This is a genomic window from Roseisalinus antarcticus (genome assembly GCF_900172355.1).
Classification (GTDB): Bacteria; Pseudomonadota; Alphaproteobacteria; order Rhodobacterales; family Rhodobacteraceae; genus Oceanicola; species Oceanicola antarcticus_A.
In genome coordinates this window covers 56,378-503,255 of record NZ_FWFZ01000001.1, presented here as the reverse complement: position 1 = coordinate 503,255, position 446,878 = coordinate 56,378, and the positions used below count along the sequence as shown (strand labels likewise).

Sequence of the window (446,878 nt, the reverse complement as noted above, 5' to 3'; positions counted from 1 at the left end):
CCGGGGGCGGGGCGCTGGCGGCGATCGGGCTGATCTCCTTCGCGGGGGTGGCGCAGATCCTGCCGGCGATGATCGGCGGCATCTATTGGCGCGGCGCCAATCGCTGGGGGGCGGCGGCGGGGCTGATCACCGGCTTCGTGGTCTGGGGCTGGACCCTGTTCCTGCCGTCCTTCGGCGAGGGCGGCGTGCTGTCGGCGCGATTGCTGGCCGAGGGGCCCTTCGGCATCGGCTGGCTGCGGCCCTATGCGCTGTTCGGGATCGAAGGGCTGGACCCGGTCGTGCACTCGGTCATGTGGTCGATCCTGCTGAACACCTGCGCTTTCTTCACCGGCTCCGTCGTCGGGTTTCCGACCCCGCTGGAGCGGCTGCAAGGCGCCCAGATCGTCAACGTGTTCGAGCATTCAGACGGCCCGCGCACCTGGTCTCGCCAGGCCGCCGGGGCCGAGGACCTGCTGATCATGGCGCAGCGCATCATCGGCCCGATCGAGGCGCAGGCGATCTTTCAGACCGAGGCGCGGCGGCAGGGCAAACAGGGGTTTCTGCCCGATGTCTCGCCCGAATTCGTCGATTTCCTCGAACGCGAGCTGGCAGGCTCGGTCGGGGCGGCCACGGCCCATGCGATGATCGGACAGATGATCGAGGGCGCGACGGTCTCGGTCGAGGATCTGATCGCGGTCGCCGACGAGGCGGCTCAGATCATGGAATATTCCAACCGGCTGGAGGCCAAGAGCCGCGAGCAGGAGCGGACCGCCCGGGCCCTGCGGGATGCCAACGACAAGCTGACCCAGCTTTCGATCCAGAAGGACGCGTTCCTCAGCCAGATCAGTCACGAGCTGCGCACGCCGATGACCTCGATCCGGGCGTTCTCCGAGATCCTGCGCGATGGCGGCGACCTGAAGGGCGAAGAGCTGACCCGCTATGCCGGGATCATCCATGCCGAGGCCGTGCGCCTGACCCGGTTGCTCGACGACCTGCTGGACCTCAGCGTGCTCGAGAACGGGAACGTCACACTGAACCGCCAGCAGGGCAGCCTGGAGGAGCTGCTCGATCGCTCGGTCGCGGCGGCGGGGGCGGCCGGGGCGTTGACCGTGCGGCGGAACCGCGGGCGCGAGCAGGCGATCCTGGACACCGACCTCGACCGGCTGGCGCAGGTCTTCATCAACCTGATCGCGAATGCCCGGAAATACTGCACCGCGCCCAATCCCGAGCTGCGGATCGAGGTGCGCCGCATCGGCGACCGCGACGTGGTGGATTTCATCGACAACGGCGACGGGATCGCGGCCGAAAGCCGCGATGTCATCTTCGAGAAATTCTCCCGGCTGGCCGATCACGGCACCGCGGGCGGCGCGGGCCTGGGCCTTGCGATCTGCCGCGAGATCATGGGGCGCCTGGGCGGGGCGATCGCCTATCAGCCCGGCCAGGGCGGCGCGGCCTTCCGTGTGACCCTGCCGGGACGGGCTGCGCTGGCGGCCCAGTGAACCGGTTTTTGGCGGTTTGGCTAACCTCCTGTTAAAAGGGCCGTTCTAGGGTATGGCATCGCGACGGTTTGGAACGCTCATCTCGTATGGCCGATCAAGACATCAGTAAGGTGCTCGCCCGGATGGCGCGGGCGGGGGACGTCCCGTCCGAAAGCGGGGTGGTCACGCCCGTGCGGGCGCTGCGCCTGTCGCTTGCCCGTGCGGTCGAGGGGGCGGCGGGGTTGAAGGTCTCGGTCCTGTCGATCAGCGAAGAGGCGGGCGTGCTCGACGACCTGGTGTCGATGGTCAGCAACGACGACCTGATTCTCGGCCTGCATGGCGCCAAGGGGCTGGAAGGGCTGGCGGCGCTCGACCGCGAGCTGCGGAGCGCCCTGGTCGAGGCACAGACCATGGGGCAGCTCTCGGCGATGCCCGCGCCCGATCGCCCGGTCTCGGTCGCCGATGTGGCATTGGCCACCCCGGTGATCGACGCCTTCATGATCGAGCTGGTGATCGCCGCGGCGCCGACCGCGCTGGCCGGATGGACCGCCAGCATCAAGACCGGTGCCCGGATCGACGGCAAACGGGGCACCAGCCTCAAGCTGCCCGAGGCAGGGTACCGGATGTTCCGGCTGAGCGTCGATCTCGGCGTGGCCGACCGCGAGGGAACGCTGATCATCGCCCTGCCTCCCGACCGGTCCACGGCCGCGGTGCCGGCAGAGGAGAAGGACTGGAGCGGGCAATTGCACAAGGTGGTCAACGCGGCGCCGACGAAACTTACCGCGGTGCTCCACCGGCTCAAGGTGCCGTTGGCCTATGCCGAGGGGCTACGAGCCGGCGACATCGTCCCGCTTGCCGGCGTCACCGTGTCCTCGGTTCGGCTGGAGGGGCCGGACGGCAGCTTTGCCGGCACCGCGCGTCTGGGGCAGCTGGGCGGCATGAGGGCGGTCCGGATCGAGCCTCCGCCACCGAAGGAAATGCGGGACCACGCCAGCACGCCGATGCTGCCTGGCGACGTCGCGGGCTGGGGCGGCGCGGATGAGGAGGATCCGAACTGCGGCATCGACGACCAGGGGTTGGCCGGATACGGGATCGGCGATGACATGGACACCTATGACGGGGCCGCGGTGGAGGATGACGGGGGGGCGCAATACGGCGATCAGGCGTCGCAGGACGGGCAGGATTCATACGAGCCCGGGTATCCGGCGGAGGACCAAGGGTATGATGGCCATGCGATGACGGGGGAGGAGGGCTACGATCCGCAGGGGGCGGGGGGTGACGGGGCCTACGATCCTGATGCCTACGATCCCGACACGATCGATTTCGCCGCGGCGCCGATGTCCTTCGACGAGGAGCCGCAATAGGGCACCGGCGGCCCGGGTCGGTCCGCCGGTCGTGCTGTCAGCCCGGCGCCAGGGCGGAAAGCTGCATCTTCAGCCCGCTCAGATCGTAGCCGGCCTCCGCGGCGCTGTTGATCGCGGCCTCCGGCGTCATTTCGCCGGATTTGACCCGGCCCATGGCCCAGAGCACACTGCAGCGGTTGCCGCTGGCGCAATAGGCAAAGACAGGACCATCGGCGGCGGCCAGCGCCTCGGTCTGGCGGTCGACCAGATCCAGGCTGAAGCTCTGGTGCGAAAAGGGATTGTCCACGAAGGCAAGCCCCTCGGCCTCGGCCTCCGCCCGCATGGCCTCCGCCTGCAGCGCCGGAGGGTTTTCCGCATCGGGCCGGTTGCAGATCACGGTGCCGAAACCGGCGGCCTTGATCCCGGCCAGGTCAGCGGGCGTGATCTGCCCGCTGACGGCGTAGGTGTCGGTGATGTTTGAATAAGTCATCTTGCCTCCATTTCGCCCATGGTTAGGCCGCTGCGGGCAGCGCGTCCAGTCGCGCCTTCGCCATCGGCGCAAGGATCATGCCCGTGCCCATCGCCAGCAGGAACACCAACCCCGAAATCCCGCCAAAGCTGGCCGAGGCGATCGACGGGCCGGGGCAGAGACCGGTCAGGCCCCAGCCCATGCCGAACATGACCGATCCGGTGACCAGCGACCGGCCCAGGCGCGGCTCCGGCGCGGGCGGAAACTGGCCGCCCAGCACCGGCCTGCGGCGGCGCGTGAATTGCCAGGCCACGGCCATGGGCAGGATCGCGCCTCCCATGACGAAAGCCAGGGTCGGGTCCCAATCCCCGAAGATGTCGAGCCAGCCCTGCACCTTGCGGGTGTCGGTCATGCCCGACAACAGCAGCCCGGCCCCGAAGGTGCCGCCGGCGAGAAAAGCGAAGAGTCCGCGCATCAGATCACTCCCAGAAGGTGGCGGAACAGCACGACCGTGATGCCCCCCGCGCCGATGTAGAAAACCGTGGCCACGATGCCGCGCAGCGACAGGCGCGAGATGCCGCAGACCCCGTGGCCGCTGGTGCAGCCGTTGGCGATTCGCGTGCCGACACCGACTAGAAGCCCGCCCGCCGCCATCACCATGAGGTTGGCGGAGGCATGGGTCTCGCCGTTGCCAAAGAGCAGCGCCAGCACCGCGGGCACAAGGAAAAGCCCGGCGGCGAAGGCCAGCCGTTCACGGCGCTGAACGCCCGTCGCAGAGCCGTCGACCAGCCCCCCCACGATGCCGGAGGCGCCCATGACGCGCCCGTTGATCAGCAGGTAAAGCGCACCGGCGCTCCCGATGAGGCCCCCGCCGAGGAGGCCCCAGATCCATTCCATCTGCATTTCTTGTTATCCTGTTGTCCGTGTCCGAACCGTCAAAGCTTGTTGACCGGCACCTTGAGGAAGACGTCGCCATTGTCGTCGGGCTGCGGCATCTGGCCGGCGCGCATGTTGACCTGCAGCGAGGGCAGGATCAGCTTGGGCATCGCCAGTTTCGCATCCCGCGCGTCGCGCATGGAGACGAAGTCATCCTTGGACGCGCCCGCGCCCACGTGGATGTTGGATGCCTTCTGCTCGGCGACCGTCGTCTCCCATTTGTATTCGTCGCGGCCCGTGGGGAGGTAGTCGTGTCCCACGAAGATCCGCGTCTCCTCGGGCAGGGCCAGGATGCGCTGCACCGAATTGTAGAGGTTCTCGGACGAGCCTCCGGGGAAGTCGCAGCGCGCGGTGCCGAAATCGGGCATGAACAGCGTATCGCCCACGAAGGCCGCGTCGCCGATCACGTAGGTCAGGCAGGCGGGCGTGTGGCCGGGCGTGTGCATGACCTCGCCGCGCATCTGGCCGACCATGAAGGTGTCGCCCTCGGTGAACAGGGCATCGAACTGCGAGCCATCGCGCTGGAACTCGGTGCCCTCGTTGAAGACCTTGCCGAAGGTGTCCTGGACGATGGTGATGTTCTCGCCGATGCCGATCTTGCCGCCGAGCCGTTCCTGCAGGTAGGGCGCGGCCGAGAGGTGGTCGGCGTGGACATGCGTCTCGAGGATCCACTCGACCTTGAGGCCCTCGGCCTCGACATAGGCGATGACCTCGTCGGCCGAGCGCGTGTCCGTCCGGCCGGAGGCGTAGTCGAAGTCGAGGACCGAATCGACAATGGCGCAGGATGACCCCTGCGGGTCTCGCACGACGTAGGAAATCGTGTTGGTCGCGTCGTCGAAGAAGGCTTTGACTGCGGGCTGCATCGTTTATCTCCAGATTTTCTGTTAGCACCCATGTAGACGGGACTGGCAAACATTTCAATAGTGAGATATATGTTTGCGACAGGATGACATGAAAGGGCACTTCGTTGGCAGAAACCCTGGTGATTTCGAACGATGCAATGGCCGCGGCATCGGAACAGGCGGCGGGACTGCTCAAGGCGTTGTCGAACCCGGCGCGTCTGCGTTTGCTGTGCGCACTTGTCCCCGGCGAACGGAGCGTCGGCGAGCTGGAGGAGATCCTCGGTGCCAGCCAATCCTATGTCTCGGGCCAACTCGCGCGGCTGCGGGGCGAAGGTCTGGTGAGTGCCAGCCGCCATGGGCGGGTCATCCGGTATCAGCTGGCAGATCCACGCGTGACGCCGGTGCTGGAGCGCCTCTATGAGGTGTTCTGCGAAGCGCCCCCAAACACCTGAGACCTGTGGCACTGCCGCGCCCCCGGACCAATTCCGAGCGCAGAGGCTTGTCTTCGTCCGGTATGCGGGCAGTATGTGGATAAGTCGATCCAGTCCGGGACGACGCTATGCCGGGGGCGACCGACGGGGCAGTGATGAGTAAACCGGTCAAATATCGGATACGCGAGGGGGTCGCGATCGTGACGCTCGCCAAGCCGCCGAACAATGCCCTGACCCCCGAGGTCCGGTCCGAACTGTGGGACATCTTCGGACGCTTGGTGACGGACACGCGGGTGACATCCGTGATGCTCAGCGCCGAGGGCGACTACTTTTCCGTCGGTCCCGACGTGCGCGAAGCGGGGGAGGGCGAAGGTGCGCCGACATTGGCCGAGGTCTGCGAGCGGATCGAATCCTGTCCCCGTCCTGTCGTCGCGGCGCTGCATGGCCTGACCCTCGGCGGCGGAGCGGAGCTGGCGCTCGCGGCCCATTGGCGGCTTGCGGATCCGGATAGCCGGCTGGGCTTTCCGGAGGTCGCGCTGGGGCTGGTCTGCGGCGCCGGGGGAAGCCAGCGCCTGCCGCGGATCGTGGGGGCGGATGCGGCGCTGAGGCTGCTGTTGTCAGGGCGGCCGATCGCGGCGGATGCGGCCCGCAAGCTCGGTCTGGTGGACGGAATCGTGGTCGGACACCTGCCGACCGGCACCCATACCTATGCCAAGTCCATCGCCGCGCGGGGCACCGCGCCGCGTCCCACCCGGGCGCGACGGTCGGGGCTGTCCGACGGTGTGGCCTTCACCGAGGCGGTCGCACATCATCGCGCGGCGCAGGCGGCCTCGGCTCTGATCGCGCCGGCGCGGATGATCGATTGCGTGGAGGCGGCCTTGCTGCTGCCGTTCCCGAGCGGCCTGATGTTCGAGGCCGCGGCGCGTGCGGATTGCCGAGCCGATCCGCAATCGGTGGCGCTGACCCATGTCTTCCTGTCCGAACGCCGCATCTCGACCCGCCTGCTGAGCAGCACGGAGGGGCGACGGACCGTCGCCGAACCGGAGGGCGCACAGATCGTCGGACGACTTCAGCACGTCCTGGGCCAGACGGTGACCGCGCTGTCGGGGCAGGGGGTTTCTGCCGCGACGATCGACGCGGCGATGGTCGATTACGGGTTTGCCAAAGGCGCGTTCGGCGGCACCGAGCCTGGCGCGGGCCGTGAGGGAGCGGAGGTCGTGCCGCGAATCGTGGCCGCCCTGATGGCCGCCGGGGCGCGGCTTGTCGAGACGGGCGCCGTGTCGCGCCCGGGCGATGTCGATGTGCTTGCCGTTTATGGGCTGGGTTTTCCCCGCCACCGGGGCGGGCCGCTGAGGGCGGCGCAGAGCCTCGGCCTGTTGCGGATGAAACGGCTGATGGAGGGCTGGGCCGAGGAAAGTGCGCTGTGGTCTCCGCCCAGACTGCTCACGGAGGCGATCAAGTTTTCGGCAGGGTTCGATCAGCTGTCCGAGGGCCAGCCTGCCGCGTGATGCCGGGTGCCGTGCGCCTGCGGCGACACCCCACCCGCCATCCCCGGGCCTGTGTCGATCAGGGCAGGCGGGCCGTGACCTCGATCTCGATTTTCATTTCAGGCTCTTGCAGATCCGCGACGAACATTGTCGCTGCCGGTCTGATCTTGCCGAAGATCTCTGACGTTACCGGCCAGCAGGCCGGCCAGTCGGCCCGGTTGGGGAGGATGTAGCGGACGCGAACCACCTCATCGAGCGATGATCCCGCGTCCCGGAGGGCGCGGGAGATCGTGCTCAGCGCGTTTCGGCATTGATCTGCGACGTCCCGAGGCATGGTCATCGACGCGTAATCGTAGCCCGTGGTGCCCGCGACGAAGACCCATCCGTCCGCCACGACTGCACGGGAATAGCCGATCGTCTCTTCGAACGGAGAGCCGGTGGAAATGCGGCGTCGGCCGGAATTATCCGGCAGAGGCCGCATCCTTCTTCTCGTCCGCATAGATCATCAGAGGCGTGGCCTCGGGACCGACAGCCTCTTCGTTGACGACCACCTCGGTGACGCTGTCCATGCCGGGCAGGTCGAACATCGTGTCGAGCAGGATGTCCTCCATGATCGACCGCAGGCCGCGGGCACCGGTCTTGCGTTCGATCGCCCGCTTGGCGATCGCCGTAAGCGCATCCTCCGTGAAGGTCAGCTTGGTGTCCTCGAGTTCAAACAGACGCTGGTATTGCTTGACCAGCGCGTTCTTGGGCGCCGTGAGGATGGTGACCAGGGCGTCCTCGTCGAGATCCTCGAGCGTGGCGATCACCGGAAGACGGCCGACAAACTCGGGGATGAGGCCGAATTTGAGCAGATCCTCGGGTTCGAGGTCGCCGAACACCTCGCCGACACCGCGTTCGTCCACCTCGCGCACGTCGGCGCCGAAGCCCATGGCGGAGCCCTTGCCGCGCTGCGAGATGATCTTGTCGAGACCCGCGAAGGCGCCGCCGCAGACGAACAGGATGTTGGTCGTGTCGACCTGCAGGAATTCCTGCTGCGGATGCTTGCGCCCGCCTTGCGGCGGCACGGAGGCGACGGTGCCCTCCATGATCTTCAGCAGGGCCTGCTGCACGCCTTCGCCCGACACGTCGCGGGTGATCGACGGGTTGTCGGACTTGCGGGTGATCTTGTCGACCTCGTCGATGTAGACGATGCCGCGCTGGGCCCGCTCGACGTTGTATTCCGACGACTGGAGCAGCTTGAGGATGATGTTCTCGACATCCTCGCCGACATAGCCGGCCTCTGTCAGGGTCGTCGCATCGGCCATGGTGAAAGGCACATCGAGAATGCGCGCCAGCGTCTGGGCCAGGAGTGTCTTGCCGCAGCCGGTCGGGCCGATCAGCAGGATGTTGGATTTCGCCAGCTCGATGTCGGTCTTGCCGGCGTGGTTCAAACGTTTGTAATGGTTGTGCACGGCGACGGCGAGCACGCGCTTGGCATGCATCTGGCCGATCACGTAATCATCCAGAACCTGGCAGATTTCGCGCGGGGTCGGCACCCCGTCGGAGTACTTCAGCCCGGAGGATTTCGTCTCCTCCCGGATGATGTCCATGCAAAGTTCCACACATTCATCACAGATAAAGACGGTCGGTCCCGCAATCAGCTTGCGGACCTCGTGCTGGCTCTTGCCGCAGAAGCTGCAGTAGAGCGTGTTCTTGCCGTCGCTGCCTGACGCGTTCGCCATGTCGTTAATCCCTTGGCGGTTTGTCGGTCGTTTGCCCCGTCCCTGTCACCCTAGGACAGCGGGACAGGGCCTACAACGCGAAATTCGGTGCGACGTCTTCTGCGCCGGTTCTTAGGCTTCGGTGTCGCCAGGTTTGACCCGGTTTTCAACGATCTCGTCGATCAGGCCCCACTCCTTGGCCTCTTCCGGGGACATGAAGTTGTCCCGCTCGAGCGCGGCCTCGACCTTCTTCAGGGTCTGTCCGGTGTGCTTGACGTAGATCTCGTTCAGGCGCCGCTTGAGTTTCAGCGTCTCCTCGGCGTGGATCATGATGTCTGTCGCCTGGCCCTGGTAGCCGCCGGAGGGCTGGTGGACCATGATCCGGCTGTTGGGCAGAGACATGCGCATGCCCGCGGTCCCTGCCGTCAGCAGCAACGACCCCATGGAGGCCGCCTGTCCGATCACCAGCGTCGAGACGGCCGGTTTGATGTACTGCATCGTGTCGTAGATCGACAGGCCCGATGTCACCACGCCGCCGGGCGAGTTGATGTACATCGAGATCTCTTTCTTCGGGTTCTCGGATTCGAGGTGCAGCAGCTGCGCCACCACGAGCGTCGACATCCCGTCGTGAACGGGCCCGTTCAGAAAGATGATCCGCTCCTTCAGAAGGCGCGAGAATATGTCATACGCCCTCTCCCCCCGGCTGGTCTGTTCGACGACCATGGGGACAAGGTTCATGTAGGTTTCAACGGGGTCTCTCATCTGGCCTGCCTTCTCGGGTGGACACGTTCTACGGCGGAAATCCTTGACGGAGTCTTAGTGACGCCGCGCGGAGGCTTCAAGGTCGGCTGGTTCGGGACAGGCGCCGCGGCGGGCGGGATTTCCTTGACTCGAATCGTAAGCCTTGGCTTACCGTAAGTAGCGACTGACATATCTTCAACCCCTCCGATGCCCGGTGTGACCGCCGCGGCGCACAAAGGCCAGAGCAGATGCCCCCCGAGACACCGCCTGCCAGACATGTGATCGAAGCGCTCGCCGATCCGACCCGGCGGGCGATCGTCGAGGCGCTTCGCGCGGGGCCGAAACCCGTCGGCGTGATCGCGGGCGGGCTGCCCGTCTCGCGCCCGGCGGTGTCGCAGCACCTGCGGGTGCTGACCGATGCCGGCCTTGCCCGGGTGACCCCGAAGGGCAATCGCCGGTACTATGAACTTGCGCCGGAGGGGGTCGAGAGCCTGCGGCGCTACCTCGACACCTTATGGGACGACGCGTTGGCCGCCTTTGCCGACGCGGCCCGCAAGTCGGCAAGGGAGTAGCCCATGGAGCATATCACCAAAACCGTTGACGTTCCGTTGACGCCCGCGGCGGCGTTTCGGATTTTCACCCGCGACATCGCCGCCTGGTGGCCGGTCGATACCCATTCCATCGCGGCCGGGCGGGGAGGGCTGCCCTCGGACCTGACAGTCGAGCCCCATGTCGGCGGCCAGATCTACGAAACCGGGGAGAACGGCACCCGGGCGACATGGGCGCGAATCACGCGTTGGGAGGATGGCCGGGCGCTGGGCCTCGACTGGCACGTGGGCCGCGACGAGGCCGAGGCGACCCGGGTCCTGGTCCTCTTCACGCCGGTGGAGACGGGCACCCGCGTCGATCTGACCCATGCCGGGTTCGGCGCCATGGCCGAGAGGGCCGCGGCCATGCGGGACAATTACGACACGGGCTGGGACCATGTCCTGGGCCGGTGCTATGCCGGCCGCTGCGGCGTTGTCGCGACGGCGTGACGGGGGGGGTCTGGCCGGGGGCAGGGCGGCGCCTAAATCCCCGGGATGCACTTTGATCCGTCCCGCTCCGCCGGGCTGAAACGGTTGTCTGATTTCCTGCCCAAGGCCGGCGGCGCCTATGCCGCTCGGCGCAATCACGACCTGCCCGGGCATCCCCATGTCTCGGGCCTTTCGCCCTATGTCCGTCACCGGTTGGTGTCCGAGGACGAGGTCGTTCGCGCTGTCCTGGGTCGGTTTGCCCGGTCCACCGCCGAGAAGTTCCTGCAGGAAGTCTATTGGCGAACCTATTGGAAAGGCTGGATGGAACGCCGGCCCGAGACATGGGTCCAATACCGTGCGGATGTCCGGCACGGGCTGAACCGGGTGCAGACCGAAAGCGGCCTGCGCCGGGAGTGGGAGGCCGCCTGTCGGGGCGAGACCGGGATCGACGCCTTCGATCACTGGGCCCGCCAATTGGTCGAGACCGGCTATCTGCACAATCACGCGCGGATGTGGTTCGCCTCGATCTGGGTGTTCACCCTGCGCCTGCCCTGGGCGCTGGGAGCGGATTTCTTCCTGCGCCATCTGCTGGACGGCGATCCGGCGTCCAACACCCTCGGCTGGCGCTGGGTGGCCGGGCTGCAGACCATCGGCAAGACCTACCTGGCCCGCCCGGACAACATTGCCCGCTACACTGACGGGCGGTTCCGGCCGGCAGGGCTGGCGACCGAGGCCATACCGCCGGGCGGGCCTCCGCATCCGCCGCCCGGGCCCGTTCCGGTGGCCGACCAGATTGCGCCGGACCTGCGCACCGGGCTGCTGCTGCACGAGGAAGACCTCTCTGTCGGCTGGCTGCTGGACATCTGTCCGGCGCCGGTCGCGACCGCCGTGCTCGATGCGTCCGCCGATCGCAGCCCGCTGTCCGTTTCCGGACAGGTGACCGATTTCACCGAAGGCGCAATTGCCGACAGCCTCTTGCGCCACGCGCCGCGCCTGGGAGAGGTCGGCCGACCGGAGGATCTTGGCGCTTGGGCAAGGGCCCACAGGCTGGAGCAGATCGTGACCGCCCACGCGCCACAGGGCCCCGCGCGAGAGCGGATCGAGGCTTGGCGACGCGCCGGTGTGCCGATCCGCATGGGATTGCGCCCCTCGGATGCCGCCGCCTGGCCCCACGCGGCCAAGGGGTTCTTCGCGTTCAAACAGGAGATCTCCGGGCTGCTGGATCGTCTTCGGGTGACCTAGGCTCGCAGGATCGGCCAGAGCGTGCCCAGCAACAGCGCCGCCATGGTCCAGTTGAACACCCGGAACCGGACCGGGTTCGACAGCAGGCGGCGCAATTGTCGGCCCGCAACCGTCCAGAGGCTGGTCGACGGGACCGCCACCATGCCGAAGGCGAGCGTGGCCAGCGCCAGGCTGCCGACGGCCCGGTCGGGCAGGTAGACCGTGACGGCGGTCAGGGCCATGGCCCATGCCTTGGGGTTGATCCATTGAAACGCTGCCGATTGCCAAAAGGTCAGCGGTCGGGCGTCGGGGGCCGGGGTGTCTGCAATGGCATGCGCGCTCGCGATCTTCCAGGCGAGCCAAAGCAGGAACCCCATGGCCAGGATTTTCAGCGCGGAGTGCACGAAAGGCGCCAGCTCGAAAATCCGCGCCAGTCCGAGGCCCGATACGAAGATCAGCGTCATCACACCCACGCCGATTCCCGCCATGTGAGGCAGGGTGCGACGCACGCCGAACTGCGCCCCGGAGGCCATCAGCATGATGTTGTTCGGCCCCGGCGAGGCCGTCGAGACAATGGCAAACGCCAGCAGGGGCAGGAAAAAATCGGGTGTCATCAGCGGGCTCCGCAAACCTGTCGACAACCTTTCAGCTTTCGGCGGCAATGACCTTGCAGACTCGCCCCGTTTCGCGGATCTTTTGCAATATATGACCGGTATTGATGAAATAGGCGAAAAGATATTGCAGGTGCTGTCCCATGACGGGCGCATCAGCAACCTCGATCTGGCGGAGCGAGTCGGGCTCTCGCCCTCCGCCTGCCTGCGCCGGGTGCAGGAGCTGGAGCGGCGCGGGGTGATCCGCGGCTACCGCGCCCGGCTGGACACGGCGCAGGTCGGCCGCGGCTTCCTGGCCTACGTGACCGTCGGGCTGGCCGAGCATACGAAGGCCGCGCAGCACGCCTTCGAGAGCGCGGTCAGGACCGCGCCCGAGGTGGTGGAATGCCATAACGTGGCCGGAGCCTTCGAATACCTGCTGCGGGTCGAGGCACGGGATCTGGCCGCCTACAAGGCATTCCACACCGACAGGCTGGGCACGGTGCCCCATGTCCGCTCGATCACCAGCTATATCGTCATGGGCTCGCCCAAGGACGACCGGGCCTAGGAGGGCAGGGCGGCGAGTTCGGCCTCGGTCAGCCGTTCCGGCACGGCGACGGGTTGCCCCTTGGCGTCGAACAGCGGGGTCTGGCGCCAACGTCCGCTGATCCGGGCCGCCGCGATGCGCATCATCGCGGCCGCGATGAACTTGAGCAGACCCTTGTGGCTGGTTTTTCCGCCCGCGCCCGGCACGAAGGCCTCGGCCGTGACAGGGCCCAGCGGGGCGGCGTCGGCCAGGCGCGAGACCTGCATCGAGAGCGACGAAATTGTCGGACGTGCCGGGCTGTTGAACAGCGTCGCGCCGCAGCAGTTGGCATACCAGCGCAGGAACGACGGCTTGCGCAGGAAGAAGGCCGCCAGATGCTCGGCGCCCGCGTCGATCTTCAGGCGATCGGGTGTCGTCTGGAACAGCTCCACGGGGTCGGGCGCAGGGTCGTGGCCCGAGGCATGGATCTCGGCCGCGCGGCAATCTGCGCAATGGCACAGCGCACGGGTGCCCGCGGCGGGAGAGATGTCGACAAGATGGCCGCGCAGCGCCCCGCAGGTGCAGGCAAACGCTATGGTCTTGCCCATGTTACTCGGCCGCGACCGGCTGCGAGGCCCGCGGCGCGCCGGAATTCGCGTCGATGAAGCCGAGCACAAGCGGACGGATGTTGGTCCGCCAGGAGCGGCCCGCGAAGATCCCGTAGTGGCCCGCGCCCGGTTCCACGTGCCAGGCCTTCTTTTCGTCGGGCAGCCCCGACAGCAGGTCGAGCGCCGCGCGGCACTGGCCGGGGGCCGAAATGTCGTCCTCCTCGCCCTCGACGGTCTTGACCGCGACGGTCGTCACCTTGTCGAAGTCGACGTGCTGGCCCTTGACGTAGAACTCGTTGCGGGCGACCTCGCGGCCCTTGAAGATCCGCTCGACCGTCGAGAGGTAGAATTCCGCCGGCATGTCCATGACCGCGAGATATTCGTCGTAGAACACGTTGTGCTTGTCGAACTCCGACGCCTCGCCCCGCGCGGCGGCGAAGACCTGGTTGATGAAGGCCGAGCTGTGGGTGGACGCGTTCATCGACATGAACGAGGCCAGCTGCAGCAGGCCCGGGTAGACCATGCGCCCTACGCCGGCGTGGTTGAAGCCCACGCGCTGGATCATCGTTTCTTCAAGCTGGCCCATGGTGACCGAGCGGCCGAAATCGGTGACTTCGGTATGGTTCGCCTCGGGGTCGATCGGTCCGCCGATCAGGGTCAGCGAGCGCGGCTGGGCCTTGGGCTGCTCGCCCGCGAGATAGGCGGTGGCGGCCAGCACGAGCGGCGCGGGCTGACAGACCGCGATGACATGCAGATCCGCGCCGAGCGCCTTCATGAACTCGACCACATAGAGTGTGTAGTCCTCGACGTCGAACTTGCCGGCCGAAACGGGTATGTCACGGGCGTTGTGCCAGTCGGTGATGAACACTTCGCAATCGGGCAGCAGGCTCAGCACGGTCTTGCGCAGCAGCGTCGCGTAGTGGCCGGACATCGGCGCGACCAGCAGCACCCGGCGGCTGCGCGGCTTGCGGCCCGCGACCTTGAAGTGAATGAGGTTGCCGAAGGGCCTGGTCACGATCCTTTCGATCGCGACCACGTGATCCTTGCCGTCCTCGCCGGTGATCGAGGGGATGCCCCAGTCGGGCTTGGCGACCATTCTCGCGAAGGTCCGCTCGGTCACCTCGCCCCAGGCCTTGACGAGGGCCATGGCGGGGTTCATCGCCAACCCGGGGTAGGATCCGAACGCACGCATGGTCGAGCCGAGCCACTGGTTGGTGTTCCGTGCCGTCTCCATCAGATCGTAGGTCAACATGTATTTCATCGGCGGATCACCTCTTGCCGGGGTTGGCGCATACCCATCCTCACCACTATGGTCACGGTGACCTTGCCAAAGGGTCACTGTGGATGCTGCACGTGCAAAGTAAGGGGGGAGAGATGCGATGACAACTGAAACTTCCGAAGAAGGGACCGCGCTTGCGACCCTGGAGGCGAACATCACCAAGATCGAGGACCTCAGCCAGCGGCTGATCACGGCCTTTTCCTCCAAGCGCAGCGTCCCGCCGGCGCTGCAGGGCCCCAGCCAGGAACTCTACATGAAGGCGGCGAGCGCCTACATGGTTGAAATGATGCAGAATCCCGCCAAGCTCCTGGAGCATCAGGTGGGCTATTGGGGCAAGACGCTGAAGCATTACGTCGAGGCGCAACAGGTGCTTGCCTCGGGCAAGTTGGCCGCGCCGGAGGATCCGACGCCGACGGACCGCCGATTCAACTCACCACTCTGGGAGCAGCATCCCTACTTCAATTTCATCAAGCAGCAATACATGCTGAACGTCGAGGCGATCGAGCAGGCGATCGAGGGAATCGAGGGGCTCGACCCGAAGGAAAAGCGGCGGCTGGACTATTTCTCGCGCCAGATCGTGGACATGTTCAGCCCGGCGAATTTCCTCGGCACCAACCCCGAGGCGCTGGCCCGCGCGGTCGAAACCGATGGCGAGAGCCTGGTGCGGGGCCTCGAGAACCTGGTCGCCGACCTGGAGCGCAACGACGGCGAGTTGATCGTGACGCTGGCCGATCGCGAGGCCTTCAAGGTGGGCGAGAACCTCGCCACGACCCCGGGCGAGGTGGTCTATCGCAACCACCTGTTCGAGTTGATCCAGTACGCGCCGACGACCGAGAAGGTCCACCAGACGCCGCTGATGATCTTTCCGCCCTGGATCAACAAGTTCTACATCCTCGATCTGAAGGAGAAGAATTCGCTGATCAAGTGGATCCTCGACCAGGGCCACACGCTGTTCGTGGTCAGCTGGGTCAACCCGGACGCGACCTACCGCGACGTGGGCCTCGGCGATTACATCGAAGAGGGGTATCTGGCCGCGATCCGCGAGGTCAAGGCGATCTGCGGCACCAAGAAGGTCAACGCGGTGGGCTACTGCATCGCCGGCACGACCCTGTCGATGGCGCTGGGCGTGATGAAGCGGCGCAAGGACACCAGCGTCAATTCCGCGACCTTCTTCACCACGCTCACGGATTTCTCGGACCAGGGCGAGGTCGGCGTCTTTCTCGACGACGATTTCGTCGACGGGATCGAGGCCGAGGTGACCCGCGAGGGCATCCTCGACAGTTTCTACATGAGCCGGACCTTCAGCTTCCTGCGGTCCAACGACCTGATCTATGGCCCCGCGATCAAGAGCTACATGATGGGCGAGGCGCCGCCGGCCTTCGACCTGCTCTACTGGAACGGCGACGGCACCAACCTGCCCGCGAAGATGGCCGTCGAATACCTGCGCGGCCTGTGTCAGAACGACCGGCTTGCCACCACCGGGTTCGAGGTCGCGGGCGAGACCGTGCAGCTGTCCGACGTCACCGTCCCGGTCTGCGCGGTGGCCTGCGAGACCGATCACATCGCGGCCTGGAAAAGCTCCTATCGTGGGGTGCAGAAGATGGGTGCGCGCGACAAGACCTTCATCCTGTCCGAAAGTGGCCATATCGCCGGCATCGTGAACCCGCCATCGAAGATGAAATACGGCCATTACACCAATCCCGACCTGTCCCTTTCGCCCGAGGATTGGCAGGCAGGGGCCGAAAAACACGCAGGGTCCTGGTGGCAGCGCTGGAACGACTGGCTGGCGCCGATGTCGGGCAAGATGATTCCCGCCCGCACACCGGGAGACGCCGATCATCCGCCCATCGCGCCCGCGCCGGGGACCTATGTGGTGGCCAGTCCGGCCGCCTGACGCGGGGGGCGCGGACAGCAAGCATCTGATCGCGTCGACCACACGGAAATTTCATGCTGCAGCGCAGAAAATACTTGAAATGCTGCGCTGCAGCATGCATATTCCGGTCAGACACAGCAACAAGCCAAGTTTGAAGGGAATTCTCCAATGGCCACCGCAAAGACCCAAGATCTCTCCGCCATGATGAAAGACATGATGGGCGCGTTCCCCGTGGACACCAAGTCCATGGAAGAAGCGTTCAAGACCCAGACCACCCTGGCCGAGAAGCTGAGCGCCGTCTCGATCGACGCCGCCCAGAAATCCACCGACCTCTCCGCCAAGTGGATGCAGGACACGCTGACCAAGTTCTCCGCGATGAGCAAGGCGAAGTCCGAGCCCGCCGATTACGCCAAGGCGATGACGGATTTCGCGTCGACGACCGCCGAAGCCGCCGCCGAGCACATGGCTGCCTACGCCGAGATCGCCAAGAAGGTTCAGACCGAGACGATGGAACTCGTCCTGGCCGCCGGCAAGGACATGACCGAGGACATGACCTCGGCCGCCAAGAAGGCCACCGAGGACATGACCTCGGCCGCCAAGAAGGCGACTGCCGCGAAGTAAGACGTCGCACGGAACGGCGCGGCTCCTCCCTGCCGCCGACCGGTCCCGCAGACCTGGGGGCAAGCCATCGGCTTGCCCCTTTTGCGTTTGTGCCGCTGCGGCATAACGCTTGTGGAAACGACATGTGACGCGTAGGCTCCTCTGCACCGCAGCAGTGACCGTGGGAGGGACACGCTTGGCCGCCGAAAGCACCGACAAGCCACTTCTGATCAAACGATATGCCAGCCGCAGGCTGTATAACACCGAAACGTCCGATTACGTGACGCTGGAGGATATCGCATCCTTCATCCGCGAGGGCCGCGACGTCCAGATCGTCGACCTCAAATCCGGCGACGACCTGACCCGGCAATACCTGCTTCAGATCATCGCGGAACACGAAAGCCGGGGCGAGAACATGCTGCCGGTCGGCGTTCTGAACGATCTGGTCCGCAGCTACACCACCCAGTCCATGTCCGTCATGCCGCAATTCCTCGCCATGAGCTTCGAGATGTTCCGCGAGGGGCAGACCAAGATGATGGAGAACATGGGCACGATCAACCCGATGGCAAAGGTCCCCGGGTTCGATGCGTTGCGCACCCAACAAGAGGCGTTCCTCAAGGCGATGACCGGCGGCGTCGTGGGCGCAACCGGCCCGGCCGGGGAGGGCGAGGCGCCTTCGGGCAAGGCATCTGCCGGCGGCAAGGGCGATGACCTCGATGAGATCAAGAAAGAGCTCGCCGCGCTGCAGATGAAGCTGGCACGGATGGGCAAGTAGCGCTCCGTGCGCCAAGGGCTGGTGACGTCCCGGCGCCGGATGGCACAGAGCGGGCCCCGCCGCGCGGGCCGTGATCCGGACGGCTTCCGTCTTCGGTCAGAATTCTGCTTGGGATCGGCGGACTATCTCTTGCACCCATCGGCCGTCCTGGACCTGTCAGGCCACGGAACAGACCAAATTGGCGGGCCTTCTTGCCACCGGATGCCGAGACGACCTTGGGCGGCAGGTCTATGACGGTTGCCCAAATCCCCCGGCGTTTTCGAGAGCGGTCGGCAAGACAACCCTGCGGCGCTGCGCCAGAACGACAAGACCACCGAGTGCGGCCATAAGGAACCAGAACCCGGCGGGCAGAGGCACCGGAGCGATCGCCCAGGATCCAGCGGTATAGTTGTAGGCATCGCCCCCGCCGGGCCCCATGTTCCTTGTTCGGTCCTTGGGCGAGCTGCTGCTGCTCATGGAGACATACCAGGCATTGTCGTCAATGTTGATTTCCCAGCCGACGATAGCGCCGGTGACGTCTGTTGCCAGACTGAAGTTGTTTACATCATCGCCGGTCTCGAATGTCCGAACGCCAGTAAAGAAGGAAAAACTCGTCAACGATCCGGAGATATCCGTCAACGACATCGACGACGACAAGGGGCTGGCAACGTCGAACGCCCCTGAAATATTCATTGAGGTGTCATACGGCGCAAAATTGCTCGAGAAGGTCGCGCCCGTGTACTCGTACGTCGCAGCCTGAACAGATTGCGCGGTGAACGCGCCAATGGCCAGTGCCGAGACAATCGCACAGGCTCTGACATGCCGGGCAACGGCTTTCTGTCTTTTCATCACTCGTCCCCAAGTTTGGTGACATTCCTCCATGAAATGTCATTTTAACATCATGAAGCTTTTTTTTGATTTAATTGATAGTCCTTTTTCTTGATCTGAGCATTTGTCTGCAAGTATCGGTCACGGACGCGCTGTGCCTGCGCCTGCCGCCAGCAAAGGCCATGATGCCCCCGGTGAATTTCCAACTCCGCCCCGCTCTCCCGCTCGATTCTTGCCGATTTTCCGCAAAGTTCGGGAGCGCGAAGGTTTCCCTTGATCGGGGACCGATGGCGTCAGGGGCACGAGCGGCCCCGCAAGCGAGGGGCGGGCACCCTTTGCCAAGGGCCCCTACAGCAAGAGCGAACAGGACCCGGACATTTAGCCCAGGACCGAAACTTGAAGGTTGGGCGCCAGGCGGTCTTGATGGGCTGCGTTCGAAGCTGTTGAAAACGCTCCGGATCTCGCGGCCCGGAGCGCAGGGGACAGGTTGTCCGGAGGACCTCAGGCCACCTCGTCGAACACCTTCGTCAGCGCGGCGCCCAGCTTCTCGAACATCTCCGCCATCTGCGCGTCGGTCATGATGAACGGCGGGCAAAGTACGACCGATTGCCCCAGCGGGCGGCAGATCAGCCCGTGATCGGTGCAGGTGTTGGCGATCCGCTCCGAGACCGAGAGCGTGCCGGGGAAGGGGGTCTTGCTCGCCTTGTCGGCCACCGCCTCCAACGCGCCCATCAGCCCCTTGCCACGCCATTCGCCGATGTTGGGATGTTCGGCCAGCTTCGCCATCCCCGCCTCGAACCCGGGTGTCAGCCGGCGCACGTTTTCGATCAGCGGCGCCTCTCCGTCGGCCCCGTCGAGGATGACCTCGATCGCCTTCAGCGCAATCGCGCAGCCCACCGGGTGGCCCGAGGCGGTGAACCCGTGCGGAAACTCCTCGATCGCCTCCGAGGCGCGCTGCAAGCGGTCCGCCAGCTCCGGGCCGAGGATCACCGCGCCCATGGGGAAAAAGCCGGCGGTGAGGTTCTTCGACGAGATGATCGCGTCGGGCATGAACCCGTATTGCTCGCAGCCCCAGCGCGCCCCCGTCCGGCCGAAACCGCAGATCACCTCGTCCGAGACCAGCGGGATGCCGTGCTTTTTCAGGATCGGCGCGACCGCCTGGAAATAGCCCTCGGACGGGACGATGACCCCGCCTGCGCCCATCACCGGCTCGGCGACGAAGGCGGCGATGGTCTCGGCCCCTTCGCGGGCGATGACAGCCTCCAGCTCTGCCGCCATCCGGGCAGTGAACGCGGCCTCGGTCTCGCCCTCGGCGCCGTTGCGCCAGTAATGCGGACAGGAAAGATGCAGAAACCCGGGCAAGGGCAGGCCGAAGACCGAATTGTAGGGCTTGCCCGTCATCGAGGCCGACACGACTGTCACCCCGTGATAGCCGTTGACCCGTGTCAGGATCTTGCGCCGCTCGGGTTGACCCTCTGCCGCGTTGAGGAACCACAGCATCTTGACCAGCGTGTCGTTCGCCTCGGATCCGGAATTGGTATAGAAGACGCGGCCCTGCTCGAAAGGCGAGACCTCGACGAGCTTCTCCGACAGCTCGACCGTGCGGTCTGACATCCGGCCGAAAAAGGCGTGATAGCCCGGGAAACGGGCGTATTGTTCTTGGGCGCAGGCGGTCAGGCCGGGGTGGTCGAACCCCGCGACCATGTTCCACAGGCCCGAATTGGCGTCGAGATATTCGCGCCCGTGCACGTCTCGCACGTAAGGTCCATGGCCGCCGGTCAGCACCACCGTGCCGCGCTCGGCGATGGTGGGCAGATCGGTGAATCCATAGAGCGTGTGGGCGGCGGCGCGCACCTCCCAGGAGTTCGTCTTGTCATCGGGCATGGGGCACCTCTCCGGTTCGCGCCGACACTATGCCCGGCGCCTGTCCGCCGCAATCCATCAAGGGCATGCGCGACGTTGCGGGCGGGCGCCGCAGCCCCTAACGTCGCGTCCATGGCGCAGCGTCCTGGAAAGATCACTCTGTGGGAAATCGAGGTCTTCGTGGCGACCGCGGAAGAGGCGTCGCTCTCCGCCGCCGCCCGCCGTCTGGACACTTCGGCGGCGACCGTCTCGCAGCAGCTGACCAACCTCGAGCGCGACATCGGCGCGACCCTGCTCAACCGCTCCGAACGGCCGGTGACCCTGACGCCCGCGGGCGAGACCTTCCTGCGGCGCGCCAACGCGATCCTCAACGAGGCGGACCAGGCCCGCGCCGAGCTGGGTCTCTCGGGTCAAGGCGCCCTGACCCGGTTCCGCCTCGGGATGATCGAGGATTTCGACGCCGACGTGACCCCTAGCCTGCTGTCCGCCATGGCCGAAGAGCTGAGATCCTGCCAGTTCCTGCTCGAGACCGGGCCATCCCACCGGCTGTTCGATCAGCTCGACGCCCGGGCGCTCGATGTGGTCGTCGCCGCCGACATGGAGACGGGCGCGGAGGGGCACGAGGTTCAGCCGCTCCTGCAGGAGCCGTTCGTGATCGCGGCCCCGCGAAGCCTCGCGGCCGCAAGGCCCAGCCTCGCCGACCTGCGCACCCTGCCGCATATCCGCTACACCACGCGCCACTTGATGGGCCGCACGATCGCGGCGCATCTGGCCCGGCAGAACCTCAGTTTCCAGCAGCGGTTCGAACTCGACAGCTATCACGCGATCCTGGCCATGGTGGCCGAGGGCGCCGGCTGGACGATTCTGACGCCGCTCGGCTGGAAACATGCCGACCGGTTCCACGACCGGGTGCGGATCCTGCCGCTGCCGGGCCGCCCGCTCACGCGGACGATCTCGCTGACGTCCCGCCGCGACATCCTGGGCACCATGCCCGCGCAAATCGCCGAGCGTCTGCGCGGTCTGATCTCTGCCCAGATCGTCGCGCCGATGATCGCAGACGCGCCCTGGCTGGAAAAGACGCTCAAGCGGCTCTGACCTTCTTCTGGTCCCAAATATCCCGGGAGGGTGAATTGGCGTGAGCCAAGAGGGAGGGCAGCGCCCTCCCCGCGCCGGGGACCGCCGGGCCCGGCGTCGCTCAGGTCTTCCGGCGGGACGCAGCCATGGACAGGCCGAGCGAGACCAGGATGCAGCCGGAGAACAGGTAGAGGCCCCAGGCAACCTCGACCCGCCCCACGCCCACCCCCTCGGCGACGACGATATAGAGCGCGACAAGGAAGATGTCGGCCATGGCGAGCTTGCCGAGCCAACCCAGAACTGGCAGCGCCCGGTCGTCCAGAAGGCCGAATTGCACCAGCGCCAGGCCGATGGTCTTGAGATAAGGCGCGAACAGGGCGAAGACCGTCACCATCAGGGCCAGGAACACGTCCGAACGCCAGAGCGATTGCAAGCCCGAGATCACGCTGATCTCGGACAGACCGAAGAGCGGCAGCAAGCCCGCCCGCAAGAGCGGCGCGAACCAGGCCACCGGAAAAAGAACGATCAACGAAAGATTGGCGATCTTCAACGCATTGGCCACGGCGCTATCCCCAAATGCTGTAGCCCCAAAGGCCCAGAAGTCCGGCCAGCAGAACCACATGCGCAAGATCCAGCCCCCACCACCGCCGCCCGGGCAGCAGGGCAGAGGCGAGGAGCGCGGCCGAGGCGGCGAAATTCATCGCCAACCCGCCCCAAAGCCCGCGCCAGATGCCGGATATCCGGACAAAGAGGCCCTCGTAGATCCCCAGGACCTCGGGAAGGTATCGCGCGGCCAGGCCGAAGGCACAGAGTGCCAGCGCCGCCAGCGCGGCCCACCGGGCCGAGCGCCGCGCCGCCAGGGCCCGGACTAGGGCCAGCGGCAGCAGGGCCAGCAGAAATATCCCCTGCTTTACCGCGATGAAGGCAAGGATATAGGGATCAGGTTCAAGAAAACTCATGTCAGGTTGGACCTTTTGAACTGTCGCAACGTCATACTCCAATCCGGCGGGCCATGGCAGGCCGGGGATGCAAGGCCCGCGATGGGACGGCGCCGACCCCTCGCCGTGCGCCGGACCAATACGAAACGGTGCGCTTGGTGACCGGGCCGGGGCCTCCGGCGGGGATATTGCAAGGCAATGAAGACCGGTCCCCAGTTTCTTCTGGTTCGAAATATCCCGGGGGTGAACCGGCCCGCCGGGCCGGGAGGGGGCAGCGCCCCCTTTCGCCCCGTCACCGAAGCGTCTCGATCGGACCCTCGGCGCGGCCGTTGATGAACTGGTCGAGGTAGGGGTCGCCGGCCTGGTCGATCTCGGACACCGGGCCCGCCCATCGGATTTTTCCGTGGTGCAGCATCGCCACCCTGTCGGCAATCGCCCGGACCGAGGACATGTCGTGGGTGATCGTGACCGCGGTGGCCCCCATCTCGGTCACGATCTCGCGGATCAGGTCGTTGATGACCCCGGCCATGATCGGGTCGAGACCCGTGGTCGGTTCGTCGAAGAAGATGATCTCGGGGTCCGCCGCGATGGCGCGGGCCAGGCCCACCCGCTTCTGCATGCCGCCGGAGAGCTCGGCGGGCAGCCGTTCGGCCACCTCTGGTCCGAGCCCCACGCGGCGGAGTTTCGTCAGCGCGATCGCGCGGGCCTCAGCCTTGGGGCGCTTCTGCGCCCCGCGCAGCAGGCGAAAGGCCACGTTCTGCCAGACCGGGAGGCTGTCGAAGAGGGCCGACGCCTGGAACAGCATGCCGAACCTCGCGAGGAAGGCGTCGCGCGACACCCGGCTCACGTCCTGGCCGCCCACCTCGATCATGCCGGCTTCGGGCGTCATCAGGCCGAGGATGCATTTCAGCACGACCGATTTGCCCGTCCCCGAGCCGCCGATCACCACCATGCTTTCGCCCCGCGCGATCTCGAGGTCGATGCCCCGCAGCACGTGGTTGTCTCCGAACGACTTCTTGACCTGGGACAGGCGGATCATGCCGAGAAAAACACCTCTGTCAGGACGAAGTTCGCGGCCAGGATCAGCACTGCCGCCGCGACCACGCCGCTCTTTGTGGCGCGGCCCACGCCCATGGCGCCCCGAGCCGAGTTCAGCCCGTAGTAGCACCCGGCCAGCCCCGCCAGCGCCCCGAAGACCGCGCCCTTGGCCAGCGACGACAGGATGTCGAGCGCCTCGAGGAAATCGACGGTGTTCTGCAGGTAGCCCGCGGCGTTGAACCCCAGACGGTAGACTCCCACCACGTAGCCGCCGAAGATCCCGATCACGTCACCGATTCCGACGAGGACCGGTACGGTCAGGGTCGCGGCCAGGACCCGGGGCAGGGTCAGGTATTTCATCGGGTGGGTGGACAGGGTCACCAGCGCGTCGATCTGCTCGGTCACCTTCATCGTCGCGATTTCCGCCGCGATGGACGAGGTCACCCGCGCCGCGATCATCAGCCCGACCAGCACCGGCCCCAGTTCGCGCACCATGCCGATCGCCACGATCTGGGGCACCACCGCCTCGGCCGAGAACCGCGCCCCGCCGGAATAGATCTGGAGCGCCAGCGCCCCGCCGGTGAACAGCGCGGTCAGCCCCACGACCGGCAGCGATTGCCAGCCCACCGACATCACCGCATTGCCGAATTCGCGCGGATACCAGGGGGGCCGGAAAAGGTGGCTGAAGACTTCGAGCACGAACAGCGTCATCCGCCCGAGCGCGGCGATCAGCCCAAGCGTCAGCCGTCCGAGCCATGCCAGAGCGCGGATCATGGCCCGGTCGTCCGCCGGGCATAGCGGTGCCCGAGCTGGGTCAGAAGCTCGTACCCGATGGTGCCCGCGATATCGGCCAGGTCGTCGACGCCCTGGCGATGGTTGAGCAGCGACAGCGCCGTGGGCTCCTCCTCGCAGGCGGTCACGTCCACGGTCAGCAGATCCATCGAGACCCGGCCCCGCAGCGGGCAGGGCGTGTCGCCGTGCCACATGGTCACGCTGTCGGACAGGTGCCGCGTGATCCCGTCGGCATAGCCCGCAGCCACGGTGGCGATCCGGCAAGGCGCGGGCGCGGTCCAGGTGTTGCCATAGCCCACGGTCTCGCCGGCCTCGACATCGCGCACCTGGATCACCGGCAGGTCGAGATGCACCACCGGCCGGGCATCGGCGAAGGGTAGCCCGCCGTAAAGACCGATTCCCGGGCGGGTCATCTCGAAATGGAACTCCGGGCCCATCAGGATCCCGCCGGTGGCGGCCAGCGACCGGGGCACGCCGGTGCCATCGGTCATCCGGCGAAATTCGGCCAATTGCCGCGCATTCATCGGGTGGTCCGGGTCGTCGGCGCAGGCGAGGTGACTCATCAGCAGCACCGGGCGCTGCTCGATCGCGATTTCCGCGACGGCCGCCCATTCCGACATCTCCATGCCCAGCCGGTTCATCCCGCTGTCCAGCTGGATCCCGAAGGGATGGCCGGGCAGGGCCTCGAAATGGCGCAGCACCTGATCGAGGGAGTTCAGCATCGGCACCAGCCCGAGATCCGAGATCATCTCGGTATCGCCGGGCATGTGCCCTGAAAACACGCAGATATCCACGTTCGGCCCGGCCCCGTCGCGCACCGCCGAGCCCTCTTCCGCGACCGCCACGAAGAAGCGCCGGGCCCCCGCCCGCGCCAGCGTACGGGCCACGCGGTCCGCGCCCAGGCCATAGCCGTTCGCCTTGACCACGGCCGCCGTCTCGCAGGCGGTCTTGGCATCCAGCGCGGTCCAGTTCGCCGCAAGCGCACCAAGGTCGATCGTGAGGTGTCCACTGCCCATGAAAAGCCTTTTGACAGGGTGCGCGGCAGGGTCAAGGGACCTCGGCCCATCAGCAATTTGTTACCGACTTCGAAATTTTTCGCTCCGCGCGTGGGGGGAATCGGATATATTGAGGTCGCGGTCAGGGGTCACATCGTGCGAACGGTTGGCTCACAGGCCGCGCACCATCACACTCTGCTGGGGAGGAGAGATTGTGATTGACCGACAGAAAGCCCGTGGGCTTGCGGTGATGCTGTTCGACGAACAGACGGTTGCCTCCATCGATCTGGAAACCAAGCTCGAGGATCAGGGCCACAGGGTCCTGGCCATAGCAAGCCATGTGCCGCAGGCGATGGCGCGGCTGGACCATGCGTCCGACCGGATCGACGGCGTTTTCGTGGCGCCGGAACTGGTGGGGGAAAGCGTGCGCCCGGTGATCGGACGGCTGATGCGCATGGGTGTGCCCTATGTCCTGCTGTCCGACATGGACGAGCCGGAGGCCCGGCGCCTGGGGTTTCGGGGGCCGCGGCTGCCACGCCTCGCGCCGCCCTCGGCACTGGCCTCGGCCCTGCGAGAGTTGGGGCGCGTGGCGCCGGGCACCGCACGGCGCCTGTCGTCGGGCCCTGTCGGGCGCGACGGGGCCCGCCCGGATCGCGCCTGGGATGCGCTGGCGGAATTCTCCTGACCTCGCCCGCGGATCGCTGCCGTCAGGTGTCCGGCTCGGCGCCGTCGGCCGGGGTGACCAGCCCATAGCGCGACAGCTCTTCGGCCGTCAGCAGGTAGATCTCGTCCGGCGGGGTCACCAGCGCGGGCTGCATCAGCAACGGGTCTATCCCCATTTCCGCGAGATAGGCCATCACCTCGCCCTGGCCACGCTGGATGTCCTCCACCGCAAGAAAGGCCGGCAAGGCAATGTTCTCGCCGAAGAAATGCTGATGGACCCCGACCATGGCCCCCTCGGCGACCTGGCGCCGGACACCGGCGGCGAGCATGTAGGGGCAGGCCGAGAGGCAGATATCGGCCTGCGACATGCGCGTTTCTGCCTCCATCTCCCGCAAGCTCCGGCCGATGCTCAGCGCATCTCCGACAGACCCGCCGGGCGAGTTGAGAAAGACCAGCTCCGGCGCCGTGCGCCCGTCAAGATAGTCCGACAGACGCTCCGCATCCCCCGGCGCGATGGTCCCGGTGAGGGTCAGCGTCTCGCGCCCCTCCCAGGTCGCGGGCTCGAACAGCAGGCGCGAGGGCATGTCGGTCGTCACCGGCACGGGCCGCGATCCGGGCGGCGCATCCCGCGCGGGAAGCTCGGCGGGACGATAGCGCCGGGTCTGGTCGCCCGGGGCGAGCGGCGCCGTCAGCTCCGGCGCGGCCGAGGGCCAGACGATCTGCGGCAGCACCCGGATCAGTTCGGACCCGAGCAGCACCACCGCCAGCCCCACCTGCAGCCACAGGATCGCGCGAATCGCCCCGCGCGTCCCGGGGTGTGGGCGCAGGACGCTCATTCCGCGGGGCGGCCCGTGTCGACCGCGGCAATGGTCCGGCGCGGCGGCTCGTGGTCCTGCTCCATCGAGCGTTCCACGTCGCGCAGGGCCCGGACCGCCGAGCGGAGCTCTGCCAGTGTCATCAGATCTTCGGTCGCCGCGCCCTCGCGCCCGGACCGGATGGCCGATTGTGTTATCGCGACGATCAGCACCAGCACCGCCGGAAGCAGGTCGATGGCGATCGCCCCGGCCCAGGACGGCACGAAGTTCCCCGCATAGAGGATCACCGCGTCGGCGGTGGAGATCGGCGTATAGGTCGTGTCGGCGGGCGGGGGCAGGGCGGTCACCGCCTCGGCCGCCTGGCGCAGGGTGTCGGCGCGCTGGCCCAGCACGGTCAGCACCGAATTCATGGTGGCCGACTGGCCCTGCCGCGTCTCGGCGGTGGACCCGTCGAGTTCCGGCAGCACGACCGAGCGTTGCAGGTCGTTGGCCGCCCGGACCACCAGCGGCGCCACGGAAAGCTGCCGCAGGCGGGTGATGATGTTTGCCAGCCGCACCGCCTCCTCGGAAAACAGGACAGAGCGCGGATCGACCGCCCCCCGCTCGACCGTGAGCGCCCGCATCCGCGACAGGATCGCGTTGCCCTCCTCGAAGGCCTGGTCGACTAGGGGCTGCTGTCCGGCGATCTGCTCTTCCAGGGCGCGCAACTCGTCGGATTTCTGCCGCAGCAGCCGGAAGACGGCGCCTTCCCCGGCAAAGCCCGAAAGCTGCCCGGTGGCCTCCTGCTCGGACAGGTCCTCGAAGGATTGCCGGACGCGGGCGACATCCCGCTCCAGCCCCTGGGCCGACACGGCGATCGCATTGGCCTGCTCCAGGGCCGATTGGTACTCCTGCACGGTGGTGGCCATGTGCTGCTCGACCGCGGCCGCACCCGCGAGGGCCGCGGCGTTCAGCCAGGACGACATGGCGATGATCGCGCAACTGCCGAGGATCATGGACAGGAACAGCCCCATCCGCGCGGCGGCGGTCCGCACCGCGGGCAACAAGCGCATCAGATAGGACCAGAACACGAAGATCCCGACCGACACGGCCACCGAATAGGCCATGGCCGCGAAAAAGCTCAGCGCTCCGGTGTCGTCGAGCAGCGATGAGACCCCGAGGAAGGTGTAGATCCCTGACGCGACTGCCAGCACACCCAGCGCCGCGCCGGTAAAACTGTCGAGCCAGGTCAGATGCCCCTCGAGTTCGCGGGCATAGCGGACGCCGCGCGCCTCGCTGCGGCTCAGGTGTCCGTCGTCGTCCATTGTGGCCCGTCTCCCGATCAGATCGGCGGAAAGGATACGCGCAAGCGGCGCCCCAAGGCCAGTCACATTGGGGTTGGCTCCGCCGACCCGGCGCCGGAGCACCTAGATATCGACAGTGCCGGCGATCACCACATGGCTCCGTCCGCCAACCAGGACCCGCCCGGCGGGGTCTCGGCGCAGGTGGATGCGCCCGTCCCGGCCGATCCGGCCACCCTGTGCGACCACCGCCTCCGGGCCAAGCCGCCCCTGGTCGTCGAGCCACCGCGCGACCGCTGCGGCCAGAGAGCCGGTTACCGGGTCTTCCGACATGCCGGAGGAGGGCGAGAGCAACCGCTGCTCCCACGCCGCGCCGGCGCACGCGGCATGGGGCCCGACGACGGCAAGCGCCGGTACCTGCGCCCACGTGACCGCCCCCGCATCCAGCGCCAGCACGGCCCCGGCCGAGCGCAGTTCGAACAGTTGCCAGACCGGACCGTTCTCCAGCTCCACAGCGGCCAGGATATCCCCGGGCGCCAGGCCCAGAAGCTCCAGCGCGTGGTCCCGCAGAGCCGGCGCCATCGGCCGGATCGCCGTGGGCGGCGCGACGAAGGCGGGCAGGGCGCCGGTCTGGTCGATCTCAACCAGCCCGATCGCGCATTCCTGCACCACCCGGTCGTCGAGTTTCGGCCGCCCGCCCAGATGCTGCCAGGCCGCGCAGGAGCCAAGGGTCGGATGCCCGGCGAAGGGCATCTCGCGCTGCGGCGTGAAGATCCGCACGCGGTAATCGGCGGCCGGATCGTCGGGCGGCAGCAGGAAAGTTGTCTCCGCCAGGTTGGTCCAGGCCGCGAACGCCTGCATGTCCGCGTCGCTCAGCCCGGCGGCCTCCGCCACGACGGCCAGCCCGTTGCCCCGGCCCGCGCGCTCGGCAAAAACATCCATCTGCACGAAAGGACGTATCCCCATCTTCTCGCACTCCCCCGGTCTGTTGCCGGCGCCCCGGCTCCGGCTTCTTCTGGTTCCAAATATCCCGGGGGGAGTCTGCCCCGGCAGACGGGGGGCAGCGCCCCCCTTCCACGCCCGCCCGCAAACACCACGGCCGGCCCCGACGCGGGGGCCCGCCCTGCTCCGGTCGGCGCTCGGGTCCTAGAACGTGTCACCGCCCACAGTCTGCTGCCATGGCTTGACCAGGTTGCCGAACCGGGTGAATCGTCCCTCGAAGGACAGGTCCACCGACCCGATCGGCCCGTGACGCTGCTTGCCGATGATGACCTCGGCCTTGCCGTGCAGCCGCTCCATCTCGTCCTGCCAGCTGGCCATCTTCTCCATCTCGTGGTCGCCGGGCTTCTCGCGCTCCTTGTAGTATTCCTCGCGGAACACGAACATCACCACGTCCGCGTCCTGCTCGATCGAGCCCGATTCCCGCAGGTCACTCAACTGAGGCCGCTTGTCCTCGCGGCTTTCCACCTGGCGCGACAGCTGCGAGAGTGCGACGACCGGAATGTCCAGCTCCTTGGCGATGGCCTTCAGACCCTGGGTGATCTCCGAGACCTCGTTGACCCGGCTGTCCTTGGCGCTCGCCGGCCGCACCAGCTGCAGATAGTCCACGAACAGCGCATCCAGCCCGTAGGTCCGCTTCAGCCGCCGCGCCCGCGCGGCCAGCTGGCTGATCGGCAGGGCCGGCGTGTCGTCGATATAAAGCGGGCAGGCCTCCAGCGACTTCGCCGCGTCCACGAAACGTCGGAACTCGCCCTCGGTCATGTCCCCGCGCCGGATCTGCTCCGAGGGCACCTCCGAGGCCTCGCTCAGGATCCGCGCGGCAAGCTGCTCGGCTGACATCTCCAGCGAATAGAACCCCACCACCCCGCCATCGACCGCCCCCTCGCTGCCGTCGGTCAGGGTGCCTTTGCGATAGGCCTTGGCGATGTTGAACGCGATATTGGTCGCCAGCGAGGTCTTGCCCATCGAGGGTCGCCCGGCGAGGATCAGAAGGTCCGACTTGTGCAGCCCGCCCAGCTTGCGGTCCAGGTCCGTCAACCCGGTTGAGATCCCGGCAAGCCCGCCCTCGCGCTGATAGGCCGCGTTGGCCACGTTCACCGCGTCCGTCACCGCCCGCAGGAACGACTGGAACCCGCGCTCCGTCTGGCCCTGCTCGGCGAGCTTGTAGAGCTTCTGCTCGGCGTCCACGATCTGCTCGCGCGGCTCCGAATGCACCTCGACCCGGCCCGCCCTGTCGGCGATGTCCTGGCCCAGAGAGATCAGCTCCCGCCGAATCGCCAGGTCATAGATCATCTGGGCGTAGTCGCGCACCGCATAGGACGACACCGCGTAGCCGGCGAGCCGCACCAGGTAGGCCGGTCCGCCCAGCTCCTTGAGGCCCTCGTGCTCTTCCAGGAAGGCCTTCAGCGTGATCGGCGAGGCGAGCGCGTTCTTGGTGATCCGTGCCGCCGCGGTCTCATAGATCGCCCGGTGTACGGGGTCATAGAAATGCTCCGGCCCGATGATCGAGGCCACCCGGTCGAAAATGTCGTTGTTGGTCAGGATCGCGCCCAGAAGCTGCTGCTCGGCTTCCGTCGAATGCGGCAGATCTCCGGTCCCCGCCTCGGACGGCGCAGGTGCGCCGACCCTGAATGCCGTGATATCGTTCATCCCGAACCCCACTCGATTTCCTCGTGCCGGTCGTCATAGGCCGAACCCCGGACGCTGCGCAAATTGTATATCTCTGTGGATCGTCTGTGAAAGCTGTGTCCGGCCACAACAGCATGGGGCGCCATGCCGGCACAGGTCAACATCTTGACGGCAAATCGGCCGCGCAAGGCGCGGATCAGCCGGCCGGTGTCCACTCGCGCGGCGCCCGGAGGTATTCCTCCACCGTATCGAGCGTTTCGGCATCGAAACTGCCGCGGCTGCGGGCTTCGGCCAGCACGTCCCACCAGGTGCACAGGTGAATCAGCTGGACCCCGTGCTCGGCAAGCCGTGGCACGGTCTCGGGGAAGATATCGTAGTAGAAGATCACGGCCGTCGCCGCACAGCTCGCGCCGGTCTCGCGGATCGCTTCCACAAAGGACAGCTTGGAGCCGCCGTCGGTGGTCAGATCCTCCACCAGCAGCACCCGCTGCCCTTCGGACATCGCGCCTTCGATGCGCGCGTTGCGCCCGTATCCCTTCGGCTTCTTGCGCACATAGGTCATCGGCAGCGCCAGCCGCTCCGCCATCAGCGCGGCAAAGGGGATGCCCGCCGTCTCGCCGCCCGCGATATTGTCGAACGCCTCGAAGCCCGCCTCGCGCATCACCGTGACGGCCAGGAAATCCATCAGCGTCGCCCGGATCCGCGGAAACGAGATCAGCTTGCGGCAATCGATATAGGTCGGCGCCCGGTTGCCGCTGGCATGGGTGAACGGCTCCCGCGCATTGAAATGCACCGCACCGATCTCCAGCAGCATTCTGGCGCTCAGCCGCGCGATCTCCTGTTTGTCCAGAAATCCAGTGGGGATCATGTCAGACGCGCTCCATTCATCTTGGCAAGAAAACTCATGTCGGCCCCTCAGTCCCGGACGCGCCAGTGCAGCGGAAAGCCGGGGTCGAACACCGTGACCGGCCCCGCGCCGGTCTCGCGCACTCGGGTCCGGTCCAGCGGCGGCCCCTTGACCAGCGTGACCGTCTCGTCATTGGGCGGCAGCCGGTAGAAGCGCGGGCCGTTGAGCGAGACGAAATCCTCGAGCTTCTTCAGCGCACCGGCCACGTCAAAGACCTCGGCCAGGCAGCTCAGTGTCACCGGTGCGGAATAGACGCCGGCACAGCCGCAGGGCTGCAGCTTGGCCGAGTCCAGGTGGGGCGCGGAATCGGTCCCGAGGAAAAAGCGCCGGTCCCCCGAGACCGCCGCCTCGACCAGGGCGACCCGGTGCTTTTCGCGCTTGGCCACCGGCAGGCAGTAGTAATGCGGCCGGATTCCGCCCGCGAGCATCGCGTTGCGGTTGATGATCAGGTGGTGGGTGGTGATCGTCGCCGCCAGCCGCTTGGGCTGGTCGCGGACGTAATCGACCGCGTTCTGGGTCGTCACATGCTCCATCACGATGCGCAGGTCGGCCACCTGGCGCCGCAGCGGCTTGAGCACCTTGTCGATGAACACCGCCTCGCGGTCGAAGATGTCGACATCCGGATCCGTCACCTCGCCGTGGACACACAGCGGCATGCCGATCTCGGCCATCCGCTCCAGCACCGGGCGGACCTTGTCCATGTCGCGCACCCCCGAGGCGGAGTTCGTCGTCGCCCCCGCCGGGTAGAGCTTGACCGCCGTGGCGATGCCGTCCGCATGGGCGCGGGCCACGTCCTCGGGGTCGGTCTCCTCGGTCAGGTACAGCGTCATCAGCGGCGTGAACGCGGACCCCTCGGGGCGCGCGGCCAGGATCCGCTCGCGATAGGCCATGGCCTGCGCTCCCGTGACCACCGGCGGGACGAGGTTCGGCATGATGATCGCCCGGGCGAAATGCGCCGCGCTGTCGGACAGGACCCCGTGCAGCAGCGGGCCATCGCGCAGGTGCAGGTGCCAGTCGTCGGGACGGCGCAGGGTCAGGGTCTGGGTCATGCCCTTGGCTTACATCGCCGCGCGTCCATGCACCAGAGCCACGCCCCTTGCGCCGCGCCACGGACCGGACGATATTGATGGCACGCGTTTTTCTGGATCGGAGACACCCCATGCTCGGCTTCTTGATCGCCATTGTCGCCGGCTACCTGACACCGGCCGCCGAAGAGACCGCCGCGCGGCCGCTCGCGCGGTCCATGGCGGCGCATGTCAAGGTCGAGCCGGCCGAGATCAAGGCGCTGGCCTTCATGATAGTGATGCTGGCCGCCGCCCTGCTCAACGCGGCCTTCGACAGCGGAACACCCTTCGGGCTGATACTCGGCGGGGCGCTGGGCTATTTCGCGACCCGGATCATCGCGGCGATCCGCAAGGTGGTCGAAGGCCCCAAGACCTAGTGCCGACCCGGGGCCGCGCCCCGGACTGCGCCGGCCGTCACAAGGCTGCCTGCGAACATGGTGACCGTCGGCGTGCCTCCGGCGATGGGCCACCCGTCACTGGGCTGTCCGCCACCGGCCAATCGTCACTGGCCAATCGTCACTGGGCGGCGGTCCAGGCGGCTTCGCGGTCTTCCAGCGCGGCCAGGCGCTTGCGGAAATGCGGCCGGGGCGTCTTGGTGATCGCATGGCGGCAGACGCGCTTGGCCAGCTCCAGCCGCCCGGAATCCTCCAGCCGCGTCAGCAGGCTGCGCAGGTAGGGCGCGTGGGTCCGGCGGGCCCGCATCAGCGCCCAGAAACGCGCCTCGGTCAGGTCGCCGGCCATGGCGTGCCGCATCATCGGTGCCAGGATATCCATGCCGTGCAGGTTTCGGTCGAGGTTCCAGCCCAGCTGCGGGCAGGGCAGGCGGGTCACGTTGGGCTTGCGGAACAGGGCCGCATGCATCGCGTCCTCGTCCTCGGCCGGATCATAGAGCACATAGCCCGCGTCGGCGGCCTCCAGCATGTCCGGCGCATAGCCATAGCGATCCTCGAAGGACACGCGCCGATGCGCCCGGTAGCGCGGATCCCAGCCCGCCGTCCGCGCATCCAGCGTGGCCTGCGGCCGCAGCGCCACCACCCGCGACCCCGGCGCCGCCACGGAAAAGGCCGCGGCGGCATAGCCCGCCGAGCCCGCGCCATAGAACAGAACCCGTTCGAACTCTTCGAAGAACCCGCCATCGGTCATCCGGTCGAAGAAATCGTATACCGCGCTGTCGCGGTACCAGGTCTCGCCACGGCTGAGCAGCGTCAGCGTGGACCAGCCCTCGTCGCGGGCCATGATCCAGCCGCGCGGCGCATTGTCGGTGGCGACATCCTCGATCCGGCTGTCGACCTCGAAGGTCACCACCAGGCTGTCGCCGCCGACCACGCAGACCGCGTCGTGATATGGGCCCAGAGGCTCGTGAAAACCGCCATCGCGCCCGGCCGCGAAAAAAGCGTGGCGCCACGCGTCGCCCCCGAGGTCGCTGAGGTCGGTGTGAACACCGCTGCCCGGTTCAGCCATGGTCGGTACTCCCGTGTCGTGCCCTGCCGTCCGGCGCGGCCCCCTTTTTTGTGACCTTTCAGAAGAACGCTTGCAAGCCGGTCTGTGCACGGCCGAGGATCAGCGCGTGCACGTCGTGGGTGCCCTCGTAGGTGTTCACCGTCTCGAGGTTCAGCATGTGGCGCATCACCTGATATTCCTCGCTTATTCCGTTGCCGCCGTGCATGTCGCGGGCGGCGCGGGCCGCGTCCAGCGCCTTGCCGCAATTGTTCCGCTTCATGAGAGAGATTGTTTCCGGACTCGCCGTTCCCGCCTCCATCATCCGCCCCAGCGTCAGCGCCCCGCCGAGGCCGAGCGCGATCTCGGTCTGCATGTCGGCCAGTTTCTTCTGGAACAGCTGGGTCTGCGCCAGCGGCCGGCCGAATTGGTGCCGGTCGAGCCCGTATTGCCGGGCCGCGTGCCAGCAGAATTCCGCCGCGCCCATGACGCCCCAGGCAATCCCGTAGCGCGCCCGGTTCAGGCAGCCGAACGGCCCCTTGAGCCCCTCGACCCCGGGCAACAGCGCCTCTTCGCCGACCTCGACGCTGTCCATCACGATCTCGCCGGTGACCGAGGCCCGCAGCGACAGCTTGCCGTCGATCTTGGGTGCCGAGAGGCCGGTCATCCCCTTTTCGAGGATGAAGCCCCGGATCTTGCCGCCGTGGGCCTCGGACTTGGCCCAGACCACGAAGACATCCGCGATCGGCGCGTTCGAAATCCAGGTCTTGGACCCGGTCAGCCGGTAGCCATTGGCGGTCTTGACGGCGCGGGTCTTCATCCCCCCGGGATCAGAGCCGGCATCGGGCTCGGTCAGGCCGAAACAGCCGATCAGCTCGCCTGCGGCCAGCTTCGGCAGGTATCTCTGGCGCTGCTCCTCCGAGCCGTAGGCGTGGATCGGATACATCACCAGGCTCGACTGCACCGACATCATCGACCGATAGCCCGAATCGACCCGCTCGATCTCGCGCGCGACGAGGCCGTAGGTGACATAGCCCGCGCCAAGCCCGCCGTATTCCTCGGGGATCGTCAGGCCCAGAAGGCCCTCGGCCCCCATCTCGGCAAAGACCTCCGCAGCGACGGTCGCGTCCCGGTGGGCGGCGATGATGCGCGGTTGCAGTACCCGCTGGGCGAAGCCATGGGCCGCGTCGCGCAGCATCCGTTCTTCCTCGGTCAGCTGCGCCTCCAGCCCGAGCGGATCGGTCCAGTCGAAGGCGGACAGGCCGGGCCCGTGGCCGGCGGCGGAGGTCTGGGCGGGGGCGGTGTGATCGAGGGTCATGGCGCAAGCTCCTTTGGCACGATCCTACCGTGCGTCCGGACGTTTCGAAAGGCCGCGCGGCGGGCCCGATGTCACGTGCCGCAGAAGGTCCGAGGCACGCGTTCGGCCGCGCTGGGCGGCCGGGTGAAGCCCTCGGCGTCGGGCGGGGCCTTGAACGGGCGGGTCATGACCGCCAGCAGCCGCTCGAACGGGGCGAAATCGCCCGCGACCCCGGCCTGGATCGCGGCCTCGATCAGGTGCAGCCGAGGGATGACCTGCGGATTGTGCCGGGCCGCCAGCGCCGTGTCGGGGCCAAGCGCCTGCCAGCGGCGGGCCCAGGCATCGAAGCCTTCGCGATTGACGAACTCGTCCCGCGCCTCGGGCAGATTCCGGAAGACATTGGTGAAATCCGCGCCATCTTCGGCCATCAGGGCCAGCAGATCCTCGACGATCGCTGGATCCTCCAGCCCGGGCAGCCCGAGCTTGGCGGCGAACCGCGCTGTGCGGGCCGCCTCGAAGAGCGCCGGGAACCGGTTCACGATCTCGGTGAAGTCCTCGATGGCACGGTCGCGGTCCGCCATCAGCGGAATGAGCGCGGTCGCGAATTGCGCGATGTTCCAGACGCCGACGTGGGGCTGGTTGGAATAGGCATAGCGCCCGTATTGGTCGATCGAGGAGAACACCGTGTCGGGGTGATAGGCATCCATGAAGGCGCAGGGGCCATAGTCGATGGTCTCGCCCGAGACGGTCATGTTGTCGGTGTTCATCACCCCGTGGATGAAGCCGAAGGACATCCATTGCGCGATCAGCCGCGCCTGCCGCTCCATCACGGTTTCCAGCAGCTGCGGGATGCTCTCGATTTCAGGATAGTGCCGCGCGATCACGTGATCCACGAGGGCCTGCAGCGCGTCGGTGTCTCCGTGGGCGGCGAAGAACTGGAAGGTGCCCACGCGGATATGGCTCTGCGCCACGCGGGTCAGGATCGCGCCGGGCAGGGGCGCCTCGCGCAGGACCGTCTCTCCGGTGCTGACCGCGGCCAGCGCACGGGTCGTGGGCACGCCGAGCGCATGCATGGCCTCGCTCATGACGTATTCGCGCAGCACCGGGCCGAGCCAGGCGCGGCCGTCGCCCATCCGCGAATAGGGCGTGGGGCCGGAGCCCTTGAGCTGGATGTCGAACCGGCCGCATGTGCCCGCGACCTCGCCCAGCAGGATCGCGCGGCCGTCGCCAAGCTGCGGGTTCCAGTTGCCGAACTGGTGCCCGGCATAGACCTGGGCGAGGGGCGCCGCGCCTTGCGGGATCCGGTTGCCGGAAAAGAGCCCGGCCAGATCCTCGGCGTCGAGGCTGCCGGTCTCGATGCCCAGATCGGTGGCGAGCGTCTCGTTGAAGGCGATCAACTTGGGGCGCGGGACCGGCGTCGGGTCGATTGCGGTGAACAGACGCGCCGGCATCCGGGCGTAGCTGTTGTCGAAGGGGATTGCGATGCTCATGCCTCGAACTTAGGGCGTCCTGGCCCGCAACCCAAGGGTTCCGGCTGCCCGCGGGGCCGCGAAAGCCGCCTGTCCCCGAAATCCGGGGATCAGAGCGTCATGCCCATGAGGCCAAAGCGGTCGCGCAGGCGGAACCCGGCCTTCTCGAACAGGCGCTGGGTGGCGGGAGCGGAGCGGTCGACCTCCAGGTGCAGGGCGCGGACGTTGCCCTCGCGCAGCGCCTTGCCGACCGCGTGCAGCGCCTCGGACGCGATGCCCCGGCCGCGCACGGAGGGTCGGATGTAGATCTCGTCGAGGTAGGCATCCATGCCGCCCATCGCCAGCGACCACGAAAACGTCACCACCATGTAGCCCACCGGCGCCCGGGCGGGGCCGAAGATCCAGACCGCCCCCAGCGGTGAGCCTTCGAGCAACGGGGTCAGCGCCATCTCGCGATGCTCTTCGGTGGTGTCGAGGCCGTATTCCTCGTGGAACCGGGCCACGAGGGGCAGCACGCTGCCGGCATCTTCGGGAGAGCAGAGCCTGATCGCTGTCATGGGCCTCCGTGGGGGTCGCCGCGCCGCGCGGGACCGATCCGGTGTCAGAGCCGCGAAATGCGGTCGATGAGAAGGGAATAGAAGCGGTCCGCGTCGAGGTCGCCGAAGAACATGGCATTGGGCGCATGGTCGGTGACGCGCCACCAATCGGCGACGGTCATCCCAAGGGTCAGCTCCGACAGGGTCTCGATCTGGACGTTGATGTGCCGGCCCTCGAAAATGCCCGGCTCGATCAGGTAGGCGATGACGCAGGGGTCGTGCAGCGGCGCCCCGTTGGAGCCGTATTTCTCGACGTCGAAACGCTCGAAGAAATCGGCCCATGCGGCCACGTTGTTGCCCACCTTCGTGCCCATCGCGCGAAAGGCGTCGATGCGCGGCGCGGTGGTCAGCGCCTTGTGCGTGACGTCCAGCGGCATGACGGCCAGCGGTATTCCGGATCTGAAAACGATATCAGCGGCTTCGGGGTCGACGTAGATGTTGAACTCGGCTGCGGGGGTGATGTTGCCCACTTCGAAATAGGCCCCGCCCATGAGCACGATCTCCTGCACGCGCTCCACGATCTCGGGGGCCCGGGTGAAGGCGGTGGCAATATTCGTCAGCGGCCCGAGCGCACAGAGCGTCACCGTGCCGGAGGGGGCCTCGCGCAGGGTCTCGATGAGGAAATCGACCGCGTGGGCCTGTTGCAGCGGCATCGTCGGCACTGGCAGATCGGGGCCGTCGAGGCCGGTCTTGCCGTGGACATGCTCCGCCGTGACCAGCTTGCGCTTCATCGGCCGGTCGCAGCCGGCATAGACGGGCGTCCCGGGCTTGCCCGCCAGCTCGCAGACGATCCGCGCGTTGCGCTCGGTCAGCTCCAGGGGCACGTTGCCGGCCACCGCCGTAATACCCAGCACCTCCAGATCCTCGGGCGAGGCCAGCGCCATAAGGATGGCGACCGCGTCGTCCTGTCCGGGGTCGGTGTCGATGATGATCTTTCTTGGCATTCCGCGGCCTTCCTGACTCTTGGGCTCAACAAATCAGCTTGGGCCGACAGGGTCCAGATCACATCCGACTTGCCGCCACGACAGTTTTCCAGTCCGCGCCGCGTCCCAGCGCGGCGGCTTCCTATTCCGCGCCGCGTCCCAGCGCGGCGGCTTCCTATTCCGCGCCGCGTCCCAGCGCGGCAGCTTCCTATTCCGCGCCGCGTCCCAGCGCGGCGACGCCGGTCCGCGCGACCTCGACCAGGCCGAGCGGCTGCATCAACTCGGCGAAGGCGTCGATCTTCTCCGGCGTGCCGGTGATCTCGAAAACGAAGCTGCCGAGTGTCGAATCGACCACGTTGGCGCGAAAGATCTCGGCCAGGCGCAGGGCCTCGATACGGGCGTCACCCTTGCCCGCGACCTTGAACAGCGCCAGCTCGCGCTCGACCGCGCGGCCCTCGGCCGTCAGGTCGTGCACCTTGTGCACCGGCACGATCCGGCCAAGCTGCGCCTTGATCTGCTCGATCACCTGCGGCGTGCCGACTGTCACGATCGTGATGCGGCTGAGGTGGCCCAGGTGGTCAACCTCGGCCACGGTCAGGCTTTCGATATTGTAGCCCCGGCCCGAAAACAGGCCGATCACCCGGGCGAGGACGCCGGGCTCGTTCTCGACCAGGACGGCCAGCGTATGCCACTCCTCGACGTCGGAATAATTGGCGCGGAGGTTGTAGGCGGAATGGCTCGTGGAGCCTTTCTTGATCTTCAGCGGAGACATGGAGTCGACTTCTTCCTAACAGGGGAAAGGGGCGGCCGGGCCGGTGTCCGGCCGCCTTTTCATTGTATCGCGGCCGGTCAGACGAGCACGGAGCCCTTCTGGTCGATCGCGCCCTGGGTTTCGGACCCGCCCAGCAGCATCTCGTTATGCGCCTTGCCCGAGGGGATCATCGGGAAGCAGTTCTCGTGCTTCTCGACCAGGCAGTCGAAGATCACCGGCCCGTCATGGTTGATCATCTCCATGATCGCGTCGTCCAGGTCGTCGGCATCCGAACACAGGATGCCCTTGGCCCCGAAGGCTTCGGCGAGCTTGACGAAATCGGGCAGGGCCTCGGACCAGCTCTGGGAATAGCGTTCGCCGTGCAGCAGTTCCTGCCACTGGCGCACCATGCCGAGCCGCTCGTTGTTGAGGATGAACTGCTTGACCGGCAGGCGGTATTGCACGGCCGTGCCCATCTCCTGCATGTTCATCAGCCACGACGCCTCGCCCGCCACGTTGATGACCAGCGCGTCGGGATGGGCCATCTGCACGCCGATCGACGCGGGGTGGCCATAGCCCATTGTCCCCAGCCCGCCGGAGGTCATCCAGCGGTTGGGCGATTCGAAGCCGATGTACTGGGCCGCCCACATCTGATGCTGCCCGACCTCGGTGCAGATGTAGCGGTCGCGGTCCTTGGTCAGCGCCTCGAGCCGCTCGACCGCGTACTGCGGTTTGATGACCTTGCCTTCCTGCTTGTAGGACAGGCAATTGATCGCCCGCCAGCCGTCGATCTTCTGCCACCAGGACGCGAGGCCCTCGCGGTGGGTCTTGCGGCCCCGCGATTTCCAGACGTTCAGCATGTCCTCGAGCACATGGGCCACGTCGCCGACGATCGGCATGTCCACGCGGATGACCTTGTTGATCGAGGACGGGTCGATGTCGATATGGGCCTTGCGCGAGTCGGGCGAGAAGGCGTCGATGCGGCCGGTGATCCGGTCGTCGAACCGCGCCCCGATGTTGATCATCAGGTCGCAGTCATGCATCGCCATGTTGGCCTGGTAGAGGCCGTGCATCCCCAGCATCCCAAGCCACTTTTCGCCCGACGCGGGGTAGGCGCCCAGACCCATCAGGGTCGAGGTGATCGGAAAGCCCGTGGCCTCCACCAGTTCGCGCAGCAGCTGGCTTGCCGCCGGGCCGGAGTTGATGACCCCGCCGCCGGTGTAGAACACCGGGCGTTTGGCGGTCTCCATCGCGGCGACCAGTTCGGTAATCGTGTCGATATTGCCCTTGAGCTGCGGCGCGTAATGGCTGCGCGGGCCCTTGAGCGGGCCGGTATAGGCACCGGTGGCGAATTGCACGTCCTTGGGAATGTCGACCAGGACCGGGCCGGGACGGCCGGACTTGGCGACGTGGAACGCCTCGTGGATCGTGCCGGACAGCCGGTCGGTGTCTTTCACCAGCCAGTTGTGCTTGGTGCAGGCCCGGGTGATGCCGACGGTGTCGGCCTCCTGGAAGGCGTCCGAGCCGATCATGAAGGTCGGCACCTGGCCGGTCAGAACGATGATCGGGATCGAATCGAGCAGCGCGTCCGTCAGCCCCGTGACCGCGTTGGTCGCCCCCGGTCCGGAGGTCACCAGCGCGACCCCCGGTTTGCCGGTCGAGCGGGCATAGCCCTCGGCCGCGTGGACGGCGCCCTGTTCGTGCCGAACAAGGATGTGGCGGATGTCGTTCTGCTGAAAGATCTCGTCATAGATCGGTAGCACGGCGCCGCCGGGATAGCCGAATACAACGTCCACGCCCTGATCCCTCAGGGCCTGAACCACCATCTTCGCTCCGGTCATCTGACGCGTCATCTTTGTCTCCGTTGTCTCACGTATCTTACGTGTTTCACGCCGTCTTGTTGTCCGCGCCTGTCGCGCGGTCCTGCTGTTGCGCACAAAAAAGCCCCCGAGGGTGTCGGGGGCGCATGGGGACCGTTCAGGGTGTCCGGCTTACCGGCCCATGCGCTTCGATCCTACGAGTACCAGAATACGGGACATGCCTTGGCTCCTTCGTGCAGATCGGCTTATGCAACCTCGCCCCGGCAAGGTCAACCAGCCTTGCGGAGAAAATGTCGCCGGGCCGTCCTTTTTCGTAACTATCTTTCACGATCCAACTCTCAGGGCGGCTCGCACGGCCGAGTCGGCGCCCTCCGCCCGACGGTGCGCAGGCGGCGGGTTCGCCCTGCGCGTGTGCCCGGCTGCGGATTTCGGAAACAATCCATGGGCTTCCCCCGGGAATGTCACCGGCATCAGGGCGATTGCGAAGATTTGTTCGGCTCTTGCCACAAATTCGACAATAACTGTCCGGGTGAGGGCGCTCCTGTGGAGGGCGGCGCCGTGGTATTTCCAAATGGGGGAAGAACATGCTGCCTGCTGCTATCCAGGCCATCCTGGACGATCTACTCGAGGCATTCGCCGGCGCCGCGCCGGTCACCGCTCAGATGAACAACGGAACATGGCTCGTGGCCTCGTTCGGCGAGAACGACGGCATCGCCGGCCCGGTGAACGTCGGATTCTTCGGCGACGACGGGACCGAGTACGAGCCGCAGGCCGAACTGGCCGCCACGGCGCTCGTCTCGGGCGGGCTCGACGCCGCCGCCACGTCGAACGGCGGCGTGGTCTTCTACGAGACGGAGGACGGCGAGATGGCCGCGACCTTCGGCTCTGCCCAGAAGGACGACATCGCCACCGGCGAAGAGGCCGATTACATCGAGGCCTTCGACGGGTTCGACACGATTTCCACCGGCGACGGGGACGACCGGATCCTGGCCGGCGCGGGCGATGACGAGATCTATGGCGGCGATGGCGACGACGAGATCGACGCGGGGCGCGGCAGCGACAAGGTCGATGCGGGGGCGGGCAACGACGAGGTGCACGGCGGTTTCGGCCATGACAGCATCTTCGCCGGCGAGGGCGACGACACCGTCTATGGCGGCGAGAACGACGACGAGATCCGGGGCGCCGGCGGCGATGACTTCCTGGACGGGGGCGCGCGCAAGGACGTGATCTCGGGTGGCGACGGCAACGACGTCATCCTGGGCGGTCAGGGACGCGACGATCTGTCGGGCAACGCGGGCGAAGACGAGATCTATGGCGGCGGGTTCAGCGACGTGATCAAGGGCGGGGCCGGCAACGATTATGTCTTCGGCGGCGAACGCGGCGACGAGCTTTTCGGCCAGGACGGGGACGACATCGTCTATGGCGGCGCGGGGGCCGACATGCTGACCGGCGGCGAGGGCAACGACCTGCTCGACGGCGGCAGCGGCGATGACGAGATCGGCGCGGGCGACGGCGACGACACCGTCTATGGCGGCGACGGCAGCGATTTCGTGCGGGGCGACACCGGGAACGACTACATCGACACCTCCGGCAACGTGCAGTCCGGCTTCGGGGTGGTGCCAGATATCTCGGGCACCCCGAACCTGCCCTATGAGGGGCTGTTCGAGGGCGATGACGACCGCCGGGACGACGAGGACGAGGTCGCGGCCGGCGCGGGCAACGACACGGTCTTTACCGGCGACGACAACGACAGCGTCGCGGGCGGAACCGGCGACGATTACATCGACGGCGGCTTCGACGACGACGTGATCAGCGGCAACGCGGGCAATGACACGATCATCGGCGGCGAGGGGTCGGACGATCTCAAGGGGGGATCGGGTGACGACATCATGTACGGCGGCCTCTCGCCGGATCTGCCCGACGCGCTGAACGTGCCCGACGACGCGGGCGACAAGCAGCTGTCCAACGGCGATGACGTGATGCGCGGCAATGCGGGCAACGACATCATCTACGGCGAGGATGACAATGACGAGATCTACGGCGGCTCGGGCGACGATTTCATCGACGGCGGGATTGACGACGACCAGCTCGAAGGGGATGGGGGCAATGACGTGTTCGCTTTCGGCGCCGACGGCGGGACGGATACCGTGACCGATTTCGGCAACGGTGAAGACAGCATCCAGATCGAGGGGATCGACGGGGTCGACAGCTTCGACGACCTCTTCCTGAGCCAGGAGGACAGCGTCGCTGTGATCCAGGCGGGCGAAGTCACGATCCGGCTGGAAAACACTGATATCGAGGATCTCGAGGACGCGGATTTCTCGATCTTCTAGGATCCATTGCCGAGACCTTGGAAAGGGGTCCGGGCGATGTCCGGGCCCCTTTTCGCATCTGACGACCGGCCGCGCGGCGCGGAGTCGGCATGATGATGGCTCCAAGTCCGGCATCTTTGCCGCTTATGCTGCGGTCGAAGGCGGCCGCGTCGGCATCCTTCGGCGGACCCCGCCCGCGGAGCTTGATCGCCCGAGCCCTGCGCTGTTGCCCCTTTCGGCCCGCAACGGGTGAGAGGAGGCCGGCAGGATCGCTGATGATATGTGCGACATTCATCAAGTGGGAGAGGGACGTCATGGCAAGGCGCACCGCTGTTTGTCCCTTGTCGAGGGGGTGCGCGTCGGGCTGACTGCGCCCGATCCGGGGGTGTGCCGTCGGCCTGGCGCGGCACCGGCCCAAGCGGCTCTCGGGCCATGAGGCGAGAGCTTTCGATCCAGCCTGTGTCGGGGCGGTTCGGGATGCGAGGAGGCCAGAACTGACGGACGTCGGTCGCACCGTCGTTTTCTGCATGCTGGATCGGGGCGCTGAGGTCGGCCCTAGCAAGAGGCGCGGGTGGCGTTGTCGGGCAAGCCGGTAAGGCGCCGGGAGCGGTGGACGACGCTGTTTGCCCCTCCCCTGCGGGACGGGCAAAGGCGCCCCGCCCACCGTCCCATGGTTGGGGGCGCAATCTCAGGCGGCAGATTGCGCCACGGCCGTCCCGAGCCGGGACAGGCCGGTCTTCAGCGCTTCGAGACAGAGCGGGTCGAAGGCGCTGCGGGCGTTCCGGCCCATGATCTCGTGCACGGTGTCGAGGGGCAGGGCGGCGCGGTAGGGACGTGCGGCCGAGAGCGCGTCGAACACGTCCGCCACGGTGAGGATGCGCACCTCCAGGCACAGCGACGCGGCGTCCAGCCCCAGCGGATACCCCGCGCCATCAAGCCGTTCGTGGTGGGCGCCGGCAACGGGGGCGATGTCACGGAAGGCCGCAATGCGCTCGAGGATGGCGCGGCTGTGGGTCGGGTGGCTGCGGATGACTTGCCATTCCTCGGCATCGGGTTTGTCGGACTTGTCGAGGATCTGGTTGCTGACCGCCAGCTTGCCCACATCGTGCAGCAGGGCCGCCCGGCGCAGCCATCGCCTGTGATCCGACTCCAGGCCAAGCTCTTCGGCGATCATGTCGGCATAGAACATCACGCGCTTGGAATGGTCGGCGGTGAAGGGAGACTTTGCATCGACCACATCGGCGAAGGCCTCGGCGATGTCGTCGAGATAATCCTCGTCCACCGGGGTGCCGTCCCGGCGGGGGTCGAGCGCGAAGACCCTTGTTTCAAGCTCGGGATCGCGCAGTGCCTGCCAGAACCCGGGATTGCGGGAGACCTTCCACAGGGTCGCCACCAGCTGCGGGTCGAACCAGCTGCCCGCCCGGCGCGTGGCCTCGGCCATGGCCGCGTCGGGACCACCTTCGGTGTGGAAGACATCCACGACCTGCGCAAGCAGGGCGATGTTGGCGATGCGCGGAATCTCGTTGCCCGAAATCCTGCACGGCTGACCGCGCCCGTTCCAGTGCTCGTCAAGGTTGCGGATCGCGTCCTGCACGCCGGCCGGAAACCGCATCCGGGCGGCGATGTCGGCGCCGCGGTGGCACCGGGTCTCGAACAACTCGCGGCTTATCTTGCTGCCCTGGCGCAGGGCGTTGACGGTGGCGCGCAGACGCTCCGACAGGCCCGCGCCGGCCCCTGTGCGGGTGATCACGAAGCGCAGCACGGACATGAGGCTGTCGTCGAGCACCTTGAAGTCGTGTTTGAACCGGAGGTCGTCGGTCAGGTAGAGCGCACAGATCCGGGCGGCATTGCTGCTGCACCCCAGATCCTTGAGCAGGAGCGCATAGTAGAGATCGTCATAGGCCTGCGACGACATCCCCAATGCGCGGCCGATCCGGGTGCCGATCCAGCAGCAGCGCACGGAATGCCCCGGTGGCTGGCCCTCGGTCATGTCGAGTGCGAAACTCAGCGAGCCGATCAGTTCGCCAAGGGCAAGGCGCGGCGGATCACTGACGCGCCGGACGTCAAAAAGGCTCCGTCGGTCGTGCAGGGCTGAAGTGGGCTCACATGTCATGGCCCAGTCCTAGCGCAGAAAACTTACCGGAGTATTGAGCGCAGCCTAGCGTCCGGTGCCCTGCAGCACGCCATGTTCCAGGGCATAGCGGGTGAGGCCGGCCGTCGAGGAAATCCCCAGCTTGCGGCGGATATTCTTGCGATGGGTCTCGACCGTGCGCACCGAGATGTCGAGAGCCAGCGCCACCTCCTTGTTCGACTTGCCCTGCGCCAGCTGCAAAAGGATCGTCTGTTCGCGGCCCGTCAGCGGCTCGCGTCCGTCCGCCGTCATCGGCCGGAGCGATGTGCGCGCCCCGGTGCAGAGGTATTGCTCGCCCGCCATCACCGCGTCGATCGCGGTCCGGATCTCCTCCACGGGCACGTCCTTGAGGACGTAGCCCCGCGCCCCGTGCCGCAACGCCGTCGAGATGTATTCCGGGCTGTCGTGCATCGACAGGATCAGGATGCGGGTGCCCGGGCGCCGCTCGAGGATGATCTCGGTGGCCGAAAGCCCGCCCAGCCCGGGCATGTTGAGGTCGAGCAGCATGACATCGGGGGCCAGCGCCTCCACCTGGTCGACCGCTTCCTGGCCGCCGCGCAGGGAGGCGACGATCTCTATGTCGTCATAGGTCTCCAGGATGGACTGGATGCCTTCGGCGACCATCGGATGGTCGTCCACGATCGCGACCCGGATCATCATGCAGTCTCCTTCTTGCCGGTGTCTTCGGGGGTGAGCAGGTGCGACAGCGGCACCTGCGCCTCGATCAGGGTGCCCGGATGGGCGGCGGACAGGCGAAAGGTTCCGCCCAGATGCTCGACCCGCTCGGCCATGTTGCGCAGGCCGAGGCCGCGGGCGGTCTCCACGTCCTTGGGCAGGCCGCGGCCGTTGTCTGCGATCCGCAGCAGGCCGCCCATGCGGTTGCCCTTGAGGCTCATGGTGGCGTGGGTGGCGCCGGAATGGCGCTCGATGTTGGTCAACGCCTCTTGGGCGATCCGGTAAAGCGCGATCCGCGCATCCTCGTCCAGGCGGTTGCGGAACACCACGGTCTCGAAATCGACGGTGATCCCCGTGCGGGCGGTGAATTCCTCTGTCAGCGTCTGCAGCGCAGGGCCCAGGCCGAGGTCGTCGAGCACGCCGGGGCGCAGGTCGCGGCTGATGCGGCGGACCTCCTGGATCGCGCCGCCCAGGGCGTCGATGCCCTTGTCGAGGCTGTCGCTCGCGCGGGCATCGCCGAGGGACAGGCGTCGGCGCGCGAGTTCGAGCGCATAGCGCACCGACACGAGGATCTGGCTGATCGAATCGTGCAGCTCGCGGGCGACGCGGCCGCGTTCCTCCTCCTGGGTGTCGATGATCCGCTGGGTCAGCTCCTTCAGCTTGGCGTCGGCCAGCCAGCGCTCGCGGATGTTGAGGACCAGCCCGGTGCCGAATACGACCAGCAAGGCGCCGATCGCGATGGCCAGGATATAGAGCGTGGTGCGCTGGATGCGGGCCTCGACCTCGGCGCGGGCGGCGGCGATCGTGTCCTGTACCTCGTCCAGGAAGATGCCGGTGCCGATCGCCCATTTCCAGTCCTGCAACCCGTTGACGTAGACCAGCATCGGCGCGGTCTCTCCGGTCGAGGGCTTGGGCCATTGAAACTCGTGAAAGCCGCCGCCCGACCGGGCCAGGCGGATCAGCTCGTCGGTGATCGGCACCCCGTCGATATCGCGCAGCCCGGTCCAGTTGCGCCCGATCAGCGTGGTCTGGCGCGGGGCGACGAGGTTGGTGCCGCCGTAGTCGAAGACGAAGAAATACCCGTCCTGCCCATAGATCATCGCGGCGAGGATCCGGGTGACCTCCAGCTTGGCCAGGTCGTCCTCGGGCCCGGCGCGGCCGTAGTCATTGACGAAGGCCGTGCGCGCCAGCGACATGTAATTGGTCAGCTCCTGGCGCTTGGCCTGCATGATCTGCGCCTCCAGCGCCGCGATCTCGCGCTGGGCGAGCGCACGGCTCTGACGCTCCACCAGCACGCTGATCAGCGCCACCGACAGCAGCAACGGGACCGTCGCCAGGATGAAGAGCTTCTGCCCGTAGGAGAGACGCTTGAAGGCCATTGAGAATCGATAGGGCGAATCACCGGTGAATCAAAGATCCAGTAGCCGCGCCGGCCCCTCAGTCACCTTGCCGGCGCAATGCCGGCCCGCACCGGATGCGCCTGTTTTTCGGGCGCACCGGCCCCCGGGCGCCGCGGCTCTACGCAGTGATGGGTATGGCGTGGGTGTGCGGGCGGCGCTAACGTGCCGCCACTTCAAACGATCCGCCTGCGCCACGGGAGAGGTCAGGCACGTCAACAAAAAACGGGAGGACAACCATGGATCGTCGCTCATTCCTGACCAAAGGTGCCATCGGCGGCACCGCAGCGGCCGCCTCGACGCTGGCCGCGCCGGCCTATGCCCAGGGCAACCGGACGCTCACGCTCGTGACCACCTGGGGCCGTGGCCTTGCCGGTGTGCATGACGCGGCCCAGCGCTGCGCCGACACCATCACCGCGATGACCGACGGCCAGCTGACCGTCGACCTCAAGGCCGCGGGCGAGCTTGTCGGCGCTTTCGAGGTGTTCGACGCCGTGACCTCGGGCCAGGCCGACATGTACCACGGGGCCGATTATTATTTCGTGGGTCAGCATCCGGGCTACGCGTTCTTCACCGCCGTGCCCTTCGGCATGACCGCGCAGGAACTGGCCAACTGGTACTACCAGGACGGCGGCCACGAGCTGCATGACGAGCTGGGCGAGATCTTCGGCCTCAAGTCGTTCCTGGGCGGCAACACCGGTGCGCAGTCCGGCGGCTGGTTCGCCAAGGAGATCACCGGTCCCGAGGACTTCCAGGGCCTTCGGTTCCGGATGCCGGGCCTTGGCGGCGAGGCCCTCGGCCGCATGGGCGCATCGGTCCAGAACCTGCCCGGCGCCGAAGTCTACCAGGCGCTTGCCTCCGGAGCGATCGACGGGACCGAGTGGATCGGCCCCTGGGCGGACGAGAAGGCCGGCTTCCAGGAGATCACCAAGTTCTACTACACCGCCGGCATGCACGAGCCGGGCGCGGGCCTGTCGCTCGCCTTCAACCGCGATGTGTTCGACAGCTTCACCCCCGCACAGCAGCGGATCTGTGAAATCGCCGCAGGCGAGGCGCACCAGTACAATCTCAGCCAGTTCCTGGCCGAGAACGGTGCCGCGCTGGCCCGTCTTCAGTCCGGTGGCGTGCAGGTCCTGACCTTCCCCGACAGCGTCTGGGATGCGATGGGCGTGGCCGCGCAGGAAACGATGGACAGCTATGCCGGGGACGATCTCTATGACCGCATCCGCGAAAGCGCGATGACCTCCATGCGTTCCTCGTCCAACTGGATCACCGAATCCGAGGGCACCTATCGCGCCCAGCGTGACCGCATCATGGGCTGAGGCCCGACCGATGCGATAAGATTGCCGGGGCCTCCTTCGCGGGGCCCCGTGCGCACTTGCCGATCGGGTCCGGGCGGCCGGACATGGGCGGCGACGTCACGCAATGACGGGGGGAGACCATGGGACTGGTCGACGCATGGGGCGGCAACGCCTTGGGCTGGTTTTTCGCGCATCTGATCGAGGCGCCCTACAACATCGTCCGCGCCTTGCTGAACATGGGCCAATGGCTTGATTGGCTCAGCTGGGCGAACACCACCGAGGACAAGGAAGCGCTGATGCGCTTCGTCTATTACGGCGGCTCGACCGAGCTCGCCTTCGCGGTCCTCTTCCTGTTCCTGGCCGTCACCGTGGCGGGGGTCCTGCGGCCCCCGTTCATGTGGGGCGTGACCCGGGTGCTAGAGGGCTTCGCCAACGGCGTCGGGCGCTTCTTCGCCTGGGCCGGCCTGTTGCTGGTGCTGCAACAGATCCTGATCATCTTCATGCAGCGCGTCTTCGCTGTGTCCGAGATCAGCCTCGGGCTGGGGGCCGCGTTCTCCAAGGACGTCTCGTGGTGGTCCGAAGAGCTGAAGCTCTACAACGCGATGATCGTCTGCCTCTGCGCCACCTATACCTTCGTTCAGGGCGGCCACGTGCGGGTGGACCTGATCTATTCGGCGGTGTCGGAGCGCACCAAGCGGGTGATCGACATGTTCGGCAGCCTGTTCTTCATGCTGCCCGCCGCCATCATCACCTGGCTCTACGGCTGGTATTTTCTCTGGCGGCACCTGATCACGCCGAACCCGTCGGCCTCGGACACGCTGGACCGGCTGCTGACCAAGGCCCGCGCCGTGCGCTGGAACGTCGAAACCATCGGCTTCAGCCCGAACGGATTCAACGCCTACTTCCTCTTCAAGGTCCTGCTTTGCGCCTTCACGCTGATGGTGATGCTGCAGGCGGTCGCCTTCTTCTACCGCTCGTTCCTCGAGTGGCGAGAAGGACCGGAGAGCTATGGCAAATACCTCGACCGCGACTCGCTCGGCGAGGGTGAAGAAGCCTACGAAGGCACCCATTAAAGACCCCGGGGACAGGACACATGCTTTTCGGATTGGACGGGGTCGAAGTCGGCCTGATCATCGTCTTCCTCTCGCTCTTCGCAGGAATTCTCTCGGGCTTTCCGGTGGCCTTCGCCATCGGCGGCTCGGCGGTCATCTCGTTCGCGATCATCGCGATGCTGGACGCCAACGGCCTGCTGATCCACCAGGCGCTGGACACCAGCTCCGAGGCGTTCCATGCGCTGACCGCGCAGGGGATCAGGCCGGGCGACATCTCGATCTTCCGATACCCCGAGCTGCCGCGGATCTCCGAGCCGGTCTTCCCCCAGGGCTGGGAAGTCGCGCTGGACCGCAACGTGTCGTTCATCGTCAACCGCATGAACGAGCGTGTGCTCGCCGGCCAGTCGATCGAGACGCTGCTGGCGGTGGCGATGTTCGTGCTGATGGGCATCACGCTGGAACGCTCCAAGATCGCCGATGACCTGCTGACCACAATGTCGCGGGTCTTCGGCCCGCTGCCGGGCGGTCTGGCCGTGTCGGTCGTGCTGGTCGGCGCCTTCCTTGCTGCCTCCACCGGCATCGTCGGCGCCACGGTCGTGACCATGGGCCTGCTGTCGCTGCCGACGATGCTGCGGGCGGGCTATTCGCCGGAGCTTGCGACTGGCGTGATCGCGGCCTCGGGGACGCTGGGCCAGATCATCCCGCCCTCCATCGTGATCGTGCTGCTGGGCACACTGGCGGGCGACCTCTATGCGACCGCGCAGGAAACCCGCGCGGCCTCGGTCGGCTGTTCCGACGCGCTGACCTACCTGGGCGAGCCCGCGGTCGTGTCCGTGGGAACGCTGTTCCAGGCGGCGCTGTTGCCGGGGATTCTGCTGGCGGTGCTCTATGCGAGCTATGCCTTCGGCTATGCGCTTTTGAACCCCGCCAAGGCCCCCGCGGTCGACGTGGGCGCGGCGAACGGCGAGCCGATCACCCGCAACGAGGGGTTGACCTGGTTCCTGGGCGTGCCGGTGCTGCTTGTCGCGCTGGTCATCGGCGCGGGGCAGGTGGGGCTGGTGGGATCGCAGAACGTCACCGTCGGCTCGTTTTCCGACGCTGGGCAGAACGCCACGCTGCGGACGAACGTCTCGCCCGATTGCGCTGCGGCGATGATCGAGCTTCACGGGCAGGACGCCTGGGATGACGCTGTGGCGCAACAGACGGCCATCGACGCCTCGGGCGGCGTGACCGAATCCCGCGCCCTCTCGGACGAGGAGCGCGCCGAGATCCAGGTGCAGCGGATCGCCGATGCGGCCCCGATCGGCCCGGGCGTGGCCATCGCGGTGCTGATCCTGGCGCTGATGCTGGTGCTGGCGCGCGGCGTGCTGCCCTCGGCCAGCCCTGTGCCGCTGCTGATCGGTGGCGGCGGGTTGGGTCTGGCCCTGTTGCTGGATGCGGCCTTCATCTCTCCGGTGACGACGCCGGGCGCGACCACCTTGATCCTCGCTGTTCCGTTCCTGATCGCGCTCTGGGGGTGCCGGCACGCGGCCGCGCGGCTTGGGCAGAACGACCTGATCCGCGTGGTGTTCCCGCCGTTGGTCCTGATCGTCGCGGTCCTCGGCTCGATCCTGGGCGGGATTACCAACCCGACGCCCGCCGCCGCGCTGGGCGCGGGCGGTGCGATCATGCTGGCCGCCTATCGCAAGCTCTCCGAAGAGGGGCGCTCTCCCCGGATCGTGTTGTGGGGCACCTTCGCGGTGGCGATCATGTTGCTGGTCGGAACCAATTTCGACATGCGGATCGGACAGGAGGATGCGCGCGCCGAGGACGTCATCGCCTATCTCGTGGCCTTCGCAGCGTTCCTCTTCGCGATGTTCTCGATTCTCTACGCTTGCTGGGTGCTGCTGGCCGGAAAGGTCCTGACACCGGTGGTGCGCGAGACGGCCAAGGTCACCTCGATGGTGTTCACCATCCTGATCGGTTCGCAATTGCTGAACCTGGTGGTGATCTCCTTCGGGGGCGAGCACTACATCCAGCAGTTCCTCAAGAGCTTCGACAGCGAATTCACCGTGTTCCTCATCGTGATGCTGGTGCTGTTCATCCTGGGCTTCGTGCTCGATTTCCTGGAGATCATCTACATCGTGATCCCGATTGTGGGGCCGGTGATCTACGGCGGCACGTTCGATCCGAAATGGGTGACGATCATGATCGCGGTGAACCTGCAGACGTCGTTCCTGACGCCGCCCTTCGGGTTCGCGCTGTTCTACCTGCGTGGCGTCGCGCCGCCGCAGGTGACCACCGGGCATATCTATCGGGGCATCGTTCCCTTCGTGGGAATCCAGGTGGTGGGGCTTGCATTGCTGTGGTTCTTCCCCGGCGTGGTGACCATCGTCCCGAACCTTCTTGGCAACTGACCGGCCGGCTCCCGGATATTCGCGAATATCCGGACCGATTATTCGCGAATAATCGGGCTCGCGCCGGGGCGGGCGGTGTCCGTCGGGATCAGAGCGCCTTGCCGGACGCGATCAGCGATCGTCGCGTCCGGTTGGCCGGCTGTCGGGAAGGTTGATCCGGGCCACCTGCTCGGCGATTGGGGCGACCGAGAGCGGATGGGTGTCGGCAGAGAACCCGTCCGGGTCGTCCAGCCGCTGCCACTGGCCCTGATGATAGATCTCGAGGCCCGAGTACCGCGCCTTGTAGCCCATCTTCGGGCTGCCCGGCACCCAGTAGCCCAAGTAGACATACGGCAGCCCCATACCGCGGGCGAGCGCGATGTGGTCGAGGATCACGTAGGTCCCCAGGGAATTGCGCATGAGGTCGGGGTCGAAGAAGGAATAGACCATCGACAGCCCGTCATCGAGGACGTCCGTCAGGCAGACCGCTTCGAGCCCGCCGTGGGCATCGTCCCGCGGCGCCGCCGGGTCGGAATACTCGATCAGGCGCGAACGGATCGGCGTCTCTTCGATCATCGCCGCGAATTCGAACAGGTCCATGTCGGCCATCCCGCCTGTCGCGTGGCGGCTGTCGAGATAGTCGCGGAACAGTGCAAACTGCTCTTCGGTCGCCCAGGGCGCACTCGCGCGGCGCTCCAGAAAGCTGTTGCGGCGGGTCACCCGGCGCTGGCTCTTGGTCGGGGTGAACCGATCGACCGCGATTCGGGCGGAGAGACACGCCGAACAATCCGCGCAGGATGGCCGGTAGAGGACATTCTGCGAGCGGCGAAACCCCTGTTTCGACAAGGCATCGTTGAGCTTTTCCGCGCTGTCGCCCTGCAGCGCGGTGAACAGCTTCCGCTCCATCCGGCCCTCAAGATAAGGGCAGGGTTGCGGCGCCGTGACGTAGAATTGCGGGGCGAGCGGCAGGGTGTGACGCATGGGTGGCAGTGCTCCTCGGCTTAGAGGTTAGCAATGCGTTACCGGCCCGCCAAGCCCCCCTATTCAAGGGGGCGCCGGTTTGCCGGTGCCGCGGCCGCCTCAGACCGGTTTGTTCAGAGCCGCCGTGCCAATGATATGGTCCGTGAGACCTTGCTTGCGGTCCGTGATCAACATCAAAACAATTGAGATTACCTGAAGGACCGGCACCGCGATCGAGACGCTGTAGCCCAGGGTATGGGCCAGGGCGGTCCCGTTCGAAAACCTGTGCCCGTCGGCCTCGCGCAGCTCGATCCCCATCAAGCGCATGCCCCAGGTCGCAGAGCCGCCGGCCAGCGTGGACCAACGATAGAAGAAGCCCACGATCAGCATCATCACCGGAAAGAAGAAGAGGCCCAAGAAGGCGGTGAAGGGTAGCAGCAGGACGCAGACCAGCACGACAAGCACCGTGTCGGCGATCCACGCTCCGAACCGCTTGCCCGGCACGCCCTCGTAGAAGTCGGGGCGGCTGCGGGGATCGGGAAGGCGCCCGGCGGTGCGGGGCGCGGAGTGTCCGTCGGCATACATCTTGTCTGCTCCTGGCTGGAATCACGAATGGCCGGGCCGCCCCCTTTCTAGAAGGGGCCGCCCGGCAGGGTCATCATGCGGCGGCTTCGTCGCCGTCGTCACCGGCCTTGTGGGCGCGGTCGTTCATGAACTGGTCGAACTCGGCTTTGTCCTTGGCCTCGCGCAGGCGCTCCAGGAAGGCCTCGAAGCTGGCCTGTTCTTCTTCCAGGCGGCGCAGGGTCTCGGTCTTGTAGGAGTCGAAGGCCGAATTGCCCGAGGATTTCATCGCCGAATGGTAGGTGTGGCGGGATTGCGAGCGCCGCGAGGCGCAGGAACGGCTGAACATGCGTTTGCTCCAGATCATGTAGGCGAGAAGGGCGAGGCCGATGGGCCACGCGAGGATGAAGCCCAGAACCATGGCGGCGATCCACGCGCCTTTGCCACGGTCATCGAGCCAGGCTTCGACACGAGAGAACCAGCCCATGAGGCCGGAGCCCTCTTGCGGTCTGGCTGTTTGCAGGGAAGCGTCGGTCATCAGGGTCTCCTTGAGCGGTGCGGGTTAATGTGAATGCCTTTCACATCACCCCATATGCGTGGCCCGGGGCCCCCGTTCAAGGGTCTATGTTAAAAGAATTCACATCATTCCGGCAACCACCTGATCAGCTTGCGATTTTCACCGCTTCTTCCCGTGGAGGACGGCGCCGGAAGGATCGGCGCGGGGGGGAGGGGGCGGATCAGGCCTGTTCTTCCAGCTCGCGTTCGGCCTCGGCGTTCTCGACGGCCCATTCCGCCGCCGCCTCGACGGCGATGGGCGATGCGGTCGGGAGCACGTTCAGGTAGCTTTCCGTATCGGCGACCGGTGAGGTCGCGAGTTGGGTCATGCGATAGAGCGCATAGAGCGAGATGACGGCGAAGGTAATGCCGAGCACCAGCCAGAACGCATAGGGGTCCATCCGCTGCATCGCCCAGCCTGTCACCAGCGGGCCGGCGATGGCGCCCAGGCCAAAGGTGAAGACCAGCCCGCCGGACGCGGCGGGCATGTCGTCCGAGGACAGGCTATCGTTCGTATAGGCCAGAAAGAGCGCATAGAGCGGCGTGGTGACCCCGCCCGCAAAGAACGCCGCGGCCATCAGGGCCCACAATCCGCCGCCGGTCAGCCAGCCCAGCCCGCAGGACGCCGCGCCAAGGGTCGCCGCGCCGAAGATCAGCCTGCGCCGGTCGACCCGGTCGGACAGCCAGCCGATCGGGTATTGCAACACCAGGGCCCCCGCGAACAGCATCGCCACGAACAGCGAGATCTGCGCCGCCGACATCCCGATCTGGGATCCGAACACGGCCCCCATGCCCGATTGCGTGGCATAGACCGCACCAAGCAGGAAGATCCCCACCATGCCCAACGGCGAGCCGGCAAAAAGGGCCCGCAGCGACATTGGCCGGGCGACCTGCACCGCGGGCACGGGGGTCGCCGACAGCAGGATCGGCGCGAAGGAGATCGAGACCAGGATCGACGCGCAGATGAACAGGACGGAGGTGCCCGCGTCGCCCAGGGTCAACAGCCCCTGCGCCCCGATGATCCCCAGCGTCTGCGCCATCATGTAGGCCGACAGGACCTTGCCGCGGGTGTCGTTGCTGGCGGCGGCGTTCAGCCAGCTTTCGGCCGCCACATAGATGCCGGACATGCAGAAGCCCACGAGGATCCGCAGCAACGTCCAGGCCCAGGGCTCGGTCAGCAGCGGCAGCGCGATCAGCCCTGCCGACATGAAGCTGCCGAGGGCGGCGAAGACCCGGACATGGCCGACGCGCTGGATCATCAGCGGGGTCAGGCGCGCACCCGACAAGAAGCCCAGGAAATAGCCCGAGGTGATGACGGCCAGTTCCGCGGAGGAAAAGCCCTCGATCCCGCCGCGCAGACCGATCAGGGTGAAATGCATGCCGTTGCCCAGCATGATCAGAACGATGCCGAGCAAAAGGGCCCAGACCCCGGCCAAGACGTTGATCATGGATCGCCCTTTCGTGCCACAGGCCGCCGCGCTTGCATCCTTCGCTGTCCCATATCCCGCTCTCCGACAGTGTCGCTGCAACGCCGCATGCTTGGTCAATTGCGACGGATCCGACCCTTTCGGGCAGTTTGTCGCCGCGTCGGGCCGATGCAATCGCTTGTCCTGGCGGATCGAGCGCCGCGCACGGCCGCATTGGCGCACAACATGACGACTGCCCGGGAATCACCCGGCTCCGCCCATCCTGGCGGCGCTCCGAAGGTGCGGCGCGCCGGGGCGTCAGGCGGTGAACGGCCCCTCCCTGGCATCGGTCAGGCGCATCAGGTCCGCGGGGGTGATCGGAAAGACATGTCGCGGTGTTCCGGCGGCGGCATAGATGACGCTGAACTCCGACAGGCGCGGGTCCCAGTAGGCGCGGACCGGGGACAGGTGCCCGATCGGGGCGACGCCGCCGATGGCAAAGCCTGTCCGCTCGCGCACCACTTTCGGGTCGGCGCGGGTCAGCGGCTCGCCGGCCAGGCTGGCCGCGCGATCGGCGTCGACCCGGTTGCCGCCCGCGGTCAGGAACAGGACGATTTCGCCGGACAAGGCCCCCTGAAATACGATGGACTTGGCGATCTGGTCCAGCGCGCAGCCGGCCGCATCGGCCGCCTGCTGCGCGGTCCGGCTCTCTGTTCCCATTTCCAGGATGTAGGGCTTGAGGCCGCTGTCGCGCAGCGCCTCGCTCACCCGCTGCAGGCTCTTGCTCATGTCTGCTCCCCCTTCTAGCGTTCGGCGCGAAAGTCATACAACAGGCGCGGGGAGACAACAGTTTGGCCGATCTTCGTGAAAAAGCCCTGAAAGCCGCGCGTTGCGCCTGTCCGGACGTCCGGGCATGAGCCTCGCCGCCCGCCTGACACGGTCGCCCGATGCTTTCGACGCCGACCGGGGCCGGGAGGCGGCCGCGCTTTACCCTGACCTGCCGGCGGAGCTGCGCGGGCTGGTGGCGGGGGCGGCCGGGTCCAGCCCCTACCTCTGCGGGCTGCTGCACCGCGAGCGGGACTGGTTCGCGGCCGCCTGCGACGCGCCTGAGGCGGCGTTCGAGGCAGAGCTCGCCCGGCTGGAGGATTTCGAGCTGGCCGACCTGGGCACCGAGCTGCGCCGGGCCAAACGCCGGGTGGCGCTTCTGACCGGGATGGCCGACCTCGGCGGGGCCTGGTCCCTGGAGGAGGTGACGCTTGTCCTGTCGCGGCTCGCGGACAGCGCGGTGGACCTGGCGCTGCGGCGGCTCGTGGCGGTCCAGCTGGGGCGTGGCAAGCTGCCGGGCAAGGGGCCAGACGATGCCGACACCGCGGCGGGCATGGTTGCGCTCTCGATGGGCAAGGGCGGCGCCTATGAGCTCAATTATTCCAGCGACATCGACCTGATCTGCCTGTTCGACGACACCGCCTACGATCCCGGGGACCTCGCCGAGGTCCGCAGCGTCTTCGTCAAGGTCACCCGGGCGCTGCGGGCGCTGCTGTCGGACGCGACCGCCGAGGGCTATGTTTTTCGCACCGACCTGCGGTTGCGGCCCGATGCGGCGGTCACCCCGGCCTGCGTCGCGATGACCATGGCCGAAAGCTACTACGAGAGCGTGGGCCGCACATGGGAACGCGCGGCCTATATCAAGGCGCGCGCGGCCGCGGGCGACATCGCCGCGGGCGAGCGGTTCCTGGCGGCGCTCACGCCCTTCGTCTGGCGCAAGCACCTGGATTTCGCCGCGATCCAGGACGCCCACGACATGCGCCTGCGGATCCGCGATCACAAGAACCTCGGCGGGCCCTTCGCGCTCGAGGGGCACAACGTCAAGCTCGGGCGGGGCGGCATTCGCGAGATCGAGTTCTTCACCCAGACCCGCCAGCTGATCGCGGGCGGGCGGGATAAGTCGCTGCGGGTGCGGCGCACGGATGAAGGCCTGGCGCGCCTCGCTGAGGCCGGTTGGCTGCCGCAGGAGACCGCCCGGTCCCTGACCGAGCACTACCGGGCGCACCGGGAACTGGAACACCGGCTGCAGATGATTGCCGACACCCAGACCCATGATCTGCCCGGGGACGCAGAGGGATTCGCCCGGCTTGCCGCCCTCATGGGGCGCGACGTCGCCGGTCTGCGGACCGAGCTGACCGAGCGGTTCGACGCGGTCGACGCGCTGACAGAGGATTTCTTCGCGCCGGAGCCCGCCGAGGCGCAGCCCGACGATTTCGGCGCCGACATGGTGGCCCGCTGGATGCGTTACCCGGCGCTGCGTTCCAGTCGCGCGGTGGAGATCTTCGACCGGCTCAAACCGTCGATCCTGGCGCGGCTCAAGGAAGCCGCCCGGCCCGAGGAGGCACTGTCGCAATTCGACGGGTTCCTGCGGGGGCTTCCGGCGGGGGTCCAGCTTTTTTCGCTCTTCGAGGCGAACCCGCCGCTGCAACAGCTGATCGTCGACATCTGCGCCACGGCGCCCGCGCTTGCGCAATACCTGTCGCGCAACGCCGGGGTGCTGGATGCGGTGATCGTGGGGGATTTCTTCGCGGCCTGGTCCGGGGTCGCGCATCTGCGCGACATGCTGACCGAGGTATTGTCGGCCGCCCCCGACTACGAGGCGCAGCTGGACGCCGCGCGCCGCTGGGCGAAGGACTGGCATTTCCGCATCGGTGTGCACCATCTGCGCGGCCTGATCTCGGCCGAAGAAGCGGGCCGGCAATATGCCGACCTGGCCGAGGCCGTGGTCTCAGGCCTCTGGCCCGCGGTGCTGTCGGCGTTTGCCGCCAAGCACGGCCCGGCCCCCGGACGCGGCGCGGTGGTGGTCGGCATGGGGTCGCTGGGGGCGGCGCGGCTCAATGCGACCTCCGACCTGGACCTGATCGTGATCTACGACCCGGCGGGGGTCGAGGCGTCGGAGGGGCGGCGCCCCCTGTCTTCGCGGGCCTATTACGCGCGTCTCACCCAGTCGCTGGTCACGGCGCTGTCGGCGCAGATGGCAGAGGGTCGGCTCTACGAGGTGGACATGCGGCTGCGTCCCTCGGGCCGGCAGGGGCCGGTCGCCACGGCGCTGACCTCCTTCGAGATCTATCAGCGCGAAGAGGCCTGGACCTGGGAACAGCTCGCGCTGACCCGTGCCCGGCCCATCGCCGGCGCCGAGGAACTCGCCGGTGAGGTGGAGCGCGTGCGCCGGGCGGTGATCGACGCCCGCGGCGCCGCGCGACAGGTCCGCCGGGACGTGGCCGACATGCGTGCGCGGCTGGCGGCGGCCAAGGCGCCGCAGGGGGCGTTCGACGCGAAGGCCGGGCCGGGGCGGCTGCAGGATATCGAATTGTCCGCGCAAACCGCCGCCCTGCTGGCGGGCTCGCCGCTGCGCGATACCGAAGGACAGCTTGACGCCGGGGTCGCGGCGTGGATCCTGACGCAGGCGGACGCCGAGGTGCTGAAACGCGCGGCACGGCTCTTCTGGTCGCTGCAAGCGTCGGCAAGACTGCTCACGGGTGCGCCGCTCGATCTTTCGGCGGTGGGCGAGGGCGGCCTGCGCCTTATATTGCGCGAGACTGGAATGGCGGACGAGGCCGCGCTGAAGTCGGCGATGGAAGAGACCGGAGAAGCCGCGGCCGCATGTGTCGGTCGCATTGTGAGCGAGGCCGACGATGACCGATGAGACGGATCCCAAGGGGCTGATCCGCGAGGCCTACAGGATCGACGGGATCAGCCAGCCCGAGTGCCGGTCGATCTTTCTCGACTGGGCGCTGTCGCTGCCGTCCGGGGCCGATACCGCCGGCGCGATCCGGCAGCTTCTGACCACCTACGGTGTCGAGGCGCATCCGATGACGATCGTCCTGCAGGAGGGGCTGGCCGCGCCGGCCTCGCCGCGCCGGCGCGGGGGCCGGGCCGGCCGCCTGGGCTGAGATCGCGGCAGGGGGATCGGGACGGTGCAACCCGGCCAGTGCGCCGCGGCGCACAGGTTATCGTGCGAGGGCCGCAGCTTCGGCGGCGAGCGCCGTGATCGCGGCCCAGTCGGACGCCAGGACCCGATCCTTCGGGGCAACCCAGCTGCCGCCGACACAGAACGTGTTCGACAGTTTGAGGTATTCGGGCGCATTGGCGAGGCTGACACCGCCGGTCGGACAGAACCGGACCTGCGGGATCGGCGCACCGATCGCCTTCAATGCAGAGACCCCGCCGTTGGCCTCGGCGGGAAAGAACTTCTGCACCGTGTAGCCGCGCTCATAGAGCGCCATGACCTCGGACGCGGTCGCGGCCCCGGGCAGGAGCGGCAGATCGTTCGCCTCGCAAGCGTCGAGTATGCGGTCGGTGGCGCCCGGCGAGACACCGAAGGTGGCCCCGGCCTCCTTTGCCCGCTCCACGTCTTCCGGAGTAAGAAGAGTGCCGGCGCCGACCACGCCGCCCTCCACCTTGGCCATCTCGCGGATCGCGTCGAGGGCGGCGGGGGTGCGCAGGGTCACTTCGAGTGCGGGCAGCCCTCCGGCCACAAGGGCTTCGGCGAGCCCCTGCGCGAGGCTCGCGTCTTCGAGCACCAGAACCGGGATGACCGGGGCGAGGGCACAGACCTTGGCATTGAGCTGGGAGGCGTGTTCGGGGGTCATCTTCGTTCCTTTCCGCATCGCGGGTTGCCAGTGTGGGAGCCTCCGGCGGGAGTTTATTGGCCAAGATGAAATCTGGAAGGCACAAGCTTCATCTTGGCAGGAAAACTCCCGCCGGAGGCGGAATGAGCTGTCCGTCAGACCACGACGCTGGCCCCTTCCGCGGACAGGCCGACGTTCTTTCGGAAGGCCGCGAACAATTCACGTCCGACGCCGGTGCCGTTGCCTGCCAGGTCCGCGGGCGCCGGGCTGCGGCCGTCCAGCGGGGTCAGGCTTTCGAGTGTCCCGGTATCCGCATCGAGCCGGACGACATCTCCGTCCCGCAGCAGGGAAATCGGGCCGCCATCGGCCGCCTCGGGGCAGACGTGGATGGCCGCGGGGACCTTGCCCGACGCGCCGGACATCCGGCCATCGGTGACCAGTGCCACCCGCAAGCCGCGGTCCTGCAACACCGCCAGCGTGGGGGTCAGGCCATGAAGCTCGGGCATGCCGTTGGATTTCGGACCCTGAAAGCGCACGACGACGATGGTGTCCTCGGTGAACGCGCCGGCCTTGAACGCCGCCTTCACGCTCTCCTGGTCGTGAAAGACGCGCACCTTGGCCTCGATCACATGCCGATCCGCCGCGACCGCCGACACCTTGACCACCCCGCGCCCCAGGTTGCCTGTCAGCTGCACCAGCCCTCCGGTCGGCTGGAACGGATCCGAGGCCGGGCGCAGAATCTTGTCGTTCAGGCTTTCGGTCGGGCCGGGGGCGTAGGTGATGCCGGAGGCCGAGAGCTTCGGCTCTTGCGTGTAGAGCTCCATCCCGTCCCCGGCGACGGTCTTCGTGTCCTCATGGAGCAGGCCTGCGTCGAGCAGCCGGCCGATCATGTAGCCCAGCCCGCCGGCCGCGTGGAAGTGGTTCACATCCGCAAGCCCGTTAGGATAGACCTTGGCCATCAGCGGTGTCACCGCAGAGATGTCGGCGAAGTCCTGCAGGTCGAGGATGACGCCGGCCGCCCGCGCCATGGCCGGCAGGTGCAGCACCAGGTTCGTCGAGCCGCCCGTCGCCATCAGGCCGACCAGTCCGTTCACGAAGGCCTTCTCGTCCAGGATGTCGGAGACGGGCCGATAATCGTTGCCCAGCGCCGTGATCTCGAGCGCACGCTCGGTGCCCGCGACGGTCAGCGCCTCGCGCAGTTCGGTGCCGGGGTTGACGAAGGATGCGCCGGGCAGGTGCAGCCCCATGAACTCCATCAGCATCTGGTTGGTATTGGCCGTGCCGTAGAAAGTGCAGGTGCCCGGCCCATGGTAGCTGGCCATCTCGGAGGCCATCAGCGCGTCGCGGCCGACCTCGCCGGTGGCGAACTTCTGCCGCACCTTGGCCTTTTCGTCATTCGGAATGCCCGAGGTCATCGGGCCCGCGGGCAGGAACACCGACGGGATATAGCCGAAGGTCGCCGCCGCGATCACCAGTCCCGGCACGATCTTGTCGCAGACGCCGAGGTAGAGGGCCGCATCGAAGACGTTGTGCGACAGGCCCACCCCTGCCGCGAGCGCGATCACGTCCCGCGAAAAGAGCGACAGCTCCATCCCGGTCTGGCCCTGGGTGACACCGTCGCACATCGCCGGCACGCCGCCGGCGACCTGGGCGGTCGCACCGGCCGCGCGGGCGGCCTGCTTGATCAGCGCGGGGAAGGTCTCGAACGGCTGATGCGCCGAGAGCATGTCGTTATAGGCAGTGATGATCCCGATGTTGGGCGTCTTTTCCGCCACCAGACTGTCCTTGTCGCCGCCCATGGCCGCATAGGCATGGGCCTGGTTCGAACAGGACATATGGGCCCGGCGCGGTCCTTCCGCAGCCGCCGCGGCCATGCGCTCCAGGTACTCGCCCCGCGGTTTTTCCGAGCGGGCGATGATGCGGTCGGTTACGGCGGCGATGGTCGGGTGAAGGGCCATGGGGCGTTCCTTTCCTCGCGTTTTACAGGGCCTTTTAGCAGGATCCGTTACCGCTAACAACTCCAGTATCGACCGCAGCAGGCGGCATCCTCCGACCATGGTCCGGCCCGGCCCGTATCTGCAAGGCATGATGCACGGGTTTGTTTCGAAGACCACCGAATTTCCTGCGATCCAGGAGAGATCGCGGACCGGCGCGGTCGGGTTGGTGAGGGTTTCATCGGCCCCGCCGAAAAGGGGGCGCGGCCCGGGGGGCGGGCGGAAACATGGTCGACGACCGGCGCCTCCGGCTGCCCGGCCCCGCGCGGCAGGCGTCGGGGGCGAGCGGTCGCTCTTTCGCCCGCAGGACGGATAGACTAGGAGAGCCGTCATGGAGCCGCCCTTTTCGTCGTCAGACCTGCCCGTCGTCCGCCTGATGCCCAAGGCGGAGGCCCGTGCCGTCCGTCACGGGTTTCCGTGGGTTTATGCCAATGAGCTGGTCCAGGATCGGCGCACGAAGGCGATCGAGCCGGGGGCGCTGGCGATCCTGGAGGACGCCAACCGCGTCGCCATGGGCGTCGTCGCGGTCAATCCGAAATCGAAGATCGTCGCACGGATGCTGGACCAGTCGCCGGACGCCGTGATCGACCAGGCTTGGTTCGAGGGCCGGCTCGCCCGGGCGCTGGCCCACCGCGAGCGGTTGTATGATGCGCCCTACTACCGGCTCGTCCACGCCGAGGCCGATGGCCTGCCCGGTGTGGTGATCGACCGGTTCGGCGACATTGCCGTGGTCCAGCCGAACGCGGCCTGGGCCGAGCGTCTGCTGGCGCCCCTGGTCGCGGCGCTGGTGGCGGTCACGGGGGTCGGCTGCGTGCTCAAGAACGCCTCCGGCAGGTCGCGGACGCTCGAAGGGCTCGACGCCGGGTTCGAGGTCCTGGTGGGCGCGGCGCCCGAGACGGCCGTCGAGGTGCCGATGAACGGCGCGACCTACATGGCCGACCTGACCGGCGGGCAGAAGACCGGCCTCTTCTACGATCAGCGCCCCAACCATGCCTTCGCTGCGGGGCTCGCCCGGGGCGCCCGCGTGCTGGACGTCTTTTCCCATGTCGGGGGCTTCTCGCTGGCCGCGCTCGCGGCGGGCGCTACCTCGGCCTTGGCCGTGGACGGGTCGGAGCCCGCGCTGACGCTGGCCCGGCAAGGGGCCGCGGCCTCGGGGCTGGCCGAGCGTTTCGACACCCGCGGCGGCGATGCCTTCGCGGTGCTCGCAGCACTTGGAGCAGAGGGCGCATCGTTCGATCTGGTGGTCTGCGACCCACCGGCCTTCGCCCCGTCCAGGTCGGCGCTGGAGGCCGGCCTTCGCGCCTATGAACGGGTCGCGCGGCTGGCGGCGCCGCTGGTCGAGGAGGGGGGCTATCTCGTGCTGTGCTCCTGTTCCCACGCGGCCGATCTGGCGAAGTTCCGCGCGGCCTCGGCCCGGGGCATCGGCAAGGCCGGACGGCGCGGCGTGCTTGTGCACGAAGGCCGCGCGGGCCCCGATCACCCGGTGCTGCCGCAACTGGCGGAAACCGGCTACCTCAAGGCGCTGGTCTTTCGCCTGTGAGCTTGCCGCTGGTCCGCGCGGGCAGGCGGCCCCGCCTGCTGCTGGATGCCTGCGTCCTCTATCCGACCGTGATGCGCGAAGTGTTGCTGGGCCTCGCGCAGGAGGGGTTCTACGCCCCGCGTTGGTCCGCGCGAATCCTCGAGGAATGGGCGCGGGCGGCGGCCAAGCTGGGCCCGGCCGGCGAGGACCAGGCCCGGGGCGAGGTGGCGCTGCTGCGCGCGGCGTTTCCGGGTGCGGAGGTCCCCGCGGGCGAGCCTCGGCGATTCTGGCTGCCGGACCCGGACGACATCCATGTCCTGGCGGCCGCGGTGGCGGGGTCCTGCGATGGCATCGTCACGCAGAACGCCAAGGACTTTCCGCGCAACATCCTGGCCGAGGAGGGGCTCGCACGGATCGACGCGGACGCGCTCGCGATGGACTGCCTCGCGGTTGATGCAGGGGCCGTGGCCCGGGTCGCGGGCCGGGTGCTGGACGAGGCGCGGCGCCTGTCGGGCGACCCCTGGGAAATGCGCAAGCTGATGCGCAAGGCGCGGCTGCCGAGGCTGGGAAAGGCGCTCGGCTAGGGCTTCGGTGCGCGGAAGTGCTTGGAGAGCTTGAGCCCCTGGCCCTGGTAATTCGAGGCGATCTCGCGGCCATAAAGCTGATCGGGCACGGCCTCCATCCTCTCATAGACGAGCCGCCCGACGATCTGGCCGTGCTCGAGGACGAACGGTGCCTCGTGACAACGCACCTCGAGCACGCCGCGCGCACCCTGGCCCCCCGCTGACGCATGGCCGAAGCCGGGATCGAAGAAGCCCGCGTAATGCACCCGGAACTCGCCCACCAGCGCCAGGTACGGGGCCATCTCGGCGGCATAGCCCGGCGGGATCGTGACCGACTCAAGGCTGACCAGGATGTAGAAAGCGCCGGGATCGAGGATGATCTGCCCGTTCCCGGTGTGGATCTCCTCCCAGAACTCCGCCGGGTCGTATTGCCCGATCCGGTCCAGGTCGATGACCCCGGTATGGGGCTTGGCCCGGTAACCCACGAGAGAGCCCGAGGCCGGGGCCAGATCGACCGAGAATCCCAGCCCGCCGTCGATCCGGGCGGCGCGATCCACCAGCGGTTCGGCTTCGTGCAGGGCGGCAAGCGCGGCATCGTCGAGAACGGCTTGTCCCGCCCGCAGGCGCAGCTGGTTCAGCCGCATCCCCGGCCGGACGAGGACGGAAAAGGAGCGCGGACAGATCTCGGCATAGAGCGGCCCGGTGTAGCCCGCCCCGATCCGGTCGAATTCGACGCCGCCATCGGTGATCGTGCGGGTCAGCAGATCCAGTCGCCCGGTGGAGCTCTTGGCATTGGCCACCGCGTGCAGGTCGTCCGGAAGGGCGAGGCGCTCCATCAGCGGGACGACATAGACACAACCCTTCTCAAGCACCGCGCCGGGTCCGAGCTCGATCCGGTGCATCTCGAATTCCGTCAGCCGCTCCGCCACCGTCCGGCCCGAGCCGGCGAGGAACGAGGCCCGCACCCGGTAGGCCTTGGCGCCCAGGCGCAGGTCGAGGCTCGCAGGCTGGACCTGGCCCTCGACGAAGGGCGTATCGGCCGTGATCGCGCCGCTGGCGATCAGCGCCGCGATGCGCTGGCTGGGCAAGACGCCTGTCATGCTCTTCCCCTCCGGTGAGAGCGGTCCGTCCCAGGCCCGGGCCGGACAGCAAAACGCCCGCCCGGTAGCGGGGCGGGCGGATTGATTTGGTCGGGCTAGCAGGACTCGAACCTGCGACCTTCCGTCCCCCAGACGGACGCGCTACCAGGCTGCGCCATAGCCCGACGTGAGGGGTCTTCTACCGGTTTTGCCGTGACGCGCAACCCCGCAAATCAGGGCTCGCGACTGTCGGGGTCCCTGGCCAGCCCGGCATGCAGCGCAGAGAGCCGGCGGAGGGCCTGCTGCAGGCGCTTCGGCCGGGCCGAGAGGCGCTCGGGATTGTTGAGAACCGACAGCAACCCCGGCGTGACCTCGCGCGGGCGGCGGCCGGGCTTGGCGGACGGCGCGGTGTCCTGTCCGGTGTCCTGTTCCGTGGCCGGGGGGGCGGGTTTCCCGGGCTCGGCCGTCTCCTGTGGGGCAGGGGCGTCCTGCGCGGCGGGCCCATCCTCGGCCGCAGACGTGTGCTGCGTGGCGGGCGTGTCCTGCGATGCCGGGGTATCCTGCGACGTCGTGGTGTCCGAGGCGTCGGCACGGGCATGGGCCGCGTCCTGCTCGGCAGGGTCACCGTGCGGGTCGCCTTCGACCGGGGCATTCTCCGCTTCGGGCAACCGTGTGCCGAAGGGCAGGAAGGGTTGCGCGTGGGTGACACCGGGCGGGGTCTCATGGATGACCGTGGGCCCGTCCGGCGGCCGCTCCGTCAGCGGGTCTTCCGCTGGCTTGTCCTCGACCTCCGCGCCGCGCGTCTCGGTCGGCGGTGCTTCAGCGCTATCGGGCGCCGGGTCGGCGGGCTGTCGGGCGGCCAGATCGGCCGCTTCGGGAGGGGCCGGAACCGGAGGGGCGGACGGGCTCGGCTTGGGCGGGGGCGCCTTCTGCGCGGCCTCTTCGGACGGCGGCGCCTTGGTGTCGGGCGTCTTGGTCGAGGCTTCCGGCGCCTTGCGCTGAAGGAAGGCCGGCAGGTCGGCGCGGGGCAGGGGCACCACGTTGTCGGCCATGGGCGGCGCGGATGCAGGTTCGGGCTCGGCCGGCTGTTCGGGTTTTGCCCCGGCCGCCTGTTCCGTCACCGGCTCCGGCGGGGACTCGGCCCCGGGCTCAAGCGGGGCAGCGGCGCGGTCGGCTGTCTCGGCGAGCACCGCGCCGGCCATGGGCGCATTCTCGCCGTAGGGTTCGGGCCCGAGGCTCGAGACATGGCGCACGCCGCGTTCACGCAGCAGCTTCTGCGCCCCCTTGATGGTCATGCCCTCTTCGTGCAGCAGCCGCTTGATACCGCCCAGCAGCGCCATGTCGACGGGGCGGTAATACCGCCGCCCGCCCGCGCGCTTGACGGGCTTGATCTGTGGAAACTTGCTCTCCCAGAAGCGCAGCACATGGGCCGGGGTGTCGAGATACTCGGCCACCTCGGAAATGGTGCGGAACGCGTCCGGGGATTTGCTCATGGAGTCAGGAGCCCCGGTTGCCGTCGGCGACCCTGTCCTTCATCAGATGGGACGGTCTGAAGGTCAGCACGCGGCGGGGAAGAATCGGCACTTCCTCACCGGTTTTCGGGTTGCGGCCGATGCGGGCCGTCTTGTCTCTGACGGAAAACGTTCCGAAGGAACTGATCTTCACCGTCTCGCTGCGCACAAGCGCATCGGACACGTGACTGATCACCGATTCCACAAGATCCGCGGATTCGTTTCGGCTGAGCCCGACCTCTGCGTGCACCGCTTCGGCAAGGTCCATGCGCGTTAGCGTCTTCTCTGACATCTCCATCCCCTTGTTTTTCTAGGACCTTAAGGACCACAAAGGAACGGAGTCAACTGCATGTGGGCGGGGGCGCGGACCGGGGATTGCCAATGGGCGTCATCGCGCTGCCGCAACGCGACCGCGTCGGCCTGGGCTGCGCCCCTGCCGGGCGGGTCGGCCACCTTGAGGTCGCCGTGCGGGATGCGGGTGCGGTTGTGCCGCGGCAGGGGGCAGCGGAGGATGGCTTTCAGGGGGCCGGGGTCGGCCTGCTTTCTATCGACAGGGGGGGCCTCGGCCGGCTTCTTGAGACAGCCGGGCCAACGGGCAATTCGACAGATGGCGAGATGACTTGCATCGCGGTGCGGCCCAATCGTGGCGTCGGACATGTCGCCTTTCGGGTCCGGGCCGGTACGATCCAGGCCGGCGGGGCAAGGCTCACCGGCCGCGCGGTTCAGCCCTTCTTGTCGTCGACCTCTGGTGCGTCGGTCGTCCCGGGCTCGGGGGTGAACGCACTGAAAGCAGCGACCCGGGCGGCGAGCTTGTCCGAGAAGCCCGATTTCGCCAGCCGATGCGCCAGCTTGAGCGCGGCGGCCACGCCGAGGGCATCCGCCGATCCGTGGCTTTTGACGACCGTGCCGTTGAGCCCCAGAAACACCCCGCCGTTCACGCGGCGCGGATCGATGCGCTTGCTCAGCCGCCGCAGCGAGGTCATCGCCAGAAGCGCCGCAACGCGGCTGAGCGGGGTCTTGCGGAACGCCTCGCGCAACAGCTCGGAGATCAGTGAGGCGGTGCCCTCGCCGGTCTTCAGCGCCACGTTGCCGGTAAATCCGTCGGTCACGATCACGTCGATCCGCGACGAGGGCAGGTCGCCGCCCTCGACGAAGCCCACGTATTCGAAATCGGCGCCGGGCGCGGCGCGGGCGATGAGCTCATGGGCAACCTTCAGCTCGGCCCGGCCCTTGTGCTCTTCGACGCCGACGTTGAGCAGGCCGATCCGAGGTCGGGTGATCCCCATCCCGTTGCGGGCATAGGAGGCGCCCATCAGCGCATAGGTCAGCAGATCGTCCTGGTCGGCGCGGATGTCGGCGCCCGCGTCGAGCATCACGTTGAAGCCGGAGGCGTTGCGCGACGGCCAGAGGCAGGCGATGGCGGGGCGGTTCACCCCCTCGATCTTGCGCAGGCGCATCATCGACACCGCCATCAGCGCCCCGGTGTTGCCGCAGCTGACGCAGACCTGCGCCTCTCTCTCGCGCACCGATTCGATGGCCGACCACATGGAGGTGCCCTTGCCATTGCGCATGACATGGCTGGGCTTGTCCGACATGGCGACCACGTCGGGCGCGTCGCACAGGGTCACCTGGCTTGAGATCCGGCGCTTGTCGACCAGCGGGCGCAGCACATCCTGGCGCCCGTGCAGCAGGATCCGCGCATCCGGCGCCTTGGCCAGGAATTGCGCGATGCCGGCCACCACGGTCGCAGGTCCGCTATCGCCACCCATGGCGTCGACGGAAATAACAACGCCACCCGCCTTTGGCAGGGGGGTGGTCGTTGCCGTGCCGTTCTGTGTCATATCCCCGAGCGGCCTTACGCCGCGTCGTCGTCCAGCTCGATCTCGTCGACCATGGCGACCACTTCACGCTCGGCGTAGTGACCGCAGGACGGGCAGACATGATGCGGGCGCTTCAGCTCGCCGCAATTGTCGCATTCGTTTGGGTTCGCGCCCGACAGCGCGTGGTGCGAGCGGCGGTTGTTGCGCCGCGACTTGGAAATCTTGTTCTGTGGGACAGCCATGTCTCAACCCCGTGGTTCGGGCACATTGGGCCCATATTTCAAGCAGCTCTCAAAGCGATACCGGCGGGCCTTAGCCCTGTTCGGCGGCTCTGTCGAGCGATGTTTCGCTGGAGCGCGGAAAATACTGCGATTCCCTCAGTGCGCAAGGGGGCCCCGCGCTTATTTTTCCGGGACTTCGTCCGTGCCCGAGTCGTCGTCGTCGTCCACCGGTTCCTGGCCGCTGGACAGCTGGTCGCGCAGGGCGGCAAGCCCGGCGAAGGGCTTGACCGCGTCGTCGGTCAGCGGATCAACCCCGGGCTCGGCAAAGAGCGCATCGCCCGGCCCCGCACCCTCGGCACGGGGATAGGGCGGCAGGGCCAGGGACAGCGCCTCGACCCCGACGGCATAGAGGTCGAGCGTGGCGGGCAGGGGATCGGCCTGGTCGTCCTCGGGCATCTCGGTTTCGGACCCGTCCTCGGGCAATTCGAAATCGGCGAGGTATCGCCGTGCAAGCGTTTCGTCGATCCGCGTGGTCACGGGCTCCAGCGTGACCACGCAGTCCTGCACGACCGTGGCGCCCAGCGTGCCGGTCAATTGCCAGTCGGTGCGGCCCAGCGGCTCCAGCCGGGCGTCGAAGCGGAACTTGCGCACCGCGGGGATGCCGAGGGCCTCGGCGATGGCCTTGCGTGCGGGGCCGTCGGGCTCCAGCACCACGTGGGTCACCTTCCGGGTCGGGAGATCCGCGAGGCGCAGGACCTCGCTTGGCAGGGGGGACGTCACGGATCGATCCTTGTCATTTTTCCGCTTTCTGATGTAATCCGCCTAGAGGGCGCACAGCGTCGGCACAAGGGGGCACCATGAGCAACGGACCGGACTTGACGAGTCGGCGTGTGCGCGGCGCGGTCGTGGCCGTTGCCCTTGCGCTGGTCGTGGGCTGCACCCCGATCTATCGCAACCACGGATTCGTGCCGTCCGAGACCGAGCTTGTAGAGGTCCAGCCCGGCGTGGACACCCGCGACAGCGTGGTCGAGATCATCGGCCAGCCCACCGCGGGCGGTGTGCTGAACGACGGCGGTTTTTACTATGTTCAAAGCCGTTTTCGCCATTTCGGGCCGCTGGAGCCGACAGAGGTGGACCGGGTCGTCCTGGCGATCACCTTCGACGACGGGGGCGTCGTGCGCAACATCGAGCGATTCGGGCTCGAGCAGGGCCGGGTGGTGGAGCTGTCCCGCCGGGTGACCGACGACAACATCCGCGACACCACCTTCATCCGCCAGCTGATCGGCAACCTGGGCAATTTCGACCCCGCCCAGATCCTGGGCGGCGACCGCTAGCCGCCGCCCTCCGGGCGAGTCGCAGGACCCTTCGGGCGCGGGAATCGGGGCTCAGTCCTCGGGCACGAAGTCCAGCGCCACACCGTTTATGCAATAGCGCAGGCCGGTCGGCTGCGGCCCGTCGGGAAAGACGTGGCCCAGGTGCGCGTCGCAGCGATTGCAATGCACCTCGGTGCGCCGCATGAACAGCGATCTGTCCTCCTTCTCGCCGACCAGCTCCGAATCCAGCGGCTGGTAGAAGCTCGGCCAGCCGGTGCCGCTCTCGAATTTGTGTGCCTGGTCAAACAGGGGGGCGCCGCAGCAGGTGCAGACAAAGGTGCCGTCTTCCTTGGGAAAGTCGTCATGGGTGCCGGCCCGCTCGGTCCCGTGCTTGCGGGTCACCTTGTAGGCCTGCGGGGAAAGTTGGTCGCGCCATTCGGCGTCGGATTTGATGACCTTGTCCATCTGGTACTTCTATCCTTCTGTCACGTTCCCGTCTTATCTAGTGTTCAAACCGCGCGATCACAGGAGGGGACATGCGGCAGATCCTCGCCAGAGGACCCTACAGGGCGCGAATTGCAGAAAGCGCCGCCGATGTCCGGCGGGCGCAGGGCCTGCGTCACCTGTGTTTCCGCAGGGGGCCCGGGATGGATGCCGACGGGTTCGACGCGGCCTGCGATCATGTGCTGGTCGAGGATGTGTCCTCGGGGCAGCTTGTCTGCTGCTTCCGCCTGCTGGCGCTGGCGGACGGGGCCGAGATCGGGCGCAGCTATTCGGCGCAGTTCTACGGGCTTGGCGGACTGCGGCGGTTCGATGGCAGGATGCTCGAGATGGGCCGTTTCTGCATCGCGCCCGGCTGCCGGGACGGCGATGTCCTGCGGCTGGCCTGGGCCGCGATGACCCGGGTCGTGGACGATCGGGGCGTCGAGATGCTGTTCGGCTGTACTTCCTTTCCTGGCACCGAAGCGCAGGCCTACAACGACACGTTCGATCTGCTGGCGGCCGAGCACCTCGCGCCGGGACGCTGGCGGCCGCAGGTCAAGGGCGCAGATGTGGTCCGCTTCAGGGCGTGCGCCCGCCGGGGCGCGGCACCCGATCGCCGGGGGGCGCTGCGACGGATGCCGCCGCTTTTGCGGACCTACCTGGTGATGGGGGGCTGGGTGTCCGATCACGCCGTCGTCGACCGCGAGTTGAACACCCTGCATGTCTTCACCGGCCTCGAGATCCGCGCCGTCCCTGCCGCGCGGGCCCGCGCGTTGCGCATGATCGCGGGCTAGGCGCGGGCGCCGGGCGAGGGCCTGCGCGATATCCTGTGCGGGGTATCGCTCCGCCCGCAGGCGCGGTAACGGTGCGCCGGACAAAGACGGCAAGGAGCGAGGCAGGGGCCATGCATATCGACGCGATACAGACACCGGCAGTGCTGATCGACATGGACAGGGCCGAGGCGAATCTGGCGATGGCGCAGGATCTGGCCAACGACCTCGGCCTGGGTCTGCGGCCGCACGTGAAGACCCACAAGTTGCCCGGGTTGGCCCGGCGCCAGGTCGCCCTGGGCGCGGTCGGCGTCACCTGCCAGAAGCTGGGCGAGGCCGAGGCGATGGCCGATGGCGGCCTTGCTGACATTTTCCTGCCCTACAACATCCTCGGGGCCGCCAAGCTCGACCGTCTCGCGGCGCTGCACGGGCGCGTGCGCCTGAGCGTGACCGCCGACAGCGCCGAGACCGTCGCCGGCTACGCCGCGCGATTCGGGCCCGAGGCCCCGCTGACGGTGCTGGTGGAATGCGACACCGGCATGGGGCGCTGCGGCGTGCAATCGCCCGAGGCGGCCCTGTCCCTCGCCCGACAGATCGACGCGGCCGAGGGGCTGCATTTCGGCGGGCTGATGACCTATCCGCCGCTGGGCCACGGGCCGGAGACGAACGACTGGCTGACCCGGGCAAAGGCGCTGCTGGAGGATGCGGGGCTCGCGTCAGAGGTGATCTCCACCGGAGGCACGCCGGATCTGTTGCGGGCCGGGCAGATCCCGGTGGCGACCGAGTATCGGCCCGGGACATATGTGTATTCCGACCGGATGCAGGTCGCCTGGGGCCACGGCACGTTGCAGGATTGCGCGATGACGGTGCTGGCCACGGTGGTCAGCCGGCCGACGCCGGATCGCGCGGTGCTCGACGCCGGGTCCAAGGCGCTCGCGGCCGATACCTGCGGCGCGCCCGGCTTCGGGCATCTGCCGGCCTATCCCGACGCGGTGGTCACCGGGCTGTCCGAAGAGCACGGCGTCGTGGATCTGTCGGCCTGCACGCGCAAGCCCGAGATCGGCGAGCGGCTGCGGATCGTCCCGAACCACGCCTGCGTGGTCAGCAACCTCTTCGACCGGGTCCACCTGATGCGCGGCGACGAGGTCGAGGAGATCGCGCAAGTCACCTCGCGCGGGGCTCTGACCTGACCGGACTGTCACCCGGCGGAGCGTTGACGGAACGCGCCCGGTCCGGTACCGACGATCCCACCTTCAGGGAGTGACGACGATGGACACGCGCAACCGGTAATCCGGACAGACCGCCCCGACCGGGCGGTACGCATCGGGCGGCGACGCCCGCATTCCATCGCACATACCCCAGGATACCCCATGACCAGATTGACTGGAAAGACCGCCCTTGTGACCGGGGCTGCCCGCGGCATCGGCGCCGCCATCGCCATCGCCACCGCCTTTGCCGAGGAGGGCGCCCGAGTCATCGTCACCGATATCGACACCGCCGCCGGCGCGGCGACGGCCCGGGCCATCGGCGCGGAGTTCCTGCCGCTCGACGTCGCGTCTGAGGCGGACTGGAGCCGGATCGCCGCAAGGGTCCCGACGCTGGATGTGCTGGTGAACAACGCCGGCGTGACCGGCTTCGAGGGGCCGTTCGACGGGCCGCCCCCCGCCCACGATCCCGAGCATGCGCAGCTCGCCGATTGGCGGGCGGTCCATGCGGTCAACCTCGACGGCACGTTCCTCGGGTGCCGCTATGCCATCGGCGCGATGCGGGCGGCGGGCGCGGGGGCGATCATCAACATCTCCTCGCGGTCCGGGCTTGTGGGCATACCGGCGGCGGCGGCCTATGCCGCCTCCAAGGCCGCGGTCCGCAACCATACCAAGACTGTCGCGCTCTATTGTGCGGGGCAGGGGCTGAACATCCGCTGCAACTCGATCCACCCGGCCGCGGTGATGACCCCGATGTGGGAGCCGATGCTGGGCGATGGCCCCGACCGTGCCGCCCGCGCCGCCGCGCTGGTGGCCGACACGCCGCTGCGGCGCTTCGGCGAACCGCGCGAGGTCGCGGCGATCGCGGTGCTGCTGGCCTCGGACGAGGCCGCCTACATGACCGGCGCGGAGCTGACCATCGACGGCGGTCTGCTGGCCGGATCGGCCGCGACCCCCGGCGGCTGAGGGCGCGCCGCGGCCGGGGGGGGGTATTCCGCCCCGGCCCGGCCTGCGGTATCTGCACCCAAGGTGCCGCGGGCCGGGCGGTGCCGGCCCGATCCATTCCCGGCCGGGAGATGCCAGATGAGCCTTGAGCTGTTCGACCTCGCGGGCAAGACCGCGCTGATCACCGGGTCCTCCCAGGGTATCGGGCTGGCCCTGGCCCGGGGGCTCTGCGGGGCGGGGGCGGCGGTCGTGCTGAACGGGCGCGACGCGGACAAGCTGTCGGACGCTGCGGCGAGCCTGCGGGCGGACGGGGCCAAAGTGGACATATTGGCCTTCGACGTGACGGACCATGCCGCCGTGCGGGCGGCCATCGACGGCTTCGAGGCCGGCACCGGGCCGATCGACATCTTGGTGAACAACGCCGGCATGCAGCACCGCGCCCCGTTGGAGGATTTTCCGCCCGACGCTTTCGAGGACCTGCTGCAGACCAACATCGCCAGCGTCTTTCACGTGGGCCAGGCGGTCGCCCGGCACATGATCGCGCGGGGCGCGGGCAAGATCGTCAACATCGCCTCGGTCCAGACCCTGCTGACGCGTCCCGGCATCGGGCCCTATGCCGCCACCAAGGGCGCGGTGGCGAATTTGACCAAGGGGATGGCGACCGACTGGGCCCGCCACGGTCTGCAATGCAACGCGCTTGCGCCGGGCTATTTCGAGACTCCTCTCAACCGGGCCCTGGTCGAGGACGCGGCGTTCTCGGACTGGCTGGCCAAGCGCACGCCGGCCGGCCGCTGGGGCCGGGTCGAAGAGTTGGTGGGCGCCTGCATCTTCCTGTCCTCGGCCGCGTCGTCCTTCGTCAACGGCACCACCGTCTATGTGGACGGCGGCATCACGGCCGCGCTATGAGCGACGGCCGCTACGTGGTCATGGGCGTCTCGGGCTGCGGCAAGAGCCTGATCGGCGCGATGCTGGCCGCGCGGCTGGGCGCCATCTTCCATGACGGCGACGATCTGCACCCGCCCGCCAACGTGGCCAAGATGGCGCGGGGCACGCCGCTGACCGATGCCGACCGGGCCCCCTGGCTCGACGAGGTCGGCCGGGTCCTGCGCGTGCCGAACATCGTCGTGGCCTGTTCCGCGCTCAGGCGCATCTACCGCGCCCGGATCACCGAAGCCGCCGGAGCGCCGGTGACGTTCCTCTATCTGCGCGGGACGCGGGCCACCCTGCAGGCGCGGGTTTCGAACCGGCCCGGCCATTTCATGCCCGCCGCGCTGCTCGACAGCCAGCTTGCGACCCTGGAAGAGCCCGGCCCCGAGGAGCGGGCGGTCACCGCCGATATCGAACAGCCGCCCGACGCGGTGGTCGCGGCGCTGATCGCCGGGCTGCAGGCCGAGGGTGCGCCGAGCTGACCGGCCAGCACGCCCGCCTGCGCGACCAGTGCGCCCGCGTGCGCGACCAGTGCGCCCGCGTGCACGGCGGTCGGCCACGGAAAACCTCTGGCACGTCGGGCGGGGCCGCTTTAGCATTCCCGCCCAGAGGCCGATCGGACCGCCGGGCCGGGCCGGGCCGACACCTGAGTGAGAGGACGCCGCGCGGCATGGCCAGGAACATCCTTTTCATCATGTGCGACCAGCTGCGGTTCGACTACCTGGGATGCGCGGGCCACCCGCATCTGAAAACCCCACATATCGACGCGCTCGCCGCCCGCGGTGCGCGGTTCGACCGGGCCTATGTCCAGTCGCCGATCTGCGGGCCAAGCCGGATGTCGTTCTACACCGGGCGCTATACCCGCAGCCACGGCTCCACCTGGAACGGCATCCCGCTGCGGGTGGGCGAGATGACCATGGGCGACCACCTGGGCCCCCTGGGCCTTCGGACCGCGCTCTGCGGCAAGACCCACATGGTGCCCGATATCGCGGGCATGTCCCGCCTTGGCATCGACCCCGGCTCGGGGATCGGCAACCGGCTGGCGGAATGCGGGTTCGAGGTCTGGGACAGGCTCGATGGTCTGCACCCCGCCCCCCTGCCGCGCCCCTCGCACTACGAGGACCACCTGCGCGGCCTCGGCTTCGGCGGCCCCAACCCGTGGGAGCAATGGGCCAATTCCGCCGAGGGCGACGACGGAGAGATCCTCTCGGGCTGGCTGATGGAGAACGCCGACAAGCCCGCCCGCGTGGACGAGGCCGAGAGCGAGACGCCCTATACCACCACCCGTGCCATCGAATTCATCGAGGATGCGGGCGACGCGCCCTGGTGCCTGCACCTCAGCTACATCAAGCCGCACTGGCCCTATATCGTGCCCGCGCCCTACCACGACATGTATGGCCCCGAGCATATCCAGCCGCTGGTGCGCAGCGAGGCCGAACGCGCCGACCCGCATCCGCTCCATGCCGCCTACATGGGGCATCGGTTCTCGCAGGTGTTCGCCCGCGAAGAGGTCCGCGAACGGGTGATCCCGGCCTACATGGGGCTGATCGCGCAGATCGACGACCAGATCGGGCGGCTGATGGCGTATCTTGACGAGACGGGCCTCAGCAAGGAGACGCTGATCGTCTTCACCTCGGACCACGGCGACTACCTCGGTGACCACTGGCTGGGCGAGAAAGAGCTGTTCCACGATCCCTCGGCCCGGATCCCGCTGATCGTCGTGGACCCGTCGCCCGAGGCCGACGCGACGCGCGGGCAGGTGCTGACACCGCTGGCGGAGGCGATCGACCTGCTGCCGACCTTCGTCGACTGGGCCGGGGGCGAGGCGCGGCCGCATATCCTCGAAGGCCGCTCGCTGCTGCCGCTGCTGCGCGGGCAGGATGTGCCCTGGCGCAATGTCGCGATCAGCGAATACGATTATTCCCTGCGCGGGGCGCGGCGCAGCCTGAACCAGCCGGTCGCCGATTGCCGGCTTGTCATGGTCTTCGACGGCCGCTGGAAATTCATCCATGCGGAGGGCTTCCGGCCCATGCTCTACGACCTCGAAGCCGACCCACAGGAGCTTTGCGATCTTGGCGCCGATCCGGCCCATGCCGGGGAATGCGCCCGGCTGGAGGCGATCATGAACCGCTGGGCGCGCGGCCACCATTCCCGCGTCACCGTCTCGGATGCCGAGATCGAGGCTGTGGGCGACGGCGACCTGCGGGCGGGCATCGCCATCGGCTTCTGGGACCAGGCAGAGATCGACGCGGCCATGGACGCCGGCGGCGACAGCGGAAACTGACAGCGGGGCCCGGGATGAAAAGTGCGCTGAAGACAGAGGCCGCGGCGGCGATGATCCCGGACGGGGCGACGCTGATGATCGGCGGTTTCATGGCGGTGGGCACGCCGCACCGGCTGATCGACGCCATCGTGGCGGCCGGCCCAAGGGACCTTACGATCATCGCCAATGACAGCGCGATGCCCGGCAAGGGGATCGGCAAGCTGGTCTCGGCCGGGCTCGTGGCGCGGATGGTGGTTTCGCATATCGGGCTCAACCCCGAGACCCAGGCCGAGATGAACACGGGCCGCATCGCGGTCGATCTCGTGCCCCAGGGCACGCTGGTCGAGCGCATCCGCGCGGGCGGCGTCGGGCTGGGCGGCATCCTCACGCCGACCGGGCTCGGCACCCTCGTGGCAGAGGGCAAGCGGATCATCGAGGTCGCCGGCAAGCCATATCTGCTGGAGGAGCCCCTGCGGGCGGATTTCGCCCTGATCGCCGCGCGTCGCTCGGACTACGTGGGCAATCTGGAATATTTCCTGACCGCGCAGAACTTCAACCCGCTGATGGCGATGGCCGCCGACACCGTCATCGCTGAGCCCGAAGCAATCGTGCCCGTGGGGGTGATCCCGCCCGATGCCGTGCGCACCCCCGGCGCGATCGTGACCCATATCCTCGAAAGGCCCGCCTGATGGAGCCCAAGGACTACATCGCCGCCCGCGTCGCGCAAGAGATCCTGCCCGGCACGCTGGTCAACCTCGGGATCGGGCTGCCGAGCCTCGTGGCGGGCTACATTCCGGCCGATGCCGGGGTGTTCTTCCAGGCCGAGAACGGCGTGATCGGCATGGGGGCCCGCCCGCCCGAGGGGATGGAGGACCCGGACCTGACCGATGCGGGCGGCGGCTTCATCACCGCGGTGCCGGGGGCCGCGGCTATGGACAGCGCCATGAGCTTCGGCCTGATCCGCGGCGGGCACGTGGATGTCACCGTGCTGGGCGGCCTGCAGGTGGACGGCCAGGGCCGGCTCGCCAACTGGATGGTGCCGGGCAAGATGGTGCCGGGCATGGGCGGGGCAATGGACCTTGTGGGCGGCGCGAAACGGGTCATCGTCGCCATGACACACACCGCCCGGGGGGCGCCCAAGATCGTCGGGACCTGCACCCTGCCGCTGACATCGGAGCGCCCGGTGGACCTCATCGTGACCGAGATGGGGGTCTTCGCGCCGGGGCCCGGCGGGCTGGGCATCGTCGAGCTCGCGCCGGGCATAACGCTGGAGGCCCTCCGCGCGGTGACCGGCGCCCCGCTTGCCGCCTGAGCACGCCCGGATCGGGACCGGGGACCGCCGGGGGCAGGGCCTCGGCCGGCTGTCCTGACCCGCGACCGGGTCCGCCGCGCGGGCGCGACGAAAGCCCGGGGCGTGGTCGTGGATATGCCTCATGGATATATTGCCACCTTTTGCCGAAACATTGGGGACTTTTTTGATTTTCCTCGTCGGCAAGGTCCCGGGTGAGACTGAGGTCTGGCGCCGGCGGGGCGCTTGCGCAGCATGAAACTCCTGCGTCGATCCGGCCGTGCACCGCGGGTGGTCTTGTCGCCGAGACGGCGGCGCAGGCAGGGCCCTGCTGTAATCCGTCATGCAATTCCGTCATTCCAATGATGTGAATGATATGAAACGCGCATGGGGCTCTTGGCCGCGGTATCCCACTTCTGGCACATGACTTGCGAACCCGAGGGGCAGCGGGCCCTCGGGACGTGCCGCATCTTTCGCGGTCCCAAGTGTCGGAACCTTGTCGGAGGGATATTCATGCTGACCATCGGTCTTCTCGGCGCCGGACGCATCGGCCAGGTTCATGCCAGGGCCATCGCCTCGAACGCGAACAGCCGGCTGGCCGCGATCTCGGACGTGCACGCGCCCGCGGCCGAAGCGCTTGCGGCGACCTGTGGCGCCGAGGTCCGCAGTTCCGAGCAGATCATCGCCGATCCGGCCATCGACGCGGTGCTGATCGCGACCCCGACCGACACCCATTCGCCCCTGATCGAAGCGGCGACGGCGGCCGGCAAGGCGGTGCTTTGCGAAAAGCCGGTGGATCTGTCGCTCGACCGGGCGCTGGCTTGCAAGGCGGCCGCCGACAGCACCGGCCGGCCCGTCATGGTCGGCTTCAACCGCCGCTTCGATCCCAGCTTCGCTGCGGCCAAGGCCGCCTTCGATGCCGGAGAGATTGGCAAGGGCGAGCTGCTGTCCATCACCTCATTCGATCCCGCGCCGCCGCCCCTGGCCTATATCGGCGTCTCCGGCGGGCTGTTCCGGGACATGGCGATCCACGATTTCGACATGGCGAGCTGGATTATGGGCGGCGTGCCCGAGACGGTGACCGCCACGGCGAGTTCACTCGTCGACCCGGCGATCGGCGAGGCCGGGGACGTGGACACGGCGGTGATCGTGCTGCGCTATGCGGACGGGCGCATCTGCGTCATCCGGAACTCGCGCCGCGCGGCCTATGGCTATGACCAGCGGCTGGAATACCTCGGCTCCGAGGGGATGCTTTCGGTGGAGAACGTGCTGGAGAACACGGTGCGCAAATCCACCGGGACCGGCGTCGAGAGCGCGAAGCCCGAGTTCTTCTTTCTTCAGCGCTACATGCGCGCCTACGAGATCGAATGGGCGGCGTTCGTGGCGGCGGTCGAGGGCGGCACGCCCATGCCGGCGACCTTGCAGGACGGCATCAATGCCCTGGCGATCGCCGAGGCGGCGACACTGTCGGCAAAGACCGGCACGCCGGTCGCCGTGACGCCGGAAATGCTGGGCCAGGGCTGAGCGAGGCGCATGGCGGCGCCGCCCGCTCAGGCTCCGGGAAAGAAACAGGCCGCGGCATGGGCGTCGTCCGACAGCGCGGGGCGTTCCCTGCGGCATTTGTCGGCCACTTTCCAGCACCGCGGCGCGAAGGGGCAGCCGTCCGATACGTCGAAGGGCGACGGCAATTCCCCCGCCAGCTTGATGCGCTCGTGCGCCGCGGTCGGATCGGCCTTGGGCGTGGCCGAGAGCAACGCCTGCGTATAGGGATGCTGGGGGGCGCCGAAGATCGCCTCCTTGGCGCCACGTTCGACCACGCGGCCCAGATACATGACCATCACGTCGTCGGCGAGGTGCCGCACCACGCTCAGATCGTGGCTGATGAAGAGATAGGCGAGGTCGAGCCGATCCTGCAGGTCCACCAGCAGGTTGATGATCGCGCTCTGGATCGAGAGGTCGAGTGCAGAGACGGGCTCGTCCAGCACCAGCACCTTGGGGTCGAGCATCAGCGCCCGCGCGATGGCGATCCGCTGGCGCTGACCGCCCGAGAACATGTGCGGATAGCGGTCGTAATGCTCGGGCCGCAGGCCGACGAGGCCCAGCATCTCGCGGGCCTTGGCCTCGCGCTCGGCGGATGACATCCGGGGGCGGTTGATGACCAGCGGTTCCTCGAGGATCGTACCCACCCGCTGGCGCGGGTTGAGCGATCCGTAGGGATCCTGGAACACTATCTGCACGTGCTGGCGCAGTTGGGGCCAGGTCTCGGGCACCATGTCGGTGCTGTCGAGGGTCAGCGTGCCGGCCGTCGGCGCCTCGATCATCGTGACCATTCGCGCGAGGGTGGATTTCCCGCAGCCGCTTTCGCCCACCACGGCCAGTGTCTTGCGCGGGCTGAGCCGGAAATCGACGCCCGCGACGGCGTGCAGGACACGCGGCTTGCTGAACAGGCCGCCGCCCACGTCGTAATCACGCTTGAGCCCGGTGGCGGACATGACCGTCTCGGCTGTCATGACAGGACCCTTTCGTCTTCGCCCAGGGGATAGAAACAGCGGGCAAAGCCCCATTCGGGGCCCTGAACCGTCGGCGCCTGCGCCTTGCACCTGGCATCGGCGAACTTGCAGCGCGGCGAGAAGAGACAGCCGGCGGGCCGGTCGAATTGTCCCGGCACGACGCCCGGGATCGTCGGCAGGCGCTTTTCGGTGGCGCGCTCGGGCAGGGCGTCGAGCAGGGCCTTGGTATAGGGGTGATGCGGGTCGCGGAACAGCGGCACGACGGGCTGCTCTTCGATCTTCTGGCCGGCGTATTGCACGCTGACACGCTCGGCGGTCTCGGCCACCACGCCCATGTCATGGGTGATGAGCACAAGGCCCATGCCGCTGTCGTCGCGCAGGGATTTCAGAAGGTCGAGGATCTGCGCCTGGATGGTGACGTCGAGCGCGGTGGTCGGCTCGTCCGCGATCAGCAGCTTGGGCTTGCAGGCGATGGCCATGGCGATCATCACCCGCTGGTTCATGCCGCCCGACATCTGGTGCGGGAAGGCGGCCAGCCGCCGCTCGGGGTCTGGGATGCCGACCTGCTGGAACAGCTCGATCGCGCGGGCGTGCCGCGCCCTGCGCCCGAGGCCGAGGTGATAGCGCAGCACTTCCTTGATCTGCCAGCCCACCGGGAAGCAGGGATTGAGCGAGGACATCGGCTCCTGGAAGATCATCGCCATCTCGTTGCCGACGATCCGGCGGCGGGCGCGGGGCTCGATCCGCAGCAGGTCCTGGCCGTTGAAGCTGACCTCGTCGGCGGTGACCGTCGCGGTCCAGGGCAGAAGCCCCATGACCGCCAGCATCGAGACCGACTTGCCAGAGCCGCTTTCGCCCACGATGGCGAGGATCTCGCCGGTGTTCACATCCTGGTCGACCGCGTCGACGGCGCGGAACTGCCCGCCCGACGTCGCGAAATCGACGCTGAGGTTTCTGATGCGCAGGAGAGAGATGGCGCTAGCTCCTCTTCATCTTGGGATCGAGGGCGTCGCGCAGCCCGTCGCCCATCAGGTTGATCGCAAGGACGGTGACGAGTATGGCGAGGCCGGGGAAGGTCACGACCCACCAGGCGCGCAGGATGAATTCGCGCGCCTCGGCCAGCATGGTGCCCCATTCCGGTGTCGGCGGCTGCGCCCCCATCCCAAGAAAGCCGAGCGCCGCGGCGTCGAGGATCGCGGTCGAGAACGACAGCGCCGCCTGCACGATGATCGGAGCGAGGCAATTGGGCAGTACGGTGATGAACATCAGCCGAAGTCGGCCCGCGCCCACGACCCGGGCCGAGGTGACATAGTCCTTCTGCCGCTCTGACAGCACGCTGGCGCGGGTCAGGCGGACGTAATGCGGTTGCAGCACGATGGCGATGGCGATCATCGCATTGGTCAGCGAGGGCCCGAGGATCGCCACCAGCACCAGCGCCAGCAGCAGGGAGGGGAAGGCGAGGATGATGTCCATCACCCGCATGATGATCGTGTCGACCCATTTGGGCGCGAACCCCGACAGCACGCCGATGAAGATCCCGCCCGAGGCGGCGACACTGACGACCACGATGCCCACGAAGAACGAATAGCGCGCCCCCTCGATCAGCCGCGAGAGCATGTCGCGGCCCAGCGGGTCGGTGCCCAGGACATAGGTCCAGCTTCCGCCCTCTTGCCAGACCGGCGGTTGCAGGGCGAAGTCGCGGAATTGCTCGGTCGCGTCATGGGGCGCGATCCAGGGCCCGAACAGCGCGAGGAACGCGAACCCGGCAAAGACCCAGAGCCCGGCGACCGCGCCCCGGTTCTCGCGGAAATAGAACCAGAACTCGCGCAGGCGGCCGGGACGTTCTGGCGCCTCGGCGGGCGGGGCGGGAGAGGCCGCGGTCTCGGTCATCAGCGCTTCCTGATCTTGGGGTTGATGACGCCGTAGAGCATGTCGACGATGAGGTTCACGATCATCACCATGACCGCGATCAGCAACAGCCCGCCCTGCACCACCGGGTAGTCACGGCGGAAGATGCTGTCGACCATCCACTTGCCGATGCCGGGCCAGCTGAAGATCGTCTCGGTCAGGATCGCCCCGGCCAGCAGCGTGCCGACCGACAGGCCGATCACCGTGATGACCGGGATCAGCGCGTTGCGCAGGGCGTGGATGCCGTTGATGCGCGACGGGTTCAGGCCCTTGGCGCGGGCGGTGCGGATGTAATCCTCGCTCAGGACTTCCAGCATGGCCGACCGGGTCTGGCGGGCGATCACGGCCAGCGGGATCGTGCCCAGCACGATCGTGGGCAGGACCAGGTGCCGCACGGCCGAGCCGAACGCGCCACTCTGGCCCGACACGAGGCTGTCGTAGAGCATGAAGCCCGTGGGATTCGGGAAGTAGTAAAGCAGGTCGATCCGGCCCGAGACGGGCGTCCATTGCAGGGTGCCGGAAACGACGATGATCAGCAGCAGCGCCCACCAGAAGATCGGCATCGAATAGCCCACCAGCGCCGTGGACATCAGCGCCCGGTCGAAGAACTTGCCGCGGTTCACGGCGGCGATCACGCCCGCGGGCAGCCCCAGCGCCACGGCGAAGATCATCGCGCAGACCGACAGCTCCAGCGTGGCGGGGAACAGTGAAAAGAACTCGTCCCAGACCGGGCGCTTGGTGACGAACGAGGTGCCGAGGTCGCCTTGCAGGACGCCGGTCAGGTATTCCCAGAACTGCACCGGCAGCGGCCGGTCGAAGCCGAATTGTGCCGACAGCTCGGCATAGCGTTCCTCGGTCAGGCCGCGTTCGCCCGCCATCACGATGATCGGGTCCCCCGGCAGCATCCGGATGAAGCCGAATGAAATCAGCGTGACCCCGATGAAGGTCGGCACGAAGGTCAGCAGGCGGCCCAGGATATAATTCAGCATCTGAGCACCGTCATCTCTTTGGGAAAGCTGGTCAAGGAGGTGCAGCCGCCTTCGGTGATCAGCACGTCGTCCTCGATCCGAACGCCGAAATTGTCGATCTCGTAGAGTCCGGGCTCGTTGGTATAGACCGTGCCCGCGGGCAGGACCATGTGGTTGCCGCGCATGATGTAGGGCGCCTCGTGGACGTCCCGACCCAGGCCATGGCCGGTCTTGGTGCGGATACGGTCGGCATAGGGCGAGGCCTCGAGCACGCCGATCACGTGGTCGTCGATCTGGTGGGCGGTCACGCCGGCGCGGGTGATGTCGAACCCGGCCAGGTTGGCGCGCAGCACGGTGTCATAGACCGCGGCCCCTTCGTCGCTGACATGGTCGAGGAACACGGTGCGGGTGATGTCGGCGGCGAAGCCATGCTTGCGGGCGCCGAAATCCAGCAGCAGCGCGTCGCCGGCCTTGACCGCGTAATCGGCGCGGGCCTTCGCATGGGGCCGGGCAGAGCCGTCGCCGGCGGCCACGATGGGCGGAAAGGACTGATCCTCGGCCCCTTCGGCGAAGAGCGCCTGGATCAGCACCTGCTCGATCTCTTTCTCGGTCTGGCCCAGGCGGACGCTGTCCAGCGTTCGGGCCAGTGCGCGTTCGGAAATGTCGATGGCGGCTTGCAGGGCGGCGATGTCGTCCGGCGTCTTGATCATCCGCAGGGCCGAGATCTCGCGTTCGGCATCGACGATCCGCAGGTCGGGCCGAGCCTTGAGGAAAGCGTGGTGGATGAAGACCCGCATGACCTGGCCCTCGACCCCGAGGGAGGCGATGCCCAGATGGTCCATCAGCCCCGCGAAGGCGGCGTCGTATCCGTCCTGGTCGCGCCAGTCGAAGACGGCGCCGTCGAAGCCCACAAGCTCCCAGCTGCGCAGTTCGAGGTTGGGGACGAGCGCGGCGGCCGGGCCGTCGGCAGGGATCACCAGCAGAAAGGGGCGCTCGTTGCTCATGAAGAGGTGCTGCACGGCGCGGGTGAAATTCGGGCCCGGAACAAGGGCGACGGCGTCGACGCCCATGCGGGCGGCCACGGCGGAATAGTCCGACAGGCGGGTCTTGAGGGATGCGCTCACGGCGGACAGCCTTTTTCGCAGTGTGGGAATGTCGCGGAACGGGCGACCGGGGTGTCCGGGGCGACGCGCATGGCGCCGCCCCGATACCTGGTCCGTCGATTACATGGTCCGTCGATTATTCCGACAGGCCGACCTGGTTGAAGATATGCCCACCCAGCGGGTGCACGACATAGCCTTCGACCTCGGGGCGCATGGTCATGTAGACGACCGAATGGGCGATGGTGGCCCAGGGTGCCTGCTCCTTGAAGATGACCTGAGCCTCTTCATAGAGGGCGGCCCGCTCGGACTGGTCGGACAGGACTTTCGCCTGCTGGATCACGTCCTCGAACGGCTGGTAGCACCAGTTCGCGCGGTTGGAGTTTTCCACGCCGTCGCAGCCCAGCAGCACGGCCAGGAAGTTGTCCGGGTCGCCGTTGTCGCCGGTCCAGCCCAGCAGGACCGCACCGTCACGGTCGAGCTCGCGCGAGCGGGCCAGGTATTCGCCCCACTCGTAGGACACGATCTCAACCTCGACGCCGATCTGGGCAAAGTCTTCCTGCATCAGCTCGGCCATGCGGCGGGCGTTGGGGTTGTAGGGACGCTGCACCGGCATCGCCCAGATCTTCATCGACAGGTCGGTGACACCCTCGGCCTCGAGCATCTCGCGGGCGGCTTCGGGGTCATAGGGGTCGTCGACGACGGCCTCGTTATAGGACCACATGGTCGGCGGGATCGGGTTCTTGGCGATCTGGCCGGAGCCCTGGAAGACCACGTCGATGATCGCCTGCTTGTCGATCGCCATGTTCAGGGCGCGACGCACGTTGGCGTTGTCGAAGGGCGGCACCAGCGTGTTGTAGGCCAGGTAGCCGACGTTCAGGCCTTCCTGCTCCATCACCACGATGTCTTCGGCCTCTTGCATGGCGCTGATGTCGGCGGGGTTGGGGTAGGCCATGATATGGCACTCGCCGGCCTGCACCTTCTGGTAGCGCACGGACGCGTCGGGCGTGATCGCGAAGATCAGCGATTCGACCTGTGCGGGTTCGCCCCAGTAGTCGTCGTTGCGCAGGTAGCGGATGACCGCGTCCTTCTGGTAGGCCTGCAGCGTGAACGGGCCGGTGCCGATGGGCGCCTGGTTCACCATCTCGGGGGTGCCGGCCTCAAGCATCGCGTCGGCGTATTCCTTCGACACGATCGAGGCGAAATCCATCGCCATGTTCGCGATGAAGGGCGCTTCGGGCCGGGTCAGGTTGAAGACGACGGTGTAGTCGTCGACTTTCTCGATGCTCTCGATCAGGTCGGGCATGGACATGCCGCCGAAGTATTCCCAGGTGCCGCCGGAGACGGTGTAGTAGGGGTTTTCCTCGTTGCCCTGACGGTCGAACGAGAAGATCACGTCATCCGCGTTGAAGTCGCGGGTCGGCGTGAACATGTCGTTGGAGTGGAACGACACGCCCTCGCGCAGATTGAACGTGATGGTCATGCCGTCTTCGGACACGTTCCAGCTTTCCGCCAGTCCGGGGACCACCTCGGTGGTGCCGACGCGGAATTCGGTCAGCTGGTTGTAGAGCGGGTGGCTGGAGGCGTCGAAGGTGGTGCCCGCGGTATAGAGCGCGGGGTCGAAGCCCTCGGGCGAGCCTTCCGAGCAATAGACCAACGATTGGGCCGATGCCGCGGACGCGCCGAATGCGGTCAGCAGCAGCCCTGTGGCCAAGGTGTTCTTGAGTGACATGTGTGTCGTCCTCCTGTCGGTTTCGATGTCCGTCGACCGGCTGCCCAGGGCAGACCGCCGCCGGTTCCTTTTTTGGGGGCCATCATCGTCGGCCGGGACTGATCCGACTTTGGGTCGACCGTCCGGCCATGAGGCCCGGGGCAAACGTTAGGCCATCAGCGATGGCTGGTCCATGACAGAGATTTGATATGACCCCGACGTCACCTTGACGTCGCGTCAGAGCTTTGTGCGCCGGCGGGCTTTGTGCGCCGGCGGAAGGGGGCGCTCGGGCTCTGCGGTGTGCCATGGGGCGCGGGGTGCGCGGGCGCGGCGCCGCGCGGCGGAAGGCACACCAACAGGGCCGCCACGGTGATCGCGGCGACGCCGATCAGGCCGGTCGGCCCGGGCAGGGTCGCGAAAATCAACAGATCGAATCCCAGCGCCCAGATCAGACCGCTGAAGTCGAAGGGGGCGAGCGTTCCGACCGGCGCGCGGGCCATGGCCTCGTTCGAGGCGATATGGCCGAGGCCCCCCAGCAGGCCCGCCAGCGCGAGCCACGAGAATTGCGCGGGCGAGAGGCTGGCCCAGCCGAATGGCAGGGTCAGCAGGCCGGCCAGCGCCGCGATCACGGCGAAATAGAACGCGATGGTCGAGGCGCTTTCGGTCTGGGTCATGGTTTTGGTGTGGACCCGGACGAAGGCCATGGTCAGCGCATAGGCCAGCCCCGCGGCGACCCCGATCGCGGCCCCCCGCCCCGGCAGGGTCAGCGCCTCCCACAGGAGCGCCAGGACACCGCCGAAGCCCAGGGCGACGGCGGCAAGCAGGGTGAGGGTCAGCCGCTCTCCCAGCAGCCAGGCCGCCAGCGGCAGCGTCAGCACCGGCGCGAGATAGGCCAGCGCCTGGGCGTTGGCCACGGGCAGGTAGGCCAGTGACAGGAACGACATCCACATGGAGAACGCGCCGAAGGTGCCGCGCGTCAGGTGCAGGCCGGGCCGGCTGCTGCGCAGGGCGCGGGGAAATTCCGAACACCACATCATGTAGAGGCAGATCGGCACCAGCGCGAGCGCCGACCGCCAGAACACGATCTGCCCTACGGGCGCTGCCTGGGCCGCGGCATGCACCGAGGCGGACATGGCCGTCATCAGGAAGGCCGCGAGCAGCCGCAGGCCGACCGCCTCGAGAAACATGCGCCGTGTGGACATGGCCGTTCTGTCGCAAATCGGCCCCGCGCCGGCAAGACGGCGCCGGGCCGCAGCGCAGGGTAACAGCGCAGGGCAGCCGGGGCCGCCGAGGGATCACATGGGCGGTGGCGCGACGGTGGGATGTGCCGGGCCCCGGGAGCTCCGGTGCGGACCCGTTGCCCGGTCGAGGACGCGGGACGAGGGCGGTCCACCGGAGATATGCGGCGGACCCGTGTCGTGACATCGACACGCGCGTCGGTTCCGAAGCCGGGCTGCCGGCGTTGTCGAGGTTTGACAGGCGGACAGGGGGCGCTGCCCCCTCTGCGCCGCGGGCGCATTCACCCCCGGGATATGTTCAGGCAATGAAGTCGCAGGCGCCGGCTTGCTGCCATGGCTTGGCCGTCATATGGGATTTGGCATGGCACGCGCACCCCTTCTCCAGCTTTCCGACATCTCGCTGACTTTCGGCGGCGATCCCGTGTTCTCTGATCTGTCGCTGGTGATCCAGCCGGGGGACCGGGTGGCGCTCGTCGGGCGCAACGGATCGGGGAAATCGACCCTGATGAAGGTGATGGGCGGCTTGGTGGAGCCGGACCGGGGCGATGTCGTCCGCTCTCCGGGCACGACGGTCGGCTATATGGAGCAGGAGCCGGGCATGGAGGGCTTTGCCACCCTCGGCGACTATGCGGCCAGCGGGCTGGACGAGGCCGAGGCCTATCGCGTGGAGATGGTCGCCGAGGGGCTGAAGTTCGACCCTGCCCGCGCGGTGGGCCATGCCTCGGGCGGGGAACGCAGGCGGGCCGCGCTGGCAAAGCTGATGGCGGAGGCGCCGTCGCTGATGCTTCTGGACGAGCCGACGAACCACCTCGACATCGAGGCGGTGCAATGGCTGGAGCGGGAGCTTGCGCAGACGCGGGACGCCTTCGTGGTGATCTCGCACGACCGGGCGTTCCTGCGGGCGCTGACCCGGGCCACGCTCTGGATCGACCGGGGCGAGGTGCGGCGGCAGGAGCGCGGCTTCGACGGGTTCGAGGATTGGCGCGACAAGGTCTGGGAAGACGAGGACATGCAGCGCCACAAGCTGAACCGAAAGATCAAGGCCGAAGCGCGTTGGGCGGTCGAGGGGATCTCGGCCCGGCGCAAGCGCAACCAGGGCCGGGTGCGCGCCCTGCAGGATCTGCGGGCCGAGCGCGGCGCGATGATCCGCCGGCAGGGCGCGGCCGCGATGGCGCTGGAGGAGGGGCCGAAGTCCGGGCGCAAGGCGATCGTGGCCGAGGGTCTGGCCAAGAGCTTTGACGGCAAGCCCATCGTCAGCGGCTTCGACCTGACCGTGCAGCGCGGCGACCGGGTGGCCTTTGTCGGCCCCAACGGGGTGGGCAAGACCACGTTGATCAAGATGCTTCTGGGCGAGATCGCGCCGGACGCAGGCTCCCTGCGCCACGGCACCAACCTCGAGATCGCGGTCTTCGACCAGACCCGGGCGCAGCTCGATCCCGATGCGTCGCTGTGGGAGAACCTGGTGGGCGACCCCGAGATGCGGGTCTCGGGCCAGGCCGACCAGGTCATGGTTCGCGGGACGCCGAAACATGTGGTGGGCTACCTCAAGGAGTTCCTGTTCGATGAGGGCCAGGCCCGCGCCCCGGTGCGGTCGCTGTCGGGGGGCGAAAAGGCGCGGCTGTTGCTGGCGCGAATCATGGCGCGGGCCTCCAACCTGCTGGTGCTGGACGAGCCGACCAACGATCTGGACATCGAGACGCTGGACCTGTTGCAGGACCTGCTGGGGGATTATGACGGCACGGTCCTTCTGGTCAGCCACGACCGGGATTTCCTCGACCGGGTGGCCAGCACCACGATCGTGATGGAGGGGCAGGGCCGGGTCACCGCCTATGCCGGCGGCTGGTCCGATGCCCAGGCCCAGGCGCAGTTCCAGTCCAGGGCCCCGGGCGCCGCCGCGCCGAAGCAGCCTGCAACGAAGGCTTCGAAGCCCTCCGCGCCGCCGCCGCCGGCGCAACCCGGCGGGACGCAGAAACAGGCGCTGAGCTTCACCGAACGCCACAGGCTTGCGGAATTGCCCGGGGTGATCGAACGGATCGAGGCCGAGATCGCCAAGCTGGAAAGCCTGTTGTCGGATGCCGAGCTGTTCTCTCGCGAGCCCGTGAAGTTCCGCAAGGCCACCGAGGCGCTGTCCGAGCGGCAGGCGCGTCTGGCGGCGGCCGAGGTCGAATGGCTCGAGCTGGAGGACAAGGCCTCCGGCAGCTGATCGTTGCGGCCAAGTCGCTGCGATCGCGGCCATTGTGCAACGGATTGTGCGTCGCGGGCCGGGCGGGACAGCCAGTTCTTGACCTGTGGGCTCTGACGCCGCTTTCTCATCGGGCGCCACCGGGCGTCGGCCTGTCCGGGGCCGGCGGTGCAGCATACTTTATGAAACCGGGAGCCGCCAGGATGGGACCTTGGCGGAGCCCGTTTGCGGCCGCCTTTTGATTGGCGATGGAGGCGAGCATGGGACGGCAGGAAACAGATTCGGATAACCGGACACACACAATCGGCCGGCGGCGGGGGCGGCTTGGCGGAATATTGGCGGGGGTTCTCGCCGCCGCGCTCGGCCTCGGCGCGGCGGGCCCGGCCTCGGCCCAGCAAGGGCAGGACGAGGCGGCGCGGCTGGTCTTTCTGGCCGCCGCCCCCGGCGAGGGACGCCCCGCCAGCGCCGGCGACGACCTCAAGGTCCTGACGCTCGACCGGTTGCCCGAGGCGGGCGAGGCCGAGCTGCAGGTGCTGGCCGCGTTGCTGCGTTCGAACCCCGTCTCGACCTTCGTCGCCACGCCGGACGGCCCGACCGGGGCGCGGACCGGCGACCTTCACCTGGTGCTGGACCTCGCGCTCGCCAAGGGGGAGGCGGATCAGGCCGTTTCCGTCAGCCTCGGGGGCGAGACCATGCCGCTGGACGCCTTCGCCGGGCGGCTGTCGTCGCTGGTCTCGGCCTTCAATGCCGAAGCGCGGCAGATGGCCTATCTGCGGATCGACGACCCCGAGGATCTGCTTGCCGCGGCGCTGGCCGATCTGCGCGGCGCGATCGAGCCGTCGGGCTTTGCCATGTCGATCCTGATGGTCGGCGCGGACCCGGCGACCTGCGAGGGGCCGCGCGCCCCGGTGCATTACGCCATCATCGGCGGCATTGCCGACAGCGACCCGTTCGGCGACGGCGACGGCGACACCACCATCGCCGAGGCGACCGCCTATGTCTCGGCCGCGTTGCAGCGCAATGTCACCCGGCAGGAGCCCTGCGCGGCCCGCTACAGCCTGATCCTGCGGGGCGACGACGATCCCGCCCGCGCCGTGGTGCGCGCCGAGGCGACGCCGATCTTTCCGGACATGGAGACCGCCGTCTACCAGGAGAAGTTCCAGGCGCTGTTTCTGATGTCCGCCGACGAGGAAGGGCCGATCCGGGACTACCTGCAGACCTGCACCTATTGCCCGTCCGAGGCCGCGCTGTCCGACCGCCTGCGCGAGATCGGCGAGCGGCAGTTGGCCCTGCGGCTGGAAACCGGGATCTGGGAGGGCATCCGCGACGATACCGACCCCGGGCGGATCACCGTCTATCTGGAGAACTGCAAGCTCTGCGCCTTCCGTGACGAGGCCGAGGCCCTGATCGCGCGGCTGGAGCAGATCGACGCCACCCGCGACGCCGAGGCGGAGGCGTTCCGGTCGCTCGCCGCGGCCCGGGACCTGACCGGCCTGCGGGGCTGGATCGCCGATTGCGTGGCCTGTCTGCAGCGCGAGGAGGCGGCGGCGCTGGTCTCCGAGCTCGAGGCGGACACCCGGGTCCAGGCCGAGGCCGCCGCGCTCGACGAGGCGGTGACCCAGCGCAATGCCGAGCTGATCGAGGCCTGGTTGCAGGAGTGTGAGGTCTGTGCCGCCAAGGGCGAAGCCGAGGCCGCGCTCGCGGGGTTGCAGGAACAGGCGGTCGCGGCGACGGCCTGTCTCACGGCTGCCGGGCTGCCTCAGCAGGGCGGGCCGCGGCTCTTGTCAGAGATCAACCAGATGGCCGCGCGGGCGCTCTGCGGGTCGGTGCTGGCCGCGCATCCCGGCAACCCGCTGGCGATCACCGCCCTGGGCCGGGTGGAGCAGGCCGCCGGCAACATGGACGAGGCCCGCGCCGCCTACGAGGCCGGCATCGAGGCCGGGATCGCGGCGGCCTACGGGCTGGCCGCCCACAGCCTTTATGCGCCGGGCGACGGCAACGTGGCCGATTACACCGGGGCCGAGCAGCTTGCCCGCGAGGGCCATGCGCGGGGCGACTGGCTGTCGGGCGAGGTGCTGACCGTGCTTTATTCCCGCGAGCTGATCGAGGGGCAGGGGGCCGATGACGCCTTTGCCATCGCCCTGCGCGATGCCGAGAGCGGCAACTCCGTCGCGCAGTTCTTCACCGGCTATTTCTACCGGATCGGCGCGGGCGTGCCGCAATCGGACAGCGACGCGGTCGCCTGGCTCACGCAATCGGTGGACCAGGGCTATGTCCACGCCAATTCCTTCCTGGCCGAGATCTTCGAGGAGGGCGGCGAGGGCGTGCCGCAGGATACCGAACGGGCGGCAGAGCTCTACTGGGCGGCGCTTTCGGCGGGGGATCCGACGGCCCTCGACCGGCTGGCCAACCAGATCAACGACCGACCCAGCGCGATCATCGGCGCGATCCAGACGCGGTTGCGCGATGTCGGCGCCTTCTCAGGCCGGGTCGACGGGATCGGTGGCAACAACACCGCCTCGGCGATCCGGGTCTATGCCAATTCCGTGCAGACAGCGAACTGAGGCGGGACGATGTTCACCATGCTTGCCAAGTTGACCGGGGTCCGGACCGCCTGCGCGGCCATCCTCATCGCGGCCCTCGGGCCGGGCGCCGCCGCGGCCGATACGCTCGACCGGATAGGCTGCCCGGCCGAGAGCGTGCGCATCGTCGTGCTGGGTGACAGCCTTGCCGACGGGCTTTGGGGCGCGTTCTTCCGCGCCTTCGCGGGGTGCTCCACCGTCGATCTCCTGCGCCGGACGCAAGTGTCGGACGGCTTGGCCAAGACCGACCCCGAAGGCTGGCTGGCCCGGCTGGGGCCGGAGGCCGAGGGCGCGGACCTGGTGGTTGTCCAGATCGGTGCCAACGACATCACCAACATCCGCGAGGGCACGACCCGCCATGTCTTCGGCTCGGACGAATGGCGCGTCGTCTACGGTGCGCGCGCCACGGCGCTGGCCGAGGGGCTGCGCAGCCGTGCGCCCCGGCTGATCTGGATGGGCCTGCCCATCGTCGGCCAGGAGCGGTTCGAGGACAGCTACCGCGAGATCAGCGCCCTGCAGGAGGCCGCGATCACCGCCGCCGGCGGCCGTTTCGTAGACACCCACGAGCCCACGACCTTCGGCGGCGGAGAGTTCGTGATGAACGCGCAATGGGACGGCAGCGTCCGTCAGATGCGGATCTCGGACCAGGTCCACTTTACCGAGCTGGGCTACGACGTGGTCGCAGGCCTTCTGGCTGGCGAGGTCGAGCGGCTGTTCCAGACCCGCGAGCGCGCGGCGGCGATGGACGGGCTCGCCCTGCAATGAGGATGCTTGCGCTTCTGGCCGCCGCCGCCGCGCTGGCCGCGTGCGGAAGCGCGGGCGGACGCGCCGTGGCCCAGGACATGGGTCTGCTGATCGGAGCGTCGGCGGCCGCGCCCGCGCCGCAGACCGCCCAGCGGCTGCGCCCGGATATCCGGCCCGGCAATCCGGCGCGCGTGCTGGTCATCGGTGACAGCCTGGCCCAGGGCTTCGGCACCCTGTTGGTGCAGCGGGCCGAGGCGCGGAGGCTGCAGATCGACGTGGTCATCCGGGGCCGGCCCTCGACCGGGCTCGCGCGGGCCGATTATTACAACTGGCCCGACAATTTCGAGGCGATCGCCGCGGTCCAGCGGCCCGACATCGTCGTCGCCCATTTCGGTGCAAACGACATGCAGGCGATCATCGCCCCCGAGGGCCGCACCCCCTTCGGCGAGGCATGGGACGCGGCCTATCGCGACCAGATCGCCAAGGTGCTTGACGTGGCGGCGGCCTCGGGGGCCGTTGTCTACTGGCTTGGCCCCGCGCCGGACGGCAACACCAACCTCGGCCGGCACCTGGTGCGGCTCAACCCGATTTTCGCCGACGTGGCCGGCGCTTACGGCGCGACCTACGTGCCGTTGACGCCGATGACCGCGCCCAACGGGGTGTTCGAGCGGACGGTGACCCTCGACGGGCAGAGCATCAACATGCGCACCGCCGACGGATCGCATTTCACGGGCCGGGGCTATGGCTACGTGGCCGATGCGATGCTCGACCGGATCATCCTGCGCTTTCCCCAGCTGGGGCCGGTGTCGGGCACGGCGACGCTCGCCTCGGCCAGCGATCCCTTCGCGCTGAGCCTGCAGTAACGCCCCGGGCGCAATGGTCTTTCCCACACTCCAGTTCATCCTGTTCTTTGCCGTCGTGCTGGCGGTCAACACGGCCCTCATGCCGCCCGCGGACCGCGCCGAGGGCGGCTGGCGGCAGGGCGGCCGCAAGGCCTTTCTGATCGCCGCGTCCTATGTCTTCTACGCGGCCTGGGACTGGCGCTTCTGCCTGCTGATGGCGGGGGTGTCGCTGGTGGCCTGGATTGGCGGCGGGGCTGCGCGGCATCCGGACCGCGGGCGGCTGGCCAGGGCGCTTTCGATCACGCTGCTGCTCGGGGTGCTGGCGGTGTTCAAGTATTTCGGCTTCTTCCTGCTGAGCCTGCAGCAGCTGCTGGACGGCACGGCGCTGGCCCGCGACCTCGGGTGGATGCGGATCGTGCTGCCGGTGGGGATCTCGTTCTACACGTTCCAGGCGATTTCCTACGTGATGGACGCCTCTCGCGGGGACGTGCCCCCGCGCCGGAACCCGTTCGACGTGGCGCTCTATATCTCGTTCTTTCCGCAGCTTGTGGCGGGGCCGATCGTGCGGGCGAAGGACTTTCTGCCGCAGATCGACCGGCCGTATCCGGTCGATGCCGCGATGCGCGCCGGCGCCGTGGTGCTGATCCTGTCGGGGCTCTTCAAGAAGATGGTGGTGGCCAATTACCTCTCGGTGCTGCTGGTGGACCCGGTCTTTGCCTTCCCGCAGGGCCAGGGGCAGCTGGAGGCCGCGGTGGCGGTGCTGGGCTACGGCATCCAGATCTATTGCGACTTTTCGGGCTATTCTGACATTGCCATCGGGATCGCGCTGTTGCTGGGCTATCGCTTCAACCGCAATTTCAACCAGCCCTACCGCGCCGTTGGCCTGTCGGATTTCTGGCGGCGCTGGCATATCTCGCTGTCGTCCTGGATCCGCGATTACCTCTATATCCCGCTGGGCGGCAATCGCGGCGGGCCGCTGCGGCGGATCGCGGTGGTCATGACGACGATGACGCTTGCGGGGTTCTGGCACGGGGCGGGCTGGCCGTTCCTGATCTGGGGGGCGCTTCACGGGGTGGGGCTGGTGGTCGACCGGCTGGTCCGGAGCCTGCGTGCCGTGCGCCCGTTGCGGCTTCTGGCGATGCCGGCGACGCTCCTGTTCGTGCTGGCGCTCTGGATCCCGTTCCGCGCCGGCACGATCGAGACCGCGGGGGCGGTCGTCGCCGCCCTCACCCGGGCCCAAGGGGCCGCGCCGGTGGCGCTGTCGCCGCAGATCTGGACGCTGATCGCGCTCGGGCTTGCCATGAACTGGCTGCCGCTGGCCTGGCGCGACCGGACCGAACGCGGGGTCGCGGCGATCCCCGCCGCGGGGCAGGCACTGCTGCTGGCGGCGGGCACGCTGCTGTGCTTTGCGCTTGCACAGGATGGCACCGCCCCGTTCATCTATTTCCAGTTCTAGGGGCGTCGCCATGTCCGCATACACCGTATTCCTGATGACACTCTGGCTAAGCCTCTTCGTCATCTGGATATTCTCGGGCGAACAATTTCTTGACTTGATGTTTGCCATGCCCAACGCTGGCCCCATTGATGATGTTGTATTGACCGGCGTCGTCGGGCTGGAGGAGGCACGGGCAAGCTGGGGAGCGCCCGATCTCTTTCGCATGTTGCGCGACGCGCTGCATGGCCTGACCGGCCTGGGAGGATAGTCGCAAACCGAGGGAACCGCTGCCATGACCCTGAACCGCCGCCATTTTCTGGCGACAAGCCTGTCCGCGCTTGCCGCGCCCGCGCTGGCAAGCCAGCCCGCGCCCTATGGCATCGACTACCTCGAGGGGCTGGCCGAGCCCGGTGCCCTGCACGAAAGCCAGGCCTTCATCGCGCCCTCGGCCCTGCACGAGGCCTATAGCCACGCGATCTACGTCAACACCTCGTTCTACGGCGATAGCCGGCAGAAGCTCTGGCTGCTGGAGCGGCAGGGCGCGTCCTGGGACCTGGGGCTGCGGGACGACGCCTATTGGCAGCGCCGAGACGTCCAGGGCGGCTATTCCTTCCCGGTGTCCAGCGGGGCGCTTCACGCGGGCAACAGCCGCGCGGGTCCAACACCCTCGGGGATCTTCAACATCGACGAGCGCTCGGGGCGCTATCGCTCCGGCTGGGGCAGCCCGGGGATGTACAAGGCGATGTATATCGACCTGCACTACAATTCCGGGCGGATGTCGGGGGTGGCGATGCATGGCACCACCTCGGGCCGCTACAGCGCACTGGGGCGGCCCGCGTCGCATGGCTGCGTGCGTGTGACCCAGTCGAACATGGACGCGGTGCACGCGCTGTTCCATCCCGGCGGGGCCCGGCGCGAGGACAGCCCTCTCTGGGGCGAGGTGCCGCGCTATTTCACCTCCGAGGTCAGCAACGAGATGAGCGTCCGCAGGGGCTACACCCGCGACGGATCGCTGCTGACCGACGACAGCGGCGCCGTGCTGACGAAGATGGGCTATACCGCGCTCTTCGTGTTCTTCCGGGACGATGTCTAGGGCTGTCGTGGCGCTTCGGTGTCTGATCCTCGCCCTGGCCCTGGTGCTGACGGGCCAGACCGCGCAGGCGCAATACGCCGGCTGCCGTCCCGTGTTCCAGGCCCAGCCGCCGGCGTTGAACGCCTGCGCGGACGGCGGCCGTTACACGCTCGCGATCGTGGGCGATGTGCTGCTGCACTCGCCGTTGCAGCGGCAGGGCTATGCCACGGGGTTTCATACGATCTGGGGCGCGGCCATTCCGTTCCTGCAGGCCGCCGATTTCGCGATCGCCAACCTCGAGGGCCCGGTGGCCCCCGGCCTGCGCTCGGGAGGGCGCCAGGGCCGGGATCCGGGGCGGGTGTTCGACGGGTCGGTCTATACCTCCTACCCGATGTTCAATTACCACCCGACGGTCATCCCCGAGCTGCGCGCCGCCGGGGTCGACATGGTCACCACGGCCAACAACCACGCGCTGGACCGATCCTCGGCCGGGGCGGATGCCACGGTGGCGCAACTCAGCGCGGCGGGGATGCCCTTCGTCGGCACCGTGGCCGGCGGCGCCCCGCGCCAGTTCGCCCTCCAGACCGGCAGCCGGCTCGGCCGGATCGTCTGGATCGCCTGCACCTATTCGACAAACGGGATCCCCGACCGCCAGGGGCAGGTGCTGCATTGCTACAATCAGCGCGAGGCGCTGCTCGCGCTGGTCTCGGCCCATGCGGCGCGCAGCGAGGTCGCGGCGGTCTTCGTGCTGCCCCATTGGGGGAACGAGTATCAGGCCCGCGCGGCCTCGGCCGAACGCGGGCTTGCCCGGGCCCTTGTCGCCGCCGGGGCGACGGCGGTGATCGGCACCCACCCGCACGTGGTCCAGAACTGGGAGATCCTGCCGGGTCGGGGAATGAACGTGCCGGTGATCTATTCCACCGGCAATTTCGTCTCGGGACAGACCGGGCTCGACCGGCAGACCGGGATGCTGGCCTGGCTGGAGCTGTGCCGCAGCCGGCCCGGCGCCGACATGGGCCCCGCCCTACGCAGCCGCGTCGCCGTGGCCAGCGCGGGCTGGCTGGCCATTCGCATGGCCCGCACGGCTCAGGGGCGGCAGCTGGTGATCGCCGATTCCAGCGGGATCATGCAGGCGGCCGCGGCCTCGCACAACCTGATCGAGGGGCGGGTGCCGGGATACGCGCTGATGCCGCGCCTCGCGTGCACCGGCGCCCAGGCGTCGGGCACGACCTCGGCCCTCGCGGTGGGGCTGCAATGAGGGCGCTGCTGCTGCTTGCGCTGTCGTGGTTCGCCGCGCTGCCCGCCCAGGCGCAGGAGATCGTCGTGACCTTCGGCGGCGACGTCAATTTCGCGCAGTCGCGCGCGACCCCCAGCGCGGACCGCGTGACCAAGGGGGCGACCTACAGCCTTGGCCATACCACCGATTTTCTGGGTGGCGAGTTCACCGGCGACATCAACTTCGTGAACGTGGAAACCGTCGTCTCCACCCGCGACGGCTCGCGGCTGGGCAAGACCTTCGTGTTCCGCTCGCACCCCGAGAGCTTTCGCCACCTGATGGCGCTGGGGGTCAATGCCTTCTCGCTCGCCAACAACCATGCCTATGACCATGGCTGGCAGGGCCTGTCGGACACCCTGGCCTTCTTCGAGGGCGAGGACCGCCCGGACCGCCCGCTTCTGTTCGCCGGGATCGGCCGGGGCAGCGAGGCCTTCGCCCCGCAGGTCACCGACCTCGGCGGCATCCGCGTGGCGTTCTCGGCCATCGGCATCGGGGCGCAGGCCTACGGGGCGGGGGGCGAGCGGCCGGGCATGGCGATCTGGGGCAACGACGCGCATTGGGAGGCGGTGCTCAAGGGCCTGCGCGACACCGAGGCCGACCTCAAGATCCTGTCGATCCATTATGGCACCGAGAATCAGATCGCGCTGAACTACGGCCAGCGCGACCAATACCGCCGCGCCATCGAAGAGGCCGGGGTGAACCTCGTGATCGGCCATCACCCCCATATCGTCCGCGCGGTCGAGGCCGAGCCCGAGGCGGGCCGGGCGATCTTCTATTCGCTCGGCAACCTGTTGTTCGTCGGCGGGGCCGTCCGTGACGGGCTGCCGGTAGGGCAGGATTATGGGCTGTTCGGCAAGGCCTATTTCCACATGACCCCGGACGGCCCGCGCCTGTCGGCGCTGGAGGCGCTGCCCCTGCGCAACGTGCACCTCTCGCCGGAGCCGATGACACCGTCGCGCCTGCGGGCGACGCTCGATCATCTGTCCGGCATCAGCCGCCAGGCGGCCGGGGCGCAGGGGGTGGCGTTCACGCCGCTCGGCCCCGATGCGGACCGGGGGGCGGCCTGCTACGGCGGGCCCTACGGCCCCGCGGCGCGGGCGCTGTGCTGCCGGTTGTCGTGGTCGATGGAATGCGACCTGCCGGACCTGATGTAGGGGGCGGTCAGGGCCGCTCGCGCACGATCAGGTAATCGCCGCGGCCGCCGAGGATGCCGCGCTCTTCCAGCACGTCGAACCCGTCGAGCGCGAGCCCCTCCCAGTGCTTGCGCGGGGTCACGATGACCGCGGGGCCGGGCGCCGTGATCGCCTGCAACAAGCTGTCCGCGTCGGCATATTCCGGCAGGTCCCGGCCGGCGTAATAGGTGAAGACGCCGGAATAGGTGCGATAGGTCATCGGCGCAGCACCCTGCGCGGCCTCCGCCATCAGCCGCTCGGCCAGCGGGCGGGGCGAGGCGTAGCCGCTCAGGATCGGCAGCAGCCCCGTGGCCAGCACCAGCCCCAGCAGTGTGCCGATGCCGCCAAGCGCCAAGACGCGCGGCCCCGGTGTCGCGGGCACGACAAGCGTCGCGGCCATCGCCAGCAGCAACAGCGTCCCCAGGATCGTCGCCCAGGTCGCCCCCGCTTCGGCGGCATAGGGCGTGCCGAAGACCGCGAGCGCGACCGCCAGCAGGGCGGCCAGCAGGGCGCTTGCGACACGCCCGGAGCGCAGGCTGGACTGCATCAGCGCGGCCCCCAGCACCATGTGCAGCAGGCACAGGACCGGCAGAAGATAGACGCCGACCTTGCCGTCGAGCGATGAGAGCAGGACGAACCCGGCCAGCGCGCCGAGGCCCAGCATGTCGACCGGGTGCCGCGCCCGGCGCCGGTCTGCCAACCGGCGCCGCTGCGACAGGGCCTGCCGAAGCGGCAGGGCGGTCGCGAACCCGGTCCACGGCAGGATCAGGAACGGCAGCACGACGATGTAGTAATAGACCGGCTCGGAATGGTGAAAGGTGTCAACGGCCCGGGCCACGACCTGCTGGCCGATGATCTGCTCGGCGAAGAAGGCCCAGCCCTCGACCCCGATCACCGCCGCGACCCACAGGCCGAGCACCGCCAGCATCACGAGCACCCCCAGCGCCATGGCCCCGCTTGCCAGCCGCCGCCCCTCGCCGGCCCAGAGGGCGGTGGCGACCAGCGCCACCAGCGGGATGGCCGCGCCCAGCGGGCCCTTGGTCAGCACCGCGAGCCCGAGGCAGGCAAAGCCCGCCAGCGCCGCCCCGGCCGGTTTGCGGTTGATCACGTGGTCATGCAGAAACGCCTGCCCAAGCAGCATGAAGGCCACGAACAGCAGGTCCATCCGCACGTAGTGCAGCAGCAGCATCACCCCCAGCCCGCCGATCCAGGTCAGCAGGCCGGCCAGACGTTCCTCGGCGGTCAGGCCCACGACCGCGCCCAGCCGGGCCATGGCGCCGGCCAGCAGGATCGCGGAGACCGCGCTGCCCAGGAACAGCGTCTGCGTCACCTCCAGCCCGGTCAGGAAATGGATCGCCGCGAGAAGCAGGAAATAGACCGGCGGCTTGTCGGGATAGACGGCGCCGTTGAGCTCGAGCACCGCCCATTTGCCCTGGCCGATCAGGTTGGAATAGGCCTCGGCATAGCGCACCTCGTCGGAATACCACAGGTCGCGGGCGTCCAGCGCCGGCAGCACCTGCGCCAGGATCAGGACCGCCACCAGCCACGGCCCGAAGCGCACCGCGAGGGTCCACAGCCGCGCGGTCATTGCGCCCGCCGCTCGCGCCGGATCAGCCAGAGGTTGCGGCTGTAGATGAACAGCCCCAGCGATTGCCCCAGCACGAAGACCGGATCGCCGCGATAGAGCGCGTAGGCAAAGAGCACCGCGCCGCCCACCAGCGAGCAATACCAGAAGGCCAGCGGGATCACCGACCGGCCGACCTTTTCCGAGGCGATCCACTGGACGAGGAACCGCGCGGTGAAGGCCAGCTGCCCGGCGAGGCCAAAGAGCACCCACCACAGCTCCACGTCGCTGTCCACGTTCAGGAAATCGAGAATCGCGTCATGCACGGGCGGGCACCTCTAGGTCAGGGAACGGGCCGCGGGCCGCGCCTTCTTGCGGCGCCGGATCAGCCAGGCGACGCCCAGCAGGTCGACCGCGCCGACCAGACCGCGCTGCAGGTTGGAATAGTTCGACCTGCCTCCCCGACGCTCGCGGTGCGAAACGTCGACGAGCGCGATCTGCCATCCGTCGCGCCGGAAAAGCGCGGGAAGATAGCGGTGCATATGGTCGAAATAAGGCAGGGCCAGAAAGGCGTCGCGGCGAAATGCCTTGAGCCCGCAACCGGTGTCGCGGGTGCCGTCGCGCAGGACCCGGGACCGGATGCCGTTCGCGATGCGTGAGGCCCAGCGCTTGGAAAGCCCGTCGCGCCGCGCCACCCGCTGGCCGGCCACCAGGCCGGTGCCGCTGTCCAGCTCGGCGCGGAGGCGCGCGACGAGGGCCGGGATCTCGGCGGGCGGGTTCTGTCCATCGCCGTCCAGCGTGCAGATCAGCGTCCCGGTGGCGTGCAGCACACCGGAATGGACCGCCGCGCTCTGGCCCGCCGACCGGTCGTGGCGCAGGGCCAGGACCCGGCTGTCACGCTCGGCGACCTTGCGCACGATGTCGCCGGTGCCGTCGGTCGAGCCGTCGTCGACCACGATGACCTCGACCAGCGGCAGTTCAGTGCAACTGGTGAGGATCTCGTCCAAGAGATCTCCCATGCACGCGGCCTCGTTTCGGGCCGGCAAGACCACTGAAACACGTATGTCCAACACAATTGTCCCGCATCGCCTGGCCCGGGCGGTTCGCCACGCGGGCCGTATCCGGAGGGGTGCTATGCAAGGTGGCCGCTCTGAGCAACCGCAAAATGGTATCCGGACCTCTGCGGCGGGGCACCGCGGCCGCCGTCGCGGGATTCCCGCAGGGCCCCGGCGCCCCTTGCGCCGGCCAAGGGCGGCGGGCCCCGTGGCATGGGCCCGGCAGGGGCGAGGGCCCCCGCCGGGCGCCGGGGGTCATCCGTCGAAATCGACCTCTTCCATCAGCCGCAAGGCCTGAGACCTGTATCCGGCAAGCTCGGTCAGGTCGGTGTCGTCGGCGGTGAAGGTGCCCCAGGAGGCCACCAGATCCGACACCTCGGCCCCCGGCAGCACCGGGTATTCATTGTTGGCCTCGGCATAGATCTGCTGCGCGGCAGGCGAGACGAGGAATTCCATCAACGCCAGCGCATCGTCGCGATGCGGGGCCGCGGCGGTCATGCCCACGCCCGAGACGTTCACATGGGTGCCGCCATCCTCGAAGGTCGGGAACACGATGCGCACCGAATTGGCCCATTCCGTCTGCTCTTCGTCGCTCAGCATCAGGCCCATGTAATAGGTGTTGCCCAGCGAGATGTCGCATTCCCCAGCCCAGATCGCCCGGACCTGGGCCCGGTCGTTGCCCTGTGGCTTGCGGGCCAGGTTGTCCTTGAGGTCGGCGGCCCATTGCCGGGCGTAATCCTCGCCGTGATGCGCGATCATCGCCGCGGTCAGCGCCAGGTTGTAATCATGGGTGCCCGAGCGCGTGCAGACCCGACCCTCCCAGGCGTCCGAGGCCAGATCCTCATAGGTGGTCACCTCTCCGTCGGCGACCCGGTCCCGGCTGGCATAGACGATCCGGGCCCGGGTCGTCAGCGCGAACCACAGACCGTCCGCAGACCGCAGCTCCTCGGGGACGGCGGCGTTCAGGACGGGGCTGTCCACCGGCTGCAGAACATCGGCGTCGACGATCTGGCTGAGGTTGGCAATGTCCACGGTCATCACCAGGTCGGCGGGCGAGCGGGCGCCTTCGGCCCGCAGCCGCTCGACGATCCCGTCCTGCACGAAAGCCAGGTTGACCTCGATGCCGGTGGTTTCGGTGAAGGCGTCCATCACCGGCTGGATCAGCTCCGGCTGGCGGGTGGTATAGATGTTCACCTCCGCCAGGGCGGGCAGGGCTGTGCAGGCGGCGGCGCTGGCGAGGAACAGGGTGCGAAGGGTCATGGGACCTCCGAATGTCGCGGTTTCGATGCGGCCTATTAATCTGAGTGTTTTACTCAGGTCAATACCCGACTGCATTAGTCGGACTTTTCCCGCCGCTTCGCCGCGTCCCAAAGCGCGTCCATCTCGCCCAGTGTGCTGTCCGCCGGTGTGCGCCCCTCCGCAGCCAGGGCATCCTCCACGGCGTTGAACCGACGGGTGAATTTCGCATTGGTCCGGCGCAGGGCGGCCTCGGGATCCAGACCGAGATGCCGTGCGAGATTGGCGATGACGAACAGCATGTCGCCCATCTCGTCTTCGATCTCGTCGGGGCCGAGCCGGTCGCGGGCCTCCACCAGTTCGCCGGCCTCCTCCACCAGCTTGTCAAGGACCTGGCTGGTCTCGGGCCAGTCGAAGCCGACCCGCGCGGCCCGTTTCTGCAACTTCACGGCCCGCATCAACGCGGGCAGCCCCATGGCCACGCCATCCAGCGTCCGCTGCTGGCGTTTCGCGGCCCGCTCGGCGGCCTTGAGCGCCTCCCAGTCCTTCGTCTGCTGCTCTGCCGATTTATCCCGGCTCTCGGATCCGAAGACATGGGGGTGCCGGGCGACCATCTTCTCGGCCATGCCCTCGGCCACGTCGTGAAAATCGAAAAGCCCGCGCTCTTCGGCCATCTGCGCATGCAAGACAGACTGGAACAGCAGGTCCCCCAGCTCGCCACGAAGCTCGTCCCAGGCCTCGCGCTCGATCGCATCGGCCACCTCATAGGCCTCCTCGATCGTGTAGGGCGCGATGCTGGCAAAGTCCTGCGCGATGTCCCAAGGACACCCGGTCTCGGGATCCCGCAACCGGCGCATGATCTCCAGCAACCGTGGCAAACCGCCCCCGGGGCGTCGGATGGGATCGGAACTGTCCATGGCCGCAGGCTACATCCCAGAGAAGGCGCCGCAATCCCAATGTGCCCTTCCGGGCGCTCCTATTCCCGAAAACGACGACCGCGACGCGTCACATGCCGGGGGCAGGTCTTCATCTTGGCCGAAAAACTCCCGCCGGAGGCTCCGCCGAGGGCTCCGCGCGGCCCCGGCGGCGAAGGGGCTCCGGCCCTCAATCCGCGCCGCCCCCTTTTCTTTCCCGGCCCCGCGGCCCACTCAATGCAGGTCACCCGGCACCGAATCGCGCACAGGAGGATCCCATGGCGCTCACCGACGCTCATCACCAGGTGGACACCGCCTTCACCCGTGACGACCCGCGGGGGGCGTCGCACGAGAACACCTTCGCCGGCGCCACCTCGTTCCTGCGCCGCCGCTACACCAAGGATCTCGCCGATGCCGATCTCGCCGTGACCGGTGTGGCTTTCGACCAGGCGGTGACGAACCGCCCCGGCACCCGCCTCGGGCCCCGCGCCATCCGCGAGGCCAGCGCCCTGCAGACCACCGACCCGCCCCAGGGCTGGGGATTTCAGCCGATGGATTTCACCATCGTCGACTATGGCGACGTCGCCTTCGACTATGCCGATGTCGCCGCGACCCCCGCCCGGATCGAGGCGCATCTCGCCGGCATCATCGCCCATGATATCCCGGCGGTCACCCTGGGCGGCGACCACTTCATCACGCTGCCGATCCTGCGCGCCTTCGCCGCGAAATTCGGCCCGATGTCGGTGATCCAGTTCGACGCCCATTCCGACCTCTGGCCGGACGACGACATGGCCCGCATCGACCATGGCACCTTCATGTACAAGGCCGTCAAGCTCGGCCTCGTGGATCCGGCGCGGTCGGTGCAGGTCGGCATCCGCACGGTCTGCGAGGACGTGCTTGGCTTTCACCAGATCGACGCGCGCAGCGTGCACGAGCGCGGTCCCGACTGGACCGCCTCGACGATCTCGCAGATCGTCGGCGGGGCGGCCTGCTACCTGACCTTCGATATCGACGCGCTCGACCCGGCCTTCGCGCCGGGCACAGGCACGCCGGTCTGGGGCGGGCTCGCCTCGTGGCAGGCGGCGGCCATCCTGCGCGATCTTGCCGGGATCAATCTGAAGGGCGGCGACGTGGTCGAGGTCTCGCCGCCCTTCGATCCTGCCGGCATCACTGCCATCGCGGGGGCCCACGTGGCGATGGAACTCTGTTGCCTCGGCCTTTGGCACAGGGCGCACCCGCGCTAGATCCCCGAAAGACACCAGACCGGAGACCCGTCATGCGCACGATCATCTTTGTCCTCGTCCTGCTGGCCGTCGCGGGCCTTGCCTATATCCGGCTCGCCCCGTCCGACCCGGAGCGTTGGCACGTCGACCCGTCGGCGTCCAGTGCGCCGGGGCGCGGCGGTTGGAAGGTTGCGCCCGAAGGCGGAAACCAGGCCGCGCCGGTCTGGGCCGCCGATCCCGCCGAGGTGCTCGCGGCGGTCGATGCCGTCGCCATGGCCACGCCACGGACAACCCGGCTTGCGGGCAGCGTCGCGGACGGCCGGATCAGCTATGTCACCCGGACCCGGATCATGGGCTTTCCCGATTACACCACAGTCACCGCCAGGTCCGCCCCCGGCGGGGCCACGCTGACGATGCTGGCCCGCCAGCGCTTCGGTTCGGACGACCTCGGCGTCAACCGGGCGCGGCTCGAGGGCTGGCTCGCCGCGCTCTCCGACAGGCTTGACCAGGCCGGGCCGACCTGAAACAGCACTCCCATGATCCCGTCAGACACGCTTCACCAGATCACGGCCCGCTACCAGTTCCTCGAGGCGAAGATGTCCGAAGGGGCGCCGGGGCCCGAGATGATCGCGCTCGCGCGGGAATATTCGGAGCTGAAGCCGGTGGTCGAGATCATCGCCCGCTGGCAGGCCCTGCAGGACGCCCGGGCCGAGGCCGAGGGCCTGCGGGACGATCCTGAAATGCGCGGCCTGGCCGATGACGAGCTGGACAGGATCGACGCCGAGCTGCCCGGCGCAGAGGACGCCCTGCGCCTCGCGCTGCTGCCCAAGGACAGCGCCGACGCGCGGCCCGCCCTGATCGAGATCCGTCCCGGTACCGGCGGCGAGGAGGCGGCGCTCTTCGCCGGGGACCTTCTGCGCATGTACCAGCGCTATGCCGAACGCATGGGCTGGCGGTTCGAGATCCTCACCGAGCAATCCACCGAGCTTGGCGGGATCAAGGAGGTGACGGCGCGGATCGTGGGCGAGGGGGTCTTTGCCCGGTTGAAATACGAATCCGGCGTGCACCGCGTCCAGCGCGTGCCCGAAACCGAAAGCGGCGGCCGGATCCATACCTCTGCCGCGACGGTCGCCGTGCTGCCCGAGGCCGAAGACGTCGACATCGAGATCGCGGCCTCGGACCTGCGGATCGACACGATGCGCGCCAGCGGCGCCGGGGGTCAGCACGTCAACACGACGGACTCGGCCGTGCGGATCACCCATATTCCCTCGGGGTTGGTGGTGACCTCATCGGAGAAATCCCAGCACCGCAACCGAGAGATCGCCATGCAGGTCCTCAAGACCCGACTGTTTGACATGGAACGGCAGAAGGCCGACGACGCGCGCTCGGCCGCGCGCAAGGCGCAGGTCGGCTCGGGCGACCGGTCCGAGCGGATCCGGACCTACAATTTCCCGCAGGGCCGCATGACCGATCACCGTATCGGCCTGACACTCTACAAGCTCACGGAGGTCCTCGCGGGGGATCTGGACGAGACCATCGACGCGCTGATTTCCGAGACCCAGGCGCGGCAATTGGCGGAGATGGACGGATGAGGCCGGCCCGCGAAGCGCTCGCCGAGGCAACCCGCGCCCTGGCCGAGGCGGGTATTCCCGAGGCCGGGACCGACGCGCGCCGGCTGCTGGCTCATGCGATGAACGTGCCCCCCGGACGGCTGACGCTGATGCTGTCCGAACCCCTGCCGGACGCGACCGACGCGGCCTATGAGACGCTGGTGGCCCGCCGCGCTGCGCGCGAACCGGTCTCTCACCTGACCGGGCGGCGGCTGTTCTATGGCCGGGAGTTCATCGTGACGGCGGATGTGCTCGACCCGCGGCCCGAGACCGAAACGCTGATCGAGGTTGCGCTGGCCGAACCCTTCGACCATGTGCTCGACCTCGGGACCGGCAGCGGCTGCATCCTCTTCACCCTGCTGGCCGAGATGGCCGACATGGGCCGCGACAGCACCTGGGGCATCGGGGTCGAGGCTTCCGACCCTGCGTTCGAGGTCGCCTGGTGGAACCGCAACGCCTTCGGCCTGGAAGAGACCGCGGTGCTGCTGAAGGGATCCTGGTTCGCGCCCCTGGCCGAGACCGTGGCCCCGGATTTCGCGGGGTTCGACCTGATCGTCTCCAACCCGCCCTATATCCGCGAGGCGGACTGGCGCGGCCTGGCGCCCGAGGTGCGCGACCACGAGCCGAAACTGGCGCTGACCGCGGGGCGCGACGGGCTCGACGCCTATCGCGAGATCCTGGGCGCCGTCCGGGGCCACATGGCGCCCGGCGGACGCGTGGCCGTCGAGACCGGCGTGGGGCAGGGGCCCGATGTCATGGCGATGATGCTCGAGGCGGGGCTGGACGAGGTGCACATGGTGCAGGATCTCGACGGGCGCGACAGGGTCGTGATCGGGCGCCGCGCGGGGGGCGCGGGGCGGGCCCGTGGGTGACAAAGCTGCCAGATTACCGGTCTTTTTGGCAAAATGGACTTGAAAGCGGCGGTGAGCCGTGCTTATTCAACTGTATCGCGGGAAGCGGGCCTATGGGCCGCCCCCGATCAGCCGCCAAAACATCGCCCTGATCGTTCTTTTGGAAACCGCAAAGAGTGCGGGCGCGTCGGGCAAAGTCACAATCACGCGGAACGGACCTTTAATGAGATCATCGAAGTCACGCTCGCGGGGCAGCAAGAACCGCAACAACAACAGGCCCTCTGGCGGGAACATCATCAACCGGGTTTTCGACAGCTCCGGTCCTGATGGCAAGGTGCGCGGAACCCCTCAGCAGATCATCGACAAGTACAACCAGTTGCACCGCGACGCGTCGCTTTCGGGCGACCGGGTCAACGCCGAGAACTACGCCCAACATGCCGAGCATTATACACGCCTGCTGGCCGAGGCGACCCGCGAGGTCGACCAGAAGCGCGAAGAGCAGGAGCGCCAGAACCGCGAGCGACAGGCCGAGCGCGACCGCGAACGGGCCGAGCGCCTGAAGGCGCAGGAGCAGGCCTCTGGCGACCAGGGCGGCGGCGACCAGTCGGGCGGCTCGGAGCAGCCCGACAATCGCGGCGAGAGCGGTGGCGGCGGGCAAGACCAGCCGCGCAAGGAGAGCCGGCGCGGAAGCTCTTCCGACAGGTCGGAGGACGCGCCGCAGGACAGCGGGCTCGTCGAGACGCCCGAGGCCAAGAGCGAGGCGCCGCCGGCCCCCAAGCCGCGCCGTCCGCGCACCCGCAAGCCGAAAGCCGCGCCCGAGGGCGAGGGATCTTCCGAGCAGGGCCCCGGCCAGGGCAAGGACGACGGCGGCCAGAGCGCCTCTTCGGAGGCGGCCGAATAGGCCCCCGACCTGATTGAGCGCTTCCGCGCGCTCTTTTTTCAGTCAACAGCCATGCGACGCCCCGTTTCGGGCGTCGTTTGCGTTGTGGAATCCGTCAGGTCGCCTCTGCGGCGACGTTTCGCGCAAGGGCGCAGAACCGCGCGAGGTCGATCTGTTCGGCGCGATCGGTCGGGGCGATGCCGCAGGCCAGCAGGCGGTCCTCGATATCCGGAACGAGACCCCGGAGGCTGGCGCGAAGCATCTTGCGGCGCTGGTTGAAGGCCATCGCCACCACCCGGCTGAGCGTGGCGGGATCGGCGGGATAGCGCGGCGCGGGCAGGGCGGTGAAATGGACCACCGCCGAAGAGACCTTGGGCGGCGGGGTGAAGGCCTCGGGCGGCAGGTCCAGAACGATCCGGGGCTCGGCCCGCCACTGGGCGAGGATCGCGAGCCGGCCATAGGCCTTGTCGCCGGGCCGGGCCACGATCCGCTGGGCGACCTCGCGCTGGAACATCAGCGTCAGGCTTTGCCAGAACGGGGGCCAGTCGGGGGGGGTCAGCCAGCGCACCAGAAGCTCTGTCCCGATGTTGTAGGGCAGGTTCGCGGCAATCCTGATCGGCGGCGTCAGGTGGGCCGAGACGTCGAGCGCCAGGGCATCGCCCTCCAGCACCGTCAGCCGGCCGGGATAGGCTGCGGCGATCTCGGCGAGGGCGGGCAGGCACCGGGCGTCCTTTTCGACGGCGACCACGTGGCGGGCGCCGGAGGCGAGCAGGCCCCGGGTCAGCCCCCCGGGGCCGGGGCCGATTTCCAGCACATCCGTGCCGGTGAGGTCTCCGGCGGCGCGGGCGATCCGGGATGTGAGGTTGAGGTCGAGCAGGAAGTTCTGCCCCAGCGCCTTTCGCGCGGCAAGTCCGTGACGCGAGATCACGTCGCGCAGGGGCGGCAGGTCGTCGATGCCGGCCATCAGCCGCGGGCCATCGCCATGTCGCGGGCCATGCGCAGCGCCGCGAGGGTCGAGGTCGGGTCCGCCCGTCCGCGCCCGGCGATGTCGAAGGCTGTGCCGTGGTCGGGCGAGGTCCGCACGAAGGGCAGGCCCAGGGTCACGTTGACCCCGCCGGCGAAGTCGATCGTCTTGATCGGGATCAGTGCCTGGTCGTGATAGCAGCAGATCGCCGCGTCATAGCGCGCCCGGGCCGCGGCATGAAACATCGTGTCTGCCGAGAGCGGCCCGGCGATATCCAGCCCCTCGGCACGCAGCGCGTCGAGGGTGGGGATGATGGTCTCGATCTCTTCGCGGCCGATCTTGCCGCCCTCGCCCGCATGGGGGTTGAGCCCGGCGACGGCAAGCCGGGGCCGGTCGAGCCCGAAATCCCTGCGCAGGGCCGCATGGGTGATCAGGATCGTGTCGGTCAGAAGCGCGGGGTTCAGCGCGGCGGGCACATCGGCGAGCGGGATGTGGATGGTCGCCGGGACGACACGGAGGCCCTCGCAGGCCAACATCATCACCGGCCGCGGCCCGCCCGCCAGCGCCGAGAGATACTCGGTATGGCCGGGGTAGGCGAAATCCGCGCCATCCATGAGGGCCTGCTTGTGGATCGGCAGCGTACACAGCGCGGCGCAGCGGCCGGTCGTCACCAGGGCGACGGCCTCGGCGATGACATCGACCACGTGGCGGGCATGGGCGGGGTCCGGGGCGCCCGGACCGCGCGGAGCGCCGAAATCGCGCACCAGGACCGGCAAGGCGTGCGGCATGATCCCGGGCGCCGTCTCGGGGGTCGCGGCCTGCCAGGCGGTGCCTTCGGGCAGGTGGGTCGGGTCGCCGATCCACAGAAACGGCAACTCATGGCGCAGGGCGGCCCAAGCCAGCGGGGCGAGGTCGGGCCCGATTCCCGCGGGCTCGCCGCAGGTCAGGGCAATGGTCATTCGAAATTGCGGATCGTCGCCGCAGACCGAAGCTGGGCGAGCAACACATCCGCAAAGCCCGACAGCCGCTGGGACCGGAGCGACCCCTCGGTGGCCTCTCGGTCGACACCGCCCTCGAGCGCCGGTGTCCGGCGGCACATCATCAGGAAATACTGCGTGTCGCCGCGCACCAGGTTCGTGCTGACCTCGCCCGGGTCGAGCTTGGCCAGTTCCAGGGCGATGTCGCGCGGGATTTCGGCGGGCGCGACCTCGCTGCGGACCAGTTGTTCGGGCGGCATGGTGCGGGCGATGCCGTAAAGGTCGTCGCAGGTATCGACCCGGCTGCGCAGGCGCCGCGCCTCGGTGCGGTCGCCGGCGGGAAGGTAGAGCAGCGCGTAGTCGATCAGCGCGGGAGCGGGCACCGAGGTCCGCACCTCGCGCACCGCGCGAAGCTGGAACAGGGCGATGCCGTTGGGAATCGGCAGCGGCTGGGTCACTTCGCCGGGCGATAGGTCCAGCAGCAGCGCCGCGATCGGCCCGGGATAATTGTTGACCGGGGTCCAGTCCACGCGGCCGCCGCGGTCCTTCGAGGGCAGGGCGGAATATTCCCGTGCGGCCGACTCGAACGCGCCGGTCGAGCGCATGCGCGAGATGTTGCGGGCGACGGCCTCGGCCTGGGCGGCCTGCTGCGGCGGGGCGGGAATGATGATCTCGTTCAACAGGACCTCGATCTCGCTGCCGGTCCCGGCGCTGCGATTGATCGCGCGGTCGACCTCGGCCTCGCTGACGGCGGATTGCGAGCGATAGCGGCCGCGGATGTAGTCGCGCCAGCTGACCCCGACGCGGATGAAATCGCGCAAGGTCTCCTCGGCCACCCCGGCCCCGGCAAGCTGTCCGATGAACTGGTCGTAGGGCAGGTTCGCGCGGCCGGCGAAGGCCTCCATCTGCTCCAGCAGCGCCTCGTCGGACAGGCGCAGGCCCGCGCGGGCAAGCTCCTGCAGCTTCAGCCGGTCGTCGATCAGCTGCTCGCGGGCGAGCGCGGGCAGGTCGCCGGGGGTGTTGAAAAGCTCGAGCATTCGGATGCGCTGCTCGATCTCGTAAAAGCTGATCGCGTCGTCGTTGACGGTGATAGCGGGCGAATAGGGCGACTGGGCCAGCGCCGAGAAGGGCAGAAGGCACAGCGCCAGCAGGGCGGCAAGGGGGCGGAGGAGCGTCATGACTGTCCTTGGTCCTCTTCAGTTCCGGCACGTACGGCGAACCGGGGCGGCGGAGCGCCCTGCGGAAAACCCGTTCAACGCGATGCTTAGCCCGTAGTTGGTCTCGGGCTCAAGGGTAGTGGAGGATGTGAACCGGCGCGAGGCAGAAAGCCCCACCGTCACACATTCGTTGCTGTATTCGACCCCGAGGCCCGCGCGCAGGGGCGCATTGCTCAACAGGTCATAGCGGGCCTCGCCGGAAACCGACCAGATGTCGGTGATCCGGTAGGCGGCATCCAGCGTCCATTCCGCGGCGGCATCGGGGCGGCCCTCGTCGGGGGCGCGGGCAAGCTCCACATAGGTGGCGGCAAGGTCCGTGCGCCGGTTCCGCCAGGCCAGCCGCGCCTCGGCCCGCGAGAAATCGAGGCTTTCGTCGAAGAGCCCCCGCGCGTCGAAGCTGAAGCCCGAGGGCAGGTCTATGCCGGCCGTCAGCAGCCAGTCGGAATGGGTGCCGTCAAGCCCGGTGCCAGAGGCGAGCCGCGCGTCGGGGGTCTCGCGAAACAGCCGCCCGAAGGTCAGGTTGGCCTCGCGCCCCCCCGGGGCGAGGATCGCGTAGTTGAGTGCGAGAGCGCCGCGAAATCCGGTTTCCCGGGCGTCGTCGCCGGGAAACCGCGTGAGGCCCAGCAGGTTCACCTCGTCCAGTTCCACCACCTGGCTGTCCTCGTTCGGGACCGCGTCGCCGGTCACCTCGGACCAGGACAGCGAGACGATGGGCTCGATCACCTGGACGATGCCGGTGGTGCCGCGGCGGCTGAACGGCCAGCGAAGCTCGGCGCGGCCGTAGCTTCGGCTGCGCAGGACATGGGCGGGAAAGGCGCTGTCGTTCTCGATCGCGTAGCCGTTGACCGTCACGCCGGCCGAGACCTCCGCCAGCAGCCCCCCGGCAAGAACGCCGCCCGCCGTCCAGTCGACCCCGCCGCCCACCCGCAGGGTGTCGCGGCCGACGACATCGGCGTTGGATCGCCGCAGCGCGGCATCCGCCCCCGCCGTGAATGTCAAAGCACCCGGCAGCCCGGCCGGGCGCAGCACCCGTTCATAGGAGAGACGTGGCAGGATGGTCGGAAGCTCGGCGTTGACGTCGCCCTCGCGCAGGCTTTCTACGACCGTCACGCCGAACGACAGCCTGTCGTCCTCGCGCACCCGCGACAGACGCAGGAAGGAATCGAGCCGGTCCACGTCGGAATAATCGTAGTCGATCAGGTAGGCCCGGTCCGAGGCGCTGCGAAGCTGCCCATCCACCCGCCAGTTGCCGGCGAGCGCCACCGCCACGTCGGCGAAGACATAGCTGCGCGTGCCGTTGGGCCGCAGCGTGTCGTCGGTGAAGGCGCCGGCGATCCGGAGGTCGCCGCGCATCCAGGCCTGGCGATAGATCAGCTCCAGCGTCCGGGTCTCGGGCGAGAGATAGGGCGTCAGCCGCAGGTCGCGCGACGGCCCGAGCGGCAGAAAATAGGGCAGCCGGATGCCGGTGCCCAACCGGTCGGTCTGGCGGATCTCGGGGACCATTAGCCCCGCGGCCCGGGACACCGACGGGTCGGGCAGCCGCATCCGAGGCACCCAGGCCACCGGCACCCCGCCGACCCGCAGCACCGCGTTGTCGAAGTATAGCTGCTGCGCGACCTCGTCGTGGATCACCCGCTCTGCCCGGATCTCCCACAGGGGCGGGCGGTCGCCGCAGACCCGGCAGGAGGTCGCGGCGGTCCGGTAGAGTTGGGTGTAGCGCCCCTCCACCCGGTCGATCCGGTTCGCGGCCAGCTGCAACTGCCGTTGCAGGACCAGCCGGGCCCCCCGCAACAGCCCGTTCTCGAGCTGCGGATCGAGGCTGGCGCGGTCGGCGGTCAGGATGTCGCCCTCGGGCGTCTCGATCAGGATCGGCCCGACGATGGCAAGCTGGTCGGTGGCCTCGTCATAGGTGACCCGCGCGGCGGACAGGCGCGTGCCGTCGTAGAAGACCTCGACATTGCCCTCGGCCACCAGCTGCCGCGCCTGTGTCACCTGCACCCGGTCGGCCACCAGCGTCGCCGCGCCCTGTGCGCGGGCGGCGGCGGGCAGCAGCATCAGCAGGACCAGAAGCCACCGCATCACCCGTCCTCCAGGTGCAGCAGCAACCCCAGGCTGAGGGCGATGCCCGCCAGCGGCGGCGCCCAGGCGGCCAGCAGGATCGGGACCTGGTCGTTCTCGCCCAGGATCTCGGCGAAATTCGCGATGAAATAGAGCCCGAAGCTGAGCGAGATCGCCGTCAGCACCAACATGCCCGTGCGCCCGCCGCGATTGTGGCGCAGGGTGAAGCCCGCGCCGATCAGCAGCATCGCCACCAGGAAGGCGGGCTGGGCCAGCTGGCTCTGGAAATAGACCTCGTGGCGCCGGGCGGACAATCCCGCCGCCTTCAGCCGCTGGATGAAGCGCGGCAATTCCCAGATCGGGATCGAGGAGGGCTCTCCGAAACTGTCGCGGATCTGGTCGGCGGTCAGGGTCGAGGGCACCTCGACGACCGGCTGGAACTCCGCCTCGGCCTCGGGCACCTCGGCATTCCCGAGCGGCCAGGATTTCGCGTCGTTCAGCCGCCAGGCGCCGTCGATCAGCTCTGCCCGGTCGCTGTCGATTCGGCGCAGGGGGTGGCCGTCGGGCGAGAAGGTGATGAAGGTCACGCCGGACAGGCGCGTGCCGTCAAGGTTGGACCGCTCCGCGCGGATCACCGATTGCCCCTCGACCCCGCCCTGGCGCAGCCACAGCCCGCCGGAATCCACCGCCACGATGCTGGCGCCGCGATCCTCCAGCGCGGTCACCCGCTGCTCGTAGGCCTTGGAGGTCGCCGCGACGAGCGGGTTCAGGAACGCCAGCCCCAGCACGCCGATGGTCGCCACCACGAGGATCGGCGCCAGCAACGACCGCAGCGCCGAGCGCCCGGCGGCCCGGGCCACCACCAGCTCGGACGAGCGCGACAGCGCCAGAAAGAGCGCGATCGACGACAGGATCACCAGCAGCGGCAGAAGGTCATAAAGCGCCTGGGGCGCGTTCAGCAGGGTCAGGCTGACGATGTCGCCGAAGCTCGCGGTTTCCTCGTCGCCGAATTGCCGGGCCTGCTCGATCAGGTCGGCGAGGCTGAGCAGGACGAAGAACACGCCGGTGACCGTCAGGAACGACATCACGAACCGCCGGGCGAGATAGCGATCCAGGGTCATGCGGCTGCCCCCGCGGGCCTGCGGCGGAACCAGTCCGGCCGGGTCGCGAGCGTCAGCAGCGCGGCCGAGATCAGCAGCCCCGCCACCGTGGGCAGATAGACCGCCGGCCAGAGCGCGGGGTCGGCTTCCGTCATCTGGGTCGCGGCGGCATCCAGCCCGTTGACCAGCACCACCAGCAGGATCGCGACGATCACCTGCTTCCAGACGCCGAACCGGCTGAAGCTGCCAACGATCAGCGCCGAAAAGCCCAGCAGGGCGCCGACGATCGCCATGGTGGCCTGGTTCATCCGGCTGTGCAGCTCGACCCGCAGCTTGGGGATGCTGGAGCGCGTTGCCTCGGCCAGCGCCTCGGTCGGGCGAAGCAATTGCCAGCTTGGCACGTAACGCGCCCGCAGCCGGGGCGTGATGTCGGCGGGCAGCAGGCGACCGATATCGAAGGTGAAATCGTCGAACCGGGTGGTGTAAAGCCGCTGGTCCGACACCCGCAGGGTCTGCGCCAGCCCGCTGACCATGACCAGTTGCGTGCCCCTGTCCCCGCGCACCAGATAGGCCCGCGCGGCGGTATAGATCACCTGGGCGTCGGCCTCGCGGTTGTCGGCCAGGAAGATGTCGCGCAACTCTCCCGCCTCGGTGATCTCGCGGATATAGACGCTGAGCCCGTCCACCGGCGTCAGGAACTGGCCCTCGGACAGAAACCGCGCACTGATGTTGCGGGCGACCTCCTGTTCGCGCTTGGCCAGCTCCTGCGAGGCGACCGGGATCAGCACATGGGTCAGCGTGCCTGTCAGCAGGGTGACGATCAGCCCGAAGACCGCCACCGGCCGCGCCAGCCGGAACGCCGAGAACCCGGTCGCCTGGACCATCACCAGCTCGCTCTCGCTGGCAAGCCGGTTGGTGACGTAGAGCGCCGCGATGAAGGCCGCGATCGGCAGCACGATGCGGATGATGCCGGGCAGCGAGAGGGCGGTGAATTCGAGGAAGACAGACAGGTTCTGTCCATCGCCGATCAGCTCGTCAAAGAGGCTTACGGCGCGGTTGATCCAGTACAGCAGGATCAGGACGAGGCTGAAAAAGCCAAAGAGCGTCATCAACAGCGTCAGCAGGTATCGGTCGAACCGGCCCAAGGGCCCCCCATTGGCAGACTGAGACATCTGCTAGCCCAAAGCCGCGGCCGATTGAACAGCTATCTGGCCATCGCGGACTTGTCGGGCTACCTATCGCCGAGACCCGAGAACCGTCCCAGTCCCCGAGGAGAGCCTTGCCCATGACCGCCCCCGCGCCCCTGAGATTTGCCGAAGTCGACATTGACGACGCCGCGAAATGGACGGGCCGCATCGCCGTCGTCGCCGACCCCGACGGCAAGCTCGACATGGCCGCCCGCCGGCTGAACAGCCGGGCGCGGCAGGTCATTGCCCGCGCGGTCGAGAGCACGGCTTTCAGCAAGATGAACTCCGGCGAGGTGATCGAGATCGGCTTTCCCACCGGCATCGATGCCCGCGGCATCCTCGTGCTGAAGCTCGACAAGAAGCCGACCCGCCCCGAGGCGCGCAAGGCCGGGGCGGCGCTGGCCACCCGGCGCGGCACCGACCCGCTGCTGGTGCTGGCGGGCGGGCACAAGTCGGCCGGAGACCTCGCCTTCGGCCTCGTCCTGCGGTCCTATTCCTTCGATCCGCACAAGACCGGCGAGACGCCGGAGATCGCGCCGATCACGATCATGGTCAACCGCCCCGAAGAGATCGCCCGCGACGCCTCGGCCGCGGCGGCGCTGGCCGAGGGGGTGTTTTTCACCCGCGACCTGACCAACGAGCCGGCCAACGTGTTGACCACCGAGGATTTCGCCGCCCGCCTGGCCGCGATGCAGGACCTGGGGCTGAACGTCACGATCCTGGAAGAAGAGGACCTCGACGAGCTCGGCATGGGGTCGCTCCTGGCCGTGGGGCAGGGCTCGGACAGCCCCTCCAAGGTCGTGGTCATGGAATGGATGGGCGGCGGCGACGAGCCGCCCTTTGCCCTGGTCGGCAAGGGGGTCGTCTTCGACACCGGCGGCATCTCCCTCAAACCCGCCGCCGGGATGGAGGACATGACGATGGACATGGGCGGCGCCGGGGTCGTGTCGGGGGTGATGCGGACGCTCGCCCTGCGCAAGGCCAAGGCGAATGTCGTGGGCCTCGTCGGGCTGGTCGAGAACATGCCCTCGGGCAATGCCACCCGCCCCGGCGACGTGGTGAAATCCATGAAGGGCGACACGATCGAGGTCATCAACACCGATGCCGAGGGCCGGCTCGTGCTGGCAGATGTGCTCTGGTATGCGCAGGAGACCTACAAGCCCAGCGGCATCGTCGATCTGGCGACCCTGACCGGCGCGATCATCATCGGGCTGGGGCACGAGAACGCGGGCGTCTTCTCCAATGACGACACGCTGGCCAACGCCTTCCTCAAGGCCGCGGCGGCCGAGGGCGAGGGGGCCTGGCGGATGCCGCTGGGCCAGGCCTATGATGATCAGCTGAAAAGCCGCATCGCGGACATGAAGAACGTGGGCGGCCGGCCGGCGGGGTCGATCACCGCCGCCCAGTTCCTCAAGCGCTTCGTCAAGGACGGCACGCCCTGGATCCACCTCGATATCGCCGGCGTGGCCTCGCTGTCGTCTGACAGTGCGCTGGCGCCCAAGGGCGCGACCGGCTGGGGGGTGATGGCGCTCAACCGTCTGATCGCCGACACCTTCGAGCGCTGATGGGGGCGGTCTACTTCTATCACCTGACGCGCGACCCGCTGGAGCGGACCTTGCCAATGCTGCTGGAAAAGGCCCTTTCGGCAGGCTGGCGCTGCGAGGTCCGCGGGACCGAGCCTGCGATGATGGACCGGCTCGACGCGCAGCTCTGGCTCGGCTCCGAGGAGTCGTTTCTGCCGCACGGCGTGGCCGGCGGCCCCCATGATGCCGACCAGCCGGTTCTGCTGAGCACGGCGCCGACCGCGGCCAACGGCGCCACCTGCGTCATGGCCGTGGCCGGGGCGGAGGTCTCGGCCGAAGAAGTCCAGGCGCTGGCGCGCACCTGTATCCTGTTCGATGGTGACGACGAGGCCGCCCTGCAGGTCGCGCGGGGCCAGTGGTCGCGTCTGACCGGGGCGGGATGCAGCGCCCAGTACTGGAGCCAGGAAAGCGGCAAATGGCAGAAGAAGGCCGAGCGCTGACCGGCTTTGTCACGGGCGCGGGTTGTGGTCGTGCCGCTCCCCATGCGACCATCCCTCCCGAAACTTCATCCGCGCGGCGCCCGGACCGCGCCGCAAGACGCGCCCATGGCCCGTCGCCACAGCAAAGGCACCGACATGAAAATCGCCATGATGGCCCGCAATCCCTCGCTCTATTCCCACAAGCGCCTGATCGAGGCGGCAGAGCAGCGGGGCCACACCGTCGATGTGATCAACACGCTGCAATGCTACATGAACATCGTCTCGCGACGTCCTGAAATCTATTACAATGGTAAGTCGCTGGTGGGCTATGACGCGGTCATTCCGCGTATCGGCGCCTCGGTGACATTCTACGGCCTCGCCGTGCTGCGGCAGTTCGAGATGATGGGGGTCTATCCCCTGAACGAAAGCGTCGCCATCGGCCGCAGCCGGGACAAGCTGCGCTCGATGCAGCTGCTGGCGCGCGACGGGGTCGGCCTGCCGGTCACCGCCTTCGCCCATGACGCCAAGCAGGCGGGCGAGGTCGTGGCGCTGGCCGGCGGCGCGCCGGTGGTCATCAAGCTGCTGGAGGGCACGCAAGGTATCGGCGTGGTGCTCGCCGACACCGAACGCTCGGCCAAATCTGTGATCGAGGCCTTCCGCGGCGCCAACGTGAACATCCTCGCGCAGGAATTCATCAAGGAGGCCGGCGGCACCGACATCCGCGCCATCGTCATCGGCGGCAAGGTCGTCGCGGCGATGAAGCGCACCGGCGCCGAGGGGGAGTTCCGTTCCAACCTGCACCGGGGCGGGTCCGCCGAGCTGATCAAGATCTCGCCCGAGGAACGCTCGACCGCGATCCGGGCAGCGAAATCCATGGGGCTGGCGGTCTGCGGTGTCGACATGCTGCGGGCCAACCACGGCGCGGTGGTGATGGAGGTCAACTCCTCTCCCGGGCTCCAGGGTGTGGAAGAGGCGACGGGCCGCGACGTGGCCGGCATGATCATCGAATACCTGGAAAAGAACGCCAAGGCGAACTCGACCAAGACCAAGGGCAAGGGCTGACGCCCTTTCTGCCCCGGGCGATCAGCGGGTCAGGATCAGCTTGTTGTCGGTGATCTCGATCCGTTCGAACCGCTGCAGGTAGCCCATCCCGAGGAGCGAGCCGAACAGCTCGCCCTCGTTCACCAGGGCGCGGACGCCGCGATCCTCGATCGGCCCCAGCCGGACAGTGTCGAGCCGCACCGACGCCGTCCGCACCACCCCGTTCGCGGTGGAAGCCGAGCCGGTGAAGCTGAGCCTGCCCGGCTCGATCCCCACCCGCTTCGCGTCCTCCAGGCTCAGCACCATTTCCGACGCGCCGGTGTCGACCACGAAATCGACCGGCGTGCCGTTGATCCCCAGGGTCAGGTGATAATGGCCATCAAAGCCGCGCGGCGCCTCGATCACCCGCTCGGAGACCACGGCCTGCTGCGGGCCGATCTCGCGCCGGATGTCGCCCCAGATGCCGGCGGCCACGGCGACGCCGACGAAGATCAGCAGCCAGGTGGCCGCCTGGCGGGCAAGCTTGCCGACATTGCGGCGGTTCTGCGAGATGAAATAGCCGCCCACCGCCACCAACAGCAGCACCAGGTAGGCGAGGTTTCCGTATTCGTTTCCTGTCATGCCCCAACATATGGGGGCGCCCCTGGCCCCTGTCCATGGGCCTAGCTGGCCAATCCGAAGGTCCGCAGCCCGTCGAGGATGAACTGCACGGACAGCGCCGCCAGCAGCATCCCCAGCAGCCGGGTGACCACATTGACGCCGGTCTTGCCCAGCAGCCGCTCGATCGGCCCCGCGACCATGAACAGCGCAAGCGCGATGAGCAGCACCGCCAGCATTACCCCGATGACGCCGGCAAACTCGCCGGGGCCATCGGACTGCCCGGTCAGCAGGATCATCGTCGCGATGGCGCCCGGACCCGCCAGCAGCGGAATCGCCAGCGGAAAGACGGAAGGATCGTCCGAGTGATCCTCTTCGGAGGCCTCGGCCGTGCCCTCGCGCCGGGACTGGCGCCGCTCGAACAACATGTCGAGCGCGGTCAGAAACAGCAGCACGCCGCCGGCGATCCGGAAGGCCGGCATCGAGATCCCCGCAAATTCCAGCAGCGCCTCGCCGAACAGCGCGAAGAGCGTCAGCAGCACCGCCGCCAGCACCGCCGCCCGCAGGCCGATGGCGCGTCTGCGGCGGTCGGGCATGCCTTGGGTCAGCGCCACGAACAACGGGGTCAGCCCGATCGGGTCGATGATCACGAACAGCGTCGTGAAGGCCGCGATGTAATCGGGCAATCCGCTCATCGCGCCTCTGCCGCCTCCAGCTTTTCCAGCGCCTGCATCCACAGGGTCTCGGCCCGGCCCAGCCCCTGCATCACCTCGGCGTATTTCGCGTTCCAGGTCGCCAGCTCGTTGGCGCGGCTGTCGTCATAAAGCTCGGGATCGGCGAGCTTCCTGGCGAGCTTGTCGCGCATTTCGTTGATCTTTGTCACCCGCGCCTCGCATTTGCGGGCCTCGGAGCGCAGCGTCATCAACTCGTCCCGCGAAGGTTTGGGCGTTTTCGGCTTGTCCGCCTTTTCCTTGGGCGTATCCGAGGACAGCAGCAATTTGCGGTAGGCCTCGAGGTCCTCGTCGAACGGCGCGACGCGACCGCCCTTCACCAGCCACAGCCGGTCGGCCACCAGGCTCAGCAGGTGCATGTCGTGGCTGACCAGGATCACCGCGCCGGAATAGGCGGTCAGCGCCTCCACCAACGCCTCGCGGCTTTCGATGTCGAGGTGGTTGGTCGGCTCGTCGAGGATCAGCAGATGCGGAGCGTCGATGGTCGCCAGCAGCAGCGACAGCCGCGCCTTCTGCCCGCCCGAAAGCTTGGCCGCGGGCAGCTCCGCCTGCGCCGCCATCAGCCCGAACCCCGACAGCCGCGCCCGCAGCCGCGCGGGGCTTTCATCGGGACGCAGGGCGCGGACATGGTCGATCGGGCTTTCGTCGGGAAAGAGCTCTTCAAGCTGGTGCTGGGCGAAATAGCCGATGCGCAGCTTGTTCGACTGGTTGTACTTGCCGTGCAGCGGATCAAGTTTGCCCGCCAACATCTTGGAAAGGGTGGATTTGCCCTCGCCGTTGCGGCCCAGCAGGGCGATCCGGTCGTCCTGGTCGATGCGCAGGGTCAGCTTGTCCAGCACGGGCTTGCCGTCATAGCCCACGCCGACCCCGTCGGTGGTGATGATCGGCGGCGACAGCTCCTCGGGCTCGGGGAACGAAAAGGCCCTGAGCGCGGCCTCCTGCGGGGTCGAGGTCAGGGTGATCTTGTCGATCATCTTCAACCGGCTCTGCGCCTGTTTCGCCTTCGAGGCCTTGGCGCGGAACCGGTCCACGAAGCTTTGCAGGTGGGCGACGCGGGCCTTGGCCTTGGCATTCTCGGATTCGGCGGCCGCCAGCCGGGCCGCGCGGGTCTCGGCGAACCGGTCGTAGGGCGTGGCGTAATAGGTCAGCTTGCGGTCTTCGAGGTGCAGGATCCCGCCCACCGCGCGGTTCAGCAGCCCGCGGTCGTGGCTGACCACCAGCACCGTGTGGGGATAGCGCGACAGGTAACTCTCCAGCCACAGTGCCCCTTCGAGGTCGAGGTAGTTCGTTGGCTCGTCCAGCAGCAGGAAATCGGGCGCGGAGAACAGCACCGCCGCCAGCGCGACCCGCATCCGCCAGCCGCCCGAGAAGGCGGAACAGGGCATCCGCTGTTCGGCATCGGTGAAGCCCAGCCCCTTGAGGATCGACGAGGCGCGGCCCTCGGCCGACCAGGCGTCGATGTCGGCCAGCCGGGTCTGGACCTCGGCGATCCGGGTCGGGTCCTCGGTTTCCTCGGCCATCAGGCTCGCGCGTTCGGTGTCGGCGGCCAGCACCGTGTCCAAAAGCGAGACCTCGTTGCCCGGCACCTCCTGGCTTACCCCGCCGATCCGGGCGCCACGGGGCAGGCGGATCTCGCCCGTCTCCAGAGTCAGCTCGCCCCGGATCAGGCGAAACAGCGTGGTCTTGCCGGTGCCGTTGCGCCCGACGACGCCGACCTTGTGACCGGTGGGAATGGTGGCCGAGGCGCCCTCGATCAGGGGGCGGCCTTCGACCGAATACGAGATGTTTTCAATCCTGAGCATGGGCGGGGCTTGCCAGAGCCGGGGGCAGCCGTCAATCGGCGCCCTATTTGCGGGTTTTCAGCGGCATGGCCTCATGTTAGGCGACGCGCAATCATTCACCCTGCAAGAGGCCCCCATCATGGCTGTGGAACGCACCCTTTCGATCATCAAACCCGACGCGACCAAGCGCAACCTGACCGGCAAGATCAATGCCAAGTTCGAGGACGCCGGCCTGCGCATCGTCGCGCAGAAGCGCATTCAGCTGACCATGGCCCAGGCCGGTCAATTCTACATCGTCCACAAGGACCGTCCGTTCTACGGCGAGCTGTGCGAGTTCATGGCGTCCAAGCCGGTCGTCGTGCAGGTGCTCGAGGGCGAGGGCGCGATCCTGAAGAACCGCGAAGTCATGGGCGCCACCAACCCCGCCGACGCCGCCCCCGGCACGATCCGCGCCGAGTTCGCTGAATCCGTCGGCGAAAACTCGGTTCACGGCTCCGACGCGCCGGAAACGGCCGCGGAAGAGATCGCCTATTTCTTCTCGGGGCTCGAGCTGGTCGGCTAATCCAGCCTGCATGTTTTCAGACGGCCCCTGGCATTGATGCCGGGGGCCGTTTTCGTTCTGTGACAGCACCTTGCGCGGCGACCTTCAAGTTCGATCAGGCCGCGAGCAGCGCGGCTGGCTGCGGCGGCAGCGACCGACGCGGCGGCTCTTGGACAGTGCGGGCCCGCTCTGCCTGCCGGATCAGGTTCTTTTCCAGCAGCTGGTAGTTTCGGATATTCGCATTGTAGAGCACGTCGAAGATATCGCCGAGGATCGGCGCCGTCCCAACGATCAGGTCCGCGACCAGGTTCGTCACCATGAAGGCGATGGCGCCGGCCGTGGCCCCCAGCTTCCAGGCTCGATGGATCATCCAGACCGAGGGCGCGAGCGACAGCAGATCCCCCACGCCGGGGATCAGGCCCAGGATATTGTCGAGGCCCAGCGAAATGTTCGTGCGTGGAATGTAGACCAGCGCATCCATCCGCCACGCGACCCGCCTGAGGCGGGCGAGTTCTTCGTCGAGGATGATGTCTGGCGGCATGGGATGTCTCGATGTAATGACATTTAACATCCAATAGCCCGACGGATCCCGACATGTAAATAGATTTTACATCGGATCGCGCTTCGGCACCACGCCGATCATGTCCAGCATCCGCTCGAGCTCGCTTTGCGGGGCGGGCCGGGCGGCGGCGCAGATGGCGTCGAACCGGGTGCGCAGGGCGTCCTTCTCCGCGCCCCGGCAATCGTTCCAGGGACGGCCCTGAAGGCCCATGACCAGCGCGTAATAGGCAATGAAATGAGGGCGTTCACCGACCTCCAGCAGCTTGGCATAGGCCGCGTCGGGGCCGAGCGCGTGCAGCTCCCGGGCCGTCGTCACACCGGCCCGGGCAAAGGCGGCCTCGGTCGCGGGGCCGAGGTTGCGGATGGTGGAAATCGCGCTCATCGCGCCAGATTGGCGCGCTCCCGTGCGGCGATCAAGCCTGCCGCCCGGCGTTCCTCGCGGGCGGCCGGCGGACTGCACTCAGATGCTGGCGTAGTCGCGGATGGTGACCGGCGTGTCGCCCGACGCGCCCTTGCCGGAGGGGTGCGGAGCGGGGGTGGGGGCCTTGGGGCCCTTGCTCGGGGTCGGGGTCTGGGTGCCTGTGGTCGCCATGGTCGTGCCTTTCTCGATGCGCCAATGCCCTGTCAGATGCGCCCTCTTTGCGGGACCTTGCTGTCAGGATGCCTGCCAACTGCGGTGTCAGCCCGGCGCGAATAGGGCCAAACCATGCCGAACTGAATCGATTCGTTTTGCCATGGGCGGAGGTTGGCCGAGGCCCCTCGCGCGGCGGCCCCCTTGTCGCGGGCGCCCGCCCGGCTAGGGTTGCGCTCCGGGGGAGGGACGCCATGTCGATCAACACCACAGCGATATCCGCAGGCCGTGCGTTGGAGGCGCTGCGCGCGGGCCATGCGGCCCAGGCGGCGGGGCAGATGACGACCTCGTGGATGCTCCACGGTCGCCCCGGCATCGGCAAGACCGAGATCGTCCAGCAACTGGCGCAAGAGACCGGAAGCCAGCTCTTTGACCTGCGCCTGACCACGATCGAACCGCAGGATCTGCGCGGCCTGCCGTTCTATGACCACGACACCCGCCGCACGGTCTGGTACCGCCCCGAGGATCTGCCCGACGACCCGGCCCGGCCCGCGATCCTGTTCCTGGACGAGCTGACCGCCGCCGCGCCCTCGTTGCAGCCCACGGTCTATGGCCTGCTGCAGGAGCGTCGGGTCGGCCGGCACCTGTTGCCGCCCTCCACCTTCATTGTCGCCGCGGGCAACGCGGTGGAGGATGGCGCGGTCGCCTACGAGATGGGCACGGCGCTGTCGGACCGGTTGATCCATCTTTTCCTGCGGCCCGAGGCATCGGACTGGCTGACCCGCTACGCGGTCCCGCGCGGGCTGCATCCGGCGGTGACGGCGTTCATCCGCACCCGCCCCGACCTGCTGGACACCACCGAAGAGGCGTTGCGCCGGGGCCAGATGATCGCCTGCACGCCGCGGTCCTGGTCGCGCGTCAGCACGATCCTGACGGCGGTCCCGGACAAGGCCCTGCGCAATGTGCTGATCGCGGGCACCCTGGGCGAGGCTGCCGCCGCCGAATTCATACTGGTCGCCGAAGAGATCGCCGCGACCGTGCAGGCAAGCGACATGCTGGCGCTGAAACAGGCCGACCGGGTGGAGCTTTATCCCGCGAGCCTGCACGGCCTGACGGCGCTGGTCTATGCCCTCGTCGCCCTGGCCGGGCGCGAGACCATAGGCCCGGCCATCGAGGTGATGGCCGATATCCGCCGGCTCTCGCAGCTGCGGCCCGAATCGGAATTCGCCCGTCTGCCGCTGGGCGAGCTGTGCACCTACGGCTTCGAGCTGCTGATCGACAAGGCCCTTGCAGAGGGGCTGCAGGAGGCATTCCGGGACTCCCGCGCCTATGCCGACTACGCCGCCGAGCGCGAGGCCGCGGGCCGCGGATGACCACGACCCCGCGCCATTCGACCCGCGCACACCCGGCCCTGCAGGCGCTGGCCGAGGCCGATCCTGCCATTGCAGCCCTGTCGCTCTGGTGCGCCCATCGCGACGGGTCGGACACCCGAACCGACGGCGCGACGATCACCTATGGCCCCGATTTCGCCGAGTTGCCGTTTCATGAGCAGACCGGGCTTGCGGCACATCACGTCCTGCATGTGGCGCTGCGCCATCCGGCGCGGCTGGCAGGGCTGCAGTCGCGTCTGGGCGAAGGGTTCGCGCCGGACCTTTACAACCTCGCCGCGGATGCGCTGGTGAACGAGGCGCTGCTGCTGGCGGGGCACGCCCTGCCGCGGCCCGCGGTGACCCTGACCGGCCTGCTGTCGGAAAGCCTCGGCCAGGATCTGGCGCCCGAGGCGGCGCTGGCGGAATGGGACGTCGACCGGCTTTATCATGCGCTGGCGGGGCGGGCATCGGGGCCGGGCGGGGCCGGGGGCAAGGCCCGCACATACGCCCGCGAGCGCAGTTTCGACCCGGATCTCGACCCGTCGCCGGGCGGCGCGGAGGATGCGGGCGACGTGGAGGAGGCCGCCCGCTGGCGCCAGCATATCGCCCGGGCGATGGATGCCGGGCGGCAGGCGGGCCGGGGCCTGGGCCGGATCGGGCACCGGATCGCCGACATCCCCGAGCCGCGCACCCCGTGGGAGGTCATCCTGCGCGGGCTGCTGGCCCGGGCGGTCACCGTCCTGCCGCAGCCCAGCCACCGGCGTCCGGCGCGGCGCTGGATCGCGGGCGTGGCCGAGGCTGCGCGGACGGGCGGCCCGACGCCGGGGTTCGAGCCGGGCCGGCGGCCGCTGACCGACGTGCCGCGCATCGCGCTGGCCATCGACGCCTCGGGCAGCATCGACGACGCGCGCCTTGCGCTGTTCTGGGGCGAGGTGACCGGCATCGCCCGGCGGATGCGGGCGGAGCTTCACCTGATGGTGTTCGACGACCAGGTGCGGGTCCGCGACCGGGTGGATCCGACCCAGACCCGGCTGAGCCTGCCGGAGCTGCCGCGCGGCGGCGGCACCGATTTCCGCCCGGTGGTGGCCGAGGCGCTGGGTCTGGGGGCGGCAGCGCTGGTCATCCTCACCGACCTGGAGGGCGATCCCGGCCCGGCCCCAAGCGGCCTGCCGGTGATCTGGGCACTGCCCGACGCGGGCCGGCGCACGCCCCCCTACGGCCGGATTCTCGACCTGAGCGCCTGAGCGTCCCGGTGGGGGCTCAGACGAGCGCCGCCGACAGCCGCGCATGGGCCGAGACGCCCCGCGCATCAAGCGCCACGTCGCGCAGAAAGACGTTCTGGGCGGAATTGATCGTGTGCAGCCTGCGCTCGTCCAGTGGCGGCTGGAACAGCGTATCGCGCAGGATCTGCCGCTCCTCCGGGGCGAGGTCCAGCACCTCGGGCCCGTCTTCGGATTGCACCGAGACATAGGTCAGGGGCGGGAAGGGGCGCAGCTCCGATTGTTCGACCACAAGGTGCAGCTGTCCCGCCTTCAGGCCGCGCCCGGCGGCGATCCGGGTCAGGGCCTGCCGCGCCTGCACCTGCAACAGGTCGAGGCCGCGCTCGGCCTCGGCCGCGTCGATCAGCCCGGCGCGCCGTTTCTCGGGCACCCGCAGCAGGCGCATCTCGACCAGCCACAGGATCACCAGCATCAAGAGCGGCGCCTGCGACAGGGGCAGCGCGGTGCCGTTCCAGATCAGCGCGATCACGATGAGGGGCAGGAGCGCGGTGGAATAGCGCAGGGTCTGGAACTCCGCCAGGATCCGCAGGAACAGCCCGGCACCTATCTTTCCCTTCGGCCAGACCGTCACGCGGCCGAAGAACTTGCGCGGCAATTGCCGGACCTTGAGGATCGTCGGGTTGCGCACGGTATCGCGGGTCAGGATCAGCATGGGGCGGGCCTCGGGGCGTCAGGAGGCTTTGATATAGCGCGTTCCGACGCGACAGACAGGCCCGCGTCCCGGCCCGCTACCGACGTCGCCCCGGCAAAAAATCCGCCGGGACGGGGGGAGAGAGCGCCAAGGTCCCTGCCGCTCTGGCACGAATGGCTGTAGAGGGAAGGAAATGAAGCCTAAGAGGAGAAGGGTTAAGATGGGACGTCTCGAAGGGAAGACCGCGCTGGTGACGGCGGCGGGTCAGGGGATCGGCAAGGCCAGCGCATTGGCCATGGCCCGCGAGGGCGCGTCGGTGATCGCGACCGACATCAACATGGAGACGCTGGGCACGCTCGACGGGACCGATGAGATCACGACCCGGCACCTCGACGTGCGCGACCCTGACAGCATAGCCTCGGCGGTGGCTGACGTCCCCGGGGTGGATGTCCTGTTCAACTGCGCGGGCTTCGTGGCCCATGGCTCCATCCTCGATTGCGACGAGGAGGACTGGGCGTTCAACATCGACCTGAACATGACCGCCATGTACCGGATGTGCCGGGCATTCCTGCCGGGGATGATCGTGGGCGGCGGCGGCTCGATCATCAACATGTCTTCGGTGGTCTCGTCGGTGATCGCCGCGCCCAACCGCTTCGTCTATGGCGCGACCAAGGCCGGCGTGATCGGCATGACCAAGGCCATCGCCGCCGATTTCATCACGCAGGGCGTGCGCTGCAACGCGATTTGCCCCGGGACCGTCGAAAGCCCGAGCCTTGAGCAGCGCCTGACCGCCACCGGCGATTACGAGGCGGCCCGCGCGGCCTTCATCGCCCGGCAGGCGATGGGTCGGATCGGCAAGGCCGAAGAGATCGCGGCCCTGGTCGTATACCTCGCCGGCGACGAGTCGAGCTACACCACCGGCGTGGCCCATGTGATCGACGGCGCCTGGTCCAACGTGTGACCCGCCCCGGGGCTGCCCTCGGGCGGGCCCCAAGACAGGACTCTGAAACCCAGCGTACCGCGGCCCCTTGCGGGAGGCCGCGGCACCTTGGTCCTGCGGGTCGGGCCTGCCTCAGAAGGCGGGTTCGACCATATCCACGTTCTCGCTCGTCACGACGGTCAGCGGGATCGGCAGCCGGGCCTCGACCTCGTTGCCCGCAAGGATCTCGGCCATGGTGTTGATCGCGAGCAGACCGTCCTCGATGGGCGATTGCACGATGGTCGAATACATCTCGCCGGAGCGGATCGACTCGAACGCGTCCTTCTGACCGTTGATGCCGACGATGGGCGGCATCGGCGTGTCGGGCTTGGCCTCGAGCCATGCGTCGATGAAGCCGCGGGCCATGGTGTCGTCATTGGCATAGACGCCGGTGATCTCGTCGCCGAAGCGGGTGATCAGGTCGCGGCTGGCGACCAGCGCCTTCTGCTGGTCGAAATCGGCGTTGACGGTGTCCAGCACTTCGATCCCGCTGCCGATTTCCGCTAGACGATCAACAAAGCCGCCGACGCGACCGATTGTGGTCCCGTTCCCGGCCTGACCCGCGATGATTACGATGGACCCTGCACCGCCCATGGCGTCGTTCAGGGAATCCGCGGCCATTTCGCCCTCTTCATAGACGTCGGGGCCGGTGAACGAGACGATGAACTGGTCGGCCTCTTCGTTCATTGGGGAATTGATCAGGATCGTCGGAATATCGGCGGCCTGCGCCCGCGCAAGACCGGGGATATAGGCCTGCGGATCAAGGGGCCACAGGATGATCCCGTCAACACCGCGTGCGATGCAGGTGCTCATCTGCTCGATGCCGGTCTGGACGTCGAAATTCTGGCTGAGGCTGAGAATCTCAAGCCCCAATTCAGCCGCGCGGCCATCGATTGCCTCGTTTGCGGGGGTGACATAGGCATGCGCATCCGCAGCGGTGACATAGCACACTGTCTGCGCCTGTGCCCAGCCAGCCGTGAGCATGAGCGCGGCCGTGCCTGCGCCGAACATTGTCTTCTTAAAAGCCATCGTTTCCTCCTGATTTAATGGCAAGCGTCACTCAGCGGCGGTCACCGCGGAATTGGTTCGTCTGTTGGTGGGAACAGTCCGGTCGAAGAGAACGAGAAGGATCAGGATAAGTCCTGCGACCACCCGCTGGACGTAGGCGGGCACCGATTGAAACTCCATCGCCGTGGTCAACGCCGCAATCGTCAGCACGCCGCCAAGCGTTCCCAGCGCCGATCCGCGACCGCCCTCGATCCGTGTGCCGCCCACGACGACGGCGGCAATCACGGCCACAGTCATTTCCGATCCAAACACCGGCGATCCCGTATTTGCCGCAAGGCTTTGCAAGACGCCCGCAACTCCTGCCATGGCGCTGGCAAAGACAAACCCCAGGAACGCGATCCTGTCCGCCGAGATGCCACTGGCCTCGGCCGCCACGGGGTTTGATCCCACTGCAAAAAGGTTGCGACCGGACACGGTGCGGCTAAGCCAGATATGCAGCAACAGGATCGAAAACAGAAAAAGTGCACTGCGCAAGGTGAACAGGTCGAAATAGATCTGCGCCAGCCTGACCGAGAACATGATGTCGGTCCCGGCCATGGGCTGGCTGTCGGTCAGCCAATGCGCGATGGACCGGAAGATGAGCATGGTGGCAAGGGTTGCGACAAGGGAATTAACCTTGAAGACCACAGACAGCAGCCCGTTGAACGCGCCGCAGGCCGCCCCCGCCAGAACGCCGACAACCGCTGCGGGCCAGAGGCCAAGTGCCGGTTGCAGCATGATCGCGACAATGCCCGACAACGCGAACACCGATCCGACCGACAAATCGATCTTGCCCGCGATCAGCAGTACTGTCAGCCCGATCGCCACAAGCCCGACAGTCGACCCGCGATCAAACCCCAGGCTGAAAGTCGTCAGGCTGACAAAGCCCGGCACCCAGACCGCCGATATGGCAAGTGTGAGGCCCAGCACGATGCCGACCCGGTACTTTTGAAGGAAGATCAGAAATTCCATCACGCAACGCTCCGGCGGCGCAGCGCCACGTCCAGCGCCACGGCGACCGCGATCAGCAGGCCGAGCACGAAGCCCTGGACCGGTGTGCGCACGCCCTGCAGCACCATGATATTGGTCAGGAACTGCACGAAGATCAGCGCCGCGATGGCCCGCGGGATCGAGCCCGCGCCGCCCATGATCGACACGCCGCCCACCACGACCGCGGTGATCGCGCTGAACTCATATCCGGTGCCAATCAGGGGCCGCGCACTTTGCAGCGTCAGGCCCAGCAGGCCGCCGCTGAGGCCTGCGCAAAGCCCTGTCATGACGAAGGCCCCGGCCTTGATCGCCCGCACCGGAACCGCGCTGGCCTCGGCCGCGCTGTAATTGCCGCCCGTGGCGAAGGTCCAGCGCCCGAGATAGGTGTGCGACAGGATGAAATGGCCGACACAGGCGATGGCGGCGAAGATCAGGACCACGACCGGGATGCCGAACACACGGGACTTGACCAGCTCCGCCGTGGCGGGATCGGTGCCGTAGACGATGACGCCACCCACCAGGGATTCAACGATGCCGAGCACGATCGTGCCCACGCCGAGCGTCGCGATGATCGGGTTGATGCCGATATAGCCAACCAAAAGCCCGCTGATCAACCCGCAGCCCCCCGCCAGTGCCACCGCGACCAGGAAGGCCGGCACCGGCCCGATGGCCGGTTGCAGGGCAAGCGACAGGATCGCGCCGCAGGCGATGGTGGCCGGCACCGAGAGGTCGGCAAGCCCGCCCACCACCAGCACGAAGGTCATGCCGACCACGACGATGCCCACGATGGCCATCGAGGTGAAGACATTGACGAAATTGCCGGTGGTCAGAAAGACCGGGCTGGACAGGGTACCATAGACCAGCACCGCGAGAATCGCGAGCGCGAGCCCCCCGCGCGACTACAACGCCACCAGCCGGTTGCCGCGGTCGAAGCGGGCGTTGGGGGCGTTCTGCTCCACGCCCGGGGCGGTGAGAGAGCTGTCGTTCATGCGATGAGGTCCACCGTGTCTTCGCCGGTGGCATGGGCCATGATGAGTTCCTCCGTCAGGTCGGCGCGGTCGATGGGCGGCGAGGCGCGGCCGTCGCGCATGACGATCACGCGGTCGCAGACGCCCATGACCTCGGGCATCTCGGACGAGATCATGACGACCGCCATGCCGCCGGCGACAAGCTCGCCGATGATGCGGTGGATCTCGGCCTTGGCGCCCACGTCGACGCCGCGCGTCGGCTCGTCGAGGATCAGGACCGCCGGGTTGGCCGAGAGCCACTTGGCGATCACCGCCTTCTGCTGGTTGCCGCCCGACAGCAGGCTGACCTTGCGCTCGGGGTCCGAGGGCATGATCGACAGCTCGCGGGCATAGCGGCGGGCCAGGGCCCGGTCCGCCTTCATGCTGATCCGGCCCAGCCGGGACATGCCCTGCAGCACCGGCAGGCTGACGTTCTCGCGCACGACCATCTCGGGGATGATTCCGTCGCCCTTCCGGTCCTCGGGCACATAGGCGATGCCGGCCCGGATCGCGGCGGCGGGCGACGCGATCCGCACCTCGGTTCCGCCGATTTCGAGCGTGCCGAAGGGCAGGGGGGCCAGGCCGAAGATCGCGCGGGCGACCTCGGTCCGGCCCGCGCCGACGAGGCCGGTCAGGCCGAGGATCTCGCCGGCCCGCACCTCGAAGCTGATGTCGTGGAACGTGGCCCCGTCGCCGAGCCCCGTGGCGCGCAGGACGGGCGCACCGATGGTGGAGGCGATCTTGGGAAAGATGTTGGTCACGTCCCGACCGACCATAAGCTGGATCATCTTGGCCGGGGTGATGCCGTCGGCGGGGCGGGTCTCGATCATGGCGCCGTCGCGCAGGATGGTGACGTCGTCGGCGATCTCCAGCACCTCCTTCAGGCGGTGGCTGATGTAGATGATCGCGATACCTGCGTCCTTCATGCGCCGCAGGATGCGCAACAGCGCCGCGGTCTCGTGGTCGCTGAGGCTGGAGGTCGGCTCGTCCAGCACGATGATGCGCGGGTCCGCCGAATAGGCCTTGGCGATCTCCACCAGCTGCTGCTGGCTGATCGTCAGGTCGCCGACCCGCGCCGCCGGGTCGATGGAGGCGCCGATCTCGGTCAGGACGGCGGCGGTGTCGCGCACCATGGCCGCCTTGTCGACGAACATCGAGCGGCGCGGCATCCGCCCCAGGTAGATGTTCTCGGCCACGGTCAGGTCGGGCACGAGGTTGACTTCCTGGTGGACCATGCGGACACCGTGACGCTGGGCGTCGGCGGGCTTGCGCAGGCGCACTTCGACACCGTTGATCTCGGTCGTGCCGCTGGTGGGCAGATGCACGCCACCGAGGATCTTCATCAGCGTGGACTTGCCCGCGCCGTTCTCGCCGACGATGGCGTGGACGCGGCCGTAATCGACCGAGAAATTCACGTCGGACAGGGCTTTGACACCGGGAAAGGTCTTGGTGATGCCCGTCATCCGAAGGGCGCAAACCGCAGCCGTCATCATCCCCTCCCGTCGTGTTCGCGCACTGGCCATCTTGGGCTCGGCGGCTCTTTGAATGTATTGTTACGCTAATATAACAGTCATGACAACAAAACTCTGGCCCCCGATCGGGGGATTTTGTCAGGGCTGGAGGCGATAGAACCGGGCGGCGGTCCGGCCGAAGACATCCGCCTGCGCCTGGGCATCCAGGCGGGGGGCCAGGACCCTGCGCAGCGCCTCGATGGTCTCGGCATAGCTGCCGGCCAGCAGGCAGACCGGCCAGTCGCTGCCGAACATCAGCCGCCCGGGGCCGAAGCAGGCAAGGGCGGTGTCGACGAAGGGCGCGAGGTCGTCGGCGGTCCAGCTGGCATGGTCGGCCTCGGTGATCATGCCGGACAGCTTGCAATGGACCTGCGGGAAATCGGCGAGGCGGCGCAGATCGTCCGCCCAGCCCGTGATGTCGCCGGAGGCGATGGGCGGCTTGGACAGATGGTCGACGACCGCGCGAAGCCTCGGCACCTGCGACAAGGCGCGGGCGACATGGGGCAGGTGGCGCGGAAAGGTGAGGATGTCGAAGGTCGCCCCCCGCTCGGCCATCGCCGCGAGGCTGGCCAGGACCGCCGGCCGCAGGATGTAGGCGTCGTCGGCAAGGTCCTGCAGCATTGGCCGCAGCCCGAGAAACTTCGGCCGCGCCATCAGCGCGTCGAGCTTGGCCTCGAACCCGGGATCCTCCATGTCGAGCCAGCCGACCACGCCCGCGACCGTCTCGGTCCGCGCGGCGAGCTCCAGCAGGAAGGCGGTCTCGGCCTCGGTCTCGGCGGCCTGGACGACGACCGTCCGGTCGACGCCGGCCCGCGCCAGCAGGGGGGCCATGTCGTCGGGCAGGTGGTCGCGATAGAGCGGCGGGCCCATTTCATGCGACATCCAGTGATAGTCGCCGCGCGACACCCGCCAGAAATGGTGATGGGCGTCGATGACCGGCGCGGGCGCAGTCATGCCGCGCCCCCCGCGACGCACGGCCCGCGCCCGACGGCGCCGGGCCACTGGACAGGGGGCGGGGGCGGCACGATGCGCATCCGGGCGCTAGTAGGTGGCGCGGCCGCCGGACAGGTCGAAGACAGCCCCGGTGGTAAAGCTGTTCTCGCGCGAGACGAGCCAGGCCACCATGTTCGCGGCCTCCTCGACCTCGAGGAAACGGTTGCGCGGGATCTTCGAGAGCATGTAGTCGATATGCTCCTGCTTCATCTGGTCGAAGATCGGGGTCCGCGCCGCGGCCGGCGTCACGCAGTTGACCGCGATGGGATAGCCCGACAGTTCCTTGCCCAGCGACTTGGTCAGGCCGATCACCCCGGCCTTGGACGCGGAATAGGCGGAGGCCTTCGGATTGCCCTCCTTGCCGGCGATCGAGGCGACGTTGACGATCCGCCCGTAGCCCTGCGCCTTCATCGACGGAACCACGGCACGGTTGACGTAGAAGGTGCCATTGAGGTTGATGTCTATCACGCGCCGCCAGTCGTCGAGGCCGTAGTCGCAGAGCTCTGCGTTCGGCCCGGCGATCCCGGCGGAGTTGACGAGAATGGAGACGGGTCCGGATGCGGCTTCGGTCTTGGCATGGGCGTCCTGCACGGCCGCGGCGTCGGTGATGTCGACGACCAGCCCCTGCGCGTCGCTGCCAAGTGCCGCGGTCGCCTTGGCCAGCTGGTCGGGGTTGCTGTCCCAGAGGCAGACCTTGGCGCCGGAGGCGAGTATGCGCTGCGCGAAGGCCAGGCCCAGACCCTGGGCGCCGCCGGTGACGACGGCCGTTTCGTTGACAAGATCTATGGTGTTCATGCGGACCTCCCTCGTGAAACCTGTCAGGGTGCCATTCGACCCCTGACAGGACTGCCGGCATGTGGCATGTTACATTAATATTATGCAACATCAAAAAATGCGTTATCGTTTTGCCGAGGCCGTTGCATCTGTCTTTTCGGGCGACATCGTGCGGCATCGCGAGGGAACGGCCGGGAGGGGCGCGGACATGGCATCGAGGAGCACGGCCAGAGGGGTCAATGACCGGTTCGTCGAGTTTCTCGAGAACGGCCGCCTCAATCGCGGCATGCCCCTGCGCGATCAGGTCTACACGCTGGTCCGGAAGGCTATCGTCACCGGGCTGGTGGCCCCCGGCACCGCGATCAACGAGGTCGATATCGCTGCCCGGCTGGGCATTTCGCGCACGCCCGTGCGCGAGGCCGTGAAGCGGGTCAGCGACGAGGGGCTGGTCGAGGTCTTTGCCCAGAACGGCACATTCGTCGCCGACATCAGCCGCAGCCAGGTGGAACAGGCCTATATCATCCGGATCGCGCTGGAGCTTGAAAGCATCCGCCGCGCCGCCCACGTCATCACCACCGAGCAGGTCCAGAACCTCGAGGACATCATCCACGCCCAGGAGGTCGCCGTCACCCGCGAGCGGTTCGACGAAGCCATCGCCCGCGACGACGATTTCCACCGCGGCATCGCCGAGGTCAACGGGCTCGACATGGTCTGGAAGGTGGTCGACGTCTCCAAGGCGCAGATGGATCGCTGTCGCCTGCTGTCGCTGCCCTCGCCCGGGGCGGGGCTGGAGACGATCCGCCAGCACCGCGCCATCCTCGAGGCGCTGGTGCGGCACGACGAGGCGGCCTCGATGGCGGCGCTGCGCGATCACCTGGAAACCTCGATGAGCAACACCTTCGTCTATCTGGATTCGAAACTGGCCGAACGGCCGGACACCGCGGAGTGACGGCCGCGCGAGCGGGCCGACAGCAGCAAGGGAGCACGGCGCAATGGACATCAGCGAGACACGGCCCATCGGCACCACCGGCCTGGAGGTCACGGCGTTCGGGCTGGGCTGCGCCTCGTTCGGCGGGCTTTACGCGCCGCTGGCCGAGGAGGACATATTCGGGCTTCTGGCCGCGGCCTGGGACGGCGGGGTGCGCTACTTCGACGTGGCGCCGATGTACGGGCTGGGCCGGGCCGAGCACCTGCTTGGCCATTTCCTGCGTGAACGGATCCCCGCCGATGCGCACCTGACCCTCAGCACCAAGGCCGGCCGGCTGATGTCGCGCGCCCGGCCCGGGCGCGAGCTGCCGCCGGAGCCGCCGAAGAACCCGTTCGACGCGGGCTGGGGCAACGGGCTGAACTTCCGCGAGGTCTTCGACTACAGCTACGACGGGATCATGCGCAGCTTCGACGACAGCCAGCAGCGCCTCGGCCGGCCCGAGATCGACATCGTCTATGTCCACGACATCGGGCCGGTCACCCACGGCCCGCGCCACGATGTGCACTGGCGCGACCTGACCTCGGGCGGGTTTCGGGCGCTGGAGGACCTGCGCGCCGCCGGGCTGATCAAGGGCTTCGGCCTCGGCGTGAACGAGACCGGCATCATCGCCGACGCCATGAACGAGGCCGATCTGGATTGCTGCCTGCTGGCCGGCCGCTATTCGCTGCTGGACCAGGAGGCGGCGCCGCTGCTGGACAAGGCACGGGGGGCGGGTGTCTCGATGATCCTGGGCGGGGTGTTCAATTCGGGCATCCTCGCCGGCGGCCCGCTGAAGTTCAATTACGTCGATGCCCCCGACGAGATCGTCGCGCGGGTCGAGGCGCTGTCCGCGCTCTGCGCCGGGTTCGACGTGCCGCTGGGGGCCGCGGCGATCCAGTATCCGATGCGCCACGCGGGCGTCACCTCGGTGCTGGTGGGGGCCCGGACGGCCCGGGATGTCACCACCAACCTCGACTGGTTCCGGCGCGATATCCCCGACGCGCTCTGGTCGGCGCTGGACGCGGCCGGCTGAGCGCGGGCTCGCCGCCTACATCGTCGCGCCGATCGACCAGGGCACGAATTCGCTGTCGCCATAGCCCAGCACTTCGGACTTGGTGCGTTCGCCCGAGGCGACCCGCAGGATCGCCTCGAAGATCTCGGCGCCCTTGTCGCGCAGCGAGACACCGTCGAGGATGTCGCCGCAGTTGAGGTCCATGTCCTCGTTCATCTTCTCGAAGATGTAGGAGTTCGACGCCAGCTTGATCGACGGCGTGGGCTTGCAGCCGAAGGCCGATCCGCGCCCGGTGGTGAAACACAGCACATTGGCCCCGCCCGCCACCTGGCCCGTGGCCGAGACCGGGTCATAGCCGGGGGTGTCCATGAACACGAGGCCCCGTGCCGTGACCGGATCGGCATAGTTGAACACGCCTGCCAGGTTGGTCGAGCCGCCCTTGGCCGCGGCGCCCAGGGATTTCTCCAGGATCGTGGTCAGCCCGCCGGCCTTGTTGCCGGGGGAGGGGTTGTTGTTCATCTCCATGTCGTGGCGGGCGGTATAGGCCTCCCACCAGCGGATGCGCTCGGCCAGTTTCTCGCCCACCTCGGTGCTGACCGCGCGGCGCATCAGAAGGTGCTCGGCGCCGTAGATCTCGGGCGTCTCCGACAGGATCGCGGTGCCGCCCTCGGCCACCAGCATGTCCACCGCCACGCCGAGCGCCGGGTTCGAGGTGATGCCGGAATAGCCGTCGGAGCCGCCGCATTGCAGCGCCAGCATCAGCTCGGAGGCGGGCGCCGTGGTGCGGCTGGCGGCATTGACCGCGTCCAGCATCTCGTGGATCGCCTTGACCCCGGCCTCGACCGTCTTGCGGGTGCCGCCGACCTCCTGGATGGTCAGGGTGCGGAAGGTCTCGTCCTCCTGCACGCCGTATGATTTCATCCAGCCGGGGATCTGGAACACCTCGCAGCCGAGGCCGACCATCAGCACGCCGCCGACATTGGGATTCGTGGCAAACCCCCACTGGGTCCGGCGCAGCGTCTCGTAGGCCTCGCCCTTGGTGTCGAGGCCGCAGCCCGTGCCGTGGACCAGCGAGATCACCCCGTCGATATTGGGGTAGGCGTCGAGGACACCGGACCGGTTGACCTCGTCCGCGATGAACCGCGACGCGGTGGCCGAGCAGTTCACCGAGGTCAGCACCGCGATGTAATTGCGCGTGCCGAACCGGCCGCTGGCGCGGCGAAAGCCCTGGAACGTCCGCCGGTCCGCGGCGTCGGTGTAGCGGGTCTCGGTCGCGTCGATGCCGAAAACATAGGCCCGGTCGAACTCCTGCACATGCACATTGTGCTCGTGCACCCATTGGCCCGGGGCGATGTCCTGCCGCGCGAAGCCGATCACCTGGCCGTATTTCAACACCGGCGCACCCTTGGCGATCGGCTTGACGGCGGCCTTGTGCCCGCGGGCGATGCGTTCGGTTATGGTCACACCTTCGGCCACGTCGTCCGGCCGAAGCGAATCCACCGCCAGAACGATATTGTCGGTGTCGGTAAGTCTGATTGTGCGCACCGCGGGGTCCTTGTCTGAAAGAGGTCTGACGCGGGCAGGTGCGTGGTCGGACCGCCAGCGACTCCAGAAATGATACTAATATAACAGTTCAGATCCGTCAAGATGGCCAACACCCCGGCAGGCAGGCCCCCGTGCCCGTGCGGATCGGCATCAGGACGGATCATCCTGGCGCCCCCGGATCGACGCCGCATCCCGGATCGACTAGCCTGTTTCCCGAGAGGGCGCGCGAGCGCCCCGAAGCCCCTCGAAGAAAGGCAATCGAATGGCCGCGCACAGCAGCACGACATCCACGACGGCGAAGGCAGGCCCCACGACATCCGAGGCCGACACGGCCAGCCAGGCGGAGGCCGCCCCGGCGATCAGCACGACCGTGGTGACCGAAACCGCGGTGGTCAAGGGGCCGGACCTCAAGAAGAAGGACTTCATCGACCGGGTCGTTGAGCGCTCGGGCGGCAAGAAGAAGGACGTCAAGCCCGCCGTCGAGGCCGCTCTGGCGATTCTCGGAGAGGCCATCGCCGCGGGCGAGGAACTGGTCCTGCCGCCCCTGGGAAAGCTCAAGGTGAACCGCGAGAAGGACCTGTCGAACGCCAAGGTCTACATCTGCAAACTGCGCCGTTCGAAGACGATGACCGAGCCCGGAAACGATCCGGAGGGCGACGATCCGACAGACCCTCTTGCAGATGCGGCAGAGTAGCTCTAAAGACCCATTCCGACGGGTGATTAGCTCAGTGGTAGAGCGCTTCGTTCACATCGAAGATGTCAGGGGTTCAAATCCCTTATCACCCACCATTTCCCCTCCGGATGTCGCCAGGCCGATCCCGCTGCGTCGGCCCGGTCCGCGATGATTGCCCGAACCACCCGGAATCGCCGATCATGCACGCCTTTCCCGAGCTCTACGTCCTGCGCCACGGCGAAACCGAATGGAACCGCGAGGGCCGCTGGCAGGGTGCGCAGGATTCGCCCCTGACGGCGCGGGGACGGGCCCAGGCCGAGGCCATGGGGATGGCGCTTGCGTCGCTCGGCGTCGGTCCGGACACCCATGACCTGCGCCATTCGCTTCAGGGACGGGCCCGGGACACGGCGCTTGCGGTGTCGCGGGCGACGGGCCTCGGGATGATCGCCGACGACCGCCTGCGCGAAATCGGCGTCGGGGCCTGGTCCGGCCTGCTGCGCAGCGAGATCGCCCGGGATTGGCCCGCCCCCGATCCCCATGAGCATTTTCTGGAGACCTATGCCCGCGCCCCGGGCGGAGAGCCGTTCGACGCGCTGTGGGCGCGGGCTGTCACCTTGCTGGGCGCCCTCTCGCGTCCGACGGTCCTGGTGACCCACGGGATCACCTCGCGCTTTATTCGGACGGCGGCGCTTGGCCTCGGCATGGACCGGCTGGACGAGGTGCCGGGCGGTCAGGGGGTGATATTCCGGCTGGCCGAGGGCGGGCAGGAGATGCTCGATCCGGCCGGCCTTGCCCCGCTTGCGAAGGGCGCGTCATCGGGCTAAACGGCCTGCGTCGGGTGGTTAGCTCAGTTGGTAGAGCGTCTCGTTTACACCGAGAATGTCGGGGGTTCGAGCCCCTCACCACCCACCACCGCCGACTGGCGGCCCGCCATCTCTCGACCCGCCAAGCATCGCGCAGAACGTCCTGATGTGATACTGATCTGTGCGTTGGCAAACATGAGCGGCGCGACGACTCCGACATGCCGCAGGGGCCGGAATAGGCTAGTCTGGGGCAATGCAACGTTGGAGGACGTCATGAGTTGGAACCCCGCCCTTGATCCGCAAACCCCGACCGGGGACCAGGTTGACGCCATCGAGACCGTCATCGTGCCCCGCAGCCGGGATCTTGGCGGGTTCGAGGTGCGTCGTGCGCTGCCCGCACCCGAACGCCAGATGGTGGGGCCGTTCATCTTCTTCGACCAGTTCGGGCCGGCCGAGATCCTGACCGGGAACAGCATCGACGTCCGCCCGCATCCCCATATCGGCCTCTCGACGGTCACCTATCTCTACAAGGGGCGGATCCATCACCGCGACTCGCTGGGCACCGACCAGTGGATCGAGGCCGGCGCCGTGAACCTGATGACCGCGGGCCACGGCATCACCCATTCAGAGCGGACGGACGGCCCCGTGGACCAGCGCCCGACCGAAATGTTCGGGGTCCAGACCTGGATGGCGCTGCCCGAATCGCACGAGGACAATCCTGCGTCCTTCGTCCACGACCCCGTCGCCTCGCTGCCGCTGCTGGAGGGGGAGGGGAAGTCCGTGCGGCTGATCCTCGGCCGGGCCTATGGCGAGACCGCGCCAAGCACCAACCCGACCGAGATGTTCTATGCCGATGCGGACCTTGCGCCGGGGGCGGCGATCCCGCTGCCCGACGATCACGAGGACCGTGGCGCCTATGTCATCTCCGGCTCTGTCGAGGTCGGCGGGCAAAGCTTCGAGGCCGGCCGGATGTTCGTCTTTCGCCCGGGCGACAGGATCAGCCTCAAGGCCGGGCCCGCCGGGGCGCGGGTGATGCTGCTGGGCGGCGAGACCATGGGCGGGCCGCGCTATATCTGGTGGAACTTCGTGGCCTCGTCGAAAGAGCGGATCGAGGAAGCCAAGGAGGCCTGGCGCCGGGGCGACTGGGAAAACGGACGCTTTCACCTGCCGCCCGGCGACGATGCCGAATTCATCCCGCTGCCCTGAGGCGGGACCGGCGCCGCGTCAGGAGGATTGGGCGACGCGCCGGAAATGCCGTGTTTGCCACAGGGGCCAGCCGATCATCTGGCTTACCGTGCCGAACTGAAGCCCCCGCGCCCGCAGTCCGTCGAGCGTGGAGGGCATGGCGGCGATGGTGCCGGAATGGATGTCGTGACTGAGGATGATGGCGCCGGCGCGCGACCGGCTCAGGATACGGTTGGCCACGACCGAGGCGCCGGGCCGCCGCCAGTCCTGCGGATCGACCGACCAGAGGATCGTGGGCATACGGCGGTTCTCGTGCAGCATCTGCCGCTGGGCGCGGGTGAAGGCGCCGTAGGGCGGCCGGAAGGTGACCGGCGGGCGGCCCGTTGCGCGGTAGATCACCTCGGAGGTGGCGTCGATCTCGCTGATGACATTCGCCGTCGTGCGGCGGCTGAGGTAGGGATGCGACCAGGAATGGTTGCCGATCTCGTGGCCCTCGGCGGCGATGCGGCGGGTCAGGTCGGGCCATTGCGCGACCCGGTTTCCGATCAGGTAAAAGGTGGCCTTGATGTTGCGCGCCCGCAGGATGTCGAGCAGCCGCGGCGTCAGCGTCGGGTGCGGCCCGTCGTCGAATGTCATCGCCACCATCGGCAGGCCGTTCGAGACGGCGGTGATGGTCGCAGCCTCCTGACGGACGATATCGTCGGGCAGCGAAATCACGCCCTGGGCGAGGGCAGGTGCGGGCAGGGCGGCGGACAGAACGCCGGCCCCCGCGACGGACAGGAACGTCCGGCGGTCAAATATCATGTACAGGTGTCCCCCGAGGGATTATTTGGCAGTCAGGCAGGGTCACGTTTCGCGGCAAGCCTCGGTTTCGCAAGTGATTCGGGCGGTCGCGTGAAGGATTATCCACAGGCCATGGCGCCAGGGTCACGGGATCGCGAGAAACCCGTGTGCTTTCCTGCTTGACCCCCCCGACTACCGGCCCTAGAAACCGCCTCACGCTGAAGACATGTCTTCGGTTTGCTGTGGGCGGTTGTAGCTCAGTTGGTTAGAGTACCGGCCTGTCACGCCGGGGGTCGCGGGTTCGAGCCCCGTCAACCGCGCCACCGCAGCAGCGACGTAAGGGCCCCCTTCGCGGGGCCCTGTTGCTGTCAGGGGTCCTGTCAAAGCTCGTCGACGCCGGCGCGTCGCAGTCGCAACGGGAAACCGGGCATGTCCGATGCCGTGTCCGGCCGTGCGGAGACCGGCGATGTCCCCGCGGACGGCGTGACCGGGAGAGGTGCGGTCTTGCGCAAGGGAACGAAGACACTCTGGGACAAGCAGAACCGGCATCCCGGTGACCGCTCGAGGCTTTTCGGCGCGGTGGGCAGGGTGATCTCTCCGGCTGCGGTGCTGTATCCCGGCAGCTATGTCGACATCGCGCCGTCCATGGTGTTTCCCGATGTCACCTATTCCGACATGGATCGCCGCGCGGCGCGGTTCTTCGATGACACCGACGGCGTGCGGGAGATTCTGGCGGAGGAGGGGGCACCCCCTGACAGGCGTCTGTCCTTCATCCATGCCGACTACGCAGAGCTGAGCCTGCCCGAGCAATCCTTTGATCTGCTGGTCTCGCTCTATGCGGGGTTCGTGTCGGAGCATTGCACCGCATTCCTCAAGGTCGGGGGGCATCTCCTCGTGAACCCGAGCCATGGCGACGCGGCGCTCGCCGCCATCGATCCGCGGTATGCGCTGGCTGGCGTCGTGGTATCCCGCTCTGGCGACTACCAGGTGTCCCGGAGCGATCTGGGGGCGTATCTTCAGCCCAGCAAAGCGCTGGAGATCACGCGGGAGATGCTGTTCGCGACCGGACGCGGCGTCGCCTATACGCGACCGGCCTTCGCCTACATTTTCGAGCGGGTTTCATGATCGAAGGCGCTGATCCAGCGTCCCGTCCCGTTTGTGCAGCCGGTCTGCGGGCTCTCCCCGACGACCCGCGGCCGGGCCGGTGCGGGGGGTGGACGTCGGGCGCGGTGTGGCCTGTGCGATACTCTATGGGTCGGGCGCCACGGCTGCGGGCAGGGTGCCGCGGCTGCGGGCAGGGGGCAGGGTGCCGCGGCTGCGGGCAGGTGTGGCCGTGAGGTTGCGCAGTTTTCGGCAACTCGACGGCGGTTTCCTGACGTTTCGGGATTGACGGCGGCGCCGGTGGCTTCTATCCGGCCCGCCACGCGCGGTTGTAGCTCAGTTGGTTAGAGTACCGGCCTGTCACGCCGGGGGTCGCGGGTTCGAGCCCCGTCAACCGCGCCACTTTCATCCCCCCCCTGCACTGTGCATGTCACTGTTGGTGCCCGCCCAGCAGCGCGAGCGCCCGGGTCAGCGCGGTGTCGCGCCCGGCCGTGAAACCGGAGGTGTCCAGCGGATGGCGGATGTCGGGCGGCAGGCCCCTGCCGTCGAAGGCGGCGCCGGCAGTGTCGCGGATGATCTGGTGGGGCAGGCCCACGCGCCAGCCGTTGGGCAGGTGCCGCAGCATCTGGTCCGACAGCGACCCGGCCGTGGGCTCGCCCAGGATCGTGACGCCGGGCTGGCCCTTGAGCGCCAGGACCAGCACCTCCGCCGCCCCCAGGGTCGCGGCAGAGGTCAGCACCACCACCGGCACGTCGACACCCCGAAGCTCCGACGCCGGCACGACCAGCGGGACGGGCCGCCCGAGCCCTTCGGGCCCGGTCCGGAGCTGCTGGCTGCCGATCGTGCGCGGCGCCGGGCCGATCAGGCCGGCATAGCCCAGGGCCGCCGCATGATGGCCGCCCGTATTCCAGCGCAGGTCGAGCACGAGGCCCGTCATCTCGTCATAGCCGCTGGCCAGTTCCGACAGGATGCCCTGCGCCATGCTTCGGGTGCTGCGGCCATACCGGCGCCGCGGTTCCAGGTGGTCGATCCGGAAATAGGCGATCCGCCCGGGCAGCAGGCCATGGGTGATTCCGGCGTCGGGGAGGCGGCCCATGTCGGTCAGCTTGGCCTCGGTGATCGAGGCGTAGTAGCCGGCGTTGCCCGTCCAGTCCGGGCGGGTGCCGCCGAAGACGGCGCGCGTGCCGAGGTCCAGAACGACCTGCGGCGCGTCGAGCCCCGCCACCGACGCCTCCAGCGCCGCGGCGAGCGCCGCCGCATCCTCGAGCCCCGCGCCAAGGTCCCGCCGGGCGGTCCAGTCGATGCCCATGTCCGCGAAGTGCGGGTAATGCCGATCGAAGGTCTGCCAGGCCACGTCAAAGATCGCGGACGGGGTCGCCGGCGTAGGCTCGTCGCAGATTTCGGGGCGCGGTGCGCGGATGGCCCGGATCGGGGCGGCCAGTTCGTCGACGGTGACCGAAAGCGTGTCGCCCTCGGCAGCGAAGCGATAGCCCGCCACCCGCGACAACAGGTAGGTGTTGGCGGGGATCGAGGCGGAGGCCACGCAGCTGAGCGGCGTGATCTCGTGGATCTGCATCCGCAGCCGGCCGATGTCGAACACCAGCCCGTGGCCCTCGCTGACCCAGGTGCCGCGGATCTCTCGCCCCGGCTGGAAGGCGGCCCAGAACAGCCCGAGCGCGACCAGCACCGCGCCGAACCCCGCCAGCGACAGCCGCAGGAAGCGCGTCATCCCGCGGCCGGCTGCGGGCGCGGCGCGGCTCGACGGTGCCTGTCGATGGCGGCCGGAGTCATTCCGCCTTCGACAGCGCGTCGAGGATCCGCGCCCAGGAGCGGATGCCGCGGTGGAAGCTGCTGAGGTGGTATTTCTCGTTCGGGCTGTGGATCTGGTCGTCGTCGCGCCCGAAGCCGATCAGCATCGAATCCATCTCGAAGATGTTCTTGATGTAGCCCGCGACCGGGATCGACCCGCCGCCGCCGGTGAAGGCGGCCGGGTTCGGCCATTCCTTCGAGAGGGCCTGGCGGGCGGCCTCGAAGGCGGGGTTCTCGGTCGACATGACCGAGGCGGGGGCGGCCCCGTGGGGATGCCACTCGACGCTGCAATCGGGCGGCATCATGTCCTCGACCATCTTGCGAAAGCTCTTGCGGATCGCATGCGGGTCTTGCGTGCCGACCAGGCGAAAGCTGATCTTGGCGCTGGCCATGGAGGGCAGCACGGTCTTGAACCCCTCGCCGGCATAGCCGCCGGTGATGCCGTTGACCTCGCAGGTGGGGCGGGACCAGATCATCTCCAGCGGCGTGCGGTCGGCCTCGCCGGCCGGGTGGGTCAGGCCCACGGCGCCGAGGAATCCCGCCGCGTCGAAATTCAGCGCCTCCCACTGGGCGCGTTGCGCGTCGGGCAGCTCGGGCACGCCGTCGTAGAACCCTGGGACAGTGACGCGGCCGGTCTCGTCATGCAGCGATGCGATGACCCGGGCCAGAACCCGGATCGGATTCATCGCGGGGCCGCCGTACATGCCCGAATGCAGGTCACGGTCGGGCCCGGTGATCGTCAGCTCCTCGCCCAGCAGGCCGCGCAGCATCGTGCTGATCGCGGGCGTGTCGGGGTCGAAAAGACCGGTGTCGCAGATCAGCGCGATGTCGGCCTTCATCTCTTCGGCATTGTCCTTCATCCAGGGCACCAGCGAGGGCGAGCCCGATTCCTCCTCGCCCTCGAAGAACATGGTGATCTTGCAGGGCAGGGCGCCGTTGACCGCGACCCAGGCGCGGCAGGCCTCGACGAAGGTCATCAGCTGGCCCTTGTCGTCGGCGGCTCCGCGGGCGCGGATCACCTTGCCGTCGCCCGTGTCCTCGACCGCCGGGTCGAAGGGGTCGCGGTGCCAGAGGTTCAGCGGGTCGACGGGCTGCACGTCGTAATGACCGTAGAACATCAGGTGCGGGCCGCCCGCGCCCGCCGTGCCGGTGACCATGGCGTGGCCGGGGGTCGGGCGCGTGGCCGCGTCATCGAACCCGATGGACTTGAGATCCTCGACCAGCCAGTCGGCGGCGCGGGCGCAATCCTCCCGGTGGGCCGGATCGGTCGAGATCGAGGGGATCCGAAGAAAGGCCATGAGCCTGTCCAGGGACGCCTCCAGATCCGTGTCGATACGCGAGAGCACTTGGTCGAGCGACATGGGGCGGGTCCTTCGTCATGCGTGAGTTCGGGGCAAGCGTATCAGGCGGCGGGGCGGTGTCCAGCCGGACGACTTGACCTGGATCAAGGCCCGGCCGCGCCTGTCCCCCTATGCCTCTCGGGCGGGGCCGGGGGTCTGTTCACCATCGGAAACTTCGGCCCGCGATTGTCGCGGGGGTGCGACATGTGGCGCAGGCCGGGACGGTTGTTTGCCGGTTTCTGTCGCTATATGGAAATTAGAAGACTTCCAAAGAGGATGAAGCGGTGACGGATTATTCTGCGTTTCTGGACCGGGCGATTGACAAGTTGCACGAAGAGGGGCGCTACCGCACCTTTATCGATATCGAACGCAAGCGGGGTCAGTTCCCGCACGCCACCTGGCGCAAACCCGACGCCACCGAAAGACCCATCACCGTCTGGTGCGGCAACGACTACCTCGGCATGGGCCAGCACCCGGTGGTGCTCGCCGCAATGCACGAGGCGCTCGAGGCCACCGGCGCAGGGTCGGGCGGGACGCGCAACATCTCCGGTACCACGGTCTATCACAAGCGGCTCGAGGCGGAGCTTGCCGATCTGCATGGCAAGGAGGCGGCGCTGCTGTTCACCTCGGCCTATATCGCCAACGACGCCACGCTCTCGACCCTGCCAAAGCTCTTTCCGGGGCTGATCATCTATTCCGACTCGCTGAACCACGCCTCGATGATCGAGGGCATCCGCCGAAACGGCGGACAAAAGCGGATCTTCCGCCACAACGACGTGGCCCACCTGCGCCAGCTGCTGGAGGCCGACGATCCGCAGGCGCCCAAGCTGATCGCCTTTGAGTCGGTCTATTCGATGGACGGCGATTTCGGCCCGATTGGCCCGATCTGCGACCTGGCCGACGAATTCGGCGCGCTGACCTATCTCGACGAGGTGCACGCGGTCGGCATGTACGGCCCGCGCGGCGGCGGCGTGGCCGAGCGCGACCGGCTGATGCACCGGATCGACCTGATCAACGGCACCCTTGGCAAGGCGTTCGGGGTGATGGGGGGCTATGTCGCGGCCTCCGCCCGGATGTGCGACGCGGTGCGCTCCTATGCGCCGGGCTTCATCTTCACCACCTCGCTGCCGCCCGCCATCGCCGCGGGCGCCGCGGCCAGCGTCGCGCATCTGAAGCAGGATCCCGCGCGCCGGGAGGCCCACCAGACCCAGGCGCGGATCCTCAAGACCCGGCTGAAGGCGCTGGGCCTGCCGATCATCGACCACGGCTCGCATATCGTGCCGTTGATCGTGGGCGATCCCGTGCACACCAAGAACATTTCGGACATGCTGCTCGAGGATCACGGGATCTACGTCCAGCCGATCAACTTCCCGACCGTGCCCCGCGGCACCGAGCGTCTGCGCTTCACGCCTTCGCCCGTTCACGGATCGGGTGAAATGGAGGCACTCGTGCGGGGCCTCGACGCACTGTGGTCCCATTGTGCGCTGAATCGCGCTGAGCTCGCAGGTTAACACTTTCTGCGGGTGCAAGCCGCCGGTCGCTGTGCTACCCAAGATGAAATCCGCAGCCGGATCGAATCGTCGGCTGTGGATAAATGGGGCAAGACGGCAAACGGGACTGCATATGATCGGGCGCGGCTTCAGGCGCGATAGGCATGTTGATGTCGAAGAGCCTTCTGGCTTCGACGCATTCGACTTGCGGCTTGGCGATCTTATGCGCGGCGAGCGCGCAACGATGGGCAAGAGCCTGCTGGATGTTCAGCGCGAGCTGAAGATCAAGGCAGCATATATCGCCGCCATAGAGAATGCCGACCCGACCGCGTTCGAGACGCCGGGCTTCATCGCCGGCTACGTCCGCTCCTACGCCCGCTATCTCAACATGGATCCCGACTGGGCTTTCGACACGTTCTGTCGCGAAAGCGGCTTTACCACGGCACACGGCATGTCGCCCTCCGCCTCTTCGGTCAAATCCGCCAAGGAAGAACGCAGCGCCCGCAATGCCGGCGGGGACGACATGTTCTCGTCTCCCTCCACGCCCTTCATTCCCGCCGGTGAGGCGATGTTCTCGCGGGTGGAGCCGGGGGCGATCGGGTCGGTCTTCGTGCTGGTCGCGCTGATCGGCGGGCTGGGCTACGGCGGCTGGTCCGTGCTGCAGGAAGTGCAGAAGGTGCAATTCGCGCCCGTCGAACAGGCTCCGACCGTGGTGGCCGACCTCGACCCGCTCGCCGGTGGTGGCGCGGTGTCGTCTGACGGGCAGGGCGCCGCGCCGGGCGCGGGGATGTCCGCGGGATTCACCCCGCCGGCCGCCGAGGCGTTGGACCGGCTCTATCGCCCCGAGGCGCTGGACGTGCCGGTCATGGTCGCCCGCGACGCGCCGATTTCCACGCTGAACCCCGCTTCGGGCGGGGCTTTGGCGGTCGAGTTCGACACCGCCTCCGGCGGCTTTCCGGCCAGCGGCGCGGGCTTCGGCTCCGATCCGGCGGACGCCGTGGATGCGGTCGGGCGCGCGGTGGCGGATGCCATGGGTCTGACCGACCCGCTTGTGGCGCAACCCGCGCCGGGCCAGTCCGGCGTGCAGGTCACCGAAACGCCGCCGCCGGCCGTGCAGCTTGTGGCCGTGCGGCCCGCCTGGGTCCGCGTGACCGGGCCGGACGGCACGACCCTCTACGAAAAGACCATGGCGCAGGGCGATACCTTCACCGTGCCCCAGACCGAAGAGCCCGCACGCCTGCGCATCGGCGAAAGCGGGGCGGTCTACTTCGCGGTGAACGGCCAGCATTTCGGCCCCGTCGGCCCGCGTGGCGCCGTCTCCAGCCAGATCGCCCTGTCTGCCGAGGCGCTGACGGAGCGCTACGAGGTCGCCGATATCTCGGCCGATTCCGATCTGGCCGAGTGGGTCCGGATCGCCCAGGCCCAGCAGGCCGCCCCGCTCACCGGAGACGGCGTGGCCGAGTGATGGCCCGCCTTCGGGCTGCGCGATCAAACCCTCGGGACTGCCGGTTGCCGAAGCGGGCCATCGCTCATAGGATCTTTCCGACACATAGTTTTCAAGGGACCTGCCCGCATGTCGCTGAACCACGTTCGCCCATGGCGCAACATCTATCGCCGCAAGAGTCGCCAGATCATGGTCGGCAACGTCCCCGTCGGGGGCGACGCGCCGATCACGGTGCAGACCATGACCAACACGCTGACGACCGACGTGGCCGGCACCGTCGCCCAGATCGCCGCCGCCGCCGAGGCGGGCGCCGATATCGTCCGGGTCTCGGTGCCCGACGAGGCCTCTTCGAAGGCGCTGAAGGAGATCGTGCGCGAAAGCCCCGTGCCGATCGTGGCCGACATCCACTTTCACTACAAACGCGGGATCGAGGCGGCCGAGGCGGGCGCCGCGTGCCTTCGGATCAACCCCGGCAACATCGGCGATGCGGGCCGCGTTCGCGACGTGATCTCCGCCGCGCGAAACCACGGCTGCTCGATCCGGATCGGCGTCAACGCCGGCTCTCTGGAGCGGCACCTGCTCGAGAAATACGGCGAGCCCTGTCCGGAGGCGATGGTGGAAAGCGGGTTGGACCATATCCGCATTCTGCAGGACAATGATTTCCACGAGTTCAAGATCAGCGTGAAAGCCTCCGACGTCTTCCTCGCCGCTGCCGCCTACCAGGGCATTGCCGAGGCGACGGACGCGCCGATCCACCTTGGCATCACCGAGGCCGGCGGTTTGACATCCGGCACCATCAAGAGCGCCATAGGGCTTGGCAATTTGCTGTGGATGGGGATCGGGGACACGATCCGGGTGTCACTCTCCGCGGATCCGGTGGAGGAGGTCAAGGTCGGCTACGAGATCCTCAAGTCGCTGGGGCTGCGTCATCGCGGTGTGAACGTCATCTCGTGCCCGTCCTGTGCGCGGCAGGGATTCGACGTGATCAAGACGGTGGAGGCGCTCGAAGAGCGGCTGGCCCATATCAAGACCCCGATGAGCCTGTCGATCATCGGCTGCGTGGTGAACGGCCCGGGCGAGGCCCTTATGACCGACGTGGGTTTCACTGGCGGCGGCGCAGGCTCCGGCATGGTCTACCTGGCCGGCAAGCAGAGCCACAAGCTGTCCAACGACCAGATGATCGACCACATCGTCGAACAGGTCGAGAAGAAGGCCGCCGAACTCGACGCGGCGCAGGCCGCGGCCGAGTGAACTCGGCCCGGCTGCCGCGGGCGCCAACCGAAGATCAATGAACGGGTGTGTCGCCTTGGGGCAAGGACACGAATGGTCTGCGTCGTGTGCGGGACAGGCAATTCCACATCCCCCGACTTCAGCCTCCGCGACTTCTTCAACCGCTTTTCTGACAATGAGGCCGGCCTTGAGCAGAGCTCCGACCTCCGTTGTCGCGACAGGCACATTTGCCGGGCATGCGGGATTGAGAGCACCTTGGCCCACTGCCGGGTCCGTGGACCCCGAGTTGGGTTTGCATGGTTCGGATCTCGAACATCACAGCGCTTGGATAGGCCAGCTTGGACTGTCGGCGCTTCGGATCGGAGAGCCGTTCGATGTGGCCAAGCACATCTGCGCGGGCGGCTCCCCGCCTGCGGTGGACTTTGCGAGCGGTCCGTTCGGACGTGAGGGACGAAAAGAAGCTCTCTAGCGCTGAGTTGTCCCAGCCGGTTCCGGCTCGGCTCATGAAGCAGGTGATCTCGGGGGCGAGCATCATTTGCCTATGCTTCGGGACGAAGGCGAAGACCGCGTCGCTTGCCGCGCAATACAAGCTGCCGTGCCTGTTGGCATGTCACGCGCCGCCTCAAGGCTTGCGACCTCTGTCGTCAGGGCCGCGATCCATCCCGGCGGCCTCGACCACGGCGATGCAATGCGCCTGCACCGGCGCCAGGGCATCGCTCTCGAACGTGGCGCTGAAGGTCCGTCTGTTCATTTGCCGTCTCGAGAGTTGTGGTCACGATCCTGTCTTCGTGTCCACGAAACCGGCAGCAGGTCGGTTCCGGCCGTTCTATTCGACGATCCCCATAGGGCGGGGCATGGTCTTCCGATCGCGCAGGGAGCGCATGCGCCAGTCCGGGGGATCGGTCCCGCTCCGGTCGAAGTCCGGCGCGGGCAAGGGCGTGGCTGTGCACCTGCCGGACGCCGACCGCCCCGACCTCGACGTCAGAGGGCCCCGGGGTCGCGGGGTCGCGGGGGCCTAGCTGTCCTCGGCGCGGACCGCGTCGACCATCTGCGCCATCTGAGCCAGCGGGAGGTATCCGCGCAGCATCTGGTCATCGAGCACGAAGGTCGGCGTGCCGCTGATCTGCAGTTGCTGGGCCAGGGCGCGGTTCTCGGCGATGATCCGCGCGACCTCGTCCGAGCCCATCCGCTCGAAGATCTCGTCGGCATCCAGGCCCATGACATCCGCCAGCTGCGCCAGGCTCTCTTCGGTCGCGTCCCCGCGCAAGGCCAGCAGCGCGTCGTGGACATCCTTGTAGACGTCGTCGCCATGCAGCTGAAGGGCGGCGATGGCGAATTGCGACGACAGCATCGAGCCTTCGCCCAGGATCGGGAATTCCTTGATGATCAGCCGGATGTTGCCATCCGCGGCGACCAGCTCGTCGACCTCGGGGGCGGCCCTGCGGCAATAGCCGCAGCGGTAATCCATGAACTCGACCATGGTGACATCGCCGTCCGGGTTGCCGCCGACCCAGGAATGGCCGTCGTTGACCAGCGCCTCGCGGTAGCTTGCGGCAAGCTGGCGGTCCGCATCGGCCTGCTGGGCGGCTTCGCGCTGTTCCAGCACGCCGATCGCCTCCATCAGCACCTCGGGATTGTCCAGAAGGTAGGCGCGCACCTCCTGCCGGAACAGGGCGCGTTCCGTGTCGGTCATCGCCTCGAGGTCGAGGGCCGCGGCGGGGGCGGCCAGGCTGACGGCAAGGGCGAGGGCGGACAGGGTGGATTTCATCAGGTCGTCTCCGTTGAAGAGCTTTTCCGACCTGCAATCACATGCGCGGCCGGCTGCCAAGGGGGGCAATGTCGCTGCGACTGTCGCTCTGACGCATTGACGAGGGTATGCCTCACTTGGCACATCGGTGCAAAGCATAGAGGGCGGGCAATGAAGACATCAAGTCGGGGGGCGGTCGATGCCTTCATCGTGATGGACGTGATGGAGGCCGCCCGTGCGGCCGAGGAGGCCGGGCGCCACATCATCCACATGGAGGTCGGTCAGCCGGGAACAGGCGCGCCACAGGGTGCGCTCGACAGGCTGGCGGCGGACATGGACGCGTCGCCGCTGGGCTATTCCGTGGCGCTGGGGATCCCAGAGCTGCGGGCCCGGATCGCGCGGCACTACGGCGAGTGGCACGACCTCGACCTCGATCCGGGGCGGGTGGTGGTGACGGCCGGCGCCTCGGGCGCGTTCCTTCTGGCCTTCTCGCTGTTGTTCGAGACCGGGGCGCGGGTCGGCCTGGGCGAGCCCTGCTATCCCTCCTACCGCCAGATCCTCAAGGCGCTGGACATGCGGGCGGTCGGCATCCCCACCACGCTCGACAACAGGCTGCAGCCGGTGCCGGGCGACGTTGCCGCAAACCGGCTCGACGGGCTGCTCGTGGCCTCGCCGGCGAATCCGTCCGGGACCATGCTGTCGCGCCCCGAGATCGCCGCGCTGTCGGCGGCCTGCGACGCGGCGGGCGCGAATTTCATTTCCGACGAGATCTACCACGGGCTGACCTATGGCGTCCCCGCGGTCAGCGCGCTCGAGGTGACCGACGCGGTCTGCGTGATCAATTCCTTCTCGAAGTATTACTCCATGACCGGCTGGCGCGTGGGCTGGATGGTGCTGCCGCCGGATCTTGTCCGCGGCGCCGAGCGGCTGGCGCAGAACATGTTCATCTGCGCCTCCCATGCCAGCCAGCGCCTGGCGTTGCATGCCATGGACTGCACCGAGGAACTGGACGCGAATGTCGCCGTCTACGCCCGCAACCGCGACCTTATGCTCGAGCATCTGCCCCGGGCCGGCTTTCGCGCCATCGCGCCGCCCGACGGGGCCTTCTACGTCTATGCGGATGTGAGCGACATCACCGACGATGCGCTCGCCTTCTCGCGCGAGATCCTCGACGAGGCCGGGGTCGCGGTCACCCCCGGCGTCGATTTCGACCCCGACCGGGGCCGGCATTGGCTGCGGTTCTCCTACGCCCGCGGGACCGCCGACATCGAGGAAGGGCTGGCGCGGCTGACAAGTTTCATGGCCCGGCGCGGGACGGCGGTGGCGCAATGAGGCGGCTCGCCTGCCTCCTGTGGCTCTGGGCCGCGATGGCCCCGGCCGCCGCCACAGCGCAGGATTTCACCGCGCTCGCCCGGCTGGACATCGCCCGCAGCGGCGTGGTCGACGCGGGCGACGGGCTTGAGGTGACGCTGCACCTGTCGCAGCCAGTGCCCTGGCGGGTCTTCGCGCTCGACGCGCCCCGGCGGCTGGTGCTCGACTTCCGCGAGGTGGACTGGGCCGGGGCACGGCCTGTGGCGCTGCTCAATGCCGACCGGGCGACGGGGCTGCGGATCGGACGCTTCGCCCCCGGCTGGAGCCGCATGGTCGTGGACCTCGACGGGCCCTTCGCCATCGCGACGGCCGAGATGTCGGCCGATGACGGCACCGGCGCGACCGTGGTGCGTGTCATCCTCGACCCGGTCGCGCCGGAACGCTACGCCGCCCTGTCCGGGCCGCCCGCCGATGCCGGGGACGACGACCTCTGGACCCCGGACCGCCCGCAGACGGGGGACACGCCAGCCCCCCGGACCCGGGGCACCGGGCTTCTGGTGGTGGCGATCGACGCTGGCCACGGCGGTGTCGATCCGGGCGCACAGCGCGACGGGGTGACCGAGGCGGAACTGATGCTGCCGCTTGCGCTGGAACTGGCCGAGGCCGCCGCGCGGGCCGGCATGGTGCCGGTGCTGACCCGGGCCGGCGACACCTTCGTGCCATTGCAGACCCGGATGACCATCGCGCGCGAGGCGGGCGCGGATCTGTTCCTGTCGCTTCATGCGGATGCGCTGGAGGGGGCGCAGGCCACGGGGGCGTCGATCTATACCCTGGACGAGGCGGGCGAGGACCAGGCCGGCGCCCGTCTGGCAGAGCGGCACGGGCGCGGCGACCTGCTGGCCGGGCTGGACCTGACCGGACAGGACGACACGGTGGCGACGGTGCTGATGGACCTCGCCCGGCTGGAGACGGGCCCCGCCGGGGACCGCCTGGCCGATGCGCTGGTGGCCGGTCTGGAGGCCGCGGGCGCGGGCGTGAACACGCGGCCCCGGCGCGAGGCTGTGCTGGCGGTGCTCGAGGCGGCGGATTTCCCCTCGGTGCTGGTCGAGGTCGGCTTCCTGTCGAACCCCCGCGACCGGGCGACCCTGGCCGACCCGGCCGGCCGCGCCCGGATCATCGAAGGCCTGGTGCGCGGGATCGAGGCCTGGGCGGCGGACGAGGCGGCGCGTGCGCCGCTTCAGCGGCAATAGCCGCGGTGACCAGTATCAGGAGACCGAGATGACCGCGTGGCCCGAAAACCCGCACCCGCTGGAGCCGCATCTGCGCGAGCCCGCCTCGCGGTTCCAGACCCTGCTGGGCTATCGGCTGACGGGCTGGGGGCCCGATTATGCCCGGTTCGAGATGCCGCTGACCGAGCATCTGGGCAACCGGCACGGCCATCCGCACGGCGGCGCCTATGCCTCCATTCTCGACAGCGCGATGGGCTACGCGGGCGTCTATCCGGGTGCGCTGCCCGAAGACGCCGCGCGGCCGATGTCGCAGACCCTGTCGATGACGGTGAATTTCCTGGCGCCGGCCGAGGGCGATGCGATGATGGCCGAAGGTCGACGGACGGGCGGCGGGCGGCGCACCTTTTTCACCGAGGCGCGGCTCTGGGACAGCGCGGGCACGCTGGTGGCCACCGCCGTGGGCACCTTTCGTGCGCGGGGTCGGTAGCGCCAAGGGGCGCCGCGCCGGACCGCCCGGCGACATATTCGCGGGCCGTGCGCAGGCCCGCACCACGCAAGCGTGATCCGCCGGGCGGCGAAAAAGAGCCGGATCGGCCGAAGGGGGCTTTTGACCCCAAGGGTTTGCCCGCATATGATGGCCAAACTGTTGACCGGAGACCGACCCTTGATCTTGCGCCCTATCCTCAACGCCATCGGTGCGGTCTTTTCGATGATCGTTCTGGGCCTGGCCATGGCGGGGCTGACCATCGGCGCCGTGTTCTACATGTATGGCAAGGACCTGCCGTCCTACGAGGTGCTGGCGCAGTACACCCCCAAGACCATCAGCCGGATCTATTCGGGCGAAGGTCGGATCATCGACGAATTCGCGACCGAGCGCCGGCTGTTCACCACCGCCGCAGAGATCCCCGACCTGGTCAAGCAGGCCTTCATCTCGGCCGAGGACAAGAATTTCTACACCCACCAGGGCTACGACGTGCGCGGCATGGTCGCCGCCTTCGTGGGCGCGGTCCAGTCGGGCGGGCAGGACCTGCGCGGCGCCTCGACCATCACCCAGCAGGTGATGAAGAACTTCCTGCTCAGCTCCGACCGCACCGCCGAGCGCAAGATCAAGGAGATCATCCTGGCCGCGCGGATGGAAGGCTCCATGAGCAAGGAACGGATCCTGGAGCTTTACCTCAACGAGATCTTCCTGGGGCAGAATTCCTACGGGGTCACCGCCGCCGCCCAGACCTATTTCAACAAGTCGCTGGACGAGCTGACGGCGGGCGAGGCGGCGTATCTGGCGTCGTTGCCCAAGGCGCCGTCGAACCGCCACCCGGTGCGCAATCGCGAGGACGCGATCTTCTGGCGCAACAACACCCTGCGGGAGATGTTCGAGAACGGCTACATCGACCGGGCCACCTATGAGACGGAGCGCGACGCGCCGCTCGAGACTGTGCAGGGCGGCGAGATCGAGAGCTTCCGGTCCGAGCTGCCGCCGCGGGACTACTTCACCGACGAGATCCGTCGCCAGCTAAGCCGGGACTTCGGCGAAGAGGAGTTCTTCAGCGGCGGCCTGTCGATCCGCGCCACGATCGACCCCGAGATGCAGGAGGCCGCGGCGACCGCGCTGCGTCAGTCGCTGGAAGATTACGACCGTGGCCTTGGCCGCTGGCGGGGCACGGGCAAGTCCGTCCCGCCCGAAGCGCTGGACAGCGAAGAGGCCTGGCGCGCGGCGCTTGCCGACACCAACGTCGCCCGGGACATCGTGCTGGGCAACCGCTGGCACGTGGCCGTTGTGTTGGACCGGGGCGACCGCGAGATGACGCTGGGGGTCGAGGACGTGGAGGGCACCGTGGCGGTGCCTCGCTCCGACATCTCCTGGCTGCCGGGCAGTTTCTTCGACGAGTTCGAGCTGGGCGACGTGGTCCATGTGCGCCGGGTCACCAATGACGACGGTTCGCTGGTGCGCTGGTCGCTGCGGCAGGTGCCGCAGGTGCAGGGTGCCTTCATGGCGATGGACGTCAACACCGGGCGGGTGATCGCGATGCAGGGGGGCTTTTCCTACCAGCATTCGGTGTTCAACCGCGCCACCCAGGCGCTGCGCCAGCCCGGCTCGGCGTTCAAGCCCTTCGTCTATGCCGCGGCCCTCGATTCCGGCTATACCCCGGCCACGATCATCGTCGATGCCCCGATCGAGGTCGCGACGGCCCAGGGCATCTGGCGGCCGCAGAACGCGTCGAACCAGTTCTACGGCCCGACCCCGCTTCGGACCGGGATCGAGCAATCGCGGAACCTGATGACCGTGCGCCTCGCACAAGAGGTCGGCATGGATGTCGTGGCGCAATATGCCGAGCGCTTCGGCGTCTACGACAACATGTCCCGGGTGCTCTCCACGGCGCTGGGGGCCGACGAGACGACCCTGTTCCGCATGGTCGCGGCCTACGCGATGTTCGCCAACGGCGGCGAGCGGGTGGAGCCGACGCTGGTCGACCGGGTGCAGGACAGGTTCGGCCGCACCGTCTACCGGCACGACCAGCGCTCTTGCGTGGATTGCGACATCGCCTCGCTGGAGGCCGGACGGGCCCCGCGGATCACCTCCAGCCGCGAGCGGGTGATGAACGAGATCACCGCCTATCAGTTGACCACGATGCTCGAGGGCGTCGTGCAGCGCGGCACGGCCAGCCGCACCGTCAACCTGCCGGTGCCGATCGCGGGCAAGACCGGCACGACCAACGACAACAAGGACGTCTGGTTCGTCGGCTTCTCGTCGAACATCGTCGCGGGCTGCTACATCGGCTACGACACGCCGCGCCGGATGGCGGGAACCTCCGGCGGCGGCACCTGCGGGCCGGTGTTCCAGCGGTTCATGTCCCGGGCGGTCCAGCGCTATGGCGGCGGCGCCTTCGCGGTGCCGAACGACTGCCAGTTCATCAACATCGACCGTTTCACCGGCGCCCGGCTGCCCGACGGGGCCCAGGGCGGCAACGTGGTCAGCGAATGTTTCCGTCCGGGCGAAGAGCCGCTCTTCGGCATCACCTTCGACGGCGGCTTTGCCATGGCCGGCGATCTGCCTCTGCTGGACGAGGTGCGCGGCGCCAACGGCGGCACGACCTCCGTCACCACCTCGACCGGGGAGCGGGTCAACGTCGGGCCGCGGGCCAGCTTCGGCACGATCAGCTCGGGTGGCCTGTACTGAGGCCGGCCGCTTGCGGCGAGATGTCGGCTGCATCGCGGCGATGGCTCGGCTAGACTGGCAAGGAAGTTTGTGAACGCTGTATCGGTGCCCGGAGACGTCTCCGCCTTGCCGGGAGTGCGGCCTTTCGCTATCAGGTCGACCGGACCAGCAAGAGGATGCCATGCGCGCGGAAATCCAATCCACAGTCGAGGCCATCGAGAAATCGCTGGCACTGTTGCGTCAGCGGATGGACTGGGAGACGGCCCCCCACCGGCTGGAAGAATTCAACGCGCGCGTCGAGGATCCCACCCTCTGGGACGATCCCACCGCCGCGCAGAAGCTGATGCGCGACCGGCAGATGCTGGTCGATGCGATCGACACCTACAAGGCGATCAAGCGCGATCTGACCGACAACGTCGAGCTGATCGAGCTGGGCGAGATGGAGGACGACACGGAGGTCGTGGGCGAGGCCGAGACCGCGCTCAAGGATCTCAGGGTCCGCGCGGCCCAGAAAGAGCTTGAGGCGCTGCTGGACGGCGAGGCCGACGGCAACGACACCTTCCTCGAGATCAACTCGGGCGCGGGCGGCACCGAAAGCTGTGACTGGGCGTCGATGCTGGCGCGGATGTATGTCCGCTGGGCCGAAAAGCACGGCTACAAGGTGGAACTGCAATCGGAAAGCGCGGGCGAGGAGGCGGGGATCAAGTCCGCCGCCTACAAGATCAGCGGGCCCAACGCCTATGGCTGGCTGAAATCCGAAAGCGGCGTGCACCGGCTGGTGCGGATCTCGCCCTACGATTCGGCAGCGCGGCGGCACACGTCGTTTTCGTCGGTCTGGGTCTACCCGGTTGTGGACGACAATATCGAGATCGAGGTCAATCCGGCGGACATCCGGCTCGACACCTACCGCTCCTCGGGGGCGGGGGGCCAGCATGTGAACACCACGGATTCGGCGGTGCGGATCACCCATATTCCCACCGGGATCGTGGTGACCAGCTCTGAGAAGTCCCAGCACCAGAACCGCGACATCGCCATGAAGGCGCTGAAATCGCGGCTCTACCAGATGGAGCTTGACCGGCGGAACGCCGCCATCACCGAGGCCCACGAGAACAAGGGGGACGCCGGCTGGGGCAACCAGATCCGGTCTTACGTGCTGCAACCCTACCAGATGGTGAAGGACCTGCGCACAGGGCACGAGACATCCGATACCGGCGGGGTGCTGGACGGGGACCTCGACGCCTTCATGGCCGCCACGCTCGCGCTCGATGTCTCGGGCAAGAGCCGGGCCGAGGCCCAGGCCGAAGACTGAGCCGATGAGCGCCCGGGTCTATATCACGGGAGGCTCGGGCACAGGCACGACGACCCTTGGCCGCGCCATGGCCGAGGCGCTGAACGTGCCGCTTCTGGATACGGACGATTTCTACTGGCTGCCGACGCCCTCGCCGTTCACGGTCAAGCGTCCGGCGGCCGAGCGGGTGGCGCTGATGACGGCCGCGCAGGGGCAGGGCGGCTGGGTGGTTGCGGGCTCTGCCGACGGCTGGGGCGACGCGGTGATCGCGGCGGCCGACCTGATCGTCTTTCTGCGGCTGCGCACCGCCATGCGGATGATGCGCCTGCGCGAGCGTGAGGCCCTCCGGTTCGGCCCCCGGATCCTGCCGGGCGGCGACATGGAGCGCACACACCGCGCCTTTCTCGACTGGGCTGCGGCCTATGACAATCTGTATTTCGGCGGTCGCAGCCTGCATCGCCATCTCAGCTGGCTCTCGACCCAGACGGCGCCGATCCTCGAACTGGCCGGGGACCTGCCCACGGCCGACCAGGTGGCCGCCAGCCTGCATAAACTGTCATCCGGCTCCGTCCCCGAGGCAGAGAGCGGCCTGGGCTGACACCGCGCTTGACGCAGGCGGGCCGGTCTGGCGATGATCCGACCGGGAGGACATGCCGATGATGGACGCTGCGGGCGGGGTGATGCCGCCAGCCTCGAAGCTGCCGGGATATGACCGGTTGACCCCCGGCGATCTGGGCGCCTGCCTGCGCCTGGGGTTGGAGGATTTCCGCCGCGCCCCGATGTTCGGCGTCTTCTTCTCGGCGGTCTACGTACTGGGTGGCTTTGCCATGGTCTGGCTGGGCGCGGGCCAGGTGACCTGGGTGCTGGCCACGTCGCTGGGCTTTCCGCTGGCCGCCCCTTTCGCGGCCGTGGGCCTTTACGAGGTGTCGCGGCGGCTGGAAGCGGGCGAGCCGCTGGACTGGGCCAGGGTCCTGGGCGTGGTCTGGGCCGAGAGGGGCCGGCAGATCCCGTGGATGGGGGCGATCATCGTGATCTACTTCCTGTTCTGGACCTTCCTCGCCCACATGATCTTTGCGCTCTTCATGGGACTTGGCGTGCTGACCAACATCTCCGGCTCGTGGGAGGCGTTTGTCACCCCGAACGGCCTGACGATGATCGCGGTCGAACTCGCGGTGGGCGGCGTGCTGGCGTTTCTGCTGTTCTCGCTGACCGTGGTCAGCTTGCCGCTGTTGCTGGACCGGGAGGTGGATTTCGTCACCGCGATGATCCTCAGCGTGGGCGTGGTGCGCGAGAACCTGCTGGTGATGCTGGCCTGGGCCTGCGTGGTGGCGGTGGGAACCCTGGTGGCGCTTGTGCCCTGGTTCCTGGGCCTGGTGCTGGCGCTGCCGGTGTTCGGCCATGCCACATGGCACATCTATCGCCGCGCATTGGTCGAGCGGCCTGGGGCCTAGTCCTTCGGCAGGAGCACCCCGGCAAAGGCCACCAGCGACGACAGCGCGGCCAGCCCCGCGGCGATCCAGGCGACCGAGGCGAAGGCCGCGACCATCGCCTGCGCATGGCCCTCGGCGTCGGACGGGATGCCATAACTCAGCGGCCCGCCCGCCGCGGCATAGGCCCGGGACACGACGCTCGACATGGCGGCCACGGCAAACAGGCCCGCGATCCGGCTGACGGCGTTGTTCACGCCCGATGCGGCCCCGGTCTGACCTTCGCTGACCGAGCCCATGACCGCCGTGGACAGCGGCGCCACGACCATCGCCATCCCCAGCCCGCCAAGCGCCATCGGCGGCAGGACCCCGGCCCAGAACAGGTTGCTCTCCACCGAATTGGCCAGCCATCCATAGGCCACCGCGACCAGCAGCGCCCCGGTCCCGATCAGCACGCCGGGCCCCACGCGCAAAGCCATCCGGCCGAAGCCGCGCGAGAACAGCATCATGAAGATCGACAGCGGCGCGAGGGCCGCGGCGGCAAAGATCTCGGGGATGCTCCAGGCCGCGATCACCAGGATCGGTAGAAAGAACAGGATCGCGGAGAGGCCGAAATAGAGCGTGAAGGTCACGAAATTCGCGGCCGAGAAGGTCCGGCTTGCAAAGAGTGACAGGGGCAGCATGGGCGCCGGGCAGCGCCATTCATGCAGCACGAACAGCCCCAGGATCAGCACGCCCGCGCCCGCCACGGAGAACAGGAGCGGGCCGACCTGGCCGTATTCGGCATGGGTCATGGCCCAGGCCAGTGCGCCCAGCCCCGCGCTTGCCAGTGCGGCGCCGCGCAGGTCGATGGGGTCGCCCGGGCGGGCGTTGTCCTCGCGGACGCCGCGGCGCACCAGCCAGATCGCCACCAGGCCGATGGGGATGTTGATGACGAAGATCCCGCGCCACATCTCGACCCCGCCCAGGGCCAGGATCAGACCGCCGATGATCGGCCCTGCCGCCGTGGTGACCGCGGCTGCGGCGGCCCAGGTTCCGATGGCGGTGCCGCGCTCTTCGCGCGGATAGGCCCGCGACAGGATTGCCAGAGAGCCCGGCACCATCAGCGAGGCGCCCACGCCCTGGGCGAAGCGCGCGATGATCAGCAGCTCGGGCGAGGGGGCGAGGGCGCAGATCGTCGAGGTCACGACGAAGAGCCCGATCCCCAGGGTGAACACCCGCGCAAGACCGAAGCGGTCGCCGAAGGCGCCGCCCGCCAGGATCAGCGCCGAGAGTGTCAGCATGTAGGCGTTGTTGATCCAGGTCGCCTCGCCCAGCGACGCGCCCAGAGAGGACCGGATCGCCGGAATCGCGATCGGGACCACGGTGCCATCAATGAACCCCATCGCCGAGGCCAGGACGGCGGCGATGAGGATCAGGTGACGCTTGCCGGGGTCGCAAAAGCCGGAAACGAAAACAGGCCCCGGCTTGCGCGGGGCCTGTCCCGATGCGGGAGGTGGGATGCTGTCCGTCACAAGGTCAGATCAGGACGGTTGACCGCTGTTCGAGTTGTTGGCCGAGGCGCCGTCTGCCTTGGCGCCGGGCTTCTGCATCGGCTTGCCGCTTCCGCTGCTTTGCAGCGGGTCGTCCTGGCGCTGGACCGAGCCTTCGAAATGGGCGCCGCTCTCGATCGCGATGGTCTTGTGGATGATGTCACCCTCGACCCGCGCGGTCGACGTCAGCCGCACCTTGAGGCCGCGGACACGCCCGACGATGCGGCCATTGACCACCACGTCATCGGCGATGCACTCGCCCTTGACGGTGGCGCCTTCACCGACCGTCAGAAGGTGGGCGCGGATGTCGCCATCGACCTGGCCCTCGATCTGGATGTCGCCGGAGGTCTTGAGATTGCCGGTCACATGCAGGTCCGCGGACAGGATCGACGCCGGCGGCTTGGCCTTGGGCGCGGCCGGCTTGTACTCCTTGCCGCTCGGTGCGCTGGGTTTCGGCGTCTCCGAAGAGGAGCTGCTGTCGCCGGCGCGAGGCCCCGGCTCGTTGATCTTGCTCTTAGAAAACATCTTGTCCCGCTCGTATGTAGATCATGGGGTTTACGGGCCGACCACCGATGCGCACCTCGTAGTGCAGGTGCGGCCCGGTCGACCGTCCGGAATTGCCCATATCACCGATCCGCTCTCCGCGCGATACCCTTTCGCCAACGTTGACCCGAATTCGGTTGAGATGGGCGTAGCGGGTCTCGATTCCGAACTCGTGCTGGATCTTGATCAGGCGGCCATAGCCCGAGGACCAGCCGGCATGGGTCACGACGCCATCGGCGGTGCTGTAGATCGGGGTTCCGACGGGGGCGGCGAAATCGGTGCCGTTGTGCATCCGGCCCCAGCGCATCCCGAAGCCCGAGGTATAGCGGAAGCTGGCCTTGACCGGCACGTCGAAGGGCGCCCGTTCGGCGGCGATTCGGTAAAGGTTGATCCGGTCGAGCCGGTCGATGATGCCGTTGGCCCGCGCGGCGTCGGGGTCTGGGCCACCGCCGCGGGTGGAGAAGGTCATCGGCGTCAGCGGCCCGCCGGTGCCCGAATATCCCCTGCGCACCTGGGCGATCAGGTCGTCGGGGTCCATACCGGCCTCGCGGAACATCCGTTCGATCGGCTCGACCGAGACGACGAAGGCGTCTTCGAGTTGGCGGAAGATCTGGTCGTTCTTGTCCTGCAGCAGACGCAGTTCAAGCTCCATTTCGGCGGCGTGATCGAGGGCGAATTCCGCGTCGGCGGCGATCATGTCACGCTCGGCCGCGGTCTCGGCGAGGGCCGAGGCCAGCAGGTCGACCGTCCCGGTCATCTCGTCGCTGGCGGCCCCGGACGCGCCCGCGCCATCGGGCATGTCGAGCCGCGCTTCCAGCACGCCCACCTCGTCGCGGGCATCGTCGCGCGACCGGCGCATGTCACGCAGGGTGGCCTGGATGACCTCGATCCCGTCCTTGAGCTCGCGCACCTCGGTCTCGGCCTGCAACAGCTCGGTCTGCATGACGCTGACCTGCCGCAGGGTGATCGCGAACCGCTCCTGCGCGGCGGTGGCTTCGGAGGCCCGCAGGTCCCGCTCCATCGACATGGCGTTCAGCCGCTCTTCGTAGATCATCTGGTCGCGCAGGGCCTGGGCGCGGAAATTGCCGGCGCCGATCGAATCCATCAGTAGGATCGCCGTGGCGATGATGCTCCAAGACACCAGGCCCGCGGCGCCTATCCAGGCCAGAAGCTGGGTCTCGGGTTTCAGTCGTATGAAGCGGGTCTCGGTCTCCGACCGGATGAAAAGCCGGCGTTCCGGCAATTTGCGCTCAAGGGCGGCATGTATCCGCTGTGCAATCCGAGATCTCACGTCTCTTTGTCCTGTCCCAACCCGTTTTTGACGCCGATCAGTCCCCCAACCGACAGACGCCTCTTGGGGGATAGCGGCGGGGAGTTGTGGTCGCAAGTCGTTCGCCCCCCGGCGGGGCCCGATCTGCCGGCTTTGTCGGCGGATGAGCAATTTCCCGCCGAAATCTGTGCCTATCGCGCGTTTTCCTCCGCGAGCGGCCAGTAGAAATCGGGCGGAAGCCCGGCCTCGGCGCGTTTTTCCTCGTTGAACGGCGGCTTGGTCCCGCCCGGGAAATGGCGCCGCACAAGGGCGTGGAAGGCCACCACAGGGTCAAGGTTGTCGCGGCCGCAGAGGAAATGGAACCATTTCGCGCCGTAGGCCACGTGATGGACCTCCTCGGCATAGATGGTCTCGAGGGCCGCGATCACGTCCTCGGCGCCGGCCTTGCGGAAAAGTGCGATCATCCCCGGCGTCACGTCCAAACCCCGTGCCTCCAGCACCATCGGCACCACGGCAAGGCGTCCCATGAAATCCTGCGCGGTGTCCTCGGCCGCCTGCCACATGCCGGCATGGGCGGGCAATGCGCCGTAATGGCTGCCCCGCGCCTCCAGGCAATCGCACAGAAGGTTGAAATGCTTCGATTCCTCGTCAGCCGCCTTGACCCAATCGTCGTAATAGCCCGGTGGCATGGGCGTGCCGGAGAACCGCGCGATGATGTCCCAGTGCAGATCCACGGCGTTGAGCTCGATATGCGCCACCGCGTGCAGCATGGCGAGCCGCCCGGCCTCGGTCCCGGGGCGGCGTTTCGGCATCTCTCGCGGCGACAAGAGCTCCGGATGCGCGGGCCGGGCGGGGCGCGGCGGCGGGCTGGCGCGGCCCACCGGGATCGGCGTTCCGGCCTGCCGCGCCTCGCCCCAGGCCGCCGCATGCCGCCGGGACAGCGCCGTCTTGGCCCGGCCGTCCGCCGTGGTCAGAACCTCCACCGCCATCTGCGCCAGTGTCGTCATCGCCCGCCCCTTCATCTTGGCCGAAAAACTCCCGCCGGAGGCACCGCGTCCGCCCGACCCGGGCGGACGCCACACCAAAGTCGGCGCTCCGCCGGGGTCCGCGCCTCAGAGTGCCTTCACCGCGTCCAGCACCGCCTCGGCATGGCCGGGGACCTTCACCTTGTGCCAGGCCTTTGCGATCTTGCCGTCCGGGCCGATCAGGAAGGTGGACCGTTCGATCCCCATGTAGGTCTTGCCATACATGTTCTTCTCCTTCCACACGCCGTAGCGTTCACAGACATCGCCCTCTTCGTCCGACAGAAGCGCGACCTTCAGCCCGTGCTTGTCGCGGAACTTGTCGTGCTTGGAGACGCTGTCCTTGCTGACCCCCAACACGACGGCCCCCGCCGCCGCGAAGGCCTCGAGGTGATCGGTGAAGGCGATCGCCTCCTTCGTGCAGCCCGAGGTGTCGTCGCGCGGATAGAAATAGAGCACGACCGCCTGACCCGCGAAATCGGCCAGAGCGGCCGTGCCGCCGCCATCGCGCGGCAGGGAAAAGTCCGGTGCTGCGTCGCCCGGCTCCAGTGTGACGTCCGACATGATGTCTCCCTTGTCATGGTTGTGATGGTTGTGAGGTTGCCTGTTTCGTTCTAGTCCGGGCTCGCCCAGAATAAAGGTGCCGCAGGGCCGGGGTGCGGACAAGGTCCTCGGGTGACTGCCGCCCGGAAGCAGACAAGGACCCCAAGGATCCCCATGACCGACGGCCCCGCCGACACCGACAGCACCGAACCGGCCGCCGTGCGCACCGCCCCCGCGCGGCCGCGCCGTCGGCGCGGGCGGCGTGGCGTCGCCCTCCGGCTCGCGCTGCTGACCGCGTTCCTGCCGGTGGTCTTCGCCATGGTGGCCGCGCTGTCGCTGATCGGGCGCGAGGTCACGGCGCCCAGTTGGGTCCGCCAGGAGATAGAGACGCGGGTGGCCGGGCTCATCGGCGGCACGCTCACGTTTTCCGACATCAAGGTCACCCTGGGCCGCGACCTGCATCCGCGCGTCCGGCTCAATGACGCGCTGCTGCTGGATGGGACCGGCAGGCGCATCGCCCGGATCCCGGCAATCGAGGCGCTTTTCTCGCCCCGCGGTCTTCTGTTCGAGCGCAGCCTGATGGCGCAGGAAGTGCGCATCACCGGCGCCGAGATCTCGTTGGCCCGGGCCGCGGACGGCTCCGTCGCGGTCGCCTTCGACACCGGCGGCGCGGTGCAGGGCGAGGCGCCGGACCTCGCCTCGCTGCTGGCCGGGGTCGATGCCGCGGCCTCCCGGCCCGAGCTTGCCGCGCTGGAGCAGGTCCGCGCCCAGGGCCTGGTGATCAACTACACCGATGCCCGCGCCGGCCGCAGCTGGACCGTCGACGACGGGCTGATCGCCATGACCTTCGGCCGCGACGACACCGAGATCGCCGCCGACCTCACCCTGCTGTCCGGCCGGGCCGAGCCCACGCTGCTGTCGGCGCGCTACACCTCCGCGCACGGCAGCCGGGCCGCCGACCTGGCCCTGACGGTCGAGAACGCCGCCGCGGCCGACATCGCCACGCAATCGCCCGCGCTCAGCTGGCTGTCGGTCCTCGACGCGCCGCTTTCCGCCAACCTGCGCGGCTCGCTGGGCGAGGACGGCGCGATCGGCCCGCTCAACGCGCGGCTGCAGATCGGCGCGGGCGCCCTGCGCCCCACCGCCGAGGCGCGGCCGATCCCGTTCGAGCGGGCCCGCACCTACCTGACCTATGATCCCGGCCCGGGCGAGATCGGCTTCGACCTGATCGAGATCCGCTCGGCGGAATCCGCCTTCGAGGCCTCGGGCCACGCCTATCTGCGCGGGGTCGAGGGCGGCGTGCCGTCCGAGATCTGGGGCCAGTTCGACCTGTCGCGGCTGACCACCGACCCGGGCGGCCTCTACGGGGCGCCACTGGAGCTGACGGACGGAACGCTCGACCTCAAGCTTGAACTCAGCCCCTTCCGGCTGACCATCGGGGCCGGATCCGTGTTGCTGGGCGCGGGCGCCGCCACGCCCGGCGAGCCGGCGCGGCCCGCGCGTCTGCGGACACGCGGCGCGGTCTGGACCGATCCGGCCGGCTGGAACGTCGCGCTCGATGCGCGGGTGGCCGAGATCCCGGCGCTTCGGGCGCTGGCGCTCTGGCCCGCGGGATGGCGGCCGGGCACGCGCGGCTGGTTCGAGCGCAACCTGCGCGGCGGCCTGTTCCGCGACATGGCTGTCAGCCTGCGGGCCAAGGCGGGCGCCGAGCCGGTCATCGCGCTTGACCTTGAGTTCGAGGACAGCACGGTCCGCTTCCTGCCGCGGATGCCGCTGATCGAGGGCGGCGCGGGCTTCGTCCAGATCATCGAGCGCGGCTTTGCCCTGTCGCTGGAGGAAGGGCACCTGGATGCGCCTGAAGGCGGACGGCTGGACCTCGCGGGCTCTTCCATGGTGATCCCGGTGATGGGCCTGCCCGAGACGCGGGCGGAATTCGGGCTGCGGATGGACGGGCCGATCACGGCGCTGCTGTCGACGCTCGACCAGCCGCCGCTGCGGCTGATCTCGGGCGCGAACCTGCCGGTCTCGCTGGCCGAGGAGGGCCGCGCGAAGGTCTCGGGGCGATTGCTGCTGCCGCTGGGCGACGGGCTGACACCGGACCGGGTCAGCTATGACATGACCGCCGAACTGACGGGGGTGCGGGCCGGGGCGCTGATCCCGGGCCGCCCGCTGAGCGCCGACCGTCTGTCGCTGCGGGCCACGCCGGAGGGGCTGGAGATCGACGGCCCGGTCGAGGTCGCCGGCGTGCCCATGGCCGGGGTCTTTCGCAAGCGGTTCGCCGAAGGGGCCCCGGCCGAGATCGAGGCAAGGGTGGAGATCTCGCCGCGCTTTCTGGACAGCTTCAACATAGCCCTGCCCGAGGGCAGCGTCCGCGGCGCCGGCAGCGGCCAGCTTGACCTGACGCTGGCAAGTGGGGCGCCGCCGCGCTTTTCGCTGGTGTCGGATCTGGTGGGCGTCGGCCTCTCGCTGCCCTGGGTGGGCTGGTCCAAGCCCGCCGGAACGCCCGGGCGGCTCGAGGTGGCCGGCAGCCTGGGCGCCGCGCCGCAGATCGACCGGCTCGACCTTTCGGCCCCGGGGCTGACGGCGGAGGGACGGATCGAGCTTGGGCCGGGCGGCGCCTTCGTTGCCGCGCGGTTCTCGCGGCTGGCGGTGGGCAGCTGGCTCGACGCGCCCGTCACCTTGCGCAACCGGGGCGCCGGGCGGCCCCTGGCGGTGGATGTCGAGGGCGGGCGGCTGGACCTGCGGGCGGCGGCCTTCGGCGGCGGCGGGGGTGGCGGCGCGGGCGGGCCGCTCACCATCGCGCTGGACCGGCTGCAAGTGACCCAGAACCTCGCGCTGACCGACTTCGCGGGGTCGTTCGTGCCCGAGGGCGGCCTTGGCGGCAGTTTCGCCGCCCGGGTCAACGGCGGGCCGCTGGTCGAGGGCCGGGTGGCGCCGATGGACGGCCGGACCGGGGTCTTGCTGACGTCCGACAACGCGGGCGCGGTGCTGCGCGCGGCCGAGTTGCTGCCCAACGTCCAGGGCGGCGACCTGGAGCTGATCCTGCTGCCGACGGGCGGGGAGGGCACCTTCGACGGCGCACTGCTGCTGAACAACTTGCGCATCCGGGACGCGCCGGCGATGGCCGCGCTGCTCGACGCGATCAGCGTGGTCGGCCTGCTGCAGCAGTTGGATGGGCAGGGGCTGGCGTTCACCTCGGTCGATGCCCGGTTCCGGATGACGCCCGAGCGGATCATCGTGACGGAATCGAGCGCCGTGGGCCCCTCGCTCGGGGTCTCGCTCGACGGAACCTATACCCATGCCTCGCAGCAGATGAATTTCCAGGGAGTGGTCTCTCCGTTCTACATCCTGAACGGGATCGGCTCGGTGCTGACGCGGCCGGGCGAGGGGCTGATCGGCTTCAACTTCACCCTCACCGGGCCGGTGGGGCAGCCGCGGGTCTCGGTCAACCCGCTCTCGGCATTGACCCCGGGCATGTTCCGCGAGATCTTCCGTCGCCCGCCACCGGAGGTCTCCAGATGAAGCTGAGCGACTTCGATTTCGATCTGCCCGAAAAGCTGATCGCCACCCGCCCCGCGCGGCCACGGTCCTCGGCCCGGCTGTTGCTGGCCGAGGGCGACGGGATCGCGGACCGGTTGGTGACCGACCTGGTCGACATCCTGCGCCCGGGCGACCGGCTTGTGCTGAACGACACGCGGGTCATTCCGGCGCGGCTTTCGGGCCGGCGGTTCCGTGACGGCGCCGAGGGGCGCACCGCCGCGCGGATCGAGGTCACGCTGCTGGAACCGCGCACCGGCGGGCGCTGGTCGGCCCTGATCAAGCCCCTCAAGAAGCTGCGGACGGGCGAGCAGATCGTGTTCTCGGACGAGCTGAGCGCTCGGCTCGAAGCGCGGGAGGAGGGGCAGGGGATCCTCGGCTTCAACCTTCAGGGAGAGGATTTCGACGCGGCGCTGGCCGAGGCCGGGGCGATGCCGCTGCCACCCTATATCGCCGGCAAGCGGCCGGCGGACGACGAGGACAAGCGCGATTACCAGACGATCTGGGCCGAGCGTCCCGGCGCCGTGGCGGCCCCCACCGCGTCGCTGCATTTCGACGCGCCCCTGCTCGAGGCGCTGCGCGGGCGCGGCGTGCGGTTCAGCCATGTGACGCTGCACGTGGGCGCCGGCACGTTCCTGCCGGTGAAGGTCGACGATATCCGCGACCACAGGATGCATGCCGAATGGGGCGAGGTCACGGCCACGGCCGCCGCCGAGATTGCCGCCACCCAGGCCGCCGGCGGCCGGGTCATTCCGGTGGGCACCACCGCCCTGCGCCTGATCGAGACGGCGGCGGCCGCGACCGGCGCCATCGCGCCATGGACCGGAGACACCGATATCTTCATCACGCCCGGCTTCACCTTTCGCGTGGCCGCCGGCCTGATGACGAATTTCCACCTGCCGAAATCGACGCTGATGATGCTGGTCTCGGCGCTGTTGGGGCCGGAGCGGATCCGCGCGATCTACGCGCATGCCATTGCCCGAGAGTATCGCTTCTTTTCCTACGGAGACTCGTCGCTGCTGCTTCCAGGGGCTTGAAGTCCGCGGCTTTTCGCTGCTACCGGCCCGAGACGTTTCATGCGCAGCGACACGCCCGTGTCGCATTGGGATGCGACCCCGATCCCGGGGATCCGCTATGCGCAGAGAGCCGCGGAAAAAGCAGACAGGGTGATGCGATGATATCGGTTCTCGGAAGTTCCTGGCCGCTCCTGCTGGGGTTGTTCATGCTGATGATGGGCAACGGCGTGCAGGGCACGCTTCTGGGGATCCGCGGCTCCATCGAGGGGTTCTCGACCTTCCAGATGTCGCTGATCATGTCGGCCTATTTCGTGGGCTTTCTGGGTGGCTCGCGCCTTGCCCCCGAGATGATCCGCCGGGTCGGGCACGTGCGGGTCTTCGCGGCGCTCGGCTCCACCATATCGGCGATCCTGATCCTCTATCCCGCGCTGGTCGAGCCCTGGGCCTGGATCATCGGCCGTATTGTGATCGGGTTCTGCTTTTCAGGCGTCTACGTGACGGCCGAAAGCTGGCTGAACAATTCCAGCACGAACGAGACCCGGGGCCAGGCGCTGTCGCTCTACATGCTGGTGCAGGTGGGCGGGATCGTCGTCGCGCAATACGTGCTGCTGCTCAGCGACGCGGGCGGGTTCATCCTGTTCATCATCCCCTCTGTGCTGGTGAGCCTCGCCTTCGCGCCGATCCTGCTTTCGATCTCGCCGACGCCCGCCTTCGGCTCCACCAAGCCGATGAACCTGCGCGGGCTGATCGAGACCTCGCCGCTGGCCGCGGTCAACCTGGTGCTGCTGGGCGGGGTGTTCGCGGCGCAATTCGGCATGGCCGCCGTCTACGCGACCCAGATCGGGCTGAGCATCCCCGAGATCTCGGTCTTCGTCTCGGCGATCTACATGGCGGCGCTGATCTCGCAATATCCCATCGGCTGGCTGTCGGACCGCATCGACCGGCGCAAGCTGATCATCGCGATCTCGGCGATCGGCGGGGCGGGGGCGTTCGTGGGCTTTCTGCTGCCGCCTAGCTTCGCCGTCCTGATCTTCAGCGCGGCCCTGATCGGCGGGACGACCAACCCGCTCTATGCGCTGATCATCGCCTATGCGAACGACTTCCTGGAGCCCGAGGACATGGCCGCCGCCTCGGCGGGATTCGTGTTCATCAACGGGGTCGGGGCTATCGCGGGCCCGGTCGTCGTCGGCTACATGATGCGCACCATCGGGCCGAGCGGCTTCTGGCTGTTCATCACCATCCTGATGGAGGCTGTGGCGCTTTACGGCATCTACCGCATGGTGCGGCGCCCCGCGACCGGCGCCGCAGCGGGCCACGTGCCCTATGCCCGGGTGCTGGCCACGGCCTCGCCCGTGGCCGTCGGCTATGCCCAGGAGGTCTATATCGAGGCCGAGGCCGAGATGGATGCGCAGGCGCCCGAAGCCGGGACCGGGACCGGGACTGACGGCAAGGTCTTGTAATCGTCCTTACCTTGCGTAATTCATCGACCTGGGGATTGCAGGGGACAAGCCATGGTCAAACCGGAGGACGTGTTGTCGTTCTGGGCCGATGAAGTCGGGCCGAAAGGGTGGTTCGAGGGCGGCGAGGCGCTCGACCGGCAGGTGCGGGATCGGTTCGGCGAGGCCTGGGAGGCGGCCTCTCATGGCGCCTACGGGCTGTGGCTGACCAGCCCGCGGGGCAGCCTCGCCTATGTCGTGCTGACGGACCAGTTTCCGCGCAACATCTTCCGCGACGACCCGTGCGCCTTTTCGACCGACAAATCCGCGCGGGCCGCGTCGAAAGCGGCGATCGGCCGCGATTGGGACGCATCGGTGCCGGACGCGCTGCGTCACTTCTTCTTCATGCCGCTGATGCATTCGGAGAACCTGGTGGACCAGGAGCGGTGCATCCGCCTGCTTCTGACGCGGCTGCCGGGGGACGCGGGCACGCTGCTTCATGCCAGGTGCCACCGTGAGATCATCCGCCGGTTCGGCCGGTTCCCGTTCCGCAACGCCGCCCTCGGCCGCGAGAGCAGCGCGGCGGAACAGGCGTTCATGACCGACGGCGGCTACGGCGCGATCGTGCGCGGCTTCCAGTCCGCGAGCGACTGAAAGCGGGGCGGGGAAACCGCCCCGCCCGTTGCTGGCCGCAATGCCCCCCGCACCGTTAATGCCATGTCAAGCGTCAGCGACTACGCTCTGACGACGCAACGCGCGACCGACGAGGGATATTGGTGAGCAACGAGCGAACCACCGCCATGTGGCGCGAGGATTGGGCGGTGCCCGCGGTCGACAAGGCCGAGGCAGCGGAGCCGTTCGACTTCGCCAATGAAATCATGGACATCATGGAGCAGGGGATTCTCGTCTGGTCCCCTGATGGCGTGTGCGAGCTTCACAATGCGCGGGTCTTCGAGGTGCTGGAGCTGGAGCCCGGCCAGCTTTACATCGGCATGATGCGGGAGGAGTTTCGCGACCTCGCCCTCCAGCGCGGTGAGTTGACCGAGGTGGACGCCGACGCCTCCAAGCACGCCATCGAAGAGCATTTGCCCTATTCCTTCGACCGCAAGCTGCCGTCGGGCCGCATGGTATTGACCAACGGGCGGCCCTCGGCCTCGGGCGGCTATGTCGTCACCTTCACCGACGTGACCGAGGCGCGCCGCGCCGCCCGCGACCTGATCAGCGCCAGGGCGGAGGTCGAGGCCGCCGAGATGCGGGCCAAGAACGTGCTGGCCACCGAGAACGCCCGCCAGCACGAGGCGAGGATGCTCAGCCTGCTCGACGAATGGCTGCAAAGCTGCAAGACACTCGATGAGCTCTACATGATCGTGACCCGGTTCATGGGCCGCGTGATGGCCGACACCGAGGGCGAAATCTACACCTATTCCAGCTCGCGCGACGTGCTCGACGGGGTCGGCTCCTGGGTGACCAACAAGCTGCACCGCAACATCTCGCCCGACAGTTGCTGGTCGCTGCGGCGGGGCCGGGCCTATCAGTACGATCCCAAGGGGATCTGCTTCGTCTGCAACCACCTCGAACATCCGCCGGACGAGGACTACCCCTGCGAATACGTCTGCGTTCCTGTCTCCGCCCATGGCGACACGGTGGGGCTGATGCATGTCCGCTTCGACGGCGAGACCTATTCGGGGACCAAGCTCAAGGACGCGATGAATTTCACCGTGCAATGCGCGGAGCATATCTCGATGGCGATCGCGAATGTCCGGCTGCGCGACGAATTGCACGAGCAATCGGTGCGCGACCCACTGACCGGCCTGCACAACCGGCGCTATTTCATGGATGCGATGCGGCGCGAAATGGCGCTGGCCGACCGGACCGGGCAGACATTCGGCCTGATCTCGTTCGACGCGGACAAGTTCAAGACGTTCAACGACACCCAGGGCCATGACGCGGGCGACGCCGTCCTGCAGGCGATCGCCGCCGCGGTGCAGGACACCCTGGGCCCGGGTGAGAAATGCTGCCGGGTGGGGGGCGAGGAATTTACCGTGCTGCTGCCGGGCCGCGATCTTGCGGGCACCTGGGAGGTGGCCGAAGGCCTGCGCGGCGCGGTCGAGGCGATGGGGGTCCGTCACGCCGGCGCCTCGCTGCCGCGGATCACGATCTCGGCCGGGATCGCGGCCTATCCGACCTCTGCGCGAAATTCCGCGAGCCTTCTGAAACGGGCGGACGAGGCGCTCTATGCCGCCAAGGACGAGGGCCGCAACCGGGTCGGCGGCATGGAAGAGACCGAGGCCGAGCCCGAGCATCCGCGCACCGGCGACGCGGCGACACCCTGGCACGAGCCCGCCCGGCCCAAGCCCGCCCCGCCCGCCGCCGCGACTGAAGGCCAGCACCCGACGGAGTCTCCGATGCCGGCTGCGCAGCAGGTCGGGCCGGATCACGCGCCGCCCGCCCCGATTGCGACCCAATCACAGCCACCACCGGAGGCCGGGGCGAAGGCGGAGGGGCCGTCCTCCCCCGAACCGTCTGGCGGGTCGCGTCCCGCCGATGTCTCTGCCCCGGCGCCGCCCGGCCCCTCGACAGCGCCGTCGCAAGGGCCGTCTCCCGCGCCAGCGCCACAGCCTGCGGGGCAGGGCGGGTCGTCCGGCGGCCCGGCGCGGCCCGGTGCACCCCCGTCCTACGGCACCCATGGGCCGCAGGGGACGTCAGCGCCAAGCCGGCCACCCTCCCATGGCGGCGTTGCCGTTCGCTCGAAGGATCCGCGGGCAGGGCAGCGGCCGCCGCGCCCCGCTTTGGGCACGCCGGAGCCGGTGGCGCCGACGGCCCGGCCCGCCCAGCCAAGGCCCCCGACGTCCTCGTCGTCGCATACACCGGGCAGCCCTTCGCGGCCCCCGCCGCCACGCGATCCGACCCGCAAGGGCTGATGCGTCCCACCGCCCCCGATCCGACCCGAAACGGCCGAACCGCCCCGACGCGGCTGGCAGTCTCGAGACTTGCACGGGGCGGATGCCTGCCATTCGGCGGGATCTCTGGCATGCCTCCGGAATATTGTTTAACGTCAAACCAGTTTTCCCGGAGGAGGCACTATGGCCAAGAGCTTTGACATGATCGTAATCGGCGCGGGCCCCGGCGGATATGTTGCCGCCATCCGCGCCGCGCAACTGGGCCTCAGCGTCGTCTGCGTGGAGCGCGAGCACCTGGGCGGCATCTGCCTGAACTGGGGCTGCATCCCGACCAAGGCCATGCTGCGCTCGGCGGAAGTGTTCCACCTGATGCACCGCGCCAAGGACTTCGGGCTCAAGGCGGACGGCATCGGCTATGACCTCGACGCGGTGATCAAGCGCTCGCGCGGGGTGGCCAAGCAATTGTCGGGCGGCATCGGCCACCTGTTCAAGAAGAACAAGGTCACGACCATCATGGGCGAGGCGCGTCTTGCCGGCAAAGGCAAGGTCTCGGTCAAGACCGACAAGGGCACCGAAGAGCTGACGTCCAAGAACATCGTCGTCGCCACCGGCGCCCGCGCCCGCGAATTGCCGGGGCTGGAGGCGGACGGCGACCTGGTCTGGACCTACAAGACCGCGCTGGAGCCGCCGCACATGCCCAAGAAGCTGCTGGTCATCGGGTCCGGTGCCATCGGCATCGAATTCGCCAGCTTCTACAACACGTTGGGCTGCGACACGACCGTTGTCGAGGTGATGGACCGCGTGCTGCCCGTCGAGGATGCCGAGATCAGCGCCTTCGCCAGGAAGCAGTTCGTCAAGCAAGGCATGAAGATCATGGAAAAGGCCATGGTCAAGCAGCTTGACCGCGCCAAGGGCAAGGTCACCGCCCATATCGAGGTCGGCGGCAAGGTCGAAAAGCACGAGTTCGACACGGTCATCTCCGCCGTGGGCATCGTCGGCAACACCGAGGGGCTGGGGCTGGAAGAGGCGGGCGTGAAGGTCGACCGCAGCCATGTGGTCACGGACGAATACTGCCGCACCGGGGTCGAGGGCGTCTATGCCATCGGCGACATCGCCGGCGCGCCCTGGCTTGCCCACAAGGCCAGCCACGAGGGCGTCATGGTGGCCGAGCTGATCGCGGGCAAGAACGACGTCCACCCGATCAAGCCCGGCTCCATCGCCGGGTGCACCTATTGCCATCCGCAGGTCGCCAGCGTCGGCATGACCGAGGCCAAGGCCAAGGAGGCGGGCCACGAGATCAACGTCGGCCACTTCCCCTTCATCGGCAACGGCAAGGCCATCGCGCTCGGCGAGCCCGAGGGCATGGTCAAGACCATCTTCGACAAGAAGACCGGTGAACTTCTGGGCGCCCACATGGTCGGCGCCGAGGTGACCGAGCTGATCCAGGGCTACGTCGTTGGTCGTCAGCTCGAGACCACGGAAGAGGATCTGATGGCCACCGTGTTCCCGCACCCGACACTGAGCGAAATGATGCATGAAAGCGTGCTCGACGCCTACGGCCGGGCCATTCATTTCTGAGCGTCTCCAGGCAGCGAAGGGCGCCCCTCGGGGCGCCCTTTGTATTCTCGGGCTCTGGCGGTGCGGGTCTCCGGCCCCGGGCCTCCAGGTCAGGCCGTTTCCGGCTCCCCGCCCAGAAGGTCCCAGAATTCGCGGCGCTCGTTGTGGTGCGGAAACCGGGTATCGGGGACGTCCACGCCGAGAAACCCGCACAGCGGGCCCCAGCCCTCGGCCACGTTGAAGATCAGCAGCCGGTCCGCGGGGATCAGCTCGCGCACGCGCTTGTTGTTGGCGCGGTAGGCGGCGATGGCGGCCGCGCGGTCTGTATGGTCGGTGAAGGTCTGCTCCAGCCAGCTGCCCTTGCCCTTCATGGTCCGGAACAGATCCGCCAGATGCGGCGGCAGGGGCATGGTATCGGCGTGGCTGAAGAACTTGCCGATGGTGCCCGAGAAGCTGGCCCACCAATCCTCTTCCGGGCGCTCGGTGTGGATCACCCTGGCCTCGGGAAAGGCAATCGAGGCTTCGTGCCAGACATAGGCGCCGGGCCAGTCGACCTGGCTGTTGTAGCCGGCATAGACCTCCGCCCAGTCGACCTCTTGCCCGGCGAAAACCGCTTTCCAGTGGGTCAGCTGCTCGGGGTGGTCGATGATCTCGGTCATGTGGTGGCTCGGGCCGAAGCCCAGGGTGCCAAGCGCATCCTTCATGGTCATTGTGCCGGTGCGGCCGAAGCCCGATCCGATTACCTTGAGTGTCATTGTCCGTCGTCTCCCGTTCCCTGTTGCGATATCCAGTAGATTGAACGAAATTCATCACTTCACCAGCAAAACGATTTCATGCATGATGAACCAGATTCAGCTGCACCGCCTCGACCTGAACCTGCTTGTGACCTTCGAGGCGCTCATGGACGAGCGCAGCGTCGTCCGCGCCGCCGATCGCTTGGGCAAGACGCCCTCGGCGGTGAGCCATGCCTTGGGACGGTTGCGCGACCAGCTTGGCGATCCACTGCTGGTCAAGGTCGGGGGCAAGATGCAGCCGAGCCCGTTTGCGCTGCAGTTGATCGAGGATGTCCGGCCGATCCTGCGCCGGATAGAGCGTGTGGTGCAGCCGGCCGCGACCTTCGAGCCGGAGACGAGCCACCGGGTCTTCCGGATCGCGATTCCGTCCTCGATCGCGGTGGTTTCGGAGATTTTGGCGCGGGTGAATGCCGCCGCGCCGAATGTCGGGGTCGATTGGATCCCGGCGTCGCCCAAGCTCTACGGCCAGGTGATCGACGAACAGGTCGACATGGCCCTGCTGGGGGCGGATGTCGCGCGGCCCGACGGGGTGGCAGAGCAGCTGCTGCCACCGATGCGGCGCTATGTCTTCGCGCGGCGGGGCCATCCGGCGCTGGCCGATTGGGGCGCGGACGCCTGGCGTTTCTGGCCGCATGTCATGGTGGGCATGTCGCAGGCCGCGCGGCAGACCGTCGAGGAGCGGGCCTCTGTGCTGGGAATCGAGCGGCGGGTGGGGGCACGGATTCCCGATTTCGCCGGGGTGGCGCCGCTTCTGGCGCGCACCAACATGATCGCGAACCAGCTGCCGGTCTTCATGGCCGGGGATATCGAGCGGTTCGATCTGGCCGTCCTTCAACCGCCCGTGGCGTTGCCGGACCTTACGATGCGCTTTTTCTGGAGCGCCCGGCTCTCGGCGGATTCCGCGAACCGCTGGATCCGGGGAATCGTGATCAACGCCTTCCGCGAGGTCGCCACGCAAGCGGAGGGGGCCGTGGCAGAGCGCCTTCATGGCGTGGGCCCGGAGGGGTGAGCCCCGACGGACCGGGACCGCGGGGACGAGAGGCTTGCGCAGGTCCGTGGGCCGCACTAGCGTCCGGGGCTTCGACAGACGGCTGCGCGGCGGCCGCGCCCCGGGACGGAGAAAGTCATGGACCCCACAGCCTACACCCCCGAAATGGTTCTGGATTTCTGGTTCCCCGACACCGGGCACGAGACCAGCGTGGAGACCCACGGCGCGTGGATTGACGAACGGATGCGCGGCGGCATGGATGCGGCGATCATCGAGCGGTTCGGCGACCTGACCCTCGCCGGGGCCCGCGGACTTCTGGATCACTGGGCCGAGACGCCGCGCGGGCGGCTGGCGCTGGTGATCGTTCTGGACCAGTTCCCGCGCTCGCTCTGGCGCGACACGCCGATGGCCTACGGGCAGGACATCAAGGCCGCCCGGCTGTCGCTCGAGGCGATCGAGACCGGAGAGGCCGACACGCTGCCCCCGTGGGAGAGCTTTTTCTACTCGGTCTCGGTCTATCATTGCGAGGGGCCGCAGCACCTGAAACGTCTCGAAGACCTGGTGGCCTTCAATGAACGCCTGATCGCGCTCTACCCGGAGGCGCTGAGCGACTTCACCGAAGGGTTCCGCAGACAGACGGCCTGGGGGCGCGAGATCATCCGCGCCTACGGCCGTCATCCGCATCGCAACGCGATCCTGGGGCGCACGTCCACCCCCGAGGAAGAGGTCTATATCGCCAAGGGAGAGTTCCCGCACACCAGCAAGCCCGACGCGGAAGACGCCGAGGACTGATCGCCCCGGGCGCCCGTGACGGGCGCCCGAATGTGCAGATGCGGCCATTTTACGGCGATCGGGCGCAACACAAGACGGGCGCCTTCCCGGACGGGACCCGCGCCCGCTTCGTGTCCGCCCCGCGGGTCGTGGCTCAGGGCTTGGTGACCTCGATCGTGGTCATGCCCAGCACCCGGCGATCCTGGTTCATGTAATAGCGCACCTCGTAGGTGCCCGGCTCTTCGGGCAGGCGCACCTCCAGCGGGTTGCCGTTTCGGGTATAGGCATAGGTCTCGTAGCCGGTGTCGCCCGGGCGCGAGATGCCGATGTAATCGTTCTGATAATCGGGCCCGTCATGGCCGACGATCAGCGTCTCGCCGGCGAGCCCTTCGGGCGGCGCGACCACGGTGACCGACAGCTCGCGGACCTCGATGGGCACCCGGACCATGATCCGGCGATCCTGGTTGATGTAATAGCGCAGCTCGTAGGTGCCCGGCTCGCTCGGCATGTCGACCGTGACGGGATTGCCCTGGCGGGTGTAGGTGTAGTTGATGTAGCCGTCCTCGGACGGAACGCTGACCGCGATGAAATCATTCTGATAATCCGGCCCGTCATAGCCCACGGTTACGGGCTCGCCGACGGCTCCGGTGTCCGGTGCGCTCAGCTCTACCTTGAGCGGGGTGACCGTGATCGGCCGGCTGGCGATGATTTCGCGGTCCTGGTTCACGTAGTAGCGGATCTCGTAGTCGCCGGGCTCTACCGGCATCTGAAGCTCCAGCGGGTTGCCCGTGCGCGAATAGGTATAGTTCACGTAGTTCCGCGCGTCGCCCGGGATGCCCACCGCGATGAAATCGTTCTGATAATCAGGCCCGTCCCAGGCCACGGTGACGGTGCTGCCGACCGGAGCCTCGTCGGGCGCGTCGAGCGAGGCGCCGACCGCGGTAACCTCGATCGCACGCCGGGCGATGACCTCGCGATCCTGGTTCAGGAAGTAGCGGATCTCGTAGGCACCGGGTTCTGTCGGCATCACCAACTGCGCCGGGTCGCCCCCGCGGGTGTAGACGTAGTTTTCATAGCCATCGTCGTCGAGCCTGCTGACGGCGATGAAGTCGTTCTGGTAATCCGGCCCGGTCCAGGTCACGGGGAGCGTGCTGCCCGCGACCGCCGAGGGCGCGGCGGAGAGCGTCGCCCCCACCTCCGTCACCTCGATCGAGGTGCGGGCGATGATCTCGCGGTCCTGGTTCAGGTAGTAGCGGATTTCGTAGGTGCCGGGCTCTGTCGGCATCGAAAGGGTCAGCGGATTGCCCTCGCGGGTGTATGTGTAATTGACGTAGGTGTCCTCGCCGGGCGTGCTGACGGCGATGAAGTCGTTCTGGTAATCGGGGCCGATCCAGCCGACCGGAATGTCCGACCCCGCAATCGCCGTGTCCGGGGCCACCACCTGCGAGGTGACTTCCGTGACCTCGATCGACTTTCGGCCGATGATCTGCCGGTCCTGGTTCATGACATAGCGGATCTCGTAGGTGCCGGGCTCCGTCGGCATGATCAGCGCGGCGGGGTTGCCCTCCCGGACATAGACGTAATTGACGTAGCCGTCGGGGTCGTCGGGCGCGCTGATGGCCAGGTAGTCGTTCTGGTACTCCGGCCCGTCGAAGCCGACCATGACGGTCGATCCCGCGACGGCCGTATCGGGGGCCGCGATGTCCGCCTTGACCGGCGTGACCTCGATGCTCGCCCGGTAGATCACCGTATTGTCCTGTTCGAGCGTGTAGGTGACGTCATAGGTCCCGGGCTCTCCGGGCATGGTCAGGACGGCGGGGTTGCTGATGGAGGTATAGGCGTAGGTGATCGCCGTGTCGCTGCCCGGTTGGGTGACGGCGATGTAATCGTCGATGTAATCCGGCCCGGTCCAGCCCACGTCGATCATTGCGCCAACTTCTGCGGTCGCCGGCAGGTCAAGGCCCACGTCCACCGGCATAGCCTCGATCGGCTGGCTGGCCAGAAGCTCTCCTCCGTCGGTGAAGTAGCGCAGTTCGTACTGGCCGGGCAGGGGCGGCATCCGCAGCGCGGCAGGGCTGCCGACTTCGGTATAGGTGTAGTTGACATACGGGTCCCCGTCGATCTCGCCCACGGCGACGTAGTCGCCGGCGCCGCCCGGACCGGTCCAGTCGACCTCGATCGTGGCCCCCTGCGGGGCAGAGGCCGGGCCGCTGATCGTGGCGGTCGGCAGCGGCGTCTCGAAGGTCACGGTGACCGAGATGTCGCCCGCGCCCGAGATCGTGAAGAGCGCATCCTGCGCCGTCTCCTGCGTCGTGTAATAGGCGCTGGCGCGATAGCTGCCCTCGGCAAGGTCGTCCACGGTCAGGGGGTTGGCCATCTGGCCTTCGACCACGGGCGTGGAGTCGGCGAAGAGATCCCAGATCACCGGGTCGGCAATCACGCTGCCGTCGTCCAGCATGGCGGTGAACGTGCCCGAGACAAGGATCGGCTCCGGCTCCGGCTCCGGTTCGACCACCACCGCCAGCGCCTGTGTCAGCTCGGCCGCGTTTGACGCGGTGATGAAGGTGCCGCCGGTCTCGTCCGCCAGGCATTGCATCTGGCGCAGCGCCTCGGGCTCGGTGACGTCGAAGCCGATCACGTGGGCGGTGAAGTCGATACCGGCCTGCTCCATCGCGCGGGCGGCGGCGCAGGGGTCGGGGTTGCAGGTTTCGATGCCGTCGGACACCAGCACCACGGTCGCTTTCTCTTCAGTATAGCGCAGGGCCTCGGCCGCGGCGATGACGGCGTCGGTCATCGGCGTCTTGCCGCGGGGGTTGATCCCGTTGACCGTCTCGATGATCCGGCCGGCCGTGCCCATGGCGGGCGCGACGACCGTCTCGATATCCGTGCAATCGCCCCGGGTGCGGTGGCCATAGACGGTCAGGCCGAGGTTCTGGTCATCGGGAAACTCGCCGAGGATCTCGCTCACGACCTCGCGGGCGATGACGATCTTGTTGATGCCGTCGATCTGGCCCCACATCGACCCCGACCCGTCCATTACCAGAATGGTGTTCGGGCGCTCCTGCGCGGTGACGCCGAACGGCAGCAGACAGGCGAGGAAAAGGGCGGCGAAGAGGCGCATGGGGAACTCCGGTTACTCGATCATCCGAGGTAAGCACAGCGCATGGGCGCTTGGCAAACATTGCATGGGTCTTGCACAGGTCCGCAAAACCCGACCATCGCGGCCGCGACGCTGCAAAATGCCCCTTTGGCCGGTGTCGTGGCCACGCAATGGGCGAATGTCGGGTCAAATGGCGGTGTTCATTCTTCGTTCGCACTTTCCCATTCCGCTTCGACGACCTATCTCCTAGGGTTCTGCACACACCCGAGCCGGAGAGTCGCATGGCCGAGCTGAAACACATCGAAGTGCGTGGCGCGCGCGAGCACAACCTCAAGAACATCGACGTGGACATCCCCCGCGATCAGCTTGTGGTGGTCACGGGCCTGTCGGGGTCCGGCAAATCCAGCCTCGCCTTCGACACGATCTATGCCGAGGGTCAGCGCCGCTATGTGGAAAGCCTTTCGGCCTATGCGCGGCAATTCCTCGACATGATGGAAAAGCCGGACGTGGACCATATCTCCGGCCTGTCGCCGGCGATTTCGATCGAACAGAAGACGACATCGAAGAACCCGCGCTCCACCGTCGGCACGGTGACCGAGATCTACGATTACATGCGGCTTTTGTTCGCCCGCGTCGGCACGCCCTATTCGCCCGCCACCGGCCAGCCGATCGAGGCGCAGCAGGTGCAGGACATGGTCGACCGGATCATGGCGCTGGACGAGGGGACAAGGGGCTATCTGCTGGCGCCCATCGTGCGCGACCGAAAGGGCGAATACCGCAAGGAATTCCTGGAGTTGCGCAAGCAGGGCTTTCAGCGGGTCAAGGTCGATGGCGCGTTTCACGAGCTCGACGATCCGCCGACGCTGGACAAGAAGTTCCGCCATGACATCGACGTGGTCGTAGACCGCATCGTCGTGCGGGAGGGGCTTGAGACGCGGCTCGCCGACAGCTTGCGCACCGCGCTGGATCTCGCCGACGGGATTAGCGTGCTGGAGACCGCCCCGCGCGAGGGCGAGGGCGAGCCGGAGCGGATGACGTTTTCGGAGAAATTCGCCTGTCCGGTGTCGGGATTCACGATCCCCGAGATCGAGCCGCGGCTCTTTTCGTTCAACGCGCCCTTCGGGGCCTGCCCGTCCTGCGACGGGCTGGGGGTGGAGCTGTTCTTCGACCCCGCGCTGATGGTGCCGGACGCGGCGCTGACGCTTTATGACGGGGCGATCGCGCCCTGGCGCAAGGGCAAGTCGCCCTATTTCCTGCAGACGATCGAGGCGATCGCCAAGCATTACGACTTCGCGCCGAAGACCAAGTGGCGGGACCTGCCGCCCTATGTGCAGCAGGTGTTCCTTTACGGATCGGGCGAGGAAGAGATCAATTTCCGCTACGATGAGGGCGGCCGGGTCTACCAGGTCAGCCGCGCCTTCGAGGGGGTCATCCCCAACATGGAGCGGCGCTATCGCGAGACCGACAGCAACTGGATCCGCGAGGAATTCGAGCGCTACCAGAACAACCGCCCCTGCGGGACCTGCGGCGGCTACCGGCTGCGCGAAGAGGCGCTGGCGGTAAAGATCGGCCCGGCCGGCGGGGCGCCCCAGGACCGGCTGCACGTGGGCCAGGTGGTGCAGATGTCGATCCGCGAGGCGCTGGACTGGTGCCAATCGGTGCCGGACAGCCTGACCCCGCAGAGAAACGAGATCGCCCGCGTGATCCTCAAGGAGATCCGCGAGCGGCTCGGGTTTCTCAACAACGTTGGGCTCGACTACCTGACCCTGTCGCGCAACGCGGGCACCCTGTCGGGCGGCGAGAGCCAGCGCATCCGGCTGGCCTCGCAGATCGGCTCTGGCCTGACCGGCGTGCTCTACGTCCTCGACGAGCCGTCCATCGGCCTGCACCAGCGCGACAACGACCGGCTGTTGACCACGCTGAAGAACCTGCGCGACCAGGGCAACACGGTCATCGTGGTGGAGCATGACGAGGAAGCGATCCGAGAGGCGGATTACGTCTTCGACATCGGCCCCGGCGCGGGCGTCCACGGCGGGCAGGTGGTGGCCCACGGCACCCCGGCCGAGATCGTCGCGAACCCGGCCTCGGTCACCGGCGATTACCTGGCCGGGCGGCGCGAGATCGCCGTGCCGGCCAAGCGGCGCAAGGGCAACAAGAAAAAGCTGACGGTGGTCAAGGCCAGCGGCAACAACCTGCAGGACATCACGGTCGATTTCCCGCTGGGCCAGTTCGTCTGCGTGACCGGCGTATCCGGCGGCGGCAAGTCGACCCTGACGATCGAGACGCTGTTCAAGACCGCCTCGATGCGGCTGAACGGGGCGCGGCAGACGCCGGCCCCCTGCGAGACGATCAAGGGGCTGGAGCATCTCGACAAGGTGATCGACATCGACCAGCGGCCCATCGGCCGCACGCCCCGGTCAAACCCCGCCACCTATACCGGCGCGTTCACGCCAATCCGGGACTGGTTCGCCGGGCTGCCAGAGGCCAAGGCGCGCGGCTACAAACCAGGGCGCTTCAGCTTCAACGTCAAGGGCGGGCGCTGCGAGGCGTGTCAGGGCGATGGTGTCATCAAGATCGAGATGCACTTTCTGCCCGATGTCTATGTCACGTGTGAAACTTGTCATGGGGCCCGCTATAACCGTGAAACCCTTGAGATAAAGTTTAAGGGCAAGTCGATTGCCGATGTGCTCGACATGACCGTTGAGGATGCGCAGGAGTTCTTCCGCGCGGTGCCCTCGATCCGCGAGAAGATGGACGCGCTGATGCGGGTAGGCCTTGGCTATATCAAGGTCGGCCAGCAGGCGACGACGCTGTCGGGGGGCGAGGCCCAGCGGGTGAAGCTGTCCAAGGAGCTGGCGAAACGGTCGACGGGGCGGACGCTCTATATCCTGGACGAGCCCACGACGGGGCTGCATTTCGAGGATGTGAAGAAGCTGCTGGAAGTGCTGCATGAACTGGTCGACCAGGGCAATTCGGTCGTGGTGATCGAGCACAACCTGGACGTGGTGAAGACCGCCGACCACATCATCGACATCGGCCCCGAGGGCGGCGACGGCGGCGGCAGGGTGGTGGCCACCGGCACGCCCGAGAAGGTCGCCCAGGTCGCCGGCAGCCATACCGGGCAATACCTCGGCCCGATGCTCAACCCGCGCAAGCTCGCCGCCGAGTAGATCTCGGCGGCCCGTCCTTGAATGAGCGCTTCCGCGCCCTCTTTCTTCATCACCTTGCCGGCGTGACGCGCCGCTCCGCCTGGGGCGCGTGGGTTTCTTGTGCGCCGCCTTTTGGGTGTTTAGGCGGTTGCTTGTGTCGGCGATGTGATCGGCATGGGAGCGGGCGAAACCCTTTGGAAAACGTCCTGACAGACGTGATCCGCGCCGGGTTTGCGGTTCCGGCTCATGCGGCCGAGGGGGCAGTCACGATCGCGACGGGATTGATGCCGCAGGGGTCGCGGACGGCGTCTCGGCCCCGATCCCTGCCCGGGCGGCCGAGGGGGCCAGCTGACCGGTCCGCGCCTGTTGTCGGCTGCTATCCTCGGCGGGGGTGCCAGGTTGATTGCGCCGTCCCGGTCTCCACGGGATCGAAGGTCAGCGCCGCCTGGCCCAGCGCCCGGGTCATGTTCAGGACGTCGCTATCCGGCACCCGGGTCCAGTCTCGATGGGTCCAGCGCGGGGCATGGTCCTTGTCGATGACGGCGGCGCGGATACCTTCGAGGAAATCTCCCTGTGCCAGGGCCCTGTGGGTGTAGCGGTATTCGAGGTCCAGCGCCGTCTCGATCGTGGGGTGCAGGCGGGTGCGGCGGATGAAGTCCACGGCCACGGCCATCGCGAGCGGCGCATTGCGCTCCATGAGCCGCCGTGCCCGCGCGATCGCCTCGGGCGGGTCGGACGGCATGGCGCGGGCGATGTCGCCTAGGGTCTCTCCGTCGAAGACCGCGTCGATATCGGGCTGCCAGCCTGCGAGCCGGCTGTCGCCCGGTGCGGTCGCGGCGCGGTGGATCGCGGCGCAATCGCCGGTGCGGGCCAGGGTCTCGGCCAGGGCGGGCCAGGCGGCCTCGGGCACATGGTGATTGGCGAAGCCGGCGTGGATCGCGTCGGCGGCGTCCATCCGGTCACCGGTCGTGCCGAGGTATTCCCCCAGCCGTCCGGGGGCCCGGGCGAGGTGCAGCGTGCCGCCCACGTCCGGCACGAGGCCGACGGCGCATTCGGGCAGGGCGATGCGGGCGCTTTCTCCGACGATCCGGTGCGTCCCGTGGCAGCCGACACCGACCCCGCCGCCCATGGTGAAGCCGTGCAGGAAGCTCACCACCGGCTTTGGGAAGTGATGGAGCGCCCGGTTCATCCGGTATTCGTCGCGCCAGAAGTGCCGGGCCGCCGCGTGGTCCTCGGCCAGGCCCGCGCTGTGCATCGCCGCCAGGTCACCACCGGCGCAGAAGGCGCGGCCGGGCGCGCCGTCGATGATCAGCAGGGCGATGGCCCGGTCCTTGGCCCAGCCGGTCAGCGCGGCCTCGATGGCGCGGCACATCCCGTGGGTCAGCGCGTTCAGCGCCGCGGGCCGGTTGAGGGTGATGCGGCCAGCGTGACCGTCGCGGCGGATCAGGATCTCGTCTGTCATGGCCGGGCGACAGTTCCGCGGGCGCTTGTCATTTGCAAGGCCCTGCGCCATCTGGGGCGCCATGGCCGAAGAGCTTGTCATCATAGCCGCGGCGACGCGGGGGCGGGCGGAGATGTTCCAGTCCCTGCTGCTGGGCCTGTCGCAGCTGGAGGCTCCGCCGCAGGCGCGGCTGGGCTTTGTCTTCGTCCAGAACGATCCGGATTTCTCCATCGATTTCGAGGTTGCCCGGTTCGCCCGCCAGACCGGGCGCCGGGCGCTGGCGCTGCACGAGCCGCGGGCCGGCATTCCGGTCGCGCGAAATGTGGCCGTGGACGCGGCGCTGAAGGCGGGGGCGGACTGGCTTGCCTTTCTCGACGATGACGAGCGCCCCGCGCCGGACTGGATCGCGCGGCTGCTGGCGGGGGCCCGCGGGGGCGATTTCGACCTCTGCGGCGGCCCGGTGATGCCATTGCCGCCGAGCGGGGCGCTGAGCCCGCGCCAGACGGCGGTGATGGCGTTCCTCGCCGCCCAGGCCGCCGCCCGGGCCCTGCGGCGCGAGGCGGGAGATGTCTCGGCGCTGCCCACGTCGAACTGGCTTTGCCGTGGGGCGGTCCTGAAGGACCTGAGATTCGACGAGGGGCTGCGGTTCACCGGGGGGTCGGACACGGACTTCTCGGACCGGGCGCAGGCGAGGGGGCTGCGGCTGGGCTGGGTGCCGGGGGCGGCCGTGTTCGAGACGATCCCGCGAGAGCGCCTGACCGGCGCCTATGTCTACCGCCGCGCGAAAAGCCAGACCCTGGCGAAATACGCGATCCGGCAGCGCAAACGGGGGCGGCGGGGGCTGGGCAAGGCGCTGTTTCACGGCCTGACCAAGGGTGCGGGCGGGCTGCTGCGGGCCGCGTTTCTGCCGGTGCATCCGGTCACGGGGCTGCGCGGGCTGCGGTCGTTGGGGGTTGCCGCAGGCTGGCTGTCGGGCGCCCTGGGCCGGGAAAGCGACCTCTACCGGCCCTGAAACCCCCCTCGGGCGCGGTCAGAGATCGGCGTGAAACTCCTCGATCAGGTGGCTGACCACCGTGCGCATCTGTTCGGCGTGATCGCCGCCGGCGGTGGCGGCGGCGTCGCGCACGGCGCGCTGGCGCTCGGAGGAGGTGCCGCCCTCGACGATGTCACGCGCGGCGAGGATCTCTGTCATGCAGCCCAGCGCCTCGGCATCCTCGGCGACCAGCTCGAACAATTCCTCCAGCAGGGCCGGCACGGGGATGATCTCGCCCCGGCCGAAATCGATCAGCCCGCCGCCGATGCCATACCGCTGCGCCCGCCAGCGGTTCTCGGCGATCAGGAAGTTGTCGTAGCGCCGCCAGCGCTGGTTGCGCAGCCGCAGGCGCCAGAGCATCCGCGCGATGCACTGGACCAGGGCCGCTAGGGAAATCGCGTGGTCGAGCCGCGGGCAGACGTCGCAGATCCGGGTCTCGAGCGTGGGGAACCGCGCGGAGGGGCGCAGGTCCCACCAGATCTTGCTGGAATCCTCGATCACGCCCAGATCGACCAGAGCCGAGACCGAGCGCTGGTATTCCTCCCAGCTGTCGATCTTGGGGGGCAGGCCGGTGCGGGGCAGGTTGTCGAAGACGCTCAGCCGGTAGCTTGCAAGCCCGGTGTCCTCGCCCTGCCAGAACGGCGAGGATGTGGACAGCGCCAGCAGGTGCGGCAGGAAATAGGACATCTGGTTCAGCAGATCCGCCCGCAGGGCATCCTCGCCCAGGCCCACGTGCACATGCATCCCGCAGATCAGCATCCGCCGCGCCACGCCGCCCAGATCGGTGCGCAGCTGGTTGTAGCGGGCGCGGTCGGTGTGATGCACCAGCTTCCAGTCGGCCAGCGGATGGCAGGCCGCCGCGATCGGGGCGAGGCCGAATTTCGCGGCCTCCTCCGAGACGACCGACCGCAAATTGCGCAGATCGCTCCGGGCCTGCTGGATCGTCGAACAGACGCCGGTGCCGACTTCGATCTGGCATTGCAGGAATTCCGGGCTGACCTGTTCGCCAAGGACGACCTGGCAGGCCTCCATCAGGCCCTCGGGCGCCTCGTGCAGGGCGAGGGTCTCGCGGTCCACGAGAAGATATTCCTCTTCGATGCCGAGGCTGAATTCGGGACTTTTCATAGGCATCTCCGCAGGCGCTTGGTCCGCCTAGGGTGCCCTCGATTGCCGCCCGCTCGCAAGAGCCTGGTGCCAGATCGCGCTGCGCTCGCGGATCGTGTCTTCGACGGCGGCGCGCAGGCGGGCGGCATCGAAGCGGTCCTCGGCCCGGGCGCGGCAGGCGGCGGCGACGGTGGTCAGGTCGGGCCGGGCCAGCGTCCGTCGCAGTGCGCGGGCATAGCCGTCCAGATCGTGTTCGGCCACGAGCGCCCCGTGCCGGCCATCCTCAACCGCCTCCGGAATCCCGGCGTGGCGGGTCGAAACCACGGCACAGCCCGAGGCGAGGGCTTCCTGGATCGCGGTGGGCTGGCCTTCGGTATTGCCGTTGGGCGCGGTCACCGAATGCTGCAGAAAGACCTGGGCTCGGGCGAGGTGGGCGCGGACCTCGGAGGGCGGCAGCGCCCCGGTGAAGGCCACCCGGTCCGCGACGCCAAGCTCGGATGCCAGCCGCCGGCACGGGTCCAGCATCGGGCCGTCGCCGATCATCGCAAGCCGCGCGTCCGGCTGGTCGGAGAGGGCGGCAAAGGCCCGCAGGGTCAGATCGGGCGCCTTCTTTTCCACGAATCGCCCCAGCGACACGCAGGCGCCCCGCACTTTCTCGCCGGGCCGGAACTGCGTCAGGTCGGCGCCCGAGGGCAGCACACGGGGCGCGGTCGGGCGGACGCCGGCGGCCTCGAGCCCGTCCAGCAGGCATTGCGCGACGGCGAAGCAGCCCGCGAGTTTGGGCATCATCCGCCGATAGGCCTCGGGAACCCGGTGTCGGCCAAGGTCGCGGCTTGCATCCGAGCCGCGGAAATAGACGAAGAGGGGCAGGCCCATGGCCTGTGCCACCGGCGCGAGGGCCAGGCCCTGGTGGCCGAATTCGGCGAGGATCGCCTCGACCCCATGGCGCCCGAGGAAGGCCTCCACCTGCCGCCGCATGGCCCCTGCGGGCGGGCGGGGGGTGGCGTGACGCCACTGGTTCACCGCCCTGTGCCAACCCTGGGACAGCTGGCCAGGCGGGCCTGGCGCGGGCGCTGGCCGATAGGCGAGAACCGGGCGGGATCCGTCATGATTGCCGTGATCGCGGGCGGCCAGCACGCAGGCCGCGCCGCCGAAAAGCCACGCGATGTGGCGGTTCACGAAGGTCTCGCCGGTCAGTCGATATTCGCCGGTCGCAACGCAGATCCGCATGTCGCCCACTTGTCCGTCTCGGCCAAAGCCTCGCGCGGCCCGGGCCGGGGGTCAACCGCCCGCGACATCGTCACGGGCGGTCGGGGGGATCAGTCCATCGCCTTGAAGTTGAACTCTCCGCCGTCCTTGATGCCGCTGGGCCAACGGGCGGTGACGGTCTTGGTCCGGGTGTAGAAGCGGAACGAATCCGGCCCGTGCTGGTTCAGATCGCCGAAGCCCGATTTCTTCCAACCACCGAAGGTGTGATAGGCCAGCGGCACCGGGATCGGGACGTTGATGCCGACCATGCCGATGTTGATCCGGCTGGCGAAATCGCGCGCCGCATCGCCGTCGCGGGTAAAGATCGCGGTGCCGTTGCCGTATTCGTGGTCCATCGCCAGGCCCAGCGCCTCTTCGTAGGAGCCCGCGCGGACGGTCGACAGGACCGGGCCGAAGATCTCCTTGCGGTAGATCTCCATGTCCGGCGTGACCCGGTCGAAGAGGTGCGGGCCGACAAAGAAGCCGTCCTCGTAGCCCTGCAACGAGAAGTCCCGCCCGTCGACGACCAGCTCGGCGCCCGCGTCGATGCCCGATTGCACCAGCCGGTGGATATTCTGCTTGGCCGCCGCGGTCACGACCGGGCCGTAGTCGATGTCGTCGCCGGCGGTATAGGGCCCGACCTTGAGCTTTTCGATGCGCGGCACGAGGGCCTCGATCAGCCGGTCGGCGGTCTCTTCGCCCACCGGAACCGCGACCGAGATCGCCATGCAGCGTTCGCCCGCCGCGCCATAGCCCGCGCCCACCAGCGCGTTGGCCGCCTGGTCCATGTCGGCGTCGGGCATGACGATCATGTGGTTCTTGGCGCCGCCGAAGCATTGCACCCGCTTTCCGTTCTCGCACCCCTTGGCATAGATATATTGCGCGATCGGGGTGGAGCCGACGAAGCCCACGGCCTGCACCGTCTCGTTCTCGAGGATGCTGTCCACCGCGTCCTTGTCGCCGTTCACGACCTGCAGGACGCCATCGGGCAGACCGGCTTCCTTGAAGATCTCGGCCAGCATCAGCGGCACGCTCGGGGCGCGTTCGGAGGGCTTCAGGATGAAGGCGTTGCCGCAGGCCAGTGCCGGGCCCATCTTCCACAGCGGGATCATCGCGGGGAAGTTGAACGGCGTGATTCCGGCAACGACTCCAAGCGCCTGGCGCATGGAATACATGTCGATGCCGGGGCCCGCGCCGTCGGTGTACTCGCCCTTCAGCAGGTGCGGTGCGCCGATGCAGAACTCGATCACCTCAAGCCCGCGTTGCACGTCGCCCTTGGCGTCGGGCAGGGTCTTGCCGTGCTCGCGGCTCAGCGCCTCGGCCAGCTTGTCCATGTCGCGGTTGAGCAGCGCCACCACGTTCATCATCACCCGGGCGCGCCGCTGGGGATTGGTCGCGCCCCATTTCACCTGCGCCTCGGCGGCGGCGGCGATGGCGCTGTCCATCTCGTCACGACCGGCGAGCGGGACGCGGGCCTGGACCTCGCCCGTGGCGGGGTTGAAGACATCGGCGAACCGGCCCGAGGTGCCGGGGACACGGGCGCCGTTGATGAAATGCGAAAGCTCTTGCATGGGAATCCTCCTTGTTGGCGCCAGTCTAGTCTTGCGGAAATGCCGGGAAAAGAGAGAGTATCCCAAAACCGTTTTGTGAGAATGCCGGTATGAACTGGGACGACATGCGCATTTTCCTCGCCGTCGCGCGGGCCGAGAGCCTGACTGGCGCGGGTCTGTCCCTGCGCATGGATCCCGGCACCGTCGGCCGCCGGATCGCGCGGCTGGAGGAGAGTGTGGGCCAGGCCCTGTTCGCCAAAAGCCCGCAGGGCTATGCGCTCACCGACCTGGGCCAGCGGATGCGCGACCACGCGGTGCAGGCCGAGGCGGCGTTGTCGGCCGCGGTAGAGGAGGGGCAGGGCGAGGCCGGGTTGACCGGCACCATCCGCATCGGCGCCCCCGACGGCTGCGCGAACTTCCTGCTGCCGCAGGTCGCCGCCCGGATCGGGTCCGGGAATCCGGGCCTCGACATCCAGATCCTGGCGTTGCCCCGGGTGGTGAACCTGTCGCGGCGCGAGGCGGACATGGCGATCACGGTCAGCCCGCCAACCTCGGGCCGGCTGACGGTGCAGAAGATCACCGAATATCACCTGCACCTGGCCGCCCACCGCGACATGGGGCCGGACCCCGACCCCGCCGCCTGGCCCGTCGTCGGCTACATCCCGGACATGATCTTCGATGCCGAGCTCGACTACCTCGGCGACCTGGGCCTGGAACGGGTGGAGCGGGCGTCGAACTCGGTCTCGGTGCAGTTGAACCTGCTGCGGGCGGGGGGCTCCACGGGTATCGTTCATGATTTCGCGCTGCCCTTCGCACCCGAATTGCGCCGCATCCGGCGCGACACGGTCGCCCTGACGCGGGCGTTCTTCCTGGTGCGCCACGCCGCCGATCGGCGCTCTGACAGGCTCAACCGCTTCGCCGCGGCGCTGTCCTCGGGGCTACGCGCCGAGGTCGCGCGGCTGGAGGCCTGTGTCCAAGATACTTGACAGACCGCCCCCGTGCGCCCGACGCTGGGTCAAGAAGACAAGGCAGGGAGGCCAAGAATGCTGGTGAAACAAATCCTCGCGTCAAAGGAGACCACGGGTGTCCTGACCCTTTCCCCCGATATCAGCGTATCCGAGGCGGTGACCTTCCTGTCCGACAAACGGATCGGCGCCATCGTCATCTCGGGCGACGGGACGACACCGCTCGGGATCCTGTCGGAACGCGACATCGTGCGCGAAATGGGTCGCCGGGGGGCCGCCTGCCTCGAGGATGACGTGAGCCAGATGATGACCTCCGATCTCAAGACCTGCATCGGCAGCGACAGCGCCAACCACGTTCTCGAGACCATGACCCTGGGCCGGTTCCGCCACATGCCGGTGATGGAGGGCGAGACGATGATCGGCCTGATTTCCATCGGCGACGTGGTCAAGGCCCGGCTGGCAGAGCTCTCGATGGAGAAAGACGCCCTCGAAGGCATGATCATGGGTCACTGACGGCTTGCATCGCGCGGCCCGATGGGCTTGCGTGCGCGGCAAATGCAGACCGACAGGAGCCTGCCCATGCGCATCGGCCTTTATCCCGGCACGTTCGATCCCGTCACGCTGGGTCATATCGATATCATCCGGCGCGCCTGCGTTCTGGTCGACCGTCTGGTGATCGGCGTGGCGATCAACCGCGACAAGGGGCCGCTTTTCGATCTGGAGGAGCGCGTCGCGATGATCGAAACCGAGTGCGTTCGGCTGGGCGAAGCCACGGGCACCGAGATCCTCGTCCACCCGTTCGAGAACCTGCTGATAGATTGCGCCAACGACGTCGGCGCACAGATCATCGTCCGGGGGCTGCGGGCGGTGGCTGATTTCGAATACGAATACCAGATGGTCGGGATGAACCGGCAGCTCGACGACCGGGTCGAGACCGTGTTCCTGATGGCCGAGGCGCAGCACCAGGCCATCGCGTCGAAACTGGTGAAGGAGATCGCGCGGCTGGGCGGCGACGTCTCGCGCTTCGTGACCGCGCCGGTCCGCGATGCGCTGACGGCGAAATTCGCCCGCAGGTGACGTTCTCGGGGCGCTCGGAACGTGAAACGCCCCGGCCTTTTCAGGCTCGGGGCGCGGGAGCTGCTTGAGTCGGGAAAGGGTCAGCGGCCGTATACGGCCTGCCTGGCCAGCACCTGGGCGTCCGATGTGACGATGCCGAGATCCTCGATGGCAAGCTGGGGGTCCAGGGCCTGGATCTCGCGGACCGTGCGGCTGTAGCGGGCGCGTTTCGCGATGGCGGAGCGGACGGAATTGATCATTGGATTGACTTTCGTGTGGCTGGTCTGCCGCCCCCTGGCGGCAGAGCGCGAACAGGTTCAGCGGCCGTAGACCGCCTTGTAGGCGATGCGGTCCGCGTCGTATGTGACGATGCCCAGATCCTCGATGGCGAGGTCGGTGGGAAGCGATTTCAGTTCACGAACGGTGCGGTTGTACGCGGTGCGCTTGTGGATGGCGGTGCGGATGGAATTGATCATTGGATAGGTCTTTCTGTGTTCGGGTCCGGGCCGTTTGGCGCCGGAGATGTCTCTTGGCTCAGCGGCCATAGATGCTGCGGGTCGCGATTGCCTCGGCATCGCCGGGGTAGAGCGCGAGGTCCTCGACGGCGAGGCCGGTGGGAAGCGCACGAAGCTCCCTCACGAGGCGGTTGTACTGGCTGCGCTTCTGAACGGCGCTGCGGATTGTCGAAAGCATGGTCATGTCGATGTGTCCTCTCGTGTCTGGCCGTTGCGTTCGAGACAACAGATAGCGATGCTGCAGCGCAGAACAATGCACTGTTGGCGCTAACGGGGTTTCCGAAAATGCATGGCGAGCAAGTGCTTGATAAAAAACAAAACGCCGCCCCGAGGGGCGGCGTGTGCAGTTGCAGAAATGTTGGTATCGCGCGATTTGGGCGTGTATCCGCCCGAAAGCGGCCGCGATAGGCGGATTACAGGTACTTGCCCATTTCGACGGCAGTGTCCGACATCCGGTTCGAAAAGCCCCATTCGTTGTCATACCAGGTCAGGATGCGGCACATGGTGCCTTCCATGACCTTGGTCTGGTCGGTGTGGAACACCGAGGAATGCGGATCGTGGTTGAAATCGGTCGAAACCAGCTTTTCGTCGGTGTAGCCGAGGATGCCCTTCATCGGGCCGTTGGCGGCGGCGCGGATGGCGTCGTTGATCTCGGCCACGGTGGTGGTGCGGGCGGCCTCGAACGTCAGATCGACGACCGAGACGTTGGGCGTGGGCACGCGGATCGCCACGCCGTCGAGCTTGCCGTTGAGTTCCGGCAGCACCAGGCCCACGGCCTTGGCGGCCCCGGTCGAGGTCGGGATCATCGACAGCGCGGCGGCGCGGGCGCGGTAGAGGTCCTTGTGCATCGTATCCAGCGTCGGCTGATCGCCGGTATAGCTGTGGATCGTGGTCATGAAGCCCTTCACAATGCCGATCTCGTCATTGAGCACCTTCGCCACCGGCGACAGGCAGTTCGTCGTGCAGGACGCGTTCGACACGACGATGTCGCTCGCCGACAGGACGCCGTGGTTCACGCCGTAGACGATGGTCTGGTCGGCATCCGTGCCGGGGGCCGAGATCAACACCCGGCTGGAGCCGTTGTCGAGATGCGCCTGGCACTTCTCCTTGGAGGTGAAGATGCCGGTGCATTCCATCACCACGTCCACGTCCGACCAGGGCAGCTCGGCGGGGTTGCGGATCGCGGTGACGCGGATCGGGCCGCGGCCGACGTCGATGCTGTCCTCGGTGGTGGTGACGGTCGCCGGAAAGCGGCCGTGCACGGAGTCGTAGCGCAAGAGATGCGCGTTGGTCTCGACCGGGCCGAGGTCGTTGATCGCGACGACTTCGATATCGGTGCGCCCGGATTCGATGATCGCGCGCAGCACGTTGCGTCCGATCCGTCCGAAACCGTTGATTGCGACTTTGACTGCCATGGCTGGGGTCCTCCGCTGGATTGTCCTGGGTGGCCCGCCGCACGGCAGGCCCGTCGCGCGTCACCTTCCTCAAAAGCGCGGTGTAGTCAACAGCGGCCGGGTGGATCGGGGGCGAGGGAGGCCGCGAAATAGGCTTTGCCCAGCCTTGCCCTGACGCCGGCGGCCGGCGGCCGGCGGGACCCGCGGCTCAGCGCCAGAAGGCAAGCCAGGAGATCAGCTCCACCCCCTTGCGGGCCAGGAACAGCAGCGACCGTCCCTCAGCCCAGACCAGGTCGGCCACGATCAGCGCGACGATGAAGAGGACGAGCCAGAAGGTCGATGAGCGCAGCAACATGACCGAAGCGATACACCGCGCCGGGCAAAACGCAAGTCTCGCCGCATCGTGACGGGCCCGGGGGTGGATCGCCGGGGGCGCCCGCCTACCTTCAGGACATGACCGATGGGCACCCCACATGGCAGGCGGCGGCGCTGTTGCTGGCCCGCGTCCTGATCGCGGCGCTGTTTCTGGGCGGCGCGGTCCAGAAGGCCGCCGATCCCGCGCAGGTCCAGGACCTGCTCGCCGGGCGGGGCTGGCCGGTCTGGCTGATCTGGCCCGCGCTCGCCTTCAACGCCGGCGCGGGGCTCGCGCTGATCGCGGGGGTGGCGGTGACGCCCGCCGCGCTGGCGCTGGCGGCCTACAGCGGGGTGACAAGCCTGTTTCACCTGATCCCCGAGGACCCTTGGCAGATGACGATCTTCGTCAAGAACTGGGCCATCGCGGGGGGCTGCCTGGCCCTCGCCGCCGCAGGGCCCGGCCCGTTCGCGCTGACGGGTAGGGTCAGGCCGCCGCGGTGACGCCCATCATGTCCTCGATCAGCAGGCTCAGCAGCTCGCCCCGGTTGCCGACGCCGGCCTTGCGGTAGATGCCGTTGAGGTGGGACTTCACGGTCCCCTCCGCCGATCCGCGCAACGCGGCGATTTCCGCGATGGAGCAGCCCTTGACCAGGAAATTCGCCACGTCCTGTTCCGACGGGGTCAGGCCCCAGCGTCGGAAATGCTCGACCATGACGTCATTGAACGCCGAGGCCGCCAGCGACACCTGCCGTTCCAGATGCGCCTTGTGCCGCAGCAGCACCAGGAGGTAGCGGACCTCGAACCCCACCGCGAGGATCAGGCTTGCGACCGCAACCGCCTCGATGCCCAGGTGCCAGTCCATCGGCGCCCCGGGCGCATCGGGAAAGGCGTCCCGCACCACGTCCACGAGGAAGAACGCCGCGCAGATGGCCTGCACGGCGATCAACAGGACGACGATGACGGGTCTGTCCGTGCCTTTCGGTCTCATGCGTCGACTTTGACACCATCGGGGACGGATTTCACACCTGTTATCATCGCCCGCGGCAGGTTGACGCCGGTCCTGCGGCTCTCCCAGAGGACGGCGGCCACGTGGACCACGACCGAGATCTCGGCCCAGGTGACGAAGGCTTCGTGCGCCTCCTTGACCCACTCGATGCCCCAGAAGGCGTTCGTCGTCATCATGTAGCCGGTGAGGCCGATGGCGATCAGCGTCACGAGGATGTTGTAGATCATCAGCGCACCCAGCGGGGTATGGCCGAGGTGAATGCGCCGGCGGCCGTTGGCGATGTCGGATATCTGGTCCACCGCGCCCGATACGGTCGGCGGGAAGGATGCGAACCGCGCCTTGCGGGTGCCGATCACGCCCCAGACCAGCCGCGCGGCCACGAGGCCGAGGACGGCATAGCCGATCCAACGGTGCAGCGCGCTTTCGGGATCGAGGAACAGGGCGTTGGCGGCGAACAGGGCCACCACGCTCCAGTGAAACAGACGGACGAACGGGTCCCAGACCTTGTGGTCGGACATGGCGATCACTCCTGCAAAGAGGGGACGAGGGCCGGCCGAGTTGCGGGCCGGCCCCGGGAGGCATCAATCTTCGGGCTGGCCGCGGACGATGTTGAGCGCTTCGTCGAGGTAAAGCTCCAGGCGTTCGCCGTCCTTGATGGCGTAGACCTCGATCTCGCCGTCCTCCATGCCGATGCTGCGAACCTCATAGCCCTGCTCGGTGAGGGTGGTGCGGATCTGCTCCTTGGTCGCGTCGTCCAGGGCGCCGCCCGAGGCGAGGGCGGCCGAGCCGGAGAGCGCGACGAGAACGGCTGTGGCGAGGCTGAATTTGCGGATCATGTAAGACACCTTTCGATCAAAGGGACGGGGCGGGATGCCGCGTCCGGTGACCGGGAAGTGTCGTCGATTTCGGCCTATGGCCACTCAACCGGAGTTGGAATGCGGGGCATTCGGCCTTTGGTTCGCCGCCTATAACCGGGGTTCAGGGGCGCAGGAGGCGGTGTTCGCGGGGTTCAGGGGCGGAACCTGGCCGAGCGCTGGTCCGGCGGCACAAGGCCCCGGTCGGGGGCCTTGTGCGGGATCTTCGCGGCATGGCGTGCCGGGCGGCGTCAGCCCAGCAGGGTGCGGACCTGCGCGGCGGTGGCCTCGGCGGTGATGCCGAACTTCTCGAACAGGGTCTCGGCCGGGGCCGAGGCGCCGAAGCCCTCCATCCCGACGAAGCCGGCTTTCGCCTCGCGGCCGCGCTCGCCCAGCAGCCAGCGGTCCCAGGGCTGGCGCACGCCGGCCTCGATCGCGACCCGCACGGCGCCGCCCGAAAGCACGCGCTTGCGGTAGCTCTCCTCCTGCGCCGCGAAAAGCTCCATCGACGGGACGGAGACGACGCGGGTGCCGATCCCCTCGGCCTCGAGCAGCGCCTTGGCCTCCATCGCCACCGATACTTCCGAGCCGGACGCCATCAGGATCGCCTTCCGCGTCGCCTCGGATTCGGCCAGCACATAGGCGCCGCGCGCCGCGAGGTTGCGGTTCTTGTGCTCTGTGCGCAGGGTCGGCAGGTTCTGACGCGACAGGGCCAGGACCGTGGGCCCGTCCTTGCGCTCCAGCGCGATTTCCCAGGCCTCGGCCACCTCGACCGCATCGGCGGGCCGCAGGACGATCGTGTTGGGCGTGGCCCGCATCATCGCCAGGTGTTCCACCGGCTGGTGGGTCGGGCCATCCTCGCCCAGCCCGATGGAATCGTGGCTGAGCACGTAGATCACCGGGGCGCCCATCACCGCCGACAGCCGCATCGCGCCGCGGGCATAGTCGGAGAACACCATGAACGTGCCGCCATAGGGTCGCACGCCGCCATGCAGGGCGATGCCGTTCATCGCCGCGGCCATGCCGTGCTCTCGGATGCCATAGTGGATGTATCGGCCCTTGCGGTTCTCGGCGTCGAAGATCCCGAGATCCGCCGTCAGCGTGTTGTTCGAGCCGGTCAGGTCGGCGGAGCCGCCCAGCGTCTCCAACACGACCGGGTTCACGACCTCGAGCACCTTCTGCGAGGAGGCGCGGGTGGCGAGGCTTGGCGCTGTCTCGCTCATCTGCTTTTTCAGCGCCCGGATGGTGCCGGTCAGCTTGCGTGGCAGGGTGCCGGAGATCGCGGCCTCGAACCGGGCACGGGGGCCGGCCTGCATCGCGTCGACCCGGCCCTGCCAGGCGGCGCGGGCCTCGGCCCCGCGGGTGCCGAGCGCCTCCCACATCTGCTTGACGTCGGCCGGGATCTCGAACGGGCCGTAACCCCAGCCATAGACCTCCTTTGCGGCGGCGAGCTGGTCGAGATCGGTCAGCGCGCCGTGGCCCTTGGCGGTGTCCTGCGCCGCGTGGCCCAGGGCGATGTGGGTCTTGCACGCGATCATCGACGGGCGCGGATCGGCCTTCGCCGCGACGATCGCGGCGTCGATCGCCTCGGGGTCGTGACCGTCGATCGACTGGACATGCCAGCCGGCCGCCTCGAACCGTTTGGGCTGGTCGGTGATGTCTGCCAGCGAGACCTTGCCGTCGATGGTGATGCCGTTGTCGTCGAAGAACACCACGAGACGCCCCAGCTTCTGGTGGCCTGCAAGCGAGATCGCCTCGTGGCTCACACCCTCCATCAGGCAGCCGTCACCGGCCATCACGTAGGTCCAATGGTTCATCACCTTGGCACCGAACCGCGCCCGAAGAGCTTCCTCGGCGATGGCGAAGCCCACTGAATTGGCGATGCCCTGGCCCAGCGGGCCGGTGGTGGTCTCGATCCCCTCGGCATGGCCGTATTCCGGGTGCCCGGCCGTGCGCGCACCCCATTGGCGGAAATCCTTGAGCTGCTGCAGGGTCATCTGCTCGTAGCCCGTCAGGTGCAGCAGCGAGTAGAGCAGCATCGAGCCGTGTCCGTTAGACAGGATGAACCGGTCGCGGTTCGGCCAGTTCGGCGCCAGCGGGTCGAAGCTCATGTGGTTGCGGTAGAGGACGGTGGCGATGTCGGCCATGCCCATGGGCATCCCCGAGTGGCCCGATTTTGCCGCCGCGACGGCGTCCAGTGTCAGGGTCCGGATGGCCGCGGCCATCTTCCAGTGATCGGGATGCGCCGCGCGCAGGCTCTCGATGTCCAAGGGGCTCTTCCTTTCGGGGTGCGGTAATATCTCGACCTGCGTCTTAACAGCGCCGGGGCCAAGTTCAAGCGTGGCGGCGGTTCGGGCGGCCGCTGCCATCGCCGCCATTTGCCGCCATACAGGGGATGGCATACGATTTCCCGACCGTGCCGCGATTCGTCCGGAACGGGGCCGCTGGGGCGTGCCGGCAGGGCCGCGGGGCGCCGTGGCCGGCAGGCGGCAGGCCGCCTTGGCCGGCGGGGGACGCGACCGGCGCGGCGCGAAAAAAGAAGGGCAGGGCAGATGGATGACGTAAACGAGTTGGAGGCCCGGATCACCCGGGCGCTGGACCGGATCCGCGCCGGGGTCGAGGGGCTGACGCCGGCCGCCTCCGCGCCGGTTCCCGACCCCGCGCCCGAACCTCCGCCGGAGCCCGAGGCCGCCGTCGAGACCGTCGTCGACACCGCCGCGCAGGAAGAGATCGAGGCCCTGCGCGCCCGGCTGGAGGAGGAACGCGTCGCCAATGCCCAGCTCGAAGAGCGCGTGCGCCGCCTGAAAGAGCGCCAGGACGGCAAGATCACGCATCTGGAGACCCGCGTCACCGACCAGCGCGAGCGTCTGGCCGCGCTGGACGACGGGATGCAGCGGATGCGCCAGGTGAATGCCGAGCTTCGCGAGATCAACGGCAAGCTGCGCAAGGCGATGTCCGAAGAGGTGGCCGAGCCGCACCTCATCAACAAGGCCATGCTGGCCGAGCTCGACGCGCTGCGGGCCCTTCGCGGCGCCGAGGAAACCGAGGCCGCGGCGGTTCTCGCGGAACTTCAAGCGATTGCGGGAGAGAAGGCCTGATGCCCCATGTGGAGATCACCATCGGCGGCCGCACCTTCGAGGTCGCCTGCCAGGAGGGCGAGGAGGAGTTTCTGAACGCCGCCGCCCGGACGCTCGACGCCGAGGCCTCGGCCATCGCGGGCCAGGTCGGCCGGATGACCGAGGCACGGATGCTGCTGATGGCGGGCCTGATGCTCGCGGACCGGACCGCCGCGCTGGAGGACAGCCTGAGCGCCGCCGAAGGCTTGGCCGGAGAGCTGAAATCCCGGCTTGACCAGCTGTTGGAGCAGCCCAAGACCTCGCCCGAACGGGTCGAAGTGCCCGTCGTTCCGGTCGAGGTGACGGAGACTCTGGCCGAACTCGCCGCCCGGACGGAAGCGCTGGCCGACGAGATCGAACGGAAATCCGGGACCTGATCCCGCGGCGTCGGCCTAGTGGCGGAGCGCCGCGCGCAGGGTCTCGCCGAAGCCCACCAGCGCCTCGATCTCCTCGGGGGTGGCAAGCTCCTTGCGGATACGGATCTTGAGGCCGAAGGCGCCGCGCATCACGATCGGTTGCCGGCGCTCGTTGCGGCCCCGGCGAGCGTCCGCGAAGGCCGCGTGTCCCAGGATCGGGGTCAGCGCGTCGGTGGCGTCGGACGTGGCGAACAGGGTTCCGTCCTCGGGCGAGACCCCGGGCACGAATGCCAGGCGCGAGATGTCGGCGCCGATATCGTTGTCTATTCCGCTGAAGATCTTGCCGATCACCTGACCGCCGAATCCGGCCAGCATGGTGGTGGCCAGTTGCGCGGTCTTCTCGGGGATGGGCGGCCCCAGCAGGGCAAGCCCGTCCGGAATGCCCGCGTCCGGGGCGACGAAATCGGTCCACTGCACCGACCCGCCGCTGGAGCTGGACGGCCCGCGATAGAGGGTCAGCCGCCAGCGATCAGTGGGCCCTGCCAGCACGATCCGGCGCCCGCGGCCCGCGGTGGCCCGCTCCTCGCGGTAGCTCCAGCCGTTGCCTTCGGCCAGCGCACGGAGCGCCTCACGGCGCTGCCGGGCGGCCCGCAGCGCCACCATCAGAACGAGGCCGCTGATCGCGGACAGCCCGATGACGATAAGAACGATCCCGCTGTCCATGCCCCCTCAAGCCATGCCCCCTCACGCCCGTGCGTTCGGGCCGAGGATGGCACAGACTGCGTGGCCTGTCAGCCGTTGGCTTCGCGGATCTTGTCGGCGGCGTCCTTGGAAAAGGCCACGCCCTTCTCTTCGAACAGCTTGTCGAGCTCGCCCGACAGGGTCATCTCGGTGATGATGTCGCAGCCGCCGATGAATTCGCCCGTTACATAGAGTTGCGGGATCGTCGGCCAGTCGGAGAACTCCTTGATGCCCTGACGGATCCCGTCGTCGGACAGGACGTTCACGTCCTGAAAATCGACTCCCATGTAGTTGAGCACCCCCGCGACGCGCGAGGAGAAGCCGCATTGCGGCATGCTTTTCGTGCCTTTCATGAAAAGCACGACGTCGTTGGTGGAAACGGTATCCTGGATCTGGTCCTGGGCTGTCGTCGTCATGGTGCCTGTCCTTCCGGTCGGATCTGAATCGGGCAAGTCGGTTTAGTCAGAGATACGCGTTGACGTGCCGGGTTTCCAGAGGGGGTCAGTCGTCGCGAGGCCTGGCGGCGGTTTCGGAGCCCGTTCGCGGGCGGATGCGGGCCCAGCCGCAGGCCGCGGCCGCCTTCCGCGCGGCGGCGGCGGGAGGCGGTTCGGATCAAGCCATAGAGACCGAGGCCGATCAGCAGGACGGCGCAGACCGCCCCGCAGATCACGCCGCCGGGCCGGTCAGTCCGGTGCCTTGGTGGTCAGCGCCAAAGCGTGCAGCTCGCCGTTGGAGCCATCCATCTTGCCCTTGAGGGCCGCGTAGACGCTACGCTGCTGTTGCACACGGTTCATGCCGCGAAAGCTTTCATCGACCACTTGCGCGGCGAAATGCGCCCCGTCGTCGCCGTCGACCTTTATCCTGGCATCGGGAAAGGAGGCGCGAAGCAGGGTTTCGATTTCATGGGCGGTTATCGGCATGTCACATCCTCTTTTGTCAAAGAACTAGGCGGCGGATCGGGGCGCTTCAAGGCCTTGCCGGGCCCCGTGCGGCCGCGGCGGCGCGATCAGCCGAAGGTCTGCCCGAAACTGCCGCGATAAAGCGCAGAGAGCTCCGCCATCGGGGCGCGGACGCGGCCGACGCGGAAGGTGTCGCCCTTGAAACGGCCGATCATCGCCAGCGGCACCCTGGCGCTGCCGGCAGCGGTCATCAGCGCTTCGGCATAGTCGAAGTTGCAGGCAATCAGGTAGCGCCCCTGATCCTCGCCGAACAGCGTCGGCGTATCGGCCTTGTCGAGATGCAGGCCGGTGTCGCCGGCCTCGGCCATCTCGAAGGCGGCGAGGATCAGCCCGCCGTCGGCGATGTCGGTGCAGGCGCGGATATGGGCGCTGTTGGCGCGGATGAACCCGCCCAGGCGCTTTTCCTCGACCAGATCGACCGGGGGCGCGTCGCCCTCTTCGCGGCCGAAGACCTCGGCCAGCAAGGCCGATTGTCCCAGGTGCCCGCGGGTCTTGCCCAGCAGCATCAGCACGTGGCCGGACCGTGCGGTGCCGGTGATCGCCGCGTCGGCATCGGCGATCAGGCCGACCGCGCCGATGGTGGGCGTGGGCAGGATGCCGACGCCGTCGGTCTCGTTGTAAAGCGAGACGTTGCCCGACACGATCGGCATGTCCAGCGCCTTGCAGGCCGCCCCGATCCCCTGCAGCGCCCCCACGAACTGGCCCATGATCTCGGGCTTTTCGGGGTTGCCGAAGTTAAGGTTGTCGGTGGTGGCCAACGGCAGCGCCCCGACGGCGGTCAGGTTGCGATAGGCCTCGGCCACGGCCTGCTTGCCGCCCTCGACCGGGTTCGCCTTGACGTAGCGCGGGGTGACGTCCGAGGTGAAGGCCAGCGCCTTTTGCGTGCCATGGACCCTGACGATGCCCGCGCCCCCGCCGGGAGGCCGCAGCGTGTCGGCCATGACCATCTGGTCGTATTGCTCATAGACCCAGCTCTTGGCGGCGTAGTTCGGCGACGAGATCAGCGCCTTCAGCCCGTCGATGGGGTCGACCCCGGGGATCTCGGGCGCCGGGGCGGGCGTCGGCGTCGGCTCCCACGGGCGGTCGTATTCGGGCGCGTTGCCCGACAGCGCCTTCAGCGGCAGGTCCGCCATGGTCGTGCCGTTGTGCACGATCAGGAACCGGTCCTCGGCGATGGTCTCGCCCACGATGGCAAAGTCGAGGTCCCACTTGTCGAAGACGGCGCGGGCCTCGGCCTCTTTCGCGGGGTCCAGCACCATGAGCATCCGCTCCTGGCTTTCGGACAACATCATCTCGTAGGCGGTCATGTTCGGCTCGCGCACCGGGACCTTTTCCAGGTCGAGCCGGACGCCCAGGTTGCCCTTGTCGCCCATCTCGACCGCCGAACAGGTCAGGCCCGCGGCCCCCATGTCCTGGATCGAGACCACGGCGCCGGTCCGCATCAGCTCCAGGCACGCCTCCATCAGCCGCTTTTCGGTGAACGGATCGCCGACCTGCACCGTGGGGCGCTTGTCCTCGATCGTGTCGTCGAATTCGGCCGAAGCCATGGTGGCGCCGCCGACCCCGTCGCGCCCGGTCTTGGCCCCGAGGTAGACGACCGGGCGGCCGACCCCGCTGGCCGCTGAATAGAAGATCGCGTCGGCGTCGGCGAGCCCCGCGGCGAAGGCGTTGACCAGGCAATTGCCGTTATAGGCCGAATGGAACCGCACCTCTCCGCCCACCGTGGGCACGCCGAAGCAATTGCCGTAGCCGCCGATTCCCTCGACCACGCCATGGACAAGCTGGCGTGTCTTGGCATGATCCGGCGCCCCGAAACTGAGTGCGTTCATCGCCGCGATCGGCCGCGCGCCCATGGTGAAGACATCGCGCAGGATGCCGCCCATGCCGGTGGCCGCACCCTGGTAGGGCTCGATGTAGGAGGGGTGGTTGTGGCTTTCCATCTTGAAGACCACGGCCTGCCCGTCGCCGATATCGACCACACCCGCGTTCTCTCCGGGGCCGCAGATCACCTGCGGGCCGGTGGTGGGCAGGGTGCGCAGCCATTTCTTCGACGACTTGTAGGAGCAGTGCTCGTTCCACATCGCCGAAAATATCCCCAGTTCGGTGAAGCTCGGCTCCCGGTTCAGGATCCGCAGGATCTCGGCGTATTCGTCTGGCTTGATGCCATGTGCGGCGATGAGATCTTCCGTGATGGCAGGCTCTTGCATACATTTCCCCCGAGGATGTCCGCCTGTTCTATCCCAAGGGAGGGTCAGGCGAAAGTCGCTCTGGGGGGCGCGGGTCGGGTCAAGGTGGCTGGCGTGGGCCGCGGCGCGTCGGCGGATCGTCTGGGGCGCGGATCGTCTGGGGCAAGGATCGTCTGGGGCAAGGTGCGCGGGAGCGAAGGCTCAGGGGGTGCGCGCGGTGTAGACAACATAAGCGCAGGGCAGGGCGTAGACGCCGTCCGTCTCGAACTCCGCGAACCGGGCGAGGACCCTGTCGGTTGCGGCCTCGCGCTGTGCGTCCGAGCCGCCTTCGGTGCGAATCCGCGAGGCGACCGGGCCGATGTCCGAAACCAGTGTCCGGGCCATGTCGCGCGGCACGCCGAGCGTGCCGGAAATCAATACGCCACGTGCGTCCTCGAACCCGGCCGTGTGCAGCAGGGACGTCACCCGGTCGATGTCCTGAAAGGCCATCGGGCCGGGCGCCGTTGGGTCGGGCGTCGGTGCGGTTCCGAAAACCTCGGCCGCGCTTTGGGCCGACACCCGGAACAGGAAATTGTGCTGCGGCCCGGCCCAGCAGATCCAGGCGATGCGTCCGCCGGGGCGCAGGTGGGCACGGATATTGGCGAAGGCGGCGGCGGGATCGTCGAAGAACATCACCCCGAACCGGGACATTGCGAGGTCGAAGTCTCCGCCTCCCGCGCGGATCTGGGCATCGCCAAGCTCGAAGTCCACATTCGTCGCGCCGGACGCCGCCGCGCGGCTTCTGGCGAGCTTCAGGATCGGAGTCGAGATGTCGAGGCCCAGCACGCGTCCCTCGGGCCCCACGGCCTCTGCCGCCGCCAGGGTCGTGGCCCCGCCGCCGCAGCCGATGTCGAGCACCGCTTCCCCGGTCCCGATCGCCGCATGGGCCAAAAGCAGTTGCGCCGCTTCGGCATGCTGAACGTCCAGCAGATCCTGAAGCCTGGCCCAGGTCTGACCGGGACCTTCGTTCCAGAAGGTGCGCTGGTCGGCGTTGATTTCGCTGGGTCCGGGGTGTGTCATGAGACACTCTAGGGCGGGGTCCTCGCCTCGCCATGATTCTAATGCGTCGGGTCAATGAAATACATGTCGGGTCGATCATGGCGGATCGGCCGCCGCGACACTCGCTGAGGCCTCGGGGGCGAGCGGGGTGTCTTGACCGCAAGAAGCACCGGAGTCGCGCGGATCGCCCTGCCGAAAAGAAAAAAGCCGGGCCAAAGGCCCGGCGAAGTCCAACAGGGAGGTATGAAGTCGAAGACACTTGCATGTCGTCTGCTTCATGAGCTCAATTAATCAGCGCCCCGCAAACGATCAAGTTCAATTGCTGCGTTCGCATTACAAACCCGCCATGCGTTGCGCACATGCCTCAGGGAAACTACGTAGGGATCAGACTTGACCGGCCAGCGCGTCGCGCAACTTGCGGCGGTGGGCGATGATCTCTTCCTGGACGAAATCGCGAAAGGCGCCGATCCGCTTGGATTGCCGAAGCTCTTCGGGATAGGCAAGGAAAACAGGGACTTCGGCGCTCTCGATCTCGGGCAGGACGCGGACAAGCTCGGGGAAATCCTCGACCACGTAATCGGGCAGGATGCCCACGCCCAAGTGGTTGTTCACCGCCTGCAGCACGCCGAAATAGTTGTTGACCGTCAGCAGGCTCCGCAGATCGTAGCTCAGCAGGTGGTGGGTGAGCGAGGCAGAGGCCGTCACCTGCGTGCTGCCCGGGTTCTGGCATACGAGTCGCAGATTGCGCAGGTCCTCTATCGATTCGACCGGCGGCTTGTCGGACAGGTAATCGCGCGACGCGTAAAGCCGCATGTGGACCGACATCAGTCGCTTGCGGATCAGGTCGGCCTGGGACGGCTCCTTCATGCGGATGGCCACGTCGGCTTCGCGCATGGGCAGGTCGAGCACCCGCTCCTCGAGCATCAGGTCGATCTTGAGGTCGGGAAACTTCTCGTAGAACTTCACCAGCCGCGGGGCGAGCCACAGGCTTCCGAAGCCGATGGTGGTGGTCACCTTCAGCTCGCCGAACACCTCTTCCTCGCTGTCGCGGATGCGCGCGGAGGCGGCCTCCAGCCGCTTGTTCATGGATTTGGTCGCGTCGAACAGCAATTCGCCCTGTTCGGTCAGGATGAGCCCCCGCGCATGGCGGTGGAACAGGGTGGTGTTCAGGCTTTCCTCCAGCGACCGGATCTGGCGCGAGACGGCGGACTGGCTCAGATGCAGCGTGTCGCCGGCCGCCGTCAGGCTTCCGGCATCCGCAACCGCATGAAAGATGCGAAGTTTATCCCAATCCATCTTGTCCCGTCCCCCCGTGCGGCCCGGTCCCCGCCCGCCAGCTTCGCGCACCTGATAGACGCACATGGGTGCGCAAGACAAACTTTACGACGGGATTTCCGCCGGAAACGGTCGATTTTTCGGCATTTGCCGTGGAAAGCGACAGGTTCACAGGGCAAACGGGTGGCAGTCGGGCTCTTTCGCCGGGACCGCCCATGGCGTATTCTGCCCCCAAAGGCAGAGAGAACAGGCAAGCCATGAGCGACCGGCACGTCGCGAAAGACATCACCTATGCCACCTCGGCGGCGACTCGGGGCGGGCGCACGATGATCCGCGTGATGGAGAATGCGACCGGGCGGCTCTCCCTGATCCGGCGGGCCCGGGGCTACGACCTCGAAGTCGCGCAGGGCGGCGATTTCTGGAAAATCATCACCGAACGGTATGGCCTGTCGCTGGACGTGGCGGGTGGCACGCTCGACAGCATTCCGGCCGAGGGCCCGCTGATCGTGGTCGCGAACCACCCCTACGGCGTGCTCGACGGGCTGATGATGGGGCGCATCCTCAGCGAGCGGCGGGGCGGCGATTTCCGGATCCTGGCCAACCACGTGTTCCGCCGCTCGCCGGATCTCGAACGGGTGATCCTGCCGGTGTCCTTCGACGAAACCAAGCAGGCCGCGCGCCTCAACCTCGAGACCCGGGCCGAGGCGCTGCGCTATCTCGGCGCGGGCGGCGCGATCGGGATCTTTCCGGGCGGGACCGTGTCGACCTCGGCCAGGCCGTTCTCGCCGCCGATGGACCCGGGGTGGCGGACGTTCACCGCCAAGATGGTCGCGAAATCCGACGCCACCGTGGTGCCGGTCTTCTTCGACGGGACCAACAGCCGCCTGTTCCAGATCGCGAGCCATGTGCACGTGACCCTGCGCATGGGCATGCTGATCCGCGAGTTCCGCCGCCGGGCGGGCACGCCGGTCCGGGTGGTGGTCGGCGCACCGATCCCCCAGTCCGAGCTGGCCGGGCGCCGGTCCGATCCCAAGGCCTGCATGGCGTTCCTGCGCGAGCAGACCTATCGACTCTCGCCAAGACCGCTGGTCTCTGACACGCTGGGGTTCGAGTTCATGCCGAAATACAAGGCCGGCGACAAAGCCGGCACCAGAGAGCAAGGCGCGGACAAGCGCGGCAAGAGAGGCAGGTAGGCACATGGCGGTGGGCGTTTTCGATAGCGGATTGGGCGGGCTGACGGTTCTCGACGCGCTGCAGAAGCGCCTGCCCGACGTGCCGTTCGTCTATTATGCGGATTCGATGAACACGCCATACGGCGTGCGGGAACCCGACGACATCTACGATCTGACGACCCGCGGCGTCGCCCGCCTGTTCGAGGCGGGCTGCGACCTTGTCGTTCTGGCCTGCAACACCGCGTCGGCCGCGGCCCTGCGCCGGATGCAGGAAAGCTGGATCCCCCCGAACAAGCGGGTGCTGGGCGTCTTCGTCCCGCTGATCGAGGCCCTGACAGAGCGGCAATGGGGCGACAATTCCCCCCCGCGCGAGGTTGCGGTCAAGCATGTGGCGCTGTTCGCAACCCCGGCGACGGTGTCGTCGCGGGCGTTCCAGCGCGAATTGGCCTTCCGCGCAATCGGCGTCGATGTGGAGGCGCAGGCCTGCGGCGGCGTCGTGGACGCCATCGAGGAGGGCGACATGATCCTGGCCGAGGCGCTTGTGCGCTCTCACGTGGATGCGCTCAAGCGCAAGATGCCGTCGCCCGATGCGGCCGTGCTGGGCTGCACGCACTATCCGCTCATGGCGGAGATCTTTCAGCAGGCGCTCGGCGAGGATGTGCTGGTGTTCAGCCAGGCCAACCTCGTGGCCGAGAGCCTGGCCGATTACCTGGAGCGGCGGCCGGAGATGCTGGGCCAGGGGACCGAACGGGCGTTCCTGACCACCGGCGACCCGCGCAAAGTCTCCGACCGGGCGACGCATTTCATGCGCCGCAAGGTCACCTTCGAAGCGGCCTGAGGCGTGGCCCCCGGGCCAGTCCTGGCCGGGGGCCACAGCGTGATCGTGGCCGGCGATCGGCCGATGCTGCGACCATTGGGCCATGTTGCGGGCCGGGCCCCGAGGCCCTACATCCTTTGTCGACACACAGGAATTCACACGAGATGACCCAGAAAATCGCGATCCTCGGCGCTTCGGGCTATACCGGGGCGGAGCTGGTCCGGCTGATCGCCACCCATCCGGAGATGGAAGTCGCGGCGCTGTCGGGCAATTCCAAGGCCGGAATGAGCATGGCGGAGGTGTTTCCCCACCTGCGCCATCTGGACCTGCCGCGCCTGACCACGATCGACGAGGTGGATTTCAAGGGCATCGACCTGGCCTTCTGCGCATTGCCCCATGCCACGTCGCAAGCCGTGATCCGGGCGCTGCCCGAGGATCTGAGGATCGTCGATCTTTCCGCGGATTTCCGGCTGCGCGACCCGCATCAATACCGGATCTGGTATGGCAAGGACCACGCCGCCCCAGAGCTTCAGCAAGAGGCGGTCTACGGCCTGACCGAGTTCTATCGCGACGAGATCCGGGGCGCCCGGCTGATCGCGGGGACGGGCTGCAACGCGGCGACCGGGCAATATGCCCTGCGCCCGCTGATCGAGGCCGGTGTGATCGACCTCGACCGGATCGTCATCGACCTCAAGGCGGCGGTCTCGGGGGCGGGGCGGAGCCTGAAGGAAAACCTGCTGCACGCGGAGCTGTCCGAGGGCGCGCATGGCTATGCCGTCGGCGGCGGGCACCGGCACCAGGCCGAGTTCGAGCAGGAATTCAGCCGCGCCGCCGGCCGGCCGGTGCAGATCCAGTTCACGCCGCACCTGATCCCCGCGAACCGGGGGATCCTGGCCACGGTCTATGTGGACGGCGATTCGGACGCGATCCATGGCGCCTTGAGCGCCCGCTACGCCGAGGAAGAGTTCATCGTCATGCTGCCCGAGGGCGAGCATCCGTCGATCCGGCATATCCGCGGCTCCAACTACTGCCATATCGGCGTGGTGCCGGACCGGATCGAAGGGCGGACGATCGTGATCGCAACGCTCGACAACCTGACGAAGGGCTCGTCGGGGCAGGCGATCCAGAACGCGAACCTGATGCTTGGCAATGACGAGGGGGCGGGGCTCCGGCTGGCGCCGGTGTTCCCGTGACCGGCCGGCGGCGTATCAGGCCACATGCCCGGGGGCCGGTGGCCGGACCCTGGACCGGAGGGGGTGAGAGATGAAATCCTTGAAGAAAAAGCGGCGGATACAGGTCATTGCCCTGGCCTTTGTCGCCCTCGGCGTGTCCACCGTCCTGATCGGCTATGCGATGCGGGACGGCATCAACTTCTTCCGCTCGCCGTCCGAGGTGGCCGAGGCACCGCCCGGGCCGATGGAGGTCTTCAAGCTCGGCGGGCTGGTCGTGGAGGGCAGCCTGGTGCGCGGCGACGGGGATGTGCTGGAATTCGCCGTGACCGACGGCGCGGCGACCATCCCTGTCTTCTATGACGGTTCGGAATCGGTGCCGGACCTCTTCAGCGAGGGGCAGGGGACCATCGCCACCGGCCGCTATCAGGACGGCCGCTTCGTCGCGAGCCAGCTTCTGGCGAAGCACGACGAGACCTACATGCCGCGAGAGGTCCAGCAAGCCCTTGAAGACGCTGGACATCCAGGCGCAACGGACGGTGCTCCCATCACGAATTAACGCCCTGCGAGCATTGTCTCCCCCGAGCAGGAAAAGAAGGGGGCCGCGATGCAAAGCGTGCGTGAGATTGCCGAAGAGATTGTCACCCGCGAGGGGGGCTTCGTGAATGACCCGGACGATCCGGGCGGGCCGACGAACCATGGCGTGACGATCCACACCATGCGCCGCCTGGGCCTGGATCTGTCGGGCGACGGCCAGGTCACCGTCGAGGACGTCCGCGGCCTGACCCGCGCCCAGGCCGTCGACATCTTCATCGAACATTATTTCAAAGCGCCCGGGATCGGCCACCTGCCGCCCGCGCTCCATGCGACGGTGTTCGACATGCATGTGAACGCCGGCGCGAACGCGGTGCGGATCCTGCAGCGCCTGTTCCGGCAGATGCGGATCGACTGTGCGGTGGACGGGATCATCGGGCCGGAGACCATAGCGGCGGCGCAGACGGCGATGGCCTCGGCGCCCGACCATCTGGTCGATGCCTACGGGATCGCGCGGCGGAACTACTACTACGAGCTGGCCGACCGCAGGGTCGCCTCGCGCAAATACGCGCAGCGGCGCGATGGCGGCAAGGGCGGCTGGATCGTGCGGGCCGAGGCCTTCATCTCGCCCCGGTTCCACCTGACCGATGCCCAGCACCGGGCGAGGACGGCGCAATGGGGATGATCGCACGGGGGCTGGACCTGATCTTCGGCGACGGCCGCAACGTCGTGGCCGACACCGTGGGCATCTTTCGCGAAAGCGCCGAGAACGCTGGCGCCCGCGAAACCCAGATGAAGGACGCGGCCCTGTCGCAGCTCGCCGCGGAATTCGCGCGGCCGCGCAAGGGCCTCTTCGACCGAATCATCGACGGCCTCAACCGTCTGCCGCGGCCGCTTCTGGCCTTCGGCACCATCGGGCTGTTCGTGGTCGCCATGGTCGATCCGATCTGGTTCGCCAGCCGGATGCAGGGGATCCAGCTGGTGCCGGAGCCGCTGTGGTGGCTGATGGGCGCGATCGTGTCGTTCTACTTCGGGGCGCGGCACCAGGCGAAGGGGCAGGAATTCCAGGCCTCGGTCGCCGAGACCATGACCCGCGCCACCACGGTCGCCAGCAACGTCAAGGCGCTGGAGGAGATGGCCGCGCCCCGGACCCCGGCCGCGCCCGTGGCCGAATCCGGCGGCAACCCCGCGCTTGAGGAGTGGAGGGGCCGGGATGGGGGATGAGTGGGGACGGCTGGTGGACCGCCGCCTGTCGCAGCTGGAGCTGCGCGGGGCGGTGGACGATGTGCACCGCGACAATGTCGAAAAGCGGCTGAGCCAGATCGAGGATACGCTCAAATGGCTGGTGCGGCTGATCATCGGCGCGATGATCACCGGCGTCATCGCGTTCATCGTGGGGGGCGGTTTCCTGCCCCGCTAGGGCCCGCCTGAGACGAAGTGTCCGGTCGAGCGAAATTGAGTGTCCCGCGACGGCCGGCCGCGTTATATCTGCTCTATGATTACAGAACTTGGACATTTCGCGCTGGTTCTCGGGTTCGGGCTGGCATTGGTGCAGATGATCGTGCCGCTGGTGGGCGCACACAAGGGCTGGCGCGGCTGGATGGCCGTCGCCGACCCGGCGGCGACCTCGCAGGTCATCCTCGTGGCCTTCGCCTTCGGGGCGCTGACCTGGGCCTTCGTCACCTCGGACTTTTCGCTGCGGCTGGTCTTTCTCAACAGCCATTCGGCCAAGCCGATGCTTTACAAGGTGACCGGCGTCTGGGGGAACCACGAAGGGTCGATGCTGCTCTGGCTGCTGATCCTCGTGCTCTTCGGCGCCTGCGCCTCGTGGTTCGGCGGCGGGCTCCGGCCGGCGTTCAAGGCGCGGGTGCTGGCCGTCCAGGCGGCGATCTCGGTGGCGTTCTACGCCTTCATCCTCTTCACCTCGAACCCGTTCCTGCGGCTGGCGGTGCCGCCGCTGAACGGGCAGGACCTCAACCCGTTGTTGCAGGACCCGGGCCTCGCCTTCCATCCACCGTTTCTTTACCTCGGCTATGTCGGGCTCTCGATGTCGTTCTCCTTCGCCGTCGCCGCCCTGATAGAGGGGCGGGTCGACGCGGCCTGGGCCCGCTGGGTGCGGCCCTGGACGCTGGCGGCCTGGCTGTTCCTGACGGTGGGGATCGCGCTCGGCTCCTGGTGGGCCTATTACGAGCTCGGCTGGGGCGGCTTCTGGTTCTGGGATCCGGTCGAGAACGCGTCCTTCATGCCCTGGCTTCTGGCCGCGGCCCTGCTGCACTCGGCCATCGTGGTGGAAAAGCGCGAGGCGCTGAAATCCTGGACCGTGCTGCTGGCGATCCTCGCCTTCGGCTTCTCGCTGCTGGGGACGTTCATCGTCCGCTCCGGCGTGATCACCAGCGTGCATGCCTTCGCCAATGACCCCGAGCGCGGCGTCTTCATCCTGATCATCCTGGCGGTCTTCGTGGGCGGCGCGCTGACGCTCTATGCCGCGCGGGCCGGGGCGATGCGGGCGACCGGGGCGTTCCAGACAGTCAGCCGGGAATCGGCGCTGGTGCTGAACAACGTGCTGCTCGCGGTGTCGGCCTTCGTCGTCTTCATCGGCACGATCTGGCCGCTGGTGGCCGAGATGGCCTTCGGCCGCACGCTCAGCGTCGGGCCGCCGTTCTTCGATGCGGCCTTCTCGCCCTTCTTCGTGCTGCTGGCGCTGATCCTGCCCGTGGGTTCCATGCTCGCGTGGAAGCGCGGGCGGCTCTCTCGGGTGCTGCGCCCGCTCTGGCCCATCGCCCTGCTGGCGCTGGCGCTGGGGGGGCTGGCCTTCGCGGTCCAGACCGGCCGCTCGGCGCTGGGGCCGATCGGCGTGGTCCTCGGGACCTGGGTCGTGGCGGGCGCCGTCTTCGACCTGTGGAGCCGGACCGGTCGCGGCACGCTCTCGGGGCGCCTGGGGCGGCTGATGCGCCTTGGGCGGGCCGACTGGGGCAAGGCCATCGCCCATGGCGGCATGGGCATCACGGTGTTCGGCGTCGCCGCGGTGATCGCCTGGCAACAGGAGGATATCCGCGTCGCCACCATCGCGGAGCCCTACCAGGTCGGCGCCTACGAGGTCGTTCTGGAGGGGGTCGAGCGTCAGCAGGGCCCCAACTATGACACCACCATGGCCGAGATCGTGCTGTCCAGAGGCGGCCGCGAGACGGTGCTGTTTCCCGAAAAACGGTTCTATCCGGTCGCCCAGATGCCCACCACCGAGGCCGCCATCGCCAACGGGGTCCTGCGCGACCTCTACGTGGTTATCGGTGACCGGCAATCGGGCGGCGGCTGGACCGTGCGGGTCTATATCAAGCCGTTCGCCAACTGGATCTGGGGCGGCGCGATCCTGATGGCGCTCGGCGGGCTGGTGTCGCTCTCCGACCGCCGTCTGCGGATCGCGGCGGGCGCGGCGAAGGCGGCATCGCGGCGCGGAGTGCCGGCGGAATGAAACGGCTGATCCTTGTCCTGATGTTGCTCGCCGCGCCGGGCTGGGCGGTCCAGCCGGGCGAGATGCTCGACGACCCCGCGCTCGAGGAGCGGGCCCGCGACATCAGCCAGGGCCTGCGCTGCCCGATCTGCCGCAACGAGAGCATCGACGAATCCAACGCCGACCTCGCCCGCGACCTGCGCCTTCTGGTGCGCGAGCGGATCATGGCGGGCGACACCGACGCCGAGGTCGTGGACTACGTGGTCGACCGCTACGGCGAGTTCATCCTGCTGGAGCCGACCATGGACGGGGTGAACCTGATCCTGTGGTTGGCGGCGCCGGTCCTGCTGCTGCTGGCGCTTGGCATCGGCTATGGCACGGTGCGCGCACGCTCCACCGCGCCCCCGCCCGAGGACCTGTCCGAGGAGGAGGAGCGGCGCCTGAAGGCTCTGCTCGGGAAATAACCGGGGGGGTGCGCCGCAACCGACAGCAGGGCGGGATGACGCGCGGTTGCCCTTTTCGCCGCCGCGCAAGACCATAGGGTGGGGCAAACCAGACAAGAGGCGTCCATGGACTACCAGGCCATAGCTTACGAGCTTCAGAACGACATCGCGGTGATCACGCTCAACCGCCCCGAGGTGATGAATGCGCTCAACACCCAGATGCGGGCGGAAATCACCCACGCGGTCAAAAGCGCCGCCTCCGAGGCGCGGGTCATCGTGCTCACCGGGGCGGGCCGGGCGTTCTGCTCGGGCCAGGATCTGGGCGACGGCTCCGTCGCCGACCTCGACCTCGAACGCACCCTGCGCGACGAATACGTGCCGATGCTGAAGACCATCGTCGAGGCGAGGATCCCCACGATTGCCGCCGTCAACGGCGCCGCGGCGGGGGCGGGCGCCAACCTCGCGCTCGCCGCCGACGTGGTGATCGCCTCCGAAGAGGCGGCCTTTGTCCAGGCATTCACCCGGATCGGCCTGATCCCCGACGCGGGCGGCACCTGGTTCCTGCCGCGGCAGATGGGAATGGCCAAGGCCATGGGCGCGGCGCTCTTTGCCGACAAGATCACCGCGCGCCAAGCCAGCGACTGGGGCATGATCTGGGAAGCGGTCCCCGAGGCGGAGTTCGCCGCCCACTGGCGGGCCCGGGCCGCCCATCTCGCCCAGGGCCCGACCGAGGCCTATTCCCACGTCAAGACGGCGTTGCGGGCCTCGCCCGGCAACACGCTCGACGCGCAACTCACCCTCGAGGCGCAGCTTCAGGGCAAATGCGGCCGGACCCGGGATTTCCGCGAGGGCGTGGTGGCCTTCCTCGAAAAGCGCCCGGCGGTCTACGAGGGCCGGTGAGGGCCTTCGTCGCCATCGACCTGCCGGACGACGCGGCACCGGTGCTGGAACGTCTGCAGGTGCGGATGCCCATCGGCCGGGCGGTCGATCCCGAGACCTTCCACATCACGCTGGCCTTCCTCGGAGACGTTCCGGCCGGCCCGCTGGAAGAGCTCGACGCCGAGCTGAGCCTGCTCGTGGCCGCACCCTTCGAGATCACCATCGCGGGGCTCACCACCTTCGGCGGCCACACACCCGCGGTGATGGCGGCCGAAATCGTCCCGACGCAGGCGCTGACCGATCTCCAGGCCCGCATCGCCTCCGCCGCACGGCTCGCCGGCATCGCGCTCGAGCGGCGCCGCTTCCGCCCCCATGTCACGCTCGCCCGCTTCCGCGGCGACGTCACGGGCGACCGGCTGGAGCGCCTGCGCCGCTTCCTGGAATCAGAGGCCCGGTTTCGCCTCGATCCTTTCCTGGCCACACAAGTCGTGCTTTACGGCTCGACCCTCACCCGCTCCGGACCGATCCACGAGGATCTCGCCAGCTACGCGCTGCTGCCCTGATCTTCATTGCCTGTTCAATATCCCGGGGGTGAATGCGCCCTTTGGCGCAGAGGGGGCAGGGCCCCCTCTTGGCCCTCGATCGCTCAGCGGTCTTCGATATTGACGTAATCGCGCTGGGTCTCGCCAAGGTACAGCTGGCGCGGCCGACCGATCTTGAGCTGCGGATCGGCCAGCTGCTCTTTCCACTGGCTGACCCACCCCACGGTCCGGCTGAGGGCGAAGATCGGCGTGAACATGGAAGTGGGAAAGCCCACCGCCTCGAGGATGATGCCGGAGTAGAAATCGACGTTCGGAAACAGCTTCTTATCGGTGAAATAGCTGTCGGCCAGCGCCGCCTCTTCCAGCGCCTTGGCTGTGGCCAGGACCGGGTTGTTCTCGACCCCCAGCAGGCTCAGCACCTCGTCCGCGCTCTGCTTCATCACCGTCGCGCGGGGGTCGAAGTTCTTGTAGACCCGGTGGCCGAAGCCCATCAGCCGATAGCTGTCGTTCTTGTCCTTGGCCCGCTCGATGAATTCGGGAATGCGGTCCGGCGAGCCGATCTCGCGCAGCATCTCGAGGCAGGCCTGGTTGGCGCCGCCGTGGGCGGGCCCCCAAAGGCAGGCAACACCGGCGGCGATGCAGGCAAAGGGGTTGGCGCCCGACGACGAGGCGAGCCGCACCGTGGAGGTCGAGGCGTTCTGCTCGTGGTCCGCATGCAGCATGAAGATCCGGTCCATCGCCCGGGCGAGGATCGGGTTGACCTTGTATTCCTCCGCAGGCACCGCAAAGCACATGTGCAGGAAGTTCTCGGCATAGGTCAGGTCGTTGCGCGGATAGACGAAGGGCTGGCCGACCGAATACTTGTAGGCCCAGGCGGCGATCGTCGGCATCTTCGCGATCAGGCGGATCGAGGCGACCTCGCGCTGCCACGGATCCGAGATATCTGTGGAATCGTGGTAGAACGCGGCCATCGCGCCGACGACGCCGACCATGATTGCCATCGGATGCGCATCCCGGCGGAAACCGCGGAAGAAATACTGCATCTGCTCGTGCAGCATCGTGTGATTGGTCACCCGATACTCGAAATCTTCGAGCTGCGCGGCCGAGGGCAACTCTCCGTAAAGCAACAGGTAGCAGACCTCCAGGAAGTGGGATTTGCCCGCAAGCTGGTCGATCGGATAGCCGCGGTGCAGCAGCTCGCCCTTGTCGCCGTCGATGAAGGTGATCGTCGAATCGCACGACGCCGTGGAGGTGAAGCCGGGGTCGTAGGTGAAAACTCCGGCCTGCCCGTACAGCTTGCGGATGTCGAGCACGTCGGGTCCGGCCGTCGGCGAATGAACCGGCAGGTCGTAATCGTTTCCGTTGATCGTCAGTTTCGCAGTCCGGCTCGCGTCGGCCATGGTCGTACCCCTTGCTTCGGGGCGCCGTCCGGCTTTGCGGACGGCGGCGGTTTATCCCGTCCGAACACCGCGCCCGTCACGAGGGTGACGAAGGGGGCTTCAGACCGCGTCGGTCAACCGGGCGACGGTTTCATCCCGCCCGAGAACCAGCATCATGTCGAAGACCGACGGCGAGACGCTGCGCCCCGCCAATGCGGCCCGGAGAGGGCCCGCGATCTTGCCGAGCCCCAGCCCGTGCGCCTCCGCGACCCCGGCCACTTTGGCCTCCAGATCTTCTCGCGTCCAGCTAGCAGTTTGCAGATGCGGCGTCAAATCCGACAGCATACCGCGGGATACCGTATCAAGCTGCCGGGCGGCCTTCTCATCCGGTTCGATCGGGCGTGAGGTCAGGACAAAATGCGCTTTTTCAATGAGTTCCGGAAAGGTCTTCGCCCTCTCTTTGAGGCAGTACATCGCCCGTCCCAGCCCGTCGCGCTGCGCCTCGGTCAGGGGCGTCCGGCCGGCCGCGACAATGTAATCCGCCGCTTCTTGCAGCAGTGCAGCATCGTCCGCGACCGCGATGTGCTGACCGCAGAGATTTTCCAGCTTCTTGACGTCGAAACGGGCGGGCGATTTGCCAATACCGCCAAGGTCGAACCACTCCCGCGCCTGAGAGTCTGTGAAGAACTCGTCGTCGCCATGGCTCCAGCCCAGCCGCGCAAGATAGTTGCGCATGCCGGCGGCGGGATAGCCCATGGCCTGGTATTCGGCCGCGCCGGTCGCGCCGTGCCGCTTGGACAGTTTCTTGCCGTCCGGCCCGAAGATCAGCGGGATATGCGCCATCACCGGGACGTGCCAGCCCATCGCCTCGTAGATCAGCGTTTGCCGGATCGCATTCGCCATGTGGTCGTCGCCGCGGATCACATGGGTGACGCCCATGTCGTGATCGTCCACCACGACCGCCAGCATATAGACCGGCGACCCGTCCGAGCGCAGCAGTACCAGATCGTCGATCTGGTCGTTTTTCCAGGTAATTGCGCCCTGAACTTCATCCTGCACGGTGGTCTCGCCATCGCGCGCGACGCGCAGGCGGATGACATGGGGCTTGTCCGGATGCTGCGCTTCGGGGATGTCGCGCCAGGGCGAGCGAAAGAGCGTGGAGCGCCCGGCGGACTTTTCATGGGCCCGAAACGCCTCGATTTCGTCCTGGGTCGAGAAGCACTTGAACGCCTTGCCCTTGGCCAGAAGCCCCCGGGCGACCTCGGCGTGGCGGTCGGCGCCAGCGGCTTGCGAGGTCGGCGGACCGTCCCAGTCGAGCCCCAGCCAGGTCAGCCCGTCGAGGATGGCCTGTTCGTTCTCGGGCGTCGAGCGGGCGCGGTCGGTATCCTCGATCCGCAGCAGGAACTTGCCGCCGCGCCCCCGGGCAAAGAGCCAGTTGAACAGCGCCGTCCGCGCCCCCCCGATATGGAGCGCCCCGGTGGGCGACGGGGCAAAGCGGGTGACAACCTCGGACGTCGGGGACATGGGACGTGTTTACCTTTCGCTAACCGTGTTGGGCCTATGCTGCGGGGGATACTTGCGCGGCGGATGAAGGACAAGTGCGCGTGGCTCGGGGTCTTTCGGCATCGCTGCTGTCACAACGCGGCCAGCTTTTCGGCTGGGTGCCGGTCGGGCTGGGCACCGGCATCGGCCTCTACTTCGCCCTGCGGGTGGAGCCGGGGGCGCCGGCCTATGCCGCGTTGGCCCTGGTCACGCTGGCCGGTTTCTGGGCCGCGCGGCGAGAAGGGCCCGTGCTGTCCTGCCTGGGATGGGCGGCGATGCTGGTGGCCGGCGGGCTCTGTCTTGCGGGGCTGCGCGCCCATGCGGTGGCCGAGCCGGTGCTGGGCTTCCGCTATTACGGCGCGATCGAGGGCCGGATCGTCAAGATCGACCGCTCCGCCTCGGACGCGGTGCGCCTGACCCTGGACCGGGTCGTGCTGGAGCGGATGTCGCGGGCGCGCACGCCCACCCGCGTTCGGGTGTCGCTGCACGGCGAGCAGGGCTTCATCGCGCCCGTGCCGGGGATGGTGGTCATCCTGACCGGGCACCTATCGCCGCCCTCCGGCCCGGTAGAGCCCGGCGGTTTCGACTTCCGCCGGATGTCCTGGTTCTCGGGGCTCGGGGCGGTCGGCTACACCCGGACACCGGTGCTGATGCTCTCGGGGGCCGAGCCCGACCCCGCCCTGTGGATCTACCGGGTGCGCATGGCGCTGTCGGCCGCGATGCAGGACCGGATGGCGGGCGAGGCGGGGGCCTTCGCCGCCGCCGTCACGACCGGTGACAGGTCCGCCATGCCCGCCCGGACGCTGGAGGCGCTGCGGGCCTCGAACCTGGCGCATCTGCTGGCGATCTCGGGGCTGCACATGGGGTTGCTGACCGGGTTTCTCTTCGCGCTCACACGCTACGGGCTGGCGTTGGTGCCCTGGGTCGCGCTGCGGTTCAACACCAAGAAGGCGGGCGCGGTCCTGGCCCTGCTGGCCGGCGCGGGCTACCTGGCGCTGTCGGGCGGCAATGTCGCGACCGAGCGGGCGTTCATCATGGTCGGCGTGATGCTGGTGGCGGTCCTTTTCGACCGCCGGGCCCTGACCCTGCGGGCCGTGGCGGTGGCCGCCGTCATCGTCCTGATCCGCCGTCCCGAAGAGCTGACGGGCCCCGGTTTCCAGATGTCCTTCGCCGCGACGACGGCGCTGGTGGCGGTCTTCGGCGGGCTTCGCGGGGTCCGGATCGGGCCGCGCTGGCTGCAGCCGGTGATCTCGGTCGTGCTGTCCTCGCTGATCGCGGGGCTGGCGACGGCGCCCTTCGCCGCCGCGCATTTCAACCAGGTCTCGCATTACGGGCTGGTCGCCAACGTGCTGAGCGTGCCGGTGATGGGGGCCGTCGTGATGCCGGCGGCGGTGCTGGCCGCAGTGCTCGCACCGTTGGGGCTGGCCGGGATCGGCCTCTGGGTGATGGAGCTTGGGCTGCGCTGGATCCTGGCGGTGGCCAAGACCGTCTCCGGCTGGGAGGGCGCGATCAGCCACGTGGTGGCGCCGGGCGACGGGGTGCTGCCGCTGCTCGCCATCGGGGCGCTGTGGGTCATCCTGTGGCGCGGGCGGCTGCGCTGGGGCGGGCTCGCGCCCCTGTGCCTGGCCGCCGCGCTCTGGAGCCAGGCGGAGCGGCCCGCGCTGCTGGTGGCCGATACCGGGGGCCTCGTGGGGGTGATGACGCCCGAAGGCCGCGCCCTGTCGAAGCCCAAGGGCGACGGCTTCTCGGCCGAGATCTGGCTGGAGAACGACGGCGCCCCAATGGCCCAGGACGCGGCCCACGATCTTGGCGCGATACGGCGGGGGGACCTGGCCGATGTCGGCCCGCTGCGGGTGCTGCACGTGACCGGCAAACGCGCCCTGGCGGCGGTCGAGGGCTGCGGCGGCGCGGATATCCTGGTGACAAACGTGGACGAGACGGGGGAGAGGCCCTGCGTGATGCTGGACCTCCTGGCACTGCGGGCCGCGGGGGCGGTCGCGGGCCATGTGGAGGGCGCGGGGCTCCGGCTCGTCACCTCCCGCGGCACGACCGGTCACAGGCTCTGGACGCCGGAGGTCGCGGAGGTGACCCTCCCGCGGGTGCTGGCGCCGGGGCCCGCGGCCCGTGTCGCCGGGAGGGCTCAATAAGTGCGGATCAGACCGACGAGGCGCCCCTGCACCTTGACCTGATCGGCCGGCAGCAGCCGGGTGGGGTAGGCCGGGTTGGCCGCCTCCAGCGCAATGGAGCTGCCCTCGCGGCGGAACCGCTTGAGCGTCGCTTCCTGATCCTCGACCAGCGCCACGACCACGTCGCCGTCGTCGGCGGTCACCGTTTCGCGGATCACCACGACATCGCCGTCGTTGATGCCGATCCCGATCATCGAATCCCCGCGCACCTCGAGCGCGTAATGCTCGCCGCGCCCGACCATGCCGTTGGGCACCGAGACGCGCCCGGATTCCTCGGAGATGGCGGCGATCGGCACACCGGCCGCGATCCGGCCCATGATCCGCAGCTCCGTCGCGCTGCCGCTTTCGATCGGCAGGGCCTTGGGCGGCACCTCGTCCGGGCGCCCGCCGTCGATCACCGTGGGCGTGAACCCCTTGGCCTGCAGGGCCTCAGGCAGCTTGACCACCTCGAGCGCCCGGGCCCGGTGGGCCATGCGCCGGATGAAGCCGCGTTCCTCCAGAGCCGTGATCAGGCGGTGAATGCCGGACTTGGAGCGCAGGTCCAGCGCCTCCTTCATCTCGTCGAAGGACGGCGGGACACCATCGCGTTGCACGCGTTTCTGAATGAACTCAAGCAGATCGAGCTGTTTCTTCGTCAGCATGATATCCCAACCCCTCCAAGGTGCGCTGGCCGCACGTTACCGAATGTTCTAGGTATGTTCGCCTTTTGTGTCAACCCGCCGGAATTGGGGGGGCAAAGCCGGAGGGATCAGAGCCGGATGAACGGCACCTCTTCGCCGATCTCACGGGCGGCGTCGCCCGGCGGGCGCACGATCAAGGCGCCGGCGGCGGCCAGCACGCTCAGCAGCGCCGAATCCTGGCGCTTGTCGGCGCACAGACCCTCGGGTGTGAGCGTTGCGCGCATGTAGTGCTCTCGCGGGCCGTTGGCGGGCAGGGGCGCGGCGAGCGGCGCGTGCTGCCGGGGCTCGGGCGCGGCCGGCTGGCCGAGATAGGCCCGCACCATGGGGCGCAGGAAGATCGTCCCGCAAACCATTGCCGAGACGGGATTTCCTGGAAGACCCACCATGGCCATCCCGCCGATGCGCCCGGCGATGAGCGGCTTGCCGGGCCGCATCGCGACCTTGTAGAACGCCCGGTCCATGCCCAGTCGCTCGGTCACGGCGCCGACCAGGTCGTGGTCGCCCACGGAGGCCCCGCCGATGGTGACCAGCAGGTCCGCCCCCTCGGCCAGCCCGATCGCCATCTCCAGCGAGGCGGTGGTGTCGCGCGCGACGGGCAGCATCCGCGGCGCCGCGCCGGCCGCGGCCAGCAAGGCATGCAAACCATAGCTGTTGGAGGCGATGACCTGGTCCGGTCCGGGATCCTCTCCGGGTTGCACAAGCTCGTTGCCTGTGGGCAGCAATGCGATCACCGGTTTGCGGGCGACCGTGACCCGCGGCAGGTTCATGGCGGCGAGAAGGGCGACGTCGCCGGGGGTCAGAACACGCGGATCAAGCTGGTGACCCGCTTTAAAGTCGGCCCCCATGGGTCTGATATGAAAGGAATTACCGACATCACCAATGATCGAGATCATGTCGCCGTCGCGGGTCACATCCTCCTGGATCACGACCCGGTCGGCGCCTTGCGGCAGGGGGGCCCCGGTGAAGATCCGGATGGCCTCGCCCGGCCCGACACTCTTGTCGGAGCCCGCGCCCGCGGCTGCCTCACCGATCACCCGAAGCCGGGCGTTCGCGCCCAGGTCTGCGTCGCGAAAGGCATAGCCGTCCATCGCGGAGGCGGCGAAGGGCGGCTGGGTCCGGTCCGCGATGGCGGGCGCCGTCATGTAGCGCCCGGCGGCCTCGGTCAGAGGCACGGTCTGCGTCCCGGTCGGGACGACCAGCCCGAAAAGCCTTTCGAGAGCCTCGGCGACAGAGATCATGCCTCGAAACGTCCGGACTTTCCTCCATCCTTGAGCCGCACGCGCAGCCCGCCGATCTCCATGTCTTTCTGCACCGCCTTGACCATGTCGTAGACGGTCAGCGCCGCCGTCGAGACCGCCGTGAGCGCCTCCATCTCGACCCCGGTCGGCCCCGTGGTCCGCACCGTGGCGGTGATGCGGATGCCGGGCAGGTCCCGGTCCGGCACCAGATCCAGCGCCACCTTGCTGAGCGGCAGCGGATGGCAGAGCGGGATCAGATCGGCGGTCTTTTTCGCACCGGTGATGCCGGCGATACGGGCGATGCCCAGAACGTCGCCCTTGCCGGCCGCGCCGGCCTCGATCATCGAGAGCGTGTCGGGCGCCATCCGCACATGCCCTTCGGCGATGGCCACGCGGGCCGTGTCCGGCTTGTCCGAAACATCGACCATATGCGCCTGTCCCGCATTGTCGAAATGGGTGAGCTTTGCCATCTAGATGCCTGTTGCGGTGAGGGGATTCGCCAGAAGTTCTCGGGTCGCGGTGGCCACGTCGGCCTGCCGCATCAGGCTTTCGCCGATGAGGAAGGCGCGGGCGCCGTAGCGGGCGAGTTCGGCCAGATCCGCCGGCGTCGACAGGCCGCTTTCGGCGATGATCAGCTTGTCCGGCGGCACCAGGCGCGACAGGGTGCGCGTGGTGTCGAGGGTGGTGTCGAAACTGCGCAGGTCGCGGTTGTTGATGCCCATCAGCGGGCTCTTGAGCAGGCTGGCGCGCTCCAGCTCTTCGGCGTCGTGCACCTCGATCAGAACGTCCATGCCCCAGAAAAGGGCGGCCTCTTCGAGCTCGATCGCCTGGGCGTTGGACACCGAGGCCATGATGATGAGGATGCAGTCGGCGCCAAGTGCTCGCGCTTCGGCGACCTGGTAGGTGTCATACATGAAATCCTTGCGCAGGACGGGCAGGTTGACCGCCTCGCGAGCCGCGACAAGGAACTCATCCGCCCCCTGGAACGAGGGCGTATCCGTCAGGACCGACAGGCAAGCCGCGCCACCCGTGGCATAGGCCCGGGCGAGGTCTGCAGGCTCGAAATCCTCTCGAATCAGGCCCTTGGAGGGCGACGCTTTCTTGATCTCGGCGATCAGCCCATAGCCTTCCTTGGTGGCTCTGGTGAGCGTCTCGGCAAAGCCTCGGGGCCGCCCGGCACGGCGGGCCCGGTCCTCGACGTCCGAGAGCGGCAGGGCAGCCTTGCGCGCCGCCACGTCTTCGAGCTTGTAGGTCTTGATCCGGTCGAGAACGGTGGTCATGCGGCCTCCGAGGTGATGCGGGCCAGGGTCTCGACCGCGCGGGCGGCCGCCCCGCGGTCGATGCTCTCGCGGGCCATGGCGACGCCGTCGCGAAGCGAGGCGACCTTGTCGGCAACCAGAAGTGCTGCGGCCGCGTTCAGCAGCACCGCGTCGCGATAGGCGCCGGGGTCGCCGGCCAGCAGGGCGCGGAACGCTCGGGCGTTGTCATCGGGCGTGCCGCCGAGGATGTTGCGGAGCGGATGGACGGGCAGGCCCGCGTCCTCGGGATGGACCTCGCGCCCGGTGATCTTGTCGTTCTCCAGCACGGCGACGGAGGTCGGCCCGCAGATCGAGATCTCGTCCGTGCCGTCGGCGCCATGGACCAGCCAGGCCTTTTCCGACCCCAGCTCCTGCAGTGTCTCTGCCATGGGAAAGATCAGGTCGATGGCGAAGGCGCCGGTCAGCTGGCGCTTGACCCCGGCGGGATTTGTCAACGGCCCCAGGATGTTGAAGATCGTCTTTGTTCCAAGTTCCAGCCGGATGGGGCCCACATGCTTCATCGCCGGATGGTGCATCGGCGCCATCATGAAGCCGATGCCCGCCTCGCGCAGCCCGCGTTCCACGACCTCGGGCCCGACCATGACCTCTATGCCCATCTTCCCAAGCGCGTCCGCCGCGCCGGATTTCGACGACAGGTTGCGGTTGCCGTGCTTGGCGACCGGCACCCCCGCGCCCGCGACGACGAAGGCGGTCGCCGTCGAGATGTTGAGCGTGCCCATCCCGTCGCCGCCGGTGCCGACAATGTCCATCGCCCCTTCGGGCGCGGTCACGGGGATGCATTTCGCCCGCATCGTCTCGGCGGCCGCGGCGTATTCGGCGACGGATTCGCCCCGCGCCCGCAGCGCCATCAGGAAGCCGCCGATCTGGGCCGGCGTCGCGACCCCCTCGAACAGATAGCCGAAGGCCTCGCGCGCCTGGGACCGCGACATCGGCCCTTCGGAGGCGGCGAAGATCAGGGGTTTCATGGCGTCGGTCATGCCGGCACCGGGACGAGGTCGAGGAAATTCTGCAAGAGCTGATGTCCGTGTTCCGAGGCGATGCTTTCGGGATGGAACTGCACGCCGTGAATGGGAAGGGTTCGGTGGGCCAGGCCCATGATAGTGCCGTCGTCGAGCTCTGCCGTGACCTCGAGCGTATCCGGCAGCGTCTCGCGCTCGACCACCAGCGAGTGGTAGCGCGTGGCCCTGAGCGGCGAGGGCAGCCCGGCAAAGAGGCCGCGCCCGGCATGCTCGACCGCGCCCATCTTGCCGTGCACGATCTCGTGGCAGCGCACGACCTTGCCGCCGAAGGCCTGGCCGATGGTCTGATGACCCAGGCACACGCCAAGCAGCGGCGTTCCGGTCTCTGCCGCCGCCTCGGTCATCGCAAGGCAGATCCCGGCCTGGGACGGATCGCAAGGCCCCGGCGACAGCACGATTCCCGCCGGTTTCAGCGCCATCGCCGCCTGCACGTCGAGCGCATCGTTGCGGCGGACCACGACGTCCGCGCCAAGCTCGCCGAGATAATGCACGAGGTTGTAGGTAAAGCTGTCGTAGTTGTCGATCAGAAGCAGCATGGCGAAGGGCCGATTTGGGGGCTACCGTCCACGCCTTTGCAAACGGTATCGTTCAGGGTCATACATGGGCTGCAAAGCCCAAGGGCGTCAAGGCCACCAACGGCCAGAGCAGGACGGTGTTGACAGATGTTTCGAGGCATTCTTTCGGGGGCGTTCTGGGGCGTGATCGTCTCGGCCATTTCCTTGGCGCTGGCGTCGTTGCTGGGCGAACAACCGGCCGGAAACGCGCCGCCGGACCCGCCGCAGGTCGAGGCGCCTGGGGCATCCATGGCGCCCGGCGCAGCACCTGACGCAGCGTCCGGCACCGATGTCGCGCCGGTGGAGATCGCCGGCGCGCCCTCGATCCCCGAGGCCCCGGCGCCCGAGGTGCCCTCGCAGGATTCGGCCGCGCCCGCTGCCGACATGACCCCGGCGACCCGCCCCGAGACGGGCGCGGTGTCGTCAGGTCTGGACAGCCCGCAGGCCGCGGCCCCGCCCGAGATGTCCGGTCCCGGCGATGACCCGGTCCTGGCACCGCCCCTTGGCCGCGCCCCTGATTCGCCCGGCCCCGAGGCCGCGCCCGACGTCTCCACCCAAAGCGCCGCGCCGCCGCCCGAAGTGGTGCCCGAGGCCCCGGACCCGGCCGCGACGGATCCGTCCGCGGCGGACGCGCCGGTCGCGCCGTCGGACACGCCCGGGCCCGACGCTCCGGTGGTGTCCGACGCCCCGGACAGCGTGGTCGCGCCCGAGGCGCCCGAGGCGCCGGTCGTGGTGGAAGTCGTGCCGGCGCCCGAGCCTCCGGTCGTGGCGGAGGCTCGGGACAGCGTGGCCGTGGTCGAGGTCACGCCGGAGCCCGATGCGCCCACGATGGTCGAGGTCCTGCCAGAGCCAGACGGGGCCGGTGACGCGCCGGTCGTGGTCGAGATCGTCCCCGACGACCCCGCCCCGCCGCCTCGCTTTGCGCTGTCCTCCGAGACCGGATCCGGCCTTGCCGGCGCCCCCGCGGCGGAGGCGGCGGATGACGCCGTACCCGCCCTGCGCCGCTACGGCGCCGAGGTGGAGACCGACGGCAGGCCCCTGATCGCCGTGGTGATGCTCGACGATGGCAGCGTGCCGGAGGCCGATATCATCCTCGGCGCCCTGCCCATGAAGGTGACAGTAGTGCTGGATCCCGCCGCCGAGGGCGCCGGGGCGCGGGCCCGTGCCTTTCGGGACGCGGGGTTCGAGGTGGGCATTCTGGCCCGACTGCCCGCCGGCGCCACGCCCCAGGACGTGGAAGTCAACATGGCGGCCGCGCTGCGCGCCGTGCCCGATGCGGTGGTGCTGGTCGATGCCGGCGAGGGCGGGCTGCAGGCGAACCGCGCCGCGACCGACCAGGCCATCGCGGCGCTGGCCGAACGGGGGATGGGCTTTGTCAGCATCAGCCAGGGGTTGAACACCGCGCTGCGCTCGGCCGAGGCGGCAGGCGTGCCCGCGACGACGATCTACCGCGATCTTGACGCCGAGGGGCAGGACGCGCGGGTGGTGCGGCGGTTCCTCGAACAGGCGGCGTTCCGGGCCCGCCAGGACGCGGGCACGACGGTGCTGGCGCGGCTGCGGCCCGACACCATCTCGGCCCTGATCCTCTGGGGCACCGCGGCCCGCGACGGCCAGGTGCAGCCGGGCCCGGTCTCGACCCTGTTGCTGGAGCAGTCCGAAGAGGGCTGACGCCGCCGGGCACTAGAGCGCCCCCAATTGCACATGGGCGACCCGAAGGAGCGCGTCGAAATACCATGCCCCGAGCCAGCGGGCGGCGTCATCGCCGAGCGTGACAAGCCCCCAGAGCGCGGCGCAGAGGGCCAGCAGCGGCACCGTCCAGATCGTGCCGAGCGCGAAGGGCGCCCGGATCGCGTTGACCGGATCCGCGCCCGCCTTGCGCATCCAGTCGGCCACCGGCGCGCGCAGCAACCGGGGCCAGAGGCCCTGCACGCCCAGCAGGCTCAGCAGCCCGTGCAGAGCTGTCGGCACCAGGGTGGAAAAGAGCATGAGGTAGAGCCAGACATAGGCCCCCGGCGCCTCTCGGACCCCCGCAAAGAGCGCACCGAGGTCCAGCAGGGGCGTGCCCGCGAGCGTGTTCAGCCCGTGGACGAGGGCGGTGAGCGCCAGCCCGAGGGCGAGGAACAGCACGCAGGCAAAGGCGAGATCGGCCAGCCCCCACACCAGCGGCAACCGAGAGCGCAGCCCCCGGCGCAGCAGCGCCAGCGTGGCGGCATAGGACAGCGCGTCGAACAGCGCGTTGGCGAGGGGAAAGACTCCGAGGAAGAGGAAGAGGGCGCGTTGAGGATCGCCGGCCGCCCGCCAGTCGATGAAAACCGTCGCGCTGACCCAGGCCACAAACACTGACCCGGAAGCGAGCCACAGCACGGTGCGAGGCTTGCCTTTCGCAGCGAGCCAGAAGGTTACGGCTGCGACTGCGACTGCGACTGCGCCTGCGCCTGCGCCTGCGACTGCGCCTGCGCCTCCGACTGCGCCTGCGACTGCGACTGCGCCTGCGCCTTCGACTGCGACTGCGCCTGCGACTGCGACTGCGCCTGCGACTGCGCCTGCGACTGCGACTGCGACTGCGCCTGCGACCGCGACTGCGACTGCGACTGCCATTACGGCTACGGATGCGACGAGAGGCAGCCAGTCGGCAGCCTGTCGCAGGACACGATGCCGACTGGCTGCCGCCAGTTTCCGCGCACCAAAGCTTGCGATCAGGATGGTCAAGAGGCCAAGTGTGATCGCCCTGTCCGGCCAGAAATCCGCGGCGGGTATGACTGTCGCGATGCCCAGCCGGGCGTCCGCGCCGGTAACGATCCACTGACCGACCAGAAGGACAATGGGATAGACGACGGCGATCAGAAGGGCAAAGCTGTAGATCCGCCATGTCAGGGCGGACCGGAAAAGGTGAGGCAGGGTGGCGCGGTCCTCTGCCGGGTCGCAATAGCGGGACCAGAGCGCCATGACCCGGCGGCGGGTCAAGGTCGTGTAGATCTGGGTGTAGGTCGATTTGCGCAAGGTGCCCGACAGGAAGGCGCGGCTGGCCGGGTCGCTTTGCCCCAGGATCGCGATCAGGACCAGCCCCAGCCACAGAATCACCGCCGCCCAGATCCACCAGGCCCCGGCAAAGGCCGAGAGCACGGTCATCGCAACGCCCGCGAAGACGCCGAGCACCGCCAGCGGGGGACCGATGCCCTGATCGGGCGGGGCACTCGTCTCGGGCGGATCACTCATTGCGCCAGTGTTGCGCGAGAGGGCGCTGAAGGGAAGCGTCGGTTTTTGGGGAAGGTCCGCATTGACCGCGCACCCTACGGGCGGCGGTCTGGCGGGTCCCGGCGGCCGCTGCGCCGCGCGTCAGCGGTTGCCGTCGCCCCGGAACATCGTGGCATCCTCGGCCGCGCGGCGGATCGCGTTGGATTTGTGCACCGTCTCCTGGTACTCGGCCTCGGGGTCGCTGTCGTAGACCACGCCGCCGCCGGCCTGGATATAGAGCGTTTCGTCCTTCAGCACGGCCGTGCGCAGGGCGATGCACATGTCCATGTCGCCGCCCGCCGAGAAATACCCCAGCCCGCCGCCATAGACGCCGCGCTTCTCGGGCTCCAGCTCGTCGATGATTTGCATCGCGCGGACCTTTGGCGCGCCCGACACGGTGCCGGCCGGCAGGCCCGCCAGAAGCGCCGAGAGGGCGTCGTGTTCGGGCGCGAGCTCTCCGACCACGTTCGAGACGATGTGCATCACGTGGCTGTAGCGCTCGACGATGAACTGCTCGGTGGGGGCAACGGTGCCGATCTTCGCGACCCGGCCCACGTCGTTGCGGCCGAGATCGAGCAGCATCAGGTGCTCGGCCAGCTCCTTTGCGTCGGCCAGCAGGTCGGCCTCGTTGGCGTTGTCCTGCTCGGGCGTGGCGCCGCGCGGGCGGGTGCCGGCGATGGGGCGGATCGTCACCTCGCGGCCGAAGACGCGGACGAGGATCTCGGGCGAGGCGCCGATCACCTGGAAGCCGCCGAAGTTGAAGAAGAACATGAAGGGCGAGGGATTCGTGCGCCGCAGGCTGCGATAGAGCGAGAACGGCGGCTCGGTGAAGGGCTGCGCCCAGCGTTGCGACGGCACGACCTGGAAGATGTCGCCGGCGCGGATGTAGTCCTTGGCGGTCTCGACGGCGGCCAGATACTCGGCATGGGCGAAGTTCGACACCGGCGGGCCGGCGGGCTCGGCCGTGCCGAGGCTGCGGGCGGCCAGGGCAACGGGGCGGTCGAGGCTGCGCTCGGCGTCCATCACCCGCTCGGCGGCCTGGGCATAGGCGGCGCGGGCCGAGAGCCCCGGCTGGACCCAGGCGGGCGCGCAGAGGATGACCTCTCCCTTCACGCCGTCGAGCACGGCCACGACCGAAGGCCGCAGCATCACCGCGTCGGGCAGGCCGAGCGGGTCGGGGTTCACGTCCGGCAGATGCTCGACCAGGCGGATCATGTCGTAGCCGAGATAGCCGAAGAGGCCGGCCGAGGCCGCGGGCAGCCCGTCGGGGATGTCGATCCGGCTTTCGGCCAGGACGCTGCGCAGGGTGTCGAGGGGCGAGCCCTCCAGATCCTGCCAGGCGTCCTCGTCATAGCGGGCCGCACGGTTCAGGCGCGAGGTCTCGCCCCGGCATTCCCAGATCAGATCGGGGTTCAGCCCGACGATGGAATAGCGCCCGCGCACCTCGCCCCCGGTCACGGATTCCAGAACGAAGGCATGCTTGCCCGCGCCCGAGAGCTTGAGCATCAGCGAGACGGGCGTGTCGAGATCGGCGGCCAGTCGGGTGTAGACCAGCTGGTTCCGGCCCGCCTCGAAGCCTGCGCGGAAGCTGTCGAAATCCGGGGTCAGGGCCATGGCTACTGGAACGTCGCGTTGACCGCGTTCACCGCCGCCTGGTCGATGCGGACATCGGTGCGGGTCTGAACGGAGCGGGTGAAGACGTCGAAGATGTCCTGGGTGATCGCCGATTGCGCCTCGGCGGCGATGCGGGCGGCCTCTTCGGCCACGGCCGCGGCCTCGGGGTCGGCGGGGGTGATGGCGGTCACCAGCACCACGATGGCACCGGTGGGGGTCTCGATGCGGCGGGCCTCGCCCTCGGCCATGTCGAACACCTCGGTCATGAAGGCCGGCGGCGTGTCGCCTACGAAGGCGCGGCGGTCGAGGCCGGTCTCGGCGGTGGGAACGGGCATCTCGGCGGTGAAATCGCCGGCGGCCTCGACCTCGTCGGCCAGGGTCTCGGCCCGGCCCATCAGGCGGTCCTTGACCTCGGCGCGGCGCCACGCGTCGGCCACATCGTCGCGGGCCTGGGCGAAGGGGATCGGCGCGGGGGCGCGGATCTCGTCGATGCGCAGGGCGAAGACGCCGCCATCCTCCAGCGACAGGATCTCGGGGAAATCCCCCGGCGCGGCGGCATCGGCGGCCTCGCGGAACGCGGCATAGGCGGCAAACCCGGAGGTGGTGTCCTCGGTGTAGCTGATCGTGCCCAGCTCGAGCGCGGTGCGCTCGGCCAGATCCTCGATGCTCGCCCCCCCGGCGATCAGATCGGTCATGCCCTCGGCATCCTGGTCGATGATCCGGCGGGCGCGCTCGGCGGCCAGTTCCTCGCGCAGTGTGCCGCGGGCCTCCTCAAAGGTGGTCTCCTGGGCCCGCAGAACGGCGTTCACCCGGTAAAGCGCGGGTCCGAATTCGCTGGGCTGAGGGTCGGTCACGTCCCCGGTGGCGGTGGCGAAAACGGCCGCGCCGGCCTCGCCCAGGTCGGCCTCGGACACGTCGCCAAGGTCGATATCGGCCAGATGGAGGCCGCGCTCGCGCACCAGGGCGTCGAAATCGAGATCTTCGTCCGCGAGCCGGGCACGGGCGGCTTCGGCCTGGTCCGCGTCGCGGAAGACCAGCCGCTCCACCAGCCGCCGCTCGGGCCGGACATATTCGTCGATCCGCTCGTCATAGAGGGCGCGCAGGGCGTCCTCGTCGACGCTCACCTCGTCCATGATCATCTCGGGCGTCAGCCGGGCAAAGGTGATTTCGCGGGTCTCGGGGCTCATGAAGCGGTCGGTGTTGGCGTCGTAATAGGCCTGAAGCTGCGCGTCCGTGGGGTCTGCCACGGGGCTTTGCAGATCGTCCTCGGTCAGCGCGACCCACAGGAAATTGCGCGTCTCGGCCAGAAAGGTGGCCAGCGTCGTGCCATAGCCCTCGGGCTCGGGGATGGCCGAAACCACGCCGCTTTGCAGCAGGGTGCGGGACAATTGCTGCCGCAGGTCGGTCTCGAACTCGGTCTCGGTCAGGCCGTTGCGCTCCAGTGCGAAGCTGTAGGCCTGGCGGTCGAAATTGCCGGCTGTGCCCTGGAACTGCGGAATCGCCATGATCTCGTCGGCGATGCGGGCGTCGCCCACGGAAATGCCCAGCGACGCGGCCTCGTTGTCGAGCGACTTCGTCGAGATCAGCCGCGACAGCACGGTGCGGTCCAGCCCGAAGGCCTGCGCCTGCGGAAAGGAGAGCGGCTGGCCGGTCTGCGCCTCGAAAGCGCGGATCTGGCTGTTGAGCTCGCGGGCATAGGCGGTGGTCGAGACCTCCTGGTCGCCCACCCGGCCGAGGCTGGTGATATTGCCCCCGAAGGAGGTGGCGCCGAACCCCGCGAGCCCGAACAGCAGGAGACCAAGGATGATCCAGGTCGCGGTCTTCTTTGCAGCTTGTTTGGCCATGGGCTCCTCGGGCGTATGGGTCGCTCGTTGTCTAGGGCCCGCAGCGCCCGGGTTCAAGAGAGAGAGGCGGCGGCGGACCCGCGCGATCTAGCGCAGCCGCGCGGCGCGCAGCCGGTCCATCAACGTGGCGATACCGGCGCGGTCGACATTGGCGAAGGCAATCCGCAACTCGCGGGCGGCGCTTGCGTCGCCCTCGGGGCGGAACATGGTGCCGGGCAGCATCAGCACGCCGGCCTCGGTCACCAGCCGCTCGGCGGCGGTGTTCGAGGGCAGGTCGAACGGATGCTGGACATAGGCGAAATAGGCGCCGCAGCCCAGCAGGTCCCAGCCGTCGAGGGTGGCGATCCCCTCTTCCAGCGCGGCGCGGCGGTCGAGGATCTCGGCCCGCTCGCCCGCCTTCCATCGGGTCAGGTTGCGCATCCCCCAGAGCGCCGCGTGCTGGCCCAGCTGCGGGGCGCAGATGGCGACCGTGTCGAGGAATTTCTCCGCCTCGGCGAGCCGCGCGGGCGAGGACAGCATCGCGCCCACCCGGTGGCCGGTCAGGCGGTAGGTCTTGGAGAAGGAATAGAGGTGGATCAGCGTGTCGTCCCAGTCGGCCTCGCCGAAGAGGTCATGGACCGGGGCGGCGCGGCTGTCGAAGTCGCGGTAGGTCTCGTCCACGATCAGCGCGATGCCCCGCGCCCGCGCCAGGTCGAAGAAGGCGCGGACCAGCGCGGCGGGGTATTCCACGCCGCCGGGGTTGTTCGGCGTGACCAGTGCAATGGCGCGGGTGCGCGGGCCGATCAGGGCGGCGGCCTCATCGGCGTCGGGCAGCAGGCCGGCATGGGTCTGCAGCGGCACCGCGCGGACGCCTTCCATCTGCAGCCACATGGCGTGGTTGAAATAATAGGGCACGGGCAGGATCACCTCGTCGCCCTCGTCGCACAGGGTCGACACTGCCGCCGCGAAGGCCTGGTTGCAGCCCGCGGTGATGGCGACCTGCGATGGCGCCACGCTGCCGCCATAGGCCTCGGACCATTGCTGCGCGATCTCTTCGCGCAGGGGCCCGAGGCCGAGGACCGGGCCGTAGAGATGGGTCTCGGGCACCTCGGTCACCAGCCGGGCCATCTCGGCCAGCAGCGGCGGCGGCGGCGGGTCGACCGGCGCGGCCTGGCTCACGTTGATCAGGGGCCGGTCCGCCGGAAATTCGAGGCCGGTGATCCAGCGGCGCGCCTCCATCACGGGCGGCGCGAAGGTCTGTGCGGTACGGGACATCTTCGGCTCTCCTGGCGGTCTGGCTGCGGCATGGTTTGTCGACCGGCCCGCGCCCGGGCGCAAGGGGGATCGCGCCGGTGCCCGGCGAAACCCGGGGGTGGGGGTCTGGTGCGGGACCGGTGCGGGCTCGGCGGGCGAACGGGGTCTGGGCGAATTGGGGCTGGCCGAATTGGGGCTGGCCGAATTTAGTCTGGGCGGGCAGGGGCCTTGACGCGGGCGGTGGATCCGGCGTCTTGCATCGGGGCGCGGATTTCCCGCCGCGGCTGGTATCCGCGGGAGTCGCCCCGGAGCATCGGGGCCCGGGGTGACGCGGGACAACGGACGGAGGCGAGCCGGGTGGCGGATATCATGATGGACAAGGCGGCGCTGGAGGCGTTTCTGGCGGACGAATTCCCGCAGGCCGCCGGGGATCACACGATCCTGCGCGTGGCGCCCATGGCGCTGGACCTGCGGCTTGACGTCAGCGACAGGCACCTGCGGCCGGGCGGGACGGTCTCGGGGCCGGCGATGTTCGGGCTGGCGGACGTTGCGTTCTATCTCGCGCTGCTCGCGATGATCGGCCCGCAGGCGCTGGCCGTGACCACCGGCAGCGCCATCGATTTCATGCGCAAGCCCGAGGCCGGAGCGCCGCTCGTGGCCGAGGCGCGGATCCTGAAGCTGGGGCGGCTGCTGGCCGTGGGCGACGTGCTGATCCGGTCGGGCGACGCGGCGGGCGCGGTGGCGCGCGCCTCGATGACCTATGCGATCCCGCCCGAGGGCCGGGGGCTGCGCGAGGTGGGTCCGGAAAGCGGCAGTGGTGTGGGGTAAAATGATACCTATATTTCAAGACATTGATAAGGCTTGTTTTAATGATGGTCATGGTCCTTGACGGGCGGCGGCGCATCTATATAACCCGCCCATCCGAATGACCCGCGCCGTCCCGATCCGGGCTGGCGCAACAATACTCAGGACCGAGCAATGAAAACCTTTACCGCTACCCCGGCGGATATCGACAAGAAATGGATCCTGATCGACGCCGAAGGCGTCGTTCTGGGCCGTCTCGCCTCGATCGTCGCCACGCGTCTGCGCGGCAAGCACAAGCCGTCGTTCACGCCGCATATGGACATGGGCGACAACGTCATCGTCATCAACGCCGACAAGGTGCAGCTGACCGGCAACAAGCGCGACAAGCCGAACTACTGGCACACCGGCTATCCGGGCGGCATCAAGTCGCGCACCACGGGCCAGATCCTCGAGGGCAAGCACCCCGAGCGCGTGGTCATGCAGGCGGTCAAGCGGATGCTGCCGGGCAACCGCCTGTCGCGCACCCAGATGACCCACCTGCGCGTATTCGCCGGCGCCGAGCATGGCATGGACGCGCAGAAGCCCGAAGTTCTGGACGTCAAGTCCATGAACAAGAAGAACACGAGGACCGCGTAATGGCCGATCAAGTCACTTCCCTCGAAGAGCTCGGCGAGATCGCCGAAGGCACCGTCGCCCCCGAGCCCGAAACCCCGCGGGAGCCGGTCCGCGATTCGCTTGGCCGGTCCTATGCCACCGGCAAGCGGAAGGACGCGGTCGCCCGCGTCTGGATCAAGCCCGGGTCGGGCAAGGTCACCATCAACGGCCGCGAGATCAACGTCTACTTCGCCCGCCCGGTGCTGCAGATGATCCTCAAGCAGCCGTTCCAGGTTGCGGGTGTCGAAGGCCAGTTCGACGTGATGGCCACCGTCAAGGGCGGCGGTCTGTCCGGCCAGGCCGGCGCGGTCAAGCACGGCATCTCGAAGGCGCTGCAGCTTTACGATCCGACCCTGCGTCCGCCGCTGAAGGCCGCAGGCTTCCTGACCCGCGACAGCCGCGTGGTCGAGCGCAAGAAATACGGCCGCGCCAAGGCCCGCAAGAGCTTCCAGTTCTCCAAGCGCTGACGCTTCGGGCGATCGCACGGATTGGAAATGGGCGCGCCTTTGGCGCCACGGATTGGAAACGGGCGCGCCTTTGGCGCGACGCATTCCGCGCCTTGGGACATCGCTCGCAGGACTGGCTGCATCAAGAATGGCCGCGATGGGAACCATCGCGGCCATTTCCTTTGGCGGGAGGCGCCGATTCTACAGGACGATGGGCCGTTGCAGGATCAGCTCCGGTCTCTGGTCGCCTGCTGGTCGGACGACAGGTCGGTTGCAAAACCCGGAATCGCCGGAAACGGCCCGGCTTCCTCTCCTGCCAGCCGACTTCCGATTGGTCCCAGGGTGGGACGACTGCCTGCGCTGCAGGAGCTTTCCTCGACCGGTCCAGCTTGGCGCCCACGTTCGTGCCGTCATGGACCCAGGCCAGATAGGGCACGCGGTAGAGATCAGGCACGACTTCGCCTCCGCCCGTCCGGAGCGTGGGCACGTCCAGAGCATGGCGCATTCAGCAACACCTCGCTGAGAAGAACGACGTGCGCGGCCTTCGTTTAGGAGCTTTCGGTCGTCATTCCCCTGAAAAAGCCGCGTTCGGCCTCGGTGTGCGCATGGTGTTCGATCCGGACTTGGGCGCTCGCGCGGATGCCCTCCCGCATTCCGTTCACGCGGACGGTGAGATCGTTTCCGGCCCTGGCATCGGCAATCGATTTTTTCCGCCCCCGGCCGCCGTCGCAGCTCGCGGTGAAGTGGCCGCGGCGTTCGACACGTGGGTCGCCCGCCGGCCTCAAGCCAAGGTATGGACGGGGGCCGTCCCGCGTGTCTTCTTGGGGGCAGGCGATGGAGGGCGCGGATGACCTGTCTGACAATGAACCGGTTCGAGGTGGTGGTGGGGCGCGAGGAGGCGTTTGAAGCGGTCTGGCTGGGCCGCGACAGCCGGCTGAAGGAGGTGGACGGTTTCCTGTCGTTTCACCTGTTCAAGGGCGCTGTCTCGGGGGAGGTGCGGCTTTACGCGTCGCACACCCTGTGGCGCGATCGCGCGGCGTTCGAGGCCTGGACGAAATCGGAGGCCTTTCGCGCCGCCCATGGCGGGGTGCGCAGCCAGTCGGACCTCTATGCGGGCCCGCCCGTGCTGGAGGTCTTCGACAGTATTCAGGAGCTTGTCTGACGGCCGCGCCCGTTCCCGGCCTGCCCGTCTGGTGGGCAGAGCGACGCGAGGCGGCGGCCGCACGGCCCGGTGACCCGCGTCCGCGGGCCATTTGGCATTGATCTTTGCAGCGCCAGAGGGAAAGTCTGTCGTCAGGACAGACGGGGGCAGAATGCGCAAGGACAGCAGGCTCAGCGACGAGGAGCGCCGCACGATTGCGCTGATCTCGGTGCCGTTCGTCTATGCGCTCCTGCTGCTGGCGCTGCCGCTGGGCGCGATCGTCCTGTTCAGCTTCTGGACCCAGGACTTCCTGGACATCGACACAGCCTTCACCCTGGACAATTACCGCGAGGCATTGAGCGGGCCGATCTACCGCACCCTGATCGGGCGGTCTCTGTGGATCGCGGGGTCGGTTACGGCGGTGACGGTCATTCTGGCCTTTCCCATCGCCTATTTCGTGTCGTTCCATGTCCAGCCGAGCCGCAAGTCCTTGTGGCTGTTCCTGATCACGATCCCGTTCTGGACCAGCTACCTGATCCGGGTGTTCCTGTGGAAGGTGATCCTGGGCTACAACGGCGTTCTGAACACCTCGTTGCAGGGTGTGGGGCTGATCGACGAGCCGCTTACCTTCATCCTCTACAACGCGAACGCCGTGGTCATCACGCTCGCCCACGCCTTCGCGCCCTTCGCGATCCTGCCGATCTTCGTGGCGCTGGAGAAGATCGACCGCTCGCTGCTGGAAGCCTCCCAGGACCTGGGAGAATCGAAGGTCACCACCTTCCTGCGCGTGACCCTGCCGCTGGCGATGCCGGGGGTGGTGGCGGCGGTGCTGATCGTCTTCATTCCGACCATCGGCGATTACGTGACGCCGCGCCTTGTCGGCGGGCCGAACGGGCTGATGATCGCGAACATGATCCAGACCCAGTTCCTGCGGCTGAACAACGCGCCGCTGGGGGCGGCGCTGGCGATCATCGCCATGATCTGCGTGACCGTGATCGCGCTCGCCTTCGTCTGGTTGAACCGTAAATGGCTGAGGTCCCGATGAGCCTGCGCATCTATGCCATCGCCTACCTGATCTTTCTCTACGCGCCGATCGTGCTGCTGCCGATCTTTGCCTTCAACGACGGCTCGATCATCGCCTTTCCCTTGCAGGGCTTCACCACCCAATGGTTCGGAGAGCTTGCCACCACGGCCGCGCTGCACGAGGCGGTCGGCAATTCGCTGACAATCGCCGTGGTCTCGGCCCTGCTGGCGACTTGCCTGGGGATGTGCGCCGCGCGAGCTGGCACGATGGCGGAGTTTCCGGGCAAGCGCGGCATCACCGGCTTCATCATGCTGCCGCTGGTGCTGCCCGAGATCATCGTGGCGGTCTCGCTGTTGGTGGTCGTGGTGCGGGTCATGGGGCTGTCCCTGGGCAACTGGACGATCATCCTGGCCCATACGCTGATCTGCACACCGTTCTGCATCGCGATCCTGAACGGGGCGTTCCAGAACCTCGACCGGTCGATGGAAGAGGCGGCAATGGACCTGGGCCAGTCGCGCTGGGGCGCGTTCCGGCTGGTGACGCTGCCGCTGGTGGCCCCCGGCATCGTGTCCAGCCTGCTGATCTCGTTCACCATCAGCCTCGACGAGTTCATCATCGCCTTCTTCCTGTCGGGCAATTCGCCGACCATGCCGGTCTATATCTGGGGGCTCTTGCGGTTCCCCGACAAGCTGCCGGTGGTCATGGCGCTGGGGACGATCCTCGTGGCGCTGTCCATCTTGCTGCTGACGCTGGCGGAAATCATGCGCCGGCGGGGCCTTGCCCGCGCGGGCCTCAAGGATACCGGAGGGTTCCTGTGACCGATCTCATCACGCTGCAAGGCGTCAACAAGTACTACGGCGACTACCACGCGCTGCGGCAGATCGACCTGAAGATCCGGCAGGGCGAGTTCTTTTCGCTGCTGGGCCCCTCGGGCTGCGGCAAGACCACGCTGCTGCGCACCATCGCCGGGTTCGAGGAGACATCCTCGGGCAGCCTGCATATCGACGGGCGCGACATGCGCGGGGTCTCGGCAAACCACCGGCCGACGAACATGGTGTTCCAGTCCTACGCCATCTTCCCGCATCTGAGCGTGGGCGAGAACGTGGCCTTCGGCCTGCGCAAGGACCCGCGCGGCAAGGCCGAGAAGGCGAGGGCGGTAGAGCGCGCGCTGGAGATGGTGGGGCTTGGCGGCTATGGCGGGCGGCGGGCCCATGCGCTCTCGGGCGGGCAGCGGCAGCGGGTCGCGCTGGCCCGGGCGCTGATCCTCGAACCCAAGGTGCTGCTGCTGGACGAGCCGCTGTCGGCGCTCGACAAGAAGATGCGCGAGCAGATGCAGGTGGAGCTGATGCGCCTGCAACGGCAGGTCGGCATCACCTTCATCCTCGTGACCCACGACCAGGAAGAGGCGCTGGTCATGTCCGACCGGATCGCGGTGATGTTCGAGGGCGAGATCGGCCAGCTCGACGATCCCGAGACGCTCTATCGCCGTCCGAACTCCAAGCGGGTGGCGTCCTTCATCGGGCTGATGAACTTCCTGCGGGGCCGGGTCACGGAGGTCGGGGCGCAGATCGAGGTCGAGGTCGCGGGGCTGGGCCGTTGCGCGGTGCCGGCCGAACAGGCCCCCGCAGGCGCGGCGCCGGGCGACATGAGCATCGGCATCCGCCCCGAGACTCTGGCGATCCTGTTCGAGGGCGAGACGACAGATCGGCGGGTGGTCCGGGGCATGGTCGACGAGGTCGTCTATTACGGCGACATGACCTATTACGACGTCAGGATCGAGGGCGTCGAGAAGCCGCTGACCATCTCGATGAAAAACCTGATCGGGCGGCCCGTGCTCGACGTGGGTACCGCCACGCGGGTGGCCTGGGACGAACGCTCGCTGGTGCTGCTCGCGGGCTAGCTAGCGCAGCGGGATCGAGACGCGCAGGCCGTAGGTCTCCAGGCCCGGATTCTCGTCGCGGGTATCGGCGTTCGAGCGGTGATCGTAGTAAAGCCCCAACCGCATCCGGTTCGCGAACTCATAGCTGACACCGAGAGCGCCGCGGAAGTGCAGGTTGCCGCCCAGCTCCGGCCCGTCGCCGGCCGCGTAATAGCCGGGCATCAGCGAGCCCTCGACCACGAAGCCGGTGTCGAACACCGGAAAATCCGACCGCACCCCAAAGCCGATCCAGGCGCTGTGATCGTCGGTGGCCGACAGGCCGACCACCGGCTGGAACGGCCCGTATTTGCGGTCGAGCGCATAGTTGAGAGAGATCTCCCGGGCGACCTGGTCGGTCTGGTATTCCACCGCCGAGGTCTGGAACGCCAGGCGCGGGGTCGCGAAGTTTTCCGCCAGGCAGCCGGTGGTGGGGCAATGATTCAGCCCCATGTCCGTCAGGCCGGCAATGATGAAGAGTGTGGCGATCGTGCCATCCATGGATCGTCTCCGGATCGTGTCTCCGCCGTGATAGGCGCCGGGTCGCTGCGCGGCAATGGGGCAAACGGGCACTGGCGCGGAGTGCTGCGCGGGGGCGTCAGTCGGGGATGTCGGTCCGGGGGGCCGGGCCCGCGATCGCGGCGCGAGGGTCCGGTTCAGTTGTCGGGGTCCACCAGGCCCAGCCCGCGCAGGTAGACGCCGATTCCGGTCTCCAGAAGATCCTCGGGCGGAAAGGGCGATTTCGTGCCGGGACTGCCGCGGGCGAACAGCTCGACCACGCCGTGGCTCAGCGCCCAGATATGGGCCGAGACCATCTGCGGCGGCGGGCGCTTTTCGGGCGGAATATGCTCGGACAGCGCGACGGCCGCCTTTTCCAGCACGTCCATCGCGCGGGTGGCGGCGGCATGCAGGTCCGGCGTCCGCTGGATCGAGATCCCGCTTTCGAACATCGCCACGTAATGGCCCGGAAACCGGCGGGCGAAGGCGAGATAGGCCCGGCCCGTCGCCTCGAACGCGGCCAGCGCCGAAGGCTGCCCGCTGGCATAGGCATGCTCCATCAGGTCGGCGTAGATGCCGTAGCCCTGCAGCGCGGCCTCGGCGATCAGCTCTTCGCGGCCCTCGAAATGGCGATAGACGGCGGCGGGGGTGACGCCGGCCTGCTTGGCGGCCTCGGACAGGGTGAACCCGGTGGGGCCCTTGGTCTCGATCAGCGTCAGCGACGCGTCGACCAGGGCCTGGCGCAGGTTGCCATGGTGATACCCGCGTTTAGGCATCCCAGATGTCGGGGCCGCGGCAGATGTTCAGGTCGATATGGCCGATCTTCTCCGGCCGCTTGCCCTCGTAGTCGATGCCGTGCAGCACGGTCTGGATCGCCGCGATCCGGGCGCGGGACTTGTCGTCCGAGCGGATCACGGTCCAGGGCGCGACATGGCTGTCCGAGCGGCGCAGCGTCTCGGTGATCGCCTCCGAATAGGCATCCCAGCGTTTCAGCCCCTCGACGTCGATCCAGGACAGTTTCCATTGCTTCAGCGGGTCCGTCTCGCGTTTCAGGAACCGGCGCAGCTGCTCGGCCTGGCCTACGTTGAGCCAGATCTTGAACAGGTGGATGCCCTCTTCGACCAGCATGTCCTCGAAGGCGGGCAGCTGGCGAAAGAAGTGTTCGCGCTGGCGCGGGGTGCAGAAGTCGAAGACATGCTCGACCACGCCGCGGTTGTACCAGGACCGGTCGAACAGGACCATTTCGCCGGCCGTGGGCAGTTGCTCGACATAGCGCTGGAAATACCATTGACCGGCCTCGACATCCGAGGGCTTGGGCAGGGCCACCACGCGGGCGACGCGGGGGTTGAGGTTCTCGGTCATCGCCTTGATCGTGCCGCCCTTGCCGGCGGCATCGCGCCCCTCGAACAGCACGACCACGCGCTTGCCCGATTTCTGCACATCCGCGTTCATCCGGACCAGCTCCTCCTGCAGGGGCTCCATGTGGTCCTTGTAGTCGGATTTCGAGAGGCGCTCGTCGTAGGGATAGCTTTCGGACAGCATGTCGTGCTTGTCCGCGTCCTGGATCGCCTTGCGCACGTCGTCGGGCGCGTCGTTTTCCAGAAAGTCGCTGATTGCGCCGTCAAATGGCAGGTCCATGTCGCCCTCCGTTCTGGTGGCATGAGTATCGCGGGGCCGGACGCCTAGCGCAATGCGTCGCTGTCGGCCAGCACACGGGCATGGGCGCGGTCGATGCCGGCGGCCACGGCCTCGGTCGCGACGTTCTGGGGGACATGGCCGATGCCTGGCAGGGGCGTAAGCCGTGCGCCGGGGACCTGATCGCGCAGGGGTTCGGCGTGGATCCCGAACGGGACGGTGGTGTCGGCGGTGCCGTGCACGATCTCGACGGGGACGTCGATCTCGCCGTAGCGGGGCCGAAGCGCCGTGATCTCGTCCTTCAGCGTGGCCCGCTGGGCGGCATTGGCGCGCATCGACACCCGGCGCAGGGTGAGCGGGGCCCCGACATGGGCGGCATAGCCCTCGGGCATCGATTGCGGGGCAAAGATGCTCTCCACCTGGTCGCGGACATAGCCGTCCGGCACCCAGGCGGTGATCAGCGGCACGACCAGGGCGGCGCCCACCGGGTGCGACGTGACCTTGTAGAGCAGGGGCAGCGGCCCCTCCCAGCGTTGCGAGGGCGACGAGACCGGCACCAGCGCCGAGAGCCTGTCGGGGAAATGCACGGCCCAGGCCAGGGCGACGGCCCCGCCATAGCTTTGCCCCATGACGATCGGCCGTTCGGCCCCCAACGCCTGCGCCGCGGCACTGAGGGTAGAGGCCTGGGCCACGATCCCATCGTCGCCGTGGAGCCGGTCGGAATAGCCCAGGCCCGGCCGGTCGAAGACGATCACACGGTAGCGGTCCGCCAGCGCCCCGGCCAGGCGGAAGGTGAGGTCCCGCGTGTTGCCCGAGGAGCCGTGGATCAGCACGACGTCCGGCCCGGTGCCGGTGACGACCGCATGAACCCGCAGCCCCGCGACCTCGACCATCCGGCCCTCGGGCGGAAAGGCGGCCTCTGCCGCGCGTTCGCGCTGATGGGCCCGGTAGAGGGTCAGCACTGCGACCAGAAGGCACAGCAGCACGAAAGCGACGAGGAGGCGGGTCAGGAGCATGGCAGGGATGTAGCCGGGGCCGGGCCCCGGTCCAGACCAGCTGTCACCGCCGGCCGCGCGGCGTGCGCCGGGGGCGCGCCGAGCCCGGGACCGGCCGCGGTCATTTGCGCAGGTCGGTCGAATCCTCGCCGATCCGTCCGATGTCGAAGGGCGTGGTGAGGTAGATCTCGGACACCCAGTTGCCATAGAGCAGGTGCGCATGGCTGCGCCAGCGGTTGAGCGGCGTCTGGGCCGGGTCGTCACCCGGGAAATAGTTGCGCGGCGGCGTGATTGCCCCACCGGACAGCACGTCCCGGTCGTATTCTTCCTTCAGGGTGAAGCTGTCGTATTCCAGGTGGTTGAAGATATAGAGCGCCCGGTGGCCGGGGTCCTCGACCAGGCAGGGCCCGGCTTCCGGGCTGTCGATCAGGATGCGCAGGCCCTCGATGCCCTCGATCTCGTCGCGCCGCATCTCCGTCCAGCGCGAGACGGGCATGGCCAGATCGTCGGAAAAGCCCCGCAGATAGGGGCTTTCGGGGGCGCAGACCCGGTGCCGGTAGAGGCCGAACGCCTTGGCGTCGAGGATATGCTTCTTCACGCCGTGGAAATGGTTGATCATCGCCATTCCGCCCCAGCAGACGCCGAAGGTCGAATGGACATGGGTCTGGGACCAGTCGAAGACGCGCCGCAGCTCCTCCCAGTAGGTGACCTCGTCGAAGGGCATGTGTTCGATCGGTGCGCCCGTGATGATGAGCCCGTCGAACTTCGCGCCCGAGGCCTCGACCTCGGCGAAGGGGTGATAGAACGCCTCCATGTGCTCGGCCGCGGTGGTCTTGGAATTGTGTTCGGTCATGCGGATCAGGTGAAACTCGATCTGCAGCGGCGTGGCGCCGATCAGCCGGGCGAACTGGGTCTCGGTCTGGATCTTCTTGGGCATCAGGTTCAGCAGCGCGATCCGCAGCGGACGGATGTCCTGGCTGGCGGCCAGTGCGTCGTCCATCACCATCACGCCCTCGGAAGAGAGGACGGAATAGGCGGGCAACGTGGCGGGCAGCTTGATCGGCATTGGAACGGTCTCGTGTTGGTGCGCCCCGGACTTAGTGCGGCAGGCAGGCCGGCACAAGCCGGGCATGACAGCGCGGACCGGGCTTGCTAGGGTTGCGCTCTGATCAAGGGGGAGGATCGTCATGCGATGGATTGGTCTGGTCTGCGCGTTGCTGTGGCCGCTGGCGGGGCAGGCGCAGGTCGAGGTGTCCGAGGCGCAGCGCTGTGTCTGGTCCTGCCTGTCGAACTTCGGGCCGGCGTCGAACCCGGCCTATGACCAATGCGTCCAGACATCCTGCGCCGGGTTCGCGGCGCCGACTGATCGGGTCCGGCCCCTGCCGGCCGCGCCGCAGGGGTCCTCGCGCACGGCGAACGGTCCGCGCTGGGAGGCACAGCGGATCATCGCGAGCGATCCGCCCTATCTCGACGGCTATTCCGCGCGCGTCGTCAACGTGTCGGACCAGAGACTGAGCTATCTCTGCGGCCGTGGGGGCCGGTCCCTGATCACGCTCGAGGGCAGCCGGATCGGAACGGCGCCGGGGCGCTACGAGATCCGGGTGCGGGGGGCGGGGGCCTGGAAGCCCCGCTTCGTCGAGTACGAGGGGCAGTTGCAGACCACCGTCCGGCCGAGCGGGGTGATCGTGCGGGCGCTGCAGGGGGCCGCGCGGGCCGAGATCTATTCCAACGACGGGCGGCGGCTTGCGGGGTTCAGCCTTGCGGGGTCGTCCAACGCGATCGGCCAGGCGGTCCGCTATTGCGCCGGCGAGTGAGCCCGCGCGGCGCCTAGCCTTCCTGCGTCCGCGCCGCCAGGGCGTCGGCCACGAGTTCCACAGCCTCGGCCTCGGATCCCACACGGGCCACGTCGGCGGCCTCGACCGTGACCCCCCAACGCGCCATCGCGGCATAGAGAGGGGCCCGGTGGGCCAGCGCCCGGGCATAGGTCCAGCGGATGAAGGCGTCGGGATCGACATCCTCTTCGCGGCGGCCGTGCTCCGCCAGGTAATCCGCACAGGCCGTGGCCAGGAAGGCGGGCTGGTAATACATCGGCTTCGGCGCCCTGTCGAAGCGCTGGATCAGGGTCTCGGTATGGGCCTCGGAGCCGGCGATATGGACGAGAAGCACCCGCTCCGACAGGTGCCGGAGGACCGGGTCGTCGGCGCGGGCGGGATCCACGACCTCGCAGATCGAGCCGCCGGAATCGCAGACGAAATGCGGATAGCCATAGAGGTCGGCGGCCCGGTCGATGAAATGCCCGGTGTCGAGAAGGGCCGCGACCTCGGCCTCGCGGTGCTGGTCCTGACGCTTGAGATATTCCGTCAGTGGCAGGCCGCCGGCCGCGGCATTGCCCGGCTTGCCAAGGTAGCTCGACAGCGGGGCGAGGTTCTCGAAGGTGATGTTGGAGCCGATGTAGATCGAATCGGACAGCAGAAGCTCGCGCAGAAGCGGCACCTGCATGGCCAGGCGCTTGGCGTTGTCGGCGATGGCCTCGCCCATGTAGCGGGTGCCGATCCGGTAATCGACCGAGTAGTGGAACCAGTGGCCCGTGTCCCGCAGCATGGCGGCCAGCCGGGTCTTGCCCAGGCCCGACATTCCGAAGAAGAGGACCCTTTTCGAGGCGGCGTCGCGCCACTGGTCTGCGGAAGCATAGATCATAGAGAGTTCGATAGGAGCCTGCATCGGCTTCCGCCAGACCCATTTTGACCGTCGCCCCAGGGTGCCGTCCGGGCGCCACAGATTATTCGCGAATAATCTGGTTCGAATTTTCGGCGAAAATTCGGGCGCCTAGCGGCCACGCCAGATCCAGCCGCCTCCGAGGACGCGGCTGCCTTCGGGGGCATAGAAGACACAGGCCTGCCCCGGGGATACGCCTTCTTCCGCGACCAGCAGCTCTACCTCCGCCTCGGTTTCCGACACCGGGCGCAGGACGGCCTCGGTCGGCGGGCGGGTGGATCGGACCTTGACCAGGATGTTGCGTTCTGTCGCGTCGGCGAAGTCGCCGTCCCCAAGCCAGTTGATCTCGCGCACGGGCACGGTGCGGGTCGCCAGCATCTCTTTCGGGCCGACGATCACACGCCGGTTCTCCACGTCGAGGCGCACCACGTAGAGCGGATCCGCCAGCCCGCCGATCCCGAGGCCGCGTCGCTGTCCGATGGTGTAGTGGATCACGCCCCGATGGCTGCCCAGAACGCGGCCGTCGGCATGGACGATCTCGCCGGGATCGGCGGCGCCGGGGCGCAGTTTCTCGATCACGCTGGCGTAATTGCCGTTGGGCACGAAGCAAATGTCCTGGCTGTCGGGCTTGTCCGCCACCCTCAGCCCGTGTTGCGCGGCCAGATCCCGGGTGGCCGCCTTGGAGGGCAGGTGGCCAAGGGGAAACCGCAGGTAGGACAATTGCTCGGGCGTGGTGGAAAACAGGAAATAGGATTGATCCCGCGCGGTATCCGCGGCCTGGTGAAGCTCCGGCCCCGCGGCGCCCATCTTGCGCTGGATGTAATGCCCGGTCGCCATGCAGTCCGCATCCAGGTCCTTGGCGGTCTCCAGCAGGTCACGGAATTTCACCCGCTCGTTGCAGCGGATGCAGGGCACCGGTGTGGCGCCCGCGAGGTAACTGTCGGCGAACTCGTCGATCACCGCGTCGCGGAAGACGTTCTCGTAGTCGAGAACGTAGTGCGGAAAGCCCATGGCCTCGGCCACGCGGCGGGCATCGTGGATGTCGCGGCCGGCGCAGCATGCGCCCTTTTTCGCCAGCGCCGCGCCGTGATCGTATAGCTGCAGCGTGACGCCGACCACGTCGTAGCCTTCGGCGGCGAGCTCTGCCGCGACCACGGAACTGTCCACGCCGCCCGACATCGCGACCACGACACGGGTTTCGGCGGGGGCCTTGGCAAAGCCGAGCGAATTCAGGGCGGGGTCGAGGGGCATCGAATCTCCGGAGACAGGAGAGAGAAATATAAGAAAACTCGAAGCATTCTCAAGGCCCGGCTTCATCGCCAGTTAAGCGTGCCGGGGCAGGGTCAAGTCCGGACAGGCCGCTACGGACGGATCACAGGATGTACTTGCGAAAGGTGGACGGACCGCGCTCCGTCAAGATGCCGGATGGAACGATCATGACCCGGGCGGATCTGCCGCCCGAGACGACGGTGCGCTGGGTCGCGTCGCGCAAGGCCGCGGTGGTCAAGGCGGTGCTCTACGGGCTGCTGACCCGCGAGGCGGCGCTGGAGACCTATGCACTCTCCGACGAGGAATTCTCGGAATGGGAGACCGCCGTGGCGACCCACGGCGAGGCAGCCTTGCGCGCGACGGCGTTGCAAAAGTATAGACAACCCTAGGTAGAAGTGTAAAACTGCTCTACACGGTAACGGCGGGTTAACCTTTCTGCGCCTAGTTTGAGCGCAGGAACGGAGATAGCGGAGAATCCTGATGCGTGTCTTGCTGGTAGAAGACGACCCCACGACGTCGAAGAGTATCGAGTTGATGCTGACGCACGCCAACCTCAACGTCTACGCGACGGACCTTGGCGAAGAGGGGATCGATCTTGCGAAGCTCTACGACTACGATTTGATCCTCCTGGATCTGAACCTGCCGGACATGAACGGCCTGGACGTTCTGCGGCAGTTGCGCCTGGCACGGATCGACACGCCGATCCTCGTGCTGACCGGCGAAGAGGCGACCGAGAGCAAGCTCAAGAGCTTCGGCTTCGGGGCCGACGACTACCTGACCAAGCCCTTTCACCGCGAGGAGCTGGTGGCGCGCATCCACGCGATCATCCGCCGCTCCAAGGGGCATGCCCAGTCGGTCATCAAGACCGGTCGCATCCTGGTGAACCTGGACGCCAAGACCGTCGAGGTCGATGGCCAGCCGGTGCATCTGACTGGCAAGGAATACCAGATGTTCGAGCTGCTCTCCCTGCGCAAGGGGACGACGCTGACCAAGGAGATGTTCCTCAACCATCTCTATGGCGGGATGGACGAACCCGAGCTCAAGATCATCGACGTCTTCATCTGCAAGTTGCGCAAAAAGCTCAGCACCGCGACCGGCGGCCAGAACTACATCGAGACGGTTTGGGGCAGGGGCTACGTCCTGCGCGATCCCGAACCCCTGTCGATGAGCCCCGAGCGGCTCGCCATCGGTGCCTGACCGGTTGGAGGCGATCCGCAGCGCCTTGCGCTGGATACAGGGCTTTGGGCGAGACCATGGGGCGTTGCAATCTGTTGCGAGGCGAAGGTCGCGCCGTTTCCCGGCGACATCCGAAAAGAATCGAGCTGCGGGCGGTCGACGAGCGTTAGGTCGGCACAACGGGCCTGTTGCCCGTCTGGGCAAGGTCGTCGTTGTGCCTTGCGGGCGGACCGCCACCTATGAGGCTTGCAACCTGTCGGGCGATCTCGGCGAATTTGCGGTTCTCGGCGATCCTCCGCCGGCCTTGCCCAGGCTGTCGAGGGTCGATGCATTCAACTGCCCACGACCAAATCCGGCCAGACAATCGTCGAAGACCAAACCTGGCCAGAAACTCGTCTGACAAGTCCGATACGCCCGGGCAATTGCTTGCTTCGGCTTGAGGCCAAATCGGCTCAATGGCTGCGGGAAACCGTCTGAACCCTTTCAGGGATGGCGTGGGAATGCAGGTGTAACGCCCCGGCGGTGATACCTCAGGCAAACCCCGAAGATCAGGCCACACCAGGGCTCTGACCGTGGGACCGGCGGCGAACCAGACGTGCCTGGCAGCTTGTTGCTCGGACTAGGTCCTGAAGGCCGCGCTCATTGGGCTTGGCCTCCTGTCCCGCTTTCAAGGCGCATGGGCGTGCAGGGATCGGTCTTTGGTTTCTTCGTTCCGAATTCCCGACCTCGGGCTTGGCGGCAGGAGTGATGCGCTCGAACCCAAGAAAAGTGCCCTTGGCCCCGAAGCCCTTGGCGCCGAAGGAAGCCGGGATCGCGGCAGGCGTCGTTTCGGGGCCTTGTTCCGCCACGAAGCGCCGGCGCTCTCTCGGAGGGACGCGAACGCGCCTTGCGGCGCCAAACGGTGCACGATGCCGACTTGCGCGGCGGCCGAGCGGATGGTCAGGTCTCCCGGTCGGAATCGTGCGGAAACAGCCGCGGCTGCGCCCAAGGGGCGCAGGCAAAGATAACATGCAGGATATCCGCGGGTCGCACTGTGGACGACCGGGGCACAGGTTGCCTCGGTGCGGCGCCTTGCGTGCCGGGAACGGATACCGTGGAGGTATTCCGGGGTCGGATATGGGCTGGTTCGGGTCCGCGGCAGGTCCCGGTCTCGGGCTGTCCGGTTCGGATCGTGTCCGCCGCCGCCGGGCAACAAGGTCCGGGGGCGGATCGACGGGGTCGCCGGTTCGGCGCGGAATCAGGACCGGCGTCGCGATCGGATGGCCCCCGCAACGGGCCGGCGCAATGCTGCCGGGCCGGGGTAAACCATGAAGGAGCGCGTGGGTATGACAACAACGATGCCGGGCATGGATCTCACGGGAAAGACGGCGCTGGTCACCGGGGCCAATCGCGGGTTGGGGCGGCACTTCGCGCAGGTTCTCGCGGCGGCGGGGGCGCGGATCGTCGCGGCGTCGCGCAGCGGTGGGGGCGGCGACGATGCGGGGCTGGATCCGGATGCGGTGCATCTGCGGGTCGATGTGACGGACGCGCAAGCGGTTCGGGCGGCGGTCGACGAGGCCTGCGCCGCCGCTGGGCGCATCGACATCCTGGTGAACAACGCGGGCGTTCTGGTCGCGAAACCGATGCTGGAGCAGGACGAGGAGGATTGGCGGCAGGTCGTGGACACCGATCTGACCGGCGCCTGGTTCATGGCGCAGGCGGTCGCGCGATCCATGGCGGCGGACGGACTGGGCGGGGCCATCGTCAACGTCGCCTCGATCAGCGGTCTGCGCGGCGGCGATTGGGTGCCGGGCTATGTCGCCGCGAAGGCCGGGCTGATCCGCCTGACCGAGGTCATGGCCATGGAGCTCGCGTCGCAGAACATCCGGGTGAACGCGCTGGCGCCCGGCTACGTGGCGACGGACATGTCGGCGGAGTTCTTCGCCTCCGGGCGCGGGCAGGCGGCGCTGGAGCGCGTGCCCATGGGCCGCCCGGCGCGGCCCGAGGAGCTGTCCGCCCCACTGCTGCTGCTGGCGAACGACGCGGGGTCCTACATCACCGGCACGACGCTCGCGGTCGATGGCGGAGCGCTTGTCTCGAAGCTCTGATCCGGGCAACAGGCACAAATTTTCAGCAAGACAGGGCCTTTCTGGACATATCCGCTCGGGCGGCGGGCACCGGTGCGCCCGGATTTTCGAAAACCGTACCTATCGTCGAAATGATTCTGAAGCTGCCCCATGGAGGTTTCATGACCACCGCGGACATCACGCTCGACGATACGCCGCGCGGCGGCCCCCGCCCCGCAAGCTCCGGCCCCCGCCCCGCAAGCTCCGGCCCCCGCCCCGCAAGCTCCGGCCGACGGACCGCGTGGCTGCTGCTTTCGCCGGCGCTGGCGTTTTTCGCGGTGCTCTTTCTCATGCCGCTGGCGGTGATGCTGCTCTTCAGCCTTCTGACCGGCAACCCGCTCTGGGACGACACGGTCACCTTCACCCTCGAGAACTACACCCGCATGGTGCAGGACACCTATTACCTGGAGGCGGTGGGCAGCACCGTCCTGCTCGGCCTCTACGTGACCGGCGCGAGCCTGGCGATCGCCTATCCGCTGGCGCTGCAACTGGCGCGGATGCGCAGCGCGGCCTGGCGCAGCATCCTGATGATCGCGGTTCTCAGCCCGATGATGACTGGCATGGTGATCCGCACCTTCGCCTGGATGACGCTGCTTGCGGACCAGGGCGTGATCAACCGGACATTGACCGGCGCCGGGCTGATCGCCGAGCCGTTGCCCCTAATGTACAACACCTTCGGCATCGTGGTCGCCATGACCCATATCTTCGTGCCGTTCATGGTGCTGACGCTGGTCGGCGTTCTCGGCCGGATCGACGACCGGCTGGAGCAGGCGGCGCAATCGCTGGGCGCCACCCGGCTGCGGGCCTTCGTCGAGGTGACGCTGCCATTGTCGGTGCCGGGGATCCTGGCCGGGTCGCTGCTGGTCTTCGCGCTGACGATCAGTTCCTACGTGACGCCGACCCTGATGGGCGGCTTCGCTTTCGTGAACCTGCCGATCCTGATCTACCAACAGATCGCGTCGAGCTTCAATCCGAGCTTCGCGGCGGCGCTGGGCTTCGCCCTGCTGGTCCTGTCGATGAGCGTGATCGCCGCCTATTGGCGGGTCTTGTCTCGGGTCGGGCGCGGGGGCGGGACGTGACCGGCGCCCCGCTGATCGGCCGTCTGGCCAGCCTCGGCTGGTCGCTTCTGATCGCCCTGATCCTGGCGTTCCTGCTGCTGCCGCTGGTCTTCATCGTGCTTTTCGCGTTCAACGACGCGCCCTATATCCAGTTCCCGCCCACGGGCTTCTCGTTGCGCTGGGTCGAGGATTTCCTGTCCTCGCCCGAGTTCATGTAAGCGCTGCGCTTTTCGCTGGGGCTGGCCTGCGTGTCGGTCGTCGTCTCGACCACGCTGGGCACGATGGCGGCGCTGGCGCTGGTGCGGGGCAACCTGCCGTTTTCGGGGGCGCTCTCGGCGCTGTTCGTGTCGCCGCTGATGGTGCCGTCGATCCTGACCGGGCTCGCGATCTTCCAGATGTTCTATCTCACCGACCTGGGCCGCGGTTTCTGGGCGCTGCTGATCGCCCATATCGCGGTGAAGATCCCCTACACGATCCGCACCGTCACCGCCGTGCTGACCGATTTCGACCGCTCGCTGGAGGATGCGGCCGCCTCGCTGGGCGCGACCCCCTGGGAGGTGTTCCGCGAGGTGACCATGCCGCTGATCAAGCCCGGGGTGATCGCGGGCGCGATGTTCGGCTTCATCGTGAGCTTCGACCAGTTCGAGGTGTCGCTGTTCCTCGTGGCGCCCAACAGCACCACGCTGCCGATCCACATGTTCAACTACCTGCGCTTCAACTTCGACCCGACCATCGCTGCGGCCTCTCTCGTCACGTTGGTGATGGCGACCGTGGCGGTGCTGGTGATGGAGCGGCTCATGGGGCTGCAATCCTACGTCCGGCTCTGACAGCTTTTTCAACCCGTGCCGCGATGGCGGCCACGACACTGGAGGCAAGACAAAGATGACTGACCGCAAATCGATCCGCGCCGCGACCACGCGCCGGCAGGTCCTGTCCGGAGGCGCGGCCTTCGCGCTGGGCTCTCTGGCGGCCCCCTCGATCGTCGGGGCGCAGACCCCGGTCCTCAAGATCGCCGGCTGGGGCGGCACCTGGGACGAGGTCTTCAAGGCCAGCATCGTGCCCGGTTTCGAGGAAACTCACGGCTGCAAGGTAGAGATCGACACCGGCTGGCCGTTCATGCCCAAGCTGTTGTCCTCCAGCCCGAACCGGCCGTTCTACGACATCCTGCTGGCCAACCCGCACGACCACTGGAAGGCGCTGGATGCGAACATGGTCGAGGACAGCTATTCAGAGACCGACGTGCCCAACCTCGCCGATATCTACGGCTTCTCCAAACGGGACGAGCTTGTGGGGATCACCTTCCTGAACTCGGCCGTGGGGCTGGGCTATCGCAAGGATCTGGTCAGTGCGCCACCCACGTCCTGGACCGACATGTTCAACGAGGACTATGCCGGGCGGCGTGGCTCCTACGTGATGCAGAACACGCTGGGTGCGGGGTTCTTCCTGATGCTGGGGCAGATCTACGGCGACGGCTTCACCGATATCGACGCGATGTTCGAGGCGCTGGAGCGGCTCAAGCCCATGCGGCTGGCCGATTTCACCGGGGCGATGGAACAGCTGATGCTGTCCGAAGAGGTCGCGATCGCCGTGATCGACGATGCCGGGATCCTGAAATACACTGGCCAGGACACGCCGCTGGGCTTCGCCTGGCCCGAGGAGGGGTCGGTCGCGCTGGAACAGACCTATTCGGTCACCTCCGGCTCCGGCGTAAAGGACCTGGCCTATGCCTGGGTCAACCACGTCCTGTCGCCGCCCGTCCAGAAGGTGCTGACCGAAGAGATGTGGCTCGCCCCCGTCAACACCAGGACCGAGCTGGAGCCGGTCTATGCCGACACGCTCTATATCGGCGAGGACAAGGTGGCCAATCTCGTGACGCCGGACTGGAACTGGTACAACCAGAACTTCGACCGGCTGAACAACCAGTACATGCGCACCCTCGGCGGCTGAGCGTGACAACGGGAGCCTGCAACGACCATGCGTGACATGACCGACGACATCGCGATCTCGTTGAAAGCCATCTCCAAGAGCTATGGCGGAGGGGTCGACGCGGTCAGCAACCTCGACCTGGACATCCGGGAGGGGGAGTTCTTTTCCCTTCTCGGCCCGTCGGGCTGCGGCAAGACCACGACGTTGCGGATGATCGCGGGCTTCGAGGAACCGACCGCCGGGCGAATAGGGCTCGGCGGACGGGATGTGACCTGGGCGCCGCCGCACAAGCGCGACATGGGGCTGGTGTTCCAGAACGACGCCCTGTTCCCGCACCGGACGGTGCATCAGAACGTGGCCTTCGGGCTGCGGATGCGCCGCCTGCCGGCCGCCGAGATCGCCGCGCGGGTGGCGGCCGCGCTGGCGCAGGTTCAGCTGACCGGGTTCGAGGCACGCCATCCCGGGCAGCTGTCCGGCGGGCAACAGCAGCGCGTGGCGCTCGCGCGGGCGATCGTGATCCGGCCCCGCGTGCTGCTGTGCGACGAGCCGCTGGGGGCGCTGGACCGCAAGCTTCGCGCCTCGATGCAGTTCGAGCTGAAGGAGCTGCAGCGCGAGCTGGGCGTGACGCTGATCTACGTCACCCACGATCAGGAGGAGGCGCTGACCATGTCCGACCGGATCGCCGTGATGAACGGCGGCCGGATCGAGCAGGTGGCCGCGCCCGACACGATCTACAACCGCCCGGCCACACGGTTCGTGGCCGATTTCATCGGTGAGGCGACGCTTCTGTCCGGCGCGGTGGTGCGGGGCGCAGAGGGCGTCCACCTGGCCCTGTCCGGCGGGCTGCGCCTGCCCCTGCCGGGCTCCATGGCGCCGATGGCCGGCGCCGAGCGCACCGTGGCGATCCGGCCCGAACGGATCACGTTCTCGGGCGATGGCGCGGGCCTGCCTGGCCATATTGTGGATGCGAATTTCCTCGGCACGGCTACGCTTTACAAGACGCGGCTGGACAATGGCGCCCTCGCGCTCGTCCGCCTGCCCGCAGCCTCGGGCGAGGCGCGGCCCGGACCGGGTGACCGCGTGGCCCTGTCGATCCCGCCCGACGCCATCGTGCCGGTGGCGTCGGGGCCCGCCGCGGATGGCGACCCTGCCTGACGACGCACCACCGCTGCCCGGCAGCGATCCAATCAGTGGCCGGGCACGCCCATCTCGCGGCAGAGCGCGGCCAGCTTCGGGTCGACGAACAGGCCGTCGCGCAGGATCTCGACGCCATCGGCGGTGATGGAGACCTGCCGGCAGGTGAAGTCGAAATGCCCCGCCGCGGGCCGGCCGACCCAGGCGCCCCAGCCGAAGTCGATATCGCCGAACGCGCGTTCGTCCTCGAGGATGCGGCCGGTCGGCACACGCACCCCCGGGTTGAAGCCCAGCGAGGCATGGGCGATCCGCCGCAGGGTCGGGTCCTCGCGCTGGGCGATCCAGCGCTCCAACAGGGCGGCTTCGCGCCCGCCTGCGATCCGGTCGATGCGGCCGCCGGCGATTTCCAGCGTGAGCGGCTCGAGGATCAGGCCCACGTCCTCGGGCGGCGACAGCACGCCGTCGGCGACCAGCCGGCCCGTCATCGAGCCCTCGTTCGGCTCCCACGTGACCTGGCCGGCCAGCATGATCGGGATGCGCACGGGGTTGGCCACCATCCGGAACGACCCGACGGTGCCGCCGCGATTGTGAAACCGGATGTCGGTGCCTGCCTTCGAGGTCACGTGCATCTCTGCATCGGTCAGCAGCGCGATGATCTCCTGGCCCATCTCTTCGAGCTTCGGGGTGTCCACCCCGCCGACGCAACGCACGAAACCGTCGCAATCGAGCCCCCCGTAGGAGACGTATTGCACCCCGGCCTCCATCACCGATTGCCAGGCCTCGGAATAGATCAGCTCGTTCCAGGAACAGGCGACCCAGACCGCGCTGGCCTTGGCCGCCGCGGCCACGACCGCCGGCGAGGCGCCATAGGACCGCCCCGGCGAAGGGTAGCGCAGCAGCGACGGCACCCCACCCGCGGCCATGACGGCCCGGGCGATGGCGTCGGGCACGCGCATGTCGGTCCGGGTATCGGCGGTGACCAGCACCTCTTGCCCCGCCTCGAGCGCGATGACTTCGCGCACGAAGATCGCGGCGGCGGCGGCGACTTCCAGGTCGAGATACTCGTCGCGGGCTTCGGTGAGGTTGTTCAATCGCATGTGGGGGCGGTCTCGCGTCATTCGGTCCGGGGGCGCCCCTCAGGCAATGGCAGCGCCCGGGCGGGGTCAAGGCAGAAATGGCCGGAGGGGGCGCAATCGACCCATGGCCCGCAGCGCTGCCGCTTTGTTGGTCGCCACGCCGCGCGGCCTGGGGTGGACCCTGAACCGGCCCCCCCGGATCGGGCCCGCGTGTCGCGCGGGGGTGGACGGGTCGCGGCGACCCGGCTAGCACATCCCGGGCAGGCCTGAATGGCGGAGAGGTTCGATGCGCATGCAAAAGCCGGTTGAGGATCTGACGACGGACGAGGCCCGCGAGGAGCTGGCCCGGCTGGCCGAGGCGCTGGCCCAAGCCGATACCGCCTATCACGCCGAGGACGCACCCGAGATCAGCGACGCCGAGTACGACGCGCTCAAGCGGCGGAACCTCGGGATCGAGGCCCGCTTTCCAGAGCTCAAACGCGACGACAGCCCCACCGACCAGGTCGGCGCGGCGCCGGCCGAGGCGTTCGGCAAGGTCACCCATGCCCAACGCATGACCTCGCTGGCCAATGCCTTCGACGGCGACGAGATCCGCGAGTTCGACGACCGGATCCGGCGCTACCTGGGGCTCGGGGCAGAGGCGCCGCTGGGCTACACCGCCGAGCCCAAGATCGACGGCCTCTCGCTGTCGCTGCGCTATGAGGGCGGCCGGCTGGTGCAGGCCGCGACCCGGGGCGACGGCACCGTGGGCGAGAATGTCACCGCCAACGCCCGCACCATCGACGACATCCCCGAGAGCCTGGACGGCGCACCCGACATCCTGGAGGTGCGCGGCGAGGTCTACATGAGCCACGCCGATTTCGCCGCGCTGAACGAACGGCAGGCCGAGGCGGGCGGCAAGACCTTCGCCAACCCGCGCAACGCCGCCGCGGGCTCCCTGCGCCAGCTTGACGCGGTGATCACCCGGTCGCGGCCGCTGAGGTTCTTCGCCTATGCCTGGGGTCAGCTGTCCGAACCCCTGGCCGAGACGCAATCGGCGGCGATCGCGCGGCTCGCTGGGCTGGGCTTTTCCACCAATCCGCTGACCCGGGCGTGTGACGGGCCGGACGCGATGATCGCTCATTACCGCGACATCGAGGCCCGCCGCGCGACGCTGGGCTACGACATCGACGGCGTGGTCTACAAGGTCGACGATCTGGCATTGCAGGAGCGGCTTGGCTATCGCTCGACCACGCCGCGCTGGGCCATCGCCCACAAGTTCCCCGCCGAGCTCGCCTGGACCCGGCTGGAGCGGATAGAGATCCAGGTCGGCCGGACCGGGGCGCTGTCGCCCGTCGCGCGGCTGACCCCGGTGACGGTGGGCGGCGTGGTGGTGTCAAACGCCACGCTGCACAACGAGGATTACATCGACGGGCGTGCCGCCGACGGCAGCGAGATCCGCGACGGCAAGGACATCCGCGAGGGCGACTGGGTGCAGGTCTACCGCGCCGGCGACGTCATCCCCAAGGTGGCCGATGTGGATCTCTCGCGGCGGCCCGAAGACGCGCGGCGCTACGTCTTTCCCGAGGTCTGCCCGGAATGCGGCTCGGCCGCGATCCGCGAGGAGGGCGACGCGGTTCGGCGCTGCACCGGCGGGCTGGTCTGCCCCGCCCAGGCGGTCGAGAAGCTCAAGCACTTCGTCAGCCGCGCCGCCTTCGACATCGAGGGGCTGGGCGCCAAGCAGGTGGAGATTTTTTTCGAGAAGGGTTGGATTGTCGAGCCGGCTGAAATTTATGAGCTGAAGTCTAAGTACGGTGAAGCATTGCTTGAGCTTGACGGATTTGGTCAGATTTCGACAAGCAAGCTCTTCTCATCAATTGAAAGTAGGAAAGAAATCACATTTTCAAGATTTCTCTTCTCACTAGGGATACGCCATGTTGGAGAGGATCAGGCGCGAAGACTCGCGACTTATTGGGGCGATTACGACAGCTTTATTGAGGCAGCAAGAGATTTGCGTAGAGAGCGAGTCGCCTTGTGGCGAAAATTTGCAACATCCCATGATCTGCATCTTCCGCCTAATCTTCCACCTTGGGAGTTGTTTTCGCAAATACACTTTATTGAAAAATCCGTCTTGCCTGAGGCAAAAAAGGTAGGTGGTGTTGCGGATATTCTTGTTATCAATGCGTTACACTCATTTGCGTTGGAAGACACGAGCATTGGTATCTTTGAAAAAATCTTCAAGCCAACCTCTAAATTTCCCAAGAGGAGAGAGCGAGCAGTATCACGATTTGGTTCAGCGCAAGGTTTCATAGATTCTCTTTCACCTTATCTTATGATCGTAAAGTCGAGCTGGCGGGACCGCTTTGCTAGTTTGAGTCAAATGACAGATTCTAATTGGGTTCTTCTTTCAAGGTCCCTTCGCGGTGTATACGATAAGGATTTGAAAATTCTGAATTCGTTCGCAAATGCTGATCTTGTCGGCCCCAAGGTTTCTAGTTCAGTGCTCGAGTTCAGTGCTGACGATGCGCAATCGAAGGCGGTAGAGCGTCTGCTCAGATACGTTACTATCAAGCCCACCGAGCGCCCCGCCACTGACAGCGCCCTGGCCGGCAAGACCATCGTCTTCACCGGCACGCTGGAGAAGATGACCCGCGCCGAGGCCAAGGCCCGGGCGGAGGCACTGGGGGCCAAGGTCTCGGGCTCGGTCAGCGCCAAGACCGACCTCGTGGTGGCCGGTCCGGGGGCCGGGTCGAAGGCGAAGAAGGCGGCGGAGCTGGGGGTCGAGACGATCGACGAGGACGCCTGGATCGCCCTGGCAGGGGGCGCATGAGCGGGCGCCCCGAAGCGCTCTGGCCGCTCTTCGGCGCGCTTGAGACGCTGGACGGGATCGGGCCGAAGACGGCCAAGACCCTGGCCGATGCCGGGATCGAGAAGCCGAAGGACATCGCCTATTCGCTGCCTTATGCCGGCGTCGACCGGTCCTTGCGTGCCACCGTCCGCGAGGTCCAGCCGCCCGATGTCGCCACGGTCGAGGTGCTGGTCGGCCGGCATCATCCGGCGCCTGCGCGCGGGCGCCCGCACCGGGTGAGCGTCCGGGATGCCGAGACCGATTTCACCCTCGTGTTCTTCCACGCGCGGGCCGAATATCTGCAACGGCAATTGCCGACCGGGCAGCGCCGGATCGTGTCGGGAAAGATCGAGCATTTCGACGGCGCGGTGCAGATGGTCCATCCCGACCATATCGCGACCCCGGCCGAGGCCGCGGCGATCCCGCCGTTCGAGCCTGTCTATCCGCTCCATGGCGGGGTGACGCAAAAGCTCATGTGGCGGGCGACCCGCGCGGCGCTGGATCTCGCGCCGGATCTCGCGGAATGGATCGACCCGGGGCTGATGGCCCGCGAGGGCTGGCCCGCGTGGCGCAAGGCGCTGCGGATGGCCCATGAACCCGGCGACCAGGCGGCGCTGGCGGCGGACGACCCGGCCCGCACCCGGCTCGCCTATGACGAGTTCCTGGCCCATCAGCTGACCCTGGCGCTGGCGCGCTCGACCCTGCGGCGCGGCAAGGGGCGGGTGACGGCCGGGGACGGGGCGTTGCGTACTCGGGTGATGGGGGCGTTGCCCTACCGGCCGACCGGGGCGCAGAGCCGGGCAATCGACGAGATCGCCGCCGACATGGCCTCCGAGCGGCGGATGAACCGGCTGCTGCAGGGCGATGTGGGCGCGGGCAAGACGCTGGTGGCGTTCATGGCGCTTCTGGTCGCGGTCGAGGCGGGCGGGCAGGGGGTGATGATGGCCCCCACCGAGATCCTGGCGCGGCAGCACCTGGAGGGGCTGGCCCCGCTGGCCGCCGACGCGGGCGTGCGGCTGGAGATCCTGTCTGGCCGCGACAAGGGGGCCACGCGGGCGGCGAAGCTTGCCGCGCTGGACGCCGGCGAGATCGGGGTGCTGGTGGGCACCCACGCGGTGTTTCAGCCCGACGTCGCCTTTCGCGACCTGCGGCTGGCGATCATCGACGAACAGCATCGGTTCGGCGTGGCCCAGCGGATGGAGCTGGGCGCCAAGGGGGCGCGGGCCGATGTGCTGGTGATGACGGCGACGCCGATCCCGCGCTCTCTGGCGCTGGCGCAATACGGCGACATGGATGTCTCGATCCTCGATGAAAAGCCGCCCGGGCGGCTGCCGGTGACGACAGCGCTGGTATCCTCGGGGCGGATGGAGGACGTCGTCGCCCGCTTGCGCAAGGCGGTCGCCGAGGGGCGGCAGGCCTACTGGGTCTGCCCGCTGGTGGACGAGAGCGAGACCTCTGACCTCACCGCCGCCGAGGCGCGGTTCAAGGCACTGCGGGCCGCCCTGGGCGAGGAGGTGGTGGGGCTGGTCCATGGCCAGATGCCGCCGGCCCAGAAGGACGAGGCGATGGCGCGGTTCGTGGCCGGGCGGACATCGGTGCTGGTGGCCACAACGGTGATCGAGGTCGGGGTCAACGTGCCCAACGCCTCGATCATGGTCATCGAGGGGGCGGAGAGCTTCGGTCTCGCGCAGCTGCACCAGCTGCGTGGCCGGGTCGGACGCGGGGCCGCGGCCTCCACATGCCTGCTGATGTACAGCGCCACCCTGACCGAGGGCGGGCGGCGGCGGCTGGAGATCCTGCGCGAGACCGAGGACGGCTTTCGCATCGCCGAGGAGGATCTGTCCATGCGCGGCTCGGGCGACCTGATCGGCACGGCGCAATCCGGCCTGCCGCGATTCCGCGTAGCGGATCTGGAGCGGCAGGCGGCGCTGATGGCGCTGGCCCAGAGCGACGCGCGCAAGTTGCTGGTCGACGACCCGACCCTTGAGGGCCCGCGCGGCGCCGCGGCGCGGACCCTGCTGTGGCTGATGGAACAGGACAGGGCGATCCGGTTGATTTCGGTCGGCTGAAGCACTTTGTTCACATATGTTCTCAAAAAGTTCTGGACAGATGTCCGCGTTTATGGGAACAAAGGGGCAACAGACAGCATCAGCCGAAAGGAGAGACAAGGATGGCCAAGGATATCCGCTTTGCATTGACCCGGTCCCGGGACACGATCATCGCCGATGCCCTGGGGGCCGTTTGCCTGATGGTGATGTTGTTCGTTGGCCTGTCCCTGCCGGGATTTTTCTGACCTGCCCAAGCCTCTTGTGCCGGCCTGCCGCGCATCCCTCCTGTCCCACATAGGGGGTGCGTTTCGAGACTGACACTGCCTGTCCCTCGGTCCTTGCGGGGTATGCCTCCCCCGATCGGCGGCCCGGGTCCCACACGAGACGGCTTCTGCCTGCCGCCGCCATCCTTCCCTGGATGCGCGGCGGTTTTTTCTTGTCCGGGGGGGGGCGCGTCCGTGACGGGCGGCGGATAGGTGGCCCACGGCGGGATGCCTCCGGCGGGAGTTTTTGGACCAAGATGAAGGGCGGGCGCGGTCTTGGGGGGCGGTTTTGTCGAGTGACGTGCGGGACGCGGTGCGGCCGGGAGGGCCCGCGTCGCAAATTATCGCTTCACCCGCGGGCCGCTTGCTGCCAAACGGGAGGTCAGAGTCACGTTCGAGGTCTCCATGCGCCAGATCCTTTTGCCCGCCTTCCTGTCCCTCCTTGTGGTGACCGGCTGTGCCGGGATTGCCGGCGACCGGGTTGTGGTTCAGGGGGCGGGGCCCGAGGAATTGCTGAAACTGCGGGCCGGGCCGGGGCTGGGGTTCAGCGTCATCCTGGGTCTGCCCGACGGCACGATGCTGACCCGAAGCGAATGCGTGACCGAGGTGGGCCAGCGCTGGTGCCGGGTTTCGCTGGCCGAGGCGTCGGGGGTGTCGGGCTTCGTCTCGGCCGATTACCTTTCAGAGGGCTGACGCCGCGAAACCCGTGCCACTTTCCTGTCACTGTCAACGCCTCGTTGACGAAGTGCCGGTAGAAACCGTTTGACTTCGCGGTTCCGGGGGCGCTATTGGCGCCCCGGACTCGTAATGTCACCAGTTAGAATCAGGGTTTTCGCCTTATGAAATTGAACGTTGCCTCGGACCTCGAACGCCATCTACGGACCCTCGTGAACGAGGAGCGGACCTCGCGCGGACTGGAGGCGCTGAAGCTTGAACAGCACCTCAATGAATCGGCGGAGCTGCATTCGGAATGGATGATCCGGGCCGACAAGTTCACGCATGTCTCCGGCAACAACGACACCTGGCACGAGCGGATCAAGGATGCGGGCTTCGGTCAGGGGGGCTCGAACTGGTATACCGCCGAAAATCTCGGCTTCAGCCAGGTGCGGACCTTGACCGACCGACGGGACATCGCGGAGACGATCGTCGACAACTGGATGAAGAGCGCCGAGCACCGGCCGAACATCCTCAGCGGGAAATACGAATACGTGGGCTATGGCGTGGCCGAGGGCGAATATTCCGGCATGAAGGTGATGATGGTCACCCAGAATTTCGGATCGACCAACGGCGACATATTGCTGGACCACGGCGATATCGACTACAGCGCGGTGCCGGAGGCGTCCGAGCCCGCGATCCCGGAGCCGACCAATGGCCCCGATCGCCTCGACGGTCTGGAAAGTGACGACCAGATCGCCGGCAAGGGGGGCGCCGACAGGATCTGGGGCCGCGAGGGCAACGACACCGTCTGGGGCGGGTCTGGCCACGACAGCATCTGGGGCAATGACGGTCGGGACCAGCTGATCGGCGGATCGGGCAACGACAAGATCTGGGGCGGCGACCAGGACGACGACATCGTGGGCGGCTGGGGCCACACCAGCCTCTGGGGCGATAGCGGCGACGACACGGTCGAGGGCGCCACCGGCAACGACAAGATCTGGGGCGGCGCGGGCAACGACACGCTGGACGGCAGCTCCGGGCACGATTCCATATGGGGCAATGCGGGCGACGACAGCATCGACGGCGGATCAGGAAGCGAGAAGATCTGGGGCGCGGGAGGCGAAGACGTGATCTCCGGCGGCGAGGGGCAGGACGATCTTTGGGGCGGCAGCGGCAACGACACCGCCTGGGGCGGATCGGGTCACGACAGCCTTCGCGGCGATTCCGGGGATGACAAGCTTGTCGGCGGCACGGGCAACGACAACATCTGGGGCGGGTCCGGCGACGACGAGATCATGGGCGTTCGCGGGCACAACTACCTTTGGGGCTATGGCGACGACGACGAGATCATCGGCGCCACCGGCAACGACACGATCTTTGGCGGAACCGGGGAGGATTCGATCGACGCGGGCACCGGCCATGACAGTGTCTGGGGCCATCACGGCGACGACATCATCTTCGGCGGGTCGGGCAACGATCACCTCAACGGCGGCGACCTGGGGCGTGATACTCTCGATGGCGGTGCGGGCGATGACGTGCTGATCGGCGCCGATTGGCAGGACACCTTCGTCTTCGGTCGGAACAACGGGGCCGATCTGGTCTGGGATTTCCAGCAAGGCAGCGACACCTTGCAGCTGGATCGGGACATCTTCGACTGGCGCAATATCCCGGAGGATATCCTTGTGGACCGGTATGCCGAGGTGTCCGACCGGGGTGTGCTGTTCGACTTCGGCCAGGGGAACTCGATCCTGCTGCAGTGGGTCTGGTCGACGGACGGGCTGGCGGACGATATCGAGTTTTTCTGACGCGCCAAGACCGGTTGCTCCGCGTCATGGGGCGCCTTGGCCGGGCTGGGGAGGCTTTTGCATCCCGACGCTTCGGTCAGGACCGTGCGGTGACGAGCGTAGGGGCCGACAGGTAAGGGTCGTGCCCTGTGATAAGACTGCGGGCAGGCGCGTCGGCCGATCACCAGGGCCAGACGGGCTCAGCTCATACCCGGAGGCCGCGCAGGATGATGTCGAGGTGCGACCGCATGTACCGTGACCGGTCGAGCGGGGCGACCTCGTCGAAAATCAGCCCCCAGATCATCGCCATGACCGCAGGGGCGAAAACCACGCGCAAGTCGAGCGTCGCGACTTCGGGACGCACTTCGCCGCGGGCAATGCCGTGGGCGATGGCCTTGTGCAACACGTCCTCGATCGCGCCGAGCATCCGCTCGCTGAAGAGCGTGACGAGACCCGGAAAACGCCGGCCCTCGGCAATCAGAACCCGGAAGAGCGCGGGCGCGTCGCTGCCCACGACATGGGTGTAGTAGTTCTCCAGCAATTGGGTGAAGAGCGTGTCGAACGGGATATCGCGGGTGAGGATGTCCTGCGCCCGGGCCACGGTGCCGCCCATGCGATCGGCGACGGCGGCCTCGAAGATAGCGTCCTTGGTCTCGAAATAGAGATAGACCGTGGGCCGCGCAATTCCGGCGCGGGCGGCGATGCGCCCCATGCTTGTGCCCGCGAACCCCATCTCGGCAAACTCCGCCAGGGCCGCGTCGATGATCTCTTCGGGGCGGGCATCCTTGCGCCTGCGGCGGCGTGACTCGCTCATGTATGCTCATGCCTCTTGCTGATCCCCACAACTAATGACATTAATGTCATTAACTGTCGAGATCAGGGAAGCGCCCGATGAGCAAGGACTCGCCCCGATCCCCGCCGGGCCTGCCGCTGGAGGACAATGGGCTGGCTCCGGATCCCGACCTGCCCGTGCAGCGGCACGGTGGACGCGCACGTCTGCTGCTCATCCCGCTGGCAATGGCGACGTTGTTCACCGGGGCGGTGATCGGCATGTATTTCCAGCCCATCGGCCTGCGCCTGTTCTTTCACGTGACCGGGCTGGAGCCGGGTGCGGGCACCGACACGCCGATCGCCGTGGCCATGCAGCAGGTCCAGTCGCAGCAGGAGGTCGCCGTTGTCAGTGAGGGCGACGTGGTCGCGCTCGGCCGGATCATTCCGCGCGGTGATGTCATCAGCGTGGCGACGCCCTCGGGGGCGGGCGACGCGCGGGTTGCCGAGATCCGGGTGGCGCAGGGCGACACGGTCGGGGCCGGGGACATTCTGGCCGTGCTCGACAACCTGCCCCGATTGCAGACCGGCGTGGCGACCGCCAACGCCTCGATCCGGGTCCGCGAGGCCGCGCTGGCGCAGACCCGGGCCGCGATCCGCGCCAGCCGGGACGAGGCGCGGGCCGCGCTCGAACGGGCGGAGGCCACGGCCCGCGCCGCCCAGCTGGAGCTCGACCGCGCCACATCGCTGCTGGAACGGGGGGTGACCACCCGGGCGGAGTTCGATCAGGTGGCCGCCCGCGCCAACGAGGCCGGCCGCGATGTGGAGCGCAATATCGCAACCCTCTCGCGCTATGCCCCCGAGAGCGACCGGGTGCAGGCTGACATCGCCGTCGCCGAGGCCAATCTCGCGGCGGCCCGGACCGAGCTGACCCGCGCCCGGCAGGATCTGGAGGGAGGCTATGTCCGCGCCCCGGTCGCAGGCACCGTGCTCGACGTCACCGTTCAGCCGGACGAGCGGCCGGCCGGCGGCCTCATGGACCTCGGCGACACATCGCGGATGACGGTCGAGGCCGAGGTCTATCAGGCGCTCATCGGTCGTGTGGCCATCGGCGACCCGGTGACCGTTTCCGCCGACGCCCTGCCGCGGGGGCTCGCCGGCACGGTCTCCGCCATCGGGCTGGAGATAGGCCGGCAGTCGATCACCTCCGACGACCCGGCCGCCAACACCGACGCGCGGGTGGTGGATGTGATCGTGGCGCTGGACGGACCGTCGTCCGAGGCCGCGCGGACCCTGACCAATCTCGAGGTGATCGTCCGGATCGACGCGGGTCGCGCCCCGTGAGCTGGCTGCTGACCCGCCTGACCGGGCGTTTGCCTATCGGGTGGCTGCAGCTGTCGCACAATCGCGGGCGGCTTGCGGCGGCCGTGGCCGGCGTGGCCTTCGCCAACCTGCTCGTGTTCATGCAGCTGGGCATGCTGGGGGCTCTCGGCGGCGCGACAACCGCGCCCTATACGCTGCTCGACGCCGACATCATGATCTCTTCGGTGGACAGCAACACCCTGGGCGACGGCGGCAATGTCGCCCGGGTGCGGATGTTCGAGGCGCTCGGCGTGCCCGGTGTGGCGCGGGCGATGCCGCTTTTCGTGGGGAACGTGGAGTTCAAGCTGCCCGACGGCAGCGCCGCGACCCTGCAGGCCTTCGGGCTCGACATCGGCCAGCCGGGCTTTGCGGGCCCCCTAGTCGCGGGAGCGGTGACCGCGCTGGAGGCAGAGAACACCGCCCTGATCGACACCCATGCCCGTGGCGTCCCACGCACGGCCTTCGACGGGCTGAAGGCGGGCGCCCGGTTCTCCTTCGAGGTCTCGGGACAGACCCTCAACGCCGCGGGCACCCTGGCCCTGGGCGGCGGGTTCAGCAGCGATGGCATGCTGATCCTGTCGGACCAGACCTTCCTGCGGCTGTTTCCCCGCCGGTCGAGCGGCGCCCCGGACCACATCCTGATCAAGATCGATGACGGCGCCGCGGTGCCGGAGATCGTCGACCGCCTGCGCACCGCGCTGAGCGATGGCGACGTCAAGGTGCGCCCCCTGGACGAGGCGGCGGCGGCGGATCTGGCCTATCAGATGACCGAACGGCCCGTCGGGGTGATCTTCGGCTTCGGCGTCCTGATCGGGATCGTCGTCGGCCTCGTGATCGTCTATCAGGTGCTGTCGACAGACGTGGCCGACCACCTGCGCGAATACGCGACGTTCAAGGCCATGGGCTATGACCAGCGGTTCTTTCTCGGGGTCGTGTTCGAGGAAGCCATCGTTCTTGCGGTCTTCGGCTTCGTTCCGGGCGTGCTCGTGTCGCTGGGCCTTTATGCATTGCTGTCCGATGTCACCTTGCTGCCCGTGGCGATGACGCCGGTGCGCGCGGTCGCGGTCTTCGCGGGCACGCTGGTGGCCTGTTCCCTGTCGGGCGCGATCGCCACACGGCGGCTGGCGGCCGCGGACCCGGCGGACCTGTTCTGATGGCAGCCGAAGCGCCCATTCGCGTCCTGGGCCTGGATCATTTCTTTGGCAGCGGCGAGGTGCGCAAGCAGGCGATCTTCGATGTCTCGTTGACGCTCGCGCGGGGCAGCCTGACCGTGCTCATCGGGCCGTCGGGCTCCGGCAAGACCACGTTGCTGACGCTCATGGGCTGCCTGCGCGAGTTGCAGTCCGGCAGCGTGCGGCTGCTGGGGCAGGAGCTGAACGGGGCGGGCCCGGCGCGGCTGGTCCTGCTGCGCCGGCGTCTGGGGTTCATATTCCAGGCCCATAACCTGCACGACAGCCTGACGGCCACGCAGAACGTCCTGATGGGCTTGCAGGTTCACGGCCCGGGCAACGCGGCGCGGCAGCGGGCGGCGGCGCGTCACATGCTGGATCTGCTGGGGCTGGCGGCGCGGCGGGACTATCTGCCCGCGAAACTCTCCGGCGGACAGAAACAGCGGGTGGCGGTGGCGCGAGCGCTTGCGTCGAACCCCGAGGTCGTTTTCGCCGACGAGCCCACCGCCGCGCTAGACAAGGAAGCGGGGCGGACGGTGGTCGAGATGCTCAAGGCTTTGGGTCGGACGCGTGGGGTGACAACGGTGATGGTGACCCATGACACCCGGATCCTCGGCCTCGCCGATCGGATCATCACGCTGGAGGAGGGGCGGATCGTCGGGGATACCGGCGGCTGACGCAAGCCGATCGACCGCGCAGAACGGGAAAGGGCGCCCCCGAAGGACGCCCGTCTCTCGCTGGTCGCCGAGAATGCCGGGCCGGGCGTTCAGCGGCCCCAGCTGCGGACGTTGCCGCAATCCATGTGCACGAAGTTCGAGCCGGAGTAGCGGCCGACTCCGCCCGCGCGGCAGGCCGCCGCGGCCTGGGCGATCTGGTTGACCGAGCGCGAACGCAGCTGAAGATCGGCCGCCATCCCCTGCAGGTGAAGCGAATTGCGCGCCACGCCCGAGGAATTGGACCGCAGCATCGCGTTGGTCTGCGGCGACCTGTAGCCCGAGATCAGCGTGTAGGGCTCATCCGCGTGAAGCAGGTTGTGCGAGGCGGTCATGATGTCGAGGGTCCGGGTGTCGATCTGCTTGACCTGGCCGTTGCGCCAGTCGCGCATGAAGTGGTTCACCTCGCGGATCGCATCGCCCAGATACTGGCCGTCGATCCAGTAGATCATGTCCAGTTTTTCGCCGGTCCGGCCGTTGTACATCTTGAGCCGCCGGATGTCCCCGCCGCCCCGAAGGAACCCCGCGGCCATCGAATAGGTCGGAGCCGCCGTGATTGCCGTGGCTGAGAATGCACGCAGAAGCGCACGTCGAGAAAAGCTCGATGAGCAAGTGTCTGTCATGATGGTTGCGCCTGTCCCGTCGCTTACCTGTATGCCCGCATTTTCACGGGCGGTTTATCATCTCATCCCCAGATGTGAGGCATCTATGCCATAGGACGATTCGTTTACCAAGGGAGGTTTAGCAGGTTTGTGCTTAACAAGACCTCAATCGGCGAAATCCTGCGCAACTCTGAAGGTGGCGCAAATGTGTGACACTCCTGCACGGCCCCGATCGGGCCTCGGGGCCACAGACGCAAATCAAAAATCGCAGATTGCGCAAATGTGAGTGGACTGACGCTACGTTCATGGGAACATGGAGTAATCGCCTGACGTTCACACCAAGCCTCTACCCCGTAGCGTTGCCTGCCCGACTGCCCCGAAGGATTTGAAACAGAATGAAATTTGCCAAGACATCCGCCCGGCGGAGCCTGATCGCCACACTGACCGCCGCGGGCCTGCTGTTCGCCGCCGCGGCCCCGCCGGCTTTCTCCCAGGGGGTCGAGACCCAGATCCGCGTGACCGCCTTCGCCCAGGCCGTGGCCGAAGCGGCGGCACGTGACGACGATCTCGCCGCCTTCTACCGGGCCCGCGCGTTCGAAGGGATCTGGACCGGCACCGACTCGGACGCGGTGATGCGGCGCAATGCCTTCATTTCGGCGCTCGACCAGGCCGCGCAGCATGGCCTTCCGGCGATCCGGTTCAACACCCGCGCCGCGATCTCGCTGCTGCAGGGGGCCTCGACCCCGGCCGAAAAGGGCCGCGCAGAGGTCGAGATGAGCCGCCTGCTGCTGGACTATGCCCGCACGCTGAACTCCGGGCTGCTGCAGCCACGACAGGTGGTGTCCCACATCCGGCGCGAGGTGCATCTGCGCGACCGGGGCGAAATGCTCGACGCGTTCATGGACAATCCCAACGCCATGCTGCGCGGCCTCGCGCCGTCGACGCCCGAATACCAGCGGCTGATGCAGGCCAAGATGCGCCTCGAATCGCTGCTGCCCCGGGGCGGCTTCGGCCCCGCTGTCCAGTCCACGATCCGGCCCGGCGATCAGGGCGCCCAGGTCGTGGCCCTGCGCAACCGGCTTATGGCCATGGATCTGCTCGGCCATACGGTCAGCGGACGCTACGACACGAAGATGCAGGAGGCCGTCCGCAGCTTTCAGGAATCGATGGGCCTGGAGCAGGACGCCATCGTCGGCGGCGCCACGCTGACCGCGCTCAACGTCGACGCCCGCGACCGGCTGGAAAGCGTGCTGGTGGCGATGGAGCGGGAGCGGTGGTTCAACAATCTCGACCGCGGCGACCGCTACGTCTGGGTCAACCTCGTGGATTTCACCGCCGCGATCATGGATCATGACCGCGAGACCTTCCGCACCAAGTCGGTGATCGGCGCCCAGGCCGGCGACCGGCAGACGGTCGAGTTCTCCGACACCATGGAATACATGGAGATCAACCCCTACTGGTATGTCCCGCGCTCGATCATCAACGGCGAATATGGCGGCCGCGTGCCGGCGGGCTTCGAGGCGGTCGATTACCGTGGCCGGATCGTGCAGACGAGCTCGGCCCAGAACGTCAGTGTGCGCCAGCGGCCGGGGCCGCGCAACGCGCTCGGCAGCGTGAAGTTCATGTTCCCGAACCAGTACAACATCTACCTGCACGACACCCCGTCCCAGAGCCTGTTCAGCCGGACGGTGCGGACATTCTCGCACGGGTGCATCCGGCTCGACGATCCGCATGAATTCGCATACGCGCTGCTGGCCGCGCAGATGGACGACCCGGAGCCCTATTTCCAGCGCATCCTGCGCTCGGGGGCCAATACGCGCGTGCCGCTCGAGACGCCGCTGCCGGTGCATCTGATCTACCGCACGGCGTTCACCAGCGTCGACGGACGGGTGCATTATCGCAACGACGTCTACAACCGCGACGCGCGGATCTGGAACGCGCTGGCCGCCGAAGGGGTGGTGATCGGCGACGTGAGCGGCTAAATCGCAGCCCAACCGAGGCGCTGCGACGCGCCTGGAGGACGGGCGCCATGGCACATACGATAGCAGAGATCGCGACGGCACTCGGGGCGCAGGCCCTGGGTGACGTGTCGTTGCGGGTGAGCGGCGCGGCAGAGCCCCAGGCGGCGGGGCCGGAGCAGCTGGCCCTGGCGATGACGCCGTCCTATGGCGACGCCCTGAAGCTGGGCCGGGCCCGCGCCGCCGTGATCTGGCCCGAGGCGGATTGGCAGGCCATGGGGCTGGAGGCGGCGATCATGGCGCCCCTTGCCCGGCTGGCCATGGCCCGGCTGACCCAGATGCTTGACGACCGGGGGCGGATGGCGCCGGGCGTGCATCCTTCGGCGGTGGTGGATCCCACGGCGCGGATCGCGCCGGATGCCGCCATCGGCCCGCTCTGCGTGATCGGGGCCGGGGCGCGGATCGGCGCGGGCACCCAGCTTGCCTCTCAGGTGACGGTCGCCGCGGGGGCCGAGATCGGGGCGGCGTGTCTGATCCTCGCGGGGGTGCGGATCGGCCTGCGCGTGCGGATCGGCGAAAGGGTGATCCTGCAACCCAACGTGACCATCGGCGGCGACGGCTTTTCCTTCGTCACCGCCGCGGAATCGAACGTGGAGCGCGCCCGCGCCTCGCTGGGCGAAGCGCGGCTGTCGCCCCCAGAGGACGCGACCTGGCACAGGATCCATTCGCTGGGCGGGGTGGAGATCGGCGACGATGTCGAGATCGGGGCCAATTCCACCGTGGATGCCGGCACGATCCGGCCCACGCGGGTCGGCCGGGGCACCAAGGTCGACAATCTGGTGCAGGTCGGCCACAACGTGCGCATCGGCGAGGATTGCCTGCTCTGCGCCCAGTCCGGGGTCGCAGGCTCGACCATCGTCGGCAACCGGGTGGTGCTCGGCGGGCAGGCCGGGTTCGCCGACAATATCCGCATCGGCGATGATGTGGTGATCGGGGCGAGTTCGGCGGTATTGTCGAACGTGCCCGCGGGCCGGATCATGATGGGCGCCCCGGCCACGTCGATGGCCGCGCACCTTGCCAGCTACAAGGCGCTGCGGCGGCTTCCACGGCTGATGCGCGACATCATGGCGTCCAAGAAACCGGTTCCCAAGCCGGGGCTGAGTGATTAGATCACCCTCAAGTCACAGGGATGAGATGGAATGAACGTGCGCGGACAGGTCATGGAGATCATTGCCGAACAGGCCTTGATGGAGCCGGGTGACGTGCGCGAGGACATGACGCTCGAGGATCTCGGGATCGACAGCCTGGGGCTGGTCGAGAGCATTTTCGCGATCGAGGAAGCCTTCGATATTTCCGTGCCGTTCAACGCCAACGACCCTTCCGAAAGCGAATTCGACATCAGCTCGGTCGGCGCGATCGCAACTGCCGTGGAAGGACTCGTGCGCGAGCAACGCTCCGGATGATCGGTATGAAACGGGTGGTCATCACCGGCGCCGGGACGATCAACGCGCTGGGGCACGACGTGCCTTCGACCCTGGAAGGGATGCGCGAGGGGCGCTGCGGTATCGGCCCGCTCGACATCCGGGACGTGGACCGGCTGGCCGTCCGGATCGGCGGGCAGGTCACCGGCTACGACGAACACGCCCATTTCAACCGCCAGCAGATCGCGCTTTATGATCGTTTCACCCAGTTCACGCTTCTGGCGGCGCGCGAGGCCATCGGCCAGGCGGGGCTGGTGTTCGCGGGCGAGCTTGCGGCGCGGTCTGGCGTGGTGCTGGGCACCGCGGGCGGCGGCGTGAACACCTGGGACGAGAATTACCGGACCGTCTACGAGGACGGCAAGAACCGGGTTCATCCCTTTGTCGTGCCCAAGTTGATGAACAACGCCGCGGCCAGCCATGTCTCCATGGAGTGGAACCTCAAGGGGCCGGCCTTCACCGTGGCGACCGCCTGCGCGTCGTCGAACCACGCCATGGGACAGGCGTTCTGGTTGGTGCGCAGCGGGGCCTGTCCGGTGATGGTGACGGGCGGGTCGGAATCGATGCTGTGCTTCGGCGGCGTGAAGGCCTGGGAGGGGCTGCGGGTGATGTCGAAGGACGCCTGCCGGCCCTTCAGCCTCGGTCGCAACGGGATGGTGCAGGGCGAGGGGGCGGGCGTTTTCGTCTTCGAGGAATACGAGCACGCCCGTGCGCGCGGCGCCGAGATCCTTGCCGAGGTTATCGGCTTTGCCATGACCTCGGATGCCTCCGACATCGTCATGCCCTCGCGGCAGGGCGCCGCCCGGGCGATCCTGGGCGCAGTCACCGACGCGCAGATCGCCAAGGAGCAGGTGGGCTATATCAATGCCCACGGGACCGGCACGGCAGCCAATGACAAGACCGAATGCGCCGCGGTGTCCGATGCCTTCGGCGCCCATGCGGACGAATTGATGATGTCGTCCACGAAGTCGATGCACGGGCATCTGATCGGCGGGACAGGGGCGGTGGAGCTTTTGGCCTGCATCATGGCGCTGCGGGACGGGGTGATCGCGCCAACCATCGGCTATGAGGAGCCGGACCCGGAATGCGCCCTGGACGTGGTGCCCAACGAGGCGCGCGAGGCCAAGGTGGATGTCGCGTTGTCCAATGCCTTCGCCTTTGGCGGTCTGAACGCGGTTCTGGCGCTGAAGAAGGTCTGACGCCGGGCTCTCGATCTGCCGGCCGTAACCTCGCGGAGCGCCTGCGGCGCACCTCATGTCTCGGGGTCCGGGCTGCGCCCCGACCCCTCGGGCCGCCCGGCTCAGACCATCCGCACGACGATCTTGCCGACGCTCTCGCCGCCGCGGAGGCGGGCGAAGGCGGCGGGGGTGTCCTCGAACGGGAAGGTGCTGTCGATCGGGGGGCCGGGCTCGTGGCGCAGCAGGCGGTCGGTGAGGCCGTGCAGGACGCTCTGCCTTTGCTGCAGGGCCATGATTCCGATGGACCGGGTGTCCGTCAGCGTGATGAGGGGGCCGAGGAGGCCGCAGCCGAGCATTGCCCCCAGGTGCCCCCCGACGATCCGGTAGCGTCCGCGCGGTGCCAGGGCCCGGGCGATGGCAACGCTGCTGCGGGTCCCGAAGAGATCCAGGATGTGATCGTAGCGCTGGCCGTTTCGGGTGAAATCCTCGGCGGTGCAGTCAATGGTATGGGCCGCCCCGAGCTTGCGCAGCCCGGCGAGCTTTCCGGGCTTGTCCACGGCCGTCACCTCGGCGCCGGCCCGCGCGGTCAGGGTGACCGCGTGGGCGCCCGCGCTGCCGCCGGCGCCGTTGATCAGCACGCGTTGGCCGGCCTCGATCCGTTCCGTGCCCTGGACAGCGATCGCGCCGCTTTGGGGCAGGGAGGCCGCGACGACCGGAGAGAGTGCCTCGGGCCGTCGCACCAGCAGGGTTTCGGGCACGGCAACCTTTTCGGCCAGGCCGCCGAGAAGGGTCAGGATATCCGCGAGCACGGCGTCATCGGGTGCGAACGCCCGTGCCGCGGCGCCGCAGGCCTCGACGCGGCCGGTGATGTCCGAACCCAGGATCCGTTTGCGCGGCGCCCGCAAGCCATTGAGCCGGGCATAGGCCGGCCGGCCGGTGAGATATTCCCAGTCCGATCCGTTGAGGCCCACCGCCTCGATCCGAATGAGCACCTGGTTGGCCTTTGGCACGGGGTCCGGCAGCTCTTCGAGCCTCAGCCCGTCCGGGCCGCCGTAGCGGTCGTAGACCCAGGCCCTCATGACGCGGCCGCGTCCGCGCGGCCGCGGAGGCGGCGGCGCGGAGCCTGGAGCGGATCGTTCAACGCGTGCTACTCGGTCGCGGCGTCGTAGCCGGCGGTGAAGCCCGAAAGCGAGACGGCCAGGGTGACCTGCTGATCGGGCGCCGCCGCGGGCACCAGCCGCAGCTGGGCGGCGACCCCGCGCTTGAACTGGTTCACCTGCTCGTCCGTGAACCCGATCTGGGCGACGCAGCCCGCGCGGTTGCAGAACCGGAACGGATAGCGCCGCGCCGCGCTGCCGTCGACCGACAGCACCAGCTGTTCGGTCAGCAGCGTCTCGAGCGGGGCCACGATGGTGGCGCCCGCCGCGGCCTCGTTGCCGGGGGGGAGGGGGACCATGCTGATCTCTGCGACCTCGTTGCCATCGGCGTCGCGCAGAAGCTGGTAGAGCTCGCACGGGTCCGGCTGGCCCTCGGGTGCGCGGATGCAGCGCAGCGACCAATCCTCGAAGGTTTCGCGGAAGTAGGGCTGACCCACGACCGGGCCATCGGCCTCGATCGGCTCGCCCAGATCAAGGTCGGGCGCTGTGCCGTCGGGGGCACCGGGCTCGGCCTGTTCGGTCGGGGCGGCGTCCTGGGTGGCGGCCTCGTCCTGCGCCAGGGCGGGCAGGATGCCCAGGCCCGAGACAATCAGCGCGAGGAGGGGAAGTGTCGATGTTTTGAGCATGAAGGTCCGTCCATCCTGTTTGGTCAGGTCTCTAGCATGATGGTCAAGGCCTGTCAGGAGCAAATCAAATGACTGCGCAAGCAGGGCCCAAGCCCCTTTGCGGCAAAGAAAAAGGGCCCTCACGGACCCTTCTCCCATTTTCTCCCTGTCGGACTTGGCCGACTTATGAGCGAACGGTATCCGCGCCCGAGCCACGCGTCAACAGCCGAAATCGGCGGAAAAAAGCCGCGCCCGGGGGCGCGGCAAGTCTGACAGGGAGGAAGCCATTCCAGCCCAGGGAGAGCGGGGAATGACATCCAAGATACTGGCACAAAAGGGTTAAGGATGTATTCTGCACCGGAACGCGCAACGGCAGGAACAGGCAACGGCATGGCAACGAGCATTTTCATCGGCGGTGGCGGGCCAGATTACGGGGCGCCGCAAGAGCTCTTGCTGGAATACGCGAACCGCCACGGGCTGATCGCGGGCGCCACGGGCACCGGCAAGACAGTGACGCTGCAGATCCTGGCCGAGGGCTTTTCGGCCAACGGCGTGCCGGTGTTCCTGTCCGATGTGAAGGGCGATCTGTCGGGGCTGGCCAAGTCGGGATCGGCCGCCTTCAAGCTGCACGAGGCGTTCACGGCGCGGGCCGGGACCATCGGTCTTGACCTGGTCTATGACAAGTCGCCGGTGACGTTCTGGGATCTCTTCGGGGCGCAGGGCCATCCGGTCCGCACCACGGTGTCCGAAATGGGGCCGCTGCTGCTTGCGCGGCTTCTGGCCCTCACGGATGTGCAGGAGGGCGTGCTGAACGTCGCCTTCCGCGTGGCGGACGAGCAGGGGCTGCCGCTCCTGGATCTCGAGGACCTGCAGGCGCTGCTGGTCTGGGTCGGGCAGAACCAGGACGAGCTGTCGATCCGCTACGGCAATGTCGCCACCGCGTCGGTGGGCGCGATCCAGCGGGCGCTTCTGGTGCTGGAAAACCAGGGCGGCGCCGCGCTTTTCGGCGAGCCGGCGCTGGAGCTGGCGGACATGATGGACACCGATCCCGCGGGACGGGGCCGGATCAACATCCTCGCGGCCGATACGCTGATGCAATCGCCCAAGCTCTACGCGACCTTCCTGCTGTGGCTGCTGTCGGAATTGTTCGAGACGCTGCCCGAGGTCGGCAACCCGGACAAGCCCAAGCTGGTGTTCTTCTTCGACGAGGCGCACCTGCTGTTCGACGATGCCCCCAAGGCGCTGACCGACAAGGTGGAACAGGTGGCCCGGCTGATCCGGTCCAAGGGGGTGGGGGTGTTCTTCGTCACCCAGAACCCGACGGACGTGCCCGAGGACGTGCTGGGCCAGCTCGGCAACAGGGTCCAGCACGCGCTGCGGGTGTTCACGGCGAAGGACCGCAAGGCGCTGAAGCTCGCCGCCGAGACCTATCGCGACAACCCGGCCTTCGACACTGCGCAGGCGATTTCCGAGGTCGGGACGGGCGAGGCGGTGACCTCGCTGCTGGAACGCAAGGGTGTGCCCGGCGTGGCGCAGCGCACGCTCATCCGGCCGCCGTCCTCGCATCTCGGCCCGATCACGCCGGAGGAACGGGCGGAGGTCATGGCAGCCTCGCCGCTGGGCGGAAAATACGACACCAAGGTCGATCGCGACTCCGCGGCCGAGATGCTCCGGCGTCGGGCCGAGGCGGCGGCACGGGGCGTGGATGCGGCCGAGGCGCAGCAGGCCGGGGTGCCGCACGAGGACCGTGAGTTCACCCATGGCCGCCGCTATGACGGCGCCCGCCGGTCGCCCCCGCGTGACGCGCCGCGGCCCGGGACCGGCACCCGCATCGGCGGCGCCATGGCCGATGCGCTCGTCAAGGAGCTGAAAGGCACCACCGGCCGGCGCATCGTGCGCGGCATCTTCGGGACGATCTTCAAGGGGCGCTAGGCTGCGCCGTTACGGCCCCCCGGGTTCAGTCGTCGGCGGGGCGGACCTTGAGCAGGGACAGGCGGTTCTCTTCCTTGCCGATCACCTCGAAGCGGAAGCCGTGGAAGGCAAAGACCTGGCCCTCGGTCGGGATCATCTGCGCCTCGTGGATCACGAGCCCGGCGATGGTATTGGCCTCCAGGTCCGGCAGGTCCCAGTCCAGCGCCCGGTTCAGGTCGCGGATCGTCGTGCCGCCGTCCACCATATAGGCGCCGTCCTCGGTGCGCTCGAAATGGTTCTCTTCCTCCATGTCGAATTCGTCGGTGATCTCGCCCACGATCTCTTCGAGGATGTCCTCGAGCGTGATCAGCCCCTGCAACGTGCCGTATTCGTCCACCACGAGGGCGAAATGGGTGTGCCGCTTGAGGAACTCGCGCATCTGGTCGTCGAGCGTCGTGGTCTCGGGCACGAAATAGGGCTCCATCGCGACGCTCATCACGTCGAAATGGGCCAGCTCTTCGGCGGTGACCTCGCCGTCCTCGGCCAGGCGGTGCATGGCGCGCAGAAGCTCCTTGGCGTGCAGGACGCCGACGATGTTCTCATGGTCCTCGCGGAACAGCGGCAGCCGGGTGTGCTGGCTGTCGAGGCAGCGGCGCAGGATCTCGCGCGGGGGCAGGTCGGCGTCGATCATCTCGATGCCGGAGCGGTGGAGCATGATCTCTTCGACGAAACGGTCGCCGAGGTCGAGCGCCCCGAGGATCCGGTCGCGGTCCTCTTTCTCGACCACCCCTTCGGAGCGGCCGATCGAGAGGGCGCCGGCGATTTCCTCGCGGAAGGCCAGCAGGTGGGCGTCGGGGTCGGTCCTGATGCCGAAAAGCCGCAGCACCCCGCGCACCAGAAGGCGCACGAAAGACACGATCGGCGCGAAGATCTTCACCACCAGCGCGATGGGCCGCGCGACCGCCGAGGCGGCGGATTCGGGGTTGGTGATCGCATAGGTCTTGGGCAACACCTCGGCGAAAACAAGCACAAGTGCCGTCATCACCAGCGTCGCCATCGCCACGCCGTTGTCGCCGAACACCCGGGTGAAGAGGGCGGTCGCGAGCGACGTGGCCAGGATGTTGACCAGGTTGTTGCCCAGCAGGACGGAGCCGATCAGCCGCTCGTTGTCCTCGGTGATGACCAGCGCCCGCTCGGCGCCCTTGCTGCCCCGGTCCGCGGCCGAGCGGAGCTTGCCGCGCGAGGCGGCGGTCAGCGCGGTCTCGGAGCCCGAGAAGAAGCCCGAGAGCACGAGAAGGAAAAGGATCGCGCCGGAAGTGATCCAGAAGGCGCCGTCGAATGAAGCGGGGTCCATGATACTCTACTGATGAGGTTCGGGCGGTTATGGGGCCGAAGCCCGCGTGGTTCAAGACGTCCCGCCATCCTTGACCAGCGGGTGATGCATCAGCACCAGATCCTTGAGCCGCTGGTCCAGCACGTGGGTGTAGATCTCGGTCGTGCCCACGTCGGCATGGCCCAGCAGCGTCTGGATCGAGCGCAGGTCCGCGCCGCCGGCAAGCAGGTGCGTGGCGAAGGCGTGGCGCAGGGTGTGCGGCGTCACCTTGTCCGGAGAGACGCCGGCCAGCACCGCGATCTCCTTGATCAGCGTGAAGAAGCGGTGGCGGGTCAGGTGCCCCGCCTTGGAGCGTGACGGGAACAGAAAGCGCGACGGCGGCCGCCCGGACATGCGGGCGATGTCCTCGTCCGCGTCGCGGGCCAGCAGCCAGTCGGCGGTCGCCTCGCGGGCGCCGTCGGACAGGGGCACCATCCGTTCCTTGCCGCCCTTGCCCCGCACCAGCAGCATCCGCGGGTCGCCCCGCGCGGCCGAGACGGGCAGCGAGACAAGCTCGGTCACCCGCATCCCCGTGGCATAGAGCAGCTCCATCAGGCAGGTGTTGCGCAGCGGGTCCGAGGTGCTGCCCGCGGCGGCCAGAAGCCGGTCGACCTCGTCCACCTCCAGGGTCTTGGGCAGGCGCTTTTCCCGGCCCGGCCCTGCGATGCGGATCGCGGGGTTCTGCTCGCGCCAGCCTTCCTCGAACGCGAAGCGGTAGATCTGCTTGATCGCCGAGAGCCGCCGCGCCCGGGTCGAGCGGGCCAGCCCCTGCGCCTCGCAATGGATCAGGTAGCCTTCGACATCGTCCTGGCTGGCCGTCGCGAAATGGAGCTGTCGCCCGCCCAGCCAATCGGCGAAATCCTTCAGATCCCGGCCGTAGGCAAGCTGGGTGTTGGTGGCGGCGTCGAGCTCCGCCGCCTGGGCCTCCAGGAACGCCTGGATCCAGTGGCCCATGGGCCGGTCGGCGGCGCTCATGGCGCCCGTTCCAGGATGATCAGTTGCAGCGCCGCCCGCCGGGCCGTGTCCTCGAGCCCGACCGCGCGGAAGAACGCCAGCGCCTCGGTCAGCGCACCGGGATCGCCCGCGACCCCGGAATCAAAGAGGGCGATCGCGCGCAGGATCGCCTCGCCCAGCCGGTCTTCGGCGACCATGCCGGCCAACCGCTCGGGCGGCGGCGCACCGGCGAGCGCCGTGTGGATCGCCAGCGCGGGCTGGCTTTGCGGCGCGGGCTCCGGCGGCTGGCCCAGGGCGATCTGGGCCAGCATCGCCTCTTCGGCATTGGCCGGCGTGTGGTCGAGCGCGATCTCTTCATAGGAATCGCTCAGCAACCCGATCCGGTAGGCGAGCCCCTCCGCGCGGCCCTCGAGGGGCAGGGCGGCCAGTTCTGCGGCGAAGAGGCGGGCAAAGGCGGTCTCGGTCCGGGCGGCCTTCATCGCGTCCCAGGCGGGCCCGAGGGCGGCCGCGACATCCTCGGCACGGCCGGTCTGAAGCGCGTCGTCGAAGGCCTGGATCGCCTCGGCCCGGTCCCAGACGCTGCCCGACGCCGCCGGCTGGCGCAGGGTATAGAGATCGAGCAGCACGGTATCGTCGATGGCCCCGACCCGGGCCAACCGCTCGGCCGCCTCGAGACGGGCCTTCCAGCCGGTGATCGGCCGCAGGTCGGCATGGGCGAAGGCGCGGGGCAGGCCGACGGTCGAGAGCGATTCGCCGATGCCCTCGCGCAGCCGGAAGCCAAGCGGTGTCGGTCGCTCGGGCACGGTCAGCGGCGGCAGGCCTTGAAACAGCTCGGGGTCCAGGAACCGCGCCAGAAGCGCCTCCTCGGCCGGAGAGACGTCGCCCAGCACCCGTGCGGTGTTCAGCGTCAGCGCCGCCGCCGGCCAATCGCCGATATGGGCGAGGCAGAAGATCCGGGCCGAGAGGGTCGGCGCCAGTTCCGGGCGCTCGTCCATCAGCCGGCAGGCCCGCGTCTCGCGTCCGGTCAGCAGCGCCACGTCGAGGTAGCGGCGGAACAGCGGCGGGCTGTCGGGGTCCGAGGCGTCGAGCATCTCCCACGCCGGGTCCAGTGCGCCAAGATCGAGCAGCTTGTCTATCCGCGCGAGAAACAGCGTGCCATCCGGCCCGGCCGTGCGCGGCGGGTCGGCCTCGGCCAGCAGCAGCATCCGCATAAGGTCGCGCATCGCCGGCAGGGTCTCGATCAGTTCGGCGGCGATGAGGGTCGCGACCACGGTTTCGTCCGACCCCGCCCAGAGCGTGCGCGGCAGGCCCGTCACGCTGGACGGCAGCAGGCCGATCGGGTCCGGCGAGGCCGCACCGAGGGGCATCACCGTGACCTGCGGCGCGGTGGCGTCGGTGGCCACGGGGGCTTCGTCGATGCCGGTGGTGACCCGGCCCCGGCCCTGGCCGATGGCCAGCGGGTCGGGGGCCCGGACGCTTTCGGACAGCCAGTCGATCGCCGACAGGGGCCGGCCGGTCGGATCCGGGGGGGGCGGGGCCTCCTGAGCGAGGCCCGGCGCAGCGATCGCCAGGGCCAGGCTGACGAGCAGTGCTCTCACGGCTGCGGCTCCAGCGTCACGGGCAGGACGATCTCGGATTGCTGCGGGTCGAAATCGTCGGGGAAGAACACCGGCCCGACATAGGCGTAGCCCACCAGGGCGATGCCGCCCAGGATCAGAATCACGAATAGGAACTTGATCAATCGCCAAAGCATCGTCGCCTGCTCTCGTTTCCCCCAAACCCGGTTCGGGACCTGCCTTCCGGGCACATCTCGCCCCGGTTCGGTTCGACTTATATATGGCCTTTCGGCAGAGTTCACGCCAAAGAGGAGCGAAATTCCGGCAACGGGCGGTGGGATGCCGACCGGGGCCACGGGGGGCGGATGCGAAAGGACATGGCAGAGCAACAGGATAGCGGCGTATCGCGGAGCAGGCCGGGCGGACGGCTGCGCAAGACGGTGACCCTGGTGGGGATGATGGGATCGGGCAAGACGGCCATCGGAAAGGCGCTTGCCGCCCGGTTGTCTATGCCGTTCGTCGATTCGGATCACGAGATCGAGGCCGCCGCGGCCGCCACCATCGCCGAGATCTTCGCCCGCGACGGAGAGCCGTTCTTTCGCGACCGCGAGGCCGAGGTGATCGCCCGCCTGCTGCGGGCCGAGCCCGCGGTGCTGTCGACCGGGGGCGGCGCCTTTCTGGCCGAGCGCAACCGCCGCGCGATCTCGGAGGCCGGCGTGGCGCTCTGGCTCGATGCCGATGTGGATCTTCTGTGGGAACGGGTGCGCCACAAGCAGACCCGCCCGCTGCTGCGCACCGCCGACCCGCGCCGGACCCTGGTCGAGATCTACGAGGCGCGTGTGCCGATCTATCGGCTCGCCGACCTTTCGGTGAAGGCCGATCCGAAATATTCCATCGAGGAGATGACCGATGCCGTTGTCCGGGCTCTCGCCGGGCGGCCGGACGTGCTGGAGAGTGACGATGCATGACGGTGCCGACCACCAGATAGAGACGGTTCGCGTCGACCTGCCGGGGCGGGCCTATGAGGTCCGGATCGGTCCCGGGCTGCTGGCCCGGGCGGGCGCCGAGATCGCGCCGCTTCTGCGCCGCCCCCGGGTCGCGGTCCTGACCGAGGACCGGGTCGCCGCCGCGCATCTGGAGGGATTGCGCGACGGGCTGTCAGCGGCCGGCATAGAGATGACCGCCCTCGCCCTGCCTCCCGGGGAGGCCACGAAGGGCTGGCCGCAGTTCACCCGCGCGGTGGAATGGCTGCTGTCGGAACGCGTCGAGCGGGGCGACCTGGTCGTGGCCTTCGGCGGCGGCGTGATCGGGGACCTCGCGGGCTTTGCCGCGGCCGTGGTCCGGCGCGGCGTGCGCTTCGTGCAGATCCCCACGACCCTTCTGGCGCAGGTCGACAGCTCGGTTGGCGGCAAGACCGGGATCAACGCGCCCCAGGGCAAGAACCTGGTCGGCGCCTTTCACCAGCCGGTGCGGGTCCTGGCCGACACCGACCTGCTGGCGACCCTGCCGGACCGCGACTTCCTGGCCGGCTACGGCGAGGTGGTGAAATACGGCCTGCTGGGTGATCCCGCCTTCTTCGACTGGCTGGAGCAGACCGGCCCGGAGCTGCGCCGGGACCGGGCCGCCTGCGTACGCGCGGTGCGCCGCTCGGTCGAGATGAAGGCCGAGATCGTCGTGCGGGACGAGACCGAGCAGGGCGACCGGGCGCTGCTGAACCTCGGCCACACCTTCTGTCACGCGCTGGAGGCCGCCACGGGCTATTCCGACCGGCTGCTGCACGGCGAGGGGGTCGCGATCGGCTGCGGGCTGGCGTTCGAGCTGTCGGCCCGGCTTGGTCTTTGTTCGCAAGAAGAGCCAAGCCGCGTGCGGGCCCATCTCAAGGCGATGGGCATGAAGGCGGACCTTTCGGATATTCCCGGAGAGCTGCCGGGCCCCGAGGCGCTGCTGTCGCTGATGGGTCAGGACAAGAAGGTGGTCGACGGCCGGCTGAACTTCATTCTGGCCCGCGCCATCGGGGAGGCCTTCGTGACCTCGGACGTGCCGCCCGAGGCGGTCCTGTCGCTTCTGGGCGACCGGCTCTCGGCGCGCTGACCCCGCCTCGGCGGGGCCGCGCTTGCGTCTCGGCCGGCCTGGGCCCTCGCGGGGGTGTCGGTTTGCGCCGCGAGGGTCAGAGCCTCGCGTGGGCGCGGATCAGAACGGGATCTCGTCGTCGATATCGCCGCCGCTGCCGTAGCCGCCACCGCTGCCGCCATCCGAAGGGCCGCCGCCCGAGGACGGGCCACCGTAGCCGCCGCCGCCCGAGCCGTAGCCACCGCCACGGTCATCGCTGTAGCCGCCGCCACCGCCCGCGCCACCGCCCGCGCCACCGCCTTCGCCGCGCCCGTCGAGCATCGTCAAGGTCGAGGTATAGGGCCGCAGCACCACCTCGGTCGAATAGCGGTCGGCGCCCGATTGATCCTGCCATTTGCGGGTCTCGAGCTGGCCCTCGATATAGACCTTGGAGCCCTTGCGCAGATATTGCTCGGCCACCCGGGCCAGCGGTTCCGAGAAGATGGCGACCGAATGCCACTCGGTCTTCTCGCGCCGCTCGCCGGTATTGCGGTCCTTCCAGTTCTCGGACGTGGCGATGCGCAGGTTGCAGACCTTGCCGCCGTTCTGGAAGGTCCGGACCTCGGGATCGCGGCCCAGATTGCCGATAAGGATCACCTTGTTCACGCTGCCAGCCATCGTCTGCTCCCTGTCCTGATCGTGTTGTTCCGGTCGAATCGTTGCCGCAGACTAGGGTCCCACGGCCACGGTTAACAGGCCATTTACCCTGACGGGCTAGCCTAATTGGCAAACTCGGGTAAGGTGGCCGCCGGAGCGATGCGCGAAGGGGTCGAAGATGCGGAGATTGATCGGAGTGTCACTGGTGGCAATTGTCTCGGCTGCCCCGCTGGCCGCCCAGACCCTGTCGTCGTCGAACCGCTCGGCACTGTCGCGCTCGCAGCTCGACGTGCTCGACGGCCGGGCGGCGCAGCAATATTCCGATTCCGTGCGTCTGCAGCCCAACGCCATCATCGTGCCGGGCTCGCCCGCCGCCGAAGGGGTGAATGGCGCCTATTCGGGCCGCTACCGGGGGCCGCTGCTGAACGTCGCCCGCAGTGCCGCGCGGCGCCACGGCGTGCCCGAAGAGCTGTTCCTGCGGCTGGTCCACCAGGAGAGCCGGTGGAACGCGCGCGCGGTGTCCCACAAGGGCGCGATCGGTCTTGCTCAGTTGATGCCCGACACCGCCCGGTCCCTTGGCGTGAACCCCAACGATCCGGCCGAGAACCTCGAGGGCGGGGCGCGGTATCTGCGGATGCAATACAACACGTTCCGGTCCTGGCGGTTGGCTCTGGCGGCCTACAATGCCGGGCCGGGCGCCGTGCAGCAATACGGCGGCATCCCGCCCTATCGCGAGACCCAGAACTATGTCCGGGTCATCCTGGGTGGCTGACGGCCCTTTGCGCCGGGCGGTCTAGCCCTGTCCCTGTGGTCTAGCCCTGTGCCGCGGCCTTCAGCTTGCGGCCGAGCGTGACCATGTCGTCACCAGCCACTTTCGGGATGATCCTGTAGGCGGCGTTGACGAAACAGAAGACGGCAAACCCGAGCAGTCCCACGCACAGAAGCGTTACGAGGATCTGGCCGAAGGGCTGGCGCGACAGGAATTCGAACGCGCGGCCGAGGCCGCCCGCCTCGGAGGGATCGGCCCGAAGGGCCGCGACCAGGAAGAAGCCGCCGATGATCGAAACCACCACGCCCTGCGCCGCGACCCCGGCCTTGAGCACCGGGTTGAAGCGGACCGTGAACCGCGCCCCGCGCAGGTGGTCGCGGTAATTCTCGCTCCAGGCCTTGTGAAGGTAATAGATCCCGGCACCGAGCACCGCGAGACCCGCCAGCCCGACCAGCCAGCGGCCCATCGGCTGGGCCATCGCCTTCGACGTCGCCTCGACGATCGAGCCGCCGCCGCCCGAGGCCGCACCGATCCAGATCGACAGGGCCAGCAGGCCGAGCGCACCGTGGATCAGGCCGGTGACGACCATGCCGGTCCGGGCCACGGCGCCCTTGCCGCCCGACCCGTAGGCCTCCAGGTCCCAGATCGCGTCGACCAGACGCCAGATCATGTAGGCCAGCAGACCGAGGAAGATCAGGCCCAGCACGGGCCCGCCCCAGGGGGAGGCGGCGAGTTGCTGGAGGGCGGTGCCGGTGCCCTCGGCCTGGCCGCCGCGCCAGACCGCCCAGAGGGCGAATCCCGCCACCACAAGATAGGTCAGTCCGCGGCCGGCATAGCCGGTGCGCATGATCGGTTTCGTCCAGGACAGGTCTGTATCGGGCATTGCGGGCTCTCCTTTGATCAAAGAGGCAATGCGTCACGCGGCCAAACGTTCCGGAAAGGCTCCGTTTGTCTTGGTGCCGGCCTATTCGGCGGCGATCTTGATCACGGGCTCCATGCTGTCGAAATCCCCGGCCGACAGGTGGCACTTGATCTGGTGACCGCCGGCGATGGTGACCTGCGGCGGCACCTGCGTTTCACACAAGCTGCCGGGCACTTTCGACTTCCAGCCGCAGCGGGTCTGGAACGGGCAGCCCGGGGGCGGGTTCATGGCCGAGGGAATGTCGCCCTCGAGCACGATGTGGCGCTTCTGGACGCTGGTGTCGGCGATCGGCACGGCGGACAGAAGCGCCTCGGTATAGGGGTGGTAGGGCGGGGCGAAGACCTGCTCGGTCGTGCCCAGCTCCACCACGTGGCCCAGATACATGACCATGACCCGGTCCGAGAGATAGCGGACGATCGAGAGGTCGTGGCTGATGAACAGGAGCGTGGTCTTGTGCTCGCGCTGGATGTCCATGAGCAGGTCGGTCACCGCCGCCTGGACCGAGACGTCGAGCGCCGAGACCGGCTCGTCGGCGACCACGATCCGGGCGTCGCCGGCAAACGCCCGGGCGATGCCCACGCGCTGTTTCTGGCCGCCCGACAATTGCCGCGGCATCCGGGTGGCGAAGGCGCGGGGCAGTTTCACAAGGTCCAGCAGCTCCAGCATCCGGGTGCGGCGGGCGTCCTGGGTGTCGCCCACGCCGAAGATCTCGAGCGCGCGGATGATCTGGCTGCCCACGGTCATCGAGGGGTTCAGCGTGTCGAACGGGTTCTGGAACACCATCTGGATGTCGGCGATGGTCTTGGTGTCGCGCGCCTCGATGGCGGTGTTCTGGATCGCGTTGTTGTCGAGCAGGATCTCGCCGTCGGTCGCCGTCTCCAACCCCATGAGGACCTTGGCGAGGGTGGATTTGCCGCAGCCGGATTCGCCGACGATGGCCAGGGTCTCGCTTTCGCGGGCCTCGAAGGAGAGCGTCTCGTTGGCCTTGACCACCTTGGTCTCGCCGCTGCCGAAAAGGGCGCTGGCGGCGACCTCGTAATACTTGCGCAGATTGTCGATCTTGAGGACGACCTTGCCCGGCTCGGGCTTGGCCTTGCCGGTGGTCACCTGGAGCGGCGCGTCCCAGTCGATCTTGTCGATCCTGACGCAGCGGGTGGCGTGGCGGTCCTCGCCGGCGATGCCGACCATGGGGATCTCGCCCGCGTCACAGCGCCCGGCCTCGAAATAATCGCAGCGCGGGCCGAAGTTGCAGCCCGTGGGGCGCTCATGGGGCAGCGGGAAATTGCCCGGGATCGCCACCAGCGGCCGCGCGTTCTTGTCGGCGCCCGGCAGCGGGATCGAGCGGAACAGGGCCTGGGTGTAGGGGTGGCGCATCTTGTCGAAGACATCGTCGATGGAGCCGGTCTCCACGGCCTCGCCGGAATACATCACGCAGATCCGGTCGCAGGTCTCGAGCACCAGGCCGAGGTTGTGGCTGATGAACAGCATCGAGGTGCCGTATTTCTTGCCCAGATCCTTGACCAGGTCGACCACGGCCGCCTCGACCGTCACGTCGAGCGCGGTGGTCGGCTCGTCCAGGATCAGCAGCGAGGGGTTGGCCATCAGCGCCATGGCGATCACGATCCGCTGCTGCTGGCCGCCCGAAAGCTGGTGCGGGAAGGCCTTCAGGATCCGCTCGGGGTCGGGCAGCTTGACGTCGGTGACCACTTCGAGCGCCCGCTGGCGGGCCTCCTTCTCGGAGACGCCCTCGTGGATCATCGGCACTTCCATCAGTTGGCGGCCGATCCGCATCGCCGGGTTGAGCGAGGCCATGGGCTCCTGGTAGATCATCGCGATCTCGCGGCCGCGGATGCGGCGCAGCTCGTCCGGGGTCATGGCGTTCAGCTCCTGCCCCTTGAACTTGATAGAGCCGCCGACGATGCGCCCGTTGACCCCAAGGTCCTGCATCACCCCGAGCGCCACGGTCGACTTGCCGCAGCCGCTTTCGCCGACCAAGCCCATCGCCTCGCCGGGCTGGACGGTACAGGAGAAATCCATGACCGCCGGGATCTCGCGCAGGCGGGTGAAGAAGGAGATCGAGAGCTGGTCGATCTCGAGGATCGGTCCGTCATAGGTGTCGGTCATGGTCCCGGGCTCCTTCGGGGGGCGGCGATGGGGGGCTGCGGTGGGGTGCCGTGCGCGCGGCGGACCGGGGGCGCGGCCCCCGGACCCCCGGAGTTTTCGGCCAAGATGACGGGGGTGCTTCGCATCAGTCCTTCAGGCTTTCTTCGCGCAGGCCGTCGGCCAGTAGGTTCAGTCCCAGCACCATGGTCAGCAGGGCGGCGGCCGGCGGCAGGGCCGGGTGCGGGTAGATCGACAGCAGGCGCCGGCCCTCGTTGATCGTCGTGCCCCAGTCGGGGCTTTCGGGCGGCAGGCCCAGGCCGAAGAAGCCCAGGGTGCCCAGCAGGATCGTGGTGTAGCCGATGCGCAGGCAGAAATCGACGATCAGGGGCCCGCGGGCATTGGGCAGGATCTCCCACAGCATGATGTACCATGGGCCCTCGCCGCGGGTCTGGGCGGCGGCGACGTAGTCCCGCGTCTTGATGTCGAGCGCGAGGCCTCGGACGATGCGGAACACCGTGGGCGAGTTGACGAAGACCACCGAGACGAAGACCACGAGGATGCCGCTGGAGACGTCGAAGCCGTCGAGGAAGCCGGGCAGGACGTGGACTGGCGAGTCCACCTCGGAGACGAGCGAGAGGTAGAACCAGCCGGTGATGCCCAGCACCCCGATCAGCAGCGGCGTGCGCAGCGTCGGCCGGGTGTAGAAGCGCGAGTTCAGCAGGATCGCCAGGAACACGATGGGAAAGACGAAGAGGATCGAGGCCATGTAGTTCGGCAGGCCGGTCTCGATGATTTCGGGCGTCACCAGCAGGTAGAACAGAAGGATCACCGGGAAGGCGAGGATCAGGTTGGCCAGGAAAGACAGGATCGTGTCCAGCCGTCCGCCGTAATAGCCCGCGGGCAGGCCCAGGGTGATCCCGACCATGAACGCGAAGAGCGTCGCCAGCGGGGCGATCTGCATCACCACGACCGAGCCGTGGACCATGCGGCTGAAGACATCCCGCGCGAGGTTGTCGCCGCCCAGAAGGTAATGCGGGAACAGCCCCTCTTCGGCGGCGTCGGGCACGGGCATGCCGGGCACCTTGTTCTTGAGCTGCACGATCTGGGCCAGCGGATCGTGGGTGGCGATCAGGTCGAAGAGCCCCACGAAGATCGCCGTGAGCACCCAGAACATCACGAGGCCGAAGCCGATCATGCCGATCGTGCTGTCGAAGAGCTTGCCGTAGAGCCCCGTTTTCCGCTTGGTCGCGATCGAGACGCCGAAGATCAGCGCCAGCGACAGCCAGACCGGCGTGAACCGGGCCGAGACCGCGCCGATGATGCCCGCCTGGCCGTAGGGCATCACCATGCCGGCGACGATATAGGCCAGGATCACCGCGACCAGCGCCAGGATCAGCAGCGTCAGCGCCCGTTCGGCGACGCCGGCAAAGCCGGGGGTGGCCGCGATCGTGCCGTCGGGGTTCGATTGCAGGGTAGGCGCCGGGGTCGCGAAGCCCATGACGATCTGCACCAGGATGGCGACCACCAGGGCCGCGACCACCGCCAGCAGGATGGGGTTGAGGATGATCCCGATCGATCCGGTCCAGGTCAGCTGTTCCATGTCTGGGGCTCCTTCACGAAATCCGGATGCGGGGGTTGAGATAGACATAGCCGATGTCCGAGATCAGCTGTGTCACGAGCACGACCACGACGGACACGACCGACACGCCGAGCAGCAGCTCGATGTCGTTGTTCCCGGCGGCCTCCACCAGGGTCCAGCCGAAGCCCTTGTAGTTGAAGATCGTCTCGACGATGACCACGCCGTTCAGCAGCCACGGGAACTGCAGCATGATCACCGTGAAGGGCGCGATCAGCGCGTTGCGCAGCGCATGGCGCAGCACGATGTTGCGGAACGCCACCCCCTTGAGCCGGGCGGTGCGGATATATTGCGCCGTCATCACCTCGGTCATCGAGGCGCGGGTCATCCGGGCGATATAGCCCATGCCGTAGAGTGCGATGGTCATCACCGGCAGGGTGAAGTTGCGGAAGGTGGCGTCCTCGGCGGCGCTGGTGGCCGAGCCGATGAACCATTGCAACCCCACCGCCGACGAGGCGAAGACCGCGATGAACACCACGCCCGACACGTATTCCGGCGTCGCGGTGGTGATGATCGAGGCGGTCGAGAGCATCCGGTCGGTCCGCGATCCCTCGCGCATCCCCGCCAGCACGCCGATCAGAAGGGCGCCGGGCACCATCACCACCATCACCCAGAACATCAGCTTGCCCGTCAGGCCCAGCCGGGTGCCTATGATCGCGCTCACGTCGTCCTGGAACCGGGTGGAATAGCCCCAGTCGCCCTGCAGGATCCCGCAGTAGCTGACCGCGTCCTCGGGCAGGGCGCCGTCCTCGATCTCTCCGTGACAGCGCGACCGGACGGTGCCGTCGCGATCCTCGATCACCCAGCCCGGCAGGACGCCCAGCCACTGGCCGTACTTGACCGGCGTGGATTGCAGATAGCCGCGGTCGGTCAGGTAGCTGGTGACCGCCTCGTCCGACATCCGGAAACTGCCTTGGGTCTTGGCCAGCTTTTCGAGGTTGGGATAGAGATTCGTCAGCGTGAAGACGATGAAGGTGAGACACAGGGCGGTCAGCAACATGACGCCGAGCCGCCGCAGTATGAATAATCCCATCACGCCCCCAATTGATCCGCCGGCCTCGCCCGGCATCTTGCCCGGACCCTCCCGTTCACCCGTTTCGTGCCATTGCGCCCCCTTTTTTGCCGGAGGTCAACGGCGCAGGGCCTTATTTCGGCTCTCGAAAACGACATTTGACATGTCGCGGGTGACATGTCGCGGGCCGACACGCCGCGCCCTGCGGTCCGTCTGTCGCGTTTCCGGGCGGACCGTTGGCGCCGCGTCAGCCGGCGGATTTGCGGAAGGCCGAAGGTGTCATGCCCGCCGCGGCCTGGAAGCTGCGGGTGAAATAGGCCGCCGAAGCGAAGCCCAGGCCCTTGGCGATCTCGTTGACCGGGCGGCGGGTGTCGCGCAGCAGGATCCGCGCCTCGTAGTGGATGCGGTCGTTCAGGATCGCCAGCGCCGAGCGCCCGCAGGTCTGTTTGCAGACCCGGGTGAGGTGGGTCGGCGTGACGCCCAGCTCGGCGGCCAGTTCCGACACGCCCAGCGAGTTGCGGAACCGCCGCTCGACCAGGTCGGAATAGGCCGCCGAGAGGCGCGCCTGGCTGGTCTGGCGGCGGTCCTCGGCGGGCAGGCCGTCGCATTGCCGCTCGAAAAAGACCGACAGCAGGCCCGCGTGGTAATGCGCCGCCCGGGTGTGCCCGGTCCGATCCGAGCGCAGCTCTGCCTCGAGCTGGTCGAAGATCTGGGCGAGTTCCTTCTGGGCGACCACGTCGCGCAGGCGCAGGTGCACCGGCTCCTCGGGCCATTCGTCGGCCATCGCGAGGGGCAGGGTCAGGATCTGGGCATAGACGGTCTTGCCGACCTCCATGCCGTACATGGTGCCTGCCGGCACGAACAGCAGGTTGTTGGGCCCATAGCCAGAGGTCAGCCCCGCCAAGGTGATCCGTCCCTGTCCCTTGGCCACGAAGATCAGCCGAGGACTTGCATGGGCGCGCATGGCTTCGGTGCGCCAGCGCGAGCCGTTCACCCCATGGCCGATCGCGCGCAGGTCAAGCCGGTTGTCCTGAACGCCCAAGATCGTCTTTGCGAGAGTCATCGCGTCCCCGATGTTCGTTTTGGTCAAGGTCGCGTCGGGATAGCGGGTCAATCAAGCCAAAAGATGTCGAAAAAGGCGAAGAGCTGTGGACAAGTCTGTGGTTAACCTGTGGACGGCAAGTGGATCGGGGTCCAGTTTTTCATGCGATTGCGGAACCATGTCCGCTGCCGTTTCGCATATTGTCGTGTTGCAATTATGGCAGCCTCGCGTGCCCGATCGAGAGGCAGTGTGCCGTCCAGATGGGCGATCAGTTCGGCGGCGCCGATGGCCCGGGCGCTTTGATGGCCGGGGGACCAGCGCGGACGCAGAACCGCGGCCTCGTCCAGCACGCCGGCGGCCAGCATGGCGTCGAAGCGGCGGGCAATGCGGGCGTTCAGCCAGTCCACCTGCGGGCGCATCACTAGCGGCACGGCATCCGCCAAAGGCAGGTCCGGGGGGGGTGTGTCGGCCTGCCAGTCCGCCATCTCGCGCCCGGTGGCGCGGGCGACCTCCCAGGCGCGCTGGACCCGGGCGCGGTTGCGCAGGTCGATGCGCGCCGCGGTGCGGGGGGCGAGCCCGGCGATCAATTCCTCCAGCGGCAGGGCGTCGGCCTCTCTGCGCAGCTCGGGCGGGGTGGCGGGGATCTCTGCCAGCCCGTCGGTCAGCGCCGCGAAATAGAGCCCGGTGCCGCCCACGAGGATCGGCCGCTCGGCCCCCCCGAGGAAGGCCCGCGCCTCGCGCAGCCAGGCGCCGGTGGAATAGTCACCGTCAAGCGGCACGTGCCCGTAAAGCCTGTGCGGCGCCCGGGCGAGGGCCGCGTCATCGGGCCGGGCCGTCAGCAGGCGCCAGCCCTCGAAGACCTGCATCGCATCCGCATTGACGATGACGCCGCCGCCGGTCTCGGCGATCCGCAGGGCAAGCTCCGATTTCCCGCTGGCGGTCGGCCCGGCGATCAGCACGGGCCGGTCGGGAGGGATCCCGGAGAGCGCAATCATGCTGCGCCGCGGAAAGTGTTGTGCTGCACCATGCCGAATTGGGTCCGTGCGCCATTGAACATGGCGCCCTTTTGGGACATTTTGCGCCCGACCGAAAGAGGAGCACCCGATGAGCGACACCGAGAAACCGGCCTTCGACAGGGTGCTTCTGAAAATCTCGGGGGAGGCGCTGATGGGCGACCAGGGCTACGGCCTGCATCCGCCCACGGTCGAGCGCATTGCCCGCGAGGTCAAATCGGTCCACGACCTGGGCGTCGAGATCTGCATGGTGATCGGCGGCGGCAACATCTTCCGCGGCCTCGCCGGCGCCGCCCAGGGGATGGAGCGGACGACCGCCGACTACATGGGGATGCTCGCCACCGTGATGAACGCGCTGGCCGTGCAATCCGCGCTGGAAGAGCTCGGCGTCTTCACCCGCGTGATCTCGGCGATCCGGATGGACGAGGTGGCCGAGCCATACATCCGCCGCCGTGCCGTCCGCCACCTCGAGAAAAAGCGCGTGTGCATCTTCGCCGCCGGCACCGGCAATCCGTATTTCACCACCGACACCGCCGCGACCCTGCGGGCCAACGAGATGGCCTGCCAGGTGATCTTCAAGGGCACCAAGGTCGACGGCGTCTACGACAAGGACCCGGCGAAGCATCCCGATGCCAAGCGATATGACGAGGTGACCTACGACGAGTGCCTGCAAAAGCACCTTGGGGTCATGGACGCCTCGGCGATCGCGCTGGCGCGGGACAACGACCTGCCGATCATCGTGTTCTCGCTCGACGAGCCCGGCGGCTTTCGCGGGATCCTCGCGGGCGAGGGGACCTATACCCGCGTCCACTCCTGACATGCGCCGCCGGGCCGGTTGCGGCGCTGGCCTTCGGCGCAACGCCCATGTTCTTTGCGCAAGCCGTGCGTCCCTCCGGTCTATACAGCCCGTTTCGCCGGCGTTATAGGGTGTCGAGGCCGCAGAATGGCGGCGAAGACGACTGGGCAGGCACGACATGGCAGATGAATTTGAGCTAGATACAGACGATCTGACGCGCCGGATGGACGGCGCGATCGCCAATTTGCGCACGGAGTTCGCCTCCCTGCGGACCGGCCGCGCCTCTTCCTCGATGCTGGAGCCGATCCAGGTCGAGGCCTATGGCCAGATGACGCCGATCAACCAGGTGGGCACCGTGAACGTGCCGGAACCCAGGATGGTGACGATCAACGTCTGGGACAAGAGCATGGTCGGCAAGGTCGAGAAGGCGATCCGCGAAAGCGGGCTGGGCATCAATCCGCAGTTGAACGGCACCATCATCATGTTGCCGATTCCCGAGCTCAACGAAGAGCGGCGGCGCGAACTGACCAAGGTCGCCGGGCATTATGCCGAGAATGCGCGCGTTTCCATCCGCAACCTGCGCCGCGACGGCATGGACCAGATCAAGAAGGCCAAGGCCGACGGCCTTTCCGAGGACGACCAGAAACTCTGGGAAGGCGAGGTCCAGGATCTGACCAATACCTACATCAAGGCCGTCGACGACGCGCTGGAAAATAAGCAAACGGAAATCATGCAGGTGTAAGGGCCTCGGCGGGGCGCACCTCCTGCGGGATGCGGGGGGCGGGCCCTGGCGGATTTCGCACCCGTCCTCCCGCCAAAGCGGCGGGGCGCGGCAAGGAAAAGTGGCCCGCAAGGGCCGGTGGAGTGACAAGCGATGGCGAAGGACGAGATTCCGACAGGGCCGCGCCACGTGGCGGTCATTATGGATGGCAACGGACGCTGGGCCGTCAAACGCGGCCGGCCGCGGCTGTTCGGGCACCACGCCGGGGCGAAACGGGTCCGCCAGATCGTCGAGGCCTGCCCGGATTACGGGGTCAAGTACCTGACAATCTTCGCCTTCTCGACCGAGAACTGGAAACGCACCCAGACCGAGATCGCCGGGCTCATGGGGCTCTTCCGCCGCTACATCCAGGGCGAGGCGCAAGAGCTTTTGCGCCGCGGTGTCCGGGTCCGCTTCATCGGCGACCGGATCAAGCTGGACGAGAAGCTTGTCGCGCTGATGGACGAGATCGAGCTGGTGACCGCCGACAACGACCATGTCCACCTGACGGTCGCGCTGAACTACGGCGGCCGCGACGAGGTCACCCGCGCGGCCAAGCGGCTCGCCTTCGAGATCGAGCAGGGGCGGCTGACGCACAAGGATGTCGATGCCGAAACGCTCGCGCGGTTCCTCGACACTCGGTTCCTGCCGGACCCCGACCTGGTGATCCGCACCTCGGGCGAGGCGCGGATCTCCAACTTCCTGCTGTGGCAGGGGGCCTATGCCGAATACGAATTCGTCGACACCCTCTGGCCCGATTTCACCGCCGAGGAATTCGGGCGGATCGTCCGCGCCTACGGCGGCCGCGAGCGCCGCTTCGGGGCCGTGAAGGCCTGAGCCGTTGACCCGAAGCAGCACGGACATCGCCCGCTGGGATGACCTCAGGGTTCGCGTGGCCTCGGCCAGCGGAATGGTCGTGCTGGGCATCGCGGGGATCTGGGCCGGCGGCGTCTGGTTCCAGATGCTGGTGGTCTTTGCCACCGCCGTGATGATCTGGGAATTGTGGATCATGATACACCCGGACCGGCCGACGGTTGGCATGTTGCTGGCCGCCCTCGTGGCCTCGGTCCTGTCCGGCTTCCTGACCGTGGACCGGGCCTGGTTCCTCTTCTTCCTGCCCATCGCCCCCCTGATCGGGGCGGCGGCGTCGCAGCGCGAGCGGGTGACCTTCGGCCTCTTCGCGCTGATGATCCAGGCGGCGGGCTGGGGGCTGGTGATGTTCCGGCAGGACTACGGCGCGATCTGGCTGTTCTGGCTGGTGCTGGTGGTGATCGTCACCGACGTCGCCGGCTATTTCGCGGGCCGCGCCCTCGGCGGGCCGAAGTTCTGGCCCGCGGTCAGCCCCAAGAAGACCTGGAGCGGCACGATCGCCGGCTGGATCGCCGCCGCCCTGGTGGGGCTGATCTTCTGGGCCGCGACCCCGGCGGGCCTGGCCATCGTGGCGCTGTCCACGGTCCTGAGCCTCGCGGGGCAGATGGGCGACATCGCCGAGAGTGCGCTGAAGCGGCGGATGGGGGTCAAGGACAGCTCTGCCCTGATCCCCGGCCACGGCGGGCTGTTCGACCGGTTCGACGCGCTGCTGGGGGCCTCGATCACGATGCTGTTGATCGCGCTGCTGTTCGATGTGCCGGGGCTGGCTTTTTGAGGCGCGTCAGCATCTTCGGGGCAACGGGCTCGATTGGGCGGAACACGATCGACCTGATCGACCGCGACCCGGACGCCTATGACGTGGTGGCCCTGACCGGCGGGCGCAACATCGACCAGCTCGCGCGGGACGCGCGGCGGCTGCGGGCCGATCTGGCGGTAACCTGTCACCCCGAGCTCCACGACGATCTGCGCGAGGCGCTGGCCGGGTCGGGGACCGAGGTCGCCGCCGGCCCCGAGGCGCTGCGCGAGGCCGCGCAGCGCGAGGCCGACTGGGTGATGTCCGCCATCGTGGGCGCCGCGGGTCTGGTGCCGGGGCTGGAGGTCATCCGCCGCGGCGGCACGCTGGCCCTTGCCAACAAGGAGACGCTGGTCTGCGCCGGAGCGCTGGTCATGCGCGAGGTCGCGGCCCACGGCGCACGTCTGCTGCCGGTCGACAGCGAGCATTCGGCTGTCTTCCAGGCGCTGATCGGCGAGGATGCCGCCGCCATCGAGCGCATCGTCATCACCGCCAGCGGCGGGGCGTTCCGGGACTGGCCACTGGACCGGCTGGCCCGCGCCACCGTGGCCGAGGCCTCGTCGCATCCGAACTGGGCGATGGGCCAGAGGATCACCATCGACAGTGCCTCGATGTTCAACAAGGGCCTCGAACTCATTGAGACCAAGGAGTTCTTTCAGGTCGCCCCCGACCTGATCGAGGCGGTGATCCACCCCGAAAGCCTGATCCACGCCCTCGTCGGCTTCAACGACGGGGCGCTGATGGCCCATGTGGGCCCGCCGGACATGCGCCACGCGATCGGCTTCGCGCTGCATTGGCCGCAGCGCAAGACGCTCCCGGTCGAGCGGCTGGACCTCGCCAAGATCGGCCAGCTGACGTTCCGCGCCCCCGACCTCGCGCGCTATCCGGCGCTGCGCATCGCCCGCGAGGTGATGGAGGCCGGCGGCCTCAGCGGCGCGGTGTTCAACGCGGCCAAGGAACGGGCGCTCGACGGGTTCATCGCCGGCCGGATCGGGTTTCCCGACATGGCGGCCGTGGTCGAGGAGACACTGACGCGGATGTCAGCGGACACCGGCCTTCAAATCGCCAATTTCGACCTAGATATGGTGTTGCGGATAGACGCAGACGCCCGCCGCACCGCCGATGAAATCATCGACGAGCGGGCATGAGCAAGACCTGACAAGACTTGACAATACCTTGACAAGACTGAGAGACCTTTGGACCTGACCCAGATTCTTCCGCAGTTCGGCGGCTTTGCCTTCACAATCCTCGCCTTTGTCCTGGCATTGTCGATCATCGTGGCGATCCACGAATACGGCCATTACATCGTCGGCCGCTGGACGGGCATCCATGCCGAGGTCTTCTCGCTGGGGTTCGGCCCCGTGATCTGGTCGCGGGTGGACAGCCGGGGCACCCGCTGGCAGGTCGCGGCCTTGCCCTTCGGCGGCTACGTCAAGTTCCTGGGCGACGCGAATGCCGCCAGCGTCGGGACCGATGGCGCGGTGGCCGCCGCCGACAGGCGCCGCACGATGCTGGGCGCCCCGCTCTGGGCGCGGGCGGCGACGGTGGCCGCGGGGCCGGTCTTCAACTTCGTGCTGTCCTTCGCGATCTTCGCCGCCGTGATCCTGGTACAGGGGCGGGCCAGCGATCCGCTGACCATCGCCGAGCTGCGCCCGCTGCCGCCCGGCTACACCCAGGAGCTGCAGCCCGGCGACCAGATCCTCGCCATCGCTGGGCGCGAGGCGCCGCCGCTCGACGCGTTCGATCCGTTCCTGGACGAGCTGCCGCTGGAGCCCACGCTCGACTACCGCGTCCTGCGCGCGGGTCAGGAGATGACCGTCGCCGGCCCCTATCCCTATCCGCCTGCCGTGGTCAGCCTCAGCCCGCAATCGGCGGCGATGGATGTGGACATGCGGGTTGGCGACGTGATCCTCGGCGTGGACGGGCAGGAGGTCCGGACCTTCGAGGGGCTGCGCCGGATCGTGGCGCAATCGGACGGTGCGCCGCTGGGCCTCGAGGTCTGGCGCGACGGCACCATCATCGACTTCACGCTGGTGCCGCGCCGGGTCGATCTGCCCAGGGCCGAGGGCGGCTTCGAGACGCGCTACCTGATCGGGGTCACGGGCGGGCTGTTCTTCGACGCCGAGACCGAGAGCCCGGGCCTGGGGGAGTCGATCGGCTACGGCGTCTCGCAGGTCTGGTTCATCGTCAAATCGTCGCTCTCCGGGCTTTGGCACATGCTGACCGGGGCGATCTCGACCTGCAACCTCTCCGGTCCCGTGGGCATCGCCGAGACCTCGGGCGCGATGGCCAGCCAGGGGGCGCAAAGCTTCATCTGGTTCGTGGCGGTCCTGTCGACCGCGGTTGGCCTGCTCAACCTCTTTCCGATCCCGGTGCTGGATGGCGGCCACCTGGTCTTTCACGCCTACGAGGCCCTGCGGGGGGCGCCGCCAAGCGACAAGGCGCTGCGCGTGCTGATGGCCGCGGGGCTGTCGATTCTGCTGACGCTGATGGTCTTCGCGCTGGCCAACGACCTAATCCTTTGCCCATGAATCTTCCCGTGAGCGTCACTTTGCCGCCACATTTCGGAGGCAGTCTTGAGGGATTGAAAGTTCTCTCTCAGCACTCCTCAAGGAAGATCCATGCAGACCCTGAACCAAGGATACCGCGGCGTTTCGTTGCTCATCGGCCTGAATTGGGATCGTCTGCTGTATCTGGTGACCATCGCAGGTGCACTTTGGGCAGGCGCGATGATCGGAAGTCTGTCCGGCCTCTAGTGACGACCCAGTCAGAGACGACCCGGTGAAAACGGGTTCGCGTGCGCCCTCGGGCGCACGTTCTCGTTTTGACATCACCTCACGTTCCCGATACCAGAGATCGTGTTGGGGAAGTCTGTACGGACGGGAATTATGATGAGACGCCAGAGCCGCGCGACCGCGCGGATGTTCGACGCAAGATGGCTGTTTGCCATATCCTTCCTGTTTCTTTGCATCGGCACCTTGGCCGCATCGGCGCAGACCTACCGCTTCGACTCGGTCTCGGTTCAGGGCAACCAGCGGATCGAGACCGCCACCATCCTGAGCTATGCAGGCATCTCCCGGGGCGAGGCCGTGTCCGCCGCCCGGCTGAATGACGCGGGCCAGTCGATCCGTGCCTCGGGCCTGTTCGAGCGGGTCGAGGTCGCGCCCCAGGGCAGCACCCTTATGATCCGCGTGGCCGAGTATCCCACGATCAACAGCGTCAGCTTCGAGGGCAACCGGCGGCTGTCCGACGAGCTTCTGGCCGGCGCCGTGCGCAGCCAGGCCCGGTCTGTCTATTCGCCGTCGCAGGCCGAACAGGACGTCGCCGCGATCACCCAGCAATATGCCCAGGCCGGCCGGGTCGGGGCGGTGGTGCGCCCGGCGCTGATCCGGCGCGACAACAACCGCGTGGATCTTGTCTTCGAAGTGGCCGAGGGCGGCCTGTCCGAGGTCGAGCGGATCTCTTTCGTCGGCAACCGCACCTTCTCCGAGCGGCGGCTGCGCGGCGTGCTCGAGACCAAGCAGGCCGGTGCGCTTCGGCTTCTGGTGCAGCGCGACACGTTCTCCGAAGAGCGTCTGGCCTTCGACCGGCAGGTGCTGACCGATTTCTACAATTCCCGCGGCTACGTCGATTTCCAGGTGCAGAACGTCGACGTGTCGCTGACCCGCGAGCGTGACGGCTATCTGATCACCTTCTACGTTCAGGAAGGCCAGCAGTTCCGCGTCGGCAATGTCAGTGTCATCAGCGAGATCGCGGGCGCCAACGCGGCTGAATTCCGCAACGCGGCCCGGCTGCGCTCGGGCGTCGTCTATTCGCCCACCCGGATCGAGAATGACATCGCCCGGATGGAGCGGCTTGCGATCCGCAAGGGCCTCAGCTTCGTCCGGGTCGAGCCGCGGATCACCCGCGACGATCGCGGGCTGATCCTGAATGTGGAATACGCGCTTGTCCCGGGCGAGCGGATCTTCGTCGAACGGATCGACATCGAGGGCAACACGACCACGCTCGACCGTGTGATTCGCCGCCAGTTCCGCACCGTGGAAGGCGATCCGTTCAACGCCCGCTCCATCCGCGAAAGCGCGGAGCGGATCCGGGCGCTCGGCTATTTCGCCAATGCGTCGGTCGATGCGCGTGAAGGCTCTTCGCCGGACCAGGTAGTGGTCGACGTGAACGTGGTGGAACAACCCACCGGCTCGCTGTCGTTCGGCGCCAACTTCAACAGCGACAACGGTCTCTCGCTGATCGCCAGCTTCTCCGAGCAGAACTTCCTCGGGCGCGGCCAATCGCTGAGCTTCGACGTCTCGGCGGGCGAGAACACGCGGAACTTCTCGTTCTCCTTCGCCGAGCCGGGCTTTCTGGGGCGCGATCTGCGGTTCGGCTTCTCGGCCTCCTACCGCACGACGGACAATGCCAACGCGCTCTATGACACGACCACGGCGCGGGTGAGCCCGGGCCTGGCCTTCCCGATCAGCGAGAATGGCCGTCTGACCGTCTTCTATGCCTTCGAGTTCACCGACATCACCGGGATTTCCGGTACGCGCACGGATCCGCCGGAGGACCGCGCCAGCCTCGTGATCTTCGAGGAGGGCGACGCCGGCGGGGTCGCGACCCATTCGCTGGGCTATTCCTACAGCTTCGACACGCGGCGCTCGGGCCTCGACCTCACCTCCGGCGTGCTGCTGCGCTTTGGCCAGGAATTCGGGATCGGCGACAGCGATTTCGTCAAGACCTCTGCACTGGCCAGCGCCGAGACACGCGTCTTCAACGAAGAGATCACCCTGCGCGCGACGATCGAGGGCGGGGCGCTGGATTACGCCAACAACGACAGCCGCGTGACCGACCGGTATTTCCTTGGCTCGCGGGTGTTCCGCGGGTTCGATCCCAAGGGCATCGGCCCCCGGGACGCCGAGACCGGCGACGCGCTCGGCGGCAATTTCTACGCCGTGGCACGGGTCGAGGCGGAGTTCCCGCTTGGCCTGCCGGAAGAATACGGCATCACCGGCGGTGTGTTCCTCGACCACGGCTCGGTCTGGGACGTGGGCGACGACCACGGGGTCGATGTGCTTTACAACGACTACACGGCGCGGACCGTCGCGGGCGTGTCGATCTTCTGGACGACGCCGATCGGTCCGCTGCGGTTCAACTTCACCGAACCGCTCGACGTCCAGGACGAGGACCGGACCAAGGCCTTTGACGTGACGATCTCGACAAGCTTCTGATGTGCATTGTCCGGGCACTGGTGCAGGCCGCGGTCCTTCTGGCCGCGGCCTTGCTGCATCCGGGAGGCGTGGCCGCCCAGGACGTGCAGTTCCCGGTTCAGGACCCGGAGGTCGTGCGCAGCCCGGTGCTGACGATCGACCCTGACCTGCTGTTTTCCGAATCCATGTTCGGCCAGCGGATCGCGGCCGACATCCAGAGCGAGACCGAGGCGCTGGCGGCCGAGAACCGCCGCATCGCCGATCAGCTGGAGGCCGAGGAAAAGGCCCTGACAGAGGCCCGCGCGAGCATGGAGCCCGAGGAGTTCCGCGCCAAGGCGGCCGAATTCGACACCAGGGTGCAGGACATACGCCGGGCCCAGGACGCCAAGGAGCGCGACATCGGCACCCGCGTCCAGGAGGCGCAGGAGGCGTTTCTGAACGTGGTCCGCCCGATCCTGGGCCGGTTGATGATAGAGCGTGGCGCCGCGGTCATCCTCGATCGTCGGACGGTCGTTCTGGGCGTCGGCGCGGTGGACATCACCGAGACTGCGATCACCAGGATCGACGCGGAAATGGGCGACGGGCCGGGCCTGCGCGTTCTCGAGAACGACCCAGGGGGCGAGGGCACCCCCCCGCCCGGCGCGGACCCGACGCCGGGTGTCGATGACACGACGCCCCCCGGCACGGAGCTGATGCCACCCGGCGATGACACGGCCCCGCCCGGCGACGCACAAGCGCCGGAATAGGCCGCGCCGGTCAGTCCACGAATTCCACCGGCCGTTCCCACTGGATCAGCACCGTGCAGCCGTCCTCGGACCAGACCCGGTGGACCGAGCCCTCGGGGTTCAGGACAAGAGCGCCCGCACCATAGCGCCCGCGGTCGTCGCTCTGACTGCCCGACAGGACCAGGATCGTCTCGAGGCCGGTATGGCGATGACGCGGCACCGAGGCGCCCTTCGCATAACGCAGCAGCGCGAGGGCCGGGGCCCCCCGCAGCAGGTGACAGATGTCGACCCCCTCGCGGAACGGCTCGAACGTCATGGAGGCCCAGCCGTCGGGCAGCAGGCCGGCGAAAACCGTGGGCACGTCTGCGGAGTCAGACATCGAGCGCCTCGACGATTGCGGCGGTTGGCGCGGCCCAGCCGACGATGCCGCCCTGGGCGGTGATCATGCGAATGGCGGCCTCCTTGAAGTCGGGGAAATAGCTCTCGGTGGCGTCGGTCGCGATCAGGCATTCGTAGCCCCGGTCGTTGGCCTCGCGCATGGTGGTCTGCACGCAGACCTCGGTGGTGACGCCGGCGAAGACCATCTGCCTTATGCCGCACCTTGTCAGGATCGCGGCCAGGTCGGTGGCATGGAACGCGCCCTTGCCGGGCTTGTCGAGGACGATTTCGCCGGGCAGGGGGGCAAGCTCGGGGATGATATCGGCCCCCGGCGCACCCGCGATCAGGACGCGGCCCATGGGCCCCGCGTCGCCGATCCGCAGGCTGGGGGCGCCGCGCAGGCGTTTGGCGGGCGGACAGTCGGACAGGTCGGGCCGGTGGCATTCGCGGGTGTGGATGATCGGCAGACCGGCGGCGCGAAAGCCGTCGAGCAACTGCCGCACCGTCGGCACGATCGCCTGCAGCAGCGAGACATCGTTGCCGAGGCTCGCGCCGAAACCGCCCGGCTCGATGAAATCGCGCTGCATGTCGATCACCACGAGGGCGAGCGTGCCGGGATCGAAGGTGAAGTCGAAAGGGTCCGCGGGGATCGTCGCCATCAGCCGTGCCCCGCCATGTGCTGCCCCAGCTCGGTGACATTGGCCGTCTCGATCGGAGTCTCGAACGACACCCGCCCCTCGGACATCACCAGGATGCGGTCGGACAATTCCATGATCTCGTCCAGGTCCTCGCTGATCAGCAGGATCGCCGTGCCCGTGTTGCGCGCCTCGATCAGCCGGTCGCGGATCGCCGAGACCGCCGAGAAGTCGAGCCCGAAGCAGGGGTTGGACACGATCAGCGCGTCGACCTCGCCCGAGAGCTCGCGGCCCAGAACGGCGCGTTGCACGTTGCCGCCCGACAGCGACGCGATGCGCGCGGCCGGAGAGGCGGTCTTGACCTTGAACGCCTCGATCAGCGCGGTGGCATTGCGGGCAATCGCGCGGCCGTCCTTCCAGAAGGCCGATCTGCCGCCCGGGCCCTCGTCGAACATCCGGAAGGCCAGGTTCTCGGCCACGCTCATCCTGGGGGCGCAGGCGTTGCGCAGGGGCTCTTCGGGCAGGTAGCGCAGCTTGTGGGCCCGCGCCTCGGCCCGGGTCATGCCGAAGGGCTGGCCGTTGAGGCGGATCTCGCCCCCGGTCAGGCGCCGCTGGCCGGTGAGGATCTCCATCAGCTCCATCTGGCCGTTGCCGGAGATGCCGGCGATGCCGAGGATCTCGCCGGAATGCAGGGTGACCGCGTCGATCTCGATGGTCTTGAGGCCGGAGCTGTCGACCGCCTTGACGCCCTTCAGGGTCAGGACCGGGGTCTTGACCGTCTCGGCGCGATTGCGCTCGCTGACCTCGGGGGCCGCGCCCATCATGGCGCGGCTCATCTCCTCGATCGAGATCTCTCCAACCTTGCCGCCGCCGACATATTGCCCGCGCCGCAGGATAGAGACCTCGTCGGCGAAGGCCGTGACCTCGCGGAACTTGTGGGTGATCATCAGCACCGTGATCTCGCCCGCCCGGGTCATGGCGCGGACATAGCCCAGCACCTCGTCCGCCTCGGCCGGGGTCAGCACCGAGGTCGGCTCGTCCAGGATCAGGAAGCGGTTGCCGAGGTAGAGCTGCTTGACGATCTCCAGCTTCTGCTTTTCGCCGGCGGCCATACGGCTGACCGGCTGGTCGAGCGGGACCGAGAACGGCATGGTCTGCATGAAGGCGTCGAGCCGGGCACGCTCTGCCCGCCAGTCGATCACCGCCGGCACGTCGGCGCGGCTGATCACCAGGTTCTCGGCGCCGGTCAGCGAGGGGACCAGGGTGAAATGCTGGTAGACCATGCCGAGGCCAAGCTCCTGCGCGGCCTTCGGGTCGGTCATCTGCGCGTCAAAGCCCTCGACCAGCATCTCGCCCGAGGTGGCGTGGTAGAAGCCCATGATGCACTTGACCAACGTGGATTTGCCGGCGCCGTTCTCGCCCAGCAGCGCGTGGAACGAGCCCGCCCTGATCTTGATCGAGACATCGTCGAGCGCGGTGAAATCGCCGAACTTCATGGTCATGTGGACGGCTTCGACGGTGATCGCGCCCCTGGGCTTGCGGCCGGTCATCCGGGCAGCCCCGCGATCAGGCTGGCGCTGTCGCTGACCGCGCCGAAGACGCCGCCCTGCATGGTGACCATCTTGATGGCGGCGGCATGGTTGCCCGCGTCGGTCGCGCCGCAGCAATCCTCGACGATGACGCATTCGAAGCCGCGGTCGTTGGCCTCGCGCATGGTGGTCGAGACGCAGACATCGGTGGTGATGCCGGTCAGGATCAGGTTCTCGATCCCGCGCATCCGCAGGATCAGCTCCAGGTCGGTGGCACAGAAACTGCCCTTGCCGGGCTTGTCGATGATGGTCTCGCCCTCTTGCGGATAAAGCTCGGGGATGATGTCCCAGCCGGCCTCGCCGCGGATCAGGATCTTGCCGCAGGGGCCCGCGTCGCCGATGCCCGCGCCGATCTGCTGCGAGCGCCAGCGCTTGTTCGGCGGCAGGTCGGCAAGGTCAGGGCGGTGGCCCTCGCGGGTGTGAATGATGTGATAGCCCTTGGCGCGCATGTTGGCCATCAGCGCCTTGATCGGTCCGATCGGGGCCTGGGTCAGCGACAGGTCATAGCCCATGTGATCGACATAGCCGCCCTTGCCGCAGAAGTCGGTCTGCATGTCGATGACGATGAGCGCCGTGTTCTCGGGCCGCAGATCGCCGTTCCAGGGCCAGGCATAGGGGGTGCTGGAGATCGTCGTCATTCCGCGGGCTCCTTTTCGCCATACATCCGGTTGGGCAGGGGAAAGCCGAAGCCGGTGCCGTCGGTGACCTTGACCGCGTATTCCCACGGCAGGCGGTAGGCGCCCGCCGCAAGGTCGGTCATGTAGGTGTAGGGGCAATCCTGTGCGCCGCCCTTCACGGCGACATAACCGCGGTGGCCGAACTGGTAGGGGTTGTTCTCGACCCCCCAGCCGATCCGCGCCTCGCGCACCAGGTCGGGGCGGACCTCGGCGGTGATGATCTCGTCCGCGCGGCCGGTCCTGCCATGGGCGACGACGGTGCCCTCGTGGTCGACGATCATGCCTTCGCCCATGCTGTCGAAGGTCCCGTCCGATCCGCACATGCAGACATTGGCCGTCACCATCAGGTTGCAGAAGCTGTTGGCCTGGTTGGTAAAGCGCCAGGCCTCGCGGATCGGCGCGGTATAACCGGCGGTGCGGAGCATGATCTCTGCCCCCTTGTAGGCGCATTCGCGGGCCATCTCGGGGAACATGCCGTCATGGCAGATGATCAGCGCGATCTTCGACCCGTTCGGCCCGTCGCAGACCGGAATGCCGGTGTCGCCCGGCTCCCACGGCTCTACCGGAACCCAAGGGTGCATCTTGCGGTAGTAAAGCCGCACCGCGCCCTGGTCGTCGATGATCAGGCCAGTGTTGTAGGGATAGCCGCCGAGGTTCAGCTCCATGATCGAGAAGCAACCCCAGATGGCGTTGTCGATGCAGGCCTGTTTCAGGGCGGCGACCTCGGGGCCGTCCATCGTGCACATGATCTCGGGGTTGGTGTCCATCGACAGGCCGTGCAGCATGTATTCGGGGAAGACCACCAGGTCCATCGTGCCCTGGTTGCGCCGCGCCTTGGCGACCAGCTCCACCACGCGGGCGGTCTGGGCGGTCAGCTGGGCCTTGGTCTCGACCACCGGCAGCTGTAGCTGCACGAGGCCGATGACCACGCCGTTGTCGGATTTGTTCAGTCCACCTAGTCCGTTCATTGTTGGTCCTTATTTCGTCAGGCTGAGCGCCAGTGGTGCGCCTTGCATGGCGCGGTCCGGCGAGGAGGTCAGGATGAGAAGGCCGAGCGTCAGCACGTAAGGCGCCGCGAAGAAGAGGTAATACCCTTCGGAGACGCCGACCGATTGCAGTGCGGGGCCCAGCGCGCCCGCGCCGCCGAACAGCAGCGCGGCCCAGAAGCAGTTGATCGGGTTCCAGCGGGCGAAGATCACCAGGGCGACGGCCATCAGGCCCTGCCCGGACGAGATGCCCTCGCTCCAGCTGCCGGGATAGTAGAGCGACAGATATGCCCCGCCGACCCCCGCCAGCGCACCGCCCGCCCCGGTCGCCAGCAGGCGCACCACGTCGGGGTTCAGGCCGATGGCCCGGGCCGCGTCGGTGCTGTCGCCCACGACCCGCACCACCAGCCCCACCCGGGTCGATCTGAACATCCAGGCCATGACCAGGGCCAGGATCCCGCCGGCGATGAACAGCACGTTGACCTGCAGCGCGGCCCGGACCTGCGGGATGTCGGACCACCAGCCGAAACCGATGGCGGGCAGGTCGGGGGCCACCGGCTGGATGTAGGGTTTGCCCAGGAAAAACGCGAGCCCCATGCCGAACAGCATCATCGCGATGCCGACGGCGATGTCGTTCACGCCCTCGAACTTGCAGATCCAGCCGTGGAACAGCCCGAAGAGCATCCCCGCGACCGCCGCCGCCAGCACGCCGATGAAGGGCGATCCGGTCTCGTAGGCCATGGCGTAGCCGCTCATCGCGCCGAAGACCAACGTGCCCTCCAGCCCCAGGTTGATGCGGCCGGAGCGTTCCGTCAGGCATTCGCCCAGCGACACGAAGATGAACGGGGTCGAGACCCGGATCGCGCCGCCCAGGATGGCAAGCGGGACGCCCCAGAGGCCGATATCGACAGGATCCATCAGCGGCGCTCCCAATAGGCGGGGGTGAAGATGGCGAAGCGGCCGTAGAGGGCCTCGCTCAGCAGGATGATGATGAAGACCATGCCCTGGAACACCAGGATGGTGGCGTCGGGCAGGTCCATCCGGCGCTGGATCAGGCCGGAGGAGGCCTCGAACCCGCCCAGCAGGATCGCCACGGGAAAGATCGCCAGCGGATTGTGCCGGGCGAGGAAGGCCACCAGGATGCCGGTATAGCCGTAGCCCGCGATCAGCGAGCCATTGGCCGAGCCGTGCACGGCCGAAACCTCGAAGAACCCGGCGAGCCCCGCGAAGGCGCCCCCCAGCGCGGTGAAGCCGATCACCAGCGGGCCCACCGGCAGGCCCTGCACCTGGGCCGCGCGAATGTTGTCGCCGGCGATGCGGGCGGCGAAGCCGAGCGTCGTCTTCTCCAGCAGGATCCAGCAGAGGATGCAGGCCAGCGCCCCCGCCACCACGCCCCAATGGGCGGAGATGAAGGGCATGTCTCCGACCCGAAGGCTCTCGGCCAGCGGCGCGGTGGAGGGCTTGTTGAGGCTGCCGGGGTCGCGGAACAGTCCCTCGACGAAATGATTGAAAAGCGCGATGGCGATATAGGCCATGAGCAGCGACGAGATCGTCTCGTTCACGCCGCGCTTGATCCGCAGCGCCCCGACCGCCCCGATCCAGAGACCGCCAAGCACCATGCCCGCGGCGGCCATCAGCCCCATGCCGAGCACGCCCGGCAGGCCGCCCACGGCCAGCCCGGTGACACCCGCGGCCAGGCCGCCCAGCACGATCGCCCCCTCGCCGCCGATCACCACGAGGCCCAGCCGGGCGGGCAGGGCGACACAGAGCGCGGCCAGCACCAGTGGCGCCGAGCGCGACAGGGTGTTCTGCCAGGAGAAGGCCGAGGAGAACCCGGCCTTCCACACCAGCGCGAAGAATTCCACGGGCGACTTGCCAAGGACCAGCAGGAACAGGCTGAAGGCCGCGAAGCCCGCCAGCAGGGCGCCGAGCGGAATCACCACCGCCTCGGCGCCCAGCATCAGGCGCATCAGCGACTGACCCCGGGGCTTGCTGTCTTGACCTTCGATCTGTCCCGCGCTGCTCATCTCAGCGGGTCGAGCCGAGGACGCCCTCGACGAGGTAATCCATGCTTTCCAGCGCGATGTCGGTCTCGACGAAGGCCTCGCCCGCGGCCGCGATGACGTTGCCCCGGTTGTCGTTCAGCGGCCCCTTGATGGCGGCAAAACCCCCGGCCTCGATCTCGGCCCTGGTGGCCTCGAACTGGGCGCGGGCGGCGTCGGACACGGCCGGGCCGAGCGGGCTCATCTTGATGAAGCCCTCTGCGAGGCCCCCGCGCACGAAGTTGTCGATCGGCTCTCCCGCCTGGGTCTTGGCAACCATGTCGGTGTAGATCCCGGCCCAGTTCCACTCCGCGCCGGTGAGGTAGAGATCGCCCGCCAGCGGCGACTGGTCGGCGTGGTAGCCGCAGACATAGGCGCCGCGCGACACGGCGGTCTCGCAGACCCCCTTCGGTCCGTCCACGTGGCAGGTGATGACGTCGGACCCCTGGTCGGCCAGCGCGTTGGTGGCCTCGGCCTCCTTCACGGCCATCGACCATTCGCCGGTGAAGATCACCTGGCAGGTGATGCTCGGATCGACAGTGCGCGCCCCCAGCAGGAAGGAGTTGATGTTGTTCAGGACCTGCGGGATCGGCTTGGCCGCGACGAAGCCGATCTTCTTGCTGGCGGTGGCGTGGCCGGCGGCGATGCCGTTCAGGTACTGCCCCATGCCGATGTAGCCGAAGTAGGAGCCGATGTTGGCGGGGTTCTCGGGCGTCCACAGACCGCCCGCATGCTCGAAGCGAATGTCGGGATACTTCGGCGCAACCTCAAGGATATGCGGGTTGAAATAGCCGAAGGAGGTCGGGAACAGCAGCTGTGCCCCGTCGAAATTGATCATGGATTCCATGGTGTTCTGGACGTCCTGGCTTTCTGGGACGTTCTCTTCCTCCAGAACGGTGACACCCTCCATCGCCTTGACGGCGGCGGCGCCTTCGGCATGGGCCTGGTTGTAGCCGAAATCGTCCTTGGGACCGACATAGATGAAACCGACGGTCAGCGCAGTTTGGGCGACGGCGGGCCGGGCGGACAGCCCGCCCAGCGAGGCCGCCGCGAGCGAGGCGGCGGTCGTGCCCAGAAACCTGCGCCGATTGAGGGACTTGGGAGTGTTCATTCATGTGCTCCAGCAGCTATGGCGCCCCGTCCCATGACGGGGGCGAACCTATGACGACTCAAAGGTTACGGCTTGGGACCGCTGTTTACGTCTGCTTAATTTTCGGCAACCCGATGCAAAAAATGCAGCGCTCTGTCAGGTCATATCGCCCAGCACCCGGGCCAGCCCCTGGGCAAATCTGGCCGAGGCGACGGGCAGGGTCCGCCCGCGCATCTGCCCCAGCAGCAGGTTGCCCGCCGGCAGATCGCGGGTCGACAGCGGGCGGATCACGAGCTCGTCGACCTCGTCCACGTTCAGGCCGATGGGGATCTGGAAGGCGATCGCGTTCTCGTGCCGCACGTAGTGACGCATGAAATCGAAGCTGTCGGATTCCGCGATCGGCCGGATCGTGCGCGACCCCCGCGCCACCGCCATGTCCAGCATCGCCCGCACCCCGTATTGCGCCGTCGGGACCAGATGCGGCTGGTCGAGGCAGTCGCGCAGGCGCACCTCTCGCTCGGCGGCCAGGGGGTTGTCGCGGCGCATGATCGCGTGGATCACCTGGGGCACGGCCATCAGCACTTCGAAATCCACCAGGTGGACGGGCTCGAACACCAGGGCGAGGTCGCTGCGGAAGGTGGCCAGTTCGCGCTCGGCGGCCTCGCGGTCGCGCACCACGACCGAGAAGGTCACGCCGGGATGGTCCCGGCGGTAGGCCGCGATCTGGGCCGGCAGGAAATAGGGGATCAGCGCCTGCGAACAGGCCAGCGTGATATGCCCGCGCCGCTCGCCCGAGAGGTCCGCCACGTGGCTCTGCACCCGCCGCAGGTCCGAGGCCTGCGCACGGAAGTGCTGCATCAGCAGCTCGCCCGCCGGGTTCAGCTTTACCCCCCGGGGCAGCCGCTCGAAGATCTCCGAGCCGAACTCCTCCTCGAACCGCTGGATCCGGCGGTTGAGGGCCGAGGCGGTGATGTTCATGTCATCGGCCGCCTTGCGGATCGACCCGGCCTTCATCACCCCTTCGATATAGCGGAACGTCTGGAGATGTTTCATGATGCCCCCGGAGAGCGCTGCATTTTTTGCATCGCTTTTGTGAATTCTTAGCGATTGTATATGTCGGCGCAACGGCTGACCTATGGCCAATCGCAGGGCCAGACCGGCAGAGGAGCACGTTCATGTCCGAGATCCCGATGACCATCCCCGACCTTCACGCGGCCTATGCCCGCGGTGTCACCCCGGGGGAGGTGATCCGTCAGGTCTATGCGCGGCTGGCGCAGGTCGACGATCCGGGCATTTTCCTGTCGATGCCCACCGAGGACGCCGCCCGCGCCGAGGCCGAGGCGCTGGGGCCCTTCGACCCGGCAAGGCCACTCTGGGGCATTCCCTTCGCGGTCAAGGACAACATCGACGTGGCCGGCCATCCGACGACGGCGGCCTGCCCGGCCTTTGCCTATACGCTCACCGAGGATGCCTTTGTGGTGGCGCGGCTGCGGGCGGCGGGGGCGATCTTCGTCGGCAAGACCAACCTCGACCAGTTCGCGACAGGGCTGGTGGGCGTGCGCACGCCCTACGGCGCCCCGCGGAACGCCATCGACCCGCTGATCGTTCCGGGCGGCTCCTCCGCAGGATCCGCGGTGGCGGTGGGGCATGGCATCGTGCCGCTGGCGCTTGGCACCGATACCGCCGGGTCGGGCCGGGTGCCGGCCGCGCTGAACAACATCGTCGGGCTGAAGCCGACGCTGGGGGCGCTCTCGGCCACGGGCGTCGTCCCGGCCTGCCGCTCGATCGAGACGATCTCGGTCTTCGCGATGACCGTGCGGGACGCCTATGCCGCCTACCGGGTCTGCAGCGCCTTCGACCCCGCCGATGCCTTTGCCCGCGACATCCCGGCGCCGGACCTTGCGGCCCCCGCACCGGCCCCGGTGATCGGCATCCCCGGCGCCGGCAGTATCCGGTTCTTCGGTGACGACGTGCAGGCCGAGGCCTTCGCCGCCGCCGTCGATCTGCTGCGCGGGCAGGGGGCGGTGGTGCGCGAGGTCGATTTCACCCCGCTCTATGCCGTGGCCGACATGCTTTATGACGGGGCCTGGGTCGCCGAGCGCTATACGGTGATCGAGGATCTGCTGAAGACCGACCCCGAGGCCATCCTGCCCGTCACCCGGCAGATCATCGGCAAGGCCGAGAGCTTGAGCGCCGCGGACGCCTTTCGCGGGATCTACCGACTGAAGGAGCTGGCCCGCGCGGCCGCGCCCCTTCTGGCCGATCTCGACATGCTCTGCGTGCCCACGATCCCGCGCTTCTACTCCGTCGCCGATCTGGAGGCGGACCCGATCACGCCGAATTCCAACCTGGGCACCTATACCAATTTCGTGAACCTGCTCGACATGTGTGCGCTGGCGGTGCCCACGCCTGCCCGCGGCGACGGCCGGCCCGGCAGCGTCACCCTGCTGGCGCGGGCGGGGCAGGACGCGGCGCTCGCGGCGCTTGCGCTGACGCTCGAGGCGGCCGGCGACCGCCGCCTGGGCGCCACCGGCTGGCCCCATGACGCGGGCCCGCCGCTGCCGCCCGCGCCGGCCGACCGGCTGACGCTGGCGGTCTGCGGCGCACATATGACCGGCCTGCCGCTGAACCATCAACTGCTGGACCGGGGCGGGAAATTCGTCCGCCCGGCCCGCACCACCGACGCCTACCGCTTCTATGCTCTGGCGGGCGGCCCGCCGGCCCGGCCCGGCCTGGTGCGCGGTGCCCCCGGCTCCGGCGCGCCGGTGGCGCTGGAGCTGTGGTCCCTGCCTCTGGCCGAGGTCGGCAGCTTTCTGGCCGGCATCCCGGCCCCGCTGGGGATCGGCACGCTGGAGCTGGAGGACGGCGCGACGGTCCAGGGGTTCCTGTGCGAGGCCACCGCCACCCAGGGCGCCACGGATATCACACATCTGGCGAATTGGCGCAGCTACGTGACCACCGTCCCGGCCTGAGATCGGCCGCTGCCGGCCGCCGCCGATCCAAGCGCCGGGGGGCATGGGGGCGAAAAATCCGCCCGAAAGTCCAACAATGTGTTTCCGAACAGGATATTCCGTCTAGAATGGGGGCCGGACCACAGGGAGGACCACATAATGAAGATGATAGCCACTTTCGTCGCCGCGACCATGGCCATGGCCGCACCCGCTCTTGCCCAGCAGCAGCTTTCCGTTGCCACGGGCGGGACCGGCGGCGTCTATTATCCGATGGGCGGCGGCCTCGCCGAGATCATCAACAATCACGTCGAGGGCTACGCCGCGACCGCCGAGGTCACCGGCGCCTCGGTCGAGAACATGGGCCTGATCGCCACCGGCGACGCGGATATCGCCATCGGCCTCGCCGACACCGTCCAGCAGGGCTATTCCGGAACCGGCCGGTTCGAGGGCCAGCAACTGCCGATGCTGCGGGCGATGGGCGTGGCCTATGCCAACATGGTGCAGATCGTCGCGCTGGAAGACAGCGGCATCACCTCGCTGCAGGATCTCGTCGGCAAGCGCGTGTCGATCGGTGCGCCCGGCTCGGGCACCGAGGTCAACGCCGAGCAGATCCTCGGCGCCAACGGCATCACCTATGACGACATCGAAGAGCAGCGCCTGAACTTCAACGAGACCGCCGACGCGCTGGCCAATGGTGATATCGACGCGGGCTTCTGGTCGGTCGGGGCGCCGACGTCCTCGATCCTCAACCTGGCGACGACAAGCAGCATCGTCATGATCGAGCTGAGCGAAGAGGAGCTTGCCGCGGCAGACGCGGCCAACCCGGTCTTCGCGGTGACCTCGCTGGCCGGCGGAACCTACGAGGGCGTGCCCGAGGACATCGCCGTGATCGGTGTGCCGAACGTGCTGGTCGTCTCCTCCGAGATGTCGGACGATCTGGTCTACGCGATCACCAGCGCGATGTTCGAGAACATCGCCGAGCTTCAGGCCGTGCACCCGGCCGCCAACCAGACCACGGTCGAGCTGGCCCTGTCGGCCTCGCCGATCCCGCTGCACCCCGGCGCGATCCGCTACTTCGAGGAAATCGGCGCGACCGTCCCGGACGACCTGCGCCCGTGAGGACCCGGGCCGGAGGAGGGCTTGCGGCTCTCCTCCTTTCCTGGTCCGCAACTTGCTTGCCGGCCGCCACGCTGAGCGTGACCGAGGTCGGCAGCGGACGGACCCTGGCGACATTCGATGTGCCGGACGGGGCCGGATGGTGCGTCCTCTGGCACCATTCCGTGCAAGGCTTCGAGGTCGCGGATTGCTATGAGAACCGCGATGGCCGGATGGTGCTGGTGCGGGCGCATTTGCCCGATTTCGCCGCCGGGCTGGATCACATCCCCGGACGCGGCCGCCAGGTGTCGGACGGCCAGGGGGGCTATTGGATCGAGGATATCGACGAGGCGGTGCCCGGAGACGCCTACGTGCTGCGGCCCGGCGCGGGCTTTGTCGACCACCGGATCCGCATGGGCGAGGCCGAGGTCTCGCTGTCGGGCCAGGTGTCCCGGGCCCGGGCCCGCGTGCGCATCGCACTAACGGGAGACTGACCGGCCATGACAATCGAGACGTCCGAGCGGCCGCCGATGCCGCAGCCCACCGCCGCCACGCCGCGGTTTCTGCTGCGGGTGATCGCGATCGTGGCCATCGCCCTGTCGCTGTTTCAACTCTATGCGGCGGGGCTTCAGCCGCTCGGCCTGTTCTTCCAGCGGCCGATCCACCTGGGCTTCATCCTGGTGCTGTGTTTTCTGATCTTTCCGGTGTTCGGCGACAACCGCCGGCGCGGGGTGCTGGGCTGGGCGATCGACGGCCCGCTGATCGCCTGCGGCCTGCTTGTCGGGGCCTGGGTGCCCGCGAACATCGACATCATCGCCAACGCGATCTTTCCGCGCACCATCGACGTGACCGTGGGCATCATCACCACCATCGTGGTGCTGGAGGCCGCCCGTCGGGCCGTGGGCCTGGGCATGACCATCATCGGCGCGGTCTTCATCGTCTACGCCTTCGCCGGCAACCGCGGCGAATTGCCGTTCCTCGCCGACTGGATGCCCGGCATCCTCAACCACCGCGGCTATTCGCTGGAGCGGCTGGCGAGCCAGCTTACGCTCGGGGCCGAGGGGATCTTCGGCCTGCCGCTGGGGGTGGCTGCGACCTTCATCTTCGTCTTCGTCCTCTTCGGCGCCTTCCTCGAGGTGACGGGGGCGGGCAAGTTCTTCATCGACCTTGCCTATGCCGCGACCGGCAAGCAGCGCGGCGGGCCGGCCAAGGCGGCGGTCATCGCCTCGGCGGGCATGGGGTCGATCAGCGGCTCGGCCATCGCAAACGTGGTCACGACCGGCGCCTTCACCATCCCGCTGATGAAAAAGCTCGGCTACCGCCCCGCGCAGGCCGGCGGGATCGAGGCCGCGGCCTCGACCGGCGGGCAGATCATGCCGCCGCTGATGGGCGCGGGCGCGTTCCTGATCAGCGAATTCACGCGGGTGCCCTATGTCGACATCGTGCTGGTCTCGATCTTTCCGGCCTTCCTCTATTTCGGGGTGGTCTACCTGCTGGTCCATATCGCCGCGGTAAAGCAGGGCATGACCGGGCTGTCGTCCGAGGATCTGCCCAGCGTGCGCGGGGTGCTGGCCGAGGGATGGCATTTCCTGCTGCCTCTGGTGGCGCTGGTCTGGCTTCTGGTCGCGGGCTATTCGCCGATGCGGGTCGGGTTCTATGCGATCCTGTCGGTGGTGGCGGCGGCCTCGGCGCGGGCGCTGTGGGCCTATGCGACCGACGGGCCGACGGCGTCGGGGCTGGCCGCCCTGTGCCGACGCGGCCTGTCGCTGACCCTTCAGGCGCTGGAGCTGGGGGCGCGGAACGCGGTCGCGGTCTCGATGGCCTGTGCGGTGGCGGGGATCATCGTCGGGGTCGTGGGTCTGACCGGGCTGGGGCTGAAGTTCTCGTCGATGATGATCGCGTTCTCGGGCGGCAACATCGTGCTTGCCCTGATCCTGGTGCTGATCGCGAGCCTGATCCTCGGGATGGGCCTGCCGGTCACGGCGGCCTATATCGTGCTGATCATCCTCGTCGGTCCGGCGCTGACGTCGGAATTCGGCATCCCGCTGCTGATCGCGCACCTGGTGGTGTTCTGGTATTCACAGGACAGCAACGTGACCCCGCCGGTCGCGCTTGCGGCCTTTGCCGGCGCGGCGATCGCCGGGTCGAAACCGATGGAGACCAGCGTCCAGTCGTGGAAATTCGCCAAGGGCCTCTACCTGATCCCGCTGTTCATGGTGTTCAACGAAAGCATCATCCTGGGCGGGCCGCTGCCGCTGGTAATCTGGAACGGGGTGCTGGCGGTGGTCGCGCTGACGGCCTTCGCGGCTTGCCTCGAAGGGTTCCTCTTCGCGCCCATGCCGCTGTGGCAGAGGGTGCTGATCCTGCCCGGAGTGGTCGCCGTCTTCTGGCCCGACATGCGGGTGGAGGCGGCGGGCCTCGCGATCCTGCTAGTGGTGCTGGCCCTGAATTGGAGCCGGGGGCGTCAGCCCGCGGCCCTGGGCGGCTCTGCCTGAACCTGAGCCTGGGCCCAGGCCCAAGGCGACGCCTGGAGTCCCCCCGGTTCAGTGGACACATCTTGGCTTTCAAAGGCAGGTGTCCACATGCCGAAAACGCGGACCCCATACCCCGCCGATCTCAGGGATCAGATTGTCGCGTTGGCGCGCGCCGATCGCAGCGTCGAGAGCCTTGCGCGGGAGTTCGAGCCCCGCGCCGCGACCATTGCGGGCCGGATCGGACCGTCCGGGCCGAGGAGCCGAACCGGCTTTGGGTTGCGGATATCACCTGGGTTCCGACCTTGGCAGGCTTCGTCCATCTGTCCGTCGCATTGGATGCCTGGTCGCGCCGCATCGTGGGGTGGTCCGTGGGCCCCGACCTCAAGGCGCAACGCGTCATCGACGCCATGACCATGGCGATCGGCCGGCGACGGCCACGGGACGTCATCCATGATGGCGTTCAGGGGTCTCAATGCACGTCCGTGGCATTCGGGCCGCGCTGCAAGGAAGCTGGCGGGCGTCCGTCGATGGGTTCGGTCGGTGACGCCTCCGACAACGCCTCCGACAACGCCATGTGCGAGAGCTACTTCGCCACGCTCGAATGCGAGCTGCTCGACCGACGAAGGTTCGCCACCAGGGCCGCCGCACGGATGGCCGTCTTCGAGTTCATCGAGGGCTGGCATGACCCCAGCCGCAGGCATTCCGCCCTCGGCTGCAAATCCTCGATCACGTTCGAAAGGAGCGCACAGAAACAGCTACAATCTGCTACCGGTCAACTGTCCACCAAACCGGGGGAACTCCAGCCCGAGCCTAAGCCTAAGCCTAAGCCTGACCTTGAGCCTGGTCCTGGTCCTGCTCCTGGTCGGGCACGGGCACGAGCAGGGTCGACCAGGTGTCGTCCCGCGGCGGCTCTGGCGGGGTGTCGCAATCACGACGGTGAATGTTGACCTTGGCAAGGAAATTGGCGGTTACCGGCGCCGTGACAAAGAGAAAGCCCATGATCAGCAACTCGTGCAGAGAGCCCTCGTCGTAGGTCCAGGAATGGATCATCGAGGCCATCAGAAAGGCCCCGATCCCCAGTGTGCCCGCCTTGGTGGGGGCGTGGAGCCGCGGCATCGCGCCGTTGAGCTTCAGCAGCCCGATGCCCGCGACCAGGGTGAACAGGGCGCCAACCACAAGCGATGCGGCGATGGCCACGACGGCGATGGTTTCGAGCGTCATTCGATGATGTCCCCCCTCAGGACAAAGCGGGCATAGGCCACGGTCGAGATGAAGCCCAGCATGGCGATGATCAGCGAGGCCTCGAAATAGATCCGGGTGCCCTGATAGATCCCCAGCAGCACGATCAAGCCGATGGCATTGATGAACATCGTGTCGAGGGCCAGGATCCGGTCGCCGGTGTTGGGTCCGACCCACAGCCGGATCATGGCCATGATCTGGGCCACGGCCACGACCGCGAAGGCCCCGTAGAGGGCCCAGGTCATGAGGTCTGTCGCAAGGGTCATTCGAAGATCTCCTTCAGGCGGCGCTCATATCGGTTCTTGATGTCGTCGCGCACGGCGTCGGGGTTGTCGGTGTCGAGCGCGTGGACCAGCAGGCTGTGCCCGGCGTCCGACAGGTCGGCGGTGACCGTGCCGGGCGTCAGGGTGATGGTGGCGGCCAGGATGGTGATTGCCTCGGGCGTGCGCAGGTCCAGCGGGACCACCACCCAGGCCGAGCGGATCCGCGCGTTGGGCCGCGTCAGCACGATCCAGGCGACCTGGATGTTGGCGACGACGATGTCCCAGATCACCAGTAGGCAATAGGCCAGCATACGTCCGACCCGGATCCGCTCGGGGCGGTCGGGCCACCAGCGCGCGGTCAGGATCGGGATCACGATCCCCAGGATCACGCCGAAGACGAACATCCCGGCCGTCAGCTTGTTTTGCAGCAGGCTCCAGACGACGGTCAGCAGCACTGTCAGCGCGGGGTGCGGCAGGAGCAGGCGGAACAGGGCCGAAATCATGTCAATGTCCCTCCTCGTCGGTGGCGGCATCCGCGCCGTGGGTCCCGGACCCGTAGTCATCCGCGCCCGCCTCGTAGTCGGAGAGCTTGCCCGGTGTCTCCAGCACGGTCGACAGGTATGCGTCGGGCGCGAAGAGCTGGCCGGCGATGGCGGCGGTAAAGCGCGTCGCCGGCCCGGCCAAGACAGTATGCGCGACCAGCAGCGCGATCAGCCCGCCCACCGCCACGTAGGACAGCACCGCCGGCCGGGGCGGGGCGGGGGTGTCGGGCGCCGCGTCCGGGTCGGGCCGCAGGCTTTGGGCCTTCCAGAAGACGACGCTGCCCGCCCGGGAAAAGCCCACGACCGCGATCAGGCTGGAGCCCAGAACCACGGCCCAGATCCAGCGCATGTGGGCGCTGTCGAAGGCGGCATCGAGGATCAGCAGCTTGCCCAGAAAGCCAGAGAGCGGCGGTAGCCCGGCCATTGCGATCGCGGCGGCAAAGAACAGCCCCGCAGTCAGCGCGGCCCCGGCCACGGGTGGCTGGGCCACGAGGTCCAGGTTCCGCCGGCCCGACCGCACCAGGTCCGCGATCAGGAACAGCGCCCCCGCGGCCAGCGTCGAATGGATGATGTAGTAGAGCGCGGCGGCCAACGCCTCTGGCGTGAAAAGCGCGATCGAGATCATCACCATCCCCATCGAGCCGATCACCGAGAAGGCCACCAGCCGGTCCAGCTGCCGCGCCGCCAGCACGCCCACCATGCCGATTGCGAGCGAGATCAGCGCCGCGGGCAGCAGCCAGGCCTCGTGCAGGCCCGACGTCACCGCGAGCTCGGGCGGGAAGACCAGGGTGTAGACCCGGATGATCGCATATGCGCCGACCTTGGTCATGATCGCGAAGAGGGCGGCCACGGGCCCGGGCGCCTCGGCATAGCTCGACGGCAGCCAGAAATGCAGCGGCACGAGCGCGGCCTTGATCGCGAAGACCAGCAGCAGCAGCATCGCCGCCACCCGGATGCCGACTGTCGCCGAAGGGTCGATCAGCTGCACGCGCTGCGCGAGGTCGGCCATGTTGAGCGTGCCGGTCTCGGCATAGATCGACCCCAGCGCGAACAGGAACAGGGTGGAGCCGAGCAGGTTGAAGAGCACGTATTGAACCCCCGCCCGCAGCCGCCGCGTGCCCCCGGTGTGGATCATCAGCCCGTAGGAGGCGATCAGCAGCACCTCGAAGAACACGAAGAGGTTGAAGAGGTCGCCGGTCAGGAAGGCGCCCATGATGCCCATGATCTGGAACTGGAAGAGGGCGTGGAAATGCCGCGCCCGATTGTCCCAGCCCGACCCGATGGCATAAAGCATCACGAACAGCGCCAGCACCGCCGTCAGCAGCACCATCAGCGCCGACAGCCGGTCGGCCACCAGCACGATGCCGAACGGCGCGGCCCAGTCGCCGAGCTGGTAGAGCGTCACGGTCCCGTCCGCGGCCTGCCACGACAGCGCCGCGCCGATGGCCACCATGGCGAGGCCGCCCGCGACAGAGATCGTCCGCTGGATGTTGATGTGAAACCGCGCGGCCAGCACGATGAACGGCGCCAGGAACGCCGGCAGGACGACGGGAAGAATGATCCAGTGTGTCATTGCGCGTCCTCGGCCGGGGTGGTGCCGTCCGGCGGGGGGGGCGGGTCGTTCACGTGGTCGTCATCGGCCCCGAGATAGGCCCCCAGCGCGATCATCACCACGACCGCCGTCATCCCGAACGAGATCACGATCGCGGTCAGCACCAGCGCCTGCGGCAGCGGGTCGGTGTAGCTCGTGGCATCCCCCAGGATCGGCGGCGCACCGACGGTCAGCCGACCGGAGGCGAAGAGGAACACGTTCACCGCGTAGGTCAGCAGCGAGATCCCCATGATCACCGGGAAACTGCGTAGCCGCAGCACGAGGTAGAGGCCGGTGGCGGTCAGCACGCCGATCGCGGAAGCAACCAGAAATTCCATGTCACACTCCCGCCGTCTTGGGGTCGGGCATCTCCCGCGAGGGGTCGATGTCCATCGGATGCTCGGCCTCGGGCACGCGGGCCCGGCGCGCCAGCCGCGAGAAGCTCTCGAGCGACAGCATCACCGCGCCCACCACCGCAAGGAAAACCCCCAGATCGAACAGCGCCGCGGTCGCCAGCTCGAACTCTTGGAACGGCGGGATCCGGACATAGGTGTAATCCGAGGTCAGGAACGGCTTGCCCACGAACCACGACCCGATGCCGGTGAGCCCCGCGATCAGCACTCCGGCCCCGATCACCCCGTGATAGGGATAGCGCAGCCGCGCCGAGGTCCAGGCAAAGCCGCTGGACATGTATTGCATCACCACCGCGATGGAGGCGACAAGCCCCGCGATGAAGCCGCCGCCGGGCTCGTTATGGCCGCGCAGGAAGATGTAGAAGGCCACCATCAGCACCACGGGCATGATGACCCGGGCCACGACCACCATCATCATCGGGTGCATGTCGCCGGCCAGGGGCTTGTCGGGTTTGCGGTTCAGCAGCCGGGCGCGCACCGGCCCCGACAGCAGCGTCTCGGTCAGCGCATAGATCAGCAGGGCGGCGATGCCGAGGACGATGATCTCGCCGTAGGTGTCGAAGCCCCGGAAATCCACGAGGATCACGTTGACCACGTTGGTGCCGCCCCCGCCCTTGTAGGAATTGGCGAGGTGGAACTCCGAGATGCTGGGCGCCACGGTGTCGCGCAGCAGATAGTGATAGGACAGCGCCATCGCCCCCAGGCCGCCGGCCACCGCCACGACCGTATCGCGGGTCCGGCGCAGGATGCTGCTTTCGACCGGGGTCCGGTTCGGCAGCAGGTTCAGCGCGAGCAGCAGCAGGATGATGGTCACCACCTCGACGGTCAGCTGAGTCATCGCAAGGTCGGGGGCGCTGAAATAGACGAAGCCGACCGACACGACCAGCCCGACGATCCCGATCAGGATCAGCGACAGCAGCCGGTTGCGGTGCAGCAGCGCCAGCGCACAGCTTGCCGCGACCAGCATCAGCCACCCCGCGATCTGCAACGCGTTGGCCGGCTGGGGGGCGCGGGTGACCGGGCCGACCGTGCCGGTGGCCCAGGCATGATAGGCCACGGCCACGACGGTGACCGCCATGATCGCGGCATAGCGCGAGAACGCCCCGTTGTGCAGGCGGTGGATCACGCCACGGGCCAGCGCCACGGCGGCCGCGATGATCGCCTCGAAGATCACCTTGGCCTCGGGGCGCGGGGTGCGGTCCCAAAGGCGCAGGGCGGGATTGAAGATCGCCAGCATCAGCAGACCGCCCAGCACCGCGATGATCGACATGTAAAGCGCGGGCACCAGCCCGTGCCAGATCTTGAGATACGCACTCGGCACTTCGGCGGCGGTGCCCAGGACAGAGGCAGTCACCAGCTTGACGAAGGGCTCGGCCAGGAACGGCGCGACGCCGATCGCCACCACCAGCACCACCAGCAGGGCGGGCGGCAGCCACAGGCCCGGGCCGGGGTCGTGGGGCTTGGCGGGGTAATCGTCGCGCACCGGGCCCAGGAACACATGCCCGATCAGCCGAAAGCTGTAGGCCGCCGAAAACAGCGCCCCGACCGTGGCCAGCCCCGGCACCAGCCAGTGGCTGTCGAAGAGCGTCGTGTGCCAGGCCTCTTCCAGCATCATTTCCTTGGACAGGAAGCCGTTGAGCAGCGGAATCCCCGCCATCGACAGCGCCGCCACGGACGCGATGACGCAGGTGATCGGCATCAGCCGGCGCAGCCCGCCAAGGCGGCGGATGTCGCGGGTATGGGCCTCGTGGTCGATGATGCCCGCCGACATGAACAGCGCCGCCTTGAAGGTCGCATGGTTGAGGATGTGGAACACCGCCGCCATCGCGCCGAACGCCGTGCCAGTGCCCAGAAGCATGGTGATCAGGCCCAGGTGCGACACGGTCGAGAACGCCAGAAGCGCCTTGAGGTCATGCTTGAACAGGCCGATGACGGCGCCGAGGACCATGGTGATCAGCCCGGCCGTGGTGACGATGGCGAACCATTCGGGCGTGCCCGACAGCACCGGCCACATCCGCGCCATCAGGAAGATGCCGGCCTTCACCATGGTGGCCGAATGCAGATAGGCCGACACCGGCGTGGGCGCTGCCATCGCATGGGGCAGCCAGAAATGGAACGGGAACTGTGCGGACTTGGTGAAGCAGCCCAGCAGGATCAGGATCAGCGCCGGCAGATAGAGCGGCGATGCCTGGATCGCCTCGCGGTTCTGCAGGATCACGCTGAGGTCGTAGCTGCCCGCGATCTGGCCCAGCAGCAGCATGCCGGCGATCATCGCAAGCCCGCCCATGCTGGTCACGGTCAGCGCCATGCGCGCGCCCTGCCGGCCCTCGGGCAGGTGCTTCCAATAGCCGATGAGCAGGAAGGAGGACAGCGAGGTCAGCTCCCAGAACACCAGCAAAAGCAGGATGTTGTCGCTGAGGACGATGCCGACCATCGCGCCCTGGAACAGCAACAGGTAGGTGAAGAACTCGCCCATGTTGTCCTCGCGGGCGAGGTAGAACCGGGCGTAGGCGATGATCAGCAGCCCGATGCCGAGGATCAGGCAGGCAAAGAAGAACCCCAACCCGTCGAGCATCAGCGTCACGTTGAGCCCCAGCATCGGCATCCAGTCGAGCCGCGCGGTCACCAGCTCTCCGGCGAGGACGGCGGGAAGATGGGTCAGCAGCCCGATCAGCGCGAGCAGGCTGACCATGAAGGTGACGACGGCGCAGGCCTGGCGGCCCGCGGAATTCATCAGGCCGGGCAGCAGGGCGCCAAGGAACGGCAGAGCGACGACAAGGAAGAGGGACACGCGAACTCCTGATCTACGGGTCTGGCACTCGGGGCCGGAAATGTTGAGCCTTTTTGTGGGATTTTTGCCGGGACCTCAAGGGAAGCAAGGCTGGCGGGGTCGTTTTTTTCGGCCCCTCCGGCCGGGCCGGACGCCTTGCCGCACCTGGACGGGAGGGGCGCCGGAGGCGCGAGCCTCGGCCCGCGTCGCCCGATGCGCGGCGCGGAGGCAAAGGCCCGATGCGCGGCGCAGGGGCAAAGGCCCGGTGCCTGCGATCTGTGCGCTTTGCGCGGCAATTCATCGCCCTCCGCTTCGGCTCCGGGCGGCCAGCGCCGCCCCGGCCCGCCTGCGCGGGGGGGCGGGGCGGGGCGCTCAGCCCTCCTGCGGGATGTCGGCGAAAAGCTTGTCGGGGTCGATCCCGCGATGCTCGGCGCTGGCGCGGACCGCCTTCTGCAGGGCCGCGCTCTTTTTCAGCAGGGACCGGAAGCGGACCACGTCGAGCAGCAGCAGGGTCGAAGGCGCGATGGCCCGCGCCTCGGCCCGGCGCGGGTTGCGCATCAGGATGGCGACCTGGCCGAACATCTGCCCCCGGCCCAGCCGCCAGGTCTGGCCGGAACTTTCCAGCTCGACCGCGCCGGAGGCGATGAAATAGACCCCCTTGGCCGCGGCGTCCTTGCGCAGCACCACCGCGCCCGCGTTCACGTGCCGCGTCTGCAAGGCGCGGCCCAGCCGTTTGAGCGCGGTCTCGTCGAGATCCGAGAACAGCGGAAGCTGCCGCACCAGGTCCAGCCGCTGCAGGGTGATGTCGAGGGGCGGGCGCGCCTCGGCCACGGTCCGGCGCGCGACCAGGTCCTGGATCAGGGTGGTATAGACCTCGGCGCCGATCAGCCCGTCCTCGCGCATGGCGAGGTATTCGCGCTCTTCCAGCCGCAGGGCGGTGCGCCGGATGAACCGGCGTTCCAGCTCTTCGGCATAGCCCGGGTATTGCAGGCGCAGCCCCTCGAGCGCGGTCTTGACCGAGTCTGTCCGCCGCGCGAGCAGGTCGTGCAGAAGGTCGGCGACCCGGCGGCCGTGGATCCGCCGGATGCGCCCGTCGATGAAGGCGTCGAGATCGCGCAGGATCAGGCGCTGCGACAGCAACAGCTCGAACCGGTCGGCGGTCAGCCGGACCAGCGGCCCCGAAATGCCGATCCGGCTGTGCAGGGCGACGGCCGCGCGGAAGGTCCGGCCATAGGCGACCGAGCGTCGCGCGATCCGGGTATAGCCGCTGCGCCCGCCGGTGCGGGCCCCCTCGATCAGCCGGTCCGCGTCCGACAGGACCTGCTCGGCCATCCGGGCCGAAATCGTCCGTTCCCGGACCCGGACCAGGATCATGTCGCGCTCGTGGCCGGCCAGCGCGATCAGGCCCAGGGTGACCCGGTCGCGGTCGAGGATGCCGGCGCGGGCCTCGGCGGTCCGCACCGCCTCGTCGAGGCGGTCGCCGAAGATCTTGGCCTCCGACCGGACGGTCTCATGTGTCAGTTTGTAATCCTCGGTGGTGCGCGCCACGTCCTCGCGCACGGTCTGAAGCGCCACGGCCACGACCTGGCGCGACAGCGCCTCGTCCATCGGCGACAGCCGGTCGAGCCCGAGCCAGCCGATCACCGGGCGCAGCGTCGTGCCCTGGACGATCAGCGTGAACAGGGTAAAGCCGGTGGCCAGGATGCCGACCACGCGCTTGACCTCCACCGGCACCCGAAAGCTCTCGGTCACGGCGAGCGCGAGGGCCAGGGTCACGGCGCCGCGCAGCCCGCCCCAGAGGATCGCCGCGCGGTAGGGCCGCTCGACCGGGGGCGAGATCCGCACCAGCGCCAGCAGCGGCAGCAGCCCGAACAGGATCACGGCGCGGGCCGCGATCGCGGCGAGGATCACCACGCCGATCAGGGCGAAATCGCCGATCCGCACCCCTTCGAGCAGGCGCGGGATCAGCAGCGCGGCGAGGATGAAGATCAGCGCCCCGGCCCAATGGGCCATCAGGTCCCAGACCTCGCGCAGATTGCTCCAGGCCTGCGGGGGCAGGCGGCCGGGCCCGGTCAGGTTCAGCGTCAGCCCGGCGGCGACCACGGCGATGACGCCCGAGGCGCCGATGCTTTGCTCCGCGCCGATATAGGCCAGGTAGGGCAGGGCGACCGAGACCGAGATCTGCGCCCGCTCGTGGTTGCTGAACAGCGTCATGATCCGGATCGCGGCATGGGCCGACAGCCACCCGGTCGCGGCGCCGCCCGCGATCAGGACCGGGAACCTCGCCAGCGCCTCGCCAAGCTCGGGGTCCGGCACGCCCAGCATCACGAAGCCCATGAACAGGCCAAAGAGCGCGATGGCCGCGGCGTCGTTCAGCAGGCTCTCGCCCTCGATGATCCGGGCCAGCCGGCGCGGGGCCGAGATCGAGCGGAAGATCGAGACCACCGCCGAGGGGTCGGTCGTCGACACGATCGCGCCGATCAGCAGGCAGGCCGCCAGCGGCAGCGCGCTGGCCCAGGCCAGCGCGTAGCCCACGCTGAGCGTCGCCACCACGACCGCGACCACCGCCAGCACCATGATCGGCACCCAGTCGTCGAGCATCCGGCGCAGGTTCATCCCCAGCGTCGCCTGGAACAGCAGCGTGGGCAGGAACACGTAGAGAAAGACGTTGGACCGGATCGGCAGCCCCAGGATCGCCTCGGCCACCGGGTTCAGCGCATCGGTCAGCTCGGTGCGCAGAAAGAAGGTTGCGGCCGAGCCGATCAGGATGCCGATGATCGCGAGGATCACGCTGTAGGGCAGCCGCAGCCGCGCGGCCAACGGCTCTGCGGTGCCGATGACGAGAAAGAGCGAGGCGATGACCGCCGTGATCAAGACGATGTCCATGAAAAGCGCCTAAACGAATTTCCCGCGCTCGGAAACTCATCGCGGTTTCCGTGGCGGCAAGGTCCGGGCCCCGCCGGCGGACAGGGTCGGGCGGCGCATGCTTTGCGAGCCCGGTCATTTGTGTATACATATTTCGCGAGGGGCGGGAGCTACGAAGGGAACAGGCAGGCATGGGACATCCGAAGGGGCAGGAGACCCATCACTCCAGGATCCTCGACGCGCTGCTGCAGAAGATCGTCAGCGGGGCCTGGCCGCCGGGGTTCCAGCTCGACAGGGAAACCGACCTTGCCGCGCAGTTCTGCGTCTCGCGGATGACGATGAACAAGGTGCTGACCCAGCTTGCCCAGGACGGCTATGTCGTGCGCCGACGGCGCAGCGGGACCTTCGTGGCCAAGGCCCGGACCCAGTCGGCGGTGATGGCCATCAACAATGTCGCCGACGAGGTCGCGGCCCTGGGGCGGCGGCATCGCTGGCGCCTCGACGCGCGGGAGGTCCGCAAGCTCGGTGCGGCCGACCTGCGACTGCTGGGGGTGCGACGGGCGTCGGTTCCCGAGGATGCGCTGAGCCTCAGCGGCGTGCATTTCGCCGATGACGAGCCGTTCTGCTTCGAGATGCGGGCGATCAACCTGCACGTCGTGCCCGGGGCGCAAGGCGTGGGGTTCGACCGCGAGGTCCCGGGCAGCTGGCTGTTGCAGACCATGCCCTGGAGCACGGCGCGCAATTCCGTCCGGGCGGTCAACGTGCACGGCCGCGACGCGGGCCGGCTCGACCTGCCCGACGGCACCGCCTGCCTGGAGATCCTGCGCAAGACCGAGATCGGCGGCGACTGGGTCACCTACGCCCGGCTGCTCTATCCCGGCGAGGCGTTCCAGCTGACGGCGGAGTTCGAGCCGAAGGCGGCGCAGGACGGCGCCGCGCCGGAGACCGGCGGCTGACGGCCGGGCCGCGAGAGGCCCGCGCGCCCCTGCCCGGGGTGCGGGATCAGCCCAGGATCCGGGGCAGGCGCAGCCCATGCGCCCGGGCGCACTCCCTGGCGCTTTCATAGCCTGCGTCCGCGTGGCGCCAGACGCCCGAGGCCGGATCGTTCCACAGCACCCGCTCCAGCCGCCTCGCGGCCTCGGGCGTGCCGTCGGCGCAGATCACCACGCCGGCGTGCTGCGAATATCCCATGCCGACGCCGCCGCCGTGGTGCAGCGAGACCCAGGTCGCGCCGGACGCGGTGTTGACCAGCGCGTTCAGCAGCGGCCAGTCGGACACCGCGTCGGAGCCGTCCTTCATCGCCTCGGTCTCGCGGTTGGGTGAGGCGACGGAGCCGGAATCGAGGTGGTCTCGGCCGATGACGACGGGGGCCTTGAGCTCTCCGCTGGCGACCATCTCGTTGAACATCAGCCCCGCGCGGTGCCGGTCCCCCAGGCCGATCCAGCAGATCCGCGCCGGCAGGCCCTGGAAGGCGATGCGCGCACGGGCCATGTCGAGCCAGCGGTGCAGATGCGCGTTCTCGGGAAAGAGCCGCTTCATCGCGGCGTCGGTCTTGTAGATGTCCTCGGGGTCGCCCGACAGCGCCACCCAGCGGAACGGCCCGATCCCCCGACAGAACAGCGGCCGGATATAGGCGGGCACGAAACCGGGGAAGGCAAAGGCATCCGCCAGCCCCTCGTCCAGCGCGACCTGCCGGATGTTGTTGCCGTAATCCAGCGTCGGCACCCCGGCGTTCCAGAAGTCGACCATCGCCGCGACATGCACCCGCATGGAGTGTTTGGCGGCGGCCTCGACCTCTTTCGGCGCGGTCTCCTGCTTGCTGCGCCACTCCGCGACGCTCCAGCCCTGGGGCAGGTAGCCGTGCACCGGGTCGTGGGCCGAGGTCTGGTCGGTCACGATGTCCGGGCGGCCGCCGGGCAGGGGGGCGCCGTCCTGCATCCGCCGCAGGATCTCGGGGAAGATGTCGGCGGCATTGCCGATAAGGGCGACGGATTTGGCCTCGCCCGCCCCGGTCCAGCGGTCGATCATCGCAAGCGCGTCGTCCAGCGTCCGGGCCTTTTCGTCGCAATAGCCGGTGCGGATGCGGAAATCGGCGCGGGTCTCGTCGCATTCCACGGCCAGACAGCAGGCGCCCGCCATGACCGCGGCCAGCGGCTGCGCCCCGCCCATGCCGCCCAGTCCCCCGGTCAGGATCCAGCGGCCCGCGAGGTCGCCGTCGTAATGCTGCCGCCCGGCCTCGGCGAAGGTCTCGAACGTGCCCTGCACGATGCCCTGCGTGCCGATGTAGATCCAGGACCCGGCGGTCATCTGGCCGTACATCATCAGCCCCTTGCGATCGAGCGCGTTGAAATGGTCCCAGGTCGCCCAGCGGGGCACCAGGTTGGAATTGGCGATCAGCACCCGGGGCGCGTCCTCGTGGGTGCGGACGATGGCGATCGGCTTGCCCGACTGGACCACCAGCGTCTCGTCGGCCTCCAGGTCCCTGAGGCTTTCGACGATGACATCGAAATCGTCCCAGGTTCGCGCGGCCCGGCCGATACCGCCGTAGACCACCAACTCGTGCGGGTTTTCGGCCACGTCCGGGTGCAGGTTGTTCATCAGCATCCGGAGCGGCGCCTCGGTCTGCCAGCTCTTGGCCGAGAGCTCGGGTCCGGTCGGGGGGAAGATGTCCCGCATGTTGTGCCGGGGATCGGTCATGGGAAATCCTTTCGGGTGGGGCGCAGGTGGGCTGCGGTCAGGTCGCCGGGGAGAGTGGCGGCGGAGATGGGTCAACCGGGCCGGGCAAGCGCCCGCGCCGCGGCCAGGATCGCGGTCAGCACCCCGGCCAGCTGCGGGCGCAGAACCGCGCTGCGCCGGGGAGAGAGGTCGAAGGGCGGGGCCTCCGCGGCCAGGTGGCTCTGCTGGGCCAGTTCCATCTGGATCGCGTGGATGCCGGCCTCGGGCCGGCCGTAGTGCCGCGTCGTCCAGCCCCCCCCGGAAGCGCCCGTTGAGCACGGTGCTCCGCCCGGTGGCCTCGCAGGCGGCCAGGGCGGCGGCCTCGATCGCGGGCGCACAGGTGCGGCCCATGTCGGTGCCGATGTTGAAATCGGGCAGCACGCCCTCGAAGAGCCAGGGGATCTGCGACCGGATCGAGTGGCAATCATGAAGCACCGCATAGCCGTGCCGCGCCTTGACCCGGGCAAGCTGTGCCGCCAGCGCCGCATGGTATGGCGCATGGAAGCTGTCGCGCCGCCGGGCGACCTGGTCTGCATCGGGGGCCGCGCCCTCGCGCCAGATCGGCCGGTTGTCGAAAGTGGTCAGCGGCACCAGCCCGGTCGTCGACTGCCCGGGATAGAGCGAGGCGCCGGACGGGTCGCGGTTGGCGTCCACGACATAGCGGTGAAACCGGGCCTCGACCGTGGTGGCCCCGGGCACAATGTCCGCATAGAGCGTCTCAATATGCCAGTCGGTGTCGCGCAGGACCCGGCCCTCGGCGTTCAGCCCCGCGGCCACCTCGGGCGGCACATGGGTGCCCACATGGGGAAAGCCCAGCACCAGCGGGCTGTCGCCTTCGGTGACGCGGACCGGCTCCATCAGAAGACCTCCGGCAGCGCGTCACGGGCCGGCGCGGCCAATGCGCCGGCCTCGACCAGGCCGGCGGCCATCGCAAGGTCCGGGGCCAGGTAGCGGTCGTCGCCCAGCTCGGCTACGTCCTCGCGCAGCCGCGCGACGACGCGCTCCAGCGCCGGCGAGGTCCGCAGCCCGCCGCGCAGGGCCATGCCCTGGGCCCCGGCCATGGCCTCGATGCCGATGATGTGAAACAGGTTGCCGGTCATCGGCAGCAGCCGCCGCGCCCCGTGGCAGGCCATAGAGACATGGTCCTCCTGGTTGGCGGAGGTCGGCGTCGAATCGATCGAGGCGGGATGCGCCATCTGCTTGTTCTCGCTCATCAGCGCGGCCGAGGTGACCTCGGCGATCATCAGGCCGGAGTTCAGCCCCGGGCGCGGCGACAGGAACGCGGGCAGGCCGTGGCTGAGCGCCGGATCCACAAGCAAGGCGATGCGGCGCTGGCTTATCGCGCCGATCTCGGCCAGGGCGAGGGCGATCTGGTCGGCGGCGAAGGCCACCGGCTCGGCATGGAAATTCCCGCCCGAGACCACATCGCCGTTCGACAGCACGAGGGGGTTGTCGGTGGCGGCGTTGGCCTCGATCCCGAGGGTCCGGGCGACCTGCCGCAACAGGTCGAGACAGGCGCCCGCGACCTGGGGATAGCAGCGCAGGCAATAGGGGTCCTGCACCCGTTCGTCATTGTCCAGATGGCTGGCGCGGATCTCGGAGCCGTCCAGAAGCGCCCGCAGGCTGGCCGCGACCTCGATCTGGCCGCGGTGGCCGCGCAAGTCGTGGATCTCGGCGGCGAAGGGCGCGGTGGAGCCCATGGCCGCATCGGTGCTGAGCGCGCCGGTGACCAGCGCGGCCTGCAGCGCACGTTCCGCCCGAAAGAGCCCCGCCAGCGCCAGCGCGGTCGAGACCTGGGTGCCGTTGATCAGCGCCAGCCCCTCCTTCGCCGAAAGCTCCATCGGGGTCAGGCCGGCACGGGCCATGGCCTTTGCGGCGGGCAAGCGCGTGCCCTGAAACAGCGCCTCGCCCTCGCCGATCATCGCGGCCGCCATGTGGGCCAACGGCGCCAGATCGCCCGACGCCCCGACAGAGCCCTTTTCCGGGATCACCGGCAGCACCCCCGCGGCCAGCATCCGCTGCATCAGCGTGACCAGTTCGGGCCGCACGCCCGAGGCGCCGCGGCCCAGCGACATCAGCTTGAGGACCATGATCAGGCGCACGATCTCGGGGGCCAGCGGCTCGCCCACGCCGCAGCAATGGCTCAGGATCAGGTTGCGCTGCAGCCGGGTCACGTCCGCCGCGGCGATCCGGATCGAGGCGAGCTTGCCGAAGCCTGTGTTGACGCCATAGACGGGTGCCGTGCCGGCGGCGACCTCGGCGATCCGTGCGGCGGCCCGCCTGATGCCCGCGTCCGCGCCCGCGTCGAGGGTGGCGCCGCCGCCCGACCAATAGATCTTCGACAATGTGCGCAGGGATGTCGCGCCGGGGACGAGCGTTTCAGACATCGGTGACGGTTCCCTGATGCACATGGGACCGAAGCGGGTTGAGCCCGAGGCGCCCGACCAGCTCCGCCGGCCGCTCGGCGTCCCAGAGGGTGAAATCGGCCGAGAGGCCCGGCGCGATGCGGCCGGTCTCGGCCTGCAGGCCCAGGGCACGGGCGGCGTGGCAGGTGACGCCGTCGAGGCATTCGCGCACGGTCATGCCGAAGAGGACCGCCCCCATGTTCATCGCCAGCAGCAGCGAGGTCAGCGGCGAGGTGCCGGGGTTGGCATCGGTCGCGAGTGCCATCGGCACGCCCGCCTCGCGCAGGGCCGCCACCGGCGGGACCTGTGTCTCGCGCAGCATGTAGAACGCGCCGGGCAGCAGCACCGCGACACTGCCCGAGGCGCGGATCGCCGCCACATCCTCGGCGGTGGCGTATTCGAAATGATCTACTGACAGGGCGCCGTGCCGCGCGGCCAGCTGCGTGCCGCCAGAGCGGGTCAGCTGTTCGGTATGCAGCTTGACCGGCAGGCCGAGGCTGGCCGCACGCTCGAACAGCGGCGCTATCTCGTCGGCGGAAAAGGCGATGCCCTCGCAGAAGGCGTCGACGGCATCGACCAGCCCCTCGGCATGGGCCTGCTCCAGCCCCGCGATCGCCACCTCGCGGATGTAGTCGGCCTTGCTGCCCGTTTCGCCGGGGGGCATGGCGTGGGCCGCGAGCCATGTGGTGCGCACCCGCAGGGGCCGCAGCGTGGCGATCCGGCGGGCGGCGCGCAGCATGGTCAGCTCGGCCCCGATCGACAGGCCATAGCCGGACTTGATCTCCAGCGTGGAGCAGCCCTCCGCCAGCAGCGCGTCGATCCGGGGCAGGGACGCGGCGATCAGCGCGTCCACGTCCATCGCCCGGGTGGCCCGGACAGAGGCCGCGATGCCCCCGCCCGCCCGGGTGATCTCCTGGTAGGTCGCGCCCTCCAGCCGCCTCTCGAACTCGCCGGTGCGATCGCCGCCGTGGATGATGTGGCTGTGGCAGTCGATGAAGGCCGGCGTCACCAGGCGGCCCTCGCAGTCGATCTCCTGCGCACCCTCACGGGGCAGGGCGGGGCCGACGGCCGTGATCCGCCCGCCGCCCACCGCGATATCCACGAGGCCGGGCCCATCCGGTGGCGCGTCGGCGAGGCGCGCGTTTCTCCAGATCTTGCTGTCGGACATCGCGCTTCCCCAGGATTTTGAAATTGCCTTGTGGTGCCAATAAGTATATACATAATCAGGCGTGCGGGAAAGCCGGAAAGTGCGGGCCTCGCGCAGTTCTCGCGCAGTTGACGAAACGCGACAGGGGGGCGGAAATGATCTTTGCAGACCGGGCGCTGACGCCCGCGGGTTGGGCAACGGATGTTCGGCTCACCCTCGCGGGGGACCGGATCGACGATCTGCGCCCCGACACGCAGCCGGAGCCGGGCGACATCCGCGTCGCCGCCCTGTTGCCGGGGATGGCCAACGTGCATTCCCACGCCTTCCAACGCGGGTTCGCCGGGCTGACGGAGGCGCGCGGCCTGGCGCAGGACAGCTTCTGGACCTGGCGCGACATGATGTACCGCTTCGCCCTGACCATAGACCCCGACGGGATGCAGGCGCTGGCCGAGATGGCCTATGTCGAGATGCTCGAGGCCGGCTACGTGCGGGTCGGCGAATTCCACTACCTGCACCACGATCCGGACGGCGGGGCCTATGCCGACCCCGCGGAGATGTCGGGCCGGATCTTCGCTGCCGCCGCCGAGACCGGGATCGCGCTGACCCATCTGCCGGTGTTCTATGCCCATGGCGGGTTCGGCCCGCAGCCCGCGACCCCGGGCCAGCGGCGCTTTGTGCATGATCTGGCGGGCTTTGCAGAGCTGGTGAAGCGTTGCGACGCGATGGCCGTACGGCCGCAGGACCGGGTGGGCTATGCGCCCCATTCGCTGCGCGCGGCGACCTCCGCCGATCTGAACGCCCTGGCCGAAGCCCTGCCGGGCCGCCCGGTCCACATCCACATCGCCGAGCAGCAGCGCGAGGTCGAGGAATGCCTGGCCGTCCTGGGCCAGCGCCCGGTCGCCTGGCTCTTCGAGAATGCCGAGGTCACCGAGGCCTGGTGCCTGATCCATGCCACCCACATGGTGGCGCCCGAGATTTCCGCGCTGGCCGCCTCGGGGGCCGTCGCGGGCCTCTGCCCGGTGACGGAGGCCAATCTGGGCGACGGGCTGTTTCGGGCCGAGGCCTACCTGGGCCGGGGCGGCGCCATCGCGATCGGCACCGACAGCAATGTCCGCGTCGATCTGGCCGGAGAGCTGCGGCTTCTGGAATACGGCCAGCGGCTGGCGCACCACCGGCGCAACGTGCTCGCGCCCGAGGGCGGCTCCACCGGGCGGCGGCTGTTCAAGGCGGCGCTCTCCGGCGGGGCGCGGGCGCTGGGGGCAGACGGCGCGGGGCTGGCACGCGGCGCCCCGGCGGACCTGGTGGCGCTGGAGGACCCGCACGGGCTGGCGCCGGACGGGGACCAGCTGATCGACCGCTGGGTCTTTGGCCGCGACGTGGCGGTGCGCGACGTCTGGGCCGCGGGCCGCCATCTGGTGCGCGACGGACGCCACGTCGCCCGCGCGCGGGTGGCGGCGCGGTTCGGGGCAGTCCTGCGCCGGATCATGGCATGAGGCCGGGCGCCCCCCGGCCGGCCATTGACACCCGCAGCCCCCGGGGGCAGCGTCTTGTATATACATGGACGTCAGGGCGAGGTGCCCGATGGCAGAGGCGCGGGGCCCCCGGGGCAGGACAAGCTTCGATTTCGGAGGCACGACGGTGCTGGTCACCGGGGCGAGCCGGGGGATCGGCCGCAGCCTCGCGCTGGCCTTCGCCAATGCGGGGGCCGACCTCGTCTTGACGGCACGCGGGGCCGGGGCGCTCGACGAGGTCGCCGCCGAGGCGCGGGCGCACGGGGTCGCGGTGCGGTGCCTGGCGCTCGACCAGCGGGACGTGAACGCGGTGCGTGACACGCTCGCGCAGATCGGCCCGGTCGACGTGCTGGTGAACAATGCGGGCGTCGAGGAGGTGCGGCCCTCGCTCGAGGTGGACGAGGCGCTTTGGGACAGGATCGTCGGCACCAACCTCAAGGGCGCCTTCTTCACGGCCCAGGCTGCGGCGGCGATCATGGCCCGAAATGGCGGCGGGGCGATCGTCAACCTCGCGTCCCTCACGTCCTTCGTCGGAGTGCCCACGGCCACGCCCTATGGCGCCTCCAAGACCGGTGTCCTTGGGATGACCCGGGCGCTGGCCGCCGAATGGGGGCCGCTGGGGATACGGGTCAACGCCATCGCGCCGGGCTATTTCGAGACCGACATGACCCGGGTGTTCTACGAGGACAGAAGCTGGGTCGAGAGCATGGTGGCGCGGATCCCCATGGGCCGTCTGGGCGCGCTGGAGGACCTGTCCGGCGCGGTGCAATTCCTGGCCTCCGACAGCGCCGCCTATGTCAACGGAGAATGCCTTGTGATCGACGGCGGCTTTCTGGCGAAAATATAGGCGGGCATGTGGCGCTGCCCGGTCCCGGAGGGCCGCGCAGGTGATAAGTCGATACAAGATGATCGGGGATGATAGGCTCTCCCTCGAACGGCGGGCCGCGCCCCCCGGGACGGCGTCGAAACCTGTCCGGACACCCGAAGACGTGCCTTGCGTGCGCCCACGAGCGGCGATGCCAGAACAAGGGAAACCCGATGGCTGACGTGACCATGAGGCGGCTGAAATCCATGTAGGCGGAGGCGCGGGCGGCGCTGACGGAGCGGTCGGAGGCGGACCTGTCGTCCTTCCTCGAGCGCGCCGCGCCGATCATCGAGGCCGTGCGCACCGAGGGCGACGCCGCGCTGGTCCGCTTCGGGCGCAGCTTCGACAAGGCCGAGCCCCTGACCGAGGCCACGCTGAAGGCCTCCGAGGCCGAGTTCGACGCCGCCTTCGACGCCGTGGACGATGCGGTGATCGACGCGATCCGCTTCGGCATCGGCAATATCCGCAGCTTCCACGAGGAGCAGGCCCCCGAGGCCATGTGGCTGAAGGAGATCCGCCCCGGGGCCTTTGCCGGCGACCGCTTCCTGCCGATGAAATCCGTGGCGCTCTATGTGCCGCGGGGCAAGGGCGCCTTTCCGTCGGTCACGATGATGACCTCGGTGCCCGGCGTGGTGGCCGGGGTGCCGCAGCTGGCCATCGTGACGCCGCCCGGACCGGACGGAAAGGTCGATGCGGCGACCCTGGTGGCCGCCCGGCTCGCGGGGGTCGAGGTGGTCTACAAGGTCGGCGGGGCCCAGGCTGTCGCGGCCGTGGCCTTCGGGACCGAGACGGTCGCCCGGGCGCACAAGATCGTCGGCCCCGGCAGCCCCTGGGTGGTCGCGGCCAAGCGTCTTCTGGCCGGCCATATCGACCCTGGCCTGCCCGCTGGCCCGTCCGAAGGGATGATCCTGGCCGATGACACCGTTTCGGGCCGGCTGGCGGACATGGATCTGCTGATCGAGGCGGAACACGGGCCCGACAGCTCTGCCTGGCTTGTCACCCCTAGCGCGCGTCGCCGAAGAAGCGCTGGCCACCCTGCCGGAGCTTTGGGCGCGGATGACGCCGCAGCGCGCGGAATTCTCGAAGGCGGTGCTGACCGGCCGGTCCGGCGGCATCCTGATCGCGGAATCGATGGCCGACGCCTGTGCCTTCGTCAACGAATACGCGCCCGAGCACCTGGAGATCCTGTCGACCCGCCCGTTCGACTATCTCGGCGACATCACCGAGGCGGCCGAGATCCTGATGGGCCCGTACACCCCGGTCTCTATCGGCAATTTCGCCCTCGGGCCGAACGCCGTGCTGCCGACCTCCAAGGGGGCGCGGACCTATGGGCCGCTGTCCGTGGTCGATTTCATGCGCCGCAGTTCGGTCGGCTACGTGACCGAGAAGGGCTATCCCGAGATGGCGCGGAACGCCAAAGTGCTGGCCGAATACGAGGGCTTCTCCTCCCATGCCAACGCGGTCGGCGACCTGCGGCTGGCCTATCTGCGGGACTGAGCCATGCGCGCCGTCCGCCTTCATGCCGCGGGCGACCTTCGGGTCGAGCGGATCGCCCCGCCCGTGCGGCCGTCCGACCATGAAGTGACGCTTGCGGTCACCATGGCCGGTATCTGCGGCTCCGACCTGCACAATTACCGGACCGGGGCCTGGATCAGCCGGGCGCCCTCTGTCGCCGGGCACGAGTTCACCGGCGTGGTGACGGCCGCCGGCCCGGGGGTGGAGCATGTCGCGATTGGCCAGCGGGTCATCGTGTACAGCCGGCACACCTGCGGGATCTGTCCGGCCTGCCGGGACGGTGTGGGGCAGGTCTGCGCAGACCTGGGATTTCTGGGCGAGGTGATCGACGGCGGCTTTGCCGAGGCGGTGACCCTGCCGGGGCGCAACGTGTTGCCCGCGCCCGATGTGCCCGACCGCCACCTGGCGATGGCAGAGCCGCTGGCGGTCGCGCTCCATGCCCTCGGTCTCGCGGCGGTGCCCGAGGGCGCCGGTATCGTCATCACCGGCTGCGGCCCGATCGGGGCACTCTCGGCGCTGCTGGCGCGGCGGATGGGGCACCGGGTGGCGGTGCTGGACCGCAACGCCACCCGCGCCGCCCATGTGGCCGCTCACACCGGCGCCGAGGTCGTGGACCTGGACAGCCTCTCCGGCCGCCGGGTCCGCCATGCGATCGAGACCACGGGCAATCCCGGTGTCATCCGCGGCCTTCTGGGCGCCATCGCGGGCGCGAGCCGGATCACGCTGGTGGGCATCGGCGCCCCGGCCGCGGTGATCGACCCGGTCCACCTGGTGGAGCGCGAGATCGCCCTGCAGGGCAGCCGTGCCTTCCGCACCCAAGAGCTGGCCCGCATCGCCGGGATGCTGCCCGCGCTCTCGGCCGAGCTCGACCCGTTCATCGCGGCCGAGATCGCGCTGGAGGACGTGCCCGCAACCTTCGCCGAGATGACGGCGCGGGGCTCGGACGGGATCAAGACGCTGATCCGCTGCGCGCCGCCCGGTGCGACCACGGCCGGCTGAGCCGCCCCCAGGCCCGCTGGCCCCGGACCCCGACCGGACCCACGCGAGGAAGCCCCCAATGCCCGATCTCGAGCGGACCTATGTGGACATCGACGATTTTGCCGCCCTGCGAGCTATCTCGGACCTCTGCTCTGGTGTGAGCAACGCGGCGCGGGCCTTCCCGCCCTTCGACCCAAGCGACATGGCTGCCTGATCCTTGCCTTCGTCGGTCTCGTCATCAACCTCCCCCGTCGCGATTCGCGCGACCTTCACCGCGTTCCCGATCACATCAGCGGGGCGTTTCTGACCTTTGGGACCTTTAGGCACGTCTGATCACCTTTTGCTCTTTTCCACAATCTTGGCAGATTCCGTGGCCGCGATCAAAATCGCTCGTCGTTTCCAACGCCATCGTGACCCGGTTGGCCTGTTGGTGCCGGATGTCGAGGGCCTTGGCAATGCACGCATCACAGATGGTGTGTGGACGGCGCCTCGAGATATGAGCATTCACTTTGTGCGCAAGGTGCATGGCGTCTCCTGTATGCTTCACGGTAAGCATAACAGGGGAACGTGCGCCTGAGGCGTCAATTTTCAAACTGAGACACTACCCGGATCTTTCTGACCGTTGACACTGCGATCACCTCGGTGCGCGAGCGGGACCTGCGCAACAGGTTCCGGTCGGTGGATCGCATCATGCCGCGGCTGATGTGGGATTTCGCGCGGCGACCGCTCTGGTCGCTCGACGTGCTGCGCGGCGGGGTCCCCGAGGTGGAGCTTGTGCGCGGGCGCAAGGAATTCGGGCGCGGGGCCCTTGCGCAGGCCGGCGCCCTCTCGCGGCGGCTGCGCAAGGACCTGACCTGGGAGACGGTCGCCGACCTGCGCGGGAAATGGCCGGGCTCGCTGATCGTCAAGGGGATCTCGGGTCCCGCCGACGCGGCGCTGGCCCGCGACGCCGGGGTGGACGGGATCGTGCTGTCGAACCTCGGCGGCCGGCAGCTTGACCAGGGGGCCTCGACCGTGTCTCTGATCCGCCCGGTCCGTGCCGCGCTCGGCGAGGACCTGGCGCTTTATGTGGACAGCGGGTTTCGGCGGGGCACGGACATCTTCAAGGCGCTGGCGCTGGGGGCGGATTGCGTCCTGATGGGCCGTCCCTTCGCCTGGGCTGTGGCCGCCGAGGGCGAGCGGGGCGCCGCGCATTTCATCGCCCTGCTGCGGCGCGAGATCGAGATCACCCTGAACCTCGCCGGAGTGTCGAGCGTCGCCGAAGCCCGCGCGGCCGGCCCGGCGATGCTATTCGACGGGGCGGGCCGAGCCGCCGCGCCCTAGGGATCCTCGAGACCGCACCAGCCGGCGATGAACAGCGCGGTCGCCTTGGTGACCCGCCGCAGGCTTTCGAGATCGACGCGCTCGTCGAAGCCGTGGATCGCCTCGGCGCGGGGGCCGTAGACCAGCGTCGGCGTGCCGGCGTGGAGGCCGAAGAACCGCGCGTCGGTGGTGGCGGTGATCGGTGCGCGCGGCAACTCTGCGCCGGTGACCGCGCCGTGGGCGGCTTTGAGCGCGCCGATGGCGGCCGCCGCCGTGCCGGAGCCGTCCAAGGACAGCGCGTAGCCCTCGGCGTGAAACCCGTGGTAGACGATGTCGGGCATCGCCCCGCGCAGGAACGGATCCTGCCGTGCTGCGTCGCGGATGACCTCTTCGATCTCGGCCTTGGCGGCCTCGATGCCCTGGCCGGGAAAGATCGCCATGCGCACGTCCAGCACGCACCAGGCGGGCACCGAGCTGGTCCAGTCGCCGCCCGCTATCCGCCCGATGTTGAGGTTCAGCGCGTGGTCCATATGGGCGTAATCGGCCGGGCGGTTCGCGGGGGCGTTCCAGCGCGCCTCCATCTCGTGCAGGGCCTGGATCAACGGGATCGCGGCCTCGATCGCGTTGGCGCCGGTGCCGGCATAGGCCACGTGCGTGGGCCGCCCCTTGAGCCGGACCTGGAACCAGATCACGCCGAGCTGCGCGGTCACCAGGGTTTCGGCGAAGGGCTCGGGGATCAGCACCGCATCCGCCGTGTAGCCGCGCTGCAGGCAGGCCAGCGCCCCGTTGCCGGTGCATTCCTCCTCGACCACGGATTGAAAGGTCACGTCCGCGGCAGGGGCCAGGCCGCAGGCCCGCAGCGCGTCGAGCGCGAAGAGGTTGGAGCTGAGCCCCGCCTTCATGTCGCCCGCGCCCCGGCCCCACATCCAGCCGTCCTCGATCCGTGGCGCGAAGGGGGCGGAGGTCCACATGTCCTTTGGCCCCTCGGGCACAACGTCCACATGCCCGTTGAGGATCAGCGAGCGGCCCTTGCCGGTCCGGCTGTGGTGGCTGGCCACGACGTTGACCGCATCCTCATAGGGCTCCGGCACCGGCGAGAGACCGGGCAGGCCGCGGATCGCCGCGACGTCGATTTGCCAGCGGTCGACTGTGTAGCCGCGCTCTGCCAGCGCCTCGGCCATGAAGGTCTGCGCCCCCTGTTCGTTGCCCCGGGTCGAAGGATGCGCGGTCAGCGCGGCCAGAAAGGCGGTCTGGTCGTCGAAGGCCGCGTCCACGGCATCGGCAAGGCGGGCTGTCAGTCTCTGGTCCATCATCTGCCTTGGAAGGTCGGGATATCGGTGTCGGGCACCGCGAGGGGCGCGGCGGTGGCCTCGGCGACCTCGGCCGCGCCGACCCCCCGGGCCAGTTCGCGCAGCACGAAACCTTCGGGGCCCACGTCGATCACCGCCATGTCGGTGAAAACCCGCGCGACCCGGCCCCGCGCGGTGGGCGGCAGGGTGCAGGCGGTCTTGAGCTTGGAATTGCCGGCGCGGTCCACATGGGCGGTCAGCACAACCACGCGCCGCGCCTTCTGCGCAAGCTCGATGCCGCCGCCGGCCCCGGGCGAGAACTTGCCCGGGATCTTCCAATTGGCCAGATCGCCCGTCTGGCTGACCTCGAAGGCGCCCAGCATCGTCAGGTCGAGCCGCCCGGAGCGGACCAGCGCGAAGCTGACCGCGCTGTCGAAGAAGGCGCTGCCCGGCAATGTCGAGACATAGGCGCCGCCCGCGTCGATCAGGTTGCGGTCGGCGGTGTCGGGCGGGCAGGTGGGGCCGATCCCGGTCAGGCCATTTTCGGTGTGCAGGCAGACCGGGAAATCGGCGGCGAGGTGGTCCACCACCTTCGTCGGCAGCCCGATCCCGAGGTTGACCACCATGCCCGGCGCGATCTCGCGGGCGGCGCGGGCGATCATGCGGGCCTTAGCGTCGGACAACGGCATACTCCTCGCCCAGCGGGCCGAGCCCGACGATCCGGTCCACGAAGGGTCCAGGGGTCTGCACCGCGTCGGGCGCAAGGCCCCCCGGCGGCAGCAGGTGTTCGGCCTCGACCACCACCCGCGCGGCGGCCATGGCCATCAGCGGGTTGAAGTTCCGCGCGGTGGCGACTTAGGCCAGATTGCCGAACGTGTCGGCCCGGTCCGCATGGATCAGCGCGACATCCGCCCGCAGGGCGGTCTCGACGATCAGCGCCCTGCCATCGAGCTCGACCCGCGGCTTGCCGTCGGCAAGCTCCGTGCCGTCGCCGATGTCGGTCAGGATCGCGGCCAGCCCGGCGCCGCCGGCGCGGATCCGCTCGGCGAGGATGCCCTGGGCGCAGAATTCGACCTCGATCTCGCCCGCGTTCATCATCGCGATCGCCCGCGGGTTCAGCCCGATATGCGAGGCCACGAGCCGGGCGACCCGGCCCGAGGCCAGCAGGTGGTCGATGCCCATGTCGGGCTCGTTGGCGTCGTTCTTGATCACGGTCAGCTCGCGCGCCCCCTGGCGCAGCAATTCGCGGATCAGCGTGAAGGGCGTGCCGGGCACCCCGAAGCCGCCGACCATGATCGTCGCGCCGTCCTCGATGCCCGCCATGGCCTCTGCCAGGGCCGCGGATTTGTCGGGCAGCCTCATGCAGCGGCTGTCTCCAGCCCGAAACGCGCGGCGAAGGCGTCGAGGCTGTCGGTCAGGATCTCCATGATCTCGTCTATCTGGGCGGAGGTCACGATCAGCGGCGGGCAGACCAGGAAATGGTCGCCCTCGATCCCGCCCCGGGTACGGCGCGAATAGAGGATGAGCCCGCGGGCATATGCGATCTCGACCAGCTCGGAATGGGCGTTGAGGCCCTTGGGCAGCGGCGCCATGGTCTCTCGGTCGGACACCAGCTCGAAGGCCAGCAGAAGGCCCTTGCCGCGCACGTCGCCGATGAAGGGATAGCGCTCCATGAGCACGGTGAGCCGGGCCTGGAGCAACGCGCCCATGGCGGCGGCGTTGGCGATCAGGCCGCGGGTCTCGAGCTCGTCCAGAACGGCGAGGCCGGCGGCGCAGGCCAGCGGGTTGCCGGCATAGGTGAAGCCGTGCAGGAACCCGCCCGCATCGAGGATCGGCTCCACGATCCGGCTGCCCGCCACGGTCGCGCCCAGCGGCGCGTAGCCCGCGCCGAAACCCTTCGAGAGCGCCACGATATCGGGGGTTATCCCCCAGTGTTCGGCGGCCAGAAACCGCCCCGTGCGGCCCGCGCCGGTCATCACCTCGTCGTAGATCAGCAGGATGCCGAAGGTGTCGCAGATCTCGCGGATGCGGCCGTAATAGCTGTCGGGCGCCACGAGCGCCCCGGTCGAGGCGCCGCCCACCGGCTCCATGATGAAGGCGAGGACGGTTTCGGGGCCCTCGGTCAGGATCCGGTCGCGCAGCGTCTCGGCGTATTTCAGCCCGCGCTGTTCCTCGGTGAGGTTGTCGCGGTCGAGGTAGGTGGTGGGGGCGGGGATCCGTGGCATCTCTTGCAGCATCGGCGCGAAGGGGTCCGCGAGCGGGGCATATCCGGTCAGTGCCAGCGCCCCCAGGGTGCAGCCGTGGTAGGAGGGAAAACGCGAGATCACCTTCCAGCGTTGCGGCTCCCCTTGGGTGAGGGCGTATTGCCGGGCGAGCTTCACTGCGCTCTCGACCGCTTCGGAGCCGCCGGAGACGAAGAACACCCGGTCGAGCCCATCGGGCATCATCGCGGCGGTCCGGGCGGCCAGGGCCTCTGCCGGTTCCGTGCGGAAGTGCAGGCGGTAGCCGAAGGTCGCCTTGTCCATCTGCGCCTTCATCGCGGTCAGGACGCGGGGGTTGGAATGGCCGATGTTGGAGACCATCGCGCCCGAGGAGCCGTCGATGTAGCGCTTGCCGGTTTCGTCGAAGAGATAGATGCCCTCGCCCCGGTCGAGAAAGGGCCGCGGATTGCGGGATTGGTAGAAGAGATGCGAAGGCGCGTCGGTCACGGGGTACCTGTCCGTCGGATGCGGGCCGGGCGGGTGCCGGCCGGATCCCGGTGGATCGCGCCGGGGCGCCTTGTCGGGTCCGAGCGGGTGGCGGGATGTCTGAGGTCGGACATGTGTCTTCCTGTAGCGATGGGGCGTGACCGGTGGGGCCTTTGCCCCGCGGGCGGCCTGTTTCTCGAGTGTGCAACCGGCGGGTGGTTTGGCGCCATTCCGGATTTATCGCGGCGGGGGAATGCGCCCTTTCGACAACGCCCCGGTGTTGGGGGCTTGTCGGGGCTTGTCGCGGGTCGGGCCTTTCGGGGACGGCGGTGGCGGATGGCCCGCCCGGTGTCGAGGGTCGGCTGTGTTGCGGGGCGGGGACGCCTCCGGCGGGAGTTTGTTGGCCAAGATGAAGGAGGGGCGGTGCCGTCGGGGCGGGCCGTCAGCTTTCGTAGATCAGGGCGACGGGGCCGCCGCCGTCGGGGCCCTGGTGTTCGGCCCCGCCGGAGACGAAAAGCTCGGTGCGGCCGACGAGACCGGCCAGGAGGCCGCCGACGAAACCGCGGGCGTGGCGGGTCGAGGAGATGTCGCTGTCGTCGAGCATCGTGTGCCGGGCGCCGCGGATGGCCCCGAAGCTGGAGGCCTCGGCCTTGGCAAGGACCGCCCGGATGCGCGGGGCCGCCTGCTGCAGCCCGGCGCCGGGGGCGACCGTCTCGAGCAGGCCGGCCACCGCGGGGGCGTCGATGGCGTCCTGCATCACCGCGTGGGCGATCCGCAGCGGCCCGGTCCAGGCGGCGGAGTGGCCGAGCACGACGACCTCGCATTGGGTGAGCTCTATGCCGGCCGAGCAGGACGCCCGCGCCGACCAGAGCGCAAGGTCGTGGCCGATGGCCCGATGGGGCAGCGTGTCGACCTCGTTCAGGGCGAGCGCCACCCCGAGCGCCGAGGCGCCGCGCGAGAGCCCCATGGATTTCAGCATGTTGTCGGTGGCCACGTCGCCTTTGGCCTCGGCCACGCGGGCGGCGGTGAGCAGGGGGCACTTGACCTGGACATAGTGCACGTCCTCCGGGCCCGCGATCTCGGCGCGGGCGATGGCCCGGGCCACCGCGTCGCGCACCAGCTCGGCCTGGGCCGGGCGGCCGATTTCCGAAGGATGAAGGGGGCGGGTGAGGGCGCTGGCCATGGCAAGCGCGGGGGGCGCGTCGGGCGCGTGCTCGGCTTCTGCCCCTGTCTCGTGGAACAGGATCCAGTGGGGCGATAGGCCGCCCTCGGTGCCGCCGGACATGACCAGGGGCAGGGCGTCGAGCCGATCCGCCGGCAGAAAGGGGGCGAGCAGGGCCCTGAGCGCCATGACCGACAGGCCGCGCGAGAAGTCGTTGACGCAGCCGTTGCCCTCGGTCTTGGCAAGCACCGCCACGATCCGGTCCGGGGCGATCCGGCCCGCATGGATTGCGGCGGCGATGGCCGATACGTCGTCGGGGGCCGCCATCGGAAGGCGGGTGACCTCTGCCTGCCGGGCCATCAGCTGGCCCGTCCCGTTGCGATGGGCGGGGACCGGCGCGGAGCGGGGCGCAGGTGACCGCTGTGCCGGGAGAGGTCCGCGCGGGCGGGAAGGCGTTTCATCGGCGGCGCGCTCATCAGCAGCACTCCCACTGGCCGGTGTAGAATTTCGCGAGCCCCTCGCCCAGCTCTGGCATGGCGCGGCGCAGGTCGTCGGTGTCGCCGGTCTTCGCCCGGAGCGCGGCCAGCAGCTCGGCCTCCAGCGCGGGCAGGTCGACGCCCACGACCCTGCCGTCGCGCACCACGGTTCGGCCGCCCACGTAGAGGTCGCGGACGTAGCCCTTGCGGCCCCTGGCCAGCAGCAGATCGAGCGGCGCCACCTCGGGTTCTATCATTTCGGCCGAGAGCGCCTCCCAGTCCAGCACCATCATGTCGGCGGGTGCGCCGGGCCGGATCGCGCCCGCCCCGTCCTCGCCGGTGATGGCGAAGCGGCCGTTGCCGAAGGCCATGCGTTGCAGGGCCGCGCGGTCCATGTGCCGCTCGAACCCGTGGGCCTTGTTGAGCATGTAGCCCAGCCGCATCTCGCGCAGGGCGTCCTCGTCCTCGTCGAAGGCGAGCCCGTCGAGACCCATGGCGATGCGGCACCCGCGGCGGAGCATCTCGCCCAGCGGTGCCAGCCCGGAGCTGACGATCATGTTGGAGCTGGTGTTGGTGACAATGATGGCGCCGCGCTCGGCGATCAGCTCCATCTCGTCGGGGCGCAGGTGGATGCAATGGGCCATCGACAGGCGCGGGGTCAGCAGACCGATCTCGTCGAGATAGGTCACGATGCCTTGCGGATAGGTCTCGTCGGCCCAGGCCCGCTGATAGCGTGTCTCGAGCAGGTGCATGTGCACCCGCCGCCCGGTGCGGGCCGAGGCCTCGGCGATGCTGCGCAGCATCTCGTCGCTGCACCATTGCACGCCGGCGGGGCCGTACTGGACGGTGACGCCATCGCCATCGCGCTCGATCTCGGCGGCGACGGTCTCGACCATGGCGAGCTGGTCGTGCACGGGCTGGTAGGGCTTGAGAAAGCGGCGCGAGACGCATTCGACGGTCTCGGGCGACAGATCCGCCATCAGCCCGGCGTGGTCGCCGTAGACCAGCGGGTTGATGTCGCGGCAATGGACGGCGAGGGCCATGTTGATGCCCACGTCCCGCGCGGCGCGGGCGACCTCGCGGGCCTCGGTGGGAAAATCGGTGAGGCCCTGGACCCGGGTGTAATGGGCCATGACCGAGCCGGTGCCGCCCGCAGCCGAGCGGGCGAAGGCCACGGCCGAGGACAGGTAGGGATCGACCGAGGGGATCAGGGCCAGATAGGGCAGCCAGGCCTCGAGCGGCACGTCGAAGCTGTTGACCTGGCTCAGCCGCGCGACCCGCGCGTGGTCGTGGGCGTTCGAGACCGGCGGCAGGACGAGCCCGGACGCGGGGCTTTCGCCCCCGTCCGAGACCGACCCGTCCGAGACCGACCCGATCTTGCCGTCCTTGAGGGCGATCCGGGCTGCCCGGCGCGGCGCGGAGCCGTCGCCGGGCAGCAGCCAGCTGGCCGAGACCGTCGTCCCGTCCGAGGTCGCGGCCACCTGGGTCATCGCGACAGCTGACGCTCTTCGAGGGGCGGCAGGAAGCTGCTGTCGAAGATCTCGCCGGCCTCCGGCGTGCTGGGCAGATCGAAGATGCCGACCAGCAGGTCGATCGCCCCGGCCAGCCGTTCGGGATCGACGGCGCCGATGCCGATCTCGTCGGTCTCGTCGGTGACGAAATGGGTGTCGAGGGCGAAGTTCAGGCGCTGCGCCTCGATGTCGCCGTCGATCAGCGGCTCGATATCGGTCAGCACCGCGACCCCGGCGTCCACATCGCCCGCGACCTCGATCAGCGCACGGTTCAGTGCGCGCGTCAGGCCGGCCACGGCTTCGGGGTTCTCCTCGTAGAGCTCGCGCGAGACCATCAGGCCGTTGGAGTAGAGGCCGACGCCGTAGTCGGAATACATGAACCAGTTGATGTCCTCTTCGGGGTCAAGACCCTGGGCGCTGAGGTTCATGTAGCTGGTCACGCTGAACACGGCAGAGAAATCGACCTCTCCGTTCAGCAGCATCTGCTCTTGCAGGTTCGGCGCCATGTTCACGACCTCGACCTCGGACTGGTCGATGCCGTTGGCCTCTGCCAGCGCCTCGAACAGGATGCCGGCCGCGCCGCCCGACGGGGTGCCCATGGTCCGTCCCGCGATGTCGCCGAGTTCCTGCACCGGACCGTCCGCCCGCGAGATCAGGGCGAAGGGGGGCGAGTTGTAGAGCATGTAGACCATCACCGGGGCTTCGACGTCGCCGGCGGCGGCAACCTGCACGATGGCGTTGATGTCGCCGAGACCGGCGTCATAGGCCCCCGAGACGATCCGGTTCACGGTGGCGGCGGAGCCTTCGCCCTGGTCGATCGTCACGTCCAGGCCCTCGGCGTCGAAATAGCCCTTTTCCTCGGCCCAGAAGACGAAGGCGTGGATGCCCTGGTATTTCCAGTCGAGGGTGAAGCGGATCTCGGTGTCCTGGGCCAGGGCCGGGGTGGCCAGGGCCAGGGTCGCGGATAATGTCGTCAGCAGACGTTTCATGTCTTTCTCCTTGGAGTGGTGAACATCGTTCGTTGGGTGGGGGCGTCGGTGTCGGGGGGAGCCTCACATCGTCTTGCGCATCGCCCAGCCCGCCACGCGCCGCTCGATCAGGGCGAAGATGGCGTAGAAGACGATGCCCATGGTCGCCAGGACCATCAGCCCGGCGAAGACCAAGGGCACGTTGAACGAGGACGAGGCGATCAGCATCATGTTGCCCACGCCCTTGTTGGACGCGACGGTCTCGGCGATCACCGAGCCCACGAACGAGAGCGTGATCGCGACCTTCAGCGAGGCGAAGAAATAGGGCATCGAGCGCGGCAGGCCGATGTTCCAGAGGATCTCCGTCTTGGTCGCCTTGAGCGAGCGCATGACATCCTCGAGCTCGGGCTCGACGGTGGCGATGCCGGTGGCGGTGTTCACGACGATGGGAAAGATGCAGATGATCGCCGCCGTCAGGATCGCGGGCACCGTGCCCGCGCCGAACCACAGCACGAAGATCGGCACCACGGCGACCTTGGGGATCGAGGAGATCCCCACCAGCAGCGGGTAGGCCGTCTCATACGCCAGCTTGGACGAGCCGATCAGGATGCCCAGCAGCAGGCCGATCACCACACCGGCCGAAAAGCCGACCATCGTGGTATAGAGCGTCTGCTGCGCGTGGGGCCAGATCGCGGGCGCATACTCGAAGAAGGTCGTCACGATCTGGGTGGGCCGCGGCAGCACCAGGTGCGAGATGCCGAAGATCAGGCAGATCAGCTCCCACAACACGAAGAAGCTGACGATCAGAAGCCCGGGCGCGATCTTGCGAAGCGTCGTTTTCATGCGGCATTCCGTTTGCGGATATTGGGGGTGTGCACGATCTTGTTGCGCAGGCGCTGGACAAGGGCGACGAAGTCCGGCTCGAACACCAGGTCGATGTCGCGGGGGCGGACGAAATCGATCACGCTGTCATCGACGATCCGGCCCGGACGCGGGCTCATGACGCAGATCCGGCTGGCGAGATAGGCCGCCTCGCGCAGGTCGTGGGTCACCAGGATCACCGTGGGGCGGGTCTCGATCCAGAGCTCCTGCAAGGTCTGCCAGAGCTCTTCGCGGGTGAACTGGTCGAGTGCGCCGAACGGCTCGTCGAGCAGCAGCAGGTCGGGCTCGTGGATCAGCGCGCGGCAGAGGTTGGCGCGCTGCATCATGCCGCCCGACAGCTCCCAGGTGTTGTTGTCGGCGAAATCGATCAGCCCGACCTTTTCCAGCAGGGCATCGACCCGCTCGCGGTACTCGCCCCGGCGCTTTGCGCGGTAGTCGGCCTTGAACGGCGGCACGATCTTGAGTGGCAGCATCACGTTGTCGCGCACCGTCATCCAGGGCAGCAGCGAGGCGCTCTGGAACGCCATGCCGACCCGGATCGGGGTCGCGCCCAGTTCGCGGCCGGAAAAGAAGATGTTGCCGGTGGTGGGGGCCAGCACCTCGCTGACCAGCTTCAGGATCGTCGACTTGCCGCAGCCCGAGGGACCGACGAGCGCCAGGAAATCGCCCTTGGACAGGGTCAGGTCCGTGGGTTGCAGGGCTTCGGTTCCGTCGTCGCCGGTGCCGTAGGTGACGCCGACTTTCTCGAAAACCATCAGTTTTTCAGAGGGTTGTGCCGTCATGTCATCTCCGTGTGGAACGGGGCTGCGGGGAACGGGGCCGCGGGAAGCGGAAGGGGGGAGGCGCGGCGGGTCACAGCGCGGCCCATCCGCCGTCGACGGGCAGATCGACGCCGGTGATCTGGCGCGACCGGTCCGAGGCGAGGAACAGCGTCGCGTCGGCGATGTCCTGATCGGTGCTGATCCGCCCCAGCGCATAATCTGAGGCATGCTTGGCCGCCGCCTCCTCGAAGCTCAGGCCGTGTTGTTCGGCGACCTGCGGGACGACCTTGTCGCGAAAGCGCGGCCCGTCGACCATGCCGGGGGCCACGATGTTGACCCCGATGTTGTCGGCCCCGAGCTCCAGCGCGAAGCTCTTGGTCAGCCCGCGCAGGCCCCATTTGGAACTGGAATAGCTCAGCCGCATCGCCCGGCCGCGCATCCCGAAGGTGCCGCCCACGTTGACGATCCGCCCGCCGCCGCCGTGCGCCATGACCGGGGCCACGGCGCGGATCGTGTTGAACGGGCCGCGCATGTTCAGCTGCACGATCTGGTCGAACTCCTCCTGGGTGGTCTCGACCCCGGTCTTGCCGATCGGGCCGGTGCCGCCCGCGACATTCACCAGCACGTCGACCCGGCCGAAGATGTCGGTGATGGAGGCGACGGCCGCCTCCACCGAAGCGCCGTCGGTGACGTCGCATTTCAGGACCTGGACCGTCACGCCCATGGCGCGTGCCTCGGCCGCGACCGGGCCGATGGCATCGGTGTCCCGACCCAGCAGCGCCAGATGCGCACCCTCGCGGGCGAAGCCGAGGCTGATCGCGGCGCCCATGCCCTTGGCCGGGCCGGTGATCACCGCGACCTTGTCTTTCAGGTGAAGGTCCATTTGCCGTGTCCTCAGAGCAGCTTGTAGATGCGCTCGGATTCGGGCGGCAGGAACGCGTCGGTATAGACCTCCGACACCTCCGGCGTGCGCGGCAGGTCATTGGCCTCGACGACGATGTCGATCGCCGTCTCGAACCGCGCGGGATCGACGCTGCCCAGGCCGTTCTCGGCCAGTTCGGGATGGTTCATCTCGTCCTGCAGGGTGGCGATCAGGCGCTCCAGCTCGACCTCCTTGTTGATCAGCGGCTCGCGGCGGGCGACGGCCTCGACGGCGGCCTCGGGATCGGCCAGCGTGTCGGCCACGCCCCGGTTGATCGCCGCGACCATGCCCGAAACCATGTCGGGGTTTTCCTCGGCCATCGCCTTGGGGATGATCAGGCCGTTGGAATAGAGGTCCATGCCGTAATCGCCGTAGTTGATGAAGCGGATCTCTGTGTCGGGATCCATGCCCGACAGCTTGGCGGAGAAGCGGATCGTGTTGACATAGCCGAACACGCCCTCGACCTGGCCGGACTTCAGCATCTGCTCGCGCAGGTTGGACTGGAAGTTCAGGATCTCGATGCTGTCGCTGTCAAGGCCCGCGACCTGGGTGAAGGCCGGGAACAGCTTGAGCGCGCCGTCATTGGCCGCCCCGCCCAGCAACCGGCCGTTCAGGTCGTCGGCGGTCATGATGTCGGAAGCGGACAGGACGGCCACGGTGAAGGGCGGCTTGTTATACATCTGGTAGACGCAGATCGGCGCCTCTTCGGGGCTGGTGGCGGCCAGCTGGATCAGCGCGTTGACGTCGCCGAAGCCCACGTCGTAGGCGCCGCCCGCGACAGAGCCGACCGCCGCGCCCGAGCCATTGCCCTGGTCGATGGTCATGTCGATGCCCGCATCGGCGAAATAGCCGTTGTCCTGGGCCAGAAAGAACCAGGCCTGCGGGCCCTGGTAGGTCCAGTTCAGCACCATCTTCAGGGGCGTCAGGTCCTGGGCGAGGGCCGGCGAGGCAAGGCCGAGCGCGGCGGCCGAGGCGCCGGTGCTGCGCAGAAAGTCGCGTCTGTTCATCGTCATGGTCACGTCTCCTTGGGTTGGGGGGAAGAAAACGCCCGTGCGAGCGCGTCGGTCGTGGTGGTGAAGCCGTAGAGCATCCGGGTGATGTAGAGGATCGCGTCGGTCACATGCGGCGGCGAGGGCGTGCCGCAGGCGTCCTCGACGATCACCGCGTCGAAGCCCTGGAAACAGCCGTCGGCCATGGTCGCAAAGACGCAGCGGTCGAGGTTGACGCCGGTGTAGATCAGCGTGGTCACGTCCAGCCGGCGCAGGATCTGGTCGAGCGCGTTGTCGCGGAACCCCGACAGCCGGTGCTTGGAGACATGCAGGTCGCCGGGCGCGGTCTCGATCGTGTCGAGGCTGTCGGCCCCCCAGCCGCCTTCGACCAGCACCGGCCCGTTGGGGCCGTCGTCGCCATAGGCGCGCTGGGTGCCGCAGGCCGAGGCCTTGTCGAGCACGTTGGCCGGCAGGTTCGCCGCATCGGCGCGGATGCCCCAATTGACGTGGATGACCGGAACCCGGGCCGCGCGGGCCCAGGCGCACAGCGTGTTGATCGCGGGCACCAGGGTCAGCAGCGGCGCGACGTCCGCGCCCCGGTCGGCCGCGAACCAGCCGTCGGGGTGCAGAAAGTCGTTCTGCATGTCGATCACCATGAGGGCGGTCCGCGACAGATCGAGGGTCAGCGCCTGCGGCAGCGCCCGGAGCGGGGCCGGCCGCTGTCGCCGCTCCGGCCGCACCAGGCTGACGCTGTCGCCGTCCTGGCTCCAGCGGTCGCGGCGCAGATGGGCAGTCTCGGAAAGATCGTTCGGCACGGGTCACTCCTTGGTCGGGACCGAAGATGATGGGTTCGAGTGACGCTGTCTTGTGCTAAATTTTCGGTTGGGCGTTGCCGAAAACGCGACACCTCCCTATTGCTGGTTGGGATGAAACACCTCACGACCTTCCGCCTGATCGACGTGATCGTGCGCAGCGGCTCGATCCGGGCCGCCGCCGAGATCGTCTCGCAGACCCCCTCGGCGGTGCAGCGCCGCCTGCAGGCCTACGAGGACGACCTTGGCGAGCAGATCTTCGAGCGCACGGCCACCGGCGTGCGCCTGAACGCGGCCGGCGAGATGGCGATCCTGCATATCCGCGAGGTTCTGGCCGAGACCGAGCGGCTGAAATCGCGCCTCGCCGACCTGTCCGGGATCCGGCGCGGCCACGTGGCGATCGCCTGCAGCCAGGCGCTGACGCCGCATTTCCTGCCGCGCGAGATCGCGGCCTATCTGCACGATTATCCCGACGTGACCTTCAACGTGGAGGTGATGGAGCACACCGCCGCCGCCGCCGCGATCAACACCTTCAGCACCGACATCGCCCTGGTCTTCGACGAACGCAGCATGCCCGACTACGACGTGCGTCTGGCCCTGCCGCAACGGCTGGTGGCGATGATGGCCGCCGACCATCCGCTTGCCTCCGAGCCGGTGCTGCGGCTGCGGCAATGCGTCGCCTATCCGCTGATCCTGCCCAATCGCGGCTTCGGCGGCCGGGCATTGCTTGAACGGGCGCTGCAGGGGAAATCATTCCAGGCCGTGCCGATGTTGCAGAGCAATTCGTTCGAGTATCTCAAGGCCCATGTGTCGATGACCGACGCGATCTCGTTCCAGATCAGCATCGGGGCCCCGGGCGGGCACGACGGCGCGACGGGACTTGTCAGCCGCAGCATCGACATGCGCGACATGGATGCGGGGATGCTGTTTCTGGGCCAGCGCCACGGGCGGATCCTGCCGGTCGCGGCCTCGCGTTTCGCCGAACAGATCGCGCGGTCGCTCAGCGTTCTGGCCGACACCTAGGCGGTCGCCGTGCCTCAGGCGAGGGTGGCCAGCAGCCGATCCAGCATCCGGTCGCAAGCGGCCAGCTGGTCGAGGGCGATATATTCGTTCGCCTTGTGACCCTGGGCCATGTCGCCGGGGCCGCAGACCAGCGCGGGCACGCCGGCGGCATCGAAATGGCCGGCCTCGGTGCCGAAACCCACCTTGGTCAGCTCCGCCTCCTCCAGCAGGGCCGACAGAATGCGGACCGCCTCCGCCCCCTCCGGCACGTCGAGACCGGGATACGCGGTGCCGGCCGCGATCTCTATGGCAGTGCCGCCGATCCGTTCGGCTGAGGTGCGCAGCAGGGCCTCCAGCGGGGGCAGGGGCTCTGCCGCGACGTGGCGGATCTCGAAATCCAGCGTGCAGAGATCAGGCACGATGTTGAGCGCGGTGCCGCCCGCCATGCGCCCGGCGTGGACCGTGGAATAGGGGACGCTGTAGGCCGGGTCGCGGGCGCCGGTCGCGGCCAGATCCGCCTGCAGCTCGCGCAGTGCGCCCAGCATGTCCGCCCCAAGGTGCAGGGCATTGCGGTAAAGCGGCGCCTCGGCGGAATGGCCGGCCTCGCCGTGGCAGGTGACCGCATAGGCCGCCTTGCCCTTGTGGCCGGTGGCGATGCGCATGGAGGTCGGCTCTCCGACGATGCAGAGGCGCGGCAGGCCGATCAGGGCGTCGAGGTGGCCGATCATCCGGGCGATACCGCGACAGCCGACCTCCTCATCGTAGGAAATCGAGAGCTTCAACGGCTCGGCCAGGGTCATGCCGGCGGCCGCGTCGGCGGCGCGCAGCATGCAGGCCAGAAAGCCCTTCATGTCGGTGGTGCCCCGGCCATGGACCCGGTCGCCCTCGGCGGTCAGGCGGAACGGGTCGCGGCGCCAGGGCTGGCCGTCCGTGGGCACCACGTCGCTGTGCGCCGAAAGCATGACCCCGCCCGGGCCCGCCGGGCCGAGCGTCGCGAACAGCCCCGCCTTGCCGCCGGTCGGATCGGCCAGGCGGTGGACGGTCGCGCCGCGCCGCTCCAGGAAGTCCTGCGCCCAGTCGATCAGCGGCAGGTTACTGTCGCGGCTGACCGTGGGAAAGGCCACCAGGCGGTCGAGCAGGTCAAGGGTGGTCATGTCGCCTCGAAGGTGATGCGGCCGTCGCAGATCGTCAGCACGGCGCCGACCGCAAGATCGCCCGGACGGTGCAGGCTGTCCAGATCCCCGGCGACAAGGACCAGGTCGGCCAGCATCCCCGGCGCGAGCCGGCCCAGCCGGTCCTCGTCGAAGGCGGCATGGGCGCCCTGGGCGGTATAGGCCTCCAGGCATTCATCCAGCGTCAGGCGCGGATCGGGCAGGCCCTCGGCCCAGGGCTGGCGGGTCAGCGCGCATTGGATCGCGTGCAGCGGATCGAGCGGCGAGATCGGCCAGTCGGTCGCAAAGCGCAAAGGCACGCCCGCATCCTTGATCGCCCGCCAGTTGAACGCCAAGGGCCAGCTTTCGCGGCCCATCAGGGTCACCGTGGGTTCCAGCGGCAGGCCCGCGCTGCCGGGCGGGTGCACCGGCTGCATCGAGGCGATGACGCCTAGATCGCGTAGGCGGGGGATGCCGTCGGGATGGATATTGTCGATATGCTCCACTCTGTAGCGGATTTCGCGTGGCCCGTTGATGTGACGTGCGGCCTCGTAGCCGTCCAGCACGTGCCGGACCGCCCCGTCGCCCACCGCGTGGACGCTGATCTGAAGTCCCGCCGCGTCGGCCTGCGCGCAGAGCCGGGCAAAGAGTTCTGGCGGCACGATCGGCGCCCCGCGAAAGCCCGGACGGTCGGGGTAATCCTCCAGCTTGAGCGCGGTCCAGTTGTCGAAGACACCGTCCATGAACATCTTGACCCGCCCGCAGGAGATCGTCTCACTGGCGAAATCGCGGGTCATGGCGACGGCCTTGGCCACCGGATCGCCGGCCGCGTCGATCGGGATGCGGCAGGGCACCTCGATCCGGCAGGGCAGTGGCGCCTCGGCCTCCAACTCTCTCAGCAATTCCAGCTGGTAGCGGTTGCCGTCCATGTTGATCAGCTTGGTGATGCCGTGGCGGGCGCAACAGGTCATCCCGGCCCGCAGGCAGGCCTTGTCGGCGGCGCGCTGGTCGGGGGTGACGGGCCCGGGCTCGGCACCGGCCATGCCCAGCGCCTCGCGCCCGCCGGAGGGGCCGAGCGCCGAGAGGCACTCCATCGCGCCGCCCTCGCGGAGCTCGCCCGTGGCGGTGCCGTCGGCGGCCATCACCACCTCGGCGGCGGGGCCCACGTCGCGGCCGTGGATCAGCCCGGCGCGCTCCAGCGCGATGGTATTGGCCCAGCCGGTGTGGAAATCGCAGGCGATCATGTAGAACGGCCGGTCCGGGATCGCGGCGTCGAGCTGTTGCCGCGTGATCCGGGTGCCCTCGCCGAACAGGGTGTAGTTCGCACCATAGGCGATCAGCAGATCCGCGTCGGGCTTGGCGGCGGCGAACGCCTGCACCGCATCCCGCAGCGCCTTTGCGCCGAAGACCTCCGCCACGTTCAACCGCCCGAGCGAGGCGCCGCCCTCGAAGAGATGCACGTGGCTTTCGTAGAAGCCGGGCAAGAGCGTGCCGCCCCGGCCGTCGATCACCCGCGTGTCGGGGCCCGACAGCGGCAGGCCCTCGGCCTCGGTCCCCAGCGCGAAGATCCGGTTGCCCCGCAGCGCCAGAGCCCCCGCGCGGGGCCGCGCCGGATCCATGGTCCGGACGTCCACGTTGTGCAGGATGAGGCTCGCGCCCTCGGGCGGCATGGCTCTGGCCCCTGCGGGCGGCGAGAATGGCGCGCGAGGCCCGCTCGCCGATCATCATCGTCGGCGCACAGATGTTGCCGCCGATCAGCGTCGGCATGATCGAGGCGTCTGCCACCCGCAGGTTGGCGATCCCGCTGACGCAAAGCCCCTCCGGGTCGACCACCGCCATCGGATCGGTGCCCATCTTGCAGGTGCCGACAGGGTGATAGACCGTCAGCGCCTCTGCCCGCAGATAGGCAAGGATCTCTTCGTCGGTCTGGACATGCGCGCCGGGCAGCATCTCCTTGCCGCGGATTGGCTTGAAGGGCGTGGCCGCGAAGATCTGCCGCGCGATGCGGATGCCCTCGACCAGCGTCCGGGCGTCCTCTTCGGCGGTGAAGAAACGGTGGTCGATCTCGAACCCGGTCCCGGCACCGGCCGGGCGCAGCTCGCCGACGCTCTTCGGGCGCAGGACGCAGGTGTGGATGGCATAGCCGTGACCGTATTCGATCAAACGGCCCCGATGGCTGCGGTAGCCGGGGACGAAGTGGAACTGGATGTCGGGGCGGTCGCCCGCGTATTTCGTGCGGGCAAAGCCCCCGGCCTCGACGTAGTTTGTGGTCAGCATCCCCCGCCGTGCCCCGAAATAGCGCAAAGGCGCTGCGATCATCGCGGGCAGGTTGGCGACCGACAGGCCCAGCGTCCGGGTGGAGGCCGAGCGGGTGGTGATCATCCCGTCGATATGGTCGCGCAGGTTCTGGCCGACGCCCGGCAGGTCGTGCCGCACCTCGCGCCCGGCAGCCTTCAGCGCGGCGCCCGGCCCGATGCCGCTGGCCATCAGCAGGGCGGGCGAGCCGATGGCGCCCGCGCTCAGGATCACCTCGCCCGCGCAGCCCAGCGTCTGCTCGCGGCCCTGGCGGCGGATCACGAGGCCGGTGACGCGGGCGCCGTCCAGCACAAGGCTGCGGCTTTCCGCGCCGGTCAGGATCGTCAGGTTCGGCCGGCTTGCCACGGGGGCGAGGAACGCGCGGTAGGCGTTGAACAGGCTGCCCTTGTCCTGGGTGACGTTGTAGATCCCCACGCCGTCCTGGTCGGGGCCGTTGAAATCTTCGTTTTCGGACAGTCCGCAGGTGCCCGCCGCCTTGACGAAAGTGCGCGACACCGGGTTGGGGTCGCGCGGATTGTCCACCAGCAGCTCTCCGTCGGTGCCGTGGTAGGCCGGGTCCTGGCCCAGGCGGTTGCGCTCCAGGTCCTTGAACACCGGCAGCACGTCGTCATAGGCCCAGCCAGAGCAGCCCAGCGCCGCCCAGTCGTCGTAATCGCCCGCATGGCCCCGGATGTAGACCATCGAGTTGATCGCGGTCGAGCCGCCCAGGGCCTTGCCCCGGTTCACAGGGATCCGGCGGCCGTTCATCTCGGGCTGCGGCACGCCCATGTAGCCATAGTCGAATTTCGGATCGCCATAGAGCGACAGGATCCCCGCCGGGACCCGCACCCGCAGGCTGTCGCTCGGCCCGCCGGCCTCGACCAGGCAGACCTGCATCGCGGGATCGGCGGACAGCCGGTTGGCCAGCACGAAGCCCGCGGAGCCTGCGCCGATGATGATGTAGTCATAGGGGGCGTCTGTGGGGGGCTCTGTGGCGGCGTCGGTCATCGGGACCTCCTGGAAAGCACGGGCGGGGAAGTGGCGGAGAAGTGGCGGGGAAGTGGGGCAGACGTGGGGGGAGGGCACGCGGGGGCGCCCTCCCCGGTCGCGACGTGGCCGGTTACTGGAGCAATTGCGTCCAGACCCGGGTCACGAGGTCCTGCGCCGCGGGCGAGCAGGCCTGCGAGAAGACGACCGGCACGTCCGGAAAGAGCTCGGGCGCGTTCTCGGGGGTGCAGATCGCATCCTCCAGGACCAGTTCGACCGGCGAGGAATGGGCGTAGTAGTTATACTGGATCGTCGCGTTCTCGGGCATCGACATGAAGTCCATGAACAGCTTGGCGTTGTCGATGTTCGACGCGCCCGTGGGCACGACGAGGCTGTCGATCCAGCCGACAAGACCCTCTGCGGGCATCGCGAACTCGATCGGCGCGCCGTCGTTCAGGCGGGTCTTCATCGCGTTGCCGTCCCACCAGAAATGGGCGCCGACCTCGCCCGACCCAATGCGGTTCTCGATGTTGTCGGAGGCATAGACCGCCACGTCGGGCTTTTGCGCGGCCAGCAGGTTGTAGACCTTCTCCATCTCGGAAGGATCCTCGCTGCAGAAGTCGACGCCGAGGTAAAGCTGTGCGGCGCCGACAACCTCGTCGGGGTAGTTCAGGCTGGCGATCATGCCCTCCAGCGCCCTCCGGCTCGAAATAGGCGACCCAGCTGTCGACCGGCCCGTCATAGAGGTCACGGTTCACGGCGTAGCCCGCGGTGCCGTAGGCGAACGGGATGGAATAGTCGTTCTCGGGGCCCCACCACTGGCCGAGCCACTTTTCATCGACCTGGCCGTAGGCGTCGAGCTCGTAGGCGTCGATATCCTCCAGCAGGCCCTCGTCGGCCATGATCTTGAGGAAGTGCTGGGAGGGCATGACGATGTCATAGCCGGAGCTGCCGGCCTGCAGCTTGGTCAGCAGGTCCTCGTTCGAATTGTAGCCGTCGACGGTGACATCGACATCGTAGGCGGTCTCGAACGTCTCGATCAGTTCGGGCGCGATGCTGTCCGACCAGACATAGACGTTGAGCGAGCCTTCGGCCTGCGCCGTACCGGCGAGCGCCATGGCGGCGGCGGTGGTCATCAGGAACTTGTTCATCGGGATCTCCTTGTTGGGGTTGGCTTTTTGGGGTTGGTTGGTGCCTTGTCAGGTCTCGGCCACCGCGCTGCCCCGACGCTGGATGAACAGCGCGAGACCGGCCACGAGGAGCGAGACAAGGATGATGAGGGTGGAAATCGCGTTCAGCTCTGGCGTGGTGCCCTGCCGGATCAGGCCGAAGATATAGACGGGCAGGGTGGTCGCGCCGCCGGAGTTGAGCATGTTCGAGGTGATGAAATCGTCCATCGAGATCACGAAGGCCAGCATCGCCCCGGCCACCATCCCCGGCCCGATCAGCGGCAGCGTCACGCGGCGGAAGGTGGTCCACCGGTCGGCATAGAGATCGGCCGACGCCTCTTCGAAATCCAGGTCCATGCCCTGCATCCGGGCGCGGATCGGCAGGAAGGCGAAGGGGGTGCAGAAGGTGGTATGCGCGACCACGAGTTTCAGGAACCCGTTGCTGAAGCCGATCTGCGAGAACAGGATCAGCACCGCGACCGCCAGCACGATTTCGGGCAGAAGCAGCGGCAGGGTCACGATGGTCTCGGACACCCGACGGAACTTCACCCCCTTGCCCCGCACCAGCACCAGTGCCGCCATCAGCGCGATGATCGTGGCAAAGGTCGTGGCCAGCGCCGCGACGGACAGCGAGGTCTTGACCGCGTTCAGCAGGTTCTGGTTCGACAGCGCGGCGGCGTACCACTTCAGCGAAAAGCCGCTCCAGACCGATACCAGCCTGTTCTCGTTGAACGAATGGAAGACGACCACGGCGATCGGCAGATAGAGCCAGGCGAAGAAGACGATGGCGAAGGGGCCAAGGCCGCGGTAGCGGCGGACATCGTGCCGGTGCGCCATCAGGTGGCCTCCTCGGCGTCGCGCCGCGCCGCGCGCAGCCCGTTCTGCAGCAGGAACAGCACCACGAGGCTCATCTGCAGCAGCGCGATCGCCGCGCCGAAGGGCCAGTTGCGCGAGCCGCCGAACTGCATCTGGATCAGGTTGCCCATCATCAGGGTCTTGCCGCCGCCCAGCAGGATCGGCTCCAGCACCGCGCCGAGGCAGGGCACGAAGACCAGCACCGCGCCGGCAGCCAGCCCCGGCCGACAAAGCGGCAGGATCACCCGGCGCAGGGTCGCGAGGCGGCTGCCGTAGAGGTCGTGCGAGGCCTCCACCAGCGCCGGGTCGAGCTCCTCGATCGAGGCGAAGACCGGCAGGATCATCAGCGGGATTTAGCTGTAGACCATGCCTGCCAGCATCGCGCCGTTGTTGAACAGCAGGCTGTCGATGTCCTCGGCCAGGCCGGTGAAGCGCAGCGAAGCGCAGCGAAGCGCAGCGCGGTCTCGATCACGCCGTTGTTGCCCAGGATCATCAGCCAGGCATAGACCCGCACGATCATCGACACCCGGAACGGCAGCGTCACCGCGAACAGCAGCATGGCCCGGGTGCGGCCGTCCTGCAGCGTCATCCAGTAGGCGATGGGAAAGGCCAGCACCATGCAGATCAGCGTGGTGGCCGCGGCCAGCACCAGCGGGCGGGCGATGATGAACAGGTATTGCGGGTTGAACTCCAGATCGCCTGACCAGCCCTCGTTGAACAGGATCTGGCGGTAAGCGTCGGTCGAGAACTCGAAGCTGAAGCCGCCGTAGGCGCCCCGCGTGGCGAAGGACACCGCGACGATGATCAGGATCGGCAGCACCATGGTCAGCGTCATCAGGATATGGGCGGGCAGCAGGCCCCAGACGCGAAAGTCCCTCATTGGCCCAGCACCCGCGCGGCTTCCGGCTGAAAGCCCAGCCGGACGGTCGCGCCCTCGGCCCGGCCGTCGTCCTCGGTCCGGCCATTGCGGCGCGACACCCGGATCTCGGCCTCGCCCACCCGGATCAGGTAATAGGTATAGCCGCCCAGATAATTGGTGGCCGTGACCGTGCCGGTCAGGATCTCGCCGGTGGCGCGGTCCTCGAGCCCGATCTTCTCGGGGCGCAGGGACAGCGTCGCCTTCGCCTGGCCGCCATGGACATTGCGCTGGGGCGCCGTCACGTCGAGGCCCAGCGGCGTGCGCACCCGGGCCATGTCGCCCTCGACCGACAGGACGTCGACGTCGAAGAAATTCGTCTCTCCGATGAAATGGGCGACGAAGCGGTTGGCCGGGTTCTCGTAGACCGCGCGCGGGGTGCCGATCTGCTGGATGCGCCCGTCGCCCAGCACGCAGATGCGGTCGGACATGTCGAGCGCCTCTTCCTGGTCGTGGGTCACGAAGACGAAGGTCAGCCCGGTCTTGCGCTGCAGGACGCGAAGCTCTTCGCGCATCGCCTGGCGCAGCTTGAGGTCCAGCGCCGACAGCGGCTCGTCCAGCAGCAGCACCTCGGGTTCAGGCGCCAGCGCCCGGGCCAGCGCGATCCGCTGGCGCTGGCCGCCCGACAGCTGCGCGGGCTTGCGCCGGGCGAATTGCGCCATGTGCACCAGCTCCAGCATCTCGGCCACCCGGGCGCGGACGCGGTCCCTGGGCCAGCGCAGGTTTTCCAGCCCGTAGGCGATGTTCTGTTCCAGCGTCATGTGTGGAAACAGCGCGTAGCTTTGAAAGACCGTGTTAACCTTGCGCTTGTGCGGCGGCAGGTTCTGGATGTCGTGGCCGTGCAGCCCGATCTTGCCGGTCGTCGGTTCCTCGAACCCCGCGATCATCCCCAGCAGCGTGGTCTTGCCGCAGCCCGAGGGGCCAAGCAGGGTGAAGAACTCGTTGTCGTAGATGTCGAGAGAGATGGTTTCGAGCGCCTGGAACGTCCCGAACATCTTCGACACCTGCCGGATCTCGACGGCTGTCTTGCGCGTGTCCACGTCAGGGCCTCTTGCTGCGGGGGGCGGGGGCGGTCAATCCAGCGCCAGTTCGGTGATTTCGCGGCGGAACGGCAGGGCGTCGCCGATGTCGTCCGCGTCAAGCTCTCGGGCGAAGCGGTGCCCGGCATAGGTCGCCCAGGCGATGGGGCCGGGGGCGTTCGCGTCGCCGATCAGCCGGATCGAGCGGATCCCCGCGTCGGCCCACTCGGCCTCGCGCGCCTTCAGCGCGGCGTAGAGCGTATCGTTGCCGGCGCGGGCGGCGACCATGACGACGGCGTCGCAGGGCTGGTTCCGGGTCATGTCGGTGTAGACGCAGTTCGACACCACGTGATCCGCCGCGATCCGCGTGACACCCCGGTTCAGCACGATGTCCACGCCCATCTCCGCCAGCTTGCGGTGGATCGAGGCCTGCTCCAGCGTGTTGTTCGTCCAGTCCGACACGAACGCCGAGGGCGTGATCAGCGTGACGCCGCAGCCCTGCTTGACCAGCAGCTCGGCCAGCACGCCGCCCATGTAGTAATGGTCGTCGTCATAAATCACCACGTGCCCGGCGGGACGCTGGCCCGCCATCAGGTCGTCTGGGGTGAAAAGCGGCATGGCCGCGTCGATCGGCATCGGCACCACGTGCTGGCGCGAGACCCCGTCGCGCCGCCAGGTCGCGCCGGTGGCGATGGCCACGTTCTGAAAGCCGAAATCCAGGATGTCCTCGGCGGTCAGGCGGCTGTCGAAATAGGTTTCGACATTGGTCTTCCGGCCCAGCTGGTAGGCGCGGTAATCGGCGACCCGGCCCCAGGCCGACAGCCCCGGCAACAGCCGCTCGCGGGCGACGCGGCCGCCAAGCTCGGTGCCGGCCCCGGCCAAGTCGACGTCATAGCCGCGCTCGGCCAGGGCGCGGGCGGCCTCCAGCCCGGCGGGGCCGGCGCCTACGATCAGCACGTTTGCGCTGTCGCCCCTGGGGTTCATCCGCTCGGGGTGCCAGCCCTTGCGCCATTCCTCCATGAAGGTCGGGTTCTGGGTGCAGCGGCTGATCGACATGGTCATGTCGCCGGTGATGCAGATGTTGCAGCCGATGCATTCGCGGATGTCCTCGATCCGGCCCTCCTCGATCTTCTTCGGCAGGAACGGGTCGGCGATGGACGGCCGCGCACAGCCGATGAAATCCAGCGTCCCGCTGCGGATCATCCGGGCCATCACGTCGGGCGAGGTGAAGCGGCCGACGCCGACGATCGGCTTGTCGGTCAGCTCGTGTATGCCGCGCACAAGCTGTTCCTGTGCGCCTTCCTCCTTGAACCGCGAGGGGCCCGAGCAATGCTCCCACGTGCCCTGCGCCAGATCCCAGAGGTCGGGCAGGTCTCGGTTCATCTCGATGAACTCGCGCACCTCGGCGTTGGAGAAACCGAGCTCTCCGATGGTCTCGTCAAGGCTGACGCGCAGGGTCAGGGCCATGGTCTCTCCCACCGCCTCGCGCATGTCCTCGATCACCTCGCGGGCAAAGCGGGCGCGGTTTTCCAGACTGCCGCCGTATTCATCCGAGCGCTGGTTGGTCGCCCGCGACAGGAAGTGCTGAAAGATGCCGAAGCCGTGGGCGCCATAGAGACAGATCAGGTCGAACCCGGCCATCTGCGAGCGCTTCGCGGCGGTCACGAACCAGCGGCGCAGGTCGCGGATGTCGCTCTTGTCCAGCGCACGGGCCTGGACGGGGTCGTTGGTGAAGGTGCGGATCGGCAGGGCCGAGGGCGCCAGCGGCACCTTCTTGGGATAAAGGTTCGGCCCGTTGATCCCGGAATAGGCAAGCTGGATGCCGGCCAGCGCGCCGTGCGCCTTCATCTTGTCGGCCATCCTGGCCAGTTGCGGGATGTCCTTGTCCTCCCACAGGCGCAGCTCGATGAAGGGCGTGATTTCCGAGCTGTGGTGCAACTCGCATTGCTCGGTGAAGATCACGCCCCAGCCGCCCTCGGCCTTGGTGCCGCGCATCGCGGCCGCCGCCGACGGGTCCCGGTAGCCGCCGCCGTTGCAATGGGGCACCTGGTAGAACCTGTTCTTTGCCGTCAAGGGGCCGATCTGCATCGGCTCGAATAGGATGTCTTACCGCGGATCACGCACTGTCGGGGCCTTCTCTGCCATGGCGAGGTTCAGCGGCCCGGCCTTCGGGCCGGGCGATTTCATGTGCAAGGTTCACGAGAAAGGGCTTCGGGTAAATTAAGCTTTTTGGAAGTCGGGGTTAGATGCGGCCTAAGCCAGGCCTGCCTCGACGGTCCGCCCCTTTTTCGGTCACACGTCCTCGTATCCGGCAGAGGGACGGACTTTCAGGCCCGGGGTCAGCGCCGGGGTGAGGTTTTCCTTGCAATGGTCGATCAGGGCGCGAACCGACAGGGTGTTCATCGCCCCTCCGGCCAGGGTCAGACCGATGCGCAGGGCGCGGGCCCCGTCCGCCAGCGGAACGAATCGCAGGCGCTTTCCGTCGGCCGCGCGTTCGGACGTGTGGCGGATGTTGGCGATGGAATAGCCGAAGCCATTGGCGACCAGAGAGCGCATGACCTCCATGTCGCGGGTCCGCTCGACGATGTTGGGCTGCACGCCGGCATCCTCGAAGAACGACAGGAAATAGGGCGCCGAATGGGGCAGATCCAGCAGCACCATCGGATAGGGCGCAAGCTCGACGGGCGCCAGCGTCCGACGGTTGGCAAGCTCGTGGCTGTCAGGCAGCAGCGCGTAGGGCGGCAGGTTGAACAGCGGCACGAACTCCAGGTCCGGCGGGATGTCGAGGTCGTAGGTCAGCGCGATGTCGAGGTCGGCATTGCGCAGCCCGTCGAAGATCGCGCCCTGGTCCAGCTCGAACTGGTGAAAGGCCACCTCGGGAAAGCGCGAGGTGAAGCTGCGCCGCAGATGCGGCAGCACGATCTGGGCGAAGGTCAGCAGGCAGCCCACGTTCAGCGGCCCGCGCACCCGGCCGGTGATCTCGTTGGCCAAAGCGTTGAGCTTGTCGGCCTCGGCCAGGACGACCTTCGCCTGCTCCAGAAAGCGCCGGCCCGCCTGGGTCAGCACCAGCCCATGGGCGTGTTTGCGCACGAAGAGCTGGAGGTCGAATTCCTGCTCCATCTGGGTGATCGCGGCCGAGATCGAGGGCGAGGAGACGTTCACCTTTTCCGCCGCCCGCGCGATCGATCCGGCCTCGCCCACGGCCACGAAGTAGCGCAATTGCCGAAGGGTGCAGCGCAAGGGCAGGGCTAATCCTTTCGCCTCAAAGGTTTGGGATTTGCTAAGCTGCGAGGCAGGCTCCGTCAAGCAAAACGGAGGAGCGGGCGGGCAAAAGCGCCCGGTCAGTACTTGATCCAGGTGGTCTTGAGCGCGGAATACTTGTCGAAGGAATGCAGCGACAGGTCGCGGCCGAAGCCCGATTGCTTCATGCCCCCGAAGGGTGTCAGCGCCGAGAGCGCGTCGACCGAGTTGACCGACACCGTGCCCGCCATCAGCCGGTCCGAGACCGACAGCGCCCGCCCGATATCGCGCGTCCAGGCGGAGGCCGCGAGGCCGTAGACACTGTCATTGGCCAAGCGCACCGCCTCGTCCTCGGTCTCGAAGCTCATGATGGCCAGAACCGGGCCGAAGACCTCCTCGCGCGCGATGGGATGCTCGGGCGAGACCTGGTCGAAGATCGTCGGCTGGAACCAGGCGTCCGAGCCCATCAGCGTCACCCGTTCGCCGCCGCAGACCACGCGCGAGGTCCGCTTGCCGCCGGCCACCAGCCGCTCTACCCGGTCGGCGTGGGCGCGGTCCACCAGCGACCCCATGGTCGAGGCGGGATCAAGCGGATCGCCCAGGGTGATCGCCGCGCCGCGGGTGCGCATCAGGTCGATCATCTCGTCCTTGATGTCGGCATGGACCAGCAGGCGCGAATTGGCGGAACAGACCTCGCCCTGGTTGAAGAAGTTGCCGAAGGCGGCCATGTCGGCGGCGGCCTCGAGGTCGGCATCGGGAAAGATCAGGTTCGGGCTCTTGCCGCCGGTTTCCAGCCAGACCTGCTTCATGTTGCTGTCGCCGGCGTAGCGCTGGAACATCTTGCCGACCTCGGTGGAGCCGGTGAAGACGAGGCAATCGACGTCCCCGTGCCGCCCCAGCGCCTGGCCCGCGCCCTCGCCAATGCCCGGCACCACGTTCAGCACCCCGTCCGGCAGGCCCGCGCGGCTTGCCATCTCGGCCAGCATCAGCGCCGAGAGCGGCGATTGCTCGGCCGGTTTCAGCACCACCGAATTGCCGGCCGCAAGCGCCGGGGCCAGCTTCCAGGTCGCCATGTCGAGCGGAAAGTTCCAGGGCACCACCGCGCCCACCACGCCCAGCGGCACCCGCCGGATCAGCGCGAGGTCGCGCCCGCCCGTCGGGGCGACCTCGTCATAGAGCTTGTCGATCGCCTCGGCGTGCCATTGGAAGAAATGCGCCGATCCGGGCGCGTCGATCGTCGAGCTGTCGGTGATCGGCTTGCCCATGTCGAGCGTGTCGAGCAGGGCCAGTTCCGGGATGTTCTCGCGGATCTGGGCGGCGAGCCGCAGCAGCACCTCCTTGCGCGCCCCCGGCGTCTGGCCCGACCAGCGCCCGTCGTCGAAGGCCCGGCGGGCGGCGCGGACGGCGCGGTCGATGTCCTCGGCGCCGCCGCGGGCCACGTCGGTCAGCACCTGCTGGGTGGCGGGGTTCACCGTCTCGAACCTGTCCCCCGAGGCCGCGGGACCGAAGCGGCCGTCGATGTAAAGCTGGTTGCGAAAGCTCAGCGCGGCGGCCCGCGCCGTCCAGTCGTCATGGGTCAGGTCCATGTCTTTCCTCGCTTATTCGTCGCCCGGCACGCCGTAGGACGGGGCCTCTCGCGGGTCGAGGGCGCGTTGCACATAGGCCGCCAGCTGCGGCTTGTAGACCTCCCACGCGGTGGCGATGGCCTCGATCGGGCAGGCCTCGGTCCAGTCGCAACGCAGGTCGGCCACGGGCCAGCTGACCTTGTCGACAATCATCATGCCGGCGGAATGGACCGGCCCGGCCTCGCCCCCCGCCGCAAGGCCCTCCCGCATCGCGGCGATCAGCCGGTCTCCGATATGCCCGGTCGCACCGAGAAAGCCGTCGACGATGGCCTGCGGGACGCTGTCGTTGGCCAGCAGGTTGCCACCCGAGGCCACGTTGTCGGCCTGCGCCTGGGTCCAGATCCCCAGGGCCTTCGGCCCGGAATGGATCGCCGTCCGGCCCATGGCGTCGACGGCCAGCACCTGACGATACTCGATGAACGCCGCCCGCGCCTGGACCTCGGCCATCGCCTCGGGCGCGGAGAGGCCCTGCGCCATGAGGTCGAGCGCGAGCGGGCCCAGCGTCGGGTCGGTGATGTTCTGGCTCGCGACCGCGCCCACGCCCGCCCGGGCATAGGCACAGCGCGCCGCCACGGCCGGCGAGGACGAGGAGATCGCGACCCCGAACATGCCGGTGTCCGCGCAACGGGCGACGAGGGAAAAGGTCATCGGCTCACTCCGGAATGACGGCGGTGGCGTCGATCTCGACCAGCCAGTCGGGCCGTGCCAGCGCCTGCACCACCAGCCCGGTCGAGACCGGGTGCACGCCCTTGATGTAGCTTCCCATGGTCCGGTAGACCGCCTCGCGGTGGCGCACGTCGGTGATGTAGACCACGACCTTGACCAGGTGCTCGATCGAGCCGCCGGCCTCTTCGATCAGCTGGACGATGTTCTGCATGACCTTGTGGGTCTGCTCGACGGGGTCGTGGCTGTCGATGTTTCGCGCGGTGTCCAGATCCTGCGGGCACTGGCCGCGCATCCAGACCGTCTTGCCGCCATGGGTCACTACGGCCTGGCACAGATCGTTGTCCAGCTTCTGTTCGGGGTAGGTGTCGGCGGTGTTGAACTTGCGGATGCGGGTATGGGCCATGCTGGGGCTCTCCGGGTGTGACGCGGCGGCGTCGGGATTGCGGGCGGTGTCGGGGCGGGGCCCCGCGCCTAGGCGACCGTGGCGCGGGCGACCGGCGGGGCTGAATAGCTCAGGTAGGCGTGTTGCTTGGCGATATGGTCCGCCACGTATCTTGCGTCATACCAGACCCCCCAGATGAAAGAGGAGCCGCGCCGTGTCTGCCAGGGCAACCCGAGGAAATAGATCCCCGGTTCGGCCGAGACGCCGCGATGGTGGACGGGGCGTCCCTCGGCATCCCGGGCGCCGGGGGGCAGCCAGCTGTAATCGGCGGAAAAACCGGTGGCCCAGATGATCGTGGTGATCCCGGCCGCGGCGAGGTCCAGCGACAGGATCGGGTCGGTCATGCAGGCCGGATCTGGCAGCAACTGCCGCGCCGCGGGATCTTCGGGCAGATCCAGTCCGTTGCGCGCGACAAAGGCATCGGCCTCGGCCAGCAGCCGCAGAAGGTAGGCGTCACCGTTGCGGATGTTGGTCTGCAGATCGGGGGCAAGGCGCAGGCGGCCGTCCTCGCAGGCCTCGGTGCGGCCCAGCAGGGTCAGGCCGCGATGGGCCAGCCGGCGGAAGTCGATCGTCTCGCCGCCATGGGCGCCGCTGACCGCGATGGTGGTGTGCTCGGCCCCCGGTGCGGCCTCGGCATCCCACTTGTTCAGCACGCCCAGCCACCAGACGAAATCGCGCCCGCGATAGCGGCGGGGCGGGCGGTCGTGCGGTCCGACCGACAGGTAGACCGCGCGCCCCGCCGCCAGCAGCTCGTCGGCGATCTGCACCCCGGACGAGCCCGCGCCGACCACCAGCACGGCGCCCTCGGTCAGCTTCTCCGGCGCCCGGTAGGCGGAGGAATGCATCTGTGCGAGGCCCGTCGTCCCGGGGACCAGCCGCGGGATGACCGGGGTCTGGAAGGGCCCCGTGGCCGCGACGACCGAGCGTGCCGAGATCCGGCCCTCGGAGGTCTCGACCACAAAGCCGGGCCGGCCCTCGACCGGCGTCACCTTCTTGACGTTGACGCCGCAGCGGATCGGGGCGCGGAACGCCTCGGCATAGGCTGCGAAGTAATCCGCGACCTGATCCTTGGCCACGAAATCCTCGGGATCCGCGCCGGGAAACTCCATGCCGGGAAAGCGGTCGTGCCAGGCGGGGCCGTTGGCGACCAGCGAATCCCAGCGCTCCGAGCGCCAGCGCTCCGCGATCCGGTGCCGTTCCAGCACGATATGGTCGATGCCCTCGGCGGTGAGGTGTTCGCTCATGGCGACGCCGGCCTGTCCGGCGCCGACGACCAGCACGTCGGTCTGTTCCGCTGTCATGTCCGGTATGGCCCTCCTGTCGCGGGACCGCCCCTGCGGCCCGATGGCATCGGGGGCAGACTTGACCGCCGTCGGCTTCGGAGGAAAGAACAGACTTCCTGATCATGGATTAGGCTCGGCCTAATGGGTTGCTCCGGGCCGGGCAGGGCCTTGGCGGGGTGCGCGGGCCGGGTGCGCCACCACTTTGTCGGGCCACGGGGGCCTGGTCGGGTGCGGACCGGGCTGCCCCGTTCTCGGCGGGGGGGCCTCAGTTGACCTTGGCGGTTGCGAAGGCGTCGATCAGGGCGTCGAAGGTCAGCATGATCGAGGCATGGCGGTTCTTGTAGTCGCGGGCGGGTTCCAGCACCTCCAGCCCGTCGAACGGTGCCGAGGGGGGCGGGCCGCCGTCCTTGAGCATGGCCAGCAGCTCCTCACGGCCGCGCCGGATCTCGGCCTCGGTCAGCCCGATCACCGCCGCGCCGATCACCGCGGCCGAGGCCTGTCCCAGCGCACAGGCCTTCACGTCCTGGCCATAGTCGGTGATCCGGCCGTCCTCGACCACGATATCGACCGTCACGGTCGAGCCGCAAAGAGGCGAGCGCTTGCGCGCGGTGGCGGTCGGAGTGTCGAGCCGGGCCGTGTGCGGCATGTCGGCCGCCAGCGCCAGGATGCGCTTGGAGTATAGGTTTATCAGGTCGGAGTCAGTGGACATGGCATTGCCTTGGATCGTGTCGGTATCTTAGATAGGCGCCTTCGGCGGCCAAGCAAAGGATAACCCGACATGCCCTTCGATCCCGAAAGCCTCGTCTTCAACGACCAGGGGCTGATTCCGGCCATCGCGCAGGAGGCGGAGACCGGCGAAGTGCTGATGATGGCCTGGATGAACGCCGAGGCCGTGGCGCGGACCCTGCAAGAAGGCCGCGTGGTCTATTGGTCGCGCTCCCGGCAGGCGTTCTGGCGCAAGGGCGACACCTCGGGCCACGTGCAGACGCTGGTAGAGATGCGGGTCGATTGCGACCGTGACTGCCTGTTGCTGCAGGTGCGCCAGACCGGGGCGGCCTGCCACACCGGGCGGCGCAATTGCTTCTACACCGCCCTGCGCGACGGCGAAGAGGTGGAGATCGCGGGCCCCATGTGACGTGAGCGCAGGGGCCGGGGCCCCGGACGCGACAGGCTCGGGCGTCAGGCGAAGAGGCCGGCGAGATGGCGCAAGGCGGCGGCGGGATCCTCGGTCGACCAGATCTCGTCGGCGATGCCGAAGAAATCGGTATAGGGGGCCAGCGCCCGGATCGTGGCCTCGTCAAGCGCACCTTCGGCGACGCAGGGCACCTCGATCATCTCGGACCACCACTGGAAGAGCTCCGGCTCCGCCCGGCTGCCGTCGCCCAGGGCGGTCAGCCCGGCCGGGCCGAAGCTGATGTAATCGGCGCCCGCCTCGCCGGCGGTCATCCCGGCGTGGCGCGAATTGCCGCAGAAGGTCCCCACGATGGCATCGTCGCCCAGGGCCTTGCGCATGCTGCGCACCGAGCGGGAACTGTCCATCAGGTGCACGCCGTCGAGGCCCAGACGCTCGGCCAGCAGGGCATGGGACTGGATCACCAGCGCCACGTCCCGGGCATGGGTCACCTCGCGCAGGGCATCGGCTGCGCGGGCGATGCGGTCCTCGTCGTGGCTGGCCAGCGCCAGGCGCACGCAGGCCACCGGCGTGGCATCGAGGCAGGCGGCAAGCCTGTCGGGAAAGCTCGACAATTCGAACTCGGGCGGGGAGATCAGGTAGATCTGGGGCTGCTCTGGGGCGTCGGCATCTGTCATCGGGCGTATCCGTCGTTTCGCGCCGACCTAGCAGGGAAATCCGGGCTTGGCTACTTCGGCGGAAGGCTTCGCACGAAGGCCAGCGCCATGGCCAGAAGATCGGCGCGGATCCGGTCGTCGGCCAGCGCCTCGGGCGTGACCTCGACAAAGCCGGGCATCCGGCGCCCGGTGCGCTGCATCGGGCTGACGCCGGCGATCTCCAGCGCGGCCGCCTCGGCCTGTTTGCCCACGCGCACCATGCCGTGGTCGGCGCTGGCCAGGCAGGTCATGTGGCCGCCCACCATGAAGCACAGCCCGCCGAACATCTTCTTTTCCGCGACATCGCCGAGCTCAGACAGGTCGCTGCGCAGCAATTCGGCCAGCCCCTCGTCATATGCCATCGCGGCTGTCTCCTTGTGCCCCGGATGCGGGCAGCGTATCACGCCGCGGCTTGTTCGTAAGAGGCGTGCGCCATGACTGCTGACATCATCCCGCCGGCCTTCGTGCTGATCCGCCCGCAGATGGGCGAGAACATCGGCGCGGCGGCGCGGGCCATGTGGAATTTTGGCCTGGACCGGATGCGGCTGGTCGCGCCGCGCGACGGCTGGCCGAATCCGTCCGCGATCGCCATGGCCAGCGGGGCGGGCCGGCTGCTGGACGCGGCGCAAGCCTTCGACGGCGTCGGCGCGGCGATCGCCGATTGCACCCATGTCTATGCCACCACCGCCCGCCCGCGCGAGCTGACCAAGCCGGTGATGACCCCCGAGGCCGCGATGCGCGACGCCGCCCGCCGTGCGGCCGTGGGCGAGCGGGTGGCGGTGATGTTCGGCCCCGAACGGGCCGGGATGGAAAACGCCGACGTGGCGCTCGCCTCGACCATCGTGTCGGTGCCGGTGAACCCGGAGTTCCCCTCGCTCAACCTCGCGCAATGCGTCCTGCTGATGGGCTATGAGTGGCGCCGGGCCACCACCGAGACGGCGCCTGTCCGGCTGGAGGGGCAGCGCACGGAGCTCGCCGACCGGGTCGAGATCGAGCGGCTCGGCGACCATTACGAGCAGCGGCTGGAGGAGGCCGGGTTCTTCTATCCCGACCACAAGGCCGAAGGGATGCGGCTGAACCTGCGCAACCTCTGGGCGCGGCAGGCCCTGACCCGCGCCGAGGTGCAGATGCTGCACGGGATCATGCGCCAGATGGTGCGCTGGAAAGAGCGCGGTTAGGTCGCGCCGGACCCCGCCTTGCCGCCGGGCGAGGCTCGGCATAGCTTGCGCGGCAAGACGAGAAGGATCATCGCATGGCCAAGACTCCACGGGCAATCTTCGAAGAGGTCCAGACCGGCGAGCGCCAGAAGGCCGCCGCGACGGGCAGCATCGACAAGGCCGGGCAGGGCGCCCGGGGCGCGGTGCGGTTGTGGCTGATCGTCCTCTTCGTTCTGGTCGCGGTGATGATCGCCGTGGGGGGCATGACGCGGCTGACGGATTCGGGGCTCTCGATCACCGAATGGGCACCGGTGACGGGCGCTGTGCCGCCCCTGACCGAGGCCGACTGGCAGGCGGAATTCGCCAAGTATCAGGAAATCCCCGAATATATCGAACAGAACGCGGGCATGACCCTGGCCGAGTTCAAGTCGATCTATTGGTGGGAATGGGGCCACCGTCAATTCGGTCGGGTGATCGGACTGGTCTGGGCGCTGGGGTTCGCCGGCTTTCTGGTGACGCGCAAGATGCCACGCGGCTGGACCGGGCGGCTGCTGCTGCTGGGCGCGCTCGGCGGGCTGCAGGGCGCCATCGGCTGGTGGATGGTCTCCTCGGGGCTGCGGGACGGGATGCTTGACGTGGCGTCCTACCGGCTGGCCACGCACCTCGGATTGGCGTTCGCCATCCTGGGGTTGATCGCCTGGTTCACCTTCCGGCTCGGCCGGCGCGAATCCGATCTGCTGCAGGCTCGGCGCGGGGGCGAAGCGCGGCTTTTCGCGGGGGCGACCGGGCTGATGCACCTGGCGTTCCTGCAGATCCTGCTGGGTGCGCTGGTGGCCGGCATCGACGCGGGCCGCGCCTTTCCGACCTGGCCGCTGATGGGCAGCGGCTTTCTGCCGCCCGATCCGTTCCAGCTGGAGCCGCTGTGGCGCAATTTCTTCGAGGATGCGGGGCTGGTGCAATTCATCCACAGGATGAGCGGCTATGTTCTGGCCGTGCTGGGGATCGTGGTCTGGCTGCGCACCAGACGCTCGCCCAACGCGGCGACCCGGCTGGCCTTCAACGCGATGCTGGCGATGCTGGCCCTGCAGATCGCCCTGGGTATCGTCACGGTGCTCTACTCGGCGCCCTGGCAGGTCGCCATCCTGCACCAGATCGGCGCCGTAGCGCTCTGGGTGCTGATCCTGCGCGGCCGCTTCCTGGCGCGCTATCCACGGCTGCAATCGGTAAGAGGGGCCTCCCGATGACCACCTATGACGCGCTCATGAGCTATCAACGCGAAACCGAGGCGCTGGCCCAGGTCGCCGGCCGGCTGGGCTGGGACCAGGAGACGATGATGCCGCGCGGCGCAGGTCCGCAGCGGGCCGAGGAGATGGCGGCGATGGAGGGCGTGCTGCATGCCCGCCGCATCGCGCCCGAGGTCGGCGAGTGGCTCGCCGCGATCGACGAGGCCGCGCTCGACGACGTGGGCCGCGCCCAGGTGCGCCACATTCGCCGCAGCCACGAGCGGGCGGTGAAGGTGCCGGCGCGGCTTTCGGCCGAGATCGCGCGGGTGACATCAAGGTCTCAGGGGATCTGGGCCGAGGCCCGGGCCGAGAACGACTTCGCGGCCTTCGCGCCGGTCCTGGCCGAGGTCGTGGCGCTGAAGCGCGAGGAGGGTGCCGCGCTGGCGGCCGAGGGCGACGTCTACGACGCCATGCTGCAGGATTACGAGCCGGGGATGACCGGGGCCGCGCTGGACGACCTATTCGGCGCGTTGCGGCCGCGCCTTGTGGCGCTGCGCGAGGCGGTGCTGGGCAAACCCGAGCCGGCGGGCGTCTCGGGCAGTTTCGACGAGGCGCTGCAGATGAAGCTGTCGCGGCGGATCGCGCAGGTCTTCGGCTACGACATGAAGCGCGGGCGGGTCGACAAGGCGGTGCACCCGTTCTCCTCCGGCGCGGGGCTGGATGTGCGGATCACGACGCGGACCTCGGCGGAGGATCCGTTCAACTGCCTCTACTCGACGATCCACGAGGTCGGGCACGCCTCCTACGAGCAGGGAATCGACCCGGCCTACCTGCTGACCCCGCTGGGCAGCGGCGTCTCGATGGGCGTGCACGAAAGCCAGAGCCGGATCTACGAAAACCAGCTCGGCCGGAGCCGCGCCTTCACCGGATGGCTCTTCGACGAGATGCGCGGTGTTTTCGGCGACATCGGGCTTACGGACGCGGAGGCGTTCTACGCGGCGGTCAACCGTGTGCAGAAGGGCTATATCCGCACCGAATCCGATGAGGTGCAATACAACCTGCATATCCTGCTCCGCACGGATCTGGAACGGGCGCTTCTGGGGCGTGAATTCGAGGTCGAGCACCTGGAGGAGGCCTGGAACACCCGCTTTCTGGCCGACTTCGGCTACGCGGTCGACAAGGCGTCGAACGGTGTGCTGCAGGATGTGCACTGGTCCCTGGGCCTATTCGGCTACTTTCCGACCTATACGTTGGGCAATGTCTATGCCGGCTGCCTCGCCGCGGCCATGCGCAGGGCGGTGCCGGATGTAGATGCGGCCCTTTCGAGGGGGGACACCGGCCCCGCGACCCATTGGTTGCGCCAGTCCCTGCAGAGTCACGGCGGCCTGCGTGAACCGCGGGACACGATCGCCGAAGCCTGCGGGACGGCGCCGTCCGAAGGGCCGCTGCTGGACTACCTCGATGAAAAGTTCGGTGCGCTCTATGATCTGTGAGCGACCAGATTATTCGCGAATAATCTGTCCGAATATTCGCGAATATTCGGGGGCTAGCAGAGCATACGGATTGGTCCGGGGGCGCAGACGATAATGAACTGGCCTCCGGCCTCCAGCAAATGGAAGCCGCGGTTCTGGACTTCCTGGAGCAGCCGGTCGCGTCCGATTTCACGGTCCACCCAGGCGATCTTGCGGCGAATGACGCCGCCGGTCTGGGCGGACCTCGCGCCGAACATCTGGTCGAGCCAGAATCGCGCATCGTGGGGACGGGTCGGGGTCTTATACATGACCCCGACTCTCTCAGATCTCGGTTAACCGCGCATTAATCGCCACAGTAGACGAAGTCGCGAAACGAAGTCGCGGGACGCCGGCTCAGCCGCGCCGCCGCCGCCCGCCGCGCCCGCCGGCGCCCGCCTCCAGAGCCGCCTTGGAGGCCTCGGGGAACGGCGTGCCTGCCTCGACCGCATCCAGCACGCGCGAGAAGGCGATCCAGGCCGCCCCGTTTGGATCGTGGTTCATCAGCAGGTTGGCGGCGCGCACCGCCTCCATCTCCACCGGCCGGATCGGGTTCATGATCGCCGAGGTCATGCCCGCGCCGATCGCCATGGGCAGGAACGCCGCGTTGACGCCGTGCCGGCGGGGCAGACCGAAGGACACGTTCGAGGCCCCGCAGGTGGTGTTCACGCCAAGCTCCTCGCGCAGGCGCCGGACGAGGGCGAAGACCTGCTGCCCGGCCGAGGCCATGGCGCCGACCGGCATCATCAGCGGATCGACCACGATGTCATGGGCCGGAATCCCGTAGTCCGCGGCCCGCTCCACGATCTTCCGCGCCACCTCGAAACGCACGTCGGGATCTTCGGAGATCCCGGTGTCGTCGTTCGAGATCGCCACCACCGGCACGTTGTACTTCTTGACCAGCGGCAGGACGAGTTCCATCCGCTCCTCCTCGCCGGTCACCGAGTTCAGCAGCGGCCGCCCCTCGCAGGCCGACAGGCCGGCCTCGAGCGCCCCGGGCACCGAGCTGTCGATGCAGAGCGGAATGTCCACCAGCCCCTGGACCAGCTCGATCATCTTGCGCATCAGCGGCGGTTCGGTCTCGTTCGGATCGGGGTTCGTGTTGTAGACCACGCCCGCGTTGATATCGAGCATGGTCGCCCCGCAGGCCACCTGCTCCAGCGCGTCACGCTCCACGGTCGAGAAATCCCCGGCCTCGAGCTCGGCCGCAAGCTTCTTGCGTCCGGTGGGGTTGATGCGCTCGCCAATGACGCAGAACGGCTCGTCAAAGCCGATCACGGCGGTCTTGGTTCTTGACTCGACAATGGTCCGGGTCATGCGGGAACTCCTTTGAAGCGCCGCAGGATATCTGCGAGCGCGGGGTCGGTGAAATCGGACAGCGTCCGGTGGGCGCCCGCCGCGCGCAGGGCGGCATCCGACAGGGACGAGCGGATGCCGATGGCGAACGCGCCCGCGGCGCGGGCGGCGCGGATGCCCGAGGGGCTGTCCTCGAAGGCGATGGTCTGTTCGGGCGCGACGCCCAACGCCTCGATCGCCTGCAGGTAGGGATCGGGGTGGGGTTTGGCCCGGGGGCATTCCTCGCCGATCACGATGACCTCGAAATGGTCGCGGGCGTCGATCGCCCTCAGCATCGCCTCGGCGTTAGGGCGCATGGCATTGGTCACCACCGCAATCGGCAGTCCTGCCGCCGTTGCGCGGTCCAGCAGGTCGTGCAGGCCGGCCATAGCCGGGAAGGGATGCGGCAGGCGGCGGCGGAACTCGGCCTCCTTGGCCTCGGACAGGGCCTCGGGGTCGGCCTCGTCGGGCAGCCATTCGGCAAAGAAATCGGCGTTCAGCCGCCCGTGGATATGCTCCATGTAGAAGGCCTCGTCCACGGCGATGCCGCGCGGCGCCAGCATGTCGGTGAAAACGGCGCGATGAATGGCGTCCGTCTCCAGCATGGTGCCGTCGAGGTCGAAGAGAAGGGCGGGACTCATGCCGTCGCGGCAGCCGGACGCCCCGAGGCCCCGCCCTTGTCCCGCGCCCAGGCGGCAGTCGGCCCGATACCGCCGAGCGGGAAGAAATGCACCTGCTCGATGGCAAAGCCGGGGTTGGCCGCCTTGTGCTCGGCCAACGCCTGCAGGATCTCGGTCGGCTCGTAGGGCAGCAGCAGCTTGGTCACGTCCAGGGCGCGTTTCTGCAGCACCTTCAGCGAGGGGCCCACGCCGCAGGCAATGGCGAACTTGATCAGGGTCTGCAGCTTGGCGGGGCCGGCGATGCCGATGTGCACCGGCAGGTCGATCCCGGCGGCGCGCAGCCCCTCGGCCCAGGCGATCACCGGCCGCGCATCGAAGGCGAACTGGGTCACCAGCGCCATACGGGCGTCGGTCCGGGCCGAGAAATCCTGTTTCCAGCGCAGCGCGGCCTCGACCTGGCGCATGGTGCCGTCGGTGTCGATGTCGCGATTGCCCTCGGGGTGGCCCGCCACATGCAGGCGCCTGAACCCTGCCTTGTCGAAGGCGCCGGTCTCGAGCAGTTGCATCGAGGAGTGAAAGGCGCCGTGCGGATGCTTCACGCCGCCGGCCAGCAGCAGCGCCTGGTCGACATCCGCCTCGCCCTGGTAGCGCGCGATCCAGTCGTTCAGCGTGGCCGCGTCACGGATGATCCGGGCCGGAAAGTGCGGCATGACCTCATAGCCGTCGGCGGCGATCCGGGCGGCGGTGGCGACCATCTCCTCGATCGGGGTGCCTTCGATATGGGCGATGTAGACCCGGGTGCCCGCGGGCAGCAGCGCCCGGAAGTCCTCGATCTTGGCGGCCGTGCGCGGCATCACCTCGATCGAATAGCCCTTCAGGAAGGTGTCCAGCCCGCCGGCGGCGGGGCTTGTCTTGCGGCGAAAGTCGAGCAGAGCCATGAGGGCCTCCCTGATGCGCAACGGGGTCACGCCCGTCCGTCGTTCCCGATCAGCGCCTTCAGGCGCTCGTGGTCGTATTCGTCCTCCAGCCGGGCGGCGGTACGGTCGGCGGCATCCTGGTCGTCCCCGGGCACCGTTTCGGCCGGCGCCTTGCGCCACTCGGCAAGATAGGCGTCGGTGCCCGCGGCCCCGGATTTCATCGCGGCCCGGTCGATCGCCTGCTCGAACCGCTCGGTCAGCGGGATCTTGACCGCACGGCGGCCCCTTCCTGCAATGACCTGGGCGGGGATGTCGCGCCAATAGACGATCGTGACTTCGGCCAATTCTGCCTCCTCCGGGCTGGGCTTGACGGCTCTTCTAGGCGGTGGCGGGCCCGCGCCACCGTCGAATTTCGACCAAACGCGCGAGATGCGCGACCCCCTCATCGCAAACTGCGGCCGCTTGTGCCAGTGCCCCGGACCCGAGAACCGTGCAGGTCCCACATGAGGCCCGTTCACATCGGCCGGAGGCGGGGCCCGGCGACAGTCACAAGACTTGTCAGAACGGCCGGCGCTGCATAGTGTCAGGTCAACTCATATTCGGAGGGCGTGACCATGGCGCCCAAGCGTCCAAATGGTGCGGGTGCTTTCCCGATCGCGGTCGAAAACCCCGTGCCAACTCCGCCGGATCCAGACTCGCTCTATGCGGCGCTGGACCTTGGTACGAACAGCTGTCGCATGCTGATTGCCCAGCCCAAGGGCAGCCAGTTCCACGTTATCGACAGCTTCTCGAAGTCGGTTCAGCTCGGCCACGGGCTCGAGAGTTCCGGCAGATTGTCCCGCGCCTCGATGGGTCGGACCGTCGGCGCGATGCGCATCTGCATGCAGAAGATCCGGCGCCACGGCGTGACGCGGATGCGTCTGGTTGCGACCGAGGCCTGCCGCAGGGCGACCAACGCGGGCCAGTTCATCCAGCAGGTGCGGCGCGAGACCGGCCTCAGGCTCGAGATCATCGAGCCGGAGGAGGAGGCGCGGCTGGCGGTCATCTCCTGCGCACCGCTGGTCTCGACCCGGACCGATCAGCTGCTGGTGGTCGACATCGGCGGCGGCTCGACCGAGCTCGTGTGGATCGACCTCACCAAGGTGCCCCGGCTGGACCGGCCCAAGGCGATCATGCGGCTGCATTCCGGCTTCAAGCAGGAGACCGGGCCGTTCCCGGTGGCCAAGGTGGTGGACTGGATCTCGGTGCCGCTGGGGGTGGCGACCCTGCGCGACCAGTTCCGCGACGTGGAGGACGACAGCGCGCGGTTCGCGCTGATGAGCTGGTTCTTCGAGGAGAACCTTGCCGAGTTTGCCCCCTATGCCTCCGAGCAGGTCAGGGAAGGATTCCAGATCATCGGCACCTCGGGAACGGTGACCACGGTTGCGGCCTCGCACCTGGGCCTGCGGCGCTACGACCGGACCAAGGTGGACGGGCTGCGGATGACCTCCGACCAGATCGACACGGTGATCCGCGATTACCTGTCGCTGGGCCCCGAGGGGCGGCGCAACGATCCCCGGATCGGCAAGGACCGGCAGGCGCTGATCATGTCCGGGGCGGCGATCCTGCAGGCGCTGATGCGGCTGTGGCCGACGGACCGGCTGTCGGTCGCCGACCGCGGCCTGCGCGAGGGGCTGCTCTATGCCCAGATGAGCGCCGATGGCGTGCTGGAAGACGGTCCGTACTAGGCGCAACCAGATTATTCGCGAATAATCTGGGGCCCGGATGGCAGGCGGCGGCGCTGAAAGCTGCCTCTCGACGTTTCGCCGAAAAGGCTTATGAGGCAGGGATGGCCAAGAAAATACGCAAATCCAGCGGGCGCGGTCAGCGCGACCTGACCGTGAAAGTGAAATCCGCTCGCGGGCGCAAGCTGTCCTCGACGCTCTGGCTGCAACGCCAGCTCAACGACCCCTACGTCAAGCGCGCCAAGGCGGAAGGCTTTCGCGGCCGCGCGGCCTTCAAGATCCTCGAGCTCGACGACCGCTACCGCTTTCTGGTGCCCGGCGCCCGGGTGGTGGACCTGGGCTGTGCGCCCGGCGGCTGGTGCCAGGTCGCGGTGCGGCGGGTCAACGCCCTGGGCGACAAGTCGGACAAGGCCCAGGGCACCATTCTGGGCATCGACCTGCAGGAGGTCGAGCCCATCGCCGGGGTCGAGCTGCACCAGCTCGATTTCCTCGACGAAGGCGCCGACGACCAGGTCAAGGCCTGGCTGGGCGGCAAGGCGGATGTGGTGATGTCGGACATGGCCGCCTCCTCCTCGGGCCACAAGCAGACCGACCACCTGCGCATCATAACCCTGTGCGAGGCCGCGGCGATGCTGGCCTTCGACGTGCTCGAAGAGGGCGGCACCTTCGTCGCCAAGGTCCTCGCGGGCGGCGCGGAGGGATCGCTGCAGGCCCTGCTCAAACAGCGATTCAAATCCGTGGCCAACGTGAAGCCGCCCGCATCACGCTCTGATTCCTCGGAAAAATTCGTGGTGGCCATGGGCTTTCGCGGCTAGCTTGCCTCTCTGCGCCCGCTTGGCCATGCTGAGGCAAAAGGTGAGGAGCACATGACCTACATTCTGGCCATAGATCAGGGCACGACTTCCAGCAGGGCGATCCTGTTCGACGAGCCCATGCGCCCCGCCGCCTCCGCCCAGAAGGAGTTTCCCCAGTATTTCCCGCAATCGGGCTGGGTCGAGCACGAGCCCGACGAGATCTGGGATTCCGTCCTCTCGACCTGCCGGGCTGCGATGGAAAAGGCCGGGGTGAGCGCCTCCGACATCGCCGGGATCGGCATCACCAACCAGCGAGAGACCGTGGTGGTCTGGGATGCCGAGACCGGCGCCCCGATCGGCCGCGCCATCGTCTGGCAGGACCGGCGCACCGCGCCGTTCTGTGCCGAACTGCGCGACGAGGGGTTCGAGGCCGAGCTCACGCGCCGCACGGGCCTGCTCGCCGATCCGTATTTTTCGGGGACCAAGCTCAAGTGGCTTCTGGACGAGACCGAGGGCGCCCGGGCCCGGGCCGAGGCCGGCGAGATCCTGTTCGGCACCGTCGACAGCTACCTGATCTGGCGGCTGACCGGCGGGGCGGCCCATGTCACCGATGCCACCAATGCCGCGCGGACCCTGCTCTACAACATTCGCGAAGGGGCCTGGGACGCCACGATCTGCGAGCGGCTTGGCATTCCGATGGCGATGTTGCCGAAGGTGCTCGACTGCGCCGCCGATTTCGGCGCCACGGACCCTGAGCTGCTGGGCGGGGCGATCCCGATTCTCGGGGTCGCGGGCGACCAGCAGGCGGCCACGCTGGGCCAGGCCTGTTTTGAGCCGGGGATGTTCAAATCCACCTACGGCACCGGCTGCTTTGCGCTGCTCAACACCGGGGCCCACCTGGTCGAAAGCCGCAATCGCCTTCTGGGCACGATCGCCTACCAGCTCGACGGCGAGGTGACATACGCGCTCGAAGGGTCGATCTTCATCGCGGGCGCGGTGGTGCAATGGCTGCGCGACGGGTTGGGCATCATCGGCAAGGCCTCCGATTCCGCGGGGCTCGCGGGCAAGGCCGACCCGGGGCAGGAGCTTTACCTCGTGCCCGCCTTCACCGGGCTCGGTGCGCCCTACTGGGACGCGGAGGCCCGCGGGGCGATCTACGGGCTCAGCCGCAATTCCGGCCCGGCTGAATTCGCGAAGGCCGCGCTGGAGAGCGTGGGCTTTCAGACCCGCGACCTGCTGGAGGCGATGCATTCGGACTGGCCCAGCGCCGGGGACGGGGGCGGGGGCGTGCTGCGGGTGGATGGCGGCATGTCGGCCTCGGACTGGGCGATGCAGTTCCTGGCCGATATCATCGGGGCGCCGGTGGACCGGCCGCAGGTGCTGGAGACCACGGCGCTCGGGGTGGCCTGGCTCGCCGGGCATCGCGCGGGGGTCTATCCCGACCGCGACGGATTCGCCCGGACCTGGGCGCTGGAAACCCGGTTCGAGCCGCAGATGGCGGCCGAGGACAGGGCGCGGCGCTATGACGGCTGGACCGATGCGGTCCGGCGGACCCGAAGCGGCTGACCCCGCACAGCAGATTGATCCGACGAAGGGGGGCGTGACCGGCGTGGCGGCGTCAGCGGTCTTGCGCTTTCGTGGCCGTGGGCGGGACGCTCGAGGGGATTCGGACCCTGACCCCGGGCAGGATCGTCGTCCGAAGCGATGCCGGGATTGTCGCCGGGATCAGAGGTCTCAGAGGGCGCAGATCTCGCGGTCGTGCAGCAGCGAGGCCACCACCTGCGTGGTGCCGGTGTTGCGCACGGCATAGCCGTAGCCCGCAAGGCGGTGAATCCATTCCCGCTCGGACACACAGCGGGCGCGCTCGGTGAGCACGAACTGGCGGATCTGCGCGGCGTCGGTGATGATGTGGTCCATTGGTCTCTTCCTCGTTGTCGGCTTCGCAACAAGACGACGTTGACAGCGGTCTTTGTCGCCATTCGCGCAACATTGTGGCGAACGCAGGGTCATGTCTCGGCAGAATTCAGGTGGCGTGGGGGCCGGGCGGCGCCCGCCTGCCCGGCGCCACGCCCCGGAAGAGGGGAATAAAGGGTTGCCGAAACCGGTTTCTGAACCTTGGATGAGTCCAGGAGGAAGAATCGAGATGGCTGCGACACTGCTCGAACAGCGCGACAGCTCATCCCCCGCAAGGGTGCGCCTGATTGATGTGGCCCGCGCGGTCGGACTGACCAAGGGCACCGTCAGCCGGGCGCTGAACGACCATCCCGACATCGCCGAAACCACGCGCCTTCGGGTGCGGCGCACGGCACAGCGGCTGGGCTACCGTCCGCTGGCCCATGCCCAGGCGATCCGCACCGGACGGGTGCGCTCGATCGGCCTGGTGCTGCAGATCAACGAACATGACGGGCACCGGCCGTTCCTGGCCGATTTCCTGGCCGGGGTCAGCCAGGCCGCCTCGGGCGAGGATTGGACCATGACCGTGGCCACCGCCGCCACCGAGGCCGACACCCTGCGCCTGCTCAGCACGTTGTGGGAGGATCGCAAGGCCGACGGCTTCATCCTGCCGCGCACCTATGTCGAGGACGCCCGGATCACCACGCTGCGCGACATGCGGGTGCCATTCGTCCTTTATGGCCGGACCGGCGACGACACCGGCTGTGCCTGGTTCGACATCGACAGCGAGGCGGCCATGGCCGAGGCGGTTTCGCGGCTGCGGGCGCTGGGGCATGACCGAATCGGCTTTGTGCCGGGGGGCGAGGGGCCGATGTATGCCCGACTACGCTGGCAGGGGTTTTGCGAGGGCATGGCGCGGGAGGGGCTGCCGGTGGATCCGGGCCTCGTCGGGCTGCCGGCGCTCGACCGGGCGGCGGGGGCGGCCGCGACGCGGGGCCTTCTGGCGCGGGACGACGCCCCCACCGCGGTGATCTTTGCCGTCGATCAGGCGGCTCTGGGCGCCTACGACGTGGCGCGGGACAGGGGCCTTCGGATCGGCCGCGACCTGTCGGTGGTGTCCTACGACGGCATCCCCGAGGGCGCGCTGATGGACCCGCCGCTGTCGACCTGGGCCGTGGACACCCGCGCCGCGGGGGCCCGGTTGGCCGACATGCTGATCGCAAGGGCGAGGGGCACCCCGCCCGAGGATCTGCGGGCGCTGGGGCACGCGACGTTCCTGTCGCGCGGCTCGGAAGGGCCCGCGCCGGGGCGGGCCGACGCGCCATGACCTTTTCAAGACCCACGGGATCAAGACCCACAGAATCAAGAACCACAGGGAGGAAGACCATGACACTTCACGCGAGATTGCTGGCAGGGACGGCGCTTGCCGTCGGGCTGACGGCGCTGTCGGCGCAGGCCGACACGATCCGTTTCTGGACCACCGAAGAGCAGCCCGAGCGGCTGGAGCGCCAGCAGGAGCTGGCCGCGATGTTCAACGCCGAAACCGGCCACACGGTCGAGGTGATCCCGGTCAGCGAGAGCGATCTGGGCACCCGGACCACCGCCGCCTTTGCCGCGGGCGACCTGCCGGACGTGATCTACCACACCCTGCAATACGCGCTGCCCTGGGCCGAGGCGGGCATCCTGGACACCGACGCCGCCTCCGACATCATCGAGGACCTGGGCGCCGACACCTTTGCCCCCGGCGCGCTGGAGATGGCGGCCTATGACGGCGGCTACGCCAGTGTTCCGGTGGACGGCTGGACCCAGATGATCGTCTATCGCAAGGACCTTTTCGAGGAAGCGGGCCTGGCGCCGCCGACCTCCTATGCCGCGGTCGAGGCGGCCCTCGACGCACTGCACAACCCGCCCGAGATGTACGGTTTCGTCGCCGCCACCAAGGTGGACGAGAACTTCATGAGCCAGGTGCTCGAACATGTGTTCCTCGCCAACGGCGTCTCGCCCGTGGGCCCGGACGGGTTCCAGCCGCTGGACGAGGCCGCCACGACCGAGGTGCTGGAGTTCTACAAGGCGATCGCCGACGCCTCACCCCCAGGAGAGCTTTACTGGGACCAGTCGCGCAGCCTCTATTTCTCGGGCAACGCGGCGATGATCATCTGGTCGCCGTTCATCCTCGACGAGCTCGCGGGCCTGCGGGATTCGGCGCCGCCGACGATCAATGACGACCCTACCTCGTCGGAGCTGGCCTCGCTGACCGGCATCGTCACCAACTTCTCGGGACCGTCGAACCCCGACGGGGCGGCCTGGGCCGACATCCGCTATTTCGGCGTGACGGCGGATGCCAATACCGACGTCGCGGCCGAGTTCATCGAGTTCTCGCTGGACGACGGCTATGAGCTGACGCTGTCGATCGCGCCCGAGGGCAAGTTCCCGGTCCGCAACGGCACCGCCGAGGCGCCGACCGCCTTCACCGATGCCTGGGCGACCCTGCCCGTCGGGGTGGACCGCAAGGCGCCGTTGGGCGATCTGTATGCGCCCGAGATGATCGCCGAGATCGTCGGCGGCCTCGATGTGGCGCAGCGTTGGGGGGTGGCGGACGGCCAGCTCTCGCTGGCGTCGAAGATGATCAACAGCCAGGCGATCAACCGCATCGTGCGGCAGTATATCGACGGTCGGCTTGACGCGCCGGCGGCCGTGGCCGCGATGAACGAAGAGCTGGGCGCGATCGAGTGATCCGCCCTGTCCCCGGCCGGGTGCGGCCGGGGATTGCCCCTCGGGATCAATGACATGAGCATGACACCGATACCGCCCACCGGGACCACCCCGCTGGCCCGGCGCGAGGCGCGGCTGGCCTGGGGTCTGCTGGCGCCGACGCTGATCAGCGTGGCGCTGGTGGTCGTGCTGCCGCTGCTGGCGATCTTCTGGATCTCGGTGAAGCCGATCGGGCTGGCCGACCTGCGCCCGCCCGCGCCGATCGTGCGCGAGGCCGTGCGCGGCGAGGGCGAGGACCTGCGGGTCGAATACCGGGTGCGCAATTCCAGCCAGGACCAGGTGGTGACGGACGTGGTCTTTACCGACGTGATCCCCGACAGCGTGACCGTGACTGGCGACCTGCCCGAGGGCTGCGCCCTGTCCGGCGACGCGCTGCGCTGCGAGGTGGGCAGTCTGGAGGGCGGCTATAACGAGCGCATCATCATCGGGCTGCGGGCCGCGGACGCGGATGCCGCCGAGGACGCGGCCGAGGCCGGCGAGCCCGAGGTCAGCGGCACGGGCGACAACGTCCTGACCAACGACACCTTCACGCTGGAGAATTTCGCGCGGATCTTCGATGGCTCGGAGTTCTGGGGCGTGCTTGGCGTCACGCTGTTCTATACCGTGTTCGGCACGGTCGGCGCGCTGGGGGTGGGGCTGTTCGCGGCGATGCTGCTGAACAAGTCGTTCCGCGGGCAGGGCATCCTGCGCGGGCTTTACCTGTTTCCCTACGTGGCGCCGGTGATCGCGGTCGCGTTTTCCTGGCTGATCCTGTTCGATCCGTTCTCGGGCTCGGCCAATGCGCTGCTGGTGCAGATGGGGGTCACGGACGAGACGATCAACTTCTTCGGCGACCGGCCGCTGGCGCTGATCATGGTGACGGTGTTCGAGATCTGGCGCTATTTCCCGCTGTCGTTCCTGTTCATCCTCGCGCGGATGCAGAGCATCGACACCGACATGTACGAGGCCGCCGACATGGACGGCGCCTCTCCGTTCCAGAAGTTCTGGTATCTCAGCCTGCCGATGCTGCTGGGCATCCTTTCGGTGCTGTTCCTGCTGCGCTTCATCTGGACCTTCAACAAGTTCGACGACATCTTCTTGCTGACCGGCGGCAATGCCGGGACGCGGACCCTGACGGTAAATGTCTACGAGCAGGCCTTCGCGATTTCCAACATCGGTGCGGGGGCGGCGGTGGCCGTGGTGATCTTCGGGTGCCTGCTGCTGTTCTCGGTGCTGTTTTTCCGCTTCATCAGCCGGGAGGAAGGATTGTGAGCCGCGCGGCGGGGGCCAGCCCCCGATCGCCTGCGGCGATCCCCCCCGGGATATTTGGGACCAGAAGAAGATGAACGCGATACGCAAGGGATACGTGACGGGGGCGCTGATCGGGGCGGTCTGGATGGTGGTGCTGGCGGTGACCGTGGCGGTGGCCATGTCGTTCGCCACGGGGGCCCCGTTCCGGCCCGGGATGCTTTGGTCGCTGCTTTGGGGCGCGTTGGCGGGCGTCGCGGTGGTCGGCCTCGGGCGGGCGCTGCCGGTGCTGGCGGGGGTGGCGCTGGCCGTGCTGGCGGTGACGCTGGCCGGGATCGGGCCGATCCTGGCGGGGCCGGATGCGGGGGTGGTGGCGCGCCTCGTGGGGGCGGCGATCCTCGCGGCGGCGCTGGTCTGGTCCCTGCGCGGGATCCTCGAGGAGATCCGGCCCGGAGCGCTGACGCGGCATGAATTCGAGGAGGCGGTGATCCGGTTCCTGACCGGGACGGGCTATATCTTCTTCACCGCCATCGTCGCGATCCCGTTCTACGTGATGGTGATGACCAGCCTCAAGAACCAGTCGGAGCTGATCCAGAACCCGCTCGATTTCTCGATCGACCTGAGCCAGGGCTGGGATCTCTTCCGGTCCTACGCGGAGCTTTTCGGGCAATTCAACTTCGGCACCTACCTTCTGAACTCGTTCATCATCTCGGTGCTGACCGTGGCCATCACGCTGGCGTTCAGTGTGCCCGGCGCCTATGCCGTGGCCCGGCTGCGGTTCCGGGGGCGGGCGGGGATATCGCGCTCCATCCTGCTGATCTACATGGTGCCGATGATCGTGCTGGCGCTGCCGATCTACATCGCCTTCTCGATGACGGGCCTGCGCAATTCGATCCTCGGCATCGTCATGATCTATCCGGTGACCACCATTCCGGTCGCGCTCTACATGTTGCAGGGCTATTTCCGCGGCCTGCCCGGCGAGGTCGAGGAGGCCGGCCTGATGGACGGGCTGAGCCGGTTGCAGGTGATCTGGAAGATCACCCTGCCGCTGAGCCTGCCGGCGCTGGCCTCGGTCTCGCTCTATGTCTTCATGATCGCCTGGAACGAGTTCCTGCTGGCCTTCATGCTTCTGGACGACCCGTCGAAGTTCACCCTGACGCGGGGGATCGCGAGCCTCAATTCCTCGGAAGTGCCGCGCCAGCACCTGATGGCGGGGGCGGTGATCGCCACGGTGCCGATCATGGCGCTGTTCCTGGGGCTGGAGAGGTTCATGACGAAGGGGCTGACCGCCGGATCGGTGAAGGGATGACGATGGACATTGGCAAGCTGGACGACGAGGCGCGCAATATTCTGCGGGGCAATGACCGGGGCGGCTATACCTTGCCGACGGCGGGGCTCTATCCCTATCAGTGGAACTGGGACAGCGCCTTTGCGGCGCGGGGCTTTGCCGCCTTCGACGCGCCGCGCGCCTGGGTCGAGCTGGAGACGCTGTTCTCGGGGCAATGGCCCAACGGCATGGTGCCGCACATCCTGTTTCACAAGCCCGATCCGGGGTATTTCCCGGGGCCCGATGTCTGGGGCGCGGACCTTGGCCCGATCGCCTCGTCCGGCATCAGCCAGCCGCCGGTCGCGGCCAGCGCGGCCAGGGCGATGCTGGAGGCCGACCCCGCCGCCGGCCGCGACAGGGCGGCGGGGCTGTTCCCGAAGCTGCTGGCCTGGCACCGCTGGTTCATGGACTGGCGGCTGGACCGGGGCGCGGTGTGCATCACCCACCCCTGGGAGGCGGGCCGCGACAACGCGCCGGACTGGGACGGGGCCATGGCCGCGATCGACCCCGTGGGCGTGGGCGAATACACCCGGCGGGACACCAGCCACGTGAACCCCGAGATGCGGCCTACGAAGGACGATTACGACCGCTACATCTGGCTCGTGCAGCGCGGCCGCAGGCTGGGCTGGGACGAGGCGCGGATGCTGGAGTACACGCCGTTCCGGGTGGCCGATCCGACCATGACCTTCATCCTGCTGCGCGCCCAGCGTGACCTGCGGGCCATCGGTCAGGCCCTCGGCGAAGACACCGCCGAGATCGACGGCTGGATCGCCACGCTGGAAGCCGGGGCCGAGACCCTGTCGAACGCGCGGCTGGGGGCATTCGACGCCCGTGACGCGCGCACCGGCGAATTTGCCGACTGCGTGTCGAGCGCGTCGTTCCTGTGCTGGTACGCGGGGCTCGAGGCGCCGGAGATGCTGGCCGTCTACGACCGGGTGACGGCGGCCTGCCGCTATCCGGTGCCCAGCCACGACCCGGACAGCGCGAAATTCAACCCGCGGCGCTATTGGCGCGGGCCGACATGGGGGATTCTCAACATGATGATCGGGCAGGGGCTGGCCGAACAGGGGCACGAGGCGCGGGCCGAGGCCCTGCGCCGCGTGACGGCCGATCTGATCGCGGAGCATGGCTTTGCCGAGTATTTCGACCCCGTGACCGGCGCGCCTGCCGGGGGCAAGGCGTTCACCTGGACGGCGGCCGTCTGGCTGACCTGGGCGCGCCCCTCGGCGGAGGCGGTCTGATGGGGGCGATCGAACTCAAGACCGTCGAAAAGTGGTTCGGCTCGGTGCAGGTGATCAAGGGCGTGGACCTGCAAATCGAGGACGGCGAATTCGTCGTCTTCGTGGGCCCGTCGGGCTGCGGGAAATCGACCCTGCTGCGGATGATCGGCGGGCTCGAGGACATCAGCCGCGGCACGCTGGAGATCGACGGCCGCAATGTCACCGCCGAGCCGCCCAGCAAGCGCGGACTGGCCATGGTGTTCCAGTCCTACGCGCTTTATCCGCACATGACCGTGCGCGACAACGTGGGCTTTTCGCTCAAGACCTCGGGTGCGCCGAAGGCCGAGATCGATGCCAAGGTGAACGAGGCCGCGCGGGTGCTGAAGCTCGACCCCTACATGGATCGCCGGCCCAAGGACCTGTCGGGCGGGCAACGCCAGCGGGTGGCGATCGGGCGCTGCATCGTGCGCGACCCCACCGCGTTCCTCTTCGACGAGCCGCTGTCGAACCTCGACGCCTCGCTGCGGGTGGAGATGCGCTACGAGATCGCCAAGCTGCACCAGACGCTGAAATCGACGATGATCTACGTGACTCATGACCAGGTCGAGGCGATGACCCTGGCCGACCGGATCGTGGTGCTGGAATACGGCACCATCGCCCAGGTCGGCACGCCGCGCGAATTGTACGAGCGGCCGGCGAACCTGTTCGTGGCGCAGTTCATCGGCTCGCCCAAGATGAACATCCTGCCCTGCACCACCTCGGGTGGCACCTACCGGCTGGAGGGCGGGCGCGGCGGCGCCTTTTCTGGGGCCGGCGCGGCCGAGCATCTGGGCATCCGGCCCGAGCATATCGACCTCGGCTCCGCGGGCGAGGGTCAGTGCGACGGCACGGTGGACGTGGTCGAATACCTCGGGGCCGACAGCTTTTTGGTGGTCGATTGCGGCGGGCTGGGGCAGGTCACGGTGCGCACCACCGGCGATACCGACCAGCGGCCCGGCGACCGGATCGGGCTGGTGTTCACGCCCGAGCGGCTGGCGTTCTTCGGCGCGGACGGGCGCCGGGTCTGAGCGCGGGCCGGGGCGGCGCCTCGCGCGTCCGCCTTGCCCCCGGGGGGCCGCGTTGCTAACGAGGCGCGGTGACGCCGAAGGAGCCGCCAAATGACCGACGCCCCGCCGACCGAAGCAGATATCCACCTGATCCAGGCGATCCTGCCGCACCGTTATCCATTCCTGCTGGTGGACCGCGTGGTCGACATTGAGCGGACCACCCGCGCCGTGGGCCTCAAGAACGTCACCATGAACGAGCCCCATTTCCAGGGCCATTTTCCCGGCAACCCGATCATGCCCGGCGTCACCATCGTCGAGGCGATGGCGCAGACGGCCGCCGTCATGGTCGGCACCACGCTGGGCCTGACCGAGGGCAACCTGCTGGTCTATTTCATGGGGATCGACGGCTGCAAGTTCCGTCGCAAGGTCATCCCCGGCGACCAGCTGCGGCTGGCGATCGAGACCACGCGCGGCAAGGCCGGCGCCAAGGTCTGGCGCTTCAAGGGCCGCGCCACCGTCGACGAAGAGCTCGCCTGCGAGGCCGAGTTCACCGCGATGATGGAGCTTCCGCCCGCATGAGCGAGATCCACCCCAGCGCGGTGATCGAACAGGGGGCCGAGATCGGCGCGGGCTGCCGGATCGGGCCGTTCTGCGTGGTCGGCCCCAAGGTTCGGCTGGGCGCGGGGGTAGAGCTGAAATCCCACGTGGTCGTCAGCGGCCGGACCGAGATCGGCGCCGACAGCACGCTCTTTCCTTTCGCCGTGGTCGGCGAGATCCCGCAGGATCTGAAGTTCGACGGCGAGGAGACGCGGCTGGTGATCGGCGCCCGCACCCGGATCCGCGAGCATGTGACGATCCACACCGGCACCGCCCAGGGCGGCGGGATCACGCGGATCGGCGATGACGGGCTGTTCATGGCCGGCTGTCACATCGCCCATGACGCCCAGGTGGGCAACCGGGTGATCGTGGTCAACAACTCCGCCGTGGCCGGCCATTGCATCATCGAGGACGACGTCATCATCGGCGGGCTCTGCGGAATCCACCAATGGGTGCGCATCGGGCGCGGCGCGATCATCGGCGCGGTCACCATGGTCACCAAGGACGTGCTGCCCCACGGGCTGGTGCAGGGGCCGCGCGGCGTGCTCGACGGGCTGAACCTGGTCGGGCTGAAGCGCGCCGGCGTGGCGCGTGACGATATCACCGCGCTGCGGGCGGCGTTCCAGATGCTGCGCGACGGCGAGGGCACGTTTCTGGACCGCGCTCACCGCCTGAAGGACGAGGCGACCTCGGACCCGGTGCGCGAGATGGTCGATTTCATCCTCGGCGACACGGACCGGTCATTCCTGACGCCCGGCTAGGGGCCGTCGGACAAGCGAACGGAGCGGACGGAGCGCAGATGCTGGCATTGATCGCGGGGACGGGGGCGCTGCCGGGCGAGATCTGCGCCCGGCTGATGCGGCGGGGCGAGACGCCTCTGGTCTGCGTCATGCGCGGCGTCGCGCCGGAGGTGCCCGCGACGCTGCCCCGGCTGGATTTTCGCATCGAGTCGTTCGGCAGCCTTCTGGCCGATCTGGCTGCGCGGGGGGTCACGCGGCTCTGCATGGCCGGCGCGATGACCCGGCCCGAGGTCGATCCGGCCGCCATCGATGCGGCGACCGCCCCCCTGGTGCCGGAACTGGTCGCCGCCATGGCGCGGGGCGACGACGGCACGCTGCGCGCCTTCATCGCGTTCTTTGAGGGCGCCGGGCTGTCGGTGGTCGCGGCGCACGAAATCGCCGGCGACCTGCTGCCGCCATCCGGTGTGCTGGCAGGGCCCGTGCCGGACACCGCGCTGGAGACGGCGGCCCGGTTGGGCGAGGCCACCGTCGCACGGATGGGCGCGGCGGATATCGGCCAGGCCTGTGTCGTGGACGCCGGGGCCGTGCTGGCGACCGAAGGCCCCGCCGGCACCGACGCGATGCTTGCGGGGCTCGCGGCGCCGGGTGCTGTGCTGTTCAAGGCGCCAAAACCGGGCCAGGACAGGCGGGCCGACCTGCCGGTGATCGGCCCCGGCACTGTGGCCGGCGCGGCGCGGGCGGGCCTGCGGGCCATCGTGATCGAGGCGGGCGGGGTCATGGTGCTCGACCGCGACAAGGTCATCGCGGGATGTGCCGCGGCGGGCCTGACGCTTTGGGTGCGGGAGCATGGCGGATGAAGGTTTTCGTAATCGCCGGAGAGCCCTCGGGCGACAAGCTGGGCGGTGCGCTCATGGCCGGGCTGCGCGACCTGCGGCCCGACGTCACCTTCGACGGTATCGGCGGGCCGCTCATGGCGGCGCAGGGGCTGACCTCGCGCTTTGCCATGGAGGAGCTGTCGGTGATGGGCATCGCCGAAATCCTGCCGAAATACCGCCACCTCAAGCGCCGGATCCGTGAGACGGCGGAGGCGGTGATCGCCGCCCGGCCAGACGTTCTGATCACCATCGACTCGCCGGATTTCTGCCTGCGCGTCGCGCGGCTGGTCAAGGCGGCCTCGGGGGTGCGGATCGTCCACTACGTGGCCCCCTCGGTCTGGGCGTGGCGGCCCGGCCGGGCGCGCAAGATGGTCGGCAAGGTCGACCAGGTCTTAGCGCTGTTGCCGTTCGAGCCGCCCTACATGGAGGCCGTGGGCCTGCGCTGCGATTTCGTCGGCCACCCGGTCGTCGCCGAGGCGATCGCGACCGAGGCGGAGGCGCAGGCCTTTCGCGAGGCCCGGGGCTTTGGCGACGCACCGCTGATCCTGGCGCTGCCCGGCTCTCGGCGCGGCGAGGTCCTGCGCCTGGCGGACCGTTTCGGCGCGGCGCTGCGGCTGGTCCTTGAGCGGCGCCCGGGGGCACGGGTGGTGATCCCGGCGGCGGGTCCGGTGGCGGACCTCGTGGCCGGGCTCTCGGCCGACTGGCCGGGGGCGCCGATCCTGCTGGACCCGCGCGATGCGGGCGATCCGGGGGCCGAGAAACGGGCGGCGTTCCGGGCCGCGGACGTGGCGCTTGCGGCCTCGGGCACGGTGTCGCTGGAGCTGGCGGCGGCAGAGACCCCCATGGTGATCGCCTATGACATGAGCGCGGTCAGCCGCGCCATCGTGGCCCGAATGCTGCGGATCGATACGGTCACGCTGGTCAACCTGGTGTCCGAGACCCGCACCGTGCCGGAATTCATCGGAACGGCCTGCCAGCCCGGCCCGATCGCCGAGGCTCTGGGGCAGGTGCTCGACGATCCGGGCGCACAGCGGGCGGCCATGGCGCTGACCATGACGCGGCTGGGCCGGGGCGGCGACGCGCCCGGACTTCGGGCGGCGGCGGCGGTGCTGGACGGGCTGGGGCCGGGGGTCGGCTAGGACATGGCCGTCGTGCGGGCGGCCGCCGCCTCGGCTTCGGCGAAGCGCACCAGACGGGCGAGGGCGTCGGCCAGGGCCGCGTCGTCGATGGTCATCGCCACGCGCACATGGCCCGAGGCCGCCGCGCCGAAGCTGGCCCCCGGCATCACCGCGATCCGTTCCGCCTCCAGCAGCCGCTCGGCGAAGGCCAGACCCGAGAGCCCCGTCGCCCGGACGTCGAGCATCGCATACATCGCCCCCTGGGTCGGCAGGCCTATCACGGCAGAGGTCCTCGCCAGCGCCGCGTCGACCAGCGCCCGCCTGCGGGCGAAGGGGGCCGCGATCCGCTCCTCGAACGGGGCGCCCTGCTGCAGCGCGAACAGCCCCGCATCCTGCACGAAACCGGGGATGCCGTAGGTCAGGTGGACAAAGAGGTTGACGATATGGGCCACCGCCTCCTCCGGTCCGCAGATCCAGCCCAGGCGGCTGCCGGTCATCGCATGGCTCTTCGACAGCGAGCCCACGACCAGCGTGTGCGCGGCCATGTCGGGCAGGGCCCGCAGGCTGGTGTGCCGGTCGGTCCAGACCTGGGTGTCATAGACCTCGTCCGAAATCAGCCAGAGGTCATGGGCGCGGGCGGCGTCGGCCACCCCGGCAAGGGTCGCGTCGGGATAGACCGCGCCGGTGGGATTGTTCGGCGTGTTGACCAGCAGGCCCCGGGCGCCGGCGGTCCCGGCCAGCAGGTCCTCGGGCCGGGGCAGGAAGCCGTCCCGCGCCTCGGTCACGATCGGGCGCGGCACCAGCCCGGCGCTGCGGATCGTGCCCGGATAGGTCACGTAGTAAGGGTCGATGAAGGCGCAGGCGTCGCCCGGCGCCCCGATCGCGAACATCGCGGCAAAAAGCGCGGCCTGCCCGCCGGCGGTCACCACGATGTTCTCGGGCGTGGTCGCCACGCCGGTCCGCGTGGCGATGCGGCCGGCGATCTCGGCCCGCAGGGCGGGGATGCCGGCAACGCTGGAATAGCCGGTGTGCCCGCCTCGGGCGGAGGCATCCATCGCGGCAAGGATCGCGGGATCGGTGCGGATGTCATGTTCGCCGATCGTGAGGTCGGCGACGGCGACGCCCGAGGCGATCAGCGCCCGGGCGCGGTGAAACACCTCCCGGCCGTTGGAGCCGCCGGGCGAGATCTGGGCCAGGCGCTGTGACAGGTTCATCCGGCGCTTGGGCCAAACCGGCGGCGATTCGTCAATCGGGATCGAGCACCAGCCGCGGCCCAGGACCGCGCGCCGCGACCCTGTCCTCGGGATTGTAGAGCGCGCAACTGGCAAGGCTCAGGCAGCCGCAGCCGATGCAGCCGTCGAGCTTGTCGCGCAGCCGTTCAAGCTCTCCGATCCGGGCGTCGATCTGGCTGCGGAAGCCATCGCTGATCCGCGTCCAGTCGGCGCGGGACGGGGCGCGGTGATCGGGCAGGGCGGTCAGGTGCGCGGCGATCTCGGACAGCGGAAAGCCCAGCCGCTGGGCGATCATCGCAAAGGACAGACGGCGAATGTCGGCGCGGCCATAGCGCCGGTGGCCGCCGGCGTTGCGGACCGGCTTCACGATGCCGTGGGTCTCGTAGAAGCGGATGGCCGAGACGGCGAGGCCGGTGCGGGCGGCGAGGTCGCCGATGGTGAGGCTGTGGGGCAGGGCGGACATTGTGCTTGATCTCAAGTTTACTTGAGGAATTACACCCTGAGTCGCAACTGCAACGCAAGGAGAAGACGATGGCAAGACTGGAACATGTGAACGTGACCGTGACCGATCCCGATGCGACGGCGGCCCTGTTGTGCGACCTCTTCGGCTGGACGGTGCGCTGGTCCGGCGGCGCGATCCACGACGGGCGGTCGGTGCATGTGGGCGACGAGGGATCCTATGTGGTGGTCTATGCGGCACCGGGTGGTGCCGATCGCACGGCCGGCGACACCTACCGGACGCAAGGCGGGCTGAACCATATCGGCGTGGTGGTCGACGATCTCGACCGGGTCGAGGCGCTGGTCCGCGACAAGGGATACAGCCCCCACAGCCATGCCGATTACGAGCCCGGCCGCCGGTTCTATTTCCGCGAGGAGAACGGGGTGGAGATCGAGGTGGTCAGCTACGCCTGACGGCCGCGGCCGCCACCCGGCGCGGGGCCGGCACCGTCAGGTGTCGGCCTGCCAACGGGCCTCGTTCGCCTCGATCGCAGTGATACGCTCGGCGGTGGCCGGATGGCTCAGCAGCCAGGCCGGGGTGGCGCCTCCCGTCGAGCCGGTCAAGTGCTCCAGCTTCTGGAACAGGGACTTCTGCCCGGCCGTGCCGATCCCGCATTTCATCAGCAGGGCCGAGGCATAGGCGTCGGCCTCGTATTCATCCGCCCGCGAAAGCCGCGCCGCAAGCAGCGAGGTCAGCGCCCCGGCCGCGATCGCGCCGACGCCGGGCAGAAAGCGGTTCAGCACCATCGCCAGCGCCGTGCGGATCGCGTTCTGGCCGGAAAAGTCGATCATCCGCCTGCGGGAATGGCCCAGGGCCACATGGCCCAGCTCATGGGCGATGACGCTGGCCATCTCGTCGGCCGTGACCTCGCCCGCGCGGTAGCGATTGTAGAAGCCCCGCGTGATGAAGATCCGGCCATCGGGCGCGGCCAGCCCATTGACCGGCGAAATCTCGTAGATGAAGACCTTGATCCGCTCGACATCCAGCGCCCGCGCCATGTGCGCCATCGCCTCGCGCAGGCGCACGTCGGCAAGTTCGGTCGACCGCGCGTCAAGCTCACGCGCGGTGCGCCACACCGAAAAGCGGTACATGGCGAAGCCGTAGAGCACGGCCAGAAGGATCGGGGCGACTTTGATCACCTACAACATATGGGGCCGGCGGGGCGTGGGAAAAGTGTCACGGGACCGCCGCCGCGCGATTTTTTTCGGAACCGTTCCGGCTGTTCGGAATTGATCCTTACATCCGTCGGCCGACTGGCCGTCGCGACGGAACCGGAGACGCACGCAATGAAGTCAGGCGAAACGATGGACGAGCGCGACGCAGACAAGGCAGCCATTTCGAACGGCCTCCGCAAGGCCTTCAGCCCGCCCTCGGCGCCGGCCCCCCGGCTCGAGGCGCTGCTCGGCAAGATCGCCGAGCGGCACGGGGGCAAGGGCTCGGAGGGGCAGCAGGCATCCCGGTCCTGACGGGCAGGGCCTGACGGGCGCGCGTCATCGTCCCAGGGTGCGAATGCCGCGGTCGATGCCGTCCAGGGTCATCGGGACCATGCGATCGGGCCCGAAGACCTCGCGGACCATTGCGATGGACTGGGTACGGCCCCACTGCGCCTCGGGAACAGGATTGATCCACAGGTGGGCGGGCCACTGGTCGCGGACACGCTCCAGCCAGACCTGGCCGGCCTCTGTATTCCAGTGCTCGTTCGCGCCGCCGGGGACGGCGATCTCGTAGGGCGACATGGAGGCGTCGCCTACCAGGATGCATTTCCAATCCGGGCCGTAGGTGCGCAGGATGTCCCGGGTGGGCGTCGTGTCGTTCCAGCGGCGCCGGTTGTCGCGCCAAAGCCCCTCGTAGATGCAATTGTGAAAGTAGAAATGTTCGAGGTTGCGGAACTCGGCCCGCGCGGCCGAGAACAGATCCTCGACCACCTTCACATGCGGATCCATGGAGCCGCCCGCGTCCAGCAGCAACAGCACCTTGACCGCGTTGCGCCGCTCGGGCCGGGTCTGCACGTCGAGATAACCGTTGTGGGCGGTGGCGCGGATCGTGCCGTCGAGGTCAAGCTCTTCATGGGTCCCGTCGCGGGCCCATTTGCGCAGCCGTTTCAAGGCCACCTTGATGTTTCGCGTCCTCAGCTCGACCCCGTCGTCGAAATTGCGGAACTCGCGCCTGTCCCAGACCTTGACCGCGCGGCGGTGACGGCTCTCGTCCTGGCCGATCCGCACGCCCTCGGGGTTGTAGCCGTAGGCGCCGAAGGGCGAGGTGCCCGCGGTGCCGACCCATTTGGAGCCGCCCTGGTGCCGGCCCTCCTGCTCGGCCAGGCGCTGGCGCAGGGTTTCCATCAGCGTCTCGAACCCGCCGAGCGCCCGGACCTCGGCCATCTCGCTGGGCGTCAGGTGCTTTTCGGCCTGTTTCGCCAGCCAATCGGGCGGCAGGTCGAGCGCGGCGAGGACCTGGGCGGGGGTGATCTGCGCCAGCCCGCCGAAGGCGCTGGCAAACGCGCGGTCGAAGCGGTCGATGTGGCGCTCGTCCTTCACCATCGCGCTGCGGGCGAGGTAATAGAACCCGTCCACGTCATAGGTCACGAGGTCCCGGCGCAGGGCCTCCAGGAACGTCAGGAATTCGCGGACCGAGACCGGAACCTTGTGGCTGCGCAGGGCATCGAAGAACGGCAGCAGCATGGCCGTCAGGTATTGCCCCGTTCGATGAAGACCAGGATGAAAAGGCCGATCATGGCGCAGATCATCGCCCAGACGGCGGCCCATTGCAGCAGGTCGGCGGTCTTGCCGCCCTTGCGCCGCGCGGCGAGGGCGCCGCCGATCGCGCCCAGCAGGAGGCCAGAGAGAGGGTAGATCATGGCAGCGCTTCCGTGGCTGAGGTCTGCCCCGGGCGCCTCGATCAGAGGCGGGGAGAGGGCCGGAGCCCGCCCACCTCGCGCTCGCGGGCCAGGACGTTTACATCGGAGCCGAAGCCGTATCGCGCCCAGCCGTAGCTGTCCAGACGCACGGCCCGTGCCTCTGCGTCGCGGCCCAGCATCTCCAGCGCTTCGGCCCGGAACATCAGCAGGGTCGCCAGCAGGGCGGCATTCTCGTGTTCGGCCGCGACCGGGATCGCGGGGTCGACCAGCGCCAGCACCCTAGTCGCATCCCCCGATTGCAGGGCGAAGGCGGCAAGCTGGACCGCCACATGCGCCGAATGGATGCGCATCAGCGAGCTTTGGGCATAGGCATTGGCCGATGCGACGAAGGCGGTGTAGGCGCCGGGGCTGTCATAGCCCACCAGCAGCCGGCCATAGGCGTAGTTGGCAAAGCCCTCGCGTGCGCCGGACCAGCCGAAGGCGCGGGCCATGCCGATGGCGGTGGCGGCGGCCTGCCGCCGGCTGGCGGGCGCGGTGCCGGGGGACAGCGCGGTCTGCATGGCCTCGACCCAGTCGCGGCTGGTGCTGGTGGCGCGGCTGCGCCCGCCGGCCTCGCCCGCGGGGTTCAGCCGCGCGAGCAGGCCGGGCAACCGGCGCGAGACCTGGGTCCGGCTCAAGCCGTTCTGAAGTTCGGGCGCATAATAGGCCCGCAGCACCAGCATGTCGAAACCGGTCAGCACCGCGTGGATGTTGTCGTCGTTGAACACGCTGTCGGGCAGACGGTAGAGGTCGTTGAGCGGGCCGATCGCCTGAGCGAGCTCCTCGTGCAGGCAATCGCGGATCTCTTGCGGGGCGACGTCCGAGGGCACGAAGATGGCGGCCCGGTCGCGGCGGGTGAGCGTGGTCCAGTCCACCTGCGGCGAGCGGCGCACGGCCATGAACTCTTCCCAGGAGGACACCCGCGGCACCACGAAACAGGCGGCCCGCGGCACGGCGCGCTGAAGCGTGGCCGAGGGGATCGCCACGACCGTGATCGAGGCCGTGTCGCCATTGGTCAGGGCGATGTCGATCCCCGCCTCGCGCCGGAGCCGCCCCAGAAGCGCCGACAGGTCCCCCGGAAGGGTGGCTGGAACCGCCCCGGTGACCCGCACGCTGATCGGCCCTTCGAACCGGGTGAGCGCGGGCAGGGTCCGGCCGCTCTCCATCTGGAAGGACAGGTCGAGGAAATCCCGCGCGATCTCGGAATTGGGCCGCAGGGGGATCGACGAGCCGGCGGCGGCAAAGGTGCGCATCGGCGGCAGCGACGCCTCCAGCCCCGGCGCCCGGGCGGGCGTGTCGAGCGGCGCGCAGGACGCCAGCAACATCGCGGTGACGGCGGCCATCCACCTCATGAGGTCGGGGCCCGTTCGTACTTGATGAACGAGGTCAGCCGCCCGACCCGGTCATAGAGCCAGCGGGCGTTGGTGTTGAAATCCTGTGTCAGCCAGTAGACGTTGGGCGCCCCGGCGGCATCGGCCTCGGCATAGACCGCCTCGATCAGGGCACAGCCGACGCCCTGGCCCCGTACGGACGGATCGGCAAAGAGGTCTTGCAGATAGCAGACATTCTCGATCCGCCAGCAATGGCGGTGAAAGAGGTAATGCACGAGGCCCACGGGCCTGCCGTCGACCAGCGCGAGCCGCGCGTGGAAATCCTGCGCGTCGCGGCCCATGAGCCGGGCAAACGTGGTGTCCTGGACCTCTTGCGGCACGGCGGTGCCGTAGAACTCCAGATAGGCCGTCCAAAGCCCCTGCCACGCCGACCTGTCGGCGGCGGTCAGCGGGCGGATTTCGACCGGCATCTTTGCCTTGGTCAAACCTCTGCTCCTTCTATCCTTCAGCCCGACCTGCCAGCGGACTGGGGCCCCCTTTGATTTGGCCGGGACGCTGCCGCGGCCGGCTGGGAACAGGGCCATAAGGCCAAGGCACGGCGCCCGGATCACGCGAAAACTGCGCCCGCGCCGCGGATCTGCGCGGGGCGTGGCCCGGAAGACTCAGGTTTCTTGGGGGCCTCGGCCACCCGGCTACAATATGTTGATCTGTCCCTTGTTGGGGAAGGTGCGGGGCCGTCGCAGGCCCGGCGCGTTGCCCCAAGCCAAACGCTCGCGCCGCGCCATCGCGGACCTAGCGCTCGCGCCGCGCCATGAAGGCCAGGCGCTCGAACAGGTGCACGTCCTGCTCGTTCTTCAGCAGCGCACCGTGCAGCCGGGGCAGGGCGTCCTGCCCGCCGCCCTTGAGGTCCTCCGGGGCCAGATCCTCGGCCAGCAGCAGCTTGAGCCAGTCCAGCACCTCGGAGGTCGAGGGCTTCTTCTTGAGGCCCGGCGTCTCGCGCAGCTCGTAGAACCGGGTGAGCGCGGTGGTCAGAAGCGCCTCCTTGATGCCGGGGTGGTGGACGGCGACGATGCGCTTCATCGTGTCGGCATCGGGAAAGCGGATGTAGTGAAAGAAGCAGCGGCGCAGAAAGGCGTCGGGCAGCTCCTTTTCGTTGTTCGAGGTGATGATGACGATGGGCCGGGTCTCGGCGCGGATGGTCTCTCCGGTCTCGTAGACGTGGAACTCCATCCGGTCGAGCTCCTGCAGCAGGTCGTTGGGAAACTCGATGTCGGCCTTGTCGATCTCGTCGATCAGCAGCACGACCCGGTCGGGCGCGGCGAAGGCCTGCCACAGCTTGCCCCGCCGGATGTAGTTGGACACGTCATGCACCCGGGCATCGCCCAGCTGGCTGTCGCGCAGGCGGCTGACCGCGTCGTATTCGTAGAGCCCCTGCTGGGCGCGGGTCGTGGACTTGATGTGCCACTCGATGATCGGCAGCCCCAGCGCGCCGGCGACCTGCCGGGCAAGCTCTGTCTTGCCGGTTCCGGGCTCCCCCTTCACCAGCAGCGGCCGCTCCAGCGTGACGGCCGCGTTGACGGCGATTGTCAGGTCGTCGGTGGCGACGTAATCGGCGGTTCCGGTGAACTTCACGGGGCTGTCCATGATGATTGTTTCCCTCATGAAGTCTAGCGGTTGCTGCGTTCTCTTCAACTCTTGTCGCCAAGGCGAATTGGGGGGTGACAGGCTGGGGGAAGGGGAGTAAACGACCGATATATTATGGGGATGCCGGATGACTGGTCACCTGCAAGAGCCAGATGAAGGCGATGCGAGGGAAGATAATATGAAGGCCGAAGTGTTCATTTCGGATGACTACCAGCCCGCTGAAGACGAACCGTTCATGAATGACAGGCAACTCGAGTTCTTCCGCCGGAAGTTGCTCGAATGGCGCTCGGATCTTCTGGAGGATACCCGCGACACGATCGAGGGCATGAAGGACCAGACACGCAATATTCCGGACGTCGTGGACCGGGCCTCGGAAGAGACCGACCGCGCGCTGGAACTCAGGACCCGCGATCGTCAGCGCAAGCTGGTGTCCAAGATCGACGCCGCCCTGCGGCGCATCGACGAGGGCGAATTCGGCTATTGCGAGATGACCGGCGAGCCGATTTCGATCAAGCGGCTCAAGGCCCGCCCGATCGCAACCATGAGCCTCGAGGCGCAGGAGCGTCACGAGCGCCGCGAGAAGGTTCATCGGGACACCTGATGTGACCGGGCCGTCGCGCGCCTCTGGCACCGTCGCCATCCTTGGCGGCGGGATAGGCGGATTGGCGGCGGCCACGGCCTTTGCCCGGCGCGGGGCAGAGGTGACCGTCTACGAACAGGCCAAGGAACTGCGCGAGGTCGGCGCGGGCATCCAGATCACTCCGAACGGCGCCCGGGTTCTCGACGCTCTCGGGCTGGGAGAGGCCGCGACGGCCCGCGGGATCACCGCCCGGGCGGTGGAGCCGATGGACGGTCTGAGCGGCGAGCGGGTGGCGCGGTTCGATCTTTCGGCCCTGTCCGGCCCGCCCTACCGGTTCTTTCACCGCGCCGATCTCATCGACATCCTGGCGACCGGCGCCCGCGCGGCGGGGGTCACCCTGCGTCTTGGCGAGCGAATCGAGTCCCTGCGACCCGACGGCGCCTTCGAGGACAGCCGCGGCACCGTGCGCCCCGCGCTGACCGTCGGCGCCGACGGGCTGAATTCGGTGGCGCGCCCGGTGCTCAATGGCGCGGATGCGGCGTTCTTCACAGGCCAGGTCGCGTTCCGCTGCGTGGTGCCGGCCGAGGATGCCGATCCGGTCGCGCGGATCTGGATGGCGCCGGGGCGCCACATCGTCACCTATCCGGTGCCGGGCGGGCGGCTCAACATCGTGGCGGTGCTGGAACGGCGCGAGTGGACGGCGGAGGGCTGGCACCTGCGGGCCGATCCCGAGGTCCTGCGCCACGCGTTCCACAAGCTCTCGGGGCGGGTGACCGGCCGGCTGGGCAAGGCCGAGGACGTGATGCAATGGGGCCTGTTCCGGCATCCGGTTGCGAAGGTGTGGACCGGCGGCGGTCTGGCGCTGCTCGGGGATGCGGCGCATCCGACATTGCCGTTCCTGGCCCAGGGCGCCAATCTCGCGCTGGAGGATGCCTGGTGCCTGGCCGCCGATTGGGCCGACGGGACGCTGGAGCTCTACGGTCAGCGTCGGCGGCCCCGCGTGGCCCGGGCGATTTCCGCCGCCAACAGCAACGCGGTCAACTACCATCTGGGCGGGCTGCGCCGCAGCGTGTCGCTAACCGCGCTGCGAGGGATCGGAACCGTGGCGCCCAAGGCGTTCCTGAAGCGGCTCGACTGGCTTTACGGGCATGACGTGACGGTCTGAAAGGGGCGGGCGGGCCCATTCTACAGCCCGAAGGCCGCCAGGATCGTGTCGCGCGCGGCCGGGGACGTGATCTCGTGCGCGTCGAGATGGCCCAGCCGGTCCTCGAGCTTGCCGCGCCGCTGGATCATGTTCTCGCCGTGGCCGACCATGTAGAGCGCGGCCGGAAACGGGATCTCGTCGAGCGGCTGGCCCCATTCCGCGCAGGTCTCGGCGACACGGGTGTGCGAGCGGTGCTCGGCCAGCAGCCGGGCATCGTGCCGGTGGGTGCGGAAATCCACGTAGACCGCCGAGGAGGAGCCGCAGGCCAGGTGAAACGGCTTCTCTGGCGGCTCCAGCGGGGCAAGGCGGCGGGCGCCCGCATGAACGAAATACCCGCGCGAGATCAGGTAGCCGCGCCCGTTGTGGTCGCCGCGCATATGGGCCACGGCCTCGGGGTGCAGGATGTCGTCGGCATCAAACTGCATGTAATAGCCGTCCCGCCGGATCCGTCGCGCGACATGGGCGATCAGCTGGCGGCGCTTGTCGCCCTTGTCGTAGAACTTGTCGCCGACCCTGGCCTTGAGGAAGGTGATCCGCGGATCGTCGGGCAGGTCGTCGGGGCGGTCCTGGCCGCAGATCAGGGCCATCCAGTTGCCGTCGGTCTGGCGCAGGAAGCTGGCGAGCGTGGCGGAGAGGTTCGCGGTGACCTGATCCCAGTCCGAGCTGCGGCGGCGCGACACCAGCGGGATCGCGAAGATCACCAGCGGGTCGTCCGAGGGCGCGGCCGCGCCTCGCAACAGCCGCCAGATCCGGCCCCTCAGCCGCGACTGCGCGCGGGTCTTGCCCTGAAGCAGCTTCAACACATCGGAAACGACCGTCATGCGTCGAGGTCGATCACTACCGGCACATGGTCGGAGGGCTTTTCACGGCCCCGGATCTCGCTGTCGATCGTGATGTCGCGCATCAGGTCGGCGGCCTGCGGCGTCAACAGGACGTGGTCGATGCGGATCCCGTCGTTCCGGTCCCAGGCGCCGGCCTGGTAATCCCAGAACGAGTAATGCCCCGGCCCCTGCACCCGGGCGCGAAAGCCTTCGGTGAAGCCGAGGTTCACGATCCGCCGAAAGGCCGTCCGGCTGTCCATCAGGAACAGCGCGTCCTTTTCCCAGGCCTTGGGGCGGGCGGCGTCCTCGGGCTGCGGGATGACATTGTAATCGCCGGCCATGAGGGCGGGCTCCTCGGCCTCCATCAAGGCCTGTGCCCGGGTCCGCAGGCGTTCCATCCAGGCCAGCTTGTAGTCGTATTTCGGGCCCGGCGCCGGGTTGCCGTTGGGCAGGTAGAGCCCGCAGAGCCGGATCGCCGTCCTGCCCACCACGGTGGCCTCGATCCAGCGGGCCTGTTCGTCGCTGTCATCGCCGGGCAGCCCGCGAGTGACATCCTCCAGCGGCAGTTTCGACAGGATCGCGACGCCGTTGAACCCCTTCTGGCCGTGGGTCTCGACGTTGTAGCCCCGGTCCTCGAACATCTCGCGGGGGAAATTCTCGTCCACCGACTTGATCTCCTGCAGCAGGACGACGTCGGTGGCGGCCTCGTCCAGCCAGTCGCACAGGGCGGGGTGGCGGGCCTTGATTCCATTGATGTTGAAGGTCGCGATTTTCATGGGCCGACCATGCCCGGGAAAAACGAAAAGGGCCAGCCCGCAGGCTGGCCCTTCCGTTCATTCGAGACGCTCTCGCGCCCGCGGATCAATGATTACTCGTCGATTTCGACGGTCACCATCGCGGCGCCATCTTCCGGCATCGTCGGCTCGCCGAGATAGAGCACGGCCGCGACCTGGTAATAGGGGTTCTCGTCAAGCTGCACGTCGACGTTGTCGTTCGCGCCGGCGCTGACTTGCGTGCTGCCCAGCGTGTCGCCGTATTCGCCGTCGCTGTATTCGTAGACCACGATGACACCATCGGCGTCGGACACGACGGAGCCAAGCTCCAGGGTTGTGTCCCGCTCTTGCGGCGTGTTGTCGAGATACGTGAAGTAGCTCTCGGCCGCGGCGGCGGTCCCCAGAAGGGCGGTTGCGGTAGCGGCGGCAGCGATGATTTTCGTGTTAAACATAACGAACTCCTTTCTTCGTTGCTGTCCGGTCAACTCCGACCCCCCCGCGTTTTGTTTCCTCGAAAAGCGATATTTCTTCATAACGTATCCGTGAACAGAGAATTGACCTAACGTCACGCAATTGAATGATTTTTCGGGAAGGAGGTGAGGACTGCGTGCGCGGGCGCATGCGCCCCGTGACCCGCGCGCCCGCGGCCGGCGCTTATACAACACACCATGGAAGGGGCCGTAAAGCCCGTGACCCGCGCGCCCGCGGCCGGCGCACTCGTGCGCCCGTGATTGGGGGCCGGCGCAGACGGATACGCGAAAACGGCCGGCCGCGCGGCCGGCCGCCATGTCAGCGGAACACGGTCAGCGGAAAGTCAGAGAGAGAACGAGGTGCCGCAGCCGCAGGAACTGGTGGCGTTCGGGTTCTCGATCACGAAGCGGGCGCCGATCAGCTCTTCGCTGAAGTCGATCACCGCGTCGGCGAGAAACGGCAGCGAGACGCTGTCGATCACCACGCGCTCGCCCTCGGCCTCGAGGACGAGGTCGTCGTCGCCGGGCGCGTCGAGGTCGATCTGGTACTGGAACCCGGAACATCCGCCCCCCTCGACGGCGATGCGCAGCGCCTTGCCCTGTGCGGCGGCGCCGATCTCGGCCAGGCGCTCGAAGGCGCGGGGAGTGACTTTGGGTGGTACGGTCAGCATGGCTTCGGTCCCTTCGACTCTCGGGCTCAAGATAGGCGCAGTGATGGCAAGTGCCAAGATGCGCTTGCCCTCGTCACGCCTTTAGCGGGCTGCTAGAGGTCTGACAAGGCAGCGATCGCGACGGTCGGGACACCGTCGCGGGGCCAGGAACAGGGGGGCGCGCCGCGCCCCGGCAGACAGACGAGGCAGATCATGGCGGCGCTTTTCGCGTGCGACCCCGACCAAAGCCGCGGGCGGCTTTTTCCCGAGGCCGAGAGCACCTTTCGCTCGCCCTTCCAACGGGATCGCGACAGGATCATCCACGCCTCCAGTTTCCGGCGGCTCAAGCACAAGACCCAGGTGTTCATCGAGCATGAGGGCGATTACTTCCGCACCCGCCTGACCCATTCGATCGAAGTGGCGCAGGTGGCCCGGACCATGGCCAGGACGCTGGGGCTCGACCAGGAACTGACCGAGGCGGTGGCGCTGGCCCATGACCTCGGGCACACGCCCTTCGGCCATACCGGCGAGGACGCGCTGGGGGCGCTGATGGCGCCCTACGGCGGCTTCGACCACAACGCCCAGACCCTGCGCATCGTCACCTCGCTGGAGCGGCACTATGCCGAATGGGACGGGCTGAACCTGACCTGGGAGACGCTTGAGGGCATCGCCAAGCACAACGGCCCGGTGACCGCGCCGATCCCCTGGGCGCTGGCCGAATACGACATGCGCCACGACCTGGAGCTGCCGACCCACGCCGGCGCCGAGGCGCAGGTCGCGGCCCTCTCCGACGACATCGCCTATTCCCACCACGATCTGCACGACGGCCTGCGGGCCGAGCTGTTCTCGACCGACGAGCTGGCGGAACTGCCCGTGCTGAGGGAGTGTTTCGCCGAGGTCGACCGGGCCTATCCGGGCCTCAACTACTACCGCCGCCGGCACGAGGCGCTGCGGCGGTTCTTCGGCATCCTCGTCGAGGACGTGATCGGCGTGACCCGGGCCAACCTTGCCGACCTCGCGCCGCAAGGCCCGGCCGATATCCGGCACGCGGGGCGGATGGTGGTGCAGTTCTCACCCGGGCTCTGGACCGATCTCAAGGTGCTGCGGCAATTCCTGTTCGAGCGGATGTACCGTGCCCCCTCGGTGGTGGTGATGCGCCAGCAGGTGACGCGGGTGATCAACGATCTTTTCCCCGCCTTCATGGCGGACCCCGCGCAGCTGCCCAAGCAATGGCGCAAGGACGTGGACGAGGCCGCGGGCGACGAGATGCGGCTGGCCCGGATCGTCGCCGATTACATCGCCGGGATGACGGACCGTTTTGCCATCCTCACGCACGAGCGGCTTACGGGCGAGAGCGTCGTCGCCAGGCCACAATGACCCCCGCAAGGATCCAGCCGAGCAGCAGGAGCGCCCAGACGGCCGCGTCCCGCTGCGCGGCGGCGAAGCTCGCGGCAGGATCGAGCCGGCGCACCGGCATCCCGTCCAGACCGTTGCGCACGAGCGGCGCGGCGGCCAGCGCACAGAGCACCGCGAGGCCAAGTGCATGGCCCCAGAGGATGCCCTCCTGCAGGCGCGGGCTCCAGCGCCGGTTGAGCGCCGCGAAGACCGCGAAAAGCGCAAAGCCCCAGACCGTCAGGTGCATCAGCCCCGGCAACAGGGTCGTGCCTGCCATGGCGTTCACCGTCGCCGCCGCCGCCGCGCCGCCGCCTGGGGCGGTGCCCGGGTCGGTGCCCGGGTTGGTGCCAAGGGTCGCGGCCACGATCAGGCCCAGCACCATGCCCACCGACCCGGTCCAGAGGTAGGGGGCCGCGGGCACCGCGTCGTCGGCCAGCTGCATCGACAGCGTCGCGATCAGCGCCAGCAACGGCAGGACCAGGATGCCGATGGCCGAGGACATCGGCACCGCCGGCGTCTGCATCCCCAGCGTCACGAGGGCGGCGACCGACAGCACCTGAACCACGCGCCCGCCCCAGCGATGGCCGGGCCGCGCACCGGCCAGCGCCCCCGCGCCGAGCAGCAACGGGGTGAGCGCCGCGATCTGGGCCCATTCGCCGCGCCCCAACGCCGAGAGCCGTTCGGGATCGCCCAGTGCCGCCGCCAGCCGCTCGGCCGGCAGCGCGTCGAGCGGCACCATGGTGAAGGGCTGCAGACCGGGTGGCAGCGCCTGCAGCACGCCGACGATCGCAAGCACGACCGCCGCCGCAAGGCCGAGGGCGGCGCTGGTCCAGCCGGCGGGGCCGTTTGCGGTGGCCGCGACGCCCCCCATCGCCGCCCCGGCCAGCGCCATCAGCATCAGACCCGAGGTGCCGTGCACCGCAAAGAGCAGCGTGGCGACGCTTGGGGCGTTCCAGCCGCCGGCCAGCAGCGCGGCGCTCTGACCCGGGGCGGCCATCTCCAGCCGCAGCGCGAGGGCGGACAGGCCCATCGCGAGCGCGCTCAGCATCATCAGCCCGATCGTCGTGCGCACCAAATCCCGTCTCCTGCCGGCCCGGCGCCCAGATAAAACCTGCCTCCGGCCGGGGAACAAGCGCAAACCGGGCCGGGCGGGGCGTGGTCAGGGTGGATTGCACTCGGACACGCCCGTGATAAACCGCCCCTGATTTCCGAGGAAGCTGCGACATGAACCTCTTTTCCGATATCCGGGCCCTTGTGGTGGGCTGCCTTGACGCGCTGGTGGCGGAGGGGACGCTGCCCGCCGGGCTCGACCATGCCAATGTGACCGTCGAGCCGCCCCGCGACCCGGCCCACGGCGACATGGCGACCAATGCCGCGATGGTGCTGGCCAAGCCCGCGGGCCTGAAGCCGCGCGACATCGCCGACGCGCTGGCCGCCCGCCTGCTGGCCGACGACCGGATCGCGGTGGCCGACGTGGCCGGGCCGGGCTTTCTGAACATGCGGCTGGCCGACACGGTCTGGCATGGGCTCGTGACCACCGTCCTCGGCACGCCCGACTACGGCCGCTCGACCATGGGGGGCGGCGAGCGGATCAACGTGGAGTTCGTCTCGGCCAACCCCACCGGACCGATGCACGTGGCCCATGCCCGGCACGCGGCGGTGGGCGATGCGCTGGCCGCGGTGCTCGATTTCGCGGGCTACGACGTGACGCGGGAATACTACATCAACGACGGCGGGGGGCAGGTCGATGTGCTCGCCCGCTCGGTCTATCTGCGGTATCTGGAGGCGTTCGGCCGCGAGGTCGAATTTGCCGACGGCACCTATCCGGGCGAATACCTCAAGGACGTGGGCGAGGCGGTCAAGGCGGCGCATGGCGACGCCTTCGTCGACCGGCCCGAGGAGGTCTGGCTCCAGACAATCCGCGATTTCGCGACCGAGAAGATGCTGGAGCAGATCAAGGCCGATCTCGCCGCGGTCGGCGTGGTGATGGATGTCTATTTCTCGGAAAAGTCGCTTTACGGCACCGGCCGGATCGAGGCGGCCATCGAGGGGCTGCGCGAGAAGGGCCTGATCTACAAGGGCGTGCTGGAGCCGCCCAAGGGCAAGCTGCCCGAGGATTGGGAGCCGCGCGAGCAGACGCTGTTCAAATCGACCGAGCACGGCGACGATGTCGACCGCCCGATCATGAAATCGGACGGCGCCTGGACTTATTTCGCCCCCGACATCGCCTATCACCACGACAAGCTGGAGCGCGGCTTTACCCAGCTGATCGACGTGCTGGGCGCGGATCACGGCGGCTATGTCAAGCGGATGAAGGCGGCGGTCTCGGCCATGTCCGGGGGCAGGGTGCCGCTGGACGTCAAGCTGATCCAGCTGGTGAAGCTCTACCGGAACGGGCAGCCGTTCAAGATGTCCAAGCGGGCCGGGACCTTCGTGACCCTGGCGGACGCGGTCGAGATGGTCGGCGCGGACGTGCTGCGGTTCCACATGCTGACGCGCAAGAACGACGCGCCGCTGGATTTCGATTTCGACAAGGTGACCGAGCAGTCGAAGGACAATCCGGTCTTCTACGTGCAATACGCCCATGCGCGGGTGCAATCCGTCCTGCGCAAGGCCGAAGAGATGGGGCTGGCAACCGATGCCGGGGCGCTGGCGCGTCAGGATCTGTCCGCGATGACCCACGAGGCAGAGCTGTCCCTGGCCAGGAAGATCGCCGAGTGGCCCCGCCTGATCGAGATCGCGGCCCGCCTGCACGAGCCCCACAGGGTGGCGTTCTATCTCTACGAGTTGGCCTCGGAACTGCACGCGCTGTGGAACAGGGGCAACGAAGAGACCGCCCTGCGTTTCCTGCAGGAGGGTGATTCCGCTGCAACACAAGCCAAAATTGCGCTGCCCAAGGCCGCGGCGATTGTGATTTCGCAAGGATTGGGTATCCTTGGCGTCATCCCCGTGGACGAGATGCGGTAGTCAAAGAGCCGAAAAGGCCGACGCCACCATAAAGCCGCACGCGCCGCCCGGGGACACGAGCAGGAACCCAAGAGACCATCGGCGGATCCAGCCGCCGGGGCACGTGAGGCAGACATGGCAGATTACTCCTATGGTGCGGACGCGCCTGAAACCGGCTTTCGGGCCTCGACCCTGGTCAATCTGACCGGGGCGGTCCTGTCGCTGGCGCTGGTCGCCGGCGTCGGCGTCTGGAGCTACAAGCTCGTCAAGCGCGACGTGAGCGGCATCCCCGTGGTCCGCGCCATCGAGGGGCCGATGCGCGAGCAGCCCGCCGATCCGGGCGGCGAAGTCGCGCTGCACCGTGGCCTGTCCGTCAACGCCGTGGCCGCCGAGGGCCAGGCCGGTGCGCCCGAGGACAGGCTGACGCTCGCCCCGCGGGATATCGAGCTGGCGGCGGAAGACCTGGAACTGGCCCCTGCGGTCCCCGACCCGGTCATCGAGGCCTCGGCCGACGCCGACGACAGCGCCGAGGCGCTCGCCGGCATCTCGGCCATGGTCGCCGAGGCCGCGGACGAGATTGCCGGCGCCGACCCGCTCGCCGATGCCCTGCTTGACAACGATGTGCCGCTGACCGCCGACCAGATCCAGGCGCTCGCCGATCAGATCGCGCAGGGGGTGGCGCCGCTGACGGCGCTCGACATGGAGGCGGGCGAGGTGCAGCTCGCGCTCGACGGGGCGCCGGTGGTCTCGGTCATTCCGGCGTCCGTGCCCGGCGTCAGCCGGTCGCTGCGGCCCCAGCCCCGCCCGATGCGCATCAGCGGGATAGAGCCCACCGCGGCGCGGACGCCCTCCGCGTCGGATCTGGCGCTGGTCGATCCGGCGACGATACCGCCGGGCACACGGCTGGTGCAGCTTGGCGCGTTCGAGAGCGAGGCCGTCGCCGCCGCCCAGTGGCGCCAGATCTCGGGCCGGTTCGCCGATTACATGGGCGGCAAGGCGCCGGTGATCCAGCAGACCGAAAGCGCGGGCCGCACGCTCTGGCGCCTGCGTGCCACCGGGTTCGAGGACCTGTCCGAGGCGCGGCGCTTCTGCGCGGCGCTGGTCGCGGAGGACGCGCTGTGCATGTCCGTGGTCTCGCGCTGACATGAGCCGCCGGGCGGTCATTCTCGGCTGCCTGGGCGCCCGCCTTTCGCAGGCGGAGCGGCAGTTCTTTGCCCAGGCCGACCCGTTCGGCTTCATCCTCTTCGCCCGCAATGTCGAAAGCCCCGGGCAGCTGGGCGCCCTCACGTCGGATCTGCGCGACGCGGTAGGCTGGCGGGCGCCGATCCTGATCGACCAGGAAGGCGGAAGGGTCCAGCGGATGGGCCCGCCGCATTGGCGCAGCTACCTGCCGGCGCTCGACCAGATGACCCGGGCCCGCGACCCGATGCGCGCCGTCTACATCCGCAACCGCCTGATCGCCGCCGAATTGCACGCCGTGGGCATCGACGTGAACTGCGCCCCGCTGGCCGACCTGGCAGAGCCGCAGACCCACCCGGTGCTGCGCAACCGGCTTTACGGCGACGATGTCGCGACCGTGGTCGCGGCCGCGCGGACCTGCGCCGAGGCGCTGCTCGACGGTGGCGTGCTGCCGGTGCTCAAGCACATTCCCGGCTATGGCCGCGCCAGCGTCGACAGCCACCTGGACCTGCCGCGCGTTGCGGTTCCGGCAGACGAGCTTGCCGGCCGCGACTTCGCCCCGTTCAAGGCGCTCAACACCATGGCGATGGGCATGACGGCCCATATCGTCTTTTCCGACCTCGACGCGGGCGCACCGGCGACCACCTCGGACCGGGTGATCCGGCTGATCCGCGAAGAGATCGGCTTCAGCGGCCTTCTGCTGTCCGACGATATCGGGATGCAGGCCCTGTCGGGGCCGATCCCCGACCGCGCCGCCGCCTGCCTCGAGGCGGGCTGCGATATCGCGCTCCATTGCAACGGCTCGCTCGACGAGATGCGGGCGACGGCGGCGGCCTGCCGGGTGATGGACGGGGCGGCGAACGCCCGCGCGGATGCGGCGCTTTCCCAGCGCAAGGCGCCCCAGCCCGTTGACATGGCGGCGCTCGACGCGGAACTTGCAAGCCTTCTGACCTGAGAAGGCCCGCCCGCCCGATGTCCGACGACGAATTCGAGACCGCGCCCACGGATGTCGCCGCCCGGCTTGCCGCCGAGGCGCTGATCGTCGACGTGGACGGGTTCGAGGGCCCGCTCGATCTGCTGCTGACGCTCAGCCGCACCCAGAAGGTGGACCTGCGCGAGATCTCGGTCCTGGCGCTGGCCCGGCAATACCTGGCCTTTGTCGAACAGGCGCGGGCGCTGCGGATCGAGCTGGCCGCGGATTACCTGGTGATGGCGGCCTGGCTCGCGTTCCTGAAATCCCGCCTGCTGCTGCCGCCCGACCCCGAGGAAGAGGGGCCCTCGGGCGAGGAGATGGCCGCGCACCTGGCGTTCCAGCTCGAACGGCTGGAGGCCATGCGCGGGGCGGCGGCCAAGCTGATGGCGCGCGACCAGCTGGGCCGCGACCGCTTTGCGCGCGGCATCACCGAGGATGTCTCTCGCGTGCGCCGGGTGGCCTATACCGCGACGCTGATCGACCTGATGCAGGCCTATGCCCGGATCCGCACCAAGGACGAGTTCCGGCCCTATGCCTTCGACCGCTCCAACCTGCTGACGCTGGAACAGGCGCTGGAGCGGATGCGGCCGCTGATCGGCTTCGCCGGCGACTGGACGGACCTGACGAGCTACATGCCCGACGGCTGGGGCGGCGATCCCGTGCGGCGGCGGACCGCGACCGCCGCGACCTTCGCCGCGAGCCTGGAGCTGGCCAAGGAGGGCAGCATCGAAATCCGACAGGGCGAGAGCTTCGCCCCGATCCAGATCCGCCGGAAGTCTCCATGACAGAGCCCGATCCCGACCGCGATCTCGAGATGGAGAAAAGCCTCTTCGAGGCGCCGCCCATGGCCGAGCAGGAGCGCATGGTTGAGGCCATCCTCTTTGCCACCGCCGACCCGGTGACCCTGCGCGAGCTGATCGGCCGGATGCCCCATGGCTCGGACCCGGCTCGGGCGCTGGAGCATCTGCGCCGGCGCTATGAGGGCCGCGGTGTCGCCATCACCCGGATCGGCGAGGCCTGGGCGATCCGCACCGCGCCGGACCTGGGGTTCCTGATGCAGCAGGAGGTGGTCGAGACCCGCAAGCTCAGCCGCGCGGCGATCGAGACGCTGGCGATCATCGCCTACCACCAGCCCGTCACCCGCGCCGAGATCGAGGAGATCCGTGGCGTCGGCGTGTCGCGCGGGACCATCGACCAGCTGATCGAGATGTCCTGGATCCGTTTCGGCCGCAGGCGCATGACCCCGGGACGCCCGGTGACCTTCGTGGTGACCGAGGCGTTCCTCGATCATTTCGCGCTGGAGAATGCCCGCGATCTGCCCGGCCTGTCGGAGCTGCGCGCCGCCGGCCTGCTGGACAACCGGCCGCCGCCGGGCAGCGAGGGGCCCGAAGAGGGCGAGGGCGCGGGCGAGGGCGACGCCCAGTCGGGCCTCTTCGACGACACGTGATCGCGCCTGCCTTCTTGTGGCCGCGTTTTTCCGCTATGCTTCCGCGAAATCTCGAGGATGAGAGGAAGATCATGGAACGAATGATCCGAATGATTGTGCGGATGTTCATGAAACAGGGGATGAACCACATCGCCCGCGGCGGCCGTGGCCGTGGCGGCGGGGGCGGCAACCGCAACCGCAATGGCGGCGGCGGCGGTGGCGGCGGACAAGGCCAACGCCAGGACCAGGGCCAGGGTGAAGGCGACGGGCGTCAGGCTGCCAAGCGCGCGCGCCAGGCCATGCGGGCCACCCGGCGCATCGGCAAGTTCTAGGCCGCTCCCCTCCGGGCCCCGCGTGCCCGGATCGCGCCCCGTTGCGGTCTTGCAATACGCGCTGAGGTTTGTACTGTGCGGCCGTGTCACCCCGAATAGTCCTGCCGGTCTTTGGGGCCGTCCCACACCGTCCGGCCGTGTCACTCCGGGCCGAGGCCGGCCTGCACCTTCTTCGTGAGGCTCGACCGCACGATCCGGTAGGAGGTCGTGATCCGGTCGCGCAGCTCGTCCTCGGGGATGGCGTCGGGGTCGATCCGGACCCAGGACCGATGGAAATACGGCGCCCGGATCGCCCGGCCGATCTCTATCAGCAGGGCGGCATCCTCGACCGAGGGTGTCTTGACCGACACGCCGGGGTCGCGGGTGCCCATGCAGGCGAACATCTTGCCGCCCACCTTCCACGACCGCAATTCGCCGTCCGCCGGATCGGCATATGTGGCGCCGGGCAGGGCCGCGCAGAGGGTCTTGACCCGGGCATCGCTCATAGGATCAGTCTTGCCCAGACACGAAGGCGAGGCAAGCATGACAGCCCATGTGGCATTGTTGCGGGGGGTCAATGTGGGCGGCGGCAACAAGGTGGCGATGCCCGAACTGCGCAGGCTGGCCGAGGGGCTCGGCTGGACCGGGGTGCAAAGCTACATCGCCTCGGGAAACCTGGTGTTCCAGGCCGCGGACGGCGACCTGGCGCAGGATCTACGTGGGGCGATGAGGCGAGAGATCGGCGTGGACGTGCCGGTGCTGGTGCTGGGCCGCGCCCGTTTCGAGCGGATCGCGGCAGCCTGCCCGTTTTCGCCGGAGGACGGCCGGCTGGCCCATGTCTACTTCGCTTTCGGCGCGCCGAGGATCGATGGCGCGGCGCTGGACCGCTACATCGCGCCAGGCGAGGCGCTGGAGGCGGGGCCGGCGGCGGTCTATCTGTCCGCGCCCGAGGGGATCGGGCGGTCGAAGCTGTTCGCGAACCTCGGCCGGGTGGTGCCGGGCACCGATCTGACCGGCCGCAACCTGCGGACCGTGCGCCACCTGGCCGGGATGCTGCGCGGGGTCACATGACGCTGGACGCCGCCGCCCCCGCCTGCTAGCACCGCTGCCATGAAGAGCATCTGCATTCTCTGCTGCATCATTATTTGCTGCTGACAATCGTCGCGCGGGCCAGCTCTTCTCGTTTCCTCTCCAGATCGAAATTGCTAAAGCCCGCGGGCGACAACCGCGCGAGGCCCCAATGGTCACCATCCGACTGAAGAATACCCTCACTCGCAAGGTCGAGCCGTTCGCGCCGCTCGATCCCGACAACGTGCGGATGTATGTCTGTGGCCCCACGGTCTATGACAGGGCGCATCTGGGGAATGCGCGGCCCGTGATCGTGTTCGACACGTTGTTCCGGCTGCTGCGCCATGTCTATGGCGCGGATCATGTCACCTACGTGCGCAACTTCACCGACGTCGATGACAAGATCAACGCCCGCGCCGCCGAGACCGGGCGCGACATCCGCGACATCACCACCGAGACGATCGGATGGTATCACGAGGACACCGACGCGCTGGGGGCGCTGCGGCCCACGCAGGAGCCAAGGGCGACCGAGTGGATCGGGGCGATGAAGGACATGATCGCCGGGCTCGTCGCCTCGGGCCATGCCTACGAGGCCGAGGGGCACGTGCTGTTCGCCGTCGAAAGCCATGCCGAATACGGGCGGCTTTCAGGCCGCTCGGTCGAGGACATGATCGCCGGCGCCCGGGTCGAGGTCGCGCCCTACAAACGCAACCCGATGGATTTCGTGCTGTGGAAGCCGTCGGATGACGCCGCGCCCGGCTGGGACAGCCCCTGGGGGCGGGGGCGGCCGGGCTGGCATATCGAGTGCTCGGCCATGGCCCACGAGCTGCTGGGCGAGACCTTTGACATCCACGGTGGCGGCAACGACCTGATGTTCCCGCATCACGAGAACGAGCTGGCGCAATCGGCCTGCGCCCATCCGGGCGGCGGTTTCGCGCGCTATTGGCTGCACAACGAGATGCTGCAGGTCGAGGGCAGGAAAATGTCCAAGTCGCTGGGTAATTTCTTCACCGTGCGGGATCTTCTGGAACAGGGCGTGCCGGGCGAGGTCATCCGGTATGTCATGCTGGGCACGCATTATTCCAAGCCGATGGACTGGACGGCGGAAAAGCAGTCGGCCGCCCTGTCCAGGCTTTCGGGCTATATCGAGACGGTGGCGCACCATGCGAAGCTGGATGCCATCGAGCCGGATGCGCCCAGCCCGCCCCTTGTCGAGGCGCTGGCAGACGATCTGAACACCCACGGGGCGCTGCAGGCGCTCGACCGGCTCGACCATGCCGAGGTCGCGACCCGGCTTGCGGGCGATCTGGTCTTTCTGGGCATCTTCAGCCTTGAGGGCCTGCTGGCGCGGGTCGCCGAGTTCACCGCCATGGCGGAGCTTCTGGAGCCCTTGGCGGAGAAGCTGGGCAGGCTGCGCGAAGAGGCCAAGGCGTGCAAGGATTTCACCCAAGCCGATGCCTTTCGGAGCCGGCTGGAACAGGCGGGCCTGTCCGTCATGCTCGCCGCGTCCGGGGTCCGGCTGCGGCATCACATGGATTTTGACCGGGCCAAGCTGGAGGCGCTGCGATGAGTGTTTCGGATGTCGAGGGGGGCGCTGCCCCCCGTCCTGCGGACTCCCCCCGGGATATTTCGGACCAGAAGAAGGACGGGGCGCAGAAGGAGCGGCTCTATCTCTTCGACACGACCTTGCGGGACGGGCAGCAGACCCAGGGGGTGGATTTCTCGACCGCAGAGAAGTGCCGGATCGCGGCGATGCTGGACGGGCTCGGGATCGATTACATCGAGGGCGGCTGGCCGGGGGCGAACCCCACGGACAGCGAGTTCTTCGATGCGCCGCCCGCGACCCGGGCGGTGCTGACCGCCTTCGGCATGACCAAGCGGACCGGGCGCTCGGCGGAGAATGACGACGTGCTGGCCGCGGTTCTGAACGCGGGCACGCCGTCAGTCTGCCTGGTGGGCAAGACCCATGATTTTCACGTGGAGACGGCGCTGGGGATCACGCTCGAGGAGAACCTCGACAACATCCGGGCCTCGTTCGCCCATGTGAAGGGCACCGGGCGGGAGGCGCATTTCGACGCCGAGCATTTCTTCGACGGGTTCAAGTCGAACCGGGGCTATGCGCTGGCAGCGGTTCATGCGGCGCTGGAGGCTGGGGCGGACTGGATCGTGCTGTGCGACACCAATGGCGGGACCTTGCCCAGCGAGATCGGCCGGATCGTCGGCGAGGTGATCGCCAGCGGTGTGCCGGGCGAACGGCTGGGCATCCATTGCCACAACGACACCGAGACCGCCGTGGCCGGTACTCTGGCTGCCGTGGAGGCCGGGGCGCGGCAGATCCAGGGGACGTTGAACGGGCTGGGCGAGCGCTGTGGCAATGCCAACCTGACCTCGCTGATCCCGACCCTGATGCTGAAGGAGCCCTATGCCAGCCGGTTCGAGACCGGGGTCACGGTCGAGGCGCTGGAGGGGCTGCGCAAGGTCAGCCGGACCCTGGACGATATCCTCAACCGGGTGCCGATGAAGCAGGCGGCCTATGTGGGCGCGTCGGCCTTCGCACACAAGGCGGGGCTGCATGCGAGCGCGATCCTGAAGGATCCGACCACCTATGAGCATATCCTGCCCGGGTCGGTGGGCAACGAGCGCGTCGTGCCGATGTCGAACCAGGCGGGCCAGTCGAATCTGCGGCGCAGGCTCGCCGAGGCGGGGCTGGAGGTCGAGCGGACCGATCCGGCGCTGCCCGGCCTGCTGGAGACGGTGAAACGTCGCGAGACCCAGGGCTATGCCTATGACAGCGCCCAGGCGTCGTTCGAGCTGATCGCGCGGGAAGAGCTGGGGCAGATGCCGCATTTCTTCGACGTGGAGCGCTATCGCGTGATCTCGGAGCGGCGGCGGAACGCGCAGGGAAACCTGGTGATCGTGTCGGAGGCGGTGGTGACCGTGACCCTGCCGGGCGGCGAGCAGACCACGAGTTTCTACCAGAACGAGAACCCGACCGAGCAATCGGATGCCGGTCCGGTGAACGCGTTGTCCGTGGCGCTGTCGAAGGACCTGGGGCCGTACCAGAGCTATATCGCGGATTGGAAGCTGGTGGATTTCAAGGTGCGGATCACCAACGGCGGCACCGAGGCGGTGACGCGGGTCATCATCGACCACCAGGACGGGCAGGGACGTCGGTGGTCTACCGTCGGCGTGTCGGCCAATATCGTGGATGCGTCCTTTGACGCCCTGGTGGATGCGATCCGCTGGAAGCTGCTGCGGGACGGTGCGCCGGTGTGAGGCGGCGGTGTGAGGCGGCGGCGCTGGGGGCGCTGCCCCCGGCGCCCGCCGGGCGCCTCCCCCGGGATACGGGAGGCAATGAAGCCGCGGGGCCGGGCTCCGGGGCCGATCTGGGGAGAGATGTGATGGCGCGACATTCGAGCTTGGCCGGTTTGGCGCTGATCCTGGTGGCGGGCTGTTCTTCGGGTGTGCCGGAGGCCGCTGATTTCGTGCGCACAACCTCGGGCAGCAGCTTTATCGGGGAGACCGAGATCACGATCTTCGACGGGGATTTCGCGCAAGTCTTTGCCGCCGAGCCCCATGGCGCCCGGGATGAGAGCCGCACCCTGGCCCTGCCGGACGGCAGTTACGCGCGGGCGCGGGCGCTGGTGGAGGCAGGCTTTCCCGCCGTGCTGGCGGCGCAGGCGGCCGAGACCGACCCGCCCGTCTGCCCGACCGACATGGGCGCGGACGTGATCACGGTCAGGCCCGCGGTGGCGGGCACCGAGCGCATTGCCGCGGGCTGTGGCGATACCGGGGTGCGGGCCCTGATGGGCGCGATCGGCGGGCTGGTGCCCCGATGACCGTTGCGGCATGCGCGGCACTGGTGGAGCGGGGCGATCCGGACCGGTTTCTGGCCGCGATGTCCTGCCCGCCAGAGGCACGGTCGGTTCTGTTTCCGCTCCATGCGTTCAATCTGGAGGTCAGCCGGGCGCCCTATGTGACGCAGGAGCCGATGATCGCCGAGATGCGCCTGCAATGGTGGCGTGACGCGCTGGACGAGATCGGCCGGGGCGAGACGCCGCGGGCCCATGAGGTCGCCGGGTCCTTGGCCGAGGTGATCCGGACCCATGGCCTGCCGCTCGAATTGCTCGACCGCGCGGCGGCTGCGCGGCGTTGGGACATCTGGCGCGAGCCCTTTGCCGACCGCGCCGCCTTCGATGCACATATGGATGCCACGGCCGGGGACCTGAGCTGGTGTGCTGCGCTGGCCCTCGGAGCCGAGGCGCGGGCCGAGGGTGCGGTGCGGGACGCGGCCTATGGCGGGGCTGTCGCTTTCTGGCTCTCGGCGGTGCCCGACCTTGAGGCGCGGGGGCAGCGCCCACTTGCCGACGGGCGGCCCGAGGCGGTGGCGGCGCTGGCGCGGGAGGCGCGTCTGCGGCTGGCCGGGGCGCGGGCCGGCGCGGGGGGGCCGGCCGCCGCCTTTGCGCTGCGCTGGACCTGGCAGGCGGACAGGCTGCTGCGGCGGGCCGAGGCCGATCCGGGGCGGGTCGCTCGCGGAGAGCTTCCGGTCTCGGAGTTCCGCCGCAAGCTCAGCCTCGCGCGGGTTGCGGCGCGGGGGAGCTGGTAGCGGGCCCTTCAGGCGCGGCGCCGCAAGCCCGCGATCTGGTTCAGGGTCGGGTCGGCGGCGAGGCGGGCATAGGCCTCTGTCTCGCACCCCACCAGCGCGATGCGGGCATTTTGGTCGTAGTGGATGCCCCAGCCGTAGATCCGCACCAGGGGCGAGCTGCGCAGGCATGGCTGGGCGCTGGCGAAGATCTCGGCGCGGAGCCGGTCGTCCGGGGCCCTGTCAAGGCGTTCCGCAGTGACGGCCACCAGCAGGTCGTCGCTGGTCATTCCGTAGGGCGCCCCATGCAGCAGGCAGAATTCCAGCGCGGTGACGGTGCCGGGCTTTGGCGGCGGAGTGCCGCTGGTGGCCCGGGTGTCGGGCGAGACCCGCAGGAACGTGTCGCTGTAATTCGTGCTGTGGTGCATCCGCTCAGATCGTCTGGCGCGGGCGCAGCGCCATCCAGATCAGCGCGCCGCCGGCCAGGGCCAGGAACGGGAGCATGGCGAGGTTGACCGCGGTCCAGCCCTCTTGCGGGGAACCGCCCGAGCAGTTCATCAACCCGCCCGAGGCGAGCGAAGCAAAGGTCACACAGCCGAAGACGATCATGTCGTTCAGACCCTGCGCCACGCCGCGTTCGTCCTGGGAATGGGCGCCTGCAAGCATCGTGGTCGCGCCGATGAAGCCGAAGTTCCAGCCGATGCCGAGCAGGATCAAAGCACCGAAGAAATTGCCCAGCGTCACTCCGCTGAGCGCCACGACGCCGGCGATGGCCAGGATCGCCAGCCCGGTGGCGATGATCCGCTGCGTGCCGAAGCGGGCGATCAGGTGACCGGTGAAGAACGACGGGATGAACATCGCCAGCACGTGGGCCGAGACGATATCGTTGGCCCGGCCCGTTGAAAAGCCGCAGCCCACCACGGCAAGCGGTGTCGAGGTCATCACGAGGTTCATCAGCGCGTAGGAGACCATGGCGCAGATGATCGCCGTCAGGACGGTGGGGTCGCGCAACAACTCGATCCGCGTGCGGGCGCGGGGGGCGTCGGGCAGGGGCTGCGCGGGACGAGGCAGGTCGAGGCCGAAGAACAGCAGCACGCCCAGCAGGTTGAGCCCGATCACCGCGACGTAGCTGCCGAGGAATGGCACGACGAAGGCCTCCTGCACCATCTTGTTGAGCTGCGGGCCGATGATCGCCGACACCAGCCCGCCCGCCATCACGTAGGAGATCGCCTTGGGGCGGAACGCTTCGGAGGCGGTGTCCGTGGCGGCAAAGCGATAGAACCCCTGGGCGGACATGTAGATGCCGGTCAGGTAGCTGCCCACCAGCAGGATCGCGAAGCTGCCGGTATAGAGCCCCCAGGCCGAGACCGCCGCGCCGATGGCCCCCCCGGCGGCGCCGATCACGAATCCCGCGCGGCGGCCGTGGCGCTGCATCAGGGGCGACAGCCAGGGCGCCGTGGTCATCGACCCGAAGACGATCAGCGAGATCGGCAGGGTGGCCAGGCAGGGATTGGTGGCCAGCATCCCGCCGGCGAGACCGCCGATCACGAAGATCATCGGCATCTGGGCCCCGATGATCGCCTGCGCAGCTACGAGAATGGCGACGTTGCGGATGGCCCGGCGATCGTCGGTCCGGGCCAGGGTGTCGGGGGCGCTGCTCATGCCTGCGGATTATCCAGTTTCCGCGCCCTGGTCCAGAGGTCAAATCGGGTCGATGACATGGGCGAAGGAGCCCGCGACCCGCCCCTCGCGCAGGCCCATGGGCGCAAGGGGCGTGCCCTCGGCATCCTGCGCCGACCAGAGCGGCGTGCCTTCGGCGGCCAGGGTGGTCGCGTAATGGAATTCATGCCCTGCAAAGCGGCCCCGCAGGGCGGGCCAGTCGCTCTCCAACGTCCTGTACCCCAGGTGCAGTCGGCGGGTGGCAAAGGAGGTGTGCAGCCCCAGCAGCCCGGCCATTGCGTGCCGGGTTCCCGCGGCGTCGGTGAGGCTCTCTCCCAGGACCATGTAGCCGCCGCATTCTCCCAGGATCGTGGTGGTGCGAGCCGCGTCGCGGAGACTGTCCAGAAAGGTCCGGGCGGCGGCAATCCGGGGGGCATGCAGCTCCGGGTAGCCACCGGGCAGAAAGACGAGGTCGGCGGGTGGGACAGGCTCGTCGGCCAGGGGCGAGAACGGAAGGAGCGTGGTGCCCGCCCGGGTCCAGTCGTGGAGAGCGTGGGCATAGGTGAAGGCAAAGGCCGCATCCCGCGCGATCGCCACGCGGCGGGGCGCGTCGATCGGGGGCAAGCGGGCTGTCTCGAAATCCCGGGCCAGGGCGACGAGCGCCTCGAGATCCAGATGTGCGGCAACGCTATCGGCGGCCCGATCGATGAACCGTGCAAGGTCGGGATGCTCCGCGGCCTGGACCAGGCCGAGGTGGCGCTCGGGCAGCGCCAGGTCGGCATCGCGGGGAAGGGCGCCGAGGACGGGAACGCCAGTGTTGCGAAGGGCTTGCCAGAGCATCGCGGCATGGCGCGGGCTGCCCGCCCGGTTCAGGACAACACCGGCGACTCGCACATCCGGGTCGTGCCTGGCGAAACCTTCGACCAATGCCGCGACGGAATGGGACATCCGCGCGGCATCCACCACCAGCACCACCGGCAGGCCGAGTACCCGCGCGAGATCCGCCGTCGCCCCCCGTCCATCGGGCGGCGCACCGTCGAAGAGCCCCATCGCCCCCTCGACCACAAGCAGCCCGTCGCCCCCCGCCCGGGCCCGGATCCGCTCCGCTCCCATGGCCCAGGCGTCAAGGTTCATGGAGGGCTTGCCGCAGGCCGCCTCGTGAAACCGCGGATCGATGTAATCCGGCCCCGACTTTGCGCCTCGCACCTCGAGCCCGCGCCGGCAAAGGGCCCGGAGCAGGCCGAGGGCAAGCGTGGTCTTGCCGCTGCCGGAGGACGGGGCGGACAGGATCAGGCCGGGCATGGTATCCGGGCCGCAGACGCCTCCGGCGGGAGTTTTTCTGCCAAGATGAAGGAGCGGCCGGCGGCGTCGGTTGGACCGATTATCGGCCGTTGTCCCGACAATTCGCGGGTCATCACTTCAAGCATCATAGCCTTGGCGTGCACATTCCCCTTCATCTTGGTCCGAAAACTCCCGCCGGAGGCAGGGTTGCTGCCAATGCGGCCGGCGGGAAGGCTGGGTGCAGCGCACCTTGGACCGGCCGTGCCGACGGTTCGCCGGTCCGGGCGCCGCGTCATGCGATCCGGGCCGCCGGGCCGCGGTTCAGGGGGTCATCGTTTCGCACGGGCTCCCCGGCTGCCTGTGACTGCCAGTCCAGCGCCTGCCGCATCAGCACCGAGCGGCCGACGCAGATGATCGCCGGCGGCTCCAGGCCGCTTTGTTCGATATCGGTCACAATGCGGCCCAGGGTCGATTCGAGCACCTGCTGCCCGGGGGTCGTAGCCGTGCAGACCACGGCGACCGGCTCGGACGCAGGGCGGCCCGCGTCCAACAGGGCGGCGGATATCTGCGCGATATGCTTCATGCCCATGTAGATCACGATGACCTGGCTGCCGCGCGAGATCGCCGACCAGTCCAGCGACGAGGGCGACTCGCCCGACTGGTCATGGCCGGTCACGAAGGTCACCGCCTGGTTCACGTCCCGGTGGGTCACGGGGATGCCGGCATAGGCCAGCCCGCCGATCCCGGCGGAGATCCCCGGGATGATCCGGATCCGGACACCGTGCTGCACCAGCGTCTGCGCCTCTTCTCCGCCGCGTCCGAAGACGAACGGATCGCCGCCTTTCAGCCGCAGCACCCGCTTGCCGGCCCGCGACAGCTCTACCAGCCGCATCGAGATGTCGCGCTGCTTGGCCGAGGGCTTGCCGCCGCGCTTGCCGGCATAGATCCGTTCGGCCTGCGGCGCCCAGTCGAGGATGGCCTCGGTGACCAGGGCGTCATAGACCACGACATCGGCCTGGCGCAGCGCGTTGAGCGCGTGCAGCGTCAGCAGGCCCGGATCTCCGGGCCCCGCGCCGCACAGCCAGACCCATCCCGGATCGAACCGGGGCCAGTCTGAAGGGGGAAGGGCGGTATCGGTCATGACCTCCTTATGGCCAATCGTGACGGCGGCGAAAAGACTCCATGCGACACGAAGCGTTGGCGCGGCGACATCGCGGGGCTAGGGTCCGTCCCATGAGCCGCAAACCGACAGGAGAGCTGCGCCGGGGCTGGACCACGGGCGCCTGTGCCACCGCCGCCACCAGGGCGGCGCTGACCCGGCTTTGGGGCGGATCCTGGCCCGATCGGGTGGGCATCGTCCTGCCGCGGGGCGAGACGCCGGTCTTCAATCTGGCGCACCGCGCAGAGGGCACCGGCTGGGCCGAGGCCGGTATCGTCAAGGACGCCGGGGACGATCCCGACGTCACCCACGGCGCACTGATCGTCGCCCGCGTCGCCGCCTCCTCCGGCGGCGTCACCTTTCGCGCGGGCGACGGGGTCGGCCACGTGACCAGGGCCGGCCTGCCGATCCCGCCCGGAGAGCCCGCGATCAACCCCGTCCCGCGTCAGATGATGGAAGAGGTCGTGGCGGACCTGGCCTCGGAACACGGGCGGATGCCGGATGTGGAGATCACGGTCTCGGTGCCGGGCGGTGCCGCGCTGGCCGAAAAGACCTGGAACCCCCGGCTGGGCATCGAGGGGGGGCTGTCGATCCTGGGCACCACCGGCATCGTCCGGCCGTTTTCCTGTGCGGCCTGGATCGCCTCGATCCACCGTGGCGTCGATGTGGCGCGGGCCGCCGACCTTGCCCATGTCGCAGGCTGCACCGGGGCCACCAGCGAGCGGGTGGTCCAGCAGCTTTGCGGCCTGCCCGATCACGCGATGCTCGACATGGGCGATTTCGCGGCCGGCATGCTCAAGTATCTTCGGCGTCATCCGATCGCGCGGGTGACCATCGGCGGCGGCATCGGCAAGATGGCGAAACTCGCCCAGGGCGCGGGGGACCTGCATTCGGGCCGCAGCCAGGTGGACTTCGCCGGGCTGGCGGACTGGGCGGGCGACTGCCGGGTGGCGGACGCGAACACCGCGCTGGAAGCCTATGAAATCGCGGGAAAAACCCTGGCAGAGCGGATCGCTCTGGAGGCCCGGATAACGGCGCTGCGGATCCTCGACGGCGCCCCGGTCGCGGTCGGAACGGTGGTGATCGACCGGGCCGGCAATATCCTGGCGCGGGCCGGATGATCCTGTTGCTGGCGGGCACGACCGAGGCGCGGCGGCTGGCCGAGGGCCTGGCGGCGGCGGGCGTGCCGGTGCGGGCGTCCCTCGCCGGGGCCACCAAGGGGCCGCGCCCCCTGCCGGTGCCCATCCGGGTGGGCGGGTTCGGCGGGGCTGCGGGCTTTTGCGCCTTCCTGCGCGACGCCGGCATCCACGCGGTACTCGACGCGACGCACCCCTTTGCCACAAGGATCGGCCCGCGGTCCGCCGCGCTCTGCGCCGAGGCGGGTCTGCCCTACCTGCGGGTGCTGCGCCCGGCCTGGGCGCCGGGGCCGGACGACGATTGGCACGAGGTCGCGATACCCGGGGACGTGGCCCGGATCATTCCCGCCGGGGCGACCGTGTTCCTGGCGACCGGCCGGCAGGGGCTGGCCGATTTCGCCGGGCTGGCCGGGCGTCGCGTCATCGCGAGGGTCATCGACCCGCCCACGGGGCCGCCTCCGATCCCGGGCGCAGAGCTTGTGGTCGGCATGCCGGGCGACGTCGATGCGGAAGAGGCCTTGCTGCGCCGCCTCAGGGTCGACTGGATCGTCACCAAGAATTCTGGCGGCCCGGCGAGCGGCAAACTGCAGGCCGCGCGGCGCCTGCGCCTGCCCGTGGCCATGTTGCGCCGGCCGCCCGCGCCGGGGAACGTGGCCACCGTCCCCGAGGCGCTGGACTGGGTGGCCGGCCTGTGACCGGCCGGCTGATCGAGACCGAGGCCTGCGTGGCCGAAGGGGCGGCCTGGCTCGCCGCGCAGTGTCCACGCATGGGCGAGGCGGTGGCGCTTTGCGCCCCGTTGCCCCTCCGGCGCAAGCCCGACGGTTTTGCTGAGCTTGCCTCGGCCATCGTCAGCCAGCAGGTCTCGACCGCATCCGCCGCCGCGATCTGGGCCCGCTGCACCGCCGCCGGGCTGCGCGATCCGGCCGCCGTGCGCGCGGCCGGGCCGGAGCTTCTGCGCGAGGTCGGGCTGTCGCGTCCCAAACAACGCTATCTGAGGGCGCTGGCCGAGGCCCGGCTCGACTACGCGGCCCTGCGCCGCGCCCCCACGCCCGAGGTCATCGCGACCCTGACCGCCGTGCCCGGCATCGGCGCCTGGACCGCCGAGATCTATGCGATGTTCTCGCTGGGCCGCGCCGATGTCTTCGCCCCCGGCGATCTCGCCCTGCAGGAGGGTGCGCGGATGCTCTACCGTCTGCCCGAGCGGCCGTCGCCCAGGGTGCTGCGCGGGATGGCCGAGGCCTGGTCGCCCTGGCGGTCGGTTGCGGCGCGGGCGCTCTGGGCCTATTACGCCCGGGAAAAGGGGCGAGAGGGCACAAGATGACACGCGCATTGAAGGCGGAACGCAGAGAGGCCCTGTCGGGCGAGATCCGCTCGGCGGTGATCTTCCTGCACGGCTACGGGGCCAACGGCGCCGACCTGATCGGCCTGGCCGAGCCCCTGGCAGAGCACATGCCGGACACGCTGTTTCTCGCGCCCAACGCGCCCGAGATGTCGGTGGCGGCGCCCGGCATGCTGCAATGGTTCCCGATTCCGTGGATCGACGGGTCGTCGGAAGAGGAAAGCAAGCAGGGCTTGGCCCGCGCGGCAGAAGACCTGGACGCCTTTCTCGACGGCGTCATGGTCGACGAGGATCTGCTGCCCGAGCAGGTCCTGATCTTCGGCTTCAGCCAGGGCACGATGATGGCGCTTTACGTCGTGCCGCGCCGCGAGGATCCGGTCGCGGGCATCGTCGCGTTCTCTGGCCGGCTGCTGGAGCCCGAGGCGCTGGTGGACGAGGTCGTGAGCCGCCCGCCGGTCCTGTTGGTCCATGGCGACGAAGACCCGGTCGTTCCGGTCGAGGCGCTGCCGCAGGCCGCCGAGGGCCTGCAGGAGGCCGGCTGGACCGATGTCTTCGCCCATATCCAGAAGGGCACGGCCCACGGCATCGCCAATGACGGGCTGTCGGTGGCGCTGGCCTTCATGCGCGAACAACTCGGCTATTCCTGACGGGCGACGGGACGGGCGGCGGGGCGGACCAGAGGGCGCCGCGCTGCCGGGCCGATCCCCAACTTGCCCAAAATCGCGGCAGTTTCGCCCCGGTCTGCCTCGATTGCTGTCCGGCGCACCGCCATTCGGCGGCCGCACGCGCTGTCACGCAAGCGTCATCACATTCTCTTATCCCCAAGGCGCAGGACTAGACCTGCGGGGCTTGTCAGGACGCGAACGCCAGATATAGTCCATCGGGCGGACGGAGCGGGGGCTCTCGCTCTGATGCCGAGACAGGCAGGCAGGGCGAAAGAGGACTCCGGGATGGACGGCGATTTCAGGACCCATTTTGTACGACAGCCCTCGGGGCTGAAGCACTTTCCGGCGCTTGTGCTGAACGCGGATTACAGGCCCTTGTCCTACTACCCGCTCAGCCTCTGGCCCTGGCAGGAGGCGGTCAAGGCCGCCTGGCTTGATCGCGTGGACATCGTCGCCGAATACGATGAATGCGTCCGAAGTCCCTCGACGCGGATCCGCATACCTTCCGTTGTCGTCCTCAAGGATTATGTCCGACCCCAGAAGCGCGTGGCCTTCACGCGCTTCAATCTTTTTCTGAGGGACGAATTCTGCTGTCAGTATTGCGGGGCCAAGGGCGATCTGACCTTCGATCACGTGGTGCCCCGGGCCCGTGGCGGCATCACCAGCTGGGAAAACGTGGTCGCCGCCTGTTCGAAGTGCAACCTGCGCAAGGGCTCGCAAAGCCTGCGGCGATCGGGGCTGGCCCTGCGCAAGCCCCCGCGGCAGCCCGCCTCGGAAGAGCTGCGCAACATGGGCCGGCGCTTTCCGCCGAATTACCTGCACGACAGCTGGATGGACTTCCTCTACTGGGATGCCGAGCTGGAAGCCTGAGCGGGAGACTGCCCAAGTCTTGGGCATTCGGCGCCGCTGGGGGCTAGGCCTTTGGCAAACCTGCGGGCGCTTGCTAGACAGTGGGCGGACTGGCCGTTAAGGAAGCCCCGTTAGCGGTAACACAAAAGCCCGAGAGGTTCGCAATGGTATCTCGCGTCATCCCGGTCGATCAGTTCGACCTCGTGATCTTCGGCGGCACGGGCGACCTGGCCCGGCGCAAGATCCTGCCGGGGCTGTTTCGTCGGTTCCTGTCCGGCCAGATGCCCGAGGGGGCGCGCGTCATCGGCGCCGCCCGCTCCGATCTGGACGATGCCGGGTTCCGCGACATGATCGGCCAGGCCATCGAGGAATTCGGCGGCGAGGAAACCGCCGACAAGGACCGGCTCGCGGCCTTTCTCGAATGCATCCACTACGTCGCCGTCGATGCGACGGGCGAGGGCGGCTGGGCGCAGCTGAAGGACCTGATCCGCGAGAACGTTGTGCGCGCCTTCTATTTCTCGGTGGCGCCCAGCCTGTTCGGGGCGCTGGCGGAACGGCTGCACGGCCATGGCATCGCCGACCGGAACAGCCGACTGGTGGTCGAAAAGCCGTTCGGCCGCGATCTGGAGACGGCCAAGGCGCTCAACGCGACCCTCGCCGAGCATTTCCAGGAGGATCAGATCTACCGGATCGACCATTACCTAGGCAAGGAGACGGTGCAGAACCTGATGGCTGTCCGCTTCGGCAACATCCTGTTCGAGCCGCTCTGGAACAACCATTACGTCGACCACATCCAGATCACCGTGGCCGAGACCGTGGGCGTCGGCGGGCGCGGCGGCTATTACGACAAGTCCGGCGCGATGCGCGACATGGTGCAGAACCACTTGATGCAGCTCTTGTGCCTGATCGCGATGGAGGCCCCGAACCAGTTCGAGGCCGACGCCGTGCGCGACGAAAAGCTCAAGGTGATCCGCGCCCTGCAACCTGTTGATTTCCATCACATCGTGCGCGGTCAATACGACGCGCGGGGGGACGAGCCTTCCTACCGCGAGGATGTCGAGAACCCGCGCTCGCACACCGAATGCTTTGTCGCGCTGAAGTGCCAGATCGCCAACATGCGGTGGTCCGGCGTGCCGTTCTACCTGCGCACCGGCAAGAAGCTGAAGGGCCGCACCTCCGAGATCGCCGTGGTCTTCAAGGATCTGGGCCACTCGATCTTCGAGGGCGACGAGAAGCGCCACCGCAACATCCTCGCGATCCGGCTTCAGCCGAACGAGGGCATCGACCTGCAGGTGACGATCAAGGAGCCCGGACCGGGCGGCATGCGCCTGATCGACGTGCCGCTGGACATGACATTCGCCGATGCGCTCGGCGATGACGTGGACGAGGCGACCGACGCCTACGAGCGGCTGATCATGGACGTGATCCGCGGCAACCAGACCCTGTTCATGCGCGGCGACGAGGTCGAGGCCGCCTGGGCCTGGACCGACCCGATCATCGAGGGCTGGCAGACGCGCAACGACGTGCCGAAACATTACGACATCGGCTCGACCGGGCCCGAGGATGCGATGATGCTGCTGCACCGCGATGGGCGCCGCTGGCGCGAGATCAAGGGGTAGGGTAGCCTCGACCTGCTTCAAGACCAAGGGACAAGGCCATGGAACTCAAGGAATATCCCGACGCCGAGATGATGATGATGGACCTCGCCGACCTGTTGGCCAGCGAGCTGCGATCCTGTCTGGCGCGGCATGACCATGCCTCGCTCGCCGTTCCGGGGGGCACGACGCCGGGGCCGATCTTCGATTCGCTCTGCGCCACCCGTCTGGACTGGGACCGGGTGCATGTCATGCTGACCGACGAACGCTGGGTGCCCGAAAGCTCGGACCGCTCCAACACCCGGCTGATCCGTCAGCGCCTGCTGACCGACCGGGCGGCGGCGGCGGTCTATGTGCCGCTTTACCTGCCGGGGGACGCGCCGGAAGACCGGCTGGCCGAGCTGGAGGAAAGCCTCAAGCCCGAGCTGCCGCTGTCGATCCTGCTGCTGGGGATGGGGGCGGACATGCACACCGCCTCGATCTTTCCCGGCGCCGACCGGCTGGATGAGGCGCTGCACGGCGACGCGCTGCTGGTGCCGATGCGCGCACCCGGCGCGCCCGAGCCGCGGATCACCCTGTCGGCAAAGGTCCTGCGCGACGCCATGAGCACCCATGTCGTCATCACCGGCACCGAAAAGCGCGAGGCGCTGGAGCGGGCGCGTCACCTGACGCCCGACGAGGCGCCGATCGCCGCGGTGCTGCGCAATGCAATCGTTCACTGGGCGGAGAGCTGAGACATGTGGGACAAGCTTCGGGCACATCATGAGGCGGTCGGGGATCGCCGGTTCGAGACCATGCTGGATGCCGCGCGGGCCGAGGATTTCTCGGTGCAGGTGGGCGATCTGCTGTTCGACTATTCCAAGACCAACATCGACGCCGAGGGGCGGGCGCTGCTGATCGAGCTGCTCGACGCCGCCGGCGTGGCCGCGCGGCGCGACGCCATGTTCGAGGGCGAGAAGATCAACGAGACCGAGGGCCGCGCGGTGCTGCACACCGCGCTGCGCAATCTCGACGGCGGGCCGGTCACGGTGGACGGCATCGACGTGATGCCGGGGGTGCTGTCGACGCTGGACCGGATGGCGACCTTTGCCGAGGATGTCCGCGCCGGGCGCTTCGCCGGGGCGGGGGGCAAGATCACCGACGTGATCAACATCGGCATCGGCGGCTCCGACCTTGGCCCCAAGATGGCGACCATCGCGCTGGCGCCCTATCACGACGGGCCGCGCTGCCACTTCGTCTCCAACGTGGATCCCGCTGATATTGCAGGCGTTCTGCGGGGCTGCGACCCGGAGACGACGCTGGTGATCGTCGCCTCCAAGACCTTCACCACGATCGAGACCATGACCAACGCCCGCACCGCCAAGGCGTGGATGGGCGAGCCCGTGGCCGACCCGGCGGCGCAGTTCGCGGCCCTCTCGACCGCCGCCGACAAGACCGAGGCCTTCGGCATCGACGGCACGCGCGTCTTCGGGTTCGAGGATTGGGTCGGCGGGCGCTATTCCATGTGGGGGCCGATCGGCCTGTCGCTGATGATCGCCGTGGGACCCGAGGCGTTCCGCGCCTTCCTGCGCGGCGGCCAGGCGATGGACCGCCATTTCCGCGCCGCGCCCTGGGCCGAGAACATGCCCGCGCTGCTGGCGCTTGTGGGCATCTGGCACAACCAGGTCTGCGGCCATTCCAGCCGCGCGGTGCTGCCCTATGACAACCGGCTGTCGCGGCTGCCCGCCTACCTGCAACAGCTCGAGATGGAATCGAACGGCAAGGGCGTGTCGATGGACGGCGCCGACCTGACGGTGAATTCCGGCCCCATCGTCTGGGGCGAGCCCGGGACCAACGGCCAGCACGCCTTCTACCAGCTGATCCACCAAGGGACGCGGGTCGTCCCGTGCGAATTCCTCGTGGCCGCCACCGGGCCCGAGGAGGACCTGCACCACCAGCACCAGCTGCTGGTGGCCAATTGCCTGGCGCAATCCGAGGCGCTGATGAAGGGCCGGGATCTGGCAGAGGCCACCGGCAAGGTCGCCGACAAGTTCGAGGGCGCCGAGCTGGAGCGGCAGGCCCGGCACCGGGTGTTCCCGGGCAACCGCCCCTCGACCACGCTGGCCTATCCGGCGCTGACGCCCGAGATGCTGGGCATGATCATCGCGCTATATGAACAACGGGTGTTCGTCGAGGGCGTGGTGCTGGGTATCAATTCCTACGACCAATGGGGGGTGGAGCTTGGCAAGGAGCTGGCCACCGCCCTGCAGCCCGTGGTCGAGGGGCGCGAAGAGCCCGCGGGCAAGGATGGCTCCACCGCCGGGCTGGTGGCGTATCTTCGCAAGAACGGCCTGTAAGGCGTTCTTTGGAATGTAAATTATGCATTCGTCGGACTCGTGAAAACGCCCCGCGGCTGGATGGCAGCGGGGCGTTCTCGCGTTACGGGGGGGGGCTGTAACCGGGTGGCTCAGCCGCGCGGCAGCAGCACGCCGTCGACTACGTGGATCACGCCGTTCGACTGGATGACGTCGGCGGTCTGCACCTCGTAGACCTCGCCGCTTTCATCGAACATCCAGACCCGGCCGCTGTCGAAGATCTGCGCGGTCAGCGGATCGCCCGAGACCGTCTGGAAATTGACGAAGCCGTCGCGGTCGGCGGCCTCTTTCAGGGCCATGGTTGTCCAGGTGCCGGACACGACATGGGCGCCGAGGATCTTTTGCAGCTGGGCCATGTTCTCCTCCTGCAACAGCGTCTCGACCGTGCCGTCGGGCAGGGCGGCGAAGGCGGCGTCCGTGGGCGCGAAGACGGTGAAGGGGCCCTCGCCCGACAGCGTCTCGGCCAGGCCGGCCTGCTGGACGGCGGCCACCAGCGTGGTGTTGATGGGAGAGTTCACCGCGTTCTCGACGATGTTGCGGGTGGGCAGCATCGGGGCCCCGCCGACGGTCGGGTTGCCCTCTGCCATGTCCATCCCTGTGTCCATTTCAGGGTCCATCTCCATGCCCATGCCCATGCCCTCATCGGCCGAAGCCTCTTCGGTGCCGGGCAGCAGGACGCTGTCGATCACGTGGATTACGCCGTTCGACTGGTCCACATCGGCCACGGTGACGGTGGCGACATTGCCCGTCTCGTCCTCGATCTTGATCGCGTCGCCCTCCATGAAGGCGGTCAGGGTGCAGCCGCCCACGGTCGGCACCGGATGGCGGCCGCCGTCATCGGCGATCATCCCGGCGATGGCATCCGAAAACGCCTCGGCGGCGACCACGTGACAGGTCAGGATGCGGGTCAGCTGGTCGCGGTTCTCGGCCATCATCAGCGTCTCGACGGTGCCCTCGGGCAGGGCGGCGAAGGCGGCGTCGGTGGGCGCGAAGACGGTGAAGGGGCCTTCGCCCGACAGCGTCTCGACCAGGCCCGCCTCGACGACGGCGGCGACGAGCGTGGTGTGGATCGGCGAATTCACCGCGTTCTCGACGATGGTCTTGTCGGCGAACATATCGGCGCCGCCGACCTGCGGGTTGGCCATCTCATGGGCCGCGGCCAGGGCGGTGACGGGGGTCAGCAGGGTTGCGGCAAGAAGGGCGGCCTTGATCGGGTTGGTCATGTTCTCTCTCCATTGGGTCGGGTCCGCCGCCTGTTCCGGGCGGCTTGTGACAGGACCCACGGCGGGCGCCGGGAAAGAGTTTCACTCGGGCAGCGTGTCGCGCCCGGAAATGTTCGGCGGCCGATAGAGCGGCATGGCGTCCCGGCGCACGATCACGGTCGGATCGACGATATGGTCGTGCGGCACAAGCCTCGGTTCGCCAAGGGGAAAATACCAGACGAGGCCAGGGCGCCCCGGCTTCCATTCGCGCCGCTTGAGTGATTTCGGAATGATTTCGAAAATCCACCAGCCGGGCGTCAGCGACGGGTGCAGCGGCGCCAGCCCGTCGGGCCCGGCATAGGGCTTGCCGAAGACATCGGTGCTGTCGGTGGCCCCCTCGAAATACCGCGCCCGCGCGCCCCGTTTCAGCGCCAGCCCCAGCGGGCGCCTCGGCAGGGCGGGATCGCCCGCATCGGCCCGCAGGCGGTTGTCCTCGGCCTCTGCGGCGGCCTCGTCGGCGGCGATCCCGTCCAGCATCCACAGCGCGGTCAGCTTGCCGATGCCGCTGTCCTGTTCGCGGACCGCGCCGCCGATATCGGCATGATACCCCGGAAACCAGCGCTGCTCGCAATATTGCAGGCGCTTGAGCCGGCTGTTGCGGAACCGGGTCGGGTAGAAATCCGACGGCACCCAGTGCTCGGAGCGGAACATCGACCGGCGCTCGTCGACCGACATCGCGTGGCGGACGATGCGGACGGAGGTGTTGTAGGACACGCCGGCGTGACGGCCGAAGCCGATCAGGCTCCGGTAGCGGGCGAGGTTGCGCCAGACCGGATGGAACCGGATCATCGAGCTGACGGTATCGAAGAGCCCCAGCGCCCGGATCGAGACCGACACGTCCGGGTCCAGCACCCGGCCATAGAGCCGCATTTCGGCGTAGAGCTCTGCGGGCGGGCGGGTGCGGGCGACCTGCGGGTCTTCGGTCAGGCGGCGATAGGCGCGGAATACCTGCGCGGCCATGTGAAGCCTGTCGGGCGGCAGCAGGCCGAAATTGTGAATGAACCCCGCCAGCACCCGGGCCGCATAGGCGCCGCGGGAAAACCCGACGAGATAGATCCGGTCGTCGAGAAAGACCGGCGGCGCGTCGCCCGCCTCGGCGACACCGATCCCGCGGCGGAGCCGGGCGTCGCGGTCCTGGTCCAACTGCCAGTCGCGGCGCTTGGCCTCGGCGCTTCGGTAGCATCGCGACAGGAACCGGTAGGCGTCGAGCACGTCATCCTCCAGCCCCAGCCCGAAGCCCAGGCCCGCAAGCGATTTGAGCCGCTGCCAGGTGTCGCCGATCAGGGTCTGGCCGTCGCGGGTGCCGACGCCGGGGACGTAGTGGACGATCTGCGCGTCATCCTTCTTCAGATGCCGGTAGATCTTGAGGACATTGCTCGCCTTGCGCCGGATCTCGTTCCCGGTCCCATCCATGCAGATGACGATCTGTCGGTCCATCACGGGCCCTCCCTGTTGTCACGAGGGTCGGCCACGCGGGCCGCGCGGGCAAGTCGGGAATACCGGAGAAACTGGAGCGGGTAACGGGAATCGAACCCGTAACTAAAGCTTGGGAAGCTGCCGTGATACCTTTTCACCATACCCGCCCGGGTAAGCTGCGATCAGCTATCCAAACCGGCCGCCGCAGTCAAGGGGATGCGGCGGGGCCGGTCGCGCATCCAACCTGAACAGACGATATATCAAAACACCGTCCTCCCCCAGCGGGGAAGGACGGTTAAACTCATAAAAAACAAACCTCCACGAGGGAGGTCCCGTCAATTTTGACGGCAGCCCGGGTCCGGTTCTGTGATCTACGTCACACTTTGCGGCCATTAACCCTATCAGGGACAATTTTCTTATTTTTCTTGTCGGATTTAAGCGGGCCGCCGGCGTCTGCGGCGGTTGCCGCCATCGTCGCCCGAACTTCCGGCATTGAAGGAGACCTGGGGCAGGGGCACCAGGCTGCGCAGATTCGGGTAGGGCGCCGTAGCATGGGGGATGGCGTTGGCCGCGACGAAATGCTCTTGAAAGCGCGGCTCGATCGCGGTTTCGACCTTGGTGATGCGCCTGACCTGCGCCTCGATCCGGGCGCGGGCGGCGCGCGAGCAGAGCGCGATGCGCGCCCCGGTGCCGGCGGCGTTGCCGGCCGAGCTTACGCGGGAAATCTCCACATCCGGGATCATGCCGAGGACCATCGCGTGCTTGGGCGAGATATGCGCCCCGAAGGCCCCGGCCAGCACCACGCGGTCGACGGTGTCGACCCCCATCTCGTCCATCAGCAGCCGCGCCCCGGCATAAAGCGCGGATTTCGCGAGCTGGATCGCGCGGATGTCCCCCTGGGTCACGCTGATGCGCGGGCCGCCCTCGGCGGTGCCGTTATGCAGCAGGTAGGCGAAGGTGCGGCCCTGCGGCTCTGACCGCGGCGTGCCGGTCTTGTCGGGCCCGCCGATCAGCCCCGAGGGGTCGAGCAGGCCGGCCATGCGCATCTCGGCCACGGCCTCGATGATGCCCGAGCCGCAGATCCCGGTGATCCCGGTGGCCGCGGTCGCCTCGGCAAAGGCGGGATCGGTGGACCACAGATCGCAGCCGATGACCTTGAAGCGCGGCTCTTTCGTGTCGGGGTCGATCTCGACCCGCTCGATGGCGCCGGGGGCGGCGCGCTGGCCAGAGCTGATCTGAGCGCCCTCGAAGGCCGGGCCGGTGGGCGAGGAGCAGGCCAGCACGCGCGAGGTGTTGCCCAGCAGGATCTCGGCATTGGTGCCGACATCGACGATCAGCACCAGGTCCTCGCTCTTCTCCGGTTCCTCGGACAGGGCGACGGCGGCGGCATCGGCGCCCACGTGGCCCGCGATACAGGGCAGGATATAGCTGCGGGCCCCGGGGCTGAGCGCGGTCAGGCCCAGCTCGGCCGCGGACATTTCCAGCGCACCCGAAACAGCGAGCGCGAAGGGCGCCTGGCCCAGCTCTACCGGGTCGATGCCCAGCAGCAGGTGATGCATGACCGGGTTGCAGACGAAAACCGTCTCGACGATGTGTGCGGGGTCGATCGCGCCCTCGGCGGCGATCTCGCGGGCCAGCGTGTCGAGCGCCTCGCGCACGGTGCGGGTCATCTCGGCATCGCCGCCGGGGTTCATCATCGCGTAGGACACCCGGCTCATCAGGTCTTCGCCGAAGCGGATCTGCGGGTTCATGATCCCGGCCGAGGCGGTGACCTCGCCGGTCACCAGGTTGGTCAGATGCGCCGCGACGGTGGTCGAGCCGAGGTCGATCGCCAAACCATAGAGCGGCCCTTCGAAGAAGCCGGGCCAGAGGTCGACGATCCGGTGCGCGGCGCCCTCGGCGGGCTGGTTCAGCGCCACGGTGATCTTCCACGCGCCCTTGCGCAGGACCGGTTGAATGCGGGCCAGGATCGCCAGGTCCGCGGTGACATCCGTGATGTCCCATTGCTCGGCCAGCGCGGTCTTCAGCCGCTCGAAATCGCCGGTGGGGACGTGCATGTCGGGCTCGGCCACCTCGACATAAGCGAGGCGGGTGGCCGGATCCATGGTCACCGCGCGGGCCGAGGCCGCCTTGCGCACCACCTGCCGGTGGACCTGGCTCTCGGCGGGGACGTCGATGACCACGTCGCCCTGCACCGTCGCCTGGCAGCCGAGCCTGCGGCCCGGCTTCAGGCCCCGCACGTCATCGTAGCGCTGCTCGACCTTGTTCCAGTCCGACAGCGCGCCCTCGGCCACGGTGACGCCGTGTTTCGAGAACGACCCGTAGGACGGCGAGACCTGGCACTTGGAACAGATCCCCCGTCCGCCGCAGACCGAATCAAGGTCCACGCCCAGCTGCCGCGCGGCGGTCAGGACCGGCGTTCCGACGGCAAAGCGTCCGCGTTTGCCGGAGGGGGTGAAGATGACAAGCGGATCCTGGGTCATGTGAACATCGTCCTTGCGGCTGGGCCGCCGGCACCGCCGCGCGAGGCGCGGGCCGGCTCTGGCCGTAACATAGAGCCTGCGCCGCCGAGCGAAAGCCCAACCGGCGCCCGCCGCCGGTAACCTCGATCGCCGGCACCAGACAGCGGCCACCGGGCGGACGCAAAGCCGCCACAATCGCGCGGCACCCTGTCTCGACCGCCCGCGAGACAGGTCGTCCGGGCCCCGCACCGCCCCGAATCCGGGCTCCCCCCAGGGCCCCGATGCGGGACAGGCGCAGGACCCCGCGCAGGCCCGCTCGCCCGAGACATATCGCCCCAAGCGAAAGGCCAGGGACCAGACACATGCCGGACTTGCTGCCATCGTCGATCTCCATCCCGTGGCTCGTCTGCGGCGCCGTTGCCGTGGCGTTTCTGTTGCGGCTCTGGGCCCATGCCGACCGGGTCCTGCACCGACGATGGCAGGCGATGCGCGGCCGGATGGTCATGGACCTGCCCCGGCACGAGACCGCACCCGCCACCGCCGACGTGGCCGAGCTGCAGGAGATCGTCGCGGGGCTGGTTCAGGAGGACCGCTGGCACAAGCTCGGGCAGGTGCTGGCCCTGCTGTCGAACACGCCCACCGATGCGACCGACGGGCGGCGGCTCTACGACGTGGCCATGGATGCCGCGTTGCAGCCGCTGGTCGAGGCCCAGGGCCTGTCCGGCATGGCCGCGGTTCTTCGACGCATTGCCGAGGCGGCGGGGACCGGGGAGCCCGCGCTCGTGGCGCTGCACTGCCGGGCGCTGGCCTGCGCCCTGTGCCGGGCCGAAACGCTGGATGACACCGCCGGCGCGGCCATGGCCGGCGGCTGGGCCTCCGAGATCCTCGAAAGCGTCGCTGAGCATGACCTCGACACCTGCGCCGTGCCGTGCCTTGCCGAGGCGATCTACCACGCCGGCGCCGTGTTGCAGCCCGAGCCGCAAGCCCTGCAGCGGGCGTTCCGGGTCTGGCGGGATGCCGATCCGGGCAATATCCGCCCGTATGTGCATCACGCCGCGCGGCTGGCCGCCCTGGGTGCGGACGCACGGACCGAATCCGCCCGCCACCTGACCGAGACCGTGGGCGCCTGCCGGCTCTTCGGCAGTTCCGCCGCGCTTCTGCATGCTCAGCTGGCAAGTGCGGGCGCGGCACCGCTCTCGGGCCTGCCGTCCTTCTGCCCGACCTCGACGCTGGCACGGCTGGGCGAGGTGGCCGAGGCGCCCGGCGGGCAGACCCTGGTCAACGCCTTCGCCGCCAAGGCGCTGGCCGACGGCGACGAGGCGCTGGCCCGCGCGATCCTGCGCAAGCACATGCGGATGGTCCTGGACTGCTTCTGGCCCGACATGGACGCGTTCCACGGATTGTTCTGGCGGGCGTTCCGGGGCCGCGGCTCGGGCCGGGCGCGGGCGGAATGGCGCGCCGAGATGGACGCGACGGCGGCCGCATAGCCGATAGGGGGTTTTGCCCCGGGGGTCTTCGTGCAATAGGGACGTGCCAAACGAGGCCATTCCAGGAGCAGGGCGAATGGAGATTCGAGAGGCACTGACCTTCGACGACGTATTGCTGGTTCCGGCTGCATCTTCGGTGCTGCCGAACACGGCCGACACCCGGACGTTCGTGACCAAGTCCATCGGGCTGAACATCCCGTTGCTGTCCTCGGCGATGGACACCGTGACCGAGGGCCGCATGGCCATCGCCATGGCCCAGGCCGGCGGTATGGGGGTGGTGCACCGCAATCTTGACATCCAGACTCAGGCCGACGAGATCCGGCGGGTGAAGCGGTTCGTCTCGGGCATCGTCTACAAGCCGATCACCCTGCGGCCCGACCAGACCCTGGGCGATGCCCGCGTTCTGATGGAGCGCTACCGGGTCACCGGATTTCCGGTGGTGGACGAGCGCGGCCGCGTGTTGGGCATCGTCACCAACCGCGACATGCGCTTTGCCGCCGATGACAACACGCCGGTCAAGGTGATGATGACCTCTGACAACCTTGCGATGCTGACCGAACCAGCCGATCTGGAACAGGCCCGCAGCCTGATGCGGGCGCGACGGATCGAAAAGCTGCTGGTGACCGACAAGGACGGCAAGCTGACCGGCCTGCTGACGCTCAAGGACAGCGAACAGGCGGTGCTGAACCCGACCGCCTGCAAGGACGAGCTGGGCCGCCTGCGGGTGGCCGCCGCCACCACCGTCGGCGACGCGGGCTACGAGCGTAGCGCGGCACTGGTCGACGCGGGCGTCGACATGATCGTGATCGACACCGCCCACGGCCATTCCGAGGGCGTGGCCCGCGCCGTCGAACGTGCCAAGACCCTGTCCAACGACGTGCAGGTGATCGCCGGCAACGTGGCCACCGCCGAGGCGACGCGGGCGCTGATCGGCTCTGGCGCGGATGCGGTCAAGGTCGGGATCGGGCCGGGCTCGATCTGCACCACGCGCATCGTGGCCGGCGTGGGCATGCCGCAGCTGACCGCAGTTATGGAATGCGCCGCCGCCGCGGGCGACATCCCCGTGATCGCCGACGGTGGCATCAAGTTCTCGGGCGATTTCGCCAAGGCGATCGCGGCGGGGGCGTCCTGCGCCATGGTTGGCTCGATGATCGCGGGGACCGACGAAAGCCCGGGCGAGGTGATCCTCTACCAGGGCCGGTCCTACAAATCCTATCGCGGTATGGGGTCCCTCGGGGCGATGGCGCGGGGCTCCGCCGACCGGTATTTCCAGAAGGACGCCGCCTCCGACAAGCTCGTGCCCGAAGGGGTCGAGGGGCAGGTGCCCTACAAGGGGTCGGCCTACAACGTCGTCCACCAGCTTGTTGGCGGCCTGCGCGCGGCCATGGGCTATACCGGCTGCGCCACGGTGGAGGAAATGCGCCGCAACTGCAATTTCGTCCGGGTCACCGGCGCGGGGCTGAGCGAAAGCCACGTCCATGACGTGCAGATCACGCGCGAAAGTCCGAACTACAGATCCTTCTAGAAAGTCAGCACCTTGCGGGATCTTCCTGACATCGCACCGAGGCGCCTGTGACCCCGGCCGCGCGCAATGCCGGGGCAATCGGGATCCTCGATCACTGGCTGGGCGGCCAACCGCTGGAAGCCGCCTACCAGGGCTGGGCGCGGGGGGCGCGCTATGCCGGTTCGTCGGACCGGGCTGCGGTGCGCGACCTGATCTATGACGCGGCCCGCCGGCGCCGGTCCTATGCCGCACTGGGCGGGTCAGAGACCGGGCGCGGCCTCGTCATCGGCGCACTTCGTGCTGCCGGCATTCCAACGTCCGACGTCTTCTCCGGCCAGGGCCATGCCCCGCCGCCTTTGTCGCAGGAGGAGCTCGACCTCCGCCGGACGCCCGGCCGGGCCGAGGCTCTGGACCTGCCCGACTGGCTGATCGCCCCGTTCGAGGCCGCGCTCGGCCCCGAGACCGAGCAGGTCCTGCACCTCTTTCGCGACCGGGCGCAGACACATCTGCGGATCAACGGGCGCAATGGCGACCGGGATCAGGTGATCGCTCGGCTGGCCGAGGCAGGCGTTGTGGCCCGCCCCCATCCGACGGTCGACACCGCCGTCATCGTCGACGAGGGCGGGCGCCGGCTGCCCCGCAGCGGCGTGATCGACGCGGGACTGGCAGAGCTTCAGGATGCCGCATCCCAGCGCATCGTCGCCTGGCTCTGCCGCGACGCACCCGGCCGCGTGCTGGATTACTGCAGCGGCGCGGGCGGCAAGGCGCTGGCCTTCGCCGACATGACCGGGGCCGAGGTGGTTGCCCATGACATCGCCCCGGCGCGGATGGCCGACCTGCCGGCCCGCGCCGCCCGTGCCGGCGTCGCGATCGCGACCTGCGCGACGGCCGACCTGCCGCGCCTGAAGCCTTTCGACCTGGTGTTCTGCGACGCGCCCTGTTCGGGCAGCGGCACCTGGCGCCGCGACCCCGAGGCCAAGTGGCGCCTGACCCCCGAGCGCCTGCGAGGCTTTGCCGAGACCCAGGCCGAGGTCCTGGAAACCGCCACCGGCCTGGTGGCCGAGGGGGGCAGCCTTGCCTATGCCACCTGTTCCGTGCTGCGCGAAGAAAACGAAGTGCGGGTCGAGGCCTTTCTTCGCGACACGCCCGGCTGGCGGCTTGCCGACAGCCTGCGGATCACGCCGACAGAGGCCTCCGACGGCTTTTTTGTCGCGGTTTTCCGGCGCGTCTGAATGACCCGGAACCTGCAACAACCTTAAGTTGCAAAGCCGCGCAAATCCTCTATCGTTAATCTCGAATTAATCGAATTGAGGTCGATTGAAGCTGCATCGAATCGAAAAGGCGCGTCATTTGAGTCAGATCGACACAGCACGGCCCAGTGCTCCGACCCGCGTCACCCGCGGCGACGGGCGGCCCCTGGCCCTGCTGGCCATCTCGGTCGGGGCCCTGCTGGGCTCGCTGATCTCGACGGATCCGTGGCAGGTGTTGGGGATGCAGCTCGCGGCCGGGCTGTGTTCGGCCGCCTGCGTGGGACTTCTCTTGTGGAAACGGGCCCAGCTGCGCCGCGACGGGCTGGAGCTTCGGGCTGCCGAGAAACTGATCGAGCATGACAATTGCCCGGCATTCATCACCACCGGCGACGGCAATATCGAGGCGCGCAACGCGCCCGCGCGCGACCGGTTCCGGGATCCCTTCGTCGACACGCTCGGCTTCGTGCTGACGGACATCTTCGCCAACCCTGGTGCGGTATTGTTCCGGTTGCAAAGCCGGGCCAACGGCCAGGGCTTCGCGCGCGAGGATATCGTGACCCGCCGCGGCCCGGTGCGATTGTCCGTGCAGAAGATCAGCGGCGACATCTTCCTGTGGCGCCTCGACGAAAAGACCGAGCGGATCAGTTCCGGCCGCGGCGCCGAATCCCTCAGCCTGCCGATGCTGACGGCCGGCCCGTCCGGCACGGTGCTCTACATGAACGAGGCCTTCCGCAAGGTCATCGGCGGGCGGGTGAAATCGCTCGATGCCGTCTTCCGGGAGCTGCCGATCGTCAGCGGGCAACTGCACAAGGTCAACGGGGTCGACGGGCCGATAGACTCCCTCGTGGCCGAGATCACCGGCAGGGGCGGCCGGCGCGAAATCTATCTGCTGCCCGGAGAGACCGCGACCCAGACCCGTGGCGGCCCCGGCTGGGAGGCCATCGAGGAACTGCCCGTGCCCCTGCTCAAGGTGACCGTCTCGGGCGAGGTGGTAGAGGCCAACCGCCAGGCGCGCAGCCTGCTCGGCACCAACATGACCGGCACGGTGCGTCTCGGCGACCTCGTGGACGGGCTCGGCCGGCCGATTCTCGACTGGCTGCGCGAGGCCGCCGAGGATCGGGGGCGCAAGACGCCGGAATTCCTGCGCGTGACCAGCGGCAACGTGGATACGTTCGTGCAGGTCGCGCTGAACCGCTCGGACGACGGCGACGACACGCAGTTGATCGCCGTGCTGAAGGACGTGACAGAGTTCAAGTCGCTCGAGGCGCAGTTCGTCCAGAGCCAGAAGATGCAGGCGATCGGTCAACTGGCCGGCGGGGTGGCCCATGACTTCAACAACCTGCTCACGGCGATTTCGGGCCATTGCGACCTTCTGCTGCTGCGCCACGACCAGGGAGACGCGGATTTCGGCGACCTCACGCAGATCCATCAGAACGCCAACCGCGCGGCGAGCCTCGTCGGGCAGCTCCTCGCGTTCTCGCGCAAGCAGAACCTGCGTCCCGAAGAGCTCGACCTGCGCGACACGCTGTCGGACCTCACCCATCTGCTGAACCGACTGGTGGGCGAAAAGATCACCCTGAACCTCATGCACGACCCGGCGCTGAGGCCGATCCGTGCGGACAAGCGCCAGCTGGAGCAGGTGTTGATGAACCTCGTGGTCAACGCCCGCGACGCAATGCCCGGCGGCGGCGAGATCCGGATCGAGACCGAGAACCAGCATCTCACACACGAGCTGCGCCGGGATCGCGCGACCGTTCCGGCCGGCGATTACGTGACGGTCCATGTGATCGACGTAGGCGTGGGCATGTCCGAGGATAAGCGTACGAAGATCTTCGAGCCGTTCTTCACCACCAAGCGCACCGGAGAGGGGACCGGACTGGGGCTGTCCACGGCCTACGGCATCGTCAAGCAGACCGGCGGCTTCATCTTCGCCGACAGCACCATGGGCGGTGGCACGACGTTCACCCTCTATTTCCCGGTGATCGCGCGTCATTTCACGACCATGCCAGAGCCGCCCAAATCCACCGCGGTCGCCAAGGCCAAGGCGCGGCCCGAGGCCACCGCCGAGGGCGTCGTGCTTCTGGTCGAGGACGAGGCCCCGGTCCGCGCCTTCGCCTCGCGGGCCTTGCGGCTGCGCGGCTTCACCGTCCTGGAGGCCGATAGCGCGGAGGCGGCGCTCGACATGATCGCCGACCCTGACCTCAAGATCGACATTTTCGTGACGGATGTGGTGATGCCCGGCAAGGACGGCCCGACCTGGGTCCGGGAGGCCTTGGTTGACCGCCCGAACGCCCGCGTCATCTTTGTTTCCGGCTACGCCGAGGACGCGCTGGCCGAGAACCAGGCGCTGGTCCCCAACTCCGCCTTCCTGCCCAAACCCTTCTCGCTGACCGACCTGACAGAGATGGTGGAAAGCCAACTCGCCGAGGCCTGATATCCCGTTCGTCGCGCCTATGGAGCACCTAGCTGTCTGATCCCATCGTTTGATGGTGTGATCCTGTCTCAAGCTTTGAAGGAAGCATGATGGGACAAGTTCGTCATGGCAGCGGCACGACCACCTGCGCCGGCAGAGCAGCAAGACAGCCATCGAAGGCTTCGCTCACGCAGCTGAGCGAAGCGCTGAGTATCAACCCCAAGACAGTCGCGAAGTAGCGGAAGCGGCAGAGAGTCGAAGACCGCAAAACCGGGCCGAGAGAGCCGCGTTCAACCGTTCTCTCTGAAGCCGAGGAAGCAATGATCGTCGCATTCCGGCGGCACGCACTGCTGCCTCTGGATGATTGCCTTTATGCCCTGCGCCCTTCGATCCCGCAGCTGACGCGGTCGGCGTTGCACCGGTGCCTACAGCGGCACGGGATCTCTCGTTTGCCTGAGATCGAAGGCGACAAGCCGAGGCGTCAAAAGTTCAAACGCTATCCCATCGGGGTCTTCCACATCGATATCGCTGAGGTTCAGACGGTGGAGGGCAAGCTCTATCTCTTCGTGGGCATTGACCGGACGACCAAGTTCGCGGTCACGCAGTTGGTCGACAAAGCAGACTGAACCGCACCGGGTTTGCCGGAGGCTGATTCTTGTTGGTTGCGCAGCCATGTCCTCAGTTCCCAGAGCGGCGTAGAAGTTTGCCTCAATTTCCGAAGGCGGGATGTTTCCGATCGGCTCGGGCAGCCGGCGATTGTTGAACCAGTCCAGCCATTCGCGGGTGGCATGTTCGACGGCTTCGAAAGTGCGCCACGGCCCGCGCCGATGGCTGACCTCTGCCTTGAAGAGACCGTTGATCGTCTCGGCGAGGGCATTGTCGTAGCTGTCGCCGACACTGCCCACGGACGGTTCGATGCCGGCCTCGCCCAGCCGTTCGGTGTAGCGGATGGAAAAGAATTGCGACCCGCGATCAGAGTGGTGGACGGGCCCCGCCCCCTTGACCGGTCGGCGATCGTGAACAGCCTGGTCCAGGGCGCCGAGCACGACAGCCTACAACTTCGCCCGCAATCTCAAGGCCCTCGGACGCCTCATACCCTACGAATACATCTGCAAGACCTGGACATCAGAGCCAGACAGATTCATCAGCGATCCGATCCACCCAGTGCCGGGACTGAACACCTATACTGAAGCGAACAGGATGGAGGTCCCGGCCAGGATCGAACGAGGCAGCATCGGTGTTGTGCGCCGTGCGGTGGCGATCGTCGGTTTGGTCGCAGATCGGATCTTGCCGTTGCCCTCCGGCCATCGAGCCATGAAGTCGTCAAGCTTCGGCCCGCAGAGTGGCATCTCAACCACTCGACGCCTATTCATTGCCGTTGCGAAAGCCGGTTCGCCTGCGATGGCCCTGCCCGTGGGCTGCCAGTGGGCTGCCTTGGACCGTGACCTGAAGCCCGTTTCTTGCGCCATCTTGAGGTGGGTCCGTTCCAACCCTGAGACCGACAATGAGGCGATCAGGGTCCGCGGAAGAGCAGATCGTTGTGATGCTGAAGGAGCAGGAGGCCGGAAAGCCGACTTACGATGTATGCCGGACACTTGGGGTGAGCGCGGCGACATTCTACAAATGCAAGACGCGGTTCGGTGGCCGCGAGGTGTCGGATGCGCGCCGGCTGAAGGCGCTCGACGTCGAGAACGGCAAGCTGAGGAACCTGCTGGCGGTGGCAATGCCCCCCTCGCGGGACAGTGCCGCGCAATGCCCTGCCGGACAATAGTATGCGATCCCGAATGATGGCGCCGCAAGAGAATCGTAGCGCCGGGCGTGAGGCGGGAAGCGGTGGCTCGTATCGTGACGGTCCAGGGCGTGAGCCGGCGACGGGCGTGCAGGGCACTGGCGGTCGATCGATCCATCGTGAGCTGTCGCGGTATGCGACCGGACGATGCCGAGGCGCGGGTTGCGATGAAGTGCGTGGCGGCGGTTTGGTTGCCGGCGCATGCATGTGTTGGCTGGAACGGCAGGGGTCGCCCGTCTCAGCAGATTTGGCTTTGCCAAATCGCCTGCCGGGCAATGGATGAACCTGAAAAAGCTCAGGCGGCTCTACCGCGAGGAAATGCTCCAGGTGCGCCGCCGGGGCGGCCGGACGCGGGCCTTGGGGACGCGCAGACCAACGCTGCTGCCCTGTGCGCCGAACCAGCGCCAGAGCCTGGACTTCGTCAGCGACGCACTGGCGGATGGCCGGCGTTTCCGGGTTTTGCCGGTGGTCGACGACTACAGCCGGGAATGCCTGGCGCGTACCGCCGACACGGCGCGTTCCGGACTGCGTGTCGTTCGTGGCCTCGACACCTTGATGGCGCGTCGCGGCCGACCGGCGATGGCGGTCTCGGACATCGGAACCGAGCTGACATCGATGGCGGCGCTGCCATGGTGCCAACGCGCAGCCGTAGGGTAGCCTTGCATAGCGGCCGGAAAGCCAAGGCAGAACGGCTTGGTCGAGAGCTTCAACGGGCGCTTCCGGGACGAACTAACTGCTCAACGAGACGCTGTTGTCGTGCCTGGACGGTGCCCGCGAGAAATCCGGGCATGGCGGCACAACGACAACCACCACCGACTTTGCTCGGGTCTCGGCAACAGCCCGCCCGTCGAGGTCATTGCAGAGAAGGGGCTGGGGATGTGCGCTGCGTAGCCTCTGCAAACAACCCGCGGACTCCCTGCAATACCGGAGGAGATGGGGCTCCCGGGTCACCGGAAACGACGGTCAGGTTTCCAATGTCGGAGCAGGGCGCGAAACACTGGGGGCGTTCGCGTTTTCAGGCTCGCCGGTTGTCGACCGGCCGGGCGATCAGGACCGCGAAGAGGGGGCCGGAGAACCGGTCAGGAGCGCAGCTCGACGAGGTGGGCGGCGGAGCCGGTGAGCGCCGCGAAGTCGTCCTCGACCACATGGACCGCGAAATTGGCCATGAAGCCGGCGAAGCGGCCCTTGTCGCGGAAGGCATCGTCGAAGCCGTAGGCGTCGAGGTAGGGGGCAAAGGCGCGGGCGACGCCGCCGACGAGGAAGACCCCGCCGAACGGCAGCTGGACCAGCGCGAGATTGCCGCAGACCGTCCCCAGGATGCGGGTGAAGACATGGGCGGCCTCGACGGCGCGATCGTCCGTGCCCTGCGCACAGGCGTCCATGATGTCGGCGGCCTTGGCCTCGCGCGGGTCGTTGGCCTCGCGGCCGAGAAAGGCATAGACCCGCTCCAGCCCGCGGCCCGACAGCACATCCTCGACCGCCGGAAAGCCGTGGGCGGTGCTGACGTACTGGCACAGCCGCAGCTCTGCCTCGGTCCGGATCGGCAGGTTGGCGTGGCCGCTTTCGGAGGGGGCGACGAGGCGGCCATACTCCGTCTCGAACACCGGCGCCGCGTTGAAGCCGGTGCCGATCCCGATCACCAGCCGGGTCTCGTGCGGGTCCGCCTCGGGACCGGCGATGACGCTGCGCAGGTTGGCGGGCTCGATATGACCAAGCGCGTGACCCTGGGCCTGCAGGTCGTTCAGGATCGCCACGGTCTCGGCGCGGGTCGCGCGGGCGATCGTGTCGGTGTCCATGGTCCAGTCGAGGTTCGTCATGCTCGCGCGGTTGCCGCGCACGGGACCGGCGACGGCCACGCAGGCGGCGGCGCAATCCACCCCGTCTTCCTCGTCGATATAGCGCCGGAGCACGGTCTCGAGCCCGGGATATTCGGAATTGCGATACCGGCGGATCGTCTCGGGCAGCACCTGCCGGCCATCGGCCAGGGCGACGCGCGTGTTCGTGCCGCCGATATCGGCGACAAGCGACAGGGTGTTGGGCGGATGGGACATCGGACCTCAGCGCGTCAGGATGGACTTGAGCGAGTGATAGGACGCCTTGGGTGTCCGCTTCAAGCTGTCGAAATCCACATGGACGATGCCGAAGCGCTTCTCGTAGCCGAAGGCCCATTCGTAATTGTCGAGCAAGGACCAGTAGAAGAAGCCCTTCACGTTGGCCCCCTCGGCGATGGCGTCGCGGGCGGCGAGGATGTGACGCTCCATGAAATCGGCCCGCTCGGGGTCGAAGACGGCGCCGTTCTCGATCTGATCCTCCCAGGCCATGCCGTTCTCGGTCACGAAGATCGGCATCTCGCCCACGTAGTCCCGCGACAGGCGCACGAGGAAATCCTTCAGCCCCTCGGGATAGATCTCCCAGCCCATCTGGGTCACCGGCAGGTCGCCCTTTTCCATCCGGACCGAGGGCCAGGCCGCCTCGGGGTCGGGGGCGGTGAAGTTGCGGGTGTAGTAATTGACGCCGAGCCAGTCCATCGGCTGCGCGATCTCGGCCATGTCGTCCTGCCATCCGGCGGGCATGTGCGGGCCCAGCCCCTCGAGCACGACCTCTGGATAGGTGCCCTTGCTGGCGGCCTCGATGAACCAGCGGTTGGCGATGCCGTCCCAGCGGTCGGCGGCGCGGGCCGCCTCGGGGCTGTCGTCGACGGGGGTGGTGTGGTCGAAGTTCAGCACGATCCCGAGGTTCTTCTGCCCCATCTCGCGCAGCCGGGTCATGGTGCGGCCATGGGCCTTCATCACATGGTGCATGGCGCGGGCGGTCGCGCGGATGTCGCGCAGGCCGGGCGCGTGGTGGCCGATGAAATGCGACAGGTAGGACACGCACCAGGGCTCGTTGATCGTGGCCACGGCCGCGACCCGGTCGCCGATCCGCTTCTGGATCACCTCGGCATAATCAGCCATCCAGTCGCCGACGTCGGGGTTGGTCCAGCCCCCCAGGTCGGCCAGGGCCGAGGGCATCTCCCAGTGATAGATGGTCTGGTAGGGCTTCAGCCCGCGGGCCAGGATCGCGTCGACCAGCCGGTCGTAATAGTCGAGCCCTTCAGGGTTCGGCGCGCCACGGCCCTCGGGCAGGACCCGGGCCCAGGAGGTGGAGAACCGATAGGCGTCAAAGCCGCCGTCCTTGAGCAGGTCGAGGTCTTCTTCATAGCGGTGGTAATGGTCACAGGCCCGTGCGCCGTCCTCGGCCCGCACCACGTTGCCCGGGGTTGCCGCGAAACTGTCCCAATGGGTCGGCCCCGCGCCGCCGAAGGCCGCGCCCTCGATCTGGTAGGCGGCGGTCGCGGCCCCGAACAGGAAGTCTGCGGGAAAGTCGGAGCGGGAGAAATTCATCTTGGTCATCCTTGGCGGTTCGGCACGGGGCCGGTGGATAAGCCCACCACGAGCTGCGCTTCGAGCAACTCCTGCCGGTGGGGGGTGTCGGGTGTCTGGATGCGGTCGATCAGCATCCGGGCCGTGCGCCGCCCCGCTTCGCGCACCGAAGATCGCGTGGCGGTGTAGATCGGAACGTCCTGGCCATTTTGCAGATACGACAGCGAATCGTCGAAGGTGACGATACTCACGTCCCGGCTGCAGACCAACCCGGACTCATCGGTCGCGCGCCGGACCCCGAGCGTGCAGATCATCGAGGCGGCCAGGAAGGCGGTCGGCGGGTCGGGCAGGGCGAGCATCGCCCTCGCGCTGCGATAGCCGTGGAATTCGGTCATCTCGTCGGCGGCGATCAGCGCGGGGTCGATCGGCAGGCCATGTTCCGTCAGCGCCTGTTCATAGCCGCGCCGGCGCCGGAAGGCGAAATCCATCTCTTCAAGCCCGTTGACCAGCCCGATCCTGCGGTGGCCGAGATCGAGCAGGAAGCGCGTGGCGCGGTGAAAGGCCGAGCGGTTGTTCACGTCGAGCCAGGAATATGGGATGTCCAGCCCGCTCGACCGGCCATGCACGACGAAGGGCAGGCCGATGTCCGCAAGCTGCCGCAGGCGCGGATCATTCAGCCGGGGGCCGTGCACGACGATCCCGTCGACCGAGCCGCGCGCCTTGAATGTGCGATAGACCTCGCTCTCGTCCTTCTCGATGAAGGCGAGCACCATCTCGTAGCCGCTGCGGGCATAGGTCTCGCCCGCGCCGGCGATGAAATCGCCGAAGACCGGGTTGACGGTCTCGTGCCTGATGGATTGCGGGATGACATGTCCGATCGCCATGGCCCGGCCGGTGGCCAGCCCCTTGGCGCGGGCGTTGGGACGGTAGGCATGGCGCTCTGCCGCCTCGCGCACGCGGCTGCGAGTGGTCTCGGAGACTTCGGGATAACCGTTCAAAGCCCGGCTGACCGTCGTCTGGCTGAGCCCGAGAACCTTGGATAGCTCCTTGAGAGTCATGGTCTTCAGTCTTCCAAAGCGCTTTCAACGACGACCAGCCTAAAGGAAAGACCGGGGGCGACGACAAACGGATTCGAAATCGATGTAGTTTTCGCCTGCCGCACAGAATTTGGGCGTGGACCCTGAATCAAGAACGCGGATTGACAGGTTTGGCGACTTGGGCGAGCGTCCAAAACATCAAAGCGCTTTGGCGTTCGGCGGTATCCGACCGGGCCAACAGGGCGTTGCGGTTCAAGAACAATCGCGCAAAGCGCGACATGCAAGACTTGGGAGGTCTATTCATGAAAAGAACACTCTATACCGGCGCAGCCATTGTGGCCCTGTCGGCCGGCATTGCGCATGCCCAGGAGCTGGTTTTCCCCGTAGGCGAGGGCGAATTCAACTGGGACAGCTACACGGCCTTCGCCGACTCGCATGACCTGAGCGGCGAGACCCTGACGGTCTCCGGCCCCTGGATCGGCGACGACAAGGATCTCGTGGACAGCGTCATCGCCTATTTCGAGGAAGCGACGGGCGCCGAGGTCGAGTATTCCGGCTCCGATTCCTTCGAGAGCGAACTGCGCCGCGCCAGCCAGACCGGTGGTCTGCCGAACATGGCCGTGATCCCGCAGCCGGGTCTTCTGGCCGATCTGGCCGCATCCGGCGACGTTGCGCCCCTTACCGAAGAGGACGCGAACTGGATCGCCGAGAACTACGCGGCCGGCCCGAGCTGGGTCGATCTGGCGACCAGCATGAACGAGCAGGCCGGGGGCGAGGCGCTCAACGGCTTCTTCTACAAGGTCGACGTGAAATCGCTTGTCTGGTACTCGCCGGCGGTCTTCGATGAGCTCGGCTACGAGATCCCGACCACGATGGAAGAGCTCATCGCGCTGTCGGATCAGGCGGTCGAGGATGGTTTCAACCCCTGGTGCATCGGCCTGGGCAGCGGCGACGCGACCGGCTGGCCGGCGACCGACTGGGTCGAGGACATCATGCTGCGCACGCAGCCGCTTTCGACCTATGACGCCTGGGTGTCGAACGAAATGCCGTTCACCGATCCGGCCGTGGTCAACGCGATCGAGACCTTCGGGTCGTTCGCGCTGAACGAGGAATACACCGGCATGAGCGGCGCCGAGGTTGTCAGCACCGACTTCCGCGACAGCCCGGATGGCGTGTTCACCCTGCCGCCGTCGTGCCTGATGCACCGTCAGGCGTCGTTCATCCCGACCTTCTTCCCCGAAGACGCGGATTTCGACTTCTTCTACTTCCCGTCGTTCGAGAGCGAAGACCTCGGCAACCCGGTGCTCGGCGCCGGCACGGTCTGGGCGATCACCGATGACAACGACGCCGCCCGAGCGATGATCGACTTCCTCAAGACGCCGATCAGCCACGAGCTGTGGATGGCCCAATCCGGCTTCCTCACGCCCCACAGCGGCGTGAATACCGAGCTCTACGCAGACGATACGCTGAAGGGCATGGGTGAAATCCTGCTTTCGGCCACCTCGTTCCGCTTCGACGCATCCGACCTGATGCCGTCCGAGGTTGGTGCGGGCGCCTTCTGGACCGGCATGGTCGAGTATCTGCGCACCGGCGACGCCGAAGGCGAAGCGGCCTCCATCCAGGCCGCCTGGGACGCGATCAAGTAAGGTCTGACCGGGACCCAAGAAACGGGTGAGCGCGGCCGTCGGGCGCCGCGCTCACCCGCCAAGAACAAGCATCAAGAACCGATCTCGCCGGCCCTGGTGGCCTGTGTTCGATCGCGGCCAAGGGGGGAGACACCATGTTCGATTCCGTTCTGTTCACGGGCATCGTAACAATCATCGTCGGTGTAGGCGGGATGTTCGCCTACTTCTGGTTGTCCAACATGTTTCTGGACAAGGTGCTGTTCCCGGCATCCGGGCCGAACATCGGCCGCAACATCAACCGCGCCACCGCCATCCGGCCCTGGCTTTTCCTCTTTCCGGCGATCTTCGCCCTGGGGCTCTATCTCGTCGTCCCCGTGGGATATTCGGCCTGGCTTTCGGTGACGTCTGGCGTTGCCGAGGACGGGGGCTGGTATCGCAACTACTCCGAGATCTTTCAGAACCGCACCTTCCGCGTGGCCCTTCTGAACAACCTGCTCTGGGTGCTTGTCGTGCCTGCGGGGGCGACCTTCTTCGGCCTCGTCGCGGCCCAGCTCACGGACCAGCTGTCCTGGGGTAACATCGCCAAGTCACTCATCTTCATGCCGATGGCGATCAGCTTCGTCGGCGCCTCGCTGATCTGGTCCTTCGTCTACCACCCCAGCATCGACATCGGCGTGATCAACGCGATCCGAGGTCTGTTCGGCGCCGAGGAGGGCGTGACCCTGATCGACGGCCAGATCTTCGACAGCTTCCTGCTGATGGTGGTGCTGATCTGGATCCAGACCGGCTTTGCTATGGTGATCCTGTCGGCTGCCCTGCGCGGCGTGCCCGAGGAAACCGTCGAGGCGGCGATCATCGATGGGGCGAACCCGTTCCAGATCTTCTTCAAGATCAAGG

At 68.2% G+C, this 446,878-nt stretch carries 418 protein-coding genes, 6 tRNA genes and 12 pseudogenes (2 of these 436 cut by a window edge); 206 read left to right on the top strand and 230 right to left on the bottom strand.

Annotated elements, in window-relative coordinates; genetic code table 11:
* Both ROA7023_RS02405 and ROA7023_RS02400 read left to right on the top strand, forming a co-directional pair.
* Positions 1-1,478 carry the 3' portion of an ATP-binding protein gene (locus tag ROA7023_RS02405; protein ID WP_085877446.1) on the top strand. The gene continues 1,204 nt to the left of window position 1, outside the view, so the window shows 1,478 of its 2,682 coding nt (coding positions 1,205-2,682); the start codon falls outside the window, past its left edge; it ends in the stop codon at positions 1,476-1,478.
* 86 nt (positions 1,479-1,564) lie between these two features.
* Positions 1,565-2,821 (top strand): flagellar motor switch protein FliM, encoded by a 1,257-nt coding sequence (locus ROA7023_RS02400; protein ID WP_143535413.1) that lies wholly within the window; start codon positions 1,565-1,567, stop codon positions 2,819-2,821.
* Positions 2,822-2,858: 37 nt separating this feature from the next.
* Here ROA7023_RS02400 and ROA7023_RS02395 read toward each other — a convergent pair whose 3' ends face one another.
* The 4 genes from ROA7023_RS02395 to ROA7023_RS02380 are packed head-to-tail and all read right to left on the bottom strand — an operon-like array spanning position 2,859 to position 5,068.
* The gene (locus ROA7023_RS02395) at positions 2,859-3,290 is read right to left on the bottom strand and encodes a protein tyrosine phosphatase family protein (RefSeq protein WP_085877385.1); all 432 of its coding nucleotides are present in this window, start codon (positions 3,288-3,290) and stop codon (positions 2,859-2,861) included.
* 22 nt (positions 3,291-3,312) lie between these two features.
* Positions 3,313-3,744: a DUF6691 family protein gene (locus ROA7023_RS02390; protein WP_085877384.1), complete on the bottom strand. Its 432-nt coding sequence runs from the start codon at positions 3,742-3,744 to the stop codon at positions 3,313-3,315.
* Positions 3,744-4,172 carry a YeeE/YedE family protein gene (locus ROA7023_RS02385; RefSeq protein ID WP_085877383.1) on the bottom strand — a complete coding sequence of 143 codons (429 nt, stop codon included), beginning with the start codon at positions 4,170-4,172 and terminating at the stop codon, positions 3,744-3,746. The genes ROA7023_RS02390 and ROA7023_RS02385 overlap by 1 nt, the downstream gene beginning before the upstream one ends.
* Before the next feature lie 32 nt (positions 4,173-4,204).
* Positions 4,205-5,068, bottom strand: coding sequence for an MBL fold metallo-hydrolase (locus ROA7023_RS02380; RefSeq protein ID WP_085877382.1), 864 nt, complete (start codon positions 5,066-5,068; stop codon positions 4,205-4,207).
* Between the two features lie 137 nt (positions 5,069-5,205).
* On the opposite strand from ROA7023_RS02380, the gene ROA7023_RS02375 reads away from it, so the two are divergent.
* Together ROA7023_RS02375 and ROA7023_RS02370 are read left to right on the top strand one after the other, a co-directional pair.
* Positions 5,206-5,499 carry an ArsR/SmtB family transcription factor gene (locus ROA7023_RS02375; RefSeq protein ID WP_085877445.1) on the top strand — a complete coding sequence of 98 codons (294 nt, stop codon included), beginning with the start codon at positions 5,206-5,208 and terminating at the stop codon, positions 5,497-5,499.
* A 134-nt stretch (positions 5,500-5,633) separates the two neighbouring features.
* Positions 5,634-6,986, top strand: coding sequence for an enoyl-CoA hydratase-related protein (locus ROA7023_RS02370; protein WP_159458425.1), 1,353 nt, complete (start codon positions 5,634-5,636; stop codon positions 6,984-6,986).
* A gap of 58 nt (positions 6,987-7,044) precedes the next feature.
* Here the strand turns inward: ROA7023_RS02370 and ROA7023_RS02365 are convergent, their stop codons facing one another.
* The 3 genes from ROA7023_RS02365 to ROA7023_RS02355 all read right to left on the bottom strand — a co-directional run bounded on the left by ROA7023_RS02365 (position 7,045) and on the right by ROA7023_RS02355 (position 9,430).
* Positions 7,045-7,446 carry a RidA family protein gene (locus ROA7023_RS02365; RefSeq protein ID WP_085877380.1) on the bottom strand — a complete coding sequence of 134 codons (402 nt, stop codon included), beginning with the start codon at positions 7,444-7,446 and terminating at the stop codon, positions 7,045-7,047.
* The gene (gene clpX, locus ROA7023_RS02360) at positions 7,427-8,689 is read right to left on the bottom strand and encodes an ATP-dependent Clp protease ATP-binding subunit ClpX (RefSeq protein WP_085877379.1); all 1,263 of its coding nucleotides are present in this window, start codon (positions 8,687-8,689) and stop codon (positions 7,427-7,429) included. Before clpX ends, ROA7023_RS02365 begins: the two co-directional genes overlap by 20 nt.
* A gap of 111 nt (positions 8,690-8,800) precedes the next feature.
* Positions 8,801-9,430, bottom strand: coding sequence for an ATP-dependent Clp protease proteolytic subunit (locus ROA7023_RS02355; protein WP_085877378.1), 630 nt, complete (start codon positions 9,428-9,430; stop codon positions 8,801-8,803).
* Positions 9,431-9,657: 227 nt separating this feature from the next.
* Here ROA7023_RS02355 and ROA7023_RS02350 point away from each other — a divergent pair, with 227 nt between their 5' ends.
* From ROA7023_RS02350 to ROA7023_RS02340, 3 genes are all read left to right on the top strand, one after another.
* A complete protein-coding gene (locus ROA7023_RS02350; protein ID WP_085877377.1) occupies positions 9,658-9,981 on the top strand; it encodes an ArsR/SmtB family transcription factor in 324 nt (107 codons plus the stop codon).
* 3 nt (positions 9,982-9,984) lie between these two features.
* Entirely contained in the window at positions 9,985-10,446 is a 462-nt protein-coding gene (locus ROA7023_RS02345) for an SRPBCC domain-containing protein (protein ID WP_085877376.1), read from the top strand.
* An 84-nt stretch (positions 10,447-10,530) separates the two neighbouring features.
* Entirely contained in the window at positions 10,531-11,667 is a 1,137-nt protein-coding gene (locus ROA7023_RS02340) for an FAD-binding domain-containing protein (RefSeq protein ID WP_234991975.1), read from the top strand.
* On the opposite strand, the gene ROA7023_RS02335 is transcribed toward ROA7023_RS02340, so the two are convergent.
* Positions 11,664-12,260, bottom strand: a complete 597-nt coding sequence (locus ROA7023_RS02335; protein ID WP_085877374.1) for a LysE family translocator — start codon at positions 12,258-12,260, stop codon at positions 11,664-11,666. The genes ROA7023_RS02340 and ROA7023_RS02335 overlap by 4 nt on opposite strands.
* 91 nt (positions 12,261-12,351) lie before the next feature.
* Here ROA7023_RS02335 and ROA7023_RS02330 point away from each other — a divergent pair, with 91 nt between their 5' ends.
* Complete coding sequence (locus ROA7023_RS02330) at positions 12,352-12,804, top strand: Lrp/AsnC family transcriptional regulator (protein ID WP_085877444.1); 453 nt, start codon at positions 12,352-12,354, stop codon at positions 12,802-12,804.
* On the opposite strand, the gene ROA7023_RS02325 is transcribed toward ROA7023_RS02330, so the two are convergent.
* Together ROA7023_RS02325 and phaZ are read right to left on the bottom strand one after the other, a co-directional pair.
* Positions 12,801-13,370, bottom strand: a complete 570-nt coding sequence (locus ROA7023_RS02325) for a DUF6151 family protein (RefSeq protein ID WP_085877373.1) — start codon at positions 13,368-13,370, stop codon at positions 12,801-12,803. The genes ROA7023_RS02330 and ROA7023_RS02325 overlap by 4 nt on opposite strands.
* Position 13,371: 1 nt before the next feature.
* Positions 13,372-14,631 carry a polyhydroxyalkanoate depolymerase gene (gene phaZ / locus ROA7023_RS02320; RefSeq protein WP_085877372.1) on the bottom strand — a complete coding sequence of 420 codons (1,260 nt, stop codon included), beginning with the start codon at positions 14,629-14,631 and terminating at the stop codon, positions 13,372-13,374.
* 118 nt (positions 14,632-14,749) lie between these two features.
* On the opposite strand from phaZ, the gene ROA7023_RS02315 reads away from it, so the two are divergent.
* From ROA7023_RS02315 to phaR, 3 genes are all read left to right on the top strand, one after another.
* Complete coding sequence (locus ROA7023_RS02315; RefSeq protein WP_085877371.1) at positions 14,750-16,543, top strand: PHA/PHB synthase family protein; 1,794 nt, start codon at positions 14,750-14,752, stop codon at positions 16,541-16,543.
* 147 nt (positions 16,544-16,690) lie between these two features.
* A complete protein-coding gene (locus tag ROA7023_RS02310) occupies positions 16,691-17,143 on the top strand; it encodes a phasin family protein (RefSeq protein ID WP_085877370.1) in 453 nt (150 codons plus the stop codon).
* 175 nt (positions 17,144-17,318) lie between these two features.
* Positions 17,319-17,897 carry a polyhydroxyalkanoate synthesis repressor PhaR gene (gene phaR / locus ROA7023_RS02305; RefSeq protein WP_085877369.1) on the top strand — a complete coding sequence of 193 codons (579 nt, stop codon included), beginning with the start codon at positions 17,319-17,321 and terminating at the stop codon, positions 17,895-17,897.
* A 228-nt stretch (positions 17,898-18,125) separates the two neighbouring features.
* Here the strand turns inward: phaR and ROA7023_RS02300 are convergent, their stop codons facing one another.
* Together ROA7023_RS02300 and ROA7023_RS02295 are read right to left on the bottom strand one after the other, a co-directional pair.
* Positions 18,126-18,725, bottom strand: coding sequence for a VPLPA-CTERM sorting domain-containing protein (locus tag ROA7023_RS02300; RefSeq protein WP_159458424.1), 600 nt, complete (start codon positions 18,723-18,725; stop codon positions 18,126-18,128).
* Between the two features lie 480 nt (positions 18,726-19,205).
* On the bottom strand, positions 19,206-20,588 hold the full coding sequence (locus tag ROA7023_RS02295) for an aminotransferase (protein WP_085877367.1): 1,383 nt from the start codon (positions 20,586-20,588) through the stop codon (positions 19,206-19,208).
* Positions 20,589-20,699: 111 nt separating this feature from the next.
* Here ROA7023_RS02295 and ROA7023_RS02290 point away from each other — a divergent pair, with 111 nt between their 5' ends.
* Positions 20,700-21,662: a LysR family transcriptional regulator gene (locus ROA7023_RS02290; protein WP_085877366.1), complete on the top strand. Its 963-nt coding sequence runs from the start codon at positions 20,700-20,702 to the stop codon at positions 21,660-21,662.
* 100 nt (positions 21,663-21,762) lie between these two features.
* Here the strand turns inward: ROA7023_RS02290 and ROA7023_RS02285 are convergent, their stop codons facing one another.
* The 5 genes from ROA7023_RS02285 to alr all read right to left on the bottom strand — a co-directional run bounded on the left by ROA7023_RS02285 (position 21,763) and on the right by alr (position 25,425).
* Positions 21,763-22,203 (bottom strand): paraquat-inducible protein A, encoded by a 441-nt coding sequence (locus ROA7023_RS02285; RefSeq protein WP_234991974.1) that lies wholly within the window; start codon positions 22,201-22,203, stop codon positions 21,763-21,765.
* A gap of 4 nt (positions 22,204-22,207) precedes the next feature.
* Complete coding sequence (locus tag ROA7023_RS02280; RefSeq protein ID WP_085877364.1) at positions 22,208-22,600, bottom strand: hypothetical protein; 393 nt, start codon at positions 22,598-22,600, stop codon at positions 22,208-22,210.
* 271 nt (positions 22,601-22,871) lie between these two features.
* A complete protein-coding gene (locus ROA7023_RS02275; protein ID WP_085877363.1) occupies positions 22,872-23,618 on the bottom strand; it encodes an ABC transporter ATP-binding protein in 747 nt (248 codons plus the stop codon).
* The gene (locus tag ROA7023_RS02270; protein WP_085877362.1) at positions 23,615-24,391 is read right to left on the bottom strand and encodes an MlaE family ABC transporter permease; all 777 of its coding nucleotides are present in this window, start codon (positions 24,389-24,391) and stop codon (positions 23,615-23,617) included. The genes ROA7023_RS02275 and ROA7023_RS02270 overlap by 4 nt, the downstream gene beginning before the upstream one ends.
* Complete coding sequence (alr, locus tag ROA7023_RS02265) at positions 24,388-25,425, bottom strand: alanine racemase (protein ID WP_085877361.1); 1,038 nt, start codon at positions 25,423-25,425, stop codon at positions 24,388-24,390. The genes ROA7023_RS02270 and alr overlap by 4 nt, the downstream gene beginning before the upstream one ends.
* 193 nt (positions 25,426-25,618) lie before the next feature.
* On the opposite strand from alr, the gene ROA7023_RS02260 reads away from it, so the two are divergent.
* A complete protein-coding gene (locus ROA7023_RS02260; RefSeq protein ID WP_143535412.1) occupies positions 25,619-26,089 on the top strand; it encodes a response regulator in 471 nt (156 codons plus the stop codon).
* A gap of 22 nt (positions 26,090-26,111) precedes the next feature.
* On the opposite strand, the gene ROA7023_RS02255 is transcribed toward ROA7023_RS02260, so the two are convergent.
* The 6 genes from ROA7023_RS02255 to pyrC form a co-directional block, all read right to left on the bottom strand.
* On the bottom strand, positions 26,112-26,903 hold the full coding sequence (locus ROA7023_RS02255) for a COG3904 family protein (protein WP_085877359.1): 792 nt from the start codon (positions 26,901-26,903) through the stop codon (positions 26,112-26,114).
* The gene (locus ROA7023_RS02250; protein ID WP_085877358.1) at positions 26,900-28,186 is read right to left on the bottom strand and encodes a hypothetical protein; all 1,287 of its coding nucleotides are present in this window, start codon (positions 28,184-28,186) and stop codon (positions 26,900-26,902) included. Before ROA7023_RS02250 ends, ROA7023_RS02255 begins: the two co-directional genes overlap by 4 nt.
* Positions 28,187-28,288: 102 nt before the next feature.
* Positions 28,289-29,128 carry a PhzF family phenazine biosynthesis protein gene (locus ROA7023_RS02245; protein WP_200812444.1) on the bottom strand — a complete coding sequence of 280 codons (840 nt, stop codon included), beginning with the start codon at positions 29,126-29,128 and terminating at the stop codon, positions 28,289-28,291.
* Between the two features lie 180 nt (positions 29,129-29,308).
* The gene (locus ROA7023_RS02240) at positions 29,309-30,811 is read right to left on the bottom strand and encodes a replicative DNA helicase (RefSeq protein WP_085877356.1); all 1,503 of its coding nucleotides are present in this window, start codon (positions 30,809-30,811) and stop codon (positions 29,309-29,311) included.
* Between the two features lie 175 nt (positions 30,812-30,986).
* Complete coding sequence (locus ROA7023_RS02230) at positions 30,987-31,658, bottom strand: orotate phosphoribosyltransferase (RefSeq protein ID WP_085877354.1); 672 nt, start codon at positions 31,656-31,658, stop codon at positions 30,987-30,989.
* Positions 31,659-31,705: 47 nt separating this feature from the next.
* Positions 31,706-32,746, bottom strand: a complete 1,041-nt coding sequence (gene pyrC / locus ROA7023_RS02225; protein WP_085877353.1) for a dihydroorotase — start codon at positions 32,744-32,746, stop codon at positions 31,706-31,708.
* Between the two features lie 110 nt (positions 32,747-32,856).
* Between pyrC and ROA7023_RS02220 the strand changes: the two genes are divergently transcribed.
* Positions 32,857-33,138, top strand: coding sequence for a hypothetical protein (locus ROA7023_RS02220; RefSeq protein WP_085877352.1), 282 nt, complete (start codon positions 32,857-32,859; stop codon positions 33,136-33,138).
* Positions 33,139-33,277: 139 nt separating this feature from the next.
* On the opposite strand, the gene ROA7023_RS02215 is transcribed toward ROA7023_RS02220, so the two are convergent.
* The 7 genes from ROA7023_RS02215 to ROA7023_RS02185 form a co-directional block, all read right to left on the bottom strand.
* Positions 33,278-34,222: a hypothetical protein gene (locus ROA7023_RS02215; protein ID WP_085877351.1), complete on the bottom strand. Its 945-nt coding sequence runs from the start codon at positions 34,220-34,222 to the stop codon at positions 33,278-33,280.
* A gap of 58 nt (positions 34,223-34,280) precedes the next feature.
* Positions 34,281-35,516: an acyl-CoA dehydrogenase gene (locus ROA7023_RS02210; protein ID WP_085877350.1), complete on the bottom strand. Its 1,236-nt coding sequence runs from the start codon at positions 35,514-35,516 to the stop codon at positions 34,281-34,283.
* A gap of 71 nt (positions 35,517-35,587) precedes the next feature.
* Positions 35,588-36,985: a protein adenylyltransferase SelO gene (locus ROA7023_RS02205; RefSeq protein WP_085877349.1), complete on the bottom strand. Its 1,398-nt coding sequence runs from the start codon at positions 36,983-36,985 to the stop codon at positions 35,588-35,590.
* Positions 36,986-37,074: 89 nt separating this feature from the next.
* Positions 37,075-37,521 carry a GNAT family N-acetyltransferase gene (locus tag ROA7023_RS02200; protein WP_085877348.1) on the bottom strand — a complete coding sequence of 149 codons (447 nt, stop codon included), beginning with the start codon at positions 37,519-37,521 and terminating at the stop codon, positions 37,075-37,077.
* A 44-nt stretch (positions 37,522-37,565) separates the two neighbouring features.
* Positions 37,566-38,504 (bottom strand): nucleoside hydrolase, encoded by a 939-nt coding sequence (locus ROA7023_RS02195; protein WP_085877347.1) that lies wholly within the window; start codon positions 38,502-38,504, stop codon positions 37,566-37,568.
* Positions 38,505-38,691: 187 nt separating this feature from the next.
* Complete coding sequence (gene ilvN / locus ROA7023_RS02190; protein ID WP_085877346.1) at positions 38,692-39,255, bottom strand: acetolactate synthase small subunit; 564 nt, start codon at positions 39,253-39,255, stop codon at positions 38,692-38,694.
* Between the two features lie 77 nt (positions 39,256-39,332).
* Positions 39,333-41,087 (bottom strand): acetolactate synthase 3 large subunit, encoded by a 1,755-nt coding sequence (locus ROA7023_RS02185; RefSeq protein WP_085877345.1) that lies wholly within the window; start codon positions 41,085-41,087, stop codon positions 39,333-39,335.
* A 551-nt stretch (positions 41,088-41,638) separates the two neighbouring features.
* On the opposite strand from ROA7023_RS02185, the gene ROA7023_RS02180 reads away from it, so the two are divergent.
* Positions 41,639-43,387 carry a calcium-binding protein gene (locus ROA7023_RS02180; RefSeq protein ID WP_085877344.1) on the top strand — a complete coding sequence of 583 codons (1,749 nt, stop codon included), beginning with the start codon at positions 41,639-41,641 and terminating at the stop codon, positions 43,385-43,387.
* A gap of 667 nt (positions 43,388-44,054) precedes the next feature.
* Here ROA7023_RS02180 and ROA7023_RS02175 read toward each other — a convergent pair.
* The 3 genes from ROA7023_RS02175 to ROA7023_RS02165 are packed head-to-tail and all read right to left on the bottom strand — an operon-like array spanning position 44,055 to position 47,551.
* Entirely contained in the window at positions 44,055-45,479 is a 1,425-nt protein-coding gene (locus ROA7023_RS02175) for an HD-GYP domain-containing protein (protein ID WP_085877343.1), read from the bottom strand.
* Positions 45,480-45,524: 45 nt separating this feature from the next.
* Positions 45,525-46,157, bottom strand: a complete 633-nt coding sequence (locus ROA7023_RS02170; protein WP_085877342.1) for a response regulator transcription factor — start codon at positions 46,155-46,157, stop codon at positions 45,525-45,527.
* Positions 46,154-47,551, bottom strand: coding sequence for a cache domain-containing protein (locus ROA7023_RS02165; protein ID WP_085877341.1), 1,398 nt, complete (start codon positions 47,549-47,551; stop codon positions 46,154-46,156). The genes ROA7023_RS02170 and ROA7023_RS02165 overlap by 4 nt, the downstream gene beginning before the upstream one ends.
* Positions 47,552-47,808: 257 nt before the next feature.
* Between ROA7023_RS02165 and ROA7023_RS02160 the strand changes: the two genes are divergently transcribed.
* The 3 genes from ROA7023_RS02160 (at position 47,809) to ROA7023_RS02150 (ending at position 52,318) form a co-directional block, all read left to right on the top strand.
* Positions 47,809-48,891 (top strand): TRAP transporter substrate-binding protein, encoded by a 1,083-nt coding sequence (locus ROA7023_RS02160; protein ID WP_085877340.1) that lies wholly within the window; start codon positions 47,809-47,811, stop codon positions 48,889-48,891.
* Between the two features lie 119 nt (positions 48,892-49,010).
* On the top strand, positions 49,011-49,943 hold the full coding sequence (locus ROA7023_RS02155) for a TRAP transporter small permease subunit (protein ID WP_085877339.1): 933 nt from the start codon (positions 49,011-49,013) through the stop codon (positions 49,941-49,943).
* A 20-nt stretch (positions 49,944-49,963) separates the two neighbouring features.
* Positions 49,964-52,318, top strand: a complete 2,355-nt coding sequence (locus tag ROA7023_RS02150; protein ID WP_085877338.1) for a TRAP transporter large permease — start codon at positions 49,964-49,966, stop codon at positions 52,316-52,318.
* Between the two features lie 111 nt (positions 52,319-52,429).
* On the opposite strand, the gene ROA7023_RS02145 is transcribed toward ROA7023_RS02150, so the two are convergent.
* The 5 genes from ROA7023_RS02145 to ROA7023_RS02125 all read right to left on the bottom strand — a co-directional run bounded on the left by ROA7023_RS02145 (position 52,430) and on the right by ROA7023_RS02125 (position 56,568).
* On the bottom strand, positions 52,430-53,278 hold the full coding sequence (locus ROA7023_RS02145; RefSeq protein ID WP_085877337.1) for an arginyltransferase: 849 nt from the start codon (positions 53,276-53,278) through the stop codon (positions 52,430-52,432).
* A 99-nt stretch (positions 53,279-53,377) separates the two neighbouring features.
* Complete coding sequence (locus tag ROA7023_RS02140; RefSeq protein ID WP_085877336.1) at positions 53,378-53,842, bottom strand: RDD family protein; 465 nt, start codon at positions 53,840-53,842, stop codon at positions 53,378-53,380.
* Positions 53,843-53,915: 73 nt separating this feature from the next.
* Positions 53,916-54,356 (bottom strand): DUF2852 domain-containing protein, encoded by a 441-nt coding sequence (locus tag ROA7023_RS02135; protein WP_085877335.1) that lies wholly within the window; start codon positions 54,354-54,356, stop codon positions 53,916-53,918.
* A 199-nt stretch (positions 54,357-54,555) separates the two neighbouring features.
* On the bottom strand, positions 54,556-55,821 hold the full coding sequence (locus ROA7023_RS02130) for an MFS transporter (protein WP_085877334.1): 1,266 nt from the start codon (positions 55,819-55,821) through the stop codon (positions 54,556-54,558).
* 276 nt (positions 55,822-56,097) lie between these two features.
* Positions 56,098-56,568, bottom strand: a complete 471-nt coding sequence (locus ROA7023_RS02125; RefSeq protein WP_085877333.1) for a YbaK/EbsC family protein — start codon at positions 56,566-56,568, stop codon at positions 56,098-56,100.
* A gap of 124 nt (positions 56,569-56,692) precedes the next feature.
* On the opposite strand from ROA7023_RS02125, the gene ROA7023_RS02120 reads away from it, so the two are divergent.
* Both ROA7023_RS02120 and ROA7023_RS02115 read left to right on the top strand, forming a co-directional pair.
* Positions 56,693-59,470: a [protein-PII] uridylyltransferase family protein gene (locus tag ROA7023_RS02120; protein WP_085877332.1), complete on the top strand. Its 2,778-nt coding sequence runs from the start codon at positions 56,693-56,695 to the stop codon at positions 59,468-59,470.
* Positions 59,460-59,717 (top strand): hypothetical protein, encoded by a 258-nt coding sequence (locus ROA7023_RS02115; protein WP_085877331.1) that lies wholly within the window; start codon positions 59,460-59,462, stop codon positions 59,715-59,717. The genes ROA7023_RS02120 and ROA7023_RS02115 overlap by 11 nt, the downstream gene beginning before the upstream one ends.
* 57 nt (positions 59,718-59,774) lie before the next feature.
* Here the strand turns inward: ROA7023_RS02115 and eda are convergent, their stop codons facing one another.
* Both eda and edd read right to left on the bottom strand, forming a co-directional pair.
* A complete protein-coding gene (gene eda, locus ROA7023_RS02110) occupies positions 59,775-60,416 on the bottom strand; it encodes a bifunctional 4-hydroxy-2-oxoglutarate aldolase/2-dehydro-3-deoxy-phosphogluconate aldolase (protein ID WP_085877330.1) in 642 nt (213 codons plus the stop codon).
* Positions 60,417-60,550: 134 nt separating this feature from the next.
* Positions 60,551-62,353 carry a phosphogluconate dehydratase gene (gene edd, locus ROA7023_RS02105; protein WP_085877329.1) on the bottom strand — a complete coding sequence of 601 codons (1,803 nt, stop codon included), beginning with the start codon at positions 62,351-62,353 and terminating at the stop codon, positions 60,551-60,553.
* Positions 62,354-62,720: 367 nt separating this feature from the next.
* Between edd and ROA7023_RS02100 the strand changes: the two genes are divergently transcribed.
* Both ROA7023_RS02100 and ROA7023_RS02095 read left to right on the top strand, forming a co-directional pair.
* Positions 62,721-63,929 (top strand): RSP_2647 family RNA methyltransferase, encoded by a 1,209-nt coding sequence (locus ROA7023_RS02100; protein WP_085877328.1) that lies wholly within the window; start codon positions 62,721-62,723, stop codon positions 63,927-63,929.
* Complete coding sequence (locus tag ROA7023_RS02095) at positions 63,926-64,492, top strand: RSP_2648 family PIN domain-containing protein (RefSeq protein WP_268807966.1); 567 nt, start codon at positions 63,926-63,928, stop codon at positions 64,490-64,492. The genes ROA7023_RS02100 and ROA7023_RS02095 overlap by 4 nt, the downstream gene beginning before the upstream one ends.
* Here the strand turns inward: ROA7023_RS02095 and ROA7023_RS02090 are convergent.
* From ROA7023_RS02090 to ROA7023_RS02055, 7 genes are all read right to left on the bottom strand, one after another.
* Positions 64,489-65,571 carry a 2'-deoxycytidine 5'-triphosphate deaminase gene (locus ROA7023_RS02090; RefSeq protein ID WP_085877327.1) on the bottom strand — a complete coding sequence of 361 codons (1,083 nt, stop codon included), beginning with the start codon at positions 65,569-65,571 and terminating at the stop codon, positions 64,489-64,491. The genes ROA7023_RS02095 and ROA7023_RS02090 overlap by 4 nt on opposite strands.
* Before the next feature lie 87 nt (positions 65,572-65,658).
* Positions 65,659-65,735, bottom strand: a tRNA-Pro gene (locus tag ROA7023_RS02085).
* Positions 65,736-65,783: 48 nt separating this feature from the next.
* Complete coding sequence (locus ROA7023_RS24980; RefSeq protein WP_085877326.1) at positions 65,784-67,043, bottom strand: MerR family transcriptional regulator; 1,260 nt, start codon at positions 67,041-67,043, stop codon at positions 65,784-65,786.
* A 4-nt stretch (positions 67,044-67,047) separates the two neighbouring features.
* A complete protein-coding gene (gene ihfA, locus ROA7023_RS02075) occupies positions 67,048-67,353 on the bottom strand; it encodes an integration host factor subunit alpha (RefSeq protein WP_085877442.1) in 306 nt (101 codons plus the stop codon).
* 430 nt (positions 67,354-67,783) lie between these two features.
* Positions 67,784-68,902 carry a phosphate acyltransferase PlsX gene (plsX, locus tag ROA7023_RS02065; protein WP_085877324.1) on the bottom strand — a complete coding sequence of 373 codons (1,119 nt, stop codon included), beginning with the start codon at positions 68,900-68,902 and terminating at the stop codon, positions 67,784-67,786.
* 14 nt (positions 68,903-68,916) lie between these two features.
* Entirely contained in the window at positions 68,917-69,123 is a 207-nt protein-coding gene (rpmF, locus tag ROA7023_RS02060; RefSeq protein WP_085877323.1) for a 50S ribosomal protein L32, read from the bottom strand.
* Between the two features lie 159 nt (positions 69,124-69,282).
* On the bottom strand, positions 69,283-69,882 hold the full coding sequence (locus ROA7023_RS02055; protein ID WP_200812443.1) for a YceD family protein: 600 nt from the start codon (positions 69,880-69,882) through the stop codon (positions 69,283-69,285).
* 77 nt (positions 69,883-69,959) lie between these two features.
* On the opposite strand from ROA7023_RS02055, the gene ROA7023_RS02050 reads away from it, so the two are divergent.
* Entirely contained in the window at positions 69,960-70,436 is a 477-nt protein-coding gene (locus ROA7023_RS02050) for an outer membrane protein assembly factor BamE (protein ID WP_085877322.1), read from the top strand.
* A 51-nt stretch (positions 70,437-70,487) separates the two neighbouring features.
* Here the strand turns inward: ROA7023_RS02050 and msrB are convergent, their stop codons facing one another.
* Positions 70,488-70,880, bottom strand: a complete 393-nt coding sequence (gene msrB / locus ROA7023_RS02045) for a peptide-methionine (R)-S-oxide reductase MsrB (protein WP_085877321.1) — start codon at positions 70,878-70,880, stop codon at positions 70,488-70,490.
* Between the two features lie 71 nt (positions 70,881-70,951).
* On the opposite strand from msrB, the gene ROA7023_RS02040 reads away from it, so the two are divergent.
* The 9 genes from ROA7023_RS02040 to iolG all read left to right on the top strand — a co-directional run bounded on the left by ROA7023_RS02040 (position 70,952) and on the right by iolG (position 79,820).
* Entirely contained in the window at positions 70,952-71,692 is a 741-nt protein-coding gene (locus tag ROA7023_RS02040) for a GNAT family N-acetyltransferase (protein WP_085877320.1), read from the top strand.
* Between the two features lie 110 nt (positions 71,693-71,802).
* Positions 71,803-72,858 (top strand): D-TA family PLP-dependent enzyme, encoded by a 1,056-nt coding sequence (locus ROA7023_RS02030; protein WP_085877318.1) that lies wholly within the window; start codon positions 71,803-71,805, stop codon positions 72,856-72,858.
* A gap of 180 nt (positions 72,859-73,038) precedes the next feature.
* Positions 73,039-73,839: an SDR family oxidoreductase gene (locus ROA7023_RS02025; RefSeq protein ID WP_085877317.1), complete on the top strand. Its 801-nt coding sequence runs from the start codon at positions 73,039-73,041 to the stop codon at positions 73,837-73,839.
* A gap of 117 nt (positions 73,840-73,956) precedes the next feature.
* The gene (locus ROA7023_RS02020) at positions 73,957-74,724 is read left to right on the top strand and encodes an SDR family oxidoreductase (RefSeq protein WP_085877316.1); all 768 of its coding nucleotides are present in this window, start codon (positions 73,957-73,959) and stop codon (positions 74,722-74,724) included.
* Positions 74,721-75,227 (top strand): gluconokinase, encoded by a 507-nt coding sequence (locus ROA7023_RS02015; RefSeq protein ID WP_143535411.1) that lies wholly within the window; start codon positions 74,721-74,723, stop codon positions 75,225-75,227. Before ROA7023_RS02020 ends, ROA7023_RS02015 begins: the two co-directional genes overlap by 4 nt.
* 188 nt (positions 75,228-75,415) lie before the next feature.
* Positions 75,416-77,029 (top strand): alkaline phosphatase family protein, encoded by a 1,614-nt coding sequence (locus tag ROA7023_RS02010; protein WP_085877315.1) that lies wholly within the window; start codon positions 75,416-75,418, stop codon positions 77,027-77,029.
* A 14-nt stretch (positions 77,030-77,043) separates the two neighbouring features.
* Positions 77,044-77,697 carry a CoA transferase subunit A gene (locus ROA7023_RS02005; RefSeq protein WP_085877314.1) on the top strand — a complete coding sequence of 218 codons (654 nt, stop codon included), beginning with the start codon at positions 77,044-77,046 and terminating at the stop codon, positions 77,695-77,697.
* The gene (locus tag ROA7023_RS02000; protein WP_085877313.1) at positions 77,697-78,320 is read left to right on the top strand and encodes a 3-oxoacid CoA-transferase subunit B; all 624 of its coding nucleotides are present in this window, start codon (positions 77,697-77,699) and stop codon (positions 78,318-78,320) included. The genes ROA7023_RS02005 and ROA7023_RS02000 overlap by 1 nt, the downstream gene beginning before the upstream one ends.
* A gap of 489 nt (positions 78,321-78,809) precedes the next feature.
* Positions 78,810-79,820: an inositol 2-dehydrogenase gene (gene iolG / locus ROA7023_RS01995; RefSeq protein WP_085877312.1), complete on the top strand. Its 1,011-nt coding sequence runs from the start codon at positions 78,810-78,812 to the stop codon at positions 79,818-79,820.
* A 26-nt stretch (positions 79,821-79,846) separates the two neighbouring features.
* On the opposite strand, the gene ROA7023_RS01990 is transcribed toward iolG, so the two are convergent.
* From ROA7023_RS01990 to ROA7023_RS01960, 7 genes are all read right to left on the bottom strand, one after another.
* Positions 79,847-80,806 (bottom strand): ABC transporter ATP-binding protein, encoded by a 960-nt coding sequence (locus ROA7023_RS01990; RefSeq protein ID WP_085877311.1) that lies wholly within the window; start codon positions 80,804-80,806, stop codon positions 79,847-79,849.
* Positions 80,803-81,780: an ABC transporter ATP-binding protein gene (locus ROA7023_RS01985; protein WP_085877310.1), complete on the bottom strand. Its 978-nt coding sequence runs from the start codon at positions 81,778-81,780 to the stop codon at positions 80,803-80,805. Before ROA7023_RS01985 ends, ROA7023_RS01990 begins: the two co-directional genes overlap by 4 nt.
* Before the next feature lie 4 nt (positions 81,781-81,784).
* Positions 81,785-82,696 carry an ABC transporter permease subunit gene (locus tag ROA7023_RS01980; RefSeq protein ID WP_085877309.1) on the bottom strand — a complete coding sequence of 304 codons (912 nt, stop codon included), beginning with the start codon at positions 82,694-82,696 and terminating at the stop codon, positions 81,785-81,787.
* A complete protein-coding gene (locus tag ROA7023_RS01975; protein WP_085877308.1) occupies positions 82,696-83,703 on the bottom strand; it encodes an ABC transporter permease subunit in 1,008 nt (335 codons plus the stop codon). The genes ROA7023_RS01980 and ROA7023_RS01975 overlap by 1 nt, the downstream gene beginning before the upstream one ends.
* The gene (locus ROA7023_RS01970) at positions 83,697-84,752 is read right to left on the bottom strand and encodes a M24 family metallopeptidase (RefSeq protein ID WP_370739189.1); all 1,056 of its coding nucleotides are present in this window, start codon (positions 84,750-84,752) and stop codon (positions 83,697-83,699) included. Before ROA7023_RS01970 ends, ROA7023_RS01975 begins: the two co-directional genes overlap by 7 nt.
* Positions 84,753-84,921: 169 nt before the next feature.
* Positions 84,922-86,514, bottom strand: coding sequence for an ABC transporter substrate-binding protein (locus ROA7023_RS01965; protein ID WP_085877306.1), 1,593 nt, complete (start codon positions 86,512-86,514; stop codon positions 84,922-84,924).
* Between the two features lie 200 nt (positions 86,515-86,714).
* Positions 86,715-87,695 carry a DMT family transporter gene (locus tag ROA7023_RS01960; protein WP_085877305.1) on the bottom strand — a complete coding sequence of 327 codons (981 nt, stop codon included), beginning with the start codon at positions 87,693-87,695 and terminating at the stop codon, positions 86,715-86,717.
* Positions 87,696-88,092: 397 nt separating this feature from the next.
* On the opposite strand from ROA7023_RS01960, the gene ROA7023_RS01955 reads away from it, so the two are divergent.
* The 9 genes from ROA7023_RS01955 (at position 88,093) to ROA7023_RS01915 (ending at position 99,018) form a co-directional block, all read left to right on the top strand.
* Positions 88,093-89,934, top strand: a complete 1,842-nt coding sequence (locus ROA7023_RS01955; protein WP_085877439.1) for an ABC-F family ATP-binding cassette domain-containing protein — start codon at positions 88,093-88,095, stop codon at positions 89,932-89,934.
* A 314-nt stretch (positions 89,935-90,248) separates the two neighbouring features.
* A complete protein-coding gene (locus tag ROA7023_RS01950) occupies positions 90,249-92,477 on the top strand; it encodes an SEL1-like repeat protein (protein WP_085877304.1) in 2,229 nt (742 codons plus the stop codon).
* Between the two features lie 9 nt (positions 92,478-92,486).
* On the top strand, positions 92,487-93,260 hold the full coding sequence (locus ROA7023_RS01945) for a DUF459 domain-containing protein (RefSeq protein WP_085877303.1): 774 nt from the start codon (positions 92,487-92,489) through the stop codon (positions 93,258-93,260).
* Positions 93,257-94,102, top strand: a complete 846-nt coding sequence (locus ROA7023_RS01940) for an SGNH/GDSL hydrolase family protein (protein WP_159458423.1) — start codon at positions 93,257-93,259, stop codon at positions 94,100-94,102. Before ROA7023_RS01945 ends, ROA7023_RS01940 begins: the two co-directional genes overlap by 4 nt.
* 13 nt (positions 94,103-94,115) lie before the next feature.
* On the top strand, positions 94,116-95,537 hold the full coding sequence (locus ROA7023_RS01935) for an MBOAT family O-acyltransferase (RefSeq protein WP_085877301.1): 1,422 nt from the start codon (positions 94,116-94,118) through the stop codon (positions 95,535-95,537).
* 10 nt (positions 95,538-95,547) lie between these two features.
* Positions 95,548-95,784 carry a hypothetical protein gene (locus ROA7023_RS01930; RefSeq protein ID WP_085877300.1) on the top strand — a complete coding sequence of 79 codons (237 nt, stop codon included), beginning with the start codon at positions 95,548-95,550 and terminating at the stop codon, positions 95,782-95,784.
* Between the two features lie 24 nt (positions 95,785-95,808).
* Positions 95,809-96,609 (top strand): L,D-transpeptidase, encoded by an 801-nt coding sequence (locus ROA7023_RS01925; protein ID WP_085877299.1) that lies wholly within the window; start codon positions 95,809-95,811, stop codon positions 96,607-96,609.
* 7 nt (positions 96,610-96,616) lie between these two features.
* Positions 96,617-97,846: a CapA family protein gene (locus tag ROA7023_RS01920; RefSeq protein WP_159458422.1), complete on the top strand. Its 1,230-nt coding sequence runs from the start codon at positions 96,617-96,619 to the stop codon at positions 97,844-97,846.
* Entirely contained in the window at positions 97,843-99,018 is a 1,176-nt protein-coding gene (locus tag ROA7023_RS01915) for a CapA family protein (protein ID WP_085877297.1), read from the top strand. The genes ROA7023_RS01920 and ROA7023_RS01915 overlap by 4 nt, the downstream gene beginning before the upstream one ends.
* A 7-nt stretch (positions 99,019-99,025) precedes the next feature.
* Here the strand turns inward: ROA7023_RS01915 and ROA7023_RS01910 are convergent, their stop codons facing one another.
* The 5 genes from ROA7023_RS01910 to mazG all read right to left on the bottom strand — a co-directional run bounded on the left by ROA7023_RS01910 (position 99,026) and on the right by mazG (position 103,808).
* Positions 99,026-100,624: an ArnT family glycosyltransferase gene (locus tag ROA7023_RS01910; protein WP_085877296.1), complete on the bottom strand. Its 1,599-nt coding sequence runs from the start codon at positions 100,622-100,624 to the stop codon at positions 99,026-99,028.
* Positions 100,621-100,926 (bottom strand): lipid-A-disaccharide synthase N-terminal domain-containing protein, encoded by a 306-nt coding sequence (locus tag ROA7023_RS01905; protein ID WP_085877295.1) that lies wholly within the window; start codon positions 100,924-100,926, stop codon positions 100,621-100,623. The genes ROA7023_RS01910 and ROA7023_RS01905 overlap by 4 nt, the downstream gene beginning before the upstream one ends.
* 12 nt (positions 100,927-100,938) lie before the next feature.
* Positions 100,939-101,652, bottom strand: a complete 714-nt coding sequence (locus ROA7023_RS01900) for a glycosyltransferase family 2 protein (protein ID WP_306372470.1) — start codon at positions 101,650-101,652, stop codon at positions 100,939-100,941.
* Positions 101,653-101,910: 258 nt separating this feature from the next.
* Complete coding sequence (locus ROA7023_RS01895; RefSeq protein ID WP_085877293.1) at positions 101,911-102,915, bottom strand: Fe(3+) ABC transporter substrate-binding protein; 1,005 nt, start codon at positions 102,913-102,915, stop codon at positions 101,911-101,913.
* A gap of 74 nt (positions 102,916-102,989) precedes the next feature.
* The gene (gene mazG / locus ROA7023_RS01890; protein WP_085877292.1) at positions 102,990-103,808 is read right to left on the bottom strand and encodes a nucleoside triphosphate pyrophosphohydrolase; all 819 of its coding nucleotides are present in this window, start codon (positions 103,806-103,808) and stop codon (positions 102,990-102,992) included.
* Positions 103,809-104,083: 275 nt separating this feature from the next.
* Here mazG and speB point away from each other — a divergent pair, with 275 nt between their 5' ends.
* From speB to ROA7023_RS01865, 5 genes are all read left to right on the top strand, one after another.
* Positions 104,084-105,049, top strand: a complete 966-nt coding sequence (gene speB / locus ROA7023_RS01885; RefSeq protein WP_085877291.1) for an agmatinase — start codon at positions 104,084-104,086, stop codon at positions 105,047-105,049.
* 32 nt (positions 105,050-105,081) lie between these two features.
* Positions 105,082-105,552 carry a DUF1499 domain-containing protein gene (locus tag ROA7023_RS01880; RefSeq protein WP_085877290.1) on the top strand — a complete coding sequence of 157 codons (471 nt, stop codon included), beginning with the start codon at positions 105,082-105,084 and terminating at the stop codon, positions 105,550-105,552.
* Positions 105,553-105,564: 12 nt separating this feature from the next.
* The gene (prfA, locus tag ROA7023_RS01875; protein WP_085877289.1) at positions 105,565-106,620 is read left to right on the top strand and encodes a peptide chain release factor 1; all 1,056 of its coding nucleotides are present in this window, start codon (positions 105,565-105,567) and stop codon (positions 106,618-106,620) included.
* Positions 106,617-107,510 carry a peptide chain release factor N(5)-glutamine methyltransferase gene (gene prmC, locus ROA7023_RS01870; RefSeq protein ID WP_085877288.1) on the top strand — a complete coding sequence of 298 codons (894 nt, stop codon included), beginning with the start codon at positions 106,617-106,619 and terminating at the stop codon, positions 107,508-107,510. Before prfA ends, prmC begins: the two co-directional genes overlap by 4 nt.
* A gap of 202 nt (positions 107,511-107,712) precedes the next feature.
* On the top strand, positions 107,713-108,390 hold the full coding sequence (locus ROA7023_RS01865; RefSeq protein ID WP_085877287.1) for a DUF4167 domain-containing protein: 678 nt from the start codon (positions 107,713-107,715) through the stop codon (positions 108,388-108,390).
* 94 nt (positions 108,391-108,484) lie between these two features.
* Here the strand turns inward: ROA7023_RS01865 and rsmA are convergent, their stop codons facing one another.
* From rsmA to lptF, 6 genes are read right to left on the bottom strand one after another with little or no spacing between them, the layout of a single operon-like run.
* On the bottom strand, positions 108,485-109,333 hold the full coding sequence (rsmA, locus tag ROA7023_RS01860; protein ID WP_085877286.1) for a 16S rRNA (adenine(1518)-N(6)/adenine(1519)-N(6))-dimethyltransferase RsmA: 849 nt from the start codon (positions 109,331-109,333) through the stop codon (positions 108,485-108,487).
* Positions 109,333-110,292, bottom strand: coding sequence for a 4-hydroxythreonine-4-phosphate dehydrogenase PdxA (gene pdxA / locus ROA7023_RS01855; protein ID WP_085877285.1), 960 nt, complete (start codon positions 110,290-110,292; stop codon positions 109,333-109,335). The genes rsmA and pdxA overlap by 1 nt, the downstream gene beginning before the upstream one ends.
* The gene (locus ROA7023_RS01850; protein ID WP_085877284.1) at positions 110,289-111,488 is read right to left on the bottom strand and encodes a peptidylprolyl isomerase; all 1,200 of its coding nucleotides are present in this window, start codon (positions 111,486-111,488) and stop codon (positions 110,289-110,291) included. The genes pdxA and ROA7023_RS01850 overlap by 4 nt, the downstream gene beginning before the upstream one ends.
* 18 nt (positions 111,489-111,506) lie before the next feature.
* Positions 111,507-113,606: an LPS-assembly protein LptD gene (locus tag ROA7023_RS01845; protein WP_085877283.1), complete on the bottom strand. Its 2,100-nt coding sequence runs from the start codon at positions 113,604-113,606 to the stop codon at positions 111,507-111,509.
* Positions 113,606-114,706 carry an LPS export ABC transporter permease LptG gene (gene lptG / locus ROA7023_RS01840; RefSeq protein WP_085877282.1) on the bottom strand — a complete coding sequence of 367 codons (1,101 nt, stop codon included), beginning with the start codon at positions 114,704-114,706 and terminating at the stop codon, positions 113,606-113,608. The genes ROA7023_RS01845 and lptG overlap by 1 nt, the downstream gene beginning before the upstream one ends.
* A complete protein-coding gene (gene lptF / locus ROA7023_RS01835) occupies positions 114,703-115,830 on the bottom strand; it encodes an LPS export ABC transporter permease LptF (RefSeq protein ID WP_234991972.1) in 1,128 nt (375 codons plus the stop codon). The genes lptG and lptF overlap by 4 nt, the downstream gene beginning before the upstream one ends.
* A gap of 140 nt (positions 115,831-115,970) precedes the next feature.
* Between lptF and ROA7023_RS01830 the strand changes: the two genes are divergently transcribed.
* From ROA7023_RS01830 to rimK, 3 genes are all read left to right on the top strand, one after another.
* A complete protein-coding gene (locus ROA7023_RS01830; RefSeq protein WP_085877280.1) occupies positions 115,971-117,437 on the top strand; it encodes a leucyl aminopeptidase in 1,467 nt (488 codons plus the stop codon).
* Positions 117,437-117,895 carry a DNA polymerase III subunit chi gene (locus tag ROA7023_RS01825; RefSeq protein ID WP_085877279.1) on the top strand — a complete coding sequence of 153 codons (459 nt, stop codon included), beginning with the start codon at positions 117,437-117,439 and terminating at the stop codon, positions 117,893-117,895. The genes ROA7023_RS01830 and ROA7023_RS01825 overlap by 1 nt, the downstream gene beginning before the upstream one ends.
* Positions 117,896-118,030: 135 nt before the next feature.
* Positions 118,031-118,936 (top strand): 30S ribosomal protein S6--L-glutamate ligase, encoded by a 906-nt coding sequence (rimK, locus tag ROA7023_RS01820; RefSeq protein WP_085877438.1) that lies wholly within the window; start codon positions 118,031-118,033, stop codon positions 118,934-118,936.
* 21 nt (positions 118,937-118,957) lie between these two features.
* On the opposite strand, the gene ROA7023_RS01815 is transcribed toward rimK, so the two are convergent.
* The 3 genes from ROA7023_RS01815 to ROA7023_RS01805 are packed head-to-tail and all read right to left on the bottom strand — an operon-like array spanning position 118,958 to position 122,045.
* Complete coding sequence (locus ROA7023_RS01815) at positions 118,958-119,536, bottom strand: retropepsin-like aspartic protease family protein (RefSeq protein ID WP_085877278.1); 579 nt, start codon at positions 119,534-119,536, stop codon at positions 118,958-118,960.
* A 41-nt stretch (positions 119,537-119,577) separates the two neighbouring features.
* Positions 119,578-120,207, bottom strand: a complete 630-nt coding sequence (locus ROA7023_RS01810) for a MarC family protein (protein ID WP_085877277.1) — start codon at positions 120,205-120,207, stop codon at positions 119,578-119,580.
* Positions 120,204-122,045 (bottom strand): ABC-F family ATP-binding cassette domain-containing protein, encoded by a 1,842-nt coding sequence (locus ROA7023_RS01805; RefSeq protein ID WP_085877276.1) that lies wholly within the window; start codon positions 122,043-122,045, stop codon positions 120,204-120,206. Before ROA7023_RS01805 ends, ROA7023_RS01810 begins: the two co-directional genes overlap by 4 nt.
* A gap of 118 nt (positions 122,046-122,163) precedes the next feature.
* Between ROA7023_RS01805 and ndk the strand changes: the two genes are divergently transcribed.
* On the top strand, positions 122,164-122,586 hold the full coding sequence (gene ndk, locus ROA7023_RS01800; protein ID WP_085877275.1) for a nucleoside-diphosphate kinase: 423 nt from the start codon (positions 122,164-122,166) through the stop codon (positions 122,584-122,586).
* A 94-nt stretch (positions 122,587-122,680) separates the two neighbouring features.
* Here the strand turns inward: ndk and ROA7023_RS01795 are convergent, their stop codons facing one another.
* From ROA7023_RS01795 to ROA7023_RS25460, 3 genes are all read right to left on the bottom strand, one after another.
* Positions 122,681-123,106, bottom strand: a complete 426-nt coding sequence (locus ROA7023_RS01795) for a DUF4112 domain-containing protein (RefSeq protein WP_085877274.1) — start codon at positions 123,104-123,106, stop codon at positions 122,681-122,683.
* Positions 123,107-123,172: 66 nt separating this feature from the next.
* Positions 123,173-123,508: a TfoX/Sxy family DNA transformation protein gene (locus ROA7023_RS01790; RefSeq protein ID WP_085877273.1), complete on the bottom strand. Its 336-nt coding sequence runs from the start codon at positions 123,506-123,508 to the stop codon at positions 123,173-123,175.
* 78 nt (positions 123,509-123,586) lie between these two features.
* Entirely contained in the window at positions 123,587-123,718 is a 132-nt protein-coding gene (locus ROA7023_RS25460) for a hypothetical protein (RefSeq protein ID WP_268807964.1), read from the bottom strand.
* A 233-nt stretch (positions 123,719-123,951) separates the two neighbouring features.
* Between ROA7023_RS25460 and ROA7023_RS01785 the strand changes: the two genes are divergently transcribed.
* Positions 123,952-125,070, top strand: a complete 1,119-nt coding sequence (locus ROA7023_RS01785; RefSeq protein ID WP_085877272.1) for an AAA family ATPase — start codon at positions 123,952-123,954, stop codon at positions 125,068-125,070.
* Positions 125,067-126,311, top strand: coding sequence for a vWA domain-containing protein (locus tag ROA7023_RS01780; RefSeq protein WP_085877271.1), 1,245 nt, complete (start codon positions 125,067-125,069; stop codon positions 126,309-126,311). The genes ROA7023_RS01785 and ROA7023_RS01780 overlap by 4 nt, the downstream gene beginning before the upstream one ends.
* 16 nt (positions 126,312-126,327) lie before the next feature.
* Here ROA7023_RS01780 and ROA7023_RS01775 read toward each other — a convergent pair whose 3' ends face one another.
* Positions 126,328-126,999: a hypothetical protein gene (locus ROA7023_RS01775; RefSeq protein ID WP_085877270.1), complete on the bottom strand. Its 672-nt coding sequence runs from the start codon at positions 126,997-126,999 to the stop codon at positions 126,328-126,330.
* A gap of 199 nt (positions 127,000-127,198) precedes the next feature.
* Between ROA7023_RS01775 and ROA7023_RS01770 the strand changes: the two genes are divergently transcribed.
* On the top strand, positions 127,199-127,939 hold the full coding sequence (locus ROA7023_RS01770; protein WP_085877269.1) for an SDR family oxidoreductase: 741 nt from the start codon (positions 127,199-127,201) through the stop codon (positions 127,937-127,939).
* Positions 127,940-128,050: 111 nt separating this feature from the next.
* On the opposite strand, the gene ROA7023_RS01765 is transcribed toward ROA7023_RS01770, so the two are convergent.
* The 6 genes from ROA7023_RS01765 to ROA7023_RS01740 all read right to left on the bottom strand — a co-directional run bounded on the left by ROA7023_RS01765 (position 128,051) and on the right by ROA7023_RS01740 (position 134,300).
* On the bottom strand, positions 128,051-128,986 hold the full coding sequence (locus ROA7023_RS01765; protein WP_085877268.1) for a sugar ABC transporter substrate-binding protein: 936 nt from the start codon (positions 128,984-128,986) through the stop codon (positions 128,051-128,053).
* A 27-nt stretch (positions 128,987-129,013) separates the two neighbouring features.
* Positions 129,014-129,898, bottom strand: a complete 885-nt coding sequence (locus tag ROA7023_RS01760) for an ABC transporter permease (protein ID WP_200812441.1) — start codon at positions 129,896-129,898, stop codon at positions 129,014-129,016.
* A gap of 77 nt (positions 129,899-129,975) precedes the next feature.
* Entirely contained in the window at positions 129,976-130,860 is an 885-nt protein-coding gene (locus ROA7023_RS01755) for an ABC transporter permease (RefSeq protein WP_200812440.1), read from the bottom strand.
* A 119-nt stretch (positions 130,861-130,979) separates the two neighbouring features.
* Positions 130,980-132,491 carry a sugar ABC transporter ATP-binding protein gene (locus ROA7023_RS01750; protein ID WP_085877437.1) on the bottom strand — a complete coding sequence of 504 codons (1,512 nt, stop codon included), beginning with the start codon at positions 132,489-132,491 and terminating at the stop codon, positions 130,980-130,982.
* 120 nt (positions 132,492-132,611) lie between these two features.
* Positions 132,612-133,466 carry an amidohydrolase family protein gene (locus tag ROA7023_RS01745; protein ID WP_085877266.1) on the bottom strand — a complete coding sequence of 285 codons (855 nt, stop codon included), beginning with the start codon at positions 133,464-133,466 and terminating at the stop codon, positions 132,612-132,614.
* An 87-nt stretch (positions 133,467-133,553) separates the two neighbouring features.
* Positions 133,554-134,300 carry an SDR family NAD(P)-dependent oxidoreductase gene (locus ROA7023_RS01740; RefSeq protein WP_085877265.1) on the bottom strand — a complete coding sequence of 249 codons (747 nt, stop codon included), beginning with the start codon at positions 134,298-134,300 and terminating at the stop codon, positions 133,554-133,556.
* A 187-nt stretch (positions 134,301-134,487) separates the two neighbouring features.
* Between ROA7023_RS01740 and ROA7023_RS01735 the strand changes: the two genes are divergently transcribed.
* Together ROA7023_RS01735 and ROA7023_RS01730 are read left to right on the top strand one after the other, a co-directional pair.
* Positions 134,488-135,228: a GntR family transcriptional regulator gene (locus ROA7023_RS01735; protein ID WP_200812439.1), complete on the top strand. Its 741-nt coding sequence runs from the start codon at positions 134,488-134,490 to the stop codon at positions 135,226-135,228.
* A 43-nt stretch (positions 135,229-135,271) separates the two neighbouring features.
* Positions 135,272-136,279 carry an aldo/keto reductase gene (locus ROA7023_RS01730; RefSeq protein ID WP_085877264.1) on the top strand — a complete coding sequence of 336 codons (1,008 nt, stop codon included), beginning with the start codon at positions 135,272-135,274 and terminating at the stop codon, positions 136,277-136,279.
* A gap of 15 nt (positions 136,280-136,294) precedes the next feature.
* Here the strand turns inward: ROA7023_RS01730 and ROA7023_RS01725 are convergent, their stop codons facing one another.
* Complete coding sequence (locus ROA7023_RS01725) at positions 136,295-137,803, bottom strand: UxaA family hydrolase (RefSeq protein ID WP_085877263.1); 1,509 nt, start codon at positions 137,801-137,803, stop codon at positions 136,295-136,297.
* A 262-nt stretch (positions 137,804-138,065) separates the two neighbouring features.
* Between ROA7023_RS01725 and ROA7023_RS01720 the strand changes: the two genes are divergently transcribed.
* The 5 genes from ROA7023_RS01720 to ROA7023_RS01700 all read left to right on the top strand — a co-directional run bounded on the left by ROA7023_RS01720 (position 138,066) and on the right by ROA7023_RS01700 (position 140,485).
* Positions 138,066-138,497 carry an HU family DNA-binding protein gene (locus ROA7023_RS01720; RefSeq protein WP_085877262.1) on the top strand — a complete coding sequence of 144 codons (432 nt, stop codon included), beginning with the start codon at positions 138,066-138,068 and terminating at the stop codon, positions 138,495-138,497.
* A gap of 20 nt (positions 138,498-138,517) precedes the next feature.
* Positions 138,518-138,592 (top strand) — tRNA-Val (locus ROA7023_RS01715).
* A gap of 84 nt (positions 138,593-138,676) precedes the next feature.
* A complete protein-coding gene (locus tag ROA7023_RS01710; protein WP_085877261.1) occupies positions 138,677-139,300 on the top strand; it encodes a histidine phosphatase family protein in 624 nt (207 codons plus the stop codon).
* A gap of 12 nt (positions 139,301-139,312) precedes the next feature.
* Positions 139,313-139,388 (top strand) — tRNA-Val (locus tag ROA7023_RS01705).
* Between the two features lie 164 nt (positions 139,389-139,552).
* A complete protein-coding gene (locus ROA7023_RS01700; protein WP_159458421.1) occupies positions 139,553-140,485 on the top strand; it encodes a pirin family protein in 933 nt (310 codons plus the stop codon).
* 18 nt (positions 140,486-140,503) lie between these two features.
* On the opposite strand, the gene ROA7023_RS01695 is transcribed toward ROA7023_RS01700, so the two are convergent.
* Complete coding sequence (locus ROA7023_RS01695) at positions 140,504-141,268, bottom strand: polysaccharide deacetylase family protein (RefSeq protein ID WP_085877259.1); 765 nt, start codon at positions 141,266-141,268, stop codon at positions 140,504-140,506.
* 225 nt (positions 141,269-141,493) lie between these two features.
* Between ROA7023_RS01695 and ROA7023_RS01690 the strand changes: the two genes are divergently transcribed.
* From ROA7023_RS01690 to ROA7023_RS01680, 3 genes are all read left to right on the top strand, one after another.
* Positions 141,494-141,570 (top strand) — tRNA-Asp (locus tag ROA7023_RS01690).
* 106 nt (positions 141,571-141,676) lie between these two features.
* Positions 141,677-142,372 (top strand): class I SAM-dependent methyltransferase, encoded by a 696-nt coding sequence (locus tag ROA7023_RS01685; RefSeq protein WP_085877258.1) that lies wholly within the window; start codon positions 141,677-141,679, stop codon positions 142,370-142,372.
* A 301-nt stretch (positions 142,373-142,673) separates the two neighbouring features.
* Positions 142,674-142,750: transfer RNA gene (locus ROA7023_RS01680), tRNA-Asp, on the top strand.
* Positions 142,751-142,778: 28 nt separating this feature from the next.
* Here the strand turns inward: ROA7023_RS01680 and ROA7023_RS01675 are convergent.
* On the bottom strand, positions 142,779-144,077 hold the full coding sequence (locus ROA7023_RS01675) for a S41 family peptidase (protein ID WP_085877257.1): 1,299 nt from the start codon (positions 144,075-144,077) through the stop codon (positions 142,779-142,781).
* Positions 144,078-144,135: 58 nt separating this feature from the next.
* Complete coding sequence (locus tag ROA7023_RS01670) at positions 144,136-145,518, bottom strand: M20/M25/M40 family metallo-hydrolase (protein ID WP_085877256.1); 1,383 nt, start codon at positions 145,516-145,518, stop codon at positions 144,136-144,138.
* A gap of 263 nt (positions 145,519-145,781) precedes the next feature.
* On the opposite strand from ROA7023_RS01670, the gene hemA reads away from it, so the two are divergent.
* The 3 genes from hemA (at position 145,782) to ispG (ending at position 149,682) form a co-directional block, all read left to right on the top strand.
* Positions 145,782-147,008, top strand: coding sequence for a 5-aminolevulinate synthase (gene hemA, locus ROA7023_RS01665; RefSeq protein ID WP_085877255.1), 1,227 nt, complete (start codon positions 145,782-145,784; stop codon positions 147,006-147,008).
* Between the two features lie 112 nt (positions 147,009-147,120).
* Positions 147,121-148,452 (top strand): helix-turn-helix domain-containing protein, encoded by a 1,332-nt coding sequence (locus tag ROA7023_RS01660; RefSeq protein ID WP_085877254.1) that lies wholly within the window; start codon positions 147,121-147,123, stop codon positions 148,450-148,452.
* Between the two features lie 108 nt (positions 148,453-148,560).
* Complete coding sequence (ispG, locus tag ROA7023_RS01655; protein ID WP_085877253.1) at positions 148,561-149,682, top strand: flavodoxin-dependent (E)-4-hydroxy-3-methylbut-2-enyl-diphosphate synthase; 1,122 nt, start codon at positions 148,561-148,563, stop codon at positions 149,680-149,682.
* 280 nt (positions 149,683-149,962) lie between these two features.
* Here ispG and ROA7023_RS24975 read toward each other — a convergent pair.
* The 3 genes and pseudogenes from ROA7023_RS24975 to ROA7023_RS01645 all read right to left on the bottom strand — a co-directional run.
* Positions 149,963-150,178: pseudogene (locus ROA7023_RS24975) on the bottom strand (IS3 family transposase); the annotation flags it as partial.
* 105 nt (positions 150,179-150,283) lie between these two features.
* Complete coding sequence (locus ROA7023_RS25455) at positions 150,284-150,412, bottom strand: hypothetical protein (RefSeq protein WP_268807963.1); 129 nt, start codon at positions 150,410-150,412, stop codon at positions 150,284-150,286.
* A 264-nt stretch (positions 150,413-150,676) separates the two neighbouring features.
* Positions 150,677-151,429 (bottom strand): DsbA family protein, encoded by a 753-nt coding sequence (locus ROA7023_RS01645; protein ID WP_085877251.1) that lies wholly within the window; start codon positions 151,427-151,429, stop codon positions 150,677-150,679.
* Between the two features lie 150 nt (positions 151,430-151,579).
* On the opposite strand from ROA7023_RS01645, the gene ROA7023_RS01640 reads away from it, so the two are divergent.
* The 7 genes from ROA7023_RS01640 to ROA7023_RS01610 all read left to right on the top strand — a co-directional run bounded on the left by ROA7023_RS01640 (position 151,580) and on the right by ROA7023_RS01610 (position 159,844).
* Positions 151,580-152,740: a pyridoxal phosphate-dependent aminotransferase gene (locus ROA7023_RS01640; protein WP_085877250.1), complete on the top strand. Its 1,161-nt coding sequence runs from the start codon at positions 151,580-151,582 to the stop codon at positions 152,738-152,740.
* Positions 152,737-153,969 (top strand): N-acetylmuramoyl-L-alanine amidase, encoded by a 1,233-nt coding sequence (locus ROA7023_RS01635; RefSeq protein WP_085877249.1) that lies wholly within the window; start codon positions 152,737-152,739, stop codon positions 153,967-153,969. The genes ROA7023_RS01640 and ROA7023_RS01635 overlap by 4 nt, the downstream gene beginning before the upstream one ends.
* A gap of 28 nt (positions 153,970-153,997) precedes the next feature.
* Positions 153,998-154,435 (top strand): PaaI family thioesterase, encoded by a 438-nt coding sequence (locus ROA7023_RS01630; protein WP_085877248.1) that lies wholly within the window; start codon positions 153,998-154,000, stop codon positions 154,433-154,435.
* A gap of 180 nt (positions 154,436-154,615) precedes the next feature.
* Positions 154,616-157,126 (top strand): penicillin-binding protein 1A, encoded by a 2,511-nt coding sequence (locus ROA7023_RS01625; RefSeq protein WP_085877435.1) that lies wholly within the window; start codon positions 154,616-154,618, stop codon positions 157,124-157,126.
* A 160-nt stretch (positions 157,127-157,286) separates the two neighbouring features.
* Positions 157,287-158,414 (top strand): peptide chain release factor 2, encoded by a 1,128-nt coding sequence (gene prfB / locus ROA7023_RS01620; protein WP_085877247.1) that lies wholly within the window; start codon positions 157,287-157,289, stop codon positions 158,412-158,414.
* 4 nt (positions 158,415-158,418) lie between these two features.
* Complete coding sequence (locus tag ROA7023_RS01615) at positions 158,419-158,991, top strand: P-loop NTPase family protein (RefSeq protein WP_085877246.1); 573 nt, start codon at positions 158,419-158,421, stop codon at positions 158,989-158,991.
* 58 nt (positions 158,992-159,049) lie between these two features.
* Positions 159,050-159,844, top strand: coding sequence for a DUF2189 domain-containing protein (locus ROA7023_RS01610; protein ID WP_370739183.1), 795 nt, complete (start codon positions 159,050-159,052; stop codon positions 159,842-159,844).
* On the opposite strand, the gene ROA7023_RS01605 is transcribed toward ROA7023_RS01610, so the two are convergent.
* The 5 genes from ROA7023_RS01605 to bcp form a co-directional block, all read right to left on the bottom strand.
* On the bottom strand, positions 159,841-161,334 hold the full coding sequence (locus ROA7023_RS01605) for an MFS transporter (protein ID WP_234991970.1): 1,494 nt from the start codon (positions 161,332-161,334) through the stop codon (positions 159,841-159,843). The genes ROA7023_RS01610 and ROA7023_RS01605 overlap by 4 nt on opposite strands.
* A gap of 9 nt (positions 161,335-161,343) precedes the next feature.
* Complete coding sequence (locus ROA7023_RS01600) at positions 161,344-161,877, bottom strand: bactofilin family protein (protein ID WP_085877245.1); 534 nt, start codon at positions 161,875-161,877, stop codon at positions 161,344-161,346.
* On the bottom strand, positions 161,867-163,186 hold the full coding sequence (locus ROA7023_RS01595) for a M23 family metallopeptidase (RefSeq protein ID WP_085877244.1): 1,320 nt from the start codon (positions 163,184-163,186) through the stop codon (positions 161,867-161,869). The genes ROA7023_RS01600 and ROA7023_RS01595 overlap by 11 nt, the downstream gene beginning before the upstream one ends.
* Positions 163,187-163,356: 170 nt before the next feature.
* Positions 163,357-164,172, bottom strand: a complete 816-nt coding sequence (locus ROA7023_RS01590) for a ferritin-like domain-containing protein (protein WP_085877243.1) — start codon at positions 164,170-164,172, stop codon at positions 163,357-163,359.
* A gap of 105 nt (positions 164,173-164,277) precedes the next feature.
* Positions 164,278-164,751, bottom strand: coding sequence for a thioredoxin-dependent thiol peroxidase (bcp, locus tag ROA7023_RS01585; protein WP_085877242.1), 474 nt, complete (start codon positions 164,749-164,751; stop codon positions 164,278-164,280).
* Positions 164,752-164,904: 153 nt separating this feature from the next.
* Here bcp and ROA7023_RS01580 point away from each other — a divergent pair, with 153 nt between their 5' ends.
* The 6 genes from ROA7023_RS01580 (at position 164,905) to lpdA (ending at position 175,197) form a co-directional block, all read left to right on the top strand.
* Positions 164,905-168,252, top strand: a complete 3,348-nt coding sequence (locus tag ROA7023_RS01580) for an AsmA-like C-terminal region-containing protein (protein ID WP_085877241.1) — start codon at positions 164,905-164,907, stop codon at positions 168,250-168,252.
* Positions 168,249-169,304, top strand: a complete 1,056-nt coding sequence (gene queA / locus ROA7023_RS01575; protein WP_085877240.1) for a tRNA preQ1(34) S-adenosylmethionine ribosyltransferase-isomerase QueA — start codon at positions 168,249-168,251, stop codon at positions 169,302-169,304. The genes ROA7023_RS01580 and queA overlap by 4 nt, the downstream gene beginning before the upstream one ends.
* A 137-nt stretch (positions 169,305-169,441) precedes the next feature.
* Entirely contained in the window at positions 169,442-170,743 is a 1,302-nt protein-coding gene (locus ROA7023_RS01570) for an MFS transporter (RefSeq protein ID WP_085877239.1), read from the top strand.
* 51 nt (positions 170,744-170,794) lie between these two features.
* Positions 170,795-171,373: a DUF924 family protein gene (locus ROA7023_RS01565; RefSeq protein WP_085877238.1), complete on the top strand. Its 579-nt coding sequence runs from the start codon at positions 170,795-170,797 to the stop codon at positions 171,371-171,373.
* A gap of 122 nt (positions 171,374-171,495) precedes the next feature.
* Positions 171,496-173,640: a sensor domain-containing diguanylate cyclase gene (locus tag ROA7023_RS01560; protein ID WP_143535409.1), complete on the top strand. Its 2,145-nt coding sequence runs from the start codon at positions 171,496-171,498 to the stop codon at positions 173,638-173,640.
* A gap of 162 nt (positions 173,641-173,802) precedes the next feature.
* Positions 173,803-175,197, top strand: a complete 1,395-nt coding sequence (gene lpdA / locus ROA7023_RS01555) for a dihydrolipoyl dehydrogenase (protein ID WP_085877236.1) — start codon at positions 173,803-173,805, stop codon at positions 175,195-175,197.
* A gap of 89 nt (positions 175,198-175,286) precedes the next feature.
* Here the strand turns inward: lpdA and ROA7023_RS01550 are convergent, their stop codons facing one another.
* Complete coding sequence (locus ROA7023_RS01550) at positions 175,287-175,931, bottom strand: sulfotransferase family protein (protein ID WP_085877235.1); 645 nt, start codon at positions 175,929-175,931, stop codon at positions 175,287-175,289.
* Between the two features lie 82 nt (positions 175,932-176,013).
* Between ROA7023_RS01550 and ROA7023_RS23690 the strand changes: the two genes are divergently transcribed.
* Together ROA7023_RS23690 and ROA7023_RS01535 are read left to right on the top strand one after the other, a co-directional pair.
* Positions 176,014-176,979, top strand: coding sequence for a LysR family transcriptional regulator (locus tag ROA7023_RS23690; RefSeq protein ID WP_159458420.1), 966 nt, complete (start codon positions 176,014-176,016; stop codon positions 176,977-176,979).
* 117 nt (positions 176,980-177,096) lie between these two features.
* Entirely contained in the window at positions 177,097-177,750 is a 654-nt protein-coding gene (locus ROA7023_RS01535) for a DUF924 family protein (RefSeq protein WP_085877233.1), read from the top strand.
* 133 nt (positions 177,751-177,883) lie between these two features.
* Here the strand turns inward: ROA7023_RS01535 and ROA7023_RS01530 are convergent, their stop codons facing one another.
* On the bottom strand, positions 177,884-180,850 hold the full coding sequence (locus ROA7023_RS01530; protein ID WP_085877232.1) for a VWA domain-containing protein: 2,967 nt from the start codon (positions 180,848-180,850) through the stop codon (positions 177,884-177,886).
* 260 nt (positions 180,851-181,110) lie between these two features.
* Between ROA7023_RS01530 and uvrA the strand changes: the two genes are divergently transcribed.
* Positions 181,111-183,999, top strand: a complete 2,889-nt coding sequence (uvrA, locus tag ROA7023_RS01525) for an excinuclease ABC subunit UvrA (protein WP_085877231.1) — start codon at positions 181,111-181,113, stop codon at positions 183,997-183,999.
* Between the two features lie 355 nt (positions 184,000-184,354).
* Here uvrA and ROA7023_RS01520 read toward each other — a convergent pair whose 3' ends face one another.
* Positions 184,355-185,440, bottom strand: a complete 1,086-nt coding sequence (locus ROA7023_RS01520) for an enoyl-CoA hydratase/isomerase family protein (RefSeq protein WP_085877230.1) — start codon at positions 185,438-185,440, stop codon at positions 184,355-184,357.
* 61 nt (positions 185,441-185,501) lie between these two features.
* Here ROA7023_RS01520 and ROA7023_RS01515 point away from each other — a divergent pair, with 61 nt between their 5' ends.
* Positions 185,502-186,431: a glycosyltransferase family 2 protein gene (locus ROA7023_RS01515; protein ID WP_159458419.1), complete on the top strand. Its 930-nt coding sequence runs from the start codon at positions 185,502-185,504 to the stop codon at positions 186,429-186,431.
* An 18-nt stretch (positions 186,432-186,449) separates the two neighbouring features.
* On the opposite strand, the gene ROA7023_RS01510 is transcribed toward ROA7023_RS01515, so the two are convergent.
* The 3 genes from ROA7023_RS01510 to ROA7023_RS01500 all read right to left on the bottom strand — a co-directional run bounded on the left by ROA7023_RS01510 (position 186,450) and on the right by ROA7023_RS01500 (position 190,375).
* A complete protein-coding gene (locus ROA7023_RS01510; protein WP_085877228.1) occupies positions 186,450-187,577 on the bottom strand; it encodes a carboxylate-amine ligase in 1,128 nt (375 codons plus the stop codon).
* A 27-nt stretch (positions 187,578-187,604) separates the two neighbouring features.
* Positions 187,605-188,786 carry a glycosyltransferase gene (locus tag ROA7023_RS01505; protein ID WP_085877227.1) on the bottom strand — a complete coding sequence of 394 codons (1,182 nt, stop codon included), beginning with the start codon at positions 188,784-188,786 and terminating at the stop codon, positions 187,605-187,607.
* 89 nt (positions 188,787-188,875) lie between these two features.
* On the bottom strand, positions 188,876-190,375 hold the full coding sequence (locus ROA7023_RS01500; protein WP_085877226.1) for a CoA-acylating methylmalonate-semialdehyde dehydrogenase: 1,500 nt from the start codon (positions 190,373-190,375) through the stop codon (positions 188,876-188,878).
* Positions 190,376-190,464: 89 nt separating this feature from the next.
* On the opposite strand from ROA7023_RS01500, the gene ROA7023_RS01495 reads away from it, so the two are divergent.
* The 3 genes from ROA7023_RS01495 (at position 190,465) to coaD (ending at position 192,396) form a co-directional block, all read left to right on the top strand.
* Complete coding sequence (locus ROA7023_RS01495; RefSeq protein WP_085877225.1) at positions 190,465-191,340, top strand: LysR family transcriptional regulator; 876 nt, start codon at positions 190,465-190,467, stop codon at positions 191,338-191,340.
* Between the two features lie 57 nt (positions 191,341-191,397).
* The gene (locus ROA7023_RS01490) at positions 191,398-191,832 is read left to right on the top strand and encodes a CBS domain-containing protein (RefSeq protein ID WP_085877224.1); all 435 of its coding nucleotides are present in this window, start codon (positions 191,398-191,400) and stop codon (positions 191,830-191,832) included.
* A gap of 66 nt (positions 191,833-191,898) precedes the next feature.
* The gene (gene coaD / locus ROA7023_RS01485; protein WP_085877223.1) at positions 191,899-192,396 is read left to right on the top strand and encodes a pantetheine-phosphate adenylyltransferase; all 498 of its coding nucleotides are present in this window, start codon (positions 191,899-191,901) and stop codon (positions 192,394-192,396) included.
* 80 nt (positions 192,397-192,476) lie between these two features.
* Here coaD and ROA7023_RS24725 read toward each other — a convergent pair whose 3' ends face one another.
* The 5 genes from ROA7023_RS24725 to ROA7023_RS23685 all read right to left on the bottom strand — a co-directional run bounded on the left by ROA7023_RS24725 (position 192,477) and on the right by ROA7023_RS23685 (position 194,639).
* A complete protein-coding gene (locus ROA7023_RS24725) occupies positions 192,477-192,635 on the bottom strand; it encodes a hypothetical protein (RefSeq protein WP_200812438.1) in 159 nt (52 codons plus the stop codon).
* Positions 192,636-192,692: 57 nt separating this feature from the next.
* Positions 192,693-192,851 carry a hypothetical protein gene (locus tag ROA7023_RS24720; RefSeq protein WP_200812437.1) on the bottom strand — a complete coding sequence of 53 codons (159 nt, stop codon included), beginning with the start codon at positions 192,849-192,851 and terminating at the stop codon, positions 192,693-192,695.
* 58 nt (positions 192,852-192,909) lie between these two features.
* Positions 192,910-193,074 (bottom strand): hypothetical protein, encoded by a 165-nt coding sequence (locus ROA7023_RS24340; RefSeq protein ID WP_159458418.1) that lies wholly within the window; start codon positions 193,072-193,074, stop codon positions 192,910-192,912.
* Positions 193,075-193,303: 229 nt separating this feature from the next.
* Entirely contained in the window at positions 193,304-194,305 is a 1,002-nt protein-coding gene (gene gap / locus ROA7023_RS01480) for a type I glyceraldehyde-3-phosphate dehydrogenase (protein ID WP_085877222.1), read from the bottom strand.
* A 187-nt stretch (positions 194,306-194,492) separates the two neighbouring features.
* Positions 194,493-194,639 (bottom strand): glyceraldehyde-3-phosphate dehydrogenase, encoded by a 147-nt coding sequence (locus tag ROA7023_RS23685; protein ID WP_143535407.1) that lies wholly within the window; start codon positions 194,637-194,639, stop codon positions 194,493-194,495.
* Between the two features lie 98 nt (positions 194,640-194,737).
* Here ROA7023_RS23685 and ROA7023_RS01475 point away from each other — a divergent pair, with 98 nt between their 5' ends.
* A complete protein-coding gene (locus tag ROA7023_RS01475; protein WP_085877221.1) occupies positions 194,738-195,139 on the top strand; it encodes a DoxX family protein in 402 nt (133 codons plus the stop codon).
* Here the strand turns inward: ROA7023_RS01475 and ROA7023_RS01470 are convergent.
* The 4 genes from ROA7023_RS01470 to tkt form a co-directional block, all read right to left on the bottom strand.
* The gene (locus ROA7023_RS01470) at positions 195,123-195,626 is read right to left on the bottom strand and encodes a helix-turn-helix transcriptional regulator (RefSeq protein WP_085877220.1); all 504 of its coding nucleotides are present in this window, start codon (positions 195,624-195,626) and stop codon (positions 195,123-195,125) included. The genes ROA7023_RS01475 and ROA7023_RS01470 overlap by 17 nt on opposite strands.
* Positions 195,623-196,162: a cytochrome b/b6 domain-containing protein gene (locus ROA7023_RS01465; protein ID WP_085877219.1), complete on the bottom strand. Its 540-nt coding sequence runs from the start codon at positions 196,160-196,162 to the stop codon at positions 195,623-195,625. The genes ROA7023_RS01470 and ROA7023_RS01465 overlap by 4 nt, the downstream gene beginning before the upstream one ends.
* Positions 196,163-196,225: 63 nt before the next feature.
* Entirely contained in the window at positions 196,226-196,480 is a 255-nt protein-coding gene (locus ROA7023_RS01460) for a PepSY domain-containing protein (protein WP_085877218.1), read from the bottom strand.
* Between the two features lie 269 nt (positions 196,481-196,749).
* Complete coding sequence (tkt, locus tag ROA7023_RS01455; RefSeq protein ID WP_085877217.1) at positions 196,750-198,768, bottom strand: transketolase; 2,019 nt, start codon at positions 198,766-198,768, stop codon at positions 196,750-196,752.
* 282 nt (positions 198,769-199,050) lie between these two features.
* On the opposite strand from tkt, the gene ROA7023_RS01450 reads away from it, so the two are divergent.
* Both ROA7023_RS01450 and ROA7023_RS01445 read left to right on the top strand, forming a co-directional pair.
* Complete coding sequence (locus tag ROA7023_RS01450) at positions 199,051-199,596, top strand: hypothetical protein (RefSeq protein ID WP_085877216.1); 546 nt, start codon at positions 199,051-199,053, stop codon at positions 199,594-199,596.
* Complete coding sequence (locus ROA7023_RS01445) at positions 199,596-199,991, top strand: cell division protein ZapA (protein ID WP_085877215.1); 396 nt, start codon at positions 199,596-199,598, stop codon at positions 199,989-199,991. The genes ROA7023_RS01450 and ROA7023_RS01445 overlap by 1 nt, the downstream gene beginning before the upstream one ends.
* Positions 199,992-200,006: 15 nt before the next feature.
* On the opposite strand, the gene ROA7023_RS01440 is transcribed toward ROA7023_RS01445, so the two are convergent.
* From ROA7023_RS01440 to ROA7023_RS01415, 6 genes are all read right to left on the bottom strand, one after another.
* The gene (locus ROA7023_RS01440) at positions 200,007-200,693 is read right to left on the bottom strand and encodes a hypothetical protein (RefSeq protein ID WP_085877214.1); all 687 of its coding nucleotides are present in this window, start codon (positions 200,691-200,693) and stop codon (positions 200,007-200,009) included.
* A 68-nt stretch (positions 200,694-200,761) separates the two neighbouring features.
* Positions 200,762-201,127: a Grx4 family monothiol glutaredoxin gene (grxD, locus tag ROA7023_RS01435; protein ID WP_085877213.1), complete on the bottom strand. Its 366-nt coding sequence runs from the start codon at positions 201,125-201,127 to the stop codon at positions 200,762-200,764.
* A 267-nt stretch (positions 201,128-201,394) separates the two neighbouring features.
* Positions 201,395-201,631 (bottom strand): BolA/IbaG family iron-sulfur metabolism protein, encoded by a 237-nt coding sequence (locus ROA7023_RS01430; RefSeq protein WP_085877212.1) that lies wholly within the window; start codon positions 201,629-201,631, stop codon positions 201,395-201,397.
* A gap of 86 nt (positions 201,632-201,717) precedes the next feature.
* A complete protein-coding gene (purL, locus tag ROA7023_RS01425) occupies positions 201,718-203,877 on the bottom strand; it encodes a phosphoribosylformylglycinamidine synthase subunit PurL (protein ID WP_085877211.1) in 2,160 nt (719 codons plus the stop codon).
* A gap of 180 nt (positions 203,878-204,057) precedes the next feature.
* Complete coding sequence (locus tag ROA7023_RS01420) at positions 204,058-204,915, bottom strand: class I SAM-dependent methyltransferase (RefSeq protein WP_085877210.1); 858 nt, start codon at positions 204,913-204,915, stop codon at positions 204,058-204,060.
* 363 nt (positions 204,916-205,278) lie between these two features.
* Positions 205,279-206,190 carry a LysR family transcriptional regulator gene (locus ROA7023_RS01415; protein ID WP_085877209.1) on the bottom strand — a complete coding sequence of 304 codons (912 nt, stop codon included), beginning with the start codon at positions 206,188-206,190 and terminating at the stop codon, positions 205,279-205,281.
* 236 nt (positions 206,191-206,426) lie between these two features.
* Here ROA7023_RS01415 and ROA7023_RS01410 point away from each other — a divergent pair, with 236 nt between their 5' ends.
* From ROA7023_RS01410 to thpR, 11 genes are all read left to right on the top strand, one after another.
* Positions 206,427-207,362 carry a lysophospholipid acyltransferase family protein gene (locus tag ROA7023_RS01410; RefSeq protein WP_085877208.1) on the top strand — a complete coding sequence of 312 codons (936 nt, stop codon included), beginning with the start codon at positions 206,427-206,429 and terminating at the stop codon, positions 207,360-207,362.
* Between the two features lie 4 nt (positions 207,363-207,366).
* Positions 207,367-208,179, top strand: coding sequence for a glutamate racemase (gene murI / locus ROA7023_RS01405; RefSeq protein WP_085877207.1), 813 nt, complete (start codon positions 207,367-207,369; stop codon positions 208,177-208,179).
* A 143-nt stretch (positions 208,180-208,322) separates the two neighbouring features.
* A complete protein-coding gene (argC, locus tag ROA7023_RS01400) occupies positions 208,323-209,351 on the top strand; it encodes an N-acetyl-gamma-glutamyl-phosphate reductase (protein WP_085877206.1) in 1,029 nt (342 codons plus the stop codon).
* 70 nt (positions 209,352-209,421) lie between these two features.
* Positions 209,422-209,886, top strand: coding sequence for a cytochrome c maturation protein CcmE (gene ccmE / locus ROA7023_RS01395; RefSeq protein ID WP_085877205.1), 465 nt, complete (start codon positions 209,422-209,424; stop codon positions 209,884-209,886).
* Between the two features lie 48 nt (positions 209,887-209,934).
* On the top strand, positions 209,935-210,546 hold the full coding sequence (locus tag ROA7023_RS01390) for a holin-associated N-acetylmuramidase (RefSeq protein ID WP_085877204.1): 612 nt from the start codon (positions 209,935-209,937) through the stop codon (positions 210,544-210,546).
* Complete coding sequence (locus ROA7023_RS01385; RefSeq protein WP_085877203.1) at positions 210,537-211,085, top strand: holin family protein; 549 nt, start codon at positions 210,537-210,539, stop codon at positions 211,083-211,085. The genes ROA7023_RS01390 and ROA7023_RS01385 overlap by 10 nt, the downstream gene beginning before the upstream one ends.
* Complete coding sequence (locus tag ROA7023_RS01380) at positions 211,075-211,281, top strand: hemolysin XhlA family protein (protein ID WP_085877202.1); 207 nt, start codon at positions 211,075-211,077, stop codon at positions 211,279-211,281. The genes ROA7023_RS01385 and ROA7023_RS01380 overlap by 11 nt, the downstream gene beginning before the upstream one ends.
* Positions 211,282-211,356: 75 nt before the next feature.
* Positions 211,357-213,330, top strand: a complete 1,974-nt coding sequence (locus ROA7023_RS01375; protein ID WP_085877201.1) for a heme lyase CcmF/NrfE family subunit — start codon at positions 211,357-211,359, stop codon at positions 213,328-213,330.
* The gene (locus ROA7023_RS01370; RefSeq protein WP_085877200.1) at positions 213,327-213,773 is read left to right on the top strand and encodes a cytochrome c-type biogenesis protein; all 447 of its coding nucleotides are present in this window, start codon (positions 213,327-213,329) and stop codon (positions 213,771-213,773) included. Before ROA7023_RS01375 ends, ROA7023_RS01370 begins: the two co-directional genes overlap by 4 nt.
* 105 nt (positions 213,774-213,878) lie before the next feature.
* Positions 213,879-214,652, top strand: a complete 774-nt coding sequence (locus ROA7023_RS01365) for an enoyl-CoA hydratase-related protein (protein ID WP_085877199.1) — start codon at positions 213,879-213,881, stop codon at positions 214,650-214,652.
* The gene (thpR, locus tag ROA7023_RS01360) at positions 214,649-215,194 is read left to right on the top strand and encodes an RNA 2',3'-cyclic phosphodiesterase (RefSeq protein ID WP_159458417.1); all 546 of its coding nucleotides are present in this window, start codon (positions 214,649-214,651) and stop codon (positions 215,192-215,194) included. Before ROA7023_RS01365 ends, thpR begins: the two co-directional genes overlap by 4 nt.
* Before the next feature lie 83 nt (positions 215,195-215,277).
* Here the strand turns inward: thpR and gltA are convergent, their stop codons facing one another.
* Both gltA and gltX read right to left on the bottom strand, forming a co-directional pair.
* Entirely contained in the window at positions 215,278-216,573 is a 1,296-nt protein-coding gene (gene gltA / locus ROA7023_RS01355) for a citrate synthase (protein WP_085877197.1), read from the bottom strand.
* Positions 216,574-216,672: 99 nt separating this feature from the next.
* On the bottom strand, positions 216,673-218,076 hold the full coding sequence (gene gltX / locus ROA7023_RS01350; protein WP_085877196.1) for a glutamate--tRNA ligase: 1,404 nt from the start codon (positions 218,074-218,076) through the stop codon (positions 216,673-216,675).
* A gap of 80 nt (positions 218,077-218,156) precedes the next feature.
* On the opposite strand from gltX, the gene ROA7023_RS01345 reads away from it, so the two are divergent.
* Entirely contained in the window at positions 218,157-220,241 is a 2,085-nt protein-coding gene (locus tag ROA7023_RS01345; RefSeq protein WP_234991969.1) for a ComEC/Rec2 family competence protein, read from the top strand.
* Here ROA7023_RS01345 and lexA read toward each other — a convergent pair.
* The 6 genes from lexA to ROA7023_RS01315 all read right to left on the bottom strand — a co-directional run bounded on the left by lexA (position 220,235) and on the right by ROA7023_RS01315 (position 225,072).
* Positions 220,235-220,921 (bottom strand): transcriptional repressor LexA, encoded by a 687-nt coding sequence (gene lexA, locus ROA7023_RS01340; protein WP_085877194.1) that lies wholly within the window; start codon positions 220,919-220,921, stop codon positions 220,235-220,237. The genes ROA7023_RS01345 and lexA overlap by 7 nt on opposite strands.
* 107 nt (positions 220,922-221,028) lie before the next feature.
* On the bottom strand, positions 221,029-222,198 hold the full coding sequence (locus ROA7023_RS01335; RefSeq protein WP_085877193.1) for a molybdopterin molybdotransferase MoeA: 1,170 nt from the start codon (positions 222,196-222,198) through the stop codon (positions 221,029-221,031).
* Positions 222,195-222,668, bottom strand: a complete 474-nt coding sequence (gene moaC / locus ROA7023_RS01330) for a cyclic pyranopterin monophosphate synthase MoaC (protein ID WP_085877192.1) — start codon at positions 222,666-222,668, stop codon at positions 222,195-222,197. The genes ROA7023_RS01335 and moaC overlap by 4 nt, the downstream gene beginning before the upstream one ends.
* A complete protein-coding gene (gene trpC / locus ROA7023_RS01325; protein ID WP_085877191.1) occupies positions 222,669-223,478 on the bottom strand; it encodes an indole-3-glycerol phosphate synthase TrpC in 810 nt (269 codons plus the stop codon).
* Entirely contained in the window at positions 223,475-224,494 is a 1,020-nt protein-coding gene (trpD, locus tag ROA7023_RS01320) for an anthranilate phosphoribosyltransferase (RefSeq protein ID WP_085877190.1), read from the bottom strand. Before trpD ends, trpC begins: the two co-directional genes overlap by 4 nt.
* The gene (locus tag ROA7023_RS01315) at positions 224,491-225,072 is read right to left on the bottom strand and encodes an anthranilate synthase component II (protein WP_085877189.1); all 582 of its coding nucleotides are present in this window, start codon (positions 225,070-225,072) and stop codon (positions 224,491-224,493) included. Before ROA7023_RS01315 ends, trpD begins: the two co-directional genes overlap by 4 nt.
* A gap of 126 nt (positions 225,073-225,198) precedes the next feature.
* Here ROA7023_RS01315 and ROA7023_RS01310 point away from each other — a divergent pair, with 126 nt between their 5' ends.
* A complete protein-coding gene (locus ROA7023_RS01310) occupies positions 225,199-226,758 on the top strand; it encodes a divergent polysaccharide deacetylase family protein (RefSeq protein WP_085877188.1) in 1,560 nt (519 codons plus the stop codon).
* A gap of 12 nt (positions 226,759-226,770) precedes the next feature.
* Here ROA7023_RS01310 and ROA7023_RS01305 read toward each other — a convergent pair whose 3' ends face one another.
* The 4 genes from ROA7023_RS01305 to ROA7023_RS01290 all read right to left on the bottom strand — a co-directional run bounded on the left by ROA7023_RS01305 (position 226,771) and on the right by ROA7023_RS01290 (position 233,036).
* Entirely contained in the window at positions 226,771-228,306 is a 1,536-nt protein-coding gene (locus tag ROA7023_RS01305; RefSeq protein ID WP_085877187.1) for a hypothetical protein, read from the bottom strand.
* Positions 228,307-228,426: 120 nt separating this feature from the next.
* Positions 228,427-229,938, bottom strand: a complete 1,512-nt coding sequence (gene trpE, locus ROA7023_RS01300) for an anthranilate synthase component I (RefSeq protein ID WP_085877186.1) — start codon at positions 229,936-229,938, stop codon at positions 228,427-228,429.
* Between the two features lie 2 nt (positions 229,939-229,940).
* Positions 229,941-231,782: a peptidylprolyl isomerase gene (locus ROA7023_RS01295; protein WP_085877185.1), complete on the bottom strand. Its 1,842-nt coding sequence runs from the start codon at positions 231,780-231,782 to the stop codon at positions 229,941-229,943.
* Positions 231,783-231,869: 87 nt separating this feature from the next.
* Positions 231,870-233,036 carry an aminotransferase gene (locus tag ROA7023_RS01290; RefSeq protein ID WP_085877184.1) on the bottom strand — a complete coding sequence of 389 codons (1,167 nt, stop codon included), beginning with the start codon at positions 233,034-233,036 and terminating at the stop codon, positions 231,870-231,872.
* A 351-nt stretch (positions 233,037-233,387) separates the two neighbouring features.
* On the opposite strand from ROA7023_RS01290, the gene ROA7023_RS01285 reads away from it, so the two are divergent.
* From ROA7023_RS01285 to ROA7023_RS01250, 7 genes are all read left to right on the top strand, one after another.
* On the top strand, positions 233,388-233,843 hold the full coding sequence (locus ROA7023_RS01285) for a PaaI family thioesterase (protein ID WP_085877432.1): 456 nt from the start codon (positions 233,388-233,390) through the stop codon (positions 233,841-233,843).
* A 150-nt stretch (positions 233,844-233,993) separates the two neighbouring features.
* A complete protein-coding gene (rplM, locus tag ROA7023_RS01280) occupies positions 233,994-234,455 on the top strand; it encodes a 50S ribosomal protein L13 (protein ID WP_085877183.1) in 462 nt (153 codons plus the stop codon).
* Positions 234,455-234,940, top strand: coding sequence for a 30S ribosomal protein S9 (rpsI, locus tag ROA7023_RS01275; RefSeq protein WP_085877182.1), 486 nt, complete (start codon positions 234,455-234,457; stop codon positions 234,938-234,940). Before rplM ends, rpsI begins: the two co-directional genes overlap by 1 nt.
* A gap of 826 nt (positions 234,941-235,766) precedes the next feature.
* Positions 235,767-236,081 carry a heme-degrading protein HmuQ gene (gene hmuQ, locus ROA7023_RS01265; protein WP_085877180.1) on the top strand — a complete coding sequence of 105 codons (315 nt, stop codon included), beginning with the start codon at positions 235,767-235,769 and terminating at the stop codon, positions 236,079-236,081.
* A 151-nt stretch (positions 236,082-236,232) separates the two neighbouring features.
* The gene (locus ROA7023_RS01260; protein WP_085877179.1) at positions 236,233-237,105 is read left to right on the top strand and encodes an ABC transporter permease; all 873 of its coding nucleotides are present in this window, start codon (positions 236,233-236,235) and stop codon (positions 237,103-237,105) included.
* Positions 237,102-237,902: an ABC transporter permease gene (locus ROA7023_RS01255; protein WP_085877178.1), complete on the top strand. Its 801-nt coding sequence runs from the start codon at positions 237,102-237,104 to the stop codon at positions 237,900-237,902. The genes ROA7023_RS01260 and ROA7023_RS01255 overlap by 4 nt, the downstream gene beginning before the upstream one ends.
* Complete coding sequence (locus ROA7023_RS01250) at positions 237,899-238,984, top strand: ABC transporter ATP-binding protein (RefSeq protein ID WP_085877177.1); 1,086 nt, start codon at positions 237,899-237,901, stop codon at positions 238,982-238,984. The genes ROA7023_RS01255 and ROA7023_RS01250 overlap by 4 nt, the downstream gene beginning before the upstream one ends.
* Here ROA7023_RS01250 and ROA7023_RS01245 read toward each other — a convergent pair whose 3' ends face one another.
* The 5 genes from ROA7023_RS01245 to ROA7023_RS01225 form a co-directional block, all read right to left on the bottom strand.
* A complete protein-coding gene (locus ROA7023_RS01245; RefSeq protein WP_085877176.1) occupies positions 238,985-239,500 on the bottom strand; it encodes an acyloxyacyl hydrolase in 516 nt (171 codons plus the stop codon).
* 155 nt (positions 239,501-239,655) lie between these two features.
* Positions 239,656-240,273 carry a TetR/AcrR family transcriptional regulator gene (locus ROA7023_RS01240; RefSeq protein WP_085877175.1) on the bottom strand — a complete coding sequence of 206 codons (618 nt, stop codon included), beginning with the start codon at positions 240,271-240,273 and terminating at the stop codon, positions 239,656-239,658.
* Entirely contained in the window at positions 240,266-241,135 is an 870-nt protein-coding gene (gene ppk2, locus ROA7023_RS01235) for a polyphosphate kinase 2 (protein ID WP_085877174.1), read from the bottom strand. The genes ROA7023_RS01240 and ppk2 overlap by 8 nt, the downstream gene beginning before the upstream one ends.
* Before the next feature lie 44 nt (positions 241,136-241,179).
* On the bottom strand, positions 241,180-242,148 hold the full coding sequence (locus tag ROA7023_RS01230) for an alpha/beta fold hydrolase (RefSeq protein WP_085877173.1): 969 nt from the start codon (positions 242,146-242,148) through the stop codon (positions 241,180-241,182).
* A gap of 100 nt (positions 242,149-242,248) precedes the next feature.
* Positions 242,249-243,193 (bottom strand): homoserine O-succinyltransferase, encoded by a 945-nt coding sequence (locus tag ROA7023_RS01225; RefSeq protein WP_085877172.1) that lies wholly within the window; start codon positions 243,191-243,193, stop codon positions 242,249-242,251.
* Positions 243,194-243,314: 121 nt separating this feature from the next.
* On the opposite strand from ROA7023_RS01225, the gene ROA7023_RS01220 reads away from it, so the two are divergent.
* Positions 243,315-243,941: a hypothetical protein gene (locus ROA7023_RS01220; RefSeq protein WP_085877171.1), complete on the top strand. Its 627-nt coding sequence runs from the start codon at positions 243,315-243,317 to the stop codon at positions 243,939-243,941.
* Positions 243,942-243,954: 13 nt separating this feature from the next.
* Here ROA7023_RS01220 and ROA7023_RS01215 read toward each other — a convergent pair whose 3' ends face one another.
* Positions 243,955-244,824: an ATPase gene (locus ROA7023_RS01215; protein WP_085877170.1), complete on the bottom strand. Its 870-nt coding sequence runs from the start codon at positions 244,822-244,824 to the stop codon at positions 243,955-243,957.
* Between the two features lie 129 nt (positions 244,825-244,953).
* A complete protein-coding gene (mnmA, locus tag ROA7023_RS01210) occupies positions 244,954-246,093 on the bottom strand; it encodes a tRNA 2-thiouridine(34) synthase MnmA (protein WP_085877169.1) in 1,140 nt (379 codons plus the stop codon).
* Between the two features lie 128 nt (positions 246,094-246,221).
* On the opposite strand from mnmA, the gene sciP reads away from it, so the two are divergent.
* The 8 genes from sciP (at position 246,222) to ROA7023_RS01170 (ending at position 253,531) form a co-directional block, all read left to right on the top strand.
* Positions 246,222-246,500: a CtrA inhibitor SciP gene (gene sciP / locus ROA7023_RS01205; protein ID WP_085877168.1), complete on the top strand. Its 279-nt coding sequence runs from the start codon at positions 246,222-246,224 to the stop codon at positions 246,498-246,500.
* A 91-nt stretch (positions 246,501-246,591) separates the two neighbouring features.
* On the top strand, positions 246,592-247,308 hold the full coding sequence (ctrA, locus tag ROA7023_RS01200) for a response regulator transcription factor CtrA (RefSeq protein ID WP_085877167.1): 717 nt from the start codon (positions 246,592-246,594) through the stop codon (positions 247,306-247,308).
* A gap of 1,304 nt (positions 247,309-248,612) precedes the next feature.
* Positions 248,613-249,374 carry an SDR family NAD(P)-dependent oxidoreductase gene (locus tag ROA7023_RS01195; RefSeq protein WP_085877166.1) on the top strand — a complete coding sequence of 254 codons (762 nt, stop codon included), beginning with the start codon at positions 248,613-248,615 and terminating at the stop codon, positions 249,372-249,374.
* Positions 249,375-249,514: 140 nt separating this feature from the next.
* Positions 249,515-250,471 carry an ABC transporter permease gene (locus ROA7023_RS01190; RefSeq protein WP_143535406.1) on the top strand — a complete coding sequence of 319 codons (957 nt, stop codon included), beginning with the start codon at positions 249,515-249,517 and terminating at the stop codon, positions 250,469-250,471.
* Positions 250,468-250,668 (top strand): hypothetical protein, encoded by a 201-nt coding sequence (locus ROA7023_RS01185; protein WP_085877165.1) that lies wholly within the window; start codon positions 250,468-250,470, stop codon positions 250,666-250,668. Before ROA7023_RS01190 ends, ROA7023_RS01185 begins: the two co-directional genes overlap by 4 nt.
* A 30-nt stretch (positions 250,669-250,698) precedes the next feature.
* Positions 250,699-251,277, top strand: a complete 579-nt coding sequence (locus tag ROA7023_RS01180) for an ABC transporter permease (protein WP_085877164.1) — start codon at positions 250,699-250,701, stop codon at positions 251,275-251,277.
* 55 nt (positions 251,278-251,332) lie between these two features.
* Positions 251,333-252,397 (top strand): ABC transporter substrate-binding protein, encoded by a 1,065-nt coding sequence (locus ROA7023_RS01175; protein ID WP_085877163.1) that lies wholly within the window; start codon positions 251,333-251,335, stop codon positions 252,395-252,397.
* 27 nt (positions 252,398-252,424) lie between these two features.
* Positions 252,425-253,531, top strand: a complete 1,107-nt coding sequence (locus tag ROA7023_RS01170; RefSeq protein ID WP_306372466.1) for an ABC transporter ATP-binding protein — start codon at positions 252,425-252,427, stop codon at positions 253,529-253,531.
* Between the two features lie 32 nt (positions 253,532-253,563).
* Here the strand turns inward: ROA7023_RS01170 and ROA7023_RS01165 are convergent, their stop codons facing one another.
* Complete coding sequence (locus ROA7023_RS01165) at positions 253,564-254,607, bottom strand: 2,5-dihydroxypyridine 5,6-dioxygenase NicX family protein (protein WP_085877162.1); 1,044 nt, start codon at positions 254,605-254,607, stop codon at positions 253,564-253,566.
* A 265-nt stretch (positions 254,608-254,872) separates the two neighbouring features.
* Here ROA7023_RS01165 and ligA point away from each other — a divergent pair, with 265 nt between their 5' ends.
* From ligA to ROA7023_RS01145, 5 genes are all read left to right on the top strand, one after another.
* Positions 254,873-257,395, top strand: a complete 2,523-nt coding sequence (ligA, locus tag ROA7023_RS01160) for an NAD-dependent DNA ligase LigA (RefSeq protein WP_085877161.1) — start codon at positions 254,873-254,875, stop codon at positions 257,393-257,395.
* Entirely contained in the window at positions 257,392-259,482 is a 2,091-nt protein-coding gene (gene recG / locus ROA7023_RS01155; RefSeq protein ID WP_085877160.1) for an ATP-dependent DNA helicase RecG, read from the top strand. The genes ligA and recG overlap by 4 nt, the downstream gene beginning before the upstream one ends.
* A 101-nt stretch (positions 259,483-259,583) precedes the next feature.
* Positions 259,584-259,706 (top strand): hypothetical protein, encoded by a 123-nt coding sequence (locus ROA7023_RS25450; protein WP_268807961.1) that lies wholly within the window; start codon positions 259,584-259,586, stop codon positions 259,704-259,706.
* Between the two features lie 423 nt (positions 259,707-260,129).
* Entirely contained in the window at positions 260,130-260,417 is a 288-nt protein-coding gene (locus tag ROA7023_RS01150) for an SH3 domain-containing protein (RefSeq protein ID WP_085877159.1), read from the top strand.
* A 146-nt stretch (positions 260,418-260,563) separates the two neighbouring features.
* Positions 260,564-262,186, top strand: coding sequence for a CAP domain-containing protein (locus ROA7023_RS01145; protein WP_085877158.1), 1,623 nt, complete (start codon positions 260,564-260,566; stop codon positions 262,184-262,186).
* A gap of 184 nt (positions 262,187-262,370) precedes the next feature.
* On the opposite strand, the gene ROA7023_RS01140 is transcribed toward ROA7023_RS01145, so the two are convergent.
* Positions 262,371-262,979: a TetR/AcrR family transcriptional regulator gene (locus ROA7023_RS01140; protein WP_085877157.1), complete on the bottom strand. Its 609-nt coding sequence runs from the start codon at positions 262,977-262,979 to the stop codon at positions 262,371-262,373.
* A 77-nt stretch (positions 262,980-263,056) separates the two neighbouring features.
* Between ROA7023_RS01140 and ROA7023_RS01135 the strand changes: the two genes are divergently transcribed.
* The 3 genes from ROA7023_RS01135 to ROA7023_RS01125 are packed head-to-tail and all read left to right on the top strand — an operon-like array spanning position 263,057 to position 266,141.
* Positions 263,057-264,277: an HlyD family efflux transporter periplasmic adaptor subunit gene (locus tag ROA7023_RS01135; protein ID WP_085877156.1), complete on the top strand. Its 1,221-nt coding sequence runs from the start codon at positions 263,057-263,059 to the stop codon at positions 264,275-264,277.
* Positions 264,274-265,449, top strand: coding sequence for an FtsX-like permease family protein (locus ROA7023_RS01130; RefSeq protein WP_085877155.1), 1,176 nt, complete (start codon positions 264,274-264,276; stop codon positions 265,447-265,449). The genes ROA7023_RS01135 and ROA7023_RS01130 overlap by 4 nt, the downstream gene beginning before the upstream one ends.
* Positions 265,449-266,141 (top strand): ATP-binding cassette domain-containing protein, encoded by a 693-nt coding sequence (locus tag ROA7023_RS01125; protein ID WP_085877154.1) that lies wholly within the window; start codon positions 265,449-265,451, stop codon positions 266,139-266,141. Before ROA7023_RS01130 ends, ROA7023_RS01125 begins: the two co-directional genes overlap by 1 nt.
* An 89-nt stretch (positions 266,142-266,230) precedes the next feature.
* Here ROA7023_RS01125 and mepK read toward each other — a convergent pair whose 3' ends face one another.
* Complete coding sequence (mepK, locus tag ROA7023_RS01120) at positions 266,231-266,800, bottom strand: peptidoglycan L,D-endopeptidase MepK (protein ID WP_085877153.1); 570 nt, start codon at positions 266,798-266,800, stop codon at positions 266,231-266,233.
* Between the two features lie 374 nt (positions 266,801-267,174).
* Here mepK and ROA7023_RS01115 point away from each other — a divergent pair, with 374 nt between their 5' ends.
* From ROA7023_RS01115 to ROA7023_RS01100, 4 genes are read left to right on the top strand one after another with little or no spacing between them, the layout of a single operon-like run.
* Complete coding sequence (locus ROA7023_RS01115) at positions 267,175-268,761, top strand: L,D-transpeptidase family protein (protein WP_085877152.1); 1,587 nt, start codon at positions 267,175-267,177, stop codon at positions 268,759-268,761.
* Positions 268,762-268,808: 47 nt separating this feature from the next.
* Positions 268,809-269,906: a UDP-3-O-(3-hydroxymyristoyl)glucosamine N-acyltransferase gene (locus tag ROA7023_RS01110; RefSeq protein ID WP_085877151.1), complete on the top strand. Its 1,098-nt coding sequence runs from the start codon at positions 268,809-268,811 to the stop codon at positions 269,904-269,906.
* A 30-nt stretch (positions 269,907-269,936) separates the two neighbouring features.
* Positions 269,937-270,200, top strand: coding sequence for an acyl carrier protein (locus ROA7023_RS01105; protein ID WP_085877150.1), 264 nt, complete (start codon positions 269,937-269,939; stop codon positions 270,198-270,200).
* 5 nt (positions 270,201-270,205) lie between these two features.
* Positions 270,206-271,414 (top strand): beta-ketoacyl-[acyl-carrier-protein] synthase family protein, encoded by a 1,209-nt coding sequence (locus tag ROA7023_RS01100; RefSeq protein WP_085877429.1) that lies wholly within the window; start codon positions 270,206-270,208, stop codon positions 271,412-271,414.
* A 101-nt stretch (positions 271,415-271,515) separates the two neighbouring features.
* Here ROA7023_RS01100 and ROA7023_RS01095 read toward each other — a convergent pair whose 3' ends face one another.
* Positions 271,516-272,472, bottom strand: a complete 957-nt coding sequence (locus ROA7023_RS01095) for an NAD(P)-dependent alcohol dehydrogenase (protein WP_085877149.1) — start codon at positions 272,470-272,472, stop codon at positions 271,516-271,518.
* A 68-nt stretch (positions 272,473-272,540) separates the two neighbouring features.
* Positions 272,541-273,176, bottom strand: coding sequence for an invasion associated locus B family protein (locus ROA7023_RS01090; protein ID WP_085877148.1), 636 nt, complete (start codon positions 273,174-273,176; stop codon positions 272,541-272,543).
* Positions 273,177-273,545: 369 nt separating this feature from the next.
* Between ROA7023_RS01090 and ROA7023_RS01085 the strand changes: the two genes are divergently transcribed.
* Complete coding sequence (locus ROA7023_RS01085; RefSeq protein WP_085877147.1) at positions 273,546-275,087, top strand: helicase HerA-like domain-containing protein; 1,542 nt, start codon at positions 273,546-273,548, stop codon at positions 275,085-275,087.
* Between the two features lie 25 nt (positions 275,088-275,112).
* Here ROA7023_RS01085 and ROA7023_RS01080 read toward each other — a convergent pair whose 3' ends face one another.
* The 4 genes from ROA7023_RS01080 to ROA7023_RS24715 are packed head-to-tail and all read right to left on the bottom strand — an operon-like array spanning position 275,113 to position 279,145.
* Positions 275,113-276,420, bottom strand: coding sequence for an HlyC/CorC family transporter (locus ROA7023_RS01080; protein WP_085877146.1), 1,308 nt, complete (start codon positions 276,418-276,420; stop codon positions 275,113-275,115).
* A 51-nt stretch (positions 276,421-276,471) separates the two neighbouring features.
* The gene (locus ROA7023_RS01075; RefSeq protein WP_085877145.1) at positions 276,472-277,413 is read right to left on the bottom strand and encodes a site-specific tyrosine recombinase XerD; all 942 of its coding nucleotides are present in this window, start codon (positions 277,411-277,413) and stop codon (positions 276,472-276,474) included.
* A complete protein-coding gene (locus ROA7023_RS01070) occupies positions 277,410-278,990 on the bottom strand; it encodes a hypothetical protein (protein WP_085877144.1) in 1,581 nt (526 codons plus the stop codon). The genes ROA7023_RS01075 and ROA7023_RS01070 overlap by 4 nt, the downstream gene beginning before the upstream one ends.
* Complete coding sequence (locus tag ROA7023_RS24715) at positions 278,987-279,145, bottom strand: hypothetical protein (RefSeq protein ID WP_200812435.1); 159 nt, start codon at positions 279,143-279,145, stop codon at positions 278,987-278,989. The genes ROA7023_RS01070 and ROA7023_RS24715 overlap by 4 nt, the downstream gene beginning before the upstream one ends.
* A 180-nt stretch (positions 279,146-279,325) precedes the next feature.
* On the opposite strand from ROA7023_RS24715, the gene ROA7023_RS01065 reads away from it, so the two are divergent.
* Both ROA7023_RS01065 and aroB read left to right on the top strand, forming a co-directional pair.
* Positions 279,326-279,916: a shikimate kinase gene (locus ROA7023_RS01065; protein WP_085877143.1), complete on the top strand. Its 591-nt coding sequence runs from the start codon at positions 279,326-279,328 to the stop codon at positions 279,914-279,916.
* Positions 279,909-281,039, top strand: coding sequence for a 3-dehydroquinate synthase (gene aroB, locus ROA7023_RS01060; protein WP_085877142.1), 1,131 nt, complete (start codon positions 279,909-279,911; stop codon positions 281,037-281,039). The genes ROA7023_RS01065 and aroB overlap by 8 nt, the downstream gene beginning before the upstream one ends.
* A 99-nt stretch (positions 281,040-281,138) precedes the next feature.
* On the opposite strand, the gene ssb is transcribed toward aroB, so the two are convergent.
* Entirely contained in the window at positions 281,139-281,675 is a 537-nt protein-coding gene (gene ssb / locus ROA7023_RS01055; RefSeq protein ID WP_085877141.1) for a single-stranded DNA-binding protein, read from the bottom strand.
* A gap of 157 nt (positions 281,676-281,832) precedes the next feature.
* On the opposite strand from ssb, the gene ROA7023_RS01050 reads away from it, so the two are divergent.
* Entirely contained in the window at positions 281,833-282,426 is a 594-nt protein-coding gene (locus ROA7023_RS01050; protein WP_085877140.1) for a lytic transglycosylase domain-containing protein, read from the top strand.
* Between the two features lie 40 nt (positions 282,427-282,466).
* On the opposite strand, the gene ROA7023_RS01045 is transcribed toward ROA7023_RS01050, so the two are convergent.
* The 6 genes from ROA7023_RS01045 to miaA form a co-directional block, all read right to left on the bottom strand.
* Positions 282,467-283,306, bottom strand: a complete 840-nt coding sequence (locus ROA7023_RS01045; protein WP_085877139.1) for a DUF1206 domain-containing protein — start codon at positions 283,304-283,306, stop codon at positions 282,467-282,469.
* An 81-nt stretch (positions 283,307-283,387) separates the two neighbouring features.
* The gene (locus ROA7023_RS01040; protein ID WP_085877138.1) at positions 283,388-285,469 is read right to left on the bottom strand and encodes a dipeptide ABC transporter ATP-binding protein; all 2,082 of its coding nucleotides are present in this window, start codon (positions 285,467-285,469) and stop codon (positions 283,388-283,390) included.
* A 124-nt stretch (positions 285,470-285,593) separates the two neighbouring features.
* The gene (locus ROA7023_RS01035; protein ID WP_085877137.1) at positions 285,594-287,048 is read right to left on the bottom strand and encodes an ABC transporter permease; all 1,455 of its coding nucleotides are present in this window, start codon (positions 287,046-287,048) and stop codon (positions 285,594-285,596) included.
* Positions 287,049-287,061: 13 nt separating this feature from the next.
* Positions 287,062-288,117, bottom strand: a complete 1,056-nt coding sequence (locus ROA7023_RS01030; protein ID WP_085877136.1) for an ABC transporter permease — start codon at positions 288,115-288,117, stop codon at positions 287,062-287,064.
* A gap of 226 nt (positions 288,118-288,343) precedes the next feature.
* Entirely contained in the window at positions 288,344-289,159 is an 816-nt protein-coding gene (locus ROA7023_RS01025; protein WP_085877428.1) for a helix-turn-helix transcriptional regulator, read from the bottom strand.
* A gap of 101 nt (positions 289,160-289,260) precedes the next feature.
* Positions 289,261-290,133 carry a tRNA (adenosine(37)-N6)-dimethylallyltransferase MiaA gene (gene miaA / locus ROA7023_RS01020; protein WP_085877135.1) on the bottom strand — a complete coding sequence of 291 codons (873 nt, stop codon included), beginning with the start codon at positions 290,131-290,133 and terminating at the stop codon, positions 289,261-289,263.
* Positions 290,134-290,242: 109 nt separating this feature from the next.
* On the opposite strand from miaA, the gene pyrH reads away from it, so the two are divergent.
* The 9 genes from pyrH to ROA7023_RS00980 all read left to right on the top strand — a co-directional run bounded on the left by pyrH (position 290,243) and on the right by ROA7023_RS00980 (position 299,314).
* Positions 290,243-290,968, top strand: coding sequence for a UMP kinase (pyrH, locus tag ROA7023_RS01015; RefSeq protein WP_085877134.1), 726 nt, complete (start codon positions 290,243-290,245; stop codon positions 290,966-290,968).
* Positions 290,969-291,125: 157 nt separating this feature from the next.
* Positions 291,126-291,689, top strand: coding sequence for a ribosome recycling factor (gene frr / locus ROA7023_RS01010; protein ID WP_085877133.1), 564 nt, complete (start codon positions 291,126-291,128; stop codon positions 291,687-291,689).
* Between the two features lie 132 nt (positions 291,690-291,821).
* The gene (gene uppS, locus ROA7023_RS01005) at positions 291,822-292,544 is read left to right on the top strand and encodes a polyprenyl diphosphate synthase (RefSeq protein WP_085877132.1); all 723 of its coding nucleotides are present in this window, start codon (positions 291,822-291,824) and stop codon (positions 292,542-292,544) included.
* Positions 292,545-292,548: 4 nt separating this feature from the next.
* Positions 292,549-293,352, top strand: a complete 804-nt coding sequence (locus ROA7023_RS01000; protein WP_085877131.1) for a phosphatidate cytidylyltransferase — start codon at positions 292,549-292,551, stop codon at positions 293,350-293,352.
* Complete coding sequence (gene dxr, locus ROA7023_RS00995) at positions 293,349-294,518, top strand: 1-deoxy-D-xylulose-5-phosphate reductoisomerase (RefSeq protein ID WP_085877130.1); 1,170 nt, start codon at positions 293,349-293,351, stop codon at positions 294,516-294,518. Before ROA7023_RS01000 ends, dxr begins: the two co-directional genes overlap by 4 nt.
* Positions 294,519-294,566: 48 nt before the next feature.
* Entirely contained in the window at positions 294,567-295,901 is a 1,335-nt protein-coding gene (rseP, locus tag ROA7023_RS00990; protein WP_085877129.1) for an RIP metalloprotease RseP, read from the top strand.
* A gap of 90 nt (positions 295,902-295,991) precedes the next feature.
* Positions 295,992-296,126, top strand: a complete 135-nt coding sequence (locus tag ROA7023_RS25445; protein ID WP_268807960.1) for a hypothetical protein — start codon at positions 295,992-295,994, stop codon at positions 296,124-296,126.
* Positions 296,127-296,258: 132 nt separating this feature from the next.
* The gene (gene bamA / locus ROA7023_RS00985) at positions 296,259-298,589 is read left to right on the top strand and encodes an outer membrane protein assembly factor BamA (RefSeq protein ID WP_085877128.1); all 2,331 of its coding nucleotides are present in this window, start codon (positions 296,259-296,261) and stop codon (positions 298,587-298,589) included.
* Positions 298,589-299,314, top strand: a complete 726-nt coding sequence (locus tag ROA7023_RS00980) for an OmpH/Skp family outer membrane protein (protein WP_143535405.1) — start codon at positions 298,589-298,591, stop codon at positions 299,312-299,314. The genes bamA and ROA7023_RS00980 overlap by 1 nt, the downstream gene beginning before the upstream one ends.
* 10 nt (positions 299,315-299,324) lie before the next feature.
* On the opposite strand, the gene ROA7023_RS00975 is transcribed toward ROA7023_RS00980, so the two are convergent.
* From ROA7023_RS00975 to ROA7023_RS00935, 9 genes are all read right to left on the bottom strand, one after another.
* Entirely contained in the window at positions 299,325-299,672 is a 348-nt protein-coding gene (locus ROA7023_RS00975) for a cupin domain-containing protein (RefSeq protein WP_085877127.1), read from the bottom strand.
* Positions 299,665-300,330 carry a cysteine hydrolase family protein gene (locus tag ROA7023_RS00970; RefSeq protein WP_085877126.1) on the bottom strand — a complete coding sequence of 222 codons (666 nt, stop codon included), beginning with the start codon at positions 300,328-300,330 and terminating at the stop codon, positions 299,665-299,667. The genes ROA7023_RS00975 and ROA7023_RS00970 overlap by 8 nt, the downstream gene beginning before the upstream one ends.
* Positions 300,330-301,856, bottom strand: coding sequence for an ABC transporter ATP-binding protein (locus tag ROA7023_RS00965; RefSeq protein WP_085877125.1), 1,527 nt, complete (start codon positions 301,854-301,856; stop codon positions 300,330-300,332). The genes ROA7023_RS00970 and ROA7023_RS00965 overlap by 1 nt, the downstream gene beginning before the upstream one ends.
* On the bottom strand, positions 301,853-302,533 hold the full coding sequence (gene biuH, locus ROA7023_RS00960; RefSeq protein WP_085877124.1) for a biuret amidohydrolase: 681 nt from the start codon (positions 302,531-302,533) through the stop codon (positions 301,853-301,855). Before biuH ends, ROA7023_RS00965 begins: the two co-directional genes overlap by 4 nt.
* Positions 302,530-303,540: a formamidase gene (locus tag ROA7023_RS00955; RefSeq protein ID WP_085877123.1), complete on the bottom strand. Its 1,011-nt coding sequence runs from the start codon at positions 303,538-303,540 to the stop codon at positions 302,530-302,532. Before ROA7023_RS00955 ends, biuH begins: the two co-directional genes overlap by 4 nt.
* A gap of 9 nt (positions 303,541-303,549) precedes the next feature.
* Entirely contained in the window at positions 303,550-304,476 is a 927-nt protein-coding gene (locus ROA7023_RS00950) for an ABC transporter permease (protein ID WP_085877122.1), read from the bottom strand.
* On the bottom strand, positions 304,476-305,528 hold the full coding sequence (locus ROA7023_RS00945) for an ABC transporter permease (protein ID WP_370739188.1): 1,053 nt from the start codon (positions 305,526-305,528) through the stop codon (positions 304,476-304,478). The genes ROA7023_RS00950 and ROA7023_RS00945 overlap by 1 nt, the downstream gene beginning before the upstream one ends.
* A 58-nt stretch (positions 305,529-305,586) precedes the next feature.
* A complete protein-coding gene (locus ROA7023_RS00940) occupies positions 305,587-306,711 on the bottom strand; it encodes a BMP family ABC transporter substrate-binding protein (protein WP_085877120.1) in 1,125 nt (374 codons plus the stop codon).
* A 135-nt stretch (positions 306,712-306,846) separates the two neighbouring features.
* Positions 306,847-307,743, bottom strand: a complete 897-nt coding sequence (locus tag ROA7023_RS00935; protein ID WP_085877119.1) for a LysR family transcriptional regulator — start codon at positions 307,741-307,743, stop codon at positions 306,847-306,849.
* 122 nt (positions 307,744-307,865) lie between these two features.
* On the opposite strand from ROA7023_RS00935, the gene atzF reads away from it, so the two are divergent.
* From atzF to ROA7023_RS25630, 5 genes and pseudogenes are all read left to right on the top strand, one after another.
* Positions 307,866-309,662 carry an allophanate hydrolase gene (gene atzF, locus ROA7023_RS00930; protein ID WP_085877118.1) on the top strand — a complete coding sequence of 599 codons (1,797 nt, stop codon included), beginning with the start codon at positions 307,866-307,868 and terminating at the stop codon, positions 309,660-309,662.
* Positions 309,663-309,806: 144 nt separating this feature from the next.
* Positions 309,807-310,760, top strand: a complete 954-nt coding sequence (locus ROA7023_RS00925) for a TAXI family TRAP transporter solute-binding subunit (RefSeq protein ID WP_234991983.1) — start codon at positions 309,807-309,809, stop codon at positions 310,758-310,760.
* A 56-nt stretch (positions 310,761-310,816) separates the two neighbouring features.
* Complete coding sequence (locus ROA7023_RS00920) at positions 310,817-311,230, top strand: DUF1850 domain-containing protein (RefSeq protein WP_234991968.1); 414 nt, start codon at positions 310,817-310,819, stop codon at positions 311,228-311,230.
* A gap of 6 nt (positions 311,231-311,236) precedes the next feature.
* On the top strand, positions 311,237-313,231 hold the full coding sequence (locus tag ROA7023_RS00915) for a TRAP transporter permease (RefSeq protein WP_085877115.1): 1,995 nt from the start codon (positions 311,237-311,239) through the stop codon (positions 313,229-313,231).
* Positions 313,186-313,743: pseudogene (locus ROA7023_RS25630) on the top strand (transposase); the annotation flags it as partial. The gene ROA7023_RS00915 and the pseudogene ROA7023_RS25630, both read left to right, overlap by 46 nt.
* Before the next feature lie 289 nt (positions 313,744-314,032).
* On the opposite strand, the gene mnhG reads toward ROA7023_RS25630, so the two are convergent.
* The 7 genes from mnhG to ROA7023_RS00875 form a co-directional block, all read right to left on the bottom strand.
* A complete protein-coding gene (mnhG, locus tag ROA7023_RS00905; RefSeq protein ID WP_085877113.1) occupies positions 314,033-314,431 on the bottom strand; it encodes a monovalent cation/H(+) antiporter subunit G in 399 nt (132 codons plus the stop codon).
* Positions 314,428-314,715 (bottom strand): K+/H+ antiporter subunit F, encoded by a 288-nt coding sequence (locus ROA7023_RS00900; protein ID WP_085877112.1) that lies wholly within the window; start codon positions 314,713-314,715, stop codon positions 314,428-314,430. Before ROA7023_RS00900 ends, mnhG begins: the two co-directional genes overlap by 4 nt.
* Positions 314,712-315,215, bottom strand: a complete 504-nt coding sequence (locus tag ROA7023_RS00895) for a Na+/H+ antiporter subunit E (RefSeq protein WP_085877111.1) — start codon at positions 315,213-315,215, stop codon at positions 314,712-314,714. The genes ROA7023_RS00900 and ROA7023_RS00895 overlap by 4 nt, the downstream gene beginning before the upstream one ends.
* A 1-nt stretch (position 315,216) precedes the next feature.
* Complete coding sequence (locus ROA7023_RS00890; RefSeq protein WP_085877110.1) at positions 315,217-316,827, bottom strand: monovalent cation/H+ antiporter subunit D; 1,611 nt, start codon at positions 316,825-316,827, stop codon at positions 315,217-315,219.
* On the bottom strand, positions 316,824-317,183 hold the full coding sequence (locus ROA7023_RS00885) for a Na+/H+ antiporter subunit C (RefSeq protein WP_085877109.1): 360 nt from the start codon (positions 317,181-317,183) through the stop codon (positions 316,824-316,826). The genes ROA7023_RS00890 and ROA7023_RS00885 overlap by 4 nt, the downstream gene beginning before the upstream one ends.
* 1 nt (position 317,184) lies before the next feature.
* Positions 317,185-320,049 carry a monovalent cation/H+ antiporter subunit A gene (locus ROA7023_RS00880; protein WP_085877108.1) on the bottom strand — a complete coding sequence of 955 codons (2,865 nt, stop codon included), beginning with the start codon at positions 320,047-320,049 and terminating at the stop codon, positions 317,185-317,187.
* Positions 320,050-320,400: 351 nt separating this feature from the next.
* Entirely contained in the window at positions 320,401-322,914 is a 2,514-nt protein-coding gene (locus ROA7023_RS00875; protein ID WP_085877107.1) for a cation:proton antiporter, read from the bottom strand.
* Positions 322,915-323,084: 170 nt separating this feature from the next.
* Here ROA7023_RS00875 and hutC point away from each other — a divergent pair, with 170 nt between their 5' ends.
* Positions 323,085-323,849 (top strand): histidine utilization transcriptional repressor HutC, encoded by a 765-nt coding sequence (gene hutC / locus ROA7023_RS00870; RefSeq protein ID WP_085877106.1) that lies wholly within the window; start codon positions 323,085-323,087, stop codon positions 323,847-323,849.
* A 46-nt stretch (positions 323,850-323,895) separates the two neighbouring features.
* On the opposite strand, the gene hutU is transcribed toward hutC, so the two are convergent.
* From hutU to hutI, 4 genes and pseudogenes are all read right to left on the bottom strand, one after another.
* Positions 323,896-325,590 carry a urocanate hydratase gene (hutU, locus tag ROA7023_RS00865; RefSeq protein ID WP_085877105.1) on the bottom strand — a complete coding sequence of 565 codons (1,695 nt, stop codon included), beginning with the start codon at positions 325,588-325,590 and terminating at the stop codon, positions 323,896-323,898.
* 71 nt (positions 325,591-325,661) lie between these two features.
* A pseudogene (gene hutG / locus ROA7023_RS00860) lies at positions 325,662-326,466 on the bottom strand (N-formylglutamate deformylase).
* A complete protein-coding gene (hutH, locus tag ROA7023_RS00855) occupies positions 326,466-327,995 on the bottom strand; it encodes a histidine ammonia-lyase (protein ID WP_085877104.1) in 1,530 nt (509 codons plus the stop codon). The pseudogene hutG and the gene hutH overlap by 1 nt, the downstream one beginning before the upstream one ends.
* Positions 327,988-329,181 carry an imidazolonepropionase gene (hutI, locus tag ROA7023_RS00850; RefSeq protein WP_085877103.1) on the bottom strand — a complete coding sequence of 398 codons (1,194 nt, stop codon included), beginning with the start codon at positions 329,179-329,181 and terminating at the stop codon, positions 327,988-327,990. Before hutI ends, hutH begins: the two co-directional genes overlap by 8 nt.
* 134 nt (positions 329,182-329,315) lie before the next feature.
* Between hutI and ROA7023_RS00845 the strand changes: the two genes are divergently transcribed.
* The 6 genes and pseudogenes from ROA7023_RS00845 (at position 329,316) to ROA7023_RS00815 (ending at position 335,352) form a co-directional block, all read left to right on the top strand.
* Positions 329,316-330,653: a formimidoylglutamate deiminase gene (locus ROA7023_RS00845; protein WP_085877102.1), complete on the top strand. Its 1,338-nt coding sequence runs from the start codon at positions 329,316-329,318 to the stop codon at positions 330,651-330,653.
* Positions 330,654-330,741: 88 nt separating this feature from the next.
* A complete protein-coding gene (locus ROA7023_RS00840; protein ID WP_085877101.1) occupies positions 330,742-331,518 on the top strand; it encodes an SDR family NAD(P)-dependent oxidoreductase in 777 nt (258 codons plus the stop codon).
* A 314-nt stretch (positions 331,519-331,832) separates the two neighbouring features.
* Positions 331,833-333,033: pseudogene (gene hisD, locus ROA7023_RS25900) on the top strand (histidinol dehydrogenase).
* 3 nt (positions 333,034-333,036) lie between these two features.
* The gene (locus tag ROA7023_RS00830) at positions 333,037-334,050 is read left to right on the top strand and encodes a zinc-dependent alcohol dehydrogenase (protein WP_085877100.1); all 1,014 of its coding nucleotides are present in this window, start codon (positions 333,037-333,039) and stop codon (positions 334,048-334,050) included.
* A 58-nt stretch (positions 334,051-334,108) separates the two neighbouring features.
* Positions 334,109-334,243 carry a hypothetical protein gene (locus tag ROA7023_RS25440; RefSeq protein WP_268807959.1) on the top strand — a complete coding sequence of 45 codons (135 nt, stop codon included), beginning with the start codon at positions 334,109-334,111 and terminating at the stop codon, positions 334,241-334,243.
* A 395-nt stretch (positions 334,244-334,638) separates the two neighbouring features.
* The gene (locus tag ROA7023_RS00815) at positions 334,639-335,352 is read left to right on the top strand and encodes an alpha-hydroxy acid oxidase (protein WP_085877097.1); all 714 of its coding nucleotides are present in this window, start codon (positions 334,639-334,641) and stop codon (positions 335,350-335,352) included.
* Here ROA7023_RS00815 and ROA7023_RS00810 read toward each other — a convergent pair.
* From ROA7023_RS00810 to ROA7023_RS00755, 12 genes and pseudogenes are all read right to left on the bottom strand, one after another.
* Complete coding sequence (locus ROA7023_RS00810; RefSeq protein WP_085877096.1) at positions 335,349-336,641, bottom strand: ArgE/DapE family deacylase; 1,293 nt, start codon at positions 336,639-336,641, stop codon at positions 335,349-335,351. The genes ROA7023_RS00815 and ROA7023_RS00810 overlap by 4 nt on opposite strands.
* Entirely contained in the window at positions 336,641-337,303 is a 663-nt protein-coding gene (locus ROA7023_RS00805) for a 3-oxoacid CoA-transferase subunit B (RefSeq protein ID WP_370739182.1), read from the bottom strand. The genes ROA7023_RS00810 and ROA7023_RS00805 overlap by 1 nt, the downstream gene beginning before the upstream one ends.
* A pseudogene (locus tag ROA7023_RS00800) lies at positions 337,290-337,982 on the bottom strand (CoA transferase subunit A). Before ROA7023_RS00800 ends, ROA7023_RS00805 begins: the two are co-directional and overlap by 14 nt.
* A complete protein-coding gene (locus ROA7023_RS00795) occupies positions 337,979-339,328 on the bottom strand; it encodes an aminotransferase family protein (protein ID WP_085877094.1) in 1,350 nt (449 codons plus the stop codon). Before ROA7023_RS00795 ends, ROA7023_RS00800 begins: the two are co-directional and overlap by 4 nt.
* A gap of 421 nt (positions 339,329-339,749) precedes the next feature.
* Positions 339,750-340,829 (bottom strand): cyanuric acid amidohydrolase, encoded by a 1,080-nt coding sequence (gene atzD / locus ROA7023_RS00790; protein ID WP_085877093.1) that lies wholly within the window; start codon positions 340,827-340,829, stop codon positions 339,750-339,752.
* 115 nt (positions 340,830-340,944) lie between these two features.
* Positions 340,945-342,435 carry an amidohydrolase family protein gene (locus ROA7023_RS00785; protein ID WP_085877092.1) on the bottom strand — a complete coding sequence of 497 codons (1,491 nt, stop codon included), beginning with the start codon at positions 342,433-342,435 and terminating at the stop codon, positions 340,945-340,947.
* A complete protein-coding gene (locus tag ROA7023_RS00780) occupies positions 342,432-343,445 on the bottom strand; it encodes an ABC transporter substrate-binding protein (protein ID WP_085877091.1) in 1,014 nt (337 codons plus the stop codon). Before ROA7023_RS00780 ends, ROA7023_RS00785 begins: the two co-directional genes overlap by 4 nt.
* Positions 343,446-343,508: 63 nt before the next feature.
* The gene (locus ROA7023_RS00775) at positions 343,509-344,267 is read right to left on the bottom strand and encodes an ABC transporter permease (RefSeq protein WP_085877090.1); all 759 of its coding nucleotides are present in this window, start codon (positions 344,265-344,267) and stop codon (positions 343,509-343,511) included.
* Complete coding sequence (locus tag ROA7023_RS00770; protein ID WP_143535403.1) at positions 344,264-345,088, bottom strand: ABC transporter ATP-binding protein; 825 nt, start codon at positions 345,086-345,088, stop codon at positions 344,264-344,266. The genes ROA7023_RS00775 and ROA7023_RS00770 overlap by 4 nt, the downstream gene beginning before the upstream one ends.
* A 70-nt stretch (positions 345,089-345,158) precedes the next feature.
* Complete coding sequence (locus ROA7023_RS00765) at positions 345,159-345,950, bottom strand: SDR family NAD(P)-dependent oxidoreductase (protein ID WP_085877088.1); 792 nt, start codon at positions 345,948-345,950, stop codon at positions 345,159-345,161.
* An 11-nt stretch (positions 345,951-345,961) separates the two neighbouring features.
* Complete coding sequence (locus ROA7023_RS00760; protein WP_143535402.1) at positions 345,962-347,002, bottom strand: ABC transporter substrate-binding protein; 1,041 nt, start codon at positions 347,000-347,002, stop codon at positions 345,962-345,964.
* A gap of 2 nt (positions 347,003-347,004) precedes the next feature.
* The gene (locus ROA7023_RS00755) at positions 347,005-347,793 is read right to left on the bottom strand and encodes a cysteine hydrolase family protein (protein WP_200812433.1); all 789 of its coding nucleotides are present in this window, start codon (positions 347,791-347,793) and stop codon (positions 347,005-347,007) included.
* A 111-nt stretch (positions 347,794-347,904) separates the two neighbouring features.
* Here ROA7023_RS00755 and ROA7023_RS00750 point away from each other — a divergent pair, with 111 nt between their 5' ends.
* Positions 347,905-348,813 carry a LysR family transcriptional regulator gene (locus ROA7023_RS00750; RefSeq protein ID WP_085877087.1) on the top strand — a complete coding sequence of 303 codons (909 nt, stop codon included), beginning with the start codon at positions 347,905-347,907 and terminating at the stop codon, positions 348,811-348,813.
* A 14-nt stretch (positions 348,814-348,827) separates the two neighbouring features.
* Here ROA7023_RS00750 and argE read toward each other — a convergent pair whose 3' ends face one another.
* The 16 genes and pseudogenes from argE to ROA7023_RS00680 all read right to left on the bottom strand — a co-directional run bounded on the left by argE (position 348,828) and on the right by ROA7023_RS00680 (position 365,149).
* Positions 348,828-349,946 (bottom strand): acetylornithine deacetylase, encoded by a 1,119-nt coding sequence (argE, locus tag ROA7023_RS00745; RefSeq protein WP_085877086.1) that lies wholly within the window; start codon positions 349,944-349,946, stop codon positions 348,828-348,830.
* Positions 349,943-351,613 (bottom strand): amidohydrolase, encoded by a 1,671-nt coding sequence (locus tag ROA7023_RS00740; RefSeq protein WP_085877085.1) that lies wholly within the window; start codon positions 351,611-351,613, stop codon positions 349,943-349,945. The genes argE and ROA7023_RS00740 overlap by 4 nt, the downstream gene beginning before the upstream one ends.
* A gap of 106 nt (positions 351,614-351,719) precedes the next feature.
* Positions 351,720-353,246 (bottom strand): annotated as a pseudogene (locus tag ROA7023_RS00735) (GMC family oxidoreductase); the annotation flags it as partial.
* A gap of 112 nt (positions 353,247-353,358) precedes the next feature.
* Positions 353,359-353,910, bottom strand: coding sequence for an extracellular solute-binding protein (locus ROA7023_RS25435; protein WP_268807958.1), 552 nt, complete (start codon positions 353,908-353,910; stop codon positions 353,359-353,361).
* A 79-nt stretch (positions 353,911-353,989) separates the two neighbouring features.
* Positions 353,990-354,343, bottom strand: a pseudogene (locus ROA7023_RS25625) (ABC transporter substrate-binding protein); the annotation flags it as partial.
* Between the two features lie 81 nt (positions 354,344-354,424).
* Positions 354,425-355,231, bottom strand: a complete 807-nt coding sequence (locus tag ROA7023_RS00725; protein ID WP_085877084.1) for an ABC transporter permease — start codon at positions 355,229-355,231, stop codon at positions 354,425-354,427.
* Complete coding sequence (locus tag ROA7023_RS24705; RefSeq protein WP_200812430.1) at positions 355,231-355,593, bottom strand: ABC transporter permease; 363 nt, start codon at positions 355,591-355,593, stop codon at positions 355,231-355,233. The genes ROA7023_RS00725 and ROA7023_RS24705 overlap by 1 nt, the downstream gene beginning before the upstream one ends.
* Complete coding sequence (locus tag ROA7023_RS24700; protein WP_200812429.1) at positions 355,593-356,129, bottom strand: ABC transporter permease; 537 nt, start codon at positions 356,127-356,129, stop codon at positions 355,593-355,595. The genes ROA7023_RS24705 and ROA7023_RS24700 overlap by 1 nt, the downstream gene beginning before the upstream one ends.
* Positions 356,126-357,205, bottom strand: coding sequence for an ABC transporter ATP-binding protein (locus tag ROA7023_RS00715; protein WP_370739181.1), 1,080 nt, complete (start codon positions 357,203-357,205; stop codon positions 356,126-356,128). Before ROA7023_RS00715 ends, ROA7023_RS24700 begins: the two co-directional genes overlap by 4 nt.
* Before the next feature lie 33 nt (positions 357,206-357,238).
* Positions 357,239-359,272 carry an oxidoreductase gene (locus ROA7023_RS00710; protein ID WP_085877083.1) on the bottom strand — a complete coding sequence of 678 codons (2,034 nt, stop codon included), beginning with the start codon at positions 359,270-359,272 and terminating at the stop codon, positions 357,239-357,241.
* A 204-nt stretch (positions 359,273-359,476) separates the two neighbouring features.
* A complete protein-coding gene (locus ROA7023_RS00705) occupies positions 359,477-360,424 on the bottom strand; it encodes a LysR family transcriptional regulator (protein WP_306372464.1) in 948 nt (315 codons plus the stop codon).
* Between the two features lie 101 nt (positions 360,425-360,525).
* Positions 360,526-362,010 carry an aldehyde dehydrogenase gene (locus ROA7023_RS00700; protein WP_085877082.1) on the bottom strand — a complete coding sequence of 495 codons (1,485 nt, stop codon included), beginning with the start codon at positions 362,008-362,010 and terminating at the stop codon, positions 360,526-360,528.
* 12 nt (positions 362,011-362,022) lie between these two features.
* Positions 362,023-362,697, bottom strand: a complete 675-nt coding sequence (locus tag ROA7023_RS00695; RefSeq protein WP_085877081.1) for a DUF1028 domain-containing protein — start codon at positions 362,695-362,697, stop codon at positions 362,023-362,025.
* Between the two features lie 4 nt (positions 362,698-362,701).
* Positions 362,702-363,118 carry a RidA family protein gene (locus ROA7023_RS00690; protein ID WP_085877080.1) on the bottom strand — a complete coding sequence of 139 codons (417 nt, stop codon included), beginning with the start codon at positions 363,116-363,118 and terminating at the stop codon, positions 362,702-362,704.
* Positions 363,119-363,186: 68 nt separating this feature from the next.
* The gene (locus ROA7023_RS00685; protein ID WP_085877079.1) at positions 363,187-364,458 is read right to left on the bottom strand and encodes a flavin-containing monooxygenase; all 1,272 of its coding nucleotides are present in this window, start codon (positions 364,456-364,458) and stop codon (positions 363,187-363,189) included.
* A gap of 247 nt (positions 364,459-364,705) precedes the next feature.
* A complete protein-coding gene (locus ROA7023_RS00680; protein ID WP_085877078.1) occupies positions 364,706-365,149 on the bottom strand; it encodes an iron-sulfur cluster assembly scaffold protein in 444 nt (147 codons plus the stop codon).
* Between the two features lie 69 nt (positions 365,150-365,218).
* On the opposite strand from ROA7023_RS00680, the gene hisI reads away from it, so the two are divergent.
* A complete protein-coding gene (gene hisI, locus ROA7023_RS00675; protein ID WP_085877077.1) occupies positions 365,219-365,575 on the top strand; it encodes a phosphoribosyl-AMP cyclohydrolase in 357 nt (118 codons plus the stop codon).
* A gap of 44 nt (positions 365,576-365,619) precedes the next feature.
* Here hisI and ROA7023_RS00670 read toward each other — a convergent pair whose 3' ends face one another.
* A complete protein-coding gene (locus tag ROA7023_RS00670; protein ID WP_085877076.1) occupies positions 365,620-366,249 on the bottom strand; it encodes a thiamine phosphate synthase in 630 nt (209 codons plus the stop codon).
* Between the two features lie 50 nt (positions 366,250-366,299).
* On the bottom strand, positions 366,300-366,629 hold the full coding sequence (locus ROA7023_RS00665) for a TfoX/Sxy family protein (protein ID WP_085877075.1): 330 nt from the start codon (positions 366,627-366,629) through the stop codon (positions 366,300-366,302).
* Positions 366,630-366,701: 72 nt separating this feature from the next.
* Here ROA7023_RS00665 and ROA7023_RS00660 point away from each other — a divergent pair, with 72 nt between their 5' ends.
* The 3 genes from ROA7023_RS00660 (at position 366,702) to ROA7023_RS00650 (ending at position 370,140) form a co-directional block, all read left to right on the top strand.
* Complete coding sequence (locus ROA7023_RS00660) at positions 366,702-367,445, top strand: RNA methyltransferase (protein ID WP_085877074.1); 744 nt, start codon at positions 366,702-366,704, stop codon at positions 367,443-367,445.
* A 74-nt stretch (positions 367,446-367,519) separates the two neighbouring features.
* Complete coding sequence (ctaA, locus tag ROA7023_RS00655) at positions 367,520-368,668, top strand: heme A synthase (protein WP_085877073.1); 1,149 nt, start codon at positions 367,520-367,522, stop codon at positions 368,666-368,668.
* Positions 368,665-370,140: a carboxypeptidase M32 gene (locus ROA7023_RS00650; RefSeq protein WP_085877072.1), complete on the top strand. Its 1,476-nt coding sequence runs from the start codon at positions 368,665-368,667 to the stop codon at positions 370,138-370,140. The genes ctaA and ROA7023_RS00650 overlap by 4 nt, the downstream gene beginning before the upstream one ends.
* A gap of 53 nt (positions 370,141-370,193) precedes the next feature.
* Here ROA7023_RS00650 and ROA7023_RS00645 read toward each other — a convergent pair whose 3' ends face one another.
* The 5 genes from ROA7023_RS00645 to ROA7023_RS00625 all read right to left on the bottom strand — a co-directional run bounded on the left by ROA7023_RS00645 (position 370,194) and on the right by ROA7023_RS00625 (position 373,371).
* On the bottom strand, positions 370,194-370,427 hold the full coding sequence (locus ROA7023_RS00645) for an N-(5'-phosphoribosyl)anthranilate isomerase (protein ID WP_085877071.1): 234 nt from the start codon (positions 370,425-370,427) through the stop codon (positions 370,194-370,196).
* An 85-nt stretch (positions 370,428-370,512) separates the two neighbouring features.
* The gene (locus ROA7023_RS00640) at positions 370,513-371,472 is read right to left on the bottom strand and encodes a methyltetrahydrofolate cobalamin methyltransferase (protein WP_085877070.1); all 960 of its coding nucleotides are present in this window, start codon (positions 371,470-371,472) and stop codon (positions 370,513-370,515) included.
* A complete protein-coding gene (locus tag ROA7023_RS00635; protein ID WP_085877069.1) occupies positions 371,469-372,131 on the bottom strand; it encodes an HAD family hydrolase in 663 nt (220 codons plus the stop codon). The genes ROA7023_RS00640 and ROA7023_RS00635 overlap by 4 nt, the downstream gene beginning before the upstream one ends.
* A complete protein-coding gene (locus ROA7023_RS00630; RefSeq protein ID WP_085877068.1) occupies positions 372,128-373,048 on the bottom strand; it encodes a methylenetetrahydrofolate reductase in 921 nt (306 codons plus the stop codon). Before ROA7023_RS00630 ends, ROA7023_RS00635 begins: the two co-directional genes overlap by 4 nt.
* A gap of 26 nt (positions 373,049-373,074) precedes the next feature.
* Positions 373,075-373,371, bottom strand: coding sequence for a virulence factor (locus ROA7023_RS00625; protein ID WP_085877067.1), 297 nt, complete (start codon positions 373,369-373,371; stop codon positions 373,075-373,077).
* Between the two features lie 270 nt (positions 373,372-373,641).
* Between ROA7023_RS00625 and ROA7023_RS00620 the strand changes: the two genes are divergently transcribed.
* The 3 genes from ROA7023_RS00620 to glpK all read left to right on the top strand — a co-directional run bounded on the left by ROA7023_RS00620 (position 373,642) and on the right by glpK (position 377,111).
* Positions 373,642-374,754 (top strand): Ppx/GppA phosphatase family protein, encoded by a 1,113-nt coding sequence (locus ROA7023_RS00620; RefSeq protein WP_085877066.1) that lies wholly within the window; start codon positions 373,642-373,644, stop codon positions 374,752-374,754.
* Between the two features lie 101 nt (positions 374,755-374,855).
* Positions 374,856-375,566, top strand: a complete 711-nt coding sequence (locus tag ROA7023_RS00615) for an RlmE family RNA methyltransferase (RefSeq protein WP_085877065.1) — start codon at positions 374,856-374,858, stop codon at positions 375,564-375,566.
* A gap of 51 nt (positions 375,567-375,617) precedes the next feature.
* Complete coding sequence (gene glpK, locus ROA7023_RS00610; RefSeq protein WP_085877064.1) at positions 375,618-377,111, top strand: glycerol kinase GlpK; 1,494 nt, start codon at positions 375,618-375,620, stop codon at positions 377,109-377,111.
* A gap of 168 nt (positions 377,112-377,279) precedes the next feature.
* Here the strand turns inward: glpK and ROA7023_RS00605 are convergent, their stop codons facing one another.
* The gene (locus ROA7023_RS00605) at positions 377,280-377,462 is read right to left on the bottom strand and encodes a hypothetical protein (RefSeq protein ID WP_085877063.1); all 183 of its coding nucleotides are present in this window, start codon (positions 377,460-377,462) and stop codon (positions 377,280-377,282) included.
* A gap of 226 nt (positions 377,463-377,688) precedes the next feature.
* Between ROA7023_RS00605 and ROA7023_RS00600 the strand changes: the two genes are divergently transcribed.
* The 10 genes from ROA7023_RS00600 to lpxB all read left to right on the top strand — a co-directional run bounded on the left by ROA7023_RS00600 (position 377,689) and on the right by lpxB (position 388,381).
* A complete protein-coding gene (locus tag ROA7023_RS00600; RefSeq protein ID WP_085877062.1) occupies positions 377,689-378,765 on the top strand; it encodes a LacI family DNA-binding transcriptional regulator in 1,077 nt (358 codons plus the stop codon).
* 59 nt (positions 378,766-378,824) lie between these two features.
* A complete protein-coding gene (locus ROA7023_RS00595; RefSeq protein ID WP_085877061.1) occupies positions 378,825-380,171 on the top strand; it encodes an ABC transporter substrate-binding protein in 1,347 nt (448 codons plus the stop codon).
* A 54-nt stretch (positions 380,172-380,225) separates the two neighbouring features.
* Positions 380,226-381,461: a carbohydrate ABC transporter permease gene (locus ROA7023_RS00590; RefSeq protein ID WP_200812428.1), complete on the top strand. Its 1,236-nt coding sequence runs from the start codon at positions 380,226-380,228 to the stop codon at positions 381,459-381,461.
* A gap of 70 nt (positions 381,462-381,531) precedes the next feature.
* Positions 381,532-382,746 carry a carbohydrate ABC transporter permease gene (locus ROA7023_RS00585; RefSeq protein WP_085877059.1) on the top strand — a complete coding sequence of 405 codons (1,215 nt, stop codon included), beginning with the start codon at positions 381,532-381,534 and terminating at the stop codon, positions 382,744-382,746.
* A complete protein-coding gene (locus tag ROA7023_RS00580; protein WP_234991967.1) occupies positions 382,743-384,005 on the top strand; it encodes an MGH1-like glycoside hydrolase domain-containing protein in 1,263 nt (420 codons plus the stop codon). The genes ROA7023_RS00585 and ROA7023_RS00580 overlap by 4 nt, the downstream gene beginning before the upstream one ends.
* Positions 384,005-385,051, top strand: coding sequence for an ABC transporter ATP-binding protein (locus ROA7023_RS00575; RefSeq protein WP_085877058.1), 1,047 nt, complete (start codon positions 384,005-384,007; stop codon positions 385,049-385,051). The genes ROA7023_RS00580 and ROA7023_RS00575 overlap by 1 nt, the downstream gene beginning before the upstream one ends.
* A gap of 90 nt (positions 385,052-385,141) precedes the next feature.
* Positions 385,142-385,609 (top strand): 3-hydroxyacyl-ACP dehydratase FabZ, encoded by a 468-nt coding sequence (gene fabZ, locus ROA7023_RS00570; protein WP_085877057.1) that lies wholly within the window; start codon positions 385,142-385,144, stop codon positions 385,607-385,609.
* Entirely contained in the window at positions 385,606-386,388 is a 783-nt protein-coding gene (lpxA, locus tag ROA7023_RS00565; RefSeq protein WP_085877056.1) for an acyl-ACP--UDP-N-acetylglucosamine O-acyltransferase, read from the top strand. The genes fabZ and lpxA overlap by 4 nt, the downstream gene beginning before the upstream one ends.
* A gap of 38 nt (positions 386,389-386,426) precedes the next feature.
* Positions 386,427-387,224 carry an LpxI family protein gene (locus tag ROA7023_RS00560; protein ID WP_085877055.1) on the top strand — a complete coding sequence of 266 codons (798 nt, stop codon included), beginning with the start codon at positions 386,427-386,429 and terminating at the stop codon, positions 387,222-387,224.
* A complete protein-coding gene (gene lpxB, locus ROA7023_RS00555; RefSeq protein ID WP_085877054.1) occupies positions 387,221-388,381 on the top strand; it encodes a lipid-A-disaccharide synthase in 1,161 nt (386 codons plus the stop codon). The genes ROA7023_RS00560 and lpxB overlap by 4 nt, the downstream gene beginning before the upstream one ends.
* Here the strand turns inward: lpxB and ROA7023_RS00550 are convergent.
* Together ROA7023_RS00550 and soxR are read right to left on the bottom strand one after the other, a co-directional pair.
* A complete protein-coding gene (locus ROA7023_RS00550) occupies positions 388,378-389,574 on the bottom strand; it encodes a pyridoxal phosphate-dependent aminotransferase (RefSeq protein ID WP_085877053.1) in 1,197 nt (398 codons plus the stop codon). The two genes, lpxB and ROA7023_RS00550, sit on opposite strands and share 4 nt — an antisense overlap.
* A gap of 31 nt (positions 389,575-389,605) precedes the next feature.
* Positions 389,606-390,055 carry a redox-sensitive transcriptional activator SoxR gene (gene soxR / locus ROA7023_RS00545; RefSeq protein WP_085877052.1) on the bottom strand — a complete coding sequence of 150 codons (450 nt, stop codon included), beginning with the start codon at positions 390,053-390,055 and terminating at the stop codon, positions 389,606-389,608.
* 68 nt (positions 390,056-390,123) lie between these two features.
* Here soxR and ROA7023_RS00540 point away from each other — a divergent pair, with 68 nt between their 5' ends.
* The gene (locus ROA7023_RS00540; protein WP_085877051.1) at positions 390,124-390,504 is read left to right on the top strand and encodes a VOC family protein; all 381 of its coding nucleotides are present in this window, start codon (positions 390,124-390,126) and stop codon (positions 390,502-390,504) included.
* Positions 390,505-390,540: 36 nt separating this feature from the next.
* Here ROA7023_RS00540 and ROA7023_RS00535 read toward each other — a convergent pair whose 3' ends face one another.
* A complete protein-coding gene (locus tag ROA7023_RS00535) occupies positions 390,541-391,230 on the bottom strand; it encodes a M48 family metallopeptidase (RefSeq protein ID WP_085877050.1) in 690 nt (229 codons plus the stop codon).
* A gap of 147 nt (positions 391,231-391,377) precedes the next feature.
* Here ROA7023_RS00535 and ROA7023_RS00530 point away from each other — a divergent pair, with 147 nt between their 5' ends.
* Positions 391,378-391,557 carry a hypothetical protein gene (locus tag ROA7023_RS00530; RefSeq protein ID WP_085877049.1) on the top strand — a complete coding sequence of 60 codons (180 nt, stop codon included), beginning with the start codon at positions 391,378-391,380 and terminating at the stop codon, positions 391,555-391,557.
* Between the two features lie 24 nt (positions 391,558-391,581).
* Here ROA7023_RS00530 and ROA7023_RS00525 read toward each other — a convergent pair whose 3' ends face one another.
* The 5 genes from ROA7023_RS00525 to ROA7023_RS00510 form a co-directional block, all read right to left on the bottom strand.
* Positions 391,582-392,769, bottom strand: coding sequence for a vWA domain-containing protein (locus ROA7023_RS00525; protein WP_085877048.1), 1,188 nt, complete (start codon positions 392,767-392,769; stop codon positions 391,582-391,584).
* A 5-nt stretch (positions 392,770-392,774) separates the two neighbouring features.
* Entirely contained in the window at positions 392,775-392,945 is a 171-nt protein-coding gene (locus ROA7023_RS24695) for a hypothetical protein (protein ID WP_200812427.1), read from the bottom strand.
* A gap of 41 nt (positions 392,946-392,986) precedes the next feature.
* On the bottom strand, positions 392,987-394,336 hold the full coding sequence (locus ROA7023_RS00520) for a DUF2927 domain-containing protein (protein ID WP_370739180.1): 1,350 nt from the start codon (positions 394,334-394,336) through the stop codon (positions 392,987-392,989).
* Complete coding sequence (locus ROA7023_RS00515) at positions 394,333-394,785, bottom strand: GNAT family N-acetyltransferase (RefSeq protein WP_085877421.1); 453 nt, start codon at positions 394,783-394,785, stop codon at positions 394,333-394,335. The genes ROA7023_RS00520 and ROA7023_RS00515 overlap by 4 nt, the downstream gene beginning before the upstream one ends.
* A gap of 322 nt (positions 394,786-395,107) precedes the next feature.
* The gene (locus ROA7023_RS00510; protein WP_085877420.1) at positions 395,108-395,947 is read right to left on the bottom strand and encodes an AAA family ATPase; all 840 of its coding nucleotides are present in this window, start codon (positions 395,945-395,947) and stop codon (positions 395,108-395,110) included.
* 190 nt (positions 395,948-396,137) lie between these two features.
* Between ROA7023_RS00510 and dksA the strand changes: the two genes are divergently transcribed.
* On the top strand, positions 396,138-396,560 hold the full coding sequence (gene dksA / locus ROA7023_RS00505) for an RNA polymerase-binding protein DksA (RefSeq protein ID WP_085877046.1): 423 nt from the start codon (positions 396,138-396,140) through the stop codon (positions 396,558-396,560).
* A 1-nt stretch (position 396,561) separates the two neighbouring features.
* On the top strand, positions 396,562-397,704 hold the full coding sequence (locus ROA7023_RS00500; RefSeq protein ID WP_085877045.1) for an FAD-dependent monooxygenase: 1,143 nt from the start codon (positions 396,562-396,564) through the stop codon (positions 397,702-397,704).
* A gap of 20 nt (positions 397,705-397,724) precedes the next feature.
* Here the strand turns inward: ROA7023_RS00500 and ROA7023_RS00495 are convergent, their stop codons facing one another.
* The 4 genes from ROA7023_RS00495 to ROA7023_RS00480 all read right to left on the bottom strand — a co-directional run bounded on the left by ROA7023_RS00495 (position 397,725) and on the right by ROA7023_RS00480 (position 400,478).
* Complete coding sequence (locus tag ROA7023_RS00495) at positions 397,725-398,564, bottom strand: hypothetical protein (RefSeq protein ID WP_085877044.1); 840 nt, start codon at positions 398,562-398,564, stop codon at positions 397,725-397,727.
* Positions 398,561-399,340: an exodeoxyribonuclease III gene (gene xth / locus ROA7023_RS00490; protein ID WP_085877043.1), complete on the bottom strand. Its 780-nt coding sequence runs from the start codon at positions 399,338-399,340 to the stop codon at positions 398,561-398,563. Before xth ends, ROA7023_RS00495 begins: the two co-directional genes overlap by 4 nt.
* Positions 399,341-399,432: 92 nt before the next feature.
* Positions 399,433-399,789 (bottom strand): DUF7282 domain-containing protein, encoded by a 357-nt coding sequence (locus ROA7023_RS00485; RefSeq protein WP_085877042.1) that lies wholly within the window; start codon positions 399,787-399,789, stop codon positions 399,433-399,435.
* 362 nt (positions 399,790-400,151) lie between these two features.
* Positions 400,152-400,478: a HesB/IscA family protein gene (locus ROA7023_RS00480; protein WP_085877041.1), complete on the bottom strand. Its 327-nt coding sequence runs from the start codon at positions 400,476-400,478 to the stop codon at positions 400,152-400,154.
* Positions 400,479-400,670: 192 nt separating this feature from the next.
* On the opposite strand from ROA7023_RS00480, the gene ROA7023_RS00475 reads away from it, so the two are divergent.
* Positions 400,671-401,834 (top strand): deoxyguanosinetriphosphate triphosphohydrolase, encoded by a 1,164-nt coding sequence (locus ROA7023_RS00475; protein WP_085877040.1) that lies wholly within the window; start codon positions 400,671-400,673, stop codon positions 401,832-401,834.
* Here ROA7023_RS00475 and ROA7023_RS00470 read toward each other — a convergent pair.
* Positions 401,800-402,924, bottom strand: a complete 1,125-nt coding sequence (locus tag ROA7023_RS00470; protein ID WP_143535401.1) for a hypothetical protein — start codon at positions 402,922-402,924, stop codon at positions 401,800-401,802. The two genes, ROA7023_RS00475 and ROA7023_RS00470, sit on opposite strands and share 35 nt — an antisense overlap.
* A gap of 152 nt (positions 402,925-403,076) precedes the next feature.
* Between ROA7023_RS00470 and argS the strand changes: the two genes are divergently transcribed.
* The 6 genes from argS to ROA7023_RS00440 all read left to right on the top strand — a co-directional run bounded on the left by argS (position 403,077) and on the right by ROA7023_RS00440 (position 408,708).
* On the top strand, positions 403,077-404,819 hold the full coding sequence (argS, locus tag ROA7023_RS00465) for an arginine--tRNA ligase (RefSeq protein ID WP_085877038.1): 1,743 nt from the start codon (positions 403,077-403,079) through the stop codon (positions 404,817-404,819).
* A 114-nt stretch (positions 404,820-404,933) separates the two neighbouring features.
* On the top strand, positions 404,934-405,941 hold the full coding sequence (locus ROA7023_RS00460) for an SPOR domain-containing protein (RefSeq protein WP_085877037.1): 1,008 nt from the start codon (positions 404,934-404,936) through the stop codon (positions 405,939-405,941).
* Between the two features lies 1 nt (position 405,942).
* A complete protein-coding gene (locus ROA7023_RS00455; RefSeq protein ID WP_085877036.1) occupies positions 405,943-406,932 on the top strand; it encodes a glycoside hydrolase family 3 N-terminal domain-containing protein in 990 nt (329 codons plus the stop codon).
* Between the two features lie 17 nt (positions 406,933-406,949).
* Positions 406,950-407,735 carry a segregation and condensation protein A gene (locus ROA7023_RS00450; RefSeq protein WP_085877035.1) on the top strand — a complete coding sequence of 262 codons (786 nt, stop codon included), beginning with the start codon at positions 406,950-406,952 and terminating at the stop codon, positions 407,733-407,735.
* Entirely contained in the window at positions 407,732-408,397 is a 666-nt protein-coding gene (gene scpB, locus ROA7023_RS00445) for an SMC-Scp complex subunit ScpB (protein ID WP_085877034.1), read from the top strand. The genes ROA7023_RS00450 and scpB overlap by 4 nt, the downstream gene beginning before the upstream one ends.
* Positions 408,398-408,468: 71 nt before the next feature.
* Positions 408,469-408,708 (top strand): hypothetical protein, encoded by a 240-nt coding sequence (locus ROA7023_RS00440; protein WP_143535400.1) that lies wholly within the window; start codon positions 408,469-408,471, stop codon positions 408,706-408,708.
* A gap of 140 nt (positions 408,709-408,848) precedes the next feature.
* On the opposite strand, the gene ROA7023_RS00435 is transcribed toward ROA7023_RS00440, so the two are convergent.
* On the bottom strand, positions 408,849-409,193 hold the full coding sequence (locus tag ROA7023_RS00435; RefSeq protein ID WP_085877032.1) for an MmcQ/YjbR family DNA-binding protein: 345 nt from the start codon (positions 409,191-409,193) through the stop codon (positions 408,849-408,851).
* Between the two features lie 37 nt (positions 409,194-409,230).
* On the opposite strand from ROA7023_RS00435, the gene ROA7023_RS00430 reads away from it, so the two are divergent.
* The 5 genes from ROA7023_RS00430 to ROA7023_RS00410 all read left to right on the top strand — a co-directional run bounded on the left by ROA7023_RS00430 (position 409,231) and on the right by ROA7023_RS00410 (position 414,361).
* Positions 409,231-409,758, top strand: coding sequence for a DUF1697 domain-containing protein (locus tag ROA7023_RS00430; RefSeq protein ID WP_085877031.1), 528 nt, complete (start codon positions 409,231-409,233; stop codon positions 409,756-409,758).
* A gap of 169 nt (positions 409,759-409,927) precedes the next feature.
* Complete coding sequence (gene cysS, locus ROA7023_RS00425) at positions 409,928-411,325, top strand: cysteine--tRNA ligase (RefSeq protein ID WP_085877030.1); 1,398 nt, start codon at positions 409,928-409,930, stop codon at positions 411,323-411,325.
* A complete protein-coding gene (cimA, locus tag ROA7023_RS00420; protein ID WP_085877029.1) occupies positions 411,322-413,031 on the top strand; it encodes a citramalate synthase in 1,710 nt (569 codons plus the stop codon). The genes cysS and cimA overlap by 4 nt, the downstream gene beginning before the upstream one ends.
* A 125-nt stretch (positions 413,032-413,156) precedes the next feature.
* Positions 413,157-413,594, top strand: a complete 438-nt coding sequence (locus ROA7023_RS00415) for a hypothetical protein (RefSeq protein WP_085877028.1) — start codon at positions 413,157-413,159, stop codon at positions 413,592-413,594.
* A complete protein-coding gene (locus ROA7023_RS00410; RefSeq protein WP_085877027.1) occupies positions 413,591-414,361 on the top strand; it encodes a squalene/phytoene synthase family protein in 771 nt (256 codons plus the stop codon). The genes ROA7023_RS00415 and ROA7023_RS00410 overlap by 4 nt, the downstream gene beginning before the upstream one ends.
* Positions 414,362-414,369: 8 nt before the next feature.
* On the opposite strand, the gene ROA7023_RS00405 is transcribed toward ROA7023_RS00410, so the two are convergent.
* From ROA7023_RS00405 to cobA, 4 genes are all read right to left on the bottom strand, one after another.
* Positions 414,370-414,765, bottom strand: coding sequence for a DUF6157 family protein (locus tag ROA7023_RS00405; RefSeq protein WP_085877026.1), 396 nt, complete (start codon positions 414,763-414,765; stop codon positions 414,370-414,372).
* Between the two features lie 4 nt (positions 414,766-414,769).
* Positions 414,770-415,999, bottom strand: coding sequence for an MFS transporter (locus ROA7023_RS00400; protein WP_085877025.1), 1,230 nt, complete (start codon positions 415,997-415,999; stop codon positions 414,770-414,772).
* A 39-nt stretch (positions 416,000-416,038) separates the two neighbouring features.
* Complete coding sequence (locus ROA7023_RS00395; RefSeq protein ID WP_085877024.1) at positions 416,039-417,298, bottom strand: cobyrinic acid a,c-diamide synthase CobB; 1,260 nt, start codon at positions 417,296-417,298, stop codon at positions 416,039-416,041.
* Between the two features lie 271 nt (positions 417,299-417,569).
* On the bottom strand, positions 417,570-418,418 hold the full coding sequence (gene cobA, locus ROA7023_RS00390) for a uroporphyrinogen-III C-methyltransferase (protein ID WP_085877023.1): 849 nt from the start codon (positions 418,416-418,418) through the stop codon (positions 417,570-417,572).
* Positions 418,419-418,510: 92 nt separating this feature from the next.
* On the opposite strand from cobA, the gene ROA7023_RS00385 reads away from it, so the two are divergent.
* The 8 genes from ROA7023_RS00385 to pgi all read left to right on the top strand — a co-directional run bounded on the left by ROA7023_RS00385 (position 418,511) and on the right by pgi (position 426,356).
* Positions 418,511-419,557, top strand: coding sequence for a cobalt-precorrin-5B (C(1))-methyltransferase (locus tag ROA7023_RS00385; protein WP_085877022.1), 1,047 nt, complete (start codon positions 418,511-418,513; stop codon positions 419,555-419,557).
* Positions 419,554-420,267, top strand: a complete 714-nt coding sequence (locus ROA7023_RS00380) for a cobalt-precorrin-6A reductase (RefSeq protein WP_085877021.1) — start codon at positions 419,554-419,556, stop codon at positions 420,265-420,267. Before ROA7023_RS00385 ends, ROA7023_RS00380 begins: the two co-directional genes overlap by 4 nt.
* Positions 420,264-420,893, top strand: coding sequence for a DNA-3-methyladenine glycosylase family protein (locus tag ROA7023_RS00375; protein WP_085877020.1), 630 nt, complete (start codon positions 420,264-420,266; stop codon positions 420,891-420,893). Before ROA7023_RS00380 ends, ROA7023_RS00375 begins: the two co-directional genes overlap by 4 nt.
* Positions 420,890-421,558 carry an alpha/beta hydrolase gene (locus ROA7023_RS00370; RefSeq protein WP_085877019.1) on the top strand — a complete coding sequence of 223 codons (669 nt, stop codon included), beginning with the start codon at positions 420,890-420,892 and terminating at the stop codon, positions 421,556-421,558. The genes ROA7023_RS00375 and ROA7023_RS00370 overlap by 4 nt, the downstream gene beginning before the upstream one ends.
* A 303-nt stretch (positions 421,559-421,861) precedes the next feature.
* Entirely contained in the window at positions 421,862-422,446 is a 585-nt protein-coding gene (locus ROA7023_RS00365) for an HNH endonuclease (RefSeq protein ID WP_085877018.1), read from the top strand.
* Positions 422,447-422,589: 143 nt separating this feature from the next.
* Complete coding sequence (zwf, locus tag ROA7023_RS00360) at positions 422,590-424,044, top strand: glucose-6-phosphate dehydrogenase (RefSeq protein ID WP_085877017.1); 1,455 nt, start codon at positions 422,590-422,592, stop codon at positions 424,042-424,044.
* Between the two features lie 38 nt (positions 424,045-424,082).
* Positions 424,083-424,754, top strand: coding sequence for a 6-phosphogluconolactonase (pgl, locus tag ROA7023_RS00355; RefSeq protein WP_085877016.1), 672 nt, complete (start codon positions 424,083-424,085; stop codon positions 424,752-424,754).
* A 3-nt stretch (positions 424,755-424,757) separates the two neighbouring features.
* Positions 424,758-426,356, top strand: coding sequence for a glucose-6-phosphate isomerase (pgi, locus tag ROA7023_RS00350; protein WP_085877015.1), 1,599 nt, complete (start codon positions 424,758-424,760; stop codon positions 426,354-426,356).
* Positions 426,357-426,466: 110 nt separating this feature from the next.
* On the opposite strand, the gene ROA7023_RS24955 is transcribed toward pgi, so the two are convergent.
* The 5 genes and pseudogenes from ROA7023_RS24955 to ROA7023_RS00330 all read right to left on the bottom strand — a co-directional run bounded on the left by ROA7023_RS24955 (position 426,467) and on the right by ROA7023_RS00330 (position 431,535).
* On the bottom strand, positions 426,467-426,925 hold the full coding sequence (locus ROA7023_RS24955) for a fasciclin domain-containing protein (RefSeq protein WP_306372469.1): 459 nt from the start codon (positions 426,923-426,925) through the stop codon (positions 426,467-426,469).
* A gap of 114 nt (positions 426,926-427,039) precedes the next feature.
* Positions 427,040-427,597 (bottom strand): annotated as a pseudogene (locus tag ROA7023_RS24950) (fasciclin domain-containing protein); the annotation flags it as partial.
* Positions 427,598-427,678: 81 nt separating this feature from the next.
* The gene (locus ROA7023_RS00340) at positions 427,679-429,073 is read right to left on the bottom strand and encodes a T6SS phospholipase effector Tle1-like catalytic domain-containing protein (RefSeq protein WP_085877013.1); all 1,395 of its coding nucleotides are present in this window, start codon (positions 429,071-429,073) and stop codon (positions 427,679-427,681) included.
* Between the two features lie 72 nt (positions 429,074-429,145).
* Positions 429,146-429,219 (bottom strand) — tRNA-Gly (locus tag ROA7023_RS00335).
* Between the two features lie 267 nt (positions 429,220-429,486).
* The gene (locus ROA7023_RS00330) at positions 429,487-431,535 is read right to left on the bottom strand and encodes an ASKHA domain-containing protein (RefSeq protein ID WP_085877012.1); all 2,049 of its coding nucleotides are present in this window, start codon (positions 431,533-431,535) and stop codon (positions 429,487-429,489) included.
* A 341-nt stretch (positions 431,536-431,876) separates the two neighbouring features.
* On the opposite strand from ROA7023_RS00330, the gene ROA7023_RS00325 reads away from it, so the two are divergent.
* The 5 genes and pseudogenes from ROA7023_RS00325 to ROA7023_RS24945 all read left to right on the top strand — a co-directional run.
* Complete coding sequence (locus ROA7023_RS00325) at positions 431,877-433,001, top strand: hypothetical protein (RefSeq protein WP_085877011.1); 1,125 nt, start codon at positions 431,877-431,879, stop codon at positions 432,999-433,001.
* A 76-nt stretch (positions 433,002-433,077) separates the two neighbouring features.
* The gene (guaB, locus tag ROA7023_RS00320) at positions 433,078-434,526 is read left to right on the top strand and encodes an IMP dehydrogenase (RefSeq protein WP_085877010.1); all 1,449 of its coding nucleotides are present in this window, start codon (positions 433,078-433,080) and stop codon (positions 434,524-434,526) included.
* A 47-nt stretch (positions 434,527-434,573) separates the two neighbouring features.
* Positions 434,574-435,737, top strand: coding sequence for an RsmB/NOP family class I SAM-dependent RNA methyltransferase (locus ROA7023_RS00315; RefSeq protein ID WP_085877009.1), 1,164 nt, complete (start codon positions 434,574-434,576; stop codon positions 435,735-435,737).
* A gap of 118 nt (positions 435,738-435,855) precedes the next feature.
* Positions 435,856-438,189 (top strand): ATP-binding protein, encoded by a 2,334-nt coding sequence (locus tag ROA7023_RS00310; RefSeq protein WP_370739179.1) that lies wholly within the window; start codon positions 435,856-435,858, stop codon positions 438,187-438,189.
* 89 nt (positions 438,190-438,278) lie between these two features.
* Positions 438,279-438,788, top strand: a pseudogene (locus ROA7023_RS24945) (transposase family protein); the annotation flags it as partial.
* 45 nt (positions 438,789-438,833) lie between these two features.
* Here ROA7023_RS24945 and ROA7023_RS00300 read toward each other — a convergent pair.
* Positions 438,834-439,214, bottom strand: a pseudogene (locus ROA7023_RS00300) (integrase core domain-containing protein); the annotation flags it as partial.
* On the opposite strand from ROA7023_RS00300, the pseudogene ROA7023_RS23680 reads away from it, so the two are divergent.
* Together ROA7023_RS23680 and ROA7023_RS25620 are read left to right on the top strand one after the other, a co-directional pair.
* A pseudogene (locus ROA7023_RS23680) lies at positions 439,213-439,350 on the top strand (IS481 family transposase); the annotation flags it as partial. The pseudogenes ROA7023_RS00300 and ROA7023_RS23680 sit on opposite strands and share 2 nt — an antisense overlap.
* 322 nt (positions 439,351-439,672) lie before the next feature.
* A pseudogene (locus tag ROA7023_RS25620) lies at positions 439,673-440,848 on the top strand (transposase).
* Positions 440,849-441,036: 188 nt separating this feature from the next.
* Here ROA7023_RS25620 and ROA7023_RS00280 read toward each other — a convergent pair.
* From ROA7023_RS00280 to ROA7023_RS00270, 3 genes are read right to left on the bottom strand one after another with little or no spacing between them, the layout of a single operon-like run.
* Positions 441,037-442,008, bottom strand: coding sequence for a glucokinase (locus tag ROA7023_RS00280; protein WP_085877004.1), 972 nt, complete (start codon positions 442,006-442,008; stop codon positions 441,037-441,039).
* A 6-nt stretch (positions 442,009-442,014) separates the two neighbouring features.
* Entirely contained in the window at positions 442,015-443,340 is a 1,326-nt protein-coding gene (locus ROA7023_RS00275) for a GH1 family beta-glucosidase (protein WP_085877003.1), read from the bottom strand.
* A 5-nt stretch (positions 443,341-443,345) separates the two neighbouring features.
* Positions 443,346-444,377 (bottom strand): LacI family DNA-binding transcriptional regulator, encoded by a 1,032-nt coding sequence (locus ROA7023_RS00270; protein ID WP_085877001.1) that lies wholly within the window; start codon positions 444,375-444,377, stop codon positions 443,346-443,348.
* Between the two features lie 281 nt (positions 444,378-444,658).
* Here ROA7023_RS00270 and ROA7023_RS00265 point away from each other — a divergent pair, with 281 nt between their 5' ends.
* Together ROA7023_RS00265 and ROA7023_RS00260 are read left to right on the top strand one after the other, a co-directional pair.
* A complete protein-coding gene (locus ROA7023_RS00265) occupies positions 444,659-446,002 on the top strand; it encodes an ABC transporter substrate-binding protein (protein ID WP_085877000.1) in 1,344 nt (447 codons plus the stop codon).
* A 134-nt stretch (positions 446,003-446,136) separates the two neighbouring features.
* Positions 446,137-446,878, top strand: the 5' portion of a protein-coding gene (locus tag ROA7023_RS00260; protein ID WP_085876999.1) for a carbohydrate ABC transporter permease. The gene runs 248 nt beyond the window's last position; the window shows 742 of its 990 coding nt (coding positions 1-742); it begins with the start codon at positions 446,137-446,139; the stop codon falls past the right edge of the window.

What these genes read in the sequence shown, in the direction of transcription:
- ROA7023_RS02400 (WP_143535413.1), top strand. Translation starts at nt 1,565, where the DNA reads ATGGCCGATCAAGACATCAGTAAGGTGCTCGCCCGGATGGCGCGGGCG.
- ROA7023_RS02395 (WP_085877385.1), bottom strand. Translation starts at nt 3,290, where the DNA reads ATGACTTATTCAAACATCACCGACACCTACGCCGTCAGCGGGCAGATC.
- ROA7023_RS02390 (WP_085877384.1), bottom strand. Translation starts at nt 3,744, where the DNA reads ATGCGCGGACTCTTCGCTTTTCTCGCCGGCGGCACCTTCGGGGCCGGG.
- ROA7023_RS02385 (WP_085877383.1), bottom strand. Translation starts at nt 4,172, where the DNA reads ATGCAGATGGAATGGATCTGGGGCCTCCTCGGCGGGGGCCTCATCGGG.
- ROA7023_RS02380 (WP_085877382.1), bottom strand. Translation starts at nt 5,068, where the DNA reads ATGCAGCCCGCAGTCAAAGCCTTCTTCGACGACGCGACCAACACGATT.
- ROA7023_RS02375 (WP_085877445.1), top strand. Translation starts at nt 5,206, where the DNA reads ATGGCCGCGGCATCGGAACAGGCGGCGGGACTGCTCAAGGCGTTGTCG.
- ROA7023_RS02370 (WP_159458425.1), top strand. Translation starts at nt 5,634, where the DNA reads ATGAGTAAACCGGTCAAATATCGGATACGCGAGGGGGTCGCGATCGTG.
- ROA7023_RS02365 (WP_085877380.1), bottom strand. Translation starts at nt 7,446, where the DNA reads ATGCGGCCTCTGCCGGATAATTCCGGCCGACGCCGCATTTCCACCGGC.
- clpX (WP_085877379.1), bottom strand. Translation starts at nt 8,689, where the DNA reads ATGGCGAACGCGTCAGGCAGCGACGGCAAGAACACGCTCTACTGCAGC.
- ROA7023_RS02355 (WP_085877378.1), bottom strand. Translation starts at nt 9,430, where the DNA reads ATGAGAGACCCCGTTGAAACCTACATGAACCTTGTCCCCATGGTCGTC.
- ROA7023_RS02350 (WP_085877377.1), top strand. Translation starts at nt 9,658, where the DNA reads ATGCCCCCCGAGACACCGCCTGCCAGACATGTGATCGAAGCGCTCGCC.
- ROA7023_RS02345 (WP_085877376.1), top strand. Translation starts at nt 9,985, where the DNA reads ATGGAGCATATCACCAAAACCGTTGACGTTCCGTTGACGCCCGCGGCG.
- ROA7023_RS02335 (WP_085877374.1), bottom strand. Translation starts at nt 12,260, where the DNA reads ATGACACCCGATTTTTTCCTGCCCCTGCTGGCGTTTGCCATTGTCTCG.
- ROA7023_RS02330 (WP_085877444.1), top strand. Translation starts at nt 12,352, where the DNA reads ATGACCGGTATTGATGAAATAGGCGAAAAGATATTGCAGGTGCTGTCC.
- ROA7023_RS02325 (WP_085877373.1), bottom strand. Translation starts at nt 13,370, where the DNA reads ATGGGCAAGACCATAGCGTTTGCCTGCACCTGCGGGGCGCTGCGCGGC.
- phaZ (WP_085877372.1), bottom strand. Translation starts at nt 14,631, where the DNA reads ATGAAATACATGTTGACCTACGATCTGATGGAGACGGCACGGAACACC.
- ROA7023_RS02315 (WP_085877371.1), top strand. Translation starts at nt 14,750, where the DNA reads ATGACAACTGAAACTTCCGAAGAAGGGACCGCGCTTGCGACCCTGGAG.
- ROA7023_RS02310 (WP_085877370.1), top strand. Translation starts at nt 16,691, where the DNA reads ATGGCCACCGCAAAGACCCAAGATCTCTCCGCCATGATGAAAGACATG.
- ROA7023_RS02300 (WP_159458424.1), bottom strand. Translation starts at nt 18,725, where the DNA reads ATGAAAAGACAGAAAGCCGTTGCCCGGCATGTCAGAGCCTGTGCGATT.
- ROA7023_RS02295 (WP_085877367.1), bottom strand. Translation starts at nt 20,588, where the DNA reads ATGCCCGATGACAAGACGAACTCCTGGGAGGTGCGCGCCGCCGCCCAC.
- ROA7023_RS02290 (WP_085877366.1), top strand. Translation starts at nt 20,700, where the DNA reads ATGGCGCAGCGTCCTGGAAAGATCACTCTGTGGGAAATCGAGGTCTTC.
- ROA7023_RS02280 (WP_085877364.1), bottom strand. Translation starts at nt 22,600, where the DNA reads ATGAGTTTTCTTGAACCTGATCCCTATATCCTTGCCTTCATCGCGGTA.
- ROA7023_RS02275 (WP_085877363.1), bottom strand. Translation starts at nt 23,618, where the DNA reads ATGATCCGCCTGTCCCAGGTCAAGAAGTCGTTCGGAGACAACCACGTG.
- ROA7023_RS02270 (WP_085877362.1), bottom strand. Translation starts at nt 24,391, where the DNA reads ATGATCCGCGCTCTGGCATGGCTCGGACGGCTGACGCTTGGGCTGATC.
- alr (WP_085877361.1), bottom strand. Translation starts at nt 25,425, where the DNA reads ATGGGCAGTGGACACCTCACGATCGACCTTGGTGCGCTTGCGGCGAAC.
- ROA7023_RS02255 (WP_085877359.1), bottom strand. Translation starts at nt 26,903, where the DNA reads ATGAGCGTCCTGCGCCCACACCCCGGGACGCGCGGGGCGATTCGCGCG.
- ROA7023_RS02250 (WP_085877358.1), bottom strand. Translation starts at nt 28,186, where the DNA reads ATGGACGACGACGGACACCTGAGCCGCAGCGAGGCGCGCGGCGTCCGC.
- ROA7023_RS02245 (WP_200812444.1), bottom strand. Translation starts at nt 29,128, where the DNA reads ATGGGGATACGTCCTTTCGTGCAGATGGATGTTTTTGCCGAGCGCGCG.
- ROA7023_RS02240 (WP_085877356.1), bottom strand. Translation starts at nt 30,811, where the DNA reads ATGAACGATATCACGGCATTCAGGGTCGGCGCACCTGCGCCGTCCGAG.
- ROA7023_RS02230 (WP_085877354.1), bottom strand. Translation starts at nt 31,658, where the DNA reads ATGATCCCCACTGGATTTCTGGACAAACAGGAGATCGCGCGGCTGAGC.
- pyrC (WP_085877353.1), bottom strand. Translation starts at nt 32,746, where the DNA reads ATGACCCAGACCCTGACCCTGCGCCGTCCCGACGACTGGCACCTGCAC.
- ROA7023_RS02220 (WP_085877352.1), top strand. Translation starts at nt 32,857, where the DNA reads ATGCTCGGCTTCTTGATCGCCATTGTCGCCGGCTACCTGACACCGGCC.
- ROA7023_RS02215 (WP_085877351.1), bottom strand. Translation starts at nt 34,222, where the DNA reads ATGGCTGAACCGGGCAGCGGTGTTCACACCGACCTCAGCGACCTCGGG.
- ROA7023_RS02210 (WP_085877350.1), bottom strand. Translation starts at nt 35,516, where the DNA reads ATGACCCTCGATCACACCGCCCCCGCCCAGACCTCCGCCGCCGGCCAC.
- ROA7023_RS02205 (WP_085877349.1), bottom strand. Translation starts at nt 36,985, where the DNA reads ATGAGCATCGCAATCCCCTTCGACAACAGCTACGCCCGGATGCCGGCG.
- ROA7023_RS02200 (WP_085877348.1), bottom strand. Translation starts at nt 37,521, where the DNA reads ATGACAGCGATCAGGCTCTGCTCTCCCGAAGATGCCGGCAGCGTGCTG.
- ROA7023_RS02195 (WP_085877347.1), bottom strand. Translation starts at nt 38,504, where the DNA reads ATGCCAAGAAAGATCATCATCGACACCGACCCCGGACAGGACGACGCG.
- ilvN (WP_085877346.1), bottom strand. Translation starts at nt 39,255, where the DNA reads ATGTCTCCGCTGAAGATCAAGAAAGGCTCCACGAGCCATTCCGCCTAC.
- ROA7023_RS02185 (WP_085877345.1), bottom strand. Translation starts at nt 41,087, where the DNA reads ATGACGCGTCAGATGACCGGAGCGAAGATGGTGGTTCAGGCCCTGAGG.
- ROA7023_RS02180 (WP_085877344.1), top strand. Translation starts at nt 41,639, where the DNA reads ATGCTGCCTGCTGCTATCCAGGCCATCCTGGACGATCTACTCGAGGCA.
- ROA7023_RS02175 (WP_085877343.1), bottom strand. Translation starts at nt 45,479, where the DNA reads ATGACATGTGAGCCCACTTCAGCCCTGCACGACCGACGGAGCCTTTTT.
- ROA7023_RS02170 (WP_085877342.1), bottom strand. Translation starts at nt 46,157, where the DNA reads ATGATGATCCGGGTCGCGATCGTGGACGACCATCCGATGGTCGCCGAA.
- ROA7023_RS02165 (WP_085877341.1), bottom strand. Translation starts at nt 47,551, where the DNA reads ATGGCCTTCAAGCGTCTCTCCTACGGGCAGAAGCTCTTCATCCTGGCG.
- ROA7023_RS02160 (WP_085877340.1), top strand. Translation starts at nt 47,809, where the DNA reads ATGGATCGTCGCTCATTCCTGACCAAAGGTGCCATCGGCGGCACCGCA.
- ROA7023_RS02155 (WP_085877339.1), top strand. Translation starts at nt 49,011, where the DNA reads ATGGGACTGGTCGACGCATGGGGCGGCAACGCCTTGGGCTGGTTTTTC.
- ROA7023_RS02150 (WP_085877338.1), top strand. Translation starts at nt 49,964, where the DNA reads ATGCTTTTCGGATTGGACGGGGTCGAAGTCGGCCTGATCATCGTCTTC.
- ROA7023_RS02145 (WP_085877337.1), bottom strand. Translation starts at nt 53,278, where the DNA reads ATGCGTCACACCCTGCCGCTCGCCCCGCAATTCTACGTCACGGCGCCG.
- ROA7023_RS02140 (WP_085877336.1), bottom strand. Translation starts at nt 53,842, where the DNA reads ATGTATGCCGACGGACACTCCGCGCCCCGCACCGCCGGGCGCCTTCCC.
- ROA7023_RS02135 (WP_085877335.1), bottom strand. Translation starts at nt 54,356, where the DNA reads ATGACCGACGCTTCCCTGCAAACAGCCAGACCGCAAGAGGGCTCCGGC.
- ROA7023_RS02130 (WP_085877334.1), bottom strand. Translation starts at nt 55,821, where the DNA reads ATGATCAACGTCTTGGCCGGGGTCTGGGCCCTTTTGCTCGGCATCGTT.
- ROA7023_RS02125 (WP_085877333.1), bottom strand. Translation starts at nt 56,568, where the DNA reads ATGAGCAAGAGCCTGCAGCGGGTGAGCGAGGCGCTGCGCGACAGCGGC.
- ROA7023_RS02120 (WP_085877332.1), top strand. Translation starts at nt 56,693, where the DNA reads ATGAGCCTCGCCGCCCGCCTGACACGGTCGCCCGATGCTTTCGACGCC.
- ROA7023_RS02115 (WP_085877331.1), top strand. Translation starts at nt 59,460, where the DNA reads ATGACCGATGAGACGGATCCCAAGGGGCTGATCCGCGAGGCCTACAGG.
- eda (WP_085877330.1), bottom strand. Translation starts at nt 60,416, where the DNA reads ATGACCCCCGAACACGCCTCCCAGCTCAATGCCAAGGTCTGTGCCCTC.
- edd (WP_085877329.1), bottom strand. Translation starts at nt 62,353, where the DNA reads ATGGCCCTTCACCCGACCATCGCCGCCGTAACCGACCGCATCATCGCC.
- ROA7023_RS02100 (WP_085877328.1), top strand. Translation starts at nt 62,721, where the DNA reads ATGGAGCCGCCCTTTTCGTCGTCAGACCTGCCCGTCGTCCGCCTGATG.
- ROA7023_RS02090 (WP_085877327.1), bottom strand. Translation starts at nt 65,571, where the DNA reads ATGACAGGCGTCTTGCCCAGCCAGCGCATCGCGGCGCTGATCGCCAGC.
- ROA7023_RS24980 (WP_085877326.1), bottom strand. Translation starts at nt 67,043, where the DNA reads ATGAGCAAATCCCCGGACGCGTTCCGCACCATTTCCGAGGTGGCCGAG.
- ihfA (WP_085877442.1), bottom strand. Translation starts at nt 67,353, where the DNA reads ATGTCAGAGAAGACGCTAACGCGCATGGACCTTGCCGAAGCGGTGCAC.
- plsX (WP_085877324.1), bottom strand. Translation starts at nt 68,902, where the DNA reads ATGACACAGAACGGCACGGCAACGACCACCCCCCTGCCAAAGGCGGGT.
- rpmF (WP_085877323.1), bottom strand. Translation starts at nt 69,123, where the DNA reads ATGGCTGTCCCACAGAACAAGATTTCCAAGTCGCGGCGCAACAACCGC.
- ROA7023_RS02050 (WP_085877322.1), top strand. Translation starts at nt 69,960, where the DNA reads ATGAGCAACGGACCGGACTTGACGAGTCGGCGTGTGCGCGGCGCGGTC.
- msrB (WP_085877321.1), bottom strand. Translation starts at nt 70,880, where the DNA reads ATGGACAAGGTCATCAAATCCGACGCCGAATGGCGCGACCAACTTTCC.
- ROA7023_RS02040 (WP_085877320.1), top strand. Translation starts at nt 70,952, where the DNA reads ATGCGGCAGATCCTCGCCAGAGGACCCTACAGGGCGCGAATTGCAGAA.
- ROA7023_RS02030 (WP_085877318.1), top strand. Translation starts at nt 71,803, where the DNA reads ATGCATATCGACGCGATACAGACACCGGCAGTGCTGATCGACATGGAC.
- ROA7023_RS02025 (WP_085877317.1), top strand. Translation starts at nt 73,039, where the DNA reads ATGACCAGATTGACTGGAAAGACCGCCCTTGTGACCGGGGCTGCCCGC.
- ROA7023_RS02020 (WP_085877316.1), top strand. Translation starts at nt 73,957, where the DNA reads ATGAGCCTTGAGCTGTTCGACCTCGCGGGCAAGACCGCGCTGATCACC.
- ROA7023_RS02015 (WP_143535411.1), top strand. Translation starts at nt 74,721, where the DNA reads ATGAGCGACGGCCGCTACGTGGTCATGGGCGTCTCGGGCTGCGGCAAG.
- ROA7023_RS02010 (WP_085877315.1), top strand. Translation starts at nt 75,416, where the DNA reads ATGGCCAGGAACATCCTTTTCATCATGTGCGACCAGCTGCGGTTCGAC.
- ROA7023_RS02005 (WP_085877314.1), top strand. Translation starts at nt 77,044, where the DNA reads ATGAAAAGTGCGCTGAAGACAGAGGCCGCGGCGGCGATGATCCCGGAC.
- ROA7023_RS02000 (WP_085877313.1), top strand. Translation starts at nt 77,697, where the DNA reads ATGGAGCCCAAGGACTACATCGCCGCCCGCGTCGCGCAAGAGATCCTG.
- iolG (WP_085877312.1), top strand. Translation starts at nt 78,810, where the DNA reads ATGCTGACCATCGGTCTTCTCGGCGCCGGACGCATCGGCCAGGTTCAT.
- ROA7023_RS01990 (WP_085877311.1), bottom strand. Translation starts at nt 80,806, where the DNA reads ATGACAGCCGAGACGGTCATGTCCGCCACCGGGCTCAAGCGTGATTAC.
- ROA7023_RS01980 (WP_085877309.1), bottom strand. Translation starts at nt 82,696, where the DNA reads ATGACCGAGACCGCGGCCTCTCCCGCCCCGCCCGCCGAGGCGCCAGAA.
- ROA7023_RS01975 (WP_085877308.1), bottom strand. Translation starts at nt 83,703, where the DNA reads ATGCTGAATTATATCCTGGGCCGCCTGCTGACCTTCGTGCCGACCTTC.
- ROA7023_RS01970 (WP_370739189.1), bottom strand. Translation starts at nt 84,752, where the DNA reads ATGGGCGTCGACGCCGTCGCCCTTGTTCCGGGCCCGAATTTCACCCGC.
- ROA7023_RS01965 (WP_085877306.1), bottom strand. Translation starts at nt 86,514, where the DNA reads ATGTCACTCAAGAACACCTTGGCCACAGGGCTGCTGCTGACCGCATTC.
- ROA7023_RS01960 (WP_085877305.1), bottom strand. Translation starts at nt 87,695, where the DNA reads ATGTCCACACGGCGCATGTTTCTCGAGGCGGTCGGCCTGCGGCTGCTC.
- ROA7023_RS01955 (WP_085877439.1), top strand. Translation starts at nt 88,093, where the DNA reads ATGGCACGCGCACCCCTTCTCCAGCTTTCCGACATCTCGCTGACTTTC.
- ROA7023_RS01945 (WP_085877303.1), top strand. Translation starts at nt 92,487, where the DNA reads ATGTTCACCATGCTTGCCAAGTTGACCGGGGTCCGGACCGCCTGCGCG.
- ROA7023_RS01940 (WP_159458423.1), top strand. Translation starts at nt 93,257, where the DNA reads ATGAGGATGCTTGCGCTTCTGGCCGCCGCCGCCGCGCTGGCCGCGTGC.
- ROA7023_RS01935 (WP_085877301.1), top strand. Translation starts at nt 94,116, where the DNA reads ATGGTCTTTCCCACACTCCAGTTCATCCTGTTCTTTGCCGTCGTGCTG.
- ROA7023_RS01930 (WP_085877300.1), top strand. Translation starts at nt 95,548, where the DNA reads ATGTCCGCATACACCGTATTCCTGATGACACTCTGGCTAAGCCTCTTC.
- ROA7023_RS01925 (WP_085877299.1), top strand. Translation starts at nt 95,809, where the DNA reads ATGACCCTGAACCGCCGCCATTTTCTGGCGACAAGCCTGTCCGCGCTT.
- ROA7023_RS01915 (WP_085877297.1), top strand. Translation starts at nt 97,843, where the DNA reads ATGAGGGCGCTGCTGCTGCTTGCGCTGTCGTGGTTCGCCGCGCTGCCC.
- ROA7023_RS01910 (WP_085877296.1), bottom strand. Translation starts at nt 100,624, where the DNA reads ATGACCGCGCGGCTGTGGACCCTCGCGGTGCGCTTCGGGCCGTGGCTG.
- ROA7023_RS01895 (WP_085877293.1), bottom strand. Translation starts at nt 102,915, where the DNA reads ATGACCCTTCGCACCCTGTTCCTCGCCAGCGCCGCCGCCTGCACAGCC.
- mazG (WP_085877292.1), bottom strand. Translation starts at nt 103,808, where the DNA reads ATGGACAGTTCCGATCCCATCCGACGCCCCGGGGGCGGTTTGCCACGG.
- speB (WP_085877291.1), top strand. Translation starts at nt 104,084, where the DNA reads ATGGCGCTCACCGACGCTCATCACCAGGTGGACACCGCCTTCACCCGT.
- ROA7023_RS01880 (WP_085877290.1), top strand. Translation starts at nt 105,082, where the DNA reads ATGCGCACGATCATCTTTGTCCTCGTCCTGCTGGCCGTCGCGGGCCTT.
- prfA (WP_085877289.1), top strand. Translation starts at nt 105,565, where the DNA reads ATGATCCCGTCAGACACGCTTCACCAGATCACGGCCCGCTACCAGTTC.
- prmC (WP_085877288.1), top strand. Translation starts at nt 106,617, where the DNA reads ATGAGGCCGGCCCGCGAAGCGCTCGCCGAGGCAACCCGCGCCCTGGCC.
- ROA7023_RS01865 (WP_085877287.1), top strand. Translation starts at nt 107,713, where the DNA reads ATGAGATCATCGAAGTCACGCTCGCGGGGCAGCAAGAACCGCAACAAC.
- rsmA (WP_085877286.1), bottom strand. Translation starts at nt 109,333, where the DNA reads ATGGCCGGCATCGACGACCTGCCGCCCCTGCGCGACGTGATCTCGCGT.
- pdxA (WP_085877285.1), bottom strand. Translation starts at nt 110,292, where the DNA reads ATGACCATTGCCCTGACCTGCGGCGAGCCCGCGGGAATCGGGCCCGAC.
- ROA7023_RS01850 (WP_085877284.1), bottom strand. Translation starts at nt 111,488, where the DNA reads ATGACGCTCCTCCGCCCCCTTGCCGCCCTGCTGGCGCTGTGCCTTCTG.
- ROA7023_RS01845 (WP_085877283.1), bottom strand. Translation starts at nt 113,606, where the DNA reads ATGCGGTGGCTTCTGGTCCTGCTGATGCTGCTGCCCGCCGCCGCCCGC.
- lptG (WP_085877282.1), bottom strand. Translation starts at nt 114,706, where the DNA reads ATGACCCTGGATCGCTATCTCGCCCGGCGGTTCGTGATGTCGTTCCTG.
- ROA7023_RS01830 (WP_085877280.1), top strand. Translation starts at nt 115,971, where the DNA reads ATGACCGCCCCCGCGCCCCTGAGATTTGCCGAAGTCGACATTGACGAC.
- ROA7023_RS01825 (WP_085877279.1), top strand. Translation starts at nt 117,437, where the DNA reads ATGGGGGCGGTCTACTTCTATCACCTGACGCGCGACCCGCTGGAGCGG.
- rimK (WP_085877438.1), top strand. Translation starts at nt 118,031, where the DNA reads ATGAAAATCGCCATGATGGCCCGCAATCCCTCGCTCTATTCCCACAAG.
- ROA7023_RS01815 (WP_085877278.1), bottom strand. Translation starts at nt 119,536, where the DNA reads ATGACAGGAAACGAATACGGAAACCTCGCCTACCTGGTGCTGCTGTTG.
- ROA7023_RS01810 (WP_085877277.1), bottom strand. Translation starts at nt 120,207, where the DNA reads ATGAGCGGATTGCCCGATTACATCGCGGCCTTCACGACGCTGTTCGTG.
- ROA7023_RS01805 (WP_085877276.1), bottom strand. Translation starts at nt 122,045, where the DNA reads ATGCTCAGGATTGAAAACATCTCGTATTCGGTCGAAGGCCGCCCCCTG.
- ndk (WP_085877275.1), top strand. Translation starts at nt 122,164, where the DNA reads ATGGCTGTGGAACGCACCCTTTCGATCATCAAACCCGACGCGACCAAG.
- ROA7023_RS01795 (WP_085877274.1), bottom strand. Translation starts at nt 123,106, where the DNA reads ATGCCGCCAGACATCATCCTCGACGAAGAACTCGCCCGCCTCAGGCGG.
- ROA7023_RS01790 (WP_085877273.1), bottom strand. Translation starts at nt 123,508, where the DNA reads ATGAGCGCGATTTCCACCATCCGCAACCTCGGCCCCGCGACCGAGGCC.
- ROA7023_RS25460 (WP_268807964.1), bottom strand. Translation starts at nt 123,718, where the DNA reads ATGGCGACCACAGGCACCCAGACCCCGACCCCGAGCAAGGGCCCCAAG.
- ROA7023_RS01785 (WP_085877272.1), top strand. Translation starts at nt 123,952, where the DNA reads ATGTCGATCAACACCACAGCGATATCCGCAGGCCGTGCGTTGGAGGCG.
- ROA7023_RS01780 (WP_085877271.1), top strand. Translation starts at nt 125,067, where the DNA reads ATGACCACGACCCCGCGCCATTCGACCCGCGCACACCCGGCCCTGCAG.
- ROA7023_RS01775 (WP_085877270.1), bottom strand. Translation starts at nt 126,999, where the DNA reads ATGCTGATCCTGACCCGCGATACCGTGCGCAACCCGACGATCCTCAAG.
- ROA7023_RS01770 (WP_085877269.1), top strand. Translation starts at nt 127,199, where the DNA reads ATGGGACGTCTCGAAGGGAAGACCGCGCTGGTGACGGCGGCGGGTCAG.
- ROA7023_RS01765 (WP_085877268.1), bottom strand. Translation starts at nt 128,986, where the DNA reads ATGGCTTTTAAGAAGACAATGTTCGGCGCAGGCACGGCCGCGCTCATG.
- ROA7023_RS01750 (WP_085877437.1), bottom strand. Translation starts at nt 132,491, where the DNA reads ATGACGGCTGCGGTTTGCGCCCTTCGGATGACGGGCATCACCAAGACC.
- ROA7023_RS01745 (WP_085877266.1), bottom strand. Translation starts at nt 133,466, where the DNA reads ATGACTGCGCCCGCGCCGGTCATCGACGCCCATCACCATTTCTGGCGG.
- ROA7023_RS01740 (WP_085877265.1), bottom strand. Translation starts at nt 134,300, where the DNA reads ATGAACACCATAGATCTTGTCAACGAAACGGCCGTCGTCACCGGCGGC.
- ROA7023_RS01735 (WP_200812439.1), top strand. Translation starts at nt 134,488, where the DNA reads ATGGCATCGAGGAGCACGGCCAGAGGGGTCAATGACCGGTTCGTCGAG.
- ROA7023_RS01730 (WP_085877264.1), top strand. Translation starts at nt 135,272, where the DNA reads ATGGACATCAGCGAGACACGGCCCATCGGCACCACCGGCCTGGAGGTC.
- ROA7023_RS01720 (WP_085877262.1), top strand. Translation starts at nt 138,066, where the DNA reads ATGGCCGCGCACAGCAGCACGACATCCACGACGGCGAAGGCAGGCCCC.
- ROA7023_RS01710 (WP_085877261.1), top strand. Translation starts at nt 138,677, where the DNA reads ATGCACGCCTTTCCCGAGCTCTACGTCCTGCGCCACGGCGAAACCGAA.
- ROA7023_RS01700 (WP_159458421.1), top strand. Translation starts at nt 139,553, where the DNA reads ATGAGTTGGAACCCCGCCCTTGATCCGCAAACCCCGACCGGGGACCAG.
- ROA7023_RS01695 (WP_085877259.1), bottom strand. Translation starts at nt 141,268, where the DNA reads ATGATATTTGACCGCCGGACGTTCCTGTCCGTCGCGGGGGCCGGCGTT.
- ROA7023_RS01685 (WP_085877258.1), top strand. Translation starts at nt 141,677, where the DNA reads ATGTCCGATGCCGTGTCCGGCCGTGCGGAGACCGGCGATGTCCCCGCG.
- ROA7023_RS01675 (WP_085877257.1), bottom strand. Translation starts at nt 144,077, where the DNA reads ATGACGCGCTTCCTGCGGCTGTCGCTGGCGGGGTTCGGCGCGGTGCTG.
- ROA7023_RS01670 (WP_085877256.1), bottom strand. Translation starts at nt 145,518, where the DNA reads ATGTCGCTCGACCAAGTGCTCTCGCGTATCGACACGGATCTGGAGGCG.
- ROA7023_RS01660 (WP_085877254.1), top strand. Translation starts at nt 147,121, where the DNA reads ATGATCGGGCGCGGCTTCAGGCGCGATAGGCATGTTGATGTCGAAGAG.
- ispG (WP_085877253.1), top strand. Translation starts at nt 148,561, where the DNA reads ATGTCGCTGAACCACGTTCGCCCATGGCGCAACATCTATCGCCGCAAG.
- ROA7023_RS25455 (WP_268807963.1), bottom strand. Translation starts at nt 150,412, where the DNA reads ATGAACAGACGGACCTTCAGCGCCACGTTCGAGAGCGATGCCCTGGCG.
- ROA7023_RS01645 (WP_085877251.1), bottom strand. Translation starts at nt 151,429, where the DNA reads ATGAAATCCACCCTGTCCGCCCTCGCCCTTGCCGTCAGCCTGGCCGCC.
- ROA7023_RS01640 (WP_085877250.1), top strand. Translation starts at nt 151,580, where the DNA reads ATGAAGACATCAAGTCGGGGGGCGGTCGATGCCTTCATCGTGATGGAC.
- ROA7023_RS01635 (WP_085877249.1), top strand. Translation starts at nt 152,737, where the DNA reads ATGAGGCGGCTCGCCTGCCTCCTGTGGCTCTGGGCCGCGATGGCCCCG.
- ROA7023_RS01630 (WP_085877248.1), top strand. Translation starts at nt 153,998, where the DNA reads ATGACCGCGTGGCCCGAAAACCCGCACCCGCTGGAGCCGCATCTGCGC.
- prfB (WP_085877247.1), top strand. Translation starts at nt 157,287, where the DNA reads ATGCGCGCGGAAATCCAATCCACAGTCGAGGCCATCGAGAAATCGCTG.
- ROA7023_RS01615 (WP_085877246.1), top strand. Translation starts at nt 158,419, where the DNA reads ATGAGCGCCCGGGTCTATATCACGGGAGGCTCGGGCACAGGCACGACG.
- ROA7023_RS01610 (WP_370739183.1), top strand. Translation starts at nt 159,050, where the DNA reads ATGATGGACGCTGCGGGCGGGGTGATGCCGCCAGCCTCGAAGCTGCCG.
- ROA7023_RS01600 (WP_085877245.1), bottom strand. Translation starts at nt 161,877, where the DNA reads ATGTTTTCTAAGAGCAAGATCAACGAGCCGGGGCCTCGCGCCGGCGAC.
- ROA7023_RS01590 (WP_085877243.1), bottom strand. Translation starts at nt 164,172, where the DNA reads ATGACGACACTGGCGCAGATGGCGGTGGAGGTTCTGACCACGGCGGAC.
- bcp (WP_085877242.1), bottom strand. Translation starts at nt 164,751, where the DNA reads ATGTCGGACGTCACACTGGAGCCGGGCGACGCAGCACCGGACTTTTCC.
- ROA7023_RS01580 (WP_085877241.1), top strand. Translation starts at nt 164,905, where the DNA reads ATGACCGACGGCCCCGCCGACACCGACAGCACCGAACCGGCCGCCGTG.
- queA (WP_085877240.1), top strand. Translation starts at nt 168,249, where the DNA reads ATGAAGCTGAGCGACTTCGATTTCGATCTGCCCGAAAAGCTGATCGCC.
- ROA7023_RS01570 (WP_085877239.1), top strand. Translation starts at nt 169,442, where the DNA reads ATGATATCGGTTCTCGGAAGTTCCTGGCCGCTCCTGCTGGGGTTGTTC.
- ROA7023_RS01565 (WP_085877238.1), top strand. Translation starts at nt 170,795, where the DNA reads ATGGTCAAACCGGAGGACGTGTTGTCGTTCTGGGCCGATGAAGTCGGG.
- lpdA (WP_085877236.1), top strand. Translation starts at nt 173,803, where the DNA reads ATGGCCAAGAGCTTTGACATGATCGTAATCGGCGCGGGCCCCGGCGGA.
- ROA7023_RS01550 (WP_085877235.1), bottom strand. Translation starts at nt 175,931, where the DNA reads ATGACACTCAAGGTAATCGGATCGGGCTTCGGCCGCACCGGCACAATG.
- ROA7023_RS23690 (WP_159458420.1), top strand. Translation starts at nt 176,014, where the DNA reads ATGATGAACCAGATTCAGCTGCACCGCCTCGACCTGAACCTGCTTGTG.
- ROA7023_RS01535 (WP_085877233.1), top strand. Translation starts at nt 177,097, where the DNA reads ATGGACCCCACAGCCTACACCCCCGAAATGGTTCTGGATTTCTGGTTC.
- ROA7023_RS01530 (WP_085877232.1), bottom strand. Translation starts at nt 180,850, where the DNA reads ATGCGCCTCTTCGCCGCCCTTTTCCTCGCCTGTCTGCTGCCGTTCGGC.
- uvrA (WP_085877231.1), top strand. Translation starts at nt 181,111, where the DNA reads ATGGCCGAGCTGAAACACATCGAAGTGCGTGGCGCGCGCGAGCACAAC.
- ROA7023_RS01520 (WP_085877230.1), bottom strand. Translation starts at nt 185,440, where the DNA reads ATGACAGACGAGATCCTGATCCGCCGCGACGGTCACGCTGGCCGCATC.
- ROA7023_RS01515 (WP_159458419.1), top strand. Translation starts at nt 185,502, where the DNA reads ATGGCCGAAGAGCTTGTCATCATAGCCGCGGCGACGCGGGGGCGGGCG.
- ROA7023_RS01510 (WP_085877228.1), bottom strand. Translation starts at nt 187,577, where the DNA reads ATGAAAAGTCCCGAATTCAGCCTCGGCATCGAAGAGGAATATCTTCTC.
- ROA7023_RS01505 (WP_085877227.1), bottom strand. Translation starts at nt 188,786, where the DNA reads ATGCGGATCTGCGTTGCGACCGGCGAATATCGACTGACCGGCGAGACC.
- ROA7023_RS01500 (WP_085877226.1), bottom strand. Translation starts at nt 190,375, where the DNA reads ATGCAAGAGCTTTCGCATTTCATCAACGGCGCCCGTGTCCCCGGCACC.
- ROA7023_RS01495 (WP_085877225.1), top strand. Translation starts at nt 190,465, where the DNA reads ATGAACTGGGACGACATGCGCATTTTCCTCGCCGTCGCGCGGGCCGAG.
- ROA7023_RS01490 (WP_085877224.1), top strand. Translation starts at nt 191,398, where the DNA reads ATGCTGGTGAAACAAATCCTCGCGTCAAAGGAGACCACGGGTGTCCTG.
- coaD (WP_085877223.1), top strand. Translation starts at nt 191,899, where the DNA reads ATGCGCATCGGCCTTTATCCCGGCACGTTCGATCCCGTCACGCTGGGT.
- ROA7023_RS24725 (WP_200812438.1), bottom strand. Translation starts at nt 192,635, where the DNA reads ATGATCAATTCCGTCCGCTCCGCCATCGCGAAACGCGCCCGCTACAGC.
- ROA7023_RS24720 (WP_200812437.1), bottom strand. Translation starts at nt 192,851, where the DNA reads ATGATCAATTCCATCCGCACCGCCATCCACAAGCGCACCGCGTACAAC.
- ROA7023_RS24340 (WP_159458418.1), bottom strand. Translation starts at nt 193,074, where the DNA reads ATGACCATGCTTTCGACAATCCGCAGCGCCGTTCAGAAGCGCAGCCAG.
- gap (WP_085877222.1), bottom strand. Translation starts at nt 194,305, where the DNA reads ATGGCAGTCAAAGTCGCAATCAACGGTTTCGGACGGATCGGACGCAAC.
- ROA7023_RS23685 (WP_143535407.1), bottom strand. Translation starts at nt 194,639, where the DNA reads ATGTTGCTGCGCTCATCGACCTTCTGGCTCGTCCTCTTCATCGTCGCG.
- ROA7023_RS01475 (WP_085877221.1), top strand. Translation starts at nt 194,738, where the DNA reads ATGACCGATGGGCACCCCACATGGCAGGCGGCGGCGCTGTTGCTGGCC.
- ROA7023_RS01470 (WP_085877220.1), bottom strand. Translation starts at nt 195,626, where the DNA reads ATGAGACCGAAAGGCACGGACAGACCCGTCATCGTCGTCCTGTTGATC.
- ROA7023_RS01465 (WP_085877219.1), bottom strand. Translation starts at nt 196,162, where the DNA reads ATGTCCGACCACAAGGTCTGGGACCCGTTCGTCCGTCTGTTTCACTGG.
- ROA7023_RS01460 (WP_085877218.1), bottom strand. Translation starts at nt 196,480, where the DNA reads ATGATCCGCAAATTCAGCCTCGCCACAGCCGTTCTCGTCGCGCTCTCC.
- ROA7023_RS01450 (WP_085877216.1), top strand. Translation starts at nt 199,051, where the DNA reads ATGGATGACGTAAACGAGTTGGAGGCCCGGATCACCCGGGCGCTGGAC.
- ROA7023_RS01445 (WP_085877215.1), top strand. Translation starts at nt 199,596, where the DNA reads ATGCCCCATGTGGAGATCACCATCGGCGGCCGCACCTTCGAGGTCGCC.
- ROA7023_RS01440 (WP_085877214.1), bottom strand. Translation starts at nt 200,693, where the DNA reads ATGGACAGCGGGATCGTTCTTATCGTCATCGGGCTGTCCGCGATCAGC.
- grxD (WP_085877213.1), bottom strand. Translation starts at nt 201,127, where the DNA reads ATGACGACGACAGCCCAGGACCAGATCCAGGATACCGTTTCCACCAAC.
- ROA7023_RS01430 (WP_085877212.1), bottom strand. Translation starts at nt 201,631, where the DNA reads ATGCCGATAACCGCCCATGAAATCGAAACCCTGCTTCGCGCCTCCTTT.
- purL (WP_085877211.1), bottom strand. Translation starts at nt 203,877, where the DNA reads ATGCAAGAGCCTGCCATCACGGAAGATCTCATCGCCGCACATGGCATC.
- ROA7023_RS01420 (WP_085877210.1), bottom strand. Translation starts at nt 204,915, where the DNA reads ATGACACACCCCGGACCCAGCGAAATCAACGCCGACCAGCGCACCTTC.
- ROA7023_RS01415 (WP_085877209.1), bottom strand. Translation starts at nt 206,190, where the DNA reads ATGGATTGGGATAAACTTCGCATCTTTCATGCGGTTGCGGATGCCGGA.
- ROA7023_RS01410 (WP_085877208.1), top strand. Translation starts at nt 206,427, where the DNA reads ATGAGCGACCGGCACGTCGCGAAAGACATCACCTATGCCACCTCGGCG.
- murI (WP_085877207.1), top strand. Translation starts at nt 207,367, where the DNA reads ATGGCGGTGGGCGTTTTCGATAGCGGATTGGGCGGGCTGACGGTTCTC.
- argC (WP_085877206.1), top strand. Translation starts at nt 208,323, where the DNA reads ATGACCCAGAAAATCGCGATCCTCGGCGCTTCGGGCTATACCGGGGCG.
- ccmE (WP_085877205.1), top strand. Translation starts at nt 209,422, where the DNA reads ATGAAATCCTTGAAGAAAAAGCGGCGGATACAGGTCATTGCCCTGGCC.
- ROA7023_RS01390 (WP_085877204.1), top strand. Translation starts at nt 209,935, where the DNA reads ATGCAAAGCGTGCGTGAGATTGCCGAAGAGATTGTCACCCGCGAGGGG.
- ROA7023_RS01385 (WP_085877203.1), top strand. Translation starts at nt 210,537, where the DNA reads ATGGGGATGATCGCACGGGGGCTGGACCTGATCTTCGGCGACGGCCGC.
- ROA7023_RS01380 (WP_085877202.1), top strand. Translation starts at nt 211,075, where the DNA reads ATGGGGGATGAGTGGGGACGGCTGGTGGACCGCCGCCTGTCGCAGCTG.
- ROA7023_RS01375 (WP_085877201.1), top strand. Translation starts at nt 211,357, where the DNA reads ATGATTACAGAACTTGGACATTTCGCGCTGGTTCTCGGGTTCGGGCTG.
- ROA7023_RS01370 (WP_085877200.1), top strand. Translation starts at nt 213,327, where the DNA reads ATGAAACGGCTGATCCTTGTCCTGATGTTGCTCGCCGCGCCGGGCTGG.
- ROA7023_RS01365 (WP_085877199.1), top strand. Translation starts at nt 213,879, where the DNA reads ATGGACTACCAGGCCATAGCTTACGAGCTTCAGAACGACATCGCGGTG.
- gltA (WP_085877197.1), bottom strand. Translation starts at nt 216,573, where the DNA reads ATGGCCGACGCGAGCCGGACTGCGAAACTGACGATCAACGGAAACGAT.
- gltX (WP_085877196.1), bottom strand. Translation starts at nt 218,076, where the DNA reads ATGTCCCCGACGTCCGAGGTTGTCACCCGCTTTGCCCCGTCGCCCACC.
- lexA (WP_085877194.1), bottom strand. Translation starts at nt 220,921, where the DNA reads ATGCTGACGAAGAAACAGCTCGATCTGCTTGAGTTCATTCAGAAACGC.
- ROA7023_RS01335 (WP_085877193.1), bottom strand. Translation starts at nt 222,198, where the DNA reads ATGATCTCTGTCGCCGAGGCTCTCGAAAGGCTTTTCGGGCTGGTCGTC.
- moaC (WP_085877192.1), bottom strand. Translation starts at nt 222,668, where the DNA reads ATGGCAAAGCTCACCCATTTCGACAATGCGGGACAGGCGCATATGGTC.
- trpC (WP_085877191.1), bottom strand. Translation starts at nt 223,478, where the DNA reads ATGACCACCGTTCTCGACCGGATCAAGACCTACAAGCTCGAAGACGTG.
- trpD (WP_085877190.1), bottom strand. Translation starts at nt 224,494, where the DNA reads ATGACCGACGCCATGAAACCCCTGATCTTCGCCGCCTCCGAAGGGCCG.
- ROA7023_RS01315 (WP_085877189.1), bottom strand. Translation starts at nt 225,072, where the DNA reads ATGCTGCTTCTGATCGACAACTACGACAGCTTTACCTACAACCTCGTG.
- ROA7023_RS01310 (WP_085877188.1), top strand. Translation starts at nt 225,199, where the DNA reads ATGTTTCGAGGCATTCTTTCGGGGGCGTTCTGGGGCGTGATCGTCTCG.
- ROA7023_RS01305 (WP_085877187.1), bottom strand. Translation starts at nt 228,306, where the DNA reads ATGAGTGATCCGCCCGAGACGAGTGCCCCGCCCGATCAGGGCATCGGT.
- trpE (WP_085877186.1), bottom strand. Translation starts at nt 229,938, where the DNA reads ATGGCCCTGACCCCGGATTTCGACAGCTTCCGCGCAGGCTTCGAGGCG.
- ROA7023_RS01295 (WP_085877185.1), bottom strand. Translation starts at nt 231,782, where the DNA reads ATGGCCAAACAAGCTGCAAAGAAGACCGCGACCTGGATCATCCTTGGT.
- ROA7023_RS01290 (WP_085877184.1), bottom strand. Translation starts at nt 233,036, where the DNA reads ATGTCCCGTACCGCACAGACCTTCGCGCCGCCCGTGATGGAGGCGCGC.
- ROA7023_RS01285 (WP_085877432.1), top strand. Translation starts at nt 233,388, where the DNA reads ATGGACAAGGCGGCGCTGGAGGCGTTTCTGGCGGACGAATTCCCGCAG.
- rplM (WP_085877183.1), top strand. Translation starts at nt 233,994, where the DNA reads ATGAAAACCTTTACCGCTACCCCGGCGGATATCGACAAGAAATGGATC.
- rpsI (WP_085877182.1), top strand. Translation starts at nt 234,455, where the DNA reads ATGGCCGATCAAGTCACTTCCCTCGAAGAGCTCGGCGAGATCGCCGAA.
- hmuQ (WP_085877180.1), top strand. Translation starts at nt 235,767, where the DNA reads ATGACCTGTCTGACAATGAACCGGTTCGAGGTGGTGGTGGGGCGCGAG.
- ROA7023_RS01260 (WP_085877179.1), top strand. Translation starts at nt 236,233, where the DNA reads ATGCGCAAGGACAGCAGGCTCAGCGACGAGGAGCGCCGCACGATTGCG.
- ROA7023_RS01255 (WP_085877178.1), top strand. Translation starts at nt 237,102, where the DNA reads ATGAGCCTGCGCATCTATGCCATCGCCTACCTGATCTTTCTCTACGCG.
- ROA7023_RS01245 (WP_085877176.1), bottom strand. Translation starts at nt 239,500, where the DNA reads ATGGATGGCACGATCGCCACACTCTTCATCATTGCCGGCCTGACGGAC.
- ROA7023_RS01240 (WP_085877175.1), bottom strand. Translation starts at nt 240,273, where the DNA reads ATGCCTAAACGCGGGTATCACCATGGCAACCTGCGCCAGGCCCTGGTC.
- ppk2 (WP_085877174.1), bottom strand. Translation starts at nt 241,135, where the DNA reads ATGGACCTGCCATTTGACGGCGCAATCAGCGACTTTCTGGAAAACGAC.
- ROA7023_RS01230 (WP_085877173.1), bottom strand. Translation starts at nt 242,148, where the DNA reads ATGCTCCTGACCCGCCTCCTCGTCGCTTTCGTGCTGCTGTGCCTTCTG.
- ROA7023_RS01225 (WP_085877172.1), bottom strand. Translation starts at nt 243,193, where the DNA reads ATGCCGATCAAGCTGCCCGCCACGTTGCCCGCCTATTCCGTCCTCTCT.
- ROA7023_RS01220 (WP_085877171.1), top strand. Translation starts at nt 243,315, where the DNA reads ATGCGATGGATTGGTCTGGTCTGCGCGTTGCTGTGGCCGCTGGCGGGG.
- ROA7023_RS01215 (WP_085877170.1), bottom strand. Translation starts at nt 244,824, where the DNA reads ATGATCTATGCTTCCGCAGACCAGTGGCGCGACGCCGCCTCGAAAAGG.
- mnmA (WP_085877169.1), bottom strand. Translation starts at nt 246,093, where the DNA reads ATGCCCCTCGACCCCGCCCTGAATTCGCTCGGCTTTGCCAAGGCCCCC.
- sciP (WP_085877168.1), top strand. Translation starts at nt 246,222, where the DNA reads ATGTACTTGCGAAAGGTGGACGGACCGCGCTCCGTCAAGATGCCGGAT.
- ctrA (WP_085877167.1), top strand. Translation starts at nt 246,592, where the DNA reads ATGCGTGTCTTGCTGGTAGAAGACGACCCCACGACGTCGAAGAGTATC.
- ROA7023_RS01195 (WP_085877166.1), top strand. Translation starts at nt 248,613, where the DNA reads ATGACAACAACGATGCCGGGCATGGATCTCACGGGAAAGACGGCGCTG.
- ROA7023_RS01190 (WP_143535406.1), top strand. Translation starts at nt 249,515, where the DNA reads ATGACCACCGCGGACATCACGCTCGACGATACGCCGCGCGGCGGCCCC.
- ROA7023_RS01175 (WP_085877163.1), top strand. Translation starts at nt 251,333, where the DNA reads ATGACTGACCGCAAATCGATCCGCGCCGCGACCACGCGCCGGCAGGTC.
- ROA7023_RS01170 (WP_306372466.1), top strand. Translation starts at nt 252,425, where the DNA reads ATGCGTGACATGACCGACGACATCGCGATCTCGTTGAAAGCCATCTCC.
- ROA7023_RS01165 (WP_085877162.1), bottom strand. Translation starts at nt 254,607, where the DNA reads ATGCGATTGAACAACCTCACCGAAGCCCGCGACGAGTATCTCGACCTG.
- ligA (WP_085877161.1), top strand. Translation starts at nt 254,873, where the DNA reads ATGCGCATGCAAAAGCCGGTTGAGGATCTGACGACGGACGAGGCCCGC.
- recG (WP_085877160.1), top strand. Translation starts at nt 257,392, where the DNA reads ATGAGCGGGCGCCCCGAAGCGCTCTGGCCGCTCTTCGGCGCGCTTGAG.
- ROA7023_RS25450 (WP_268807961.1), top strand. Translation starts at nt 259,584, where the DNA reads ATGGCCAAGGATATCCGCTTTGCATTGACCCGGTCCCGGGACACGATC.
- ROA7023_RS01150 (WP_085877159.1), top strand. Translation starts at nt 260,130, where the DNA reads ATGCGCCAGATCCTTTTGCCCGCCTTCCTGTCCCTCCTTGTGGTGACC.
- ROA7023_RS01145 (WP_085877158.1), top strand. Translation starts at nt 260,564, where the DNA reads ATGAAATTGAACGTTGCCTCGGACCTCGAACGCCATCTACGGACCCTC.
- ROA7023_RS01140 (WP_085877157.1), bottom strand. Translation starts at nt 262,979, where the DNA reads ATGAGCGAGTCACGCCGCCGCAGGCGCAAGGATGCCCGCCCCGAAGAG.
- ROA7023_RS01135 (WP_085877156.1), top strand. Translation starts at nt 263,057, where the DNA reads ATGAGCAAGGACTCGCCCCGATCCCCGCCGGGCCTGCCGCTGGAGGAC.
- ROA7023_RS01125 (WP_085877154.1), top strand. Translation starts at nt 265,449, where the DNA reads ATGGCAGCCGAAGCGCCCATTCGCGTCCTGGGCCTGGATCATTTCTTT.
- mepK (WP_085877153.1), bottom strand. Translation starts at nt 266,800, where the DNA reads ATGACAGACACTTGCTCATCGAGCTTTTCTCGACGTGCGCTTCTGCGT.
- ROA7023_RS01115 (WP_085877152.1), top strand. Translation starts at nt 267,175, where the DNA reads ATGAAATTTGCCAAGACATCCGCCCGGCGGAGCCTGATCGCCACACTG.
- ROA7023_RS01110 (WP_085877151.1), top strand. Translation starts at nt 268,809, where the DNA reads ATGGCACATACGATAGCAGAGATCGCGACGGCACTCGGGGCGCAGGCC.
- ROA7023_RS01105 (WP_085877150.1), top strand. Translation starts at nt 269,937, where the DNA reads ATGAACGTGCGCGGACAGGTCATGGAGATCATTGCCGAACAGGCCTTG.
- ROA7023_RS01100 (WP_085877429.1), top strand. Translation starts at nt 270,206, where the DNA reads ATGAAACGGGTGGTCATCACCGGCGCCGGGACGATCAACGCGCTGGGG.
- ROA7023_RS01095 (WP_085877149.1), bottom strand. Translation starts at nt 272,472, where the DNA reads ATGAGGGCCTGGGTCTACGACCGCTACGGCGGCCCGGACGGGCTGAGG.
- ROA7023_RS01090 (WP_085877148.1), bottom strand. Translation starts at nt 273,176, where the DNA reads ATGCTCAAAACATCGACACTTCCCCTCCTCGCGCTGATTGTCTCGGGC.
- ROA7023_RS01085 (WP_085877147.1), top strand. Translation starts at nt 273,546, where the DNA reads ATGGCAACGAGCATTTTCATCGGCGGTGGCGGGCCAGATTACGGGGCG.
- ROA7023_RS01080 (WP_085877146.1), bottom strand. Translation starts at nt 276,420, where the DNA reads ATGGACCCCGCTTCATTCGACGGCGCCTTCTGGATCACTTCCGGCGCG.
- ROA7023_RS01075 (WP_085877145.1), bottom strand. Translation starts at nt 277,413, where the DNA reads ATGAGCGCCGCCGACCGGCCCATGGGCCACTGGATCCAGGCGTTCCTG.
- ROA7023_RS24715 (WP_200812435.1), bottom strand. Translation starts at nt 279,145, where the DNA reads ATGCTTTGGCGATTGATCAAGTTCCTATTCGTGATTCTGATCCTGGGC.
- ROA7023_RS01065 (WP_085877143.1), top strand. Translation starts at nt 279,326, where the DNA reads ATGGCAGAGCAACAGGATAGCGGCGTATCGCGGAGCAGGCCGGGCGGA.
- aroB (WP_085877142.1), top strand. Translation starts at nt 279,909, where the DNA reads ATGCATGACGGTGCCGACCACCAGATAGAGACGGTTCGCGTCGACCTG.
- ssb (WP_085877141.1), bottom strand. Translation starts at nt 281,675, where the DNA reads ATGGCTGGCAGCGTGAACAAGGTGATCCTTATCGGCAATCTGGGCCGC.
- ROA7023_RS01050 (WP_085877140.1), top strand. Translation starts at nt 281,833, where the DNA reads ATGCGGAGATTGATCGGAGTGTCACTGGTGGCAATTGTCTCGGCTGCC.
- ROA7023_RS01045 (WP_085877139.1), bottom strand. Translation starts at nt 283,306, where the DNA reads ATGCCCGATACAGACCTGTCCTGGACGAAACCGATCATGCGCACCGGC.
- ROA7023_RS01040 (WP_085877138.1), bottom strand. Translation starts at nt 285,469, where the DNA reads ATGACCGACACCTATGACGGACCGATCCTCGAGATCGACCAGCTCTCG.
- ROA7023_RS01035 (WP_085877137.1), bottom strand. Translation starts at nt 287,048, where the DNA reads ATGGAACAGCTGACCTGGACCGGATCGATCGGGATCATCCTCAACCCC.
- ROA7023_RS01030 (WP_085877136.1), bottom strand. Translation starts at nt 288,117, where the DNA reads ATGGGATTATTCATACTGCGGCGGCTCGGCGTCATGTTGCTGACCGCC.
- ROA7023_RS01025 (WP_085877428.1), bottom strand. Translation starts at nt 289,159, where the DNA reads ATGACTCTCGCAAAGACGATCTTGGGCGTTCAGGACAACCGGCTTGAC.
- miaA (WP_085877135.1), bottom strand. Translation starts at nt 290,133, where the DNA reads ATGATTGCGCTCTCCGGGATCCCTCCCGACCGGCCCGTGCTGATCGCC.
- pyrH (WP_085877134.1), top strand. Translation starts at nt 290,243, where the DNA reads ATGAGCGACACCGAGAAACCGGCCTTCGACAGGGTGCTTCTGAAAATC.
- frr (WP_085877133.1), top strand. Translation starts at nt 291,126, where the DNA reads ATGGCAGATGAATTTGAGCTAGATACAGACGATCTGACGCGCCGGATG.
- uppS (WP_085877132.1), top strand. Translation starts at nt 291,822, where the DNA reads ATGGCGAAGGACGAGATTCCGACAGGGCCGCGCCACGTGGCGGTCATT.
- ROA7023_RS25445 (WP_268807960.1), top strand. Translation starts at nt 295,992, where the DNA reads ATGCAGACCCTGAACCAAGGATACCGCGGCGTTTCGTTGCTCATCGGC.
- bamA (WP_085877128.1), top strand. Translation starts at nt 296,259, where the DNA reads ATGATGAGACGCCAGAGCCGCGCGACCGCGCGGATGTTCGACGCAAGA.
- ROA7023_RS00980 (WP_143535405.1), top strand. Translation starts at nt 298,589, where the DNA reads ATGTGCATTGTCCGGGCACTGGTGCAGGCCGCGGTCCTTCTGGCCGCG.
- ROA7023_RS00975 (WP_085877127.1), bottom strand. Translation starts at nt 299,672, where the DNA reads ATGTCTGACTCCGCAGACGTGCCCACGGTTTTCGCCGGCCTGCTGCCC.
- ROA7023_RS00970 (WP_085877126.1), bottom strand. Translation starts at nt 300,330, where the DNA reads ATGGCGACGATCCCCGCGGACCCTTTCGACTTCACCTTCGATCCCGGC.
- ROA7023_RS00965 (WP_085877125.1), bottom strand. Translation starts at nt 301,856, where the DNA reads ATGACCGGCCGCAAGCCCAGGGGCGCGATCACCGTCGAAGCCGTCCAC.
- biuH (WP_085877124.1), bottom strand. Translation starts at nt 302,533, where the DNA reads ATGACGACGATCTCCAGCACCCCCTATGCCTGGCCCTGGAACGGCGAT.
- ROA7023_RS00955 (WP_085877123.1), bottom strand. Translation starts at nt 303,540, where the DNA reads ATGAACGGACTAGGTGGACTGAACAAATCCGACAACGGCGTGGTCATC.
- ROA7023_RS00950 (WP_085877122.1), bottom strand. Translation starts at nt 304,476, where the DNA reads ATGGATCCTGTCGATATCGGCCTCTGGGGCGTCCCGCTTGCCATCCTG.
- ROA7023_RS00945 (WP_370739188.1), bottom strand. Translation starts at nt 305,528, where the DNA reads ATGCGCCTGATGCTGGGCGCCGAGGCGGTGGTGATTCCGCTCGGCGCC.
- ROA7023_RS00940 (WP_085877120.1), bottom strand. Translation starts at nt 306,711, where the DNA reads ATGAACACTCCCAAGTCCCTCAATCGGCGCAGGTTTCTGGGCACGACC.
- ROA7023_RS00935 (WP_085877119.1), bottom strand. Translation starts at nt 307,743, where the DNA reads ATGAAACATCTCCAGACGTTCCGCTATATCGAAGGGGTGATGAAGGCC.
- atzF (WP_085877118.1), top strand. Translation starts at nt 307,866, where the DNA reads ATGTCCGAGATCCCGATGACCATCCCCGACCTTCACGCGGCCTATGCC.
- ROA7023_RS00925 (WP_234991983.1), top strand. Translation starts at nt 309,807, where the DNA reads ATGATAGCCACTTTCGTCGCCGCGACCATGGCCATGGCCGCACCCGCT.
- ROA7023_RS00915 (WP_085877115.1), top strand. Translation starts at nt 311,237, where the DNA reads ATGACAATCGAGACGTCCGAGCGGCCGCCGATGCCGCAGCCCACCGCC.
- mnhG (WP_085877113.1), bottom strand. Translation starts at nt 314,431, where the DNA reads ATGACGCTCGAAACCATCGCCGTCGTGGCCATCGCCGCATCGCTTGTG.
- ROA7023_RS00900 (WP_085877112.1), bottom strand. Translation starts at nt 314,715, where the DNA reads ATGACCCTTGCGACAGACCTCATGACCTGGGCCCTCTACGGGGCCTTC.
- ROA7023_RS00895 (WP_085877111.1), bottom strand. Translation starts at nt 315,215, where the DNA reads ATGATTTCGGCCCTGTTCCGCCTGCTCCTGCCGCACCCCGCGCTGACA.
- ROA7023_RS00890 (WP_085877110.1), bottom strand. Translation starts at nt 316,827, where the DNA reads ATGACACACTGGATCATTCTTCCCGTCGTCCTGCCGGCGTTCCTGGCG.
- ROA7023_RS00885 (WP_085877109.1), bottom strand. Translation starts at nt 317,183, where the DNA reads ATGGAATTTCTGGTTGCTTCCGCGATCGGCGTGCTGACCGCCACCGGC.
- ROA7023_RS00875 (WP_085877107.1), bottom strand. Translation starts at nt 322,914, where the DNA reads ATGGACATCGTCTTGATCACGGCGGTCATCGCCTCGCTCTTTCTCGTC.
- hutC (WP_085877106.1), top strand. Translation starts at nt 323,085, where the DNA reads ATGGGACATCCGAAGGGGCAGGAGACCCATCACTCCAGGATCCTCGAC.
- hutU (WP_085877105.1), bottom strand. Translation starts at nt 325,590, where the DNA reads ATGACCGATCCCCGGCACAACATGCGGGACATCTTCCCCCCGACCGGA.
- hutH (WP_085877104.1), bottom strand. Translation starts at nt 327,995, where the DNA reads ATGTCTGAAACGCTCGTCCCCGGCGCGACATCCCTGCGCACATTGTCG.
- hutI (WP_085877103.1), bottom strand. Translation starts at nt 329,181, where the DNA reads ATGTCCGACAGCAAGATCTGGAGAAACGCGCGCCTCGCCGACGCGCCA.
- ROA7023_RS00845 (WP_085877102.1), top strand. Translation starts at nt 329,316, where the DNA reads ATGATCTTTGCAGACCGGGCGCTGACGCCCGCGGGTTGGGCAACGGAT.
- ROA7023_RS00840 (WP_085877101.1), top strand. Translation starts at nt 330,742, where the DNA reads ATGGCAGAGGCGCGGGGCCCCCGGGGCAGGACAAGCTTCGATTTCGGA.
- ROA7023_RS00830 (WP_085877100.1), top strand. Translation starts at nt 333,037, where the DNA reads ATGCGCGCCGTCCGCCTTCATGCCGCGGGCGACCTTCGGGTCGAGCGG.
- ROA7023_RS25440 (WP_268807959.1), top strand. Translation starts at nt 334,109, where the DNA reads ATGCCCGATCTCGAGCGGACCTATGTGGACATCGACGATTTTGCCGCC.
- ROA7023_RS00810 (WP_085877096.1), bottom strand. Translation starts at nt 336,641, where the DNA reads ATGGACCAGAGACTGACAGCCCGCCTTGCCGATGCCGTGGACGCGGCC.
- atzD (WP_085877093.1), bottom strand. Translation starts at nt 340,829, where the DNA reads ATGGCCCGGCAGGCAGAGGTCACCCGCCTTCCGATGGCGGCCCCCGAC.
- ROA7023_RS00785 (WP_085877092.1), bottom strand. Translation starts at nt 342,435, where the DNA reads ATGACCCAGGTGGCCGCGACCTCGGACGGGACGACGGTCTCGGCCAGC.
- ROA7023_RS00780 (WP_085877091.1), bottom strand. Translation starts at nt 343,445, where the DNA reads ATGAAACGTCTGCTGACGACATTATCCGCGACCCTGGCCCTGGCCACC.
- ROA7023_RS00775 (WP_085877090.1), bottom strand. Translation starts at nt 344,267, where the DNA reads ATGAAAACGACGCTTCGCAAGATCGCGCCCGGGCTTCTGATCGTCAGC.
- ROA7023_RS00770 (WP_143535403.1), bottom strand. Translation starts at nt 345,088, where the DNA reads ATGACGGCACAACCCTCTGAAAAACTGATGGTTTTCGAGAAAGTCGGC.
- ROA7023_RS00765 (WP_085877088.1), bottom strand. Translation starts at nt 345,950, where the DNA reads ATGGACCTTCACCTGAAAGACAAGGTCGCGGTGATCACCGGCCCGGCC.
- ROA7023_RS00760 (WP_143535402.1), bottom strand. Translation starts at nt 347,002, where the DNA reads ATGACGATGAACAGACGCGACTTTCTGCGCAGCACCGGCGCCTCGGCC.
- ROA7023_RS00750 (WP_085877087.1), top strand. Translation starts at nt 347,905, where the DNA reads ATGAAACACCTCACGACCTTCCGCCTGATCGACGTGATCGTGCGCAGC.
- argE (WP_085877086.1), bottom strand. Translation starts at nt 349,946, where the DNA reads ATGACCACCCTTGACCTGCTCGACCGCCTGGTGGCCTTTCCCACGGTC.
- ROA7023_RS00740 (WP_085877085.1), bottom strand. Translation starts at nt 351,613, where the DNA reads ATGCCGCCCGAGGGCGCGAGCCTCATCCTGCACAACGTGGACGTCCGG.
- ROA7023_RS25435 (WP_268807958.1), bottom strand. Translation starts at nt 353,910, where the DNA reads ATGATCGCCAGCCTGAACTACCCCGACGAGGTTGTCGGCGCCGCACAG.
- ROA7023_RS00725 (WP_085877084.1), bottom strand. Translation starts at nt 355,231, where the DNA reads ATGGCGCACCGGCACGATGTCCGCCGCTACCGCGGCCTTGGCCCCTTC.
- ROA7023_RS24705 (WP_200812430.1), bottom strand. Translation starts at nt 355,593, where the DNA reads ATGATCCTGCCGGTCTTCGCCTCGATCGAGGAGCTCGACCCGGCGCTG.
- ROA7023_RS24700 (WP_200812429.1), bottom strand. Translation starts at nt 356,129, where the DNA reads ATGAGGGACTTTCGCGTCTGGGGCCTGCTGCCCGCCCATATCCTGATG.
- ROA7023_RS00710 (WP_085877083.1), bottom strand. Translation starts at nt 359,272, where the DNA reads ATGCAGATCGGCCCCTTGACGGCAAAGAACAGGTTCTACCAGGTGCCC.
- ROA7023_RS00700 (WP_085877082.1), bottom strand. Translation starts at nt 362,010, where the DNA reads ATGGACCTGACCCATGACGACTGGACGGCGCGGGCCGCCGCGCTGAGC.
- ROA7023_RS00695 (WP_085877081.1), bottom strand. Translation starts at nt 362,697, where the DNA reads ATGACCTTTTCCCTCGTCGCCCGTTGCGCGGACACCGGCATGTTCGGG.
- ROA7023_RS00690 (WP_085877080.1), bottom strand. Translation starts at nt 363,118, where the DNA reads ATGGCCCATACCCGCATCCGCAAGTTCAACACCGCCGACACCTACCCC.
- ROA7023_RS00685 (WP_085877079.1), bottom strand. Translation starts at nt 364,458, where the DNA reads ATGACAGCGGAACAGACCGACGTGCTGGTCGTCGGCGCCGGACAGGCC.
- ROA7023_RS00680 (WP_085877078.1), bottom strand. Translation starts at nt 365,149, where the DNA reads ATGTCCACTGACTCCGACCTGATAAACCTATACTCCAAGCGCATCCTG.
- hisI (WP_085877077.1), top strand. Translation starts at nt 365,219, where the DNA reads ATGCCCTTCGATCCCGAAAGCCTCGTCTTCAACGACCAGGGGCTGATT.
- ROA7023_RS00670 (WP_085877076.1), bottom strand. Translation starts at nt 366,249, where the DNA reads ATGACAGATGCCGACGCCCCAGAGCAGCCCCAGATCTACCTGATCTCC.
- ROA7023_RS00665 (WP_085877075.1), bottom strand. Translation starts at nt 366,629, where the DNA reads ATGGCATATGACGAGGGGCTGGCCGAATTGCTGCGCAGCGACCTGTCT.
- ROA7023_RS00660 (WP_085877074.1), top strand. Translation starts at nt 366,702, where the DNA reads ATGACTGCTGACATCATCCCGCCGGCCTTCGTGCTGATCCGCCCGCAG.
- ctaA (WP_085877073.1), top strand. Translation starts at nt 367,520, where the DNA reads ATGGCCAAGACTCCACGGGCAATCTTCGAAGAGGTCCAGACCGGCGAG.
- ROA7023_RS00650 (WP_085877072.1), top strand. Translation starts at nt 368,665, where the DNA reads ATGACCACCTATGACGCGCTCATGAGCTATCAACGCGAAACCGAGGCG.
- ROA7023_RS00645 (WP_085877071.1), bottom strand. Translation starts at nt 370,427, where the DNA reads ATGTATAAGACCCCGACCCGTCCCCACGATGCGCGATTCTGGCTCGAC.
- ROA7023_RS00640 (WP_085877070.1), bottom strand. Translation starts at nt 371,472, where the DNA reads ATGACCCGGACCATTGTCGAGTCAAGAACCAAGACCGCCGTGATCGGC.
- ROA7023_RS00635 (WP_085877069.1), bottom strand. Translation starts at nt 372,131, where the DNA reads ATGAGTCCCGCCCTTCTCTTCGACCTCGACGGCACCATGCTGGAGACG.
- ROA7023_RS00630 (WP_085877068.1), bottom strand. Translation starts at nt 373,048, where the DNA reads ATGGCTCTGCTCGACTTTCGCCGCAAGACAAGCCCCGCCGCCGGCGGG.
- ROA7023_RS00620 (WP_085877066.1), top strand. Translation starts at nt 373,642, where the DNA reads ATGGCGCCCAAGCGTCCAAATGGTGCGGGTGCTTTCCCGATCGCGGTC.
- ROA7023_RS00615 (WP_085877065.1), top strand. Translation starts at nt 374,856, where the DNA reads ATGGCCAAGAAAATACGCAAATCCAGCGGGCGCGGTCAGCGCGACCTG.
- glpK (WP_085877064.1), top strand. Translation starts at nt 375,618, where the DNA reads ATGACCTACATTCTGGCCATAGATCAGGGCACGACTTCCAGCAGGGCG.
- ROA7023_RS00605 (WP_085877063.1), bottom strand. Translation starts at nt 377,462, where the DNA reads ATGGACCACATCATCACCGACGCCGCGCAGATCCGCCAGTTCGTGCTC.
- ROA7023_RS00600 (WP_085877062.1), top strand. Translation starts at nt 377,689, where the DNA reads ATGGCTGCGACACTGCTCGAACAGCGCGACAGCTCATCCCCCGCAAGG.
- ROA7023_RS00595 (WP_085877061.1), top strand. Translation starts at nt 378,825, where the DNA reads ATGACACTTCACGCGAGATTGCTGGCAGGGACGGCGCTTGCCGTCGGG.
- ROA7023_RS00590 (WP_200812428.1), top strand. Translation starts at nt 380,226, where the DNA reads ATGAGCATGACACCGATACCGCCCACCGGGACCACCCCGCTGGCCCGG.
- ROA7023_RS00585 (WP_085877059.1), top strand. Translation starts at nt 381,532, where the DNA reads ATGAACGCGATACGCAAGGGATACGTGACGGGGGCGCTGATCGGGGCG.
- ROA7023_RS00580 (WP_234991967.1), top strand. Translation starts at nt 382,743, where the DNA reads ATGACGATGGACATTGGCAAGCTGGACGACGAGGCGCGCAATATTCTG.
- ROA7023_RS00575 (WP_085877058.1), top strand. Translation starts at nt 384,005, where the DNA reads ATGGGGGCGATCGAACTCAAGACCGTCGAAAAGTGGTTCGGCTCGGTG.
- fabZ (WP_085877057.1), top strand. Translation starts at nt 385,142, where the DNA reads ATGACCGACGCCCCGCCGACCGAAGCAGATATCCACCTGATCCAGGCG.
- lpxA (WP_085877056.1), top strand. Translation starts at nt 385,606, where the DNA reads ATGAGCGAGATCCACCCCAGCGCGGTGATCGAACAGGGGGCCGAGATC.
- ROA7023_RS00560 (WP_085877055.1), top strand. Translation starts at nt 386,427, where the DNA reads ATGCTGGCATTGATCGCGGGGACGGGGGCGCTGCCGGGCGAGATCTGC.
- lpxB (WP_085877054.1), top strand. Translation starts at nt 387,221, where the DNA reads ATGAAGGTTTTCGTAATCGCCGGAGAGCCCTCGGGCGACAAGCTGGGC.
- ROA7023_RS00550 (WP_085877053.1), bottom strand. Translation starts at nt 389,574, where the DNA reads ATGAACCTGTCACAGCGCCTGGCCCAGATCTCGCCCGGCGGCTCCAAC.
- soxR (WP_085877052.1), bottom strand. Translation starts at nt 390,055, where the DNA reads ATGTCCGCCCTGCCCCACAGCCTCACCATCGGCGACCTCGCCGCCCGC.
- ROA7023_RS00540 (WP_085877051.1), top strand. Translation starts at nt 390,124, where the DNA reads ATGGCAAGACTGGAACATGTGAACGTGACCGTGACCGATCCCGATGCG.
- ROA7023_RS00530 (WP_085877049.1), top strand. Translation starts at nt 391,378, where the DNA reads ATGAAGTCAGGCGAAACGATGGACGAGCGCGACGCAGACAAGGCAGCC.
- ROA7023_RS00525 (WP_085877048.1), bottom strand. Translation starts at nt 392,769, where the DNA reads ATGCTGCTGCCGTTCTTCGATGCCCTGCGCAGCCACAAGGTTCCGGTC.
- ROA7023_RS24695 (WP_200812427.1), bottom strand. Translation starts at nt 392,945, where the DNA reads ATGATCTACCCTCTCTCTGGCCTCCTGCTGGGCGCGATCGGCGGCGCC.
- ROA7023_RS00520 (WP_370739180.1), bottom strand. Translation starts at nt 394,336, where the DNA reads ATGAGGTGGATGGCCGCCGTCACCGCGATGTTGCTGGCGTCCTGCGCG.
- ROA7023_RS00515 (WP_085877421.1), bottom strand. Translation starts at nt 394,785, where the DNA reads ATGCCGGTCGAAATCCGCCCGCTGACCGCCGCCGACAGGTCGGCGTGG.
- dksA (WP_085877046.1), top strand. Translation starts at nt 396,138, where the DNA reads ATGAAGGCCGAAGTGTTCATTTCGGATGACTACCAGCCCGCTGAAGAC.
- ROA7023_RS00495 (WP_085877044.1), bottom strand. Translation starts at nt 398,564, where the DNA reads ATGACGGTCGTTTCCGATGTGTTGAAGCTGCTTCAGGGCAAGACCCGC.
- xth (WP_085877043.1), bottom strand. Translation starts at nt 399,340, where the DNA reads ATGAAAATCGCGACCTTCAACATCAATGGAATCAAGGCCCGCCACCCC.
- ROA7023_RS00485 (WP_085877042.1), bottom strand. Translation starts at nt 399,789, where the DNA reads ATGTTTAACACGAAAATCATCGCTGCCGCCGCTACCGCAACCGCCCTT.
- ROA7023_RS00480 (WP_085877041.1), bottom strand. Translation starts at nt 400,478, where the DNA reads ATGCTGACCGTACCACCCAAAGTCACTCCCCGCGCCTTCGAGCGCCTG.
- ROA7023_RS00475 (WP_085877040.1), top strand. Translation starts at nt 400,671, where the DNA reads ATGGCGGCGCTTTTCGCGTGCGACCCCGACCAAAGCCGCGGGCGGCTT.
- argS (WP_085877038.1), top strand. Translation starts at nt 403,077, where the DNA reads ATGAACCTCTTTTCCGATATCCGGGCCCTTGTGGTGGGCTGCCTTGAC.
- ROA7023_RS00460 (WP_085877037.1), top strand. Translation starts at nt 404,934, where the DNA reads ATGGCAGATTACTCCTATGGTGCGGACGCGCCTGAAACCGGCTTTCGG.
- ROA7023_RS00455 (WP_085877036.1), top strand. Translation starts at nt 405,943, where the DNA reads ATGAGCCGCCGGGCGGTCATTCTCGGCTGCCTGGGCGCCCGCCTTTCG.
- ROA7023_RS00450 (WP_085877035.1), top strand. Translation starts at nt 406,950, where the DNA reads ATGTCCGACGACGAATTCGAGACCGCGCCCACGGATGTCGCCGCCCGG.
- scpB (WP_085877034.1), top strand. Translation starts at nt 407,732, where the DNA reads ATGACAGAGCCCGATCCCGACCGCGATCTCGAGATGGAGAAAAGCCTC.
- ROA7023_RS00440 (WP_143535400.1), top strand. Translation starts at nt 408,469, where the DNA reads ATGGAACGAATGATCCGAATGATTGTGCGGATGTTCATGAAACAGGGG.
- ROA7023_RS00435 (WP_085877032.1), bottom strand. Translation starts at nt 409,193, where the DNA reads ATGAGCGATGCCCGGGTCAAGACCCTCTGCGCGGCCCTGCCCGGCGCC.
- ROA7023_RS00430 (WP_085877031.1), top strand. Translation starts at nt 409,231, where the DNA reads ATGACAGCCCATGTGGCATTGTTGCGGGGGGTCAATGTGGGCGGCGGC.
- cysS (WP_085877030.1), top strand. Translation starts at nt 409,928, where the DNA reads ATGGTCACCATCCGACTGAAGAATACCCTCACTCGCAAGGTCGAGCCG.
- cimA (WP_085877029.1), top strand. Translation starts at nt 411,322, where the DNA reads ATGAGTGTTTCGGATGTCGAGGGGGGCGCTGCCCCCCGTCCTGCGGAC.
- ROA7023_RS00415 (WP_085877028.1), top strand. Translation starts at nt 413,157, where the DNA reads ATGGCGCGACATTCGAGCTTGGCCGGTTTGGCGCTGATCCTGGTGGCG.
- ROA7023_RS00410 (WP_085877027.1), top strand. Translation starts at nt 413,591, where the DNA reads ATGACCGTTGCGGCATGCGCGGCACTGGTGGAGCGGGGCGATCCGGAC.
- ROA7023_RS00405 (WP_085877026.1), bottom strand. Translation starts at nt 414,765, where the DNA reads ATGCACCACAGCACGAATTACAGCGACACGTTCCTGCGGGTCTCGCCC.
- ROA7023_RS00400 (WP_085877025.1), bottom strand. Translation starts at nt 415,999, where the DNA reads ATGAGCAGCGCCCCCGACACCCTGGCCCGGACCGACGATCGCCGGGCC.
- ROA7023_RS00395 (WP_085877024.1), bottom strand. Translation starts at nt 417,298, where the DNA reads ATGCCCGGCCTGATCCTGTCCGCCCCGTCCTCCGGCAGCGGCAAGACC.
- cobA (WP_085877023.1), bottom strand. Translation starts at nt 418,418, where the DNA reads ATGACCGATACCGCCCTTCCCCCTTCAGACTGGCCCCGGTTCGATCCG.
- ROA7023_RS00385 (WP_085877022.1), top strand. Translation starts at nt 418,511, where the DNA reads ATGAGCCGCAAACCGACAGGAGAGCTGCGCCGGGGCTGGACCACGGGC.
- ROA7023_RS00380 (WP_085877021.1), top strand. Translation starts at nt 419,554, where the DNA reads ATGATCCTGTTGCTGGCGGGCACGACCGAGGCGCGGCGGCTGGCCGAG.
- ROA7023_RS00370 (WP_085877019.1), top strand. Translation starts at nt 420,890, where the DNA reads ATGACACGCGCATTGAAGGCGGAACGCAGAGAGGCCCTGTCGGGCGAG.
- ROA7023_RS00365 (WP_085877018.1), top strand. Translation starts at nt 421,862, where the DNA reads ATGGACGGCGATTTCAGGACCCATTTTGTACGACAGCCCTCGGGGCTG.
- zwf (WP_085877017.1), top strand. Translation starts at nt 422,590, where the DNA reads ATGGTATCTCGCGTCATCCCGGTCGATCAGTTCGACCTCGTGATCTTC.
- pgl (WP_085877016.1), top strand. Translation starts at nt 424,083, where the DNA reads ATGGAACTCAAGGAATATCCCGACGCCGAGATGATGATGATGGACCTC.
- pgi (WP_085877015.1), top strand. Translation starts at nt 424,758, where the DNA reads ATGTGGGACAAGCTTCGGGCACATCATGAGGCGGTCGGGGATCGCCGG.
- ROA7023_RS24955 (WP_306372469.1), bottom strand. Translation starts at nt 426,925, where the DNA reads ATGCTGCCCACCCGCAACATCGTCGAGAACGCGGTGAACTCTCCCATC.
- ROA7023_RS00340 (WP_085877013.1), bottom strand. Translation starts at nt 429,073, where the DNA reads ATGGACCGACAGATCGTCATCTGCATGGATGGGACCGGGAACGAGATC.
- ROA7023_RS00330 (WP_085877012.1), bottom strand. Translation starts at nt 431,535, where the DNA reads ATGACCCAGGATCCGCTTGTCATCTTCACCCCCTCCGGCAAACGCGGA.
- ROA7023_RS00325 (WP_085877011.1), top strand. Translation starts at nt 431,877, where the DNA reads ATGCCGGACTTGCTGCCATCGTCGATCTCCATCCCGTGGCTCGTCTGC.
- guaB (WP_085877010.1), top strand. Translation starts at nt 433,078, where the DNA reads ATGGAGATTCGAGAGGCACTGACCTTCGACGACGTATTGCTGGTTCCG.
- ROA7023_RS00280 (WP_085877004.1), bottom strand. Translation starts at nt 442,008, where the DNA reads ATGTCCCATCCGCCCAACACCCTGTCGCTTGTCGCCGATATCGGCGGC.
- ROA7023_RS00275 (WP_085877003.1), bottom strand. Translation starts at nt 443,340, where the DNA reads ATGAATTTCTCCCGCTCCGACTTTCCCGCAGACTTCCTGTTCGGGGCC.
- ROA7023_RS00270 (WP_085877001.1), bottom strand. Translation starts at nt 444,377, where the DNA reads ATGACTCTCAAGGAGCTATCCAAGGTTCTCGGGCTCAGCCAGACGACG.
- ROA7023_RS00265 (WP_085877000.1), top strand. Translation starts at nt 444,659, where the DNA reads ATGAAAAGAACACTCTATACCGGCGCAGCCATTGTGGCCCTGTCGGCC.